The following is a 456,616-nucleotide window of genomic DNA, read 5'->3' as shown; positions in this document are numbered from 1 at the left end:
CTTCATCTGGTGCGTCGAGTTGCGGCCCGCGAAGCCCGAGCCCAGGCCGTAGCCCTTGACCGTCTGCGCCAGGATCACGGTCGGCTGGCCCTGGTGGGACCGCGCCGCCGCGTACGCCGCGTAGATCTTGCGGTAGTCGTGACCACCGCGCTTCATGTTCCAGATGTCCTCGTCCGTCATGTTCTCGACGAGGGCCTTGGTGCGCGGGTCGCGACCGAAGAAGTGCTCGCGGATGAACGCACCCGACTCGGCACGGTACGTCTGGTAGTCGCCGTCCGGCGTGACGTTCATAAGGTTGACCAGGGCGCGGTCCTTGTCCGCGTTGAGCAGGGCGTCCCACTCACGGCCCCAGATGACCTTGATGACGTTCCAGCCCGCACCCTTGAACTGGGCCTCGAGCTCCTGGATGATCTTGCCGTTGCCGCGGACCGGGCCGTCGAGGCGCTGCAGGTTGCAGTTGACCACGAACGTCAGGTTGTCCAGGCCCTGGTGCGCCGCGAGCTGCAGCATGCCGCGCGACTCCGGCTCGTCCATCTCGCCGTCGCCCAGGAACGCCCAGACGTCCTGCTGCGACGTGTCCTTCAGGCCACGGTTCTGCAGGTACCGGTTCGTCCACGCCTGGTAGATCGCCGACGCCGGGCCGAGGCCCATCGAGACCGTCGGGAACTCCCAGAACTCGGGCAGCAGGCGCGGGTGCGGGTACGACGGCAGGGCGTGGCCGGCCTTCGACTTCTCCTGGCGGAACCCGTCGAGGTCCTCCGCGGACAGGCGGCCCTCGAGGTACGCGCGGGCGTACATGCCGGGGGACGCGTGGCCCTGGAAGTAGACCTGGTCGCCGCCGCCCGGGTGGTCCTTGCCGCGGAAGAAGTGGTTCAGGCCCACCTCGTACAGCGTGGCCGACGACGCGTACGACGAGATGTGCCCGCCGACGCCGATGCCCGGCTTCTGCGCACGCGTCACCATCACGGCGGCGTTCCAGCGGTTCCAGCCGCGGTACTGGCGCTCCAGCGACTCGTCGCCGGGGAAGTAGGGCTCCTCGTGCACGCCGATCGTGTTGACGTACGGCGTGGCGAACGACGCCGGGATCGCCACGTTGCGCTCGCGGGCGCGGCGCAGCAGGTTGAGCATGACGTAGCGGGCGCGCGGCCCACCCTTGTCGTCGATCAGGCCGTCGAAGGACTCGACCCACTCGGCGGTCTCGCCGGGGTCGATGTCGGGGACCGAGCTGAGCAGACCGTTGATCAGCGGTCCGGTCTCGTCGTACGAAGCCACCAGTACCCTCTCTCTAGTCGTGGCACGTCGGTGTCGTCGCACCGCAAGGCCACGCCTGTCGTGGAATCAGACCCATTCTGGCCCCATCCGAGCACTTGGCCTACCGGTTCTGACCGCCTGTCTCGTGATGTCCGTCATGGTGCCAGAGGCCCCCGACGGGCGTGGGAGCGTCCGGCAGGCGACGTCACAGGGCGGATCGCGAGGCGCGGACGGCTCACGTGGACTACCTTGACGACATCCCGGAAGCGCAGGCGTCCGGCGTCGTAGTTGCCGAAGAAAGGAACGGACGGACCACGTGGGTAAGCAGACGGATCCCCAGGTTGACCGCCTCGGGTTCACGCCCGGCCAGGTGGTGCAGGAGTTCGGCTGGGACGACGACGTCGACGAAGCGCTCCGCGCGGCGATCGAGGAGACCACCGGCGGCGAGCTCGCCGACGAGGACTACGACGACGTCACGGACGCCGTCATCGTCTGGTGGCGCGACGGCGACGGCGACCTCACCGACATGCTCGTCGACGCCCTCACGGTGCTCGACGACGGCGGTGCCGTCTGGCTGTTCACGCTCAAGCCGGGACGCTCCGGGCACGTCGGCCACGACGAGATCAAGGAAGCCGCCACGACGGCTGGTCTGCACGCGATGAGCACGTTCGCCGTCGCCGACGACTGGTCTGCGACACGGCTCGCGAACCGCGGACGCGGCCGCTGATGGCGGTGCAGCCCGGCGACCCGGCCCCCGACTTCACGCTCCAGGACACGCACGGCACGCCCGTCCACCTGGCGGACGTGCTCGCCGACGGGCCCGTGCTGGTCGTGTTCTACCCGTTCGCCTTCTCCGGCATCTGCACGGGCGAGCTGTGCGAGCTGCGGGACAACATCGAGGAGTTCGAGACCGCCGGTGTGCGGCTCCTCGCCGTCTCCACCGACCCCGTGTTCACGCTCAAGGCGTGGCAGCAGCAGGAGGGCTTCGGGTTCGACCTGCTGTCCGACTTCTGGCCCCACGGCGACGTCGCCCGGGCGTACGGGGTGCTCGACGAGCAGAACGGCCACGCCCTGCGCGGCACGTTCCTGATCGACGCCGACGGCGTCGTGCGGTGGGCCGTCGTGAACCCGCGCGGCCAGCGACGCGACCTCGAGGCGTACCGGGCAGCGCTCGCGGAGATCTGAGTCCCGTACTCTTGGGGGTCGCGCGCGCGAGCGTGCGATGGGGGCCTGTAGCTCAGCTGGTAGAGCGCCACGCTTACACCGTGGATGTCGTCGGTTCGAGACCGGCCGGGCCCACCACCAGGATTTTTGGCCTCTGACCTGCGTTGATGTCCTGCTCTGCGTGGTCACGCGGGGACAGAGATCGACAGTTCTTGCCCTCTGGTGCCCCACGGGACAACCGCTCTCCGACCGCACCTTCCTGTCGGAGGAAGGCGGTCGAGACGGTGAGTAGGCGGAGCTTCGGTGCGCTCGTGGTGCGTCGGAGCAAGACCGGCAACAAGGTCGTCGCGGTCCGCGCCCGGTACGTCGGTCCCGACGGTGACCGTCGCGGACGCTGGCGCCGTCGACGCATCGAGGCTACGCGACGGCGACGTACAGGCCGGCGACGATCGCGGGACCGAACGCGAGGTGCCACGTCGTCGGGCCAGCGCGCACAGCGCGAGCGGGACCGCGAGCAGGTGCGCCGCGACGATGAATGCGCCGACCGCCGGCCAACCGGCAGCGCCGGCGATCGGCGCGAGCGCGGCCGTGAGCCGGACGTCGCCCGAGCCGAGACCGGCGAAACGCCACAGTGCGAGGAAGACGACGCCCACCACGACACGCGCGATCAGGCCCGCGAGGAGCGGCGTGCAGGTCCTGCCCGCAAGACGCCGGGCGGTGCGGCTTGATGACGGTCCAGGCTTGTCGGTGGCTCATCCACATGGACGATCTGCAGCATGTCCGGCCTCCTGCTAAGTGAAGCAGGCGAGCTCTTGGAGCTCCCTGCGTCTCTGCAGGTCGAGCGCTGTCTCCAGCACGCACTGTGGCACTCCGTCGGCGGTCGACGAGAGCCACGAAGGCGTTTGCGCGCCAAACCATGCCTGCTCCACAGTTCGACACTGGATCGCATCCCAGGCGACGACACCAACACGAAGGAGTGCTGACATGCGCAAGGACTTCGGCTGGTCTGCTACCGCAATCACTCGCGCAGGAGCTGCGGTCATGCTCGCGGCGGCCTTCGCGGTCGGTGCTGGCTCAGTGGCATCAGCCGACTCAGGTACTCCCGTGACGCCGGAGCCGCTGTCTGTGCTCGTGTGCCAGGGGGCATCGGACGCCTACGCAGTCGCCAGCGTCACGAGGACGCCGACTCTCACCCACGCCACCAAGTACTCGAACGGTACGAGTACCGCGGCGACGGCGACGTACACGGCCGCCAAGCAGACGACGATCACGGCGTCCGTCACCGTGAGCACGGGAGTCACCGCAGAGGCCAGCGCAGTCATCGGCAAGCTCTCGGCGACCTCGGGACTGAGCCTGTCAGCTTCGGGCAGCGTCACCAGTTCGACTTCGCAGTCCATGACCGCGACGGTTCCCGCTGGCCAGTCGGTTGTTGTGGCCGCAGGGCGGACGGTGGTGAACGGGACCTGGACTCGGTCCTACTGCTCGGGCTCGGGTGCAAACATGCAGACGGGGACCGGACCCGCCAAGTCGTTCTCCGTTCAGGAGGTCGCTGCTGCGCAGTGCAACGTCACACAGCCGGCGGGCACGCTGCTCGCCCTCGCGAAGGCTTACTGCTAGTGCGCGCGCCGCGCAGGACCGTTCCATTGCTCATCCGAAGCGCTGCCGCCTTCACGTTGGTCGTCGGCTCGGCGACGGCATGCCAGCCCCCGGCCAGCACGAGTCTCTCCGCACCGCCAGCCTCGACCAACGCGAAGGCTCGGTGTTCTGCCGGCGACCTGTCCATCGATGATCCGAGGCCCGCCATGCAGCGTGTCGTCTTTGCGCAGCGCAAGACGGGTATGCACCTGGAGCACGAACCCGAGACCGTCTTCGACGAGCCGTACGTGGCACGTGCAGAGTTGGACGGCCACGGAGTGACCGCTGCGCTGAATGCGGCGATTGCGGAAAGCATCGGTCACCCCGTCGAAGGCGACTTTGACGCTCAGGGGGCGCTGAGCCCCTTAATGGCGGCGGCCGACCCGGGCAAGGAAGTCGTCGGGTATGTTGCGGTCACGCCGGCGAGCGTGGTCTTCTCAGTCAGTTGTGTGAATGGCGCACCCGCTCATGGAACTCTGGCAACCTGGCTCGATGAGGAGGTCGGCATCCTTGAGTGCGGGCTGAGTCTGGCCGACGAGAGTGATGCAGCTCGCGAAGCACGTAGCAGGTTCTGTACGGCCTCGTGACGACAATGTCTCGTCGAGGCGCCGGGATCGGGATCCGCCACCCGCTGCACCTACCCCCGAGCGCCCACCCACCCCGGCGACGGCGACCGGCTACTACTGGGCCTACATCAAGCGGTCCGGTCAGGGCGACTACACCGGACCGGACCGCTACATCGGGGCGAACTCGACTGTAACGTTCGACAGCGGCGCGGCAGTGTTCGCCGTGCAGGCCGGCTCTCGCGTCAACTACCACGGCTGAGGAAAGTAACTTAAGGGGAGAGCGGCTAGATCGATGCTCAGAATCGATGAAGTGTCACGCGCCTATGGACAGACCCAGGCTTTGTCTTCGTTGAACCTGGATGTGCCGGCGGAGGCACGACTGGGCCTGCTTGGGCCCAACGGTGCGGGCAAGACCACACTGTTGTCGATCCTGGCATGCGAGCTCGCCCCGACGAGCGGCCGGGTGATCCTCGAGGGTCACCCGGTCGCTACGCAGGCAGGTGCGCGCCAGGCGCGCCGGGCGATCGGCTTCCTGCCCCAGAAACCTGGGTACGTGCCGTCGTTCACCGCGCAGGAGACTGTGGAGTACGCCGCCTGGCTCAAGGGCATGGCGAGGAGGGAACGGGGGCCCGCCGCTCGCGCGATGCTTGACCGCGTGGGGCTGGATGCGGTCCGGGGTAGGCGCATGCGTGCACTGTCCGACGGCATGGTTCAGCGGGTCGGGCTTGCCGCGGCACTTGTGGCGCAGCCGCGGGTGCTCCTACTAGACGAACCGACCGTGGGCCTGGATCCCGCGCAGCGTCTGCAGTTCCGCTCACTCATCGCGGGGCTGGCGGATGTTGCAGTAGTCCTGTCGACCCACTTGGTGGAGGACGTTGCAGTCGTCGCTTCTGAGGTCGTGGTGATCGACGAGGGCAAAGTTCGGTTCCGGGGCTCACCGGAGGAGCTCGCCAAGGCGGGCGCTGTAGGCGCACCAGGCGACTCGCCGATCGAGCGCGGCTACATGAGCGTGCTGGCCGGAGCGACCCAAAGGGTCGACGCCTGATGCGGACGATCGTATGGACCGAGCTGCGTCGCTCGGTCCTCGCCCTGGGTGTCTTGGCTCTTGCGGTTGCGCAGGTCGCCCTGATGCTCAACGACGTCGCAGCCTGGCGCGGCGTGTGGCCGATGGCCTCGGCTGCGATCGGAGCGCCGTGGATGTTCTTGGGTCCCGCCGCCGCAGGTCTGAGTGCGCTGGATGCACTCCAGCGCTCAAGGCAGCGTGGAGCCGTTCTCGATGGCATCGGGTGGCGCTCAACGACGACGGCAATGCTGTTGGCGCGGTTGGTCATGGTCTGCGTCGTCATCCTGGCTGGCATCGTTTGTGCCGCGGTGGTCAACGCCGCCGCGCAAGCACCATCCGGCTTCTTTTGGCCGTCGTATCTCGTGATGGCGCTTTCGTTCGCTCTCGGGAGCGTCGCCTTTGGAGTGGCACTCGGCTGTCTTGGCGGGCCGGTGTGGTTTGCGCCGGTCGCGGCGGCATTGGCGACGTTCGTCCGCGCGATCTGGTTCCAAGGTCTGGGCGAAGGTTCGCCCGGGGCCGCCTTCACGCGAATCTTCATCGAAGGTCGGCCGTGGGACGAGCTCAACGTGCGCGGCGTCGTCGGAGCGGTCCTGGAGGCACTTGTCGTCGTCGTCCTGGCCCTCGTCGCACCGGTGCTGGTCACCACCTTGCGGGCACGGCGTGTCGGACGGATCTACCCGTGGGGTCCTCGCGCCGGTGCTATGGCCGTCGCCGGAGCCGTGACTGTGCTCGTGGGCACGGCACTCGTCGTCTCAAGCCCACCGCTCGTCCAGTCCCGCGCTCCTGCGGCCGACCCGCCGTGCAGCGACACACACCCGGTCGTATGCGTCTGGCCCGAGAACGTGCGGCTGCTTCCTGCGCTGGCCGCGAAGGCTGACCGCGCTGACGCGATAGCCCAGTCGGTGGGCGGTCACTTGATGCCGCGCATCGACGAGTACGGACTGAGCCGGGGCGACAACTTCCTCGCGATGGGCCAAGGAACCTGGTTCTTCACCGATAGCCTTGGAAGTGCTATCGCCCGGTCGCTGGCCCCGGAATGGCAGTGCGACCCGCCGGCGGATGACCCGGCCCTCGAGCAGTACTACACGGCCCAGTTCGCCCTCGCGGCGCTGTTCCAGATGCAGATCGAGGACAGCGAGCGACCACGCGGGTACGGCAACTCGGCGGACGTCGACATCGCCGAGGTGAACCGGATCTGGCAGGCAGACGAGGCAGACCGGCATGCGTGGATCGCAGCCCGCACGGCCACGATGAAGGCGGCTGTGCAGGACGCGTGCGCGTGATCCTCTACCTGCGATCCCGACGCGTCGGTGCAGCCATCATCGCGCTGGGAGCACTGGCGACAGCCACCATCCTCATCGGTGGCAGGGCACTGACGCTCGCACCCGACGGGGTACCCGTCTCAATGCCCTACCGCGCCGTGCTCCCACTGTTCAGCGCCGCACTAGCGGTCGCGAGCCTAGACTCGCCTGTCCCGCAGATCGATCGAACTGACACCGGCCCGCTGCAACGCGTTCGCCACCTCCACCTTCTGGCGGCATTGACAGTAACCCTCGGGCTCAGCGCACTTACCGAGCTCTTCACCGCTACCGGTGCACCAGCGCTGGCCGTCCGAGGAAGCCTCTGCTGGTTCGGCCTCGCACTGATCTCAGGCGTGGTCATCCGCATGTCGTTCGCATGGGTGATCCCACTTGTTGCTCTGGCCCCACTGATCCGATGGGGCTGGACCACAGAAGGCCCAGAAGCGTGGAACTGGGCGGCGGCTCCGTCGTCCGACCTCGACTCCTGGCTCCTCGCGGTCGGCGCAATCTGTCTGGGGGGCATTGCGTGGATGCGCAGCACCACCCGGCGGGGTGGCCCCCGTTTCACCGGCCCTCGTCAACCACGGCTCGCAGTCGAGAGCGCGGCGGTCGTCCGCTAACCAACGCCTGGCGGACCAGCGCTGCACTGAGACACGCTGGGCTCGGCAGGGTGCGTCGACGATCTGCATCACCTGACCGAGATGTGTGGCGTTCATTGACCACATCGGCGTCAAGACGCGTGACGGGCAGCTGGGTCCCGCAGAGTGTGGGTCGGCGAGGTGGTCGTCGCCGGTTGGCCCGCCGGCGCGCATCCGGGATGCTCCGACGGACGACGCCCGGACCACCCTCGATGGGACAACGCGCCGTTGGAGTGGCCGCCTCGACCGTCGACTAGGCGGCCACCCTGACGGCCGATCAGCAGAGGGACTGCGACAGCGAGCTGACGCATAGCGTCAAGCTGTACGTGCTGACGGGAGCGACGCCGGACCGGTCCTGATCGTCGGTCTCGAGGGTCTGGAGGCTGAGGAGGAAGCCCATGGGTTCACCTCCTTCCGGTGGCAGTGAGGGCCACGGCGCGTGGGTCGGCGTCGTGAGGCTGTTGCGTGGGAAGGAGGAGCGGCACGAGGTCGCTCCACCCGGGGGCGAGTGGATCGAACGCAGCGAGCTCGTGGGCACGGAGTGCGGTGAGGATCCCCGCAGACCCGGTGGCGAGGTCGCACGACATGCGCATGAGACCTCGCCCGGGGAAGCCGATGCCGTCGCCGTGCCGTAGCGCGTGGAGGCGGAACTGGTCGACGTGGCGAGTCACTGCCTCGGCGGATGCCTCGGTTGCAAGGCCGAGGCGGCTCAGCGCCAAGAGGTAGTGAACCATCCCTGCGCGGCCGTAGAAGAGACCGGACTCAATCGTGAAGGGTGCGGACGCGGCGCGGGTGATGCCGTCGATTGCGACGACGTACCTCTCGGGGTCGGGTGCGTGTCGAAGGGCTTGCGCTGCCACCAGGCCGACGCCGACTGAGCCCGATGCCAGGTAGGGGTTGAGGCGCCACCCTTCGTTGACCTGGAGCGATCCGTCGTCGGCGACGGCGCAGTGCGCGAGGTCGTAGTCGAGTGCGTCCATCGCTAGGTGCAGGTGCCGCGCGTCACTCGTGCGCTCGTAGAGGCGCAGCGCGAAGAGCGCGGTCCCGGATGCGCCCCACATGAGTCCCGCGTGATCCGTTCGTGCGACATGGGCCGTCACGGTGGGGTCGAGGCGCGGGCGCTGGGTGGTGTGGTAGTCCGTCAGGCGGCTCGCGATCGCGTCAGCGCGGTCGAGGAGCTCCGGATGACGGGGGCTCTCGGCGACAAGCAGGAGCCCGAGGCCCGGTAGGCCGCTGTAGAGGTCAGGGCCGAGCGAGTCGAGGTCGGTGGTGCGAAGCGTGTCAAGGATCGAGTCGGCATCAGTCGTTCGGCCATGGTGGCGGTGCAGCCATGCGACGCCAGCGAGCCCGTCGAACAGGCCTACCGGCCGCTCGCCAGTTGTGGGGTTGGGACGACTCGCCGCTGCGGTGAGCCAGTCGAGTGCGCCAGCGGGGACGTCGAGGTTGGCGGAGGCCAGGGCGTGGACCACGCCGGCTGCTCCGTGCGCCAGGCCCATGCCGTTCTCGTGGAACTGCTGGGGGTCACCTGGCCAGAGGCGATCGACGCGGCTGAGGTCCGCCGACCAATGGAGGGCCCGGTCGATGCGGTGCTGGACAGCCGCGATCCCAGTCTGTGTCGTCGTGTCCCAATCACCCGCCGGGCCAAGGCGGGCAAGGTCATGGCCTGCACCGCGCCGCCCGGCGTCGCGTCTCGAGAGGCCAAGGTCCGCCAGCTGGGCACCGATCCACGCGTCGTCCAGGTTGTACGTGACCATCGCGTTCTCGAGGAGGTCCCGGGCCTTCAGCGAGTCCAGAGGAATCAGGGCCGTGAGCGGCGTGAACAGGGCTGCCCTGATGCAGGCGAGTGCGTAACGGTCCGCGGCCGTGCCTCCGCGACGGTCTGGTGCGACGAACCCCGGAGCTCCGACGAGGGTCGTCGTGTGCTCGGTCGCCGGCCGTGCCATCTCGAAGTCGATCAGGACGATGTGTCCGTCGGGACGGACGATCACGTTGCGCGGGTGCAGATCACCGTGGACGTGCCCGGCGGCGTGCAAGCGAGACACGGCTCGGGAGAGTGCGTCGGAGATGCGCAGCGCCCACTCCCGGTAGGCGGCGTAGTCAGACGGCGTCGAGTCTGCATGGATCGACGGACTGCGGCGGGCGATCTCGGCGTTGAGGGGCGTGCCCTCGACGTGCTCAAGTGCAAGGAACCGGTGGCCGTGGAGCGTGAATGCGTCCCTCACCGCAACGACGTCGGGGCCAGCCAGAGTCAGTAGGGCCGCCTCCTCGTCGCTGACGCGTGTTGCCGCATCGCGCCCGTCGGGCGTGATGCCAGCATGCGGGCGACCCTCCTTGAGGACGACGCGCTCCCCGTTCTTGCCGCGCGCCTCGTACACGCCACCGGCGTTCGAGTAGTGCAGGACTCGTGTGATGTCGTACCCGAAGTCGGCTGGCGGTGCAGCATCACTCAGCGATGCGAGCGGCCGCTCCAGGAAGTTCGGCATCGGCACCCACGGCGGCGGGGTGAAGCCAGCGGTGCGTGGATCCTCGACCGCGTGCCCCGCCGGATGACGCAGGGCGGGGATGGGTTGGCCGCGGTCGTCGCGGGTCCACATCTTCTTGAAGGCGCCGAAGCGCGTGTAGACCGGCCCGTTGCGCCAGCGAAGGTCGGACAGGATGTACGGGCCTGGCATGCCGCCGACCACGGCGTCGAGGCCGGTCAGCGTGAGATGCAGGCGCTCCTGGTCCTCGGGGTAGACCGTGATGAACTTCCCCGCAGACCCGCGATCTGCGTCCTTCGCATTCACCGTTGCCAGCTGCGCATGGCCTTCGAGGTGCTTGAAGCTGAGGCGGTGCGTCCAGCAGAACTCTGAGACCCGCCGGAGTACCTCGTCGGCGGACCGCGCGACGGTGCTGACGTGCACCTTCCAGCCCTGGTCAGGTAGCCAGACTCCGATCGGGTGCCAGTGGCTCCACGGTTCCCGGTTGTCGTGTTGCCAGCCCACCCAGTCGAGATCGGCGACGGAGAAGGACGGTTCGTCGGCAGCGGTGCTGGGTCTGTCGTAGAACAGAGCATCGGTCGTTGCGAAGTGGGCGATCATCGGGTCCAACTGCCGACACTCCATGGTTCTCGTGAGCGGAGCGCGAGGCCGCGGCGGAACTCGCTGGCACATTGGAGACCGATGCGACGGGTCTAGGAGCACCGAGAACGCATGATTGGGTGGCGGATTTCATCCAGACGGACTACCGCGGCAGCCGCATGCCGTGTCACCGATCGAGTCCGCGGCGAACCCCCCACAGAGCGAGTTGCGTCCGATCCGACAGGCCTGTCTTCCGCAGCGCGGACGAAAGCTGAGAGCGCACGGTGTTCACTGAGAGGAACAGGGCGGCTGCGATCTCCTCGTTGGATGTGCGCCCGCGCGTGAGCTGTGTCACCGCTGCGAGCTCGGCGGGCGAGAGCATTCCGATCGACTCGTCTGCGGCGATGTCGGTCGTCCTGCGGCGGGTGAACTCGTGGATGACGGGGGCGGCAACGCCGGCCGAGAGGGGCGACTCACCGCGGGCGGCGGCCTCGATGGCGGCGGTGACACGGCGCATGTCGTGCTTGAGGATGTAGCCGACCGCCCCGGACTCCAGCGCCTGGATGACCCAGGCGGGCTCCGCGTGCGCGGTCAGTGCGATGACTCGTATCGGGTTCTCGACGCCCGGTCCGGCCAGCGCGCGCGTGGCCTTGAGTCCGTCTCCCGGCATCTCGAGATCCATCAGGACGACTGTTGCGTTCTCTCGTCGCGCGATCGTCACGGCGTCGCGGCCGTTCGACGCCTCGCCGATGACCTGGATGCCTTCGGCGTGGTTCAGGCGCATTCGGAGCCCGCGGCGCACGACGGCGTTGTCGTCGGCAATCAGGACGCGGATCGACTGGGTGTTGGTCACGGGGTCAGTGTGCGGTCTGTGCGTCTGTCGTCGCGGGCTCCGCCAGGGGGATCTGGACGGAGACGCGCCATCCGTCTTGCTCGCTTGGTCCGGCGCTGAGCACCCCTCCGAGAAGGGCTGCACGCTGGCGCAGGCCGGTCAGGCCCCACCCTAAGCCCGTCGTGCCCGCCTCGCCGTGCGACGTCGCAGGTGAGGGTCCGTTCTCGACGGCCACCGTGAACCGTGCTGCGTCCGTCAGAACACTGACTGACACCGTCGAGCCTCGCGCGTACTTCGCGGCGTTCGCCAGTGCTTCCTGCACGGCTCGGTAAGCGGTCGCGGACACCACCAGAGGCAGCTCGGTCACGTCACCGACGACGGTGAGGTCCACGGTCATCCCGCGCGCACCCCAGCTGTCTACGAGGTCGGCGATCTTGTCGACCCCGGGCGTGGGCGCCACGCGCTGCGCCTCCGGCGACCGGAGGTCGCTCAGAGCCCCATAGATGCTCGCCGCCGCGAACCGGCCCTCCGCTCTCACCTCCGTGACCAGCGCAACGGCTGTGGCCGGTTGGTCACCGGCGAGGTCAACGGCTGCGTCGGCGAGCGACAAGAGACCCGCCAGATGCTGGGCGGCAACGTCGTGAAGCTCCTGCGCGATGCGTGCCCGCTCGGCCTCACGTGCCTGCATCAGCTGCCGCTCCTGACCCAGGCGCACCGACTCGGCCTCGGCGCGCGCCGCGTCGGCTCGACGCGACTGCCTTCCATGCAGCGCGCCGAGCACCGCCCCAGCAGAGACGAGAGGCGCGAACGCCGCAAGAACGCGCACGAGGAAGAGGCTTGCCTCTGGGGCTGGAGCACCGGCAACCACGACCGCCCATACCCAGTTGACAAGACCGCCCGCCACGAGCGTGACCCCACCGACCCACAAACCGCGCAGGACCGGACCCCGCTCGGCGAGCAGGAAGACTGCGACGGCCAGCGGCAGCGCGCACGCGTCGAGCCACGCCGGCGCGTCGAGCCCAAAGACGAGCGCCGCATAGGTGCCCAACGCGAGCAACCACCCAGCGACGGGGCTCCTGCGAGCCAGCACGACGCCGGCACAGGCGAGCGCCAACCCGGCGAGGAGGAGGGCGACGAAGAGTGGCTGGGAGATCACGCCAGCCCGCGGCCAGTCGATCGCCATCCCCCACGCAGGGATGATCTCGCTCAGTGCCTGCGCCACGCTCGCGCCGAAGACCACTACGGCAACGGCCCAGGCGGATCCCGCGTCCTCTCGGCCACGCCTGCGGGTCAGGCCCTTCCGTCTCACGACACCCATAACGACCTACATCTCCCGGATCTGCGGCGCCAAGTCTTCAGCATCCCATCTGCGTGCGCCCGGACTGGCGTCCCGGGTCTGGGCGTAGCGGTTCGGTGCTCCCTTCCTGGAACATCCAGGAACCTCGATCGACACCCGTGCGCGCCTCTCCGCTCGGGCAACATGCCCAGGGCTTCGCCGACTGGAGTGCCCCAGAGCCACCGTTCGTCTGAATGGATGAATGGCATGTGACCGGGAGCAGATGCGTCGAGCTCCGCTGGACGGGTGAAGCTCGAGGTCAGAGGCGTCTCTACAGATCGGCCACATGCAGGATGGCGTGCCGTTCCTCGTTGCCGCGTGCGGGCCAGCTCCTAGAGTCGGACTCGATCCAGACGGGGCGGCAATGGCATCTCCGCCGCGTCCCATGCCGCGGAAGACCGGGTATGCAGGCTCCCTTGCAGGTTTCGTGGCGTCGACGGCGCTGGGCGGCGATGACACTTGCCCGTCGGCGCTTCTTGCCCGGGCGAGCGGAGGTCGATCTCACGAGGAGGAGCTGAGCGTGTCCGTGCGCATCACCCATATCCGGCTATCTGGCAACGGCAACGTTGACCACGAGCACATCACCCACTACGCGTGGGTCAGCAGCGAGATCGGGAAAGCGTACGCGAGTTCGAAGGCCGCGATGGTCGAATGGATTGACAAGGAGGGCGGCAGGGCCTTCGTAGAGTCCGCTGGAACGGTGGTGTCTGTCGGCGTCGTCAAGCCTCACCGTGGGGAGCCCTACTTGCGGACGCAGGCGAACGGGGTGTGGACCGACAGTCTGCTCTCCCTGCCTCGGTTCTAGGGATCCTTGCCGGTTCGTCAGTCCCTGGAAGCATGAACCGAGCGGGTGCCGGCCATCCAAGGATGTGTTCGGTATTCGGTGCCAGTCTCAAGCGCAACGGCACGACGAGTGTCGGCACGACCCATTCGCGGTGCACCCGGTGTGACTGTGACGGTTCCTCGACGAAGAGGCGTCCGGGCCGCGGTCACCGGTGAGGTCTACGGTCAGCCGGCTCCAGAGCGCGTTCAGCGTCGCTGCGAGCGGGCTTCCGCTCGTTCGCCCTCAGTTCTCGGGATCGGTGGCCTCTTGCCAGTGAACCGGTGGTGGGGAGGATGGTGCGCGATATGCCGACGGCGGTGACGTCGTCCGTTTGGACGAAGTTGGCAGGACAGCGCGCTTGGCGCGTTCCATCACTTGACGCGGTCGCGGCATCGTAAGGGCGTGGTGAGCGCAATGCGTTGACCAGCGCGTTGACGTCCCAGGGCGCCAGCGTGGGACCGAAAGCAACTCCGTGAAGATCGGCCGGAGAGTCAAGCGACACGATGGCGGCTGGAGTTCCGCCTGCCACCATGTGTGCTCGGGCAGGGTCGTCCGCAGAGAAGAAGGAGGTCAGAGTGCATCGTTTCATGCGCAAGCTGGCGGTCGTCGGTGTGGCCGGCGCCATTGGAGTCGGGGGAGTAGCCATGGCTTCTCCTGCGCTCGCTGGGACGTGGAGTGGGACCCAGACGTGTCCCGGCAGCATCTTCGTGAAGTCGACGGGGACGAAGGGTGGTACCGGCTCGATCACTGTCTACGCTGCTGGCCACTCGTTCACCGACTCCACGCAGAAGACGGGCGTCCAGTACACCGTGGTCGGTGCTTACTCGTCCGGGAGCTGGTCGGTGAGCGGCGCCGGGGCGACCGCCGGCATCGGGTACTGCGGCACGTGATGGGTCAGCAGGACAGCCCCCGGCGGGTCGGCGTCGTCGTCGCACTCGTCGGGGGCGCCGTGGTGCTGGGGGGCTGCGGGGCTGACGACCGCGGGCTTCCGGCTGCGCAGGGTTGGGTTGCTCCGGGCTGGATGGCGCAGGTGCGTCAGTCGGACGAGGAGTTCCAGTCCGCGATGATCGCGTGTTATGCCGAGTTCGGTCTGGAGGGTGTGCGGAGCATCGGCGGCGGCACCGTCGGCATGGTCAACCTCGCGGACGAGACCGGTCAGGTTCCGGCGGGGGTCCAGGCGCGCGTGGATGCGGCTGCGGCGGAGTGCAACGCGCGGGTGTCGTTGCCGGAGCATCAGTTGTGGGCGTTCGACGCGGCGGCGTATCAGCGGGTGATCCAGTTGCGTGAGTGCATCGTGGCGCACGGGTTCGAGGTGCCCGAGGCTCCGAGCGAGGAGGCGTGGAAGGACTCCGAGCCCGTGTCGGCGTGGAACCCGTACGAGGCCATGCTGGGCGGGGTGGGCGGTGCGAGCATGACGCAGGACGAGGTGGCGGCGCTGATGACGGCGTGCCCGCAGCCGGGCCCGAGCTTCTGGGTGCTTGCTCCGACGGGCGACGATGGCTGACGGTCGGGCACGGGTGCGCCCGCGTTCGTTGCCGTGGGTGCTGGCCGTGGTGGTCGCGGCTGGTCTGGGGGTCGTGTTCGGGCGGTGGGCGTTCGTCGCACCGCAGGTCGACGAGTCGATCGACGTCCCGGCGACGGTGACGGTCGAGGAGCTGACCGTGGGCAGGTCGTTGCCCGTCCCGGTTTCCGCCGTGTGGGACGCGCGCCCGTTCGGTGTGGGCGCAGCGGTGGGCGTGCTGACGTCGGTCGACGTCGCTGACGGCGGCACCGTGAATGCCGGTGACCGCTTGTACTCGGTGGGCCTGCGGCCGGTGGTCGCGGCCGTGGGGGAGGTGCCCGCGTTCCGGGACCTGTCCCAGGGCGCGAAGGGCGCAGACGTGGTCCAGGTGCAGCGGTTCCTGACCGGTGCGGGGTTCCTGACGGGCGAGGCGGACGGCGACTTCGACGCCGCGACAGCGATGGCGGTGCGGGCTTGGCAGAAGAGCCTGGGTGTCGAGCGGGACGGTGTGGTCCGTGCCGCGGACATCGTGTTCGCGTCTGCGCTTCCCGCGCGTGTTCAGGTGGCCGAGGGGTTCGGGGTGGGGGCACGGGTAGCGGACGGTGACGCGGTGCTGTCCGTGCTGGACGGCGAGCCCCAGTTCGTCGCGACGGTCCCGACCGGGGTCACTGTGGACGCGACGCTGCCGATCGAGGTCACGCTTGGCGAGGAGACGGTGACGGCGGTCGTCGCGGGTTCGCGTGACGACCAGTCCGGGAGTCGGGTCTTGACCCTGACCCGGGAGGATGGGTCGTCGGTGTGCGCGGACCGGTGCGACCTGGTACCGCTCGACCCGGCCGAGGCCGTGTTCGACGCCCGCCAGGTCGTCACACCCGACGTCACCGGGCCGGGGGTGCCCGCCGCGGCCGTGTGGTTCGAGGCGTCGGGGGAGGCGTACGTCGTCCTGACGGACGGCACGAGGACGCCGGTGACGATCCTAGGGCAGGGCCAGGGTTCCGTGGTGCTCGAGGGTGTCGAGGAGGGCACGGTCGTCGTCCTTGCGGACGAGACGACCGGGACGGGGACCGGGCGGTGAGCTCGGCCTCCGTGGTGGGCACGCGCGGCCTGTCGTTCGCCTACCGTGCCGGGGCTGTGCCGGTGATCGACGATGTGAGCCTCGACCTGCCGGCCGGGGCGGTGTGCTCGCTCACGGGCCCGTCCGGGTCCGGCAAGTCGACGCTGTTGTACCTGCTCGCGCTCATGCTGCGCCCTGCGGGCGGGGAGGTCGTCTGGGACGGCCGGCCGGCGTCGAGCCTGCCTGACGCTGCCCGGTCGCGGCTGCGGGCCGCGCACGTCGGGTTCGTGTTCCAGGACGCGTTGCTCGACCCGTCACGCACCGTGCTGGCGAACGTGTGCGACGCGGCACTGTTCGCCGGGATGCCGCGCGCCACCGCGACCGCACGCGCCCGCGATCTCATGGGCCGGTTCGGTGTCGAGCATCGTGGCGACCACCGGCCCGGGGAGATCTCGGGAGGGCAGGCCCAGCGGGTTGCGATCTGCCGCGCCCTCCTCACCGACCCCCGGGTGGTGTTCGCCGACGAGCCGACCGGGAACCTCGACGACACCTCGGCCGAGATCGTGTGGCAGGCGTTGGTCGACCACGCGGCCACCGGTGCGACCGTCGTCGTCGCGACCCACGACAAGACCCTGGCCGCCCGCGCCGACCACGAGGTGCGCCTGACCGTCGAGGGCCGCGTCACCACGCGGACCGGGGTCGGATCATGAGCCCGGCACGGGACACGTGGTCGGGCATCCCGCGGGTGCGGGACCTGGCCCGCGACGCCGTCGACGGCGCCCGCGCCCAGCGCACGACGACGCTCACGCTCGCCGTCGTGCTCGCCGTCGTGTGTTTCGCTGTGCTGGTCACCACCGGTCAGTCCGCGGCTAGCGAGGCCCGCATCGTCGAGCAGATCGACTCCGCCGGCACCCGCCTGATCGCCCTGTCCGACGACGGCGGCAAGGCCGGCATCCAGGCCACCGCCCCCCACCGGCTCGCCGGGCTGTCCGACACGACCTGGGCCTTCGGGCTGGGCGAGGCCGTCGACGTGACCAACCCCGCCCTGCCCGACGGGCGCGCAGCCTCGCGGGCCGTCGTCGGGGACCTGCCCGCCGACCTCGCCATCGTCCAGGGCCGCCCGCCCCGGCCCGGGGAGGCCATCGCCGGGACAGGGGTCACCGCGGTGCTGCACCTCGGCCCCGGGCTCGGCACCATCAGACCCATCGGCGCCCCCGGCGAAGACCCCGTCGCCGTCGTGGGCGCCTTCGAGGCCACCGGCCCGCTCGCGCACCTCAACGACGTCATCCTCATCGCCGCCGCGCCCGAGGACGCCGAGACCCTGCGGTACGTGTACGTCATGGCCGACGACGTCGCCGTCATCGACCGGCTCGAAGCCGTCCTGCGCACCTCGACCCCGGCCCTCGACCCGAGCGCGCTGACCGTGGAGACCCCGGCCGGTGCCATCGCCCTGCGCGACGTCATCGCCGGACGCCTCGGGGCCGCATCCCGACAGCTCATGGCCGTCGTCATGGGCGTGGGGGCCGCGATCATCGCCGTGACGATGGCCTCCGCGACCGCGTCACGCCGCCGCGACTTCGGCCGCCGCCGCGCCCTGGGGGCCACCCGCTCCGCCCTCGTCGCCACGACCCTCGCCCAGTCCTCCCTCGGTGCGCTCGCTGGGATCGTCGTCGGCACCGCCGCCGGCGTCGTCACCCTCGCGGCCACGACTGGGTCGCTGCCCTCTTGGTGGTTCGTCGCCGGAGTCGCCGGGCTCGCGCTCCTGCTCACCGTGACCACCGCCACACCCATCGCCACCCGCGCCGCACACCGCGACCCGCTGCGCATCCTCCGCGTGCCCTAACTCTCAGGAGTCCACATGACAGCGCACAGTTCCGCCCGCCGGTTCATGTCCGTCCTTGTCGCCACGGCGGCGATGTGTGGTGTCGCCGCATGCTCGGGTGGCGCGGCACCCGAGACGGCCGATGTCGCCTGGACGGAGCCGGGGTGGATGGCCGAGAAACGGCAGTCCGAGGAGGTGTACGCCGAGGCTATGAGCTCCTGCTTGAAGGATGCCGGTTGGGACGTCGAGGCGTCCGCCGACGGAACGTACCGTTTCGACGATCAGAGTGAGGCCGCCGCCCGAGCGTTCAGCGAGGTGATGACTGCGTGTGGTGATAAGCACGGCGAACGGGGGATCCCGTCGCGCGAGGACGCTGTGGTCTGGTACTCCCATGCCCTTGACACCGCCGCTTGCCTCGAGGACGCCGGGTATGAGGTAACCGATCCGCCGAGCGAGGAGACCTATGTTGAGGACGTCCTTGAGCGTTCACCGGACACGTGGGTCCCGTTCCAGGACGTCATTGACAGCGCAGACTTCGCAAACGACGCCGAGTACCAGGCTCTGTATGCTCGCTGCACGCAGGACGGTCCGTCGGCGGCGCTGAGTTTCTGACCTACTCGCCAGGTCGTGATGCTCGCGTTGTTCCCGCGCGGATACGGCGTCACGGAACTATCTCCGCGCTCTGGGCGCGGTCGGGAACGCCGGTGGGGCGCTGGTGACCGAGACGGTGCGAGCGACCGGGCCTCGCTCGGCATTACCGGCCCGATGAAAGATCGAAGCTAGCGGGCGGACCCGGAGGTCAAGGGCAAAGCCGAGAGGTGCCGGGCATATCTCGATGGAGTCGTTGCGCAACGGCTGAACCCGCTGACTAGACCGAAGCGGTCGGACGCAACCCATGAGGTGTCCGGGACCACAGGGGCGAGTTAGTTCCGTCCGTGAGTGATGGACCGCGGAGTGCTGATGGCGTCATCCATATGAATGAAACATCTGCACGGGCTACCCGAGGTACCGGTCCCGCGAGCGCGCTGTGAGCCCTGCGGTTCGACGGTTGCCGTCGACGCCGCGACCCCCGAAACGGGCACGTGGCGAGGGGCGCCTCGTGCCCTCGAACTCGGTCTACGACACCACCTCACGTGAGCCTGCACGCACGGTGTTCCTGCAGTTCAGCGGCATGAACGCGAGCTCGTCGCCGAGGATGGCTGCTCGCCGGTGGGCGCGCGAACGGCGCATACGGAGGGCGCGCGGACCTGCCGTCCTTCGATGGCGGTGGCGTTCCCAGGCGTTCGTGCGCATGCGCGAAGGTGGCTCACGTTCGGTCTATGGCCGGAAGTCCGTCTCGATGACGTCGAACGATGAAACGGATACTTTCAGTCGCGGTGGTCGCACTTGCCCTTCTCGCCGCCCCGGTCGGCGTCGCCGTCGTTGATAGGCGATGTAGTCGTGGGTCGGGTCGCCTGATGTGCAACTACAACGGGGAAGGAAGCACATATGAAGTCTCCGATCATGAGGGGCGAGACCGTCCGGCGCGGCGGCGTTGCCGCCGCGGTTCTCGCATTCGTCGCAGCGGCAGCCAGGGTCTTCGCGGCACCGGCTTCAGCCGCTGGTTGGGCGATCGACAGCCCGCTCAACTGCTCCAGCGGTCTCACCGTCCACCTCTTCTCGTGGACGACGAACAGTTCTGCGGTCGTGCACGAGTACGACGGGCACACGCAGAACTTCTCCCGCCCGTCAACTGGCAACTACGTGAACACGTCCCTCACAGGCTCACAGACGAACAACAGCGCATCGGTGGGAGCCAGCGGCACGTTCACCAACAACCGACAGCCGGAGCGGCAGTGCCACGGCGTGTGACGCGTCATTTGCCTCGCAGAGGCGTCGACAGCGAGAGGTTCGCACGGCGGCGAGCTGCCGCGGTGCAGGCCTCTCCGCGTCGGCTCATCGCGGTGGTGTGCGGGGCTGCCGCTCTCGTGTCCGCGTTGGCCGGGTGCGCGACGCCTGAGGTGGACGACGCCGATGTGGCGTGGGTGCGGCCTGCATGGATGGCTGAGGCGGTGCAGAACCGTGAGGAGGCGGTCCTGGCGCTGCAGTCGTGCCTGGACGCCAAGGGGTGGGCGGTGACAGTGCTGCCCGACGCGAGCGTGGTCGGGGACAAGGACGAGGACTCTGACCGGTTCGATGCGGACTTCGCGCAGTGTTCGGGTGCGGGCGAGCCGGTGGAGTACACCGAGTCGACCGCGCGTCAGGAGTACGGCCGGTGGGTTGACGTGGCCGCGTGTCTGAGGGCGCAGGGGCGCACGGTGTCCGAGGCGCCGTCGGAGGACACCTGGGTGGATCTGGCGTTGAAGAACGCCTCGGGGACCCTTGAGCCGGGCGAGTCGTTGTGGCTGCCGTACCTCGAGGTCGCGCCGACGGCAGAGCTGGAGAAGGAGTGCCCGCAGCCATGGTTCTGACGGTTCCGGGGGCGGCCCGGTGACGCGTACTGCGTGGGCGAGGGCCGGGTGGATCGGCGCGGTCGTTGCGGCGTTGGGTGTTGGTGCGGTGGCGGGGCGGGCGACGTTCGTGCCGCCGCGGGCGGCGGCCGAGGACGTTCCGGTGGCGACGTTCACCGTGGTTGAGGGCACGATTGGGCAGACGTTGAGCCTGCCGGTGACGGCGCGGTGGGGTACGACCCCGGTTCCGGCTCCGGCGACCGCGGGTACGGTCACGAGCATCGACGTCGAGCAGGGTCGGCAGGTGTCCGCAGGCGATGTGCTGTACGAGGTCGACCTGAGACCCGCCGTCGTGGCGCAGGGCACGGTACCGGCGTTCCGTGACCTGGGGCGGGACGCGCGTGGGGAGGACGTGGCCCAGGTCCAGCGGTTCCTGGTCGCGGGCGGGTACCTGGCAGGTGAGGCCGGCGGACGCTTCGACGCCCGGACCGTGACGGCGGTCAAGGCGTGGCAGCGTGCGCTCGGCGTGCTACAGACGGGCGTGGGCGCCGCGGGCGACCTGGTGTTCGTCCCGTCCTTGCCCGCGCGGGTGTTCCTGACCGGTGACGTCGTCGTCGGCGCGATCCTGACGCCGGGGACGGCGACGGTCGCCGTGGTCGATGCGGCACCGCGGTTCACGATGTCGTTAGGCGGGACGACGCAGCCTGGCGTGGTGCCGGTGACGGGCCAGCGGGTCGAGATCGAGCCCGAGCCGGGCGCCGACCCGTGGGTTGCGGTCGTGTCCGGGTCGACGCAGACCGAGGCGGGCGGCGTCGTGCTGGACCTGGCCGCCGCCGACGGCGGTCCCGTCTGCGGCGCCGAGTGCGACCTGGTTCCCGTGACGGGGAAGGACACCACGTTCCCAGGGAGCGTGCTCCTGTCCGACCTGGTCACCGGCCCCTCGGTCCCGCCTGCCGCGCTCGGCACCGGGCCGGACGGGTCACGGTTCGTCGTCACACCGGACGGTGGGCACGTCCCGGTCACCGTCACCGCGGTAGACGCCTCGCGTGCGATCGTCGACGGGCTCACCGTCGGAGACGTCGTGAAGCTCTTTGCCGACGCCTCATGAGCGTCGCCGCCACGCGTTCCCTCGCCGGGGTCGCACTGGGCACCCACGACCTGTCCTTCGCCTACCGGCGCGGCGGAGAACGCATCCTGACCAGCCTGAACCTGGAGCTCCAGCCCGGGCAGGTCACCACGTTGACCGGGGCGTCCGGGGCGGGCAAGTCGACCCTGCTCTACCTGCTGTCCCTGCTGCTGCCCGCCACCGCCGGGTCGATCACCTGGGACGGGCGCGCGGTCGAGAACCTGCCCGACGGAGAACGTGCCCGCATGCGCGCCGCGTACTCCGGCTTCGTGTTCCAGGACGCGATGCTCGACCCGTCCCGCACCGTGCTCGACAACGTGTGCGAGTCCGCGTTGTTCGCAGGCATCGACGCCGTCGTCGCTCGCTCTCGCGCCCTCGAGCTCCTCGAGCGGTTCGGCATCGCCCACCGTGCCGCGCACCGCCCCGGTGAGGTCTCCGGCGGGCAGGCGCAGCGCGTCGCCCTGTGCCGGGCACTGGTCACCGAGCCCGAGATCGTGTTCGGTGACGAACCCACCGGCAACCTCGACGCCGACTCCGCGCGCATCGTGTGGGACGCGCTGGCCGATCACGCCGCCCGCGGCGCCACCGTCGTCATCGCCACCCACGACCAGACCCTCGCCGCGCTCGCCCACCGCATCGTCGTCGTCGCATGACCAAGCCCGGCTTCCCGCGCCCCCGCGCCCTGCTGCGCGACGGCGCCGTCGCCGTCCTGGCTCAGCCCGTCGCGTCCGCATCGGCGGCCCTCGTCGTCGCACTCGTGTGCCTCGTGGTGCTCGCCACCGCCGGGCGCACCGCCGCCACCGAGCACCAGGTCCTCGCCGCCATCGACGACACCGGCTCCCGCCTCATCGCCGTGACCGACCCCGGCGGGCAGGCCGGGATCGCCGCCGAGTCCGTCCCGGCGCTCGCCTCGATCGACGGCGTCGACTGGGCAGTCGGGTTCGGCGGCGCGACCGACGCCGTCATCGAGGCCCCCGGCTCCACGACCGGCCGCCTGCCCACCGGCGTGCCCGTCCGCGTCCTGGTGGGCGCCCTGCCACCCGATACCGACCTCCTCGTCGGCCGCCTGCCCCAACACCCCGGCGAAGCCGTCGCCGGCAAAGGCGCCGCCCGCACCCTGGGCCTGACCTCCGGCGCCGGCCCCGTCACCACACCGTCCCAGCAGGCGGCGGTCGTCGGCGTCGTGCGCCTGACCGGCGGGCTCGAACGCTTCGCCGACACCGTCCTGATCACCGCCGACCCCGCCACCACCGAACCCCTGCGGTTCATGTTTGTCGCTGCCTCGTCCGCCGCCGCGGTCCCCTCGGTGAGCCGGTCCGTCGCAGCCGCGATGCGGGCCACCGACCCCTCCCAGGTCACCATCGAGGAACCCACCGCCGTGCGCGAGCTGCGCGAGGTCGTCTCCGGACGGCTCGGCGCCGGCGCCCGGCAGCTGCAAGCAGGCGTCCTCGTCGTCGGCGTCATCGTCGTCTCGATCACGATGCTCGCCATGGTCGCCGCCCGCCGCCGCGACTTCGGCCGCCGCCGGGCGCTCGGTGCATCCCGCACCGTAATCGTCATCCTCGTCCTGACCCACACCGGCTTCGCAGCCACTGCAGGCGCTCTCGTCGGCACCGCCGCAGGACTCGCTCTCGTCGCCACCACAGGGTCCCTGCCCACCGCGTCCTACGTGGTCGGGAACGCCACACTCACCGTCCTCGCCGCGTTCATCGGCGCCACACCACCCGCCGTCCTAGCCTCCCGGCGCGACCCCGTCCGCATTCTGCGCGTGCCGTAGCCCACGTCCCGTTCGATGCGACCACGGGACTCGCGTCTCGGACCCGCCCAGGAAGCGGCTACCGTTTGCGCGCGTGGTCCCAGCCACGCGCAGAGCCGCGGACCTCGAGGCGTGTCGCGGTCATCACGGTGTGTCAACCTAGAGCCATGCGCACGCACTGTGGCGCCTGGCCCCGCCAGGACCCCGCGGAGCGCGCAGCGGTAGTGAACATGCAGGTCAGCGGTAGTTCTGCGGGCTACACCGTGGATGTCGTCGGTTCGAGACCGGCCGGGCCCACCCGATGTTCGATGCTCGAACCCGCGACATGCGCGGTCTGGGCAGCCAGCCCCGCCGGTGGTTGCTGGCCGCAGGCCGGCGCTTCGGCCTGGAGTGCGCGACGACCCGCTCAGGTTGCAGCGCGTCGATGGTGGTTTGCGGATCAAGATCGACAACCAGGGGTTGACAGTTGACAACCAGTGGTTGTCAACTGGGGCCATGAAGACGATCCAGCCGGAACACCGCGACACGTTCGACGAGCTCAAGCGCGTTCGCCTTGAAGCACTGGAGCACGCTCGTGTCGCGCGCGACCTCTCGGGGCGGCGGGCCGAGCTCGTCGAAGAGCTGACGGGCCTGGGCTACGCACAGGCGGACATTGCCCGAGAGCTCGGCGTCTCACGTCAGGCGATCCAGAAGATGTCCTCCGCTCGGTAGCTCGAGCCTTCGTGCCGTCGCTGGTCAGACGGGTCTCGTCACTGCCCACTGCCCACTGCTGCTGCACCGCGCCCCCGCCCCCGACCTGCACCTACGCGTCGGCGTGCCGCACCGGCCCGTCCAGCTCGACAGGCAGGTCGTCGGCGTGCCGCACCGCCAGGGACGTGACGGCGCGGGTCAGACAGACGTACAGGCGTCGCAGGCCGGACTCGCGGTCGGCCTCCCCTGCGACGATCCCCGCGGGGTCGTCGAGGACGACGTGGTCGAACTCCAGGCCCTTGGCGAGCGAGGCTGGCACCAGGTCGAGGCGCGCGTCGAACTCCGTGGCGTCGCCGTCGCCCGTCGTCCCGCCGTCCTCGTCGCCGACGACGGCGAACGCCAGCCCTGCGGCGGCGAGCGTCCGGCAGGCGGCGGCCACCCCGGCGTCGGGCACGATCAGCCCGACGGACCCGGCGCGGGCGAGCGCGGTCCGGACCAGGTCGACGGCCGGGGCCGTGGTGAGCAGCAGGTCGCCGCGGGCGCGGCGCACCGCCACGGGCGGTGCGAGCTCGGGGGCGATCTGTGGCAGGAGGCGCGCCGCGTACTCGATGACGTCGCCGGGCACGCGGAAGCCCGCGGTGAGCTGCTCGACGTGCCCGTCGGGCTTGCCAAGGTGGTCGAGGGCGTCGGCCCAGGAGCGCACGGCCCACGGCGTGGTGCCCTGCGCGAGGTCGCCCAGCACGGTCAGCGAGCCGGTGCGGGCGCGGCGGCCGAGGGCGCGCAGCATCATCGGCGACAGGTCCTGCGCCTCGTCGACGACGACGTGCGCCACCGACGGCGCCCGCTCGAGCAGGTCGGCGAGCTCGTCGAGCAGCACGAGGTCGGCGAGCGTCCACCGGGCCGCGCCGGGGGTCCGCGGCGGCTGCGCCCAGGTGAGCGCCTGCTGCTCGGCGTCGGTCAGGACGCCGTCGGACGCCTGGGCGAGGAGCTCGGGGTCCGCGAGCAGGCGGTGGAGCAGCCGCGTGGGAGTGAGCACGGGCCACAGCGTGGCCGTGTAGTCCTTGACGGGCTTGGTGCGCGCCAGGACGTCCCAGGCGCGGTCGTCGAGCGCGTCGCCGCTGGCCTCGATCTGCTGCAGGATCCGGTGGGCGAGCGCGTACCGCAGCTGCTCGCGGCCCGCGTCGTAGCGCAGGTCGCGGCCCACCACGTGCGCGACGGCCGCGCGGGCCTCGTGCGCGGGCACGCGCCAGCGCTGCGACCCGCGCGGCAGCACGAGCGCCTCGGTCGGGTCGGCGAGGTGCGACCAGACGGCGCGGCGCAGCACCTGCGCCAGCCGGGCGTCGCCCTTGAGCCGGGCGACGTCGGCCGGCTCGGTGCCGCGAAGGCGCGCGTGCGCGCCGACCAGCTCCTCGATGGTGGTCTGCGTGGCGTCGACCTCGCCGAGCGCGGGGAGCACGTCGCGGATGTAGCGCAGGAAGCTCGCGTTCGGCCCGACGACGGTCATGCCGCGCCGCGTGACCTGCTCGCGGTGCGCGTACAGCAGGTAGGCGGCCCGGTGCAGGCCCACCGCCGTCTTGCCCGTGCCCGGTGCGCCCTGCACGACGACGGTGCGGTCCAGGCCGGAGCGGACGATGACGTCCTGCTCCGGCTGGATGGTGGCCACGATGTCCCGCATCGGGCCGGTGCGCGGGCGCTCGATCTCGTCCTCGAGGATCTGGGAGCGCTCGCCGTCGGTCGCGGCAGGGCCTGACAGCGCCTCGTCCTCGAACCCGGTGAGCGCCCCGCGCGCGAAGCCGTACCGGCGGCGGACCGCCACGCCCATCGGGTCGTCGCGCGTGGCGCGGTAGAACGCCGCGCTCACCGGGGCGCGCCAGTCCACGACGAGCGGGTCGCCGGCCGTGTCCGACACGTGCCGCCGCCCGACGTGGAAGACCTCGCCCCCGGACGCCTCGTCGTGGTCGAGGCGGCCGAAGAAGAGCGGCACGTGGGGGTCGTCGGCGAGCTGTGCCAGGCGGCGGGCCAGCGTGACCTCCAGCGCCTCGGCGCTGATCCGGTCCCCGGCGTGGACCTTCAGGCTCGCCGTGCGCTCGCGCATCCGGGCGAGCTCCTCGCGTGCACGCTCCAGGTGCGCCCGCTCCCGGTCGAGCTCGGCTTCGGACACGACGGCGGGCACGGCAGACCTCCGGAACAGAGCGGGTGGGGAGCCGAAGGACCTTACCCGTGCGCGTCACCGGGTGGCAACGCGGGCCGGTCCTGGCGTGCCGACGCACGACGGCCGGCCACCGAGAGCGCCTCGGTGACCGGCCGTCGTGCGTCGGCTGCTCAGGCCGCCGCTCCACGCGGCATGAACCGCTCCGGCGGCACGTTCACCGGCCGCTTGACCAGGTGCTTGTCGAGCACGACGTTGACGAGCAGCCCGGCCGCACCCCAGGCGAGGATCACGAAGAGGGCGGGCACCAGGCCGATCCCGTCGAAGTACGTGATCGACCGGACGGCGTCGACGGCCCCGCCGAGCGGCAGGACGGAGTGCAGGCGCTGGAAGAACTCCGGGACCATGTAGATCGACAGGCCGCCGCCGGAGGCGGGCACGCCGGCCAGCAGCATGACGACGGTGACCGCGGGGACCGCGGCCATGCCGATGCTGCGGGTCACCACGGACGTGGCCATGGACACCGAGAAGATGGTCAGCGCGCCGACGCCGATGAGCTGCCATGCGGGCCCGTGGACGGCGCCGATGAGGTGCGCGAACAGCAGCCACAGCCAGGTCGACATGACGACGGCCCACGCGAGCAGCAGCGGCAGCTGCTGGTGCATGGTGCGCAGCGTGGGCGCCCCGCCGCGCAGCACGGCGCACACGAGGAAGCCGGCCATGACCCACGCCATCGCGACGTAGAGGGTGTTGCTGCCCTGGGTGTCCTGGTCGGTCAGCGGGACGATGTCGACCTGGTCGAGGGAGACGCCCTGCGCGGCGGTGACCTGCGTGAAGATCGCCGAGACCGCGCGCTGCTGGGCCATCCCGGCGCCCGAGGCGGTGTGGAGCACGGGCGCGCTCGCGTCGGTCGCGCCGGGGAGCAGGAACGCCGCGACGATCTCGCGGCTCTTGATGGCGGCGTCGGCGTCGTCGGCGGAGGCCATGACCTGGAGGTCGACGACGTCGCCGAGCCCGCCGGCCAGGGCGCTGACCGTCTGTTCCGCGGCCTCCTGCGTGGGCCCGACGACGGCGACCGGAAGGTCGTGGACGGTCGGGGCGTGCATGGAGAAGCCCATGAGGCCCACCACCAGGACGAGCATCGTGCCCGGGAACGCCGCAGCGGCGAAGTGGCGGGTGCCGCGCGAGCGCACCGGCCCGCCGGGCAGGGCAGGCAGCGGTGTGCGCGAGTCGGTGAACTTGGAGGCGGCCGGGATGGCGTCGCCGTTCTTGCGCTCCACGAGGGTCGCGGCGACGAGGCCCACCACGAGGCCGACGGCGAGCGTGACGAGGTGCGGCCAGAGCCCGACGCCGTCGAAGTAGAGGATCGAGCGCAGCGCCTCTCCTGCCGCGGGGAGCGGCAGCACGTGGTGCAGCGCCTGGAAGAAGCCCGGCATCGACTGGACGGGCAGGGCCAGGTTGGAGGCGGGCATGCCGAACACCACGAGGAGGAGCATGCCGAGCAGCACCGCGAGCGGGCCCGCCACCTTGGCGAAGAACAGCTGGACCAGCCCGACCGCCGAGACCGTGAGGGCGCCGACGCCGAGGAAGGTCAGGTAGTGCCCCTGGACGCCACCCACGAGCGGGCCGAGCAGCAGCCAGATGACCGTGGGCACGACGACCGCCCAGCCCGCCAGCACGGGCAGGAACCGGCGCAGGCGCAGCAGGTGCGGGGTGCCCATCATCATGATGCTCAACGGGACGTAGCCGGCGAGCATCATGCCCATCGCGGCGAACATCACCACGGTGCCCGAGGAGTCCCCGGCGGGCAGCGGAGCGACGTCCTCGACCTGCGTCGACCAGCCCAGGCCGGCCGCCGTGGGCACGACGAGGGTCTGGACCGTCTGGGTCTTGGAGGCGCCCCCCGCGGACGCGATCAGGACGGTCGCGTGGTCGTCGCCCGTGGCGGGCGGCACGACGACGGCGGCCACGTCCTGGCTCTGGAGTAGGTCACGCGCGGCAGCGACGTCGGGCACCAGCCGCGGGTCGAGCTGGGAGTCCGGGACGGCGTCGAGCGCGTTGACTGCCTGGGTCGCGGTCGAGCCAGGCGCACTCGTGCCGACGACGGCGACGGGCAGGTCGCGCACCTGGGGCGCGTGCATGGTGCCGACGTACGTCGAGTACATCATCGTGACCATCACGAACGGGAACAGGAGCATCCCGACGTAGGTGGCGATGGTCGTCCGCCGGCTCGGGGCGGTCCCGGGGGCGGCGTGGCGTGCGCGCCCGTCGGGTGGGTCGGCCGGGGTGGCGGCCGGTTCGATCACGGTGGAGGAGGTCATGGCGGTCCAGTCAGTAGATAAGTCGATTGACTTAAAGGTAAGTCGCGTGACTTGATTCGGCAAGGGTCCTACCCTGGCGTCATGACGAGATCGGACGCACAGCGCAGTGCGCTCCTCGACGCGGCCGAGCGCCTCTTCGCCGAGGAGGGCATCAGCGGCGTCTCCGACCGCCGGATCGCGGCCGACGCCGGGCACCGGAACCACTCGGCCGTCGCCTACCACTTCGGGGGGAGGGCCGGGCTGCTCGAAGCCCTGGTCGAGCGCCACACGCGCGAGCTGCACGACTCCATGCGCGACCGGCTCGAGCGGTCCGACTCCGTGCTGGACGACGTGCGGGCGCTCGTGCTGCCCACGACCGACGCGCTCGACGCGCTGCCCTGGCCGAGCTGGCGGGCGCGGTTCCTCGCCACCCTCGTCGACGACCCGCAGACGCGCGAGCTCGCGCGCACCAACCTCGAGCTCAGCCCGCTGGCCTCGGCCGTCGTGCGCTCCGCCCTGTCCCGGCTGACCGAGCTCGACCCTGCGGTGGCCCAGGGGAGGGCCCGGCTCATGGTGTGGATGGTGGTCAACACCTGCGCCGACGTCGAACGGGCCCCGCAACGGCCGGACTGGCGCGCCGTCGGAGCCTTCCTGTCCGACGCGATCGCGGGGATGCTCCAGGCGCCGTCGAGCCAGGAGCGGTCCGTGGGCGCTCGCCGCGCCGCCGTCGCGGGCCGTGGGACGATGGCGCGTGCCCATGAGCCCGCAGGCGGACCGAGCGACCCCCCTGGCTGACAGCGCCCCGGCCGATCATCGGCTGGGTCGCGCCGACGTGGTGATCGCGTCGGTGACCTGGGCTGTCGCCGTCGCCGGGCTGCTGCTACTCCCGACGCTGGCCCGGCTCGACACCGGCTCGCAGACGGTCCTGCCCGGGACCGGCTCGCTCCGATGGTGGGCGGTGGTCGCCGCGGTGACCGCGCAGTCCGTGGCCGTGGCCTGGGCGCGACGACGGCCCGTCGCGGCGTTGCTCGGCGTGAGCGCGGCGCTCGCCCTGCTGGCCGTGACGCATCCCTCCGACGCCGCGGGCACCGCGAACCTCGCCGTTCCCGTGGTGGCGTTCCGGGCTGTCGCGTCGCACCCGATGGCGCACCTCCGGGCCGCGTTGACGGGGGCGACGACTGTGGTTGCGGCGGGTTCCGCGATCGAGCTCGCGCGCGCCCAGGGCGGGTTCTCGCTCACCGTGGCCGGTGCTGCGGCCGGCACCGCGCTCGTCCTCGTCGTCGTCGGGCTGATCCCCGGCCTGGTGGTCGCCTCCAGGCGCGCGGTCGCGGCGGCGCGCGACGGCGAGCTGCGCGCCCTGGCACGCGAGCAGGCAGCCGTGCTGCGCGGCGTCGTCGCCGCGGAACGCACCGCGATGGCCCGCGAGGTGCACGACATCGCCGCGCACCACCTGTCCGGGATGGCGCTGATGCTCTCGGCGATCGACCGGCAGGTCGACACCGACCCCGCCGCTGCACGCGAGGGCGTGCGCGCGGTGCGCGAGCAGAGCCGTGTCGTCCTGAACGACCTGCGCCGCCTGGTCGGGCTCCTGCGGGAGGGCGGCGCCGCCGAGGCGCTCGGGCCCCTCACGCTGGCGGCGGTCCCCGGCCTGGTCGACGCGACGGCCGCGCGCCACGAGGCGTCGGTCGTGGTCCTGCCCGCCGCCGACGACGCCTCGCTCGGGGCGAGCGTCGGCCCGGTCGCGCAGGCCGCCGGGTACCGCATGGTGCAGGAGTCGCTCGCCAACGCACGCCAGCACGCACCCGGCGCCCGCTGCGTCGTCACGGTGGACGACACCCACCCCGACGGCGTGGCGCTGACCGTGCGCAACGACCCGCCTGCCTACCGCCCGACGTCGTCGCCGTCGGGCGGCCACGGCTTGCTCGGCATGCGGGAGCGCGCCGAGCTCGTCGGGGCGACGCTGCGTCACGGCCCCAACGTGGACGGCGGCTGGGAGGTCCGGCTGTGGCTCCCGCGCGACGCCCGACGCACCGAGGACCCAGGAGGTCACGCGTGATCCGCGTCATCATCGCCGACGACCAGCCGCTCGCCCGCGCGGGCCTCGCCGCGCTGCTCGCCGCCGAACCCGACATCGACGTCGTCGGGACCGCTGCCGACGGCGACCAGGCCGTGGCGCTCGCAAAGGAGCTGGCCCCCGACGTCGTGTGCCTCGACGTCCGCATGCCCGGGCGCGACGGCATCAGCGCCGCCCGGGAGCTGTGCGGCCCCGACGTCGAGAACCCCGTCCCCGTGCTGGTGCTCACCACGTTCGACCTCGACGAGTACGTTTTCGGGGCGCTCGAGGCCGGCGCGTCCGGGTTCCTGCTCAAGGACGCCGAGCCCGACGAGATCGTGCACGCCGTCCGGCAGGTCGCCGCCGGGCGCGGCACCCTCGACCAGACGCTCACGCACCGCGTGATCCGCGAGTTCGCCGACCGGCGCCGCCTGCAGCCCGTGACCCTCCGGCGGGCCGCGGACCTGCTGACCGCGCGCGAGAACGACATCCTGCTGCTGCTCGCGCAGGGCATGTCCAACGAGGAGATCGCCGCGCGGCTCGTCGTCGAGGTCTCCACCGTCAAGTCGCACCTCGCCCGCATAATGCCGAAGCTCGGGGTGCGCTCGCGGCTTCAGGCCGTCGTCTGGGCGTACCAGAACCGGGTCGTCACGGTCGTCGAGGACTGACCGCGAAGCGGGGCTTGCATCGAAGGATGCAAGCCCCGCGGTTGCATCGGCGGCGTCTAGAGAAGCCGGACGCTCGGTTCCTAGGGTCGGAGCAGATGGAACGCCCATCGCCCTGACCTGCAGGAGCGCCCCCGTGACCTACGCCCCGCTCGCCTCACCGCCCGTGACCCGCGCCGTCGAGCCTGCCGTCCGGCTCGTACAGGTGCGGCGCACCTATCGCGACGGCGGTGGCGCCGTCGACGCCCTCGGCGGGGTGTCGCTCGACCTCGCCCCGGGATCGTTCACCGCGATCATGGGACCGTCGGGCTCCGGCAAGTCGACGCTGCTGAACTGCGCGGCAGGGCTGGACACCCCGACCAGCGGCGCGGCGGTGATCGGCGGCATCAACCTGACCACGCTCTCCCCGGACGCCGTCACCCGTCTGCGCCGCGACCGCGTCGGGTTCGTGTTCCAGGCGTACAACCTGGTCGCGCACCTCACCGTCGCGGAGAACGTCGCCCTGCCGCTGACGCTCGCCGGGCGCGCGCCTGACGACCGCCTGCGCCGCTACCTCATGCACGCCGTCGGGCTGGAGGGTATGGAGCACCGGCTGCCGGGCGAGCTGTCGGGCGGGCAGGCGCAGCGCGTCGCGATCGCCCGCGCGCTCGTCACCCGGCCCGCCGTCGTCTTCGCCGACGAGCCCACCGGGGCACTCGACTCCCACACCGGCGCGCAGGTGCTGGACGTGCTGCGCACGACGGCGACCGCGCTCGGGCAGACGCTCGTCGTCGTCACCCACGACGCGCACGTCGCAGCCGCAGCCGACCGCGTGCTCTTCCTCGCGGACGGCCGGCTCGCCGGCTGGCTCGAGGCACCGACCGCCGACGAGATCAGCGCCCGCATGACGGAGCTGGGCCGATGAACGCCACCTGGACCTCCGCCCGCGCGGCCGTCAGCGTCCACCGCGTCAGCATGGTGGGCAGCGCGCTCGTCGTCGCGTGCTCGGCCGCGCTGCTCACCGCGACCGGCGCCTGGCTCGAGGTGGGCGTCCGCGGCGCCGGCGATCTCGCCGGGTCGATGCTCCTGGCCGTCGCGTCGTCGTTCGCGGGCACCGCCGTGCTGATCGCGCTGCTCGTGGTCTCGTCCACCTTCACCGTGGCGCTGCGGCCACGGGCACGCGAGTTCGCGCTGCTGCGCGCCGTCGGCGCGACGGTCGGGCAAGTACGCCGGCTCGTGGCGGCCGAGGTGCTCGTCGTCGCCGCGGTCGCGGCACCGCTCGGCGTCGTCCTCGGGCTGCTGCTCGCACCGCGCCTGACCGGGACGCTCGCCGCCGCGGGCGTCGTGCCCGCCGGGTTCACGATGGCGCTCTCGCCGTGGCCCGCTCTGGCCACCCTGGCGCTCCTGGTTCCCACGGCGCTCGGGGCGGCGCGCCTCGCCGGCCGCGAGAGCGCGCGGCTCGACCCCGCGGGTGCGGTGCGCGCCTCCGCCGTCGAGGCGGCCGCGCTGTCACGTGGGCGCGCGCGGACCGCCGTCACGCTCGCCGTCGTCGGGCTGGCCGTGGCGATCGCCCCGTTCGTCGCGCCCGGGACGCTCGGCGCCGCCGGCTCGTCGCTGGGCGCCGTCGTGCTTGTCCTCGCCGCTGCCCTGGCCGGGCCTGTCCTCGTGCGGTGGGCGGCGCAGCGCGCGCTCGCGACGGCGGGGTCCCGCGTGGGCGCCGTGGGTGCGCTGGCCCTGGCCAACGCCCACGGGTTCTCCCGCAGGCTGACCGGCGCGATCGTGCCGCTGGCCCTGCTCCTCGCGCTCGGCACCGTCCAGTCGGGGGCGAGCTCGGCGATGGCCGACGCCGCCGAGACGCAGGTCCGCGAGGGCATCACCGCGGACCTCGTCGTGCAGGGCGGGGAAGGGGGCGGCGTGCAGGCGTCCGTGGTCGCGGCGCTGCCCGGCGTCGTGTCGACGGGGGTGACGACCGTGATCCCCGCGACGGTCCAGATCGACCAGGAGGACGAGGACGTCCCCGTCCTTGGCGCCCTGGCGTGGGAGGCGGCGGCGCTGCGGACCGTGCCGCTCCAGGGTGGCTACCTCGATCCCGGGGTGGTGTCCGGCTCCCTGGTCGACCTTGCGGGGGAGCGCGCGATCGCCGTCAGCCGCGACGCCGCACTGGGCGTGGCCGGTGTCGGAGACCCGGTGGACGTGCGCGTCGACGGCGTCGAGACCCAGTACACGATCGTCGCCCTGTACGAGCGCGGTCTCGGTCTCGGCGACTACCTGGTCGGCGCAGTCCCGCCGGGTGCGAGCGTCGCGGACTCCGACCCGACCCTGCTGGTGCAGGTGGCCAGGGACGCCGACCGGGTACGTGCCGCGATCGCCGCCACCGGGCTCGCGGTGACCGACGTCGAGGGGTACGCCCAGGAGGTCCGGGCCGACGCCGACCGCCGGCAGGACCTCTCGACCTGGTTGCTGCTCGCCCTGCTCGCGCTCGTCGCCGTCATGGCCGCCAACACGCTCGTCATGGTCACCCGGTCGCGGCGGGAGGAGCTCGGGCTGCTGCGCCGCACCGGCGCGACGCGTCGGCAGCTCATGGGCATGGTCGTCATCGAGTCGTCGCTGACCACCCTGACGGCCGTCGTCGTCGGGCTGGCCTGCGCGTTGCCAGCGCTCGTGGGCGTCGGGCAAGGGCTGCTGGGCGTGCCGGTGCCCGTCGTCGACCCCGCTGTGACCGGTGCGCTGGTGGGGGTCGTCGTGCTCATCGGCATGGTGGTCCCGACGGCGGCCGTGCTCGGCGCGACGACGCGGTCACGCTGGTCGCAGACGAGTCGTGCGCGTTGAGTTGCCCTCGTCCGAGTTGGCGGCGGCCGCGTACGGCGCCCTGCGGCCGCCGCCGCAGTAACTCTTGCACACAGCGTGGCCGCGCATCGACTCATCGCAATGTGATCTTGGCAACTCCTATACAACGAACTCAACCGTTGTGCTGTTGGAGATCTTGTCACAAGATGGATGCGTCCCGCCGCCAGGCGGGGTGAGCCCGGTTGGGTGCGATGCATCGCTCCTGCCAACACTGTTGTCCCCGCGTAAGCGGGGGTCATGGCGTTGCCGCGTTGCCGCCGCGTGGCTTCGTCTTCCAGACCGGTGGGCACATGTGCGCGACACCCGTTCACATGCGCCACCTCGCTGGCACGGCGGCGGGGCGCCGTGAAACGGTTTTCGCGTCGGTGGTGACAGTCTCCACCGGCTTCTCGTTGGTGCGACGGAGGGCCATCGGATGGTGTTGAGCGACCCCGCTCGGAGCGTGTGGGCCAAGAGCTGGCCCATGAACCGCCCCGAGATCGAGGAGTGGGCGCCGCTGTGGCGGCATCTGCGCGACGCCGCCGCCGTGGCCGGACGGCTCTGGGACGAGTGGCTCCCGCGCGGGGTGCGCGACCTGATCGCCAAGGCGGCGGGCGGCGAGGACGGGGGCCGGACGCTCGTCGTGTTCCTCGCAGGCGTGCACGACATCGGGAAGGCGACCCCTGCGTTCGCCGTCCAGGTCGGCGTGCTGCGCGACCAGATGCACCAGGCTGGTCTCACTATGCCGGTGGCGATCCCGGAGCGTTCTACGATGCCGCACGGGATCGCCGGTCAGGTGATCCTCGAGCGCTGGCTCGGGCTCCGTCACGGCTGGCGGGTGCGGGACGCCGCGACGCTCGGCTCCGTCGTCGGCGGGCACCACGGGGTCACCCCGGGGGTCATGGACCTCGAGCGCTCGCGCGCCGCGCGCTCGACGGGCGGCCACCTCACGCCGTCGGGCGAGCTCCTCGGCGTCGGCACGTGGGAGGCCGTCCAGGATGAGCTCCTCGACCACGTCGCGGAGCACGTCGGTGCCTCGGAGCACCTCGTCGGGGACGCGTGGAAGGGACTGCCCACCACGGTCCTCGCACTCGCGCTGAGTCTCGTCGTCGTCGCCGACTGGCTCTCCTCCAACGCCGACCTCTTCCCCTTGACACCCGTCGGCAGCCGCCGGCCACTCGACCAGCCCGGGGACGACGACGAGGCACGGCTCGCCGCCGCCTGGGGCCGGGTCCACCTGCCCCGCCCGTGGGACACCCTCGACGTCGCCGCGACGGCAGACGAGCTCCTCGCCACCCGCTTCGAGCTCTCGGAGGGCGCGAAGGCCCGCCCCGTCCAGATCGCCGTCGTCGAGGCGGCCCGCACGATGGACCCCGCCGGCATCCTCGTGGTCGAGGCACCCATGGGCGAGGGCAAGACCGAGGCGGCCATGCTCGCCGCCGAGGTGCTCGCCGCGCGCACCGGCGCCGGCGGCGTGCTCGTCGCGCTGCCCACCCAGGCCACCGCCGACGCCATGTTCCGCCGCGTCATGCGATGGATCACCCGGCTCGGCGCGCCCACCGCCGTCGGGTCCGCTCTGGTGCCCGACGGCGGGGACGACGCCGAGCGGCGGTCCGTGTTCCTCGCGCACGGCAAGGCGTGGCTCAACCCCGAGTACGCGGCGGTCCCGCGTGGGGCGTCCACGGCCCGCGACGTCGGCCGCGACGCGGACGGCGGCCGGGCGGCGGCGTCGCAGGCGCTGGGCGGCGCCTACGTGGACGGCTGGATGAACGGCCGACGCAAGGGCGTGCTCGCCGACTTCGTCGTGGGCACCATCGACCAGGTGCTCTTCGGGGCGCTGCAGTCGCGGCACGTGGCCCTGCGGCACCTGGCGCTCGCCCGCAAGGTCGTGATCCTCGACGAAGTGCACTCCTTCGACGCCTACATGAACACCTACCTGGAGCGTGCCCTCGAGTGGCTCGGCGCGTACCGGGTGCCCGTCGTCGCGCTCTCCGCGACGCTGCCGCCCTCGCTGCGCGACCGGCTCGTCGAGGCGTACCGGCGTGGTGCGCAGGCCGTCGACAGGCCGGCGCGTCGCGGCTGGTCGCGGCGGGCGCCGGGCGCGGTTCCTGGCGTCGCTTCGGGCGTCGTTCCTGGCGTCGCGTCCGTCGTCGCTCCTGCTGTCGTCCCCGGCGCCGCTGCCGACGAGGTGTCCCCGCAGACCCAGCCCGCTCCGTCGTCGGCCGCCTCGTCGCCCGCGCCGTCGTCGTCCGTCGTGACGTCGCTGGAGGGCGGGGTCCCGGTGTCGCGGGCGGTCGACGGGACGTCCCGCCCGCGACGGGTCCTACTGGAGACCGGGCCCGGCGACGACGACGGCGTCGTCGCCCAGGTCGCCGACGCGGTGCGCGACGGCGGGTGCGTGCTGGTGGTCCGCAACACCGTGAAGCGTGCGCAGGAGACGTACCGGGCGCTCGCGGCCGAGCTCGGCGACGACGCGACGCTGCTGCACTCACGGTTCCTGGCCGGCGACCGCAAGGTCCGCGAGGCGGCGCTGGTCGAGCAGCTTGGCCCGCCGCCGGAGGGCGGCACGCGAGGGAAGCGCCCCCGGCGGCTCGTCGTGGTCGCGACGCAGGTGGTCGAGCAGAGCCTCGACGTCGACTTCGACCTGCTCGTGACCGACCTTGCGCCCACCGACCTGCTCCTCCAGCGCATCGGACGACTGCACCGGCATGAGCGGCCGGCGGACCATCGCCCGCCAGGGCTGAGCGAGGCGCGCTGCGTCGTCGTCGGGGCGGACTGGGCGACGTCGCCAGTCGAGCTGCCGCGCGGATCCGTCGCGGTGTACGGCAGGCATCTGCTGCTGCGGGCTGCGGCGCAGGTGCTGCGCGTCGCCGGTGTCTCATGGGCGATCGAGCTGCCCGTGGACATCGCTCCGCTCGTTGCCGAGGCCTACGAGGAGGCGCCCCTCGGCCCGGCGGACTGGCAGGCGGGCATGGCCGAGGCTGCACTCGTGGACCAGCAGGGCCGATCCGCTGCCGAGTCCCGGGCTCGCACCTTCCGGCTGCCCCCGCCGCGGGCGCGCGGAGACCTGGTGGGCTGGCTCGACGGGAGCGTCGGCGAGGCGGACACAGGTGACGGCAAGGCGCAGGTGCGCGACAGCGAGGACTCGTTCGAGGTGATCGTCGTCCAGCAGGACTCGGGCGGTCAGTGGCGGCTGCCGGACTGGCTCGAGGGTGAGCACCGCGGGGTTGCGGGGGAGTCGGTGCCGATGGGTGAAGTTCCTCGCCTGGCCGCCCGCCGGGCCCTCGCCGCCGCTACGGTGCGTCTGCCCGGCCACGTTGCCCGAGGCAAACAGGGAGATGACGTGCTGGAACACCTCGAGTCGCTGGTCGTCGACGCCTGGCAGACGTCACCGGACCTGGCAGGCCAGCTCGTGCTGCCGCTCGACGCCACCAGGCGCGCGACCATCCCCGGCTTCGTGGTGACCTACGACCCGCAGACCGGTCTCGACGTGGAGGAGGTCCGATGACGGAGCCGACGGAGCCGCGGTTCAACCTCGTGGACGAACCCTGGCTGCCGGTGATCGACGCCGGCGGGCGTCAGACCGAGGTGTCGGTGCGAGACGCGTTCCGCCGCTCCGGTGAGCTGCGCCGCCTCGTGGGGGACCTGCCCACGCAGGCGTTCGCCCACCTGCGCCTGCTGCTCGCGGTGCTGCACCGTGCGGTCGAAGGCCCGGCCGACGCGGACCACTGGGCCGAGGTGCGCGACGGCTGGGACGCGACGCTGGCACGCGTCGACGCCTACCTCGACGCCGTCCATGACCGGTTCTGGCTGCGGCACCCCACGCACCCGTTCCTCCAGGTGCCCGATCTGCGCACGGCCAAGGACGAGGTGTTCGGGCTCAGCCGCATCGTGTGCGACGGGCCGGGCACGTCGACGTTCATGACGACGCGGCTCGGGGACAACCTCGAGACGGCATCCTGGCCCGAGGCCGCCCGCTGGCTGGTGCACGCGCACGCCTTCGACGTCTCCGGGATCCACTCTGGGGCAGTGGACGATCCCCGGGTCAGCAGCGGCAAGGGGTTCGGCATCGGCACCGGGTGGGCAGGCCAGATCGGGGGCGTCCACCTGCACGGTGCGACGTTGCGCGAGACGCTCCTGCTCAACCTGATCGCGCCCGACGAGGTGGGCCTCTTGGGTGGCGAGGACGACCTGCCAGCGTGGGAGCGAGCGCCGCTCGGCGCCGCGCCCGAGGGCTGGCCCGCCGAGGTCGCGGACGTCAAGAGCCTCACCTACCGCCAGCCCACCGGACCCGTCGACCTCTACACCTGGCCGACCCGACGGATCCGTCTCTTCGGCGACGACGAGCGCTGCACCGGCGTCGTCAACGCGCAGGGCGACCGTGCCACCCCGCACAACCGGTTCGACGTCGAGCCCATGACCTCCTGGCGCTACTCCCCGGTGCAGACCAAGGCGCGGGGCGCGCACACGTACATGCCCGCCAAGCATGATCCTGAGCGCGCGTTCTGGCGTGGCCTCTCCGCGCTGATTCCCGGGATGAGCGAGCCCGCAGGCGCCGGGCTGCCGTCCCGCCGCCGTTCACCGGCAGTGATCGAGTGGGCCGTGTACCTGCGCCGCCACGGCCTGCTCGGCGCCGAGCAGATCGACGTCCAGGCCGTCGGGATCGAGTACGGCAGCAACGAGTCCGTCTACGCCGAGCTCGTGGCCGACACCCTGACGCTCCCGACCGCTCTGCTCACCGAGGACGGGAGGCCGCTGGCCGACGTCGCCGTCCTCGCCGTCGACTGCGCCGAGAAGGCCGTCTTCGCCCTCGGGTCGCTCGCCCAGAACGTGGCGCTCGCCGCGGGCGGCGCCTCCGACGACGACGGCCCTCGCGACCGCGCGTCGGCTGAGGCGTACGACGCGCTCGACCGAGAGTTCCGCAGGTGGGTCACCAGCCTGCGCCCTGGCGTGGAGCCCGCTGAGCGGCGTGCCGTCTGGCAGCGCGCCGCGCTGGGCGTCGTCCAGACGATCGCCCGTGACGTGATCGCGGCCGCCGGGCCAGCCGCCCTCGTCGGCCGCACCAGCGGCGGGCAGTTCCGCGACGTCGGCATCGCCGAGCGCTGGTTTCGCAAGAAGCTGCGCGAGGTGCTGCCCCACGCGTTCGAGCAGGCACCCACCACCGCCGAGCAGGCGACCACCACCGAGGAGGTGGCATGAGCACCACCGTGCCCGAGACCCCGACCGAGCAGACCCCCTCCCCGGAGGAGCCGCGCGTCCACTATCGCGAGGTCGGCTTCCTCATCCAGCGCCGGGCCGCCACCCTCCAGGCGGGGCGCCACAGGTCCGCCGTCGTCGCCACGCTGGCGCGGCTGCGGGCAAACGCCGGCAAGGAGCCCGGCACCGACCCCGCGATCTGGTCGCAGACCGTCGACGGCGTCCCGGGAACGCCGTGGGGCGACGGCCCCACGGTCCAGGAGTGGGCGGTGCACACCGCAATGACGCTCTTCGCCACCCACCAGCAGTCGCGTGACGCCGGCATGCACCGCCCGGGCGTCGGCCTCGGGCAGGCCGTCGCCCGGCTCGAGCGCAAGCAGGGCGGCGCCGAGGACGACCGCATCTCGTCGCTGCGCCGGCGGTTCGACGCGGCCGTCACCGCTGCCACACCCGACGAGCTCGCCCACCACCTGCGCGGGCTGGTCACCCAGCTGCGCGGCGGCGACGAGGGGCTCGACTACGGGCTGCTCGCCGACGACCTCGTGCAGTTCCAGCAGCCGGGTCAGGCGGGCGACGTGCGCCGCCGCTGGGCTCGCCAGCTCTACCACCTCGACCCCCGCCCCGACCCTCGCCAGGACCGCGATGCAGCGGCCGCCGGCGACATCCCCGCCCCGCCCACCGAGGAGCAGCAGTGACCCGCACCATCGTCGACCTCCACGTCCTGCAGACCGTCCCGCCGAGCAACCTCAACCGCGACGACACCGGCTCTCCCAAGACGGCGATGTACGGCGGCGTGCGCCGCGCCCGCGTCTCGTCCCAGGCGTGGAAGCGCGCGACGCGCCGCGACTTCGCGGGGCACCTCGACGCCTCCGAGCTCGGGACGCGCACCAAGCGGGTCGTCGAGCTGCTCGGCGAGAAGATCGTGGCGCTGCGGCCCGACACGTCCGTCGAGGACGCGCAGAAGGCTGCCGCGGAGGTGCTCGGCGCCGTCGGCATCACCGTCAAGGAGCCGCGCGGGGCGACGAAGGGAACCCCGGCCGAGGCCGGCTACCTCGTGTTCCTCTCGGCGCAGCAGATCGCCGCGCTCGCCGACGTCGCCGTGGCCGCCCTCGACGGCGGCGAGAAGCTGGACAAGAAGGCCGCGCAGGCGCTGGTCAAGGGCAAGAACTCCATCGACCTGGCCCTGTTCGGCCGCATGGTCGCCGACGTCACGGACCTCAACGTCGACGCCGCATGCCAGGTCGCGCACGCCCTGAGCACCCACGCCGTCGAGACCGAGTACGACTACTTCACCGCCGTCGACGACCACAAGGCCGCCGACGCCGAGGAGGACGCGGGCGCCGGCATGATCGGCACCGTCGAGTTCAACTCGTCGACCCTCTACCGCTACGCGACGATCGACGTCGACCGCCTCGTCGACAACCTCGGCGACACCGAGGCGGCGTCCCGTGCTGTCGGCGCGTTCCTGCGTGCCTTCACGACGTCGATGCCGACCGGCAAGCAGAACACCTTCGCGAACCGCACCCTGCCCGACGCCGTCGTCGTCTCGCTGCGCGAGGACCAGCCCGTGTCGTACGTCGGGGCGTTCGAGGAGCCGGTGCGCGAGCTCGTCGAGGGCGGGCGCGTCAAGCGCTCGGCCGAGCGTCTCGCCGCGTACGCCGGGGAGATCGGCGACGCCTACGGCGTCGCGCCCGTGCGCAGCTGGGTGGTGGGCGTCGGTGCCGCCGGGGCCGCGCTCGAAGGGCTCGGGGACCGCACGTCGTTCGACGGCGTCGTGCAGGCGCTCACCGCGGCCGTCACCGAGCGCACGTCGGCATGACGACGCTGCTGCTGCGCCTGTCGGGACCCATGCAGGCGTGGGGCGAGTCGTCACGCTTCGCGCGGCGGGGCACCGAGAAGGCGCCCACCAAGAGCGGCGTCATCGGGCTGCTGGCCGCCGCGCGCGGCCTGCGGCGCACCGACCCGCTCGAGGAGCTGCTGTCGCTGCGGTTCGGCGTCCGCGTGGACCAGCCCGGACGGGTCGAGCGGGACTTCCACACGACCCGCACTGCCGACGGCACCCGGTCGTTCCCCCTGACGGAGCGGTTCTACCTCACGGACGCCACCTTCGTCGCGGCCGTCGAAGGGGAGCAGGGGCTCATCGACGCGCTCGACGACGCCCTGCGCCACCCGGCCTTCCCGCTCTACCTGGGGCGGCGCTCGTGCCCGCCGGTCGGCCCGGTCACGCTCGGCACGCGCGACGCGAGCCTCTGGGCTGCCCTGCACGCCGAGCCGTGGCAGGCGGCGCCCTGGTGGCGCCGCAAGCAGGACGCCCGGGTCGACGTCGAGGTCCTCGTCGACGCGGCCGCCGTCCCGCCGGAAGAGCAGGCGCACACCGCCACCGAGCACCACGACGAACCCGTGAGCTTCGACCCGCGCCTGCGCGAGTACGGGTGGCGGTCCGTCTCCCGTACCCACGTGGCGGTGGTGAACGACCAGCCTCGCCCGCCGCGCGCCGCCTCGCACGACCCGTTCGCCGCCCTCGGAGGAGCCTGATGTACCTCTCGCGCATCCAGATCAACCCCGCCCGCCGGGGCGGCCGCAAGCTGCTCGGCTCGCCGCAGGCGATGCACGCCGCCGTCCTGGCGTCCTTCCCCCAGGACGACGCCGAACGTGGCCGCGTGCTGTGGCGCGTCGACCAGGACGCGCACCGCAGCCGGCTGTACGTGGTGAGCCGGCCGGCACCCGACTTCGCCCACATCGTCGAGCAGGCCGGCTGGCAGACCACGCAGGACACCTGGGCCGTGCGCCCCTACGGCACCCTGCTCGACCGGCTCCGGCCCGGTCAGACGTGGCGGTTCCGCCTCACCGCGAACCCGTCGCGCACCCACGAGGGCAAGCGGCTGGGGCACGTCACGGTCTCCCAGCAGCAGGAGTGGTTCCTGTCCCGCACCAAGGGCTGGGGCTTCACCGTCCCCGAGCACGACGGCGTGCCCGACGTCGTCGTGCACGACCGTCGCACCGACAGGTTCCGGCGCGGCGCCGGCACGGTGACCATCGCCAAGGCGTCGTTCGACGGCGTCCTGAACATCACCGACGTGGACGCGCTGCGGGCAGCGCTCGTCGCCGGGCTGGGCCCCGCGAAGGGGTACGGCTGCGGGCTGCTGACCCTCGCGCCGCAGGGCAGGCCGTGATCCCGGGCGCGCGCCCGCCGTCCCTGCCCGAGCTGGCGCGCGCCCAGGACCGGATGACGTTCCTGTACCTCGAGCACGCCGTCATCTCACGGGACGCCAGCGCCATCACCGCGACCGACGAGCGCGGCACCGTGCACGTGCCGGCAGCGGCCCTCGGCGCCCTCCTGCTCGGACCGGGCACCCGAGTGACGCACCAGGCCATGGTGCTGCTCGCCGAGAGCGGGTCCACCGTCGTGTGGGTGGGCGAGCGCGGGGTGCGCTACTACGCGCACGGTCGCTCGCTCGCCCGCTCGTCGCGCCTGCTCGAGGCGCAGGCCGAGCTCGTCACGAAGCGCACCACGCGACTCGACGTCGCGCGCAAGATGTACGAGATGCGGTTCCCCGGCGAGGACGTCGCCGCGCTGACCATGCAGCAGCTCCGGGGCCGCGAGGGAGCCCGCGTCCGCAAGACGTACCGCGAGCACTCGGAGCGCACCGGGGTCCCGTGGGGAGGGCGTGACTACCGGCCCGACGACTTCGCGGCGTCCGACGTCGTCAACCAGGCGCTCTCCGCCGCGACCACCTGCCTGTACGGCGTCGCGCACGCCGTCATCGTGGCGCTCGGGTGCTCGCCCGGGCTCGGGTTCGTGCACACCGGGCACGAACGATCGTTCGTCTACGACGTCGCCGACCTCTACAAGGCCGAGCTCGCCATCCCCGTCGCGTTCGAGGCCGCCGCGATGGAGCTCGCCGACGTCGGCGGCCACGTGCGACGCACCATGCGTGACCGCATGCACGAGGCACGCTTGCTCGAACGGTGCGTGCGCGACGTCCGCTGGCTGCTGCTCGGTGACGTCGCGGACGAGGACGTCGGCGAGCTCGCCGACGTCGTCATGCTCTGGGACGGGGCGCGGGGTGCTGTCGCCGGCGGCACCGCCTACGGCGAGTACGACGGGGACCCGGGCTGGTGATCGTCGTCGTCCTCTCCGTGACCCCGGAGAAGCTGCGCGGCGAGCTGACCCGATGGCTGCTCGAGATCAGCGCCAGCGTCTATGTCGGGCACGCGTCGACACGCGTGCGCGAACGACTCTGGCTGCGCATCGTCGAGGACGTCGGCAGCGGGCGGGCGCTCATGGTGTGGTCGGCACGGAACGAGCAACGGCTCGCGTTCCGCGTGCACAACCATGCCTGGGAGCCCGTCGACGTGGACGGCGTCACGCTGATGCGGCGACGGACGGCGGAGTCGGACCGGATCCGCCAGGCGAAGGAGCGTAGAGCCGCGGCGGGACCCAGGAGTCCCGATGGAGGCGTCGTGGAGCTGGAAGAGGAGCGAGCAGGAGACGCGTCGTCACCACGGCGGGCCGGTTGGAGCCGGGCGTCGCAACGCAGGCGCGGGTCCGCCGTCGAGCAGCGACGCCGGCGGCAGAGCGGCCAGGACTGAAGGCGCAAGCGGGGGTTGGCGGGTATCTTTGCTGGTCAGGAAGTGTGGTCCCCGCGTAGGCGGGGGTGAGCCCGCCGGCGTGCACACCGTGGCCCGCTACCTGACGTGGTCCCCGCGTAGGCGGGGGTGAGCCCTACGCCCACGGGCAGACGCAGGCGCAGGTCGAGTGGTCCCCGCGTAGGCGGGGGTGAGCCGTTCGCCGCCCTGCTCTCCGGGGCCCGGTCCGCGTGGTCCCCGCGTAGGCGGGGGTGAGCCCGGTGGCATGGGTGGGGCCCGGCACCGCTCGTCGTGGTCCCCGCGTAGGCGGGGGTGAGCCCTTGCCGGGCCCGACGCGCACGGACGTCGAGATGTGGTCCCCGCGTAGGCGGGGGTGAGCCCCGCACCGCGGCCGCGGCCGCCGCCGAGCACCAGTGGTCCCCGCGTAGGCGGGGGTGAGCCGGCGATCGGCAACCCGCTGGGCAAGATCGTGCAGTGGTCCCCGCGTAGGCGGGGGTGAGCCCGCCCCGCGAGCAAGTTCGCCGCGCACCCACGCGTGGTCCCCGCGTAGGCGGGGGTGAGCCGAGGGGCACGTCAGACCACGCCCGCGCCTCGAGGTGGTCCCCGCGTAGGCGGGGGTGAGCCGGATGCGTTCTACCGCGTCGAGTCGGACGGGTCGTGGTCCCCGCGTAGGCGGGGGTGAGCCGTACTGGACACAGCAGGTCAACGATGCCGGGTAGTGGTCCCCGCGTAGGCGGGGGTGAGCCGCCGGCCGGGGCGAGCGCGCGCAGGGCCAGGTGGTGGTCCCCGCGTAGGCGGGGGTGAGCCGTACGCCAGCGCGGCCCCGTCCTCCGTCTCGCCGTGGTCCCCGCGTAGGCGGGGGTGAGCCGCCGCCGCTCGTCAGGTAGCAGGAGATCTCCTTGTGGTCCCCGCGTAGGCGGGGGTGAGCCCCCGGCGTCGCCTGCCCCCGGTTCACCGTGAGCGTGGTCCCCGCGTAGGCGGGGGTGAGCCGAGCGCGAGCGTGCCCGCAGTCTCGTCGAGCCCGTGGTCCCCGCGTAGGCGGGGGTGAGCCCCCGCGCATGGAGGCACCGGCCGCGAGCAGGCGTGGTCCCCGCGTAGGCGGGGGTGAGCCGCAGGTCTCCGTGCCCAAGCTGTCCGACGCCGAGTGGTCCCCGCGTAGGCGGGGGTGAGCCGGCGCTCGTGCAGGCCGCGCTCGGTGGCGGTGCGTGGTCCCCGCGTAGGCGGGGGTGAGCCCAGGTCGCTCGGCGCAGCGAAGTCGATGTTGAGGTGGTCCCCGCGTAGGCGGGGGTGAGCCGGCGCCCTGCCCGTCGACCCACAAGCCGGACCAGTGGTCCCCGCGTAGGCGGGGGTGAGCCCGGCCAGCCCATCGACCTCGCGCTCTGGGGAACGTGGTCCCCGCGTAGGCGGGGGTGAGCCGCGGTCGACGAAGACGTACCAGCCGTAGACGATGTGGTCCCCGCGTAGGCGGGGGTGAGCCCTCGGCCGCAGCAGTCGCTCGGGTCCAGGACATGTGGTCCCCGCGTAGGCGGGGGTGAGCCCCGGTCCACGTGCCGGCGCTGCCTGGCGCCGATGTGGTCCCCGCGTAGGCGGGGGTGAGCCGGCGGGGCGCCCATGTAGGTCTGCGATCCCGGGGTGGTCCCCGCGTAGGCGGGGGTGAGCCCGGGTCCGGCCTGCGGGTCACGGCGCCGGGTCGGTGGTCCCCGCGTAGGCGGGGGTGAGCCCCCATCGACGCCCCGCAGGAGCAGAAGTGAGCAGTGGTCCCCGCGTAGGCGGGGGTGAGCCGTCCGCGACGACCTGGTAGCGGGCCTGCCCGGAGTGGTCCCCGCGTAGGCGGGGGTGAGCCCCAGTTGGGTGGGTTCGGGGACGCGAACGGGACGTGGTCCCCGCGTAGGCGGGGGTGAGCCCTCCGAGAACGCCAACCTCCGCGCCGCCAAGAAGTGGTCCCCGCGTAGGCGGGGGTGAGCCGTCGACCAGGGACAGGTCGGCGTAGTTCTCGCGGTGGTCCCCGCGTAGGCGGGGGTGAGCCTCGCTCGCGCATCCCGTCGCGCAGGTTCAGCGCGTGGTCCCCGCGTAGGCGGGGGTGAGCCCCTGCGCATCCGCATCGGTGCCCGCCACGGCTTGTGGTCCCCGCGTAGGCGGGGGTGAGCCCGCGCACGGGTTGCCGTCCGACACCCGCCTCCAGTGGTCCCCGCGTAGGCGGGGGTGAGCCGCACCACCTGAACCTCGCCGCCCTCGTGCGGCAGTGGTCCCCGCGTAGGCGGGGGTGAGCCCTCCTCGGCGTCGGTCAGGACGAAGCCGTACTCGTGGTCCCCGCGTAGGCGGGGGTGAGCCGTAGACCGGGGCGCCGAGCGGGATGCCGGCGGTGTGGTCCCCGCGTAGGCGGGGGTGAGCCCCAGACCTCCGCGTCAGGGGTGGGCAGCAGGTTGTGGTCCCCGCGTAGGCGGGGGTGAGCCCCCGGACCCGTCCGCCCTGGTGATCGCGTTCACGTGGTCCCCGCGTAGGCGGGGGTGAGCCGGGGATGCGGACCACGAGCCGGGAGACGACGAGGTGGTCCCCGCGTAGGCGGGGGTGAGCCGGTGGCGAGGTAGGTCTCCTCGGCCTTGCGGGCGTGGTCCCCGCGTAGGCGGGGGTGAGCCGCCGGAGACGACGATGCGCTACTGCAAGCTGCCGTGGTCCCCGCGTAGGCGGGGGTGAGCCCGACGAGGGCCTGCCCCTCGAGCTCGGCGGCGCGTGGTCCCCGCGTAGGCGGGGGTGAGCCCGGCCGGTCCGAGCGCGTGCGTCACGTTCGCGAGTGGTCCCCGCGTAGGCGGGGGTGAGCCACGCCCCCCGCCACCGCTTGAGGCGGCGACGGGGTGGTCCCCGCGTAGGCGGGGGTGAGCCCCGGATGTCCAAGCTCGCGAGGATGTTGGCCTTGTGGTCCCCGCGTAGGCGGGGGTGAGCCCCGGGCGCGTGGGCGCCCCAGGACGGGATCAGTGTGGTCCCCGCGTAGGCGGGGGTGAGCCGACGCTGGTCAAGGACGGCGGGCTGGAGCACGAGTGGTCCCCGCGTAGGCGGGGGTGAGCCCTAGGTCTCTCCGTGCGATCGGAGGGACCTAGCGTGGTCCCCGCGTAGGCGGGGGTGAGCCGGCCGCCGACGGCACGCAGGTGTGGCCGCCCGCGTGGTCCCCGCGTAGGCGGGGGTGAGCCCGATGCGGCGGCTTCGCGGGCAGTACCGGCGGCGTGGTGCCCGCGTAGGCGGGGGTGAGCCCAACCACGTGTGCGTTGCATTGATGGTGCTGGAGTGGTCCCCGCGTAGGCGGGGGTGAGCCCGAGGTCTGGCGGCAGGTCGACGCGCAGCCCGCGTGGTCCCCGCGTAGGCGGGGGTGAGCCCTCGTGCGACGTCGAGCCGGCGGGGGAGAGGTAGTGGTCCCCGCGTAGGCGGGGGTGAGCCGGACGCGATCCAGTACGCGGCCGCGATGATCGCGTGGTCCCCGCGTAGGCGGGGGTGAGCCGTCGCGGCCCGCGCGCACCCCTGCGCGGGCTGCGTGGTCCCCGCGTAGGCGGGGGTGAGCCTCTCATCGTTCTTCTCGATCTCAACCTCAAGCTGTGGTCCCCGCGTAGGCGGGGGTGAGCCGACGCCACCCTCAAGCTCGGCACCGACAACTTCGTGGTCCCCGCGTAGGCGGGGGTGAGCCCCCGTGGCGCTCGGCCCACGCGCGACCGTCAGCGTGGTCCCCGCGTAGGCGGGGGTGAGCCGTCGTCGACGTCGACGTCGGCCGGAGCGGGCGAGTGGTCCCCGCGTAGGCGGGGGGTGAGCCGGCGTTGCCGAGCGTGGACACCACGGTGAACAGGTGGTCCCCGCGTAGGCGGGGGTGAGCCCCCGGACGGGTGTACCCGCACCGACAACGAGCAGTGGTCCCCGCGTAGGCGGGGGTGAGCCCCCGCTGACCTGGTTCGGTGTGCTCGCCGCGGTGTGGTCCCCGCGTAGGCGGGGGTGAGCCCTGGGCCGCCCACGCGTGGTGGTAGGTGACATCGTGGTCCCCGCGTAGGCGGGGGTGAGCCCCCCACCCAGCTCCGGAGGTGCGCCCGTGACCGTGGTCCCCGCGTAGGCGGGGGTGAGCCCGCCTCCCGGCTGGCCGGTCGCGGCGGCGCCGGGTGGTCCCCGCGTAGGCGGGGGTGAGCCGCCGCCACCTGGGCACGCGCCCCGGCTGCGTCCGTGGTCCCCGCGTAGGCGGGGGTGAGCCCGTGTCCCCGGTCTGGTCGATGGCCTCCTTGATGTGGTCCCCGCGTAGGCGGGGGTGAGCCGTTGACGTCCTCGACCTTCGCGCCGGCAGCCTCGTGGTCCCCGCGTAGGCGGGGGTGAGCCGAGGCGAGGTTTCCATTTCTATGGACGGAAGAAGTGGTCCCCGCGTAGGCGGGGGTGAGCCGGTTGGCCCGGACACGATCTCGGCGCTCCAGCGGGCGTGGTCCCCGCGTAGGCGGGGGTGAGCCCAAGGTCTATGGCCACACCATCGTGACCCGCCACGTGGTCCCCGCGTAGGCGGGGGTGAGCCCTCCCCGCTGAACGGTCGCACCCAGTGGATTAGGTGGTCCCCGCGTAGGCGGGGGTGAGCCGCGGGCTTAGCCCTTAGCGTCAAGAGACACAAGGTGGTCCCCGCGTAGGCGGGGGTGAGCCCAACGCCGTCTACCGCACCGGCCAGTTCTGCGCGTGGTCCCCGCGTAGGCGGGGGTGAGCCGGCCCGGCCACTGGTGTGGTCCGGGCCTTGCGTGTGGTCCCCGCGTAGGCGGGGGTGAGCCGGCGCCCGCGGCGCCGGACGTCACGAACCCGTAGTGGTCCCCGCGTAGGCGGGGGTGAGCCCCGCACGCGACGGTGACGACGCCTACCTGCCAGGTGGTCCCCGCGTAGGCGGGGGTGAGCCGATCCGCGACCTGCGCAAGGTCCTGACGAAGTCGTGGTCCCCGCGTAGGCGGGGGTGAGCCGCACCAGCCGTTGCTGGTCGGCCGCGAGTACCGGTGGTCCCCGCGTAGGCGGGGGTGAGCCGCGCTCGACGATGGCGGCGTCATCGACGTCGCCGTGGTCCCCGCGTAGGCGGGGGTGAGCCCAGCCAGCCACCGGCCGCCGCGTCGATCACGGCGTGGTCCCCGCGTAGGCGGGGGTGAGCCGCATGGAAGTGAGGTGCTGGAGCTGCTGCCACGGTGGTCCCCGCGTAGGCGGGGGTGAGCCGTACCTCGAGTCCGCCGCGCTGGACTCGCGCGCGTGGTCCCCGCGTAGGCGGGGGTGAGCCGCCGCCTGCGTGATCCTCGCCATCCCCACCTACGTGGTCCCCGCGTAGGCGGGGGTGAGCCCACCCTCGCCGCGACGATCAGCCAGACGGCGCCGTGGTCCCCGCGTAGGCGGGGGTGAACCCTTCGCGTGCAGCCAGGACGTGACGCCGGGCCAGTGGTCCCCGCGTAGGCGGGGGTGAGCCCACCGTCTGCCCCGTCGCGGTCGTGTGCAGCACGTGGCCCCCGCGTAGGCGGGGGTGAGCCCTGCCGCTCGTGCCAGACGTACTTCGGGTCGGTGTGGTCCCCGCGTAGGCGGGGGTGAGCCCTCGACGACTACCTAGCGGAGTTGCTAGAGGACAGTGGTCCCCGCGTAGGCGGGGGTGAGCCCTCGGGCACGTTCTCGACGACGATCGCCGGGTAGTGGTCCCCGCGTAGGCGGGGGTGAGCCGCTGAAGCTGATGCAGGCCGCCACCACCGCGGTGTGGTCCCCGCGTAGGCGGGGGTGAGCCGGCGTCGCGCTTGCCCTCGGTGCGCAGCTGTACGTGGTCCCCGCGTAGGCGGGGGTGAGCCGTCGCCCGCGCCCACGGAGCTCAACGCCATGGCGTGGTCCCCGCGTAGGCGGGGGTGAGCCTCTTGCGCTGTGTTCACTTCCGTGAACGCCGGGGTGGTCCCCGCGTAGGCGGGGGTGAGCCCAGGCTGAGGTCCGGGACGACGATCTGGCCGTCGTGGTCCCCGCGTAGGCGGGGGTGAGCCCGCCTCGTCCGACGCGGCCGAGATCGTCACCACGTGGTCCCCGCGTAGGCGGGGGTGAGCCCATCGCACCCCGCACGACGCCCCCGACGTCGTGGTGGTCCCCGCGTAGGCGGGGGTGAGCCCGCGGGCGCCGGCGCAGGAGCGGGCGGGGCCGGGTGGTCCCCGCGTAGGCGGGGGTGAGCCGTCGTGTGGCTCCGGCGTCGGGGTCGGTCGAGAGTGGTCCCCGCGTAGGCGGGGGTGAGCCCGCGTTCAACCGCTCCAAGTCGGCGGTCAAGGCGTGGTCCCCGCGTAGGCGGGGGTGAGCCCTACTGGGGCGAACCCGACCTGCAGGGCACGGGGTGGTCCCCGCGTAGGCGGGGGTGAGCCCCCGGTGGACGGGTCCGCGCAGACCGCACGGCAGTGGTCCCCGCGTAGGCGGGGGTGAGCCCACCTTCCGCGACGTCGTCGACATGGGCACCGTGTGGTCCCCGCGTAGGCGGGGGTGAGCCCATGCAAGGGACGCGGCCGTGGCGCCGGATGGAGTGGTCCCCGCGTAGGCGGGGGTGAGCCCGAGCAGTTCGACGAGATCACCGCAGGCATCGAGTGGTCCCCGCGTAGGCGGGGGTGAGCCCGCAGACCCAGGCGATCGCCCGCGCCGGCGGCGGTGGTCCCCGCGTAGGCGGGGTGAGCCCGAGCTCTCGATGTCGATTCCGAGCATCGTCTCCGTGGTCCCCGCGTAGGCGGGGGTGAGCCCCCGTCGGGCTCGCCTTGGCGGGCGCGGCCGCCGTGGTCCCCGCGTAGGCGGGGGTGAGCCCAGGTTGGCGTCGTAGGCGTGGACGTCCTCGAGGTGGTCCCCGCGTAGGCGGGGGTGAGCCCAGGTTCAGGGTGAACCCGGTCATCGACACGTCGTGGTCCCCGCGTAGGCGGGGGTGAGCCCGTCATGAACCGGTCACCGGAGAACGAGACCGCGTGGTCCCCGCGTAGGCGGGGGTGAGCCCTTCTCGAAGGTCGACAACGACGGACGCCCGGTGTGGTCCCCGCGTAGGCGGGGGTGAGCCGTCGACGCGGTGGCCGGGGGTCGTGACGTCGTCGTGGTCCCCGCGTAGGCGGGGGTGAGCCGGCGGCGAGCGCCGACAGGGCGGCCCTCACCGGCGTGGTCCCCGCGTAGGCGGGGGTGAGCCGAAGATCGCCGCGCAGAAGGTCCTTGCGACCGAGTGGTCCCCGCGTAGGCGGGGGTGAGCCTCACGGACCAGGGGGCACCGATCACGTTGCGGCGTGGTCCCCGCGTAGGCGGGGGTGAGCCGCCCTCGTCCGCCAGGTCTTCGTCCCCCGCCTGGTGGTCCCCGCGTAGGCGGGGGTGAGCCCGAGGATCCCGCCTCCCCGCACAGCTACCAGGCGTGGTCCCCGCGTAGGCGGGGGTGAGCCCCGAACCACCTCAGCGACGACGACGGCCAGGCGGTGGTCCCCGCGTAGGCGGGGGTGAGCCCATCCCGGACAGGTCGTCCGGGATCGTGACCGAGTGGTCCCCGCGTAGGCGGGGGTGAGCCCTCGGGTCTGCGGCGCGCAGAGGTCGCCCAGGTGTGGTCCCCGCGTAGGCGGGGGTGAGCCCGACGGGCACGAGTGGTCGCGCGAGGACATCGCGTGGTCCCCGCGTAGGCGGGGGTGAGCCGTCCACGGCGAGGAACGTCGCCGTGCAGGAACAGTGGTCCCCGCGTAGGCGGGGGTGAGCCCCTTCCCAACCGGATCCGCAGCTACCAGGCGTGGTGGTCCCCGCGTAGGCGGGGGTGAGCCGGCGACCGGTTCGCCGAGGCGAAGGTCAAGCTCGTGGTCCCCGCGTAGGCGGGGGTGAGCCCAGTACGGCGGCGAACGCGGCGACCGCGCACAAGTGGTCCCCGCGTAGGCGGGGGTGAGCCCGCCGGCCAGACGACGACGTAGGTCATCGACCTGTGGTCCCCGCGTAGGCGGGGTGAGCCCGGGGGCGCCTGGTCGAAGCCGGACGGACCTGAGTGGTCCCCGCGTAGGCGGGGGTGAGCCGCCTTCGGCCACGAGGGGCACCCGAGTCCCGGAGTGGTCCCCGCGTAGGCGGGGGTGAGCCCGGGCGCGAGCGTCGCTTCGACGCGCAGCTCGTGTGGTCCCCGCGTAGGCGGGGGTGAGCCCGATGTCCTCGCACATGGTCGGCTCACCGACGAGTGGTCCCCGCGTAGGCGGGGGTGAGCCCCTCGTCCCAGAGCACTGACTTGGCCGCGGTGAGTGGTCCCCGCGTAGGCGGGGGTGAGCCGGACACCGAGACCGGGCACGAGTTCGACGTGCCGTGGTCCCCGCGTAGGCGGGGGTGAGCCCGAGGTGTCCGAGTTGCGAGTCAGCGCCGCAGCGTGGTCCCCGCGTAGGCGGGGGTGAGCCCGCCCAGGTGACCAAGCGGGCCGGGCGCGCGGTGTGGTCCCCGCGTAGGCGGGGGTGAGCCCCCGCTGTCGAGCAGGTAGGCGACGCCGCGGTGGTGGTCCCCGCGTAGGCGGGGGTGAGCCGGTGGCGTGGCGGTGCTCGCCCGCGACGTGGTCGTGGTCCCCGCGTAGGCGGGGGTGAGCCCGCTCTTAGCCGAGCCCGAGCTCCCGCGCGTGGGTGGTCCCCGCGTAGGCGGGGGTGAGCCGTGGTGGACCGCCGGAGCTCCTCTGCGCGGGCAGTGGTCCCCGCGTAGGCGGGGGTGAGCCCGTCGGGGTCAGCCGCAGCCGTATTTCACCGCCGTGGTCCCCGCGTAGGCGGGGGTGAGCCCGCGACGAACGCGTTCGGCCAGAGCACCGTCCAGTGGTCCCCGCGTAGGCGGGGGGTGAGCCCGTGACGCCGCCAGCCCTTTCCTCGGCGTGGGCGTGGTCCCCGCGTAGGCGGGGGTGAGCCCAACAACGTGGTGACCTGGGTCGACGCCTCCGCGTGGTCCCCGCGTAGGCGGGGGTGAGCCCAACAACGTGGTGACCTGGGTCGACGCCTCCGCGTGGTCCCCGCGTAGGCGGGGGTGAGCCCTCGGCCACCAGGTGATGCATGAAACCCCCTCTGTGGTCCCCGCGTAGGCGGGGGTGAGCCCGCGATCATCGTCGCGGGCCGCGGCCTCGGCGGGTGGTCCCCGCGTAGGCGGTGAGCCCTCCTTGCCGTGGGAATGGTCGTAGTACCACAGGTGGTCCCCGCGTCGGCGGGGGTGAGCCCGTCTACGCCCACACGGCCGGGCCCTGGCTCGGGTGGTCCCCGCGTAGGCGGGGGTGAGCCACGTTCTCGACCGGAGACGACGCATGAGCGCCCGTGGTCCCCGCGTAGGCGGGGGTGAGCCGACTCCGGCGCAGCCCGTGCCGGCCACCCGAGAGTGGTCCCCGCGTAGGCGGGGGTGAGCCCGTGTAGTGCGGCGCCGCCGCGGTGGGCACGGCGTGGTCCCCGCGTAGGCGGGGGTGAGCCGCCGTCCAAGATGGTCGCCGCCCTCCAGCAGCGGTGGTCCCCGCGTAGGCGGGGGTGAGCCCCATGCCAGTGGTCTCGATGTGGTGCCCGTGGTCCCCGCGTAGGCGGGGGTGAGCCCCGCGCCGACCTCGACAACGACACCAACCCGTCGTGGTCCCCGCGTAGGCGGGGGTGAGCCCCGCGCCGACCTCGACAACGACACCAACCCGTCGTGGTCCCCGCGTAGGCGGGGGTGAGCCGACGTACTGACTGACGCACGGGCAGCTCGAGGTTGTTGTGGTCCCCGCGTAGGCGGGGGTGAGCCCGCCCCGCGGGCCGTGCATCCCCCGGGGCGTTCGTGGTCCCCGCGTAGGCGGGGGTGAGCCCCAGGGCGCGAGGACCTTCGCGTCAGCGACGGTGTGGTCCCCGCGTAGGCGGGGGTGAGCCCTGCGCCACGGCGGCAACCCGGTCATGCGCTGGGTGGTCCCCGCGTAGGCGGGCGCGAGCCGGACCCCGAGGCGCGAGCCAGCAGGAGCCGCCAGTGGTCCCCGCGTAGGCGGGGGTGAGCCGCCGTTGATGTGGCGGCGGATCATGGTGCCGGCGTGGTCCCCGCGTAGGCGGGGGGTGAGCCCTTCGCCGCGCTCGGCCTGACCGGTGAGCAGGCGTGGTCCCCGCGTAGGCGGGGGTGAGCCCACCGATGGGAGCTCCCCGTGAGCATCAAGAGCGTGGTCCCCGCGTAGGCGGGGGTGAGTCCGCCGACATGTGGCCGGTGCACCGCATCGACGGGTGGTCCCCGCGTAGACGGGGGTGAGCCCGTCGGCGCGGTCGCGACCGGCTGCGCCCACGGGTGGTCCCCGCGTAGGCGGGGGTGAGCCGTCGTCGTACGTCTGCGCGGACTGCGTGACGGGGTGGTCCCTGCGTAGGCGGGGGTGAGCCCTTGATGGTGTCCAGTTCCATCTGCGCGAACGAGTGGTCCCCGCGTAGGCGGGGGGGGAGCCGACCGTCGACCGGTTGACCCTCGGCACCACAAGCCAGTCATCTATCCGTGCAGCAGTCGCGATCGTTGGCTTCCTGGTCCCAGCAGACACAGGCCGCGCCCCTCCCGCCGCCCGCGGGCACACCGCCCTACACGCCACCCGCCGTCGCGCGCCCCGAGAACTCCGGCCTGCGCTTCGCCTGGAACGCCGCGAAGCCCTCGCGGTAGTCGTCGGTCCCCGAGAGGACGGCCTGTGCGCGGTTCTCGGCGTCCATCGACTCCCACAGCCCGAGCCGCTGGTCGCGCAGCGACGCCACGAGGCGCTTGCTCGCGACGAAGGCCTGCGTGGGCCCCGACGCCGCCGCTCGTGCGGCGGCGCGCGCCTCGTCCAGCACGGTGCCGGCGGGCAGCACCCGCGAGAACAGGCCGGCCGCGACGGCCTCGGCACCGGTCATCAAGCGCCCGGAGTAGATGAGGTCGAGCGTGCGGTGGGCGCCGAGCCGCTCGTAGAACAGGGCGTGCCCGCCGGAGTCGAGCGTGGCGCCGAGCCCGGCGAAGGGCGAGCCGATCTTGGCGTCGTCGGCGACGAGGACGACGTCGGCCGCGATGAGCAGCCCGAGGCCGACGCCGAGGCAGGCGCCGTGCGCGACGGCGTACGTCGGGGCGGGGAAGTCGGCCAGGTGCCGCATGACGGGCGCGACGCGGCCGGCGAGGAACCCGAGCGCGTCGTCGGTCGCGGGGTCGACGGCGGAGACGTCGCGCCCGGCGCAGAACGCCCGGCCCTCGCCGCGCAGCAGCAGGGCTCGCGCGCGCGCACGCCTCGCCTCGGCGACGGCCTCGTCGAGCTCGGCGAGCCCGTCCTCGTCGAGCGCGTTGAGGCGGCCGGGGGCGTCGAGGACGATCTCGGCGACGTCGTCGTCGATCGTGGACCGGATCATCGGGACCTCACGCGTCGTAGTCGACGACGACGCACGGTGTCGTCGGGCGGGACTGGCAGGTGAGCACGTAGCCGCGTTCGATCTCGTCGGGTTCGAGCGCGTAGTTCTCCTTCATCTGCACGCTGCCCTCGATGACGCGGGCGCGGCACGTGCCGCAGACGCCGCCCGCGCAGGCGAACGGGGTGTCGGGGCGGACGCGCAGCGCGGCGTCGAGGATCGACTCGTGCGCGTCGACGGGCGTCTCGACCCGGGCGGACTGCCCGTCGAGCGTGAAGTCGATGGTGAACCGGGCGCCGTCGTCGGGCGTCGTCGCGGGCGCGGCGCGGCGCGGACCGCCGCCGGGCTCGCCCGTGGTGAAGAGCTCGTAGCGCACGTGCGCGGGGTCGACGCCGGCGCGGTCGAGGGCCTCGCGGGTGGTCTGCACCAGGCCGATCGGGCCGCACAGGAACCACTCGTCGACCGTCTGCGGGCGGACCAGGCCGTGCAGGACGGCGTCGAGGCGCTCGCCGTCGAGGCGGCCCGAGAGCAGGGGGGCGGTGCGCTGCTCGCGCGTGAGCACGTGGTGCAGCGCGAAGCGGGTGGGGAAGCGGTCCTTGAGGTCGGCCAGCTCCTCGAGGAACATCACGTCGAGCGACGAGCGGTTGGCGTAGACGAGGGACACGCGCGCGGTCGGCGACGACTCCAGGGTGGTGCGCACGAGCGCCATGAGCGGGGTGATGCCCGAGCCGGCGGCGATGCCGGCCAGGTGCTTGCCGCCGAGGTCGTTGAGGGTGCTGGTGAACGTGCCCTGTGGGCTCATGACGTCGATCTCGGTGCCCGCGGTGAGCTCGTCGTTCGCCCAGGTGGAGAACACGCCGCCCTCGTCGCGCTTGATCGCCACGGAGAGCGCCCCGGGCTCCGGCGGACGGCACAGCGAGTAGCTGCGGCGCACCTCGTGCCCGTCGAGGTGGGCGCGCAGCGCGACGTACTGGCCCGGCGCGTAGTCGAACTCGCCGTGCAGCGCGTCCGGCACGGCGAACGTGACCTCGACGCTGTCGCTGGTCAGGGGCCGCACCTGCGCGACCCGGAGGGTGTGGAAGCGCGCGCGGCGGCGGACGGGCGTGGTGGTGGAGGGCATCAGTGCACCTTGAAGTAGTCGAACGGCTCGAGGCAGGCGGTGCACTCGTAGAGCGCCTTGCACGACGTCGAACCGAAGCGGGCGAGCTCGCGCGTGGACAGCGAGCCGCACCGCGGGCAGCGGACGGAGAGGGTCACGGGGACGGGACCGCCGACGGCGGCCCGGCCGGAGGGCGGTGCGATGCCGAACTCGCGCAGCTTGCGCTTGCCCGCGTCCGTCATCCAGTCGGTGGTCCACACCGGGGCGAGGACGACGTCGACGCGCACCTCGCGGTAGCCGGCGTCACGCAGCGCCGCGCCGACGTCGGACCGGATGGCGTCGACGGCGGGGCAGCCGCTGTACGTCGGGGTGATGGTGGCGCGGACGGCGTCGCCGTCGTCGGAGACGGTGACGGACCGCAGCACGCCCAGGTCCTCGATCGTCAGGACCGGCACCTCGGGGTCGACGACGGCGGCGGCGACGTCCCACGCGCGGGACGCGGCGCCGTCGCGGGGTCGCCGCGACGGGCCTGCGCTCGTCGCGGCAGGAGCCGGCGGCGGGGCGCCGGTCACGACGACGTCCCGGGGCGCTGCCGCGACGACGCTCACCACGATGCCCCGGGTGCCGGCGGGCCAGCACCTGCATCTCGGCGAGCAGGTAGCCGAGGTGCTCGCTGTGGCGGCCGGCGCGGCCGCCGCCGGGGGCGGGCGGCACGTCCGGCACGGAAAGGCCGGCCTCGGCGAGCACGGCGTGGAGCATGGCGAGCACGGGCTCGCGCAGGGCCGACGGGCGCACGCCGCGGTCGCCCAGGCGGTCGGTGAGCGGGGTGTCGGCGAACAGCTCGTCGACGTAGGGCCAGACCGCAGCGAGCGCTGCGACCATGCGGCGGTGCGACTCGTCCGTCCCGCCGGCGAGGCGCAGCGTCCACTGCACGGCGTGGTCGCGGTGGTAGGCGACCTCGCGCACGGCCTTGGCGGCGACCGCGGCGAGCGTGGGCTCGGTGGAGTGCTGGAGGCGCTCGTAGAGCTCGCGCATCCAGGTCGCGGCGACGAGCTGCCGCGCGATCGTGACGGCGAAGTCGCCGTTGGGCTGCTCGACGAGCCAGCACGAGCGGAACTCAGGCTCGTCGCGGAAGTAGGCGAGGTCGTCCTCGCTGCGCCCGTCGGCGGTGCCCGCGTGGTGGAGCAGGGAGCGGGCGTGGCCGAGGAGGTCGAGCGCGATGTTGCCGAGCGCGACGTCCTCCTCGAGCTCGGGGGCGCGGGAGATCCATGCGCCGAGGCGCTGCGCGAGGACCAGGGCGTCGTCGCCCAGCCACTGCGCGTACTCGGCGACGTCGGCGTCGGCGGGGGAGCCTCCGGCGCCGACCAGCTCGGGGTCGAGGTCGACCTGGTCGACGGCGACGGAGCCGTGGACGTCGTCGGCTGCCTTGGGTGCGGTGCTCACAGGTGCGGCACCCCCTCGGCGTGCGTGTAGTAGACGGCGTGGCGGTAGTTCTTGCCGGCGGGGCTCTCGAACCACTCGTCGCGCACGGCGGGGTCGCTCGTGGTGATGGCGTCGGCGGGCGCGACCCAGATCGAGACGCCCTCGCGGCGGCGCGTGTAGAGGTCGCGCGCGTTGCGGACGGCGAGCTCGGCGTCGGGCGCGTGCAGCGAGCCGACGTGCACGTGGGACAGGCCGCGCCCGGCGCGGACGAACACCTCCCACATCGGCCAGGTTTCCTTGTCCGAGTAGCCCGGCGTGGTCATGCCGCCACCTCCTTGTGGTCGTGGTCGTGGTCGTGGGCGCCGGCCGTGGCCTGGCGCTTCGTCTGCTTGCGCGCGTAGGCCGCGGCGGCCTCGCGGACCCAGGCGCCGTCGTCGTGCGCCTGGTTGCGCCGGCGCAGGCGCTCGGCGTTCATGGGGCCGCGGCCGGCGAGGACCTCGTGGAACTCGGTCCAGTCGATGGGGCCGGGCTCCCACTGGCCGCTCTCCTCGTCGAGGTGCAGGCCGGGATCGGGCAGCGTGAGGCCGAGCACCTCGATCTGCGGCACGAGCATTCCGACGAAGCGGCGGCGCAGCTCGTCGTTGGAGTGGCGCTTGATCTTCCACGCCATCGACTGCCGCGAGTTGGGCGACTCGTCGTCGGGCGGGCCGAACATCATGATCGCGGGCCAGTACCAGCGGTTCACGGCGTCCTGGGCCATCTGCTTCTGCTCGGCGGTGCCGCGCGAGAGCTCGAGGAGGATCTCGAAGCCCTGGCGCTGGTGGAAGGACTCCTCCTTGCAGATCCGCACCATCGCGCGGCCGTAGGGCCCGTACGAGGCGCGGCACAGCGGCACCTGGTTGCAGATCGCGGCGCCGTCGACGAGCCAGCCGATCGCTCCCATGTCCGCCCAGGTGGGCGTGGGGTAGTTGAAGATCGAGGAGTAGCGGGCCTTGCCGGCGTGCAGCGCGTCGAGCATCTCCTCGCGCGAGGTGCCGAGCGTCTGCGCCGCCGAGTACAGGTAGAGGCCGTGGCCGGCTTCGTCCTGGACCTTGGCCATGAGGATCGCCTTGCGCTTGAGGCTGGGGGCGCGGGTGATCCAGTTCGCCTCGGGCTGCATGCCGATGATCTCGGAGTGCGCGTGCTGGGAGATCTGGCGCACCAGGGTGCGGCGGTAGGCGTCGGGCATCCAGTCGCGCGGCTCGATGCGGGCGTCGGCGGCGATGAGCGCGTCGAACGCCTGCTGCTCGGGCGAGGGCTGCTCGGCCGAGGGCTGCGCGTCGAGGGGCTGCCCGCCGGGGGGCGGCGCCGGTTCGCTCGTCGTTGTCGTCATCGTCGACTCCAAGGGCTGGGCGGGGTGGTGGGAAATCTGACTCGTCGTCATCTTACCAACCGATCGTTCGGTCAGTATAGTGTGGGTCACACGGGAGGTGACAAGTCGCCAGTTCGATCCCGTACAGTTCGTCTGTTCTCAACGAGGAGGCACCGTGACGGAGACCGCCACACCACCGTCAGTCCGGCCCGAGATCCGCGCGATGCTCCGGGCCGACGGCGTCCGCGACCTGCTGGGCATCACGCTCGTCACCGAGACCCCAGGCCACGCCGTGCTCACGATGCGCGTCACCGACGTGATGACCAACGGGTTCGGCATCACGCACGGCGGCGTCGTGTTCACGCTCGCCGACACCGCGTTCGCCGTCGCGTGCAACGAGGACGAGCACGTCACCGTCGCGGTCGGCGGGGACATCGCCTTCCTCGCCCCGACGGGTGTCGGCGACGTCCTGACCGCCACGGCCGTGCGGCGTGCCCGCCGCGGCCGCTCCGGCGTCTACGACGTCACCGTCACCACCGACGACGGCGAGGTCGTCGCCGAGTTCCGCGGCCGCAGCCGCACCACCGACCGCGTCCTGTCCATCTGACCTTCGAGCACCCGGGAGAGCACGTGTCGACGACGACCTCCGCCACCCTCGCGAGCACCCACGCGGCGCCGCTCGCGACGTCCCTCCGGACCAGCGCCTCGGACGACCCGCTGGCCGCCTACGAGTCCGGCCTCGACCCCGAGGAGCTGATGTCGCGCGAGCAGATCGAGGAGCTCCAGCTCGAGCGCCTCCAGGAGACGGTGGCCCACGCCTACCACGCCGTCCCGCACTACCGGCAGAAGCTGGACGAGGCCGGCGTGCGCCCCCGCGACATCCGCACGCTCGACGACGTCGTCCGGCTGCCGTTCACCACCAAGGCCGACCTGCGCGCCAACTACCCGTTCGGGATGTTCGCCGTGCCGCGCGACCAGGTGGCCCGCATCCACGCGTCGTCCGGCACCACCGGCAAGCCCACCGTCGTCGGGTACACGCACGGCGACCTCGACACGTGGGCCGGGCTCGTGGCCCGCTCGCTGCGCGCCGCGGGCGTCCGGCGCGGCTGGCGCGTGCACAACGCGTACGGCTACGGCCTGTTCACGGGCGGGCTCGGCGCGCACGCGGGTGTCGAGAAGCTCGGCGCCACGGTCATCCCCATGTCGGGCGGGCAGACGTCCAAGCAGGTCCAGCTCATCCAGGACTTCGAGCCGGACGCCATCCTGTGCACGCCCACCTACCTGCTCACCATCGCCGACGCGATGGCCGCCGCCGGCATCGACCCGCGGTCGACCAGCCTCAAGGTCGCGATCTGCGGCGCCGAGCCCTGGACGGACGAGCTGCGCGCCGAGCTCGAGGAGCGGATGGGGATCGACGCCGTCGACATCTACGGGCTCAGCGAGGTCATGGGACCGGGCGTCGGGTGCGAGACCGTCGAGACGAAGGACGGCCCGCACGTCTGGGAGGACCACTTCCTGCCCGAGATCGTCGACTCCGCGACGGGCGAGCGGCTGCCCGACGGCGAGCTCGGCGAGCTCGTGTTCACGTCGCTGACAAAGCAGGCGTTCCCCGTGCTGCGCTACCGCACGCGCGACCTCACGCGCCTGCTGCCCGGCACCGGCCGGTCGGCCATGCGCCGCATCGAGCGGATCACCGGACGCAACGACGACATGATCATCCTGCGCGGCGTCAACGTGTTCCCCACGCAGATCGAGGAGCTCGTGCTCGGCATCCCGCAGCTCACGCCGCACTTCCTGCTCGAGCTGACGCGCGACGGGCGCATGGACGCCCTCACGGTGCGCGTCGAGCGGCAGCCCGACCTGTCGCGCGAGGCGGGCGAGGCCGCCGGGACGGTGCTCGCGCACCGCATCAAGGAGTTCGTGGGCTCCAGCGTCGCCGTCCGCATCGAGGAGCCGGGCGCGCTGCCCCGCTCCGAGGGCAAGCTCGCGCGCGTGCGGGACCTGCGCGGTGCCTGACGCGCCGGCCGCGGCGGCACGCGACCGGCGTGCCGTCGCGGCGGCCGTGCGCGCTGCGAGACTGTCCACCATGGCAGCACGCAGCGCAGGTCGGAGCAGCGCAGACACGAGCAGCGCGGACCAGGGCAGCACGGCCCAGCCCGCCCGCCGGGGCCGCCCCGGGTACGACCGTCAGGAGATCCTCCACGTTGCGGTCGACGCGTTCAACGAGTACGGCTACGACGCCACGTCCGTCGGGCTGCTCGCCGAGCGGCTCGGGCTGTCGAAGTCGGCGCTCTACCACCACTTCACGGCCAAGGAGGAGATCCTCGAGCTGGCGGTGGGCGAGGCGCTCGACGCGCTCGACGCGGTGCTCGACGCCACCCCCGACGGCCCCGCCGCGGACCGGCTCGAGCACGTGCTGCGCGGCGCCGTCCACGTGCTCGTGGACAAGCTGCCGTTCGTCACTCTGCTGCTGCGCGTGCGCGGCAACACCGAGGTCGAGCGGGCGGCGCTCGCGCGCCGCCGCGCCTTCGACAACCGCGTCCAGGAGCTCGTGGTCGCCGCCGTCGAGGACGGGTCGCTGCGGTCCGACGTCGACCCGCGCGTCGTCGAGCGCCTGCTGTTCGGGATGATCAACTCGATCGTCGAGTGGTACCGCCCAGGCCGCGGCCAGAGCGCGGAAGAGCTCGCGCACGACGTCCTCGTCGTCGCGATGCAGGGCCTGCGCGCGTAACGCGCGAGCGACTCTGAATGTCCGCGTTTCACGGCGGAACCGCGGACATTCAGAGTCGCTCGACAGAGCTTGCGCCGGGGGCAGGCGGTCCTTGCGGGGTGGTCAGCGCAGCGCCGGCTCCGGGACGCGCGTCTTGGCCACCAGAGTGAGGACGTCGTAGGACGCGACGAGCTCGTCGCGCTGGTTGCGCAGCACGGCGTCCCAGCGGACCTCGCCGTACTCCTCCGTCTCGCGCGGCGTGACCTGCTTGGCCGTCAGCTCGACGCGGATGGCGTCGCCCGGGGAGACGGGCGTGACGAACCGTAGGTTCTCCAGGCCCGAGTTCGCCAGGACCGGCCCCGGGGCGGCGTCGACGAACAGGCCGGCCGCCCACGAGACGAGCAGGTAGCCGTGCGCGACCCGGCCGGGGAAGAACGGGTTGGCCGCGGCGGCCTCTTCGTCCATGTGGGCGTAGAACGTGTCGCCCGTGAAGTGCGCGAACGTCTCGATGTCCGCCAGCGTCACGGTGCGCGAGCCGGACACCACGCGGTCGCCCACGCGCAGCTCCGCGAGCGACTTGCGGAACGGGTGCTCGCCGTCGTCGACGGTCGCGGCGCCGGGGTGCCAGACGCCCGTGAGCGCCGTGAGCAGGCGGGGCGTGCCCTGCACGGCCGTGCGCTGCATGTAGTGGAAGACGGCGCGCACGCCGCCGAGCTCCTCGCCGCCGCCCGCGCGGCCGGGGCCGCCGTGGACGAGGTGCGGCACGGGGGAGCCGTGGCCCGTCGAGGTACGGGCGTCGTCGCGGTCGAGCAGCAGCACGCGGCCGTTGGCGGCCGCGATGCCCGTGACGAGCTCGACGGCGACGGCCGGGTCGTGCGTGGCCGCGGACGTGACCAGCGAGCCCCCGCCGCGGTTCACCAGGGCGACGGCCTCCGGGAGGGTGGCGTAGGTGATGACGGTGGCGACGGGGCCGAACGCCTCGACCTCGTGCACGAGGGCGCCGGGGCCGGCGGCGTCGGCGCGCAGCACGACGGGCGTCACGAAGGCCCCGTCGGGCGCGGTGCCCGTGGTCCCGTTGCCGAGAACGACCGTGGGGGCGCTGCCCGGCACCGCGCCGATGACGACGGACGCGCCGTCCGCGACGAGCCGCTCGACCTGGCGGCGCACCTCGGCGACCTGGCCGGTCGAGGCGAGCGGCCCCATGGTGACGCCGGCGGCGCGGGGGTCGCCGACGACGACCTTGGTGGCGATGCGCTCGCGCAGCCGCTCGACGACGACGTCCGCGAGCGCCTCGGGCACGATGAGGCGGCGGATGGCGGTGCACTTCTGGCCCGCCTTGGTCGTCAGCTCCGTGACGGCCTGTGCCACGAAGGCGTCGAGCTCGGGCGTGCCGTCGACGGCGTCGGGGCCGAGCACGGACGCGTTGATCGAGTCGGTCTCGGCGGTGAAGCGCACGCCGCGCTCCGTCACGGCGACGTGGTCGCGCAGGCGCGCGGCGGTCGAGGCCGAGCCCGTGAACGCGACGGAGTCGCTGAGGTCCAGCTGGTCGAGCAGGTCGCGCGCCGAGCCGGAGACGAGCTGGAGCGACCCGGCGGGCAGGAGGCCCGACTCGACGAGGATGCGCACCCACGCCTCCGTGACGTAGCCCGTGGGGGTGGCCGGCTTGATGATCGTCGGCACACCCGCGAGGAACGCCGGCGCGAGCTTCTCCAGCGGGCCCCAGACGGGGAAGTTGAAGGCGTTGACCTGCACGGCCACCCCGGTCATCCGGGTGTAGACGTGGCGGCCCAGGAACGAGCCGTCCTTCGAGAGGACCTCGGCGGGGCCGTCGAGGACGACGTTCGCGTTCGGCAGCTCGCGGCGGCCCTTCGAGGAGTAGGTGAACAGCACGCCGATGCCGCCGTCGACGTCGACCATCGAGTCGCGCGCGGTCGCGCCCGTGCAGGCCGACGCCTCGTAGAGCTCGGCCTTGCGCTCCGTGAGGGCGAGGGCGCACTGCTTGAGCAGCAGCGCGCGCTGGTGGATGGTCAGCGCGCCCAGAGACCGCTGGCCCACGGTGCGGGCGTGCGCGACGGCCGCGGCGAGGTCGAGGCCGGTCGCCGAGACGCGGACCACGGGCTCGCCGGTCGAGGCGTCGCGCACGACGACGGCGTCGGTCGCCGCCTCCGGCGTCGGGGTCCACCAGGCGTCCTGGACGTACGAGGGGACGACGGGGACGGCGCTCATGCTGCCTGCTCCTTCTTGTCGAGGATGAGGTTGGTGATGCGGGCGGTGCACAGGCGGCGGCCGTCGTCGTCGGTGAGGACCACCTCGTAGGTGGCGAGCGTGCTGCCGCGGTGCACCGCGGTGGCGACGCCCGTGACGTACCCGTCGCGCGCGGAGCGGTGGTGCGTGGCCGACAGGTCGACGCCGACGGCGGTGCGGCCCGGTCCGGCGTGGATGACGGCGGCCCAGGAGCCGAGCGCCTCCGCGAACGCGGCGCTCGCGCCGCCGTGCAGCAGCCCGAACGACTGCCGGTTGCCGGCGACGGGCATGCGCGCGACCACGCGCTCGGCGGACTGTTCGAGCACCTCGACGCCCATCGCCGCGTCGAGCTCGCCGAGCTCGATGGTCCAGGTGTCGGAGGGCGCGCTCATCGCGAGGCCTGCCCGGTCAGGCTGGCCAGGCCGGTCAGGTCGGCGGGCGTGGGCGCGCCGCCGTCGGGCCACACGTAGAAGCCGCGGCCGGACTTGCGGCCCAGGTGGCCCGCGGCGACCAGGGCGCGCAGCAGCGCGGGGGGCTCGAAGCGCGGGCCGAGCTCGCGGGCGAGGTACTCGGCGATGCCGAGGCGCACGTCGAGGCCGACGAGGTCGGTGAGCTGGAGCGGCCCGACGGGGTGCTTGTAGCCGAGCGTCATCGCGGCGTCGATGTCGGCGGCGCCGGCGACACCCTCGGCGAGCATGCGGACGGCCTCCAGGCCGATCGCGATGCCCAGGCGCGAGGACGCGAAGCCGGGCGCGTCGTTCACGACGACCGCCGTCTTGCGGATCGCCTCGACCCAGCCGCGCGCCCGGTCGGTCGTCTCGTCGGACGTCGCGGCGCCGCGCACCACCTCGACCAGCGCCGACGCGGGCACCGGGTTGAAGAAGTGCATGCCGACGAACGTCTCGGGCCGGCGCACGTGGTCCGCCAGCAGGTCGATCGAGATCGAGGACGTGTTGGTCGCCAGGACGGCACCCGGCGCGAGGACGTCCTCGACGCGGCGCAGCGCGGCCGTCTTGAGGCCGACGTCCTCGGGAACCGCCTCGACCACCAGCCTGGCGGGCGCGAACGCGACGACGTCGGTGCCGGCGTGCAGCCGTGCCGTGAGCGTCGCGGCCGTCTGCGTGGTGGTCCCGCGGGCCACCGACTGCTCGACGGCGCGCACCACGCGGTCGCGGGCGGCGCCCGCGGCGGCGTCGTCGCGGTCCACGATCGTGACCGTGGCGCCGGCGAGCAGGAACGCGTGCGCGACGCCGGAGCCCATGCGGCCCCCGCCCAGGACGCCGACGTGCTCAGGGACCTGTCCGCTCATCGGCGGGACCTCCGTTCCAGGAACGCCGTCATGCGGCGGTGCTTCTCGGGACTCTCGAACAGCTCGGCCTGGAGCTCGAGGTCCACCCGGGGGTGCTGCTCGAGGGGTGCCGCCAGGGCGGTCTTCATGTGGCGCGTGGCCAGCGGGTCGTTCGCGGCGATGCGGTCGGCGATCGCGTGCGCGGCCGCCAGCAGCCCGTCGGCGGGGTGCAGCGCGCTGACCAGGCCGATCGCGAGCGCCTCGGCGCCGTCGATCGTGCGGCCCGTGAGCAGCAGCTCGGCCGCGCGGGCGTGGCCGACGATCTGCGGCAGGCGCCAGCTCGCCCCGGCGGCGGCGATGATGCCGAGCCCGGTCTCGGGGTTGCCCAGGCGCAGCGCGGGCGTGCCGATGCGGATGTCGGCGGCGTAGGCGAGCTCGGCGCCGCCGCCCAGTGCGTAGCCGTCGACGGCCGCGATCACGGGCATGGGCAGGGCGGCGATGCGCTCGAAGACGGTGGTGTTGATGCCGGCGAGCGCATCCGGGGCGCGCCGGTCGCGCAGCTGCGCGATGTCGGCGCCGGCCGCGAAGACGCCGCCCGCCCCCGTGAGGATCAGCGTGCGGGGCTCCACCTCGAGCCCGGCGCACAGGGCGTGCAGGGCGTCGACCATGGCCTGGTCGATGGCGTTGCGGGCCTCGGGCCGGTCGAGCGTCGCGACGACGCGGTCGGCTTGGTGCTCGACGCGTAGGGGAGCGGGGGACGCCGCCATCAGACGCGCTCCAGGATCGTGGCGGCGCCCTGCCCGACGCCCACGCACATGGTCGCGAGGCCGTACTGGGCGTCCTCGCGCTCGAGGCGGCCCATGAGCGTGACGAGCAGGCGCGCGCCGCTCGACCCCAGCGGGTGGCCGAGCGCGATGGCGCCGCCGTCGGCGTTGACCCGCTCGGCGTCGAGCCCGAGCTCGCGCATGCAGGCGATGGACTGCGTCGCGAACGCCTCGTTGAGCTCGACGGCGCCGAGGTCGCCGACGCCCAGCCCGGTGCGGGTCAGGACCTTGCGGGTCGCAGGCACGGGGCCGAGGCCCATGATCTCGGGGGCGAGCCCCGCGGACGCCGAGGCGACCAGGCGGGCGCGCGGCACCAGGCCGTAGCGCTCGACGGCGGCGGCGCTCGCGACGATGAGCGCGGAGGCGCCGTCGTTGAGCGGGCTGGAGTTGCCGGCGGTGACGACGGAGCCGCCGGGCACCACGGGGCGGAGCGCCGCGAGGCCCTCGCGCGTGGTCTCACGGCGCAGCGTCTCGTCCGCGTCCACGACGCCGGCGCGCGTCGGCACGGGCACGATCTCGGCGGAGAAGTGGCCGGCGTCCACGGCCTTCGCGGCGCGCTGCTGGCTGAGGTAGGCGAACTCGTCGGCCTCCGCGCGGGTGATCCCGGCGCGGCGGGCGACCTCCTCGGCGGTCTCCGGCATGGAGAACGTCGCCTTCTCGCGGGCGAGCAGGCGCGGGTTGGGGAACCGCCAGCCGATCGAGGTGTCGTACTGGTCGCCGGGTTTGGCGTAGGCCTTCTCGGGCTTGGCCTGGACCCAGGGGGCGCGCGTCATGGACTCGACGCCGCCCGCGACGATCAGGTCGGCGTCGCCGGCGCGGACCGCCTGCGCCGCCATCGCGACGGCGGACATGCCCGAGGCGCACAGGCGGTTGACCGTGATGCCGGGGACGGAGTCGGGCAGCCCGGCGAGCAGCACGGCCATGCGCGCGACGTTGCGGTTGTCCTCGCCGGCCTGGTTCGCGGCGCCGAGGATCACCTCGTCGACGACGTCGTCGCCCAGCGCTGCCGGGTCGAGCCCGGCGCGCAGCAGGGCCTCGCGCACCACCAGCGCGGCCAGGTCGTCGGGGCGGACGCCCGCGAGGGCACCGCCGTACCGCCCGACCGGTGTCCGCGCACCCGAGACGAGAAACGCCTCCACCATCTCAGCTCCTGACCACGTCGTCCGTCGCTCGCGGTCACCGCACGTATTTAGTGACCGACCGTTCGGGTAGTAATGCTGCCACAGCGCAGGAAGGGAAGCAACGGGCCGTCAGCATCCGGGCCGCCCCGGTCAGGCGAAGTAGTGCGCCACCCGGCGCCCGGCGGTCTCGTGGATCGTCACGTCGACGTCGTACACCTCGCGCAGCACGGCCTCGGTGACGACCTCCTCCGGCGTGCCGTGCGCGACGACGCGGCCGTCGCGCATCGCGACGATCGTGTCGGACCAGCAGGACGCGAAGTTGACGTCGTGCAGCACGGCGACGACGGTCTTGCCGAGCTCGTCGGCGGCCCGGCGCGCGAGCCGCATCATGGCGCGGGCGTGCTTGAGGTCGAGGTTGCTGAGCGGCTCGTCGAGCAGCACGTAGTCGGTGTCCTGCGCGAGCACCATCGCGACGAACGCGCGCTGGCGCTGCCCGCCGGAGAGCTCGTCGAGGTAGCGGTGCGCGAGGTCGGTGAGCTCCAGGTACGCCAGGGCGGCGTCGACGTGCGCGTGGTCGTCGGGCGTGGTGCGGCCCTGGGTGTGCGGGTAGCGGCCGAACGTGACGAGGTCGCGCACGGTCAGGCGCACGGCCAGGTGGTTGTCCTGCTTGAGGATGCCGAGCCGCCGGGCGAGCACGTCGCCCTTCGTCGTCGCGACGTCGTCGCCGTCGACCAGGACGCTGCCGACGTCGGCGGGCAGCAGGCGCGCGACCACGCCCAGCAGCGTCGACTTCCCGGCCCCGTTGGGGCCGATGACGGACACGACGCCTCCCGCCGGGAGACGCAGCGCGACGTCGTCGACGACGACCGTGGTGCCGTACCGCTTGGTGACGCCGCGGACGTCGATCTCCCGGGCGGTCGTGTCGTGCGCGGCGGTGTCGAGGACCGTCATCGCCGGCCCTCCCGCACGAGCAGGACGAGGAACACGATCCCTCCCAGGAACTCGATGACGACGGACAGCACGGTGGCCTGCCGCAGCAGGTGCTCGAGCACGCTCTGCCCGCCCACCAGGACGACGACGGCGAGCAGCGCGGCCGCGGGCACCGTGGCGGCGTGCCGGTGCGTGCGCACGGCCCGGTACGCGAGGTGGGCCACGAGCAGCCCGAAGAACGTGATGGGCCCGACCAGCGCCGTCGACGTCGAGACCAGCAGCGCGACGAGGCCGAGCACCGCGAGCGTGGTGCGGCGGTGGTCGAGGCCGAGCGACACGGCGGTGTCGCGGCCGAGCGCGAGCAGGTCGAGGCGGCGGCGCAGCGCCCACAGCGCGGCCGTGCCCAGGGCGACGACGACGGCCCCGACGAGCAGCAGCCGCTCGTCCACGGCGGAGAAGCTGGCGAAGAGCCGTCCCTGGAGCACGTGGAAGGAGTCGGGGTCCATGAGCCGCGTCAGCATGAGCGTGAGCGCGCGCAGCACCGTGCCGAGCACGACGCCGACGAGCAGCACGAGGTGCAGCGACCGTCGCGCGCCGCCGAACAGGCCCCAGAACAGGGCGAGCGAGGCCGCGAGCATGACCGCGAGCGCGATCCCGAAGTGCCCCAGCGGCCCGATGCCGGTCACGGCGGCCGTGCCGAGGGCGAAGACGAGCGCGGTCTGGATCGCCTGGTAGAGCGCGTCGAAGCCCATGATCGACGGCGTGAGGATGCGGTTCCCGGACAGTGTCTGGAACGCGACGGTGGAGGCGGCCACGGCCACGCCGACGACGAGCATCGCGGCGACCCGCCGCCCGCGGAACGGCAGCACGAACCCCCACCCGGCGCGCACGCCGACGGTCAGGTAGGCGACGACCACGACGACGGCGGCGACGCCGAGGATCGTGAGCACGACGGCGGTGCGACGGCCGTTGCGCACGCCTGCTGTCAGGGTGAGGAGCGCGTCAGCCGGCACAGGTGCCTCGCCGCAGCAGGATCCACAGGAACAGGGCCCCGCCGACGACGGCCATGACGGCGCCGATCGGCACCTCGAACGGGAACACGACGAGCCGCGCGACGACGTCGGCCACGAGCACGAGCCCCGCCCCGCCCACGGCGACCCAGGGCAGCGTGCGGCGCAGGTTGTCGCCGAGCAGCAGGCTCACCACGTTGGGCACGACAAGCCCGAGGAACGGCAGGCCGCCCACGACGACGACCACGACCGCACTGGTCACGGCCACCACGCCCAGGCCGAGCGCGAGCATGCCGCGGTAGCCGAGCCCGAGCGACGTGGCGACGTCGCGACCGAGGCCCACGACGGTGAAGCGGTCCGCGACGAGGTACACGGCGACGGCGAGCGCGCCGACGAGCCACAGCAGCTCGAACCGCCCGGCGATGACGCCGGAGAAGTCGCCCGTGGTCCAGGCGCCGAGCGTCTGCAGGAGGTCGAGCTGGAAGGCGAAGAACGCGGTGACCGCCCCGATGACGCCGCCGAGCATGAGCCCGACGAGCGGCACGGTGACGCCCGAGCGCACGGGCACCGCGCGCAGCACCGCCAGGAACAGCAGCGTGCCGAGCACGGCGGTGGCCGCGGCGACGGCGAGCTTGCCGGGCAGCGGCATCGCAGGGGCGAGGACCGTCACCGCGAGCAGGCCGAGCTGCGCGGACTCCGTCGTGCCGACGGTCGACGGCTCGACGAACCGGTTCCGTACGAGCAGCTGGAGCACCACGCCCGCCACGGCCGCCGCCGAGCCCGCAAGCAGGATCGCGGCGGTGCGCGGCAGGCGGCTCAGCAGCAGCAGGTCGCGGGCGTGCCCGTCGTCGGCGAGCAGGCTCGCGGGCGTGACGTCGGCGACGCCGAGGAAGACCGACGCGACGGCGCCGACCGCCAGGAGGGCGACGCCGACGGCGAGCCGACGGTGCGCGACCGGGCGCCGGCCGGTCCGGACGGACGGTGCCGCGCCCACGGGCGGGGCGACCCCGACGACCCCGGCGGGCGCGCCCGCCAGGGCGCCGGCGACCGTCACGCCTGGTCGGCGGCCAGCACCCCGGCCACCTCGTCGAGCAGGTTCTGCACGCCGACCACCCCCGTGCCGGCGATGTACCAGGAGGTGGTGTCGACGAAGACGATCCGGTCGTTCTGGTACGCCTGCGTACGCCGGACGATCTCGTTGTCCAGGACGGCGCGCGCGGCCTCGCCGCCCGACTGGATCGCGGCGTCGCGGTCGATCACGAACAGCCACGCCGGGTCCGTCTCCAGGAGGAACTCGAAGGAGATCGCCTGCCCGTGGCGGCCGTCCTCGGTGATGGCGGCCGCGGGCGCGAAGCCGAGCGCGTCGTGCACGATGCCGAAGCGGCCGCCGGGACCGAACGCCGTGACGTTGCCGCCCGTGGTCAGGACGACGAGCGCGTCGCCGGCGTCGGCGCTCGCGGCCCTGACGGCCTCGAGGCTCGCGGCCAGGTCGGCGACCAGCGCCTCCGCCTCGGCCTGGCGGCCGAAGATCTCGCCGAGCTGACGGGCGGTCGCCTTGGACTGGGTGACGTTGTCCGTCGCGTCGATCGTCAGGTCGATGGTCGGGGCGATGCGGCTGAGCTCGCCGAGCATGGGCGCGGAGCGCTGGGCCACGATGAGGAGGTCGGCCGGGTCGGCGGCGATGGTCTCGAAGTCGGGCTCGAAGAGCGTGCCGACGTCGACGACCGCCGGGTCGGCGGCGAGGTCCTCGAAGCCCGGGGGCACGATCCTCTTCGGGACGCCGTGCACCGGCACGTCGAGCGCCTGGAGCACGGCGACGACGTCCCAGGAGAACGCGAAGACGGTCTCCGGGACGCCGTCGAGCGTCGTCGTGCCCTGCCGGTGCTCGACGACGATCTGCTCGGCGGCGCCCGCGGCGGCGTCCGGTGCCGGCGAGGCACCGGGCTCGGCGGAGCAGGCGGACAGGGCGAGGGCTGCCAGGGTCGCGGGCACGACGGCGGTCGCGATGCGGCGCAGGGCGGTGCGGGGCTGGCTCACGGGACTCCTCGGTTCGGCTGGGCCCGCGAGCGGCGCTGCCCGCTGGGTAAGTGATGCCTAACTTAGGGTCGCCTTACCGGAGCGGCTGCCGGTGCTGGCGCGTCCCGCACCGCGTCGCGCGCGCCCGGTGGCCCGTCGTACGGTCGGCGCGTCCGTCAGGACCCCGCGGCCAGCGCCCCGAGGATCCGGCGGGTCTGCCCGACGAACCCGCCGCCGAACAGCACCGCGTGCGCGGCGACCGGGAAGAGCTGGTGGAGGGTCACGCGGTGCTGCCAGCCGCGGGCCAGGGGATGGGCCTCGCCGTACCCCGCGACGATCTCGTCGAGGAACGACGTGCCGAACAGGGCGAGCATCGCCAGGTCGGCCTCGCGGTGGCCGCCGTGGGCGGCCGGGTCGATGAGCACGGCCTCGACGGCGTCGTCGTGCGGGCGGCGCACCCACAGGACGTTCTCGGACCAGAGGTCGCCGTGGAGCCGGGCGGGGACGTCGTCGGCGGCCGGGCCGGCGAGGTCGTCGAGGCGGGCGACGACGGCCGCGAACGCGGCGGCGTCGGAGCCGTCGAAGACGCCGCGACGACGCCCGAGGTCGAGCATCGGCAGCAGCCGGGCCTCGCCGTAGAACCGCGCCCACGTGCCCCACGCGCCGCCGGGCATGGGCAGCGGCTCGTCGAGCGGGCCGAAGAACCCGGCGTCGACGCCCGGCGGGAGCGCGCCCCACGCGGGCGCCCCGGCGTCGTGCAGCGTCGCGAGCCGGCGGCCGAAGTCGCGCGCCGCGTCCGCCGTCGGCGGCACCTCCGTGAGGCGGTCGAGCGTGAGCGACCCCGGGGCGACGACGCGGACGTGCACGACGCGCGGCCCGCCCGGGACGGTCAGCCAGCGCAGGCCGGCGGCCTCGCACGCGAAGTACCCGTGCGGGGCGTCGGGGCGGGCCTTGACGAACGGTTCCATGACCAGCCCACGGTAGAACGCGCGCCGGCCCACGGTCACCAGCCCGCGTCCGTCGTCACCTCGACGCCGCCCGCCCAGCGCCGGGTCCGGCCGTCCGCGCCCACGAGCAGCCCCGACCGGGTGCCCGCGTCGCGGACCCAGGTCAGGTCGTCGCCCGCGACCGCCGCGGCGGTCGCCCACACGTCGGCGTCGGCGAGCGTGTCGGCCACGACCGTCGCCGACAGCACGCCCCGCGCCCGGCCGCCCGTGCGCGGGTCCACCAGGTGCGCGCCCCGCTCCGCCGTGCCCGAGGTCGCGACGGCGCCGTCCGCGAGGCGCAGCCGGGCCACGGTGCGGCCGCGGTCGCGCGGGTCGGCGACGCCGACGGTCCACGTCCACGAGGACCCCGGGCGTGTGCGCACGCACAGGTCGCCGCCCACGTTGAGTCCGACGGCGGCGACGCCCTCGAGGTCGAGCAGGTCTGCGAGGTGCGCGTCCATGGCGCGGTCCACGGCCCAGCCCTTGACGTAGCCCGTCGGGTCGAACCAGCCGCGCCACCAGGCGGAGAACCGGCCCGCCGTGGTGCGCAGCGCCGCCCGGCACGCCGCCTCGACCTCGCGGACGTCGGGGTGGGCGTCGTCGAGCGCGAGCTCGCCACGGGCCAGGCGGCGGACCTCCGAGGCGTCGCGGTACGTCGAGAAGCGCCGGTCGGCGTCGTGCAGGCTCGCGAGCGCCCGCGCGACGGCGTCGTCGACGTCGAGGCTGACGAGCGACGGGAGGCCTTCGCGCACGATGACGTGCACCGACGCACGCGTGCCCATGACCTCGTCGACCGTGACGTCGCGGCGCAGGCCGTGTCGGCCCGCCAGCGCGCTCATGGGCGCGCCTCGTCCAGCGCCGCCTGCAGCGAGCCCACGTAGCCCTCGCTCGTGTAGGTGGCGCCCGTGACCATGTCGACCTGCTGAGCATCCTGGACGCCCACCGACTCCTGCTCGAGCACCGGGATCGCGGAGGCGTTGATCTGCTGGTCGCGGCGGCTCTCGGTGGGGTACGCGACGGCGGTCGCGGCCGTGACGGCGCCGCCCTGGACCGTGATGCGCACCTGGACCGGGCCGAACCTCGTGTCGGCGGCGGCGCCGGTGTAGGTGCCGTCCTGGAGGCCGCCGGCTGCCCCGCCCGTCGACCCGCTCTGCGTCGACCCGCTCTGCGTCGACCCGCTCTGCGTCGCCGGTGTCGAAGCCGCCTCGGTCCCGGCAGGCGCAGGCTCGGCCGACGGCATCACCACCTGCGTCGACGTGCGGTAGCCGAACAGCAGCACGACGCCGGCGGCCGTCGCGGCGAGCCACGTCAGGATCCTCTTCACGGGGTTCTCCTTCCTAGACGTCGAACGACTCGGCGTGGATGCGGGCGGCGGGCACGCGCAGCGCGGCGAGGTCGCGGCGCACGGCGTCCATCCACGGCAGCGGCCCGCACAGGTACACGTCGTGGTCGCCCAGGTCCCGCCCGACGACGCCGCGCAGCAGCTCCGGACCCGACCACGCCCCGTACGCGGCGGGCAGCCACGCCGGCCCCTGGGGCGCGCGCGGCCCGTCGAGCCGGAACCAGCGCAGGCCCCGCCGCTCCACGAGCTCGGCGAGCGGCCCGGTCAGCAGGGCGTCGTCGGGGCGGCTGTCGCGCGTGACGAGCGTGGCCTCGCCGCCGGCCCACGGCTGCTCCTGGAGCAGCGCGACGAGCGGGGCCACGCCGGCTCCGGCGCCAAGCATGAGCAGGTGCCGCGCCCGCCGGGACTCGCCCGTCATGGTGCCGAAGGGCCCCTCGACGAGCACGCGCGTCCCCGGCCGCAGCGTGGCCAGCCGCGACGTGCCGTCGCCGACGACGCGGACGGCGAGCGCGAGCCCGTGGGGGCCGGGCGCGAGCGCGACCGAGAACGGGTGCCCGCGCGTCCAGCCGGGCCCGTCGAGGAACCGGAACACGAAGTGCTGCCCGGCGCGCGTCCCGAGCCGCTCGAGCCGCCGCCCGGTGAGCAGCACGCGGAGGCCGCGGTCGCCGTCCGGCGTGACGGCGGCGACGCGGAGCTGGTGGCGCGCGGAGCGGACCAGCGGCACCGCGACGCGGAACGCGAGCACGCACGCCAGGGCGAGCGCCCACAGCGTCCACCAGTAGACGGTCAGGGGCAGGGACACCAGGAGGTCGCCACCGTTCCAGAGCTGGTGCGGCACGGCCAGCCCCACGCCCAGGTACGCGTACAGGTGCAGCAGGTGCCACGACTCGTAGCGCAGCCGGCGCCGGGCCGCGCGGACCGACAGCGCGACGACGGCGACGAGGAGCACGGACCCGGCCGTCGCGAGCAGCATGCCCGGGTAGGTGACCACGAAGTCCCACAGCTGCGTCCAGGCGCCGACGCCACCCGTGGCGGCGTACCCGACCGTCACCAGGAAGACGTGCGCGAGCAGCAGCCAGAACGACCAGAACCCCGTGGTGCGGTGCGCGCGGACGAGCGCGTCACGGCCCAGGCCGCGCTCGAACACAGGCACGCGCGCCATGAGCAGCACCTGGTAGAGCAGCAGGTTCGCCGAGGTCAGGCCCGCGAGCCGGCCGAGCGCGGTGACGGCCTCGCCGCCGCCGGCGGCCAGCGACGCCAGGCCGCCGCCGTGCAACCACGTGACCGCGACGACGAGCGACGTCACCCAGACCACGGCCTGCGCCCCCGCGCGCCACCAGCGGCGGGTGCTCCTCGTGCCCGTGCGGAGGTGTCCGCGGGCGACCGCCGTCGACGTCATCGCGCCAGCGTCGTCCGGCCACCTCGCCGCAGGCTCGGAGCATCCTGGGAACTTGCCGTGGCCCTCGCCCGGGTGCGCGTGGCGCGCCGGTGGTTACGCTGCGGGGAGCCGCCAGGATCGGAGCCGTCGTGAAGCTGCTGCTGTCGTCCGCGGGCGTCAAGAACCCGAGCATCCGCGCGGCTCTCGAGGCGCTGCTGCCGAGGCCGGTCGGGGAGTGCACCGCGCTCGCGATCCCGACGGCGATGTACGGCCACCCGTGGGCCGGTCCGGGTCGGAACGTGTGGGAGTTCGCCGCCGGCCGGTCCGCCGAGCCCATGGTCGAGCTCGGGTGGAGGTCCGTGGGCCTGCTCGAGCTGACCGCCCTGCCCAGCATCCCCGCGGACCGCTGGGTGCCGCTCGTGCGCGAGACCGACGTCCTGCTCGCCTCCGGCGGCGACGCCGTCTACCTCGCGCACTGGATGCGGCAGACCGGGCTCGCCGACCTGCTCGGCGAGCTCACCGACACGGTGTGGTTCGGCATGAGCGCGGGCAGCATGGTGATGACGCCGCGCATCGGCGAGGAGTTCGTCGGCTGGGAGGCCCCGGACGGCGGCGACGAGACGCTCGGCGTCGTCGGGTTCTCGATCTTCCCGCACCTGGAGCACCCGAGTCTGCCCACCAACACGCTCGCCGCGGCCGAGGCGTGGCAGGAGAAGCTCGGCAACCCGGCGTACGCGATCGACGACGACACGGCGATCACCGTCGTCGACGGGGACGTGACAGTCGTGTCCGAGGGGCGGTGGCGCCACCTGGCCGGCTGACGGACCCTCTCTGCGGGCAGCCGCCGTCTCCTACGGGCAGCCGTCGTCGAGGAGCCGGCGGGCACGCGGCCGGTTGCCCGGGTCGGGGTCGGTCGCGGCGAGGTCGGCCAGCGCCTCCCGCGCGGCGGCGGGCCACGCCGTCCGCGGCCACAGCGACAGGGACTCCATGGCCGCACCGCGGTGACGCGTCCCGGGGGAGCAGAGCCCGGCGAGGAGCAGGTCGCCGCCCACGCCCGGGTGCTCGCCGAGCGCCTGCAGGGACCACTCCAGCGCGCGGTGCGCGGCGGGCGCGCCCGACGCGCACCGCGCGTCGAGGCCGCCGCCGGTGAGCTCGTCGAGCGGCAGCAGGTCGCGCGTGAGGGACGCGAGCAGCTCGGCGCGCATCGTGTCCGCCTGCGCCCAGGCGCGAAACCAGCTGCACCCCAGCGGGTCGCGGACGATGCGGGCCACGTGCACGTCGAACGTGTCGATGCCGAGCTCCGCGGCGGCGGAGTCCGCACGCGCGAACACCCGGCGGTCGTCCGAGCGCAGCCCCTCGGCCACGAGCGCGGGCCAGTGGTCCCGGCGCAGGATGTCGGTGCAGAACTCCTCGACGATGCGCGCGCGGACGGGCGACCATCGCGCCCGGGCCGCGGTGGCCCACGCCCCGTCGTCCTGGAGGAAGTCGTAGATGGCCTCGACCGCCGCGAAGTCGTCGAGCGTCCCGTCGTCGGCCACGAGGTGCTCGACGAACAGGCCGACGGCCTCCTCGCCGTCGTCGTACGTCCCGATGTCGGACGTAGGGCCCTCGCTCAGCAGCGCGGTCAGGATCTCGCCGGCGGCCGTGAGCTGCTCCCGGTCGGGGTCCGCGCGCAGCACGCCCACGAGGTCGCCCGCGGTCGCGGCGGTCCACGCGAGGTACTCGACCATCACGGTGTTGCGGAACCCGTCGCGCAGCAGCCAATCCTTGATGCGGTCGTCGTCGACGGTGGCGAGCCGCTCGACGCAGTGGATGCGGCCCCAGCCGTGCAGGCGCCGCGCGAGCTGCCACAGCATCTCGTCGGGCTTGTCGTCGTTGCGGGCCAGCGCGACGGACGCGAAGAGGGTGAACTCCTCGTGCAGGGCGAGGGTCCACACGACGTCGGCGTCGTCGGCGTCGAACCCGACCATGCCCAGCAGGGCGATGCCGATCTTGACCGCGCGGCGGTGCGGCGACGTCGTCACGAGCCAGCGCGCGACGGCGTGCAGGCCCTCGGGGCTGGGCTCCGCGCCTGCCACGGCGCCGAGCAGGTCGTCGACGTAGCCGAGCGGGGAGACGCGGGACAGCTCGACGTGCAGCGCGCGCAGGTTCCGCTCCGACGGGTCCGCCGCCGCGTCCACGACCAGGCGCGTCGTGCACGGCACCTGCGCCGCGGCGACGCCGTCGCAGCCCGACGTGTGGTGGGTCATCACGCCGTCGACCGCGCCCGGCGCCCAGCGGACCGCCCCGGGAGCGACCAGGGCGTCGTCGGGCAGGTCGAGCAGCGGGTCGTCGAGCTCGCCGGTGCGCGTCAGGTGGCTCCGGACGACGTCGTAGATCGACGGTCCGTCGCTGAGCCGGGGGAGCATCGCCTGCATGCCAGGCATCCTGCCCAAGCGGCGCGTCGTGCGTGGTCGATGGCGCTGGACGCACCGGAGCCGCGCGGGAGGCGGGCCGCTGGCGCGCCCGGGAGGATGCCTGGGCGCGGGTCGCGCGGTCCCCGGGGACGCGGCGGGCGGGCCCCGGAGGGCCGACCTACGCTGGCAGGCGTGACCACGCCCCCGACCACCCCGGACGACGTCGCTGCGCAGGCCGTCATGGTGCCCATGCTGCCGTGCGCCGACGTCGACGCGATGGTTGCGTTCTGGACGGCGCTGGGGCTGCGGCAGACCTACCGCCAGCAGCGCCCGAACCCGTACGTCGCGGTGGCGCTCGGCCGCATCGACCTGCACTACTACGGCCTGGACGCGTGGGACCCGGAGCACTCGCACTCGACGTGCGCGATCGTCGTGCCGGACACGCGCCCGCTCTTCGAGCTGTTCCAGGCGGGGCTACGCGAGCTGTATGGCAAGGTGCCGGTGACGGGCTTCCCGCGCATCACGCGCCCGCGCGAGCGGGCCAACAACGGCGGCCTGTCCGGGTTCTCCGTCATCGACCCGGCGGGCAACTGGGTGCGGGTGTCGCGCACGCCCGCCGAGAGGGCCCCGGCCGCGGGCGACGCCGTGGCGTGGACGTCCGCGGGCGGCTCCCGGCTGGCGAAGGCCGTCGAGAACGCCGTCGTGCTCGCCGACTCGCACGGCGACGTGCCGCAGGCCCGCAAGGCGCTGCTCGGCGCGCTGCGCCGCGCGCCCGGCGACGTACGGCCCGTGGACCGGGCCCGCGCGCTCGCGTTCGCGATCGAGCTCGCGGTGCGCTCCGGCGACCCCGAGGACGCCGGGGAGCTCATGGCCGCGCTGGAGGACCTCGTGAGGAAGACGCCGAGCCGGGCCGCACGCACCGCCATGGCGGAGGCCCGGGCGACCCTCGACGAGGCGTGACCGCGGCGGGCCGCCCCTGTGGACAGGGTGCGGTGCGGCGTCGGTGGGTCTGGGTAGGGTTCCCCGGGTGACGACCCAGACGACCAGCCCCGCGCTCGACGTGCTGCGGCGCGTCTTCGGGTACGACGCGTTCCGCGGCGAGCAGGCGGCGATCATCGACACCGTCGTCGGCGGCGGCGACGCGCTCGTCCTCATGCCCACGGGCGGCGGCAAGTCGCTGTGCTACCAGATCCCCGCGCTCGTGCGGGAGGGGACGGGCGTCGTCGTCTCGCCGCTCATCGCGCTCATGCAGGACCAGGTCGACGCGCTCGCGGCGCTCGGGGTGCGGGCGGCGTTCCTCAACTCGACGCTCACGTCCGACGAGCGGCGCGCCGTCGAGCGGGCCCTCGTGGCCGGCGAGCTCGACCTGCTCTACCTGGCCCCCGAGGGCCTGCGCAGCCGCGCGACGCTCGACCTGCTGGACCGGGCGACGATCGCCCTGTTCGCGATCGACGAGGCCCACTGCGTCTCCCAGTGGGGCCACGACTTCCGGCCCGACTACCTCGAGCTGTCGATGCTCCACGAGCGCTGGCCCGCGGTGCCCCGCATCGCGCTGACCGCGACGGCGACGGCCGCGACGCGCGCGGAGATCGCCCACCGCCTGGACCTCGAGGGCGCCCGGCACTTCGTCTCCAGCTTCGACCGGCCCAACATCACCTACCGGATCGTCCCCAAGGACCGGCCGGAGAAGCAGCTGCTCGACCTGCTGCGCACCGAGCACGGCCACGCCGAGCACGGGCACGCCGAGCACGGGCACGCGGACCACAAGGACGTGGGCGGCCGCGGCGACGCCGGCATCGTCTACTGCCTCTCGCGCGCGTCCGTCGAGAAGACGGCGGCCATGCTCGTCGCGAACGGGATCGAGGCCCTGCCGTACCACGCGGGCCTGCCGGCCTCCGTGCGGGCGGCGAACCAGGCGCGGTTCCTGCGCGAGGACGGCGTCGTGATGGTCGCGACCATCGCGTTCGGCATGGGCATCGACAAGCCCGACGTGCGCTTCGTCGCGCACCTCGACCTGCCCAAGTCGGTCGAGGGGTACTACCAGGAGACGGGCCGCGCGGGCCGCGACGGGCTCCCGTCGACGGCGTGGCTCGCGTACGGGCTCGCCGACGTCGTGCAGCAGCGCAAGCTCATCGAGACGTCCGACGGCGACGCCGCGCACCGGCGCAACCTCGGGATGCACCTCAACGCCATGCTGGCCCTGTGCGAGACGGTCGAGTGCCGCCGCGCGCAGCTGCTCGCGTACTTCGGGCAGACCCTGGCGGAGCGGTGCGGCAACTGCGACACGTGCACGGCCCCGCCGGAGGCGTGGGACGGCACGATCGCCGCGCAGAAGGTGCTCTCCACGGTGCTGCGCCTCGCGCGCGAGAAGGGGCAGAGCTTCGGCGTCGGGCAGGTGGTGGACATCCTGCTCGGCCGGGACACCGAGAAGGTCCGCCGGTTCGGGCACCACGAGCTGTCCGTGTTCGGCGTGGGCACCGACCTGGCGGAGCCCGAGTGGCGTGCCGTGGTGCGCCAGCTGCTCGCCCAGGGCCTCCTGACGGTCGAGGGCGTGCACGGCACGCTCGTGCTCACGGAGGCGTCGGGGGAGGTGCTCGCGCGGCGTCGCGAGGTGCGCATGCGGCACGAGCCCGTCCGCCCGGTCCGCGCCGCCAAGGCGCGGAAGGCCGCGGTCGCCGAGGACCTCCCCGCGGCCGGTGCCGCGCTCTTCGAGGCGCTGCGCGCGTGGCGGGCGGGAGAGGCCAAGGCGCAGGGCAAGCCCGCGTACATCGTCTTCGGCGACGCGACGCTCCGCGGCATCGCGGCGTCCCGGCCGGGCACGCTCGAGGCGCTCGCGCGGGTCAGCGGCGTCGGCGAGAACAAGCTGGAGCGGTACGGCGAGGCCGTGCTCGCCGTCGTGGCCGACCAGGGGACGGACGCGCCGCCGGACGACGGTGACGTGCTGTTCGCCGACGGCTAGCGTCGCGCCCATGGAGCTCCTGGCCCGCGGGCGAGACGCCGACGTCTTCGTGCTCGACGAGGCGCGCGTGCTGCGCCGCTACCGCGACGGCCGGTCGGCGCGGCACGAGGCCGACCTGATCGGCCGGCTCGCGGACGCCGGCTTCCCCACCCCGCGTGCGGTCGCGTACGAGGGACCGGACCTGGTCCTGGAGCGCGTCGCCGGCCCGGACCTCATGACCGCGGTCGGCGCCGGGCTCCTCAGCCTCGACGACGCGGGCGTCGCGCTCGCCGACCTGCACCGCCGCCTGCACGCGCTGCCCTGGGACGGCGGCACGCTGCTGCACCTCGACCTGCACCCCTCAACGTGCACTGGAGCGCGGGCGGCCCCGTGCTGCTCGACTGGACGAACGCCCGCGTCGGCGCGCCCGGCCTCGACGTGGCCGTGACGGCGACGATCCTCGCGCAGGTCGTGGTCGCCCCCGACGCGTACGCGGACACGGGCGTCGACGAGGACGTCCTGCGCGGCGCGTGCGCCGGCCTGCTCGCCGCGTTCGCCGCGGCGGCCGAGCCGTTCGCGGACCACGTCGACGAGGCGACCGCCTGGCGCCGCCGGAACCCGAACGCCAACCAGCGCGAGCGCGAGACGCTCGACGACGCGGCTGCGCTCGTGGCCCGCTACGCCGCGGCATGACGACGGCGGCCGCGGCATGACGGCGGCCGCGGCACGCGGCACACCGGCGGGATTGCGCGCGGGCGGCGGGTGACGCTGAAAGACTAGGGACGACTCGGCCGCCCACCGAGCGAGCCCCCAGGAGGTCGGCCGTGCCCCACCGTGCCAAGCTTCGCGTCGTCGTCGCCGGCGGCCACGGCAAGATCGCGCTCACCCTCACGCGCACGCTCGCCAACCGCGGGCACGACGTCGTCGGCATCGTCCGCAACCCCGAGCACGTCGCCGACGTCGAGGCCCTGGGCGGCACCGCCGTCGTGCTCGACCTGGAGCACACCGACGTCGAGGCGGTCGCGCAGGTGCTGGAGGGCGCGGACGCCGCGGTCTTCGCGGCGGGCGCCGGGCCGGGCTCCACCGCCGAGCGCAAGTACACCGTGGACCGGGACGCCTCGATCCTGCTCGCGGCCGCCGCGGAGCGGGCGGGCGTGCGGCGGTTCGTGCAGATCTCGACGACCCGGGCGGGCGCGCCCGCGGCGCAGGGCTCGACGCCCGTGTGGGTGGCCTACCTCGACGCGAAGACCCAGGCCGAGGAGGCGCTCAAGGCGACGGGCCTCGACTGGACCATCGTGCGCGCGGGCGCCCTGACGGACGGCCCGAGCACGGGCCGCGTCACGCTCGCGGGCCGGCACGTGCCGCGCGGCAGCGTGCCGCGCGCGGACGTGGCGATGGTGCTCGCGGAGCTCGTCGTCTCGGGTGCGGCGGTGCGCCGCACGCTGGAGCTGACGAGCGGGCTCGTCCCCGTCGCGACGGCGGTGGCGGCGACGGGCACCTGACCCGGCGTCCTCGTGCGGACCGGCGCGAGCGCCCGCCCGACGACGAAGGCCGCCGACCCGCGCGAGCGGACCAGCGGCCTTCAGACCTGGCTGGGCGGGGCCCGACCAGAGAGCGCAAGGTCAGCCGCTCTTGCGGCGGAACATCTTCTGCCCCGCGGGGCCCGTGGTCTCCGACCCGTGCACGGTGCCGGTGTTGCGCTGGCCGTCGTTGTGGCGGTGCTGGGCCGCGTTCTTCTTCTCCAGCGCGGCGCGGAACCGCGCCTTGGCGTCCTCGCTCGCCGCGGCCTTGGCGTCGGGGTTGTCAGCGGACGGCATGCGACCACTTCCTCTCTGCAGTCTTGCCCGGATGGTGCCCGCCCCAGGCTGCCAGCCCCAGGTCCGGGGTGCCCATCGTAGTGGCGGCGGCGCCCGTCGTGTCGGTGGCCCCCGTCGTGTCGGTGGCACCGTGGAGGATGGGCGAGTGAACCGCGTCCTCACCGAGCACGACCGCCAGGCGTCCCTGCCCGACGTCGTGCGTGCCGGCGAGGGCGGCGCGCCGTCGCCCCGCTGGACGTGGGACGACACGAACCGCTGGTACCCGGGGCTGCTCGACGACGGCGTCCGCGTCGAGCGGGCGCACGACCTCCGGCTCGCGCACACCGTCCTGCGGCGCTCGCCCCTGACGGCGCGCACGCCCTTCGCGCGGGCCGAGCCGGGGCCGTGGGACCGGCTCGACCCGGCCCCCGCCGGGCCGCCGCCCGGCGTCCCGCGGCTCGAGCCCACGCCCGAGGGCCTGTTCGATCTCGGCGAGGTCGCCGCCCCGGCGCCCGACCCGTACGCCGCCCTCGACGAGACGCGCGAGCTCGCCGACCAGGAGGCCGCCCTCGCCGCCGCGACCGACCCGGGCCGGCTGCGCTTCCTGCTCGCCGCCGAGTCCGCCGGGGCGCTCGTCGCCGCCGAGATGCACCACACGGGCCTGCCCTGGCGCGCCGACCTGCACGACCGGATCCTCACCGAGCGCCTCGGCCCGCGGCCACCCTTCGGGCAGCGTCCCGCACGGCTGGAGGCGCTCGCCGTCCGCATCCGCGAGCTGGTCGACGCCCCGCCCACGCTCAACCCGGACTCGCACCCCACCCTGCTCAAGGCGCTCCAGTACGCGGGCGTCGGCGTCAAGAGCCTGTCCAAGTGGGAGCTCCAGGAGGTCGACCACCCTGTCGTCGCGCCGCTGCTGGAGTACAAGAAGCTCAGCCGCCTGCTCACCGCGAACGGGTGGAGCTGGCTCGACACCTGGGTGCGCGAAGGCCGGTTCCGCTCGGAGTACGTGGTGGGCGGCGTCGTCACGGGACGCTGGTCGAGCGTGGGCGGGGGAGCGCTGCAGCTGCCCAAGGACGTGCGCCGCGCCGTCGTGGCAGACGACGGGTGGACGTTCGTCGTCGCCGACGTCGCCCAGCTGGAACCCCGCGTGCTCGCCGCGATGAGCGGCGACGAGGCCATGGCCGCGGCGGGCCGCGAGGGCGACATGTACGCGGGCATCGTCGCCTCGGGCGCGGTCGCGACGCGCGACCTGGCCAAGGTGGGCATGCTCGGCGCGATGTACGGCGGCACCACGGGCGCGAGCGCCCAGGTGCTGCCGAGCCTCGCGCGCGCCTTCCCGCGCGCGATCGCCCTCGTGGAGGAGGCCGCCCGCGCGGGCGAGCGCGGCGAGGTGGTCTCGACGTGGCTGGGCCGCGGCTCACCGCGCCCCGGCGCCGACTGGGAGCGCGTGCAGGCGGGCGCGTACGACGCCGACGACGGCGCCCGCGCCCGCTCCTACACGCGCTCGTTCGGGCGGTTCACCCGCAACTTCGTGGTGCAGGGCACGGCCGCCGAGTGGGCGCTGGCGTGGCTCGCGTCGGCCCGGCGCCGGCTGTGGGCGCTCGGCGAGGCGGGGCCGGCAACGCGCGACGGCGTGTTCGCGCGCCGCCCGCACCTGGCGTTCTTCCTGCACGACGAGGTGGTGGTCCACGCCCCCGCGAGCTCGCCGACGACGTCGCTCGTGAGCTGCGCGCCGCCGCCGCGGAGGCCGGGCGCCTGCTGTTCGGCGACTACCCGGTCGAGTTCCCGCTCACGGTCGCCGTCGTCGACACGTACGCCGACGCGAAGTAGCGCCGCTCAGCGCACGCCCGGCCGCGCCGCGGCCGCGGCTCGCGCGACGTGGGAGCGGGCGTGCTCGACGGCGTCGTCGAGCGACGCGAAGAGGTGGCGCTCGTCGCGCAGCTCGTCGAGCACGCCGACGGTGCGCAGCAGGCCGAGGTGCGCCGGCTTGATCCCCTTGACCAGCACGGTGACGCCCCGGCGCTCGAGCTCCTGGACCAGCTCGGCGAGCGCCTTCGCGCCCGTGGCGTCGACCATGCGCAGCCCGGACAGCCGCAGCACGACGACGCTGACGCCGTCGCGCCGCGAGTCCTCGGACACCTGCGACAGCACCCGCTCGGCCGCGCCGAAGAACATGGCGCCCTCGAGCCGGAACAGGGCCACGTGCTCGTCCCCGGGCAGCGCCGGGCCGGGCAGGGGCTCGCGGTGGACGCCCGCCGCGCCGGCGACGGCGCGCAGCGCGAAGAACGCGGCCACGAGCACGCCGATCTCGACGGCCTCGATGAGGTCGAACGCCACGGTGATGACGGCGGTGACGGCGAACACGACGGCCGTCGACCGGCTGGCGCGCACGACCCGCAGCACCGTGCGGGCGGGGATCATGCGCGTCGTGGTGACCATGAGGACGCCCGCGAGCGCCGCGAGCGGGATGCGCCCGACGGGCCCGGTGGCGAGGTAGATGACGGCGAGGATGACGAGGGCGTGGACGATGGCGGCGAGGCGGGTGCGGGCGCCGGAGCGCACGTTGACGGCGGTGCGGGCGATGGCGCCGGTGGCGGGCATGCCGCCGAACAGGCCGCTGGCGACGGACGCGAGGCCCTGGCCGACGAGCTCGCGGTCGGGCTGGTAGACGCTCCCGGTGCCCGCCGCCATCGTCGCGGCGACGCGGGCGGACAGGAGCGACTCGATGGCGGCGAGGGCGGCGACGGCGAGGGCGGACCCGAGCAGGTCGCGCAGGGCGCCGGCGCTCGCGGAGGGCAGCACGGGCAGCGGGAGCGACGCGGGCAGCGCGCCGATGCGGGCCACGGGCGCGTGGAGCGCCTCGGCCAGCACGGTGACGAGCGCGACGCCGACGAGCGAGGCGGGCACGGCCGGGGCGACGCGCTGGAGGACGAGCATGACGGCGGCGACGGCCGCGGCGGCGCCGAGCGTCCACAGGGTGGCCGTGTCCGCGGACGCCGCGGCGGCGGTGACGGACCGCCACGCGGCGACGGCGGGGTTGAGCCCGGCCGTCGCGGGGACGCCGACGGCGTTGGGCACCTGCTGGAGGAAGATGACGCACGCGATGCCGAGCGTGAACCCCTCGACGACGGGCCAGGGGATGAAGGTGACGAGCCGGCCGAGCCGGAGCGCCCCGGCCACGAGCACGACGACGCCGGCGAGCACGGTGACGAGCGCGACCGACCCGAGCCCGTGCTGCGCGACGACGGGGGCGAGCACCACGGCCATCGCCCCGGTGGGGCCGGACACCTGCACCCCGGAGCCGCCGAACACGGCGGCGACGATGCCGGCGACGACGGCGGTCACGAGCCCGGCCGCGGCCCCGACGCCGGACGAGACGCCGAACGCGAGCGCGAGCGGCAGGGCGACGACGCCGACGGTCAGCCCGGCGACGAGGTCGGCCCCGAAGGTGCGGGGGCGCAGGTCGTAGTCGCTGCGCGCGGGGAGCAGGGCGCGCAGGCTCACCGGGACGCGTCCTCGAAGAGGGCCTCGGCGGCGTCGAGCACGGCCCCGGCGGTCGCGCCGGGCAGGGCGGGCAGGTGGCGCGCGGCGTCGAGCTGGGCCGGTGTGGCCGTCTCGGCGAGGCGCGTGAGCAGGAACGCGCGGGCGACGACGAGCAGCTCGGCGACGAGCGGCTCGGTGAGCCGGTAGTCGACCACGTTGCCGGTGCGCGTCGAGTCGACGACGCCCGCCCGCTTGAGGACCGCCAGGTGCTGGGAGAGCGCCGACGGCTCCGCGCCGGTGGCCTCGAGCAGCCGGGCGACGGGCGCGGTGAGCCCGGGGTCGGCGGCGAGGACCTCCAGCACCTGGAGCCGGGCGGGGTGGGCGAGCGCCTTGAAGAGCTCCGCCTTGATCGCGTAGAGGGGCTGGGTGTGCACGGCCAGTGACTTTAGCAGTTGCTGAAACCGCTGGCGGCGTCGCGGCGCCGTACTGTCGGGGCATGAGCCTTCCTTCGCTCGCCGACGTCGTCGACGTCCTCGAGGGCCTGTACCCGCCCGGCACCGCCGAGGGGTGGGACTCCGTCGGGCTCGTGTGCGGCGACCCGGCCGCGACCGTCGGCAAGGTCCTCTTCGCGGTCGACCCCGTGGCCGACGTCGTCGACGAGGCCCTGGAATGGGGCGCCGACCTGGTCGTCACCCACCACCCGCTGTTCCTCAAGGGCGTCCACTCGGTGGCCGCGACGACGTTCAAGGGCTCCGTGGTGCACCGCCTGCTCACCGCGGGCGTGGCGCTGTACAACGCGCACACCAACGCCGACGCCGCCCCGCGCGGCGTGGCCGACGCGCTCGCCGACGCCGTCGGGCTCGTGGACCGGGCGCCGCTCGTGGCGCTCGCGGAGGGTGCCGAGACGGGCATCGGCCGCGTCGGCCGGCTCGCCGCGCCGACGACGCTGCGCGACTTCGCCCAGCGCGTCGCGGACGCGCTGCCGGCCACGGTCCAGGGCGTCCGGGTCGCGGGCGACCTCGACGCGCAGGTCAGCACGGCCGCGGTGCTCGGCGGGTCCGGCGACGGGTTCTTCGACGCCGTCCGCGCCGCCCGCGCTGATGTCTACGTGACCAGCGACCTGCGCCACCACCCCGCCTCGGAGCTCCGCGAGCGCGCCGTCTTCGAGGGCGGCACGCCGTACCTGGTCGACACCGCGCACTTCGCGTCCGAGTGGCTGTGGCTGCGCTACGCGGCGACGGACGTGGCGGCGGGGGTGAGCGCGCTGCTGGCGGGTCGCGGAGAGCCAGGTACCGTGACCTGCAAGGTCTCCACGCGCGTCTCGGACCCGTGGACCGCCGTCGCCCACCCCAGGAAGGACCCGCAGTGACCACTGCCGCCCCGCAGGACCAGCTTCGTCTCCTGGACCTCCAGGCGCTCGACACGCGCATCCAGCAGCTCGCGCACGCGAAGAAGACGCACCCGTCGCTCGCGCGCATCGCCGAGCTCGAGAAGCAGATCGGCGACCTGCACGGGTCGCTCGTCGACTCGCGCACCGCCGTGAGCGACCTCCAGCGCGAGGTCGCCAAGGCGGAGGCGGACGTCGCCCAGGTGGTGGCACGGCACGCGAAGGACCAGCAGCGGCTCGACTCCGGGGCGCTCGGCGCCAAGGACGCGCTCGCCGTCACCGAGGAGATGGCGTCGCTGGAGCGGCGTCAGGGCACCCTCGAGGAGGCGCAGCTCGAGGTCATGGAGAAGCTCGAGGCGCACCAGGACGCGCTCGCCAAGGTCGAGGACGCCCACCGGCAGCTCGTCGACGCGAAGACCGCCGCCGAGGGCGAGCGGGACGCCGCGTTCGAGGAGATCAACGTCAAGGGTCGTGCGCTCACGGTGGAGCGCAAGGACGTCGCGGGCGGCATCGACGCGGGCCTCGTCGCGGTCTACGACCAGCTGCGCACCCGCCTCGGCGGCACGGGCGCCGCCGCGCTGCGCGCGGGGCGCTGCGAGGGCTGCGGCCTCGAGCTCAACCCGGGAGACCTGGCCGCCGCGCACGCCGCGGCTCCCGACCAGGTGGTGCGCTGCGAGGAGTGCGGCCGCATCCTCGTGCGGCCCGCCGAGTCGTGAGCGCCGGCCTGGTCGTCGAGGCGGACGGCGGGTCGCGCGGCAACCCCGGCCCGGCCGGCTACGGCGCCCTCGTGCGCGACGCGGCGACGGGCGCGGTGCTCGCCGAGCGCGCCGGCTACCTCGGCGTCACCACCAACAACGTCGCCGAGTACACCGGGCTGCTCGAGGGCCTGCGCGCCGCGCGCGGGATCGACGCGGCGGCCCGCGTGCACGTGCGCATGGACTCGCGGCTCGTCGTCGAGCAGATGAGCGGCACGTGGCAGATCAAGCACGACGCGCTGCGGGCCATCGCCACGCAGGCGCGGGCCGTGCTCCCGCCCGGGCAGGTCACCTACGAGTGGATCCCGCGCGCCCAGAACTCCGCCGCGGACGCCCTGGCGAACGAGGCCATGGACTCGCGCGAGCCGAGCATCGCCCGCGACCTCGCGCACGCCGTCGCCGAGCCCGGCGAGACCCTCGGCACGCCGGAGGGCACCCCCGAGCCCGAGCCCGCGTGGCGCCCCGCGGGCGCCTTCTCCGCGCTCGACCCCGCGCAGGCGCTCACGCTCGTCCTGGTCCGCCACGGCGTCACCCCGATGACGCTCGTCGGCGGCCTGTCGGGCGGCGACGTGCCCGGCCCGCCGCTCACCGCCCAGGGCCGCACGCAGGCCGCCCGCGCCGCCGACGCCGTCCACCGCCTGCACGAGACGTGGCACGACCTGCCCCGCCCCACCCACGTCGTCGCCTCCCCGACGGTCCGCACGCAGGAGCTCGGCAGGGCCATCGGCCGGCGCCTCGGCCTCAAGGTCACCGTCGACGAGCGGCTGCGGGAGATGGAGTTCGGGCAGTGGGAGGCGCTCACGCCGGCCCAGGTCGAGGAGCGCTGGCCGGGCGACTTCGCCCGCTGGTTCTCCGAGGGCACGTTCGCCCCGCCGGGCGGCGAGTCCTACGTCCAGGTCGGCGAGCGCGTCGCCCAGGCGGTCGAGGACCTCCGAGCGGCCGGGACGGGCCGCACCGTCGTCGTCGCCGGGCACGCCGCGATGATCCGAACGTTCGTCGGCCGGGCGCTGCGGATGCCGCCGACGACGTGGTCGAGCCTGCGGGTCCCGCCGTGCTCGCTGACGATCCTGCGCTACTTCCCGACGACGACGGAGGTCGTCACGGTCGGGTACCCGACCTGACCGAGCGCGCTCTCGGGTTCTTGGCCGGCCTCGCCCGTGCCGCCGCGACCCCCGTGTCGACCCACCAGGCGAGGGCGTCGTCGTCCGCGACCGCCTCGTCGGGCACGGTCACCCAGCCGCTCCGCTCCATGGGGACGGCGCCGTGCTCCAGCGCGGCGGCCTCGCCGCCCGCGCCGACCGTCATGATGAGCCCGCCGCCGTGGTGCAGCCCGACGGCCATGTGGGTGTTCACCAGGAACACGAGCCCGCCGAACATCTTCTTCTCGTCCGCGGGCCCGCCGGCCCGGACCTCGACGGCATCGCGCACGCGCGCTGCCAGCTCCTCGTCGAACGCCATGCACCCAGCATGCCGTGCGGGTCCGACACGCCCCCGGGGGCGGGTCCGTCAGCTGATCAGGAGCTCGAGCGTCGCGGGGGAGGTCCGGGTCCGGGCCGGTTCGAGCGTCGCGTCGCGGAGCGTGTAGCTCAGCCCTGAGCCGACCTCCGTCCCGACGACGGTGCCCACGAGCTCGCCGGCCGCGTCGAGCAGCTCGCTCGCCGACCGGGGACACGTCCAGCTCGCCGACCGGGGGCGCGTCCCGCCCGCAGACGACGGCGCGGCGTCCCGGCGCAGCAGGTGCCCGGTCAGCACGCCGCGCGTGTGCTTGGCGTTGTGCGAGACGACGGCCCGCTTCCCGCGCACCTCCCGCACGACGCGCACGGTCACCCACTCCGCGGCGCCCGGTCGCGGCTTCCAGGCCGCCACGTACGTGGCCGACCGGCAGTCGACGACGACGTCTCCGGCCGCCCGCGCGTCGAGCGCCGCGCCCAGCGGGCCGCGCCACGCGGTGGCGAGCCTGCCGACGCCGGGCAGGTCGACGCCCATCGACAGGCGGTAGGCGGGGATGCGGTCGGCGGGGGAGACGGCGCCCCACAGGCCCGAGAGGATGCGCACGGAGTCGGCGGCCCTCCGCGCGGGGGTGCCCTCGAGGTCCGCGAGCCCCGCCGCGGCGTACAGCACGCCGGTGTAGACGCGGGCTGCGGCGTCGGCGGGCTCGGCGTGCAGCCGCGTGTTGCGCTCCACCTCGGCGGCGAGCGACGCGCCGACGCCGAGGACGTCGTGGGCGTCGTCGGACGCGCTCACCTCGGCGAGCGCCGCGAGCACGGCCTGCCGCTGCGCGGTCAGCGCGTCCGACCCGGACAGCGCGGCGAGGTCGAGGGGCGCGGCGCCGTCGGGCGCGGGCGTCTTGCCCTCGGAGGGCGGCAGCAGGAGAAGCACGGGAGAACGGTAAGTCCCGCCGCAACGCGATCGGAGCGTGCGTTCGGTATCGGAACGTGGATCAGGTCACACGTTCCGATACCGAGCGCACGCTCCGATCGGACGTCGCCGGCCGCCACGCCGCCGGCCGCGCCCTACGCTGCGCGCCGGTACGCTCGGAACGCGGCCGTCGCCAGCCACGTCATCACGACGGCGAGCGCCGCGAGCAGCCCCAGCCGGCCCCGACGAGCCCCCAGTCGGGTGTCGCGGAGAGCGCCTCGCGCCCGGCCACCACGGCCCAGTCGAAGGGGTTGAACCGCGCGGCCGTCTCGACCCAGCCCGCCGAGAGGCGCGTGTCCATCACGGCCGACGACAGGAACATGAGCGGGATCGTCAGCCCTTGCGAGATGCCGATGAGCGCCTCCTGCTGCCGGGTGAGCAGCGCGACGGCGTTCGACATCGCCGCGAACACGCAGGTCAGCAGCACGACGCCGGCGAGCATGACGGCGACGCCGGTCAGCCCGCCGTCGAACCGCGCCCCGCACAGCCAGGCGACGCCCAGCACGACGAGCGCCTGGACCGCCGCGACGACGGAGAACCAGACGAGGCTGGCGAGCTGGATCGCGACCCGGCTCGCGGGCGAGGCGAGCAGGTGGTCCATGACGCCCCGCTCGGAGTCCTCGACGATGCCCGTGCCGGCCCAGGCCGCGCCGAACATGGCCGTCATCATCACCACGCCCGGGGTGATGAATTCGAGGTAGGTGGCGCCGGGTGACGAGAAGCCCGGGATCTCGACCACGGACTCGAAGAGCTGCCCGAACAGCAGCAGCCAGATGAGCGGCTGGACGATCTGCATGCCCGCGAACACGGGGATGCGCATCGTGCTGCGCCGGGCGCGGGCCGCCAGCATCGCGGTGTGGGTGAGGGCGCTCATGCGCGTACTCGCTTCGCTCCGTGCGCGCATGAGGCACGTCGCGCGCTGTGCTTCCTGATTCGCTCGCTGCGCTCGCTCATGCTGCCACCCCTGCCGGCTCGGTCGTGCCCGCCTCGAAGGTGCGCCCGGTGTGGTGCAGGTACACGTCGTCGAGGCTCGGGCGGGCGATCCCGGCGGCGAGCACCGGGACGCCGTCGGCGTCGAGCGCACCGAGCAGCACGGGCAGCGCCGCGGCCCCCGACGTCGCCCGCGCCCGCAGCCGGCGCCCGTCGACGCCGACCTCGCTGAGCCCGCTCACGCGCGCCGCCACGCCGGCGGCCGCGGAGGCCGCCTCGACGGACGGCAGGTCGACGGTGATGCCGTCGCCGTGGAGCTGGTCCTTGAGCTCGTCGGGCGTGCCGCGCGTGACGACGCGCCCGCGGTCGACGATGACGACCTGGTCGGTGAGGCGGTCGGCCTCGTCGAGGTAGTGGGTCGTGAGCAGCACGGTCATGCCGCTCGCCCCGGCGAGCCGGGACAGCTCGGCCCACAGCTCGGCGCGCGCCTCGGGGTCGAGCCCCGTGGTGGGCTCGTCGAGGAATAGCACCGCGGGGGAGTGCACGAGCCCGACGGCGACGTCCAGCTTGCGGGCCATGCCGCCGGAGTAGGTGCGCACGAGCCGGTCGGCCGACTCGGTGAGCCCGAACGCGTCGAGCAGGTGCTCGGCCCGGGCGCGCGTCTCGCGGCGGCCGAGCCCGTGCAGGCGCCCGGCGAGCTCGAGGTTCTCCCGGCCGGTGTCCATGGCCCGCGTGACGGGCTTCTGGGACACGTAGCCGATCGACCTCCGCACGGCGGCGGCGTCGCGCACGACGTCGTAGCCCGCCACGCGCGCGGTCCCGGAGTCCGGGAGGGACAGTGTGGCGAGGATGCGGACGGTCGTGGACTTGCCGGCCCCGTTGGGGCCGAGCAGCCCGAGCACGGTGCCGGGCGCGACCGTGAGGTCGACGCCGTCCAGGGCGCGCACCTCGCGGTGCCGGGCCCGGTAGGTCTTGGTCAGTCCGACGACGTCGATCGCCGGGGTCGTGGCGGGCATGGTTCTCCCTCTCTGGGTGGTCCAACGGTGGTGGTCCATCGAGAGAGCCCGGAGCGCACCCGTAAGGTGGGAGTGCGTCTCGGATCCGGCTGCGTACCGGGCTCGGGTGCGGTCCCCGGGCGGTGGCAGCCGCCCGGGGACTTCTTTCCTCTGTCAGCTCGCGCCGTCGGCGTCCTTGCGGCCGAAGCCCATGCGGGCGAGCATCACCATCATCACGATCCAGGCGGCCACGTACGGCAACCAGGCGTACCGCCAGCCGACGGCGAACCCGAGCACCAGGCTCACGAGGAACGCGCTCACCCAGATCGTGGCGGTGTAGATGCCGAACCGGGCGGCGACCGCCGGGTCCTTGCTGAAGTTGTCGATGCTCGCGGTGGCGCTCGACAGGTGACGGGTCCAGGCCTTCTTGCGGTTGGTCTGGGTGACGCCGAGCCAGGTGAACAGCACGGCGCCGACGACGACGAGCAGCCCGCCCCCGACGATCCAGGCCACGGCGAACCGGTCGTCCCAGGTGGGGACCGCGATCAGCCCGAGCCCGGCGCCGGTCGCCACCAGCGCGCCGGCCAGCCCCCAGGCGGCCGCGCGCTCGCGGGGGAGCGGGTGGTTCGTCGTCGTCTCCTGGGCGAGCGCGCTGGCGAGGATCCACCCGACGGCGAGGCCGAGGACGACGGCGAGCACCGGGAGCAGCGCCGTCGACCCGTCGAGCGCGACCAGCGTGTACGTGACCACGGCGCCTGCGGCGACGAGGCTCGCGAGCACGACGCCGCCGACGAAGCCCGGGCGGGGGCGCACCTTGTTGAGGGCGACGAGGTCCCGGTCGGCGGACCAGGCCTGCCGCGGCGTCGAGCGCGTGTCGCGCGCGGCGGCGGGAGCGGGCGCGGGAGCGCCGCCGTCGTCGTCGAGCAGCGCGTGGATGTCGCCCAGCTCGGCGACGGCGCTGAGCGCTGCCTGCTCCTCGGGGACGCCGGACGCCTGGAGCTCGGCGACCCGCTCGACCAGCCCGGTGCGGAGCTCCTCCTTGAGGTCGGCGGCCTCGGGGGTGAGGGGGATGTCGGCGAACGCCTGGTCGAGCAGGCGGTGGACGGAGGTCATCGGTTGCGGCCCTTCTGGGAGGTCACGGCATCGTGGTGCGGCGTGTCGAGCAGCGTGTTGATGACGTCGCGCGTGGCGACCCACGCAGCGACGTTGGTGCGGTAGACGGCCCGGCCCGCGTCGGTGAGCCGGTAGTACTTGCGGCGGCCGCCCTGGGACTCGTCGCCCCAGTAGGCCTCCACGAGACCGTCCTTCACGAGACGGCGGTAGGTCGCGTAGAGCGTGGCTTCCTTGATCTCGTGGCGGCCGCCGGTCGCGTCCCGGATGGCCTTGTAGATCTCGAAGCCGTAGCGGTCACCGCCGCGCAGCGCGCCGAGCACGATCGTGTCGGTGTGCCCGCGCAGCAGGTCGGCGGCGAAGGCGTCGTCGGCGAGTTCTTGTGTCACACCAAGTACTGTATGACATCAAGTACTCGACGACAACACCCTCTCGTCGGACTGCGGGGCGGGCTGCCCGGTCGTCACCGCCGCCGAGGTCGGCGGGGCGTCCGCGGTGCGTGGACGACGCCGTCCGCGCACCGCTACCGCGTCGAGCCCCGGGTCACGCGCAGTTGTCGCACACGCCCGTCCCGGGGAGCTGCGTGAAGCACGTCGGGCAGATCGCCGGGGGCCGCTCCTCGGCCGCCGCGCGCGGGGCGGGGCGGGGGGCTCGTGCCGCTGCGGGCCGCGCTGCGGCCCGCCGGGCGGGCGCCTTGGCGCCGGCGCCGGGCCGGCTCGCGCCGTCCTTCACCTCGAAGCCGTGCTTGCGTAGCAGCGCCTCGACGCCGTCCGCCTGCTTGCCGAGCTCGTCCGACATCGCGACCCGGCCCGTGGCGTACCGGTGGGCCACGCCGACGACGGCGGCGGCGTCGTACGAGCGCCCCTCGTGCACGAGCGACTCGGTCGTGGACGGCTGGAGCCCGTACACGCCGATGAAGGCGTCCTTCCCCCGGTCGTCGTACTCGGCGATCGCGGTGAGCAGGTGCGGGCGGGTGACGGCGGAGAGAGTAGCCACCCCTCGAGGGTAACCGCCGCCGGGGTGGCTCCCGACCGTCGTCAGGCACCGTATCCTTGACGACGCGGACGAGTCGGTCGGACGGTCGCGTGGCCTGGCACCAGGTCCCGAGGAACGTCCGGGCTCCGAAGGGCAAGGTGGTGGCTAACGGCCACCCGGGGCGACCCGCGGGACAGTGCCACAGAGAACAGACCGCCTCCGTCGGGCGACCGACGGCGGTAAGGGTGAAACGGTGGTGCAAGAGACCACCAGCGCCCCTGGTGACAGGGGCGGCTAGGTAAACCCCACCTGGAGCAAGGTCAGACAGACTGTGTTGGAGGGCGGCCCGCCCGATTCTCCTCGGAGAAGCGCAGTCGGGTAGACCGCTCGAGCCCTGCGGCAACGCAGGGCCTAGATGGATGACCGTCACCCGGCCCCGGGCAACCAGGGCCGGGAACAGAACCCGGCGTACAGACCGGCTCGTCCGCCCCATCCTGTGCCCCGCAAGAACGCCCGGAGCGGGAGCCGACGGTGTCCCGCTAGCCGCAATGCCGCGAAGTTAGGGCTCTGACCTGGCTGTCAAGGGGTGTTGGTGCTGGTCATAGCAGCGAAGCTCCTGTAGTTGAGGGCTGTCCGCCAAGACATGCCTTCACCACAGGAGCTTTGCCGTGCCGCAGTCTGCCATCGATCGTGTCGCTCGCGCCTTCGCTCCGGGGCACCTGGGCGAGTTGAGCGCCCTGGTTCCCGTCGAGCTCGTCGATGAGGTGCTGGCCCGTCACCGGGCGACCGAGCAGCGCGTACGGCTGCTGCCCTCACGGGTGGTCGTCTACCTGCTGGTCGCGGGTGCGTTGTTCGCGGGCCTGGGCTGGCAGCAGGTCTGGGACCGGCTGGTCGCCGGCCTCGGGCATGTCGATTCCTGTCCGTCGCGCACCGCGATCGCGCTCGCGCTGCGCCGGGTCGGGCCCGGCCCGTTGCGGTCGCTGTTCGAGGTCCTGGCCTGCCCGGCACCAGGCTCGACCCGGTGGCGGGGACTGCTGGTGTGCGCGCTGGACGGGACGGTCACCTCGGTGCCTGACAGCCCGGCCAACACCATCCGGTACGTCAAGCAGCGCGGCGGGCCCACCGGCGGCGGGTCCTACCCCGGGCTGCGGCTGGTCGCGCTCGTCGCGTGCGGGACCCGCACCCTGATCGATGCGACGTTCGGCCCGACCACGACCGGGGAGACGGTCTACGCGCAGGTCCTGACTCGCTCGCTGCATGCCGGGATGCTGCTGCTGGCCGACCGCGGCCTGAGCTCGGCGGCGCTGGTCGCCGCAGCCCACGCGAGGGGAGCCCACGTGCTGGTGCGAGCACGTACCGCCGCCGCCAACGGTCCCGCCCTGCCCGTCACCCGAGCGCTGGACGATGGTTCGTGGCTGTCGATGCTCGGCGCCACACGGGTGCGCGTCATCGACGCTCAGATCACCTCGGCCACGACGGCTGCGACCACGACCAGCCACTACCGCCTGGTCACCACGCTCCTGGACCCCCGCACCCACCCGGCCGACCAGCTCGCGGGCCTGTACCACCAACGCTGGCAGGTCGAGACCGCCTACCTCGAGCTGAAGTCGACCATCCTGGGCGGGCGGGTCCTGCGCGCCCGGACCCCCGACGGGATCGAGCAAGAGGTCTACGCCCTGCTCATCGCCTACCAGGCCCTACGCACCGCCATGGCCGACGCGACCACCACCACCGCGATCCCGCCCGACCGCGCCAGCTTCACGATCGCGCTGAACGCCGCACGCGACCAGATCACCGCCAACCGGCACGCCGACGCCACCGATCCCCGATCGAACTGCTCGGCGTGATCGGCGCCGCGGTCACCGCACGACCACTGCCAGCAACCCGCCCCCGCACGAACGCCCGCACCGTCAAACGAGCGATCTCCAAGTACAACGCCCGCGGCCCCAACATCGACCGCAAGACCTACAAGACCACCCTGACCATCACGATCTTGACAAAACCGACGCCCACCTAACTTCGCGGCATTGCCGCTAGCCGCCGGCGGCTCGTCCGGCGTCCTCCGTCGCGCGGGCCACGAACACGTGCTCCTTGCCGGGCCGGTCGGGCGCGTCGCGCACGTCCACGACGTCGAACCCGTGCTCGGCCAGGTCGCGTTCGATCTCGCCCCGCTCGCGGAACCGGAGCGTCGACGTCGAGCGGAGCACCTCGGCGCCGATCGTCGTCGATCCCATGAACGTGACCAGCGGCAGCGCGACCTCCGTCACGGTGCACTGCACGACGGCGCTGCGCCCGTCGGACGTGGTGACCTGCGTGGGAGGGATGGTCCAGGTCTCCCAGTCGTGCACCTCGGGGCGCCGCGTCTCGAAGACGAGCCAGCCGCCGGGCCGTAGCGCCCTGCGGACGGCGTCGAGGGTGTCGGACCAGTCGTCGTCGGAGACGAACACCTGGGCGACGTTGCCGGTCATGACGGCCAGGTCGGCGCCGTGGCCCAGGCCGTCGAGCGCGGTGGCGTCGCCGTGGACCCACGTGACCCGGTCGGCGCCGGGCTTGGCCCGGGCGACGTCGAGCGACGCCCCGGCAGGGTCGACGCCGACGACGTCGAACCCCGCGCCGGCGAGCCGCACCGCCAGGGAGCCGGTCCCGCAGCCGACGTCGACGACGCGGCGCGCCCCGACCTCGTGCGCGACGGCCACGTAGGCGTCGAGGTCGGCCCGCGTGTGCTCGTCCCCGTTGAAGATGTCGTAGACGGCAGCCTGGCGCGGGTCGGCGAAGGTGGCATCGGGCTCTCGCATCGTCGCCATCGTAGGACGGTGCCGCGCGGGCGGCGACGCCGGCCCGCACGGCGGGGTCCCGGCCCGCGCCACGGACCGGGACCCCGCAGGCGGGAGCCTCCTACCTGTCGAAAGCGTCCTTAATGGCGTCCTTGGCCTTGTCGGCGGCCTGCTTGACCTTCGCGCCGGCCTGCTCGGCCTTGCCCTCGGCCTCGGTGGACTCGTCGTCGGTGGCCTTGCCGTAGGCCTCCTTCGCCTTGCCCTTGAGCTCCTCGGCCTTGTGCTTGATGTCGTCGTCGAGACCCATGACTGCCTCCTCGGCGTCTGCGGCGTCGTGCCGCGGGTGGCGGACGCCCTGCCCCGACGCCCTCGTTCCAGGCCACCACGGGACGCCGCAGCTCGCACCCGCGCCACGCACCGCACCCGCGCCACGCACCGCTGGGGCGCCCTCGGACCGACGCGGGTCCGAGGGCGTCGGACGACACGCCCGACATCTTGCGCTGAACGGCCTGACCACAACGCTTGCTCAAGGCACGATGTCCCGCGGAGGTGGTACATCGTGACGATCCTGATGCTGCTCGGGGGCCTGGCCGCACTCATCGCCGGTGCCGAGATCATCGTCAACTTCGGCACCAGGCTCGCCCGCATGCTCGGGATCTCCCCGCTCATCATCGGGCTGACGATCGTCTCGATCGGCACCTCCGCGCCGGAGCTCGCCGTCGGTATCGACGCGATGCGGCGCGACGCCGGATCCTTGGTGCTCGGCAACATCGCGGGCACCAACCTCGTGAACCTGCTGCTCATCCTCGGCCTGTCCGCCGCGATCCGGCCCATCACGTTGCAGAGGCAGACCTTCCGCCTCGACCTCCCTGCGATGGTGGGCTCGTCGATCCTCCTGCTGCTGCTGTCGCTCGACGGGGGCTCTCCACCCTCGACGGTGCCCTGCTGCTGGCGGTCGCGGTCTTCTACACGGGCCTGCTGCTGCGCACGGCCCGCCGCGAGGCCGGCGCGGAGCGGCTCGCCACCGAGGTGGACCACTCGCACGACGAGCCGCCGCGCCCGGTGGCGCGCAGCGGGAAGCGCATCGCGCGCGACCTCGGCCTGACCGTGGTCGGCATCGCCGTCGTCGTCCTGGGGGCCGACTGGCTGGTCTCGGCGGCCGTGGACATCGCCACCCACTTCGGCGTGTCCGACACGCTCATCGGCCTCACCGTCGTCGCCATCGGCACGTCGCTGCCCGAGCTCGCCACGACCATCACCGCGACCGTGCGCGGCGCCCGGTCGATCGCCGTCGGCAACCTCATCGGCTCCAGCACGTACAACCTGACGTTCATCCTCGGCACGTCGCTGCTCTTCGGGCCGTCCCGGGTGGAGGTGGACTCGCAGCTCATCGGCGTGGACCTGCCGCTGATGATCGGCGCGGCCCTGCTGTGCATCCCGGTGTTCGTGTCCGGGCGGCGGATCGCCCGCGTCGAGGGCGTCGTGTTCGTCCTCGCCTACGCGGCGTACATGACGTCGCTGATCGCCCTGCGCGCCTGACCGCCAGCGCTCCCAGGAGGCCGCGGGCTGCCATGGCCTCCTCTTGACCTGGGGCGGCCGCAGCCGGTGGAGACCCGGCAGCGTGCCGGGCGCCCGGACCGGTCGAAACTGGCGCAAGACGCGCGCCTCGCGTGCGCGATCCGGTCGTCGTGTCCGGGAATGTCCCAGCGTCCTGGCGGGTCGATTGCTGCCGTGACCTGACCGTGACCTGCGGCGTCACGGTCTACGGCTGGTCGAGCACCCGTCCGGAGTGCAAACAGACCGCAAAGGCCGGTTCCGCTGACCGCCGTCAGGGGTGTACGGTCGCAAACAGCGCGGCAAGGATGCCGCCGGGCACGCATCCCGCCCCTGAGGCAGACGGGCGACGGAGCGAGCCAGAGTGAAAGGACAGAGATGACTGTCACGAGCACGCGAGGCGGCGGGATCGACCTCGTCCGAGGGTCCGACGCCAGCGTGGTGGAGATGTGGGGCGAGATCGACGCGGCGCTGCGCGCGGAGGCCGGCATGGCCCTCGCCGGAGCGCTCGAGCGAGACCTTCCCGTCGTCGTCGACGCCACGCGCGTCGAGTTCATCGACTCGGCCGGCGTGGCGTTCCTCGTCCAGCTGTGCGCGCTGGGCCGGGACGAGGGCCTGGCCGTGTCGCTCCGCAACCCGCCGTCGGTGGTCTCCGAGGTGCTGCACCTCGTCGGCTGCGACAGCGTGATCTGCAGCGAGCGCCTGCCCGCTGCGTGACCTGTCCGGGACGGGGCGGTCGCGCCGACGACGTCGCCGCCGCTCCGGCCCCGTCCTGGCGGGACCCGTCCAGACCTCAGTGCTTGCGCTTGCGGCCCTTCGAGGCCTCCGTGTCCGCCATCGCGGCGGCACCCACGATGCCCGCCGCGTTGCGCAGCTCCGCCGGGATGATCGTGGCGCGCAGGTTCAGCAGCGGCAGGAACTCGGCGTGCTTCTTGCTCACGCCGCCGCCGACGACGATGAGGTCGGGCGACAGCAGCATCTCCACGGTCTCGAAGTACCGCTGCAGGCGGTCGGCCCACGCCGGGAAGTCGAGGCCCTCGCGCTCGCGCGCGGAGTCCGCGGCGCGCGACTCCGCGTCGAACCCGTCGATCTCCAGGTGGCCGAGCTCCGTGTTGGGCACCAGGACGCCGTCGACGATGAGCGCCGACCCGATGCCCGTGCCGAGCGTGACCACGAGCACCGTGCCGTCCTTGCCCTTCGCGGCGCCGTAGCGCTGCTCGCCGATGCCGGCGGCGTCGGCGTCGTTGACGGCCGTGACCTGGCGGCCGGTCGTCTCGTGCAGCAGCTCGGGCAGGTTCACGCCCTTCCACGACTGGTCGAGGTTCGCGATGAACCGGACGACGCCGTGGTCCATGGGCGCGGGGAACGCGACGCCGAGGGGCGCCTTCTTCGGCAGGTCGAACGAGCTGACGAGCTCCGCGAGCACCTGGGCGACCGCCTCGGGCGTGCTCTCGGCGGGCGTCGGGATGCGGAGCCGGTCGGCGGCGAACTCTCCGGTGTCGAGGTCGACGGGGGCGCCCTTGATGCCCGAGCCGCCGATGTCGATGCCGAAGGCGAGGTCGTGTGCCATGGGGGACATCCTGGTGCAGGATCGGAGCATGAGCGAGGAGAGCGACGCGGACCGGGCACCGCGGTACTGGTTCAACACCCGCACGGGCCGGGTCGAGGAGGGTCGGCAGTCCGCGTGGACGGAGCTCATGGGGCCCTACGACACGGCCGAGGAGGCGGCGCGGGCGCTCGACTCGGCCCGCCGGCGCACCGACGCCTGGGACGACGACGACGACCGCTGGCGGGGCACGGAGAAGACGTAGGAGGGGCGCCCGTGGCGTCGTCACTTCCCAGCAACAAATCTCGGGCAGGATGAGCGCATGGACAGGCAGCAGGAGTTCGTGCTCCGCACGGTCGAGGAGCGCGACATCCGCTTCATCCGACTCTGGTTCACCGATGTTCTCGGAGTCCTGAAGTCGGTGGCGGTCGCCCCCGCCGAGCTGGAGCAGGCGTTCAGCGAGGGCATCGGGTTCGACGGCTCCGCGATCGAGGGCCTCACCCGCGTGTACGAGGCCGACATGATCGCCAAGCCCGACCCCACGACGTTCCAGGTGCTGCCCTGGCGCGGCGACCGGCACGGCACCGCCCGCATGTTCTGCGACATCCTCACGCCCGACGGCGAGCCGTCCCTCGCGGACCCGCGCAACGCGCTCAAGCGGGCCCTGGCCAAGGCCAGCGACAAGGGGTTCACCTTCTACACGCACCCCGAGGTCGAGTTCTACCTGTTCGAGCAGATGGCCAGCGCGACCGACCCGCTCGTCCCGGTCGACAACGGCGGCTACTTCGACCACCTGGCGCGCGGGTCGACGCACGACTTCCGCCGCGCGGCGATCACGATGCTCGAGTCCATGGGCATCTCGGTGGAGTACTCCCACCACGAGGCCGGCCCCGGCCAGAACGAGATCGACCTGCGCTACGCCGACGCGCTGACCACGGCGGACAACCTCATGACGTTCCGCACGGTCGTCAAGGAGGTGGCGCTCGAGCAGGGCGTCTTCGCCACGTTCATGCCCAAGCCGATGCCCCACCACCCCGGGTCGGGCATGCACACGCACCTGTCGCTGTTCGAGGGCGACCGCAACGCGTTCCACGAGCCCGGCGCCCAGTTCGAGCTGTCCAAGACGGCGCGCCAGTTCATCGCGGGCCTGCTCGTGCACGCGGCCGAGGTCACCGCGGTGACCAACCAGTACGTCAACTCGTACAAGCGCCTGTGGGGCGGCCAGGAGGCGCCGTCGTACGTGTGCTGGGGCCACAACAACCGCAGCGCGCTGGTGCGCGTGCCGATGTACAAGCCGGGCAAGGGCAACTCCTCGCGCATCGAGTACCGCGGCATCGACTCGGCGGCCAACCCGTACCTGGCGTTCGCCGTCATGCTCGCCGCCGGGCTCAAGGGCATCGAGGAGGGCTACGAGCTGCCCGACGCCACCGAGGACGACGTCTGGGAGCTCACCGACGCCGAGCGCCGCGCGCTCGGCATCACCCCGCTGCCGCAGGACCTCGACGCCGCGATCGCGATCATGGAGCGTTCCGAGCTCGTGGCCGAGACCCTGGGCGAGCACGTGTTCCGGTACGTCCTGGCGAACAAGCGGGCCGAGTGGGACGCCTACCGCGCCCAGGTGACGCCGTACGAGCTGAACCGGTTCCTGCAGTTCCTGTGACGCCCGCCGGACGCCGCGAGAGCCCCACCCGCCGCCTGCTGCGGGCGGGGTTCGCCGACCTGACCCGGTCGGCGTCGCTGTGGGACGACGCCGCCCTGGCCGCCGTGCTGCCGGAGGACCCCGACGGGGTCCTCGACGCGCTCGCCGGGTCCGCCGACCCGGACCTCGCGCTCCTCCAGCTCGTGCGGCTCGCGGCGACGCCCGCGGCGCCCTCGCTCGCGGGGCTGCTCGCGCTGCCCGCCGACGACGACGCCCCGCGGCGTCGGCTGCTCGCGGTGCTCGGGGCGTCCGAGGCGCTGGGCGACGAGATCGTGCGCCGCCCGGCGCTGCTCGCCACGCTCGCGGAGCGCGGCGTCGGCGCCGACCCCGACGTCGTCCGGGCGGAGCTGCTCACCGCCGTCGGCGCCATGCCGTCCGACGACGCCCCCGTGGCGGGCGACACCTGGCCCGACGACGGCGCCCGCACCGCGACCGACGCGCTGCGGCGCGCGTACCGCGCCCGGCTGCTGCACGTCGCGGCGGACGACCTCACCGCGGGCGAGCCGCTCAGCGCGCTGCCGGGCGTCGCGGCGGCGCTCGCCGACCTGGCCGCCGCCGCCCTGGAGGCAGCGCTCGCCGTCGCCCGCGCGCAGCACCCCGACCACACCCTCGTGCGCCTCGCCGTCATCGGCATGGGCAAGACCGGCGGCCGCGAGCTCAACTACGTCTCCGATGTCGACGTCGTCTACGTCGCCGAGCCGGGCATGACGCCCGACGGCGAGGCCGCGGACGAGACCGCGGCGCTGGCCGTCGGGGCCCGCCTGGCCTCCACGCTGCAGAAGGTGTGCGGCGGCGCGTCCGGCGAGCCGGCGCTGTGGCAGGTGGACGCCGCGCTGCGCCCCGAGGGCAAGGCCGGACCGCTCGTGCGGACCCTCTCCAGCCACCTCGCGTACTACGACCGCTGGGCCGCGACCTGGGAGTTCCAGGCGCTGCTCAAGGCCCGGCCCGTCGCCGGGGACGCCGCGCTGGGGCGCGCCTACCGCGCGGCCGTCGACCCGCTCGTGTGGAAGGCCGTCGCGCGCGACAACTTCGTCGAGGACTCCCAGGCGATGCGCCGCCGCGTCGAGGCCAACGTGCCGGCCGCCGAGGCGGACCGCCAGATCAAGCTCGGCCGCGGCGGCCTGCGCGACGTCGAGTTCACCGTCCAGCTCCTCCAGCTCGTGCACGGGCGCACCGACCCGGCGATCCACTCGCCCAACACGATCGCCGCGCTCGCCGCGCTCGCCGGCGCCGGGTACGTGGGCCGCGACCACGCGAGCCGCCTCGCCGTGTGCTACCGCTTCCTGCGGGCGCTCGAGCACCGCGTCCAGCTCTTCCGCCTGCGCCGCACGCACCTGCTGCCCACCGGGGAGGACGACCTGCGCCGCCTCGCCCGCGCGCTCGGCATGCGCGCCGACGGCGTCGAGGGGCTCACCGAGCGCTGGCGGTCCACGCGCCGCGAGGTGCGCTCCCTGCACGAGGCGCTCTTCTACCGGCCGCTGCTGCCCGCGTACGCGCAGCTCTCGGAGGACGAGGTGTCCCTCGCCCCCGAGGCCGCCCGCCAGCGCTTCGCCGCCATCGGCTACCGCGACCCCGACGGCGCGATGCGGCACGTCAACGCCCTCACCGAGGGCATGTCGCGGCGCGCGGCGCTCCAGCGGCAGCTGCTGCCCGTGCTGCTCGGCTGGTTCGCCGAGGGCGCCGACCCCGACGGCGGCCTGCTCGCGTTCCGCCGCCTCTCGGAGGAGCTCGGCTCCACGCACTGGTACCTCAAGCTGCTGCGCGACTCCGGCTCGGCCGCGCAACGGCTCGCGCACGTCCTCGCCTCGTCGCGCTACCTGGCGGACGCCATCGGGCGCTCGCCCGAGTCCGTCCAGTGGTTCGACGACGCCACCGGCCTCGAGCCGCGCGGCGCCCAGCGGCTCGCCGGGGAGGCCGACGCCGTCCTCCAGCGGGCCGACGACGCCCGGGCCGCGGCGACCCTGCTGCGCGCGATGCGCCGCCGCGAGCTCGCCCGCACGGGCGCCGGCGAGGTGCTGCGCGTGCTCGACCCCGTCAGCGCCGCGGCCGCGATCTCCGACGCCGCCGACCTCGCGCTCCAGGGCGCGCTCCGGGTCGCGGAGCACGTCGCGCGCGGCGAGCTCGGCCTGGAGGAGAGCCCGACGACGATGGTCGTCGTCGCCATGGGACGCCTCGGCGGCCGCGAGATGGGCTACGGCTCCGACGCCGACGTCATGTTCGTGCACGACCCCCGCCCCGGGGTGGACGCGCAGGTCGCGTCGAAGTTCGCCCTCACCGCGGCGACCCGGCTGCGCGAGCTGCTCGGCAGCGTCGGCGCCGAGCCCGCGCTGCCCGTCGACGCCGACCTGCGCCCCGAGGGGCGGCAGGGCCCGCTCGTGCGCACCCTCGCCTCGTACGCCGAGTACTACGAGCGCTGGTCGTCCGTGTGGGAGGCGCAGGCGCTGCTGCGGGCCCGGGCGCTGGCCGTGCTGTCCGGCGAGGCCTCCGCGGACTCCGCCGAGCACGCCGCGTCGGTGGCGCTCGCGGAGCGGTTCACCGCCGTCGTCGACCCGCTGCGCTACCCGGACGGCGGGCTCCCCGTCGCGGACGTGCGCGAGGTGCGCCGCATCAAGGCCCGCGTCGAGGCGGAGCGCCTGCCCCGCGGCGTCGAGCCGACGCGACACCTCAAGCTGGGCCGCGGCGGCGTCGCCGACGTCGAGTGGACCGCGCAGCTGCTCCAGCTCCAGCACGCGCACGACGTCCCGGCGCTGCGGACCACGGGCACGATCGCCGCGCTCGACGCCGCGGTCGGCGCCGGGGTGCTCGACGCCGACGACGCCGCCTCCCTCACCGACGCCTGGACGCTCGCGTCGCGGCTGCGCTCCGCCGTCGTGCTGTGGTCGGGACGCGTGACCGGGGCGCAGGCCGACGTGCTGCCGCACGACCGCCTCGCACTCGCGGGCGTCGCCCGGCTGCTCGGCGACGTCGGTACGGGCAGCGACCTGGAGGACCACTACCTGCGCACCGCCCGGCGGGCGCGGACCGTCATGGAACGGGTCTTCTACGGCGCCGACGCGCAGCGCTGACGGGCTGGCCCCGGCGGGCGGCGCCGGACGGCGTCAGCGCCGTCGGGCCCGTACGAGGCGCACCACCACGAGAAGCACGACGACCGCGACGAGCAGCAGCGGCTTGCTGCTCGGCGGCAGGAGGAAGAGCCGCGCCGGGACGGCCGCCGTCAAGGCCAGGGAGTGCACGCGCTCAGGCTACGCGCCCCGTCAGGACGCCAGCGCCGGCGTCGCTCGCGACCAGACGCCGTCCTCCAGGTGGAAGCCCACGCGCGTCAGGTAGCGCGCGTCCGTGCGCGAGGTGGGCGGCACGACCAGCCGCGTGAAGCCCTTCCCGGCGACGATGCCCGACTCCCGGTACACGAACTCCCCGGGCGTGAAGTCGCGGAACCGCCGGCTCACCCAGTCCAGGAGCACGACGCCGGTGCCGCCGCCCTCGTCCGCGATCTCGACGACGCCCACGGTCTCGTCGCCCTTCTGCACGAGGAACGCGGCCCGCCGCTCGCCCGCGGCGGGTACGGCCGCGAACCCGGGGGAGAACCCCGCGATGTCGTCGGCGTAGGTGCGCAGCACGTGCAGCAGGTACGCGTCGTCGGGCTCCACCTCCACCACCTGGTACGTCGCATCGTCGTGCCGGGTGCGGTGCAGCCGCCACAGCCAGTACGCGTCGATGAGCGCGATCGCAAGGTTCATCGCGAAGAACGGCCAGATCCCGACGATCGCGTTGTACGCCGTCGCGAGGACCGCCCCGACGAAGTTCAGCCAGCGGAAACGGAGCACGCGGGCCTGGGTCAGCGACCAGACGACCAGGATGGAGCCGAGCCAGCCGAAGGCCTCCAACCATGGGTTCATGGCCCCACGCTACGGGGCGTCGGCTAGGGTCGCCGGATGACGATGACGGTCCGGTCCCTGCGGCGCTACCCCGTGAAGTCGATGGGAGGGGAGGCGCTCGACGCCGTCGTGGTCGACGCGCGAGGCCTGGTCGGGGACCGCGCGTTCGCCGTCGTCGACGACGAGGGGCACTTCGCCTCCGGGAAGAACACGCGCCGGTTCCGGCGTCGGGACGCGGTGTTCGGCTACACCGCCGCCACGTCCGGGGACGGCGTCGTCGTCACGGGGCGCGACGGCCGGTGGGCGGTCGGCAGCCCGGCGCTGGACGCCGAGCTGACGCGGGCGCTCGGCGTCCCGTCGCGCGTGCTGCCCGAGGCCGGGACCCCGCACTTCGACGCGTGCGCGGTGTCCCTCGTCGGCACCGCGACGCTGGCCTGGTGCGCGCAGCGGTGGGGGATCGACGCGGACCCGCGCCGGCTGCGGGTCAACCTCGTGGTCGACACCGACGAGCCGTTCGTCGAGGAGACGTGGGTGGGCTCGGGCATCGCCGTCGGCGAGGTCGAGCTGCGCGGCGTCGAGCGCATCGAGCGCTGCCGCACGATCGACCTCGCCCAGGACGGGGCGTCCGGCGCCGGGCGCTGGCTCAAGCCGCTCGGCGCCGAGCGCGGCCTGTGCCTCGCCGTCTACGCGGACGTCGTCGTGCCGGGCACGGTGCGCGTGGGGGACGTGGTCAGCACGGCCTCGGAGCGCGCTGCCGCGCCTGGCGCACCCCGGTGATCACGACGCGCATGGCCGCCCAGGCGATGCCCGCGGCGTAGAACCCGACGGCACCGATGCCCACGGCGGCCCCGTCGTGGCGCCCACCGTGGGCCTCGACACAGGGTGCGCCGGGGGGTCGTCAACCAGGCTCGCCCGCCGGACGCCGTGAGGAACCCAGCGTCAGGCGCACGGCGGCGACGTCACCGACCGCGAGGCCCTCTGCCGTCCGGACGACGTCCTTGAGCGGCAGGAGGTAGGTGCCGTCCTTCGGGAAGAGCGCGGTCTCGAAGGTCGTCGCCCCGATCGTCGCGGTCACGGCGACCTGACCCCAGTAGATCAGCCCGCGGGCCTCGTCCTTGAGGTCCGCGGCGTCGTCGGGCGGCAGGGGCAGGTAGTAGTAGGGCGCGGGCCCGCGCCACTCGACGACCTCGGCGGTGAACTGCCAGTGCACGGAGCCACTGTGCCACGCGCCGGGCCGGAGGACCGGGAACGAGAGACGGCGGCCGGTCTGCCCGAGCACCTTGCGATGCTCAGGCAGACCGGCCGCCGTCTCAGCGTGGCGTCACGGGGCCCGTCGAGGGCCGCCCGTCACACGTCGTAGTACAGCTCGAACTCCTTGGGGGTCGGCTGCAGCTGCACCGGCTCCACCTCGTTCTTGCGCTTGTACTCGATCCACGTGGCGATGAGGTCCTCGGTGAACACGTCACCCTGCGTGAGGAACTCGTGGTCGCGCTCGAGGTTGTCGAGCACCTCGGAGAGCGAGCCCGGGACCTGCGCGATCAGCGCGTGCTCCTCGGGGGGCAGTTCGTAGAGGTCCTTGTCGATCGGCGCGGCCGGCTCGATGCGGTTCTTGATGCCGTCGATGCCGGCCATGAGCTGGGCGGCGAAGGCGAGGTAGGCGTTGGCCGACGGGTCCGGCACGCGGAACTCGACGCGCTTGGCCTTGGGCGAGGAGCCCGTGATCGGGATGCGGATGCAGGCGGAGCGGTTGCGGGCCGAGTAGACCAGGTTGACCGGGGCCTCGTAGCCCGGCACCAGGCGGCGGTACGAGTTGACCGACGGGTTGGTGAACGCGAGCAGCGACGGGGCGTGCTTGAGCAGGCCGCCGATGTACCAGCGGGCGAGGTCCGAGAGGCCGCCGTAGCCCTTCTCGTCGTAGAACAGCGGCTCGCCGTTCTTCCAGAGCGACTGGTGCGAGTGCATGCCCGAGCCGTTGTCGCCGAACAGCGGCTTCGGCATGAACGTGACCGTCTTGCCGGCGTTGTAGGCCTCGTTGCGCACGACGTACTTGAACTTCATCAGGTCGTCGGCCGCGTGCAGCAGCGTGTTGAAGCGGTAGTTGATCTCCTGCTGGCCGGCGGTGCCCACCTCGTGGTGCGCGCGCTCGACGTCGAGGCCGACCTTGCCGAGGGTGTCGCACATGTCGTCACGCAGGTCGGCGAACTTGTCCGACGGGGAGACGGGGAAGTAGCCACCCTTGACGCGGGTCTTGTACCCGAGGTTGCCGCCCTCCTCCTCGCGGCCCGTGTTCCACGCGGCCTCGACGGAGTCGATCTTGTAGGACGACCCCTGCATGCCGGTCTGGTACTGGACCGAGTCGAACAGGTAGAACTCGGCCTCGGGGGCGAAGTACACCGTGTCGGCGATGCCCGTGGAGGCGAGATAGGCCTCGGCCTTGGCGGCGATGGTGCGCGGGTCGCGCGAGTAGGCCTCGTCGGTGAACGGGTCGACGATCGAGAAGTTCATGACCAGCGTCTTCCGCTTGCGGAAGGGGTCGATGAACGCGGTCTTGACGTCCGGGACCAGCTTCATGTCGGACTCGTGGATCGCCTGGAAGCCGCGGATCGACGACCCGTCGAACATGAGGCCCTCGGTGAACGAGTCCTCGCTGAACTGCGAGGTCGGGATGTTGAAGTGCTGCCACACGCCCGGCAGGTCGACGAACCGGACATCGATGAACTCCACCCCTTCGTTGCGGGTGAAGGCGATGGCCTCCTCGGCGTTGTTGAACATCCATGCTCCTTAGAAGTGGGTGCCGACGTCATGCGGCTGCCCCGAACGTAGGGCGCCGTGATTACCCTGGCATGCCACTCATGTTTCGAGCATGTAACCGAGGCGCTCGCCGTCCGCACAGTGAGATTTCGTGGACGTTCGCGGCCCCTGCTGTGATGCACGGAACACGCGCCGCGGCCCTCGTCGGGCGACGGCGATCGGGGGCGTCGACGACGCCGCCTACGCTGGAGGCGTGGCATCACGTGAGGACCTCGGTTCCTGGCTCGAAGGCGGCGCGACCCCGTCGGGCGACGGCGCGACGCGACTCGGTCTCCCCGCGGACGGCCCGGGCGCGATGGCGTCCCTCGGGCCCCGCGTCGTGGCCCTCTGCGTCGACTGGGCGGTGGCGTGGGGTGTCGCCGCGCTGGTCGCGCGCGGCAACGAGTTCGTGCCGCTCGCCGTGCTGGCGGTCATGAACGTGATCCTCGTCGGGTCGCTCGGGTTCACGATCGGCCACCGGCTGCTGGGCCTGCAGGTGCGCGTGCTGGGCCGGCCGGGGGAGGGCGCCGTCGGCGGCGCGTTCGTGGGCTTCCGGCGGTCGCTGATCCGCACGGTGCTGCTGTGCCTGGTGATCCCCGCCGTCGTCTGGGACGGCGACGGCCGCGGCCTGCACGACCGCGCGGCCGGGACCGTCATCACGCGGCGCTGACCTCGGAGCGCGACGCCCGACCTGGAGGACGACGGAGGGCCGGATCCCCGCGGGGATCCGGCCCTCCGTCGCGACGGCTCAGCGGCCGCGCATGCCCTTGCGGTCGGGCCGGGTCTTGAACGGGTCGATGCCCTTGGGCACCGGGAGCTTCTGGCCGCCCAGGGCGCGCAGGCGCTTGGACACCTCGGCCACCTCGGGCCGGGTCAGCGACGGCTTGAGCTTGGAGACGGCGCGGCCGAGCTTCATGAGCTCCACCTGGCCGGCGTCGTCGCCCATCTGGATCAGGTGGATCGGCACGTTCGGCAGCACGCGGGCGGTGCGCCGGCGCTCGTCCTCGAGCAGGCGGGTCACGCGGGTCCCGGGGCCCTCGGAGACGAGCACGACGCCGGGGCGGCCGACGCCGCGGAACACGAAGTCCTGCGTGCGGGCGCTGACGGCCACCGGCTCGTCCTCGAACGTCCAGCCGCCGCGGACGGTGCCGAGCGCGGCGCGCGCGGCACCGGGCTGGCCCTTGATCCTGCTGTACGCGGCGCGCTCGGCACGGCGCGTGAGCATGTACATGGTGGCCAGCGCCGCGAAGGGCACGGCGACGATCGTCGCGTAGACGGGCGCGTCCGTCGCGAGGCCGATGGCGAGGCCGACGAGCAGCACGCCGACGAAGATCCCGAGCAGCACCCACGTCACCGACGGGTCCTGCTGGCGCGTCATCGTGTACGCCTGCCAGACCTGGTGGTACCAGCGCTGCTTCTTGGGCTTCTTCGCCTTCGTGGCGTCCGCGGACGCGTTCGATCGTGCCATGGGCCTGATCCTATCGGCGGTCGGTGCGGCGCGCGGTCAGCGTGCGAGGAGGCTGGCTGCCTCCTGGCGCGCCGTCGTCGGCTCGGCGAGGTGGGCGAGGGCGGCGGGGATCTCCATGCCGCGCTTGCTCATGGCCTGGCCCCACAGGCGGCCCGCGCGGTACGACGAGCGCACGAGCGGCCCGGCCATGACGCCCAGGAACCCGACCTCCTCCGCGAACTGCGACAGCTCGACGAACTCCTCGGGGCGCACCCACCGGTCGATCGGGTGGTGGCGCAGCGACGGGCGCAGGTACTGCGTGATGGTGATGAGGTCGCAGCCGGCGTCGTGCAGGTCGACGAGCGCGGCCTTGATCTCCTCGATCGTCTCGCCCATGCCGAGGATGAGGTTCGACTTGGTGACCAGGCCGGCGTCGCGTGCGCGGGAGAGCACCTGGAGCGACCGGTCGTAGCGGAACGCCGGGCGGATCTGCTTGAAGATGCGCGGCACGGTCTCGAGGTTGTGCGCGAGCACCTCGGGGCGGGACTCGAACACCTCGTCGAGCAGCTCGGGGATGCCGTTGAAGTCGGGGATGAGGTTCTCGACGCCCGTGTTCGGGTTGAGCTCGTGGATCGCGCGGACCGTCTCGGCGTAGAGCCAGGCGCCGCCGTCGGGCAGGTCGTCGCGCGCGACGCCCGTGATCGTCGAGTACTTCAGGCCCATCTGCTGGACGGACTCGGCGACGCGCCGCGGCTCGTCGCGGTCGAGCGCGGCGGGCTTGCCCGTGTCGATCTGGCAGAAGTCGCAGCGGCGCGTGCACTGCTCGCCGCCGATGAGGAACGTCGCCTCGCGGTCCTCCCAGCACTCGAAGATGTTGGGACAGCCGGCCTCCTCGCACACCGTGTGCAGGTTGCCGCCCTGGACCAGGTTCTTCATGTCCCGGTACTCGGGGCCCATGGTCGCCTTGGTCCGGATCCACTCCGGCTTCTTCTCGATCGGCGTCTCGGCGTTGCGCGCCTCGATGCGCAGCATGCGGCGGCCTTCGGGAGCAATGGTCACGTCGGTCAGCCTACGGCGACGACGGCGGGTGCTGCGGCGCCCGCGGTGACGGGACCCGTGACCTCGGTCACGAGCGGGGCCAGGTGGCGCTGGAGCGCCTCCGCCAGGAGCGGGCGCACCTCGGCCACGGTCACGTCGCGCCCCAGCTCCGCGGACAGCGACGTGACGTCCGCGTCGTCGATGCCGCACGGCACGATGTGGCCGAACGCCTCCAGGTCCGGGTCGCAGTTGAGGGCCAGCCCGTGCATCGTCACGCCGCGCGCGACGCGCGCGCCGATGGCGCACACCTTCCGCTCGCGACGGGTCGCGCCGTCAGGCCCGACGACGCCGGGGGCGTCGGCCGCCAGCCAGACGCCGGAGCGGCCCTCGACGCGGATCGTCGCGACGCCGAGCTGCGCGCAGACGTCCATGACGGCGGCCTCGAGCGTGCGGACGTACTGCACGACGTCGACGGGCGAGACGAGGTGCGCGATGGGGTAGGCGACGAGCTGGCCGGGGCCGTGCCAGGTGATCTTGCCGCCGCGGTCGACGTCGACGACGGGCGTGCCGTCGGTGGGGTACTCGTCCTTGTGGGTGCGCTTGCCGGCGGTGTACACCCCGGCGTGCTCGAGCAGGAACGCGACCGGGCGGTGCTCCCCGGCGCTGACCGCGGCGTGCGTGCGCCGCTGGAGATCCCAGGCCTCGTGGTAGTCGACGTGCCCGGACAGGTGCTCGATCTCGATGCGCGGTTCCGTGCTCACGGCGGTCCAACTTACGCCCGGTCTCCTGGCGGCCGGCAACCGGCGCGCTGTGACGTCCGCCCGGGGCCGGTCCCGGGCCGCGGGGCGCGCCGCGGCCGCGGACCCGGCGTCGGCGGGGCAGCATGGGCGCATGGCTGCGCTGCGCATCGCGATCGTCGGGTACGGGGGATCGGGCCGTGGGATCCACGCCCGGCTGGCGAAGGAGGTGGGGCTCACGGTCGCCGCCGTCGTCACGCGGGACGCCGGACGCCGCCAGCAGGCCGCGTCCGACTGGCCCGGGGCGCGGCTGCACGACGACCTCGACGCCCTGGTCGCGTCGCGCTCCGCGTTCGACCTCGTCGTCGTGACGTCGCCGACGTCGCTGCACGCGGACCACGCGGCGCACCTGGCCCGCGCCGGGATCCCGTTCGTGCTGGACAAGCCCGTCGGCGTCGACGCGCACGAGGCGCGCGCCGTGGTGTCCGAGGCGGCCGCGACGTCGACGCCCTTCACGGTGTTCCAGAACCGGCGCTGGGACGCGGAGCAGCTCACGCTCGCGGCGCTGCTCCGCCGTGGCGAGCTCGGCGACGTGCACACGTTCGAGCGGCGCTGGGAGCGCTGGCGGCCGCAGCCGCAGCAGCGCTGGAAGGAGAACGACGTCGTCGGCGGGGGGCTGCTGCTCGACCTCGGGCCGCACCTCGTCGACTCCGCGACCCAGCTCTTCGGGCGCGTGACGAGCGTCTGGGCGCAGACGCGCAAGCTCACCACGACCACCGAGGACGACGTGTTCCTGGTGCTCCAGCACGAGCCCGGCGGGGGCATCGCCCGCTCGCCGCTCGCCGTGACGTCCCGGCTGTGGGCCGGCTCCGTCGTGGGCGCGCCCGGGCCGCGCACGCGCGTGCTCGGCCGCGCCGGTGCGTACCTGGTGACGTCGTTCGAGCAGGACGCCTCGCCCTTCGAGGTGTTCGACGCCGACGCGCCTGCCGGCACGGAGGGTTGGCTCACGCGCGGCCGCGACCGCACGCCCGTGCCCCGGGCACCGGGCGGGCACGCCGACTTCTACCGCGCGCTCGTCGAGTGGCTCACCGGCGACGGCGAGGTGCCCGTCGACCCCGCCGACGCCGTCCGGACGGCCGAGGTGCTGGACGCCGCCCGCATCGCGGCACGGGAGGGACGCACCGTCACCGTGTGACGGGACGCCTGTGGACAGCCCGCACGGGGGTCGCGCCGGTGCGGTTTCATCGGGCGGGTGACGAACACCCGGCCCGACGGCCACCCAGTCCCGCCTGGCGTCGTCCTCGTGCCCGTACCCGCCGACGCCGCCGCCCGGGCTGCCCTGACCGCACGCGTGACCGTGCTCGCCGGCGTGCGGCACCCGCACCTGGTCGCCGTGCTCGAGGTGCGGACGGTCCGCGAGGGCGCCCTCGACGTCGTGCACGCGCGCGGCGAGGCCGCCGACCTGCCCGCGGTGCTCGCGGTGCGGGGGCGGCTCGCGGCCGGGGAGGCCGCGGCCGTCGGGGTGCACGTGGCCCAGGCGCTCGCGGCGCTGCACGCGGCCGGGGTCGTGCACGGGCCCGTCGAGGCAGGCGACGTCGTGCTGCGGCCCGGCGGGGCGCCCGCCCTGCGGCCCCGGGCCGGCGTGCCTCCCGAGGAGTGGACGGCCGCCGAGGACGTGCGGGCCGCGGCCCGGCTCGTGGACGGGCTGCTCGGGTCGCGGCCCGTCGCCGGGACGCCCGCCGGGCGCCTCGACGGAGACCCGCTCGCCGACCCCGACGGGGCGCTCCGCGACGCCCTGCGCCCTGCGCTCGGCGCCGACGCGAGACGCCGGCCCGAGGCGGGGACGCTCGCGGCGCTCGTGGACGCCGCCTGCGAGCCCGCCATGGTCGGCCTGCCCGACCCGGCGACGCTGGCGGGCGCGGCGCTCGCCGGGGCGCGGCGCGGGGTCGTGGGTGGGGCGGCGGACGTGGGCGCCGGGACCGGGCGGCGGTTCCGGGCGACGCGAGGCGCCGTGCCCCGGGCGGGATCGGCGGCCCGCGTGCGGGCCGTCCCCGGTGCTCCCCGGGCGCGCCGGCTGCCGTGGTCCAGGCCCGGCGGACGCTCGCCGGCGGCACGGCCGGCGCTCGTCGTCGTCGGGATCGGGCTCACCGTGGGGCTGATGACGGGAGCCGCGCTCGAGCTGAGCGACCGGGCACCGGCGGGTGCGGACGCGTCGGCGCCCGCGGACGCCGCGGGCCCGACGGCGCCTGCCCGCGGTACGGACCCCGTGCTTGCCCGTGACGAGCCCGGCGCCGCGGCGGCGGCGTTGACCCAGCGACGTCTCGACCTGCTCGCGGCCGCGGCGGACCACCCGGACCTCGGCGCGGTCGACGTCGCGGGATCGCCCGCCTACGCGGCGGACGCGGCGCTCCTCGCCCGGCTGCGGACGGCGGGCACGCGGCCGCAGCAGCCGCGGGCGGCCGTGACCAGCAGCGAGGTCGTCGCGGCGGACGGCACCTCCGCGACGGTGCGGCTCACGTACGCCGTCGAGGCGCACGAACAGGTGGCCGCCGACGGCACGCGCACGGCCGTCCCGGCGTCGGGCGCGCGGACCGCGACGCTCGACCTCGCCTGGACCGACGACGGGTGGCGGGTCGCGGGCGTCGCATGACGTGCGCGACCCGCTACGGTGTGCGGCGCGAGACGACGACGTCCGGCAGGCAGAGAGGTGGACCGGTGGCGAGAGACCACGACTACGACGTCCTGGTTGTCGGCTCGGGGTTCGGCGGCTCCGTGGCGGCGCTGCGCCTGACCGAGAAGGGCTACCGGGTCGGCGTGCTGGAGGCCGGCCGCCGGTTCGCCGACCACGAGCACGCCGCCAGCTCCTGGCGCCTTCGCTCGTTCCTGTGGGCGCCCGCGCTGGGGTGCTTCGGCATCCAGCGGGTCCGGCTGCTGCGCAACGTCCTGGTGCTCGCGGGCGCCGGCGTCGGCGGCGGGTCGCTGGTCTACGCGAACACGCTGTACCGGCCGCTCGGGCCGTTCTTCGCCGACCCCGCATGGGCGGGCATCACGGACTGGAAGGCCGAGCTCGACCCCTACTACGACCAGGCCGAGCGCATGCTCGGCTCGGTGCGGTTCCCAGGCCAGACGCCCGCCGACGACGTCATGCAGGGCGTCGCCGAGGCGATGGGCGTGGGGGAGACGTTCACCCCGGCGAACGTCGGCGTCTTCTTCGGCCCGGGCGGACGCCAGACGCCGGGGGAGGCCGTCGCCGACCCGTTCTTCGGCGGGGCGGGCCCGGAGCGCACCGGGTGCACGCAGTGCGGCGAGTGCATGACGGGCTGCCGCCACGGAGCCAAGAACACGCTCGTCAAGAACTACCTGCACCTGGCCGAGGCGGCGGGCGCCGTCGTGCACCCGCTCACGACGGTCACCGCCGTCGTCCCGATCGACGCGCCGGCTGACGACCCGGCCGACGGGTCCGTCGACGGACGGGGCAGCGGCCCGGGCGACGGCTCCGGCGACCGGGCGCCCGCGGGCGCCGGGTTCGTCGTCGAGACGCGCCGGACCGGGCGGCGTGGCGGCCGGCAGCAGTTCACCGCCCGGCAGGTCGTCCTCGCGGCGGGGACGCTCGGCACGCAGGAGCTGCTGCACGCCATGCGGGACACGGGGACGCTGCCGCACCTCTCGGACCGGCTCGGGCACCTGACGCGCACCAACTCCGAGGCGCTCCTGGGCGTGTCCGTGCCGCACCGCGGGCCCATCGGCCCCGACGGCTGGCGCGACCGCACCCGCACGGCGCCCGACTACTCGCGCGGCGTGGCCATCACGTCGTCGTTCTACCCCGACGCGTCGACGCACGTGGAGCCCGTGCGCTACGGGCACCGCTCGAACGCGATGGGGCTGCTCCAGACGGTCCTCGTGGACGGCGGCAGGGCCCGCGGGCGCCGCTGGCTGCGTGAGCTCGCCCGCCTGGGCGCGCACATGCCCGACCTGCTCGACCTGCGTCGCTGGTCCGAGCGCACCGTCATCGCGCTCGTCATGCAGGCTCGCGACAACTCCCTGACGACGTTCACGCGCCGCGGCCTCGCAGGCCGACGACGCCTGACGTCTCGCCAGGGCACGGGCGAGCCCAACCCGTCGTGGATCCCGGTGGCGCACGACGCGGTGCGCCGGATGGCGACGGCCATGGGCGGGCGTCCCGGCGGCTCGCTGGGCGACCCGTTCGACATCCCCATGACCGCCCACATCCTCGGCGGCTGCACGATCGGCGCGACGGCGTCCGACGGCGTCGTGGACCCTTACCACCGCGTGCACGGGTATCCCGGGCTGCACGTCGTCGACGGCTCGACGGTGACCGCCAACCTGGGTGTCAACCCGTCGCTGACCATCACCGCGCAGGCCGAGCGGGCGTTCGCGCTGTGGCCCAACCAGGGGGACCCGGACCCGCGCCCGGCGCCGGGGACGGCCTACGCGCGCGTCGTCCCGGTGGCGCCGCGTCGTCCCGTGGTGCCGGCGTCCGCGCCGGGCGCGCTGCGGCTGCCGCTCGTCGAGATCCGGCACGCGCGCTGAACGAGGCCGAACGAGAACGGCGCCTCCGGTCCTCGAGGGACCGAAGGCGCCGTTCTCGTTCAGCGGGGGACCGTCAGAGACCGACCTCGGCCTCGAACGCGCCCTCCTCGATGCGGGCCTTGACGGCGGTCAGGAACCGAGCCGCGTCAGCACCGTCGACCAGGCGGTGGTCGTAGGAGAGGAACAGGTACGCGAACTGGCGGATCGCGATGACGTCCTCGCCGTCGACGTTGATGACGGCCGGCTTCTTCGTGATCGTGCCGGTGCCGAGGATGGCGACCTGGCCGCCGGGGACGATCGGCGTGTCGATGAGCGCGCCGCCCGAGCCGGTGTTCGTGATCGTGAAGGTCGCGCCCGACAGCTCGTCCGGGCCCACCTTGTTGGCGCGGGTGCGGGCACCCAGGTCGCCGATCTGGCGGGCCAGGCCGGCCAGGTTGAGGTCGCCGGCGTTCTTGATGACCGGCACCACCAGGCCGCGCTCGGTGTCCACGGCGATGCCGATGTTCTCCGAGGCGTGGTAGGTGATCTCGCCCTTCTCCTGGTCGATCGAGGCGTTGATCTTCGGGAACGCCTTGAGCGCCTCGGTGGCGGCCAGGGCGTAGAACGGCAAGAACGTGAGGTTCGCGCCCTCGCGCGCCTTGAACGACTCCTTGGCCTTCGCGCGCAGCTTGGCGACCTTGGTGACGTCCACCTCGACCACGGTGGTCAGCTGGGCCTGCGTGTGCAGGGCCTCGACCATGCGCTCCGCCACGATCTTGCGCAGGCGGGACATCTTCTCCGTGGTGCCGCGCAGCGGCGAGACGGCCGGGACCGTCGCCGGCTTGGCGGCGGGCGCCGCCGGGGCGGCCGCGGCCGGTGCAGCAGCAGGGGCGGGGGCCGGGGCCGCCGCCTTCTCGGCCGCGGCGAGCACGTCCTCCTTGCGGACGCGGCCGCCGACGCCCGTGCCGACCAGGGTGGCCAGGTCGACGCCCTTGTCCGCGGCGAGCTTGCGCACGAGCGGGGTCAGGTACGACTTGCCGTCGGCGACGGGCTCGGCCGGAGCGGCCGGAGCCGGAGCCGGGGCTGCGGCGGGCGCCGGGGCCGGGGCGGCCGCCGCGGGAGCCGGAGCCGGAGCGGCCGGAGCCGGAGCGGCCGGAGCCGCAGCCGGCGCGGGGGCGGCCGGGGCCGGGGCGGCGGCCGCGGCGGGCGCACCCGAGCCGACGATCGCCAGCACGGCACCGACGGCGACCGTGTCGTCCTCGTTCACGAGGATCTGCTGCACGGTTCCCGCGACGGGCGAGGGGATCTCGGTGTCGACCTTGTCGGTGGAGACCTCGAGGAGCGGCTCGTCGACCTCGACCGAGTCGCCGACGGCCTTGAGCCAGCGGGTCACGGTGCCCTCGGTCACGGACTCGCCCAGCGCGGGGAGCGTGACCTCGGTGCCCTCGCCGGCCGGGGCGGGCGCGACGTCGGCGACGGGCTCCGGGGCGGCCACGGGCGCGACCTCCGGGACGGGCGCGGGGGCGGAGGCGGCGGCCGGCTCGGCAGCGGGAGCGGCGGGGGCTGCGCCCGCACCGGACCCGTCGCCGATGACGGCGAGCACCGCGCCGACCTCGACGGTGTCGTCCTCCTGGACGAGGATCTGCTCGAGGACGCCGGCGACGGGCGAGGGGATCTCGGTGTCGACCTTGTCGGTGGAGACCTCGAGCAGCGGCTCGTCGACCGCGACGGTGTCACCGACCTGCTTGAGCCAGCGGGTGACGGTTCCCTCGGTGACGGACTCGCCCAGGGCGGGCAGCTGCACGTTCTCAGACATGACCTGTGGGGTCTCCTTCGATCGGAGTGTTCGGCCGTCGCTGGCCTGGTGCACACGCACTGCGTGTCATCTTGTCACTTGGCATCCCCCTGTCCCAAAGATCGGCACACGGGGATCCTGTGACGCTCGGAACAGTCGCACCTGGCGCAAAAAGGTCAGACCACACCGGTCGAGGGCGTCCTCAGCCGACCTTCGACTCGAGGTAGGCCAGCAGCGTCCGCACGCCGACGCCCGTCCCGCCCAGCGGCGTGTACCCGAACGCGGCCTTCTCGTTGAACGCCGGACCGGCGATGTCCAGGTGCGCCCACGGCGTCTCGCCCGTGAACTCCTTGAGGAACACGGCCGCCGAGAGCATGTGGCCGCCGCGGTCCGCGGACGAGTTGACGATGTCCGCCACGTTCGACTTCAGGCCGGCCCGGAGCTCCTCCGGCATCGGCATCGGCCAGAACTGCTCGCCCGCGTCGTCGGCGGCGGCCTTGACCGCGGCGACGACGTCGTCGTCGCCCATGAGGCCCGAGATGCGGTTGCCGAGCGCGACGATCTGACCGCCGGTCAGCGTGGCGATGTCGATCAGGACGTCGGTGCCGTCCTCGACGGCCAGGGCCATGCCGTCGGCCATGACCAGGCGGCCCTCGGCGTCGGTGTTGGTGATCTCGACGGTCTTGCCGCTCTTCATCGTCAGCACGTCGCCCGGACGGGTCGCGCCGCCGCCCGGCATGTTCTCGGCGAGGCACAGGTACCCGGTGACCGCGACCGGCAGGCCCAGGCGGGCCGCGGCGACGACGGTGTGCAGCACGGCGGCGGCGCCCGACATGTCGGAGGTCATGGCGTGCATGCCGGCGGCCGGCTTGATCGAGATGCCGCCCGTGTCGAACGTGATGCCCTTGCCGACGAGCGCCACGCGCGTCGTGGCCTTCGACGGCGTGTACGCGACCTTGACCAGGCGCGGCGGGCGGGCGGAACCCTGCCCGACGCCGACGATGCCGCCGTACCCGCCCGCGGCGAGCTGCCTCTCGTCGAGCACGGTGACCTTGACGGCCCGCGTGCCGAGCTCCTTGACCGCCGTCTTCGCGGCCTCGGCGAACGCCGCCGGGAACAGGACGTTCGGCGGAGTGTTGATGAGGTCCCGCGTGCCGTGCACGGCCGCCGCGAGCACCTTCGCACGCTCCGCCGCCGTCTTCGCGCGGGCCGAGCGGGCGAACGAGGTGACCACCTCGACCGACGACACCGGCTGCTGCTTGGCGACGCCGTCGCCCGTGCGGAAGCCCGTGAACGCGTACGCGCCCAGCAGCGATCCCTCGAGCACGGCGACCAGGTCCGCCTCCGTCGCCGTCGGCAGCGCGACCGCGACCGACTCCGTGCCGGCGAGGTCGCGCACGGCGGCGCCCGCGGCGCGGCGCAGCGTCTCCGGGGCGAAGGTGCCGTCCGCCTCGCGCTCGCCCAGGCCCGTGAGCACGAGCAGCGACGCCTTGACGCCGCCGGTCGCGGGCAGCTTGCGCACCTCGTCGCGCGCCCCGGTCACCCCGAGCAGCGGCGCGAGCGTCTCGATCTCGTGCACGAGGTCGGTGGGGAGCTGGTCGGCGACGACGGCCAGGCCGTCGGACGTCTTGCACGTCCCGACGACGAGCGCGTCGACCTTCAGCGCGGACGGGTTCTTGCTGGAGAGGGTGAGGTCAGCCACGCTCGCGATGCTAGCGCCGACCGCCCGCGCCCGCCGGGCCTTCGTCCGGTGACGTGCCAGGTAGTCTCGCGTCGTGCTCCTCCCCCTCCTGCTCGTGCTGGTCGCCGCGTGCGTGGCGCTCGCCGCGTGGGCGCTCGCGTTCCTGGTGCGCGACCGCGCGGTGATCCTGCGGCAGCTCTTCGGCGCCGCCGTCGTCGAGGCGCTGCTGGTCGTCCAGGCCGTCGTCGCGGGCGTGCTGATCGCGCGCGGCCACGTCGTCGACGGTGCGCTGTTCTGGGGGTACGTGGCGACCGCGCTGCTGCTGCTGCCCGTCGCCGCGGCGTGGGCGTTCGCCGAGCGGACCAAGTGGTCCTCCGTGGTGCTGATGGTCGCGTCACTGACCGTCGGGTTCCTCGCCTTCCGCATGTGGCAGATCTGGGGTGCAGCATGAGCACGACGCCGACGGCGCCGCGCGCGACCGGCAAGGGCTTCGGGCGTCTGGTCGTGACGGTCTACGGCATCCTCGCGTTCGCGGCCGTGCCGCGCGCCCTGGTGCAGATCGGGCGCGAGTGGCCCGAGCCGCCGCTCGCCTTCGTCCTGTCGGGCGTCGCCGCCGTCGTCTACGTCGTGGCGACCGTCGCGCTCGGCGTCGGCCGAGGCCGCTGGCGCGGCCTGGCCTGGGCGACCGTCGGCATCGAGGCGGTGGGTGTCCTCGTCGTGGGCGTCCTGTCCCTCGTGAGCCCCGAGCTGCGGCACGACGGGTCCGTCTGGGGCCTGTTCGGCATCGGCTACGGCTTCGTCCCGCTGGTGCTCCCCTTCGTCGGCCTGTGGTGGTTGCGCCGCACGCGCCCACGCCCCGACGACGTCGCCGACGTCGCCACCCACCCGTCCGACCAGCCGCTCGAGAGCGAGGCCTGACCCGTGAAGCCCTACCACCTGTTCTTCGACACCGTCTTCAAGCGCATGGACCCGGAGGACGCCCACCACCTGGCGTTCACCTGGATCGGCCTGGCCGGACGGGTGCCCGTGCTGCGCGACGTCGTCCAGGGCGCCCTCGCCCCGTACCTGGGCCGCGGCCTCGGCGGGCCGGGCAGCGTCGAGGTGCTGGGCAAGACGTACGGCGCGCCCTTCGGGCTGGCCGGCGGGTTCGACAAGGACGCCCGCGCGGTGCGCGGCCTGACGATGCTCGGCTTCGCGTACGTCGAGGTGGGCACCATCACGCCCCGCCCGCAGCCGGGCAACGAGGCGCCGCGCATGTTCCGCGAGCTCGAGCTGCGCGGCCTGCGCAACCGCATGGGCTTCAACAACGAGGGCGCCCACGCGGCCGCCGCGTCGTTGCGCCGCCTGCGCGGGACGCGCTCGGGCCGAGCGCTGCGCATCGGCGTCAACATCGGCAAGAACAAGACGACGACGGCTGAGAACGCCGCCGCCGACTACGCCCTGTGCGCGCGCGTGCTCGCCCCCTACGCCGACTACCTCGTGGTCAACGTCTCCTCGCCCAACACCCCGGGCCTGCGCGACCTCCAGACGACGGCCGAGCTGCGCCCCATCCTCACCGCCGCCCGCGAGGCCGCCGACGCCGCGACCACCGCGGCCGGCCTGCCGCGCGTGCCGCTGCTCGTCAAGATCGCCCCGGACCTCGCGGACGAGGACGTCGACGCCGTCGCCGACCTCGTGCTCGAGCTCGGGCTCGACGGCGTCGCCGCGGTCAACACGACCATCGGCCACGACCTCGGCCCGGGCGGCCTGTCGGGCCCGCCGCTGCTGCCGCGCGGCCTCGAGGTCGTCGCGCGCCTGCGCGCCCGCCTGGGCGAGCGCCCGGCGATCATCGGCTCCGGCGGCATCACGACGCCCGACGACGCCCGCGCCTACCTGGCCGCCGGCGCCAACCTGATCCAGGGCTACACGGGCTTCATCTTCGAGGGCCCGTTCTGGGCCGCCCGCCTCAACCGCACGCTCGCCGCGGACGCGAAGGCCGGCCGGTGAACGCTCCCGAGAAGCCCGTCATCCGCCCGCGCTGGGAGTGGGTGCTCGTCGACGAGGCGGGGGAGCGGCTCGAGCCGTCCCTCAGCCCGGTCTTCACCACCCAGTACGACGCCGAGGAGTGGCTCGGCGAGCGCTGGCGCCAGCTCGCGGCCGCGGGCGCGACGGAGGCCCGCCTGATGCACGACGGCATCCTCGCGACGCCGCCGCTGCCGCTGCGGGTGCCGTAGCCGGCTCAGGCTGCCACCCGGCCCCACGCCCGCACCAGGCGGGGCAGGGCCCGTTCCAGGTCCGCGACCGAGCGCCCGAACGTCAGACGCACCCGGTCGGTCGCGGAGCCGTGGGGCGAGAACGTCGGCCCGGCGTTGACGAGCACGCCCTCCGCGGCCGCCGCGCCCGCGAACGCCTGCGCGAGCGGCGCCCCGAGCGACGGCCACAGGCTCAGCCCGCCCGCGGGCCGCGGCACGTCCCACGGCAGGGCGGCGCGCAGCCCGTCCACGAGCACGTCCCGCTGGGCGCGCAGGGTCGCACGCCGGCCGGCGAGCACCTCGTCGCGGCGGGCGAACAGCTCGACCACCGCGAGCTGGTCGAGCAGCGGCGACGCGATGTCCACGGCCCCGCGAGCCCCGGCGAGCTGCGCGACGACGTCGGGGTGGGCGCGCACCCACCCGATGCGCAGGCCGCCCCAGAACGTCTTCGACGCCGACCCCACGCTCACCACGTGCGGGCTCGTCCCGTCGCCGGCGAACGGCGGCGGCGCGTCGTGCTCGGCGGCGGGCCCGCCGCCGGGTCCGTCGAGCACCAGGTCGGTGAGGGTCTCGTCGCCGACGACGGTGACGCCGAACCGGTCCGCCGCGGCCCGGACGGCAGCGCGCTCGGCGACCGTGAGCGTCCCGCCCGTCGGGTTGTGGAAGTCGGGGACGAGGTACGCCAGGCGGGGTCGCGACCGCTGCAGCGCCGAGGCGAACGTGTCGACGTCGAACCCGCCCGCCGTCGACGGCACGCCGACCAGCCGGCCGCCCGCGCGCCGGAGCGCCTCGAGCGCGTGCACGTAGGTCGGGTCCTCGACGACCGCGGCGTCGCGCGGGCGGACGAACGTGCCCGCGAGGAGGGCGATCGCGTGCTGGGCGCCCGTCGTGACGAGGATCTGGTCCGGCGACGTCGGCGTGCCGCGAGCCGTGTACCGGTCGGCGATCGCGGCGCGCAGCGGGGCGACCCCGTACGGCTCGTACCCGCCGCGCGCCAGGTAGGCGGGCAGCGCCTCGAGCGCTCGCGCGAACGCGTCGTGCAGCTCCGGCGGCGCCGCCGACGTGGCCTGCGAGAGGTCGACGACGTCGTCGACGCCGGGGGCGGGCGGTCCCGCGGGGGCGTCGCCGCCCGCCTCGCGCGCGGACGGCGACGCCGGGCGCGGCAGCACGGCGACCGTCCCCGAGCCGGTGCGCGCGACGGCGAACCCGACGTCGCGCAGCCGCCGGTACGCGGCCGTCGTCGTCGCGCGGGACACGCCCAGCGCGACGGCGAGCTCGCGCTCGCTCGGCAGGCGGGTGTGCGGGGCGAGCGTGCCGGCCAGCACCGACTGCCGCAGCGCGTCGGCGAGCGCCGCGTACGCGGGGCCGCCCGCGTGCCACGCGCCCAGCAGGCGCACGGCCGCGGCGGGGGACAGGTGGCGGTGCACGGGCGGGGGAGTCACCGGGCCACTCTCGCGCGATTGGCTATGGAAATCCAGTCCACTCGGCGCGCAGGATGCTCGGCATGACCACGACGCCCCCGGTGCTGCGCCGCGCCACCCAGCTCCTCCTCGGCCTGCTCGGATACGCCCTGTCGATGGCGCTCATGCTCCACTCGGGCCAGGGCGGCATGCCGTGGGACGTGCTCCACCAGGGCGTGGTCCGCCGCACCGGGCTGCCGTTCGGCGGCGTCGTCGTCGCGGCGAGCGTGCTCGTGCTGCTGGCGTGGATCCCGCTGCGGCAGCGGCCGGGCGTCGGCACGATCGCCAACGTCGTCGTCATCGGCGTGAGCGTGGACCCGTTCCTCGCGCTGCTCGACCGGGCGCTGCCGCACCCGGGCGTCGCCGTCCAGGTGGCGCTGGCGCTGGCGGGCATCGCCGTCAACGGCGTAGCGACGGCGGTCTACCTCGGCTCCCGCCTGGGCCCCGGGCCGCGCGACGGGCTCATGACGGGGCTGGTGGCCCGCACGGGCCGGCCGGTGCGCGTCGTCAAGACGGCGATCGAGGTCGCCGTGGTGCTGGCCGGCTGGGCGCTGGGCGGGACGTTCGGCTGGGCGACGGTCGCGTACGCGCTGGGCGTCGGCCCGGTGGTCCAGCTCGCGGCCCGCCGCCTGGCACCGGCGCTGGCGGGCGCGGCCACGCCGGCGCGCACGGCGTCGCTGGCGGGCGCCGGAGAGCCGGAGCCGATCGGAACGTGGGCCCGGGATCGGAACGTGCCTGTCGTCGCACGTTCCGATCCCGGAGACACGTTCTGATCGGCTCGGAGGGGTCCGGTCAGCTCGGGCGCTTCGTCGGGTTCGTCTTCTGCGTCATCGACGCGTCGCGCTCGACGACGTCGCCGAGGGCCTCGTCGATCTTCGCCATGAGCTCGGCCGGGATCGTCACGCCCGACGCCTTGACGTTCTCGCGGACCTGCTCCGGGCGCGAGGCGCCGACGAGGGCCGCGGCCACGTTGTCGTTCTGGAGCACCCAGGCGACGGCGAGCTGCGCCATCGTGATGCCGAGCTCGTCGGCCACGGGGCGCAGGTTCTGCACGCGCGCGAGCACGTCGTCGTTCATGAAGCGGGCGATCATGTTCGCCCCGCCCTTCGCGTCGGTCGCGCGCGACCCGGCGGGCGCCGGCTGACCCGGCACGTACTTGCCGGTGAGCACGCCCTGCGCGACGGGCGACCAGACGATCTGCGAGAGCCCCTGCTCCTTCGACGCGGGCACGACCTCGTCCTCGATGACGCGCCACAGCATCGAGTACTGCGGCTGCGAGGAGATGAGCGAGAAGCCCAGGTCCTTGGCCAGGTCCTGGCCCTGGCGGATCTGGTCGGCGGTCCACTCGGAGACCCCGATGTACAGCGCCTTGCCCTGGCGGACGACGTCGGCGAACGCCTGCATCGTCTCCTCGAGCGGCGTCTCGTGGTCGAAGCGGTGGGCCTGGTACAGGTCGACGTAGTCCATGCCGAGGCGCGTCAGCGAGCCGTCGATGGACTCCATGATGTGCTTGCGCGACAGGCCGGAGTCGTTGGCGCCGCCCGGCCCCGTCGTCCAGTAGACCTTCGTGAACACCTCGAGCGAGGCCCGGCGCTGACCCTTGAGCGCCGCGCCGAGCACCGACTCGGCAGCCCCGTTCGCGTAGACGTCCGCGGTGTCGAACGAGGTGATCCCGGCGTCGAGAGCGGCGTGGACGCACGCCGTGGCGACGTCGTTCTCGACCTGAGAGCCGTGCGTGAGCCAGTTGCCGTAGGTGATCTCCGTGATCTTCAGACCACTGTTGCCGAGGTACCGGTAGTTGACCATGCGATCACCCTAACGGCACGGCTCGAATCGCTTCGACCCGAAGCGACCCGCGAGGCGCTCACTCGGGCCAGACGCCGTGCTTCTTGTACGTCGGGCGCGGGATGCGCGAGCGGCGGATCTGGAAGGCACGCATGACGGCGTACATCGCCGTACCCTTCTCGACCGTCCCGAACTTGGCCTTGAGCTTGCGCTTGAGCCGGAACCAGAGCACGACGCCGTCCGCCACGGCGACCAGCACCACGACGTACAGCGCGACGAGCACGAGGAACGCGGCCGCCTCGCCGAACTGGATCACGACGAAGTTGAGCACGATGAACGCGAACGCCACGGGGAGGAAGAACTCGCCGAGGTTCCACCGCGCGTCGACCCAGTCGCGCACGTAGCGACGCTGCGCACCCTTGTCGCGCGCCGGCAGGTAGCGCTCCTCGCCGCGCTGCATGCCCTCGTAGGACCGGGCCCGGCTCTCCTTCTGGCGCGAGCGGGCGTCGCGCTGGGCGGCGCGGCGGTCGGCGGGCACCAGGGGTCGCTTGTTGGCGGCCTCGGACACGGAGCGCTTCGGCGTCGGCCGGCCCTTGCCGGCGGCGCCGGCCTGCTCGATCTCGGCAGCCTGGGCGACAGGGTCGGTCGAGGCGGGGGGCGCGGGCTTGTTGCGGGAGAACACCCGAGAAGTCTAGTCGGCCATCGCCCAGGTCTGGCCCGCCGGGTCCGGGTAGCGTGGCCGCGTGACCGCCGAGAACACCACCCCCGCCTCCGCCCCGGACGACACCGTCGTCGAGACCCTCCGCGCCGTCGTCGACGAGCAGTTCCCCGCCCTCCAGGCGGACCTCGTCTCGCTCGTGCGCATCCCGAGCATCGCGATGGCCGCGTTCGATCAGGCGCACGTCGAGGCGTCCGCCCAGGCGGTGGCCGACCTGCTGCGCGGCGCGGGCCTGCCCGAGGTGCAGGTCCTGCGCTCGCCGCGCCCCGACGGCGAGCCTGGCGCCCCCGCCGTCGTCGCACGCCGCCCCGCCCCCGAGGGTGCGCCGACCGTGCTGCTCTACGCGCACCACGACGTGCAGCCCGTGGGCGAGGGCTGGGAGACCGACCCGTTCGAGCCCGTCCAGGTGGGCGAGCGGCTGTTCGGCCGCGGGGCTGCCGACGACAAGGCGGGCGTCGTCGCGCACCTCGGCGCGCTGCGCGCGCTGACCGCCTCGGGCCTCCTGCCCGAGGTCGGCGTCACCGTCTTCGTCGAGGGCGAGGAGGAGGACGGCTCGCCCTCGTTCCGCGCGTTCCTCGAGGAGCACCGCGAGCTCCTCGCCGCCGACGTCATCGTCGTCGCCGACTCCTCCAACTGGAAGGTCGGCGTCCCGGCCCTCACGACGTCGCTGCGCGGCCTCGTCGACGGGTTCGTCGAGGTCCAGGTGCTCGACCACGCCGTGCACTCGGGCATGTTCGGCGGCCCGGTGCTCGACGCCCTGACGCTCCTCTCCCGCCTGGTCGCCACGCTGCACGACGACGCCGGTGACGTCGCCGTCGCGGGTCTCGTGCACGCGCCCGAGCCGGGCGTCGAGTACGACGAGGCCGCCTTCCGCGAGGAGTCCTCGGTGCTCGACGGCGTCGCGCTCGCGGGCACCGGCTCCCTCGCCGCGCGCATGTGGACCAAGCCCGCGCTGTCGGTCATCGGCATCGACGCGACGCCGGTCGCGCACGCGTCCAACACCATCACGCCGAGCGCGCGGGCCAAGCTCTCGCTGCGCCTGGCCCCGGGCCAGGACCCGGCCGCCGCCGCGGCCGCGCTCGAGGCGCACCTGCTGGCGAACGCGCCCTTCGGCACGAAGGTCACGTGGACCACCAAGGAGCAGGGCAAGCCGTTCCTGGCCCCGGCGGACTCTCCGGCCATGCGCGCGGCCCGCGCGGCCTTCGCCGCGTCGTGGGGCACCGACGCCGTCGACACCGGCATCGGCGGCTCGATCCCGTTCATCGCCGACCTGCTCGAGGTGTTCCCGCAGGCCGCGATCCTCGTGACGGGCGTCGAGGACCCGGACTCGCGCGCGCACGGCGCCAACGAGTCCGTGCACCTCGGCGAGCTGAAGAAGGTCGTCGTCGCCGAGGCGCTGCTGCTCACGCAGGTGGCCGCGACGCTCTGAGCACCGCGCGGTGGCCGGGCCCACCAGGCCCGGCCACCCGGAGCCGTCAGCGAGGGGCCACGTCCACGGCCCGCGCCCACGCCGCGACCTCCGCGGGCAGCGCGGGCGAGGCGGCGGGGGCGTCGTCGCCGAGCAGCGCGACGACGTCGTGCGGCGCGATGCGGGCCCCGTCGCGCGACAGGAACCGCCCGGCGATCCACGCGGTGGCGCACAGGTCCGCGCCGCGGTGGAACACCTGCTCGAGGTAGACGACGCGCTCGTCCCACCCGAGCACGCGCGAGGTGATGCGGAAGCGCTCGCCGAGCTGGAGCGAGCGCCGGTACTTCACGGTCGACGCCGCGACGACGGGGTACCAGCGCTTCGCGTTCAGCCGGTGCATCCCGCCGAGGTCGGCGATGTAGTTCCACCGCGCGACGTCGGCCATCTGCAGGTACGTGCCGTTGTTGACGTGCCAGAGGATGTCCAGGTCGCCGACGTTGACGCGCATGTCGGTCACGGACGGGTCGAGCACGCCCCGCCCCGGCACGGGCCTGCGCGGGCGGAACGTCTTCCAGGCGAGCTGCAGCACACGAGTCATCCGCCGCACGCTAGACCTGCGACGCGCGGTACTAGGTATCGGTCTCAGAGACCGTCGTCGACGTCCGTCGTCGACTCGTGCGCGAGCAGCCGCCGCACCGCCTGCGCGACCTGCGGCGACTCGAGGCGCGCGACCAGGTGCAGGGCCATGTCGATCCCGGCGGTCACGCCCGCCGAGGTGACGACGTCGCCGTCGTCGACGAACCGCGCCTCCGTGTCGACGACGACGGACGGGTCGATGGCCACGAGCTCGTCGTAGTGCTCGTGGTGCGTCGTCACGGGCCGCCCCGCGAGCAGCCCCGCGGCCGCGAGCACCAGGGCGCCCGTGCACACGCTCGCCAGGAGCGGCGTGGTGGTCCGTGCCGTGCGCAGCCACGCCAGGTACGCGGGGTCGGCGACGAGCGCCGAGGTGCCGACGCCACCCGGGTGCACCAGCAGGTGCAGCGGGCCGACGTCGTCGCGCGCGCCGCTGGGCACGAGCCGCAGCCCGTGCGCGAGGCGCACCCCGCCGCCGTCGTGGGAGAACGTGCTCACGGTCGGCTGGAGCGCGGAGTGCGCCGCCCACGCCGAGAGCACGCTGAACGGTCCGACGACGTCGAGCTCGTCGGCGCCGTCGAACACGACGATCCCGACGTGGGGGCCGGCGCTCGTGGTCACTGAGCCATCGTCGTGCCACGATCGGCCTCGTGCATGTGCTGCTGCTCGCCGCCGACGCGCGGCTGGCCGGTGACCTGGCCGCCGCCTGGGCGACCGCGGCGGCCGGGTCGGTCGGCCCCGCGGTCCTGCCGGCGCGGTCGGCCGCGCCGGCCCCGTCCGGCGTCTTCGTGCCCGTCTCCGCCCTCGGCCTGTCCAGGCGCCCGTCCGCCGCATCGGAGGAGGAGCGGCTGCGCGCGCTCGTGGCGGACGCGGACGTCGTCGTCGTGCACGTGGACGTGCTGGACGCGCCGGCGTTGCACGAGGGCCCGCTGCCGCTCGTCGCGCGGGTCGCGGGGGAGCGGGCGCTGCCCGTCGTCGTGCTGGCGGGGCGGGCCGAGGCAAGCCGTCGGGAGTGGTCTGCGGCCGGCGTCAGCGGCGTCCACGAGGTCGGGGAGGAGCCCGGTGACCGGGCGACGGCAGTGGCCCGCGCGGGCCGAACCTGGGCGCCCTCCTGGCCGCGGACGTGATCGCGGCCCCACCGAGGGCATTTTCGTGCGTAACATCGGGAAGAGCGAGAACCATCCCGTCGTTGGAGGAAGCATGACCGACACTCTCGAGACCGCCACGCACGGCGTGGTCCTGACCGACGTCGCCGCCGACAAGGTCCGCAGCCTCCTGGAGCAGGAGGGCCGCGACGACCTTCGCCTGCGCGTCGCCGTGCAGCCCGGCGGCTGCTCGGGCCTGATCTACCAGCTGTACTTCGACGAGCGTCTGCTCGACGGCGACGCCGTCGTGGACTTCGACGGCGTCGGCGTCGTGGTCGACAAGATGAGCGTCCCCTACCTCGAGGGCGCCACCGTCGACTTCGCCGACACCATCGAGAAGCAGGGCTTCACGATCGACAACCCGAACGCCGGCTCGTCCTGCGCGTGCGGCGGTTCGTTCGCCTGACATCCCCCGCAGCGGACCTCACGGCCCGGCCACCTCACGGTGGCCGGGCCGTCGTCGTCCCGGGGCCTTTGCGCGGGTTCCCGCGCTCGCGTGGAGTTGGTCACAGGCGTGCGGACGCGCGGAGCGCGTCCGTCAGCACGCGGCCCGACGACGACGAACGGCGACCGACGATCTGACACTCTCGCTGGCGGTGTCGTGACCAGCGCGAACGTCACCCCTCGGGCGTGCTCGAGGAGCGGTGCGGGAGCGGTGGGCGCGCTAGGCTGCCCCATATCGAGGACGAGAAGGACCCGCAACTGTTCTGTCGCGCGCTGCGTCGTTTTGCTGACGCGCGGTGACCGGGGCAGGACGCGGGTCGTGACGTGAAAGGCCTCCCTTGCAGTCGAAGCCCCCTACCCGCGCCACGCGGGCCATCCTGCGCGCGACGGCCGTTGCCGGCGCGGTCGCTGTGCTGGCCTCTGGCTGCGCGAGCGACACCGTCAAGCGCGGATACCTGCCCGGATATGCCGACGGGGAGGTGACCAACCACACCGAAGGCATCGCCAGCCTCTGGGTGGGCTCCTGGGTCGCCGCCCTCGCCGTCGGCGTCATCACCTGGGGTCTGATGCTGTGGTGCGTCGCCGCGTACCGCAAGCGTCGTGACGACCACCAGCTCCCGGTGCAGACGCGCTACCACGTGCCGCTCGAGCTCATGTACGTGATCGTGCCCCTGGCGATGGTCCTCGTGCTCTTCCACCACACCGACCGCGTGATGACGGACGTCACCGCGGTCTCGGGCGACGCCGACGTGCACGTCCAGGTGATCGGCAAGCAGTGGAGCTGGGACTTCAACTACCTGGACGACGACGTCTACGACACGGGCCAGCACCTGAACGACGTCGGCGGCCAGACGGCCGCGGACGAGGTCGACGGCGCGCCCGGCACGTCGAAGGCGCTGCCCACCCTCTACCTGCCGGTGGGGGAGAGCGTCGAGTTCACGCTCGACTCGCGCGACGTCATCCACTCGTTCTGGATCCCGGCGTTCCTCTACAAGGAGGACATGATCCCGGGCCGCACCAACACGTTCGAGGTCACGCCCGAGCGTGAGGGCACCTACGCGGGCAAGTGCGCCGAGCTCTGCGGCGAGTTCCACTCCGGGATGCTCTTCAACGTCAAGGTCGTCTCCCGCGACGAGTACGACGCCCACATGGACGCCCTGCGCGACGCCGGCCAGACCGGCGAGCTCGGCCTCGACCTCAACCGCCACCAGGAGGCCCCGGCCTCCGCCGAGACCGAGGAGGGCGCGCACTGATGACCGCGACCACCCACGGCGCCGAGCTGGTCCCGGGCCTCGCGCCCCGGCGCCAGAACCTCGGCCGCACGGTGATCAAGTGGATCACCTCGACCGACCACAAGACGATCGGGTACATGTACCTGATCACGTCGGTGATCTGGTTCTGCATCGGCGGCGTGCTCGCCCTGCTCATCCGTGCCGAGCTCTTCGAGCCCGGCATCCAGATCGTGCAGAGCAAGGAGCAGTACAACCAGCTCTTCACGATGCACGGCACGATCATGCTGCTGCTCTTCGCGACGCCGCTGTTCGCGGGCTTCGCGAACATCATCATGCCGCTGCAGATCGGCGCCCCCGACGTCGCGTTCCCGCGGCTGAACATGTTCGCGTTCTGGCTGTTCTTCTTCGGTGGCGCGATCGCCGGCGCCGGGTTCTTCACGCCGCAGGGCGCTGCCTCGTTCGGCTGGTTCGCCTACGCGCCGCTGTCGAACACGACGTTCAGCCCGGGCCTCGGCGGTGACCTGTGGGTCTTCGGCCTCGCGCTCGGTGGCTTCGGCACCATCCTCGGTGCCGTCAACTTCATCACCACGATCATCACGATGCGCGCGCCCGGCATGACGATGTTCCGCATGCCGATCTTCACCTGGAACACGCTCATCACGAGCCTCCTGGTGCTGATGGCCTTCCCGCCGCTGGCCGCCGCGCTCTTCGCGCTCGGCGCGGACCGCCGCCTCGGCGCGCAGGTGTTCAACCCGGACAACGGCGGCGCCATCCTGTGGCAGCACCTGTTCTGGTTCTTCGGCCACCCCGAGGTGTACATCATCGCGCTGCCGTTCTTCGGCATCGTGTCGGAGATCCTGCCGGTGTTCAGCCGCAAGCCGATCTTCGGCTACAAGGGCCTGATCTACGCGACGATCTCGATCGCCGCCCTGTCGGTCACCGTGTGGGCCCACCACATGTACGTGACCGGTGCGATCACGTTGCCGTTCTTCTCGTTCATGACGATGCTCATCGCGGTCCCGACCGGTGTGAAGTTCTTCAACTGGATCGGCACGATGTGGCGCGGGAAGCTCACGTTCGAGACGCCCATGCTGTGGTCGATCGGCTTCCTCGTGACCTTCCTCTTCGGCGGTCTGACGGGCGTCATCCTGTCGAGCCCCGCGCTGGACTTCCAGGTCTCCGACACCTACTTCGTCGTCGCCCACTTCCACTACGTGGTGTTCGGCACGGTCGTGTTCGCGATGTTCGCCGGCTTCTACTTCTGGTGGCCCAAGTTCACGGGCCGCATGCTCGACGAGCGCCTGGGCAAGTGGCACTTCTGGCTGCTGTTCATCGGCTTCCACACGACGTTCCTCATCCAGCACTGGCTGGGCGTCATCGGCATGCCGCGTCGCTACGCGGACTACATGCCGGAAGAGGGCTTCACCTGGATGAACCAGGTGTCGACCGTCGGATCGTTCATCCTCGGTGCCTCCCTGCTGCCGTTCTTCTGGAACGTGTACACGACGTGGCGTCGCGCCCCGCTCGTGACCGTCGACGACCCGTGGGGCTACGGCCGCTCGCTCGAGTGGGCCACCTCGTGCCCGCCGCCGCGCCACAACTTCACCTCGCTGCCGCGCATCCGCTCCGAGTCGCCGGCGTTCGACCTGCACCACCCGGAGGTCGCCGCGATGGAGCACCCCGAGCTGTACCCGCAGTACGCGGGTGCCGCCACCACGACGATCGAGGAGTCCGGGAAGTGAAGATCGAGACCAAGCTCTTCCTGTACCTGGCACCCTTCTTCGTCATCGTCGGGGTCGTCTACGGCTTCATGACGCACTGGCAGGAGCCGGTCGGCTTCCTCGGGATGCCGCTGCTCGGCGGCCTGGTGGCCATGGTGGGCGCGTACCTCGCGCTGACCGCGCGCCGCATCGACCCGCGTCCGGAGGACGACGAGCACGGCGAGATCGCCGACGGCGCCGGCGACCAGGGCGTGTTTGCCCCCTGGTCGTGGTGGCCGCTGGTCATCGGTGCCGCTGCCGCACTGGCCTTCCTCGGCCTCGCCGTGGGCTGGTGGGTGCTGTACTTCGGCTTCGTGCTCGGCGTCATCGGCCTGGTCGGCTGGGTGTTCGAGTTCAGCCGCGGCCAGCACGCGCACTGACCGCACGACTCCGCGGCCGGCGCCCGCCACGAGGCGACGCCGCGGCCCGGCGCCACGAGCCGACATGAAGGCCCGCTCCCTCAGGGAGCGGGCCTTCATGCTTTGCTCTCTCAGGCGCGACCGGGTCCGCCGCATCGCACCGCACCGCGCCCGTCCACCCAGCCTTGGCGTTGCTGTCCTCGCCGGGTGCGGCCCGTTCCTGGCGCTCGGGCGAGTGGGCCTGACCGGCCCCGCCGGGGCCCCCGCCACGGCCGCCGAGCGGCCGCCACGGGCAGCGCACAGGCCCCCTGCGGCGGCCTTCCCCACCGTGGGGCCGACGACGGTGAACCTGGTTGGCTGTGAAACCTGGGCAGAGACGCACGAACGCCCCTGGTGCCGGGCAGGCGCCAGGGGCGTTCGTGCGTTCGGGGTCAGAGCGACGGGACGATGAGCCCAGCCGTCTGCGACTTCGCGCGGGCGAGGCGGGCGTCCGCGTCGGCCCAGTTCACGACGTTCCACCACGCGGAGACGTAGTCGGCACGCACGTTCTGGTAGTCGAGGTAGTACGCGTGCTCCCAGCAGTCGAGCAGCACGATCGGCACGAGGCCGAGCGCGATGTTGCCCTGCTGGTCGTACAGCTGCACGATGATGAGCTTCTGGCCGATCGAGTCCCAGGCGAGGATGGCCCAGCCGGAGCCCTGCACGCCCGCGGCGACGGCCGCGAAGTGCGCCTTGAACTTCTCGAACGAGCCGAAGTCCGCGTCGATCGCCGCGGCGATGTCACCGGTCGGCTCGCCGCCGCCCTCGGGGGAGAGGTTGGTCCAGAACGCCGAGTGGTTGACGTGCCCGCCGAGGTTGAACGCGAGGTTCTTCTCGTGCAGGTTCACGGCGGCCAGGTCGCCCTTGTCGCGGGCCTCGGCGAGCTTCTCGAGAGCCGTGTTGGCGCCGGTCACGTAGGCGGCGTGGTGCTTGGAGTGGTGCAGCTCCATGATCCGCCCCGAGATGTGGGGCTCGAGGGCCGCGTAGTCGTAGCTCAGGTCAGGGAGCGTGTAGACAGCCATCAACATCCTCCTGTTGCAGGTCCGGCCGTCGGACGGCGGCCGGTGGGGATAGACGACGACCCGTGCGGTCCTCCGGGTGGAGGGCTGCACGGGCCGTCGTCGTCCGTCAGGTCAGAGCTCAGCGCTCCTGCTCGGTGCGGGTGGCGCCGGCCGGGAGAGCGGCGTGCTCGTCGTGGCTCGCCTCGATCGCGTCGTGCTCGCCGTGCGCGTGCGCGGCCGCCAGCTCGGCGGGCGTGACGGGCTCGACGCGGTCCTCGTAGAAGAACCTCGAGACCTTGTGCCAGATCTTCTCGGAGGCGTAGCCCTTGCGCTTGACGCCGCGGGCGTCGGCCGCCGGGGCCAGCTCGAGGGGCTTGCGGGTCTCGTAGCTGACGCGCAGCCAGCGCTCCTGCTCGTCCAGCGGCGTGTGCACCTCGATGTACTCGCCCGAGGCGAACCGCACGATGCGGCCCGACTCGTGGCCGTGGAGCACCAGCTCGCGATCCTTGCGCTGCAGACCGAGGCAGATGCGTTTGGTCACCCAGAATGCGAACCACGGGCCGAGGAACAGCAGCACGCGGAACACCCACGTGATCGAGTTGATCGACAGGTGGAAGTGCGTCGCGATGAGGTCGTTCGAGCCGGCCAGGGCCAGGATGATGAACGCCGTCAGGAAGGCGACGCCCAGCGCGGTGCGCACCGGGACGTTGCGGGGGCGGTCGAGCACGTGGTGCTCGCGGTGGTCACCGGTGACCTTCGCCTCGAGGAACGGGTAGGTGAGGAGGAAGGTGAACAAGATGCCCGGGATGACCACGGCAGGGATGAGCACGTTGAGCGAGAGCGTGAAGTTGCCCCACGTGACGATCTCGGCCTGACCCGGCATGAGTCGCAGCGAGCCCTCGAGGAACAGCATGTACCAGTCCGGCTGGGCGCCGGCAGACACGGGCGACGGGTCGAACGGGCCGTAGTTCCACACCGAGTTGATCGACAGGGTCGCGCCCATGAGGGCCAGCACGCCGAAGATGAAGAAGAAGTTGCCGCCCATCTTCGCCGCGAACACGGGGAGGGCCGGGACGCCGACGACGTTGCTGTCGGTGCGGCCGCCGCCCGGGTACTGCGTGTGCTTGTGCAGCACCATGAGGAACAGGTGCAGGCCGATGAGGGCGAGGATCAGGCCCGGCACGAGCAGGATGTGCACCGTGAACAGGCGGGCGATGATGTGCTCGCCCGGGAACTCGCCGCCGAAGATGAAGTACGACATGTACGACCCGATGATCGGGATCGACTTGACGACACCGTCGGTGATGCGCAGGCCGTTGCCGGAGAGCACGTCGTCGGGGAGCGAGTAGCCGGAGAAACCGGCCGCGAGGCCGAGGATCATCAGCGTCGCGCCGACGAGCCAGTTGAGCTCGCGCGGCTTGCGGAAGGCGCCGGTGAAGAACACGCGCAGCATGTGCACGACGATCGACGCCATGAAGATCAGCGCGGCCCAGTGGTGGATCTGGCGCATCAGCAGGCCGCCGCGCACCTCGAACGAGAGGTCGAGGGTGGAGGCGAACGCGGCCGACATGAGCTGGCCGTGCAGCTGGGGCAGGTCGCCGTCCCAGCGGACCAGGGCCATCGACGGCTGGAAGAACAGCGCGAGGAAGACGCCCGTGATCAGCAGGACCACGAACGAGAACAGCGCGATCTCGCCGAGCATGAACGACCAGTGCTCCGGAAAGATCTTGCGCGCGAGCTCCTTGACCAGCACACCGATCTTGGTGCGCTGATCAAGGTAGTCGGCCGCCTTGCCCGCCGGCGTGGTCGGTTGCGTGGGCTTCTTCAGGGTCTTCGGGGTCGTGGTCGCGGTGCTCACTTCAGGCGCTCCCAGAAGCTCGGGCCGATCGGCTCGGAAAAGTCGTCCTCAGCGACAAGGTACCCCTCGTCGTCGACGGTGATGGGCAGCTGCGGGAGCGGACGCCTGGCCGGGCCGAAGACCACCTTGGCGCCGTCGGCGATGTCGAACGTCGACTGGTGGCACGGGCACAGCAGGTGGTGCGTCTGCTGCTCGTACAGCGCGACGGGGCAGCCGACGTGGGTGCAGACCTTCGAGTACGCCACGATGCCCTCGTAGGAGGCGCCCTCGCGCTGCTCGGAGCGGATGTCCTCCGGGTTGAGGCGGACGAGCAGGACGATCGCCTTGGCCTTCTCGGTGATCCACTCCTCGGTCTCGCGCTCCTCGGCCGGGACGTCCGGGATGATGTGCGCGATCGAGCCGACGGTGAGGTCGGAGGCCTTGAGCGGACGCCCGTCGGGGTCCGTCGCGAGACGCACGCCCTTCTTCCACAGCGTGTGGCGGAACTTGCCGACGTTCCAGTCGTTGCCCACCGAGCTGATCAGCGGCACGGCCACCGTCAGCGGGAAGAGCGCGAGCGCGCCGACCGCGGCACCCTTGAGCACGCCGCGGCGGGCGAGGCCCGCGTCCTCGACGCCCTGCTGGAGGGCGACGACGGCGACCTCGCGAACCTCGGGGGACGAGGGGGTGGGGTGACGCTCGTCGATGTACTCGTGGTTCGACATGAGGGTCTTGGCCCAGTGGATCGCCGCGACCCCGATGCCCAGGAGCGAGACGGCCATGGCGACGCCGAGGAGCACCGTGGACAGGCGCACGCCCTCGGTGGTGCCGTCCGGACGGACCGCGAAGTACGCGACGAGGGTGCCGAGGGTGCCGAGCGCGGAGAGCACGAAGAGGATCGTGATGATCCGCTCGCTGCGCTTGGCGGCCTTCGGGTCGGTGTCCGTCAGGCGCGGCTTGTGCTCCGGGACGCCGGGGTCCGGGAAGCGGTCGGCGTGGACCAGCTCGCCGGCGGTGTGCGCGCCGACCTCGGTCGACGTGGGGTGGTTCTTGCTCTCGCTCACGAGGACTTCGCTCCGATCCAGACGGCGCCGCCGATCATGACGGCCAGGCCCAGCACCCACGCCCAGAGGCCCTCGGCCACCGGGCCGAGACCGCCGAGCGGGTTGCCGCCGGCGGTGCCCTTGTCCTGCTCGGCGAGGAAGGCGATGATGTCGCGCTTGCCGTCGGGGGTGATGGTGGCGTCGTTGAACACCGGCATCGACTGCGGGCCCGTCAGCATGGCCTGGTAGATGTTCCGGTCCGACGTCGCCAGCAGCGACGGGGCGAACTTGCCCTGGGAGAGGGCACCGCCCGCGCCGACGGCGTTGTGGCACATCGCGCAGTTCGTGCGGAACAGGGCCATGCCGTTCGCGGGGTCGCCCTTCGTGGCGTCGACCTGCTGGTCCGTCGGGATCGCGGGGCCGGCGCCGAGCGACGCGACGTAGGCGGCGAGCGCGGCCGTCTGCTCCTCGTCCATCTGGCGGGGCTTGGCGATGGCCTGCGGGCCGTCCATCTGCATCGGCATGCGGCCGGTGGACACCTGGAAGTCCACGGCTGCGGCGCCGACGCCGACGAGCGACGGCGCCACCTCGGTGCCCTCGGCGCTGGGGCCGTGGCAGGTGGCGCAGTTCGCCTGGAACAGCTTCTGGCCGGTCTCGATGTCCGCGGTGCTGGCAGTCGCGGCTTCCGCCGGACTGGGCGCGAAGGCGGCGTACACGCCGCCCGTCACCAGCAGCGCCAGCAGCAGCAGCACGACCGGGGCGGCCCGGTGGTGCCGGCGGGCGGCGAGTGCCTTCACGAAAGTGACCTCGTCTCGTGGCTCGGGTGGGGTGGTCTGGGGGTGGTGTCCTGGTGCGTCACTGGAGCAGGTAGATGACACCGAAGAGCGCGATCCAGACGACGTCGACGAAGTGCCAGTAGTACGACGTCACGATCGCGGTGGTGGCCTCGTGGTGGCCGAAGCGCCGGGCCGCGAAGGAGCGGCCGAGCAGGAAGAGGAAGGCGATGAGGCCGCCGACGACGTGCAGGCCGTGGAAGCCGGTCGTCAGGTAGAACACGGAGCCGTACGGGCTCGACGAGATCGTCAGCCCCTCCTGGACGAGAGAGGCGTACTCGAAGATCTGGCCGCCGATGAAGAAGGCGCCCATGAGGTACGTCAGCGTCATCCACTCGTGCATGCCCCACTTGGTGAACTGCCACAGCGAGCCCGAGCGGACCGGGCGGAAGCGCTCGGCGGCGAGCACGCCCATCTGGCAGGTGGCGGAGGACAGCACCAGGACGGTGGTGTTGAGGAGCGCGAAGGGGACGTTCAGGCGCTCGGTCTGCGCGGCCCACTCGGCGGGGTCCATCACGGAGCGGACCGTGAAGTACATCGCGAAGAGACCGGCGAAGAACATCAGCTCGGAGGCGAGCCAGACGATGGTCCCGACCGACACGGGGTTCGGTCGGTTGACGCTCACGTGCTGGTGAGCAGTCGGGGCAGCAGCCGTTGCGGTCGTGGACACGGTGTCATTATTGCCGACCCGGACACACTTCTGGCCACGCCAAACGGCACCTCAGCGGCTGAAGTCCGCGGAAATCCGCGGTTTTTCGCCGAAGTGCTCGCGCTTGCTGACGATCGATGGGAGAGTGCCACGAAAAGACCACGTTTCGCTGGTTCTCGTCGTGACGCTGCTGTGCCACGATGCCAGCAAAACGGGGGGAAGAACGGCCGCCGGGCGCGCTTCGTCGCACGTGGTGGCCCCGACTTGGAGGCAGGACGCAATGACGGGTGCTGAGCCGCAGCCCACCGGGCCTCGGATCCTTCTGTACAGCGACGACCGCACCGTGCGCGAGCAGGTGCGGCTCGCGGTCGGACCGCGCCTGCGCGCGCACGCCCCGGCGATCGACTGGCAGGAGGTGGCGACCGCCGCGGCCGTCGTCAAGGCCGCCGACACCGAGCGCTGGGACCTCGTGGTGCTCGACGGTGAGGCGGACAAGGCCGGCGGCATGGGCCTGGCCCGCCAGCTCAAGAACGAGATCTACGAGTGCCCGCCCGTGCTCGTGCTCACGGGACGCGCCGAGGACGCGTGGCTCGCGTCCTGGTCCCTCGCCGACGCCGTCGTGCCGCGCCCGCTCGACGCCGTGAGCGTGCAGGGCACCGTCGCCGGGCTGCTCGCGGGAGCCCGCGCCTGACCGGGGGGCGCTGACCTGGACACCGACGGCGGCGCTGCCGCACGACCCGGTAGCGTTCGCCATGCCCGCGCGAGCGCACGCGCTGCGTGCGGGTCTCTGCCCGACACGAGCGAAGGACACGCGTTGACCCAGCCTGCCGTCGACCCCGCACCCGCGACCGACCCCACGCTGGCGTGGCCGTTCGTCCTCAACCAGCTGGTGGCTCGCCAGGACCTCACGGCGGCGCAGACCGCCTGGGCGATGGACCAGGTCATGTCGGGCGAGGTCTCCCCGCCGCGCCTGGCCGGGTTCCTCATGGGCCTGCGCTCCAAGGGCGAGACGGTCGACGAGCTCGCCGGGCTCGCCACGGCCATGCTCGACCACGCCACGCGCATCGAGGTGCCCGGCCGCACGGTCGACCTCGTGGGCACGGGCGGCGACCGCGCCCACACCGTGAACATCTCGACCATGGCCGCGATCGCCGTCGCGGGCGCCGGGCTGCGCGTGGTCAAGCACGGCAACCGCGCCGCGACGTCGGCGTCCGGCTCGGCCGACGTGCTCGAGGCGCTCGGCATCCGCCTCGACCACACACCGGCGCGCGTCGCCGAGATCGCCGCCGAGGCCGGGATCACCTTCTGCTTCGCGACGGTGTTCCACCCGTCGATGCGGCACGCCGGCGTGGCCCGCAAGGAGCTCGCCGTCCCGACGGCGTTCAACTTCCTGGGCCCGCTGACCAACCCGGCGCTGCCGGGTGCCACCGCCGTCGGCTGCGCCGACCTCCGGATGGCGGGGCTCATGGCCGGCGTGTTCGCCGAGCGCGGCACGTCGGCGCTGGTGTTCCGCGGGGAGGACGGGCTCGACGAGCTCGCCGCCACGGCCGGCACCGCCGTGTGGGAGGTCCGCGACGGCCGGGTCGTCCCGGCGCGTCTCGACGCCGCGGAGGATCTCGGGCTGCAGCGCATCGCGGTCGCCGACCTCAAGGGCGCGGACGCCGCGCACAACGCCCGCGTGGCCCTGGGCGTGCTCGACGGCACCGACCGCGGTCCGGTGCGCGAGACGGTGCTGCTCAACGCGGCCGCCGCGATCGTCGCGGACGGGAGCCTGCCCGGGACCGGCGAGGGCACGCTCACCGAGCGGCTCGCCGCGGGCATCGCGCTGGCCGCGCGCAGCGTCGACGAGGGCCGCGCGTTCGCGGCGCTCGAGCGCTGGCGCGCGGCCTCGGCCTGACGCCGGAGGGCGGCTACTCCAGGCCGAGCGCGAACGCCTGGTCGAGGTCGACGCTCGAGTACGCGCGGAAGGCGATGAGCGTCTCGGTGCGCACCACGCCGGCGACCTTGCTGATGCCGTCGGCGATGACGTCGGCGAGCTCCTCGTGGCTGCGCACGCGCACCATCGCGACGAGGTCGGCCTTGCCGGTCACCGAGTACACCTCGCTGACGCCCTTGAGGTTGACGACCTTGTCGGCGACCTCGGGGATCTTGTTCGGTTCGGTGTCGATCAGGACGATGGCAGTCAGCATGGGTCCACTGTAGTTAGTCGAGCGCCGTCGTGATCTGCGCCCTGACCTCGCCCGAGACACCCGCGAGGTCGGCGTGCGAGAGCGCGGACCGCACGGGGACCGCCCACGGCTCGCTGGTGTGCACCAGCCGGACGCCGGGAGACTCCAGCCAGTCGATGACCAGCGCGGCCTCCTCGGGGTGGCACGCGGGCGCGGGCGGCACCGGCGGGTCGACCGTCTCGGCGGTCGCCCGCAGAGCGGCGACGACGGGCAGCGGGTCATCGTCCGGCCGGGTCACGGCCGTCCCGGCGAGCCGGGCGTGGCGCACCACGACGAGCTCCCACCCGCCTGCGGCCGTCGGACGGGCGGCCACGAGCTCGGCGCACGCGGCCAGCGGGGCGAGGCGCTGGGCGCGTCCAGCGCCCTGGACGTAGGCCCGCAGCCGGCCGGTGACCTGCCCGGCCTCCTCGAACCGCTCCTCGGCGGCGAGGCGGCCGATACGGGCGGCCAGCGCCTCGACCACGGGGGACGGGTCGCCCTGGAGAACCCCGGCGGCGGCCGCGGCGACCGCCGCGTACGCGCCGTCGGGGGCGGCGACGGCGACGCACGGGGCCGAGCAGCGGCCCATGCCGGCGAGCGCGCACGGGCTGCCCGGCGTGCGTGAGACGACCGCGAGGCGCAGCGAGCACTGCCGCAGGGGGAGGGCGTCGTGCAGCGCGTCGACGGCGTCCTGCGCGACGCGCCGCGAGCCGAACGGGCCGATGTGCGGGGCGCCCGCGCGGACCTCGCGCACCACGGACAGGCGGGGGTACGGCTCGTCGGTGAGGCGCACCCACGTGTGCCGCTCAGGGTGCTTGGACCGCCGGTTGTAGCGCGGCTCGTGCTCGGTGATGAGCCGCAGCTCGCGCACGGCGGCCTCGAGCGGCGTCGCGCACACGACGGGCGTGACCTTGTCCGCGATGCGCACCATCTCCGTGATGCGCCGGCGCTTCTCGGCGGCCGTGAAGTACGAGCGCACGCGCTTGCGGATGTTGGTGGACGTGCCGACGTAGAGCACCTCGTCGCCGGGACCCTTGAACAGGTAGACGCCGGGAGCCTCGGGCAGGCCGTCCGCGAGGTGCCGCTTCCTGCGCACGTCCGGCGGCACCGGGTCCGCCGCCGTCGCGAGGTCCTCCAGATGCTGGACACCCATCGTGCCCAGGCGGTCGAACAGGGCGTGGAGCACGTCGACCGTGGCGCGCGCGTCGGCCAGCGCGCGGTGGTCGGGCGTGACCTGGGCGTGGAAGAGGTTCGCGAGCGTCGAGAGCTTGTGGTTGGGTGCCTCGTCCCGCGTGACGACGCGCCGTGCGAGCGGCACGGTGTCGACGACCGGGAAGCCCGGCCACGGGTAGCCGAGCTCCTTCGCGGCGGCCTTGAGGAACCCGACGTCGAAGGGCGCGTTGTGCGCGACGAGCACGCAGCCGTGCGCCCACTCCAGGAAGCTCGGCAGCACCAGGTCGATCGCCGGCGCGGTGGACACCATGGCCGTCGTGATCCCCGTGAGGCGGGCGACGAACGCCGGCACCTCGCGTCCGGGGTTCACGAGCGACTGGAACTCGCCCAGCACCTCGCCGCCGCGCACCTTGACCGCGCCGATCTCGGTGATGCCGCAGTCGCCGGCGCGCGTGCCGGTGGTCTCGAGGTCGACGACGACGAACGTCACGTCCCGCAGCGGGGTGCCCAGGTCCTCGAAGGAGGGCTGCACGGCGCCACCCGGGGGCGGTGGGGTCGCGAGGGTCGTCATGGCCCGCACGCTAGGGCGAGCCTCCGACAAGGACCTGGGCCCGCAGGGCCGGACGGTCAGACGTGCAGCGTCTCCCGGTCCGCCGACGGGGCGTAGATCGTCTCGATCTGGGCGGCGAAGTCGCGCAGCACCTGGGCCCGCTTGAACTTCAGCGACGGGGTCAGGTAGCCGTTCTCGACGGTGAAGTCCGTGTCGAGCACGGTGAACTTGCGGATCGACTCCGCCTTGGAGACGGCCTTGTTGGCCCGCGTGACGGCCTCGTCGAGCGCGGCGAGCACGTCGGGGTCGGTCCGGGCCTCGTCCACCGACATCGCGGGCTTGCCGTGCATCGACAGCCAGCCGGGCAGGCCCTCCGGGTCGAGCGTGACGAGCGCGCCGATGAACGGCCGGTTGTCGCCGACGACGACGCACTGGCTCACCAGGGCGTGCGCCCGCAGCCGGTCCTCGAGGACGGCGGGAGCGACGTTCTTGCCGGCGGCGGTGACGATGATCTCCTTCTTGCGGCCCGTGATGCGCAGGAACCCCTGGTCGTCGAGCGTGCCGAGGTCGCCCGTGCGGAACCAGCCGCCGTCGAACGCCTCCGCCGTGGCCTGCGGGTTGTTGTGGTAGCCGCGGAAGACGTGGTGGCCCTGGAGGAGGATCTCGCCGTCGTCGGCGATGCGGGCGGCGCACCCGGGCAGCTGGAGCCCGACGGACCCGATGCGGATCGCGCTGGGGCGGTTGACGCACGTGGGAGCGGTCGACTCGGTCAGGCCGTAGCCCTCGAGGATCGTCAGCCCGATGCCGCGGTAGAAGTGGCCGAGGCGCTCGCCCAGCGGACCGCCGCCTGAGACTGCGTATCGCGCCTGGCCGCCCAGCGTCGCGCGGAGCTTGGCGTAGACGAGCCTGTCGGCGACCGCGTGCTGGAAGCCGAGCCACGTCGACGGGCCCCCGGCGGCGTCCAGCGCCTGCGACCAGGCGATGGCCGTCGCGGCGGCCCACCGGAAGATCTTGAGCTTGCCGCCCGCCGCGGCCTTCTGCTCGGCGCCGTTGTAGACCTTCTCGAACACGCGAGGCACGGCGAGGATGTACGTCGGCCGGAACCCCCCGAGGTCCTCGACGAGCGACCTGATGTCGGGGGAGTGGCCCAGCACGGTGCCGCTCGTGATCGCGAGGACCTCGATGAAGCGCGCGAAGACGTGCGCCAGCGGCAGGAACAGCAGGGTGCGCCCGCCCGCGGCGCCGAACACCTCCGGCACCTCGACCACGGTGTTCGCCGTGAGGGACGCGAAGTTGCGGTGCGTGAGCTCGGCCCCCTTCGGGCGGCCCGTGGTGCCCGAGGTGTAGATGATCGTCGCCACGTCGTCGAGCGTCGCGAGCGCGCGCCGGCGGGCGATCTCCTCGTCCGGCACCGTCGCCCCGGCCCTGGTCAGCGCGCCGACGGCGTCGTCGTCGATCACGAGCACCTCGCGGCACGCGGGCGCCTGGTCGCGGACCTCGGCCACGGTGGCGGCGTTCTGAGCCGACTCGACCACCGCGACCGTCACGGCCGCGTCGGACAGGATCCACTGCACCTGCTCGGCGCTGGAGGTCTCGTAGATCGGCACGGGGACGGCGCCGGCCGACCAGGCGGCGAAGTCGAGCAGCGTCCACTCGTAGCGCGTGCGCGACATGATGCCCACGCTGTCCCCGGGCTGGACGCCCTTGGCGACGAGGCCCTTGGCGACGGCGACGACCTGCGCGTCGAACTCCCGCACCGTCACCGGCTGCCAGGCGCCGTCGCGCCGGACCTCCGCGAGCACGTCGTCCGGGCCGCGTCGCAGGCGGTCGGAGACGACGTCGTTGAGGTTCGACGCGAGGGGAAGCTCGAGCCGCAGCGGGCTCCGGGTCTCGTCCATGCTGGCTCCAGTGACAGTCGGGCGGTCGTGCGGCGACACGGTACTCCGTCTCACGGCGTCGTGTGACCACCGTCACCGAACTGAGACGAGGTCGGGACGTCGGGGCGTTGCGCCACCGCCCTGGATGTGGCTGGCTAGGCTGTGCCGAGCCCGCCGTCGAGGGCGCGCACCGACCACCCTTCCGCAACGGCGCGACGAGCCGTGAGAACGAACGTGAGGACCCAGCCCATGCACGCGATCGGCGTCGACATCGGTGGCACGAAGATCGCCATCGGCGTCGTGGACGAGGAGGGGCGGATCCTCGCCCAGGTCCGGGTCGAGACGAACCCCGACGACGCGGCGAGCATCGACCGCGCCATCGCCGACGCCTGCAACGAGCTGGCCAAGGAGCACGCCGTCGGCGCGATCGGCGTGGCGGCGGCGGGCTTCGTGAGCTCCGACCGCACCACCATGGCCTTCGCACCGAACATCGACTGGCGCGACTACCCGCTCGGCACCAAGATCGCAGGGCTCGTCGACCTGGACGTGCCCGTCGTCGTCGAGAACGACGCCAACGCCGCCGGGTGGGCCGAGTTCCGGTTCGGCGTCGGGCGCGACGTGAGCGACATGCTCATGCTGACGATCGGGACGGGCCTGGGCGGCGCCGTCGTCGTCGACGGGAACCTGGTGCGCGGGCGCTGGGGCGTCGCGGCCGAGGTCGGCCACATGCGCGTGGTGCCCGGCGGGCACTACTGCGGCTGCGGGCACGAGGGCTGCTGGGAGCAGTACGCCTCGGGCAGCGCGCTGGTGCGCGACGCGAAGGCGGCCGTCGTCGCCCTCCCGCACAAGGCCGGGCGCCTGCTCGAGCTCGCCGGGGGCGACCGCCGCCGGCTCAAGGGGCCGCACGTCACGCAGGCCGCCCAGGAGGGCGACGAGCTCGCCGTCGAGCTGGTCGCCAAGCTGGGCCGCTGGATCGGCGAGGGCGCGGCCTCCGTGGCCGCGCTGCTCGACCCGGAGCTCATCGTCGTCGGCGGCGGCGTGGCCGCGGCGGGCGACCTGCTGCTGGAGCCCGCGCGCGAGGGCTTCGTGTCGCAGCTCTCGGCGCTCGGGCACCGCCCCGTCGCGCGCATCGAGCTGGCCGAGCAGGGCAACGAGGCGGGCATCGTCGGCGCGGCGGACCTCGCGCGCCGCTGAGTGCCCGCGCGCCGCTGAGCACCACCGCGGACCACGGCGGATCGCCGGGCGCGGGCCGGGAGACCGGCCCGCGCCCGGCGCCGTGTCAGACGACGGCGCCGTTGCCGTGGTCGTCCGGGTCGCGGCGCTGCGGCATGCGCCAGACGAGCACGCCGACCGACGCGAGGAAGACGACCACCGCGGCGGGACCGACCCACCCCGGGGCGTGCACGGGGACGAACGAGCGGACGACCAGCGCCACCACCGCGAGCAGCGGGATGCCGACGGCGCAGGCCCAGGCGAGCGTGCTGAGCGGGTCCCGGCCCGTCACCACCGGGCCGGGGTCCGGGGGCGTGAAGTGGCTCTCGGCGTCCTCGAGCGCCTCCACGTCCGGGGTCGCGGGCCAGTCCCGGGGGCCGGGAGCCCGGGCCACGACGTGGCCCGTGGGCGCCGGGGGACCGGCCTTGTCGGGCGTGTCGGCCGGGGCGGCGCCGTCGAGCTCGCCGAGCTGCGCGACGATGTCGGCCCACCGCGCCTCGACGTCGGCGTCGCCGAGCTGGTCGCCCTCGCCGTCGTGCCGCGCGCCGGCGTCGTCCCGGGCGTCCCGGGCGTCGTCGCTCTGGGCATTGTCGCTCTGGGCATCGTCGTCGCGACCGACGCCGCCACCCGTGCTCGTCCCGGCCATGACAACACCTTAGAGTTCTTGCGACGCCGTGCGCTGCCCCCTGCGCGCTTTCGGTCCGAGGAGGACGCTTGTTCTACTGGCTCATGAGGCACGTCCTGGCCGGGCCCCTGCTGAAGGCGTACTTCCGCCCCTGGACGAAGGGCGTCGAGCACGTCCCCGCCGAGGGCGGGGCGATCCTCGCGTCCAACCACCTCGCGGTCATCGACTCCTTCGTGCTCCCGCTCGTGCTCGAGCGCCAGGTGCAGTTCCTCGGCAAGTCGGACTACTTCACGGGCAGCGGCGTCAAGGGCCGGCTCGTCGCGGGCTTCATGCGCGGCGTCGGCACGATCCCCGTCGACAGGGCGGGTGGCAAGGCCAGCGAGGCCGCGCTCAGCACCGGCCTGCGCGTGCTCCAGCAGGGCGGGCTGTTCGGCATCTACCCGGAGGGCACCCGCAGCCCCGACGGCCGCCTCTACCGGGGCAAGACGGGCGTGGCCCGCCTGGCCCTCGAGTCCGGTGCCCCCGTGGTGCCCGTCGCGATGATCGACACGAACAAGGCGCAGCAGGTGGGGCAGGTGATCCCCAAGCCGATGCCCATCGGCGTCGTCATCGGCGAGCCGCTCGACTTCTCCCGCTACAAAGGCATGGAGAACGACCGGTTCGTGCTGCGCGCCGTCACCGACGAGATCGTCTACTCGATCCTGCGCCTGTCCGAGCAGGAGTACGTCGACGTCTACGCGGCCACGGCCAAGGCCCGCATCGCCGCCGAGAAGGCTGCCGAGAGGCGCGCCGCCGACGACGCCGACGCCGCGGCACGGACGCCCGACGACGCGCAGCCCCACGCCTGAGGTCTCACGGTGCGCCGCCCGGCGGCCGGGTCCGCGCCGGGGCTCTAGGATCGAGAACAGCCCCACCCCCCACACCGAAAGGTGCCTGACATGGCTGTTCGTCGCGTGGCCCTCCTGACGGCCGGCGGCTTCGCCCCGTGCCTCTCGTCCGCCGTCGGCGGGCTCATCGAGCGGTACAACGAGCTCGACCCGTCGATCGAGATCATCGCCTACATGCACGGCTACCACGGCCTGCTGACCGGCAACAAGATCGTCATCGACGAGGAGGGCCGCAAGCAGGCCGGCATCCTCCACCAGTTCGGCGGCTCGCCGATCGGCAACTCGCGCGTCAAGCTCACCAACGTGGCCGACGCCGTCAAGCGCGGCCTCGTCAAGGAGGGCGAGAACCCGCTGACGGTCGCCGCCGAGCAGCTCAAGGCCGACGGCGTCGACGTCCTGCACACCATCGGTGGCGACGACACCAACACGACCGCCGCCGACCTGGCCGCCTACCTGCACGACAACGGCTACGAGCTCACCGTCGTGGGCCTGCCGAAGACGATCGACAACGACATCGTGCCGATCCGTCAGTCGCTCGGCGCGTGGACCTCGGCCGAGCAGACCGCCCTCTTCGGCGAGAACATCATCGGCGAGCACCGCTCGGGCCCGCGCATGCTCATCGTGCACGAGGTCATGGGCCGTCACTGCGGCTGGCTGACCGCCGCCTCGGCCGCCAAGTACCGCGAGCGTCTCGCCACCAAGCGGTTCGCCCCCGCGCTCGGCCTCACGAAGGAGCGCTGGGACATCCACGCCGTGTTCCTGCCGGAGCTCGCGATCGACATCGACGCCGAGGCCGCGCGCCTCAAGGCCGTCATGGACGAGCAGGGCAACGTCAACATCTGGCTGTCCGAGGGCGCCGGCATGCACGAGATCGTCGAGCAGCTCGAGGCCGCCGGCACCCCGCCGGCCCGTGACCCGTTCGGCCACGTCCGCCTCGACGAGATCAACCCCGGCCAGTGGTTCGCCAAGCAGTTCGCCGAGAAGCTCGGCGCCGAGAAGGTCATGGTCCAGAAGTCGGGCTACTTCTCGCGTGCCGCGGCCGCGAACGCCGAGGACCTGCGCCTCATCAAGTCGATGACCGACTACGCCGTCGAGTGCGCCCTGCGCGGCGAGCCCGGCGTCATCGGCCACGACGAGGAGGACGGCGACAAGCTCAAGGCCATCCCGTTCCCGCGCATCGCCGGCGCCAAGGCGTTCGACGTGAACCAGGAGTGGTTCACCGCCCTGCTCGGCGAGATCGGCCAGCCGTTCAAGCCGGCCGCCCCCGCCGCGCACTGACACGCCCCGTCGGTGGTCGAGCCCGTCCCGTAGGGTTTCCGACAGGCTCGACCACCGGAGGAACTTCCAGCATGAGCACCGCCGTCGACGCACCGTCCGCCGCCTTGGCACAGGACCTGGACAGCTTCCGCACGCTCCCTGCGCTGCAGCAGCCCACCTGGCCCGACGCCGCGGCGCTCGCGGCCGCGACCGCACGCCTCGGGCACGCCGCCCCGCTCGTGCTGCCCGCCGAGGCCGACGGCCTGCGCGCCAAGCTCGCCGCCGCGAGCCGCGGCGAGGCGTTCGTGCTCCAGGGCGGCGACTGCGCGGAGATCTTCGCGGAGGCCAACGCCACCCGGATCCGCAACAAGATCCGCACCATCCTCCAGATGGCCGTCGTCCTCACGCACGGCGCGTCGACGCCCGTGGTGAAGATCGGCCGCATGGCCGGCCAGTACGCCAAGCCCCGCTCGTCCGACGACGAGACGCGCGACGGCGTGACCCTGCCCGCCTACCGCGGCGACATGATCAACGGCTTCGAGTTCACCCCCGAGGCTCGCACGCCCGACCCGGCCCGCCTGGAGCAGGCGTACCGGATCTCGGCCGCCACCGCGAACGTGGTCCGCGCGTTCACGCAGGGCGGGTATGCCGACCTGCGGCAGGTCCACGAGTGGAACCGCGGCTTCATGCGCAACCCCACCTACGCGCGCTACGAGCGCACCGCCGCCGAGATCGACCGCGCCATCCGCTTCATGGAGGCCTGCGGCGCCGACTTCGAGGCGCTGCGCAGCGTCGACCTGTACCTGTCCCACGAGGCGCTCGTCCTCGACTACGAGCGTGCCCTCACCCGCGTCGACGCCCGCACGGGCCAGGCGTACGACACGAGCGCGCACTTCCTGTGGATCGGCGAGCGCACCCGCCAGCTCGGCGGCGCGCACGTCGAGTTCCTGAGCCGCGTCGCCAACCCCGTCGGCGTCAAGCTCGGCCCGACGACGTCGCCCGACGACGCCCTGGCGCTCGCCGCGAGGCTCAACCCCGAGAACGCCCCGGGGCGCCTGACGTTCGTGGCCCGCATGGGCACGGGCAAGGTGCGCGACGTGCTGCCCGGCCTGGTCGAGAAGGTGACCGCCGCCGGCGTCGCGGTGACGTGGATGACCGACCCCATGCACGGCAACACGATCACCTCCGGGACGGGCTACAAGACGCGCCGGTTCGCCGACGTGCTCGACGAGGTCCAGGGCTTCTTCGAGGTGCACCGGGCGCTCGGCACGGTGCCGGGCGGCCTGCACATGGAGCTCACGGGCGACGACGTCACCGAGGTGCTCGGCGGCTCGGAGGCGATCGACGAGGCGGGCCTGGCTCGCCGCTACGAGACGCTCGTGGACCCGCGCCTGAACCACCAGCAGTCGCTGGAGACGGCGTTCCTCGTCGCGGAGATGCTGCAGGCGCGCTGACCGGTGCGGCCGGGCATGGCTGGGGCGAGCCTGGTTGCGGCAAACCTGGTCACCACACGGTGATCTTGACGGTCGAACCCTTCGGGGCCGTCCCCTCGGGGTCCTGGAACCGGACGGTGTCGAGGATCCCGCCCAGGTACTTCACGGTGTCGACCTCGAACCCGGCCCGCGTCAGCGTGTCCGTCGCGGCGCCGGTGCGCATGCCCACGACGTTGGGCACGTCGATGATCGGCGGCCCCGACGAGACGGTGAGCGTCACCGTGTCCAGCCGGTGCGCCTGCGTGCCGCTCGTCGGCGTCTGGCGGATGACGCGGCCCGCAGGGACCGTCTCGGACGCCTCGTCGGCCGTGAACGCGACGGCGAAGCCGAGGTCCTCCAGCGCCGCCTGGGCGTCTGCGCGGTCGCGGCCCACCTGCTGCGTGACCGTCGCGGGCGCCGGGCCGCCCGAGACCGTCAGCGTCACCACCGTCGAGTGCGGCACGGAGGCGTTCGCCGCGTGCGAGACGTCCATGACCTCGCCGACGGGCACGGTGTCGGACCACTCCTGGTGCGCGGGGCCGGCCTCGAGATCGGCCGCGGCGAGCGCGGCCTCCGCGTCGGACTGCTGGGACCCGACGAGCCCGTCGGGCACCGTGACCATGCGGACGCCGAGCGACACGACGAGCGCGACGCTGCCGTCCCTGCGGACCTCGGCGCCCTCGCCCGGGTCCGCGGACACCACCGAGCCCGCGGGCACCGTGTCGTCGTACGCCTCCGTGCTGCTGGACGTCAGGCCGTGCGTCGTCAGGATCGCGGTCGCCTCGTCGAGCGTCACGTCCTCGATGCCGGCGGGCACCGTGGTCCAGGCGCCGGGGCCGTCCTCGAAGTACCACCAGGCGCCGTAGCCGGCGCCGCCCAGGAGCACGACGAGGCCGAGCACCCAGGCGAGGACACGCGGCCAGCGCCGGCGGTGGCGCGGCGGGGCCGTCCCGGCGGGGCTCGCGGCGGCAGTGCTCGCGGTGGCGGGCGTGGTCACCCGCGTCGTCGGCTGGTCGACGAGGGGCTCGGTGGCGTGGTCGGCGTCCTCGGCCGGGAACCACGCGGAGATGCCGTCAGGCGGCGTCGTCACCGGGACGGGCTCCGCGAGCGGCCCGACCGCCGCGGCGACCGGGATCGCGTCGAGCTCGTCGGCGTCGAGGGCGTCGGCGCTGTCGGAGGCCGCCGCGCCGTCGGGCACGGGCGCGGGCGGCACGAACCCGGCCGGGGGCTCCGCGCGACGTGCGAGCACCTCGGGCGCGAGCGACGCCCGCACGGCGCGCAGCGCGTCGAGCGCGGCGCCGCCGTCGGCGGGACGCCGGCCCGGTTCGCGGGCCGCGAACCGGGTCACCAGGTCCGCGAGCTGCGCGGGCAGCCACGGCTCGCGCTCGGCGGGCGAGGGGATGTCGTCGTGCACGTGCTGGAACGCGACCTGGATCGGCGTGGCGCCGTCGTGCGGCAGCGTGCCGGTGAGCATCTCGTACGCGAGGACGCCGACGGCGTAGACGTCGGTGCGGGCGTCGCACGCACCCGTCGCGATGACCTCGGGGGCCAGGTAGGCGACGGTCCCGAGGACGGTGCCCGTCGTCGTGCTGGTGACCTCCGTGACCGCGCGGGCGAGGCCGAAGTCGGCCACCTTGACGTGCCGGCCCTCGGTCGTGACGAGCACGTTCTCCGGCTTCACGTCGCGGTGCACCAGGCCCTTGCGGTGCGCGGCGGCGAGGGCTCCGAGCACCTCGCCGAGCACGTCGAGGGTCCGGCCCACCGTCAGGGTGCCCTCGGCGCGCAGCTCGCGGCGCAGGTTGCTGCCGGGCACGTACTCCATCGTGAGATAGCTGGTGTCGCCGTCGAGGCCCTGGTCGTAGACGGCGACGACGCCGGGGTGCGCGAGCCGGGCGGCGGCCCGTGCTTCGCGGCGGAAGCGGGAGACGAACGCGGCGCCGTCGACGCCCTCGGCCAGGTGCGGGTGCATGACCTTGAGCGCGACCTCGCGGTCGAGCCGCCGGTCGACGGCGAGGTACACGGTCGCCATGCCGCCGCGCGCGATACGCGACGTGATCTCGTACCGCCCGTCGACGAGGCGGCCGAGCAGAGGGTCGGTCGTCACCTGGGCCACCTCCCGATTCTACGAAGGGCGGGCGCCCGCGCCCGGGAGGGTGCGTGGCGGCGCGCCTTCGCCAGGCGCGCCCCGCCGCGGCCCGTGTCGCACCGTAGGCTTTCCGGCGTGAGCACCGATCTCGACGTCCTCGTCCCCGCCTGGCTGACCCTGCCCGACCTCGCCGAGAGGCTCGACGCGGACATCTCGCGCGTGCGCGGCCTCGTGCGCGACCGAGTCGTCGTCGGGGTCAAGCGCGGCGAGCGGACGACGTTCCAGGTGCCCGAGGCGTTCCTCGTGCCCGACGAGGACGGCGGCGAGCAGGTGCTGCCGACGCTGCGCGGCACCGTGGTGGTGCTGGGCGACCAGGGCCTGACGGACGAGGAGATCCTCGTGTGGCTCTTCACGCCCGAGGACGCGCTCGGCGTCGCGCCCGTCGAGGCGCTGCGCGCGGGCCGCCGTGCCGAGGTGCGACGGATCGCGCAGGCGCTCCCGTACTGACCGCGCGGCTCAGTACGCGCGGTCGACGGCCGCGTGGGCCAGGTCGAGGAGCACGTCCTTGCCCGGCGCGACCAGGTCGGCGGCGGCCAGGCGGACGGTCGCGTCCTTGGCCAGCTCGTCGATGAGCGTCTCGACGCCGTCCACGGCGCCCGAGGCGACGACGGCCTCGCGCAGCGCGGCCACCTCGCCGTCGGACAGGTGCGGGTCGCCGAGGCGCTCCGTGAGGAGCGTGCGCTGGGCGGCGTCGCCGCGCGCCATGGTGCGCGCGGCGAGCACCGTGCGCTTGCCCTCGCGCAGGTCGTCGCCGGCGGGCTTGCCCGTGACCTCGGGGTCGCCGAAGACGCCGAGCAGGTCGTCGCGCAGCTGGAACGCCTCGCCGAGCGGGAGCCCGACGGCGTCGATCGCGGCGACCTGCGCCGCGTCGGCGCCCGCGAGCAGCGCGCCGACGACGAGCGGCTGGCGCACGGAGTAGGAGGCCGACTTGGCGCGGATCACGGCGCGCGCGCGGTCCTCGTCGGCGGCAGGGTCGACGCCCCACGGCTCCGCCTGGACGAGCACGTCGAGGTACTGCCCGACGATGACCTCGGTCTGCATGGTGTCGAACGCGGCGCGGACCGCGTCGGCGCGCTCGCGGGGCAGCGGGGCGAGCGCCTCCGCGATCTCGCGCTGCGCCGCGATGAGGCACAGGTCGCCCAGCAGGATCGCCGCGGACTCCCCGAAGCGGCCGGGCTCGCCGGCCCAGCCGGCCTCGGCGTGGCGGGCCTCGAACGCCCGGTGGGCGGTCGGCAGGCCGCGGCGGGTGTCGGAGGCGTCCATGACGTCGTCGTGCAGCAGCGCGGCGGCCTGGAAGAGCTCGAGCGCCGCGCCCGTGCGCACCGCGGCCTCGCGCTCGGGGCCGGCGTCGGCGCCGCCGTGAGCGCGGAACGACCAGTAGGCGAACGCGGCCCGCAGCCGCTTGCCGCCCGTGAGCAGCGCGGCCGCCTGCGCGGTGAGCGCCGTCGCGGGGGAGCCGAGCGCGGCGACCTGCACGGCGAGGCCGTCCAGGTGGCGGACGACGGCGGCGTCGACGTCGGTGCGGAGGTTCTCGAGGTCGACGACGGCAGGCATGCGGGCAGCCTATGTCAGCGCCTCGGGCGGAGGGCTCAGCCGTGCGGGGCCTGCACGGTGCCGCTGACGGACACGAGCCGGCGCGTGCCGTCGTCCAGCACCCCGACGAGCAGCGTCTCGACGAGCGTCCCCTCGGGGCGGTCCGTGCGGCGCGTCCACGCGGTCTGCGCCGTCAGCCCCGACGCCGCGGCGGGCGCGGACTGTGCGAAGCCCGCGGCGGCGAGCGGGGCCCCGAGGTCCGCGAGGATCTCGTCCGCGGTGCGCGGCGTGGCGAGGTTGAGGGAGAGCCGGACCAGGCCGCCGTCGACCGGCTCGGCGGAGCTCGCGATGATCTCCGCGTCGTCGGGGGCCCGGACGAGGTCGGACGGGAAACCGGCGGCGTAGTCGCCGACGGCGGTGGACGCGTCGAACGTCGGCAGGGGCGTCACGGCCGCGCGCGGCGTGGGCTGGACGGTCGGGCCGTCCTGCGGGGCCGTGTCGAGACGGCCCGACGGTGCGACAGTGCAGCCCGCGACCAGGCCGGCCGCCACCAGCGCCGTGACGGCGGCGGGGACGCGAGGGCGGCGGGTCATCCGCACACCGTAGCGGGCGCTCCTGCACGGTCTCGGTGCGCAGGCTGCCGCGCGCGGTGTGGCTGGACGGTCGCCGCGTGGGGGTTCCGGCGTCCGGACGTGTCCACAGGGCCCGCGGTCCGCGAGTCGTGGACAGGGGCTGCGGTGGGACCGCTCCCCGGGCGCGGGCTGCGCTGGGATCGGCCGCATGACATCCACCACGGCACCGGCCGTCCCCATCGTGCGGGTGCGCGACACGCGCGACCTGCTGTCCGTCGTCCCGTACGCGCTCGGCTACCGGCCCGCCGAGTGCCTTCTCGTCGTGTGCGTGCGGCACGGGGGCGGCCTTGGCCTCGTCGCCCGCACCGACCTGGCCGACCTGCGCCGCCCCGCCGCTCGCGACGAGGTCGCCGGGCTGGTCGCCGCCCGCGCCGCCGAGGACGGCACCACGGCCGCCTGGGTGGTCGTGTACACCGCGGACGTCGGCCCCGGGTCGACCGCCCGCGCCGCCGTCGACGCGTTCGCCGCCGCGCTCGACGCCGTGGTGCCCGAGTGCGAGTCCTGGGTGGTGGGCCCGGCGCGCTACCGCTCCCTCGACTGCACCGACCCCGACTGCTGCCCGCCCGACGGGTATGGCGTCGACGAGCTCGAGTCGACCGCTCCGGGCGCCGAGCTCGTGCTCGCCGGCCGGGCGCCGCTCGCCTCGCGCGAGGAGCTGTACCGCGTGCCGCGTGCGGACCAGGCGCAGCGCGACCTTGCGGGCCGGGCTGCGGGCCGGTGGGCCCGGGCGCGTACGGCGGCGGGTGACGCGGTGGCGGGTGACGCAGCGGCGGGCGATGCAGCGGCGGGTGACGCGGGGCTGCGGGGGTGGCGCTCGCGGTCCTTCCAGACATGGCGCGAGGCGGTGGCCGTCGCCGCCCGCGGCGGCACACCCTCGCCCGCCGTGCTCGGCCGGCTGGCGTGCGCGCTGGAGGACCGGTCGGTGCGCGACGGCGTCCTGCTGTCCCTCGTCCCCGGCGCCGAGGCGCACGCCGCGGCGGTCGCGACGGGAGAGGACGCGGACGGTGCGACGGACGCCGCGGTCGGCGACGCCATGGCGGCCGTCGTCGACCCGGCCGCGGCGCGGCGGCCCGACGCGGCGCGCACGAGCGCGGGCGTCGCCGTGCTGGAGGCGGTGGTCGCGCACGCGGCCCGCCGGCGGACCGCGGCGCCGCTGACCCTGCTCGCGTTCCTGGCGTGGTGGTCGGGGGAGGGAGCGCGGGCGGGCTTCCGGTGCGACGAGGCGCTCGCCGTCGATCCCGGCCATCGCCTCGCGCAGCTGCTCGCCGCCGCGCTGGACGCCGCGCTGCCGCCCGGATGGGTCCGCGCACGGAGCGTCGCGGGGCTCGGGCGAGGCAGCGGGGGCGACCTCGGGTAGCGTGCGGCACATGACGGTCGTGGTCTCCCACCTGAGCAACCCGGAGGGCCAGCACGCGCTGGCCACGGCCATCGCGGAGGCACGGTCGCGCGGCACGCGCCTCGTCGTCGTCGCCCCGGCGCCCAAGGCAGGCGCCGGGCGGGACGCGGCGCTCGACGAGCTCGACGCGCGGCTCGAGCAGGTGGGCGTCGAGCACGAGATCACGGAGGTCGCCGGCGACCTCGCCGAGGGCCTCGTGCTGACCGCCGCACGGACCGACGCGGAGCTCATCGTCATCGGGCTGCGTCGGCGCAGCCCCGTGGGCAAGCTCATCCTCGGGGCGGGGGCACAGCGCATCCTGCTCGAGGCCCCGTGCCCGGTGCTCGCGGTCAAGTCCTGACCGCGAGCACCGGTCGGCTCGCGGTCCGGGTCGGCTCGCGGTCCGGGTCGGCTCGCGGTCCCGGTCGGCTCTGGGGGCGGCCTGACCGTGGCCTCGAGGGCGCCGGCGTGACGCGGTTGTGGTGCGACGGTGTGGTGCGGCGCTGCGCGGCGCGTCGTGCGCGATAAGTCGTCGTCCCGCGCCCGGTCCGTGCGCGCAGGGAATCAACGGGGCCGCTGGCCCGTTGTCACCATGACCGGCAGCACGCCCGTCGGGCGGGTGAACGTGGGCACGAGTGCCGCACGACATGCCCGTCCGGGTCGGGTTGTGCAGGTCGCGACGGTACAATATCCAAGTCCGCCGGAGCCTCGACGGTCCGCGCACGGCCTCAGGGCCGCACCTATCCCCGGCGGGACACCGCCCCCTCGAATGCCGAAAGGTCGGTTTGTGGCGTCCACGTCCCAGAGCACCGCACAGCAGAACATCACGCTGCCCCGCGAGTTCGAGCACCCTGGTCTGAAGGAGCTCCTCGCACGTGGCACGGCCGAGGGCCGCGTCGACGCCGAGTCCTTCCGCACGGCGTGCGAGGCTGCGGGCGTCGGCGACGCCAAGCGCCTCAAGGCGGTCCTCAAGGCGCTGTCGCTCGCGGGCGTCGAGGTGGGCATGCCGACCGTCTCGAAGGTCGCCGCCGCGACGACGACCCGTTCGACGTCGGCGCGCGCCAAGGCGCCCGCCACCCGCACGAAGGCGGCCCCCAAGCCGGCCGAGACCACCGACGCCGAGACCACCGACGCCGCCGAGACGGCCCCGGCCAAGAAGGCCGCGCCCGTCCGCAAGACCGCAGCCAAGGCTCCCGCGAAGAAGGCCGGTGCCACCAAGGCTGCCAAGTCCGACGAGGGCGAGGACGACGTCGAGGTCATCGAGGACGACGTCGAGATCGACGAGACCGAGCTCGAGGACGTCGAGGTGACCGACGACCCCGAGGAGACGACGACCGACGACGCGGCCGAGGAGGGCGAGGAGAAGCCCGCCACCGACAAGCCCGCCGAGAAGGACGAGGACGACGACAAGGGCTTCGTCGTCTCCGACTCCGACGACGACGACCAGCCCGTCCAGCAGGTCGTCACGGCCGGCGCGACGGCCGACCCGGTCAAGGACTACCTCAAGCAGATCGGCAAGGTCGCGCTGCTGAACGCCGAGCAGGAGGTCGAGCTCGCCAAGCGCATCGAGGCCGGCCTGTTCGCCGAGGAGAAGCTCTCCAAGGAGTTCGCCGACTTCGACAAGACCAAGGCGGACGCCGACACGCGTCGCCTGGTGCGCGACCTGCAGTGGATCTCCCACGACGGCAAGCGCGCCAAGAACCACCTCCTCGAGGCGAACCTGCGACTCGTCGTCTCGCTCGCCAAGCGCTACACGGGCCGCGGCATGCTCTTCCTGGACCTCATCCAGGAGGGCAACCTCGGTCTGATCCGCGCGGTCGAGAAGTTCGACTACACCAAGGGCTACAAGTTCTCGACGTACGCCACCTGGTGGATCCGTCAGGCCATCACGCGCGCCATGGCCGACCAGGCCCGCACCATCCGCATCCCGGTGCACATGGTGGAGGTCATCAACAAGCTGGCCCGCGTGCAGCGCCAGATGCTCCAGGACCTGGGCCGCGAGCCCACGCCGGAGGAGCTGGCCAAGGAGCTGGACATGACCCCCGAGAAGGTGGTCGAGGTCCAGAAGTACGGCCGCGAGCCCATCTCGCTGCACACGCCGCTCGGCGAGGACGGCGACTCGGAGTTCGGTGACCTCATCGAGGACTCCGAGGCCGTGGTCCCGGCCGACGCCGTGTCGTTCACGCTGCTCCAGGAGCAGCTGCACCAGGTGCTCGACACGCTCTCGGAGCGCGAGGCCGGCGTGGTCTCGATGCGGTTCGGCCTGCAGGACGGCCAGCCCAAGACGCTCGACGAGATCGGCAAGGTCTACGGCGTGACGCGCGAGCGCATCCGCCAGATCGAGTCCAAGACGATGTCGAAGCTGCGCCACCCGTCGCGCTCGCAGGTGCTGCGCGACTACCTGGACTGAGACGTCTCACGAGAGGCCCGCACCCCTGGGGTGCGGGCCTCTCGCGCGTTCTCAGCCCTCGGCGTCCGCCTCCCACGGCGCCACCAGCACGCCCTGCGGGTCCAGCGCGGCACGCAGCCGCGTGATGCGCCCGTAGGACTCCTCGCCCCACGCGACCCGCAGCGCCTCCGCGGTCCGCGCGTCCCGGGGGTCGCCCAGGTCCAGCGTCGTGCCGCGTGTCGCCCACGAGGCGACCGCGTCGACGACGGCGTCCGCGTCGGCCTGCGCGGCGGCGGTGGCACGCAGCGCGAAGGCCGCGTCGCGCCCGGGCACGGACCCGGGGAACGGCCCGGAGCGGGCGATCGCCCCGCCGCGCAGCTTGAGCAGCGCCGTGCTCCCGGGTGGCGCGCTCGCGGCGGCAGCGACGACGGCGTCGAGGGCCTGGGCGGGCAGTCCGGGCAGAAGCGCCCCGCGTGCTGCCGCGGGGACGCCGCCCTCCGCCTCGCGCAGGTGTCCGGAGTCCCGGCCGACCCGCAGGTGGGCGACGGTGTCGCGGGCCGGTGCGGGCACCTCGTCGGCCAGCTCCGCCAGGAGCGCCGCGCCCTCCGCAGGCTCGCCGACGTGCGCGAACCGCAGCGCGACCGCGACCTTGCCGTCGCCGGTGGCGGTCAGGGTGGCGCGCGTCGACATGGACTCGGGAAGGTCGGCCAGCCAGGCGCGCCAGCGGTGCAGCAGCGCTGCGGCCTCCGGCGCCGGGGCGGCGTCGAACCACCAGGTGCCCGCCCGCAGGTCGGTGAGGGCGGGCATCCCGAACGTGAGGGTCGTGACCACGCCGAGGCCGGCCGCTCCGCCGCGCAGGGCGCGGAACAGGTCGGCGTCGGCGTCGGCGGTGACGGTGCGCAGGGCGCCGTCGGGGGTGACCAGGTCCGCGGAGAGCACGTGATCGGCCGCGAGGCCGAACGTGCGGGCCACCGCGCCGATCGCGCCGGACAGCGCATGGCCGGGCGCGGTGCGGCCCGGGTCGTCGCCGGGGAGCACCGCCAGCCCGTGCGGCGCGGTCTGCGCGACGAGCCGCGCCCACGTCACCCCGGCGCCGACGCGCACGGTCCGCTCGACGGGGGCGACGGACAGCGTGTCGAAGGCCGACAGGTCGAGCAGCACCGTCCCCGGGCCGGCGGGTGCCGTCGTCGTCACACGGTGGCCCGACGCCGCGGCCTCGCCCAGCACGCGGGCGACGTCCGCGGGGGTGCGGGCGCGGACGCGCGCGCCGGTGCTCTGGACGGTCTCGCGGGTGGGCGCAGCAGCGCGTCCGACGCCGTGTTCGGCGCCGTCACCCACGAGCGACGGGCGGACTGACATGCACATGACCTCCGGCCGCATCTTGACGGACTCCCTCTGCAGAGAGAAGAGGGTGGCGCGTTCGTGACACCTGCCGGACAGGACGAAGGCCCGCATCTGCGGACAGATGCGGGCCTTCTCGGCGTCGAGCGCCGGGGTCAGCGGGTGCCGTGCTCCTCCAGGAGGCGGTCGCGCTCGTCCTGGACGAACGTGGCGACGTCGGCGTAGGCGGGGGCGTGCTCACGGGCGTGGTGGCCGCAGAAGAGGAGCTCCCCCACGGGCAGGACCACGCGAACGTACGCCTGGGCGCCGCAGCGGTCGCAACGGTCCAGCGCGGTGAGCGGTTCGGTCGTCAGAGTGGTCACGTGACTATCCAACCAGCCGCGCGGCGTGGCATTCCCCGGACGGGGGCCGGGTTCGCCGTCGGCGTAGCGAGGCGCCGTTTTCATGCCGAGATCGTGACGATGCCACGACAACCGTCACGACCGCGCAGCGGCGGTCACGGTGGCGGAGCGTCGTCGGTCAGCGTGTCGGGGGCGTCGTCTACCCTGCAAGGCGTGACCACCACCGCCTCCCCGGAATCGAGCTACACCGCCCGGCACCTCTCCGTCCTGGAGGGGCTGGAGGCGGTGCGCAAGCGTCCGGGCATGTACATCGGGTCGACGGACTCCCGCGGCCTCATGCACTGCCTGTGGGAGATCATCGACAACTCGGTCGACGAGGCGCTGGGCGGGTTCGCCACCACGATCGAGGTCGTGCTGCACGCCGACTCGTCGGTCACGGTGACCGACGACGGGCGCGGCATCCCCGTGGACGTCGAGCCCAAGACGGGCCTGACGGGCGTCGAGGTGGTCTTCACCAAGCTCCACGCGGGCGGCAAGTTCGGCGGCGGCTCCTACACCGCGTCGGGCGGCCTGCACGGCGTCGGTGCGTCCGTGGTCAACGCGCTCTCGGCGCGCCTCGACGTCGAGGTGGACCGCGGCGGCAAGACGCACCGCATGACCTTCCACCGCGGCGAGCCGGGCACGTTCGCCGACGGCGCGGGCGGCCCCTCGCCGGAGTCGGCGTTCGCGCCCTTCGTCGAACGCAGCGAGCTCGCCGTCGTCGGGCGGGCCACGCGCGGCGCCACGGGCACGCGCGTGCGCTACTGGGCCGACCGGCAGATCTTCCCGAAGTCGGCCGTGTTCAGCTACGACGAGCTCGTCACGCGCGTGCGCCAGACGACGTTCCTGGTGCCGGGGCTCGCGATCACGGTGCGCGACGAGCGTGGCCTGCCCGGCACGCCGGGCGCCGACGGCCCCCACGAGGAGGTCTTCCAGCACCACGGCGGCGCCGTCGACTTCGTCGACTTCCTCGCCCCCGACACCCCCGTCACCGCGACGTGGACGCTGCGCGGCAGCGAGACGTTCACCGAGACCGTCCCGGTGCTCGACGAGCGCGGCCACATGACGCCGCGCGAGGTGCAGCGCGACTGCGAGGTCGACATCGCGCTGCGCTGGGGCACCGGCTACGAGACGGAGGTGCGGACCTTCGTCAACATCATCGCCACGCCCAAGGGCGGATCCCACCTCACCGGGTTCGAGCAGGGCCTGGTCAAGGTGGTGCGCAAGCAGGTCGAGCTCAACGCCCGCCGCCTCAAGATCACCGCGAAAGACGGCGGCGAGCGCATCGAGAAGGACGACATGACCGCGGGCCTCACCGCCGTCGTCACGGTGCGCCTGGCCGAGCCGCAGTTCGAGGGGCAGACCAAGGAGGTGCTCGGCACCGCGCCCGTGCGCGCCATCGTGGCCCGCGTCGTCGACCGTGAGCTGAGCGCGATCCTCACGTCGACCAAGCGCGACGACAAGGCGCAGTCCGCGCTGCTGCTCGACAAGATCGTCGCCGAGATGCGGGCGCGCGTCAGCGCCCGCAAGCAGAAGGAGATCTCGCGGCGCAAGAACGCGCTCGAGACGTCCTCGCTGCCCGCCAAGCTCGTCGACTGCCGGTCCGACGACGTCGACAAGTCCGAGCTGTTCATCGTCGAGGGCGACTCGGCCCTCGGCACGGCGAAGCTCGCGCGGTCCAGCGACTTCCAGGCGCTGCTGCCGATCCGCGGCAAGATCCTCAACGTCCAGAAGGCGTCCATCAGCGACATGCTGCGCAACGCCGAGTGCGCGGCGATCATCCAGGTGCTCGGCGCGGGCTCGGGCCGCTCGTTCGACCTCGACGCCGCCCGCTACGGCAAGATCGTGCTGATGACCGACGCCGACGTCGACGGCGCGCACATCCGCACCCTGCTGCTCACGCTCTTCTACCGGTACATGCGGCCGCTCGTGGAGGCCGGGCGCGTGTTCGCGGCCGTGCCGCCGCTGCACCGCATCGAGGTGTTCGGGGCGCGTGGCAAGGGCGCCGAGTACATCTACACGTACTCCGAGGCGGAGCTCCAGGCCACGCTCAAGCGGCTCGACCGCGCGGGCAAGCGCTACAAGGACGACATCCAGCGCTACAAGGGTCTCGGCGAGATGGACGCCGACCAGCTCGCGGAGACGACGATGGACCCGCGCCACCGCACGCTGCGCCGCGTCACGGCCGAGCACGCCGAGGCGGCCGAGCGGGTGTTCGAGCTGCTCATGGGCACCGACGTCGCGCCGCGCAAGGAGTTCATCGTCTCCGGCGCGGAGTCCCTGGACCGCTCGCGGATCGACGCGTAGGCGCGCCCGCGCCGCTCGACCAGCGCAGGCGAGCGGCGCTGCATCGGCGGTGCATCGGCGGTGCCGGAGCGGGCGTCCTGAGACGCCGCCTGGACGGTCGGGGCGTCCCACGTAGACTCACGGCCCGTGACGTCTCGTACCCGCCTTGCCCGCGTTCTCGCGCTTCCGGCCGCCTCCGTGCTCGCGCTCGGCCTGCTCGCCGGGTGTTCCGACGACGGCGGGGCGGTCGACGACGCGCCCGCGGCCCAGTCCGCGACGGCCTCGCCGTCGGCGGACGCGACGTCGTCCGGGCTGACCGTGAGCGCGGACGGCACCGAGGTGTCGTACGACGGCGTGGCCGGCCTGACGGCTCTCGAGCTGCTGCTGCGCCTCGACCCGACAGCGACGGCGACGGGCGAGGGCGCCAACGCCTTCGTCACCGCGATCGGCGGTCGCGCGGCCGACCCGACCAAGAACGAGTTCTGGGCCTTCTACGTCAACGGCGAGCAGGCCCAGGTGGGCGCGGGCACGTACGAGATGCAGGATGGCGACAAGATCACGTGGAAGCTGGAGACGTTCTGATGGAGAAGCGCGACCTGTCCCTGCGCGACCTGGCCCGCCGCTGGTGGCGGCCCACGATCGTCGTCCTCGCCGTCGTCGGGGCCGTCGCGTTCCGCCGGTACAAGGACGACCTGGGCCTGTGGCCGAACGTCGAGCTGCTCACCGCGACGGCGTTCCTCGCCGCGGGCCTGCTGCGGAACCGGTTCGCCGCGGTCGCGCCGCTCGCCGTCGTCGCCGTCAGCGACCTGGCGATCGGCAACACGAACATCCTCGCCTTCACGTGGTCGGCGTGGGCCGTCATCGGCCTCGGCTCCCTGCTCACGCGCCACGCGCGGGGCTGGCGCCGGTACGTCGCCGCGCTCGGCTTCGGCGTCGGCGGCACCGCCCTGTTCTTCCTGTGGACCAACTTCGGCGTGTGGGCGCTCGGCGACGGGGCGTGGTTCCCGCGCACCTGGGACGGGCTCCTGGCCTCGTACGCGGCCGGCGTGCCCTTCGTGCGCCCGCAGCTGCTGGCGAACCTCGCGCTCGTGCCGCTCGCGGCCGGCGTCGTCGCGCTCGTGGAGCGCGCCGAGCGTGCGCACGCGCTCGCGGGCGGGGTCGTCGCCGCGCGCTGAGCCGCGGCACGGCGGACGGTCGTCGGCGGCGCGGCGCACGGTCGTGGTCGCGGCTCGGCACGGTCTGCGGGGCGGCGCGTGTCGATCGGGTGACGTTCGACATCCATCCTTGCTCCGCGCGGCACCCCGGGAGACCGTGGACGCATGAGCGACGACGAGCGGGCAACCGGGTTCCTGGACGAGCCCGCCGAGCTCACCGAGTCCGCGCGGGCCCTGTACGCGGAGGACGTCGACGACGTCGGGTACGTGATGAACCTGTCGCGCGCCTGGGCGCACGACGCCGACACGCTCGAGACGCTGCTCGGCCTGTCCCGCACCGTCGCGGCCGGCGCGGGGCTGACGCCGCGCGAGCGCGGCGTCCTCGTGCTCGCGACGACGTCCACCATGGGCGACGCCTACTGCTCGCTCGTGTGGGGCGGGCGGCTGGCGGGCTGGGCTTCGCCCGACGTGAGCGCAGCCCTGCTGACCGGCCGCGACGACCTGCTCGACCCCCGCGAGCGGGCGCTCGCGACGTGGGCGCGCGCGGTCGTCTCCGACCCGAACGGCATCCAGGCGGCCGACCTGGACGAGCTGCGGTTCGCGGGGTACGACGACGCGCAGATCCTCGCGATCACGTGCTTCGTGGCGCTGCGGCTGGCGTTCGCCACCGTCAACGACTCCCTCGGGGCGCGGCCCGACGCGGCCCTGCGCACCACGACGCCCGCCGTCGTCGTCGATGCCGTGACGTACGGGCGGCCGATCGCCGACTGAGCCGCCGGACGTCGGGTGACCGGATGTCGAGGACCGGGCGGCGGCTCCGTCCCAGGGGTGTCGGCGGTGACAAGCACCGCCCCGCACCCGAGGATGGCTGACATGCCCAGGTACCTGTTCCTCAAGCACTACCGCACCGGTCAGACGCCGCACCCGAACGCGGCGGACCGGTGGACCCCGCAGGAGATCTCCGACCACATGGCGTTCATGGACGCGATGATCGAGGACCTCAAGGCCAACGGGCAGTTCGTCGGCGCGGAGGCGCTGTCGCCCCGGGGGACGTTCGTCCGGTACGGCGGGGAGGGCAAGCCGCCCGTGACGGACGGGCCGTTCGCGGAGACCAAGGACCTCATCGCCGGCTGGATGGCCGTCGACGTCGAGTCCGAGGAGGAGGCGTACGCGAAGGCGGCCTACCTGTCGTCGGCGCCCGGGTACGGCGGCAGGCCGCTGTACGAGTGGATCGAGGTGCGGCCGTTCCTCAGCGAGGCCGACACGCCCGACCTCGGCTGAGCCGTGCTCGGGGCCGAGCTGCTGCGGGTGCTGGCCCCGCAGGTCCTAGGCGTCCTCGTCCGCCGCGGGGCCGACTTCGCGGCGGCCGAGGACGCCGTGCAGGACGCCCTGCTCGACGCCGTCCGCCGCTGGCCGGGCGGCGCCCCCGACGACCCCAGGGCGTGGCTCGTCACGGTCGCGTGGCGCAGGTTCCTCGACGCGCGGCGGGCTGCGGTGGCCGCGTTCCTGCAGGAGCGAGCCGGGAACCACGCCGAGGCCGCGCGGCTCTACGTCGCCGCCGGTGACGCCGTGAGCTCCGCCGAGCGGACCCACCTGCTCCGGCAGGCGGCCCGGCTCGCGGAGCGGTGACCGGAGCGTGCCACCCGAGGTGGCTATCGACTATCGAGAGACTATTCTCGACAGTCGATAGGTCGTCCCGATGGAGGAACGCCATGAACAAGCACGTGACCCGCGTCCTACGGGCCGTCGACAGCATCCTGTCCCGGGAGGCGTGGGCCGGAGAGCACCCCGTGCTCGCCCTGCGGCTCGTGCTCGTCCTCGTGTTCGTCGGCGTCGTCGTCGCGCAGACGCTGGTCTTCCCGATGCTCGCCGCGGACCTCGCGTCCAGCTATCCGGAGGCGACGTCCCTCCGGTGGCCCCTGCTGATCATGGTCATCGTCGGTCTGGCGATGGTGCAGGTCGCCATCGCGTGCATCGGCCGGCTGCTGACGGTGGTCGCGGAGTCGACGGCGTTCAGCCGCGACGCCCTCCGGTACGTCGACGGGATCGTCGTCGCCGGGACCGTCGCCACGGTGCTCGCGCTCGCGGCGATGGTGGTGCAGGTCGCCACGGAGATGCTCCAGCCCGGCCTCATGCTCGTCACCATGGCCGCCGTCGTCTGCGGCGCCGGCATCACCCTGCTGGTCGTCGTGCTGCGGGCGCTGCTCGTGCGGGCCGTCGCGCTCGACGAGGAGACCGACGCGCTGCACGCCGAGCTCGGCGAGGTGATCTGATGCCCGTCGTCGTCGACATCGACGTCATGCTCGCCCGGCGGCGCATGGCCGTCGGCGAGCTTGCCGAGCGCGTCGGGATCACGCCCGCGAACCTCGCCGTGCTCAAGAACGGCCGGGCGCGTGCCGTCCGGTTCACGACGCTGGACGCCCTGTGCTCCGCGCTCGAGTGCCAGCCGGGAGACCTGCTGCGCTGGGTTCCCGCGCCGGACGACGCGGACGGGGCTACGCGCGCCGGGACGTGAGCGCGAAGCCCTCGACCGTGCAGGTCGCGACGACCTGCCGGTCCACGAGGAGCGACGTCGTCAGGTCCACGACGGGGCCGAGGTCGGTGGGCCAGGTCGTGCCGAGGTCCGTCGTCGCGGACAGCTCGCCGGTGGCCGTGGTCGTGACCCCGACCTGGTCCACCTCGGTCGAGTGCCCGCTGACCCCGGACCGCTGCGTCCTGCTCTGGCCGTCGGGGCCGGTCGCGGTCAGCTCGATCGCGAGGTCGCCGCCCGCCGACGCCGTGGTCCACGTCCACGTCGCGGAGTACGAGCGGTAGACGTCGACGACGCGGCGGGACCACAGGCGCCGCTCCTCGATCCGCGCCTCCAGCCCCGTGAGGCGCACGGGCTCGACGGCGCCGACCACGTCGTCGGGCGCGGCCGGCGAGGGGAAGCACGTCGCCTCGGCCCGCGCGTCGGGCGAGCCCGGGGTGGTCCAGGGCACCGTGAGACCTGCGCCGAGGAGGCACAGCACCAGGGCCCCGCCCGTCAGGAGCCTGCCGCCACGGCCCAGGCCGGCGGGCCGCCGCCGCACGACGACGGTGCGCATGACCGAGTCCGCGAAGGTGCGGCGCTCGCGGTGCCACAGCGGCCGCAGGTACCCGACGAAGAGGATCGTGTCGAGCACGTGCACGGCCCAGCGCAGCAGGGTGCGCAGGAGCCCGATCGGGCGTCCGTCCCGGTCGCTCACGACGGCGATGCCCACCACGAGCTTGCCGGGGGTCCAGCCGGTCCACGCCTGGAGCGCCAGCACGGCCAGCAGCGCGGCGGCCACCCAGCCCGACCGGTGCCACGAGGCGTCGGCGTCGAACGCCGAGGGCATGCCCAGCGGGAGCGCCGTGTGCGACGCGGCGTCGCCGAGCGCGAGCCAGCCGACGCCCGTGAGGATCGCGCCGTCGAGCAGGTCGCCGGCGACACGCCGTCGCCAGCTCGCGTACGAGGTCCCGCCGCCGCCGGCGGGGAGCCCGGCGAGCGCGAGCGGAGGTGGGGGCTCGACCGTCCCGGGCAGGGTCATGCGCGCATCATCGCAGCATGCCCGACCTGCGGAAAGGGCTCACAGCGACGGGACGACCACCAGGACGCCCCAGGAGGCGACGGGTGCGACGACCACGAGCGCCGCGCCCCACCGCAGGAACTGTCTGTAGGCGTTGTCGCGCTCCCGCTCCTCGGTGTACGCGACCATGAGCGCGCCGTTCGTGGAGAACGGCGAGCAGTCCACCACGGACGCCGAGACGGCGAGCGCCGCGACGAGGCCGATCGCCCAGACCTCGCCCGTCATGAGGAACGGGACGGCGAGCGGCACGAGCGCGCCGAGGATGCCCGTCGTGGACGCGAGCGCGCTGACGACCGCCGCGATGAAGAGGATCAGGAGCGCGGCGAGCAGCGGCGCCCCGATCGCGGCCACCGAGCTGCCGAGCCAGTCGACCACGCCCTGGCTCTGGAGCAGGTTCACGTACGTGACCACGCCGCACACGAGCAGCGCGGTGGGCCAGCAGACGTTGCTGACGGCGCCCTGGGCGGTCTTGGAGAAGATCGCCGAGAGGACGACGACGAGGAGCAGTGCGACGAACCCGACGTCGTGCTGGAACACGAACGCCTCGACGCCCAGGGCGACGATGGCGACGAGCGACCAGACGAGCTTGGCGTCGACCGTGGGCCGGTCGAGCACGGGCGCGTGCCCGGCGTCGGTGCGGCGGTCGGCGCGGACGAGCGCGAGGCCGCCGAAGGCGAGGAACGCGACAGCGACGGTGGCCAGGATGAACGCGAAGCTCACGCCGAACAGGAGCGCGGGGTCCGACGGCAGGTCGTGCTTCGCCACGATCGTGTTGATGACGACGCCGTAGACGCCCATGGGGGAGAACGACCCGGCCGACGCGCCCTGGATGACGGCCATGCCCATGAGCACGGGGTGGATCTTGTGCCGCTTGGCCAGCCCCATCGCGATGGGCCCGACGATCGCCGCGGCTGCCGGCGTGAGCGCGCCGACCGACGTGATGAGCGCGGTGACGACGAACATGACCCACGGGATGAGGCTGATCCGCCCGCCGACCAGGCGGACGGCCGCGTAGACGATCGCGCTGATCGCCCCGGCCTTCTCCGCGAACGCGAACAGGTAGGTCACGCCGACGAGCGTGAGGAAGAGCCCGGCCGGGAAGCCGGCGACGACCGTCTCGACGTCGACGCCGAACACCAGGGTGCCGACCAGCCAGGAGGCGGCGAGGGCCGCGGCGCCCAGGTGGACGTTCCGCACCGTCGCGACGACGAAGAGCGCGGCGAGGACGAGGACCGAGATCACTTCTGGCGACATGCGAACGGCCTCCGGTGGCGGGCGGAAACGCTGGTCGGACCAGTGTTTCCCGGACCACCGGAGGCCGTGGTGGCGAGGGCGCCTTTTGGGCCCGGGCCGTGGCGTCGGTTCGTGTCTCCCGGCGGGTCAGCCGGTGGGGCCGACGAGCGTGCGGTCGGCCCACGGGAGCTCGTCGAGCCACAGGTCGGCGTGCACGCCCGCGTCGGGCAGCTGGCTCTCGAGCAGGGCGAGCGCGACGTCGGGGACGTCGGCGCCGAGCTCGGCGAGCAGCGGCAGCAGGTGGGTCTCGCCCGCGTGCTGGTGCCCCGGGCTGGCCGACACCACGAGCGGGACGGCGGGGACGCCCGCCAGGCCGTCGGGTCCGTACAGGTCGAGGAACGCCTTGAGCAGCCCCGTGTACGAGCCCTTGTAGACCGGGGTGGCGACGACGAGCAGGCGGGCGGCCGCGACCGTCCGCAGCGCCTCGTCGGCGCGCGGGTGCGCGGGTGCGAGGACCTCGCCGGCCAGGTCGGCCAGCTCGACGGTCGTGGGCGCGCCCGCGATCCGCAGGCGCGTGGCGACGCGCTCTGCGACGGCCTCCGCGGCCGCGCGGGTGCGGGAGCCGGGGCGCGGGTTGCCGACGAGGACGACGACGCCGGTCGCCGGGGCGCTCATCGGGCACCGCCGGCGGTGGCGAGCAGCGGAGCCGCTGCGGGGACGAGGAGGGCATGGCGAGGCGAACGCATGGTCGATCAGCTCCTGGAGGTGGGGGCCCGCGTGGTCGGGCGGTGGTCGTGGTCGGGGTCAGCCGCGACGACGACAGCCGAGGGCGAGGTGCCGTCGGCGGGCGGCGACGAGTCGACGCGAGGAGCGCATGCCAGGACCGTACGACCGAAGTGGAGCGAGGGACTCCAGAAGGGGCAGGTGTCTTGCCGGCTGAGACGGGTCAGCGCGGGGAGCGCTCCGCCGCCCGCACCACGGCGCGGCCGTTGGGCCGCGTGCGCCACGCGTCGTCGCCCGCGAGCAGCGCGTCGACGGGGGCGGGCATCGTCCCGGCCAGCACGTCGGCGAGCGTGACGACGTCGAGCACCGACCGCATCGCGACCCGCAGGGCCACCCACACGTCCCGCACCGGTGCCGACGCGCCGGGGTAGGTGACGTCCTCGACGTGCCGGCCGCCCAGGCTGGCGAGCGGGCCGTCGATCGCACGGATCACGTCGGCCACCGCGATCTCGACCGGGGGAGCGGCGAGGCGCGCCCCGCCGTCCGCCCCGCGCCGCGTCTCCACCAGGCCCGTCTGCTTGAGCGTGTTGAGGAGCCCCAGCACGTAGTTCGCGGGGATCTGCTGCGCCGTCGCGAGGTCGTCGGACTTGGCGTACTGGCCGCCGTCGTACCGCGCGGCGAGCTCCACGCAGAGGCGGACTGCGTAGTCGATCTTGGCCGTGATGCGCACGTGCCGAGTGTCCCACGGGTGCGGGCGCCGTTCGGCGACGCGGCACCGCGCGCGGGGCGGTCAGCGGGCTCGCGGCCCGGCGCCGGCGTCGGGCATCGTAGGGCTCCTCGCCGCGAGAGCGGTGGGAGCCCGCAGGGCGGTCCGGAGGCGAGAGCCGACGGGCCGGCCGGCCCCGGTCATGACAGGGGTGCGGGAAGACCTGCTTTCCCGAGGTCGTCTGGCTACGTGCCGGGCCCGGGGACCGTCGGCTCGGCCGGTCGGCGGCGGTGGGCGACCCAGGTTCGACGGGCACCGGTGACAACTGGCGCCCGCGGGCCCCGAGGTCACGGCCTTGGAAGAACGGGTGGGTCTCGCGACCGCCCCTCGTGACGGCGAGGGAGCGGGCGCCCGCGACGGCGGAGCGGCGAGGTCGAGCGCAAGGCCCCGGACGCGTCCTCGCGCGCGCCGGGGCCTTCGTGCGCCCGGAACACGCCCGGCACCGCGCAATCGGTGCCGAACCGACGCTCACGGCGCACACCGGCCCCTGAGTGGCGACGCAGCGGGCGGTCTACTGGACCCGACCCCAGCGCCGCGCCCGGCGCGAGCCCAGCGCCCGAGAGGTGTTCCCGTGAGCACGTTCCGCAAGTCGATCGCCGTCGCCGTCGTCGGCGTGCTGACGGTCACCCTCGCCGCCTGCGGCGGCGGCACGTCCGACGCGGACGGCACGACGACGCCGACGACGTCGGTGACGCCTGAGGAGGGCCGCACGACGGTCGACGTGACCGTCAGCCGCGACCTGCTCGACCCCGACGGCTCCTGGACCGACGAGGACGTCGTCGCCGAGGCGATGAGCCAGGGGATCGCGGCGCGCGTCACCGCCGACGGCGACGTCGTCTACACCATGACGCCCGCCCGCCACCAGGAGATGCTCGACGGCTTCTCCGGCGCGATCGACCAGGCGATCACGGAGCTGACCAGCGGCGACAACTCGTTCACCGCGATCGAGGCGAGCGACAGGTTCGACCGGTTCACCGTCCGTGTCGACGGCGCGCGCTTCACCGACTTCGAGCCGTTCTACGCCGTGAGCCTGTTCCTGGTGGGCGGCCTCCACCAGCAGTTCGACGGCGTCGCCGCCGACGACGTCGACGTCACGGTCTCGTTCGTCGACGACGCGACCGGCGAGACGCTCACCTCGACGACGCTCCAGGAGTTCCTCGCCGGCGACGACGCCTGACCGGCACGCGACGACGGGCCGCCCCACCGGAGAGCGGGCGGCCTGACGGCGGGTCCTCAGTCGAGGCAGAACTCGTTGCCCTCGACGTCGAGCATGACGATGCACGACTCGTTCTCGTCGTCGGCGAGGAGCGTGCGGAAGTGCGTCGCGCCGAGCGCCTCGAGCCGGGCCCGCTCGGCCTGCAGCGTGGCGAGGCGCTCGGCGCCCACCAGGCCCGAGCCCACGCGCACGTCGAGGTGGACGCGGTTCTTGACCACCTTGCCCTCGGGCACGCGCTGGAAGTAGAGCCGCGGCCCGACGCCCGTGGGGTCCACCGCGTTCTCCGAGCCCTGCGGCTCGTACCCCAGCACCTCGCACCAGAAGCGGACGAGGTGCTCCGGGTCGGCGCAGTCGAAGGTCACCTGGAACGTCCTGACGGCTGCCATGCGAGCACCGTAGCGGGGGGTCTCACCCGCCGTCGATCACCGTGAGCGGGCCCTCGTCCGGCGTGGGCGGCTCGAAGTGGTCGACGTACAGCGCCGCCGTCGCGGCGTCGAGCCGCACGTCGTTCGCGGTCGCGCCGTCCCGCGCGGCGACGCGACGCAGCACGACGTCGCGCGGCGTCGCCAGGTACACCGTCTCCGGGACCACGCCCGTCGGGGCGAGCAGCCCGCGGTACGTGTCGCGCATGCGCCGCGACCAGAACGACAGGTCGACGACGACGTCGGCGCCCTGCGTCGCGAGCGTCACGAGGCGTTCCTGGACCTCGCGCTCGAACGCCTGCCGCACCGGCTCGGGCAGCGGCTGCTCGCGGTGCCCCGCAGCCCACGCGGCCTCGTCGATCGACAGCCGCACGTACCCGGCCTGCTCGAGCCGCCGCGCGTACGTCGACTTGCCCGAGCCGGCGGGGCCGCACATGAGCACCACGCGCCCGGTCGCCACGGCGGTCGCCGCCTACGCCGGCATCGAGGTGAGCAGGCGCTCGCGGACCACGCGGCGCATGACCTTGCCGATGGCCGAGTGCGGCAGCTCCGTCACGACGACGAGGCCGCGCGGCAGCGCGTACCTCGCGAGGTTCGCGGAGGCCCACTCGCGCACCGTGGTCAGGTCGAGCGACGTCACGCCCTTGGCGAGCACGATCGCGGCGACGACCCGCTCGCCGAGGTCACCGGCGGGCATCCCGACGACGGCGACGTCCTCGATCTCGGGCATGGCCCGCAGCCGGTCCTCGACCTGCGACGGGTAGACCTTGAACCCGCCCGTGACGATGACCTCCTTGGTCCGGTCGACGAGGGTCACGAACCCGTCGTCGTCGACCGTGACGATGTCGCCGGTGCGCAGCCAGCCGCCGGGCAGGAGCGCGGCCGCGGTGTCCTCGGGCCGGTTCCAGTAGCCGTCGAAGACCTGCGGGCCCGCGATGAGGAGCTCGCCCCGCTCGCCGGGGGCGACGTCCAGCGCGGGGTCGTCGGGGTTCGCGACGCGGATCTGCGTCGAGGGGAACGGCAGGCCGAGCGCGCCGGGGCGCCGACGCTCGTCGAGCGGGCTGCCGAGCGCGACGGGCGACGTCTCCGTCATGCCGTAGCCCTCGATGACGAGGCCGCCCGTGAGCGCCTCCCACGCCTGCGCGGTCTCGGCGGGCAGGGCCATCGAGCCGGAGATCGCGATGCGGAAGCTGCCGAGGTCGGCCTGCTTCTCCCGCGCGGCCGTCGTGAGCCGGGCGAGCATGGGCGGGACGGCGGGCAGGAAGGTGCCGGGCCGGCGACGCTGCGCTGCGAGGAACGTGCGCACGTCGAACTTCGGCAGGACCACGACGGTCGCGGCCACCACCGTGGCGTAGACGAGGCACAGCTGCAGGCCGAACGCGTGGAAGTAGGGCAGCACCCCGTAGAACACCTCGGCCGCGGCGGCGTCGTGGCCGGTCCACGCCTGGCCCTGGACGGCGTTGACCGTGAGGTGGCGGTGGCGGAGCATCACGGCCTTGGGGTCGCCCGTCGTGCCGCCGGTGTAGATGAGGACGGCGAGGTCCTCGGGGGCGGGGGAGGGGTGCTCGCCCGGCAGGGGCGCGGCGGCGGCCACGAGCGCATGCCACCGCGCGCCGTCCGCGGGCGGCGTCCCGACGAGGGCGTCGCGCTGGGCCCGCGCGGAGCGGACCGGGAGGCGCAGCGCCCACTGCTTGACCTTCGGCAGGTCGCGGCTGACGTCCACGGTGACGACGTCGGCGTCGGGCAGCTCCGCGGCGACGCTCGCCGCGGTCTTCGCCCAGGCCAGGACGACGTGCGCGCCGGAGTCCGCGACGAGGCGTGCGGTCTCGGCGGCGCCGAGGGTCGGGTTGAGCTCGACGACGACGCCGCCGAGGCGGAGCACCGCCCAGAACGCGACGACGTGGCTGGGGCTGTTGGGCAGGGCGATGGCCACCCGGTCACCAGCCCGCACGCCTCGTGCGGCGAGCACGCTCGCCGCACGGGCGACGGTGTCGGCGAGCTGGCGGTAGGTCGTCGCCGCGCCGAAGAAGTCGAGCGCGACGCGCTCGGGGTGCTCCCTCGCCGCCCGGTCCAGGACGGCGGGCAGCGGCCAGTCGGGGACGGCGACGGTGTGCGGGGTGGCTTTCACGGTCCAACGGTAACCTACGGTGCCGTAGGTTACGCCACCGTAAGTTTGTGTCGTCCGCCTCGCCAGCGGGTTTGCCGCCGCCGAGAGACGCCGGAGCGCGACGACGCCCCGCCGCGAGACCGTGCGTCTCGCGGCGGGGCGTCGTCGACCGGGGTCAGCCCTGCGCGGGCGGGACGTCCGTGGGGGCCGGCGCGGGCGTCGCCGGGGCGTTGCCGCTCCCGGTCGCCCCGCGCTCGGCGCCGCTGCCGGGCGTGCCGGGCACCACGATGCCGAACCGGTGCCCGGGGTGGACCGACTCCGTGCCCGAGCGCTCGGAGGTGCGGCCCTCGAACGGGTGCCAGACGCCGCGCTGGCCGCGCTCGGTCGCGCGGTCCCCGTCGCGACGCATCGCGACGCGCGCCGGGACGTCGTCGAGCACGCCCATCTTGGCGTGGCCGGCGATGACGGCCGTCACGCCGAGGGACGACAGCAGCAGCCCGCCGGCGACGACGATCCCGCCGATCAGCAGGGGGATCTTGCGGTCACGCGTCGTGCTCATCGGGCGTCTCCCGTCGTCTCGGCGGCCGGTGCCGGTGTCGTGCGCTCGAGCGCCGCGACCGAGCGCTCGTAGGTCTCGACGTCGACCTCGCCGAGCGCGAGCCGGCGCTGGAGCGTGGCGAGGGGGGTCTCGCCCGCGGTCGCCCTGGACGGCGTCTCGGCCGCACGGCGGGCGCGCAGCGCCTTGGCGAGCGCGACCGACATCCACACGATCGCACCGACGAGCACCAGCCAGAACCCGCACAGGACGGGGGCGACCAGCCACCACGTCGTCATACCCATCTCGTTCTCCTCACGTCTCTGCCTTGCGTTCCGGCGACGGTAAGGAGCGAACCTGGCAGGGCCCTTGGGAACGGGCGCCACGGGGCGAAACCCGCCCGGGAACGAGGCAGACGGCGCCGGAGCGGGCCCCGCCGCGTCACGCGACCTGATGCCCCGCGTCGGCGAGCACGTCGACGGCGGTGGCGAGCCGGTCCTCGGGGACCAGCACCAGGTCGGCGTGGAAGGTCGACGCCACGAACACGGGAACCCCGGCGGCGGCGAGCGGCCCGACGACGGCGGCGAGCATGCCGGGCACGTCGAGCCCGTGCGGATCGCCGTAGACGCCGGCCCACCGCTCCCCGTCCCTCCCGAACGGCGAGGCGTGGGCGACGACGGTCAGCCCCTCGGGCGCGCGCACCAGCGCGACCCACTCGTCGTCCTCGGGGAACGTCGCGGCGGGCAGGTGACCGACGACGAACCGGTCGGGCAGGACGCGCAGGCTCAGGGACGACATGCGGGAAACCTAGCCGGGCCGTCCGACACGCTGCGGCCGCGTCGACGGCGTGCGACGTTGGACGCATGGCGCGGACGGTCTACGACGCGATGGGCGGCATGCCCGTGGTGCTCGCGCTCGCCCGGGCCTGGCACGCGCGCGTGCTGGCCGACCCCGTCGTGGCGCACGCGTTCCACCGGCCGGTCCACCCGCGGCACGACGAGCGGCTGGCCGCGTACTGGGCCGAGCAGCTCGGCGGCCCGGCGACGTTCACGGGCTCGACGGGGGCGCACGCGTCGGTCGTGGCGGTGCACTCGGGCAACGGCCCGCACGACGAGATGGACGCCCGGGCGGTCGCGTGCTTCGAGCTCGCGCTCGACGACGCCGCGGTCCCGGACGACGACGCCCTCCGCGCCACGCTCACGCTCTGGTTCACGTGGGCGACGCAGGTGCTCAACCACGAGTACGAGACCGTGGAGTCGATCCCCGCCGACCTCCCGATGCCGGTGTGGACGTGGGACGGGCCGCCGCCGGGACCGCGCGCCCCGGCGGCGTCGTCAGCGGACGACCATCGGCATGACGAGGATCAGCGCGACCGCCGCGAGGGCGAGGACGGCCATGGCCACCCGCAGGACCCGCGCGATCGTGGCTGACTCGTTGGCGGCGTTCTCGATCGACGCGTGAGCCAGGCCGGAGCCGATGCTGTCCACGGCGAACTCTCCGCCGCTGAGAATGGGGCTGTGCATCCTGGCGAACTCAAAAGGTGCTGGTCCGGACATCGTGCGCTCCTCTCGGGAGAATGGGCCTGGCACCCATTCTAGGAGAGGTCCTTGTCGTGCTCCGGGCGGGTGTCGCACCCTGCCGCAAGGCGAGCGCGTCCTCGCATTCTGCATCATGGGTGAACCAATTTCGTCACCCTGTGTGGTTCGCAGCGTGGACTCGTCCGCGGCGTGCGCACCACGGACGAGGCCGCGCCGGGGGAGCCTGGCGGCGGGTCCTCAGGCCTTCGCGGTGAAGGTGAGGCAGTCCGGGTGCTGGGGGCTGTCCTGACCCGCGCCCACGCGGATCTCGCTCGCGCCGCACTCGAGGTGGTCGTTGTACGCGCACTCCATCCGCTGGCAGGCGCCGACGTGGGCGAGGACCTTCTCGAGGCCGCCCTTCGTGCTGAGCGGGATGAACGTGGCGCACGAGGCGTCGCCCGTGTGGCCGGCGATGGTGACGGCGCCCGCGTGGCAGCCGTGGTCGTGGTTGAAGCCGCAGCCGTCCACCGAGCACTCGGTGACCGTGGGCATGTCCATCAGGGTGCTCATGAGCGTCGCTCCTCGGGTCTCTCTCCGGATCGGGCTCAGCGGCGTACCGCGTGTCGCTGATAGCACCGAGAATAGCGAGGAAATGCCGCACTGCACCTGGGTGGCGCTGACAATCCCGACAATGCGAGTAACGGCACGCGATCCTTTCCTATTACTTGTCGCCATGGGTGCGGCAGATCACCGCGCCGCCGTGACACGACGTAGCGCGTGGGGCAGGCTGGTCTCCCAGCAGGCCGCGTCGTGGCCGCCGTCGTACTCCTCGTAGCGGAGGGCCTCGCACCGGTCGGCCAGGACCGCCCGCAGGCGGCGCGTCGGCTCGAGCAGCACCCACTCGCCACGCCCCACCTCGAGGTGGACCCGCCCCAGCCGGACGCCGGAGCGGGCGATCGTGCGCGTGAGCCACTCGGCCGGCTCGCCCCCGGCGGGGTTGGGCCACCACAGCGACCCGGACTGGCACACGGAGACGCCGAACCGGTCCGGCGCGAGGCACTGGGCGTAGAGGGCCGTGAGCCCGCCGAGCGACTGCCCGGCGATGGTCGTGCGCCTCGGGTTGCGGGTCACGGGGGCGCCGAGCGTGCCGGGGGCGTCGTCGACCAGCCGCAGGACGTCGGCGACCAGGCGCGGGTTGCAGGTGAGGTCCGCGACGCGGTCCTCCAGGGGGCCGTGGCCCAGCAGCAGCGTGGCCGTGGGCGGCAGGACGCCCGAGGCGGACCACGCGTCGAGGGTCGCCGTCTCGCCGGCGACCCGCTGCTCACCGTCGAGCAGCACCAGGACGTCCCAGCCGTCCGGGCCTGGCTCGACCGCGGGCACGTGCCACCACGCCGGCCGCGGTCCGCCGCGGACGGGCACGAGCCGCCCGGCGCGCGGTGCCGGCAGCAGCGGCACCGGCCGCGGCGCCTCGGGTCCGGACGCGACCGAACCCTGCCGCCCGCGCTCCCGTGCGTGCGGGTCGGGCCGGGTGTGGAGGAGCAGGTCGTACCACGCGTCGACGGCGGCGTGCCGCTCGGGCTCCGTGACCGCGCGCGACCGTGCCCGTCGCTGCTCGAGGACGGCCTGCGCGGACGCCGTGACCGACGGGGCGCCGCCGTCGTCGACCGCGAGCGTGTAGCTGCCGCGCCAGCCGGCCCCCAGGCGCAGCGTCAGGGCCCAGACGTCGGTGCCCGCGACGGGCTCGAGCAGCGCCTCGGTGAAGGTCGTGTCGTCGACGAGTTTGTTGACCACGACGGCGACCCGCCGCGCGGCGCCGCGGTGCACGAACGTGTAGTCCCGGACGGGTCCCGTGCCCTCGACGAGCGGCGTGCCGCGCTCCGTGACCTCCGCCCAGAAGGCCTCGACGGCGTCCCTGCCGGCGCCGGCCGCCAGGGCGGCCCGCAGCGCCTCGACGCGCGCGGACCGGCCGTGGGGGACCGCGGCGGGGCGTGCGACGTGCGGCGGGATCGAGAGCGCGCGGGCGGACGCCCCGGCGGGCGGGGTCGCGAACGGGGAGACCATGCGGTGCAGGCTATAGGGAAGGCTTTCCTAACTTCGATCCGGTGTTGTGGGCTAGGCTCGCGCGGTGACCACCACACCTGCCCTGGACCGTGACGCGCGCGCCGTCGTGCGTCGTCCCGTCGGCACGCTGGGACGCCGCGTCCTGCACGTCGTGCGCGTCGAGGACGTGACGCCGCGCTACCGCCGGGTCGTGCTGGGCGGCGCCGACCTCGACGCGGGCTTCCCGTGGGCGGACCTCGCGCCGACCGACCACGTCAAGGTCGTGTTCCCGGACCCGGCGACCGGCGAGCTCCTGCTGCCCCAGCCGGGCCCCGGCGGGCTGCGGAACCCGGACGGGACCCGCCCGGCCGTGCGGGACTACACCGTGCGGGCCTGGGACGCCGAGGCCCGCGAGCTCACGCTCGACCTCGTGCTCCACGGGCACGGCGTCGCGAGCCGATGGGCCTCGTCCGCGCGGCCCGGGGACGGCCTCGGGGTGCTCGGCCCGCGCGGCAACGTGCTCTTCCCGCACGGCTACCCCTGCTACCTCGCCGTCGGCGACGCCACGGCCCTGCCCGCGATCTCCCGCCTGCTGGAGGAGCTGCCGGACGGCGCGCGGGCCACCGCGATCCTCGAGGTCGAGGACGCGGCCGAGGAGCAGCGGATCGCGTCGCGCGAGGGCGTCGAGATCGTCTGGGTGCACCGCGGCGCGCACCCGGAGGCGGACCGGCTCGAGCGCGCGCTGCGGGCCTGGACGCCGCCGCAGGACGACGACTGGTTCGCCTTCGCGGCCGGCGAGGCCACCGCGATGCGGCCCGTGCGCCAGTACCTGCGCCACGAGCTCGGCCTGCCGAGGGCGCAGGTCCACGTGGACGGCTACTGGAAGCGCGGCGAGGCGGGCCTCGACCACCACGCCGTCGACCTCGGGGACGACTGAGGCGCGTGTCCCCGCGCCCCGCGGAGGGCGTGTGCCAGAATCGGCCGCGATGAACACCTCGTCCGGATCTGACCGTGCCCGTCGCGCGTTCGCGTACCTGCGACGGCGCATCACGTCGGGGGAGTGGCCCGTCGGCTCCCGCATCCCGGTCGAGACCGAGCTCATGGAGCTCCTCGGCGTCGGCAAGATGACGGTCCGTGAGGCCGTCCGGTCGCTCGCGAGCATGGGGATGCTCGAGACGCTGCCGGGACGCGGCACCTACGTGCGCGCCCGCACGCCCGTGGCTGCGGTGCTCGCCGAGTCCGTCCACGACTACGAGCTCGCCGAGGTGCTCGCCTACCGCCGGGGTCTCGAGGTCGAGGCGGCCCGCCTCGCCGCGCGGCACCGCACCGACGACCACGTCGCGCGGCTCCGGGCGGCGCACGAGGCGAACGACCGGCTCGGCGCAGGGGCGCCCGCCGAGCGAGAGCAGGGCCGGACGCCGCAGGAGTTCCACGCGCTCGTCTTCGAGGCCACGGGCACGCGCCTGCTGCCCGACGCCTACGCGGGTGTGCTCGCCGCCCTGCGGAAGGTCATCAGCCTGGGCGTGGTGATCTACGCCTCGGGCGAGGAGAGCCGCCGCCACGACCACGGCCAGATCCTCGCCGCCATCGAGGCCGGCGACGCCGAGCGCGCGGCGCTCCTCATGGCCCAGCACGTCGCGGACGACCTGGAGATCGCCGGCCCCGGCCGCTGACGCCGGGCCCGGCGACCCGGGTCAGGCGCGCGCCCGGCCCGCTCGGCGGCGGAGCCCGCGGTCCGCGGCGAACGCCAGGGCGGCGACGGCGAGCAGCCCGGCGACCCACGCGACCGCCGGGGCGTCCTCGATGCCGGTCTGGGGGAGCTGCCCGCCCGCCGCGGCCGCGGCGCTCGTCGTGCCGCCGCTCGTGCCGCCGCTCGTGGGCGCCGCCGTCGGCGTCGGGCCAGGCGTCGGGTCCGCCGCGGCCGCGGCCGCGATCTCGAACATGGCGTGCACGGAGCGGTTCGGCGCCATGTCCCCGGGGCGCTCGAGCCCACGAGGACGCGGACCCACGCCTTGCCGCACGCGGCGTCCACGACCGTGGCCACGTCGTCGGCGGGCAGGTCGGCGAGGCTGAGCGTGCCGGAGACCGCGCCGTCGTCGTCGGCCTTGAGCGTCGTGGACCACTGGAGCTGGTCGTTGAGCTTGAACGCGAGCGTCTGGCCGAGGCCGTCGGTGTCGGTGCGCTCGAACCCGGTCCCGGTCACGGCGACGGTCCCGCCGGGCGCGACGACGCCCGAGGTCACCGTGAGCGTGGCCCCGGACGGGCTGTCGGCGCGGGGCGTGGTGCACTCGGCCGCCTGCGCGGCGTGCTGCGGGCCGGCGACGGCGCCGGCGAGGACGGTGGCCGCGGCGAGGGCGAGCGCGCCGACGGCGCGACGGGCACGAAGGGTCTTCACGAAGAGCTCCAGGGGTGGGGTGGTCAGCCGACGAGGTTGTCGTCGACGTCGGTGAGGATCTGCCAGGCGGCCAGCGGCCCGCCGGCGCTGCCCCAGGCGCTGCCGTCGACGGGCACGACGCGCCCGGACCGGTAGGCCGTGAGGTCGGTGAAGCCGACCGCCCGTGCGGCGGCCGTGGCCAGGGCGGCCTCGCTCGCGGCGACGCCGGTGGCCCCGCCGCCGTCGGCGGCCGTCTCGGGTCCGGCCGCGCCGCCGAGGGTGCAGAAGAACATCCAGTCGCCGTCGAGCACGCCGACGTTCTCGGCGCTGACCTGCTCGGAGTGGCCGTTGCCCGCGACGTCCTGGCCGGCCGGGCGGGTCAGCCCGAGGTCGGCGAGGATCTTCGCGGGGAAGGTGCTCTGCGGCAGGAACGCGCCGGTGGACAGTCCCCAGCGCACGATCGACACCCGCGCGCCGGCGTTCGCGCCGAGCCCGTCGCGGACCCGGGCGGCCTCGGCGTCGTAGCTCGTGACGAACGCCGTCGCGGCGTCGGCCTTGCCGAGGGCGTCGCCGACGGCGCGCAGCCCGGCCTGCCAGTCGGTGTTGCCGGCCTCGCCGACCCAGAGGGTGGGCGCGATGGCCTGCAGCTTGCCGAGGAGGACGTCGTCGTTGACGGCGGTGCCGTCGGTGAGGATGAGGTCAGGGCCGAGCGCCACGAGCTGCTCGAGCTGCGGCGAGCCGAGGCTGCCGACGACCGTGACGTCCGCCGCCTCCGCGGGCAGGTAGCCCGCGAGCCGGGCCGCCTGCCCGCGCGCCGCCGTGGCCCCGACGGGCACCACGCCGATGGCGAACGCGGCGTCCGTGGTGGGCTCGCTCAGCGTGACCACCCGGGCGGGGGCGACGGGGATGTCGACCTCCCGGCCCCGGGCGTCGGTCACGGTCCGCGTCGGCGCCGAGGACGACGCCCCCGGTGCCGGGGAGCAGGCCGTGAGGAGGGCGACGACGGCGACGAGGGCGGCGGCGACGCGGCGGCTCCCCGCGGTGAGACGGCGGCGATGAGGGTTGGACACGTTGGTTAGCCTAACCTCACCTTCAGCGGACCATGCTCATCGTCCGCCACCGCGAGACCCGCGGTGAGACCCACCGTGAGAACCGACCAGGAGCACCCCTTGCGCACGATCGTCCGCCGCACCCTCGCGCCCACCTTCGCCGTGGCCGCGGCGCTCCTGGCCCTCGCGGCACCCGCCGTCGCCGACGACACCCCCGCCGCCGAACCCGCGCCCACGACGTGGCAGGTGGCGCCCTCCGGGCAAGGAGGACCCGGCCAGCGGCCCTACTTCGTGCTCGAGGCGGCCCCGGGGGCCGTGGTCTCCGACGTCGTCGGCATCACGAACCTCTCGACGCAGGAGATCACCCTGCGGGTCTTCGCCACTGACGCCCGCACCGCGGCGAGCGGCGACTTCGACCTGCTCGCCAGCGCGCAGGAACCCCAGGACGTCGGCGCCTGGACCACGTTCGACTCCCCGGACGTGGCGCCCGACGGGACGCTGACGCTCCCCGCCCGGTCGCGCGTCGACGTCCCGTTCCACATCACGATCCCCGCGAACGCCACCCCGGGCGACCACGTGGGCGGCATCGTCACCTCGCTGCCGAGCGTGCGCACCACGGGCACCGGGGAGCAGGTGGTCGTCGACGCGCGCGTCGCCGCCCGCACCTACCTCTCCGTGACCGGCGACCTGGTGCCGCGCCTCCAGGTGGGCGACGTGCGCGCACACCGCACGGGCAGCTTCTGGAACCCGTTCGACGGCGACGTCGAGGTGACGTGGACGGTGACAAACACCGGGAACCTGCGCCTGACCGGCACCCAGCACGTCGCCGTCGACGGCGTCCTCGGCTGGGGCGCGGCGGACGCCGCCGGGCCCGCGCTGCCCGAGCTGCTGCCCGGGAGCGCCGTCGAGCAGACCGCGACCCTGCACGGCGTGCCGGCCGCCGTGCTGCTGACGCTCACCGGCTCGCTCCAGCCGGTCGACGCGACCGGCCGCGTGGCCGCCGTCACGGCCGTGCCGTTCACCGCGACGCTGCACGCGTTCCCGTGGGTCGCGCTCCTGGCGCTCGCGCTGCTCGCCGCCCTCGGGTGGCTCGTGGTGCGGGCGGTGCGACGGCGCCGCGCGACGGCACGGCAGGTCGCGGAGCTGCAGGAGCGGCTCGCGGCGGCGGCGTCGGGTGGTGACACGGCGGAGACGTCGGGTGGTGAGCCGGCGGCGGCGGACGCGCCCTCCGGTGACCGGGCATGACCGTGCGCCGGCGCGCAGCCCTCACCGCGGTGCTCGTCGTCGTCGGCCTCGCGGCGGGGGTCGCGCCGCGAGCGCCGCCGACCCGCCCGTCCCGGCCCCGGCCACCCCGGCCCCCACCGTGCAGGTCGCCGTGACCGAGGTGCGCGTCGGGCAGCCGGTCGACGTCACGCTCGCCGGCTGGCCGGCCGGCGTGGTCTCGGTGGCGTTATGCGGGGCGGGGGCCGCCGCCGGGTCCGCGGACTGCGCGACCGCGCAGTCGACGGTGGTCGTCGTCGGCGAGGACGGGACCGGGACCGGGACGCTGCTGGGCGTGGCCCCGCCGTCGTCGTGCCCGTGCGTGGTGCGGGCCACGACCCTGACCGGGCAGGTGACCGCGACGCTGCCCGTCGTGGTCCCCGACGTCGCGACCGGCGCCGTCGCGCCCCGGCCGATGACCGTGGTGCCGACCTCGCGGCTCGTGGTCGCTGCGGCCGCGGAGCGGGTGGGCGGCTGGCGCGGTGCGGTGGTCGCGGCGCTCGGGGGTCCCGCGGACTACCGCGTCGCCGTCACGGTGCAGAACGCCGGGGACCTCGCGTCGACGGCACGCACGGTCGACGTCGTCGCGGGGCGCGACTCCCTGGGCGGCGAGGTGGTCGGGCGGCTCGACGTCGCCGCGGTCGACCCGGGCGACGCGCTCACCCGCGAGCTCGTCGTGCGCGTCCCCGCGCCGCTCGCGGGCGCGTACGTGCTGCACGGCGAGCTCGACCCGGCCGACCACGGGTCGGTGTTCGTCGCCGAGGTGGAGTCCTGGCCGGTGGTCCCCGCGGCCGTCGTGCTGTTCCTCGCGGCCTGGCTGCTGCTGCGCCGGCGGGTGCTGCGCGCCGTGGCCGTCACGGCGCTCGTCGGCGCGCTCGTCGTCGCCGGGCACTGGGGGCTGACGCGGTGGCTCGAGCACAGCCGCGCCGAGCGGGCGCAGGCCGCGCTGCTCGCCGGGTTCGCCCCGGCCCTCACGTCCGACGAGACCCCTGCCGCTCCTGCCGAGCCCGTGACGGGCGACCTCGTCGGGGTGCTGCGGATCCCCGCGCTCGACGGCCTGCAGCTCGCCGTCGTCGAAGGGGTCGTGCCCGAGCAGCTCCGCCGCGGTCCCGGGCACTACCCGGGGACCGCCCTGCCGGGGCAGGTCGGCAACGTCGTCGTCGCCGGGCACAACGCGCGCTCCGGCGCCGGCGCCCCGTTCGTCGACCTGCACGAGCTCGTCGCGGGCGACGAGATCCGCTTCGAGACCCCGCAGGGCACCTGGACGTACACGGTGACGGGGACGCGCGTCGTCCCGCCCGCGGCCGTGTCGGTGCTGCTGCCCGTCCGCGACCGGCCGCAGGCCGTCCCGACGACGTCGCAGCTCACCCTCGTCACGTGCGACTACTCGCTGGGCGGGAGCACGAACCGCCTGGTGGTCGAGGCGGAGCTGGCAGAGGCCGGACCGGCAGGGCGGGCGGTGGGCGGGTGAGCGCCGTGCCGACGGCCCGTCGCACGGGCCGTGCGGTCCTCGCCGCGGCCGGGCTGGTCGCCGCGCTCCTGGTGCTCATGGCGCTCGGCCTGCTGGTCGGCTCGCGGCCCGTCCCCGTCGCGGACGTGCTCGACGCGCTGCGCGGCGGGACGGCCGAGCACGCCCTCGTCTGGGAGCTGCGGCTGCCGCGGACGCTCCTCGCCGTCGTGGTCGGGCTCGCGCTCGGTGCCGCGGGCGCTCTCATGCAGGCCCTCACGCGCAACCCGCTGGCCGACCCCGGGCTGCTCGGCGTCAACGCGGGCGCGGCCGTCTTCGTCGCCGTCGGCCTCGCGCTGTCCCTCGCGACCACCGTCGTCGACACCGTCGCGTGGGCGATGGCCGGGGCGATGGTGGCCTCCGTGCTGGTGCAGGCGCTGGCGCGGCGCGGGTCCGACCCGGGAAGCCCCACGAGCACCGTGCTCGCGGGCACCGCGATCAGCGCGGCGCTCGTCGCGGCCACCCAGGGGCTGGTGCTGTCGTTCCCCGCCGCCTTCGACTCGTTCCGCTTCTGGGCGGTCGGGTCGCTCGAGGGGCGCGGGTCCGCCGTGCTGAGCGGCGTGGCCCCGTTCGTCGCCGTCGGGCTGCTCCTCGCCGTCGGGCTCGGGCGCGCGCTCGACTCGCTCGCGCTCGGCGACGACGTCGCGCAGGCCCTCGGCGTGCACCTGCGGCTGGTGCACGCGCTCGGCGTCCTCGCGATCATGCTCGTGTGCGGCGCGGCGACCGCCGCCGCCGGACCGATCGGGTTCGTCGGGCTCACCGTCCCCCACGTGGTGCGCCGGTGGGCGCCGTCCTCCCAACGCTGGGTCACCGCTCTCTCCGCGCTCGGCGGGGAGTGCTCGTGCTCGCCGCCGACCTCGTCGGCCGCGTCGTCGCACGGCCGGGCGAGCTCGAGGTCGGCATCGTCGTCGCCGCGGTCGGCGGGCCCGTGTTCGTCCATCTCGTGCGACGGCGGCCGGGGCGACGACGGCGTGGACCGTGGCCGAGGCGCCCGCGGGGCGCACAGGTCTCGCCGCGCAGGAGCCCCGCATGAGCGCGGTCCCGCCCGTGGCGGGGCTGGCGGCCCGGCTCGCGGCACGGCGACGCGCCCGGACCGCCGTCGTCACGGCGTCGGTGCTCGGAGCGCTGCTGGGCGTCGTGCTCTTCGGCCTCGTCGTGGGCGACGTCCCGACGTCGCCGGCCGAGGTGCTGGCCGCGCTGCTCGGCGGCGGCGACCAGCGCACGCAGCTCGTCGTCGTCGGGCTGCGGCTGCCGCGCCTCGTCACCGGTGCCGTCGTCGGGGCCGCCCTCGGCGCCTCCGGGGCGCTGTTCCAGTCCTTGACCCGCAACCCGCTCGGCAGCCCGGACGTCGTCGGCTTCACGGCGGGCTCCGCGACCGGCGCCCTCGTCGCGATCGTCGTGCTGGGCGGCGGCACGGCCGCCGTCGCCGGCGGTGCGCTGGCGGGCGGCCTGGCGTGCGCGCTGGCGGTGCTCGCGCTCTCGTCGTCCGGGGGCACGACGACGGGGCACCGGTTCGTCCTCGTCGGCATCGGCACCGCGGCGGTCCTCACCTCGGCCAACGGCTACCTGCTGACGCGCGCCTCGCTCGGGGACGCCACCGCCGCGCAGACGTGGCTGGTCGGCAGCCTCGACGCCCGGGGCTGGGAGACCGCCGTGCCGCTGCTCGTCGCCGTGGGCGTCCTCCTGCCCGTCGCGCTGGCCGCCCAGCGGACGCTCGCGCTGCTCGACCTCGGCGACGACCTGGCCGCCGCGCTCGGCGTCGACGTGCCCCGGGCGCGCCTGGGCGCGGTGGTCGTGGGGATCGCGCTGGCCGCGGCCGGCACGGCTGCGGCCGGCCCGGTGGGGTTCGTCGCGCTCGCGGCGCCGCAGCTCGCCCGCCGCCTGACGCGCGGGTCCGGGGCGGGAGCGGGGGCCGCGGCGGCCCTGGGGGCGCTGCTGCTCGTGACGTCCGACGTCGTCGCCCAGCGGGCGCTCGCGCCCGTGGTCCTGCCGGTCGGGGTGGTCACGGGGCTGGTCGGCGGGGTGTACCTCGCGTGGCTGCTGGGGACCGGCCGCGCACGCTCCGGCCCGCGCTGACGCGGTGTGACGTACGGCACCGTTGCACAAACGGACAAGTCTTGCCTACATTTCATCCGACCAAGGTAAGGCTAACCTTTCAAAGCAAGGGGACTCGGATGACAACCACCGTCCAGAGACGGACGGCTCGCGTGGGTGCGGGGGCGCTCGCGGCGATCCTGGGCCTGGCGGCCCTGACCACCGCGGCGCCCGCGTTCGCCGACCAGGGCACCTGGCTCACCGGTGCGGGCGGCTCGGCGACCGTGTCGGTCGCCGACAACGTCACCGTGGGCGACGCGATCCACCTCGAGGGCTCGGGCTGGACCGCCCCGGACGGCGCCGGCTCGTGGATCGCCGTGAAGCTCGGCGCCGCGGGCGGCGTCGAGGCCGACGTCCTGACCGTCGAGCCCGCCGCGGGCCGCTACACCTTCCCGGGCGCGGGCTCGTCGACGGCCGCCATCTGGACCGGCATCCAGGCCGACGCGGACGGCGGCTTCAGCGTCGACGTCCCGTTCCCGACGCCCGCCACCACCAGCCCGGCGCTCGCCGCGGCGTGGGCGCCCGGCAGCACCCACCACCTCCAGCTGCTGTCGGGCTCGATGAAGCCCGGCGGCGACACCCCCCGCTCCGTGTACGTGACGTTCACGGTCACCGCGGACACCGTGACCGTCAACGCCTCGGCCGGCGGCCGCGGCGCCCCCGCCGACCAGGTCACGCTCAGCGTCGCCGCCGCGGCCGGCACCTTCGCCGCGGGCGAGGCTCTGACGGCGACGGTCGACGGCGCCGACAAGGCGTGGACCGCGGGCGGCACCGCCTCGGCCACGGGCGCGCTGACCGGCTCGACGCTCGTGTTCGCCCCGGGCACGCTGCGCGCGGGCGCCCACACGGTGACCCTCACCGGGCCGACGTCGGGCACGATCACGCGCGCGGTCACGACCGCCCCCGCCGCCACCTTCTCGGCCCTCGCGCAGGGCGCCTCGGGCTCGCTGACCCTGAAGAACCTGCCCGCCGGCTCCACGGTCGCGTCGGTCGCGTTCGAAGGCGCCGACGTCGCCTTCACGGGCCTGCCTGCCGCCGCCGACACCGCGGGCGCGACGACGGTCGCGTACTCGATCGCCGCGGACGCCGCGCTCGGCACCCACCCCGTCGCGGTGACGCTCGCCAACCCGGCCGGCACCTTCGACCTGCCCGGCCAGAAGATCTCGCCGGACTCGTCGCCGGTCGGCGGCGAGGACCGCTTCACGCTGACGTCGAACGGCGACGGCATCGCCCAGGGCCTCTACCAGTCGGCCTACAGCGCCGCGGAGGACGCCCTGTTCGCCACCGCGGCCGCCGGGACCGGCGCCGCCGAGGACGGCTACCTGTACAAGGTCGACCCGGACACGCTCGCCGTCCTCGGCTCGGTCCACCCGAAGGACGTCACCGACCCGAGCGGTGCCGCCGGCCTCGCGCCCTACGGCATCGGCGTCGACGACGTCCACGGCACCGTGTGGGTGACCAACACCCGCACCAACGCCGTCGCCGTCTACTCGGCCGCCGACCTCACGCTGCTCAAGCAGCACCCCGCCGGCACCGTCACGCACTCGCGCGACGTCGTCTACGACCCGAGGTCCGACCGCGTCTTCGTCAGCTCGGCCAGCGAGGGCACCACGGGCGACGGCTCCATCGCCGTGTTCGAGGGCGGCGACAACGACGGCGACGGCACCCCGTACGAGAAGATCACCGACATCCCGACCGGCCCCCGCGCCGAGTACAGCCCCATGTCGCTCGCGCTGAGCGACGGCGTGCTGGTCTCGCCGAGCCTGTCGAGCAACAAGGTCGTCAAGGTCGACACGACGACGCTTCAGACGTCGTTCCTGACGGTCGAGGGCATCGACGTGGGTGGTCGCGGCGCGTCCGGCATCGCGTACGACGCCGCCGCGAACCGCCTCTGGATCGCCAGCCAGAACAGCGACGACGTCGTCATCGCCGACGCCACCACGGGCGCGACGCTCGCCGAGATCCCCACGGGGGCGGGCGCGCTCAACACCGCCTTCGACCCGGTGCACCACCTCGTCTACGTCACCAACTTCGGCGGTACCACGGTGACCGTGCTGGAGGCGGACGGCACCAAGGTGGCCAACCTGCCGATCGCGCGCGCCAACCACGTGAGCGTCGACGGCCTCGGCAACGCCTACGTCGTCGACAAGGCGACGGGCAACAAGGTGTGGAAGATCAGCGCCGGCGACGCGGGCCCAGGGGAGCCGGGCCAGCCCGGGGAGGAAGGCGGCAGCTCCGCTGTCGAGGTGCTCGTCGAGATCCCGGCCGCGGGCGGGCTGACGCTCTCGGTCGGCGGCGCCACGGCCGACCTCGGCACCGCCGAGCTCGACGCCACGGCCGAGGCCTTCGTCGCGGACGGCACGCTCCCGACCGTCACGGTCGCGGACGTCCGCACGGCCGACGTCGGCTGGAACCTCGTCGGCCAGGTCTCGGACTTCACGTCCGGCGCGGCGACGTTCCCTGGCTCGGCGCTCGGCTGGACGCCGTCGGTGCTCTCCGCGAGCCCCGGCCAGGTGGTCGCGGCCGGCGCCGCGAAGGCGACCGGGCTGGACGTCACGTCGCCGCTCGCGTCGGCCGCGGCCGGCACGGGCCGGGGCACGGCCAAGGTCGCCGCCGGGCTCACGCTCCGGGCACCGACGACGGTCACGCCGGGCGGCTACGCGGCAGTGCTGACGCTCACGCTGAGCTGACGCCGGAAGGGGGCGGTGCGGCGCGCCGCACCGCCCCCTTGCCGCGCCCCGGACGGGCGCGGGACGACACGTGCAGGGGACGACAGGCGTCGGGACGGACGCCGCAGACGACGGGGAGAGGTCGATGGACGTGGCAGGTGGCAGGACAGGCGGGACGGCGGGGACCGTGCTGGTGACGGGGGCGGCGTCGGGGATCGGGCGGGCGACGGCCCTGCGGCTGGCCGCCGCGGGAGCGGCGCTCGCGCTGCTCGACCGGGACGTCGCGGGCCTCGCGTCGACGGCGGAGCAGGCCGTGGCGGCAGGGGCGCGCCATGCGCTCGCGCTCACCGCGGACGTCGCGGACCCCGGCGCCGTCGGCGACGCCGTGACCGCGGCGGTCGCGGCGCTCGGCCCGCTCGACGGGATCGCGTCCGCGGCGGGCGTCCTCGAGCCGGGCGGGCTCACCGAGGTCACCGACGAGTCCTGGCACCGCCACCTCGCCGTCAACACCAGCGGCGTGCTCCACGTGCTGCGGCACGGCACCACCGCGATGCGCGACGGCGGCTCCGTCGTCGTCGTCAGCTCCAACGCGGCGCGCGTGCCCCGGGCGGGGATGATCGCGTACGCCGCGTCCAAGGCCGCGACCTCCGCGCTGACCCGCTGCGCCGGGCTCGAGCTCGCCGCCCGGGGGATTCGCTGCAACGTCGTCGAGCCCGGCTCCACGGACACCGCGATGCAGCGCGACCTGTGGCCGGACGCCGAGACCGGGGCCGCCGCCGCGATCGGCGGCGACCCGGCGCGGTTCCGCGTCGGCATCCCGCTCGGCCGGCTCGGCGCCCCGGAGGACGTCGCCGCCCTGGTGTGCTTCCTGCTGTCGGACGACGCCCGCCACGTGACCCTGCAGCAGGTCTACGTCGACGGGGGTGCGTCCCTGTGACCGCCGTGACCGAGCCCCGCGACGTCCTCGCGACCGACCCGGCCACCGCGCACCGTGCGACCTTCGCCGGCGCGGACGCCGTCGCCGCCGGGCTGGTGGTCGCCACCACGACCACGACGTTCGCCGACCGCCGCTGGGCCGACGAGGTGACGGCCTCGCTAGGCGCGGGAGAGAGGGCGGTCGTCGCCCTGCCGTTCGAGCACGGCGGCACGGCCGTCGCCCACCGGGTGCGCCCGGAAGCCGACTCCGCGGACGTCGCCGACGTCCCACCGCCGGCCCCGTCCGCGCACGCCGCGACGCCGGAGCCCTCGGAGGCCGCGTACGCCGCCCGCGTCACGGCCGCGCTCGGCCTCATCGCGGCCGGGGACCTGCGCAAGGTCGTGCTGGGCCGCTGGGTGGACGTCGTGAGCGACCCGCCCCTGGACCCTCGCGCGGTCGTCGCGCGGCTGCTCGACCGGCGTCCCGGCCGCTACGTGTTCGGCGTCCCGCTGACGGCCGACGCGGCCGGTCCCGTGCTCCTCGGGGCGAGCCCTGAGCTGCTCGTGCGGCGCACGGGCGACGTCGTCACGTGCTTCCCGCTCGCCGGCTCCGTGCCGCGGTCCGCCGACGAGCGCGAGGACGCCCGGCGTGCGGCCGGGCTCGGGCGGTCGGCGAAGGACCTGGCCGAGCACGCGTTCGTCGTCGACGCGATCACCGCCGCCCTCGCGCCGGTGTGCGTCGAGGTCGACGTGCCCGCCCGCCCCGTCGTCGTCTCGACGGACACGCTGCACCACCTGGGCACCCCCGTCCGGGCGCGGCTCGCCCCCGGTACCACCGGGTGGTCCGCCCTGCACCTGGCGCTGCTGCTGCACCCGACCCCTGCCGTCGGCGGGGTGCCGACCACGGCCGCGCTCGACGCCATCGCGGCGCTCGAGCCGGGCCCGCGCGGCCCGCTCGCCGGGGCGGTCGGATGGGTGGACGCCGCCGGCGACGGCGAGTTCGCCGTCACGATCCGCGCGGGCGTGCTCGACGGGCCCACGCTGCGGCTCTTCGCCGGTGCCGGGATCGTGGCCGGCTCCGACCCGGCCGCCGAGGTCCGGGAGACCGGCGCGAAGCTCGCGACGATGATGACGGCGGTCGGGCCGTGACCCCGCTCGCTCCGCGGTCGCCGCTCGCTCCGCGGTCGCCGCTCGCTCCGCGGTCGCCGCTCGCTCCCGTGCGCGGCTGGCCCGCGGAGGCCCGTGCGCGCTACCGCGACCTCGGGTACTGGACGGACGAGACCTTCGCCGTGTTCGTCGAGGACCGCACGGCCCGGTTCGCGGCGCGCGTCGCCGTCGTCGGGCAGGACGCGCGGGGGGTCGAGCGGCGGTGGACCTACGCCGACCTCGGCGACCAGGCCCGCGCGGCCGCGGCACGCTTCCGCGACCTCGGCGTCGCGCCGGGGGACCGGGTCGTCGTCGCGCTGCCCAACGTCGTGGAGTTCCTCGCCACGGTCCTCGGGCTGCTGCGGTACGGGGCGGTGCCGGTGTTCGCGCTGCCCAGCCACCGGGAGGTCGAGCTCACGCAGTTCTGCGCGCTCGCCGACGCCGCGGCGCTCGTCGTCGCGGCCGGCGCCGACGGCGTCGACCACGCCGCGCTGCACGCCGCTGTCGCCGGCCGGCTCACGGAGCGCGGCGTCGTCCCGCCGCGACTCGTCGACGTCACGGCCTGGGACCTGACCCAGGCAGCGCCGTCCGTGCTGCCGGTGCCGGACGCCGACGCCGGGCAGGTGGCGTTCCTCCAGCTGTCGGGCGGCACGACGGGGGTGTCCAAGCTCATCCCGCGCACGCACGCCGACTACCTGTACTCGGTGCGCGCGAGCGCGGACATCTGCGGCGTCACCGCCGCGACGGTCATGCTGGTGGTGCTGCCGGTGGCGCACAACTTCCCGATGAGCTCGCCGGGCGTCCTCGGGGTGCTGGACCGCGGCGGGCGTGTCGTCCTCGCCCGCGACCCGAGCCCGCGCACCGCGTTCCGGCACGTCGCCGCCGAGCGCGTCACGACGGTCGCGCTGGTGCCGCCGCTCGCGCACGCGTGGATCTCCGCGGCCCGCCGCCGCAGGCCGGACCTGGGCTCGCTCACCGACGTCCAGGTGGGCGGGGCACGCCTCGCCGACACGGTCGCGCCCGAGGTCCGCTCGGTGCTGGGCGCCCGGCTCCAGCAGGTGTTCGGCATGGCCGAGGGCCTGGTCAGCTACACGCGCGCCGACGACCCCGACCTCGTGGTCGAGACCACGCAGGGCCGGCCGATCTCGCCCGACGACGAGGTGCGGGTGGTCGACGCCGACGACATCGACGTGCCCGACGGGTCCGAGGGCGCGCTCCTGACGCGCGGCCCGTACACGATCCGCGGCTACTACCGGTCCGAGCACGCCGACCGCGACTCCTTCACCGCCGACGGGTTCTACCGCACGGGAGACCTGGTCCGGCGCCTGCCCTCGGGTCACCTTGTGGTGACGGGACGCCTCAAGGACCAGATCAACCGCGGCGGGGAGAAGGTCGCCACCGAGGAGCTGGAGGCGTTCGCGCTCACCCACCCCGGCGTGCTCGACGCCGTCGCCGTCGGGGTGCCCGACCCGTACCTGGGCGAGCGGATCGTGCTCGTCGTCCAGGCCGAGACCGGCCGGGACGCCCCGGCCGACCTCCCCGGGTTCCTGCGAGGACAGGGCCTGGCGACGTACAAGATCCCGGACGCCGTCGTCGTCGTCGACGAGCTGCCCGCGACGCACGTCGGCAAGAACTCCCGCCGCGAGCTGCGTGCGCTGCTCGCGGACCGCCTCGCCGCCCCCGCGGCCTCCGCCCCCGCGGCCCCCTGACCCGCCCCGCCACCCGAACAGGAACAGACATGGCCATCCCGTCTGGCATCGACTACGCCGCCCCGCTGGGCGACCTGCCCCGCTCGCGCGCCCCCTGGGCGCTGGAGCCGGCGCGCACCGCCGTGCTCGTGCACGACCTCCAGCGCTACTTCCTCGAGCCGTTCGCCCCGGGCTGCCCGGCGCTCGTCGGGGCCCTCGACGCGGCGGCGCGCATCGTCGCCGCCGCGCGCGAAGCCGGCGTGCCCGTCGTCTACACCGCGCAGACGGGCGACCAGGACGGCGCACGGCGCGGGCTCCAGGGCGACCTCTGGGGGCCGGGGATGCGCGCGGTCGCCGAGCACGTCGGCATCGTCGAGCAGGTCGCCCCGGCGCCCGGCGACATCGTGCTCGCCAAGCACCGGTACAGCGCGTTCGCCCTCAGCCCGCTGGCCGAGCACCTGGCCGCGGCCGGGCGCGACCAGCTCGTGATCGTGGGCGTCTACGCCCACATCGGGGTGACGGCGACGGCGCTCGACGCGTTCCAGCGCGAGGTGCGCCCGTTCGTCGTCGCCGACGGCGTCGCCGACTTCGACGCCGCGCGCCACCGGCTGGCGCTGGAGCACGTCGCGTCGTGCTCGGGCGTCGTCACGCTCGCCGCCGACGTCGTCGCGGCGCTCGCGCGGACCGCCCCGACGACCGCCCCGGCGACCGTCGAGCCCGGCGCGGCCTGGGACGCCGTCGTGCGTGAGGCGCTCGCGTCGCTGCTGCCCGCCGCGGGCGTCGACGCCGCCTTCGCGGACGCCGACGCCGACCTGTTCCTGCTCGGGCTGAACTCCCTGCAGGCGTTCGACCTGCTCGACGTGCTGGCCGACAGCGGCGTCGACGTCGACTTCGCGGCCTTCACCCAGCGGGCGACGGTCGCGTTCCTGCGCGAGCAGGGCCGGCTCCTTGCTCACTGACGACGGACTCACTGACGACGGACTCACCGACGTGGGGTTCGCTGCCGCGACGCCCGTCGCCGGCGTCCACGCCGGCGCGTGGCTCGCGCTGACCGCGGCGCAGCGCGGGCTGTTCTTCGCCCACCAGCTCGCCCCCGCGAACCCCTGCTACACGACGGCGGAGGTCGTCGAGCTCGACGGCGCCGTGGACCCGGAGCGGCTGCGGTACGCGACCGCGGCCGCGTACCGCGAGTTCGAGCAGCTCCGCGTCGCGTTCCGGCTCACCGCGCAGGGGCCGCAGCAGCGCGTCCAGAGCCCTCGGGCGCCCGCCCTCCGGGTCGTCGAGGTCGCCGACGCGGCCGCGGCGACCGCCTGGCTGGACGCCGACCTGGCCCGGCCGATGGACCTCGTGGCCGGTGACGTCGCCCGCTCCGCGCTGCTGGTCATGCCCGGCGCGACGTGGTGGTACCACGCCGCCCACCACGCCGTGCTCGACGGGTACGGCGCCCAGCAGCTGCTGCGCCGCGTCGCCGCCCTGTACGACGGCGCCGCCCCGCGCGACCCCGAGGTGACGCTCGCCGAGCTGGTCGCGGCGGACCCGCGGCAGCCGGGGTCCGAGGACTTCTGGGCGGCACGGCTGGCGGCCATGACGGGCACCGCGTCGCTCGCGGGGCGCACCGCACCGCCGGCGGCCCGCGCCGCTCGTCACGCCGTCGACGTCGACGACGCGGTGCAGCACGCCCTGGTCGCCGCCGCGCGCCGGCTCGGGACCACCTGGGCGGACCTGTTCACCGTGGCCGTCGGCACGTACACGGCGCGGATGACCGGGACGCCGAGCGCCCGCGTCGGGATGCCGCTCATGAACCGGTCGCTGCCCGGGACCGGTGCGCTGCCGAGCGCCCGCACCGTGTGCACCGCGATGAACGTGCTGCCCGCCACGGTGCCCGGCACGGGCACCCTCGCCGCGGCGCTCGCCGCCGCGCGCGGCGAGCTCGACGCCCTGCGTGCCCACCCCTTCGAGCGTCAGGAGGACCTGGCGCGGCGCCTCGCCCGGACCAGCGGGGCGCAGCTCTTCGGGACCCAGGTCAACGTGCTCCCCTTCGACCTCGAGCTGCGGCTCGGCGCCGCCGCGGGCACGGTCCGCAACCTCACCGCCGGGCCCGTCGAGGACCTCACGGTCGCGCTGCGGGGGACGCCGGGGCGCGGCCGGCGCGTGCGCCTCGAGATCGACGCGAACCCCGCCCTGTACGACGCGGCCGAGCTCGGGCTGCACGCGGACCGGCTGCTGCACTGGCTGGGCGTGTGCGCCGCGGCCGGCCCGGACGACGACGTCGAGCACCTGCCCCTGATGCCCGAGGCGGAGCGCCGGCTCGTCGTCGCCGCCTTCAACGACACGACGGTGCAGCGGGAGGCGGCCACGCTCGGCCGCCGGTTCCTCGACCAGGCCCGCGCGACCCCGGACGCGACCGCGCTCGTCTTCCGTGGCGAGCGGCGCACGTACGGGCAGCTGCTCGACGCCGCGCGCCGGGTCGCGGCCGGCCTCGCGGCCCGCGGGGTGGGCCCGGGCGACGTGGTCGCGGTCCGGCTCGACCGGAGCCTCGAGCTGTTCGCGGTGGTCCACGGGATCGCGCTGCGCGGGGCGGTCTACCTCCCGCTCGACCCCGACGTGCCCGCCGCGCGCGCCGCGACGATGCTGCGGGACGCCGCGGCGGTGCTCGTCGTGGACGGCGGGTCGGTCCCGGACGCGGCGCCGCTCGTGGAGGACGCCGTGCACGACGACGTCACCACCCCGGCGTACGTGCTGTTCACGTCCGGGTCGACGGGCCGGCCGAAGGGCGTCGTCGTCGGGCACGCCGCGATCGACAACCGGCTCGCATGGATGCAGCACCACCTGCGCCTCGCGCCGGGGCAGCGGGTCGCGCACAAGACGCCCCTCTCGTTCGACGTGTCCGTCTGGGAGCTGTTCTGGCCGCTCCAGGTCGGCGCGACCGTCGTCGTCGCCGAGCCGGGGGCGCACCGCGACCCGCGGGCGCTCGCGGACCTCCTCGTGGGCGAGGGCGTGGGCGTCGTGCACTTCGTGCCGTCGATGCTGCGCGCGCTGCTCGCCGACCGCCCGGCGCGGGAGCGGCTCCGGTCCGGCGTCGTGCGCGCCGTCGTGACGAGCGGCGAGGCGCTCACCGCCGACCTGGTCTCCGGGAGCGTCGCGTGGTTCGGGGTCGCCCCCGTCAACCTGTACGGCCCGACGGAGGCCGCCGTCGACGTCACCGTCTGGGACACCGTGCCGGGCGAGGAGCCGGTGCCGATCGGTCGCCCCGTCTGGAACACGTCGTGCCTCGTGCTCGACGCCGCGGGCGGCCCGGTGCCCGTCGGCGTCACGGGCGAGCTGTGGCTGGGCGGCGTCCAGCTCGCCGACGGCTACGCGAGCCGGCCCGAGCTGACCGCCGAGCGGTTCGTGAGCACGCCGTTCGGCCGGCTGTACCGCACGGGCGACCTCGCGGCCTGGCGGCCCGACGGCGCCCTGCGCTACCTGGGCCGCACCGACGACCAGGTGAAGGTGCGCGGGCAGCGCGTCGAGCTCGGCGAGGTCGAGGCCGCGGTGGCCGGGACGCCGGGGGTGACGGCGTCCGCCGCCGGCGTGGTCGACGGGCAGCTCGTCGTGTGGTTCGTGCCGGAGGACGCCGGCGCCGACGGTGTCGCCGTGGCCCGCGGCGCGCTCCTCGAGGCGGCGCGGCGTGCGCTGCCGCCGTCGTTCGTCCCGACGCACTGGGTGCCCGTCGGCGAGGTCCCGCTGTCCGCGAGCGGCAAGACCGACCGCCGCACGCTGGCGGCCGCCGCGCCGCTCGTCGCCGTCACGGACCACGGGACCGGGCCGGGGGACCTGCTCGAGCAGCGGCTGTGCGCCCTCGTCGCGGACGTCCTGGGGGTCGGCGCCGTGCCGGCCGACGCCGACTTCTTCGACCTGGGCGGCGACTCGCTGCGCGTGCTGCGGCTCCTGGCCGCCGTCGAGGACGACCTCGGGACGACGCTGTCGCTCGCCGACGTGTTCGCCCACCCGTCGCCTGCGGCGCTCGCCCGCCTGCTGCGCGCGGGGACGGGTGGCGACGGGCTCGCGGAGGTGCTCACGCTGCGCCCCGGGACGGCCGCCCGGCCGCCGCTGTTCCTGCTGCCTCCCGCGGGCGGGCTCGGCTGGTGCTACACCGGCCTGCTGCCCGGCCTGCCGCGCGACCTGGCCGTCCACACCGTCCAGGCGCCGGGCGTCCAGGAGGGTGCGCCGGAGCCCGCCCACGACCTGGAGGGCCTGGCCCGGCGGCAGCTCGCCGCCGTCCGGTCCGTCGTCGGGGACGGGGCGTTCCACGTCGCCGGATGGTCGCTCGGCGGGATGGCCGCGCACGCGGTCGCCGCGCTCGCCCGGGCCGAAGGGCAGGCGGTCGGCGCCGTGGTCCTCCTCGACGCGTACCCGTCGGAGCAGTGGTCGCACCTCGCCGAGCCGACCGCCGCCGAGGCGCTGCTCGGCATCCTGCGGCTGGCCGGCCTCGACGCCCCCGTGGGGGTGCCGCTCGACCGGGACGTGGTCGCCACGCTGCTGCGCGGCTCCGGCAGCGCGCTCGCACAGCTGCCCGCGACGGTGCTCGACGGGTGCGTCGCGAGCGTGGTCGAGTCGGCGCGGCTGGTGCGCAGCGGGACGCCCCGCGTGCTCGACGGCGGCCTCACGGTTGTCGTCGCGGGTGCCCCGCGCCCCGAGACGCACCTCGTCCCGACGGCCTGGGAACGGCACGTGACGGGAGAGGTCCGGGTCGTCGCGCTCGACGCGACGCACGGCGACCTGGTCCGCCGTCCCGTCGCCGACGCCGTCGCCGCGGTCTTGGCGGACCGGGTCGCCGCGCACGACAGGGACGCGCGGCCCGCCCGCGCGCCGGCGTGACCGTCGTCCGGTCCCGGCCGGTCGCCGACGCCGAGGACCCGACGCTGCTGACGGGTGCCGAGCGGGCCCGCCGGGACCGGCTGCGCGACCCGCGCGACCGGGCCGCGTACACGGCGGCGCACGTGCTGGCCCGGGAGTGCGTCGCCGAGCTGACCGGGCTGCGGCCCGCCGACGTCGTCCTCGTCCAGCGGTGCCCGGGGTGCGGCGGCGCGGACCACGGCCGCCCGTTCGTCGCCGGGCGCGACGACGTGCATGCGAGCCTGTCCCACGCCCGTGCCGTCGTCGCGGCCGTCGCGTCCTTCGCCCCCTGCGGGATCGACGTCGAGGCGCGCGGGGACCACCCGGCGCCGCGCGGCGCGCTCTCCGGGCGCGAGCGGCGCTGGGTCGAGGGGCAGGACGACCCGGGGCTCGCGTTCCTGCAACTGTGGGTGCGCAAGGAGGCGCTGGTGAAGTGCGGGGCGGGCTCCCTGGCGACGGCCGCGCGGCTCGACGTGCTGGGCGACGATGGGCCCACGGGTGCGTGCGGCCCGTTCGTGCTCCGGGAGTGGCGGGACGCCGCCGCCGTGGGGGCCTGGGCCGTCGCGGAGCACCCGTCCCGGTGAACCCGGCAGGACGGCACGAGGGGCGGCCCGCCGCGTGGCGGACCGCCCCTCGTGGTCGGCGGTGTCAGCCGCGCGCCAGGACCGTCATCGACTCGGCCCCGAGCCGCTGCGGCTCCTCGCCGGGCACGATCAGCAGCACGGGCCGCCGGGCGTCGTGCACGAGGGCCGCGGTGATCGACCCGTCCGCGAACTGCACGGCGTGCCCGCGCGGCGACCTGCCGAGCGCGACGGCGCGCGCCTCGACGGCGTCGGCGTGGGCGGCGAGGACGCGCCCCGCGGTGGCGTGGTCGCCCACCGAGTGCAGCACGAGGCCGGTCGCGGTGACGCCGCGCCGGGCGAGCCGCGCGAGGTGCGCGGAGACGGTCGCCGCCGCGGCGTCCGGCTCCTCGGCGTCGACGGCGAGCTCCTCGACGATCTCGGTCTCGCGCACGTGGACCACCTGGAGCGCGGCGCCCTCGCGCTGTGCCAGCTCGGCGGCGGCGTCGACGATCGCGGCGGCGTCGTCGGTGGCGCCGACGGCGACGATGACGGGCGCGGTCACGGGCGCGGCGGTCCCGACGGGCTCGAGGGACGGCGCGGCGACGTCGGCCTCCTCGGTGCCGCGCTCGGCGGCCTTGACGAACTTGGCGCCGCCGGCCAGGACGGGGATCGCCAGGGCGAAGGCGAGCGCGCCCACGAGGAAGGCGACGGACTGGTTGCTCGCCTCGGCGATCTTGCCCGCGACGAACGGGGCGAGGCCGCCACCGATGAAGCGCACGAAGCCGTACGCCGACGACGCGACGGGGCGCTCGACGGGCGCCACCATCATGACGGCCTGCGTGGTGAGGGTGTTGTTGATGCCGATGAAGATGCCGGACACGATGACGGCGACGATGACGACCGGCGGGTGGTGCACGCCCACGGCGATCGCGACGAGGACGAGCGCGAGCCCGGCGAGGTTGGCGTAGAGCGTCGCGACGGTGCCGAAGCGGGCCTGGAGGCGCGGGGCGCCCCACACGGAGAAGACGGCGAGGAGGATGCCCCAGCCGAAGAACACGAGGCCGAGGTGGTGCTCGTCGAGGCCCATCGGGTACGGCGCGTAGCCGAGCATCGTGAAGAAGCCCCAGTTGTAGAGCACCGCGACGAGGCTCATGACCAGGAGGCCCTTGTGGCTGAGGGCCTTGAGCGGCGCGCTGAGCGACGCCTTCTTCGCGGGGAGCGGCGTCTTGGGCACGAGGACGAGGGTCGCGATCAGGGCGATGGCCATGAGGGCGGCGACGCCGAAGAACGGCCCGCGCCACGAGATGCCGCCCAGGGTCCCGCCGAGCAGCGGCCCGACGGCGATGCCGATGCCGAGCGCGGCCTCGTACAGGATGATCGCGCCGCTGAACCCGCCGGACGCCGAGGCGACGATGACGGCGAGGCTCGTGGCGATGAACATCGCGTTGCCCAGGCCCCAGCCCGCCCGGAAGCCGACGATGCCCTCGATCGACCCGGAGTTCCCCGCGAGGGCGGCGAAGACGACGATGATCGCGAGCCCGGCGACCAGGGTCCACTTGGCGCCGATGCGGCTCGAGAGCCAGCCGACGCCGATCATCGCGATGGCGGTGACGACGAGGTAGCTCGTGAACAGCAGCGAGACCTGGGTGGGCGTCGCGTTCAGCTGCGCGGACAGCGCGGGCAGGATCGGGTCGACCAGGCCGATGCCCATGAACGAGATGACGCACGCGAACGCCACGGCCCACACGGCCTTGGGCTGCTTGAACGGGTTGACGGCTGTCCCGTGGGACGAGCTCATGAAGGATCTCCTTCGTGGTGGGAGTCGTGCTGGGGGGTGGCTGGTGCCTGCCGGACGTGCGGGCCGTCGCCTCGCTCGTCGGCCGCTGCCGTGAGGAGGCGGTCCAGGGCGGGCAGGGCGGCGGCGATCGCGCGCTGGTCGTCGTCGGGGACGAGCGCGAGGACGTCGGCCAGCGCCGTGCGGCGTTCGACGCGGCGCGACTCGAGCACCGTGCGGCCGTGGTCGGTGATCTCGATCAGCACGACGCGCTTGTCCTCGGGCGTCGCGGAGCGTGCCACGAGCCCTTCGTGGTCGAGGCGCGCGACGAGCTGGGACATGGCCGGCTGGGTCACGCCGGACGCCACGGCGAGCTCCGTGAGCCGGGAAGGCCCGGACCGCTCGAGGCGGCTGAGCACCGACACCGTGGTGGCCGAGAGGCCGCCCGCGGCGGAGATCTCGCGCAGCAGGCGCACGACGCGTTCGACGGTGGTGAGCAGCTCGCCGGCCAGGTCGGCGCCCGGCCGTAACTGTTGCATAAGGCGATTATGTATCCCTGGGCGCGCCGAGGCAAGCGGCCGTCCGTCGCGCGGGGTGCGCCTCGCGGTCCACCGTCACCACCGCGTGAAAGCGGGTGCCCCGGGCTCCGGCGCTGTGAGAGGGTCCCGCCATGTCATCGACCGAGACCCCGCCCGCCCGCCGCCGTCCGACCTGGCCGCAGCTGCCGGCACCGGTGCGCGCGGCCGTGGAGGAGCGCCTCGGAGAGCGCGTGACGCGGTGGACCTCGCACGACGGCGGCTACTCCGCCGGCCTGGCGTCGGTGCTCGAGACGGCGTCGGGCGACCGCGTCTTCGTCAAGGCCGTCGACTCCGGCAACGACTTCACGCAGCACCTGTACCGCGAGGAGGCCCGCCGGGTCGCCCTGCTGCCCGACGGCGTCCCGACCCCGGCATTCCGCTGGTCCGCGACGCTCGACGTCGTCGCCGGCGACCCGTGGCAGGTGCTCGCGTTCGACGCCGGCGAGGGGCGGTCGCCGCGCGTGCCGTGGGACGTCGACGAGCTCGGCGCCGTCGTCGAGCTCGCGTCGCGCATCGGGGCGTGCGAGGTGCCCGTGGGCGCCCTGCCCGAGGCGGCCGACGAGCTCCCGCAGGGGCGCTGGGAGGAGCTCGCCGCGCGGACGCACCCCGGGCTGGACACCTTCGACCCGTGGGTCGCGAAGAACCTCGACCGGCTCGCCGGGCTCGCCTCCGGCGCCGCGGACGCCGTGCGGGGTCCCGGCCTCGTCCACGGCGACCTGCGCGGCGACAACGCGCTCGTCGACCACCGCGCAGGGCGGGCGACCGCCGTCGCCGTCGACTGGCCCAACGCCGCGCGGGGCGCCGCGTACGTCAACGTCGTCGGCATGCTGCCTGCGGTCGTGCTCGAAGGCGGTCCCGCGCCGGAGGGCGTGCTGGCCGCGCACCCGCTGCCGCCGGGGACGGACGACGAGGCCGTGACCGCCTTCCTCGCGCTCGAGACCGGCTACTTCCTCAGCTCGTCGCTGCGCCCGCCGCCCCCGGGCATCCCGCACGTGCGGGCGTTCCAGCGTGCCCAGGGCGAGGTGTGCGTGGCCTGGCTCCGGCGTCGGCTGGGGGAGTAGGCGCCGCCGGGCTCAGCCCAGCTTCGCCGGGCCCAGCGCCGAGTTCACCGCCGCCGTGTAGGCCGGGTACCCGGCCGCGTTCGGGTGGAACGGTCCTGCCGGGTCGAGCGGGCCGTTGACCCACGCCTCCGGGGCGTTCACGCCGTGGCCTTCGAAGCGCGCGCGCACGTCGACGTGCTGGAACCCGGCGCGGGCGGCGGCGCCGGGCTTATGCCGGCTCGCCGGCCGTCACCTCGTTCGGTGCGCGCACGTGCTCGAGGTGGCGCTCGGCGGAGCGGGCCGCGGGCCCGATCGCCACCGCCGCGCCGACGACGACGAGCGCGATGATCACCCAGCCCGGGGCGCCGAGGGTCATCGCGAGGAACGTGTAGAGCGCCGGCGCCCAGACCTGCCCGAGCGTGTAGCCGAGCGAGGAGACGCCCTGGTAGTCGCCCAGCCGCTCCGGGTCGGAGAGCTCGGCGACCAGCCCCCACATGCCGGCCGACTGGAAGAGCTCCGCTCCGGTGACGGTCACGTGCCCGAGCCAGACGAGCGCGACGGTGAGCCAGCCGGTGGTGTCGTGGGTGATCAGGATGATGGCGCAGGAGGCGACGAAGCAGGCGGCGCCGCGGTACTGCGCGCGCAGCGACTGCGTGACCGTCGTGACGCCCCGGGCGGCGGCGACCTGGAGGAGGACGGCCAGCACCGTGTTGGTGCCGAACAGCCAGGCCAGCAGCACGCGGGGAGCGTCGGTCTTCTCGACGAGCCAGAGCGGGATGACCGTGTTGAGGAGCACGCCGTGGGTGCCCAGGACGCCGTTGAAGATCGACGTCAGCAGGAACCCGCGGTTGCGCAGCGCGCCGCCCTTCGTGCGGCCCGCGGCAGGAGCCCGCTCGCCGGGCCGCTCGACGACGAGGCGCGGCAGCCGCCAGACCCAGATCGTGTTGCCGACGAGCAGCGCGCCGGTCAGCAGCGGGACCAGCTCCATCGCGACGTCGGAGTCCAGAGCCAGGGCCATGCCGGCGAGCAGCGCGCCGAGCGTGTAGCCGACGTTGCGCGCGGCCCGCATGAACGCCTGCGACGCGACGCGCTGCTCGCGAGGGAAGACGGCGATCGTGTAGGCGTTGCGGCCGGAGCGCGTCGTCGACTCGACGACGCTCATCGCCGCCATCATCAGCAGGAACGTGAGGAAGTCGTTGATCGCGGGCCAGAAGAAGTAGAGCACCGCCTGCGCGGCGGCCGTCACCACCCAGGCGCGCTTGGCGCCCCTCCGGTCGACCCACCGGCCGGTGGGGACCGACGCGAGGAACTGCACGCCCGCGGCGACGGACAGCCCGACGCCGACCTGCTGCGCGGACAGGCCGACGAGCTGGGTGAAGTAGAACGCGGAGCCGGTGAGGAAGGCGCCGTCGCCGAACGCCGAGATGATCGACTGGACGGCGAGGCGGCGGGTGAGGTGGTCGTCGGGCACGAGGCCGCGCAGCAGGGTCAAGACGGACCTTTCGGGAGTATCTTGACGTCAAGATACTGGATGTCTCGCCTGGTCCGGGACGGGATATCGGCCCGCGGGCACCGCGGGGTCAGCATGGCGCCTCCGTCGTGCCCAGGGTGCCGACGGCGGGTGCCGCGGCCGGTAGCCAGGCCGTGACACCCGCCGTCGCGCGCTCAGGCGCCGACTCCCGCGGGGGTGGGGGTCGCCTTCGCTGCGGGCCGGGCCTCGCCGGGGACGGCGTCGGTCGGGATGGTGAGGTCCCGGTCGGCCGTCTCCGGGGCAAGGAGCGACGCGACGAGCGCGAACGCCATGGTGACCGAACCGTAGACGGCGATCGGGACCCACGAGCCGGTGGCCGCCAGCAGCGCCGCGCAGATGAACGGGGCGATGCCGCCGCCGATCACGGCCGAGAGCTCGCGGGCGATCGTGATGCCCGCGTACCGGTAGCGCGACCCGAAGAGCTCCGGGAAGTACGACATCTGGACGCCCACGGCGCCGTAGGCCGCGAACGCGAACCCGAGGAGGGTGGCCACCGCGACCAGGGCGACGGAGCCGGTGTCGAGGAGCGCGAAGTAGACGAAGGGCAGCACGACCCCGACGGCGGCGAGGCCGACGGTGACGGGCTTGCGGCCCACCGAGTCCGACAGGCGGCCCCACAGGAAGGCCGAGCCCATGCCGACCAGGGCGCCGACGAGCTGGATGTTGGTGATGGTCGACTTGGCGAAGAACTGGTCGGCGCCGTCGACCTGCCCGACGACGACCGAGGTGGTCACGAACGTAACGAAGAAGGTCTGGACCGTGTAGGAGTTGGTGTTCGGCCCCCAGTTCATGACGAACGCCCGCAGGATCGTGGGCCAGCCGTGGCGGACGGCCTGGACGAGCGGTGCCTTCTCGCGGTCGACCGCCTCGGCGGAGTCGCGCAGCTCGACGAAGACCGGCGACTCGGCGAGGTGACGCCGCACGAGGAACGCTGCCCCGGTGACGAGGAACGACATCAGGAAGACGACCCGCCAGCCCCAGGCGAGGAACTGCTCGTCGGTGGTGAGCAGCTGCACCAAGGAGAACACCGCCGTGCCCAGGACGGTGCCCGCGGCGGCGCCGACCATGACGGATGCCGACAGGCGCCCGCGGCGGCCGGCACGCGCCGTCTCCGTCAGCAGCGTCGCGGAGCCCGCCTGCTCGGCGCCGGCTCCTGCGCCCTGGAGGATGCGCAGCGCGAAGAGCAGGATCGGCGCACCGGGCCGTACCGGACCTCGCCGAGGCTGGTCTTCTTCCACTGCGGCTTCGAGACGATCTCGCCGCCGACGCACTCACGAGTCGGGATGGTCACGGCGACCTCCTGGTGCTCCACGCGGGTCCGTGTGTGGGTTCCGCTCCTGGAGGTCAGGTGTGCCGGGGCGCGCGGTCAGGTCGGCTTGAGGCGGGCGCGGACCCGCGCGGCGAACCGTGGGCAGTCGGCGGCGTCGAGGGCTTCGTCGAGAGAGCGGCCCTCGCCGCGCGCCCGCCAGTACCTCAGCTGCGCGCGAGTGACGGCGTCGACTGCGGAAGGCGTGACGTTGTCGACCTCGGTGAGGAACTCGTCAGCGGTCAGGGCCCGATAGCCGAGCGTGGCGCGCTGTTTGTCGTCGAGGTTGGTGAAGCCCGTGTCGGCGGTGATGACGAGGTCGATACCGGCCGCGACGGCAGCGGCGTGGACGTGGGCGTCGTTCTCGTCGGCGAGCGGGGACGTGTCGTCGATCTCGTAGTCGACGATCCGGTCGTCGAGCTGTTCGACGATGCGGTCGTGTACGGCTGCGATCTGCGCGCCGGACGCGCGCCGGTACCGGCGGCGGTAGCGGTAGATCGTCTCGGCGATGATGTCTTCCGTCGCCAGGATCGTGAACGCCTCGCCGCCGGTCTCGTTGCGCAGCAAGAACAGCCAGTCGCGCAGCGTCCGCGAGAACAGGATGTTCGCGTCGAGGAGGACCTTCGTCGGCGCGGCCGTGTCGGTCGGTGTCGGGCTCACAGGCCTTCGAGCTCGTCGTCGAGGGCTGCGAGCTCCTCGAACGCGGCGCGCTGCCGGGCAAGCCGGGCGCGACGGAACGCGACGACATCGGACGTCGCGATCCTGTGGTGCGTACCAACCTTCCTCGCGACCAGGTCACCAGCGCCGATCAGACCCATGAGCGTCGGGCGCGAGATGCCGAGCCTTGCGGCCGCCTGCGTGGTGGTCAGCTCCGCGGGTTGGGATGCGACGGTCACGGTGTCGCCGTCGGCGACGGCTTCGAGGACCTGGCCGAGGATCGCGACGACGTCGCTCGGGACCTCCGTGGCGGCATCTCCGGGGACCTCGAGGCGGAGCGCGCGAAGGTCACCGCCGACGCGTGCAATGAACTCCTGGGCGTGGCGCTGCTGCCGCGCGTGCGTCGTGACAGACCTGCGCGCCGGGGGCACCGTGAGGGACATCGTGACTGCTCCAGGGGTGGGGACGACCGTGGCTGCAAGCGTAACCGCAACTGCTCTACAGTTACAAGTGTAGCCGCAGGTCGCTGGCGCCGTCCGTCCTCGGTTGGGTCTCGTGTTCACTGTCGGTGGTGCTGCTGTTACCGGACCCACTCCTGGAGCGGCGCCCGCGTGGCGAGCGCGGACTCGGTTGCGTGCTGGTCCGTATGGAGCTGCTTGCGGTCCTTGCGGCTCCGCCAGGCCACCGCGTCGACGACCATGACGGGGGCGCCTGCCTCCTCCTCGGAGACCTTGACGGACCCGTCTGCCACCGTGAGGTCTGGCTTGAACCTGAGCACCTGTCCGATCGAACCGTTCAGGAGCTGGTACGTACGCTCGATCAGGGGTTCGGCGTCGCGCCACGAGTTCCGCTTGCCGACGGCGAGTTTGGTAGACGCGGTAGCCGTAGCGGACCCCCTGGCTCTGGGGGCGATCGACGTCTCGAAGCGCGCACGTGTAGCTGAGGTGGTCTCTGCCGCTGGACTCCGGTTCGAGGGGGATCTTGCCGCGGCTCCGCGGTGTGGAGGGCGCACGGTCGACCCCCCGCGCCGTGGACTCGATCTGGACCATGCCCGGCCACGTTGCGCAGGCAGGCGTCACACACGAGAGTATCGCCGCAGGTCACGGCGTCGGAGGCCCGATCGGGTGTTGGTGCTTCGCCGGACCCCGCCAGACGTGACGCGTTTATGACGCGCTTTGGTACGTTGGGGTCTGTCCAGCCGGCGGCTGGATACGTGACCCGCGAACTCCCTCGCAGGTCATGACCTGCATGAACGTCGCTCACCAGGCCACGCGCCCCGCCCGGATTCCTCAGACCGAGAAGTACTTCGCCTCCGGGTGGTGGAATACGAAGGCATCCGTCGAAGCCTCCGGGTGCAGCTGCAGCTCCTCCGACAGCACCACGCCCACCCGTCCCGGCTTCAGCAGCTCGACGACCTTGTGCCGGTCCTCCATGTTCGGGCACGCCGGGTATCCGAGCGACATGCGCGCCCCGCGGTAGTCGAGCTTGAACAGCCCTTCGACCGAGCCCGGCTCCTCGGACGCGAAGCCCAGCTCGGCGCGCACGCGCGCGTGCCAGTACTCGGCGAGCGCCTCGGTGAGCTGCACGGAGAGGCCGTGCAGCTCCATGTACTCGCGGTACTCGTTCGCGGCGAACATCGTCGCGGTGTGCTCCGCGACCGTGGCGCCGACGGTCACGAGCTGCACGGGCAGCACGTCGAACCGGCCGGTCTCCTCATAGAAGGACCGCGGGCGGATGAAGTCGGCGAGGCAGAGGTGCCGGTCGCGCCGCTGGCGGGGAAAGGTGAAGCGCAGCCGTTCGGTCCCAGCGATGCCGCCCGACCCTCCGTCCGGCCCGGAGTGGTGCGCCACGACGACGTCGTCGCCCTCGGACCAGGCGGGGAAGTAGCCGTAGATGACCGACGGGTCGAGGATGCGCTCGGTGCGGATCCGGTCGAGCCACATGGCGAGGCGGGGCAGGCCCTCGGTCTGCCGCAGCTCCTCGTAGGAGGCGCCGTCGTCGCCGCGACCCGGCTTGAGGCCCCACTGGCCGAGGAACACGGCGCGCTCGTCGAGGAACGCCGCGTAGTCGGTCAGGGGCATGCCCTTGACGATGCGCGTGCCCCAGAACGGGGGCTCGGGCACCTCGTTGTCGGCGGCGACGTCGGACCGTGCGGGCAGGTCCTCGAGCGGCGTCTCCGCGACGGTGACGACGCCGTGGCGGCGCTTCTTCAGCGGCGGAAGGCCCACCTCGTCCGGCGAGGCGCCGCGCGCGACGCGCACGAGCGGCTCCATGAGCCGCAGCCCTTCGAACGCGTCGCGCGCGTAGCGGACGGTGCCGGGGAACAGTCCGGCGAGGTCGTCCTCGACGTAGGTGCGCGTGAGGGCGGCACCGCCGAGCAGCACGGGCCAGCGCTCCGCGAGGCCGCGCGCGGCGAGCTCCTCGAGGTTCTCCTTCATCACCACCGTGGACTTCACGAGCAGGCCGGACATGCCGATGACGTCGGCGTCGTGCTCCTCGGCGGCCTCGATCATGGCGCTGATGGGCTGCTTGATGCCGATGTTGACGACCTTGTAGCCGTTGTTCGTCAGGATGATGTCGACGAGGTTCTTGCCGATGTCGTGCACGTCGCCGCGCACGGTCGCGAGCACGATGGTGCCCTTCGTCGTCTCGCCGCCGATCTTCTCCATGTGCGGTTCGAGCAGCGCGACGGCGGACTTCATGACCTCGGCCGACTGGAGCACGAACGGCAGCTGCATCTGGCCCGAGCCGAAGAGCTCGCCGACCACCTGCATGCCGCCGAGCAGGTGCTCGTTGACGATGTCGAGGGCCTTCATGCCCGCCCCGAGCGCCTCGTCGACGTCGGCCTCCAGGCCCTTCTTGTTGCCGTCGACGATGCGGCGCGCGAGGCGCTCGCCGATCGGCAGGGCCGCGAGCTCGGCCTCGCGCGCGTCGCGCAGCGCGGCGGCGTCGACGCCCTCGAAGAGGGAGAGCAGGTGGGCGAGCGGGTCGTGGACCAGCTCGCCGGCGTCGTCGTACTCCCGCTTGTCCCACACGAGCGCGAGCGCGGCGTCCCACTGCTCGTCCGGGATCGCGGTGCGCGGCAGGATCTTGGCCGCGTGCACGATGGCGGAGTCGAGCCCGGCGGCGGCGGCCTCGTGCAGGAACACCGAGTTGAGCACCGTGCGCGCCGCCGGGTTGAGGCCGAAGGACACGTTGGAGACGCCCAGCGTCGTGTGGACGCCCGGGTAGAGGCGCGTGATCTGGCGGATCGCCTCGATGGTCTCGATGGCGTCGCGTCGCGTCTCCTCCTGCCCCGTGGCGATGGGGAAGGTCAGGGCGTCGACGATGATGTCGTCGACCCGCATGCCCCACTTCTGCACGAGCGTGTCGATCAGGCGGGAGGCGATGGCGACCTTCGTCGCCGTGGTGCGCGCCTGCCCCTCCTCGTCGATCGTCAGGGCGACGACGGCGGTGCCGTGCTCCTTGACCAGCGGCATGATGCGGTCGAAGCGGGACCCGGGCCCCTCGCCGTCCTCGAAGTTGACCGAGTTGACGACGGCACGCCCGCCGACGAGCTCGAGGCCCGCCTGAAGGACCGCCGGCTCGGTCGAGTCGATGACGAGCGGCAGCGTCGACGCCGACGCGAGGCGCGAGACGACCTCGCGCACGTCGGCGACGCCGTCGCGACCCACGTAGTCGACGCACACGTCGAGCAGGTGCGCGCCCTCGCGCGTCTGCGCGCGTGCCAGGTCGACGATGTCGTCCCAGCGGCCCTCGAGCATGGCGTCGCGGAACGCCTTCGAGCCGTTGGCGTTGGTGCGCTCGCCGATGGCGAGGTAGCTGAGCTCCTGGGTGAGGTCGGTGGGGGAGTAGAGGGAGGCGACGGCGTTCTCCCGCTGCGGGGTGCGCGCCGCGAGCGACTGGCCCCGCACCGCCTCGACGACGGCGCCCAGGTGCTCCGGCGTCGTGCCGCAGCAGCCGCCCACGAGGCCCAGGCCGAACTCCTTGACGAACTGCACGTGGGCCGCGGCGAGCTCGGCGGGCGAGAGCGGGTAGACCGCGCCGTGCGGGCCGAGCTCGGGCAGGCCGGCGTTGGGCATGCACGTCACCGGCATCTCGGAGTGCTGCGACAGGTAGCGCAGGTGCTCCGACATCTTGTCGGGGCCGGTGGCGCAGTTGAGGCCGATGGTGTCGACGCCGATCGACTGCAGCGCGGTGAGCGCGGCGCCGATCTCGGAGCCCATGAGCATGGTGCCCGTCGTCTCCACGGTCACCGACACCATCACCGGCACGCGGCGCCCGACGGCGGCGAACGCGTCGTGCGCGGCCGTGACCGCGGCCTTGGCCTGGAGCAGGTCCTGCGAGGTCTCGATGAGCAGGGCGTCGGCCCCGCCCTCGAGGAGGCCGGCGGCCTGCTCGGCGAACGTCGCGCGCAGGTGCGCGTACGTGGTGTGGCCGAGCGACGGCAGCTTGGTGCCCGGGCCCATCGAGCCCAGCACCCAGCGGGGGCGCTCGTCCGTGGCGTACGCGTCGGCCCGCGACCGGGCGATCGCGGCGCCCGCACGGGCCAGCTCGCGGATACGGTCGTCGATGCCGTAGTCGCCCAGGTTGGACCAGTTGGCGCCGAAGGTGTTCGTCTCGACGGCGTCGACGCCCGCCTCCAGGTAGGCGTCGTGCACGGCCGCGATGATGTCGGGCCGCGAGACGTTGAGCACCTCGTTGCAGCCCTCGTGCCCCTCGTAGTCCTCCAGGGTGGGGTCCTGCGCCTGGATCATCGTGCCCATCGCGCCGTCGGCGACGACGACGCGGGAGCGCACCGCGTCCAGGAGGGCGGCCGCGCGGGCGTCGGCGGCAGGGTTCTCGGCAGGGCGGGCGTCGAGGGTGGTCACGCACGGAAGCCTACGGCGGGGACCCGCGCGCCGGGGCGGCTGTCTCGCCGCCCGCCGCACCGCCCCACGGCGGTCCCGGCGAGGCGAGCACTCAGCGCCACCTCTCGTGAACCCCGTCACAAACGCGCCAGGGTCCTTCAGGCAAGGCTTACCTCAGCCGTACGGTTCTGCCGTGGATCTGCGTCTGTGCCCCGCGGGCACCTCCGCCGAGGTGCGCTGGGTGGACCTCGAGGACGGCGAGCGCGCCCGGTTGCGCGAGCTCGGCCTGCGCGAGGGAGCCGTGGTCCACGTCGTGCACTGCAGCGCGTTCGGGGGCCGCGTCGTCGCCGTCGGCTCCGACCGCCTCGCCATCGACGGGCGCACGTGCGCCTGCATCGGCGTCACGCCGCTCACCCCCGAGCTCGCCGGGGCGTCGGCGTGAGCTGCCACGACGCGGCGCCCGGCGTCGTCGTGGAGGCAGGGACGCTCACCATCGGGCTCGTCGGCAACCCCAACGCCGGCAAGTCCACGCTCTTCAACACGCTCAGCGGCGCCCGGCAGGCCGTGATGAACGCGCCCGGCACCACCGTCGAGCTGCAGACCGGCACGTGGAAGCGCGGCGGTCGCCGCCTCGCCCTCGTCGACCTGCCCGGCACGTACAGCCTCACGCCACGCTCGCCCGACGAGCAGGTGGCCGCCGACTACGTCGCCGGGCGCGGCGAGCTCGGCCGCCCCGACGTCGCCGTCGTCGTCCTCGACGGGTCCGCGCTCGCGCGGTCCCTCTACCTGCTCGCGCAGGTGCACGAGACCGGCACGCCCGTCGTCGCCGCCGTGACCATGCTCGACGTCGCCGCCGCGCGCAGCGTCACGCCCGACCTCGACGCGCTCGCCACCGCCGCGCAGGTGCCCGTCGTCGCGCTCGACCCGCGCACCGGGAGCGGCGTGGAGGCGCTCGGCGTCGCCGTCGAACGCCTGCTCGAGACGACGCGGTGCCCGGCCGGGTGCGCGTGCGCGCAGGCCGACCGGCACGCGCACGGCGGCTGCCGCTGCGCGACGGCCACAGCCGCGCCCGTCGCGATGAGCGACGAGGAGCGCTTCGCCTGGACCGAGCGCGTGCTCGCGGCCGCCGTGCCGACGCCGCCCGCCGTCCCCGTGCGCTCGACGTCCGACCGCATCGACCGCGTCCTGCTGCACCCGTGGCTCGGCGTGCCGGTGTTCCTCGCCGTCATGTGGGCCGTCTTCGAGCTCACCACCGTCGTCGCGACGCCGCTCGTCGACGCCGTCGGCGGGTTCTTCGGCGGGCCCCTCGCGAGCGGGCTGCGGGCCGTCGTCCCCGGGCCCGCGTGGGTCGAAGGGCTGCTCGTCGACGGCGTGCTCTCCGGCGTCGGCACGGTGCTGTCGTTCGTCCCGCTGCTCGCCCTCGTGTTCGTCGCGATCGGCATGCTCGAGGACTCCGGGTACCTGGCCCGCGCGGCGTTCGTCGCCGACCGGGCGCTGCGTTCCATCGGGCTGGACGGGCGGGCCATGGTGCCGCTCGTCATCGGGTTCGGGTGCAACGTGCCGGCCATGGTCGCCACGCGCACCATGCCCGACGCCCGCCGGCGCCTGCTGACCGGCCTGCTCATCCCGCTGACGTCGTGCCCCGCCCGCTTGACGGTGTACGTGCTGGTGGCGGGCACGTTCTTCCCGCGGTCCGCAGGCACGGTCGTCTTCGGGCTCTACGTGCTCTCCGGGCTGCTCGTGATCCTGGGCGGGCTCGTGCTGCGCTCGACGGCGTTCCGCGACCTGCGCCAGACCCGGCCCCTCGTGCTCGCCCTGCCCGCGTACCACGTGCCGCGCCTCCGTCCGCTCCTCCTGTCGACGTGGACGCGCGTCGCCGCGTTCGTCCGTGGCGCCGGCGGCATCATCGCCGGCACGCTCGTCGTGGTCTGGGTGCTCTCCGCGATCCCCGTGACCGGCGGGCACCCCGTCGGCGAGGTGCCGGTCCACGACTCCGTCTACGGCCGCGTCGCCGACGGCATCGCGCCCGTGCTCGCCCCGGCGGGGCTCGACGACTGGCGCCTCGCCTCGGCCCTGACCACCGGGTTCGTCGCCAAGGAGGTGGTGGTCGGCGCGCTCGCGCAGTCCTTCTCGCTCGACCCCGCCGACGTCGGTGCCGCCTCCGCCGACGGCGCCCTCGGCGACCAGCTGCGCGCCACCCTCGACGTGACGTCGGGCGGGCACGCGACCGCGGCGGCGCTCGCCTTCCTCGTGTTCGTGCTCGCGTACACCCCGTGCCTGGCGACGGTCGCCGAGCAGCGCCGCGTGTTCGGCGGGCGCTGGGCGTTCGGCGCGGTCGCGGTGCAGCTGACGTTCGCGTGGCTGCTCGCGGTGGCCGTGTTCCAGACCGGCCGGCTGCTCGCGTGAGCGTGCTCGCGGACGTGCTCGACGCCGTGCGGCGTGGCGTGCCGGGCGACCACGTCGCGGCGCACCTCGGCGTCGACCCCGGGCTCGCCGACCTCGCGCTCGACCACTGGGTGCGCCTCGGCATCGTCACCCCCGCGGGCGACCTGCAGCTCGGGTGCACCGGCTGCTCCGGCCTGGCGGGCGGCGCGCGCGTGGAGCGGGCCCCGAGCTGCGCGGGCTGCCCCTTCTCCCGCTGACCGACTCCCGCTAGCCTCGGGGGCGTGTACGACGACGTCCACGCCGGACCCGGGTTCGACCCCGAGCCGGTCCCCGACCCCGGAGGCGCGCTGCCCCGGGGCGTCCTGACTCCCGCGCTGCGCCGGATCGAGCCCTGGCTGCCGACCCGCGCCGCGCGCGGCTGGTTCGCCCTCTTCCTGCTGCTCGCGCTGGTGCACCTCGTCGCGCAGCTCGTGGTCCCCGGCGGGTGGGACGTCGCGCACGTGACGCAGTGGGTGCTCATGCCCCCGCTCGCCGCCGCGCTGTGGACGGCGACCGCGCCGCCGCGGCCCCGCCTCGTGCAGCTCGCGGTCGTCGCGCTGCTGTGCTCCTGGGCGGGCGACACGGTGCCGTCGTTCGTGCCCGGCGACGCGGCCTTCCCCGCGATGATGGGCGTGTTCCTGTGCGCACAGCTCGTCTACGTCGCCGCGTTCTGGCCGTACCGGGACCGAAGCGTGCTGCGGCGCGCCCGCGGCGTCGTCGCGCTCTACGCGGTGGTCTACCTGGCCGTCGTCGTGGGGGCGTCGCAGGGGCTGCCGCCCGGGCCTGCGGCCGTGGTGATGGTGGTCGGCCTCGTCGTGTACGGCGCCGCCCTCGTGACGATGGCGGTGCTCGCCACGGGCGTCGACCGGCTCGCCGCGGCCGGCGGGGCGGTCTTCCTCGTGTCGGACGGGCTCATCGGCCTGGCGCAAGGGCTGCCCGAGACGGTGGACGCGCTGCCGCCCGGCGGGCACGCGTTCCTGGTGATGCTCACCTACGTCGTCGCGCAGACGCTGCTTGCCGCGGGCGTGCGGCGGCGCTCCGTCGCCGGGCAGCGTGTCGGGGGACGTGGGTAGCGTGGCTGGCATGGACATCGTGCTGATCCCTGGATTCTGGCTCGACGCGTCCGCGTGGGACGACGTCGTTCCCGCCCTGGAGGCCGCAGGGCACACCGTGCACGCGCTCACGCTCCCCGGGCTGACGCCCGGCGCCGACCGGTCGGGCATCCACCTCTCCGACCACGTCGACGCCGTCGTCGCCGCGATCGACGCCGTCCCCGACGACGCGCCCGTCGTGCTCGTGGGGCACTCCGCGAGCGGGGGGCTCGCCTACGCGGCCGCCGCCCAGCGCATCGACCGCGTGCCCCGCGTCGTCTACGTCGACAGCGGCCCGATGGCGGAGGGCGACGCCGTCGACGCGGGGCTCGACCCGGCCGTCGTCGACCACGAGCTGCCGTCGTGGGACCAGTTCGGGGACGAGGACCTCGTCGACCTCACCGACGCGCTGCGGGAGCAGTTCCGCGCCCGGGCGGTCCCGCAGCCCGGCAACACGGTGCGCGAGGCGCACCACTACACCGGCAGCGCCGACGAGCGCCGCACGATCCCCGGCACCGTCATCGCGTGCGAGTACCCCGCCGAGGCGCTGCGCGCGCTCATGGGGCAGGACCACCCGTACGTGCGCGAGCTGTCGCTGCTCACGGACTACGAGATCGTCGACCTGCCCACCGGGCACTGGCCCATGCTCACCAGGCCTGCCAAGCTGGCCGAGGCGATCCTCGCGGCGGTCGACCAGGACGTCGACGAGGCCTGAGACCAGGCCTGAGACCAGGCCTGACTCGGAACGCCGCCGCCGGTCGGCCTCAGCCGATCGCGGTGATCGGCGCCGCCAGAGGAGCGCCGGAGCCGTCGCGGCGGTGGTCCGCGGCGGGCAGGTCGACGGGCTGTCCGGCGCCGCCGACGGCGCGGGCCGGGCCCTCGCCCACCCACGCGAGGACCAGCCGGTCCTCGCCCTTGAGGAAGCGGTGCGAGCGGACGCCGCCCGTCGCGCGCCCCTTGCCCGGGTAGAGCTCGTAGGGCGTGACCTTGACGGACCCGCCGCCGACGCCGGGCAGCTGCCCCTCGGTCCCGGCGACCGTCACGACGGCGAGCTCCGGGCGGACCGCGGCCCGCGCGGCGCCGAAGAACACGACGGTCTGCCCCGCGGCGAGGCTGATGCCCGCGATGCCGCCGCCCGCGCGCCCCTGGGGGCGCACCGCGGAGGCCGCGTAGTGCAGCAGGGACGAGTCGGACGCGACGAACACGACCTCGTCGTCGTCGGTCACCGGGGCGGCGCCGACGACGGAGTCGCCGTCCTTGAGCGTGATGACGGGCCACTCGTCCTTGTTGCCGGGGACGTCGCCCGCGGTCACGCGCTTGACCACGCCGCCCGCGGTGCCGAGCGCGAGCGTGGGCGCGTCGTCGGCCAACGAGACGACCGTGAGCGCCTCCTCGCCCGGGGCGAGGTCGGCCAGCTCGGCCACGGGGATGCCGCCGGAGAGCGACGGGGCGCCGTCGGTGGGCGGGATCGCGGGGAGCTCCAGCGCGGAGATGCGCAGCACGCGGCCCGCGGTGGTCACGAGCCCGATGTCGGAGCGCGACGTCGTCGCGACGTCGCCGCGCAGGGCGTCGTGCGCGTGACGACGGCCGTGGCGGGACACCACGCCCGTGCCAGGGCCGGCGTCGGGCTCGACGGCGTCGGGGAGGGTGCCCTCGCCCGCCGCGGCGGGCTCGATCGTCGTGCGCGCCAGCAGGCCGGTCGCGGACAGCAGCACGTGCGTGGGCTGGTCGGCGATCTCGAGGGAGATCTCGCCGACCTTGCGCCCGCGGGCGCCCGGAGCCGGGGCCGCCGACGTCGCCGTGCCTCCCGCGGCGTCGAGCAGCACGGTGCGGCGCGGGGTGCCGTAGGTCGAGGCGACCTCGCCCATCTCGGCGGAGACGACGCGGCGCAGCACGGCGTCCGAGCCGAGGATCTCCTCGAGCTCGGCGATCTCCTTGACGAGGTCGCTCTGCTCCTTCTCCAGCTCGATGCGGCTGAACCGGGTCAGGCGGCGCAGCTGGAGGTCGAGGATGTAGGTGGCCTGCGGCTCGGACAGGTCGAACACGTCCATGAGGCGCGCGCGGGCGATGCCGGCGTCGTCCGACGAGCGGATGACCTGGATGACCTCGTCGATGTCGACGATCGCGAGGAGCAGGCCCTCGACCAGGTGGAGGCGTTCCTTGCGCTTGCCGAGGCGGTAGGCCGTGCGGCGGCGGACGACGGCGATGCGGTGGTCCACCCACACCCGCAGCAGCTCGAGCAGGCCGAGGGTGCGCGGCTGCCCGTCAACCAGGGCCACGTTGTTGATGCCGAACGAGTCCTCGAGCGGCGTGGTGCGGTACAGCTGCTCGAGCACGGCCTCGGGGTCGAAGCCGGTCTTGACCTCGACCACGAGGCGCAGCCCGTGCGCGCGGTCGGTGAGGTCCTGGACGTTGGCGACGCCCTGGATCTTCTTCGTCTTGACGCCGTCGGCGATCTTCTCGACCACCTTCTCCGGGCCCACCAGGTACGGCAGCTCGGTGATGGTGATGCCGCGGCGGCGCGGCGTGATGTTCTCGATGCGCGCGGTGGCCCGGGTGCGGAACGTGCCGCGGCCCGTGCGGTAGGCGTCGCGGACGCCGTCGAGGCCCACGATCTTGCCGCCCGTGGGCAGGTCGGGGCCGGGGACGAACCGCATGACGTCCTCGAGCGTCGCCGACGGGTTCGTGAGCAGGTGCTGGCCCGCCGCGACGACCTCGACGAGGTTGTGCGGGGCCATGTTCGTGGCCATGCCCACGGCGATGCCGGACGCGCCGTTGACCAGCAGGTTCGGGATCGCGGACGGCAGCACCTCGGGCTGGGTCAGCTTGTTGTCGTAGTTCGGGACGAAGTCGACGACGTCCTCGTCCAGGCCCGCGGTCATCGCCGTCGACGGCGGGGCCAGGCGGGCCTCGGTGTACCGGGGGGCGGCGGGGCCGTCGTCGAGCGAGCCGAAGTTGCCGTGGCCGTCCACCAGCGGCAGGCGCAGCGAGAAGTCCTGCGCGAGGCGCACGAGCGCGTCGTAGATGGCCTGGTCGCCGTGGGGGTGCAGCTTGCCCATGACCTCGCCGATGACGCGCGAGGACTTCACGTAGGGCCGGTCGGGCCGCAGGCCCATGTCCGACATCATGTACAGGATGCGGCGCTGCACCGGCTTGAGACCGTCCCGGGCGTCCGGCAGCGCGCGCGCGTAGATGACGGAGTACGCGTACTCGAGGAACGACGACTCCATCTCGGAGGCGACGTCGATGTCGACGATCTTCTCGTCGAAGGGCTCGGCCGGGGCGGCGACGGGCTTGCGCGCCATGGGGTGCGGCTCCTGCGGGGTGGTCGGGCTGCGTTCGGACGGACGTTCGAGGCACCCTATCCCGCGCGTGCCGCGGGCTCGGCGACACGTGCACGGCGTGGCCGCCACGTCGCGAGGAACGCGCCGACGAGCACGAGCGGGAAGCCGACGACGATGCCCGTCGTGACGGGTTCGGACAGGAAGACCACGCCCGCGAGCAGCGCGACCGCCTGGTTGAGGTAGGTGATGACGGTGGCGGGCGCCGGCCCCACCTCGGCGATGAGCTGGAACAGCAGCACGAACGCGAGCGCCGTCGGCACGAGTCCCAGCAGCACGACGGACCCGATGACCCCGCCCGACGGCGTCGACGTGGGCCACGACGCGACCGCGAAGGGCGCGTAGACGATGGCGGCGAGGCTCAGCGCGACGGCGTTGACGGCGACGGGGGACACGCCGCCCAGCCGCCGCGCGATGATCATCGGCCCGATGGCGTAGCACAGCGCCGTCGCGAGCACCTGGAGCACGGGGCGCAGGGGAGCGCCCCCGGCGGCGTCGACCCCGGCGAGCGCGGCCACGCCGCCGAGCCCCACGAGCAGCCCGGTGACGCGCAGCGGCGACACGCGCCGGTCGATGCGCAGCGCGAGCGCGAGCACCGTGGCGAAGATCGGCGTCGCGGCGACGAGCAGCCCGGCGAGCGAGGACGTGATGTGCCGCTCGGCGTCGGTCAGCAGCCACCAGGCGAGCATGATCTCGACGCCCGCGTAGGCGAGCACCAGGGGCCAGCGCCGCAGCACCGCGCGCAGGTCGCCCGAGCGCAGCGCGAACGGCAGCAGCACGAGCGCGCCGATGACGCACCGGCCGAGCACGATCACGGGCGGTGACAGCTCCGCGACCGCCAGCCGGATGAACAGGTACGGGATGCCCCAGATGATCCCGAGGGCGACGAAGAGGAGTGCTCCGCGCCTGGTCAATGCAGCCTCCCTGGCGTTGCGCACGGCCGCTGCGGCCGGCACCCGGAGCGTAGACCTGCGCACCGACACGAGCGGCACGGATATCGGCGCGCGCGCCGCCCGCCCGGTTAGCCTGGGCGCGTGAGCGAGACGGCCGCGTACCCCGTCGCGTGGGAGGCGGACGTCGTCCTGCGTGACGGCACCACCACCCACCTGCGACCGATCCGCCCTGCGGACGCCGACGCCCTCCAGCGGTTCCAGGTCAACCAGTCGGAGCGGTCGTCCTACTTCCGCTTCTTCGCGCCCGTGCGCCGGCTCTCGGACCGCGAGCTCGCGCTCTTCACGCACGTCGACCACGTCGACCGCGCCGCGCTCGTCGCCGTCCGCACCAGCCCGGAGGACCCGGGCACGCAGGACATCCTCGGCGTCGCCCGGTACGACGTCGTCGAGCCGGGTCTGGCCGAGGTCGCGTTCAACATCGCCGACTCCGTGCAGGGCGTGGGCCTCGGGTCCGTGCTGCTGGAGCACCTCGCCGCCGCGGCGCGCGAGCGCGGCCTGCGCCGCTTCACCGCCGACGTGCTGCCGCAGAACGGCGGCATGCTCGCCGTGTTCCGCGACGCCGGGTACGACGTGCGCCAGCACCTCGACGACGGCGTCGTCACCGTCTCCGTGGACCTCGACCCGACGGAGCGGTCGCGGCAGGTCATGGCGGACCGCGAGCACCGCGCCGAGGCCCGCTCGATGCAGGCGCTGCTCACCGCGCGCCGCGTCCTGCTGGTCGGTCCCGGGCCGGACACGGGCGTCCCGGGCTGGGCCGCGTCCGCGCTGCTGGCCCAGCGCGTGCTCGACGCCGCGGCCGCCGACCCCGGCGACACCGAGCTGTTCGTGCTCGACCCGCCGGCGGCCCCAGGCCCGGACGCGCGGCACGTCCCGGCCTGGGACGACGTCCCTGCCGTCGACCTCGTCCTCCTCGCGGTGCCCGCCGCCGACGCCGTCGCGGCCGTCCGGCGGCTGGCGGGCACGGGCGCCCGGGGTGTCGTCGTGCTCTCGGCGGGGTTCGCCGAGACCGGCCCCGAGGGCCTCGAGCGGCGGCGCGAGCTGCTGCGCGTCGCGCACGGGCTCGGCATGCGCGTCGTCGGCCCCGCGTCCTGGGGCATCGTCACCACCCAGCCCGGCGCGCGGCTGCACGCGAGCCTCGCCGAGCACCCGCCGGCCCCCGGCGTCGTCGGCCTGTTCTGCCAGTCGGCGCCCGCCGCGGTCACGCTCGCCGCGACGCTCGTGCGCCGCGGCCTGGGCGTCTCCGCGATCGTGTCCGCCGGGCACCGCGCCGACGTCTCCGGCAACGACCTCATGCAGTACTGGCACGACGACCCCGCCACCAAGGTGGCCTGCCTGTACCTCGAGTCGATCGGCAACCCGCGCAAGTTCACGCGCGTCGCCCGGCGGCTCGCCGCCGAGAAGCCCGTCGTCGTGGTCGTCGCGGGCCGCTCCGGGCAGGTTGTCATGCCCGGCCACGCCGTGCGCGCCACGCACGCCCCGCGCGCCCTGCTCGACGAGCTGCTGCGCCAGGCCGGCGTCATCCGCGCCGAGAACACCCACCAGCTCATCGACATCGCGCAGGTGCTCGCGCACCAGCCGCTGCCGCGCGGCGGGCGCGTCGGCATCCTGGCCAGCTCCGCGGCCCTCGCCGCGCTCGTGGCCGAGGCGGCCGCCGCCCACGGCCTCGTCGTCGCGTCCTCCAGCGACTTCCTCGCCCCCGAGCGGTCCGCCGACGACGTCGAGCGCGTCGTCGAGTCCCTCTACGCCGAGGACGCGTGCGACGCCGTCGTCGTCGTCGACGTACCCGTCGTCATGGAGCGCGGCGACGTCGTCGCCCGGGCCGTCGCGCAGGCCGCGGCGCGCACGGGGCGCACCACGGTCGTGTCCGTCATCGGGCTGCACGGCATGCCCGACGAGCTCGCCGCGACCGCCCCCGACGGCACCCAGGTGCGCGTTCCCGCGTACTCCACGCCCGAGGACGCCGTCGCCGCGCTCGGCAAGGTGGTCGCCTACGCCCGCTGGCGCGAGCGCGACCACGGCGCCGCCGTGCAGCCGCCCGGCATCGACCGGCGTGCCGCGCGCCGCCTGGTCACGGCAGCGCTCGCGGCGGTCCCCGCGCCGGAGCGGGGAGAGCCGTGGGGGGAGGGCGTCGAGACGAGCGTGACGCTCGACGGCGCCGCCGCGGCCGAGCTGCTCGCCTGCTACGGCCTGCGGGTCTGGCCCGTGCGCCGCGTCCCCACCGCCGGCGACGCCGTGGCCGCGGCCGCGGCGCTCGGCTGGCCCGTGGCGCTCAAGACGGCCAGCCCGACCTTGCGGCACCGCACCGACCTGGGCGGCGTGCGCCTCGACCTCGCCGACGCCGAGGAGCTGCGCGAGGCGTTCGAGCGCATGCGGGCCGTCGCGCGGGCGGCGGGCCTCGACCCGCTCCTCGAGGTGCAGTCGATGGCCCCGACGGGCGTCGCCGTCGTCGTGCGGTCCGTCGAGGACCCGCTGTTCGGGCCGGTCGTCTCCTTCGGCCTCGCCGGCGACGCCGTCGACCTGCTCGGCGACGTCGCCTCCGCCGTCGCGCCGCTCACCGACGTCGACGTGCACGAGCTCGTGCGCGCGGTGCGGGCCGCGCCGCGCCTGTTCGGCTACCAGGGCGCCCCGCACGCCGACGTCGACGCGGTCGAGGACGTCGTGGCGCGCGTGTCCGTCATGGCCGACGACCTGCCCGAGCTCGCCTCGCTGGAGCTGTACCCCGTCGTCGCCGCCGAGCAGGGCGTGTCGGTGCTGCACGCGGCCGTGCGCCTGCGGCATGCCGCCGAGCGCCGCGACCCGCTGCGCCGCGTGCTGCCCGGCTGACCACGCGGCGCCGCCGCAGCGGGGTTTCCACAGCTCGGCCGCCGGCGTCGCGCCCCGCGGTGGAACAATGCTCCCGTGCCCCACACCGACTCGCCCGCCGACCTGACCGCATCGTCCGGACTGCCCGCCGACCTGACCGCCGAGCTCGTGCGCGCGGGCTACTACCCGCAGCTCGTCGCCGACGTCCTCGACGTCGCGCTCGCGGGGGAGGCCGTGGTCGCCCACCTGGTGCAGGCCGAGACGACCTTCGACTCCGAGGTGCGCCGCCACCTCACCGTGCTCGTCCTGACCGAGTCGCGCCTGGTCACCGCGCACGTCGACGACCACGAGGGCGACCACGCCAACCCGTCGTCGGCGGCCGCCACGACGGACGCCGTGCCGCTCTCGGAGGTGCGCTCGGTGTCGCTGACGCACGTCGTCGCCGAGCCCGCGTCCTACCGCAGCGGCGCCGGCGGCGACCACACGTCCGAGCTGAGCCTCGTCGTCGGCTGGGGCGCCGTGAGCCGCATCGAGCTCGAGCCCGCGACGTGCGGCGACCCGTCGTGCGACGCCGACCACGGCCTGACCGGCTCGATGCTGCCCGACGACGTCGTGGTCCGCGTGGCCGCCGCCGCGGAGGGCCCCGCCGCCGTCCGCCGCGCGGTGGCGTTCGCCCGGACGCTGTCCGCGGCGACGACGCGGCGCCGCTGACATGACGGACCTCGCGCTGCCGGACGGCCTGCTCGCGCCCTCCTACGGCACGGACTCGCTCGCGGCAGTGCTCCCGGGCGCGGCCGGAGCGCTGGGCGTCGCGATGACCACGTCGACCGGGCTCGACTCCGCGCAGTGCGCGACCGCGCTGGGCCTGCCGTCGGCGGAGCGCGTCGTCGTCGTGCTGTGCGACGGGCTGGGGTACCTCAACGTGGCCGAGCGCGCGGGCCACGCGCCCTTCCTGCGCGGGCGGCTGCCGGAGACGCGCCGGCTGCGCACCACGTTCCCGTCGACGACGGCCGCCGCCGTGTCGACCTTCGGCACGGGCACCGCGCCGGGGCGCACGGGCATGCTCGGCTACACGCAGCGCAACCCGGCCACGGGCGGCCTGGCGAACATGGTGTCGTGGACGGAGCAGTCCGACCCGTACCGGATCTCGCGGCCCGGCGGGCAGCAGCTCGCGAGCCCGCTCCCGGTGCCCGCCGACGTGCTCCAGCGCGAGCCCACGGTCTTCGAGCACGTCACCGCCGCCGGCATCCGCGTCACGTCCGTGGGCCCGTCCCGGTTCGCGGGCTCCGGCATGACGCTCGCCGCGCTGCGCGGCGCCCAGTACGTGGCCGCCGAGAAGCTCGAGGCCCGCGTCGACGGCGTCGTGCGCGCGCTGCGCTCCCCGGGGCTCGCCTACCTGTACTGGGGCGATGTCGACAAGGTCGGCCACCACCACGGGTGGCACTCGTGGCAGTGGGGAGACGCGCTCGAGGCGTTCGACCGCGAGCTCGCCCGCCTGGTCCGCTCCGTGCCCGCGGGCACGCTCGTGCTCGTCACGGCCGACCACGGCCAGGTGCAGGTCGACCTCGACGACCGGTTCGACGTCGCGACGACGCCGGCGCTCGCGGAGGGCGTCGCGCTCGTCGGCGGCGAGCCGCGCGCGGTGCACCTCTACGCGTCCGGGTCCCCGGACGACGTCGCCGCCCGCTGGCGGGACGTGCTGGGGGAGCGCGCCGTCGTCGCGACCCGCGCCGAGGCCGTCGCGGCGGGCTGGCTCGGCCCCGTCTCCGACCACGTGCTGCCCTGGGTCGGCGACGTCGTCGTCGCGCCGCGCGGACGCCTGACGATCGTCGACTCCCGCACGCAGACGCCGCCGTCGTTGGCGCTGCTGGGCGTGCACGGCTCGTTCACGCCCGAGGAGATGACGATCCCGCTCGTCGTGGCGTAGCCGCGCCCGCGACCTGGAAGGATCACCCTCATGGCCGAGCTCGTCTTCTTCACCGGCACCATGGACTCCGGAAAGTCCACCCTCGCCCTCCAGACCGACTACAACTACGCCGCCCGCGGGCGGGTCGGCCTGGTGTTCACGCGCCACGACCGCGCGGGCGCCGCGCGCATCTCGTCGCGGCTCGGTCTGGAGACGGCGGCCCGGGAGGCGGACGAGACCACCGACTTCGGGGCGGTGGTCGCCGACGAGCGCCGCCAGGGCCGCCCGGTCGACTACGTCGTGTGCGACGAGGCGCAGTTCTACTCGCCCGCGCAGGTCGAGCAGCTCGCGCGGCTCGTCGACGAGGTGGAGATCGACGTCTTCGCGTTCGGCATCACGACCGACTTCCGCACCCGGCTGTTCCCCGGGTCCGCGCGCCTGCTCGAGCTCGCCGACCGCACCGAGGTGCTCCAGGTGCCGGCCCTGTGCTGGTGCGGCCGCCCGGCCACGCACCAGGCGCGCACGGTCGACGGCGTCATGGTCGTCACGGGCGAGCAGGTGGTCGTGGGGGACACGGCGGCGTCGGCGGCCGTGGTGGCCTACGAGGTGCTGTGCCGCCGCCACCACATGCGCGGCATGACGGCGGCCGCGGCACGGCAGCACGCCGCGGCGAGCGACTCGCGGCTGGTGCTCTGACCGCGTGCGCCGACCAGGACCGCGCTGATCAGGACGGTTCGGCCAGGACGGCCCCGGCCAGGACGGTTCGGCCAGGACGGTTCGGCTAGGACGGTTCGGGGCGGGCGCCGAAGACGATCTCGTCCCAGCTCGGCACGGCCGCCCGGCCCTTGCGCCGGGCCGCGGGGACACCGCGCGCGGGCGTGCCGGGGCGCGGCGCCGCACCTACCGCGGCGGGCGACGCGGCGGAGCGCGCGTCGTCACCCGCGGGCTCGGCCGGCTCGGCGTCCCGGGAGGGCGCGCCTGACGGCGTGAGCAGCGCGGGCTGCGTCGCCCCGGGCCCGGCGCCGGGGGACACCGACTTGTCGCGCGGGCGTCGCGGGTTCCACCGGCCCAGGTCGACGACGCTCGCCCCGGCGGTGCGCTCCTCCGCCACGGGCTCCGGCGTCCGCACGGGGGTCCGTTCCCGCACGGGCACGTCCCCGAGCGGGATCACCTGGAAGCTGTCGTCGCCGTCGTCGGACCCAGCGGCGGGCGGCGTCCGCGGGGAGACCACGGGGATCGCCGACGTTGGCGCGCGGTGAGGGCGTCCGGCCGGGCGCTGGCCCCGGCGGCCCGCGAGGTCGTCGAGCAGGAGGTCCGTCTCGTCGTCCGCGGCCGGCAGGGCGCGGCGCGCGGCGAGCGACGGGACGCCGCGCACCTCGGGCGTCAGCGGGTCGTCGGGCTGGCCGAGCCAGCGCGCCTCGTCGTCGAGCGGCGTGACCAGGCGCCCGCGCAGGTCGAACGTCCAACGGGCGCTGCGCTCGCGGTCACCGGCGGAGAAGCGCACCTCCACGACCCACGGGGCCGTGCCCTCGCGGCGGGCCGTCCAGGTGGCGTGGTCGGGCTGCACGCCGCGCGCCGCGAGGCGCGAGTCGGCGATCGCGCCGAGCTCGCTCGTGCCGTCGAGACCGGGGACGTCGTGGGCGCGCACCATGCCGATGACGTGCTCACGCTCGGTGAGGACGGGCCACTCGTAGCGGCGCACGTTCTCCAGGGGGATGCCGGACTCGGCGGCGAGCTCCTCGGCGGTGGCGCCGGCGCGCAGGCGGGCCTGCAGGTCGCGGGGGCGCAGGGTGGGCCCCGCGGCGAGCGTCGTCGCGGGGCCGGGCGTGGCGGCGGGCGCGGGGTCCGCCGGGTGCGTGGCGCGCGCGACCGCGGCACGCAGCGCATCGGTGACGGGCAGGGCGTGTTCCGTGCCGTCGGCGTCGCGCAGGACGAGCGATCCACCGTCCTGGGCGAGCCTCACGAGCTCGAGCTCGGCCATGCTTCCTCCTCGGCGGGCCATGCCGGGCCCTGCGCCGGCGTACGTGACGGGTTCGAGCGTGCCACCGCCTTCCGCGCCATCGCGGCAGGCGCCCCGGTGTGCCGCCGATCTGGGCAGCGCCGGGACGGGCAGGATGACCCCGTGGACGGGTTCTCGGACTGGGTGGCAGAGCTGCCGTACGACCGTGCGCTGGAGCTCGCGGGGGTGTTCTTCGCCGCGCTGTCGGGCGGGCTGGCGGGCGTGCGCAAGAGCTTCGACGTGTTCGGCGTGCTCGTGCTCTCCTGGGCCGTCGGGCTCGGCGGCGGCGTGATCCGCGACCTCCTCATCGGTTCGACGCCGCCGGTCGGCATCTCCAACTGGCAGTTCGTGACCACGGCCCTGGCCGCCGGCATCGTCATCTTCTTCTTCCACCCGAGCGTGGCCCGCATGCGCCGCACCGTCATCATCCTGGACGCGTGGGCCCTCGGGTTCTTCGTCCTGCTCGGCACCACGAAGGGCCTCGCGTCGGGCGCGGGCCCGCTCGCGTCGGTCATGGTGGGCGTGCTGACGGGCATCGGCGGCGGCATGCTGCGCGACATCCTCGTGGGCGAGGTGCCGCTCGTCCTCGCGGACCGGCAGCTCTACGCGATCCCCGCGTTCCTCGGGGCGGGCGTCACGGCGGGGCTGTGGTGGGCGGGCTGGCACACCCTGTGGACGCAGATCGCCGTGGTGCTCCTCGTCAGCGGCATCCGGCTCGTCTCGCTCCGGCTCGGCTGGGTGGTGCCGTCGGCCGGCCCGGGCTGGAGCGGGCGCTGGGGTGCCCGCGACCAGTCCTCCCGGGAGAGGATGGGCCGGTGACCTCCGCGAACATCCCGCCCCTGCCCGACGACGTCACCATCGCGTCCCTGCGCGCGCTGGCCACGTCGCTGGCCACCGAGGCCGGCGCCGTCGTGCGCGCCCGCCGCCCGGAGCAGGTCGTCGTCGCCGACACCAAGTCCTCCGACGTCGACCCCGTGACCGCCATGGACCGTGCCGTCGAGGAGCTCCTCGTGGCGCGCCTCACGCAGGAGCGCCCGCAGGACGCGATCCTCGGCGAGGAGGGCGACGACGTGCCCGGCACGAGCGGGCTCACGTGGGTCGTCGACCCGATCGACGGCACCGTGAACTACCTCTACGGGGTCGCGTCGTGGTCGGTGTCCGTCGCCGTCGTCAGCGGGCCGCCGGACCCGGCCGAGTGGACCGTCCTGGCGGGGTGCGTGCACGACGTCGTCGCCGACCGCACGTGGACCGCCGGCCTGGGCGAGGGCGCGACGGTCGACGGCGTGGCGCTGCGCCCCGTGGAGCCCGCGCCGCTCGCCCGCAGCCTCACCGCCACGGGGTTCGGCTACGCGGCCTCCCGTCGCGCGGCGCAGGCCCGGGTGCTGACCCAGGTGCTCCCGCGCGTGCGCGACATCCGCCGGCTCGGCTCGGCCGCCGTGGACCTGTGCCTGCTCGCGCAGGGCTCCTACGACCTGTACTACGAGCGCGGCCTCAACCCGTGGGACATGGCCGCCGGGTCGCTCGTCGCGACCGAGGCGGGCGCCCGCGTCGTCGGGCTGCGCGGCGCCCGCGCCGGGCTCGCCATGACGGTCGCGGGGCGAGGCGCCGCCCTCGACGAGCTCGTCGACATCCTCGAGGCCGCCGACGCCGACGCCCCGGATGGCGCCTGACGCGCGTCCCGCTGGCGGGGAACGTGCCTGTGGTGATCCGTATCACCGCAGTTCACGGGGCATTTTTGGCGAAGTGGCCGAGAACACCTCGCGCGGACAGTCCACATGGGGCACAATCCGTGGGCCGACCGGGAACAAAACCCGCGGCCCAAGCATTATCAGCGCGTACCGATCCCGACTCACGGAGCGTGACCTCACAGATGGCAACCGACTACGACGCCCCCCGCAAGAACGACGAGGACGTGGAGTCCGACTCCATTCAGGAGCTCCAGGCCCGCCGTTCCGACAAGTCGTCGGGTGTCGTCGACGAGGACGAGACGGAAGCGGCGGAGGGCTTCGAGCTCCCCGGCGCCGACCTCTCGGGCGAGGAGCTCGCCGTGCGCGTTCTCCCGCGCCAGGCGGACGAGTTCACCTGCACGTCCTGCTTCCTCGTCCACCACCGCAGCCAGCTGGCCTACGAGAAGAACGGCCAGATGGTCTGCTCGGAGTGCGCGGCCTGACCGCGGACACCCGACGAACCGTGGAAGGCCGTCACGCCTCGGGCGTGACGGCCTTTGCGGTACCCGGGCCGTCCCCGGCGCCCTCACCCGTCCCGGCGCCCCGCTCCGTCCCGGCGACCTGGGCGCGCAGCGCCGCCGCGAGCTCCTCGGGGCGGCGCGACGAGACGATCCAGTAGGGCGTCGGGTCGGCCGGGTCGTGCAGGGCGACGCGCACCGCCGTCGGCACCGACGACACCAGCACGACGTGGGCCCGCGCGTCCAGGCGTGCCCCGAGCTCGGCGGCGCGCTGCTCGCGCGTCGCCAGCACGACGACGTCGCCCAGCAGCGCCGCGGGCACGTGCGCCCGCCCCGCCCGCAGCTCGCCCCCGGCGACCTCGACGAGGGGCGCCCGGAGCACGGCGGCGCCGACGCACACGACCGCCGCGGCCACGCCGGCGACCCACGCCGCGGTGGGCCAGACCGGCAGCATCACGATCAGCAGCAGCAGCCCCACCCCGGCGAGAGCGGCCAGCAGGCCGGGACCGGGCACGAGACGCTCGCGGAACTGCCTGGCGGTGGGGGAGACGGTGCTCATAGGCCCATCCTGCCCCGCCCGGGACACGGCCCGCGTACGCTTCGCCCGTGACCGACCACCCGCAGCCCCCGTCCGACACGACGGTCGACGTCCTGATCCGCCTGCTCGACGACGTCGTGCCGGTGCCCGCGTACGCCCACCCGGGCGACGCCGGCGCCGACCTGGTGACCACCGTCGACGTCGAGATCCCGCCGCAGGGCCGCGTCACCGTGCCCACGGGCGTCGCGATCGCGCTGCCCGACGGGTACGCGGCGTTCGTGCACCCGCGCTCCGGGCTGGCGGCCAGGCACGGCCTCACGATCGTCAACGCGCCTGGCACCGTCGACGCGGGCTACCGCGGCGAGCTGCGGGTCACCCTCCTCAACACCGACGTCGCCGAGCCCGTCCGGCTCCAGCGCGGCGACCGCGTGGCCCAGCTGGTCATCCAGAAGGTCGAGAAGGCGCGGTTCCTGCAGGCCGAGGTGCTGCCCGGGTCGCACCGCGGCGAGGGCGGCTTCGGGTCGAGCGGCGGCTGGGCGGCCGCGCGGGCGTGACGGGCGCGCAGACGTGACCCCACGGGGGTGACTCGGTGGACGCGGTGACCAGAACGCCGCGCATCCGGGCTACTGTGGAAATGACCATCTGGACGGTGCCGCGGCGCCTCCGGCAACCGAGTGAAGGAGCCCCGCGTGGGTCTGTTCCGGCGCAACGCGTCGCAGAGTGAGGACACCCAGCCGCAGGCCGAGGCCGTGGCTGACGAGCCCACCACCGAGACCACCCCCGACGCCGCGGCGCAGTCTGCGAACGCCGGGTCCGAGGCCCCGCAGCGCGGCCCGTTCGACGCCGCCGACGTGCGCACCATGGGTCCGCGCGTCGACCTCGGTGCCATCTGGCTCCCCGTCATGCCGGGCCTGGGCCTGCGCATGGAGATCGAGAAGACCACGCAGAAGGTCACCGGCGTCTCCGCGACGCTCGGCCAGTCGGTGCTCCAGGTGCAGGCGTTCGCCGCGCCGCGCACGTGGGGCATCTGGGACGAGGTGCGCGACGAGCTCGCCGCGTCCGTCACGCAGCAGGGCGGCACCGTGGACGACGTCCCCGGCCCGTTCGGCCGCGAGCTCCTCGCCCGCATGCCCGCGCAGATGCCCGACGGCAGCCCTGCCGTCCGCCCGGTGCGCTTCATCGGCGTCGACGGCCCGCGCTGGTTCCTGCGCGGTGTGCTGACCGGACAGGCCGCCGTGGACGTCGAGGCGGCCAAGCCGCTCGAGTCCGTCTTCGCGAACGTCGTCGTCGTGCGCGACGACAGCCCGCGCCCGCCGCGCGACCTGCTCGCGCTGACCATGCCGAACCAGGGCGGCCCCGCCCCGGCCGGCCCCGAGGGTGCCGCTCCCGCGACGCCCAGCTTCGACCCGCTCACGCGCGGGCCGGAGATCACCGAGATCCGCTGAGGAACCGGGACCCACGATGTCGTTGCGCACTGCCCTGAGGCAGGTGATCGCGTCCGCCGACACGGTGGCCGCCGGCGAGGAGCGCGTCGAGGCCGCCAAGTGGACGGGCTGCCGCGCCGTCGGCGACCTCCCGCTGCGGGAGCGCGGCAAGGCCGCGGGCGTGCTGCGCTCCGTCGTGCTGCGTCCCCGCCAGGGCGTGCCGTCGGTCGAGGCGGAGCTGTACGACGGGTCGGGCTCGCTCGACCTCGTCTGGCTGGGCCGGCGCACCATCGCCGGCATCGAGCCGGGCCGTCGCATCCGCGTGGACGGGATGGTGTGCGAGGCCGAGGGGCGCCGCACGATGTACAACCCGCGCTACGAGCTGAAGCCGAGGGCGGGCGAGTGAGCGCCCCGCCTCCCGAGCAGGTGCCTGCGGCGGTCCCCGCCGTCGCACCGCCGGCCGCGCGCCGCGGCATGCAGGCCGTCACGGGGGAGACGTTCTCGTTCTCGGAGGCCGTCGGCGGCGTGCGCGGCGTCGTCGAGGCGCTGCTGCCCGGCACGCTCTTCGTCGTCGTCTACGTGGTCTCGGCCAACCTGAGCTGGGCGATCGGCTCCGCGGCCGGCGCCGCCCTCGTCGCCGTGGTGCTGCGGCTCGCGCAGCGCACGCCCGCGACGCAGGCGCTCGGCGGGCTCCTCGGCATCGGCGTCGGCGTCTTCTGGGCGTGGCGCTCGGGCGAGGCGCAGAACTTCTTCGCCTGGGGCCTGTGGACGAACGCGATCTACCTGGTCGCCGTGCTCGTGTCGATCGCGGTCCGGTGGCCCGCCGTCGGGCTGTTCGTCGAGATGCTGCGCGCCGGGCTCACCGCTGACACCGCGCGCGAGCAGGCCGCCGCCGGCGCCAACCCGCTCGCGGTGATGGTCGCCTGGCGTAAGAACCGCGACCTGGTCCGGCGCTACACGCTCGCGACGTGGCTGTGGGTGGGCATGTTCGCCCTGCGCCTCGCCGTGCAGCTGCCGCTCTACCTCGACAACTCGGTCGGGTGGCTCGGCACCGCGCGCCTGGTGCTCGGCGTGCCCCTGTGGGGCCTGGTGCTGTGGCTGACATGGGCCGTGGTGCGCGGGGCGCACACCGACCACCATGCGGCCGCTCCTGGCGAGCCCGAGCGGGAGCCCTCCGACCCCGCGCGGTGACGGACGTACGACGGGCGGCCCCGAGGATCCGATCCTCGGGGCCGCCCGTCTCGTGTGACGGAGCGGTTCTCAGGCCTGGCGGGTCTTGCCCACCAGCAGTTCCTGGAGCACCTCCGGCTCCACCTCGCGGCCGTTGACGAGCAGCAGCTCGTCGCCGGCCTCGAGCGTGTCGTCCGGCGTCGGGGCGATGGGCCGCGGGCCGCGCACGATGCAGGCCAGCACGGTGTCGGCGGGCCAGTCGATGGCACCCACGCGCGTGCCGACGAGCGGCGAGTCCGCGGGGAGCGTGATCTCGAGGATGTCCGCGCCCGACTGGTGGAAGGTGAAGATCTTCACGACGTCGCCGACGGCGACGGCCTCCTCGACCATCGCCGTCATGATGCGGGGCGTCGAGACGGCGACGTCCACGCCCCACGACTCGTCGAACATCCACTCGTTGCGCGGGTTGTTGACGCGTGCGACGGTGCGCGGCACCCCGAACTCCGTCTTGCACAGCAGCGAGAAGACGAGGTTCGCCTTGTCGTCGCCGGTCGCCCCGACGACGACGTCCGCGTCGGCCACCGCCGCGTTCTCGAGCGTCGGCAGCTCGCAGGCGTCCGCCAGCAGCCAGTCCGCCTCGGGCACCTGCGCGACACGCATCGCGGCAGGGTTCTTGTCGATGATCGTGACCTCGTGGTCGTGGCCCAGGAGCTCGCGGGCGATCGAGCGCCCCACGGACCCGGCACCGGCGATGACGACCTTCATCAGGCCTCCTTGGGATCGGGTGCCTGGGTCAGCAGGCGCTCGACGGCGTCGGCGTCGTCGGACCGCATGAGGACGTGCAGCACGTCGTTCTCCTGCAGCACCGTGTCGCGGGTGACCATGACGCCGTCCGTGTAGCGGGACAGGAACGCGACGCGCACGCCCGTGACCTCCTCGATGCGGCGCACCGACACCCCGGCCCAGCCGGGGTGGTAGTCGACCTGCGCGAGGCGCACCTGGCCGGACGGGTCGCGGTACTCGTCCGTGGCGCCGAGCGGGAGCATGCGGCGCAGCACCTGGTCGGAGGTCCAGCGGACCGTGGCGACCGTGGGGATGCCCAGGCGCTGGTAGATCTCGGCCCGCTTGGGGTCGTAGATGCGCGCGACGACGTTCTCGACGCCGAACGTCTCGCGCGCCACCCGGGCCGCCAGGACGTTCGAGTTGTCGCCGTCGGACACCGCGGCGAACGCGTACGTGTCCTCGATCCCGGCCTGGACCAGCGTCTCGCGGTCGAACCCGATGCCCGTGACCTTCTGGCCGCCGAAGTCGCCGGACAGCCGGCGGAACGCCTCAGGGTTCTGGTCGATCACCGCCACCGAGTGCCCGCGGGACTCGATCTCCTGCGCGAGGGTGGCGCCGACCCGGCCGCAGCCCATGATCACGAAGTGCACGTGCGGAACGCTACACGTCGGCCCCGGCCGTCGTAGATGCGTCCGCGCCGTCGGTGGACCTGTCGGGGATGCGGCGGCTCGTTCCGCCTACAGTTGCTGCTTGTGTCGGACATCGCGGACGCCGCCAAGCGGATCCTGCTCGGGCGCCCCATGCGCAGCGAGCACCTGGGGCACACGCTGCTCCCCAAGCGCATCGCGCTCCCCATCTTCGCCTCGGACGCGCTCTCGTCGGTCGCCTACGCGCCCGACGAGATCCTGCTGACGCTCGCGCTCGCCGGCCTCGCCGCCTCGACCATCTCCCTGTGGGCGGGCCTGGGCGTGGTGTTCGTGCTGGTCATCGTGGTGCTGTCGTACCGGCAGAACGTGCACGCCTACCCCTCGGGCGGTGGCGACTACGAGGTCGCGACCACCAACCTGGGGGCGCCCGCGGGCCTGTCGGTCGCCTCGGCGCTGCTCGTCGACTACGTGCTCACCGTGGCCGTGTCGATCTCGTCGGCCGCGCAGTACGCTGCCTCCGCCATCCCGGCGCTGCGCGGGCACGAGGCGCTCGCGGCCGTCGTCGCCGTGGTGCTGCTCACCATGATGAACCTGCGCGGCGTGCGCGAGTCCGGCACGTTCTTCGCCGTGCCCACCTACCTGTTCATGGCGCTCATCGGCCTCATGGCGGTCGTCGGCGGCGTCCGGTACTTCACCGGCACGCTCCCCATGGCCGAGAGCTCCGGCCTGACGGTCGTGCCGCAGGCCGGGTTCGACCAGGGCCTCATGGGCCTGGCGGGCGCGTTCCTGTTCGCGCGCGCCTTCGCGTCCGGCTGTGCGGCCCTCACCGGCGTGGAGGCCATCTCCAACGGCGTCCCGGCCTTCCGCAAGCCCAAGTCCCGCAACGCGGCCACCACCCTGGCAATGCTGGGCGGGATCTCGGCGACCTTCGTCATCTCGATCCTGCTGCTCGCGCAGGCGACCGGCGTCAAGTACGTGGAGGACCCGGCCCGGCAGCTCACGCTCGACGGCGGCCCGATCCCCGCGGACTACGTGCAGCACCCCACGATCGGGCAGCTCGCCGCCGCCGTGTTCCAGGGCTTCCCGGTCGCGTTCTACGCCGTCTCCGCCATCACCGGCATCATCCTCGTGCTCGCGGCGAACACGGCGTTCAACGGGTTCCCCGTGCTCGGCTCGATCCTCGCGAAGGACGGCTACCTGCCCCGCCAGCTGCACACGCGCGGCGACCGGCTCGCGTTCTCGAACGGCATCATCACGCTCGCCGTCGCGGCGATCCTGCTCATCGTGGCCTTCGACGCCCAGGTCACGCGGCTCATCCAGCTCTACATCGTGGGCGTGTTCGTGTCGTTCACGCTGTCCCAGCTCGGCATGATCCGGCACTGGGGCCGCGAGCTGAAGCGTTCCTCCGACCCGGCCGCGCGCACGCACATGCTGCGCTCGCGCGTCATCAACGTCGTCGGCTTCGTGTGCACCGGGACCGTGCTGATCATCGTGCTGCTGACCAAGTTCGTGCACGGCGCCTACATCGCGATCATCGCGATGGCGGTGCTCTACCTGGTCATGCTCGCCATCCACAAGCACTACGGCCGGGTGCGCGAGGAGCTCTCGCTCGAGGACGTCGCGGCCGCCCGCGCGCTGCCGTCGCGCGTGCACGCCATCGTGCTCGTCTCGCGGATCCACAAGCCGACCATGCGGGCGCTGGCCTACGCGCGGGCCTCCCGCCCGTCGGTGCTGGAGGCCGTCACCGTGGGCGTCGACCCCGACGACGTCGCCGACCTCACCGCCCAGTGGGAGGCGCTCGACCTGCCGGTGCCGCTGCGGATCCTCGACTCGCCGTTCCGCGAGATCAGCCGGCCGATCCTCACCTACGTGCGGTCGGTGCGCCGCGAGTCGCCGCGCGACCTCGTCGTGGTCTACATCCCCGAGTACGTCGTCGGCCACTGGTGGGAGCAGCTGCTGCACAACCAGTCGGCGCTGCGCCTCAAGGGCCGCCTGCTGTTCACGCCGGGCGTCGTCGTGGCGTCCGTGCCGTGGCAGCTCGCGTCCTCGGAGGGCCAGACCGGCCTGGAGGACACCACCTACGTCCAGGGTCGCCTCCAGCGCTTCTGACCTCCCGCGTGGGGGAGGATGGGGCCGTGCCCTCGCCTCGCAGCTCTCGCCCCGCCCGTCCTGCCCGTCCCGTCCAGCGCCGGCCGCGCCCCCGGCCCGTCGACGCCGACGCCGGCCAGGAGCTCGAGCTTGTCGTCGGGCCCGTGGCGCACGGTGGGCACGCCGTCGCCCGCCTAGAGGGGCGCGTCGTGTTCGTGCGGCACGCCCTGCCGGGGGAGCGGGTCCGCGCCGTCGTGACCGAGGGCGGCCCCAAGTTCTGGCGGGCCGACGCCGTCGAGGTGCTCTCCGACCCGTCGCCCGACCGCGTCCCGTCCGCCTGGCCGGAGGCCGGCCCGGGCGGCGTCGGCGGTGGCGAGCTCGCGTTCGTCTCGCTCGACGGGCAACGGCGCTGGAAGGCCGCCGTCGTCCGCGAGCAGCTGCAGCGCCTCGCCGGCCTCGACCGCGACGTGACGGTCGAGTCCGCCCCCGGCGACGAGGAGCGCGGCGGCCTGCACTCCCGCACGCGCGTCGACCTCGTCGCCGACGCCGAGGGCCGCGCGGGCATGCGCAAGTTCCGCTCCCACGACGTCGTGCCGCTGGACGCCATGCCGCTCGGCACCGCGGAGGTCGCGGCGCTCGCCGACGCCGAGGGCGTGTTCACGCGCCGCTGGGCGCCGGGAGCGCGGCTGGAGCTCGTGGCGCCCGGCGACGGGTCCGAACCCGTGCTGCTCGTCGACGGCGAGCTGTGGCGCGGCGGTCGCGCCGACCGGCGCCCCAACGCACGGCGCGCGGTCGCCGAGACGGTGACGCCGCGGCGCGCGTCGGGCGTCGCCGCGACGTTCCGCTACCGGGTCGCCGCGGACGGCTTCTGGCAGAACCACCGCGAGGCGCCGGCCGTGCTGAGCGGCGCGGTGCTCGACGCCGTCGGCGACCTGTCCGGGGCCAGCGTCCTCGACCTGTACTCGGGCGCGGGCCTGTTCACGCTCCCGCTCGCCGCGGCCGTCGGCTCCGACGGCCGCGTCGTCGCCGTCGAGGGCGACGCCCGTGCCGTCAAGGACGCGCGCCGCAACGCGCACCACCTGCCGCAGGTCGAACTGCACCTCGGTGCCGTCGACCGCGTGCTCGCCGACGGCGACGCCGGCGGTGCGGGCGTCGGGAACGCCGACGTCGTCGTGCTGGACCCGCCGCGCGCAGGCGCGGGCCGCGGCGTCGTCGAGGCCGTCGCGCAGCGCGGCCCCGGCCGCGTCGTCTACGTCGCGTGCGACCCGGCGGCCCTCGCCCGCGACGTCGCCTACTTCGCGGGGCACGGTTACGCACTCGGCGAGCTGCGGGCGTTCGACCTGTTCCCCCATACGCACCACGTGGAGGCGGTGGCGGTCCTGGAGCGGGTCTGACGATCGTCCGCCACCGGGACGACGGTCCGTCCGTACGCGTGCGGCGCCGGGGCGCCTGGAGCCGCCGCGGGCAACTTCGGCGGACCCCTGGTCGGCGGGGTCGCGTTCTGCCACGATGTGCGCCGTGACCACCGGGTTCCTCGTCGTCGGCATCGCCGCCACCGTCGTCGCGCTGCTCGCCCTGCTGTTCGACGGGGTGTTCGAGGCGTTCGACCTCGACCTGCCCGGCGACGGGTCCGTGTCGGTGCTCGCCCTGACCGGTGGCCTCGCCGCGTTCGGGTGGTCGGGCCTGGCCCTGGCGTCGCTGACCGACCTGCCGTCCTGGGCGATCGTGCTGATCGCCGTCGCGGCCGGTGTCCTCGTCGCCGCGGGCGGCGGGGTGCTGACCTCGGTGCTGCGCCGCCAGTCCACGCCCGACGGCGCGGGGAGCGTCGCCACGCTGACCGGCGTCACGGGCGTCATGGACACGCCCGCCGCGCCCGGGAAGCCCGGCGTGGTGCGCGTCGTCTACTCCGGCTCGCCGCGCACCCTGACCGCGCACGCCACCGTCGCCGTCGCGGCAGGGACCCTCGTCACCGTGGCCGCCGTCGTCTCGCCCGACGTCGTCCGCGTCACGCCCGCCGAGGCGTGAGCGCGCGACCCCGCAGTTCCCACCCTCGAGGTTCCTGGAGAGCCACCCATGTCGTCTGAACTGACCGCCATCGTCTCCGTCGTCGCGCTCGTGGTGGTGATCGCGATCGTCATCGGCGCCGTCGTCTCGCGCTACCGCATCCCCAAGGCCAACGAGGCGCTCGTCATCACCGGCGGCAAGGGCGGCACCGAGGGCGTGAAGGTGGTCATCGGCTCCGGCGTGTTCGTCGTGCCGTTCATCCAGCGCTCGGCCTCGATCTCGCTCGACGCCACCGAGGTGCCCATGCGCGTGGACGAGGGCGTCACGTCCGACAAGATCAAGGTCACCGTCGACGCCGTCGCCCTCGCCAAGATCGACGGCACCCCCGAGGGCGTGCGCGCCGCCGCCCAGCGGTTCCTCCACCGCGAGGAGGAGGTGCCCGGCGTCGTCGCGACGGTGCTCGCGGGTGCGCTGCGCGGCGTCGTCGGCAACATGACGGTCGAGGAGGTGCTCGCCGACCGGGCGAAGTTCGCCACCGAGATCAAGGACGAGGCCGCCAAGGCACTCAGCGAGTCCGGGCTGCGGATCGACACCCTCCAGATCAACGCGATCCAGTCCGACCCGGCCGACTACATCGTCAACCTGGGCCGCCCGCAGGCCGCCGCCGTCCGCCGCGAGGCCGAGATCGCCGAGGCGTCCAACGCCCAGCAGGCCGCCAAGGCCCAGGCGGAGTCGCGCATCGCCATCGCCGAGGCGAACAAGATGGCCGCGCTGCGCGAGGCCGAGTTCAAGAAGGAGACCGACGCCGCCCAGGCCGAGGCCGCCGCCGTCGGGCCCAAGGTGGCCGCGGCCCAGCAGGCCGAGATCACCCGGGCCGAGCAGGGCAACGCCGAGCAGCAGGTCGAGCTGACCAAGCTGCGCCTCGACTCCGAGGTGCGCGCCAAGGCGGACGCCGACCTCTACTCGGCGCAGAAGCAGGCCGAGGCCAAGCAGTACGCGGCGCAGAAGCAGGCCGACGCCGACCTCTACGCCGCGGAGAAGGCCGCCGCGGCGCGGGCCGTGGCCGTCGAGCGCGCCGCCGCCGCCGAGAAGGTGCGCCTCGAGTCGGAGGGCACCGGTCTGGCGAACTCGCTCAAGGCCCAGGGCCTGGCCCAGGCCGAGGCCACGCGCGCCAACGGCCTGGCCGACGCCGAGGCGGTCCGCGCCAAGGGTGAGGCCGAGGCCGCCACCAACACGCTGCTCGCCGAGGCGTACGAGAAGTACGGCCAGCAGGCCGTCATCGACCGTGTCCTGGCCGCACTGCCGGCCATGATCGAGGCCGCCGCGAAGCCGCTCGGGGAGATCGACACCATCACCGTGCTCGGCGACCCGGCCGGGGCGTCCAAGATCACGGGGCTCGCGACGGACCTGCTCACCCAGGTGCCGGCCGTCGCCAAGGCCACCACGGGCGTCGACCTGATCGGCCTGCTCCAGACGTTCCTCGCGGGGCAGAACGGTCACGCCCAGCTCGGCTCGAAAGACGCCTGACCGGCCCGGCGACCCGGTGACGGGCGGGCAGGCATGGGAGCCTTGACCTATGCCTGCCCGCTGCTCCGTCTATATCGACGCCGGTTACCTGCTCGCCTCCGCCGCCACCCGGGTCACGGGGACGTCCCTGCGCTCCGGCATCCACGTGGAGTTCGGCAAGCTCATCGAAGGCATCCGCCGGCAGGCCGAGGCCATCTCGGGCATGCCCGTGCTGCGCGTGTACTGGTACGACTCCGCACGCAACGGCGTCCCCGACCCGCAGCAGCAGCGCATCGGCGAGCTGCCGCGGGTCAAGCTGCGGCTCGGGCGGTTCGGGATCGACGGCCAGCAGAAGGGCGTCGACCTGCGGCTCGGCCTCGACCTCGTCACGCACGCGCGCAACCAGGCGGCCGAGGTGTTCCTGCTCGTCTCCGGTGACGACGACTTCACCGAGGCCGTGGAGGAGGCCCAGGTGCACGGCGTCGAGGTGGTGCTGCTCGCCGCACCCGACGCGAACGGCGGCGCGCACGCCGTGAGCCGGCACCTCCAGCGGGCCGCCGACGAGCTGCACGTGATCGACGCCGCGCTCGTCGACGAGGCGGTGCTCAAGGTGGAGCGGCCCCGGGCGGCGGAGACCGAGGAGGAGGCCGCGGCCCTCGCCGAGGCGGAGGGGGTCGCCGAGGCGCTCCAGGCCGGGGAGGTGCTCGTCGACGCCGCCCTGCCGGGTGCAGCGACGGCCGCCGAGGTGCCGGAGCCCGCCGCCCCGGCTTCCGCGGCCGGGCCGGCCGTCGCGCCTGCTCCTGCCGTCGCGCCCGCGCCCGCCGTCGCGGGGCCCGCCGTCGCGGCGATCCCCGCCGCCCCCGCCGCGGAGGGCGCGCCCGTGCCCACCCCGACGCCCGGCCCGGGCCGCCGCCCCGCACCCGGCCCGACGCCGGGCCCGACTCCCGGCCCGCGCCCCGCCCGCGTGCCCGCGGAGCCGGGTGCCGCCCCCGCCCCGTCGAAGCCCGTCGCGCCCACGCCCGTCGCGCCCCCGGCGCCCGTCGCGCCCACGCCCGCCACGCCCCCGGCCCCCGTCGCGGTCCCGGCCGGGCCGGGCGCCGCGCCGTCCGGCCCGCGCACCCCGAAGGACATCGCCGCCGCGATGCGCCGCCCCGAGGGCGACGGCGTGGTGCTCCCGCCCGACGCCGTCCCGCGCACGAGCACCTTCGCCGACGAGTTTCACGCCACCGTCGTCGCCGTCGTCGGCCGTGTGCTCAACTCGCTGGCGCTGAGCTCGACGCCACTGGCCTGGAAGGCGCTGGAGCTGGGCCGCCCGTCCATCCCGCGCGAGGTCGACAAGGCGCTGCTGCTCGACGTCACGGCCGCGATGGGCGTGATCGACCTGTCCGACCTGGAGCGGCACGAGATCCGCGAGAGCTTCTGGACGGCGTACGACGCGCTCGTCGCGGCCGCGCGCGCCTGACCCGGGCGCCCGCGCGCGTCCCAGGCGGTCGGCGCGTCCCGAGGCGGCTGCGGACGGCTCGTACGCGCGCCAGCGGACGCACCGACCAGGCATCGCGGCCAGCCCGGGTCCCGCCGGCGTCCGGGTCCCTACCCTGGAACGGTCGGCCGGAGAGCCCGCTGACGTCGTCCCGAAGGAGCACGAGTGCTGACCATCCACACGACGCCGAACGGCCCCTACCTCATCGTCCTCGGGGTGGTCGTCGGCCTGCTCGCCCTGGGACTCGGCGCCGTGTTCCTGGGGGTCCGGATCGCGACGAAGCGGCAGTGGGCGCGCGAGCAGCGGGCGCGGGCGCTCGCGGGCAACCAGCACACCCGGCTCGACGACGTCCTCGCCGGGCTCGCCGCGAGCAAGGAGGCCGGGCGTCATCCCGCGCTGAGCGACGAGGACCCTCTGGCGACGGGCTCGGACGTGGAGCAGGCGCGGTTCCAGGTCGGCGGTCCGCAGGTCTGAGCACCGCTCCTCTCGCGGGCGCAGAGACAGTTATCTTGACATCAAGATAACTGGGTTATGCTGGGCGAAGTGCCCGGGGACGCTCCCGGGCGGACCCCGGAACACCCCGATGGAGGAGCCGTAGTGAGCAGCGTGGACACGTTCGGATCGAGGGGGACGCTCTCGGTCTCCGGGAAGGACTACGAGATCTTCCGGCTGTCGGCCGTCGAGGGTCTCGAGCGCCTCCCGTACTCCCTGAAGGTCCTGGCCGAGAACCTGCTTCGCACCGAGGACGGCGCGAACATCACCGCGGACCACGTCCGCGCCCTGGCGTCGTGGGACCCGCAGGCCGAGCCCGACACCGAGATCCAGTTCACGCCCGCGCGCGTGATCATGCAGGACTTCACGGGCGTGCCCTGCGTCGTCGACCTCGCCACCATGCGCGAGGCCGTCGCGGCGCTCGGCGGCGACCCGGACCGCATCAACCCGCTCGCGCCGGCCGAGATGGTCATCGACCACTCGGTGCAGATCGACGTGGCCGGACGCGCCGACGCGTTCGCCCGCAACGTCGAGCTCGAGTACCAGCGCAACCACGAGCGCTACCAGTTCCTGCGCTGGGGCCAGACGGCGTTCGACGACTTCAAGGTCGTCCCCCCGGGCACCGGCATCGTCCACCAGGTCAACATCGAGTACCTGGCCCGCACGATCATGACCCGGGGCGGCCAGGCCTACCCCGACACGTGCGTCGGCACCGACTCGCACACCACCATGGTCAACGGCCTGGGCGTGCTCGGCTGGGGCGTCGGCGGCATCGAGGCCGAGGCGGCCATGCTCGGCCAGCCCGTGTCGATGCTCATCCCGCGCGTCGTGGGCTTCAAGCTCTCGGGCTCGATCCCGTCGGGCGTGACCGCCACGGACGTCGTGCTCACGATCACGCAGATGCTGCGCAAGCACGGCGTCGTCGGCAAGTTCGTCGAGTTCTACGGTGCAGGCGTCGCCCAGGTGCCGCTGGCCAACCGCGCCACGATCGGCAACATGTCGCCGGAGTTCGGCTCGACGGCCGCGATCTTCCCGATCGACTCCGTCACGGTCGACTACCTGCGCCTCACCGGCCGCTCCGAGGAGCAGCTCGCGCTCGTCGAGGCGTACGCCAAGGAGCAGGGCCTCTGGCTCGACGCCGACGCCGCGGAGCCGCAGTTCTCCGAGTACCTCGAGCTGGACCTGTCGACGGTCGTCCCGTCGATCGCCGGCCCGAAGCGCCCGCAGGACCGCATCGAGCTGTCGGCCGCGAAGGACTCGTTCGCCTCCTCGATCCTCGACTACGTCGACGCCACCGAGGCGGCCCCGTTCCGCAACGGCTCGCTGACCGGCCTGGACGAGGCGTCGTCGGAGTCCTTCCCGGCGTCCGACCCGGTCGCGCTCGGGCACGACGACGGCACCGGTGAGCCCGTGGCGCCCGTGCACGGCGACACCGCGCACCGCCCGCACAAGGTCACCCCGGTGACGCTGGCGAACGGCACGACGACGGAGCTCGACCACGGCCACGTGGTCATCGCCTCCATCACGTCCTGCACCAACACGAGCAACCCGTCGGTCATGCTGGCCGCCGCCCTCCTGGCCAAGAAGGCCGTGGAGAAGGGCCTCGAGGCCAAGCCGTGGGTCAAGACGTCGATGGCGCCGGGCTCGCAGGTCGTCACCGGCTACTACGAGAAGGCCGGCCTGTGGCCGTACCTCGAGAAGCTCGGCTTCCACCTGGTCGGCTACGGCTGCGCCACCTGCATCGGCAACTCCGGCCCGCTGGCCGACGAGGTCTCGGCCGCCGTCAACGAGCACGACCTGTCGGTCGTCTCGGTGCTCTCGGGCAACCGCAACTTCGAGGGCCGCATCAACCCGGACGTCAAGATGAACTACCTGGCGTCCCCGCCGCTGGTCATCGCGTACGCCCTGGCCGGCACGATGGACTTCGACTTCGACACGCAGCCCCTGGGTCTCGACGAGGACGGCATCCCGGTGTTCCTCCGCGACATCTGGCCGACGCCGGAGGAGGTCCAGACGACGATCGACGGCTCGATCGACCGCGAGATGTTCGAGGCCGACTACGCCGACGTCTTCAAGGGCGACGAGCGCTGGCGGGCGCTCGAGGTGCCCACGGGCGCGACGTTCGCGTGGGACGAGCAGTCGACCTACGTGCGCAAGCCCCCGTACTTCGACGGCATGGAGGCCACCCCGGCCCCCGTCGCCGACATCACGGGCGCCCGCGTGCTGGCGAAGCTGGGCGACTCGGTCACCACCGACCACATCTCGCCCGCCGGCTCGATCAAGCCCGACAGCCCGGCCGGCACGTACCTGGCCGAGCACGGCGTCGAGCGCCGCGACTTCAACAGCTACGGCTCGCGCCGCGGCAACCACGAGGTCATGATCCGCGGCACGTTCGCGAACATCCGCCTCAAGAACCAGCTCCTCGACGGCGTCGAGGGTGGCTTCACGTACAACTTCGTGAAGGACGCCCAGGACACCATCTACGACGCCGCGCAGGACTACGCCGCGGCCGGCACCCCGCTCGTGGTGCTCGGCGGCAAGGAGTACGGCTCGGGCTCGTCGCGCGACTGGGCCGCCAAGGGCACCGCGCTGCTGGGCGTCAAGGCCGTCATCACCGAGTCGTTCGAGCGCATCCACCGCTCCAACCTCATCGGCATGGGCGTGCTGCCGCTGCAGTTCCCGGTCGGCCAGAACGCCGGCTCGCTCGGCCTGGACGGCACCGAGGTGTTCGACATCGCGGGCATCACGGCCCTCAACGACGGCGAGACGCCGTCGACGGTGGCCGTGACGGCGACGAAGGCCGACGGCTCCGTCGTGGCGTTCGACGCGGTCGTCCGCATCGACACCCCCGGTGAGGCGGACTACTACCGCAACGGCGGCATCCTGCAGTACGTGCTGCGCTCGCTGGTCGCCTGACCGGCCGCACCGACGGGGGACGCCCCGTCTGCTTCGCGAGAAGCAGGCGGGGCGTCCCCCGTTCCGGGGCACGTCGCGCACGACGACGGGGCAGGTCGCGCACGACGACGGGGCAGGTCGCGCACGATGACGAGGCACGTCGCGCACGACGGGGCGACGGCATCGGGCGGGATCGAGGGTGCTCCGCGACGATGGGGTCATGGCGACCCCCGCACTGCGCATCTCCGGGCTGCGCAAGGAGTACCCGCGCCGCGGCGCACCCCGGATGTCCACCCGAGCGCGGACCCGCGGCGGCCCCGAGGGCGAGGACGCCGGCCCGGTGATCGCTGTCGACGGCATCGACGTCGAGATCGCGCCCGGGGAGATCGTCGCGTTCCTCGGCCCCAACGGCGCCGGCAAGACGACGACACTCGACATCGTCCTCGGGCTGAGCGAGCCGACGGACGGCGTCGTCGAGGTGCTCGGCACCACGCCGCGCAAGGCGATGCTGGCCGGGCACGTGTCCGCGGTGCTCCAGACCGAGGGCCTGCTGCGCGACCTCCGGGTGGGCGAGACCGTGCGGGCGATCGCCGCGCTGCACGGCGTCGAGGGCCGTGTGGACGCGGTCATGGAGCGGACGGGCCTCGCCCGGCTCGCGGGCCGCAAGGTGCAGGCGTGCTCGGGCGGGGAGCAGCAGCGGCTGCGCTTCGCGCTCGCCCTGCTGCCCGACCCGCAGCTCCTGATCCTCGACGAGCCGACCGCCGGCATGGATGCGGCCGCCCGCCGCGACTTCTGGGACACGATGCGGGCAGAGACGCACGCGGGGCGCACCGTCGTCTTCGCCACGCACTACCTGGAGGAGGCGCAGTCCTTCGCGCCCCGCACCGTGCTGATCGACGGCGGCCGCATCCGCGCGGACCGGCCCACGGACGAGCTGCGCGAGATGGTCGGCGACCGGGTCGTCTCCGCGACGCTGCCGCCGTCGGGCGTTGCGGCCGCGCTCGCGGCGGTCCGCGCCCTGCCCGGCGTGCGCGAGGCGCGCGCCGAGGGCGCCCGCCTGGTGGTGCACGGCACGGGGTCCGACGACGTCGCCCGCCTGCTGCTGACCACCACCGCGGCGGTCGACCTCGAGGTGAGCGCGCCGTCCCTCGAGGCCGCCTTCTTCGCGCTCACCGAGGAGGGGCGGAAGTGAACCTCACCTATCTGCGCATCGACCTGGTCCGCCAGCTGCGCGACGTCGCGAACCTGGCGTTCGTCATCGGCCTGCCGGTGGTGATGTACGTGATCTTCGGCTCGACGTTCGGCGACGGCGGCGAGATGGCCCGGAACGGGAACGTGCAGTTCTACGTCATGACGTCGATGGCGATCTACGGTGCCTCGGTGGCGACGACGTCGATCGCCGGCATGGCCGCCATCGAGCTCATGCAGGGGTGGGGGCGGCAGCTGGGGCTGACGCCGATGCGCCCCATGGGCTACGTGGCGACCAAGGTGGTCGTGGCGCTGACGGTCTCGGCTGCCGCCGTGGCCGCGGTCTTCCTGGCGGGCCTCCTCACGGGCGCGGAGGCGACGTCGGCGGGGGTGTGGCTCCTCTCGGCCCTCGTCGCGTGGCTGGGCTCGGCGCTGTTCGCGCTGTACGGGCTGGCGATCGCGCAGAGCTTCCGGTCGGAGAGCGCGGTCTCGATCGCGTCGGCGGGCCTGGTGCTGTTCGCGTTCCTGGGCAACCTGTTCGTGCCGTTGTCCGGGACCATGCTCCAAGTCGCGCGGTTCATGCCCATGTACGGGTACGCGGGGCTGGCGCGGTGGCCGCAGCTCGAGGGGACAGTCATCGGCACCGGCCCTGACGTCCCGTCGAGCCAGGACTCGTTCGGCGGGCTGATCCTCAACGTCGTGATCTGGGCGGCCGTGTTCGCCGGGATCGCCGCGTGGGCGGTCCAGCGGGGCAGGCAGCGGCAGTGACCGGGTCTCGACCCCGGGTCGAGGGTCGTGGGCCCGTCCGGAGGCCCGGGTCGAACCCTCGACCTGAGGGTCAGGCTTCGCGGGCGCGCTGCCCGAACACCCCGGCGGTGAGGGCCGCGTAGGACGCGCGGACGATCTCCTTCAGCACCCCGAGGTCGACGTCGTCGAGGTCCTTGAGGTACAGGCATCCGACGCCGGCCCGGTACGGGCCGAGGCGGTCGAGGCGCTCGTGGTGCGCGGCGAGACCGTCGGCGAGGTAGACGACGGTGGCGTCCTTGCGCGGCGAGAACGCGGCCGCGCCGCCGGTGCCGGAGCGGCCGCTGGCGTACCGGTACTCGTAGGTGCCGAACGCGACGATCGACGTGCCGAACATCCTCGGCTCCTGACCGGTGGCGCGCCGCATGAGCTCCAGGAGGGTGAGCCCGTCGCGGCGCCGCACCGGGTGGGCGACGGCGTCGACGAACGCGTGCGGGTCGGCGTCGGAGAACTGGGTGGCGGGCTTCGTCGCGGCCATGGTCCGACGCTAGCCCGGCGGTCAGGCGCCGTCGAGCAGCGCGGCGAGGCCGTGCGTGCCGATCGGGACGAGCGCCGGGTGCTCGTCGGGGTGGGCCAGCATCGCGGCCGCGAACACGAGGGCCCAGCCGCGGGCGCGGGTCCACGTCGCGTCGTCCCAGGTGACGCCCGCGGCCTCCATGGCGGCCCGGCAGGCGTGGCGGCCCGCGGCGTCGAACGTGAGCCAGAGCGTGCCGAGGTCGCTCGCCGGGTCGCCGGCGGTGACGTCGCCGAAGTCGACGACGGCCGCGAGCAGGTCGGTGCCACCGGGTCCGCCACCGGGCGCGACGACGAGGTTCGCCGGGTGGGGGTCGCCGTGGATCCACACGGGCGGGCCCTCGTAGGCGGGCGCGGTCACGGCCGCGCGCCACACCTCGCCCGCGCGGCCCGCGAGGTCGAGGGCGGGCGGGCGCCGGTCGCGCAGCGCGACGCCGCGGAACGGGTTGTGCGGCACGGGGACGCCGTCGGCGACCGGGCGATGCAGCGCGGCGAGGAAGCGGCCGAGCGTCGGCGCCCAGGCCAGGCGCGACCCGACCGGGGTGGCCGCCGCCCGGACGCCGTCGACCCAGGGCAGGACGCTCCAGGGCCACGGGTAGCCGAGCGCCTCGCTCGGCGTGCCGGTGCGCACCGGGGAGGGGACCGCGACGTCGGGCACGGCGACGGCGAGCAGCGGGGCGAGGACGGGGAGCGCGGCGAGCTCGTTGGCCAGCAGCGGCGCGGCGACGGCGCGGCGCGGCAGTCGCAGCACCAGGTCGTCGCCCGCGCGCACCATGACGTTGTCCCAGCCGTTCGCCGCGACGGTCAGGGGCAGCGAGGCCAGGTCCGGGTGCTGCTCGGCCAGCAGGGCGTGCGCCAGCGCCACGGTGACGTCGAGGTCGGCCCTCACGGAAGCTCGAGCTCGCGGGACCTGTCCCAGGGCTCCGCCCAGCCCAGGGAGGTGAACAGCGAGTCGAGGACGCCCGCGGTGAAGCCCCAGACGAGCTGCTGGACGCCGTCGACCGTGATGAGCCAGGCCGGCCCGCGCCACGTCGTGCCGCCGCGGCGCAGCACCGACGTGTAGCGGTTCGCGGGGTCGAGCAGGTCGGCGACCGGCGTGCGGAACACGGAGGCGGACTCGCCGACGTCGACGACGGCGACCGGCGACGGGTCCTCCCACCACCCCAGCACGGGCGTGACGACGTGGTTGCTCACGGGCATCGGCAGCGCGGCGAGCGTCCCGAGCACCCGCACGCCCGACGGGTCGACTCCGGTCTCCTCCTGCGCCTCGCGCAGCGCGGCGGTGACGGCGTCCTCGCCCGGGTCCAGACGGCCGCCCGGGAACGCGACCTGGCCGGCGTGCGAGCTCAGGGTCGCGGCGCGGCGCAGCAGCAGCAGGTCGAGGTCGTGCGACACGGCCTGGTGCTGCGCCTCGTGGTCGGCGGGCAGGCCGTCGAGCACCCCGAAGAGGACCAGCACCGCGGCGGCCCGCGCACGGTCGTCGTCCATCGTGCCGCGGGCGTGCGGCCACGGTCCGGGGAACCTCGGGTCGGCGGCGAGCGCCGCGAGCTGGGCCCGCGCGGTGCGCGGAGCGTCTACGGTCACGTCGTCGAGGCTACCCGCGCCGGTCGTCGACGGGCCCGCGGACAAGGACCGGCCCGCGGACAAGGACCGGCCCGCGGACAAGGACCGGCCCGCGGACAAGGACCGGCCCGCGGACAAGGACCGGCCCGCGGACAAGGTCGCGTGCTCCGGACGACGGCGGACGGCGGAACCGGGAACAGGATCACTCCTGCGGGCGTTCGCGTAGCGCCCCCGACGCAAGGAGACTTCGTGCCGCACCCTGCCGCGACCGTCCGGACGACCACGTCAGCGACGCCCACCGACCCCGCCGCGGGGCGGGTGAGCGGCCACGACGCGCAGCGCGCGGCCGAGCAGCGGCACGTGGACGCGATGCTGGCGGTGCTCGACGCGGACGCGGCCCGGCTGACGGCCGAGGGCGCGGCGCTCCAGCGGGACGCCACGGCAGACCTGCGCGAGGAACGGCTGGCGCTGGTCGCGCGGCGCTCGGCGGCGCTGCGGGCCGCGGAGCACCGCCTGTGCTTCGGCCGGGTCGACGGCGTCGACGGCGCGTCCCTGCACATCGGACGCACAGGCCTGACCGACGACGACGGCGAGCCGCTGCTCGTCGACTGGCGGGCCGACGCCGCACGCCCGTTCTACGCGGCGACGCCCGCGACGCCGCTCGGCGTGCGGCGCCGCCGCCACCTCACGGTGGACGACCGCACGGTCGTGGCCGTGAGCGACGAGGTGCTCGACGGCGAGCCGGGGCCCGGCGACGTCGTCGGCGACGGCCCCCTGCTCGCGGCGACGACGGCCGGCCGCACGGGCCGCATGCGCGAGGTCGTGGCGACGCTCCAGGCCGAGCAGGACGCGATCGTGCGCTCGGCGCACCGCGGCGTCACCGTCGTCGAGGGCGGCCCCGGCACGGGCAAGACGGTCGTCGCGCTGCACCGCGCCGCGTACGTGCTCGCCATGTTCGACGCCGCGCGCGCCGACGGCGTCCTCGTGCTCGGCCCCGACCCGCGGTTCCTCGACTACATCAGCCAGGTGCTGCCGTCCCTCGGCGAGAACGACGTCGTGCTGTCGACGACGACGATGCTGCTCGCCGACGCGCTCGGCGTCACGGACCCGGTGCGGGCGTCGGACGACCTGCGCCGGCGCCTCGGGGACGCGCGCGTGGCCCGCAAGCTCGAGCGGACGGTGCGCGCGCACCAGGCGCCGTCGGGCACGCTGACCGTCACGATCGCGGGCGACCGCATCACGCTGCCCGCCCACGAGGTCGCCGAGGCGCGCGCGACCGCGCAGGCGACCGGCCTGGCCCACCACCCGGCCCGCGAGGTGTTCGTCGAGCTCGTCACCGACGCGCTGACCGACGAGGTGCAGGACCGCGCCCGCGTGTTCCTCGCCCGCATGGACGAGGACATGGAGGTGCTCGCGGGCCGGTTCGACGTCGAGAAGGCCGTCGCGGCGGACCTCGCCCGGCTCGGCTTCGCGGCCGACGAGGGCGGCGTCGCCGGGCACAAGGCGGCGCTCGCGGAGCTCGACCCGCAGGCGCTGCGCGAGTCGCTCGCGGGCGACCCGGTGGTCGACGCGGCCGTCGACGCGCTGTGGCCGCGGCTCACCGTCGAGGACGTCGTGGCCGAGGTGCTGGGCCGGCGCCGGCGCCGGTGGACGGACGCGCACCTGCCGCTGCTCGACGAGGCGGCCGCGCTGCTCGACGGTCCGGACGGCCGGACCTTCGGGCACGTCGTCGTGGACGAGGCGCAGGAGCTCACGCCCATGCAGTGGCGGGCCGTGCTGCGCCGCAGCCCGGGCCGCAGCATGACGATCGTCGGCGACCTCGCCCAGGCGGGACCGGCGACGAGCGCCACCACGTGGGACGAGGCGCTCGGCGACGTCGCCCGCCGCGCCGAGGTGCACACGCTCACGGTCTGCTACCGCACGACGGCGCAGGTGCTCGCGGCGGCCGAGCCGCTGCTGGCGGGCATCGCCCCGCACCAGCCGCGCTCCCGCGCGATCCGCACGGGCCCGGCGGTGCGCCGCGTGGCGGGCACGGACGCCGTCCGGCAGGTCGTGCTCGAGGAGGTCGCCGCCGGGGGCCTCGTCGGGGTGGTCGCGGCCGACGACGACGTCGCGGCCCTGGACGAGGCGCTGGCCGGGACCGGGGCCGACCGCGTCGTTCCCGTCTCCGCGGTGCGCGGCCTGGAGTGGGACGCCGTCGTCGTCGTCGACCCGGACCGGATCCGGGAGGCGCGCGAGGGCGGGGAGCGCGACCTCTACGTCGCGCTCACCCGCCCCACGTCACGGCTGGTCCTGCTCACCCGGTAGCCCCGAGGAGCGCCGAGGCGTCACCAGGACGTCGGCACCGGCATGCCCTCCGCGTAGCCCGCGGCGGACTGGATCCCGACGACCGCCCGCTCGGCGAACTCGGCCAGGGTCCGCGCGCCGGCGTACGTGCAGGCCGACCGCAGGCCCGACGTGATCTCGTCGAGCAGGTCCTCGACGCCCGGGCGGGCCGGGTCGAGGTACATCTTCCCCGTCGAGATGCCCTCCTCGTACAGGGCCTTGCGGGCGCGATCGAACGCCGTGCCGGCCCCCGCGGTGCGGGCTGCGACGGCCCGCGCGGACGCCATGCCGAACGAGTCCTTGTAGAGGCGGCCGGTGCCGTCGTCGTGCAGGTCGCCGGGCGACTCGTACGTGCCCGCGAACCACGAGCCGATCATCACCTGCGACGCCCCCGCCGCCAGCGCGAGCGCGACGTCGCGCGGGTGCCGCACGCCGCCGTCGGCCCACACGTGCTTGCCGAGCGACCGCGCGGCCTCGGAGCATTCGAGCACCGCAGAGAACTGCGGGCGTCCCACGGCCGTCATCATGCGCGTGGTGCACATGGCGCCCGGGCCGACGCCCACCTTGAGGATGTCCGCGCCCGCGGCGACGAGGTCGCGCACGCCGTCGGCCGTGACGACGTTGCCGGCCACGACGGGCACGTCGGGGGAGACGGACCGGACGGCGTCGAGCGCCTGGAGCATCTTGGCCTGGTGCCCGTGCGCGGTGTCGACGACGAGCACGTCGACGCCCGCGTCGAGCAGGTCGCGCGTCTTGGCGGCGACGTCCCCGTTGATGCCGACGGCCGCCCCGATGCGCAGGTTGCCCTTGGCGTCGAGCGCGGGGGAGTAGATCGTGGAGCGCACGACGCCCTTGCGGGTCAGCACGCCCACCAGGGAGCCCTCGCGCACGACGATCGCGAGGTCCGCCTTCGCGGCGTGCATCGTCTCGAAGGTCGCGGGCAGGCCCTCGGCCTCGACGTGCGCGGCCTCGAGCAGCACCAGGTCCGTGGACATGACCCGCTCGACCTGCGTGAACCGGTCGGTGCCCGCGCAGTCGGCCTCGGTGACGACGCCGACGGGCCGCCCCTGGTCGACCACCACGGCGGCGCGGTGCGCGCGCTTGCCCAGCAGGGTCAGCACCGTCGAGACGGTGTCGTGCGTGCCGACCGTCACGGGCGTCTCGACGACGGGGTCCTTGGCCTTCACGCCCGAGACGACGTCGGCGACGACGTCGACGGGGATGTCCTGCGGGACGACCACGAGCCCGCCGCGGCGGGACACGGTCTCGGCCATGCGGCGGCCGGCGACGGCCGTCATGTTCGCGACGACGATCGGCACCGTCGTGCCCGTGCCGTCGTCGGTGGACAGGTCGACGTCGAACCGGCTCGTGACGTCGGACCGGGACGGGACGAGGAACACGTCGCCGTAGGTGAGATCGGTGGTGGGCTGCTGCCCGGCGAGAAAGCGCATGGGCTCCTCCGGTGGGTCGCGACGCCGTGACCGGCGCGCACGCGTACCGACGGTGGGGTGGTCCCGTCGGCCGGTTCGAGCCTACTCACGGCACGCAGCGCGTGGGGGCCGCGTGCAGATCACGTGTCGGGCGCTTGGCGCGTCGGGCATTCCCGCGGGGACGGCCTAGGCTAGTTCGGTTGTCGTTGCGCGGGGGACGCGCACGTGCTCGTTCGAAAGGTTGCGCCCATGGGCCTGTTGGCCGGTATCACGTCGCCCGCAGAGCTGCGGAGACTGACGCCCCAGCAGCTGCCGGAGCTCGCCGCAGAGATCCGCGACTTCCTCGTGCACAACGTCTCGCGCACGGGCGGGCACCTGGGGCCGAACCTCGGCGTCGTCGAGCTGACGCTCGCGATGCACCGGGTGTTCGAGTCGCCCAAGGACACCTTCGTGTTCGACACCGGGCACCAGGCGTACGTGCACAAGCTGCTGACGGGTCGCCAGGACTTCTCCGGGCTGCGCAAGCGCGGCGGCCTGTCCGGCTACCCGTCGCGCAGCGAGTCGGAGCACGACGTCGTCGAGAACTCGCACGCGTCCACCGCGCTGAGCTGGGCCGACGGCATCGCCAAGGCGAACATGGTGCGCGGCCTGACCGACCGCCACGTCGTGGCCGTCATCGGCGATGGCGCCCTGACGGGCGGCATGGCCTGGGAGGCCCTCAACAACATCGCGGAGTCCGAGGACCGGCGCGTCGTCATCGTCGTCAACGACAACGGCCGCTCGTACTCGCCGACCATCGGCGGCCTCGCCCACCACCTCGACACGCTGCGCACGACGCGCGGGTACGAGCAGTTCCTCGGCTGGGGCAAGCGCACCCTCTACCGCACCGGGGCACCCGGGCGGTTCGCCTTCTCGGCGTTGCACGGGCTCAAGAAGGGCCTCAAGGACGTCGTCGCCCCGCAGGGCATGTTCGAGGACCTCGGCATCAAGTACATCGGCCCCGTCGACGGGCACGACGAGGCTGCGCTCGAGCGCGCCCTGCTGCGCGCCCGCGAGTTCCAGGCCCCCGTGATCGTGCACGCCATCACCGAGAAGGGCCGCGGCTACACGCCCGCCGAGCAGGACGTCGCCGACCGGTTCCACGCCGTCGGCAAGATCCACCCCGAGACCGGCCTGCCCGTCGCGCCGTCGCGCTTCGGGTGGACGTCCGTGTTCGCCGACGAGATCGTCAAGATCGGCCGCCGCCGCAGCGACGTCGTGGCCATCACCGCGGCCATGCTGCACCCCGTGGGCCTGGCCCCGTTCGCCCAGGAGTTCCCCGAGCGCACGTTCGACGTCGGCATCGCCGAGCAGCACGCCGCGACGTCGGCCGCCGGCATGGCCTTCGCGGGCCTGCACCCCGTCGTCGCCGTCTACGCGACGTTCCTCAACCGGGCGTTCGACCAGGTGCTCATGGACGTCGCCCTGCACAAGGCGGGCGTCACGTTCGTCCTGGACCGCGCCGGCCTCACGGGCGACGACGGCGCCAGCCACAACGGCATGTGGGACATGGCGATGCTGCGCATCGTCCCCGGCCTGCGCCTCGCGGCGCCGCGCGACGAGGTGACGCTGCGCGCCGCCCTGCGCACCGCCGTCGACGTCGACGACGCCCCCACCGTGATCCGCTACCCCAAGAGCGCGCTCGTCGAGAGCATCCCCGCGGTCAGCGAGCTCGACGGCGTCGACGTCGTCGCCCGGCACGCCGCCCGCCCCGGCGCCGCCGCCCGCCGCGTCCTCGTCGTCGGTGTCGGCTCCATGGCCGGCTGCGCCGTCGCGACGGGCGAGGCGCTCGCGGCGCACGGCCTGGAGGTCACGGTCGCGTCGCCCACCTGGGTGCTGCCCGTGCCCGCCGCGCTGGTCAAGCTCGCGGGCGCGCACGACCTCGTCGTGACGATCGAGGACGGCGTCGTCGACGGCGGCGTCGGCTCGATGCTCGCCCAGCGGTCCTCCGAGCAGGGGGTCACCACCCCCCAGGTGCACCTGGGCATCCCCCTGCAGTTCCTCGACCACGCCAGCATCGACCAGGTCACCGAGGCCTCGCGCCTCACCGCGGCCGACGCGACGCGCGACGTGCTCGCGGCCCTCGCGCTGCTGTAGCGCTCCCGCGCCGCCGCTACCCCGCGAGGAGCCCGTCCGCGGCGCGCAGCGCCACGGCCGCCAGGTCACCCTCCGACGCCGCCGCCCACGCGCGCTGGCGGGCCGCGCCGTTCCCGCGCGACCACAGGGCGCCCAGCAGGTCGGTGACGTCCTGGAGGTCCCCGGCGTCGCTCAGCGCGTCGCGCACGTGCGCCACGAGCGCCCCCACGACGTCGTGGGCCGGCGCGGGCCGCCACGTGGCGGGGTCGAGCAGGTCGCCGTCGAGGCCGGAGCGTCCGGCCCGCCAGTGGGCGGTCCGCAGCAGCTCCGGGGGTGCGTCGGGCGGCGGCTCGCCGGCCGCGGCCGCCCGGGCCGCCGTCTCCACCAGCGCGCGGGCCAGGGCGGCCAGGAGCACCGCGGAGTCGACGTCCAGGCACACGTCGGCGACGCGCAGCTCGACGGTGGGGTACCGGGCGGAGAGCCGGGCGTCGAAGTAGACCATCGCCTCGTCGAGGATCGTCCCCGTGGCCACGAGCGTCTCGACGGCCTGGTGGTACGCCGCGGCGGAGCCGAACACGCGGGTGGGCCCGGCCGTGGGCCAGCGCGACCACACCTGCGAGCGGAAGCTCTCGTAGCCCGTGGCGCCGCCCTGCCAGAACGGCGAGTTGGCGGAGAGCGCGAGCAGGGGCGCCAGCCACGGGCCGATGCGGTCGATGACGGCGACGCCCTCGTCGTCGTCGGCCACGGCGACGTGGACGTGGCACCCGTTGGTGAGCTGCTCCCAGGCGGTGATGCCGAAGTGCGACCGTGCCTTGAGGTAGCGCACGCGGGACACGGTGGTGCCGGTGAACGCGACGGGGGACGTGGCCAGGGCGGCGACGCGCGCGTCGTGCGCGCCGGCCGCGTCCTGGGCGCCTGCCCGGCCGGCGCGCAGCGCGTCGGCGAGGTCGGCCAGCGTGCGTACGGGCGGGGTGGCCGTCTCGAGCTGCTCCTCCATGAACTCGTGCTCGAGCGGGCCGTCGCCCGGGGCCGCCGTCTCGAGGACCTCGCGGGCGCGCGGGGCGGGGCTGCCCTGCGGCGTGAGCAGCAGCAGCTCCTCCTCGACCCCTACCGTTCGCGGCTCCCCGGTCACCCTGGCAGCATCGCAGACGGCAGGGGAGGTCGCTGGGCGGACCGGTCCTCGCGGGTCCCGGTGGGAGCCGCGACTGTGAGGCGCGCAACGCACCCGGACCTGGCGCGTCCGGGTGGCTGGTTTTCCGTGGTGACCTGCGAGAACGCTGTGGTCAGACCACACTGTGAGGAAGGCGACAGGGTTTGGCGCCCGTTTGGCGTGGTTGTGGTCTGTCCACGGGCGTAACGTCATGTGTGGAAACAGGGGGAGGACGATCCCTCCCGAAGGAGAGAAGGTCACCAAGATGACGACGACTGAGTCCCACGCAGACACGATCACGACCGCCTGGACGGGCTTCACCAACGGCCCCTGGCAGGACGCGATCGACGTCCGCGACTTCATCCAGAAGAACTACACGCCCTACGCGGGCGACGACGCGTTCCTCGCCGGCCCGACGGCCCGCACCACGAAGGTGTGGGAGACCATCGCGGCGATGTTCCCGCAGGAGCGCGAGAAGGGCGTCTACGACGTCGACAACGTGGTGCCCGGCGCGATCACCTCGCACGGCCCCGGCTACATCTCCGAGGGCGACGAGGTCATCGTCGGCCTCCAGACCGACGCCCCGCTCAAGCGCGCCATGATCCCCAACGGCGGCTGGCGCATGGTCGAGACGTCGCTCAAGACGTACGGCTACGACGTCGACCCGACGCTGCAGGAGACCTTCACCAAGTACCGCAAGACGCACAACGCCGGCGTCTTCGACGCGTACACCCCGAACGTCCGCGCCGCCCGCTCGTCGCACGTCATCACCGGCCTGCCCGACGCCTACGGCCGCGGCCGCATCATCGGCGACTACCGCCGCGTCGCGCTCTACGGCGTCGACCAGCTCATCGCCGCCAAGAAGCTCGACAAGCTCTCGCTCGACACTGAGGTCTTCTCGGAGAAGGTCGTCCGCGAGCGCGAGGAGCACGCCGAGCAGCTGCGCGCCCTCGCCGAGCTCAAGGAGATGGCCGCCTCGTACGGCTTCGACATCTCCGGCCCGGCCACCACGGCCAAGGAGGCCGTCCAGTGGCTGTACTTCGGCTACCTGGCCGCGGTCAAGGAGCAGAACGGCGCCGCCATGTCGCTGGGCCGCGTCTCGACGTTCCTCGACATCTACTTCGAGCGTGACCTCGCCGCCGGCACCCTCACCGAGGAGCAGGCGCAGGAGATCATGGACGACTTCGTGATCAAGCTGCGGATCGTGCGCTTCCTGCGCACCCCGGAGTACGACGCGCTGTTCTCCGGCGACCCGACGTGGGTCACCGAGTCGATCGCCGGCATGGGCGAGGACGGCCGCCCGCTCGTCAGCAAGAACTCGTTCCGCATGCTCCAGACCCTGTACAACCTGGGCCCGGCGCCGGAGCCGAACATGACCGTGCTGTGGTCCGCCGCCCTCCCGCAGGGCTTCAAGGACTACTGCGCCAAGGTCTCGATCGACACCTCGGCCGTGCAGTACGAGTCCGACGACCAGATCCGCAGCCACTGGGGCGACGACGCGGCCATCGCGTGCTGCGTGTCCCCGATGGCCGTCGGCAAGCAGATGCAGTTCTTCGGCGCCCGCGTCAACCTCGCCAAGACCATGCTCTACGCCATCAACGGCGGCAAGGACGAGGTCACGGGCAAGCAGGTCTCCCCGGCCGTCGCCCCCGTCGAGGCGGGCAAGCCGCTCGACTACGACGACGTCCGCGCCCGCTTCGACAAGACGATGGACTGGCTGGCCGCCACCTACGTCGAGGCGCTGAACGTCATCCACTACATGCACGACAAGTACGCCTACGAGCGCATCGAGATGGCCCTCCACGACAAGGAGGTCCTGCGGACCATGGCCTGCGGCATCGCCGGCCTCGCCGTGACCACCGACTCGCTGTCGGCCATCAAGTACGCGAAGGTCACGCCCGTCTTCGACGAGCGCGGCATCGTGGTCGACTACGTCACGGAGGGTGACTTCCCGACCTACGGCAACGACGACGACCGCGCCGACGACATCGCCGTCGAGCTCGTCGAGTCGTTCATGGCGAAGATCCGCCAGCACAAGATGTACCGCGACGCGGTCCCGACGCAGTCGGTGCTGACGATCACCTCGAACGTCGTCTACGGCAAGGCCACGGGCAACACGCCCGACGGCCGCCGCGCCGGCGAGCCGTTCTCCCCGGGTGCCAACCCGATGAACGGCCGCGACACGCACGGCATGCTCGCCTCCGCCCTGTCGGTCGCGAAGCTCCCGTACGAGGAGTCGCAGGACGGCATCTCGCTGACCAACACGGTCGTGCCCTCGGGCCTCGGCCGGGACCGCGGGGAGCAGGTCAAGAACCTCGCGGGCCTGCTCGACGCGACCGTCGGCGGCAGCGGGTACCACATGAACGTCAACGTGCTGGTCAAGGAGACCCTCGAGGACGCCATGGAGCACCCCGAGAACTACCCGCAGCTGACGATCCGCGTCTCCGGCTACGCCGTGAACTTCGTCCGCCTCACGCGTGAGCAGCAGCTCGACGTGCTGAGCCGGACCTTCCACGGCTCGATGTGAGCCTGAGGCTCACGAGCAAGGACTGACATGTCCTCCACGAACCCCGTGGTCGGCGCCACCAACCCTCCCCTCGGTGGTGGCGCCGGCCTCGGCATCTCGGACGGCCGGGCCAGCTTCCTCGAGGTCCGCGCCCGCCACGGGGAGCCCGTCTCCGACGGCCTCGACGTCCCGACTGCCACCACGCGCCGTACCGGCGCCGGCCTGGCGGGGCTCGAGGTCACCGAGCTCGACCGCAGCGAGAAGCTCGCGATGATGCGGTCGGGCGAGCTCGGCTCGGTGCACTCCTGGGAGCTCGTCACCGCCGTGGACGGCCCCGGGACCCGCATGACGGTGTTCCTCAACGGCTGCCCGCTGCGCTGCCTGTACTGCCACAACCCCGACACCCTCGAGATGAAGGACGGCGAGCCGGTCACGGCCGAGGCCCTGCTCGCGCGCATCAAGCGGTACGTGCCCGCGTTCACGGCCACCCAGGGCGGCCTGACGATCTCGGGCGGCGAGGTGCTCCAGCAGCCCGCCTTCGCGGCGCGCCTGCTGCGCGGCGCCAAGGAGATGGGCGTGCACACGGCCATCGACACCTCGGGGTTCCTCGGGGCGGCGATGACGGACGAGATGATCGCGGACACCGACCTGGTGCTCCTCGACATCAAGTCGGGCGACCCGGACACCTACCTCAAGGTCACCAAGCGTCAGCTCCAGCCGACGCTCGACTTCGGCCGCCGCCTCGCGCGGTCCGGCCTGCCGGGCGGTGTCGACCACGACGACCCGGTCGAGGTGTGGGTCCGCTTCGTGCTGGTCCCGGGCCTGACCGACGACGTCGAGAACGTCGACATCGTGGCGCGGTACGCGGCGGAGCTCAACGAGATCCGGCCCGGCACGGTGACCCGCGTCGAGGTGCTCGCGTTCCACAACATGGGCGTCGACAAGTGGGAGACGCTCGGGCGCGAGTACGAGCTCAAGGACACGCCGCCCCCCACGCCCGAGCTCCTCGAGCGGGTGCGCGAGCAGTTCCGCTCCCGGGGGCTGACGACCTACTGAGATCTCTCACCCCTGTTTCCAGGTGAGGCGGCGCCCAGACGTCGCAACCCAGCGCGGCCGGCGGTTCTCAGAACCGCCGGCCGCGCTGCTGCACCCGGGAGGGGTCAGGCCGTCGCCACGTCCGCGACGCCGACGGGCAGCAGACGCCGCCCCAGCACGCGCTCGCCGTACCCGGTGCGGTCCAGGTACGGCGTGATGCCGCCCGTGTGGAAGCCCCAGCCGGCGCCCAGGATCATGCACAGGTCGATCTGCGACGGCCCGGCGACGACGCCCTCGTCGAGCATGTGCCCGATCTCGGTGGTCAGCGCCGTGAGCGTCGCGTCGAGCACGCCGGCGGCGTCGAGCACCGGGGTGCCCAGCCGGCCCGTCGAGCCGGCGGGCAGCGCCTCGCCGAACACGGCCTGGACGGCCGGGTCGACGGGCTTGGGCAGCCCGGCCGCGGGGGCGTCGAGCACCACGCGGGTGCCGTCGGCCACGAGCTTCTCGAGCCCGGGCGACGCCGGGAACCGGTCGCCCAGGTCCTCGCGCAGCGAGGTGAGCACGTGCAGCCCGACGGCGGGGCCCACGAGGTCGAACAGCTCGAACGTCGGCATCGGGAAGCCGAGCGGGGCGAGCGCCCGGTCGGCCACCGTGACGGACGTGCCGTTCTCGATCGCCTCGACGACCTTGCCCATGACGAGCACCAGCAGGCGGTTGACCACGAAGCCGGGCCGGTCCTTGACGAGCACCGCCGTCTTGCGCAGCTTCTTGGTGATCGCGAACGCGGTCGCGAGCGCCTCGGGGCTCGTCCGCTCGGCCTGCACGACCTCGACGAGCGGCATCTGGGCCACGGGGTTGAAGAAGTGCACGCCCACGACGCGCTCGGGGTGCTGGAGGTCCGCGGCCATCTCGGTCACGGACAGCGCAGAGGTGTTGGTCGCCAGGATCGTCTCGGGGGAGACGACCGTCTCGAGCTCCGCGAACACCTTCTTCTTCAGCGAGAGGATCTCGGTGACGGCCTCGACGACGACGTCGCAGCGCGCGAACTCGTGCAGGTCGGTCGTGCCGTGCACGGAGGCGACGATGCGGGCGGCGGCGTCGGGCGTGATGCTGCCGCGCCCGGCGAGCTTCTCGACCGTGGCGCGCACGTAGCCGAGGCCCTTGTCGACGCGCTCCTGGTCGAGGTCGCGCATGACGACGGGCACGCCGAGCCGCTGCGTGACCAGCAGGGCGATCTGCGCAGCCATGAGGCCGGCGCCGACGATGCCCACGCGGGTCACGGGCCGGGCGAGGGTCGGGTCGGGGGCGCCGACGGGCTTCTTCCCGCCGGAGACCAGCCCGAACGCGTACACGCTCGAGCGCATCTCGTCGCTCATGACGAGGTCGGCGAGCGCCTCGTCCTCAGCGGCGAACGCCTCCGCGCGGGTGGCGTTGCGGGCCGCGGCGAGCAGGGCGAGCGCCCGGGCGGGCGCGGGGCGGGAGCCGTGCACGACGGCGTCGAGGAACCGCTGCGTGCCGCCCACGACCGCGTCCCACACGGGCTGGGGGTCCAGCTCGCGCCGGGCGACGGTGACCTCGCCGCGCACGACGCGGGCGGCCCAGGCGATGGACTGCTCGAGGAAGTCGGCCGCGTCGAACAGCGCGTCGACGAGGCCGATCGCGAGCGCCTCGGCGGGCTTGAAGGGCTTGTTCTGCGCGGGTCGGCGCAGGATGACGTCGACGGCCTTCTCGATGCCGACGAGGCGCGGCACCAGGTACGCGCCGCCCCAGCCGGGCACGAGGCCCAGGCCGGTCTCGGGCAGCGCGAGGGCCGCGGCGTCGGACGAGACCGTGCGGTAGTCGGCGTTGAGGGCGACCTCGAGGCCGCCGCCCAGGGCCAGCCCGTTGACGAACGCGAACGTGGGCACGCGCGCACCCGCGGGGCCCCGGGGACGTCGTGCAAGAGCTCGTATGCGGCGTGGCCCAGGCGGCCGAGCTGGAGCGCCTCCTCGCGCGTGCGGACCGTCCCGACGCCGAGCAGGTCGGCGCCCGCGGCGAGGATGTACGGCTTGCCGGTGACGGCGATCGCGGCGATCTCGCCGGCGGCGGCCCGGGCGCGCAGCTCGGTGAGGCGCGCGGTGAGCTCGGCCATGCCGAGCGGGCCGAGGGTGTTGGGCTTGGTGTGGTCGAGCCCGTTGTCGAGGGTGACGAGCGCGAGCGTCCCGGCGCCGCCGGGCAGCGCGACGTCGCGGACGAGGGAGTGGGTCACGCGCTCCGCGCGCGTGGCCGGCTCGGTGCGGACGGTGTCGGTCATGGTCTCAGGCCTCCGCGGCGTCGTCGGTGCGGACGGGGGTGGTGGTGTGGCCGGAATAGTCGGCGTGGTGCGGGTTCTCCCAGATCACCGTGCCGCCCTGGCCGAGGCCCACGCACATGGTGGTGATGCCGTAGCGCACCTCGGGGTGCTGCTCGAACTGCCGCGCGAGCTGCGTCATGAGGCGGATGCCCGACGACGCGAGCGGGTGGCCCATGGCGATGGCGCCGCCGTACGGGTTGACGCGCTCGTCGTCGTCGGCGATGCCGTAGTGGTCCAGGAACGCGATGACCTGGACGGCGAACGCCTCGTTGATCTCGAACAGGCCGATGTCCTCGACGGTGAGGCCCGCGCGCTCGAGCGCTTTGGCGGTGGCGGGGATGGGGCCGAGGCCCATGACCTCGGGCTCGACGCCGGCGAACGCGGAGGAGACGAGCCGCATGCGCACCGGCAGGCCGAGCTCCGCGGCGACGTCGCCCGCGGCGAGCAGCGAGGCGGTCGCGCCGTCGGTCAGGGGCGACGCGTTGCCCGCCGTGACACGACCACCGGGGCGGAAGGGCGTCTTGAGGTCGGCGATGCCCTCGACCGTGGTGTCGGGACGGGGCAGCTCGTCGGCCGTCGCCAGGCCCCAGCCGTGCTCGGCCGAGCGGACCGCCACGGGCACGAGCTCGGGGCCGACGTCGCCGTTGGCGAGCGCCTTGGCGTACTTGGCCTGGGACCCGACGGCGTAGGTGTCGGCGCGCTGCTTGGTGAGGTGGGGGTAGCGGTCGTGGATGTTCTCGGCGGTGACGCCCATGTTGAGGGCTGCGGCGTCGACGAGCCGCTCGGAGACGAAGCGTGGGTTGGGGTCGGCGTCGAAGCCCATGGGGTGGTGGCCCATGTGCTCGACGCCGCCGGCGATCACGACGTCCTGCTGGCCGGCGGCGATGCCGGCGGCGGTCGTGGTCACGGCGGTCATGCCGCCGGCGCACATGCGGTCGATGGCGTATCCGGGCACGGAACGGGGCAGGCCCGCGAGGACGGCGACCGTGCGGCCGAGCGTGATGCCCTGGTCGCCGGTCTGGGTGGTCGCGGCGATCGCGACCTCGTCGACGCGCTCGGGCGGCAGCTCCGGGTGGCGGCGGAGCAGCTCGCGCACGGCCTTGACGACGAGGTCGTCGGCGCGGGTCTCGGCATAGAGACCGTCGGGGCGGGCCTTGCCGAACGGGGTGCGGACCCCGTCGACGAAGACGACGTCGCGCAGCGCTGCGCGACGAGCAGAGGTAGTCATGGAACTACACGCTACTCGCGGTACGAGGTAAGTCAAGAGACTCGGTCTCATTCGCGGGAAAGCGATGGTCCCGGCGCCGAAAGGGCGTGTCTACGAAGGTGACGACGTCAGCGCCGCGGCGAGCGGTCCCGCCGTGAGGTCGAGCTGCCACGCCCGGGCGCCGCGCCCGCGAAGGAACTCTGAGACGGAGTCCGCGGTGACGGACGCCGGGGGAGCCCAGCACAGGCGGCGCAGCGCGTCGGGCTGGAGCACGTTCTCGACCGGCACGTGGTGCTGCTCCGACAGTGCGGCCACCACCTCGCGGGCGGCGCCGAGGCGGTGGGCCGCCTGCGGGTCGCGGTCCGCCCACAGGCGCGGCTGCGGCGGCCCGTCCGACGACGGCCCGCGCAGGCTCGGCAGCGCCGTCTCCGGCAGGGCCATCGCCTGGTCGACCGCGCGCTGCCAGTACGCGGCCCGACGCCGCTGGCCCTTGCCCGCGAACTCGCCGATCGTCACGAGCTGGCCCGCGGTGCGCGGGAGCGCCTGCGCGGCGGCGACGATCGCGCGGTCCGGCAGCACGCGGCCCGGCGCGATGTCCCGCGCCCGCGCGGAGGCGTCGCGCGCCTCCCACAGCGCCCGGACGACGGCGAGCTTGCGGCGGTCGCGCAGCAGGTGCGTGCCCGAGACACGGCGCCACGGGTCGACGCGCGGCGCCGGCGGGGGAGCGAGGCGCACGGCCTCGAACTCCTGCGCGGCCCACGCGTCCTTGCCGGCGTCGGCGAGCCGGTCGGCGAGCACGTCGCGGACGTCCACGAGCACCTCGACATCGAGCGCGGCGTACCGCAGCCAGTCCACGGGCAGCGGCCGCGTGGACCAGTCCACCGCCGAGTGCTCCTTGGCCAGCCCCAGCCCCAGGGTGTCGGCGACGACGGCCGCCAGGCCCACGCGCTCGAGCCCCAGGAGGCGCGCGGCGAGCTCGGTGTCGAACACCTTCGCCGGGAACAGGCCGTGCTCGTGGAGGCCGGGCAGGTCCTGGGAGGCCGCGTGCAGCACCCACTCGACGTCGCCCAGCGCGGCGCCGACCGCCGACAGGTCGGGCAGCGGCACCGGGTCGAGCAGCGCGGTGCCCGCGCCCTCGCGGCGCAGCTGCACCAGGAACGTCGACTGCCCGTAGCGGTAGCCCGACGCGCGCTCGCAGTCGGCCGCGACAGGGCCCGTCCCGCCGGCGAGCGCGGCGACCACCTTGGCCAGCCCCGCGGGCGTGTCCACCACCTCGGGCACGCCGCCGGCGGGCTCGCGCAGGGGGACGACCTCGGGAGTCTCGGGCGGCAGGGTCACGGACCTACCGTATGCCGGTTCGCCGGGAGGTCAGCGCCGTGACGCCGTCCGGCAGGGGCGGCAGCCCGCCCGCCGTGGCCATGAGGTCGACCCACAGGTGCAGGTGCGTGCCCAGGTCCGTGTCCGTCGGCGTCCACGAGGCGCGCAGCTCGAGGTCGACGGCGTCGGGCGTGCCGGACAGGGCGCCGAAGCTCGTGGACAGGACGCGCGTGACCGTGCCGCCGAGCGCGAGCACCTGGACGCCGGCGTCGTCGAACGTCTCGGTGACCCAGCTCCACGCGACGTCGCCGAGCAGCGGGTCGGCGGCCATCTCGGGCTCCAGCGTCGCGCGGACCAGCGTGACCACGCGGAAGTCGCCCTGCCAGGTCTCCTGGCCGGCAGGGTCGTGCAGGACGACGAAGCGGCCCGTCGCGAGCTCGAGCCCGCTGACCACCACCTCGCCCTCCAGCGCCGCGCTCCACGGCGCGACCCGCCCCGGTCCGGGCACCTCCTCGAGATGCACCTCAGGGCGGAGCCGCGGCCTGCGCATCGACTGCAGCGCGGCCGCGAACCGGTCGGGGATCTCCCGTCTGTCCGAGGTCACGGGTCCACGGTAGGCCGCGCCACGGGCGCCGGCGGGCCGCCTCGCCGCACTGACCGCGACGTCGCGCCCGGATCGTGACCTGGGGCGTCGGCGCGCCCGCGCGCCCCACTAGGCTGGGTCAGGTTGCGCCGCCCGCGCCCTCGACGTCGCCGGGCGCCGCCGAGACGCGACGACCGCAGTAGCACGCAGCACAAGGGAGCCGACGAAACGATGAGCGAGACCACGACGACGGGCACCGCGCAGATCGGTGTCACCGGCCTGGCGGTCATGGGCCGCAACCTGGCCCGCAACTTCGCCCGCCACGGGTACACCGTGGCCGTGCACAACCGCAGCTTCGCCAAGACGCAGTCCCTGGTCGACGAGGCGGGCCACGAGGGCGCCTTCGTGCCGTCCGAGTCGATGGCCGACTTCGTCGCCTCGCTCGAGCGCCCGCGCAAGGTCGTCGTCATGGTCAAGGCCGGCGGCCCGACCGACGCCGTCATCGAGGAGCTCGTCCCGCTCCTGGAGGAGGGCGACATCGTCATCGACGCCGGCAACGCCCACTTCCCCGACACGATCCGTCGCGAGCGGGCGCTGCGCGAGCACGGCCTGCACTTCGTGGGCACCGGCGTCTCGGGCGGCGAGGAGGGTGCGCTCAACGGCCCGTCGATCATGCCCGGCGGCACCGCCGAGTCGTACAAGTGGCTCGGCCCGATCCTCGAGGACATCTCGGCCAAGGTCGACGGCGTCCCCTGCTGCACGTACGTCGGCCCCGACGGCGCCGGCCACTTCGTCAAGATGGTGCACAACGGCATCGAGTACGCCGACATGCAGCTCATCGCCGAGGCGTACGACCTCATCCGCCAGGCGACCGGCGCGTCTGCCGCGCAGATCGGCACGACGTTCGAGGCGTGGAACGCGGGCGACCTCGAGTCGTTCCTCATCGAGATCACCGCCGACGTGCTCCAGCACGTCGACGCCGAGACGGGCAGCGCGTTCGTCGACGTCATCCTCGACCAGGCCGAGCAGAAGGGCACCGGCCGCTGGACGGTGCAGAACGCGCTCGACCTGGGCGTGCCGATCACCGGCATCGCCGAGGCGACGTTCGCCCGCGCCCTCTCGGGCTCCGTCCCGCAGCGCGAGGCCGGCCGCGCGGCCCTGACCGCCGACGCCGCCGCGTGGGACGTGGCGGACAAGGAGGCGTTCGTCGAGGACGTCCGCCTGGCCCTGTACGCCTCGAAGGTGGTCGCCTACTCGCAGGGCTTCGACCAGATCGCCGCGGCGTCGGCCGAGAACGGCTGGGACATCGACCGCGGGGCCATGGCCCGCATCTGGCGCGGCGGCTGCATCATCCGCGCCCGGTTCCTCAACCGCATCACCGAGGCGTACGAGCGCAACCCGGAGCTGCCGCTGCTGCTCGCCGACCCGTACTTCGCCGACGCGGTCGCCCAGGGCGTCGCGGCCTGGCGCCGCGTCGTGGCCGCCGCGGCCACGCACGGCGTGCCGGTCCCGGCGTTCTCCTCGTCGCTCGCGTACTACGACGGCGTCCGGGCCGAGCGTCTGCCCGCCGCGCTGATCCAGGCGCAGCGCGACTTCTTCGGCGCGCACACCTACCGCCGCGTCGACAAGGACGGCACGTTCCACACCGAGTGGTCCGGCGACCGCACGGAAACGGAGCAGTGAACGAGTCCGTGTCGCACCCCGTGACCTCTCCCGCGGCGGCCGTGCGCCCCGTCATCGTCGGCTCCGACATCGGCGTGTACGCCCTGGCGCGCTCGTTCCACGAGCGCTACGGGGTGCGCACCACGGTCGCCGCGTTCGCCGAGCCGGGCCCCATCGCGGGCTCGGCGATCATCGACCTCGTCCTGTGCGGGACGGGCGCGCAGGAGATCGTCGCCGCGCTGACGCGGGTCGCCGAGCAGCACAAGGCGGCGGGTCGCACCGAGACCCTGATCGCGCTGACGAACATGGACTGGGTGGTCGTCATCCTGGCGCACCACCGCGCCGAGCTCGAGGCCGCCGGGTACGTCGTGCCCTTCGCGGACTCCGCGCTCATCGACCGGATCAGCGACAAGGCCGAGTTCATGGCCGCCTGCACCGAGCTGGGCATCCCTGTGCCCGCGACGGTGGTCCAGGACTTCGCCCACGCCGCCGACCCGGCGTGGCAGCCCCTGCCGGTGGGCTTCGCGTTCCCCGTGATCGCGAAGCCCGCCAGCAGCGCGGACTACCACGACGTGCGGTTCGCGGGGAAGAAGAAGATCTTCGAGATCGCGACGCCCGACGAGCTGGAGCGGCTCTACGCGAGCCTGCGGGGCGCGGGCTTCCGGGGCCGGTTCCTGGTCCAGGAGATGATCCCGGGCGACGACACCCAGATGCGCTCCGTGACCGCCTACGCGGACACGTCGGGCCGCGTCACGCTGCGCTGCAGCGCGCGCGTGCTGCTCGAGGAGCGCACCCCGGCGGCGCGCGGCAACCCCTCGGCCATGATCGTCGAGCGCATCGACCCGATCCTCGACGCCGCCCAGCGGCTCCTCGAGCACACGGGCTGGCGCGGGTTCGCGAACTTCGACGTCAAGCTTGACCCGCGCGACGGCGTCTTCAAGTTCTTCGAGCAGAACCCGCGCATCGGGCGCAACAACTACTACCTCACCGCCGGCGGGCAGAACCCCACCGAGGTGCTGGTCGACGACGTCGTGCTCGGGATCCGCCGCGCGCCCGTCACGGCCGAGCGCGAGGTCCTGTACTGCGTGGTGCCGCGCTCGCTGCTCAAGCGCTACGTGCTGAACCCGGTTCTCAGCGCCCGCATCGTCCGCCTCATGAAGTCGGGCCGGGTCGTGCACCCGCTGCGCTACCAGGCCGACGCGGGCTGGCGCCGCCGCCTGTACGTGCTCACCGCCCTGGTCAACCACGTGCGCAAGTACCGCGAGTTCTACCCGCTCGAGGCCCTGCGCAAGAACTACGCGGCCAATGCGCCGACGCCCGTCTCGGAGAGGAAGGCATGACCCGCCGTCCGCAGCACGTCGCACCGTCCACCCGGCGGAGCGGTGCCGGCGCCCGGCGCCTGCAGCCCGTCGTCCTCGGCGGCGACATCGGCGCCTACTCGCTCGCCCGCGCGTTCCACGAGGCGTTCGGGGTGCGCTCGCTGGTCATCTCCGGCGCGTCGACGGGGCTGGTGCGCCACTCGCGCATCCTCACCCACGTGGTCGAGCCCGGCATCGACGACCCGGAGGCGATCGTCGCGCGGCTGCGCCAGGTCGCCGACGAGCACGCCGACGCCGACCTCGTCGTCGTCGCCTCGGCCGACTGGCTGGTCGGCACGCTCGTGGCCAACAAGGACCGGCTGACCGACCGCTACGTGGTGCCCTACGTCGACCTGCCGCTCTTCGAGCGGCTCACCGACAAGGAGGAGTTCGGGGCCCTGTGCGCGGAGCTCGGCATCGCGCACCCCACCACGGTCGTGCACGACGTCGCCTCGATGACGGAGGGCGGCGGGGAGCCCGACACGAGCGGGCTCGTCTTCCCCGTCATCGCGAAGGCGGCGAGCTCGGCGGCGTTCCACGACGTCGAGTACGCGGGCAAGAGGAAGGTCCACGCGGTCGACACGCGCGAGGAGCTGCTCGACCTGCTCGGCAGGGTCCGCGACGCCGGGTACCAGGGCGCGTTCATCATCCAGGACTACATCCCGGGCGACGACTCCGGGATGCGCATCCTCACGTGCTACTCCGACCAGCACGGCAAGGTGCGGTTCTCCGCGTTCGGGCACGTGCTGCTCGAGGAGCACGCCCCCGGTGCGCTCGGCAACCCGGCGGGCATCATCACGCAGCTCAACCCCGAGGTGGTCGCGCAGGCCACCCGGCTGCTCGAGCACGTCGGCTGGACCGGGTTCGCGAACTTCGACCTCAAGTACGACCCGCGCGACGGCCGCTACGTGTTCTTCGAGCTCAACCCGCGGCTCGGGCGCTCGCAGTTCTACATCACGGCAGCGGGCACGAACGCGGTGCGGTTCTACGTCCACGACCGCCTGCGCGGGCTGGACCCGGAGCCACGCGCGGTGCTCGGCACGAACGCGCCGGTGAACGGCGACGGCGCCCTCGACCGCGAGCACCTGTACACGGTGCTGCCGGGCGCGCTGCTGCTGCGCTACCTGTTCGACCCGCGCCTCAAGGCCCGCACGCGGCGCCTGCTGCTGACCCGCAAGGCCACCAACCCGCTGTGGTACCGCGCCGAGTGGCACCCGAAGCGCGTGGCGTACCTGCTGGTCGCGCAGCTCAACCACTTCCGCAAGTACGGCCGCCACTACCCGGTGGCCGAGGCGCGCGCCCGGTGGGAGGCCGGCCGATGAGCCAGCCGCTGGTGGGCGTGCTCGGCGGCGTCGGGCCGCTCGCCACCGCGTACTTCCTCCAGCGCGTCGTCGTCTCGACGCAGGCGGAGCGCGACCAGGACCACGTCGACCTGCTGGTGCTCAACCACGCGACCATCCCGGACCGCACGGCGTTCGTGCTCGGCGCCTCGCCCGAGGACCCGGGCCCGGTGCTCGCGGCGGACGCGCGCCGCCTGGAGGGGTTCGGCGTCGACTTCCTGGTCATGCCGTGCAACACCGCGCACTACTTCACGCAGCAGGTGCTCGAGGCGATCACGGTGCCGTTCGTGTCGATCATCGACGTGACGGTGGCCGCGGCGCTCGAGCGGGCGCCGGGGCTCGGCGCCGTCGGCCTGCTCGCCACCGCGGGCACGGTCGCGTCACGGGTGTACCACGACGCGTTCGCCGCGCGCGGCGTCGAGGTGCTCACGCCCGACGGCAATGACACCGCGGGCGACCAGACGATGATCAACTCGATCATCTACGACCAGGTCAAGGCGGGCCTGCCCGCCGACGTCGACGCGCTGCGGGCCGTGGCCGCGCGGCTCGTGGAGCGCGGCGCCGGCGTCGTCGTGCTGGGGTGCACGGAGCTGTCCGTCGCGGCGGTGGACCACGACCTGCTCGACGAGGCGCCGTTCCTGGACTCCATGGACGAGCTCGTGCGGGCGACCGTCGTGCGCGCCGGCCACCAGGTGCGGCCCCGGGCCGAGCAGGGCTGAGACGCCGCAGCGGCCTCAGCCGATCTCGGACGTCCCGGCGTACAGGTGCAGCACGGGCACCTTGAGGGCGTCGCGCGCCCGCGACGCCCAGTCCGCGTGGAACGTGTCCGCGTACGCGTGCGGGTACGTCACGACGACGACCTCGCGCACCTCGCCGGACGCCACCGCCGCCCGCAGCGCGGGCACCGGGTCGTCGTCCGTGACGACGCCCTCGGCGGCCATCCCGGCCGCGTGCAGCCCCGCCAGCGACGTCTCGAGCTTCTGGGACGCCGACGCGGCGGCGAGCTGGGGGTCGGGCCGGCCGCCCGTCAGGTCGGCCCACGCCTTGCGCAGCTCGCCCGTGCCGACGTGCTCCAGGAGCGACGTCAGCAGGTGCCGCTCCGTCTCCGCCGGGACGAGCACCCGGAACGCGACCGGGTCGGGGATGCCGTCACCGTCCGGGTCCCGGTAGATGTCGAGCACGTGCTCGACGTCGGCGGCGCTCAGCGCGGCCTCGGTCAGGACCAGGACGACGTCGGACGAGGCTTCGGTGCTCATGCCGCGAACCTAACGCGGGCGGGGCGTCCCGGCACGGGCGTGTGGCGCTCAGGCGCGTGGCACGAGCCAGCGGGCCAGGAGCGTCCCCGTGCCGGGGGCGTGGAGCAGGTGCCCGAGGCGTGCCTGCGGCGGCGTGGCGGCGGGCGCCTCGCCCGCGACGATCCTGCTCGCGCCGGGTCCCACGAGCAGCGGCGCCGTCGTCACGCACAGCTCGTCGACCCGCCCGGCGGCCAGCAGGTCGGCCAGGAGGTGCGGGCCGCCCTCGCACAGCACGCGTGCCAGCCCGTGCTCGGCGAGCGCCGCCAGGCCCGCGGCGACGTCGACGTCCGAGGCGTGCGGCGGGGCGGCCCCCGCGTGCGGGCCCGCGGCGTCGGAGGTGTCACCGGCCGTCGGGACGACGATCACCCGCTCCGGTGGCAGCGCCGCGTGCGCCGCCGCCGCGCCGCGCGCCCCCGTGATGACGAACGGCGGCCGCTCCGCCTGCGCGAGCACGGGCGGCACGTCGCCGCTGCGCGTGACCAGCGCCAGCTCCAGCGGCGCCTCCCGCAGGTGCTCCAGCCCGTCCGGGCGCCCGAGCTGGGTGTACTGCTCGGCCCGGGCCGTCCCCGCCCCGACGACGACGACGTCGGCCAGCGCCCGCAGCACGCGGAACACCCGCCAGTCGGCGGCGTCGTTGATCGACCCCGAGACGTGGTCCGGACCCCACGCGCCGCCGTCCACCGACGCGATCATGTTCGCCCGCACGACGCCGGGCGCGTGCGCGTAGAGGGCGAGCAGGTCGGCCTCGGCGTCGTCGGGCGGCACCGGGCGGGACTGCGGGACCAGCAGGGTCAGCGCGGGCAGGGGCATGGGGGCAGTGTCCCACCTCACACCCGGGCACGTGCTGACAGCGCGTAGTCTTGACGCCCGTGACGAGCGCCACGATCGACCCCGCCGACACCGACGTGCACGGCCCGGCGTCCCTCACGGCAGTCCGGCCGGCGGCCTCCCCGCAGCGCCTCCTGGCCGACCTCGTACCCCCGCGGCACTTCACCGACGCGCGCTTCGACACCTACCGCGCCAACCCCGCGTTCCCCAGCCAGGGCGCCACGCTCGCCCGGCTGCGCGAGGTGGCCGACGCCGTCGCCGCCCCGCCCCGCCGCGGCCTCTTCGCCCGCAAGACGCCCACCGCTCCCGCCGTCTATCTCGACGGCGGCTTCGGCGTTGGCAAGACGCACCTGCTCGCCTCGCTCGCCCACGCGGTCGGCGTCGAGCACACCGCGTACGGCACCTTCGTCGAGTACACCAACCTCGTGGGCGCGCTCGGCTTCCAGAACACCGTCGCCGCCCTCGCCGCCAAGAAGCTCGTCTGCATCGACGAGTTCGAGCTCGACGACGCCGGCGACACCACCCTCATGAGCCGCCTGCTGCGCGAGCTCACCGACCGCGGCGTGGCGCTCGCGGCCACGAGCAACACGCTGCCCGAGGCGCTGGGGGAGGGCCGGTTCGCCGCCGAGGACTTCCTGCGCGAGATCCAGGCGCTCGCCGCGCGCTTCGAGGTGCTGCGCGTGGACGGCGACGACTTCCGGCACCGCGCCGTCGTCACCGACTCCCGCCCGCTGCCCGCCGACGTCGTCGAGGCCTACGCCGCCGCACGCCCCGACGCCACGTGCGACCGGTTCGGCGACCTGCTCGACCACCTCGCCACGGTGCACCCGAGCCGCTACGGGGCGCTGCTCGACGGCGTCGGGCTCGTGGCGCTCACGGACGTCGCGCCGGTGACGCGCGTCGAGGTCGCGCTGCGGCTCGTCGTGCTCGTGGACCGGCTGTACGACAACGACGTGCCGGTACTGCTCGCGGGCGGCGGCGAGGACGCGCTCTTCACGCCCGAGATGCTGCGCGGCGGGTACCGCAAGAAGTACTTCCGGGCGCTGTCGCGGCTCGGGGCGCTGGCCGAGGACGGCCGGGCGCTCGCCTCCGCGGCCTGACGCCGCACGGAGCGACGGCGGCGGCCGCTGCGGTGCTCCGCCCGGTGTCGGGCGCCGCCCTCAGGACTCCGCGAGCAGCGTCTTCTGCTCCTCGACGTCGAAGTCCGCCGGCGGCCAGCCCAGGTCGAGCGCGCGCAGGGCGCCGAGCAGCAGCTCGGTGACCGCGAGGCGGGCGAACCACTTCTTGTCGGCGGGAACGACGTGCCAGGGCGCGACGTCGGTGGACGTCCTCTCCAGCATCTCCTGGTACGCGTCCAGGTAGTCGCCGAACCGGGCCCGCGTCTTCAGGTCGCCGGGGTTGTACTTCCAGTACTTGTCGGGCCGGTCGAGCCGCTCGGCCAGGCGGGCCTTCTGCTCGTCCTTGGAGACGAACATCGCGACCTTGACGATCGTGGTCCCCGCCGCGGCGAGCTCGGACTCGAAGGCGTTGATCTCGTCGTAGTGGGCCCGCCACGTCTCCTCCGGCTCGAGGCCGTCGACGCGCACGACGAGCACCTGCTCGTAGTGCGACCGGTCGAACACGCCGATGTACCCGGGCCGGGGCAGCGCGTTGCGGATGCGCCACAGGTAGCCGTGCGACGCCTCCTCCGCCGTCGGCACGCCGAACGCGCGGTGCATGACGCCCTGCGGGTCCACGAGCCCGACGACGTGCCGCACGATGCCGCCCTTGCCCGCCGTGTCGAGGCCCTGGAGGATCAGCAGCACCGACCGGGTGCCGCCGGAGCGGCCGTCGGCGAAGAGCCGCTCCTGGAGCTCGCTGAGCTCGTCGGCGTGCGCCGCCACGAGCTCCTCGCCGTCGCTCTTGTCGCCGTCGTAGCCCGGCGCGGAGTTGCAGTCGAGCCCGCGCACGTCGAGGTCCTTGTGCCACCGCAGCGCGCGGGCAGGGGAGTCGGTCCACTTCTTCTCGAGGTCGCGCAGCGCGTCGTCGTCGCGCGTGGACTCCAGGTCGTGCTTGCTGTGACGTCCGCTCATGGGTCCTTGCCGCTCCTCACCAGGCACGTCGGTCGTATGGGCCGGAGCGTAACGCCGGGTGTTCACCCCCGCGCGCGAAGCACCGCCGTCGTCCGGCCAGGAAGCTGCAGCCGGTTCCCGACGACCCGTGCCTGCGGGGACCACGCCGCGCGCAGCTGCCAGGCCCGTCCGGGCAGCACCTCGTCGAGCGGGACGGACGCCGGCGCCGCCGTCCACGCGAGCGCGAGGACGCTCGCCCCGCGCCGTGCGAGGAGCGTGGTGCCGTGGCTGCGCAGGTCGAGACCGAGCGCCAGGTCGGCCAGGGCGACGGCCCGCGCCCTGGCGAGCGTCGCGCACCAGGCGCGGAGCCGGGCGGCGTCGGCGGACTCGTCGGCGACGGGCAGGTGGTCGACGTCGAGGACGAGCGGGGTGCCCGCGAGCATGGCGAACGCGAGCAGGCTCGCGCGGGCGTCCAGGTCCGGCGGGGGCGCGTCCTCGCCCGGAGTCGCCCACGGCATGCCGCGGCGCGCGCCGGGCAGGCGGGTGATCGTCCCCACCGTGCCCGTGGCGTGCTGCGCGGTGTGCCGCCCCGGGCGTCCCCGCCGGTCGTCGCGCACCGACAGCCGCCCGGCGGGCGTGAGCAGCACCGAGAGCTGCCGCAGGTCGTCGACCGCCGTGGGGTCCGGCGGGCCGTCGGGGGAGAGCAGCCGGTGCACGGCCCGCGTCAGGCGGTCCGACCGGCCCGGGCCGTCGACGAAGAGCGTCAGCGGCCGGCCGAGGTCGGTGGAGACGCCGACCGTCGCCGCGGCGAGCTCCGCGACGTACGGCACCCCGGAGCGGCCGGCGAGCGCGTCGGCGTCGAGGGAGAGACCGTCGACGTGCAGCTCGCGGAACCACCGGTCGGCGTCGGCGGTGAGCCAGTCCCGCACCCCGCCGTTGCCGCTGCCCGCGAGGTTGAGCCGCCCGTCGACGGCGTACGGGCCGAACCGGTCGAGCCCCAGCCGCGACCCGGCCGCCCAGCGGTGCGGCGGGGTGAGGACGACGGCCAGCCCGTGCGCGTGGGCGGCGTCGACGAACCGCGCGAGCCCCACCACCCCGCCGAGCGGCTCGTGCACCGCGAACAGGCGGACACCGGCCTCCGGCCCTGCGACGTCGTCGTACGCGCACACGGGGGCGAGCTCGACGCCGCGGACGCCCGCCGCGGCGACGCGCGGCAGCAGGCCGACGGCCGCGTCGAACGTCCCCGCGGGCGTCGCCGTCGCGACGTCGAGGTGCAGCAGCACCCCGGTGCGGACGTCGGGCGGGTGCCAGGCGTCGTCGGTCCAGCCGGCGAGCGGCTCGAGCACCCGGGACAGCCCGGTCACCCCGTCGGGGAACCACGTCCCGGTCGGGTCCGCCAGCGGGGTGCCGCCGTCGATCGACCAGCCGAACTCGGTGCCGTACGCCATCTCGGTGTCGCCGCCCCAGTAGCCGGGCTTGTGGGCCCCGACCAGGCGCAGGGCGTGCCGCTCCGGCACGCCGGGACCCACGACGACGACGTCGACGGTCCGGGCGTGCGGAGCCCATACGATCGGGCGTGTCCCGGGCCACGAGATCATCGGCCCGGGCTGGGCAGGCCGTGCCCCGGTGCTCACCACGTCACCGTAGTGGTGTGTCATGAGAACGGCGCCGCGGGCGCGACCCGGCGCGCCGTCGGGGTCCGTGCGAGGACGGCCACGCGCGGCCTCCCGCCTGCGGCGACGCGCCGCGTTCGGCCACGGACGACGCGGCGCGAGCACGAGGGCGGCGGTGTGCGCCAGAATGGGGGCATGAGCGACGGCGGCGTGAGCACCCCGAGCACCACCGAGCAGGAGAACCGCGTGCAGCGGCTCCTCCAGGAGTCGATGGCGTCCGCGGGGCGGATCGCCCTGGCCGCGCCGAGCCGCAACCCGGACTCCGACCCCCGCTCCGGTGGCGACGCCTCCAAGGCGCCGACGTCGCTCTCGGCCGTCGAGCTGCACCCCATCGAGGGCGACTCGTCGGGCAAGTCCTGGGACGACCCCGACGAGCTCTGACCGCGCCGCTGCGTCCGCCGAGCCCGCTCAGCGCGGCCGGCGGTCCACGGCGACGGGGATGAGTCGCGGCATGCCGGCCGGTGCCACCTCGCTCACGGCGAGGTAGCGCGCCTCGGCGCGATGCAGCCGGATGTGCTCGTCGAGCGACCACTCCGGCCCGTTGGTGAGCACCATCCCGCACGAGCAGTCGATCTCGACGACGTCGCCGGGCAGCCGGCGCAGGTCGCCCACGGTCGTGTGCGAGGCACGGGCCGCGGCCTTGGCGCGGTGCATGGTCACGGAGACGGCGGGCTCGTTCAGGTCCACGCCCGCGAGCCTAACCGCGCCGCGCGGCGTGCCGGTGCGTGGGGCGCCGCCGATCAGTGCGTGTGGGCTATGCCGAGCTCGTGCAGGCGCTCGTGCTCCTCACGTTCGCGCATGCGCGCGGCGATGCGAGCCTTGACCTCCTCGCGGCGCAGCGGGGGCAGGTTCTTCGGCGGCACCTTGCGCTCCGGCAGCTCGGCGAGCAGCGCGTCGACGATCGCGGCGATCTCCGTGGTGGCCCGCTCGCACGGCTCCCGGGACGCCGCGGCGGCGCTGCGCTGCACCCCGGTCACCTTGCGGACGAACTGCTCCGCGGCGGCGCGGATCTCCTCGTCGGTCGCGGGCGGCTCGAGCCCGCGCAGGGTGGTGATGTTCCGGCACATGCTCCCGACGCTACCGCGCACGAGCCTGTGTGATCCTGGTCGCAGACGCAGAAAACCCCCGCAGACCGCGTTGCCGCTGGTCGACGGGGGTGTTTCGGTGGTGGGCGATACTGGGATCGAACCAGTGACCTCTTCCGTGTCAGGGAAGCGCGCTACCGCTGCGCCAATCGCCCGAAGGCCTGCCCTGAAGGTCCGAGGACCGATTCGAGGCGAACCGAGAGCGGATGACGGGACTCGAACCCGCGACCCTCACCTTGGCAAGGTGATGCTCTACCAACTGAGCCACATCCGCAGAACCCTCTGCTCGAGGATCTCTCCTCGGCGTCCGGCACCTCCGGAACTCTAGACGACCAAGGGCCGTGAGGTCCAATCACACCGCTGTGACCAGGCTCTCTGGGACGATCCGCGCCGCCCGGGAACGCGCTGCACGCCGCGTCACAACGGTTGGCAGATGGGGCAGAAGTACACGTTGCCGCCCAGGAACGCCGAGCGGACGATGCCGCCGCCGCACTGCGGGCACGCCTCGTCGCGGGTCTTCGCCGACGGTCGCGTACCCGCCGAGCGCCCGGCCGTCGTCGAGCTCGGCGAGGAACTGGTGCTTCGCGGGGCGGAGGGCGCCGGTGTCGAGGAGCCGGACGCGCGCGCCGTCGACGAAGGCGAGGCGCCGGTCGTCCGTCTCGATCTCGACGTGGCCGGCGAAGGACTCGGCACCCGTGATCCGCTGGCCGGTCAGGCGCGCCCCGTGCGTGGCCGCGTCCCTGGCGTCGACAGCGAAGCCGTGCGGGCTGGACCCGGCGACGGCCGAGACAGTCTCGCGGCCGACGAGTGTCTCGCGGGCCCGGCGGCGAGGGTCGCGGCCTCGGGGATCTCCAGCATGGTCTCGAGGCTAGGGGCGTGGGCCCGGGGGGGCGCGCTCCTCGTGTGGTGGCGCCGCCCCGATCCTGGCCCGGATACGTCGAAAGGCCGTCCCGGATTGCTCCGAGACGGCCTCTGACCTGCTGCAATGCTGGTGGGCGATACTGGGATCGAACCAGTGACCTCTTCCGTGTCAGGGAAGCGCGCTACCGCTGCGCCAATCGCCCGTACCTGAGCCTGCTTCCCCTCTCGGGGCGCATCGCTTCTCAGGGTGCGAGGTGGGTACGGGATTCGAACCCGTGTGTACGGCTTTGCAGGCCGCTGCCTCGCCTCTCGGCCAACCCACCTTGAGACGTGCTCTCCTCGAGAGACTCGAGGAGTGGGCCTCCGAGCGGATGACGGGACTCGAACCCGCGACCCTCACCTTGGCAAGGTGATGCTCTACCAACTGAGCCACATCCGCGCGGCCGTTCACCCTGGGGCGTCCGGCGCATCCCGAACATTAGTTGACCGGCGGCGGGAACGTCCAATCGCCGCCTCCAGCCCGGGGGATCGTTAGCGTTCTCCCGTGCCCATCTCCCCGTCCTGGGCCCGGTTCGCGGGCCGGCTCGCCGTCGACGTCGTCGAGTGCGTCGACGTCGCGCGCGAGCCCGAACGGCTGCGCTCCGGGCTGTGGTTCGTCGTCGTCGACTTCGAGGCGGACCTGGGGGGCGGGACCACCGGACGCCCTGGTCGGGCGCGTGCGTGGCGCTTCGCGTCCGTGCACCAGGAGGCGCCCGACGACGCGACGGAGGGCGCCTGGACCGGGCCGGCGTCGGACGCCTGGACGAGCTCGATGGACCGCGCCGGCTACGAGGCCGCCGTCGAGCACGTGCGCGAGCACGTGCTCGAGGGGGACGTGTACCAGGCCAACGTCTGCCGGGTGCTGTCCGCCCCGCTGCCCGCGGCCGACGACGGCGCGGAGCCGAACGCCGCGGCCCTCGCCCGCGTGCTCGGGGCGAGCAACCCCGCCCCGTACGCCGCCGCGATCCACGTGCCGGCCGGGGGCGACGTCGAGCCCGTCTGGGTGGTGTCGGCGTCGCCGGAGCTCTACCTGTCGCTCTCCGGCGGCGTGCTCGCCACGGGACCCATCAAGGGCACGGCGCGCACGCCCGACGGGCTCGGCGCCAAGGACCGCGCCGAGAACGTCATGATCACCGACCTGGTGCGCAACGACCTTCAGCACGTGTGCCTGCCCGGCACCGTCGAGGTGACCGACCTGCTCGCCGTCGAGCACCATCCCGGGCTGGTGCACCTGGTCTCGCGCGTGCGCGGCCTGCTGCGCGCGCCCGACGCGCCCGACCTGTGGGCGCAGGTGCTGGCCGGGACGTTCCCGCCCGGGTCGGTGTCGGGGGCGCCGAAGTCGTCGGCGCTGCGGATCATCCGGGCGCTCGAACCCGTGGCTCGCGGGCCGTACTGCGGAGCCGTCGGCTGGGTGGACGGGGACGCCGGGACGGCGGAGCTCAACGTCGGGATCCGGACGTTCTGGTGGGACGACGGCGTGCTGCGGTTCGGCACCGGGGCCGGGATCACCTGGGGGAGCGACCCGGCGGCCGAGTGGCGCGAGACGGAGCTCAAGGCCGCACGGCTCGTGGGGCTGGCCTCCGCTGCGCGATGAGTCGGGCGCCCCGGCGTCGTCGGACGGGCATGACCCACGTCACCTGCGACCTCGCCGTCACCCTCGACGGCTACGCCGCCGGCCCGTCCCAGACGTCCGAGCGGCCGTTCGGCGAGATCGACACCATGACCCTGCACGCCTGGCACCTCGAGCTCGTCGACCGGCACCAGGCCGAGCACGACGCCATCGTCGGCGCCGACGCCTACGTCATGGGCCGCAACATGTTCTCGCCCAAGGCGCCCGGCCCGTGGCCCGACGACTGGATCGGGTGGTGGGGCGCCGAGCCGCCCTACCGGGCGCCCGTGTTCGTGCTGACGCACCACCCGCACGACCCCATCCCTCTCGACGGCGGGACCACGTTCCACTTCGTCACCGACGGGCCCGCGACCGCGCTCGCGCAGGCGCGCGAGGTGGCCGGGGCGGAGGGGCGCGTCTCCGTCGCCGGGGGAGCGACCACCGTCAACGCGTACCTTGCCGCCGGCGAGATCGACGAGCTGCGGCTGCACGTCGTGCCGTACGCCGCCGGGCTCACCGGCGCGCCGCGGCTCTTCGACGGCGTAGGGCCCATCGCCTGGAGCGCCGTCAGCGGGCGCTGGACGCCCGAGGTGACGCACCTGGTGTACCGGCGCTGAACCGCTCGGGCAGACTGGCCCGTATGAAGACGGTGGTGTGGGTCAACGGTCGGCTGGTCGGCGAGTCCGAGGGCACGCTGAGCGCGCTCGACCACGGCATCACCGTGGGCGACGGGGCGTTCGAGACGTGCACGCTCGTCGGCGGCGACGTGTTCGCGCTCACGCGGCACGTCGCCCGGCTACGCCGGTCGCTGCAGGGCCTGGGCCTCGACCTGACGCCCGACGACGAGGCGCGCGTCCGGGCCGGCGTCGAGGCCGTGCGCGCCGCCGCCGGAGCCGTCGACGGGCGGCTGCGCATCACCGTCACGTCCGGCGTCGGGCCGATGGGATCCGGGCGGGCACCCTCCTCGTTCACCGTGGTGGTCGCCGCGCAGGCCGGCGTCATGGCCGCCGAAGGACGGTCCGTGCGCTCGCCGTGGACCCGCAACGAGCGCTCCGCCGTCGTCGGGCTCAAGACCACCTCGTACGCCGAGAACGTCGTGGCGCTCGCGGACGCCGTCGCCCGCGGGGGAGACGAAGCCCTGCTCGCGAACACCCGCGGGGAGCTGTGCGAGGGGACCGGGTCCAACGTGTTCGTCGAGGTGGGCGGAGAGCTGCTGACGCCGCCGCTCGACTCTGGGTGCCTCGCCGGGATCACGCGCGAGCTGGCGCTCGAGTGGGGGACGGAGGCGGGGCTTCCCGTGCGCGAGGCGGTGCTGCCCTTCGCCGTGCTCGACCAGGTGACCGCCGGGGAGGCGCACCTGGTCGTGACGTCGTCGGGGCGGAACGTCCAGCCCGTGACCTGGCTCGACGGGGTCCCTGTCGCCGCCGGGCCTCTGTCCCTGGCCGCCCGCGAGCTGTTCGACCGGCTGCACCGGGAGCGGCTGGACCCCTGACCTGGCGCGCGACCGCAACGGGTTTGGAGCAGGCCCGGATCGTTGCTAAGGTCTTCCACGCACCACCGGGGCGATTGGCGCAGTGGTAGCGCGCTTCGTTCACACCGAAGAGGTCACTGGTTCGAACCCAGTATCGCCCACCCGAGAAAGGGCCCTCCGACCAGCGGGAACGCTGGGACCGGAGGGTCTTTCGCTTGTCCGAAGGCGCCCGCCGGTCGCGGTGCTTCATCAACTGCTTCATCACGCGCCTGGACTGACCCCTTCGTTGGGTATCTGGAACAGGGGCTCCATGTGCCAGTCCGGCCGACGGCGGCGACCGGGGCGAACTTGTCCATGAAGGTTGCGCCGTCCTGAAGCACGGGTCGCGTAACCGACGGGAGTCTGCCTATCGCAGCACCAGCAGATGCTTGCGGTCGGATGAAGCGATGGACGTCTCGATCCGGGCGTCGGTGGTGACCAGGACTGCGCCGCGGGACGCTGCGAGGTTGAGCAGATGGAAGTCGGGCACCTGTCTGGTCCCGGCCATCTTGGTCGTGTCGATGAAGGGTGCCGTGAGGGTGGAGTCGTCGGGCCAGAAGATCGCGCCCGGCTCCATGCGCAGACGGGACAGCGCCGTCAGCGCTAGGAGCACGTTTCCCGTCGGGTTGACGGCGGTGCTGGACAGGGCGCGGACCATGCCGGTCTCGGTCAGGGCGCAGGTCGCGAACACCGGGCGCGAGTCGAACCACTGTGAGGCGACGACGTGGTGCTTGCTCGACTGGATGTGAGCTGCGACCAGGACGTTGACGTCTGGAAGAAAGATGGCGGGGCGGGTCACTCGAAGTCCTCGTCGTCGCCGTACAGGGCGTTGTCGACGTCATCTCGCGTGATGGCGCGCGCGGGGCCTGGGAACACCATCCGTCCCGGCGGCGCGGTGCCCCCGGCGCGGTCTCCGCGCTCAGCGAGGCGGACGAGCGTGGCGGCTCGTGGCTCACCGGGCAGGGCGTTGCGCCCGATCAACGCGGTGATCTCCGGGTTGTCGGTGACATGGATTCGTCGTCGTGCAACCGCGCTCATGGCATCCATGTTTGCCCCAAACCGGGAATCCATTCCTGGGGATGGCGGCGGTCTGCACCATCAAGCGGCCTGACCACCCGGGATCGGGCGTCGCCACGCACAAGGCGCCTCCTCGGGGAGGTTCGCGCTCACCGAACGCGTGAGCCTCGTGAGGAGGCACCAGGATCGAGGCCGGCGACGCACTCATCGAGCTCCAGTGGCTGCCTAGCGCCGCGGAGCCTGGGTGCTTCAGCGCTCCGGGCGCTCCAGGGCACGTCCGACTCGACTCACACCGAAGATGTCACTGGTTCAGGTCAGGGCTGATACGGCGCGGCTAGAACGTGGGGGCCGGGCCGCCGTCGGTGTCGGGTGCGGTGTCGGCGAGGTGTTCGACGACGTCACGCGCTGGTGTGGGAGCCTCCACCGCATCCAGCGCCTCGGCCTTGAGCGCCTCGGCGGAACCCCCGGTGAGGGCGTCGAACAGCCACGACGGCGGGCTACCTGCGTCGACGGCGCGGCCTGCGGCAGCGGGACCTGCGGCGTCCAGACCCGCGGGACCATCGAGCGTGCCGTCGGCGAGCCCGCCGTCGACCACCTCGCTTGCCGCGGCGGGATCGGCGGAGTGCACGCGTGCGACGACGGCGCTGGACACGGAGGCGACGTCGTCGAGCTCGATGATGATCCTGGTCATGGCGTGCTCCTTAGTTGAGGACCGCGTAGCGCGCCTCGATGTTGACGGCTTGGTTGGAGAGGTTCCGGATCACGATCCAGTAGGTGATCGCGGTGGCCGACGCGCGCTCCACCTCGACGTCCCACTCGATCTGGCGGACCCCGGTTCGCGGGGTCGTGGACACGACGTTCCAGATGACGTGCGACTGCTGGGGCCAGCCGAAGGTGAACCAGCGCTGGGTCGCGTTGGCGGGCAAGGTGCCGGTGAACTGAACTCCGACGTGCATGGTCGTTCCTCCTTGATGGAGCCGGGCTACTGGCCGAGCACCGCGAAGCGGGCTTCGACGTCGATGGACGCGGACGTGAGGTTCGTGATCTCGATCCAGTAGGTGATCGTCGCGTCCGAGGCGCGCTCCACCTGGACCTTCCACCGCAGCTGCCGGACGCCGTTGCGCGGGATGGTGGGGACCACCGTCCAGTAGACGTGCCAGTGGGCCGGCCAGCCGAAGGTGAACCAGCGGGCCGTCTGGCCGGCCGCGAGCGAGCCGGTGAACTGGGTGCCCGTGTGGTTGACGGTCCGCAGCGCCTCCGGGACGAGCGAGCGGAGGTCGGGAAGGTTGCCGATCCTCTGGGTGGCGGGGCGGCTCGGCTCGTCCTGCTGCGCCGACCCGGTGGACCGCAGCAACGCACGCGCCCGTGCCGGGGACAGCGGGATCCGGCCGCGCGCCTTGAGGACGCCCTGTGTCGCGGCGAGCGCGCCCGTGACGATCGGGGAGGCGCTGGACGTCCCTCCGAAGTCGTCGGTGTACCACCGGTCCTCGTCTGTGCCGCCCTGCAGGTCGCCGTACCCGGTGGTCGTGACGCCACCGCCCCAGCCCTGGGCGTCGACGAGCGCACCCCAGTTGGAGAACCCCAACCGGGAGCGGTCGTTTCCCCAGGTGAACCCGTGCGTCCCGACCGGTGGCGCACCCGCACCCACGACGATCGCGCCCGAGTCCCGGTTCGCCCGCCGGAACGGGTTGGTCCAGCCGGACGGGAAGCCCGAGGGTCGCGTCTCGTACAGCCTGCCGTCCAGGTCCTGTGCCCCGTTCCCGGCGGCTTCGACGACGACGATGCCCCGCGCGACCGCGTATCGGATTGCCGCGAAGTCGTCCTCCCACCACTCGACGGCGATGTAGCCGTCCTGGTCGTTGCGCGACGCGAAGTCGTGCAGCGGCCCGGGGCGGTGCATCTCAAGGAGGATGAGGTCACCAGGTGAGAGCAGGTCGGCGGACTGTCGGATGGCCGACGACGACCCGATCCCGCCGTGTGAGATCGTCCGGATGTTCGCGTTCGGGGCGATGCCGGTGATGCCGAACAGGTTCTGGTCGCCGCTGATCTCCCCGAGCACCGCGGTGCCGTGGTTGCGCCAGTCGATCACGTCGTCGAGCCGGGTGCCGGCGACGACGCCGCCCTGGTTGGCAGTGAGGTCCTCGTGAGTGAACCGCCAGTTGCCCTCGATGTCGATGATCTGCACGCCGTCGCCGCGGCCGCCCGTCTGCGTCCATGCCCAGCGGGCGTCGACGCCGCCGGGGGCGGGGTCGAGGTACCCCTGCCGTGAGGTGAACCTCTCGAAGACGTCGAACAGCTTGAGGTTGTCGACGTCGACGGCGTAGTCGAGGCGCCACAGGGGCGGGATGGTCGGCGGCTTGACGTACACGCCGTCGATCGCCTTCTCGCCGGCGAGCCGGTCGAGCAGCCTGGCGAACACCCTGTCCCGCGCCTCGGCCGGGGTCCCGTCCGGGAGCTGGACGCGGTAGAACAGCGACAGGTCGGGCACCTCGATGCCGCTGACCTCGGTGGCCCTGCGCGCCTTGGCGGCGGCCACCTCCTCGAGGCCGAACACCGGGCGCAGCTCCGCCGCCGACTCCCCGAGCAGCGTGGTCAGCGGGGCCACCGGTGCCCGCCGCACCGACTGCAGGCCCTCGAGGGTGGCGCGCAGCCCGGCGGCCGGCGTCGACACGACGATGAGCTCGGCCTCGCCCCGGAACGCGGCGGGCAACGTGGCGCCGTCTTGCGTCGACGGTGCGGGAGGGACCTTGACCGGCATGGCGCACCTCGGTGTGGCTCGGAGGACTTTCTCTGGTCCGAGGGAGCGTGGGGGGCGCGCTCTTGATACGGGCCCGCGGGCGAGCACGGGTCCGAGCTGGAGCCGTGCAGGTCAGGCAGGACGAACGTGCCGTCGTCGGCGATGCTGGAGCGGTCCCGTCGTTGAGCAGCGGGCACTTCCGTGTACGGGGTCAGGTCGGCGACGGCGCGGCGGTTGGCACATGGTGGCGGTCGCCGTACGGGGCGACGCAATCCGCCTCTGCGGGCTCCGAGCGCCGTGGGCCGGGTAGGTTTCGTCCCGCCGACGTGCTCAGGCAACTCGGCTTCGAGGCGCGCCCGCGCCAGCTCGACGCCGCCGACCGGATCATCCCGGTGATGCAGGGGGTTCGTCGGCGCGGACCGTCGACGGACCATGTGGACAGGGCGGGGAATGGGCGACCTGTTCGAGGACCTGATCTGGGGGCGCCACGCGGCCCGGGTCACGGCTGTCGTCATCGGCCAGATCGACGTTGGCGAGGGCGCGCGTTCGGCGTCGGCCAGACTGCACAGCAAGGGAGACGAGCGTTGACGGAGTCCAGCATCTTCGACCTGTACTGCGTGCGGGTGTCCGTCGACGAGGGCTCGGTGGCGGTCAGCGCGACCAACGTGCTCGGTCGTGGTGCGCTCGGTGCACGTGAGGTCGTGATCCCGCTCGACCGGATCGGCCAGGTGCGCTTCAAGGCGGCGACGCGCCTGGTCAACGGCGTGATCACCATCGAGCGGGACGGTCCCGCGGTGCAGCTTCACTTCCGCAGGAAGCAGACCGGAGCCGCAGAGGCACTCCTTCGCACCGTCGAAGCCGCGCGCACACGCGTCGGCTCGGCACCGAGCGTCTCCGAGCCTGTCGTCGTCCAGGTGGAGTACCTCGCCGCGACGTCGTCGTACCCGGTCCCCGCAGCCGACCTCCCCGCGTGGGTCGTCGATCTTGCGCCGCAGGACGACCGGCGGGGGTACGCGTTCGCGTGGCGACCGGCGACGCGGCCGCGGGTGGGTGACGTCGGCATCGATGATGCCGGACGTGCGGTCGTCGTCGTGGGCTTCGGGCGCCATGGATATGACGGACCCGTGCGCGACGTCGTCGAGCTTCTGCCTGGCAACGTCATCGACGTCGTCGCGCAGGCTTCGCCTCCGCCGACGGCAGACGACGCGGTGGTGTCAGTGTCCCCGGCGAAGCGCATCGAGCTGACCGAGGAGTTCGAGGCAGCGCTGGGGATCCTCGCCTCGGGCGGTTCGATGTTCCTGACAGGGAAGGCGGGGACGGGCAAGTCGACGCTGATCCGGCACTTCATGGAGTCGACCCGGCGTCGCGTCGTCGTCGCGGCCCCCACGGGGATCGCCGCGCTGAACGTCGACGGCCTGACCCTCCACCGCCTGTTCTCGTTCGGGGCGAGCACCACGCTCGACGACGTCGAGACGGGCGACTACCGGCCGAGGAGGTTCGCGCGCGAGATCCGGGGGATGGACACCCTGATCATCGACGAGGCGTCGATGGTGCGGGCGGACCTGCTCGACCAGATCGAGGTCGCGCTGCGCCGCTATGGGCCGCACCCGGGCAAGCCGTTCGGAGGCGTGCAGGTCGTGCTCGTGGGCGACCTGTTCCAGCTGCCGCCCGTCGTGCCTGAGCGGGAGAAGGCGTGGCTCGCGTCGCGGTACGAGACGGAGTACTTCTTCTCCGCGCGCGCCTTCTCGCGTGATCGGTTCCCGACGGTGGCGCTCACCAAGGTGTTCCGCCAGCTCGGCGACGATCGCCTGACCGGCCTGCTCAACGCGGTCCGCGAGGGGCTGCTCGCCGACGAGATGCGGGCCGACCTCAACACCCGCGCCGACGGCGCGTTCGAGCCGCCGGCCGACGAGTTCTGGCTGACGGTCGCCCCGACGAACTCCATCGTGACGTCCCGCAACCGCGCCGCACTCGAGCGCCTGCCTGGAGAAGCGTTCCACCGCGCGGCGACGACGTGGGGTGACACCTCGAACTTCGACAGCCCCGTCGAGGACGTGGTGGTGTTCAAGGTCGGGGCGCAGATCATGCTGCTCAACAACGACACGGCCGACCGCTGGGTCAACGGCACGATCGGGCGCGTCGAGAAGGTCGACGGGGACGCCGTCGTCGTGCGTCTCAACGGCGGCGACGTCGTCGAGGTCACCGCGCACACGTGGGAGGTGACGGAGCCGCGTTTCGTCGACGGTGCGATGTCGCGCGAGGTGGTCGGCGGGTACACGCAGCTGCCGTTCAAGCTCGCCTGGGCCGTCACGATCCACAAGTGCCAGGGACTCACGCTTGACCGGCTGGTCGTCGACCTGTCCGGGGGCACCTTCGCGTTCGGGCAGGCGTACGTCGCGCTGAGCCGGTGCACCTCGATGCAGGGTCTGGTGCTCCATCGCCCGGTGGAGGCCCGCCACCTCCAGACCGACCGGCGGGTCGTCCGCTTCCTCGCGGCGGCCTCGGGGGCGCAGGCGCGCGGCCACGTGGCGGTCGCTGCCCTGCTCGTCGGAGCCGACGACGTCCGCTCGAAGCCGAGGCCGGTCGAGATCGCACTCGCCTTCGACGACGGGACCGAGTTCTCGACGCTCGTCAACCCCGAGCGGGACCTGACCGGAGCGCGGGAGGCCTTCGACCTCGGGGTCGACGACATCACCCTGGCGCCGAACCTCGCCCAGGCGTGGTCGGTCCTGGCCAGGCTCCTCGACGGCGCCGTGGCGGTGGGCGTCGACGTCGACCGCACGCTCGGCTACGTCGACTGGGAGCTCAAGCGGCTCGGGGTCGTCCGTCCGTTCCCGCCCGGTGTTGTCGTCGACCCCAGCCACGCCAAGGGTGACGAGGCGGCGGAGCTCGCCGCGCCGTCGGCGCTGCGCCGCGCGCGGGCCGCCCTGGCCATCTTCCGCCGTGACGGCGGGGAGGGCGGGGCTGCCTTCGAACCGGCGAACGCTGAGGACCAGGCGTCGTACGTCCTGACGCGGGACACGGTGACCGTGCCCGACGCCGGGCCGGCGCTGGCGTCGCTCATCAGCGCGAGCCGCACCGTCAGCGACGCCATCCTCCACGGCGTCCCCGCTCCACCGGAGTCGGCGGCGGGCAACGAGATGATCCGGCAGGTCGTCACGGCCCGGCTCACGTCCGTGGCGCAGAAGTCCGCGGGGCTGTCGCCCACCCTCGTCGAGCGGCTGAGCCTGCTCATGCCGATGCTCGGGACGGACCTCGGCGCCGAGCTCGCGTGGGCGGGCGGTGCCGATGCCGCATCGGCGGTGTATCGCGGTGCGCGCGTCTGCTTCACGGGCGACGCCATCGGCCCCGACGGTTCCCCGCTCTCACGCGCGGAGATGAACGAGCACGCCGAACGCATCGGACTCGCTCCGGTGAACAACGTCACCAAGACGCGGTGCGACCTCCTCGTCGTCGCCGAGCTCGGCACCCAGTCCGGCAAGGCACGCAAGGCAGCCGAGTACGGCAAGCCGGTGATCTCGGTCGCCGACTTCCTCGCAGCGGTCCCCGGCGACCCACCCGTGGTGCCGCCACCCACGCGAACGCGTCCCCCGCAGCCCACGGCCTTCGACGGCGCCACCGACCCGGTGCCCCCGACGGAACCGATCGTCCGAGCGGCAACAATGCCTGCGCGGGCCCGCCGACCTCGCGCCGTCGAGGCGGCCGAGGCCCTCGCGCTCCAGCGCGACGGGCGCACGCTCGATGACATCGCTGCGGTGCTCGGCAAGTCGCCGTCCACCGTCAGCGACTTGCTCTCCGACGCGCGGTTCTACGAGTCGCCCGAGGGGCAGCCCGAGCGGCTCGCGCTCGCGCGCCGGGCCGCGGAGCTCCGAGCGACCACCAGCATGGGCAAGGCGGAGATCGTCGCCCTGCTCGACCTGGGCAGGAAGGCGGCCGACCGCGTCTTCCGGGACGCCGAGCTCGTCGCGAGCCGAGCGGAGGCCGGGAGCGACTGAGCACATCGACGGCTCGCGTGCGATCGATCCGCGTTCCGAGGACGGTGTCGCACCGTCCGCCGCGGCGCTCGCCCGCGCCGGCATCGCGGCTCGTCGACGAGGCGTGCGAGGTAGTCGTCCACAACGACTTTCCGAAACCCTTCGAGCCGCTCAGCCGCCGCACAATCACCCGCTGCCGACCGGGCGCGATGCCGTGGGCCGACCCATGCTGAGAGCACTGCGACGCACACGCAGCGTGGCGTCTCGTCCAGACGGGAGTCGGCGATGTCGGCGAGGGACTTCAGCAGGCTGGTCCGGGGAGCCACGGGCTTCCTCGGCGCGTACCCCCAGATCGTCCCGGTGCACGTGGGGGACTACTTCGACCAGAACGACGAGGGCGTGCTGGTCAAGCTCGGGAACGTGCTCGACTGGCCGGGGTGGCGGGACGCCGTGCCGGTCGAGAGCGAGCCGGTCCCCGGGTCGGAGACGTACTACGACGGCTGCAGGCGCGTCACCGACGTCGGGGCCGGTGCCAAGGCCGCCATACCCGCCGCGCCCGGCGTGAGCGTGCAGGCGACGGCGTCGTTGACCTTCACGCGCGAGAGCGGGTTCGCCCTCGCCTACGAGGGGGCGACGCGCACCCGCGTCCGCGAGATCCCGCCGGTGCAGCGGCGGATCAAGGAGCTCGCCCGGACCGGCGGGTGGAACGAGAGGTGGATCCTGGTCGTCGAGGTGATCGAGGCCGAGTCCGCGACCCTCGTCGTCAGCCGCGAGAGCGGGTCGTCCGTCGACCTGAAGGCGAACACCGACCTGCCCGAGCCCCTCAAGGACGTCGCCATCGCGGACGCGAGGCTGGGGTGGAGCGCCTCGAACTGGAGAGGCAGCGGGTACACGTCGCTCTGCGCGAAGGGCACGCCGCTGTTCCACTGCGTCAAGGTGAGAAGGGGACTGTTCGGGCGCCTCACCACGGAGATCCTCGGGCCCGAGGACCTGGCCGACGTGTTCACCGACGACCCGTTCGAGTGACCTGCCGCCGGAGCCCGCGATGGATCTCGACGCCCTGCAGAGCGCCCTCGGGGACGAGGCGTTCTCGATCCTGTCCGTCACCGACCGTGCCGGCACCACGCCCGGCCTGGAGACCGGCGGGATCGTGGACCTGGGCTCGCTCGCCAACGTCACCGTCGACGTCGTCGGCACGCGCGCCGAGGCGTACACCCGGATCGGAGCGCGCCGCTACGACGTGCTCCTGCTCCAGGACGACGACGAGCCCGACGACCTCGAGGAGCTGATCGCCCAGGCCCGTTCGGCGACGGGCCTGATCGTCGTCCAGGGCGCGCGGCGGCGCTCGTGGACCCCTTTGCGGGCGATCCTCGCGGGCGCCGACACCTACGCCACGACCGCCGCCGAGGGGATCGAGGCCGTCGTCGAGCACGTGCTGCGGCCCGCCAGGAAGCCCCTGGCCAGGATGTCGGACCTGCTCACGCCGGTGCTCGCCCGGTACGGCTCGACGCCGCACGTGCTGCTCGACGCGATCCAGACGGGTGCCGGGTCGGCCACCTCGGCGACGACGCTCAACGAGCTCGTCGAGCAGGCGATGGCGAGCGTGGTGGGCGGTGCCGCCGCGACCGAGGCGGCGCCCGACGTCGAGCGGGTGCTGGAGGCGACGCTCGACGAGGCGGGCGGGGCGCCGTCGGGGGAGCTGTTCTGGAACGTCCGGTTCCCGGAGGACGCCGGGATCCTGCGGAACCGGCCGCACCTGGTCTCGGCCGGCGGGACGTACCCGTTCGAGACGGCGCTCGAACGGGCCGTTCGGGAGGCGGCGCTCAGCCAGGCCCTCGACGCCACGGCGGTGCTCGGGCGGAAGGTCGCCTTCGTGCTGCGGGCGCGCAACGGACGGTTCACCGACGCCGACGGTGCGACGCACGCCGTCGTCGGCTCCGCGCCGGTCGACTGCGCCGAGGACGGGACGCCGCCGTACCGGGTCTCGTTCACGGCGGGCGAGGCCGGACCGGCCCGGATCACCGTGGCGCTCCTGGTCGACGGCGGGTCGGTCGCGGAACAGGTCGTCGACCTCGACGTCGTCGGGGTCGGGGCCGGGGCCGGAGCCGGGGCCGGGGCCGGAGCCGGGGCCGGGTCCGGTCCGGGCGCCGCGCCCGGCACCGAGGCACCGGTCGTGATCCCGATGACGTCGATCACCGACCGGACCGGTGCGGACCTGCGCCTGGAGCTGACCGACCGGACGGCGTCGCTGCACGTGGGCAACGTGCTGCAGCACCGGGTGGAGTGGGAGCGCGACCTGACGACCTTCGTCGCCGGTGGCGCCCACTACGCCTACCAGGGGCTGCGGGCCCTGTCCCAGCGCTTCCCCGCGGGTGCGGACCTCGCGCTCCTGGGCGACGACGCCGGACGGTCGGCCGTCGAGCTCGCGAGGATCGGGTCGCGGCTCCACCGGAGCGTGTTCGCGACCTGGGCGAAGGGGGCTCCGCCGGTCGAGCTCACCGAGCTGGCCGACGTGGTCCGCGAGACCCCGGCGAGCTCGCCGCCACGCCAGCTCCAGGTCATCGCCGGCACCTATCCGCTGCCGTGGGGGCTGCTGTACGACAAGGAGCTGCCGGACGACCCTGGCCCCGACGACGTCGACCCACAGGGCTTCTGGGGCGTGCGCTTCGACATCTACCGCGACGTCGTGCCCCAGGCCCACGGTCGCAGCGTGCATCGCGGCGCCGCCTGCGCGCTCAAGCCCGTCGTCGGGGAGCACGTGCCGCGCGGCGACCAGCAGCGGGACTTCGTCGGTGTGCTCCGGGGCCGCGCGTCGTCGTCGTCCACGGTGCAGGACGTCGCGACGATGCCGGACGACCTGCGCACGTGGGCCGAGAGCGGCGACGCGAGCGACCTGCTCTACCTGTTCTGCCACGCGGTGCCCGCGAACCCCGTCACCGCGCTCGGGACGGGCACGGAGGACAGCGTGCTCGGCTTCGGCGTCGCGGAGGACGACCCATCCCGGGTCACGCTCGAGGACCTGGGCACGTGGTGGGGCAGGCCGCGCGACAGCAACCCGGTCGTCATCCTCAACGCCTGCGCCTCCGGCCAGGCGGACGCGATCTTCGGGGCGCCGTTCGTCGACTTCTTCACCCGGACGTGGCGGGCTCAGGCCTTCATCGGCACCGACTGGAGCGTCCACGCTGCCATGGCCGACGGCGTCGGGCAGGCTCTGCTCACGGCGATCTACTCCGAGCGGAGGTCGCTGCGGGACGCCCTGCGGACGGTCATCGACGCGGGGGTGAGACAGGGCAACTACTTCCCGCTGATGTACGCGATCTTCGGGCCGAGCAACGTGCAGTTCGCGTGAGCGTGGCGCCGCGGCGCTCACCCCACCGCACCGTCGACGGGAAGCACGATCACCGTCGGGATGCTCTCGCCGTCGCGCCACGGGGCGACCGTGACCTCGAGACCGCCGTCACCGGGAAGCCACCGGGCGTCGACGTCCGGCACGACGCCGGGCAGCGGCTCGGCGACGGCGTCGAGGCCGACGACGCTCACGAGCAGCGCCGGGGTGCCGGCGGCCTCGAGCACGGGGACGAGCGCGTCGTTCCCGAACGCGGTGCGTGCCGTGGTGTGGAGGCGCGCGGTCGTCCAGCCGTGGAGGCCGACGGTCCACGCCGTGAGGTCGCCGGAGCGTGCCCAGGCGGCCGGGCGCGGTCCGCTGGACGCCGCCCCGTGGGCGGGTGCGCGCCCGGCGACGCACGGGCCGCCCTCGCGGGAGCCGACGACGGGGCGGCCGGACGCCGTCCCGGTCACGCGGTGGAGGCGCACCTCCACGCCGGGCGCGGCCGCCGTCACGGTCGTCACCTGCCACCCGTCGGGGCGCTCGACGTCGTCAGGCTGCCAGGACGGGCGGTGCGTCGAGGTGCCGCGGACGGTCGTGCCGTCGGCCGCGACAGGGGCGCCGCGCAGGATCTGCACGCGACGGGACGGGACGCCGTCGTCGCGGACGAGCGCGAGGTGCTCCTCGACGGCGTCGTCGGGCTCAGGGACGGGGCCGGTGTGGGTCGTGTACGCGAGCCGGGAGTAGTACGGGTCGTCGAACCCCGTGAGCGTGGGGTAGTGGTCGCTGCCGTGGTTCGCCGCGCGCACGACGCCGCGCCGCGTCCGGGTCAGGGCGAGCCCGGGCACCGGGAGCGCGACCGCCCGCTCGTCGTCGGGGAGCCGCTCCTCGGTCGCCGTCCACACGGGGTGGCCGGCGGGCAGGGCGAGGCCAGCGAAACCCTTCGACGCCCACATCGGCGACCCGGGGCCCGAGTAGGGCTGGGCGATCGGCGGGTACTCAGACAGCCAGCCCGTCGTGAGGTGCCCGTCCGGGGCGAGCGCACCGCCGTCGACGAAGTGCCGGACGGTCGACGAGCCGAGCGTGCGCAGCTGCCCGGGGCGCAACGGCACGGCGTCGTGGAGCGCGGCCGTCCAGAACGGGGCGAGCGCGGCGAAGCGGTAGGTGAGCGAGCGGCCCTGGTGCAGCGGGCGCCCCTCCGCGCCGAACGTCTCGACGAGCTGCTCGAGGAAGCGGCGCGCCCGCGCGGCGTAGCGGGCGCCGAGCTCGGCGGCGAGGTCGGGCGCGCGGTCGGCGGCCAGGCGCGCCCACCACAGCGGGTAGAAGTGCATCGCCCAGCCGGCGTAGTGGTCGAACCGCTGCCCGTCGCCGTCGGAGTACCAGCCGTCCCCGCGGTACCAGCGCTCGATGCGCGCGAGCGTCGCCTCGACCTCGTCGGCCCGGCGCCGGCGCAGCGCGTCCGAGGCGTCATCGTCGAGGTGGAGCAGCACCTCGTCGACGACGGTGGTGAACAGCGTCCAGTTGTTGTCGTGCGTGCGCGCGCCGGTGGCGTGGCCCAGGTAGCGGGCCGTGCTCGCCCGGGTCGGCTCCGGGAGCCGGTCCCAGAACGTGTCCCGCGTCAGGCCGAGCCCGAGGGCGAGCGCGGCGGACTCGACGATCGGCTGGTACCGGTCCGCGGGCAGCGGCCAGGCGTCGGGGTGGGCCGGGTCGGTGCCCGCGGCGAACCCGTCGGCGTACCAGGACAGCGACCCGCCCGCCGCCTCGGGCTCGCCGGCCACGCGGAACGCTGCACCCAGGAAGCTGCGGGCAAAGCCCTCCAGGCCGTCGGAGTCGGCGCCCGCCCGCGAGGACCGGCCGTCGAACGTGATCCGGGCGCCCGACGCGCTCGCGTGCCGGCGGCACGCGTCGAGGACCCGTTCGAGGACGGCGACGTGGTGCGCGCGGGTCCAGCCGGTCACCGGGCTGAGGTCGAGGTCGAGGGGCGGCAGGGCGAGGGACGTCGTCGTCGGCACGTCCCCAGCGTCGGGAGCGTGGTCGTACGCGTCAAGGTCGCTCTTGTGAAACGCTAGGTTTCGCTCATCGACCGAGGAGGACCATGCTTGCCACCCAACGCCGCGACGCCATCCTGCGCGAGCTGCGCCTGCGCGGGACCGTACGGATCTCGGACCTCTCGCGCCGGCTCGGCGTCTCGGTCGCCACGTTGCGCCGAGACGTGACGGAGCTCGCGGACGAGGGGCTCGTCGAGCGCGTCCACGGCGGCGCCGCCGCCGTGCAGCGTCCGGCCGGTGACGGCGGGCCGGGCGCGCCGTCGTCGCTCGCCGCCGTCGCCGCGCTCGGCGTCGTCGTGCCGCAGGCGCGCTACTACTTCGACCGCGTGCTGCAGGGCATGCGCGAGGCCGCCGCCGAGCTGGGCGTCCGCCTGGTGCTCGGCGTGAGCGACTACGACGGCGACCTGGAGCGCGAGCACGTGCGGCGCACGCTCGCCCTCGGCGTCGACGGGCTGCTCGTCGCGCCGGCCGACGTCGAGGAGCGGGACCCGCACACGTACGCGATGCTCCGCGCCGTCGACGTGCCCGTCGTGATCGTGGAGCGCGGGTCGCTCGACCTGACCGTCGGCCCGGCCCTCGACCACGTCCGCTCCGACCACGCGGCGGGGATCCAGCGGGCCCTCGGTCACCTCGCCGCCCTGGGGCACGAGCGCGTGGCCGTCGCCGTGAACCCGCTGAGCGTGACGGCCACGTGGCTCGTGGAGGGCTTCACGGCCGCGGCCGCCCGGTTCGCGCCCGGTCACGCCGAGCGGGTCGTGCGGCTCCCGCGGCTCGGCAGCCCCGCGCCCGTGCTCGGCGCGGCCCTCGACGCGCTGCTCGACCGCTGCGCCGCCGAGGGGATCACGGCCGTGGTCGCCCACCCGGACGAGTACGCGATGGCGCTCGCCGACCTTGCCGCCCTGCGGGGCGTCGCGGTGCCCGGCGGGCTCTCCGTGGTGGCCTACGACGACGAGGTCGCGGAGCTCGGCGCGCCGCCGCTGACGGCCGTCTCGCCCCCGAAGCACGACGTCGGGCGCGAGGCCGTGCGCCTCGTCGTCGACCGGGTGCTGGGCGGCGGCCGCAGCCGGGGGTCGAGCCCGCAGCTCACGACGCTCCTGCCCGAGCTCGTGGTCCGGGAGTCCACCGGACCGGCCGACCCGAGGCCGAGCGTCGACTGAGCGAATGTGAGCGAAATCTGTCGCTCTGGTTGACCCGCGTCCGCGTCCGGCGCTTGCCTGTGCTCCGCCCGCACCGCGACGAGGAGGAGCGAACCGATGGAGAGCGGACCTGTGGTCACCTGCGTGCTCGAGGAGAGCACGCGCCGGCGGCTGTTCGACGAGCGCATGCTCGGCGCGCTGCGAGCCCTGGCGGGCGAGGTGACGGTCCTGGCCGACTTCACCGGGGCCGACGACGTCCTGGCGCGCACCGAGGTGCTCGTCACCGGGTGGGGCACGCCGCTGGTCGACGCCGCCGTCGTCGACCGGATGCCGCGGCTGCGGGCCGTCCTGCACTCGGCCGGCACGGTGCGCGGCATCGTCGACGACGTCGTGCACGAGCGCGGCATCCTCGTCTCGACCCAGGCCGAGGCCAACGCGATCCCCGTCGCGGAGTTCACGCTCGCCGTCGTCCTGCTCGCCAACAAGGGCGTGCTGGTGCCGGCGACCACCCCGTACCCGGGCTACGACGAGACCCGTCAGGGCGCCGGCGTCGGCAGCCACGGCACGGTCGCCGGCGTCGGCAACTACGGCAAGCGCGTCGGCGTCGTCGGGGCGTCCCGCACGGGGCGGCGGGTCGTCGAGGCGCTGCGGCGCCACGACCTCGAGGTCGTCGTCTACGACCCGTACCTCTCGCCGGCCGCCGCCGACCTGCTCGGCGTCGCGCCGCTCGGGCTCGACGAGCTCGTCGCCACGAGCGACGTCGTCACCGTCCACGCCCCGGCGACGCCCGAGACCTACCACCAGCTCGACGCCCGCCGGCTCGCGACGCTGCGCGACGGCGCCGTCCTGGTCAACACGTCGCGCGGCAGCCTCGTGGACACGGCCGCGCTGGAGGCGGAGCTCGCCCGTCGCGCCGACGACGGGCGCGGCCTGACCGTCGTCCTCGACGTGACGGAGCCCGACCCGCTGCCGCCGACGTCACCCCTCCTGTCCGACCCCCGCGTGCTGGTCACGCCGCACGTCGCGGGGTCCAAGGGCACCGAGCTGCGCCGCCTCGCCCAAGGCGTCGTCGACGAGCTCGCACGCCTGGTGAGCGGTGTCCCGCTCGCGCACCGGGTCGACCACGCCACGCTGGCGCGCTCGGCCTGACGCCCCACCGACCTACCCGCCTGACCTTCAAGGGAGAAGAGATGAGCACCACGAACCCGCCGTTGACCACCCTGCCGCTCAGCCGGCGGCACTTCCTCGGGCTGGCCGGGCTGGGGGCGGCCGCCGTCGCCCTCGCCGCCTGCTCGCCGAGCGGCGCCGCCGCCGGCGCCCGGCGCGCCAACCTGAGCGAGACCGTGAAGCTGCAGCTGCCGACGTACGTCGCGCCCCCGGCGCTCGAGGGCGGCATCGTCAGCAAGGTCGAGGGGATGCCCGCGATCTACACGCAGCCCATCCAGAAGTACTTCGACTCGGTGACGTCGAAGCCGCTGACGGGCGGCTCCGTGACCACGTTCCAGGTGCTGTGGGGCGCCCCGCCGCGCAAGGTCCCGGACAACCAGTACTGGGCCGACCTCAACGAGCGCCTCGGCGGCGAGTACACGCCGACGCTGGTCGCGAGCGACACGTACAACGAGAAGATGGCGACGACGATCGCCTCCGGGAGCATCCCCGACCTCTCCTTCGTCCAGGACGCCACCGCCGTCGCGGCGAAGGCGATCGGCGACGGCGTCTTCGCCGACCTGTCCGAGGTGCTCGCGGGCGACAAGATCCTGCAGTGGCCCAACCTGGCCAACGTGGGCACGAACGCCTGGAAGGCGTCGGCGAAGAACGGGCGCATCTTCGGCGTCCCGAACGAGAACCCGTACCTGACCAACTTCCCGGCCATCCGCTGGGACCTCGTGCAGGCGGCCGGGTTCGACGCCCTGCCCAAGGACGCGGCCGGCTTCCTGGAGATGATGACTGCGATCGCGGGCCTGGGCAGCGCCCTCGGCAAGGAGGTGTGGGGCATCCCCGCCTTCGACGGCAAGTGGCAGTCGGTCGTGAGCTGGATGCACCAGGTGGGCACCACCTGGCAGCTCGACGACAAGGGCAAGCTCGTCCACATGATCGAGACGGACGCCTATGCGGACGCGCTCAAGTACCACAACGACCTCTTCAAGGCCGGCGTCTACCACCCCGACGCCCTCGCGCTGGCGACGCAGGGGCCAAGGCGTCCGAGCTGTTCAAGAACGGCCAGGCCGCGATCACGGTCGACGCGTTCAACGGGTACTTCGGGTCGAGCATCCTGGCCAACACCGCCGAGCTGACGACGGGCGCCGACCCGCGCCTGTTCGTCCCGCCGGCCGTCGACGGCGGCAAGCTCGTCATCGAGCGCGACACGGGGTACTGGGGCATCGTCGCGATCTCCGCGAAGGCGGCCCAGGACCCGAAGCGGCTCGAGGAGCTGCTCAACGTCATCAACTACTGGCGGGCGCCCGACGGCTCCTCCGAGGCGCTGTTCATCCACAGCGGCAAGGAGGGCTTCAACTGGGAGTTCGGCGAGAACCACGTCGTGACCGACCTGGGCGACAAGGCGGCCAACGCCGACCGCGCGGGGATCCAGTGGCTGGGCGCGTTCAAGTCGCCGTCGTTCGTGGTGCCGCAGAAGTCGATGGGGTTCGTCGACAACTTCCGCGAGTCCGTCGAGCCGCTCATGGCCGCCACCGTGCCGAGCCCCGTCGTCGGCCTGTATAGCGAGACGAACACGTCGAACGGCGCCCGGATGTCGGAGATCGACACGGACTACCGCGCCGGCATCGCCTCGGGCCGCATGCCGCTCACAGCCATCGACGAGTACCGCGACGCGTGGCGCAAGGCCGGCGGCGACGCCGTGCGCGCCGAGTACCAGGCCGCCCTCGACAAGGCGTCCTGACGATGGCCGTGCTGGAACGTCCCGGGGCCGCGAAGGCGGTCCCGGGGCGGCCGGGCCGGGACCGCGCCGCGCGCAGGGACCGGCCGACGACGTCGGTGTGGGAGCGCGTGCGGCGCGAGCGGTGGATGTACACGTTCATCCTGCCCGGCCTCGTGTTCTTCCTGGTGTTCGCCTACCTGCCGCTGCTCGGCAACGTCGTCGCGTTCCAGGACTACTCCCCGTACTGGGGCATCACGGGGTCGACCTGGGTGGGCCTCGACAACTTCGCCGCGATGTTCGGCGACCCGCAGTTCGTGCGGGCGCTGACGAACACGCTGATCATCTCGTTCCTGCAGATCGTCTTCGCGTTCCCGGCACCCATCCTGCTCGCGCTGCTGCTCAACTCGCTCGTCTCGGACCGCGTCAAGCGGGTCGTCCAGACGATCGTCTACCTGCCCCACTTCATCTCGTGGGTGATCGTCATCGCGATCTGGCAGCAGGTGCTCGGTGGTGCGGGCCCGATCGCCGACCTGTTCAGCACCATCGGGATCCACGACGTCAACGTCATGGCGGACCCGGACACGTTCAAGGCGCTCGTCACCTCCCAGGTGATCTGGAAGAACGTCGGCTGGGGGACGATCATCTTCTTCGCCGCCATCAGCGCGATCCCTGACGAGCTGTACGAGGCCGCCGCCGTCGACGGCGCCGGGTCGTGGCGCCGCACGTGGCACGTGACGCTGCCCGGGCTCGTGCCCGTGATCACGCTCCTGCTGATCCTCACGATCGGCAGCGTGCTGACCGTCGGCTTCGAGCAGCTCCTGCTCCAGCAGCCCGCGGTCGGCGCCGACGCCGCCCAGGTGCTCGACACCTTCGTGTACTTCCGCGGCATCTCCGGCGGCGACTGGGGCCTGTCGACGGCCGCCGGCCTGTTCAAGGGCGTGATCGGCACGATCCTCGTCGTCGCGGCGAACCGGTTCGCGAAGCGGCTCGGCACGGAAGGACTGTTCTGATGACGACCTTGACCGCACCCCCGGTGCGCCGCCGCAACGCCCGCCCCGTGTGGATGGGCCAGCCCTCCCGGGCCTCGCAGTCCCTCAAGGCGCTGGTCATCGCCCTGATCGTCCTGGTGATGCTGTACCCGTTCGTGTACGTCATCGCGATGAGCTTCGCGTCCCGGGAGGCCCAGGCGTCCGGCAGCGCCTTCCCGACGTCGTACTCGCTCGACGCGTACCGCTCGATCATCGGGGGAGGGGTGGTCACCCGGTCCCTCGTCGTGACCGCCCTCGTGACCGTGGTGGGCACCGCGCTGTCGATGCTGTTCACGACGACGCTGGCGTACGGGCTGACCCGGACGCGGCGCGTGCCCGGCTCGCGGACCGTGCTCGTCCTGGTGCTGTGCACGATGCTCTTCGGGGCCGGGATCATCCCGAACTACCTGCTGGTGCGCTCTCTCGGGATGCTCGACTCCTACTGGTCGCTCGTCGTCCCGGGGCTCATCTCGGCGTTCAACATGGTGGTGGTCCGCAACTTCTTCATGGGCCTGCCCGAGGAGCTGCTCGAGTCCGCACGCCTCGACGGGGCGAGCGAGTGGCGGATCTTCCTGCAGATCGTGCTGCCGCTGTCGAAGGCGGTGCTCGCCGTCATCGCGCTGTTCTACGCCGTCGGGTACTGGAACTCGTTCTTCAACGCGATGATCTACCTCAACGACACGGCGAAGTGGCCCATCCAGGTGGTGCTCAACCAGTACGTCGTCCAGGGCACCGCGCTGTCCACGCTCCAGGCTCCCGACCAGCCGCCGCCGCCCGGGCAGACCATCCAGATGGCCGTCATCGTCGTGGCGACCATCCCGATCTTGCTCGTCTACCCGTTCGCCCAGCGGTACTTCACCAAGGGCGTGCTGACCGGGGCGGTGAAGGGATGAGGGCGCTCGTCGTCGCCGGCACGGGCCGCTACGCGGACCCGTGGCACCCCTTCGAGGCGGTGGGCGAGCGCGTGGCTCGCCTCCTCGCGGAGGACGGCTGGTCCGTCGAGGTCGACGACGACGTCGACGGCGCCATGACACGGCTCGACGACGCGGAGCTGCTCGTCGTCGCGGCGGGCGACCCCTGGGGTCAGGGCGAGCGGTCGTTCTTCACGGCGCCGCGGGCGGCGACCGACGGCCTGGCCGCGGCCGCCGCCCGCGGCATCGGGGTCCTCGGGCTGCACGCGGCCGCCGCGAGCTTGCGTGACTACCCCGTCTGGCCGGAGCTGCTCGGCGCGGTCTGGGTGCCGGGGGCGTCGATGCACCCCGAGCTCGGGCCGACCACGGTGCGGCTCGAGGAGCACGCGCTCACCGCCGGGCTCGGCGGCCTGACGGTGGTCGACGAGCGGTACAGCCTCCTCCAGCCGGTCGGCGCGCGGACCGTGCTCGCCACGCACGTCCACGACGACGTCGTCCACCCGCTCGTCTGGGTCCGCGAGCACGGGCCGGCACGCGTCGCGTACGACGCGCTCGGCCACGACCTGCGCTCCTACGACTCGCCGGAGCACGCCGTGCTCCTCCGCCGGCTCGCCCGCTGGGCCGCCCGGCTCCCCTACCGCAGGTTCTCGACGACGAGGAGTCACCATGGGTGCACTACGACCGGTCCACATCCTGATCCTGGTGGTGGTCCTCCTGCTGCTGTTCGGCGCGCGCCGGCTTCCCGACCTGGCCCAGAGCGTCGGGCAGTCGCTGAAGGTCTTCCGCAAGGAGGTCAAGGAGCTGCGCGACGACGTCGACCCCCGCGCGCCGGAGCCGCCGGACGCCGGCGACGCGGCCCGCTGATGCTCACCGGCGGCTGAGGCTCCGCGCCGCGGTCCTCGGCGGCTCCGGCGTCGCGCCCGGTTCCTGTGCGCGGTGCGCGGGCAGCAGGAACGACAGGACGACGGCCAGGCCGGTGAAGCCGACCGCCCACCAGAAGGCGTGGTCGAAGGCGACCGCGCCGTCGGCGAGCGTCACGGCGTGCGTGGTGCCGGAGGCGAGCACCGTGGCCAGCACCGCCGTGCCGAACGAGCCGCCGAGCTGCTGCAGCAGGCGGGACACGATGCTGGCGTCCGGGACGTCGTCGTGCGCCAGGCCGGAGAAGGCGTGCGCCATGAGCGGGATGAGCGCGGAGCCGAGGCCGAGGCCGCGGACCAGGAGCACGCCGCCGAGCCACCACTGGCTGGTCTGCGCCCCGGCCACGGCGAACGGCACGGTGGCGAGCGCCGCGACGAGGAACGACGCGAGCGAGATCCAGCGCGGCCCGACCCTGTCGATGAACCGGCTGAGGACGAGCCGGCTGAGCAGGGCGCCCACCCCCTGCGGGATGAGCAGGAGCGCGGCCCCCAGGACGTCGTGCCCGCGCAGCTCCAGGAAGTACAGCGGCAGCAGGAACATCGCGCCGAACAGCCCGAAGCCCGAGAGGAACATGAGCGCCGACGACGTCCAGAGCGGCTTGTGCCTCAGGAGCCGGATGTCCACCAGCGCGCGGCGGCCGCGCGGCAGGGCCCACAGGCAGAACCCGGAGACCAGGACGACGCCGGCCGCGGCGGGCAGCCACACGTCCGTGCGGCCGAAGCCGCCGTCCTTGGAGACGTTGCTCAGGCCGAACAGCAGGCCCACGAGGCCGGGTGCGAGCAGCAGCAGCCCGACGACGTCGAGCGGCAGCATCCGGGGCGCGGCGTCCCGGGGCAGGAAGCGCCCGGCGAGGACCAGGCCGACGACGCAGAACGGCACGTTGACCCAGAACATCCACGACCAGTGCAGGTTGTGCAGGATGAGGCCGCCGATCACGGGGCCGACGATCGGGCCGAGCGCGATCGGCAGCCCGATCGTCGCGGCCAGCTTGCCGAGGTTCTGCCCCCGCGCGGCCTGCATGACCATCGTGGTCATGAGCGGCATGAGCATGCCGCCGCCCAGGCCCTGGACCGTGCGGAACGCGATGAGGCTGCCGGCGTCCCACGAGAGCGAGCACAGGATCGAGCCGGCCAGGAACACGGCGAGCGCGAGCATCCACAGGCGCCTGCCGCCGAGCACCCGCTGCGCCCAGCCGACCAGCGGGACGGCGACGCCCAGCGCGAGGAGGTACGAGGTGCTCACCCACTGGATGGTGGAGAGGCTCACGTCCAGCTCGGTGGCGAGGGTGCGGATGCCGACGGCGACGATGGTGGTGTCGAACAGGACCGCCATGCCGCCCACCAGCACGGTCCACACGACGCGTCTGACGGCGGGGTCCAGGTGGTCGTCGCCGCGCTCGGGCTTCTCGGCCATGCAACTCTCCTTAGATACACTGTGACTCTTCCGTGGAGAGTACGCCTCACTCGCGAGATAGGGAACACCATGTCTCTTAACGCCGCCTCCGGGCCGGACGTCACCGGGAGCGCACCCGCCCGCCGGCGCCGCGGCGCCGAGCTGGAGACCGCGCTGCTCGAGGCCGCGTGGGCAGAGCTCGTCGAGAAGGGCTACGACGCCCTCACCTACGAGGGCGTCGCCGCGCGCGCGGGGACGAGCCGGGCCGTCGTCTACCGGCGCTGGCCGAGCAAGCCCGACCTCGTCCGCGCCGTCGTGGTGCACGGTGCCAGGGCGGAGACGTACGAGCCGATCGACACGGGCAGCCTGCGCGGCGACCTGCTCGCGCTCCTGACGTGGGCGAACCGCGCCCGCGTGCGCGTGGGACTGACGGCGTTCCACCGGCTGACCGGGTACTTCGCCGAGACGGGCACCGCGCTGAGCGACCTGCGCGAGGTGTTCGTCGGCGGCCGCGAGCCGAGCACCGAGGCGTTCTACCGCCGCGCCGTCGCCCGCGGCGAGGTCAAGGAGGAGAACCTCACGCCGCGCGCCAGGTCGCTCGCGTTCGACCTGATGCGCGGCGAGCTGCTCATGACGCTGCGACCGGTGTCGCCCGAGGTCATCGAGGAGATCGTCGACGACGTCGTCATGCCGCTGCTGACCCGTTGACGTAGCGGGCACCTGCGAGGCGGCCACCGCCGTAAAGGGCTGGGCGCGTCGGCCCCCGCGCGGCACACTCGCCCCCATGACAGCGCGCGCTCTGACCTTCGGCGCGGCCGCCGCCGCGTACGAGCGGTACCGGCCCGGCTACCCCGACGAGCTCGCCGACACGGTGCTCGCCTACGCCGGCCGGCCGGTGCGCACGGCCCTCGAGGTCGGCGCCGGGACGGGCAAGGCCACGCGGCTCTTCGCGGGCCGGGGGATCCGGGTCACCGCGACGGACCCGGACGCGGACATGCTCGCCGAGCTGCGCCGCCAGGTCCCGGCCGAGGTCACCGTCGTCCGGGCGGCGTTCGAGGACCTCGCTCCGGCGCAGACCTACGAGCTCGTCTTCGCGGCGGCGTCGCTGCACTGGACCGCACCGGCCGGGCGCTGGGAGCGGGTGGCCGCCCTCCTCGAGCCGGGCGGGGTGTTCGCCTCGTTCGGCGCGCCGCTGCGGCTGGCCGACCCGGCCCTCGCGGAGGCGGTCCGGTCCGCCCGCGCGCCGTTCCTGGCCGACGACGAGGTGCCGGCACCCGACGGGACGCCGGAGGACGCCACGCTGCAGTGGCCGGGGACGGAGCTGGTCAGGGCGGACGCGTTCACGGACGTGCGCCAGGTGGAGGTCGCGCGGCGGCCCACGGTGCCCGCCCGGGACTACGTCGGCCATCTCGCGACGGTCTCCGCCTACCTCGCGCTGCCCGGCGCGGTCCGCGAGCGGGCCCTCGCCGCCGTGCTCGCCGTGCTGCCCGACCGGGTGACGCTCGACGCCGACCTCACCGTGCACCTGGCCCGGCGTCGCTGAGCGTCGCCGGGCCGGGGCTACCGGGCTTCCTGGCCCGCGACGGCCCGGGACGCCCGCGCCTCGTGGTCGTGCAGGCGGCCGAGCCCGCGGTAGAAGAGCCCGCTGACGAGCCAGGCGGGCACGAGCAGGAAGCCCACCAGCCCGACGACGGGGGCCGCCAGGCCGAGCAGCGTCGCCGCCGCGTACCCGCCCGCGGGGAGCCAGGAGTACCGCCGGGACCGCCGCCGGTACCCGTCCGGCAGGCCGGGCCGTAGCAGGTGGGCGCGCCCGGACGCGTACGTCCACACCAGCGCGTGCACCACGTACACCACGGTCAGGTGCGCGCCGAAGAACACGACGGCGGGGCGCGCCGTCGGCTCGTGCCCGAGCATCGCGGCGGAGAAGGGCACGAGCGCCACGGTGAGCAGCAGCGTGAGCACGAGCCAGGTCAGGGGATGGTCTGCGCGCTCGAGCTGCTCGCCCTGCGTGCGGTTGCCGAACCACAGCGCGCCGAGCGTGACGAACGCGAGCGCGTAGGTGGCGAGCTCGGGCACGCGCTCGCCGATCTGCGCCCACAGCTCGCCGGCGGGCCCGCGCGGGACGTCCACCTCCAGGACCATGATCGTCATCACGATGGCGAAGACGCCGTCGGTGAAGAACTCGAGGCGACGGAAGGTACCCAGGCCCGGCCGCGCGGCCACCGGCTCGCTCATGATGCCCAGTGTGGAGGTGCGGTGTGCGATGCGCCCGGCAGGCGGGCGAGCGCACCGGCGGGCGAGCGCACCGCGAGGACCGGTTCTGGCCGGTCAGCCGCCCGCGACCGTGTACCAGACGCCGTAGACGCCCCCGACGCACATGATCACCGCGGCAGCCCAGCCGAGGGTCCGGGAGAGCGCGCCGTTGCGGTACCGGTGCATGATGGTGCGGTCGTGGGAGATGAGCATCATGATCACGACGAACGGTCCGGCCGCGATCCCGTTGACGACGGCGGAGAGCACCAGCAGCCGGATGGGGTTGCTGAGGAACACCGACAGCAGCGTTCCGGCGACGACGCCGACGCCGAGCAGGAGATAGAAGACGGGCGCCTTGCGCGGGCTCTTCTCCAGCCCCCACCGCTTGTCGAGGAGCGCGGCCATGCCGGCCGCCCCGGACGCGGCAAGCACGGGGACGGCCAGGATGCCGGAGCCGATGAACCCGATGGCGAAGAGCGCCCCGGCGTAGGTGCCGGCGATCGGTTCGAGGGCCTGCGCCGCCTGCGCGGCGCTCGTGACCGTCTGGTGGCGTGTGCCGAGCGTGGCGGCCGTCGCGGCGATGATCGCGAACATGATCAGGACGCTGAAGACCATGCCCGTGAACACGTCCAGGCGGCCCGTGCGCAGGCGGCGCCGCGCCTCGCCGACGCTCCGCTGATCCAGCGCGGCGGTGCCGTCCCCGCCCAGCGGTTCCTCGCGCAGCTCCTCGACGCGCTGCGCGGTCTGCCAGAAGAACATGTACGGGCTGATGGTGGTGCCGAGGACGCCGACGGTCAGGCCGACGTAGTCGGGCGTGAGGTGGACCTGGGTCCCGAGCAGCCCGGCGCCGACGTCGGCCCAGTCCACGTCGGCGGCGAAGAGGACGCCGACGTAGACCAGCAGGACGAGGCAGAGCCACTTGAAGATGCGCCCGATCCAGTCGAACGACCCGAGCACCAGCGCGACGACGATGCCCACGCCCGCGACCGCCGACCACACGGGGGCCGGTCCCGCGCCGAGCAGCTGCACGCCCTGGCCGATGGCCATGAGGTCTGCCGCGAGGTTCAGGCAGTTCGCGACGATGAGGGCGGCCATGAGGACGACGATGGCGGTGCGGGCCCCGCCGCGGAACCTGCGACGGATCAGCATTCCCAGGCTGTCGCCGGACGCCAGCGCCATCCGGTCGCAGATCTCCTGGACGGCCATCATCAGCGGCAGCGTGAACGGCACCGTCCACAGCATCGCGTTCCCGAAGGTCGCTCCGGCCTGCGCATACGTCGCGACGCCGGACGGGTCGTCGTCGGCCGCGCCGGTCACGAGCCCCGGCCCGAGCGCCTTGAGGAACCTCGCGACCGGGTTCGCGCGTCTGCCGGAGCGGTGCTCCGCACCGGCCGTCCCTGGGGTGCTGCTCGCGGGCTGGGCCACGCTGCCACCCTCGCCGGAGGGCCGACCGCTCGCAACGGCGGACGCGCCCGCGCCCGGTCGCCGGCACCTCTGCCGGGCGGCACCGTCCCGACCGCGCCGCGGGCCACTGCATCGCGCCCCGACGGGCGCGCGCTCCCGGTGCCCGCGCGGGATGATGCTCCCCACCGACCCGAGGAGAGCCGTGCCCGACCACGTTCCCGAGACCGCCAGGCCTCTGGGCGACCGCGTGCTCCGCCTCGGCCGGATCGCGTGGGCCGTCGTCGGCATCGCGGCCGCCGGCCTGGTCGTCTACACCGCCGCCTCCACGCTCAGCGGCGTGGTGGTGCCGCTCGTCGTCGCGGCGGTGCTCGGCATCCTGCTGCAGCCCGCCGTCGACCGCCTGGAGCGGGCCGGGCTGCGGCGCGGCCTGGGGGCGGCGGCCGTGCTGGTGGTGCTGGCGGCCGTGCTGGGCGTCGCCGTGTGGGTGACGGTGGTCGGCGTCGTCGAGCAGTCCACGGAGATCGCCGACCGGCTGACCCGCGGGCTCGCGACCCTCCAGGAGGAGCTCGCCGGCACGTCGCTGGACGTGTCCGGCATCGACCTGGGGAGTGCGACGTCCGCCCTGAGCGGCGGCCTCGCGAGCCTGTTCGGCAGCGTGTTCTCCAGCGCGGCGGCGTTCCTCGTCGGGACGTTCGTCGCCGTCTTCTTCCTCTTCTACGTCATGGCCGACTGGCCCCGGATCGAGGCGTTCGTCGCCCGGTACGCGTCCCTCGGCGCGACGTCGGGGCGCGACGTCGTCGACCAGGCCACCACGACCCTGCGGCGGTACTTCGGCGCGATGTCGGTGTCGAACCTGCTGGCGGCGGCCCTCATCGCGGTCGCCGCCGTCGTGCTCGGGGTGCCGCTCGCGGTCTCGATCGCGCTCGTGACGTTCGTGACGTCGTACGTGCCGTTCCTCGGCGCGATCTTCTCGGGCGCGTTCGCGGTGCTCATCGCGCTGGGGTCGCGCGGGCCCACGGAGGCGCTCGTCCTGCTCGGCGTCATCCTCGTGATGCAGAACGTCGTCCAGACGCTCGTGCTCACCAAGCTGTCCTCGGACCGGCTGCGCCTGCACCCGATCGTCAACCTGGGCTCGACGGTCGTCGGCACCGTGCTCGCCGGCCTCCTCGGGGCCATGCTCTCCGCGCCCGTGACGGTCATGCTGCGCGACGTCGTCGGGCACCTGAGACGCCGCCCCGACCACGACGACGCACCGGGGCCGAGCGGGGCCGACGCGCCGTCGGACCCGCCGGACCAGGCCCCGGCGCGCGACGGGGCGCCGCGCTCAGAGGGCTGACTCGAACGCGGCCCGCACCACGGCGTCGTACGGCGCGGCGGTCGACGCGAGGACGGCCCCCGGCTCGACCACGCGCCACCAGCCGCCCGTCGTCGGCACCTGGATCACGACCCCGGACAGCACGTCCGGGTCCACCCCGTGCGCCTGCGCGACGTCGTCGACGACCTGCTTCGTCTGCGCCCACGGCGCCCGGTCCAGCTCCGGGTTCCGGCGGGCGGCGCCGTACGCGTCGTGGGCCAGCGCGACGCACGCCTGGCGCAGGGCGGGCGCGTGGGCGAGGCCCGCGAAGTCGTCGGTCGGGGTTCCGGCCGCGTCCCGGCGCGCTGCGTGCTCCCTGGCCCACGCCTGCCACGCCGCGCCGTCCAGCGTGGGCGCCTTCTGCAGCTCAAGGTCCAGCGCGACCAGCGTCCGCCACCACGCGAGCCACTGCGCCGCCACCGGGGCCGGGTCCGCGCCGTCGAGGACGTCCGAGCGGGGCGGCGGGGCGGTGAGCGGCGGCGGGACGTCGTCGCCCGCGACCACGATCCCGGCCGCGTCCCGCACGTACAGGGCGACCTCGAGCGACTGGCTGTCGCTGACCGACAACCTCCAGGACGGCTGCCCCGCGATGCGCATGCGCCCAGGGTGGCGCACGGGCGGTGCCAGGACAACAGGTCGCGCCACGCCTGCACCAGCGACGGACGCGGCGCGACGGCGCGTTGCCCATCCCCGCCCGCCGCGCGATCCTGGGGCCGGTGCGGCACGTCGCGCGCATCACCCCGACACCCCGCGCAAGGACCTCCGTGCCCCTCGACCACCCCACCCCGCCGCGCCCGCAGGACGACGCCGCCCGTCCGCGCGGAGCCGACACCTTCACGTGGTCGATGTTCGCGACCTACGCCCTGTGGGGCTGGGTGCTCTACATGTTCGGCCCCGCCAGCCAGCTGCTCGGCACCGAGCGCGGCCTGACGGACACGCTGACCGGCCTGCACGGCACGGCCATGGCCGTCGGCACCGTGATCGCGGGGCTCGTGATGCCGCGCCTCGTGCCCGCCGTCGGACGCCGGCGCACCCTCCTGCTCAGCGCCGCGCTCATCGCCGTGGGCCTCAGCGTGTTCGTCGTGTCGCCCTCGTTCGTGCTGGGGCTCGCCGCCGTCGTCGTCATGTCGGTCGGCGGCAGCCTCGCCCTCGGCGCCGGCACCGCCGGGCTGGTGCTGCACCTCGGCCCGCGCGGCGCGGCCACCGCGCTCGCCACCGGGAACGGGCTCGGCACGGTCGCCGGCGTCGTCGGGCCGCTCGCCCTCGGCGCCGCCGTCGGGATCGGGTTCGGGTGGCGGGCCGCGCTGGTCACGTCCGTCCCGCTCGCGGCGGCGGCCGCCGTGCTGTGGTCGCGCACCGTCCCGCGCGAGCCCGCGCCGCGGGGTGCCGGCGGCCGTCACGACGGCGCCCACGGCCGCCTGGCGCTCGGCGCCGACGCCTGGCTGATGCTCCTCGCGACCGTCTCGGGCACGGCCATCGAGTTCGCGACGACGTTCTGGGCGGCGTCGCTGCTGCGCGAGTCCACCGGCGCCTCGGCAGGCGTCGCCGCCGGCAGCACCGCGGGCCTCGTCGCGGGCATGGCGGTGAGCCGCCTGACGTCCGGGCCCGCCACCCGCCGCTGGGGCGCCGCACCCCTCGTGGCGGTCGCGTTCGGCGTCGCCGGGATCGGGTGGGCCGTGCTCTGGACGGCCGGCACGCCCGTCGTCGCCATCGCCGGGCTGGTGGTCTGCGGCCTCGGCGTCGGCCTGCTCTTCCCGCTGGGCAGCGCCCTCTTCCTGGCGGCCGCGCGCGGCCCGGCCGACTCCGCGGCCTCCGTCGTGACCGTCGCCGCCGGCGTCGCGATCGGCGTCGTGCCCTTCGCGCTCGGTGCGCTCGCTGACCTCGTCGGCGTGCACGCGGCCTTCCTCGTGGTGCCGGGGTTCGTCGTCGCGGGCCTCGCGGGCGTCCTGCTGGGGGCGCGGCGCGCGTCGTAGCCGGGCCGGTCCGCCACGGGCGCCGGGCCCGTCTCGCGCGCCGGCGCCGGAGACCCGGCCTCGCGGCCGCCGCCTCCCGGTAGCGTGCGTGGCATGAGCAATCTCGAAGGGGAGTACGTCCCGAGCACGCGGGGCTGGGTCCGCGACCAGGTCGAGGCGTTCGAGGCCTCGGACGGCGCGGACGCGAACGTCCTGCGGGGCACGAACGACCCGATCATCGTCGTCACGAACCGCGGTGCGCGGTCCGGCAAGATCCGCAAGACGCCGCTCATGCGCGTCGAGAAGGACGGCAGGTACCTCGTCGTCGGGTCGCGCGGCGGAGCGCCCACGCACCCGCAGTGGGTGCACAACCTGCGCGCCCACCCCGAGGTGGAGCTCCAGGACGGCGCGCACCGCACGGCGTACGTCGCACGCGAGCTGTCCGGGGACGAGCGGGCGCAGTGGTGGCAGTACGCGGTCGAGACCTGGGCGCAGTACGCCGTGTACCAGGCGAAGACCGAGCGCCTGATACCGATCTTCCTCCTGGAGCCGGCCGGCTGAGGGCCGCGGCCGGCGCTCGCGGGCGTGCGAGTGCCCGGCGGTCGCGTGACGGTGGAGAGACGCAACCGATCACGAGGAGGGCACCATGCCGCGACGTAGCCCAGGCCCCAGCGTCAAGGACGAGGAGCTGTACGAGGAGCTCCGCGCGGAGGGCAACAGCAAGGAGAAGTCCGCGCGGATCGCGAACGCCGCCGCGGCCCGCGGCAGGTCGTCGGTGGGCCGCAAGGGCGGCAGGTCCGGCAGCTACGAGGACTGGACGGTGGCGGACCTGCGCAAGAAGGCCTCCGAGGTGGGCATCGCGGGCCGCTCGACGATGAGGAAGGGCGAGCTCGTCAGCGCCCTGCGGAACCACTGACCGGCTCCGCCGGGAGGCCGCCGCGGCGACCTCCCGGCGGCGCTCAGGCCTGGACGCGGGCGCTCTCGCGCGGCCCCAGCGCCGACGCCGGCAGCACGACGCCTGCGGGCCGCACGACGATCCGCTCGACGACGAGGTTCGGGTCCAGCGCGCCCAGCGTCAGCTCGGCGACCCCGGCCTCGAAGCGCGTCCGCGAGGTGGTCACGCGGATGTTCTCGACCACGGGGCGCGCCCAGCGGGCGTCGCCCGGCTCGCCGGCGTTGACGTCGGCGGCGACCGCCTCGACCACCGCGCCGCCCAGCGTGTACCGCAGCGACGTGCCGCGCACGACGACGCCCGTGGGCACCTGCCACACGTCGACGTCGTACTCGCCGGTCGTCTCGGCCAGGAACCGGTACGTCAGCGTCGGCGCGGGCGCGCCGACCTCGAACGCGGGCGCCGTCGTCGGCAGGACGCGCATCGCCGAGCCGTCGCGGCCGCCGCGCGGCAGCTCGACGAACGCGGCGCCGTCGACGGACGTCGACGCGGCCGCGTGCTGGGCGTCGATCGCGACGACGCCGTCACGGCCGGGCAGGAACGTGCCCGCCGGCAGGCCGGCCGTGTCGACGGCGCGCCCGGAGACGACGACCGCGACGGTCGAGACCTGGTGCGGCTGGGCCGCGCCGACGCGGACCAGCAGGCGCACGGTCTGCGTCGTCGCGGATAGCAGCGCGCGGTCGCACGTGAGCACGACGACGTCCTGGGCGACCGCGGAGCCGGAGCGCGCGGACACGCCGAGCCAGGGGACGTCCTCGCCGCCCTCGAGCGTCCACGCGAGCGACCCGACGCCGTCGTTCGCGATCTCGATCGCGACCGCCGTCTCGCCGGCGACGCAGAAGTCGTCGACGACGACCTCCATGGGGCGGCCGTACTGGCGGTGGTACGTCGGGACGGCGTCGGCACGGGAGACGGAGAGCCGCGGCTCGTGCCCCATGGGCTCGACGACGTGGCGGACCGGGTAGCGCGACCCGTCCTCGTTCCAGCCGGTGAAGCCGACGTGCGCCTCCTGCTCGTGGCCCGTCCACTTGCCGCCGGCGAGCTCGCGGATCTCGTCGCCGATCGCGCGGTCGGTCGCGACGGCCTCGGTGACCCGGCCGGCGTAGGCGTTGGCGACGGGCTTGGCCTGGCGGGCGTAGTGGGCGTTCTTCGCGGCGTTGACGTGCAGGCGCAGCAGGTTGAGCGAGGCGCGCGCCGGGAGCCCCACGAGGGAGGTGTAGGCCAGCAGGGTGCGGCCGTCGTCGTCGAGCGCCTCGAGCGCGGCGACCACCGCGGCGTTCGCGGCGTCGACGGCGTCGGCGCGCGCGAGCATGCGGTCCGCCTCCTGGAAGTGGGCGGCCGCGTAGACGTGCTCGTTGAGGGCCTCGGGGCGGCGCATCGCGTTGAGACGCAGGTAGCCGTGCAGCACCTCGCCGATCGTGGCGCGCACGTCCGGCGCCGCGGCAGGGAAGGTCGCGTCCAGCCAGGACGCCGTGAAGTCGGCCGCGGCCGTCCGGGTGCCGTTGCCGTACGCGTCCATGTCGTACGCCATGGCCATGAAGAACGCGAAGGGCACCTCGTTGAACTTGAGGTCGCCCAGGTTGACCACCCACACGTCGCGCACGCCGTGGTCGAACGCGAGCGACATCTGGTCGTGCGTGCGCTCGAACGACGTCGACGGCATCCACTCGTAGCTCACGGGGCCGCCGTGGTAGTCGAAGTGGTAGTACATGCCGGCGCTGCGACGCTCGGCGTCGGTCGCAGGCAGCGAGCGCATGAAGCCGAAGTTGTCCTCGCAGAACATGAGCGTCACGCCGTCGAGCCCCTCCCAGCCGCGCAGGCCGGGCACGGTGTCGGAGCCGTAGTAGTACTCCTCGACCTCCTTGTAGAGGGCGAGCATCTCGGTGGCGCCCGGGGCGTGCTGGGCCACGAGCCGGCGCTGCTCGGTGATCGCGTCCTTGAGCAGGTCGATGTTCGCCTGGAGGCCGGCGTCCTCGCCGAGCAGCTCGGAGTCGCGCTCGCCGCGCATGCCGAGCATGACGATCTTCTCGTAGCGCCCCGAGCGCTTGAGGCCGTCCTCCCAGTAGCGCAGCAGGCCCTCGCGGTTGGTGAGGTAGTTCCACTCGTTCCCGTAGGGCGTGTCCGGGCCGCGGACGATGTCCCACTCCTCCGACGCGCGCAGGCACGGCTCGTGGTGCGAGGCGCCGACGACGATGCCGTACATGTCGGCGAGCTCCTCGTTGAGCGACCCGGGCCCGTCGAGCGCGAAGCTCGACGTCCACATCGCCGGCCACAGGTAGTTGCCCTTGAGGCGCAGGATCAGCTCGAAGACGTGGTCGTACATGTCGGCCGTGAACCCGCCGAAGTGCTGAGACGTCCAGGTGCCGAAGCACGGCCACTCGTCGTTGATGAACAGGCCGCGGAACTTCACGGACGGCTCGCGCGTGGCCGTCGTCTCGCCCAGCTCGACGAGCTCGCGCGCCTGCGGCGCCACGTCGCCCCAGTAGTGCAGCGGCGACACGCCCGCCTGCTCGGAGAGGGAGAAGAGCCCGTAGATCGTCCCGCGCTTGTCGGAGCCGACGACGACGAGCGCGCGCTCGACGTCGGGGGCGTCGGCGAAGGGCGACTCGACGAGCGTCACGGCGTAGACCTCGCGCCTGCCTGCGACGTCGGCGACGTCGAGGCGGCCCGCGGCGACGAGCTCGTCGACCAGCGGGGAGCGGCCGAGCGTCGCGGCGAGCACCACGGTCGGCGTCGCGGCGGCGCGCGGGGCGTCGACGACGGCGGGGGCCGTGCCGGTGATGCGCTCGAGGTCGGCGGCCACCTTCGCGGCGACGACCGTGACGCCCTCGAACGCCGACGGCTCGACGACGATCGACACCGGACGGATAGCGCTGTGGCTGACGGCGCTGGTCGTGCGCATGGGGGGCTCTCCTTCGAGGACTGGGGTGACGTGGCGAGACTAGGGCTCCAGCGTGGGGGAGTCACACCGGCGGCGGGCTGGGGCGCAGTGATCGGCATGGATCGCTCGGGGTGACCGTCCCGGCCACCGTGCCGGAGGTCGCCCGACGGCGCCAGCCGACGTATCAGACGCCGTGCCCGCCCGTCCCTTCCCCGCGTGAGCGACTTCTACGTCTCCGCGCCCGGAGAGACCGTCCCCCCTGTTCCTGCCGGACCGCGCCTGTGCCAGGGCGACGACATGCGGATCGTGCACAACGCGTTCCTCTGGGCGTACGAGCAGGCGCCGCCGCTCGTGCGCGGGGTCCGCGCGGGGGACACGGCGCGCAGCGCGTTCGTGGGGTCCTGGCTCGCCGACCTCGACGCCACGCTCCACGTCCACCACGAGGGCGAGGACGAGCTCATGTGGGACAAGCTGGAGAAGCGCGCCCCCGCGTGCGCCCTCCACGTCGCCCAGATGCGCGCGCACCACGCCCAGGTGCAGGGGCTCCTGCACGAGGCCGGCCCGCTGCTCGCGGCCTGGCGCACCACGGCCGACCCGGCGCTCGGCGAGCAGCTCGCCGACGCCTACGCCCGCACGCTCGACGTGCTCAAGGTCCACCTGCGCCGGGAGGTGGTCGAGGTGGTCCCCGTCGTCGAGCGCGTGTTCACGCAGCGCGAGTGGGAGGCGCTCGCCGAGCACGGCATGGACGCGATCCCGCGGTCGCGCATGATGCCGCAGCTCGGGATGCTGCTGGCGAGCTCCTCGCCCGCCGACCGGGCCGCGTTCTTCGCGGCGCTGCCGCGGCCGGTCCGGCTCCTGTACCGGCTGGTCGGCAGGCGGCAGTACGCCACGCAGTACCGCGCGCTGTTCCCCGGGACGCCGGTGCCCGCCACCGTCTGACCCTCCGTGCGGCCACCGGCCGAGGGCCGTCACGCGAGGTGGCGCACCAGGGCGTTGACGGCGTCGCGCCCGGCGCGGTTCGCGCCCACGGTCGACGACGACGGCCCGTACCCGACGAGGTGCACGCGCGGCTCGCCCGCGACCTGCGTGCCGTCCATGCGGATGCCGCCGCCGGGCTCGCGCAGGCGCAGGGGGCGCAGGTGGTCGAGCGCCGCGCGGAAGCCCGTGTTCCAGAAGAGGACGTCCAGGCCGACCGTCGTGCCGTCGGGCATGACGACGCCGTCCGGCACGATGCGCGCGAACATGGGGTGGCGCACCAGGAGCCCGCGGTCCTCGAGGGCGCGGACGTACGGGGTCTTGACGAGCCCCGTCGCGGCGACGACCGACAGCGGCGGCAGCCCGGCGCGCACCCGCTCCTCGACGCGCGCGACGGCGTCGTGCCCGGACCGGGGGCCGAACTCGCCGTCGACGAACACGGGCTCGCGGCGCGTGAACCACGTCGTCGAGCCCACGTGGCTGATCTCCTCCATGAGCTGGAGCGCGCTGATCCCGCCCCCGACGACGCCGACGCGCTGCCCGGCGAAGTCCTCGGCGCGGACGTAGTCCGCCGTGTGGAGCTGGCGGCCGCGGAAGGTCTCCTGGCCGGGGTAGTGCGGCCAGAACGGCTTCGACCAGGTGCCCGTCGCGTTGACGACCGCCCGGGCGCGCACGCTCGGGCCGCCCGCGGTCTCGACGACGACGTGCTCGCCGTCGTCGTCCCAGCGGACCTGCCGCACCCGGGCCGGGCGGACGACGGCGAGGCCGAGCTCGCGCTCGTAGTCGGCGAAGTAGGCGGGCAGGACGTCGACGCTCGGCGACTCCGGGTCGACGTCCCGCTGCTCGATGCCGGGCAGGTCGTAGATGTCGTTCACCGTGCTCATGCGCAGCGACCGCCAGCGGTGCCGCCAGGCGCCGCCGGGACCGTCCTCGCCGTCGAGCATGAGGAACGTGCGGGCGCCCGGAGGCGCGGTGGCCGCGGGCGCGAACCCGCGGCGCAGCAGGTGGAAGCCCGCCGAGAGCCCGGCCTGACCGGCGCCGATGACGACGACGTCGGCGGCGGGCGGGAACGTGTGCACGACGTGCGCAACCACGACGGCGGCCAGAGGCTTCCGCGCGGGGCCTCCGGGTGCGATAGCGTGGAGGGTGAAAACGTTTCCATGTCTGACGCAGGGGAAGATCGACCGTGACCATCGACGTGCCGCGCACGCTGTCCCAGGGCGGCCTGCTCGCGCTCCACCACGGCGACGACGTCGCGGTGGCGACGCGTGACCTCCAGGCGGGCGAGGTGCTCTCCGCCGACGGCCAGGACGTGACGATCCGCGGCGCGGTGCCGCGCGGCCACAAGGTCGCGCTCACCGACGTCGCCGCGGGGGCGGACGTGCACAAGTACGGCCAGGTCATCGGCAGGGCGACCGTGCCCATCCGGGCGGGCGAGCACGTGCACGGCCACAACCTCGGGTTCGAGGAGGGGCACCGCGACCACGAGCTGGGCGGCTCGCACACCGAGCTGCCGGTGCCCGACGGGCCCCGGCCCACGTTCCAGGGGTACCGGCGTGCCGACGGGCGCGTGGGCACGCGCAGCTACGTCGCCATCCTGACGTCGGTCAACTGCTCGGCGTCGACGGCCAAGATGATCGCGGCGCAGTTCACGCCCCAGGTGCTGGCCGCCTACCCGAACGTCGACGGCGTCGTCGCGCTGACCCACCAGTCGGGGTGCGGCCTGGTGCCGTCGAGCGAGGGCGGCCGGCTGCTGCTGCGCACGCTGCGCGGGTACGCCGCCCACCCGAACGTCGCCGGGCTGCTGGTGCTGGGCCTGGGCTGCGAGATGGTGCTGACCGAGCAGCTCACGACGCGCGAGGGCGTGTTCGTCGGCATGCCGGGCGTCGGCACCCCGCCGCCGCCCGTCGACCCGGTGCTCGCGGACATCCCGGCCGACACGCTCGTCGAGTCGCTCACGATCCAGGAGTCGGGCGGCGTGCGCGCCGCCGTCGCCGCCGGGGTGGCCGCGATCCAGCGCATGCTTCCCGTGGTCGACGAGCGCCGGCGCACCGAGTGCGACGTCTCCGAGCTCGTGCTCGCGCTCAACTGCGGCGGCTCGGACGGGTACTCGGGCATCACCGCGAACCCGGCCCTCGGCTGGGCCTCCGACCGCCTGGTCGCCTACGGGGCGACGTCGGCGCTGGCCGAGACGCCCGAGGTGTTCGGCGCCGAGCACCTCCTGACGCGCCGGGCCACGGACCCCGCCGTCGCCGAGCGGCTCCTGGACCGGATCGAATGGTGGAAGCAGTACACGGCCGCGGGCGGCGGCAGCATGGACAACAACCCCTCGCCCGGCAACAAGGCGGGCGGGCTGACCACCATCCTGGAGAAGTCGCTCGGTGCGGTCGCCAAGGGCGGGCGCGCCGACCTGGCCGCCGTGTACGAGTACGCGGAGCGCATGGCCCCGCACGAGGGGTTCGTGTTCATGGACACGCCCGGGTACGACCCGGTGTCCGTCACGGGCCTGGTGGCGGGCGGCGCCAACGTCGTCGTGTTCACGACGGGCCGCGGGTCGGTGTTCGGGTGCCGCCCGACGCCGTCGATCAAGGTCGCGACCAACACCGCGATGTACAGCGTGATGTCCGAGGACATGGACGTGAACGCGGGCCGCATCGTCGACGGGACCGCCACCCTGGAGCAGGTGGGCCGGGAGATCTTCGACCTGATCCTCGACGTCGCCTCGGGCCGCCGCCCGGTGTCCGAGGAGCTCCAGATCGCCGGCCTGACGATCGGCACGGAGGAGTTCATCCCGTGGCACGTCGGGGCGGTGACCTGACGGTCGCCCGTCAGGCCGCCAGCCACACGAGCGTCGCGACCACCGCGACGAGCGGTGCGGTGCCCTGGACGGCCGCCGCGCGCACCTTCGTGCGGTCGGTCGCGACCAGGTAGGTCGCGGCGACGAGCATCGACCCGCACGCCGCCAGGACCAGCGCGGGACCCGCGTCGCCGTCGCGCACGGCCAGGAGCAGCACGACGCCGACCGCGGCGACGAGCGCCAGCAGGAGGTTGTACACACCCTGGTTCGCGGCGAGCGGCCGGGTCGTGGCTGCCTCCTGCGCCGTGGTGCCGAAGACCCGCCGGGTCGCCTCGGCCTCCCAGCGCAGGGTCTCGAGCACGAAGATGTAGACGTGGACCAGCGCGGCGACCAGGGCCGCGACGACGAGGAGGGCGAGCACGTCCCGATCGTCGCGGACGGACCGCCCGCCCGCCACCGCACCTGCGGGCGGACCTAGGCGTCCGCCGCGGTCGCGTGGCGCGGCGCGGACCGCCGGACGGCGTCGCGCCGGGGCAAGCGCGCGCCGACGCCGGCGAGGAGCAGGCCCGCCACGCCCCCGACCGCGAACGCGCGCCAGCGGGCCGGCCGGCCGTCCTGGCGGACGTGGTTCCCGTCGTCCGCAGGAGGGGCGGCAGGGGCCGGGGGGAGCGGCGGGACGGGCGCGAGCCGGCTCAGCACCTCCGCGAAGCCCCGGTCGTACGCCAGCGCGCGCCAGTAGGTGCTGTGACCGTCGACGTCGAGCAGGTACGAGCCGCGGTCGACCTCCTCCGCCCCGCGGTCGATGGGGCTCCCGGCGTAGGAGTCGACCGGGAAGCCCAGCACGTCGGTGCGTCGCCAGAGGTTGACCCACGCGGGCAGGCCCGGGCCGCCCGCGAGCACGTCGGCGAGCGAGGCGGGAGGAGGCTCGTGGTCGACGGCGGTGGTCGTCGTCTGGCGAGCCCAGGGGTCCCCGCGCCAGGCAGGGCCCGTGCACGGGCGGGTGCCGAGCGTCGCGGGCCCGAACAGCTCGGGGAAGAACCGTCCGAAGTACGCGCGCACCTGCGACCCGAAGCTGAGCAGGCCGACGTGCCGGTCCCCGCGGTCCGGGGCGCCCTCGTGCTGCTCGACGACGTCGTCGGCGCGCATCGGGTCGTGGACGTCGTCGCCGACGTCGATCGACGGCACCGGGTTGCCCGCCCGGATGAGCACGGCGGCCACGGCGATCGTGGACCCCATCGAGTGGGCCGAGAGCACCACGCGACGCCGGGCGGCGATCGCGCTGCGCTCGGCCCGCTCGGCGGGCGTGCTCGCGGGCAGGTCGGCGCCGTGCAGCCAGGCGTCGACGCGGCCGCGGATCTCCGGCACGGCCCGCTCGGCGTAGCTGGCCGGGCCGAGCGGGTGCGCGCTGCGCGGCAGGAAGCACAGGAGGTCCCACAGGACGTCGACGGCCACGGTCGCGCGCGTGGTGATGCCGCTGACGGCGCTCGCGACGAGGGCCGTGGTGATCAGGCCGACGGACGGCACGGCGAGACGCGCCATGAGGAAGTCCTCGACGGTGGGCGACAGCACGATCCCGGCGACGGCGTCCTCGCGGACGGCGATGAGGACGGCGGCCAGCAGCGCGAGGAAGCACGCCGCGGCCACGACGTTGACGGCGATCTCGCCGCGCTGGGCGAGCGCGGCCTGCTGGCGGTGCCGCTGCACGCGCTGCCCGACCGGGTTGACAGCGTCCGCGGGGTACGGGCGCTCCCCCGCCGGCCGGCGCCGCAGGAGCTTGACGCCCCGTCCGCGGACGTCCGTCTCCCACTCGGCGAGCTCCATCGCGACCCACGACCAGGCCGTCGGCCCGCGGCGGTCACCGACCGTGCCCGGGGAGGCCGGGATCCACCGCGGGTTCTTCCCCACGACGCGCCCGATGGAGGGCAGCGCCACGACGACGAGCTGGACGACGACGAGCGCGAGGATGAGCACCGACGCCATCGCGAACTCGGCGAACGCGGACGGCACCTGGAGCTCCTGGTCGCCGTCCAGCAGCGACCGCGCCCCGAGCACGGTCAGGCTCGAGTAGACCGACCCGAGCCCGGTGGCGGCGAGCAGGAAGATGCCGGGTCCCGACCCGTTCCAGCCCTCGTGGGGGTGGGTGCGGCGGGCGCGGCGCCCCAGGGCCACGAGGGCGGGCAGCGCGATCAGGCCCGTCGCGCCGAAGAGGAGCGCGTCCCGCACGTCGGCGCTGACCTGCGGGTTGTTCCTGGTCAGCGCGAGGACCGCCGTTGCGGCGGTCGCGAGCACGGGGACCAGGGTCCACCCGACGAGCGCGGCCGTGCCGGAGTGCCGCCAGACCAGGCCGGTCGCCGCGACGGCGATGAGGAACACGCCGACGACCGAGGGCGCCATGCGGATGCCGACGTACGTGGGGGCGGCGACCTGGGCGTCGGTGAACCACTGGGGAGCGGCGGAGACGACGGCGGCGAGCACCCAGGTCGCGAACCCGGCCCCCAGGACGACGAACGAGGCCGCGCCGCGCCACGCCGCCGGGGTGACCTCGACGCCGTAGTCGTCGGTGCGCAGGCAGACGAGCAGGGCCGCGACGCCGATGACGGCCGCGGCGGCGATCATGACGCCGGTCTGCACGGCGAGGCGCGTGGACGTCCAGGAGAGCAGCACCGCGACGAGGGCCATCGACGCGCCGAGCTGCGTGACGAGCATGGTGGGACCGGACGGGCGGCGCGCCCAGAAGCCGGGCCGGTACAGCAGCGGGCCGGCGGTGCGCGGCAGCCCCTCCCCGGCCCTGGCCGCGGACACCCGCTCGTCGAACTTCGCCTGGGTGGAGCGTCCCGCGGTCACCAGAGCGACGATCACGAGGACGGGCACGAGGGACAGCACGGCCGCGCGCGGGCCGCGCTCCAGCGACCCCAGGAAACCGAGGCCCGGCACCTCGCGGCAGGTGGACGGCCGGCCGGCGACGTCGGCGTAGCACTGCGCGCCCACCAGGAGGACGGCGACCGTCGTCGCGGCCGAGACCATGAGGAACGTCATCGCCAGACCGAAGAGCCGCACCATGGCTGCCGTCGGCTCCGGGGCGCTGCCGTGGTCCACGCGGTCCGCGGGCGTCCGCGGCACGCGGCGGGCCCAGTAGCCGGCGTTGGTGAGGCCGAAGGGGACGACGCCCGCCCGCATGGCACGGATGACCGCGGCCCACACGCGCGCCGCGGTGCCGGCGCCCGTCGGCAGGACCGCGCGGGCCATGGCCCCCCAGCTGTAGGCCTCCCGTCGCACGTCCGGAGGGATGTGGTGCAGCTGGCCGGGCCGGAGCCGGCGGTCGCGGGCGTCGGCGGCCGGCGTCAGCTCCCAGAACGTGCCGAAGCTGTCGCCCTCGCTCGTGACGACCTCGTCCTTGCCGACGTCCAGGATGCCCCACGGCGGCGTGTTGGAGATCCCGTGGATGCGCAGCTCGAGCACGTTCTGCTGTCGGGCCGTCTCGAGGTCCATGGCAGCCTCCCCTTGACGTGGCGTGACGTGACGGCGTCGGCGACGTCGGTGGTTCACGGCGACACCTGGAGGGAGGGGCGCGGCGCGGGGAGTGCGGGTGAAACCCGGTTCGGGGCTACCTGCGCCGGCGGAACGGCGCGAGCGTCGTGCGGGTGGTCTCGGCCGCGCCCCAGTCGGGCTCGAACTGGGCGATGACCGCCAGGTGCTGGCGCAGCTGGACGATCGGCATCCGGTCGCGCCACCCGGCGTCGAGGCCCGTCAGGTCGGCGTACAGGTCGAAGAAGGCGTGCGCCTCGGGCGGCGGTGCCGTGGTCCAGAGGTGGGCGAGGTCGATCTCCGCCCACGTGTACGAGACGGCGGGGTCGATGAGCGCCGGTCCGCCGTCGGGCGTGGCCAGGACGTTGCCCGCCCAGAGGTCGCCGTGCACCAGGCACGCGGGGCGCTCGGGCAGCAGCTCGGGCAGGCGCTCGCACAGGTGCTCGAGGGCCGCGCGGTCGGCGGCGTCGAGCGCCGCACGGACCTTCGGCTCGTCGAGCCAGCGCAGCAGCCGGTGCTGGGCGAAGAACTCGAACCCGTCGTCGGTCCACGTGTTGACCTGGCGTCGCCGGCCCAGCCAGTTGTCCTGGTGCCAGCCGAAGCGCGCGTGGCGGGTGCTGGTGTGCAGGTGCGCGAGCGTGTGCGCGAGCCGCTCCCAGAACGCCTCCGTCGCGGGGCGCGGCGCCAGCGTCGTGAGCACGAGCAGGTCGGGGTGCGTGACGACGACCTCCGGCGTGGCTGCGCCGGCGTCGCGCAGCGCGGCGAGCCCCTCCGCCTCGGCGGCGAACGCGTCGTCGGACGGCGGCTCGGCGAACGTCTTGACGAAGAGCGACCCACCGTTGGACCGCCGTGCCAGGCCCGCGGTGGCGGCCTGCCCGCCCGGCGCCGGGTCGACGGCGACGACGTCGCGCAGCCCCGCGGCGTGCAGCCGGTCGAGCAGGAGCGAGAGGTCGGGCGCGGCGGCGGCGGCCGGGGCGTCGGGGTCGGTCATGGGCTCATTGTGTCGGGCGGGACCCTGGAAGCGTGAAGGCGACGCCGTGCGCGCTGAGACGTGGGAGTGGCAGCGTGAGCGGACCCGGGCCCACACTGGGGCATGCCGATTCCGAAGGTGCCGGTCGATCTGCGGGCGAGCGGCCTGCGCAGGACGGCGTACGACCTGCTGCTCGACGCGATCGTGCGCGGCGACCTCGCGCCGGGCCAGCGCCTCCACGACGAGGCGCTGGAGGCCCGGTTCGGCACGACGCGGTCCGCGGTGCGCGCCGCCCTCGCCGAGCTGGAGGCCGAGTGGCTCGTGCGGATCGTGCCGCGCAAGGGGACGTTCGTCACCGAGCTCGACCTGAACCGCGGGCTCCAGGCCGTCGAGGTGCTCGCCGGGGTGACGATGCGCGCCGTGCGGGAGTCGGCGGGCCTGCTCACGCGCGCCCACCTCGACAGGCTGACGTCCTACCGGGGCCGCTGGCTGCGCGGCGCGGACACGATGCGCGAGGCGCTCCTCACGTCCCAGGAGGACGACGGGCTCTACGGCGTGTTCTTCGAGCTCGCCGGGAACCCGGAGCTGGACCGCGTGCGCGACTGGGTGCTGCCGTACGTCAGGCGCGTGCGTCACCATCTCGTCGCGAGCGGCGCCCTGGACCTCGCGGAGGCGCTGCGGATCCAGCGCGTCGTCGTCGCCGACGTCCTCCAGGGCGACCTGGCCTCGGCCGCGGACCGGCTGTGGGAGGGCACGAGCCTCTTCGGGGAGTACCGCCACGGCGCCCTCGCGGACGGGTCGGCCAGGCCGGGGGTCGCGCTGTCGCGAGACCTCGTCGCCGACACGATCGAGGCGGCGATCCTCGACGGCACCCTGGTCCCGGACGAGCCGCTGCCCGAGACGGAGCTCATGGGATGGCTCGGCGTCTCGCACACGCCGGTCCGCCAGGCGCTCGACGCGCTCGCGAACCGCGGCCTGGTCGAGCAGCAGCTCAACCGGTCGGCGCGCGTGGCGCGGCTCGACCCCGTGACGATCCGGGGCACCTTCATCGCGTACGGGGTGCTGATCCGCGTCGCGCTGCGCCGGGCGATGCGGCTCGACCGGGCGGAGCTCCTCGCGACGCTCCGGCCCCACCAGGACCGGTACGGGTCGGAGCCCGAGGTTCCGGTCTCCGAGGTCAACGCCGGTCTCAACCTCGCGCTCTTCGGGTTCTCCGGCGCGCAGGTGCTCGGCGAGCTCAGCGAGCGCATGGCATCCCGGCTCACGTGGTACGTCAGGGACGAGTGGGACGCGAGGTCGCGGCCCGACGCGGTCCGGCTGTCCGCGGAGCTGCGCGCGGCCGTCGCGGCCGAGGACGACGCCGCGCTCGACCGGATCGTCAAGGAGGCCTACGACGACCTCCCCTTTGGCGCCTGACGCCCTGCGGCAGCGCGGCGACCGTCGGCGGGCGCGCCCGCAGGGCGGGCGCGGCGGTACCTAGGCGGTGCGAGCGGCGCCACTCAGCCGTGCAGCCGCGGACATCGCGCCGCTGCCGGCTCCCGCGCAGATTGCTCCATCGGCTGAAGTGTGAGGTGTGAAAGCGCATAGCGTCGTCGGCATGACACTTCTCGCCCACCCGCTGACCGCCGCCGCCGTCGACCTCGCCGACCCCGCCCCGGCCGCCGCCCGCCCGTACGTCGCCCCGCGCCTCGAGCTCGTCACCTGCCCGCGCCTGCTCACCGCCTACGACGGGTTCGTCGTCTCGGGTCGGGCGTCGGGCTCCGAGCTCGACGGCATCGACGTCGAGGTCTCCGTCGCCGGCGTGACCCGCCAGGGCCACCTGCGCGACGGCATCTGGTCCGTCCGGTTCGAGGACGGCGCCCTCTCGCTGCGCCACGCCGGCGTCCGCTCGGTGACCGCCCGCGTGACCGACGCCTGGTTCAACACCGCGCAGACGAGCGCCTGGGTCACCATCGACGAGTTCGAGGACGGGTACGTCCACGTCGACGCCCGGCACGACGTCGTCGGCGGTCTCGGCGCGGACGGCAGCCTGACGTGCTCCGGCGAGCTCGGCCTGGGGACGCACGACCAGGGCCGTGAGCTCGTCGTCGTCCTGGTCCGAGACGACACCGAGGCCGTCGTCGTCTCGACCGGTCGGGTCCAGGCCGGCTGGCGCCACGGCGAGTGGGCCGCCGCGCTGCCCCTCGCGGGCGTCGCCCCGGGCAGGTACCGCGTGCGCGCGCTGCTCACCGACGCGAGCCACCCGAGCCTGGTCCGCGTCGCCGCGGGCCGCCCGTTCACGCTGGCCTGACCGCCGCCCGACGGCGTGGAACCCGGCACCGCGACGTCGCGCTCTGCCAGGATCGCCGCATGGGCCACGAACGGATCGCCGTCATCTCCGACGTCCACGGCAACCTCACCGCGCTCGACGCCGTGCTCGCCGACATCCGCCGCCGGGGCATCGAGCGGATCTGGAACCTCGGCGACTACGTCGGCAAGGGGCCGCGCGGCAGCGCGGCGGTCGACCGCTGCCAGGCGGCCTGCGAGGTCAACGTCCGCGGCAACTGGGACGACTTCCTGCCCGCGGCGGCGGGCTCGGACGACCCCGGCCTCGCCTGGTGGCACGACGAGCTGCGGCCCGAGCAGCGCGACTGGCTGCGGACCCTCCCGCTGAGCCACGACGCGCTCGTCTCCGGGCGGCGCCTCCGCCTCTTCCACGCCTCCGCGACGAGCGTGCACGTGCGCGTCGGCCGCAGGCACACGCGCGAGGAGTTCGACGGCATGTTCGCCGCGACCGACCTCACCGGAGCCGGACCGGAGCCGTCCGTCGTCGGGTACGGCGACATCCACGGCGTCTACCTCGAGGTCGACGACGGCCGCACGCTCTTCAACGTCGGGAGCGTCGGCAACCCGCTCGACGAGCCCGTGCCGAGCTACGCCGTGCTCGACGGCGCGCTCGACGACCCCGAGCCGGGCGCCCTCGGCATCGAGTTCGTCCGCGTGCCCTACGACGTCGAGGCCGAGATCGCGGTCGCCCGGTCGCTCGGCATGCCCCAGGTGGAGCCCTACGCCGTCGAGCTGCGGACGGCCGTCTACCGCGGCCGCCAGGCCCCCGTCCCGTGACGGCCGCGGAGCCTGGCGCGATGATGGCCGCATGGCTCCCGTGAACCCCGGCGTGTCCCGGTTCCTGCACGACGGGCGCCTGCTGTCGATGCCGCGCCGGTGGGAGCACCGCAAGGCCGTCGCGCGGTGGCTCGCGCACGCGACCCTGCCCGACCTGCTCGAGCCCGTCACGGAGCCGGAGCTCACGCAGCGGCTCGCGGCGCTCGCGGCCGACCCCGTCGGGGTGCGGCGTGCGATGGTCGACCTGGGCCTGGTGCACCGCACGCGCGACGGCGCCGAGTACTGGCGCACCGAGCTCACGGAGTACGACGTCGTCGTCGCCGGCCGCCGCACGTTCCACCTGGACGGCGCCCGGGTCGACTCGGTCGCCACGTTCTACGACGAGCTGGACCGCGTCTTCATGGCAGGGGAGGACTGGCGGCTCGGGCCGAGCCTCGACGCCTTGGACGACCTGCTGCGCGGCGGCTTCGGCGCGCTGCACGGGGCCGGTCCGGCCGCCGTCGTCTGGCACGACTACGACCACAGCCGCGAGGCGCTCGGGTTCGCGGCCACCCGCGCGCACCTCCAGGGGAAGGTCGACGACCCGCAGGTGTTCGACGCGGAGCTCTTCCGCCGCCGGCTGGCCGACCTCGAGGCGGGGCGCGGCAGGACGTACCTCGAGCTGGTGCTCGAGGTGTTCGCGGGGCACCCGGAGGTCGAGCTGGTCCTGCGCTGACGGGGGCGCGCGGCCCGGGTGCGAGTCGACGGCGTCCGCGTGACCGTGGCAGGAGGACGCGAGAAGGAGGCCGCCATGACCACGCAGCCCGGCGCCGAAAGCGACGCCTACGACCCGGAGCAGGACGCCGACGCCGACCCGGAGGCCATGAACCCGCGCACCGGGGCGGCCGCGCACGACACCCCCGAGTCGGACGCCTACGAGGACACCGACGCCGACCCGGCGAACATGAACCCCCGGAGCACGCTCGACGAGCTCGAGGAGTGACCGTGGCCGGGCTCCGCGGGGGCTGACCCGTGCGCGCGCTGACCTGGCAGAAGCGGCACACGGTCGCCGTCGAGGACGTCGACGACCCCCGCGTCGTCGAGCCGCAGGACGCCGTCGTGCGCGTGACGTCGACCGCGGTGTGCGGCTCGGACCTCCACCTGTACGGGCTGCTCGGCATGTACCTCGACAAGGGCGACGTGCTCGGGCACGAGGCCATGGGCGTGGTCGAGGAGGTCGGACCGGCGGCGGGGCGCCTGCGCGTGGGGGACCGCGTCGTGGTGCCGTTCGGCATCGCGTGCGGGACGTGCTGGATGTGCTTGCGCGGTCTCCAGTCCCAGTGCGAGACGACCCAGGTCCGTGCGGAGCACAAGGGTGCGGCCCTGTTCGGATACACCCGGCTCTACGGGTCGGTGCCGGGCGGCCAGGCGCAGTACCTGCGCGTGCCGCACGCCGACTACGGGCCCGTGGTGGTGCCCGACGACGACGAGCCCGACGAGCGCTACCTGTTCCTCTCCGACGTGCTGCCCACCGCGTGGCAGGGCGTCGAGTACGCCGGAGTCCGCCCTGACGACACCGTGGTGGTGCTGGGCCTGGGGCCGGTCGGGCAGATGGCCGCGCGGGTCGCGCTGCACCGGAGGGCCGCCCGCGTGATCGGGATCGACCTGGAGCCGGCGCGCCTGGCGATGGCGGCCCGCCACGGGATCGAGGTGCTCGACGCGTCGCACGCCTCCGAGGACGACGTGGGCGACGTGGTCCGGTCGTGCACGCAGGGGCGTGGCGCCGACGCCGTCGTCGACGCCGTCGGCATGGAGGCGCATGGATCGCCGCTGGCACGGACCGCGCAGAACGCCGCGGCCCATCTGCCCGACGGTGTGGCGGCGTCGCTGGTCGACGCCGCCGGGGTGGACAGGCTCGCAGCGCTCCTCACGGCGATCGACGTCGTCCGGCGCGGCGGCACGATCTCGCTCTCCGGCGTGTACGGGGGCGCGAAGGACCCGCTGCCGCTCATGCAGATGTTCGACAAGCAGGTGACGCTGCGCATGGGGCAGGCCAACGTGCGGCGCTGGGTCGAGGATCTGCTGCCTCTGGTCACCGACCCGGCCGACCCGCTCGGGGTGCTCGACCTGCGCACGCACCGGATGCCGCTCGAGAAGGCCGCGGACGCGTACGAGCTCTTCCAGCGCAAGGACGACGGCTGCGTCAAGGTCGTGCTCGACCCCTGGGCGTAGCCCGTCACCGGTTCGGTGTGCGAGCCGCCGTGGTCCGCCACACAGTGGAGGGACGACTCCGCCGGGGCTCCGGTCTGCGGGCGACCAGGCGGATCGGCGCAGAAGGTTGAGCTCCGATGCGAGTTCTCGGCGTCAACGCGCTCTTCCACGACCCCTCCGCCGCGCTCGTCGTCGACGGTCAGGTGGTCGCCGCGGCGGAGGAGGAACGGTTCTCCCGCCGCAAGCACGGCAAGCGACCCGTCCCGTTCTCGGCCTGGGAGCTGCCCGAGCAGGCCATGTCCTGGTGCCTGACCGCCGCCGGCCTGGCCCCCGGTGACCTCGACGCGGTGGCGTACGGCGTCGACCCCGCGCTGGCCAAGCCAGCCGCGGCGCTCGGCCTCGACGACCCGTGGGACCACCTGCGCTGGACGTACGCGGACAACGTCGCGGGGTTCCTCGCCACCGCGCTGCCCGGCCTGGAGCCGGCGCGCGTGCGCCACGTGCCGCACCACGTCGCCCACGCCGCCTCGGCCGCCCTCGCCGGGCCGTTCGCCGCGTGCAGCGTGCTGGTGCTGGACGGCCGCGGCGAGCACGCCTCGCACCTGGCCGGGCACTACGACGCAGAGCGGCGCCTGCACGTGCTCGCCTCCCAGGACCTGCCCGACTCGCTCGGGCTGCTGTACGAGTCGCTCACCGAGCACCTCGGGTTCCTGCGCTCCTCGGACGAGTACAAGGTCATGGCGCTCGCGGCCTATGGCGAGCCGCGGTTCCTCGGGGAGCTGCGCGGGATCGTGCGGGCCCGGCCGGACGGCGGGTTCGACGCCCCGGTGCCCGACTGGTCGCGGTGGGCCACGCGGCGTGACCCGCGCGCCGAGGACTGGGACGACGCCCACGCCGACCTGGCCTGCTCGGTGCAGGCCCGTGTCGAGGAGGTGCTCGTCGAGCTCGCGTCCTGGCTGCGCGAGCGCACCGGGGACGACGCGCTCGCCCTCGCAGGCGGGGTAGCCCTCAACTGCGTGGCGAACTCGCGCATCTGGCGGGAGGCCGGGTTCGCCGACGTGTGGGTCCAGCCCGCGGCCGGCGACGCCGGCACGGCGCTCGGTGCGGCACTCCAGGTCGCGGCCGACGCCGGGGACGACGTCCGGCTGATGCCCGGCGCGGACCTCGGGCGCGGCTGGGACGACGACGAGCTCGCCGCCCGCCTGACCGCCGCCCACGTGCCCTTCACCACGCCCGGCGACCTGACGGACCAGGTCGCCGAGGCGCTCGCCGCCGACGCCGTCGTCGGCTGGTTCGACGGGCGCTCCGAGTTCGGCCCGCGCGCTCTCGGGCACCGCTCGCTCCTCGCGCACCCCGGCGTCGCCGACAACGCCGAGCGGCTCAACGCCGTCAAGGGGCGCGAGCAGTTCCGGCCCGTCGCGCCGATGGTGCGCGCCGACCGGGCCGCCGAGGTGTTCGCCGACGGCCCGCTGCCCAGCCCGTACATGCTGTTCGTGCACCGCGTGCTCCCGGCGTGGCGCGACCGCATCCCAGCCGTCGTGCACGTGGACGGCACGGCCCGCATCCAGACGGTCGACCCCGACGGGTCGCGCCTGGCCCGGCTGCTGGACGCGTTCGAGCAGCGGACCGGGCTGCCCGTGCTCGTCAACACGTCGCTCAACACGGCCGGGCGGCCCATGGTCGACGACCCGCGCGACGCGCTCGAGCTGTTCGGGTCGGCGCCCGTGGACCTGCTCGTGCTCGGGCCGCACCTGGTGCGGCGCGCCGCGCTGTTCGCGCGGGAGGCGGCATGAGCGACGCCCGGTCCTGGACGGCGGTGGTCCCGACCGTCGGGCGCCCCGAGCTCGCGCGGATGCTCGTCTCGCTCGCGGCGGCGTGCGCTGGCTCGCGGACCGGCGGGCCCGACGCCGTCCTCGTCGTCGACGACCGCGCGCGCCGGCCCGCCCCCCTCGACCTGGGCGACGCGGACCTGCCCGTGCGGACGCTGCGCACCGGCGGGCGCGGCCCGGCGGCCGCCCGGAACGCGGGCTGGCGGCTGGCCTGCACGTCCTGGGTCGTGTTCCTCGACGACGACGTCGTGCTGCCACCCGGCTGGGGCGCGGCGCTGCGCGCGGACCTCGCCGCGGCCGACGACGGCACCGCGGCCGTGTACGGGCGGCTGCGGGTCCCGAGCCGACGTCATCCCACCGACTGGGAGCGCACGACCGCCGGTCTCGAGCATGCCCGGTACGCGACCGCCGACGCTGCCGTGCGCCGCGCCGCGCTCGACGAGGTCGAGGGCTTCGACGAGCGGTTCGGCCGCGCCTACCGGGAGGACGCCGACCTCGCCCTGCGCCTGCGGCAGCGCGGGTGGGTGCTCGCGAGCGGCCGCCGCCTGGTGGTACACCCCGTGCGTGCCGCCTCGGCGAGCGTGAGCGTTCGCACCCAGGCCGGGGCGCGCGACGACGCCCGCATGCGCGTCCTGCACGGTCACCGGTGGCGCGCCGAGGCGCAGACCGGGTCGGGGCGGTTTCCCGTCCATGTCGCCACCGTGGCCGGCGCCGCGCTCGCACTCGCGGGGGCGGTCGCGCGCGCCCCCGAGGCCGCGGTCGTGGGTGCGGCCACATGGGCTGCGCTCACCACCGACTTCCTGGCCCGGCGGGTGGCGCCAGGACCGCGCCCCGGTGACCCTGGCTGGGCCGGGGAGTGGGGTCGCATGGCGTGGACCTCCGTCGTGATCCCGCCCGTGGCCGTCGCCCACCGCCTCGCGGGGGTGGCCCAGGCGCACCGCGACCCACGGCCGTGGCGTCCGTCCACGCGGGCGGTGCTCTTCGACCGCGACGGCACGCTCGTGCACGACGTCCCCTACAACGGCGACCCCGCGGCGGTGCGCCCCGTCGCCGGCGCCCGTGCGACGCTCGACGCCCTGCGCCGCTGCGGCATCGCGGTCGGCATCGTCACCAACCAGTCCGGCATCGCGCGCGGGCTGCTCGACACCCGGCAGGTGGACGCGGTCAACGCGCGCGTCGCCGAGCTGCTGGGTCCGTTCGACGTCGTCGCCGTGTGCCCGCACGGGGCCGGGGACGGGTGCGCGTGCCGCAAGCCCGAGCCCGGGCTCGTGCTCGACGCAGCGCGTCACCTGGGCCTGGCCCCCTGGGAGTGCGCCGTCGTCGGGGACACCGGCGCCGACGTCGAGGCGGGGCTCGCGGCCGGGGCGCGGACGGTGCTCGTGCCTACCGACGCCACCCGCGCCGCGGAGGTCGAGGCGGCACCCGCCGCGGCCGGGGACCTCGCCGGCGCCCTGCGGTGGCTCGCGACGAGAGGACGATCATGACCAGCTCCCTGGCCGTCCGGCTCGACAGCGACGGCGACGTGCTGCTCGCCGGACCCGCCGTGCGTGCGCTCGCAGCCGACGGTCCCGTCGACCTGCTCGTCTCGCCGGCGGGAGAGCAGGCTGCCGGGCTGCTGCCCGGCGTCCGGCGCACCCACGTGTTCAGCGCGCCCTGGTCAGGCTACCGGCCGCCGCCGCTCGACCGGGCCGCGCTCGCCAGGCTCGCCACGGACCTGAGCGCGCGCCGGTACGACCGCGGCGTCATCCTCGTCTCGCACCATCAGAGCCCGCTGCCTGCGGCGCTCGTGCTGCGGGCCGCCGGCGTCGGGTTCCTGGCCGCCGACTGCGAGGACTACCCCGGGTCGCTGCTCGACCTGCGACACCGCCGCGCCCCGGCCCGGCACGAGGTCGAGGCCGCGCTCGACCTCGTCCGTGCGCTCGGCGCCCCGCTGCCGGAGGGAGACGACGCCCGCCTCGCCGTCCGCGAGCCGCTGCCCGACGTGACGGACCTCGTCCCGGACCGGCCGTTCGTCGTCGTGCACCCCGGCGCGGCCGTGCCGGCGCGGGCGCCCACCGCGGACCACGCCGCCGCCATCGTGGCGGCGCTCGTCGCGGACGGGCTGCGCGTCGTCGTCACGGGCGCGAGCGCGGAGGGGGCGCTCGCCGCGCAGGTCGCGGGCGGGCACGGGATCTCGGTGGCGGGACGGACCTCGTACGCGCGGCTCGCGGCGGTGCTGCGCGCCGCGCGGGCCGTCGTCGTCGGCAACACCGGTCCGGCGCACCTGGCCGCCGCCGTGGGAACGCCCGTGGTCAGCCTCTTCTCGCCGGTGGTGCCCGTGGAGCTCTGGCGCCCGTGGCGAGTGAGGTCGGTGGTGCTGGGCGACCAGACGGCGGCATGCGCCGGCACGCGGGCCCGGCGCTGCCCCGTGGTGGGGCACCCGTGCCTGAGCGGGGTGACCCCCGGCTTCGTGGTCGAGGCGGTCCACAGCGTGATCCGGAGGTCCGGGCGATGAGGGTGCTGCTGTGGCACGTGCACGGGTCCTGGACCACGGCGTTCGTCCAGGGCCGCCACGACTATGTGCTCCCCGTGGACCCCGGCCGCACGCCTGACGGGCGGGGCCGCGCCCGCACGTGGGACTGGCCGGCCTCGGCGCGTGAGGTGCCCATCGACCGGCTGCGCGACGAACCCGTCGACGTCGTCGTGCTGCAGCGTCCGCACGAGGCCGGGCTGCTGGAACGGTGGACCGGGCTGCGGGCCGGGCGCACCGTGCCCGCGGTGTACCTCGAGCACGACACGCCCCGCGGCCCCGCCGCGGACACCCGGCACCCCGTCGCAGACCGGGACGACCTCGTCCTGGTCCACGTGACCGGCTTCAACGCCGTCATGTGGGACGCGGGCAGCACCCCGACGCGCGTCATCGAGCACGGGGTCGTCGACCCCGGCCCGCTGTGGACGGGCGAGCGCGAACGCGTCGCAGCCGTCGTCAACGAGCCGGTGCGGCGCTGGCGCGTCGCCGGCACGGACCTGCTCGTGCGGATCGTGCGAGACGTGCCGGCCGACGTCTACGGCATGGGCGTCGCCGCGCTGGCCGGGCACGTCCCGCCCGGGACCGCCCTGCGCGAGGACCTGCCGCAGGCGCGGCTGCACCAAGACCTGGCGGGAGCGCGCGCCTACCTGCACCCGTACCGCTGGACGAGCCTCGGGCTCGCGCTCGTCGAGGCGATGACCCTCGGCATGCCGGTGGTCGCCCTCGCTGCGACCGCGGTCCCCGAGTCGGTGCCCGACGACGCCGGCGTCGTCAGCACCGACCCCGACCTGCTGCGCGACGCCGCCCGCCGTCTGCTCGCCGACCGCGACGAGGCGCGCGAACGAGGCCGCGCCGCGCGCCGTCATGCCCTGGACCGGTTCTCCCTGGACCGGTTCCTGACCCGGTGGGATGACCTGTTCCTGGAGGTGACCTGATGAGGATCGCGCTCGTGTCCGAGCACGCCAGCCCGCTCGCCGTCGTGGGCGGCGCCGAGGCGGGAGGCCAGAACGTGCACGTCGCGGCGCTGGCCTCGGCCCTGGCCGACGGCGGGCACACCGTCGAGGTGTACACGCGGCGTGACGACACCGCCCTGCCCGAACGGGTGCCGCTGCGGGCCGGCGTCGACGTCGTCCACGTCCCGGCAGGGCCGCCCGTCACGGTGCCCCGGGACGAGCTGCTGCCCTACATGGACGCCCTGGGGGACTGGCTCGCCGACCGGTGGCGGCCCGACCCGCCCGACGTCGCGCACGCCCACTTCTGGATGTCGGCGCTCGCGACGCTGCGCGCGGCGCGGTCCCTGCCCGGCCGGCCGCGGCTCGGCCGGACCCCCGTGGTGGTGACGTACCACGCGCTCGGCTCGGTCAAGCGCCGTCACCAGCGCGAGCAGGACACGAGCCCGCGCGGCCGGGTCGCGGCCGAGGCCGACATCGGCCGCACCGCCGACTGCGTGGTGGCGACCTGCGGCGACGAGGTGCGCGAGCTCGAGGAGCTCGGCGTCCCGGCGTCGCAGGTGCACGTGGTGCCGTGCGGCGTCGACGCCGGCCTGTTCCGTCCCGGGGCGATGTCGCCGCGGGTGCCGCCGCGGGCCCAGGAGCACCGGCTCGTGAGCCTGGGACGACTGGTCGAGCGCAAGGGCGTCGACCTGGCGATCCGTGCCGTGCGCGACCTGCCGGGCACCGAGCTGCTCGTGGCGGGCGGGCCGCCGCCCGAGGGGCTCGGCGCCGACCCAGACGTCGCCCGCCTGCGGCGTCTCGCCGGGGAGCTCGGCGTCGCCGACCGGGTGCGGTTCCTTGGCCGCGTCGCGCGCGAGGACGTGCCCGGCCTGCTGTGCTCGGCCGACGTCGTCGTCGCCGCACCCTGGTACGAACCGTTCGGCATCGTGCCCGTGGAGGCGGCCGCGTGCGGCGTCCCGGTCGTCGGGGCCGCCGTCGGCGGGCTGCTCGACACCGTGCTGGACGGCGTCACCGGTCGGCTCGTCCCGCCGCGCGACCACGCCGCGCTCACCACCGCGGTCAGCGACCTGCTCGCCCGGCCCGACGTCGGTGCCGCCTACGGCGCCGCTGCCCGCCGGCGTGCCCTCGACCGGTACACCTGGGCCCGCGTCGGCATGGCCACCGCGGCCGTCTACCAGCGGCAGGCCGACGCCGCACGACTCTCGCAGGAGGTGGCGTCGTGAGCGTCGCACGGTGGCTCGAGGACCACGACCACGACCTGCGGTTCGCGCTGTACGACCTGCGCGGCCAGACCGCCACCATTGACCGGTGGGGTCGGCTCCTCGCCGACCGGCTCACCCACGGGCACCGCCTGCTGGCCGTCGGCAACGGCGGCAGCGCCGCCCAGGCGCAGCACCTGACGGCCGAGCTCGTCGGCCGGTTCGACGGCGACCGCCGCCCGCTGGCGGGGGTGTGCCTGTCGGCCGAGACGTCGAGCCTCACGGCGATCGTCAACGACTACGGCGTGGACGAGATGTTCGCCCGGCAGGTCGAGGCGCACGGCCGCCCTGGGGACGTGCTCGTGGCGCTGTCCACCTCGGGCCGCAGCCCCAACGTGCTGCGGGCCGCCGAGCGTGCCCGCGAGTGCGGCGTCCTCGTGTGGGGACTGGTGGGGCCGCTGCCCAACCCGCTCGCCGCGCGCTGCGACGACGCGCTCGTCGTCGCGGCGCCCAACACCGCGACCGTCCAGGCCGTCCACCTCGTGGCGCTGCACGCCGTCTGTGCGGCGCTCGACGAGGCGCTCGGGGCCACCGCCGGTGTCGCCGCCGTCGCGGAGGTGCCGGCATGAGCCGGACCCGCATCGTCGTCGTGGGGGACGTGCTGCTGGACCGCGACGTCGAGGGGACCGTCGACCGGGTGACCCCCGACGCCCCCGCGCCGGTCCTCGACGTGACCGGCGTGCACGCGTCGCCCGGCGGCGCGGGTCTGGCGGCGTTGCTCGCGGCCGGCGACGGCGCGGACGTCACGCTCGTCGCCCCGATCGCGAACGACCCCGACGGGCGGCTCCTGACCGAGCAGGTGGAGGTTGCCGCACAGGTCGTGCCGCTCGGGCACGCGGGACGCACCCGCACCAAGATGCGCGTGCGCAGCGGCGGCCACACGCTCGTGCGGCTCGACGACGGCGGCCCCGGGACGCCGACGACCGTGCCGGGCGACGTGGTCGCCGAGCTGGTCGACGCCGCCGACGTCGTGCTCGTGTCCGACTACGGCGGCGGCGTCACGCGCGACGCCGAGCTGCGTGCCCGGCTGACGCCGGTGGCCGGGCGTGTGGTGTGGGACCCGCACCCCCGGGGCGCTCCGCCCGTCCCCGGCGTGCGCCTCGCCACCCCGAACGTCGCCGAGGCGCGGGCGGCGCTGGAGGCGCACGGCCGCCACGCCGACGGGTGCGGCGGGCCGGCGGGCCCCGAGCGCGTGGCGGCCCGTCTCCGTTCCGCCTGGGGGTGCGCCGCGCTGGCCGTGACCGCGGGCGCGGCCGGCGCCTACCTCGCCGACGGCGGCCAGGTCCGCTTCGCGCCCACGCCCGGGCGCGCGGACGGCGATCCCTGCGGCGCCGGCGACCGGTTCGCCGTCTCCGCCGCGCTCGCGCTCGCCCGCGGCGCGGGTGCCGCCGAGGCGGTCGAGCAGGCCGTCGTCGACGCGACCGGCTGGGTGCGGGCCGGAGGCACGGCCGCGCTCCACCACCGGCCCGGTCCCGGGACGCCTCGGCCGCCAGGACGTGCGGGTGAGTCGCTCGAGGCGCTCGCCGCCCGGCTGCGCGCTCGCGGCGGACGGCTCGTGGCCACAGGCGGCTGCTTCGACCTGCTGCACGCCGGGCACGTCGCGATGCTCCAGACGGCCCGCACCCTGGGGGGCTCGCTCGTCGTCCTCCTCAACTCCGACGCGAGCGTGCGCGCCCTCAAGGGCCCGGACCGTCCGGTCCAGCACGCGGCAGACCGGGCGCGCGTGCTGCGGGCCCTGGGCTGCGTGGACGAGGTCGTCGTGTTCGACGGGCCGGACCCCGCCGCCGCGCTGGCCCGCCTGCGTCCTGACGTGTGGGTCAAGGGCGGCGACTACGACACGTCCGCCCTGCCCGAGCGGTTCGTGGTCGAGGGCCACGGCGGCAGCGTCGTGCTGCTGCCCTACGTGCCCGGGCAGTCCACCACCGCGATCCTCGCGCGGTCCGCCACCGGGCCACGCCCCGACCTGGAGGTCTTGCGATGACAGCAGTCCCCACTCCTCGCCCCGTCGGGACCGTCCTCGTCACCGGCGGGTCGAGCGGCCTCGGCGCGGCCGTCGTGCGCGCGGTGGCCGCCGCGGGCGGCAAGCCCGCCGTCCTCGACCGCGTCCCCCCGCCCGACCCCGTGCCGTTCGCCGCCGTCGACCTCGCCGACTCCGCCGCGACCGCCCGGGCGGTCGACGCGCTCGTGCTGGAGGTCGGTCCACCCGACGGCGTCGTCACCGCCGCGGGCATCGACGTGCCCGGCCCGCTCGACGGCGTCGACGCCGCTGACTGGGAGCGCGTCGTGCGTGTCAACCTCTTCGGCACCGCGGCCGTCGTCCGGGCCGCGCTGCCGCACCTCAGGCGCACGCACGGCACCGTCGTCACCGTCGCCTCGACCCTTGCGCTGCGCGGTGCGGGTGACGCGACCGCCTACTGCGCCTCCAAGTTCGCGATCCGCGGGTTCACCCAGGCGCTCGCGGCGGAGCTGGCCGGGCAGGTGGGCGTCACCCTGCTGGTGCCCGGCGGGATGCGGACGCCGTTCTTCGACGGCCGCGCCGCGCAGTACCGGCCGGGCCCGGACGCGGCGCTCAACGACCCGGCAGCCACGGCGGCGGCCGTCGTCACGGCACTCACCCAGCCACCGGGGTCGGAGATCCGCGAGCTGCTCGTCATGGCGTCGCAGGAGTCGTCCTGGCCGTGAGCGACGTGCTGGTGCTGCGCGCGCTGGGCCTGGGCGACGCGTGCGCCGCGGTCGCCGCGCTGCGCGGCGTCCGACGGGCCTGGCCCGGCGCGCGCCTCCACCTGGCCGGGCCGCCGGGACCCGGTGCGTGGCTGCGCGGGCTCGGCGTGGTCGACGAGGTCATCCCCGCGCACGGGCTCGAGCCGCTGGCGTGGGACGGCCGCAGGCACGTCGCCGTCAACCTGCACGGCCGCGGCCCCGTCAGCCACCGCGTCCTCGCCGCGACGCGTCCGGCGCGCCTTGTCGCGTTCGCCTGCCCCGACGTCCGGGTCGCGGGGCACGTGCGAGGCCTGCCGGCCTGGGACGAGCGCGAGCACGAGGTCGCACGCTGGTGCCGCCTGCTGCGGGCCGTCGGCGGCCCGTGCGGCCCGCAGGACCTCCGCCTCGACGTCGACCCCGACGCCGAGCGCCCCGGCGAGGTGCTGATCCACCCCGGTGCGGCCGCGGCGTCGCGCCGGTGGCCGGAGCGGCGGTGGGCGCGCATCGCGGCGGCGCTCGTCGCGCACGGCATGCAGGTCGCGCTGACAGGCGTGGCGGGCGAGCGGGGGCTGTGCGAACGGGTCGCCGACGCCACGGGCGGACCCGCGGGTGCCGTCACGGTGCTGGCCGGCGGGCTCGACGTGCCCGGCCTCGCGCGGCGGGTGGCGGGCGCCCGCCTGCTCGTGTGCGGTGACACGGGCGTCGCGCACGTGGCGACGGCCGTCGGGACGCCGTCGGTGCTGCTCTTCGGCCCCACCGCGCCGGAGCGGTGGGGTCCCGCGATCGACCCTGAGCTCCACACGGTGCTCTGGCACGGCGACGACGGCGCTCCCGGTGACCCGCACGGGTCGCGCACCGACCCGGTGCTCGCGCGCATCGGGTCGGCGGAGGTGGTCGCGGCCGCCGAGGACCTCCTGGCCCGGCCGGCCGTCACGCGGCCTGCCGCCGGGCGTCCACGAACCAGCGCACCGTCCGCCCCAGGCCGTCCTCCCACGTGATCCGGGGCTCCCAGCCCAGGCGCTCGCGCGCCCGCGTGATGTCCGGGCGGCGCACCTGGGGGTCGTCGACCGGCCGGTCCACGTGCACGATCGGCGAGCGTGAGCCGGTCGCCGCCACGACGTCACGCGCGATCTGCTCGACCGAGAGCTCCGTGGGGTTGCCCAGGTTGACCGGTCCGGCGTCGTCGGAGGCCGCCAGGGCGAGGACGCCGCGCACCAGGTCGTCGACGTAGCAGATCGACCGCGTCTGGCGCCCGTCCCCGGCCACCGTGACCGGCTCGCCCGCGAGCGCCTGCGTGATGAACGTCGGGATGGCGCGCCCGTCGCCCGACCGCATGGCCGGGCCGTAGGTGTTGAACAGGCGGGCGATGCCCGTGTCGACGTCGTGGACGCCGCGGTAGGCGGTGGTCAGCGCCTCGGCGTAGCGCTTCGACTCGTCGTAGACGCCACGGGGGCCGACGGGGTTGACGTGGCCCCAGTAGTCCTCGGGCTGGGGATGGACCTGGGGGTCGCCGTAGACCTCCGACGTCGAGGCGAGGACGAAGCGGGCACCCTTGTCCTTGGCGAGGCCGAGCGCGTGGAACGTGCCGATGGCGCCCACCTTGAGCGTGTGGATGGGCAGGTGGAGGTAGTCGACGGGTGAGGCGGGGGAGGCGAGGTGGAGCACCAGGTCCACCGGCCCGGGGACATGCACGAAGTCGGTCACGTCGCAGCTGGTGAGGTGGAAGCCTGGCTCGCCGACGAGATGGGCGACGTTGGCCGGGTCTCCGGTAAGGAAGTTGTCGAGGCACACCACCTCGGTGCCGCGTGCGAGCAGCGCGGTGCACAGGTGGCTGCCGAGGAAGCCCGCGCCGCCCGTGACGACGGCGCGCTGGAGCTGACGATCGGTCACGGGGACCTCCGGGTCGTCGTGCCGGCACGGCCGGCGGCCGCCTGTCACGCCGAGGCCTGACGTCACGCGGTCTCTCCGTCGTACCGCGGACGGGGACGACTCGCCGCTCGGGCTGCGGGTGTCAGGCCCCGTCGCGCGTGAGCGCCCCGGCGAGCTGCGCGAACGTCTCGAGGACGAGGCCCTCGAGCTCGTCGCGGCTCACGTCGGTGCCGCCCGCGAGCCACGCCGCGACGAGGTGCTCCGCGAGCGCGACCCAGCCGGACGTGAGCAGGCGGGCCCGCGGGGTGTCGGCGCGGCGGGGTGCGGCGGTGAGCCGGTCGACCAGGCCGGTGCGCAGGTCGGCGAGGGCGGCCTCCGTGGGGGCGTCGCCGGCGAGCGCGCCCTGCCAGATGCCCTGCCAGGTGCTCCTCCGGGCGACGACGGCGTCGAGGAACGCGGCCAGGGGCGCGGCGGCGGCCGCGGGGTCGGCGGGGCCCGCCGGCGGCGCGCCGAGCGCCTCGCGGGCGTGCTCGACGGCCGTGAGCGCGACGGCGCGGCGCAGCCCGGCGGCGGTGCCGAAGTAGTGGAACACCAGGGGCTTGGACACCCCGGCGCGGGTCGCGACGGCCGCGGCACCGAGCTGGTCGAGGCCGGACTCCTCGGCCAGGCCGACGGCGACGGCGAGCACCTGGGCGCGGCGGTCGGCGGCGTCGCGGCGCGGGGGAGCGGAGGGCACGGGGCCAGTCTGCCCTGGCGTTGACCACTGGTCAATAGAGGGCGTACCGTTGTTGACCAGAGATCAACGCCCACGAACCAGGACCCATGCCTCTTCAGCTCACCGGTGTCTCCGTGGCCGGCCGCCACGGGCCGCTCCTCGAGACCTTCGACCTCTCCCTCGCCCAGGGCGAGCGCGTGCTGCTCGCCGCCGAGCCGGGCCACGGGCACACCGCGCTCGCGCTCGTCGCCGCCGGCCGCCTCGTGCCCGACGCTGGGGGAGTGCTCATGACCAGCCCGAACGCCGACGCGTCCACGCCCGCGGGTGCCGCCGCGCTGCGGGCCGCGGCCGCCGTCGTCGACGTGCCCGGCGTCGACGAGCCGGACGAGGTGCTCACCGTGGGCGCCGTCGTCGCCGAAGGGCTCGTGTGCTCCGGCCGCCACGGCCTGCCGCGGGACGTGCACGCCTGGGTCGAGGCGTTCCTCGACCGGTGGGGGAGCCGCTGGCCGGCCGCCGTCGACGCCAGGGCGCTACGGCGCCGGCGGATCGACCTGCTCCCGGCGGCCGTGCGCACCGCGCTGCTCGCCGAGCTCGCCGCCGGTGGGCCGCAGGTGCGCTACCTGGTCCTCACGCTGCCCGACCGCCACGGGGGCGACCCCGCCGACTGGTGGGCGCTCGCCGGGTCGCTCGCGGCGCGGGGCTACGGCGTCCTCGTGCTCGCGACGCCGTCGTCCGCCCGGGCGCTCGGTGCGGACGTGCCCGCCACGCGCGGGCTGCACACCCCGCCGGTCGTCGCGCTGCGCGAGACGGCCCAGCAACCCACCGCCGACCTCCTGGGAGCCCTCCGATGACCGCGCTGCGCCTCGCGCTCTCCGAGCTGCGCCGCCTGAGCTCCGGCACGCTGCCGAAGGCCGCGCTGGCCGCGATCGCGCTCATCCCCACGCTCTACGCGGGCCTGTACCTGTTCGCCAACCACGACCCGTACGGCAACCTCGGCCAGGTCCCGGCCGCCGTCGTCGTCCAGGACGCCGGGCCGCACGGACGCGAGGTCGCCGACCACCTCCTCGACGACGGCGGGTTCGGCTGGCAGGAGGTCGCCGACGCCGCGACCGCCGACCAGGGCGTGCGCGACGGCCGGTACGACGCCGCGCTCGTCCTCGGCCCGACGTTCTCCGCGGACCTCGAGTCCGCCGGCCGGCTCGAGCCCCAGCAGGCGTCCATGACCCTCGTCACCGACGACACCAACAGCTACCTCGCGCGCACCATCGCCGCGCAGGTCGTCGACAAGGTGCGCGACACGCTCGCCACGCAGGTGGGCACGCAGGCCGCCGACACGTTCCTCGCGGGCTTCGCCGACGTCCACGCCCAGCTCACGCGGGCCGCCGACGGCGCCGCCCGGCTCGCCGACGGCACGACCCGGCTCGCCGCCGGCGTCGGCCAGGCCGGCGACGGCGCGCACCAGGCGGCGTCCGGGGCGTCCCGGCTCGCCGACGGCGCCGCCCAGCTCGCCGCCGGCGCGGTCACGGCCGCCGGCGGGTCGCGCGACCTCGCCACCGGCGCGAGCCAGGCGGCGGACGGCGCCGCAGCCCTCGCCGCCGGCCTCGGCACGCTGCGCGACGGCACCGCCGCCCTGCCCGACCAGGCCCGAGCGCTCGCCGACGGCGCCGCCCAGGTCGCCGCGGGCGACGCGACGGTCGCCGGGTACGGCGACCAGGTCCGCGACGTCGCCGGGCGGGCGCTCCCCGCGCTCGACCAGGTCCGCACCGACGTCCAGGCCCGGCTCGACGCGGCCGTCGCCGCGGGCACCATCACCGCCGACCAGGCCGCCGCCCTCGAGTCGACCCTCACGCCGGTGCTCGACGCCGGCCGCGCGAAGGTCTCCGACGTCGTCGCGCAGGTGGGCGACGCGACCGGGCAGCTCGACGCGCTCGCCGCCGGGGCGCAGCAGGTCGCCGACGGCGCCGCGGCCCTCGCCGACGCCGCCCCCGCGCTCGCGGACGGCGTCCGCCAGGCCGCGGACGGCGCGGCGACGCTCGCCGGCGGCACCGCGCAGGTGCGCGACGGCGCCCGCTCGCTCGCCGACGGCGTCGGCACCCTCGCGACCGGGGCGACCACCCTCGCCGACGGCAGCGCCACGCTCCGCACCGGCACCACCGCGCTCGCCGACGGCACCGACGCCCTGCGCGCCGGCGCCGGCCAGGCCGCCGACGGGAGCGCCGCCCTGCGCGACGGCCTCACGGACGGCGCCGCCCAGGTGCCGAACCCCGACGACGCCACGCGCGCGGCCACCGCGGAGACGATCGGCGACCCCGTCGCCGTCGTCGCCGCGGCACACGACGCCGCGGGCACCTACGGCGCCGGGCTGGCCCCCTTCTTCCTGTCGCTCGCCGGGTGGATCGGCGCCTACGTCATGTTCCTCATCGTGCGACCCCTCTCCCGGCGGGCCCTCGCGGCAGGCCGGGGTGTCGCCGCGGCGGTCGGCGGGTGGCTCGTCCCCGCCGCGATCGGCGTCGTGCAGGCCGCGGCGATGTTCTCGGTGACCCGGTGGGCGCTGCACATCGACGTCGCCCACGGCCTCGGCACGGCGCTGTTCCTCGCGCTCGTCTCCGTCACGTTCGTCGCGATCGTGCAGCTGCTCAACGTGTGGCTCGGCGCCGCCGGGCAGTTCCTCGGGCTCGTGCTCATGCTCGTGCAGCTCGTCACCGCGGGCGGCACGTTCCCGTGGCAGACCATCCCGGAGCCCCTGCGCTCGGTGCACCGGTACCTGCCCATGTCGTGGTCCGTGGACGGCCTGCGGCACCTGCTCTACGGCGGGTCGCTGAGCACCGTGGGCCGCGACGCGGGGCTGCTCCTGGTGGTGCTGGTCGCGGCGCTCGCGGGCACGTCGCTGCTGGCGCGCCGCCAGCGCGTGTGGACCGCCGCGCGCCTCCAGCCCGAGCTCGTGCTCTGACGGGGTCCGCGGGATCCGCGGGACCGACCCGCGCCCTCTCGACGCCTCCCGGATGCGCGACGCGCGGCGCTGGCTAGCGTCGGTTCCAGGGTCACACCCGTCGACCCGCGAACCCCTGAGGAGATCCCATGACCGCGTCGCTGCTGTCCCCGCTCACCGTGGGGAACGTCGAGCTCAAGAACCGCATGGCCGTCGGTGCGATGGTCACGCTGTACTGCGACGACGACGGCATGCCCACCGAGCAGTACATCGCGTACCACGAGGAGCGCGCCAAGGGCGGCTTCGGCCTCATCATCACCGAGGACTACGCCGTCGACCCCGTGGGGCGGGGCTTCTACTGCGCGGGCCTGTGGAAGGACGAGCAGATCGCCCCGCACAGCGAGCTGACGCAGCGCGTGCACGCGGCCGGCGCCAAGATCTTCGCGCAGATCTACCACGCCGGCCGCCAGACGGCGTCGGCCCTCATCGGCACGCAGCCCGTCGCCACGTCGGCCGTGCCCTGTCCGGTCATGGGCCCGATCACCGGCGACGTGCCGCGCGAGCTGACCGTCCCCGAGATCGAGACGATCGTCGGCCAGTTCGGCGACACCGCCCGCCGCGCCCAGCAGGCCGGGTTCGACGGCGTCGAGGTGCACGGCGGCCACGGCTACCTGGTTGCGCAGTTCATGTCGGGCTACGGCAACAAGCGCACCGACCTCTACGGCGGCTCGCTCGAGAACCGCCTGCGGTTCCCGCTCGCGATCATCGCCGACATCAGGGCCAAGTGCGGCCCCGACTTCCCCGTCTCCTTCCGCATCTCGGGCGACGAGTTCGTCATCGGCGGCCGCGGCATCGCCGAGACGGTCGCGATCGCGCGCCGCCTCGAGGCCGCCGGCATCGACCTCATCCACGTCTCCGCCGGCACCTACGAGTCCTCGTGGGCGATCGTCCAGCCCATGTACGTCAAGCCCGGCTGGATCGCCGACTTCGCCGCGGCGGTCAAGAAGGTCGTGTCTATCCCCGTGCAGACCGTGGGCCGCGTCAACGACCCCGCTGTCGCCGACGCGATCCTCGCCGCGGGACAGGCCGACCTGGTGACGCTCGCGCGCGCGTCGCTCGCCGACCCCGAGCTCCCCAAGAAGGTGGCCGAGGGGCGCACGGACGAGATCCGCGCGTGCATCGGCTGCAACCAGGGCTGCATCACGCTGCTGTTCGGCGGCTCACCCATCCGCTGCCTCGTCAACCCGACGGTGGGCTACGAGGCCACCGACAAGGTCGTCAAGGCCGACGTCGCCAAGGACGTCCTCGTGGTCGGCGGCGGTCCCGCCGGCCTCGAGGCCGCGCGCGCCGCCGCCATGCAGGGGCACCGCGTCGTCGTCCACGAGCGCGAGAGCCAGCTGGGCGGCAACTTCCGCCTCGGCGCCGTCCCGCCGGCCAAGGGGGAGCTCGCCGTGTACATCCAGTGGCTCGGCGCCGAGCTCGCCCGCCTGGGCGCCGAGGTCCGGCTCGGCTCGGAGGTCACGGTCGAGTCGGTCGCCGCCGCGCGGCCCGACGTCGTCGTCTACGCCGCCGGTGCCAGGCACGCGCGCCCCGGGATCCCCGGCCTCGACGGGCCGAACGTCGTCGAGGCGTGCGACGTCCTGGCGGGCAAGGCCGTCACGGGGGCGCGGGTGGTCGTCGCCGGCGGCGCCGAGATCGGCTCGGAGACGGCGCTGCACCTGGCGACCGCCGGGCGCGCCGTGACCGTGGTCGACCAGCTGCCGGGCATGGCGCTGGGCGAGGGTGCCGCCCGCCGCTACTTCCTGCTGAAGGACCTGACGGAGTACGGCGTCGAGCTCGTGCCGAACGCGACGATCTCGTCGATTGGCGCGGACGGCGTCCAGGTCGAGGTCGGCGGCACAGCGCGGTTCCTGCCGTGCGACACCGTGGTGGTCGCGCTCGGCATGACGCCCGACGCCGGGCTCGCCGAGCAGCTGCGCGCCGTCGCGGACGTCCGCGTCGTCGGCGACGCCGACGAGGTCGGGGACGCGCTGCAGGCGAGCCGCAACGGGTACACCTGCGGCCTGAGCATCTGACCGGTCGGCGGCGGGGGCGGCGGGCCGAGCCCGCCGCCCCCGCCACGGCTGCGGCTTGGTCGCCGCGCCGTCGAGCCAGAGCGTGGCGGACTCGTCGCGGTGGGAGCCCTGCGCGCCCACGAGCCGCGCATCGATCGTGGGGCCGTGCGTGATGACGTGGACGAGAGCCACGGCTTGGCCGCGGCCGTACGATCGCCGCATGTCGGACCAGGTCAGGCGCGTGTCCATCGTCCTCTTCGACGGGTTCGAGCTGCTCGACGTCTTCGGGCCCGTGGAGCTGCTGAGCGTCGTCGGGGACCGCGTGCGGGTCGAGCTGGTCGGGCCGCAGGAGGGCCTCGTCCGGTCCTCGCAGGGCACGCGCGTCGAGGCGACGTCGGCGTACGCCACGGCGGAGGCGCCGGACGTCGTGCTCGTCCCCGGTGGCCGCGGGACGCGCGCGCTCGTCGAGGACGCCCCGTTCCTGGCGTGGCTCGCGGCGTGGGCCGCCCCGGCGGCGCTCGTGACCTCCGTGTGCACCGGGTCGGCCGTCCTCGCGGCCGCGGGGCTCCTCGACGGCTACCGGGCGACGTCGAACAAGGCCGCGTTCCGCTGGGCGGCGCAGCACGGCGCGGACGTGGCGTGGGTCGCCGCCGCGCGCTGGGTCGAGGACCGCGACCGGTGGACGTCGTCGGGCGTCGCAGCGGGCATGGACATGGCGCACGCGCTCCTGGCGCGCCTCCTCGGGCCCGACGCCGCCGACCTCGCCGCGACCGTCGCCGAGCTCGACGTCCACCGCGACCCCGCCTGGGACCCCTTCGCGCGCGTGCACGGCCTCGTCGACGAGCCACCCGCCGTCTCGTAGCCCGGACCGCCCCGCCGCGCACGAGCAGGAGCGGGTGAAATCTGCGGCGACGAGGGGGCGCGGATTGACCCTCCGAACGCGCAGATGGTCGTATCTGCGCTGATCACCACATACTTCGGAGGAAGAGTGACCCAGCTCGAGACGGCGGTCGGCGCGGCAGCCCCGGCGCACCCGCCTGTCCGTTACCGCGGACGGCACCTGCCCATGGTGGCCGTCGTCCTCGCCGCGACCATCGCCACCGCGCTCGCCTACAGCGGCATGGTGCTGTTCGGCCTCGAGGTGGCGCACATGACACGCCCCGAGGCGTACGCCCTGGCGGGCTTCCTCGAGGTCAGCCTCGTCGCCGTCGCCCTCATGGCCCGCAACGCCGCGCTCGAGGGCCGCCCCTACGGCGTGCTGCTCGGGCTCACCTGGATCCTGTCGGGCACGTCCGGCATGTTCGCGGCCCTCCACCAGGTGGCCGTGCCCGACGCGAACACGCCCTACATGGTCGCGTTCCGGTTCGTGCCGCCGCTCGTCGCGGCGCTCATGTGGCACCTCGCGCTCGTGGGCGAGCGCCACCTCGTCACGGGGCACACGCTCGAGGAGCGCCGCCGCGAGCACCGCGTCCACCAGTACGTCTCGTCGCTCGAGCTGTGGCGCGACGCCCGCGTCGACTCGGCCGGCGACGTCGGCGGCATGCGCAAGGTGCGTGCCGCGCACCGGCGCCAGCGCGCGGCGCGCGACACCGCGCTGCGCCTCCTGACCGTCGAGGACTTCGAGGGCCGCATGCAGGTGTGGGTCGAGCGCCTGGAGGCCGCCGAGAAGCACGGCAGCCGCCTGGACCTCATCGGTGCCAGCTCGGCCAAGCGCGGCGTCGGCCGCGGCGTCGAGGTGCCGCGCGCGGCGCGCGCCGCGGTCGCCCCGCTGCGCGAGCTCGCGGCCGAGGCGGACACACTCGCCACCGAGGCGGACACCCTCGCGGCCGAGGCGGGCACGCCGCTCGCCCCGTCCGGTGTCGCCGCCCCGTCCGGTGTCGCCGTCCCGTCGCGGAACGCCGTCGCCGCGCCGGTCGCCGTCGGTCCGGACGGCGGCGCTGCGGGCCACGACACCGCGGGCCACGACACCGACGCCGACGACGTCGCCTCGCCCGAGGCCGCCACGGCCGAGCCGTTCGCCGAGGCTCTCCAGGAGGCCCTCGATGCCGCGCCGCAGGCGGGGGACGTCGCGCCGCACGCCGTCGACGTCGTTGCCCCGGCGGCCGCCGACGAGCCCGCCCCGGCGCGCACCGGCGGCGTGGCCGCTCCGGACGCCGCCGGACCGGCCGCCCCGGCGCCCGCCGTCGTTCCCGCAGCCTCGGCGGAGGTCGACGAGCCCGCCGGGGCCGCCGAGCTCGTCGGCCTCCGCGAGCCCCTTCCCGAGACCGGCCACACGCGCCGCGTCGAGCTGTTCGACCGGCTCGGCAGCGTGGACACGGCGACCGACCGCCGGTCGGCGTTCTTCGCCTCCCACCAGCCCGCGAGGTCCACGCAGGACTGACCGCACGCGGCGCGGGGCCGCCGGCCGCCGCCTCGTCGGGGTGACCCACCCGCTCAGCCGCACGCACCCGAGCGCGATGCACGGGCGGTCCGTCGGCTGCACCTGCCGCTGACGGGCGTGGCCGACGGCCACGGCGCGGACGGCACGCGGCCGCCCCGGGCCGCTCACCGCCGTCGCGCCCGCATGGCCTCCTTCATGAGGCTGACGCCGTCCGCGACCGGCCCCAGGTGACCGAGCTTGTCCGGGTTGGTCACGCTGCGGATGGTCTGGACCCGCCCGTCGACGACGTCGATCGTCATGGTGCCGCCCACGCGGCCGTCGTCGGCGCGCAGGATCGCGCCCGGCTGGCCGTTGAGCTCGTGCGCCTCCAGGAGCCCGCCCACCCGGACGAGCAGCGGGCCCATCGTGGCGAGGATCCGGGCAACGTTGTCGAGCCCGGCGAACTGGCCCTTGCCCCACAGGGGGCCCTTGCCGCCGCCGTCGGCGACCATCTGGACGTCGGCGGCGAGCAGCTCGCGCAGCGCGTCGACGTCGCCGTGCTCGAGGGCGTCGAAGAACCGCCGGGCGAGCTCGTCGCGCTCGCGGCGGTCGGCCTCGAAGCGCGGCCGGTTCTCGGCCATGTGCCGCCGTGCGCGGGCGGCGAGCTGCCGGCACGCGGCCTCGGACCGGTCGACGGCGGCGGCGACGTCGTCGAACCCGAAGCCGAACACCTCCCGCAGCACGAACACGGCCCGCTCGAGCGGCGTGAGCCGTTCGAGCAGGACGAGCGCCGCGGTGGACAGCGAGTCGGCGAGCTCGGCGGCCCGCTCCGGCTCGGAGTACGGGTCTTGGAGCAGCGGCTCGGGGAACCACGGGCCGGGGTACTGCTCGCGCCGCACGCGGGCGGACCGCAGGACGTCGATGGCGACGCGCGTGACCACCGTGGACAGGTACGACTTGGGCGAGACCGGGTCGATGCCCGACGCGTCCCACCGCAGCCACGTCTCCTGCACGGCGTCCTCGGCCTCGCCGACGCTGCCGAGCAGCCGGTAGGCGATCGAGAACAGCAGCGGTCGGAGCTCCTCGAACTGCTCGGCGCGCGTCATGCGACCACTCTCGCGCCCGCGGCGTCGTGCGTCACGGGGTGCGCGAGCGAGCGTGCCCGCGCCCGCGACGCGGGGAACCACGTCGACCCGGGCCTGCGGGCCTCGCGCGCGAGCGACTCGACCACCTGCACGCACACGAGCTCCTTGAGGCGCCCGCCCGTGCGGCCGCCGAGGTAGGCGCCGACGGCGACGTCGTTCGTGTGCGCGAGCTGGAACGTCGCGGTGGCGCGGCCGAGGCCGACGCACATCCCGACGAACGGGTTGGCGAGGTCCCTCGCCGGCTCGCCCGCGAGACGGTGCAGCACGGTGTCGGCGGCGTGCATGCCGAGCGGGATCGCGGCCTGGCAGCTCATGGGCTCCGGCACACCCGACGGCGAGACGGCGTCGCCGGCGCCCACGACGCGCGGGTCGTCGACGCTCGTGAGCGTCTCGTCGGTGAGGAGGCGGCCGGCGTCGTCGACGGCGAGGCCGCTGCGGCGGGCGAGGTCGCTCGCCTCGAACCCCGCGGCCCACACGGTGACGCCGCTGGGGAGGCGCCGCCCGTCGGCGAGCACGACGGCGTCGGCCTCGACGCGGGCGACGTCCGCGCCCGCGAGCACGGTGACGCCAAGCTCCGCGAGGCGGCGGGCGACGGACCGGCGGGCGGGGTCGCGCAGGTACGGTCCCAGGTGCCCGCCGCACACGAGCGTGACCGCGTGCCCGGTCTCGGCGAGCTCGGCGGCCGCCTCGATGCCGGTGGGCCCGCCGCCGACGACGACCACAGGGACGTCGCCACGCCGGCCGAGCGTCGCGTGCAGGCGCGTGGCGGCCTCGAAGGTGGAGATCGGGAACGCGTGCTCGGCGACGCCGGGGACGCCGCCGTCGCTGCCGCGGCTGCCGACGGCGTAGACGAGGTAGTCGTAGGGGAGCGTGGCCCCGTCCGTGAGGGCGACGGTGCGCGCGGCGGCGTCGATGCGGTCGGCCTCGCCGACCTCGACGCGCACGGCGTCCGCCAGGACGTGCGCGAGCTCCTGCGCGGCGGGGTGCGTGCCGGCGGCGAGCTGGTGCAGGCGGATGCGCTCGACGAAGTGCGGGCGCGGGTTGACGAGGGTGACGGCGACGTCGGGGCGCCGGGTGAGGCGGTTGGCCGCCATGACGCCGGCGTAGCCGCCGCCGAGGACCAGGACCTGGGTGGGCATGCGAGGCTCCTTCCGGGTGCGCGGCGCGGGATCGCGCCTCTGGTCACGTGACGAGACGGCAGCGCGTCGTGTGACATCCGCGTGACGAGGGGCGCCCGCCGGCCTGAGCCGGCGGACGCCCCCCTCACGAGCCGTCAGCTGCGCCGGGTCAGCGCCCGCCCCGCGCCCAGCAGCGCGACCGCCGTCCAGGCCGCGAGCACGATCGTCGAGCGCAGCGGCATCGCGAACGTGTCGCTCATGAGCGTCGAGCGCATGAGGTCGGCCATGGGCTCGAGCGGCAGCCAGGCGTGCGCCGCGGCGAGCCACCCGGGCATGCGGTCGGCGGGGAACGAGATGGGCGAGAACAGCAGCACCAGGAACACGATCACCTGGGTGAGCAGCTGCGCGACGGCCGGCGGCAGCACGGTCGCCATGGAGTACCCGACCGTCGCGGCGACGAGGGAGACGAGCGGTGCCGCGACGACGACCCAGGGCGAGACCGACAGGTCGACGTCGAAGCGCCAGGCGCCCGCGAGCACACCGAGCACGGTGCCCGGCAGGGCGACGAGCGACCAGACGAGCAGGTCGGCGGCGAGGAAGACCCAGCGCGGCACGGGCAGGGTGCGCATCCACGCGTAGGAGCCCTCGGTGCGGGCCTGGGCGACCTGCTGGGGTGCCATGACGAGCCCGACCATGATGAGCGTGACGGTCGCCGCGCCCGTCGCGAGGAACGCGGCGGCCTCGGGCGGCGGCGTGCCGACGAGCAGGCCGTAGCCGAACACCGTGGTGACCGAGAGCAGGACCTGCACGACGACGAGGAGCGGGAGCCAGTTCGCCATGCGGCGGGCCTGCCACTGGACGACGAGCCCGAGCTGCCGCGCGGTCGCGGCGCGGCCCGTGCCGGCGAGGGTGGGGGAGATGGTCGACGTGGTCATGCGGCGGCCCTCGCGGTGCTCGACGGGACGGTGGCGGCCTGCCCGGGGGGCGGCTCGTGCCCGACGAGGCGGATGTAGACGTCCTCGAGCGTGTCGCCCGGGTGGGCGGCGACCAGCGCGGCGGGCGTGCCGTGCGCGACGACGCGCCCGGCGTCGAGGAGGACGACGTCGTCGACGACGTGCTCGGCCTCGTGGATGTTGTGGGTGACGAGCAGGATGCCGGCGCTGGCGTCGGCGATGCGGCGGATCTCCGCCCACAGCAGGCGGCGGCGCACGGGGTCGACGTCGTTGGTGGGCTCGTCGAGCACGACGAGGCGGCCGGGGGCGACGGCGGCCATGGCGAACGCCGTGAGGCGTGCGACGCCGCCGGAGACCTTCTCGGCCGACCTGTCGGCCCAGGGCTGGAGGTCGAGGGCCGTGAGCAGCTCGTCGGCACGGCGCAGCGCGTCGGCCTTGCGCAGGCCGCGGATGCGGCCCACGAGCGCGATCGCCGTGCGCGGGGTCAGACCCGTGATCGGCACGTTGGCCTGGGCCTGGACGGAGGCCAGGGCACGGGCCCGGGCGGGGTCGGCGACGGCGTCGACGCCGTCGAGGACGACGGTGCCCGCGTCGGGGAGGGTGAGGCCCACCACCTGGTTGACCAGGGTGGACTTGCCGGCGCCGTTGTGGCCGAGCAGGCAGACCACCTGGCCGGCGTGCACGGTCAGGTCGACGGCGTCGTTGGCCTGGACGGCTCCGGGTCCGGAGCCGAAGCGCTTGCTCAGGCCCGTCACGACGAGGACGTCGTTGGTCATCTTTCGCTCCTGGGACGTGTCGGCGAGCGGATACCGCTCGGTATGAACTGAACAGTACGGATGCGACGCTACACCGGTGGCCACCATGGCGCATACCGATCGGTTTGTACTTCGCCCGGCTCGTCGTACCGATCGGCATGTAGCCTCCTCGTATGAGCGACACCGACGACCTGCGCGCCGCGTCCCGCGCCCTCAAGGACGCCATCTCGGGCCTGAGCCGCGCCCTCGGGCAGGGCCTCGCCGACGTCGGCGCCGACGTCGGGCGCGAGATCGCCACCGAGCTCAACGACGCCGCCGCGGAGCTGTCGCGCGAGCTCGCGGGCGCGTCCGGTGCCGCCCGGGCGCGCCGCGCGGCCCGCACCACCAAGGCCGAGCAGACCCGGGCCGACCTGCTCGGGGCCGCGAGGTCGGTGTTCGCCGAGCACGGCTACGAGGCCGCCTCCGTCGCCGACCTCGCCAAGGCCGCCGGCTACACCAAGGGCGCCCTCTACGCGCACTTCTCCTCGAAGGAGGAGCTCTTCGTCACGCTCGTCCGCGAGGCCAACGACGCCAGCGAGTCCGGTCTCGAGGACCCGACCCTGCCGCTGGGCGAGCCGGGCCCCGGCGAGCACGGGCTCGCCGACGTCATGCTCTCCCTCGAGGCGTACCTCTACGCCCTGCGGCACCCCGAGGCGCGGCCGGCGTTCGTGCCCATGGCCGAGAAGTCGCTCCGCAACCTCGCCGGGCGCGTGCGGTACCTGCGTGCCGGGACCGTCGGCGAGCCCACGCGCGACGACCTCGACACCGCGATGGCGCTCGCGGCGTGCTGGACGGTGGGCGGGATCATGGAGCAGCTCCTGCCGCCCGCGTGGGACGTCGCCGGGGCGCTCGACCGCATCGGCGAGCGGCTGGCCGGCGACGCCCCGGCCTGACCGTCAGCGCGCGCCGGCGGGCGCGGGCCGGCGGCGCGCGGCGTCCGCGCGGGAGGGGCGGGCCGCGGCGGTCGGGCGACGGGTCACCGGCGGGAGCGGCCGCGCCGCGCGGGCCGCGACCATCGCGATCACCACGGGGGCCGCGACGACGGCCAGCGCCCCGCGGTAGCCGAGGTGCGCGGCGACGACGCCGATGACGCCCGGGCCGATGACGTACGCCGTGTACCCGATCGTCGAGACGACCGAGACGCGCATCGCGGCCTTGTACGGGTCGTCGGACGCTGCCGAGACGCCGAGCGGGAAGCCGAGGGCCGCGCCCATGCCCCACAGGACGGAGCCGGCCATGGCGAGGGGCAGCCAGGGCGCGAACGTGAAGAGCGCGAGGCCCGCGAGCACCGCGCCCGCGCACAGGCGCAGCGTCGCGACCCGGCCGAGGCGCCCCACCAGCGACGACCCGGCCAGGCGCATCACGAGCATCGAGCCGTAGAACAGGGCGACGCCCGTCGCGGCGACCGACTCCGACGTCTGGAACCCCGAGACGAGCGCGAGGCCCGTCCAGTCGCTCGCGGAGCCCTCCGCGAGCGCCGCGCCGAGGATCACGAGGCCGATCATGAGGGTGCGCGGCTCGCGCCACGCCGCCAGCGCCCCGCGCACGGTGCTGCCGCGCCGCGGTGCCGGGGCGCCGGCCTCGCCCGCGGCGTCGAGCAGCGGGAGGAAGGCGCGCGCGCTGAGGACGCCCGTGACGACGGCGACGGTGGCCGACAGGCCGAGGTGCGCGAACAGCGGCAGCCCGGTCGCGGCGATGAGCGCGCCGACGACGGAGCCCGTCACCATGCCGAGGGACTCGCCCGCCTGGAAGCGGGACATCGCGGGGTAGCCGAGGCGGCGCTCGACCGAGGCGCCCTCGAGGCTCGTCGCGGCGTTCCAGGTGCCCTCGCCGATGCCGGCCGCGAACAGGCCGGCCACCGCGAGCGGGGCGCTGCCGAGCGCCACGGCCAGCGCGAGGGTCAGGTGCCCGAGGCCCGCGACGACGGACGCGGACGCGGCCGACCGGCGGGCGCCGAGCCGGGCCGCGACGGTGCCCGACAGGGGCAGCGCGAGCACGGAGCCGAGCGACCACAGCAGGAGCACCATGCCCATCTGCGTGCTGGTCAGGCCGAGCCCCGCACGCACGGCCGGGAGCCGCGAGGCGAGGGTGCCGATGGCGAAGCCCGCGGCCGCGTAGGCGGCGAAGACGGACCAGGCGGCGCGGGTGACCCGCGCCTTCGTCTCGTCAGGCTGCATGCGCCCATTCTCGGCAGGCGGGTGGGTGTCCGGCCGCGGGTCGTCGCCGATGGCGGTGCCCCGTGGCGCGGCGCTCGACGGTTCGTCGGTCGCCGGGGGTCTCGTGACCGGCGGGGGCCGTCGCCTCAGGAGGCGACGGTGACGGGCACGCCCTCGAACTCCCAGTGCCACGGCTCCGGCTTGGAGCCGTTCTGGCGGGCCCAGGGCGGCAGCTCCCAGCCGAACTTCGGCGCGTTCTCCCGCATCCAGCGGTGCGTCGCGGTGCCGAAGCGGTTGATGCCGGAGCCGAGGTCGACGGCGATGCCCCAGCCGTGCAGCGACGTGCCGGGGGTGGCCGCCAGGTGCCCGCGGTTGCGCCGCGCGGCGAGCTGCCCCTCGAAGGAGCGGTACGAGTCGGTGATCGAGATGTCGTGGCCGAACCGCGCGCGGAACGCGATGTTGAGGCGCTCGAACTGGGCGGCGGCGTCGGGGCGGAGGCGGTGGCGCGGGGCCCACGAGAGGCTCGTGAGGGCGTACGCCGGCAGGCGGCCGTTGGAGTGGCCCTCCGTGACGGTGGAGAGCGAGCGCAAGCGCTCCGCGTCGGCGACGCCGAGGGCGACCTGCTCGTCGAGCACGCCGGTGGGCGTCAGGGCCGCCGGGGCCACCTCGACGGACGCGGGCGTCGCGGCGGCGAGCACGGTCTCCAGGTCGGACGCGGCGCGCTCGAGGGCGTACGCGACGACCTCGGCGTCCACGGCGGGGTCGTCGACCTCCGCGCCGAGGCTCTCGGCCGCGGCGTCGATCGCTGCGTCGACGGCCGCGACGAGCTCGGGGTCGTCCGTGGCCTCGGCCTCGTGGCCGTCGACCGTCTCGGCGCGGCGGATCAGCTCGAGCACGACGGCGGAGGCGCCGAGCACCTCCTCGCGCAGCGCGGGCGTGGTGCGTGCCTCGGTGGCGACGAGCTCGGAGGCCCTCGTGATGGTCTCGCCGGCGAGGTCGCGGGCCAGGACCGTGGGGGTTGCGGAGCCGGCGTCGGCGTCCGCGGACCCGGCCGTGACGAGGTAGGCGGGGCCGCGGTCGCCCGACCGGCTGGCGGCGGAGACCCGCTCGCCGACGACGAGGATGCCGTCGTCGGCCTGCGTGGCGTCGTCCCGGGGTTCGGGCGCGGAGGCGGCCTGGTCGATGGTGACGCCCGCGAGCAGGATGGCGGAGGTGACCGCGGCGACCGAGCCGGTGTGCATCGCGCGGCGGCGCAGCGCGCGGCGGCGGCGCTCGGCGGCGCGCACGGCGAGGCGGCGCTCGGAGCGGGTGCCCAGGTCGTCGCCGGCGGCACGCGGGGCCGGGAGCGGCCTGACGGGGTGGTGCACCGAGGACCGGCTCGGGTACTGCTGGGGCATGGCGGGGCCTCGTGACGGCGATGGGGACTCGTCGAGGGTAGGAGCGCCCGAAGGTCACGGAACGGCAACGGCGTCGTGTGCACGCTGCGGTGGCTGGTGAGGTCCGTCTCGGCCGCAGACCCGCTCGGAGACGGACAGCGCCCCCCGGGTGGGGGGCGCTGCCCGCCTAGCCTGAAGGCGCAGCGGTGTCACAACGTCGTGATGCCGCACGCGTCACCCGTCGCCGTCCGACGGGTCCCGCGGATCAGGCGGTCCGGCGGGTGATGCGCACCTGCCACTCCACCGGTCCCTCGACGAGGAACTCGGTCTCGATGGGCGCCCGCTGCGAGAGCTGGGCGAGCATCGGCAGCGGAGCGTGCGGCGCGATGATGACGAGCGAGTCGCCGGGACGGATCTGGTCGAAGGCGCCGAACACGGCTCCGTGGCGGACGGCGTGCGGGATGGTGCGCACGTCGAGCACGGGGGTCTCGGCGGCGTGCTCGCCGCAGCCGCACGCACCTCCGGACGTGGGGTCGCCGCCGGCGGCGGGTGCGGACCTCAGGATCTCGACGGACTCGCTCACGGTGTGCTCCTTGGTGTCACCGACGGGGTCGACCCCCGAATAAGCCGGATGCTACTCCGACTTAATGGGTGTGCGCACCGGCGCCCCGGAGGAGTACGACGCACAGGTTCGGCTCGACGAACGGCCGCAGACCCACCCGGATGGCGTCGCCGTCGCGGGCGCGGGCGGCGAGGCGCTCGGCGAGCCCGAGGTGCACCTGGCACACCACCTGCGGGTGGGCCTCGGCCGCCGCGCGGAACGGGCACGTGCGCAGGGCGACGTCGTCGCCGGCGCGCTCCGGGCCGAACCCGAGCCGGGCGAACGCGTCGGTGACCGCGGTGCGGGCGTCGCCCCGGGGGGAGGGCAGCCGGTCGGCCCAGCGGCGTCCCGCGGCCCGCGCGGCGTCGGGTCCGGCGGGGTCCGGCGAGGCGAGGGCCTCGGCGAGCGCGCCGACCATCTCCGCGCGCGCCGCGTCGACGCCGGGACCGGGGGAGCGGAGTCCGCGAGGACGTAGTGCACGGCGGGCCGCCCGCGGCGGGCGACCCGCCGGGTCTCGCGCGCGACGAGCCCGGCCTCCTCGAGCAGGTCGAGGTGGAACCGGACGGTGGTCACGTGGAGCCCGAGCTCGGCGGCGAGGGACTGCGCGGTGGGCGCGTCGACCGCGGCGCGCAGCACGTCGAGCATCCGCAGGCGCACGGGCGATGCGAGCGCCGTGTGGACGCTGGGGGGCGTGTCCTCCGTCATAGTTAGAAACTACCAGGCTCCGTTATATTCGCCCCGACGTTCCGGCGACGTGCGACGAGAGGACTGTGCGATGAGCGTGCGCGTGCCCCGGGGCCGGGTCGCCGTCCTCGTGCTCGCCCTGGTCGCGGCCCTGTCCGGGCTCGACGCCGCCCTGCTGCGGCTCGGTGTGGCGGCCCCCGTCCGGTCCGCGTCGCTGGCCGACGCCCACGGCGTCCTCATGGTGTTCGGGTTCCTCGGCACGGCCATCACGCTCGAGCGCGCCGTCGCGCTGCGCAGCGGCGCCGCCGACAGGTCCCGCGCCGGGTGGGGGTACGCCGCCCCCGTCGCGGCGGGGCTCGGGTCGCTGCTGCTCGTCGCCCAGGTGGCGGGCGCACCGCTCCCCGGCGGGCGTGCCGTGCCGGGCGGCGCGTGGGTCGCGTCGATGGGCGTGCTCGCCGCGGTCTACCTCGCCGTCTGGCGCCGCCAGCAGTCGTACGCCGTGCTCGTCCAGCTGCTCGGCGCGCTCGCCGGCCTCGGCGGCGCGGCGCTGTGGGCGCGCGGGTTCGAGGTCGCGCAGATCGTCCCGTGGTGGGCCGGGCTGCTCGTGCTCACCATCGTGGGCGAGCGGCTCGAGCTCGCCCGCGTCGCGTTCCTCGCGGGCGCCACCGAGGCGCGCGTGCTCGCAGAGTCGTGCGCCGTCGTCGTCGCGCTCGTCGCCACGCTGCTCGTGCCCGCCGGGGGCTACCCGCTGCTCGGGCTCGCGCTCGGCGTGCTCGTCGTCGACGTCGCCGTGCACGACGTCGCCCGCCGCACCGTGCGCGCGACCGGGCTGGTGCGGTTCGTCGCCGTCTGCATGCTCGCCGGCTACGGGTGGGCGCTCGTCGCCGCGCTGACATGGGTGGTGCGCGGGCCCGTGCTCGCCGGCTTCGCGTACGACGTCGTCGTCCACGCCCTGACCATCGGGTTCGTGCTGTCGATGATCATCGCGCACGCCCCCGTCATCGTGCCGGCGGTCGTGCGCCGGCCGGTGCCGTACCACCCCGTGATGTGGGCCGTGTGGGGGCTGCTCCAGGGCGGCCTGCTGGTGCGCGTGCTCGCCGCGGCGCGCGCGGCCGACGGCGCCTGGCAAGTGGGCGGCACGGTGTCCGTCGTGGCGCTGCTCGCGTTCCTCGTGGTGACGGTGGGCCTGGTGTCCGGGGTCCTCGGCAGGCTCGGGCGCACGGAGCCGCACGATGGCTAGGCGCAGCCCCCGCACCGACCGGATGACCACCTTCTGGCTCGTGGCCGCCGTCGTCGTCGCGGCGCTCGCGGTGCTCGCCCGCGGCGTGCTGCCGCAGCCGCTGTGGACCACGATCCACGTGGTCACCCTGGGAGTGCTGACGAACGGGATCCTCCAGTGGTCCTGGTACTTCGCCAAGGCGCTGCTGCACCTGCGGCCCGACGACGTGCGCGGCGGGAGGCACGCCCTGTGGCGGTCGCTCGCGTTCAACGCCGCCCTGGCCGGGCTCGTCGCGTCGATGTGGACGGCCGGCACGTGGGGCACGGTCGCCTGCGCGGGCCTCGTCGGGGCCGTCGTCGCGTGGCACGGGTGGGACCTGCTGCGCGCCGCACAGGGGCGGTTCGCGTCGCGCTTCGCCGTCGTCGTGCGCTACTACGTCGCCGCGTCGGCGTTCCTCGTGGTCGGGTGCGTGCTCGCCGGGTTCCTCACGGTCGCGATGTTCGACGCCGGGGCCCCCGCGTGGCTGCTCGCCGCGCGCGACGACCTCACGCTCGCGCACGCCCTCGTCAACGTCGGCGGCTGGGTGGGCCTGTCGATCGCCGGGACGATCGTGACCCTCGGGCCCACCATGCTGCGCACCCCGATGGCGCCCGGGGCCGTCGCACGGTCGCTGCGCGCGCTGCCCGTGCTCGCCGCCGGCATCGGCGGCGCCGGCCTCGCCGCCGCGCTCGGCTGGATACCGGGTGTCGGCGTCGGCCTGCTCGTCTTCGCCGCCGGGCTCGCCGACGGCGTCGCCGTGCCGCTCGTGCTCGCGGCCCGCGCCAAGGGCGTGCGCGGCTACGCCCCGTGGACGACGGCGTCCGGGCTCGGCTGGGTCGTGGTGTGCCTCGCGGCCGTCGCGCTGCACGCCTTCACGGCCGCCGACGGCGCGGCCCTGCGCGACGCCGACCTCGGCTGGCTCGCGGTGCTCGGCGCGGGCGGCGTCGGGCAGGTGTTCGTCGGAGCGCTCACCTACCTCATGCCGGTCGTCGTCGGCGGCGGGCCCGAGGTCGTGCGCGTCGGCATCGGCGTGCTCGAGACGGCCGCCCCCGCGCGCCTCGCGGCCCGGCAGGCCGCCGTCGCCCTGCTCGCCGTCACCACGGCCACGGGCGCCGGACCGCGCACCGCGCTCTGGGTGCTCGTCGTCGCGTGCTTCGCCCTCGACGTCGTCCTGTTCGCCCGGGCGGGCGCCGCGCAGGGCCGCGCCCGGCGGGCCCGCGCGGCCGCCGTCGGCCCCGAGCCGACGCCGCCCACCGCCACCGGGCTGATGCCCACCACCCTGGACCGACCGCTCCGGAGGCAGCCGTGACCGACCCCCGACCCACCGGGGCCCGGCCCCTGCCCGGCCAGGAGGGCACGCCCGTCTCCCGGGCCGGCGCCGCCGTGGTGGGCGTCGTCGTCGTGGTGGTGCTCGCGCTCGCCGCGCTCCTCGTACGGCCGGCGCTCGCGGCGGATCCAGCGCCGCCCGGCGGTCCCGCCGTCGTGGCGGGGGCCGCGCCGGTCACGCCCACCGGGCACACCACCCGGGCGACCGTCGAGGTCCACGGCATGGCGTTCACCCCGGCCACCATCGAGGTGCCGAGGGGCGACCGCCTCGAGGTCACCCTGGTCAACACGGGCGACCAGCGGCACGACCTCGTCTTCGCCGACGGCGCGGGCACCGAGCCCCTGGCGCCCGGGGCGCGCGGCACCGTCGACGTCGGCGTGGTCGGCGCCGACCTGGAGGGGTGGTGCTCGCTGCCCGGGCACCGGCAGATGGGGATGGTCGTGCACGTCCGGGTGACGGAGGCGACCGGCCAGGGCGGGACCGGCCACGCCATGGCCGGCATGGACATGCCCGCCGGCACGCCGGACGGCGCGCCCACCATGGCCGAGCTCATGCAGGTCGCCGAGGCCACCCCGGCGCACCCGGCCGAGCTGCCGCCGCTCCCGTCGGGGACGGGCCGACCGAGCACCGGTACACGTTCGCGGTCACCGAGCAGGAGGACCCGGTCACGCCGGGCCGCACGCGCGAGACATGGACGTACGACGGCACCTCGCCAGGACCCACGCTCCACGGCCGCGTCGGCGACACGTTCCACGTCACGCTCGTCAACGCGGGCACGATGGGCCACTCGATCGACTTCCACGCGGGCGAGGTCGCCCCCGACGAGCCCATGCGCACCATCGAGCCCGGCCAGTCCCTCGAGTACACGTTCACCGCGGACCGCTCCGGCGTCTGGCTCTACCACTGCTCGACCATGCCGATGACGCAGCACATCGCGAACGGCATGTTCGGCGCCGTCGTCATCGAGCCGGACGGGCTCGAGCCCGCGGACCGCTCCTACGTGCTCGTCCAGTCCGAGGTCTACCTCGGGCAGGACGGCGGCCCCGCCGACGCCGCCAAGGCCGCGGCGGCGGCGCCCGACGTCGTCGCGTTCAACGGGCGCGCCTTCCAGTACGACGCCCACCCCCTCACGGCGACCGCGGGGGAGCGCGTCCGGTTCTGGGTGCTCGACGCCGGCCCGAGCCTCGGGCTGACGTTCCACGTCGTCGGCGCGCAGTTCGACACCGTCTGGTCCGAGGGCGCCTACAGCGTGTACCGCGGCCGTTCGACCGACGGGCTGACCCAGGGCACGACCGGCGCCCAGGTGCTCCCGCTCGGCGCCGCCCAGGGCGGCTTCGTCGAGCTGGTCCCGAGGGAGGCGGGCCGCTACCCGTTCGTCGACCACGCGATGGCCCTCGGCGAGAAGGGTGCGCACGGCGTGCTCGAGGTCGGCCCCTGACCGTGCGTTCCGCGCCCGGCTGACGCCTCCGTCACAGGTCCGGGCCCTGGTCGTGCCCCCGGGGGCGGCTAGGCTGTGCAGCCATGCCCCCCTCGCAGGACACCTCGGTGACGCCGCGCGCGCACGTCGCCGGCCGCGTCGCCGTCGTCGGCGCCGGGCGGATGGGACGGTCGGTCGCCGCGACCCTGCGCGCCGCGGGCGTCGACGTCGACGGGCCGCTCGGCCGCGGGGCCACGGGCGCCGGCGCGGACGTCGTGCTGCTCGCCGTGCCCGACCACGCCATCGCCGCCGCCGCCGCGCTCGTCGCCCCCGGGCCGTACGTCGGCCACCTCTCCGGAGCCACCTCCCTCGCCCCGCTCGCGAGCCCGCGCGCGTTCAGCGTGCACCCCCTCATGACGGTCACCGCCGCGGGCGCCGACCTCGCGGGCGTGCCCGCCGCCGTCGCGGGCGCCGACGCCGCCGCCCTCGCCGTGGCACGCGGCATCGCCGAGACCCTCGGGCTCGTGCCCTTCGAGATCGACGACGCCGACCGCGTCGCCTACCACGCGGCGGCCTGCATCGCCTCGAACTACCTGGTCACGCTCGAAGGGATCGCCGAGCGGCTCGCCGCCACCGCGGGCGTGGGACGCGACGCCCTCGTGCCCCTCGTCCGCGCCACGGTCGAGAACTGGGCCCGGCTCGGACCGGGCGACGCCCTCACCGGGCCGGTCGCCCGCGGCGACGAGGCCACCGTCGCCGCGCACCGCGCCGTCGTGGCCGACCGCGCCCCGGAAGCGATCGGGGCCTTCGACGCGTTGACACAGGCGACACGGGCGCTCGCGGCGAGCCGCGCCGGCGCCCCGACGAAGGAGCAGGCATGAGGATCGTCCGGACCGTCGCGGAGCTGCGCGAGACCGTCGGCGCGCACCGGGCCGCGGGGCGGCGGATCGGCCTCGTGCCCACGATGGGCGCGCTGCACGAGGGTCACCTGTCGCTGATCCGTGCCGCGCGCGCGGGGAGCGACGTCGTCGTCGTGTCGGTGTTCGTCAACCCGACGCAGTTCGACGACCCCGCCGACCTCGCCGCGTACCCGCGCGCCGAGGACGCGGACGTCGCGCTCGCCGCGAGCGCCGGCGCCGACCTCGTGTTCGCCCCGGAGGCGCCGGAGCTGTACCCGAGCGGGTACGCCACGACGGTCACGGTGACCGGCCCGGTCACGGAGACGCTCGAGGGCGCCGAGCGCGGCCGCGGGCATTTCGACGGCGTCGCCACGGTGGTGGCCAAGCTGCTGGTCGCGGTGGCGCCGGACGCGGCGTGGTTCGGCGCGAAGGACGCCCAGCAGGTGGTCGTCGTGCGTCGCGTCGTCGCCGACCTGGGGCTGCCCGTGCGGATCGAGGTCGGCCCGACGGTCCGCGAGCCCGACGGCCTCGCGATGTCGAGCCGCAACGTCCGCCTCAGCCCGGACGACCGCGTGCGCGCGCTCGCGCTCAGCCGCGCGCTGCGGGCCGTGCAGGGGGCCGCCGACGACGGCGCGGACGCCGCGACCGCCCGGGACGCGGGCCTCAAGGAGCTCGCCACCGCCGGCGTCGCGCCGGAGTATCTCGCCCTGGCCGACCCGGACACCCTCGAGCCGGTCGCTACCCTGGACCGTCCCGCCCTCGCGCTGGTCGCCGCGCGCGTGGGCGAGGTCCGCCTCATCGACAACCTGCTGATCGACCCTTTCGGAGCACGCTGATGCAGCGCACCATGTTGAAGTCCAAGATCCACCGCGCCACGATCACCGGCAGCGACCTGCACTACGTCGGCTCGATCACGATCGACGCCGACCTGCTCGACGCGGCCGACATCCTCGAGCACGAGCAGGTCCACGTCGTCGACGTCGACAACGGTGCGCGGTTCGAGACGTACACGATCGCGGGCGAGCGCGGCTCCGGCACCATCCAGGTCAACGGCGCGGCCGCCCGCCTGGTGCACACGGGGGACACGGTCATCGTCATCTCGTACGCGCAGTACGACCGCGCCGAGCTCGCGACGTACGAGCCGACGGTGGTCCACGTGGAGCGCGGCACGAACCGCGTCATCCAGGTCGACGACGCCGTCGCGACGCTCCTCGACAGCCCGCTCGCATGAGCGTGCACCCCGCTCGCACGAGCGTGCACCCCGCTCGCACGAGCGCGCTCCCCGCCGCGTCGGACGCCGCCCCTGCCCGGAAGCGTGTGACGCCGCCCTCGCTGGCCGTACGCGCGGCCGCGGGGGAGAAGCTCGTCATGGTCACCGCCTACGACTACCCGGCGGCCCGCGCGGCCGAGCGGGCGGGCGTCGACATCGTGCTCGTGGGCGACTCGGGCGCCCAGGTGCAGCTCGGCTACGACTCGACCGTGCCCGTCACGGTCGACGAGATGCTCGTGCTCGCCGCGGCGGTGCGCCGGGGCACGACGACGGCGCTCGTCGTCGTCGACCTGCCGTTCGGCTCGTACGAGGTGTCGGACGAGCAGGCCGTCGCGACGGCGGTCCGGTTCGTCAAGGAGGCCGGCGCCGACGCCGTGAAGCTCGAGGGCGGCGGCCGGGTCCCGGCGTCACGCATCCGGGCCATCACGTCGGCGGGCGTCCCGGTGATGGGCCACGTCGGCCTCACGCCGCAGACGGCGGTGGCGCTCGGCGGGTTCTCGGCCCAGGGCCGCACCGTCGAGGCGGCGCGCCGGGTGCGCGACGACGCCCTCGCGGTCCAGGAGGCCGGCGCGTTCTCCCTGGTGCTCGAGGCGATCCCCTCGGACCTCGCCGCGGCCATCCACCCGATGCTGCACGTCCCCGCGATCGGCATCGGCGCGGGCCCCGACGTCGACGGTCAGGTGCTCGTGCTGCACGACCTGCTGGGTCTCACGGAGGGCCGCGCCGCGAAGTTCGTCAAGCGGTACGCCTCCGTCCTCGACGGCATGACCGCGGGCATCGCCGCCTATGCCGACGAGGTCCGCACCGGCGCCTACCCGGGCCCCGAGCACGGCTACGCCATGCCCGACGGCGTCCTGGACGCGCTCGACGCCTGACCCGGTCCACCGCAGACGACAGCGGGTGGGTGTCCCCGAAGGGACACCCACCCGCTGTCGTGTGCCTGACGGACGGTCAGGCACGCATACGGGTCACCGCCGGGTGGCGCCGGCGGTCGACCGCCTTGACGACCTCGATCACGAGGAAGATCACGACCGACCCGCCGATGCTGAGCAGCCACTGGCGCAGCCCGATCCCGGTCACGCGGAAGAGGGTCTGCATGAACGGCGTGTACAGGAAGAACACGTGCAGGGCGACGAGCGTGCCCACCGCCCACACGATGGCCTTGTTGCCCTTGAACACGTCGAGGGTCAGCGACGAGCGGGTCATGAAGCGGCAGTTGAACAGGTAGGCCACCTGGCCGAGGGTCAGCATGGTCAGACCCGCCGACTGAGCCAGGGCGCCGTCGCGGTGCCCGCCGAACCCGAGGAACCCGTAGAACTCCGCGGCGAAGACCAGCAGCGAGGCGCCGCCGATGAGGACCGACACGACGAGGATCCGTCGCAGGAAGTCCGGCGTGATGAGCGGCGTCTTGGGGTCGCGCGGCGCGCGGCGCATGACGTCCGGCTCGCCGGGCTCGGTGGCGAGCGGCAGGGCGAGCGTCACGGAGGTGACCATGTTGATCCACAGCACCTGCACGGGAAGCAGCGGGAGGACCGTCCAGCCGAGCAGCACCGCGAACAGCAGGCCGAGCGACTGCGCACCGTTGGTGGGCAGCATGAACAGCACGGCCTTGCGGATGTTGTCGTAGATGCGCCGGCCCTCGGCCACCGCACGCTCGATGGTCGCGAAGTTGTCGTCCGCCAGGACGATGTCCGCGGCCTCCTTGGTCGCCTCGGTGCCCTTGATGCCCATGGCCACGCCGATGTCCGCCTGCGTGAGCGCGGGGGCGTCGTTGACGCCGTCGCCGGTCATCGCCACGACCTCGCCGTGCTTCTGCAGGGCGCGCACGATGCGGATCTTGTGCTCGGGGCTGGTGCGCGCGTAGACGTGCACCGACTGGACGACCTCGGCGAGGTCGACGTCCGCCATGGCCTGCAGCTCGGCGCCCGTGAGCGTCGGGGCGTCCGGGGAGTCGATGATCCCCATCTCCAGGGCGATGGCCTTGGCGGTGTCGGCGTGGTCGCCCGTGATCATCGCGACCGCGATGCCGGCCTCGCGGGCCTCGGCGATGGCGGCGATGGCCTCGGGGCGCGGCGGGTCGACGATGCCGGTGATGCCGACCATCGTCAGGCCGCGCGGGCCGTCCTCGGGCAGGCTGTCGAGCGACCCCGGCGCCTCCAGACGGGCGGCGGCGAGCACGCGCAGCCCCTGGCCGGCCAGGGCCGCCATCTCGGCGTCCCAGAAGTCCGCGTCGAAGGGCTCGAGGCTGCCGTCGGCGCCGAGCTGGGTGGTGCAGCGGGCGCGGACGGAGTCGAGCGCGCCCTTGACCAGGACGTGCCGGGACCCGTCGGGGGCCTGCGCGAGCGTCGCCATGTACTTGGTGGCGGAGTCGAAGGGGATCTCCGCGAGGCGGCTCCAGCCCTCGCCCGTGACGCCCGCCTTGCGGCCGAACACGAGGACGCCGCCCTCGGTCGGCTCGCCGATGAGCTTCCAGCGCTCGCCGTCCTGCTCGAGGTGGGCGTCGTTGCACAGCGCCATGACCTCGGCCACGGCGGTGACGTCGGCGGACGACGCCGGGGCGCCGTCGGACGTGACGACCCGGCCCACGGGCGCGTACCCGGTGCCCTCGACGTCGTACTCGCCGGCGCGCGTGGACACGTGCCGCACGGTCATCTCGTTCTGCGTGAGCGTGCCGGTCTTGTCCGAGCAGATGGTCGAGACCGAGCCGAGCGCCTCGACCGAGGCCATCTTGCGGCTGATGGCGTTGCGCCGGGCCATCGCCTGCACACCGAGCGCCAGGGTGATGGTGACGAGGGCAGGGAGGCCCTCGGGGATGGCGGCGACGGCGAAGCCGATGGTCGCGGAGACGAGCTCCGGGCCGGAGATGCCGCGCAGCATGCCGATGACCACCATGACCGCGGCCATGCCGAGGATGATGATCGCCAGGCGCTTGCCGAACGCGGCCATCGTCCGCGCGAGCGGCGTGTCCATCTCGTCGGCCTCGGAGATCATCGTCTGGATGCGGCCGATCTCCGTGTCCGCACCGGTGCCGGTCACGGCGGCGGTGCCCGTCCCGGCCACGACCAGCGTGGAGGAGAACAGCATGGAGGTGCGGTCGCCGACGTTGGCCTTCTCGGCGACGACGTCGGTCGTCTTGACCGACGCGACCGACTCGCCCGTCAGGGCGGCCTCCTCGACCTGGAGGTTCGTCGCCTCCAGCAGGCGGGCGTCGGCCGGGACGCGGTCGCCCGGGCGCACCCGGATGACGTCGCCCGGGACCAGGGTCTCGGCGTCGACGTCGCTGACCGTGCCGTCGCGCATGACGTGCGCGCGGGACGACAGCATGCCCTTGATGGCGTCGAGCGCCTTCTCGGCGCGACCCTCCTGGATCATGCCGATCGCCACGTTGATGATGGCGACGCCCGCGATGACGGAGACGTCGATCCAGTTCGAGGCGTCACCGGTGTAGATCGCGATGGCGGCCTTGATCAGCGCCGCGATGAGCAGGAGGAAGATGAGCACGTCGTTGAGGTGCCCGGCGAGCTTCTTCCACCACGGGTCGCGCGCCTGCGTCGGGAGCCGGTTCGGCCCCACCGTCGCGAGGCGCGCCTCGGCCTCGGCCGTCGTGAGCCCTTCAGGGCTGACCTCCAGCTCGGCGAGAACGTCTTGTGCGGTCTGTGCCCACGGTGCAGTCAACGGCGGTTCCTCCGGTCGGTTGGCGTGCCGTGACCATCCTGCCTGCGTGGGACCGATCCCGCGCGCCTGAGGCCGGACCACAGGGGGTGATCGGGCGCGATGCGCTCGTTGAACGAGCAACTACTCCCGGGTCGCACCCCTGCTGATCAGCGGCGCGGCACGAGGTCGACCGCCTGCAGCTGCGCCCGGACCGAGAGCTCGGCCGCCTTGAACGCGTGCTCCTGCGTCATCGCGACCTCGGTGCGCTCCAGGCAGTCGAGCACGAGCTGGCCGAAGTACGGGTAGCCGACCTTCCCGAAGACGTCGAAGTGCGTCTCCTCCTGCCCGTTGGCGAGGTACAGGTGCCCCGGACCGGCCGTCGGGTCGCCGAGCTGCATGTACTTGCGCTGCTCGATGAAGCCCTCGGTCCCGAGGATGATCGAGCGCCCGTCGCCCCACGTCTGGAGCCCGTCGGGCGTGAACCAGTCGCAGCGGAAGTAGCCGGTGGCCCCGTTGTCCAGGACGAGCATGGCGTCGCCGAAGTCGTCCAGGCCCGGGTGCTCCGGGTGGTGGTAGTTGGCCACCTGCGACCGCACCACCTCGCCGTCGGACGCGCCCGTGTAGTGCAGGATCTGCTCGATCTGGTGCGAGCCGATGTCGCACAGGATGCCGCCGTACCGCTCCTTCTCGAAGAACCAGCCCGGGCGGCCCGTGCCGAGCCGGTGCGGGCCGGTGCCGATCACCTGGACGACGCGACCGATCGCGCCCTGCTCGACGAGCTGGGACGCGAAGACCGCCGTCTCCACGTGGAGGCGCTCGGAGTAGTACACGGCGTACTTCTTCCCCGTGCGGGCGACGGCCGCCTTCGCGTCGGCGAGCTGCTCGAGCGTGGTCAGCGGCGCCTTGTCCGTGAAGTAGTCCTTCCCGGCGTCCATGACGCGCAGGCCGAGCGCGCAGCGCTCGCTCGTGACGGCGGCGCCGGCGACCAGCTGTACCGCGGCGTCGTCGAGCACCTCCTCCTCGCTCCGGGCGACCCTGGCCTGCGGGAACCGCTCCGCGAAGGCGGCCGCCTTGGCCGGGTCCGGGTCGTAGACCCACGTCAGCGTCGCGCCGGCACCCAGCAGGCCGTCCGTCTGGCCGTAGATGTGGCCGTGGTCCAGCCCGATCGCGGCGAACGTGAAGTCGCCCGGCCCGACGACGGGGGCCGGGATCGCGGCGGGGGCGTAGGTGGAACCGTCGTGCTTGCTCACGGGGGGAACCTCAGAGGGTCGGGGCGGGCGAGCCGCCGTAGGTGTAGACGCCGTCGCCCAGGTCCGCGACGGAGCGGGCCTTGGTGAAGTAGCGCGGGGCGTGCTCGAGCAGCGCCTCCCCGGAGTACCAGGGGGAGCCGGCCGGGATCGGCAGGTCGACCGTGCGGCGCTCGATCGCCGCCTGGTAGATCGCGGTGACGACCTCGACCGTGCGGCGCCCGGCCTCGCCGTCGACGGCAGGCTCGCGGCCCGTGGCGACGGCCGCGAGCACGTCGCCGAGCTGCCCGGCGTGGCCCTCGAAGGGCAGCGGCGTGTGGGCCTCGGCGAGCTTGGTGAGCTGCTCGACGCGGTCGGCGTCGTCGCCGGGGTACGGGTGGCCGTTCGGCTGCGTGCGGGTGGCGCGCACGGCCCACGGCTGCGCGACCGAGGCCTCGGAGCCCTGGACGACGAACGCCTGCTCCTCGCCGTGGTGCACCACGGACGCGGTCAGCGCGGCGATCGTGCGCTCGTACTGCAGGAGCGCGACCGAGAGGTCCTCGACCTCGGCGTTGTCGTGCCAGGCGTTCGTCATCGCCGCCGTGACGGCCTGCGGGGCGCCCAGCATCCAGAGCAGCAGGTCGACGTGGTGGATGGCGTGGTTGAGCGTCGGGCCGCCGCCCTCGGACTCCCACGTGCCGCGCCAGGCGAGGTCGTAGTACGGCAGGCCGCGGAACCAGGCGGAGTCGACGCGCACGTGCGCGACCGCGCCGAGCAGGCCGGAGTCGACGGCCTCCTTGACCGTCTCCAGGTCGTCGCGGAAGCGGTTCTGCGCGATGACGGACAGCGTCGCGCCCGACTCGCGGGCGGCGGCGAGCATCGCGTCGCACTCGGCGAGCGACGGCGCCATGGGCTTCTCGACGACGACGTTCTTGCCCGACCGCAGCAAGTCGACCGTCAGGTGCGCGTGCTCCGAGGGCGGCGTGCAGTTGCTCACCAGGTCGACGTCGTCGCGGGCGAGCAGCTCCTCGAAGGTGACGACGTCGGCGTCGGCGAGCCCGAACCGCTCCTTCTTGTCGTGCGCCCGCTCCGGGACGACGTCGCAGAGCGCGACGACGCGGCACTGCTCGGGGAACCTCAGGTAGCCGGCCAGGTGCGCGGCCGAGATGTTCCCGGTCCCGACGACGGCGACGTTCAGCATGGTGTGCTCCTTCGGACGGGCCGGCACGGCGCCGGCCGGTCACACTATGCCGAAGATCGAATCGATTCGCCAGGGGGTGGACGGCAGGCGTGCGGCGGTGGCACGACGTGCGCGCCCCTGACGCTCAGCCGATCCCTGCCAGCCGCTTCGCCCGGCCGAGCGTGGCGTCGAGCATCGCGGGCGTGAGCCGCCCCGTGAACGTGTTGTGGGGCGACGGGTGGAAGCTGCCCAGCAGCGTGACCGCGCCGCCGTCGGGGCGTTCGAGGACGACCTCGGCGTCGTGCGCGAACCGCGGGCGCGGGTGCGGGACGGGCCAGCCCTGCTCCTCGAGCGTGCGCAGGGCGGCGTCCCAGCCGATCGCCCCGAGCGCGAGCACCACCCGCACGCCCGGCCCGAGCAGCGCGAGCTCGCGCGCGAGCCACGGCCCGCAGCGCCGCCGCTCCTCCGGCGTGGGCTTGTTGGCCGGGGGAGCGCAGCGCACCGGCGCCACGAGCCGCACGCCGGTCAGCACCATCCCGTCGTCGGCCGACGTCGACTCCGGCTGGCTCGCCAGCCCGACCCGGTGCAGCGCGGCGAACAGGAAGTCGCCGCTGCGGTCGCCCGTGAACATGCGCCCGGTCCGGTTGCCGCCGTCGGCCGCCGGGGCGAGCCCGACGACGGCGATCCCGGCGGCGTCGTCGCCGAACCCCGGGACGGGCCGCGCCCAGTAGGTCTGGCCGCGGAACGACGCCCGCGGGTGCGCGGCGGCCTGCTCGCGCCAGGCGACGAGGCGCGGGCACGCGCGGCACTCGACGAGCAGCGCCGCGAGGGCGTCGAGGCCGTCGGCGGAGGCGGCGCTGGTGGGGTAGGCGGGGTCGTCGGCGCGCACGCCCTCATCGTGCCGCGGAAGAGCCCTTCCGGCGTCGTACCTCCTTGCGTTCTGTGTCCCAGAACGCAAGGAGGTACGACGCCGAAAGGGGGTGGGCGCGCGAAGACCCCCTCGCCCGGGATGGGGCGAGGGGGTCTTCGTCAGCGCGAGGCGGCCTGGGTCAGGCGTTCACGAGCTCCTTCTCGGCGACCTTGGCGCCGGCGCGGCCGGCGACGCGGGTCATCGCGAAGCCGTTGATGGCCGACAGGATGCCGAGGCCGATGATCAGGGCGGCGACACCGAAGGCGATCACCGAGGTGAAGAGCGCGGCCTGCAGGCCCGAGGCCTGGTTGGCGGTGTCGCGCAGGGCGAGGATCGGCGCGGCCTCCTCGGCCGTGATGGTGCCCTCGGCGACGGCGCCGTTGACGGCCGTGTTGATCGGGCCGAGCGTGGCGAAGTTGTAGGTGGCGTCCGGGTCGACGGTGATGCCGATCGAGGCGAGCAGGTCGGCGTTCTCCTCGAGCGTCGCGACGGCGCCGGTCTGCTGGTGGACGCCGATGATGTCCGCCTGGGCCAGGGCCGAGAACGGGTTGTTCACCGAGGAGCCGGCGAGGAAGTTCGCGCTGGCCGGGACGGTGATCTGCTGGGCGCCGAGCTGGTTGGCGGCGAAGCCCCAGACGGTGCCGCCGACGACGACCATCAGGATGCCGGCGATGAGGCCGATGAGGCCGGAGACGCGCACGGTCTTGTTGCTCATGGTGGTGTTCCCCTCGTTGGTGCCGCGTGTGGTGGGCGGCGGTTCGTGGTCGGGCCCTGTGGTCTGACCTCTGAGAAGAACTCTAAGAGGTGTGGTCTGACCACAGCAACTCGGCGATGGGTGATCTGACGCACAGCGCCTGACCCGGGGTAGAACACTGCCATTGTGGTAATGCGGCGCCGGCCGCGGGGCGCGCGACGAGCGCCCCCGCGTCCGCCTCGTTACCGCGCGCGATCACCGCGCGCCAGAGGTACGTTCGCCCCACGACCACGAGACGGCGGTCGACACCCGACGGAGGCCCGGCCGAGTGCCACGGACCCCCGGCAACCAAAGGAGCAGCCATGGGGCTGGAAGACTTCATCGACAAGGCCAAGGACTTCGTCACGGGCGCGGACGACAAGGTCGCGGCCGAGGCGACGGCAGCCACCGGCGCCGCCGAGGGCGCTGCTGCTGACGCGCAGGACGCCGGCGAGAGCCTGCTCGACAAGGCCAAGGAGCTCCTGTCCGACGAGAACGTCGACAAGCTCGCCGACAAGGTCAAGGAGTTCACGCCGGACTCCGTCGACGGCCTCGTCGACAAGGTCGCGGACAAGGCCCAGGAACTGAACGACCGGTTCGAGTCCTGACGCTGCGGGCGACCGCAGCCACGCCGTGACCAAACGTCTGGGTCACGGTCCAGAGCATCGGTACGATCGAGGGGCGTCGCCTGCCGGCGGCGCCCCTCGTCGCGTCCGGGCACCCGGCCGCGCGCCCACCAGCAAGTACACCGAGTCACTCGAGCGCACCGGCGGCCGTCGTATGCCGCCGGGCGAACCGTGAAGGAGCACCACGTGTCCGACGTCGTCCCGCCGCAGTCACCGACCTCGCAGCCCCCGGAGCAGGTGGTGACGACGACGCCGACCACGGGCGCCGAGCTGTTCGCCGAGCGCAAGGACGTCGTCGTCGCCCGCGTCGACGGAGAGCTGTGGGACCTCGACCGGGAGATCCCCGCGGGCGCCACCGTCGAGGGCGTGACCATCGACTCCGAGGACGGGCTCACCGTGCTGCGCCACAGCGCGGCGCACGTGCTCGCGCAGGCGGTCCAGCAGGTCAACCCGGACGCCAAGCTGGGCATCGGCCCGCCCGTGCGCGACGGCTTCTACTACGACTTCGACGTCGCCACCCCGTTCACGCCCGAGGACCTCAAGGCCCTCGACAAGGCGATGAGCCGCATCATCCGGGAGGGCCAGACCTTCCGCCGCCGCGTCGTGACCGAGGACGAGGCCCGCGCGGAGCTCGCGGACGAGCCGTACAAGCTCGAGCTCATCGGCCTCAAGGGCGGGTCGTCGGACGAGGAGAGCGTCGAGGTCGGCGGCGCCGAGCTGACGATCTACGACAACGTCCGCGGCGCCGGCCGCGAGTCCGAGACCGTGGTCTGGAAGGACCTGTGCCGCGGCCCGCACCTTCCGAGCACGCGCCTCGTCGGCCAGGGCGTGCAGCTCATGCGCTCGGCCGCCGCCTACTGGCGCGGCGACCAGAAGAACGCCCAGCTCCAACGCGTGTACGGCACCGCCTGGCCGTCCAAGGACGAGCTCAAGGCCTACCTCGAGCGCCTCGCCGAGGCCGAGCGCCGCGACCACCGCAAGATCGGCGTCGAGCAGGACCTGTTCAGCTTCCACTCGAGCATCGGCTCGGGCCTGCCGCTGATCCACCCGCGCGGCGGCGTCATCAAGCGGGTCATGGAGGACTACGTCCGCCAGCGCCACATCGAGGAGGGCTTCTCCTACGTCGGCACCCCGCACATCACCAAGGAAGACCTCTTCTACACCTCGGGGCACCTGCCGTACTACGGCGACACCATGTTCCCCGCGATGGAGTTCCACGACGACGAGCACCCGGACGCGCCGGCGCAGAAGTACCGCCTCAAGGCGATGAACTGCCCGATGCACAACCTCATCTACTCGTCGCGCGGCCGGTCCTACCGCGAGCTGCCGATCCGCCTGTTCGAGTTCGGCACCGTGTACCGCTACGAGAAGGGCGGCGTCGTCCAGGGCCTGACCCGCGTGCGCGGCCTGACCCAGGACGACTCGCACTCGTACGTGATGCCGGAGCAGGCGGCCGACGAGGTCAAGCACCTGCTGAACTTCATGCTGAGCGTCCTGCGCGACTTCGGGCTGAACGACTTCTACCTGGAGCTCTCCACCCGCGACGACTCCAAGCCCGACAAGTTCGTCGGCTCCGACGAGGACTGGGCCAGCGCGACGGCCCTCTTGGAGAAGGTGGGCCGGGAGTCGGGGCTCGACCTGGTCCCGGACCCGGGCGGCGCCGCGTTCTACGGGCCGAAGATCTCCGTCCAGGCCAAGGACGCGCTCGGCCGCACCTGGCAGATGGGCACCGTCCAGTACGACTTCAACCAGCCGGCGCGCTTCGGCCTGGAGTACACCGCGCCGGACGGCACCCGCCAGCAGCCGGTCATGATCCACTCGGCCAAGTTCGGCTCGATCGAGCGGTTCATGGGCGTGCTCATCGAGCACTACGCGGGGTCGTTCCCGGCGTGGCTCGCGCCCGTCCAGGTGCTCGCCGTGCCGGTCGCCGAGGCGTTCGACGGCTACCTCAAGGACGTCGTCGCGAAGCTCACGGCGCGGGGCATCCGCGCGGAGGTCGACCTCTCGGACGACCGCTTCGCCAAGAAGATCCGCAACGCCTCCAAGGAGAAGGTGCCGTTCGTGCTCATCGCGGGAGGCGAGGACGCCGAGGCCGGCGCCGTGTCCTTCCGCTACCGCGACGGCCGCCAGGAGAACGGCGTGCCCGTCGACGAGGCGGTCGAGCGCATCGTCGCGGCGGTGCGCGACCGGGTCCAGGTGTGACGCTGTGACAGGTGTGACGCTGTGAGCAGCGACGACGGGAACGCCGCGGTCGAGCCGGCCGCGGCGTTCCCCCCGCCGAGCGACGACCTGCAGCGGCTCTGGACGCCGCACCGCATGGTCTACGTCGGCGGGCAGGACAAGCCGAAGGACGACGGGCCGTCGTCGTGCCCCTTCTGCGGCATCGACCCGGCGGACGACGAGCGACGCCTCGTCGTCTCCCGCGGGGCGACGTGCTTCACGATCCTGAACCTGTACCCGTACAACCCGGGCCACCTCATGGTGCTGCCGTACCGGCACGTGTCCGCCTACGTCGACCTCACGGACGCCGAGACGGACGAGCTGGCCCGGACGACGCAGACCGCGATCCGCGTCATGACGGCCGTGATGCGCCCGCAAGGGTTCAACCTGGGCATGAACCAGGGCGAGGTGGCAGGTGCGGGCATCGCCGCGCACCTGCACCAGCACGTCGTCCCGCGCTGGCAGGGCGACGCGAACTTCCTGCCGATCATCGGCCGTACCAAGGCGGTGCCCGAGCTGCTCGCGGACACGCGCGCGAAGCTCGCCGCCGCCTGGCCGCAGCACTGACCGACCGACCGCGACGGCCCACCGAGGAGCCTTCCTGATGTTCTCCCGCCTCCGCAGCACGATGCAGGCGGTCTTCACACCCGTGGCGCGCACCCTCATGCGCGCCGGTGTGACGCCCGACGCCGTGACCATCACGGGCACGATCGTCGCCACCGGGCTCGCGCTCGGCCTGCTGCCGACCGGCCACCTGTTCCTCGGGGCGGCGCTCATCGGCGTGTTCGCGCTGTTCGACTCGCTCGACGGCGTGCTCGCCCGCATGTCGGGCAAGTCCGGCCCGTGGGGCGCGTTCCTCGACTCGACGCTCGACCGCATCTCCGACGGCGCGGTCTTCTCCGGCATCGCCCTGTGGTTCCTGTTCCACACCGACGGCGCCACCCGGAGCTGGGGGGTCGCGCTGACGCTCGCATGCCTCGTGCTCGGGGGCGTGGTGCCCTACGCCCGGGCGCGGGCCGAGTCCGTGGGCGCCGACGCGCACGTCGGCATCGCGGAGCGCACCGACCGGCTCGTCATCGCCCTGGTGCCGACCGGGTTCGTGCAGCTGGGGCTGCCCGTCGTCGTGCTCGTCGTCGTGCTCGGCCTGCTCGCCCTGGCGAGCCTCGTGACCGTGTGGCAGCGGATCGGCGCCGTGCACCGCCAGCTCGCCCCCCGCCCGGGGGAGCCGGGCCCGTCGCAGGAGCCGGAGGCCGCCCGTGGTTGACGTCGCCAAGGCGTACACGTTCGCGTGGCGGCACGCCGCCAAGGTCCCCGAGCCGGTCCTGCGCGGCGCGTTCGCCCTCGCCGCCGACATCGTCTGGCTGCGCCGTGGCGGCGGCGTGCGCCGCCTGGAGGCCAACTACGCGCGCGTCCGCCCGGACCTCGACGCCGCCGCCGTACGGCGCCTGTCCCGCGTCGGGATGCGCTCCTACCTGCGGTACTTCCGCGAGGCGTTCACGCTCCAGAACGTCACCCCCGAGCAGGTGCTCGCCCGCGTGCGCGTCGAGGGGATCGAGCACGCGCGCGGCGTGACCGAGGACGGCGAGGCCGCGTCGCTGGCCCTCGGCCACCTGGGCAACTGGGACCTCGCCGGCGCCTGGGCGACCCCGAACCTCGCCCCCGTGCTGACGGTCGCCGAGAAGCTCAAGCCCGAGGCCCTCTACGACGAGTTCGTCGCGTTCCGCCGCTCCATCGGCATCGACGTGCTCGGCCTCGGCGACCCGGGCGTGTTCCGCGACCTCGTGCGCGGCGGCAAGGCGGGCCGGCGGATCATCCCGCTGCTCGCCGACCGCGACCTGACGGCGTCGGGCGTCGAGGTGGACCTGGCCGGGCACCGCGCCCGCGTCGCGGCGGGCCCCGCCGCCCTCGCGCTGGCCGCCGGGATCCCGCTGCTGCCGCTCATGATCCGCTACGAGCGCCTCGACGCCGCCCGCCGCAAGGTCGCGCGCACTCCCTGGGGCATCGTGCTGCGGTTCTACCCCCCCGTCCCCGTGCCGGAGGCCGACCCCGGCATGTCGGCACCCGACCGGCGCCGCGCCCAGGTGGCGGCCATGACGCAGGGCTGGGTCGACGCGATGGCGCACTTCCTGCGCGAGTCCACCGAGGACTGGCACATGCTCCAGAAGGTCTTCGTCGAGGACCTCGACCCCGAGCGGTACGCCAAGACCCAGGCCGAGGCGGGCGAGCTGTGAGGCGCCCGCTGCGCGTCGGCATCGTCTGCCCGTACAGCTTCGACGCCCCGGGCGGCGTGCAGTTCCACATCCGTGACCTGGCCGAGGCGCTCATCGCGCGCGGCCACCACGTCTCGGTCCTCGCCCCCGCCGACGAGGACGCCGACGTGCCCGACGTCGTCGTGCCCGCCGGCAGCGCCGTCGCCGTGCGCTACAACGGGTCGGTCGCCCGCCTCGCCTTCGGGCCTCGCGCCGCCGCGCGCGTGCGACGCTGGATCGAGGCCGGCGAGTTCGACGTGCTGCACCTGCACGAGCCCATGACGCCGTCGCTGTCGATGCTCGCGCTGTGGATCGCCGAGGGCCCCGTCGTCGCCACGTTCCACTCCGCGCAGGTGCGCTCGCGCGCCCTGCAGGTGGCGTACCCGCTGCTGCGGCAGTCGCTCGAGAAGATCGCCGCGCGTGTCGCCGTGTCCGAGGACGCGCGCCGCACGCTCGTCGACCACGTCGGCGGCGACGCCGTCGTCATCCCGAACGGGGTGTACGTCGACACGTTCGCGGACGCCGCCGCGACCCCCCGGTGGCGCGGTACGCCCGACGCCCCCACCATCGCGTTCCTCGGCCGCCTGGACGAGCCGCGCAAGGGGCTCCAGGTGCTCGCCGGTGCCATCCCGGCCGTGCTCGCGCAGCACCCCGGCGCGCGGTTCCTCGTCGCCGGCCGCGGCGGCGACGGCCGCCAGCTCGCCGTCGACACGCTCGGCGCGCACGCCGCGTCCGTCGAGTTCCTCGGCGGCATCAGCGACGAGGAGAAGGCCTCCCTGCTCGCGTCCGTCGACCTGTACATCGCCCCGCAGACCGGGGGCGAGAGCTTCGGCATCGTGCTCGTCGAGGCGATGAGCGCCGGCGCCGGCGTCGTCTCCTCCGACCTCGGCGCGTTCCGCCGCGTGCTCGACGACGGCGCCGCCGGGGCCCTGTTCCGCACCGGGGACCCCGCCGACCTCGCCCGGGCGGTCAACGAGGCGCTCGCCGACCCCGCCGGCACGGCCGCGCGGCGCTCGCACGCGTCGGCCTGGGTGCGCCGCTACGACTGGGCGACGGTGACCGACCAGGTGGAGGCCGTCTACGAGATGGCCGTCGAGGCCGCCGAGGCGATCCCCGCGGGCGAGGACGTGGCGCTGCGCTCGGCGCGCGCCCTGTGGCCGCTCGGCGGGCCGCACGGCGCGTCGCGCTCGGCCGCCGACTCCCCGCGCCGCCCGCAGAACCGTGGAGGTGACCGATGAGCTGGTCGGAGATCACGCTGCTCGTCGTGGTGGCGGTCGGCGTGCTCGGGTGGCTGTCGTGGATCTCGGCGTCGCGCGTGGACCGGCTGCACCGCAAGGTGTCGGCGTCGCGCATCGCGCTCGACTCCCAGCTCGTGCGCCGCGCGAGCGCGGCGACCGACCTGGCGGCGTCGGGCCTGCTGGACCCGGCGTCGAGCGTCATCGTCGCGGACGCGGCCTACGCCGTCGTCGACGAGGACGGGCCGGTCACCGAGCCGGGGCAGGCGCTGGCTATGGCCGGCCTGGGCGACGACCGCGAACGGCTCGAGAGCGGCCTGTCGGCGACGCTGCGCGAGGCGCTCGACGACGCGGCCGACGTCGCGCTCCTGCGGGCGCAGGAGCCGGGGACCGCGCTCGTCGCGAACCTGGCCGCCGCCTGGTACCGCGCGCAGCTCGCGCGCCGCTTCCACAACGAGGCCGTGGCGCAGGCACAACGCGCGCGCCGGCACTGGTACGTGCGCCTGCTCCACCTGGCCGGGCGCGCCCCGTGGCCCCGGACCGTGGAGCTGGACGACCAGATGCCGTCCGGTCTGGGGACCTCGCCCGCGCCGTAGGATGGCGGGGTGACCAACGAGAACCCCACCACCACCGCGGCCTCGGCCGGCGAGGTCGGCACGGCGCGCGTCAAGCGCGGCATGGCCGAGATGCTCAAGGGCGGCGTCATCATGGACGTCGTCACCCCGGAGCAGGCCAAGATCGCCGAGGACGCCGGCGCCGTGGCCGTCATGGCGCTCGAGCGCGTGCCGGCCGACATCCGCGCCCAGGGCGGCGTCGCCCGCATGAGCGACCCGGACATGATCGACGGCATCATCGAGGCCGTCTCGATCCCCGTCATGGCGAAGGCCCGCATCGGCCACTTCGTCGAGGCGCAGGTGCTCCAGGCGCTCGGTGTCGACTACATCGACGAGTCCGAGGTGCTCACCCCCGCGGACTACGCCAACCACATCGACAAGTGGGCCTTCACCGCCCCCTTCGTGTGCGGTGCCACCAACCTCGGCGAGGCCCTGCGCCGCATCACCGAGGGCGCGGCCATGATCCGCTCGAAGGGCGAGGCCGGCACGGGCGACGTCTCCAACGCGACGACGCACATGCGCCAGATCCGCCAGGAGATCCGCCGCCTGACCTCGCTGCCGGAGGACGAGCTGTTCGTCGCCGCCAAGGAGCTCCAGGCCCCGTACGAGCTCGTCGTCGAGGTCGCGAAGACGGGCAAGCTGCCCGTCGTGCTGTTCACCGCGGGCGGCATCGCCACCCCGGCCGACGCCGCCATGATGATGCAGCTCGGCGCCGAGGGCGTGTTCGTCGGCTCGGGCATCTTCAAGTCGGGCGACCCGGTCGCGCGTGCGAAGGCGATCGTCCAGGCGACGACGTTCTTCGACGACCCCGACGTCGTCGCCAAGGTCTCGCGCGGCCTGGGCGAGGCCATGGTCGGCATCAACGTCGAGGCGGAGCCCGCGCCCGTGCGTCTGGCCGAGCGCGGCTGGTGACCTTCTCGCCGGACACGGGTGCGTCCTCGCTCGGCCCCGACTGGGTGCTGGGCGAGGACGGCCTGCGGCACCGTCGCGCGGCCCGCGTCGTCGTCCTGGACGACGCCGGCCGCGCGCTGCTGGTGCGCGGTCACGACGCGGACCAGCCGGAACGCTCCTGGTGGTTCACCGTGGGCGGCGGGATCGACCCGGGGGAGTCCGACGTCGAGGCGGCGCTGCGCGAGCTGCGCGAGGAGACCGGCCTGGTGCTCGGCTCCGACGACCTGACCGGGCCCGTGATGACGCGGGCCGGCTACTTCCACTTCTTCGCCGAGACGTGCCGCCAGGACGAGGTCTTCTTCCTCGCCCGCATCCCCGCGGGCACCGAGCCCGACGACGCCGGCTGGACCGACCTCGAGCGGTCCGTCCTCGACGGCATGGCCTGGCTGACGCCGGCCGAGCTCCGCGCCCAGCCGCTGGAGGTCTTCCCGGTCGCGCTGCCCGACGTCGTCGAACGGCTCGCCGCGGGCTGGGACGGGACCGTGCTCCACCTCGGCGAGGAGCACGACGACTGACGTGCGCGCGGTGCGACGCCGGGCGGCTCCGGCGTTCGGCGCGTCGCGATCTACACTCACGGCCGTGACCACCACCCCCACCATCGGCGTCCTCGCCCTCCAGGGCGACGTCCGCGAGCACGTCCACGCGCTGGAGCAGGCGGGCGCCCGCGCGACCACCGTCCGCCGCCGCAGCGAGCTCGAGTCGGTCGACGGCCTCGTGCTCCCCGGCGGCGAGTCGACGACGATCGACAAGCTGCTGCGGATCTTCGAGCTCGACGAGCCGCTCCGCGCCGCCGTGAAGGACGGCCTGCCGGTCTACGGCTCGTGCGCGGGCATGATCCTGCTCGCCGACCGGATCGAGGCGGGCATCGAGGGCCAGCGGACCATCGGCGGCATGGACGTGACCGTCCGCCGCAACGCGTTCGGCCGGCAGGTGGACTCGTTCGAGGCGGACCTCGACGTCGCCGGGATCTCCGACGCGCCCGGCGGGGAGCCGGTCCGCACGGTGTTCATCCGGGCCCCGTGGATCGAGGAGGCAGGGCCGGAGGTCGAGATCCTGGCGCGCATCCCGTCGCACGCGACGGACGGGAGCCCCGTGGCGGTCGGCGCCGGTAAGATCGTCGCAGCACGTCAAGGGCGGCTGCTGGCGACCTCGTTCCACCCGGAGATCACGGGTGACGCGCGCGTGCACGCGCTGTTCGTCAGCCTTGTTCGACACAGCGGTCCGCACGAGTTGTAGGCGAAGAAGGAGAAAACCCGTATGTCCGGTCACTCCAAGTGGGCGACGACCAAGCACAAGAAGGCTGCGATCGACGCGAAGCGCAGCAAGCTGTGGGCGAAGCTCATCAAGAACATCGAGGTCGCAGCCCGCGTCGGCGGCGGTGACCCGGCCGGCAACCCCACCCTCTTCGACGCCATCCAGAAGGCCAAGAAGACGTCGGTCCCCAAGGAGAACATCGACCGCGCCGTCAAGCGCGGCTCGGGCGTCGGCGCGGACGCCGTCAACTACATCGAGAAGTTCTACGGCGGCATCGGCGTCGGCGGCATCGCGGTGCTCGTCGAGTGCCTCACCGACAACGTCAACCGTGCCGTCGCCGAGGTCCGCCAGGCGTTCACGCGCAACGGCGGCAAGGTCGCGGACGACATCGGCTCCGTCCAGCGCCTGTTCGCCCGCAAGGGCCTGATCGTCGTCCCGAAGTCCGACGGCGTCGGCGAGGACGAGGTCATGATGGCGGCGCTCGAGGCCGGGGCCGAGGAGGTCACGGACGAGGGCGACACCATCGAGGTGCTGTGCGAGGCGACCGACCTGCACGCCGTCCGCACGGCCATCGTCGACGCCGGCATCGACTACGACTCGGCCGACGTCATCTTCCACCCGGACCAGAACCTCCTCATCCCCGTCGACGTCGAGGGCGCCCGCAAGATCATGCGCCTCATCGACGCGCTCGAGGACCTCGACGACGTCCAGAACGTCTACGCGAACTTTGACGCCTCCGACGAGGTCATGGCGGAGCTCGAGGAAGACTGACCCGGACCGGCGGCCGAGCCCTTCGGGCCACGTGCGCGTGGCCACGGCGGGCTCGGCCGTCGTCGTACGTAGGGTGACGTCGTGCGCGTCCTCGGAGTCGACCCTGGCCTGACCCGGTGCGGCGTCGGCGTCGTCGACTCCCTGCCGGGCCGCCGCGCGCAGCTCGTCGCCGTCGGCGTCATCCGCTCGGACCCCGCCGTGAGCGTCGACCTGCGCCTCCTGACCGTCGCGCGCGAGCTCGACGAGTGGCTCGACGCGCACGTCCCCGACGTCGTCGCCGTCGAGCGCGTGTTCGCGCAGCACAACGTGGGCACGGTCATGGGCACCGCGCAGGTCGCGGGCCTGGCGATGGTCGCGGCGGCCCGCCGCGGGGTCCCCGTGGCGCTGCACACGCCGTCGGAGGTCAAGGCGGCCGTGACCGGCTCCGGCCGTGCCGGCAAGGAGCAGGTGCAGCGCATGGTCCAGAGCCTGCTGCGGCTCGCCGAGCCCCCGCGGCCCGCCGACGCCGCCGACGCGCTCGCGCTCGCGATCACGCACCTGTGGCGTCCGTCGGGCGCCCTGCAGGGCGGGGAGCGCAACGAGCTCACGCCCGCCCAGCGCGCCTGGGCCGCGGCCGAGCTCGCGGCCCGCCGCACGCCCCCGCGCCGCCCCCGCTGACCCGTGCCCCCTCGTCCGGCGCGAGGTCGCGGACCCGGGTCTGCGCCCCGCCGTGTCACGCCGGGTTCTGTCGGTCCCGGTTGGTAGGTTGGGCCCCGTCGTACGGGTGTTCGACCCGCAGGGTTCGACCCACACAGCTCGATCGGAAGGAGTCCGGGTGATCGCGTCGCTGACCGGGATCGTGGAGCACGTCTCGCTCGACAGGGCCGTCATCAACGTCGGCGGCGTCGGGTACCTGGTCCACGCCACGCCCGGCACGCTGGCGCGGCTGCGCCACGGCGAGGCGGCGATGGTCTTCACCACGATGGTGGTCCGCGAGGAGTCCATGACCCTGTACGGGTTCGCCGACGACGACGAGCGCGACCTGTTCGAGACGGCGCAGTCGGTCTCCGGCGTGGGCCCGCGCATCGCGCTCGCCGTGCTGGCCGTGCACACGCCCGACGCCGTCCGCCTCGCGGTGCACACGCAGGACGTCAAGGCGCTCACCCGCGTCCCGGGCATCGGGCCCAAGGTGGCGCAGCGCATCCTGCTGGAGCTGGGCGGCAAGCTCGGCGCCCCGCACGGCGACGGGCAGGCCGCGGCCGCCCCGGCGACGCGCGGGGACCAGCGCGAGAAGGTCGTCGAGGCGCTCGTCGGCCTGGGGTACCCGGTCAAGGTCGCGGACGACGCCGTCGGGCGCGTGCTGACCGACGCCGGCACTGAGACGGTCGCGGAGGCCGACGTCGCCGCGACGCTGCGCGCGACGCTGCGCATGCTGGGCGGCCGCCGTGGCTGAGGGCCGCTACGAGGAGCCGCAGTTCACGAGCGAGCGCATCGTCACGGCGTCGGCCGACGACGTCGAGCGGGCCGCCGAGGCCGCGCTGCGCCCCAAGCGGCTGGACGAGTTCGTGGGCCAGCCGGTGGTGCGCGACCAGCTCTCGCTCGTGCTCCAGGCGGCCCTCGCGCGCGGCGCCGCGCCCGACCACGTGCTGCTCTCCGGACCGCCCGGGCTGGGCAAGACGACCCTGGCGATGATCATCGCGGGCGAGCTCGGCACGTCGCTGCGCGTCACGTCGGGCCCCGCGATCCAGCACGCCGGCGACCTCGCGGCCGTGCTGTCCTCACTCGAGGAGGGCGAGGTGCTCTTCATCGACGAGATCCACCGCCTCGCGCGACCGGCCGAGGAGCTGCTGTACGTGGCGATGGAGGACTTCCGCGTCGACGTCATCGTCGGCAAGGGCGCCGGTGCGTCCGCGATCCCGCTCGCGCTGCCGCCGTTCACCGTCGTCGGCGCGACCACGCGCTCCGGCCTGCTCCCGGCCCCGCTGCGCGACCGCTTCGGGTTCACGGGTCACCTCGACTTCTACGACGCCGCCGACCTCGAGCGTGTCATCCTGCGCTCCGCCGGGCTGCTGGGCGTCGAGCTCCAGCACGCGGCGGCCCACGAGATCGCCGGACGGTCCCGCGGCACGCCCCGTATCGCCAACCGCCTGCTGCGGCGCGTGCGCGACTGGGCGCAGGTGCGCGGCGACGGCCGCCTCGACCTTGCGGCGGCCCGGGCCGCCCTCGAGGTGTACGAGGTCGACCCCGTGGGCCTGGACCGGCTCGACCGGGCCGTGCTCGACGCGCTGTGCCGGCGGTTCGGCGGCGGCCCCGTCGGGCTGTCCACCCTGGCCATGACCGTGGGGGAGGAGCCGGACACCGTCGAGACGGTCGCGGAGCCGTACCTGGTGCGCGAGGGCTTCGTCGCGCGGACGCCGCGCGGCCGCGTCGCCACCCCGCTCGCGTGGGAGCACCTGGGGCTCACGGCACCGACAGGGGTGCCCGGCGCGACAGCGGGCACCCTCTTCGAGGACACCGACGTCGAGGCCGGGAACCAGGGGGAGCGCTGAGGCGTTGGGGCGACCGAATAGACTGGATCGGTTCCGTCGCAGGCGAGCTGACCAGCGCTGCCCCCACCACCATGTAAGGAAGTGCCATGGAAGGCCTTGCTTTCCCTATCCTCCTCGTCGGCATGCTCGGCCTGATGTTCTTCATGTCGTCGCGCCAGCGCAAGCAGCAGAAGGCCCAGGCCGAGTTCCGCAACGACCTCGCCCCCGGCCATGAGGTCATGACGGCCTCGGGTCTGTTCGGCACCGTCGTCGAGATCGACGAGTCGAACGACCGCATCACGCTCGACTCCGCGGGCTCGCGCTCCGTGTGGCTGCGCGCCGCGATCGCCAAGCGTGTCGACGCTCCGGCCAGCGACCTCGTCACCGACCGGTCGGCCGAGACGGGTACTATCGCGCCCGCAGAAGCCGTCGACGTCCCTGACGACCTCTCTGGTCTCGACACCGCCCAGCGCGAGTACCGCGAGCAGCAGAGCAAGGACGACGAGGGCAAGTGAAGCGAGCGCCGGCCGGGGTCTCCCGGCCGGCGCACCTCGCACCGCCACCCGGCGGTGCGCTACGAGAGAAGACAGAGAAGTTGGCCAACTCCAGCACGCGACGATCGCGGCCGGTACGCACCCTCGTCGTCTTTGCGATCCTGACGATGCTGCTGCCGCTCGCCGGTCTGCTCACCGGTACCTTCCTCGACGGCCGGAGCGCCGACAACCCGGGCGGGGCGAGCTTCGCCCCCGGGCTCGCGCTCGACCTCGAGGGCGGCACGCAGATCATCCTGACGCCGACGACCACGGACGGCTCCCAGATCACGGACGCCACGGTCGCCGAGGCGATCAACGTCATCCGTCAGCGCATCGACGCGAACGGTGTCTCCGAGGCAGAGATCACCAGCCAGGGCGGCCAGAACATCGTGGTCGGCATCCCGGGCAAGCCGGACCAGGACACGATCAACCTGGTCAGCCAGTCCGCGCACATGCGCTTCCGCCCCGTGCTGCAGACGGGCTACGGGTTCCCGGTGGCGGAGGAGACCCCGTCGCCCACGCCGACCGACGCCCCTGCTGACGGTGCGACCGACGCCCCCGCTGACGGTGCGACGGACGCGCCCGCGCAGGGTGCCCCGGCCGACCCGAGCGTCAGCCCCGCCGGCCGGTCCGCCGGCAGCCCTGTGGTGCTGCCCGCGGCCGACGGCGCGTCGCCCAGCCCGACGCCCACCGACGACGCCGCGGCGACCGCGACGGCGTCGAACCCGAGCGACCTCGCGCAGATCACCCCGGAGATCCAGCAGCAGTTCGACGACCTCGACTGCACCGCCGACGGCGCCCTCGTGGGCCGCGGCGGCGACGCCGCCGACGCCCCGCTCGTCACGTGCTCGACGGACGGCCTGTTCAAGTACATCCTCGGCCCCGTCGAGATCGAGGGCACGAACATCAGCAGCGCGTCCTCGGGCCTGGTCCCGGGGCCGAACGGCACGGTGACCAACGAGTGGGGCGTCAACCTGACGCTCGACTCGACGGGGGCCAAGCAGTTCGCCGCGACGACGGAGCGCCTGGCCGCGTTCGGCGACGGCAGCCCGCAGAACCAGTTCGCGATCGTGCTCGACGGCCTGGTGGTCTCCGCCCCCGGCACCAACGAGCCCATCCGCGACGGTCGCGCCATGATCTCGGGCTCGTTCACGCGCGACTCCGCCGCGGCCCTGGCCAACCAGCTGAGCTTCGGCGCGCTGCCGCTGCAGTTCGACGTCCAGAGCCAGCAGGAGATCTCGGCGACGCTCGGCTCCGAGCAGCTGCAGAAGGGCCTCATCGCCGGCCTCATCGGCCTCGTGCTCGTGGTCGTCTACTCGCTGTTCCAGTACCGCACGCTGGGCCTGCTCACTGTCGCCTCGCTCCTCGTGGCCGGCGTCATCACGTACGTGTCGATCACGCTGCTGAGCTGGGGGATGGGCTACCGCCTCTCCCTGCCCGGCGTCGCCGGCATGATCGTGGCGATCGGCTTCACGGCGGACTCGTTCATCGTGTACTTCGAACGCATCCGTGACGAGCTGCGCAACGGCCGCACGCTGCACTTCGCCGTGCAGCACGGCTGGGCCCGCGCCCGCCGCACGATCTACGCGGCCAAGGCCGTCAACCTGATCTCCGCGATCATCCTGTACTTCCTCGCCGTCGGCGGCGTGCAGGGCTTCGCGTTCACGCTCGGCCTGACGACGATCATCGACGTCATGGTGGTCGTGTGGTTCACCCACCCGGTCATGGAGCTCATCGCCAAGGTGCCGTTCTTCCGTGACGGTCACATCGCCTCGGGCCTCAACCGCGCCCGGCTCGCGCTCACGGCGGCCAAGCCGCGGTACGTCGGCGCCGGCCGCGTGGCCGGCCCGGAGACGATCGCCGAGGAGGTGGCGGCCGAGGTCGCCGCCGAGGTCGACGAGGAGCCCACCGAGCCCGCGCTCGTCGGGGCCGTGGGACGCACGCCGCTCCCCGCCGCGGCGACCGACGAGTCCGGACGCCGCCTGACCATCGCCGAGCGCCGCGCCGCCGAGCGCAAGGCCGCCGCCGGGACCGAGAACGAGGAGGGCCACTGATGGCCGGGTTCAGCTTTGCGGCCTGGGGCAACGACCTGTACACCGGTCGCCGCTCCTACCCGATCGTCGCCCGCCGCAAGCGGTGGTTCGCCGTCGCGGGCGTGCTCGCGATCGCGTCGGTCGCCCTGCTGCTCTTCAAGCCGCTGTCGCTGGGCATCGACTTCCGCGGCGGCACGGAGATCAGCATCGAGAACGCCTCGACGACCGCGCAGGGCCCGGCCATCGCGGCCGTGCAGGCCGTCGTGCCGGGCGACGAGCCCCGCGTGGCGTCGGTGGGCAGCAACGCGCTGCGCATCCAGACCGTCACGCTGAAGGACGAGCAGGTCGCGCAGGTCAAGTCCGCCCTGGCCGACGCCTACGGCATCGACCCGGCGACCGACCTGAGCGTCTCGACGGTGGGCCCGACCTGGGGCCAGGGCGTCTCCGTGCGCGCCCTGTGGGGCGTCATCGTGTTCGTCCTCGCGGCGGCCGCGTTCATGGCCGTCTACTTCCGGGCCTGGCGCATGTCGGTCGCGGCCATCGTCTCGATGCTCGCCGACCTGCTCATCTCCGCCGGCGTGTACGCGCTCGTCGGCTGGGAGGTCACGCCGTCGACGATCATCGGCTTCCTGACGATCTTGGGCTTCTCGCTCTACGACAAGATGGTCGTGTTCGACAAGGTCCGCGAGAACGCCGACGGCGTCCTGGACCAGACCCGCACCACCTACGCGGAGCGCGCGAACCTCGCCGTCAACCAGACGCTGGTCCGCTCGATCAACACCTCGGTGGTGGCGCTGCTGCCGGTCGGCGGCATCCTCTTCGTGGGGGCGCTGCTCCTGGGCGCGGGCACGCTGCGCGACCTGTCGCTGTCCCTGTTCGTCGGCATCGCCGTCGGCACCGTGTCGTCGCTGTTCCTGGCGACGCCGCTCGACGTGGCCCTGCGGGAGCGGGAGCCGAGGATCGCGGCCCACACGGCCGAGGTCCTGGCGCGTCGCGCCGGCGCGATCGACGACGCGGCCGAGCTCAACGTGGTCGGCAGCATCGCGAGCCAGCTCCGCCCGGGGCACCACCTCGGCCAGGCCGCGCAGCCGCGGCGGAAGCGCTGAGGCGACCCGCCGATGTCTGACGACATCTCCCTCGTCGCCCTGTCCGGCCTCGGGCCGGACAGGGCGACGGAGATCCGCGCCCTGATCCGGGACGTGCCGGGCTACCCGCACGACCCGATCGTCTTTCGTGACATCACCCCGCTGCTCGCCGACGGTGCGGCGCTGCGCGACGTCGTGGAGGCCTTCGCGCGGCTGTGCGAGGGCGATGACGGTCACGCGATCGACATCGTCGCGGGTATGGAGGCGCGCGGGTTCCTGCTCGGGGCGCCCCTGGCCACCCGCCTGGGCGTCGGGTTCGTCCCGCTGCGCAAGGCGGGCAAGCTGCCGCCACCCGTCGAGCGGGTCGACTACGACCTCGAGTACGGCTCGGCGGCCATCGAGCTGCGCACCGGGACGCTTCCGCAGGGCGCGCGTGTTCTCCTGGTGGACGACGTGCTCGCCACGGGCGGCACGGCCGCCGCGGCGGCCGAGCTCGTCGAACGGTGCGACGGCAAGGTCGTCGCGACGGCGTTCCTGCTCGAGCTCGACGGCCTCGGCGGCCGCGAGCGTCTGAGCGGGCGGGTCGTGGAGACCTTGCTGCGCGTCGACGAGCGGGCGTCGTCGTAGACTGACGCCTTCCTGAGCCGGACGGAGGTGGGGGCATGAGCGACGACACCAAGGTCGCACGCGCGGACGCGGTCGCCGGACCGGGCGCCCCGACGTCGGGCACGGGGATCCGCAGCCGGCTGGTGCGCCTGGGCGTGCTGGGCGGGGGCAGCGGCGTCAGCCCGGCCCTCGAGCCGCTGCTGCAGGCGGTGCGTGCCGCGCACCCCAAGTCCGACCTGGCGGTGATCGAGCGCGCCTACACGGTGGCCGAGAAGGCCCACCGCGGGCAGCTGCGCAAGTCCGGGGACCCCTACATCACGCACCCGGTGTCGGTGGCGACGATCCTCGCCGAGCTCGGCTTCGAGGGCACCACGATCGCGGCCGCGCTGCTGCACGACACGGTCGAGGACACCGACTACTCGCTCGACCAGCTGCGCAGCGAGTTCGGCGACGACGTCGCGCTCATGGTCGACGGCGTCACGAAGCTCGACAAGGTGAAGTACGGCGACGCCGCGCAGGCCGAGACGGTGCGCAAGATGGTCGTGGCGATGGCCAAGGACATCCGCGTACTGGTCATCAAGCTCGCCGACCGCCTGCACAACGCGCGCACCTGGAAGTACGTGCCGTCGTCGTCGGCGGAGCGCAAGGCGCGCGAGACGCTTGAGATCTACGCCCCGCTGGCGCACCGCCTGGGCATGAACACCATCAAGTGGGAGCTGGAGGACCTGTCCTTCCAGGCCCTGTACCCCAAGGTGTACGACGAGATCGTCCACCTCGTCAGCGAGCGCGCCCCGGCGCGCGAGGAGTACCTTTCGGTGGTGCGCGAGCAGATCCAGGCGGACCTGCGCGGCGCGAAGATCAAGGCCACGGTCACGGGCCGGCCGAAGCACTACTACTCGATCTACCAGAAGATGATCGTCCGCGGGCACGACTTCGCGGACATCTACGACCTGGTGGGCACGCGCGTCCTCGTGGACTCGGTGCGCGACTGCTACGCGGCGCTCGGCGCGCTGCACGCGCGCTGGAACCCGGTCCCCGGCCGGTTCAAGGACTACATCGCGATGCCCAAGTTCAACATGTACCAGTCGCTGCACACGACGGTCGTGGGGCCGGGCGGCAAGCCCGTCGAGATCCAGATCCGTACGCACGACATGCACCGCCGCGCGGAGTACGGCGTCGCGGCGCACTGGAAGTACAAGGAGCCCGCGAAGCAGGGCAAGCCCGGGGTGACCCCCGAGGACCAGCGCACCAACGACATGGCGTGGCTGCGCCAGCTCGTCGACTGGCAGCGCGAGACGGCAGACCCGAGCGAGTTCCTCGACTCGCTGCGCTACGAGATCGGCGGGGCGGAGGTCTACGTCTTCACGCCGAAGGGCCAGGTCATGGCACTGCCGGCCGGGTCGACGCCCGTGGACTTCGCCTACTCGGTGCACACCGAGGTGGGCCACCGCACCATGGGTGCGCGCGTCAACGGCCGCCTCGTGCCGCTCGACTCGCAGCTGCAGAACGGCGACGTCGTCGACATCCTGACGTCCAAGGCGGAGTCCGCCGGCCCGTCGCGCGACTGGCTCGCGTTCGTGAAGTCGGCACGGGCGCGCAACAAGATCCGTGCCTGGTTCACCAAGGAGCGCCGCGAGGAGGCCGTCGAGCAGGGCCGCGACGCCATCACGAAGGCGATGCGTAAGCAGAACCTGCCGATCCAGCGCCTGCTCTCGCACGAGGCGCTCGTGGGCCTGGCCACCGAGCTGCGGTTCGCGGACGTGTCCGCGCTGTACGCGGCCGTGGGCGAGGGGCACGTCTCGGCGCCGCACGTCGTCGAGCTGCTGGTCAAGTCCCTCGGCGGGGCGGACGGCACGGAGGAGGACACCGCCGAGGCGGCCGTCCCGGGCATCTCGACGACGTCGAAGCGCACGCGCGCCGGCGACCCGGGCGTCGTCGTGCGCGGCGTGGGCGACATCTGGGTCAAGCTCGCCAAGTGCTGCACGCCCGTCCCCGGCGACGAGATCATCGGGTTCGTCACGCGCGGCTCGGGCGTCTCGGTGCACCGCGCCGACTGTGCCAACGTCGACGGGCTGCGCCAGCAGCCGGAGCGCATCGTCGACGTGTCGTGGTCCGCGGGGAGCACCACGTCGTTCCTCGTGCAGATCCAGGTCGAGGCGCTCGACCGGTCCCGCCTGCTCTCGGACATCACGCGCGTGCTGTCCGACAACCACGTAAACATCCTGTCGGCGACCGTCTCGACCACGCAGGACCGCATCGCGATGTCCCGGTACGTGTTCGAGATGGCGGAGCCGGCGCACCTGGCGCAGGTGCTCTCGGCCGTGCGGAAGGTGGACGGCGTGTTCGACGTCTACCGCATCACGGGTGCGAAGGCGGCGGAGGCGCCGCACCTGCCGCCGCTGTAGCGTCGTCCGGCCGCGGTGGTTGAGCCTGTCGAAACCGTCGCCCCGTGGCAGCATCGCGAGCATGGCCCTGCCGCTGACCCCGCCGATCCTGCCCATGCTGGCCACGTCGGTCGCGTCCGTCCCCGCCCAGCCCGACGGCGGGCCTGCCTGGGACTACGAGCCCAAGTGGGACGGCTTCCGTACGATCGTCTACCGCGACGGCGACGACGTGCGGCTCGACTCCCGCAACGCGAAGCCGATGCAGCGGTACTTCCCCGAGGTGGTCGAGGCCGTCAGGGCCGCGCTCCCCGAGCGGTGCGTCGTCGACGGGGAGATCGTCGTCGCCCGGCCCGGGGCGGGCCGGGCGAGGCTCGACTTCGAGATGCTGTCCCAGCGCATCCACCCGGCCGCGTCGCGCGTGACGATGCTGGCCGAGACGGTGCCCGCGAGCCTTGTCGTCTTCGACGTCCTCGCGCTCGACGACGAGGACCTCAGCGGCCGCCCGCTCGCCGAGCGGCTGGCCGCGCTCGACGGGCTCGGCCTCACCGGCCCGCAGGTCTTCGCCACGCCGCGTACCGCCGACGTCGCCGTCGCGCGCGCGTGGTTCGAGCAGTTCGAGGGCGCCGGCCTCGACGGCGTCGTCGCGAAGGCGCTCGACGGCACCTACCAGCCCAACCGGCGTGGCTGGCTCAAGGTCAAGCACGCCCGCACGGCCGACGTCGTCCTCGCCGGGTACCGGCTGCACAAGGCGTCCACGGAGGAGACGCCCCTGCTCGGGTCGCTGCTCCTGGGGCTGTACGACGACGGCGGGCAGCTCCAGTTCGTCGGCGTCGCGGCGTCGTTCCCCGCCGCGCGCCGGGCGGCGCTCGTGACGGAGCTCGCCGGCCTCGTCGTCGAGCCCGGGTCGCCCGGCCACGCCGCGCACCCCTGGGCCGACTGGCAGGACCCCGCCGTCGCGGACGGCGTCGCGGGGGAGCGGCGGCCCGGGGCGCAGTCGCGCTGGAGCGCGGGCAAGGACCTGTCGTTCACGCCGCTGCGGGTGGAGCGCGTCCTGGAGGTCGGGTACGACCACATGGAGGGCACCCGGTTCCGGCACACGGCGCAGCTCAAGCGCTGGCGCCCCGACCGGGAGCCGGCGTCGTGCACGTACGCGCAGCTCGAGGAGCCGGTCGGCTACGACCTGGCCGAGATCCTCCCGGGCGCCCCCGGGACCGCGTGAGCGTCAGTCCGCGACGCGGCGGCCGTCGTCGTCCCAGTGCGCGGCCACCTTCTTGCTCGGCTGCACGCGCGGCGGCTCGCCCGGCATCTTGGGGTAGTCCGGCGGCCAGCTGACCTCCCCGCCGGGCAGGGTCTCCCAGAGGTCGAGCAGCGGGTCGACCGCGTGGGCGACGTCGTCGATCTCGGCCCACGGGTCGCCGTCGGCGAGGACGCCGGGCGCCGTGAACAGGTTGAGGTCGCGCGGGTCCTTCAGGTCGGCGAGCTGCGCCCAGGTCAGGGGCGTGCTCACCGGGCCGCCCGGCCTGGGGCGCAGGCTCCACGCGCCCGCGACCGTCCGGTCCCTCAGGTTCTGGTTGAAGTCGATGAAGACCGACCCCTCGGGCCGGTTCTCCTTCCACCACTGCGTGGTCACGCCGCCGTCGCGGCGCTCCAGCTCGCGGCCGAGGCCGATGGCCGCGTGCCGCATGTCGTCGAACGTCCAGCGCCGCTGCGTGCGCACGTAGACGTGGATGCCGCGGTTGCCGGACGTCTTCGCGAACGCCCGGATGCCCAGCCCGCGCAGCAGCTCCTCGGCGACGACGGCGACGCGCTGCGCGTCGGCGAACGTGGCCCCCGGCTGCGGGTCGAGGTCGATGCGGAGCTCGTCGGGGTGCTCGACGTCGTCGGCGCGCACGGCCCACGGGTGGAAGGTGAGCGTGCCCATCTGGGCGCCCCACACGGCCGCCGCGGGCTCCGTGAGGCACAGCTCGTCGATCGGGCGGCCGTTCGGGGTCGTGACCCGCACGGTCTCGACCCAGTCGGGCGCGCCCTGCGGGAGCCGCTTGGAGTAGAACCCGTCGCCGGTCTGCTGGCCCTGGGCGCCCACGGCGAGCGTCATGCCCTCCCGCCAGCCGCCCGGCCAGCGCTCCATCGCGACGGGCCGGTTCCCGTTCGCGCGCATCATCCCCGCGCCCACGGCGGCGAAGTGCTCGCAGACCTGGAGCTTGGTGATCTCGGGCGTGCGGTCCGTCGCCTCGTAGACGACACGGTCCGGGCTGGAGACGCGGACCTCGCGGTCCCCGACGGTGACGAACGCTGCGGCGGTCTTGGCCATAGGGCCACCTAAGCAGAGGCGGCCGCGGCCAGCACGAGACGAGCCCGCGGGCGGCCGGCGACCCGGGTGCGGCGCTCGAGCGACCGAGACGCCGCGGCGAGGTCCGCGCCGGCGGACCGCAGGCCGAGCACCAGGGGCAGGGCGTGCGCCGGCGGGAGCCGCAGGGCCAGCTCGACGGCGGTCCGCTCGGGCGTGGTGACCCGCACGCCGCCCAGGGACAGGGAGTCTCCCACGAGCCCGGGGCACGACCACACGGTGGTGAACGACCACACGGCGGGCCGGTGCGTGCCGGGACGGTGGGCGAGGTGGAGCACCTGCGGCATCGGGCCGCCGCAGTGCACCCACGCGGCGGTCACGCCGGTGACCACGGTGCGCGCCGGGACCCGGGGCCGCAGCACCGCCGCGCGGGTGCCGGCGCTCACCTCGGCGCGCGCCGGCACCGCGGCGTCGTCGCCCACGACGGTCAGGGCGCCGTCGCGCACCAGGACGTCCCACGCGACCCGGCCGCCGACGTCGGACGGGCGGACCAGGACGCCCGGGGTGCGCTCCGGCGCGAGGAGCGCGGAGACCGGGAGGTCACCGGGCGGCACCCCCTCGGGCGGCGTCCGCCCGGGCGACGGGGCCGGGCGGGTCCGGAGGAGGGCGGGAACGGCGGCGGGCTCCATGCCCTGGCACGCTAGTCGCGTGCGCGAGGGCAGGGAGCCCGCCTGTGGAGAACGTCAGCCGCGCGAGTCCTCGGCGGCGCGGACGACCTGCTCCAGCCACGACCTGCGGGCGGCGATCGCCGTCTCGAGCTCGCCGACCGTGCGCTTGTCGCCCTTGGCCTTCGCCGTCTCGAGGTCCGCCTCGAGGCCCTCGATCGCCGCCTCGAGCTGCGCGAGGGCACCCTCGGCGCGCGCCCGCGTCTCCGGGTTGGTGCGGTCCCACTTGGCCTGCTCGGCGTCGCGCACGGCCTGCTCGATCGCACGCAGGCGACCCTCGACACGCTGGACGTCCCCGCGCGGCACCTTGCCCGCGGCCTCCCAGCGCTCCTGGATGTCGCGCAGCGCGGCCTTGGCGGCGTTCAGGTCCTTGACCGGCACGAGCGCCTCGGCCTCGGTGAGGATCTGCTCCTTGACCGTGAGGTTCTCCGCGTACTCCGCGTCGACGGCGGCGTTCTCCTCGTCGCGCGCGTTGAAGAACGCGTCCTGCGCGGCGCGGAACTTGGCCCACAGGGCGTCGTCGTCGCGGCGCGCGGCACGGCCGGCAGCCTTCCACTGCGTCATGAGGTCGCGGAACGCGCCCGCCGTGGCACCCCAGTCGGTGCTCGTCGAGAGCTTCTCGGCCTGCGCGACGAGCGCCTCCTTGGCGGTCTTCGCCGACGAGTTGCGCGACTCGAGCTCGGCGAAGTAGTGGCGGCGCTCGCGGTCGAACGCGGTGCGGGCGTGGCTGAACCGCTTCCAGAGGGACTCCTCGGAGGTGCGGTCGATGCGCGGGCCCGAACGCTGCGCCTCCTTCCACTGGTCGAGCAGCTGACGCAGCTCCTCGCCGGCCGGACGCCACTGCATGCGCGCGGGGTCGGTCGCGGCGATCTTCTCGGCGGCCTCGACGATGGCCGTGCGCGCGGCGACGGCCTCGGCCTTCGCGGCGGCGCGGGCGGCCTCGAGGGCGGCGCGACGCTCCTTGGCGACGGCGCCGAGCGCGCCGACCCGCTCGCGCAGCGCGTCCAGGTCGCCCACGGCGGCGGGTTCGGCCGTCTCCTCGCTCAGCTTGGCGAGGGTCTGGTCGATCTCCTTGACCGACAGGTCGGCGCTGCCCAGGCGCGTCTCGAACAGGCTCACCTTCGCGGCGAGGTCGAGGTAGCGGCGCACGTACAGGCTCATTGCCTCCGACGCCGGGACGTCGGGGAACTGCCCGACCGGGCGCTCGCCGGCCGCCTCGCGGACGAAGACGTTGCCCTCCTCGTCGACACGGCCGAACGCCTCGGCGGCGGCCACGGCGGCGGCGTCGGCCACCGGCGGGACGACGACGGGGGCGGCGGCCGCCGCAGGAGCGACGGGCGTCGGGCGGCGCAGGGGCGACGGCTTCGGGAGGCGCGACGGCTTGGGGGCCTTCGGGCGCGGGGTGGGGGCCGCGGCAGTGGCAGTGGCAGGAGCCTCGGGCTCGGCGTCCTCGGCGGGGGCCGGGGTCTCGACGACGGGCGCCGCCTCGGCCTCGGTGGCCGTCGCCTCGGCGGACGTCTCGGCCACGGGCTCGGGCACGACGGGCTCGACCACTGCGACCTCAGCCTCGACGGCCTCAGCCTCGACGGCCTCAGCCTCAGCCTCGGCGATCGGGGGCTCGACGGCCTCCGCCTCGGCGACAGCGGGCTCGGCGACGACCTCGGCCGCAGCCTCGGGCACCTCGGGAGTCTCGGCCGTCACGCTCTCGGTGGCCTGCTCGACGACGTCCTTCTCGGGCGTGTCGTTCGTTCCGGTGACGTGATCGCTCACTGGGTCTCAACTCCTTCGATGGTGACCGGCGTGGCGGGGGCGCCGTCAGAGGCACCGCCAGCCACACCCGCGTCAGCGACTGCCTGGACGACGTCCAGGCCTTGGGTGATCCGCCCGAACACGGTGTAGCCACCGGCAGCGTCGGACGGGATGGTGGAATCCTGGTACACCAGGAAGAACTGGGAGCCCATCGACGCGCCGTCGCCGCCACGCCGGGCCATGGCGAGCGTGCCTGCGGGGTAGAAGTCGTCCGCGGGGGCGTTCTCGATCGGGCCGAACGTGTAGCCGGGCCCACCGGTCCCGGTGCCCGTCGGGTCACCGCACTGGAGCACGAAGATGCCGGCCGTCACCAGGCGGTGGCAGGGCGTCCCGTCGAAGAAGCCCTGCTGGGCGAGGGTCACGAAGCTCGCGACGGCCTGCGGCGCGGCGGCACCGTCGAGCTCGAGCGTGATGTCGCCGGCCGACGTGCGGATCGTCGACGTCCAGGTGCGGCCCTCGGCGAGCGCGGGGTCCGGTACCGGAGCGGTAGGCGTCGGCGTCGGCGTCGGCGTCGCGGTGGGCGCGGTCGCGGCAGGCGTCGGCTCCGGGGCCGGGCTGTCTCCGAGCAGCGCCGCGACGATGCCCGTCCCGACGAGCGCGAGCACCACGACGGCCGCGACGATCGCCGCGATGCGGCGCCTCCGTTCGCGGGCCGCCGCCTGCTGTGCCTCCCACTTCGCCTGACGCTTGCGCGCAGCCTCGCGCTCACGCTGGGTCGGTGCCACCGACGCTCCTCCTGGGTTCGACGCGGAACGGGTTCGAATGGATCGCCTCGCGCGCACTCGCACGTGCGGGGGACAGTCTAGGCATCGGGACCTGGGTCACACCGCCTCACGGCCTGGACATCGGCCAGTTCTGCACTCTGGTGCGCCCCCGGCGGCTAGCGTGGCCGGGTGCAGGTCCACCTCGTCGTCGCGCCCGTGTTCGCCACCAACTGCTGTGTCGTCGTCGACGGCGCGGGGGATCGGGGCGCCGACGCCGTCGTCGTCGACGCCGGTGCGGGCGTCGCCGCGACGGTGCAGGAGCTCGTCGCCGAGCGCGGCTGGACCGTCCGGGCGGTGCTCGCCACGCACGGGCACGTCGACCACACGTGGGACGCCGCGGCGCTGTGCGCCGCGTTCGGCGTGCCGCTGCGCATCCACGCCGCCGACGCCTACCGGCTCGCCGACCCCTTCGGCACGCTCGGCCTGACGCGCGGCGGCGTGAGCGACGCCCTCCGCCAGGCGCTCGCGGGCCTGGGCCTGCGCGCCGAGGACTACCGCGCGCCCGCCGACGTCGTCCCGTTCGACGCCGCGGGCGACGACGGCGCGGGCACCCTCGTCGCGGGCGCGCTGCGGCTGCGCGCCATCCCCGCGCCCGGCCACACCGAGGGCGCCACGCTCTACCAGGCCGACGGCGTCCTGCTCGCCGGCGACGTGCTGTTCGCCGGCGGCATCGGACGCACCGACCTGCCCGGGGGCGACGACGCCGCCATGCGCGCGACGCTGCGCGACGTCGTCGGGGCGCTGGACCCGGCGCTCGACGTGGTGCCCGGCCACGGGCCCACCACGACGGTGGAACGTGAAATGGCCACGAACCCGTACCTGTGATCTGGGAGAATCGCGCCCATGGCTCGCATCGCCCCCCTCTCCGGCTTCCCCGAATGGCTCCCTGACGGTCGCGTCGTGGAGCAGCACGTCCTCGACACGCTGCGCCGCACGTTCGAGCTGCACGGGTTCGCGGGCATCGAGACGCGGGCCGTCGAGCCGCTCGACCAGCTGCTGCGCAAGGGGGAGACCTCCAAGGAGGTCTACGTGCTGCGCCGCCTCCAGGCGGACCCCGAGGCGCCGGACAACGACAAGCAGCTCGGCCTCCACTTCGACCTCACCGTCCCGTTCGCGCGCTACGTGCTCGAGAACGCCGGCCGCCTCACCTTCCCGTTCAAGCGTTTCCAGATCCAGAAGGTGTGGCGCGGCGAGCGCCCCCAGGACGGCCGCTTCCGCGAGTTCGCCCAGGCCGACATCGACGTCGTCGGCGCGGGCGAGCTGCCGTACCACTTCGAGGTCGAGCTGCCGCTGGTGATGGCGGAGGCGCTCGGCAGGCTCGCCGACGTCGGGCTGCCGCCCGTGCGCATCCTCGTCAACAACCGCAAGGTCGCCGAGGGCTTCTACCGCGGGCTGGGTCTCGACGACGTCGAGGGCGTGCTGCGCAACATCGACAAGCTCGACAAGATCGGGCCCGACGCCGTCGCCGCGCTGCTCGAGGCCGAGTGCGGCGCGACCCCCGAGCAGGCCAAGGCGTGCCTGGCGCTCGCCGAGATCTCCGGCTCCGACGCGTCGGTCATCGACGCCGTCCGGGCGCTCGCGGAGGCGAACGGCGCCGTCACGGAGCTGCTCGAGACGGGCCTGGCCGAGCTCGGTGCGCTCGTCGAGGCCGCCGCCGTGCGCGCCCCGGGCGTCGTCGTCGCCGACCTCAAGATCGCCCGCGGCCTGGACTACTACACCGGCTCCGTGTACGAGACGGTGCTGGTCGGCCACGAGGGCCTCGGCTCGATCTGCTCGGGCGGTCGCTACGACACGCTCGCGTCGGACGGCAAGAACACCTACCCGGGCGTCGGCCTGTCGATCGGCGTCTCGCGCCTCGTCTCGCGGCTCCTGTCCGCCGGCCTGGTCCGCGCGACGCGCGGCGTCCCGACGGCGGTGCTGGTCGCCGTCACCACCGAGGAGGAGCGCGCGGCGTCCGACGCCGTCGCCGCCGCGCTGCGGTCCCGCGGCATCCCGGTCGACGTCGCGCCCAAGGCCGCCAAGTTCGGCAAGCAGATCCAGTTCGCCGACCGCCGCGGCATCCCGTTCGTCTGGTTCCCGGGCGGGGACGGCGGCCAGGTCAAGGACATCCGCTCGGGCGAGCAGGTCGAGGCCGACGCCGCGACCTGGGAGCCGCCGGCGCAGGACTGGTGGCCGCGCGTGGTGCCGGCGGTCTGACACCCCGCGGACCCCGGGCCCGCCGGCGCGGCGGTCAGCCGTCGGCGAGGCGGGCCGGGAAGCCGCCCGTGGCGACCGGGCCCCAGCGCTCGATCGTGAGGCGCACGATCGACTTGCCCTGCGTCACCATCGCCGCGCGGTACTCGTCCCAGTCCGGGTGCTCGCCCGCGGCGGCGCGGTAGTAGTCGACCAGCGGCTCGACCGAGTCCGGGGAGTCGATGACCTCCGCCGTGCCGTCGACCTGCACCCAGGAGCCGCCGAACGTGGCGCCGAGGGCGAGCAGCGACGCCCGCGGGTCGCGCCGGAGGTTGGCGACCTTCGCGCGCTCCGGGTAGGTGGAGACGACGACGCGGCCCGCGTCGTCGACGGCGAACGTCACGGGGCTCGCCTGGACGCCCGCGCCCTCGGCGCCGGCGGCGCGGCGGGTGATGAGGATGCCGTCGTGGCGGGTGCGCAGCGTCGCGAGGAGCGCTGCACGGTCGACGGTGGTCGTGGTGGCGATGGTCCGGGGCACGTCCGCCATTGTGCACCGCGCCGTCCGGCGCCACCGGACCGGACGCCCGACACCTTGCGCCCACCCCGCGAGGGGTGTTCACCTGCTCCGTAAGGTGGAAGACCCTGACCGGACGTCAGCGAGAGGAGGCCCGGCATGGAGCCTGCACGTCTCGCTGCCGGCGCCGACCGGGCGCCGGACGTGCGTCCCGCGGCGTCCTCCGGCTCCCTCGACCTGCAGAAGGTCAAGTTCCGCCTCCTCGTCGCGCTGTGCGTCGCGGCGATGGCGTTCGGGTTCGTCGTCGAGACGCCCGCGGACCTGCTGCGCGGCACCGTCGCGATCCTCACGTCGCCGTCGAACCTGACGACCGACTACATGGCGATCGCGAGCGTCGGGGCGACGTTCCTCAACGCGGGCGCGCTGACGCTGCTCAGCGTCGTCCTCGTGCGACGGGAGCGGACGGAGTTCTCCGGGCCGATCATCGCCGGGCTGTTCACGGTGTTCGGGTTCGCGCTGTTCGGCAAGAACCTGTTCAACTCCGTCCCGATCACGCTCGGCGTGCTGCTCTACGCCCGGCTCGACCACAAGCGGTTCCGCGACTATCAGGTCGAGAGCCTCTTCGCGACGTCGCTCGGCCCGGCCGTGAGCTTCATGGCGTTCGGCAAGGACCTGCCCCTGTGGCTCGGGATCCTGCTCGGCTACCTGCTGGGCGTCGTCATCGGCCTCGTGGTGCCTCCCCTCTCGGAGCACTTCAAGAAGTTCCACCACGGCCTGAGCCTGTACAACGTGGGGTTCACGGCCGGCATCGTCGGCATGGTCGTCGTCGCCGTGATGAACCTGCTCGACCTCGACGTGGTCGAGGCGTCCTACGTCTCGACGGGGCACACGCTCGAGCTGGCCGTCCTCACCTTCACGTTCTGCGCGGCCCTGCTCGTCTGCGGGTTCGTCCTCAACGGGCGGTCCGTGCGCGGGATGCTCGGGCTCATGCGCCGGTCCGGGCAGGCGCCGACCGACTTCGTCGCCCTGGAGGGCGTGGGCCGCACGGTCATGAACATGGGCCTGGTGGGCGTCATGGCGGTGACGTACGTGCTCGCCGTCGGGGGCGAGCTCAACGGCCCGGTGCTCGGCGCCGTCTTCACCGTCATCGGGTTCGGCGCGTTCGGCAAGCACCCGCGCAACTGCCTGCCCGTCCTCGCGGGCGTCGCCCTGGCGTCCGTGCTGACGTCGACCGACATCGGCTCCACCGCGGCGGTCCTGGCCGCCCTGTTCGGCACCACCCTCGCGCCCATCAGCGGCGTCTTCGGGAGCGTGTGGGGCGTCGTCGCGGGCGTCATGCACCTGGCGATCGTCGCGAACGTCGGGTTCCTGCACGCGGGCATGAACCTGTACAACCAGGGGTTCGCGGCGGGCTTCGTCGCCATCGTGCTCTACCCCGTCCTCCACACGATGGTCGGGATCCGCGCCAAGCACGCCGCACGGTCCGCGCACCGCAGGAGGCGGCGCGCGCCCGCGGCCTGACCGGCCGCACCGTGCGCCGTTGCCCAGGATCGCGTGCACGACGCGACACCGCAGGTGGGTGCCTCGGTACCGTGGTGCCCGACGACGAACACACACCGGACAGCGCGAGGGGGCACCGCGTGACCCTCGAGCGCGTACGCGTGACGACCCGCCGCACCGACACGGCGCGGGCCCGCGGCCTCTACCAGGACTCGATCGTCTTCGGCCTCCTCCTGACGCTGTGCCTGGGCGCCGTCGCCCTCGGCTTCGTCCTCGACACCCCCGCCGAGCTGCTGCAGGGGACCGTCACCATCCTCACGTCGCCCAGCGGCCTCCTGACCGACTACATGGCGATCGCGAGCGTCGGCGCGACGCTCCTGAACGCCGGCCTGCTGACCCTGGCCAGCGTCGTGTACGTGCGGGTCAAGAAGGTGCGGATCTCCGGTGCGGTCATCGCCGGCCTGCTCACCGTCTTCGGGTTCGCCCTCTTCGGCAAGAACCTCGTCAACTCGATCCCCATCACCCTCGGCGTGCTGCTCTACGCCAAGCTCGTGGGCAAGAAGCTCTCCGACTACACCGTCGTCAGCCTCTTCGCCACGGCGCTCGCCCCCGCCGTCAGCCTCATGATCTTCGGCAAGGACCTGCCGCTCGGGCTGGGGATCCCGCTCGGCCTGACGGTCGGCGTGCTCATCGGCCTGGCCATCCCGCCCATGTCCGACCACGTCATCCGGTTCCACCACGGGCTCGTCCTGTACAACATCGGCTTCGCCGCCGGCATGGTGGGCATGGTCATCGTCGCCCTGATGAACCTCATCGGGTCGGACGTGCCCGAGGTCCACCTCGTCTCGTCGGGCAACACGGTGCCCCTCGCCGTCGCGACGCTCACGTTCTGCCTGATGCTGTTCGTCACCGGGTTCGTGCTCAACGACCGGTCGACCGGCGGGCTGCTCGCCTTCTTCCGCCGGTCCGGGCGCACCCCCAGCGACTTCGTCGCCCAGGAGGGCCTCGGCCGGACGCTCATGAACATGGCCGCCATGGGCGCGCTGGCCGTCGGGTACGTGATCCTCGTCGGCGGCGACCTCAACGGGCCTGTCCTCGGCGGCGTCTTCACCGTCATCGGCTTCTCCGCGTTCGGCAAGCACCCGCGCAACTGCGTGCCCATCCTCCTCGGCGTCGCGCTCGCCGCGACCGTCACGGGCGCCGACCTCGCGTCGCCCAACATGCTGCTCGCCGCGCTGTTCGGCACCACCCTCGCGCCTCTGGCCGGCGTGTTCGGCTTCGGCTACGGCGTCATCGCCGGGTTCCTGCACCTGGCCCTCGTCGCCAACGTCGGGTTCCTGCACGCGGGCCTCAACCTGTACAACAACGGGTTCTCCGCCGGCTTCGTCGCCCTCGTGCTCATCCCGTTCTTCAACGCGATCTTCCACATCCGGGGCAAGGGCTCGCGCATCGTCGACATCGAGTGGCGGCCCGCTCAGGGCGACGCCGCGTCGTCCAGGTAAACTCCCGCCGGGGCGCCGAGCGCCCCGCATCCCCCGCACCAGCAAGGAAGGACTCTCCGTGCTCCGCACCCACACGGCCGGCTCACTGCGGGCCGAGCACATCGGCCAGACCGTCACCCTCACGGGCTGGGTCGACCGCCGCCGCGATCACGGAGGAGTGGCCTTCATCGACCTGCGCGACGCCTCGGGCATCGCCCAGGTCGTCATCCGTGACGAGTCCGTCGCCCACCCGCTGCGCGCCGAGTTCGTCCTCCAGGTGACCGGCGAGGTCGCCGGCCGCCCCGAGGGCAACGCCAACCCCAACCTCGCCACGGGCGAGATCGAGGTCATCGCCACCAAGGTCGTCACGCTCAACGAGTCCGCCCCGCTGCCCTTCCAGGTGTCGACGGCGCTCGCGGACACCGAGGTGATCGGCGAGGAGGCGCGCCTCGCGCACCGCTACCTGGACCTCCGCCGTCCGGCGCCGCAGCACGCCATGCGCCTGCGCGCCAAGGTCAACCAGGCCGCCCGCCGCGTGCTCGACGCCGAGGACTTCGTCGAGATCGAGACGCCGACCCTGACGCGCTCGACGCCCGAGGGCGCCCGCGACTTCCTGGTCCCCGCGCGCCTCGCGCCCGGCTCCTGGTACGCCCTGCCGCAGTCGCCGCAGCTCTTCAAGCAGCTCCTCATGGTCGGCGGCATGGAGCGCTACTACCAGATCGCGCGCTGCTACCGCGACGAGGACTTCCGCGCCGACCGCCAGCCCGAGTTCACGCAGCTCGACGTCGAGATGAGCTTCGTCGAGCAGGACGACGTCATCGCGCTCGCCGAGAAGGTGCTCGTCGCGCTGTGGGAGCTCGTCGGGGTGACCATCCCGACGCCCATCTCGCGCATGACGTTCGCCGACGCGATGCGCCTGTACGGCTCGGACAAGCCCGACCTGCGCTTCGGCAACCCGCTCGTCGAGCTCACCGAGTACTTCCAGGACACGCCGTTCCGCGTGTTCCAGTCGGAGTACGTCGGCGCCGTGGTGATGGCGGGCGGCGCGAGCCAGCCCCGTCGTCAGTTCGACGCCTGGCAGGACTGGGCCAAGCAGCGCGGCGCCAAGGGCCTCGCGTACGTGACGTTCGCCGAGGACGGCACGCTGGGCGGTCCCGTCGCCAAGAACCTCTCGGACGCCGAGCGCGACGGCCTCGCGGCCGCCACGGGCGCCCAGCCCGGCGACGCGGTGTTCTTCGCCGCGGGCAAGACGTCGGAGGCGCGCGCCCTGCTGGGCGCCGCCCGCATCGAGATCGCCAAGAAGACCGACGCCATCGACGACGACGCCTGGGCGTTCGTCTGGGTCGTGGACGCGCCCCTGTTCAAGCCGACGGGCGAGGACGACGACGTCGACCTCGGTCACTCGGCCTGGACGGCCGTGCACCACGCCTTCACCTCCCCGAACCCGGAGTGGATCGACCGCTTCGAGGAGTCGCCGGGCGAGGCGCTCGCCTACGCGTACGACATCGTCTGCAACGGCAACGAGATCGGCGGCGGCTCGATCCGTATCCACCGCCGCGACGTGCAGGAGCGCGTCTTCGACGTCATGGGCATCGGCCCCGAGGAGGCGCAGGAGAAGTTCGGCTTCCTGCTCGACGCCTTCGCGTTCGGCGCCCCGCCGCACGGCGGCATCGCGTTCGGCTGGGACCGCATCGTCGCCCTGCTGACCAAGGCGCCGTCGATCCGCGACGTCATCGCGTTCCCGAAGTCGGGCGGCGGCTTCGACCCGCTGACGCAGGCGCCCGCGCCGATCACCCCGGAGCAGCGCAAGGAGGCCGGCGTGGACGCGAAGCCGGCCGCCAAGGACGCCCCGAAGGGCGACACCGCCGCGTGAGCACGCACGGTCTGCAGGGCCCCGCGGAGCGTCTCCGCGGGGCCCTGCCCGTCCCCGGGGTGCCCGCAGCGTGGGCCACCCATCCCGTCGTGGTCACCGAGTCGGCCCACCACGGCTGGGACGTCGTCTCCGCCTGGTCCGACGACGACGCCCTGCTGCTGCGCCTGCGCCGTCAGGCGGTCGAGGAGCCGGGCACGTCGGCGGACCCCGGCCTGTACGCCGTCGGCACGCCCGACGGCGCGGCCCGCCTGATCCTGGCCGCGGCGTCCCGCGACGGCTGGCCGCCGGTCGGCCGCACGACGACGCCGCGCGGCACCCGCGCCGCGCTCGCCGCACTGGCCGCCGCGTCGGGCATCGCCGTCCCGGCCCCGTTCGGCGACCCCGCCACGGGGCACTGGGACTGGCTCGGCATCGGCCACGAGCCGCCCCGGCTCGACGGCGAGGAGCGGGTCGAGGAGCTCACCGACCCGGCCGAGGTCCGCGCGATCCTGGCCCTCGCGCACCCCGCCGGCGAGCTCGAGCCCACGGAGCCGCGCTCGCGCTGGTGGGGCTGGCGGGACGCCGAGGGCGTGCTGCGCGGCGTCGTCGGCGCGGATCGCCGTGTCCCGGGCGCGCCGTGGGTGCTCGGGTCGATCGGCACCGACCCCGCGTGGCGGGGACGGGGCATCGCCGCGGCCACGACGGCGGCCGCCGTGCGGGCGGGCCTGCGCGAGGCGCCCATCGTGACCCTGGGCATGTACGCCGACAACGACGCCGCCCGGCGCACCTACCGGCGCGTCGGGTTCGCGGTCGTCCAGGAGTTCGAGTCGACCCGCGGCGGCTGCGGCGCCGGGTAGGTCAGGCGCCGGGGGCCTCGTGCGTCACCACGAGGTCCGCCGCGCCGCGCGTCCGGGCCACGAGCCGGGCGTTGACCTCGTCGGTGCCGTGCGCCCACGCGTGCGCGGCGCCGGGCTCCCGGCCGAAGGCGACGTGCCGGGCGACCAGCCGCTCGAGCCGCAGGTCGGCGGGCGGGTCGAGGTACCAGACCTCCGCCATGAGCGCCCGCGCCTGCGGCCACGCCCCGGTCGCCGCCAGCAGGTAGTTGCCCTCCGTGACGACGAGCGGGACGTCGTCGGGCACCGCCACCCCGGCCGCGACCGGCTCCTCCAGGTCGCGGCGGAACACCGGTGCGTACACCGGCCCGTCGCCCGGGCGCTGTGCGGCCAGCCGCGCCAGGAGCGCGGCGTACCCGGCGTCGTCGAACGTGTCGACCGCACCCTTGCGGTCCGCGCGGCCCAGCGCGTCCAGCACCACCTGCGCCAGGTGGAACCCGTCCATGCCGACGACGACCGCGCGGGACGGCCCGAGCGCCTCGGCGAGCGCGGCCGCGAGCGTCGACTTCCCCGCACCGGGCGCGCCCGTGATGCCGAGGATCGTGCGGGTGCCCCGGTCCGCGAGCGCGGCGGCGCGCGCGACCAGGGCGGCGGTGCTCGGGAGGGTGGTCACGCGGCGACCCTACCGACCCGGCGGCACCCGCCCGCCGCGGCCGCCGGCGCCCTGTCGCACGCCGGTCGGGGCCCCAGCGTCGGTGGCGGTCCTTAGGGTGGGGGCATGGACCTGTTCGACGCGATCACCACGGGTGAGCACGGGACCCCCGTCGTGACGCGTCCCGGCGCGAGCGCCCCGCTCGCCGTCCGCATGCGCCCCGCCACGCTCGACGAGGTCGCCGGGCAGGACCACCTGCTCGCACCGGGCTCGCCCCTGCGCCGCCTCGTCGAGCCCGTCGACGACGCCGCACGCCGCGCCGCGCCCGGCTCCGTCATCCTGTGGGGGCCGCCCGGCACCGGCAAGACGACGCTCGCCTACCTCGTCGCCACGGTCTCCGGCCGCCGCTTCGTCGAGCTGTCCGCCGTGACCGCCGGCGTCAAGGACGTGCGCGCCGTCGTCGAGGACGCCCGCCGCCGCCTCGCCTCCTCCGGCGAGGAGACCGTGCTGTTCATCGACGAGGTGCACCGCTTCTCCAAGTCCCAGCAGGACGCCCTCCTGCCGTCCGTCGAGAACCGCTGGGTCACGCTCGTCGCCGCCACCACCGAGAACCCGTCGTTCTCCGTCATCTCCCCGCTGCTCTCGCGCTCCCTGCTGCTCACGCTCCGCTCGCTCACCGACGACGGCGTCCGCGCCCTCGTGCGGCGCGCCGTCGCCGACGAGCGCGGCCTCGGCGGCACCGTCACGCTCGCCGACGACGCCGAGGACCAGCTCGTGCGCATGGCCGGCGGCGACGCGCGCAAGGCCCTGACCGTCCTCGAGGCCGCCGCCGGCACCGCGCTGTCCGACGCCGACGCCGCACCGGCCCCCGCCGCCGACGGCCCGGTCGAGATCGGCCTCGCCACCGTCGAGCGCGCCGTCGACGTCGCCGCCGTCCGCTACGACCGCGACGGCGACCAGCACTACGACGTCATCAGCGCCTTCATCAAGTCGCTGCGCGGGTCCGACGTCGACGCCGCCCTGCACTACCTCGCCCGCATGGTCGCCGCGGGGGAGGACCCGCGCTACATCGCCCGCCGCCTCATGGTCCACGCCGCGGAGGACGTCGGCATGGCCGACCCCTCCGCCCTCCAGACCGCCGTCGCCGCCGCCCAGGCCGTGCAGATGGTCGGCATGCCCGAGGGGCAGATCATCCTCGCCGAGGCCGTCATCCACATCGCCACCGCCCCCAAGTCCAACGCCGTCGTCGTCGGCATCGGGGAGGCGCTCGCGGACGTGCGCGCGGGCCGCATCGGCGTCGTCCCGACGCACCTGCGCGACGCCCACTACGCGGGGGCGAAGGGCCTGGGCCACGGCAAGGGGTACGTCTACCCGCACGACGTCGAGCACGCCGTCGCGCCGCAGCAGTACCTGCCGGACGACCTGGTGGGCCGCCGCTACTACGAGCCGACCGACCGCGGCTACGAACGGCAGATCACGGACCGCCTGCAGCGCGTGCGCGAGATCCTCGACCGGCGATGAGGATCCGCCCCTACCGCCGGCGCCGCCTCGACCGGACCACGCGGGCCCGCTACGACGCCCTGCTCGCCGCCCACCTGGACGGCGCCCCGGACCGCCCCGACGACCTGACGCGGTACCTCGACCACCTCGCGTCGCTGGAGACGTTCGCGTTCCACGGCTCGAACCACCGCCTCGACGAGCTGCGCACCACGCAGGCGAAGGACACGCGCGACTTCGGCAACCAGCACGCCGTGTACGCGACGCCGGACCCGCACTGGGCGATGTACTACGCGCTGGTCAACCGGCAGAACGCGTGGAACCTGCGCAACGCGTCGATGGCGTTCGGCCCGCGGGCGCGCACCCGCTGGTACTGGCGCGACGTCCGGGTCGCCGACCCCGCCGCGCCGCTCACGGTGGACGGGTACCTGCACGTGCTGCCGCGCGACGGGTTCCGCGCCGAGCCGCGCGTCGCCGGGCTGGTCGACCTCGTCCACTGGGCCACCGACGCCGCCGTCACGCCCCTCTTCGTGCTGCCGGTGGCAGTGGCGCAGTACCCGCTCGCCCGTCTGATCCGCCGCGTGCCGTGAGTGCGTGCCCCGAGCGCGCGGCCCGCGTGACGAGGCTCTCGGGCGGGGCAGCGGCTCGCCTGGGGTAAGATGTTCAGGTTGCCTTGCGGGTTCTCCGGCGGGCGACCACCTGGGACCTCGGCCCCGATCCTCCCCGCAACGGGAGGACATCGGCTGGTCCCGCACCCGGCACGGCACCATCATTCGATGCGACCGCGGCCCGGGTGTGACCTTTTCAGATCACTACAGGACAGGAAGCACAGTGACCTCTGTGACCCGTTCGCGCCGCCAGGTCCGCCTGAGCCGCGCCCTGGGCATCGCCCTCACCCCGAAGGCCGTCAAGCACTTCGAGAAGCGCCCGTACCCGCCCGGCGAGCACGGCCGCGCCCGTCGCCGCACCGAGTCGGACTACGCCGTGCGTCTGCGCGAGAAGCAGCGTCTGCGCGCCCAGTACGCGCTGCGCGAGAAGCAGCTCGTCAAGGTCTACGAGAACGCCCGCAAGACCGCCGGCCTGACCGGTGAGGTCATGGTCGAGGACCTCGAGACCCGCCTCGACGCGCTCGTGCTGCGCTCCGGCTTCGCCCGCACCATCCTGCAGGCGCGCCAGGCCGTCACGCACCGCCACATCCTCGTCGACGGCAAGATCGTGGACCGCCCGTCGTTCCGCGTGAAGCCCGGCCAGACCCTCCAGGTCAAGCCGAAGTCGCAGGCCACCACGCCGTTCCAGGTCGCCGCCGCCGGCGCCCACCGCGACGTGCTGCCCGCCGTCCCGGGCTACCTCGAGGTCCAGCTCGAGAAGCTCCAGGCCACGCTGACCCGCCGCCCCAAGCGCGCCGAGGTCCCCGTGACCTGCGAGGTCCAGCTGGTCGTCGAGTTCTACGCACGCTAAGAGCCGAGCTCCGATCGAGCTTGCTCGTATCGGCCGAGGCCGTGCGTGCGTCACGGGCGCGAAGCGCCGACGACGCTCGCTGATCTCCTTGCCTTCGACGCCCCGCCGACCTGCAGCGCAGGACGGCGGGGCGTCGTCGTTCCCGCAGGATAGGGTGACCAGGGCGTCCGTCGAGTCAAGGGGAGTGGAACATGTCCGTGGGTGACGTGGCAGGGCTGATCGCCGCCATCGCCTTCGTGCTGCTGGTGGGCTTCCTTGCCGTGCCGCTGGTCAAGCTGGGCCGCACGTTCGACGCGGCGACCCGCTCGCTGACCGAGCTCACCGACCACTCGACGCCGATCCTCGACGAGGCCAAGGACGCCGTCGCCGGCGCGAACACCCAGCTCGGCAAGGTCGACACGATCACGACGTCGGCCGCGCAGGTCGCCGAGAACGTCTCCGCGCTCGCCGGGCTCTACGCCGCGACGCTGGGCCGCCCGCTCGTCAAGGTCGCCGCGTTCAGCTACGGCGTGCGGCAGGCGTTCGAGAAGGCCTCGACGAAGGCGAGGCGCTGATGCGCCGCCTCTTCTGGGTCGGCGTGGGCGTCGCCGCCACCGTCGTCGTCTACCGCAAGGGCCGCAAGGTCGTGCGGCAGTACCTGCCGTCGTCGGTCGCCGAGCGCGCCGAGAAGGCCGCGCACGACGCCGGCGAGCGCGCCACCGGGTTCCTCGCGGAGTTCCGCGAGACGTTCGGCGAGGCCCGCGCGCGCCGCGAGGCCGAGCTGACCGCCGCGCTCCTCGCCGAGGGCCAGCAGGACCCCGCGACCACGCGCGCGGCCCGAGCTACCGGCGCCCGCAGGCCCTCGCCTGCGGGCGGCCCCGCCGCCGACGTCGACCCGTTCGACGGCGACGAGGCGGAGCTCGGCTACTCCTTCTGAGCCGCTCCGCGCCACCGACCTTGCACGTTCCGGGCATCGCGCACGACGCGCGACAATGTCCGGAGCACCCTCACGACCCTGCGAAGGATCACCATGCGCACCGCCGACATCCGCCAGCGTTGGCTCGACTACTTCGAGTCGAAGGACCACGAGATCGTGCCCAGCGTCTCGCTGGTCTCGCCCGACCCCTCGATCCTGTTCACCATCGCCGGCATGGTGCCGTTCATCCCCTACATCCTCGGCACCGAGCCCGCCCCGTGGCCGCGCGCCGCGAGCGTCCAGAAGTGCATCCGCACAGGCGACATCGAGAACGTCGGCCGCACGACGCGCCACGGCACGTTCTTCCAGATGAACGGCAACTTCTCGTTCGGTGACTACTTCAAGACGGGCGCCATCGAGATGGCGTGGGAGCTGCTCACCTCGGAGCAGGACAAGGGCGGATACGGCTTCGACGGCGACCGCCTCTGGGTCACCCTGTGGGACGAGGACACCGAGTCGTTCGACGCGCTGACCCGGGGCATCGGCCTCGACCCGAAGCACATCGTCCGCCTGCCCCGCAAGGAGAACTTCTGGGACACGGGCCAGCCCGGCCCGGCGGGCCCGTGCGCGGAGTGGCACTACGACCGCGGCCCGGCCTACGGCCCCGAGGCCGTCGGCGGCAACGTGGACCCGGGCGGCGACCGCTACCTGGAGATCTGGAACCTCGTCTTCGACCAGTTCGTGCGCGGCGAGGGCGTCGGCAAGGACTACCCGCTGCTCGGCGAGCTCGACAAGAAGGCGATCGACACCGGCGCCGGCCTCGAGCGCATGGCCTTCCTGCTCCAGGGCAAGGAGAACATGTTCGAGATCGACGAGACCTACCCGGTCATCGAGCGGGTCGAGCAGCTCACGGGCAAGAGGTACGGCGCTCACGCCGAGGACGACGTGCGTATGCGCGTCATCGCCGACCACGTGCGCTCGGGCCTCATGGTCATCGGCGACGGCGTCCGCCCGTCGAACGAGGGCCGCGGCTACGTGCTGCGCCGCATCCTGCGCCGCGCCGTCCGCTCGATGCGCCTGCTCGGCTACGACGCCGAGGCGCTCCCGGCGCTGCTGCCGGTCTCCATGGAGGCCATGAAGGCGAGCTACCCGGAGCTGGAGGCGAACTTCGCGAAGATCTCCGACGTCGCCTACGGCGAGGAGGAGGCGTTCCGTCGCACGCTCGTGGCGGGCACGACGATCCTCGACGTCGCGGTGGCCCGGGCGAAGGCGAGCGGCGCGCAGACGCTCGGCGGTGCCGAGGCGTTCCAGCTGCACGACACCTACGGCTTCCCGATCGACCTCACGCTCGAGATGGCGGCCGAGCAGGGCGTCCAGGTGGACGAGAAGGCGTTCCGCGCCCTCATGGCGGAGCAGAAGCAGCGCGCCCGCGCGGACGCGCTCGCCAAGAAGACCGGCCACGCCGACCTGCGCTCGTACGAGTCGATCGCGAACGAGCTGGCCAAGCCCGTCGAGTTCCTCGGCTACACCGACCTGGACTCGGCCGTCACGGTGGTCGGCCTGCTCGTCGACGGTGTGCCCGCGCCCGTCGCGACGGCGGTCGACGGCGTGCCCGTCGACGTCGAGGTCGTGCTCGACCGCACGCCGTTCTACGCCGAGGCGGGCGGCCAGCTCGCCGACCAGGGCACGATCGTGCTCGACGGCGGTGCGACGGTCGAGGTCGACGACGTGCAGCGCCCCATCAAGGGCCTCAACGTCCACCGCGGCCGCCTCGTCGAGGGCACCATCGCCCTGGGCGACCCCGGCACCGCCACGATCGACGTCGAGCGTCGCGTGGCGATCAGCCGCGCCCACTCGGCGACGCACATGATCCACAAGGCGCTGCACGAGCTCGTCGGCGAGGACCGTACGCAGGCCGGATCGGAGAACGCGCCGAGCCGCGTGCGCTTCGACTTCCGCTCGCCCGCGGCCGTCCCGGCCCAGGCGCTCGGGGAGATCGAGGAGCGCGTCAACCTGCGCCTGCAGGAGAACCTCGAGGTCACCGACGAGCTCATGTCGATCTCGGCGGCCCGCGAGCTGGGCGCCATGGCGCTGTTCGGCGAGAAGTACGGCGACATCGTGCGCGTCGTGTCGATCGGCGGCGACTGGTCGCGCGAGCTGTGCGGTGGCACCCACGTCAAGGCGTCGGGCGAGATCGGCCGCGTCGCGCTGCTGGGCGAGGCGTCCATCGGCTCGGGCGTGCGCCGCGTCGACGCCCTCGTGGGCGACGGGGCGTACGGCTTCCAGGCCAAGGAGCACGCCCTGGTCGGTCAGCTCACCGGCCTGCTGGGCGCGCGCCCCGAGGAGCTCGCGGACCGTGTCGGCTCGCTCCTGGGCAAGCTCAAGGAGACCGAGAAGGAGCTCGCGACGCTCCGCAAGGGGCAGCTCCTGGCTGCGGCGGGCCGGCTTGCCGCGGACGCTCACGAGATCGACGGCGACGGTGGTGTCGTCAGGGTCGTCACCCATGACGCCGGTGACGTCGCCTCGGCCGACGACCTGCGCGCGCTCGCGCTCGACGTGCGCGGCCGCCTCGGCGACGCGGCCCCGGCCGTCGTCGCGGTCGGCGGTGTGGCGGGCGGCAGCCCGCTCGTCGTCGTCGCGACGAACACGGGGGCGCGTGACGCGGGCCTGCGGGCCGGCGACTTCGTCAAGGCCGCGGCCGGCGTGCTCGGCGGCGGTGGCGGCGGCAAGCCGGACGTCGCGCAGGGTGGCGGCCGCGACGCGGCCGCGCTGCCGGCGGCCCTCGAGGGCGTCACGGCGGGCGTGCGCGCCGTCGTGGGCGCGTGAGCGACGCCTTCGAGGCGGGCGCTCCTCGGTTCCCGAGGGGCGCCCGCCTCGGCGTCGACGTCGGCAAGGCCCGCATCGGCGTGGCGGCGTCGGACCCGGACGGTCTGATCGCCACCCCGGTCGAGACCGTGCCGCGCGTGCTGGAGGCGACCGGGACGGACTCCGCCGACGTCCGGACGATCGCCGCAGCGGCGAGCGAGCGTGACGCCGCCGTCGTCTACGTGGGCCTGCCCCGGCACCTGTCGGGCAAGGAGGGTGCAGCGACGGCGGACGCGCGCGCGTTCGCGACGCGCCTTGCGGCAGCGGTGGCCCCGGTGCCGGTCCGTATGGTGGACGAACGCATGTCGACAGTGACCGCGACGAGCCAGCTGCGGGCCGCAGGGAAGAAGTCGAAGAGCCACCGGCCGGTCATCGACCAGGCCGCGGCGGTGATCATCCTGCAGTCCGCGCTCGACTCCGAGCGGGCCTCGGGCGCTCGCGCCGGCGAGGCGGTCCCGACGCCGTAACGGCGGTCGGCGGCGTGCGCCCGTGACGCCGACTGATGAGGACCGCAGCGAGTGACCGACGTCTTCGAGCACTTCGCCCCCACGAACCAGCCGACGAACCAGCCGCCGACGCGCGCGCCGCGGCGGTCCGCCGAGAAGAAGCGCCGGCGGCGTCGCCGTCGTGCTCGCGCGGTCCTCGCGCTGTGCGTCGTCCTCGCGTTCGTCGGCGGGGTCGCCACCGCCGCGGGCGGGCGGCTCGTCGAGGTCCTGCCCAACCCGCTGCGCGGCCTGGAGAACCCGTTCGGCGCCGCCGACTACGCCGGCCCCGGCGGCGACCCGGTGCACGTCGAGATCCCTGCGGGTGCCACGGGCACGGCGATGGCCCACCTGCTCGTCGAGGCCGGCGTCGTCGCCTCCGCGCGGGCGTTCACGTCCGCCTTCGGGCAGCACCCGGGCGCCGCCGGCATCCAGCCGGGCGTCTACGAGCTGCTCACGGGCATGCGCGCGGCCGACGCCGTCGCCGCGCTCGCCGCGGGCGGGCGCGTCGAGGAGCGCGTGACGATCCCCGAGGGCTTCACGTCCGCCCAGGTGCTCGAGCGCCTGGAGGCGCAGACCCACCTGACGCGTGAGGAGCTCGACGCCGCGGTCGCGGACCCGGCGTCGATCGGGCTGCCCGACAAGGCCGAGGGCGTCGTCGAGGGCTGGCTGTTCCCCGCCACGTACGTGGTCAAGCCGACGCAGTCCGCCGCGGACGTGCTCGGGCGCATGGTCGCCCGCACGACCGCCGAGCTGGACCGGCTCGGCGTGCCGGAGGACCGCCGCCAGACGATCCTCATCGAGGCCTCCATCGTGGAGCGCGAGGCGCCCGCGGAGTACCGCGGCAAGGTGGCCCGGGTCATCGAGAACCGGCTGGCGATCGACAAGCCGCTCGGCATGGACGCGATCGACGCGTTCGGCCTCGGCCGGCCCGCGCACCTCATCACGCGCGCCGAGTTCCAGGACCGGAACCTGCCCTTCGCGTCCCGCGTGCACCGGGGCCTGCCGCCGACGGCGATCGGCAACCCGGGCGCGGCGGCCATCGAGGCCGCGGCCAACCCGACGCCCGGCGACTGGCTGTGGTTCGTGACGGTCAACCTGCACACGGGCGAGACCAGGTTCACCGACGACCACTCCGAGTTCCTCGTCTTCCGCCGCGAGTACCAGCGGTGGGCCGCCGAGAACGGCTTCTGATCCACCGCGCGTCAGCGACGCTTGTGGGCCCGTTCAGGCGGGTTGGCTAGGCTCTCCCACGTGACCGACCTCTTCGACCATCCTGCTTTCGCGCAGCAGCCGAGCCCCGACAGCCGCCGGACCGCGGCACGGAGGCGCTCCGCGGCCAAGCGCCGGCGCCAGCGCCGGATCCGGACGACGGTCGTCGTCCTGCTGGTGGCCGCCGTCGTGGGCGCCGTGGGCTGGGCCACGCTGGGCGACCTCTCCGGCGTCCTGAAGAACCCGTTCGCGCACACCGCCGAGGACTTCCCCGGCCCGGGCGACTCCCCGGTCCAGGTCGAGATCCCGCAGGGCGCGTCGGGGCGGCAGATGGGCGAGGTGCTGCACGACGCCGGCGTCGTCGCCTCGGTCGCCGCGTTCACGCAGGCCTTCGGGCAGAACCCCGCCGCGGGCGGGATCCAGCCGGGCACCTACGCGCTGATGACGCGCATGAAGGCGTCCGACGCCGTCGCGACGCTCGCCAAGAACGAGAAGGTCGAGACCAAGGTGACCATCCCCGAGGGGTTCACCGCGGCGCAGGTGCTCGAACGCATCACGTCCGTGACGGGGATCGCCAAGGCCGACCTCGACGCGGCCATCGCCGCCCCCGACTCCATCGGGCTGCCGCCCGAGGCGGGCGGGCAGGTCGAGGGCTGGCTGTTCCCGGCCACGTACACCGTGACCCCGCAGGACACCGCGACGACCGTGCTCTCGGCGATGGTCAAGCAGACGGTCGACACCCTGGCCGCCCAGGGCGTCGCGCCCGAGGCCCGCCTCGACACACTCAAGGTCGCCTCGATCGTCGAGCGCGAGGCGCCCGCCGGGTTCCAGGGCGAGGTCTCCCGCGTCGTCGACAACCGCATCGCGCGCGGCGAGCCGCTGGGCATGGACGCCATCGACTCCTACGGGCTGGGCAAGCCGAGCGACCAGATCACCAAGAGCGAGTTCAACGACGCGAACCTGCCGTACGCCTCGCGCGTCCACAAGGGCCTGCCGCCCACGCCGATCGGGAACCCCGGCGCCGAGGCGATCGCCGCCGCCGCCAACCCGCCGGCCGGGTCGTGGCTCTGGTACGTCACGGTCAACCTCGACACGGGCGAGACCAAGTTCACCGACTCCTACAACGAGTTCCTACAGTTCAAGCAGGAGTTCCAGGCCTGGCAGGCCGCGAACGGCAAGGGCTGACCCGGTGCCGACCCCGACCCGCCGGGCCGCCGTGCTGGGCCACCCGGTGGCCCACTCGCTCTCGCCCGTGCTGCACACCGCCGCCTACGAGGCCCTGGGCCTCGAGGGCTGGCAGTACACCGCGATCGACACCACCTCGGAGACGCTCGCGGACCTCGTCGACGACCTCGACCTCGGCTGGGCGGGCCTGAGCCTGACGATGCCGCTCAAGCAGACGATCATCCCGATGCTCGCGGAGATCGACCCGGTGGCGGTCGGCACGGGGGCGGTCAACACCGTCATCGTGCGGCCGTCGTCGTGCGGGCTGAGCCTCGTGGGCTACAACACCGACGTGTACGGGCTGGTCACCGCCCTCGGCGAGGGCCTGCGCGGCCGTGAGGTGGGCAGCGCCGTCGTGCTCGGGGCCGGGGCGACGGCCGCGTCCGCCGTCGCCGCGCTGGCCGAGCTCGGCTGCGCCACGCCGCGGGTCCTGGCCCGGTCGCTGGCCCGCACCGCGGACCTCCAGACGGCGGCGACCCGGCTCGGCGTCACCCCGCGCTACGAGGTGCTCGACGCCGTCACGGGCGTCGAGCCGCTGGAGCACGCCGACGTCGTCGTCTCGACGCTGCCCGCGCACGCGGCCGACGCGCTCGCCGCGGCGCTGCGCGACCGCGGGCCCGTGGGCGGCGTCCTGCTCGACGTCGTCTACGACCCGCGGCCCACGGCCCTCGCGCACGCGTGGGGCGACCTGGGCGGCGTCGTCGTCGGAGGCGAGCGGATGCTGCTGCACCAGGCGGCCCGGCAGGTCACGCTCATGACGGGCCGCCCGGCGCCCGTCGCGGCCATGGACGCCGCGCTGGACGGCGTGCTGAGCGCCTGAGGCCCCGGCACGGTCTTGCGACGCCGCGCGCCCGGACGCCCGTCGTCGGGTGAGACGCCGCGTCCGACGTGCGGACGCCCGTGACAGAATCGGCGCATGCTGCGCTGGTTGACGTCGGGGGAGTCGCACGGTCCGTCGCTCGTGGGGGTGATGGAGGGCCTGCCCGCAGGCGTCGAGCTCACCACGGCCGACCTGCAGGCCGCGCTCGCCCGCCGGCGCCTCGGCTACGGCCGCGGCGCCCGGATGAAGTTCGAGCAGGACGAGGTGCGCGTGCTCGGCGGCCTGCGCCACGGGCTCACGCAGGGCGGCCCGCTCGCCATCGAGATCGGCAACACCGAGTGGCCCAAGTGGGTCGACGTCATGGCCCCGGACCCCGTCGAGGCCGACGCGCTCCAGGTGGACGCCGGCACCGGCGACGTGCGCGAGGTCGCGCGCAACAAGAGGCTCACGCGCCCGCGCCCGGGCCACGCCGACCTCGTCGGCATGCGCAAGTACGGCTTCGACGACGCGCGCCCCGTCCTGGAGCGCGCCTCCGCCCGTGAGACCGCCACGCGCGTCGCCCTGGGCGTCGCCGCCGCGCAGTTCCTCAAGCAGGCGGCGGGCATCGAGCTCGTGTCGCACGTCGTCGCGATCGGCGAGGCCGAGGTGCCCGACGGCGCCGCGCTGCCCGTGCCGTCCGACGTCGAGCGCCTGGACGCCGACCCCGTGCGCTGCCTCGACGTGGCGTCGTCGGTGGCGATGGTCGCCGAGATCGACGCCGCCCACAAGGACGGCGACACGCTCGGCGGCGTCGTCGAGGTGCTCGCCTACGGCGTGCCGTCGGGCCTCGGCTCCTACGTGCAGGGCGACCGCCGCCTCGACGCGCGCCTCGCGGCCGCGCTCATGGGCATCCAGGCGATCAAGGGCGTCGAGGTCGGCGACGGGTTCCGCACCGCGCGCCGCCGCGGCTCGGCCGCGCACGACGAGATCGTGCGCGGCACCGACGGCCGCGTCGAGCGCCTGTCCAACCGCGCGGGCGGCATCGAGGGCGGCATGTCGAACGGCGAGGCGCTGCGCGTGCGCGCCGCCATGAAGCCCATCTCGACCGTGCCGCGCGCGCTGCGCACCATCGACACCGCCACGGGCGAGCCCGCGACGGCGAACCACCAGCGCTCCGACGTGTGCGCGGTGCCGCCCGCCGCCGTGGTCGCCGAGGCGATGGTCGCGCTCGTGCTCGCCGAGGCCGTGCTGGAGAAGTTCGGCGGCGACTCCGTCGCCGAGGTGCGCCGCAACGTCGAGTCCTACCTGGCCGCGGTGCCGGAGCTGCTGCAGTGACGGCTCCGGGGCGGCCCGTGGCCGTGCTCGTCGGCCCGCCCGGCAGCGGCAAGACGACGGTGGGCCTCGGCCTGGCCGAGGCGCGCGGCGTCGCCTTCCGCGACACCGACCACGACGTCGAGGTCACGGCCGGCAAGCCGATCACCGAGATCTTCGTCGACGACGGCGAGCCGGCGTTCCGGGCGCTCGAGCGCGAGGCGGTCGGACGCGCCCTGGGCGAGCACGACGGCATCCTGGCGCTCGGCGGCGGCGCGGTGCTCGACAAGGCCACGCAGGACGCCCTGGCCGCCTACGCGGCCGGCGGCGGCGTGGTCGTCTTCCTCGACGTGTCGCTGGCGCACGCGGCGCCGCGCGTCGGGTTCAACCAGTCCCGCCCCCTGCTGCTCGGCAACCCGCGCGCCCGCTGGGCCGCGCTCATGGAGGCCCGGCGCCCCGTGTACGAGCGGGTGTCGACGCTGACCGTGCTGACCGACGGGCTGGAGCCGCAGGCCGTCGTCGCCCAGATCGTCAAGGAGCTCGCATGACCACCACGCGCGTGACCGTCCAGGGCGCCGCGCCGTACGACGTCGTCATCGGCCGGCACCTGCTCGGCGAGCTGCCCGCGCTGCTCGGCCCGAAGGTGCGCCGCGTGCTCGTCATGCACCCGGCGTCGCTCGCCGCGACGGGCGAGGCGGTCCGCGAGGACCTCACGGCCCAGGGCTACGAGGCGTTCGCCGTGGAGCTGCCCGACGCCGAGGAGCAGAAGACGGCGCAGGTCGCCGCGTTCTGCTGGCAGGTGCTGGGCCAGGCCGACTTCACCCGCTCGGACGCGATCGTGTCCGTGGGCGGCGGCGCCACCACGGACCTCGCGGGCTTCGTCGCCGCGACGTGGCTGCGCGGCATCAAGGTGGTCCACGTGCCCACGACGCTGCTGGGCATGGTCGACGCGGCCGTGGGCGGCAAGACGGGCATCAACACGGCCGAGGGCAAGAACCTCGTCGGCGCGTTCCACCCGCCGGCGGGCGTGCTGTGCGACCTCGCGTCGCTCGCGTCGCTCGACCGGTGGGACCTCGTGGCGGGCCTGGCCGAGGTGGTCAAGACGGGCTTCATCGCCGACCCGCGAATCCTCGAGCTCGTCGAGGAGCACCACGCCGACCTCAAGGACTGGAAGGGCGCCGACGCGTCCGAGGAGACCTGGGCCGTGCTGGCCGAGCTCGTCGAGCGGTCGGTGGCGGTCAAGGCGCGCGTCGTGGGGGAGGACCTCACCGAGCAGGGGCTGCGCGAGATCCTCAACTACGGCCACACGTTCGGCCACGCGGTCGAGCTCGTCGAGCGCTACCAGTGGCGCCACGGCGCGGCGGTCGCGGTCGGCATGGTGTTCGTCGCCGAGCTGGCCCGCCTGGCCGGCAAGCTGCCCGACGACGTCGTGGCCCGCCACCGGGCGATCCTGGAGTCGCTGGGGCTCCCGACGTCGTACCGCGGGGACCGGTGGGACCAGCTGCTCGCGGCGATGCGGCGCGACAAGAAGTCCCGCGGCGACCTGCTGCGGTTCGTCGTGCTCGACGGCGTCGCCAGGCCGGTGCGCCTGGAGGGCCCGGACCCGACGCTCCTGGCCGCCGCCTACGCGGAGGTCAGCAAGGAGCCGCCGACGGGCGCGCCGGGCGTCTCCGTCCAGCTCGGCTGACCGTCTGCCCGGCGCCGCTCTCAGCGCCGGGTGCGCGCGCCGCGCCCGGCGCGCGGCGCCTCGGCGTCGGCCTCGAGCGCGGCGATGAGCGTCGCCGCGTCCCACGGGCCCTCGTGGCGGCGCTCCCCGACGAAGAACGTGGGGGTGCTGCGCGCACCGCTCTCGCCGGCCGACGCCTTGTCCTCGGCGACGCGGCGCGCGAGGTCCTCGTCCTGGAGGTCGCGCAGGAACCGCTCGACGTCGAGGCCGAGGTCCCCGGCGTAGCCGGCGAGGTCCTCGAGCTCGAGCTCGTCGTGGTGGGCGAACAGCATGTCGTGCATGGGCCAGTAGCAGTCCTGGCGGCCGGCGGCCTCCGCGGCCACCGCCGCGAGCTCGGCGTGCGGGTGGACGTCGAGGGGCAGGTTGCGCACCACGTAGCGGAGCCGGTCGCCGAAGTGCTCGCGCACCTGCCGGGCCGAGCCGGTGGCCTTGGCGCAGAACGGGCACTCGAAGTCGAGGTACTCGACGAGCGTGACCTCGGCGTCGGCGGGCCCGCTGACGTGGTCGCGCGCGGGGTCGACGGGCCGGCTGAGCCGGGTGGGCAGGGCGGCGTCGCGCTGCCCGAGGAACCGGGCGGACAGGGCGAACGCGAGGCGCCCGAGCACGCTGGCGACGACGACGGAGAGCAGCACGCCGACGACGGCGTCGCGCTGCAGCGCGGCGTCGTCGAAGGCGAGGTGGATGATCAGCAGCGCCACCGTGAAGCCGATGCCCGACAGCGCGGCGCCGCCGAGCACGTGCCCGCCGCCGACGCCCTCCGGCAGCCGGCCGACCCGCAGCCGGGTGGCGCCGAGGGCGCCCGCGGTGATGCCGAGCGTCTTGCCGACGACGAGGCCGAGCACGACGCCCCACGTGACGGGGGAGGTCAGCGCCTCGCCGAGGACGCCGCCGCGCAGGTCCACCCCAGCGTTGGCGAACGCGAAGAGCGGGACGACGACGTAGCTCGTGACGCCGTGCAGCGACGCCTGGAAGCGCTCGTTGACGCTGATGGTGCGCGTGAGCTGCGCCCGAGTGCGGCGCTGGAGCCCGGGCAGCGGCGACTGCCGGAACACGCGGAACTGCTGGGCGGCGGCCTCGACCTGGCTGCGCAGCGGCTCCGTGGCGGGGATCAGCAGGCCGGCGACCATGCCAGCGATCGACGCGTGCAGCCCGGAGTAGACCGTGGCGAGCCACGCGACGACGACGAGCGCGATGTACGCGCCGGACCGCCACACGTCCGCACGGGCCAGCACGACGATCCCGGCGAGCGCGACGGCGGCCACGACGAGCGCCCCGACGTGGACCGCGTCCGTGTACGCGATCCCGATGACGCTGACCGCCACGATGTCGTCGATGACGGTGAGCGTCAGCAGGAAGATCCGCAGCTGCGTCGAGACGGCCGGCCCGACGAGCGCGAGCATGCCGAGCAGGAACGCGGTGTCGGTGCCGATGACGACGCCCCACCCGCGGGCCGCCGCGCCGTCATGGTTGAGGGCCAGGTAGAGCAGCGCGGGCACCACCATGCCGCCCAGGCCGGCTACGAGCGGCACGAGCGTGCGCCGCCGGTCGGTGAGCTCGCCGACGGAGAGCTCGCGGCGCACCTCGAGCCCGACGAGGAAGAAGAACACGACCATGAGCCCGTCGCTGACCCACTCCCGCAGGCTCAGGTCCAGGCCGTGCCCGTCGAGCCGGACGGCGAGCGGCATCGCCCAGAGCCGCTCGTACCCGCCGGACAGGGGGGTGCTGGCGCAGACGAGGGCGAGGAGGGCGGCGGCGACGAGGATGCCGGCGCTGCCGGCCTCCGTCCGCATGAACCGGCGCAGGGCGGTGCCGGCCTGCCCGCTGAAGTCCTCGTCGCCGCGGCTGCGCGTTCGCTCGACGGTCACCGTCCGAGAGTAGGCGGCGCGGGCGCGCCGCGGGGCGCTACCCGGCCCAGAGCCCGCGCTCGACGAGGACGTCCTTGAGGAGGTCCGCCCGGTCCGTGACGATGCCGTCGACGCCCAGGTCGACGAGGCGCTCCATCTCCGCTCTGGTGTTGGGCGTCCACACGTGCACCTGGCGCCCGGCGGCGTGGGCCGCGGCGACGGTCGCGGCGTCGACGACGGTCACGCGCACCGGCCCGGCCTTCTCGGCGACGGGCACCTGGAGCGCGTCCACGTCGCGCAGCGCGCGGGCGGCCAGCACGGGCACGCGCAGGCGCGCCCCGGTGAGGAAGCCGATCACCTCGGACGTCCCGGCGCTCGTCGCGACCGGGCGGGACAGCTTCGCGAGCGTCGCCTTGCGGCGCCGCGTCGAGAACGAGGTGACGCACACGCGGTCGTGCGCGGCGGTCCGTTCGATGGCGCGGGCGACGGGCCCGACGCCGGACTCCGCCTTGACGTCGATGTTGACGAACAGCCCTGGCCACGTGCCCAGCACGTCCTCGAGCGCGGGCACGGGCTCGACGCCGCCGATGTGCGCCCGCTTCACGACCGACCACGGCAGCTCGGCCACGAGCCCGTGAGCGTCGGTGGTGCGGTCGAGCGACTCGTCGTGCAGCGCGACGGCGACCCCGTCGGCCGTGCCGTGCGCGTCGGTCTCCACGTACCGGAACCCGAGCGCGACGGCGGCGCCGAACGCGGCCAGCGAGTTCTCCAGGCCCGAGTCGACGCCGCCGGGGCGGGCGAACCCGCGGTGGGCCAGCGCGGCGACGCCGCGCCGCCCGTCGGGCAGCGCCGTGTCGAAGTAGGGGTGCGTCACGGGAGCACCGTACCGAGCCACGCCAGCACCGACGCGAGATACGCCTTGCGCGGCCCCTCCGCGGACAGGGACAGGTCGTGCACGCCGCCCTCGAACCGCTCCACCGTCACACGGCGGCCCAGGCGGGGAGCGCGCGCCGTGATCAGGTCGACGTCGAGCACCGTGTCCGTCGAGGAGACCAGCGGGTTGTCCGGCCCGTCGACGCTGGAGGCCGCCGACACCGCCACGAGCACCGGGCACGCGATCGCCAGCCCGCGCGCCACGCGCGCCTGCGCGCGCCGCACCGCCCGCAGCCAGCCCGCCCGCGCGGGCAGCCCGTCCGGCCGCTTCAGCGTGGAGTCGAAGTCCCAGTCCCGGGCCAGCGCCGTCGCGTACCACGACGGGCTGTGCGACAGCCTCGTGAGCGGCCGCAGGGGGCCCACCCGGTCCAGCAGCGGCGTCCCGACCGCCTTCGCGAACGCCGACCCGGGCAGCTCCAGGAACGGGGAGTCCAGCACGAGCGCGTCCGGCCCCGCACCCGCCCCCGTCGCGTGCCGGACGGAGTGCGCCCACAGCGACGCCGTCAGCCCGCCCGTCGAGTGCGCGTGCACCACGAGCGGCAGGCCGGGGTGGGCCGTGCGCAGCGCGTGCGCCGCCCGCCCGACGTCGGACGCCTGCTCGCGCAGGTCCGTCACGTAGTGCGGCACCTGGTCCGGGCGCAGCGACCGCCCCGCCGCCCGCAGGTCGACCGCGTAGAACAGGTACCCCGCGTCCGCGAACGCCTCCGCCAGGTGCGCCTGGAAGAAGTAGTCGTTGTACCCGTGCACGTGCAGCACCACCCCACGCGGCACGGCCGCCGCGTCCCCGGGGCGCCGCCGCACCAGCGTCGCCTCGCCCAGCGGGGCCCGCTCGAACGGGTCGCCCAGCAGGGCGTCAGGAAGCCACGCGAGGCCATCGGTCGGGGGCGCAGTCTCAGGCACGACCGGATCGTAAGCCGCAGGTGTGGGAGCATCACGCCGTGACGCAGCGAAGCGACGTCGGCCGCACGGTCCAGAGCGCCATCTACCGCGCCGGCGTGTACGGGCGCCGGCCCCCCGTCCCCACCGCCCCCGACGCCCTCGAGGCCGCCGCCCGCCGCCGCATGGGCGCCCGCGGGTGGGCCTACATCGGCGGGGGAGCGGGCGCCGAGCGCACCCTCGCCGCCAACCGGGAGGCCTTCGGCCGGTACCGCGTCGTCCCGCGCCTCATGGTCGACGTCGAGCAACGCTCCCTCGCCACCACCGTCCTCGGGCGGACGCTGCCCGCCCCCGTGCTCCTCGCACCCGTCGGCGCGCTCGAGCTCGCCGTCGGCGGCCGCCCCGACCGCGCCGAGCCCGCCGTCGCCCGCGCCGCCCGCGACCTCGGCCTCCCCGTCGTCATCTCCTCCCAGGCATCCACCCCCCTGGAGGACACCGCCGCCACCCTCGGCGACAGCCCCCGCTGGTTCCAGCTCTACTGGTCCCGCGACGACGACGTCGCCGCCTCCTTCGTCGCCCGCGCCGAGGCCGCCGGCGCCGACGCCCTCGTCGTCACCCTCGACACCCACGTGCTCGGCTGGCGCCCCCGCGACCTCGACCTCGGCTACCTGCCCTTCGCCCACGGCGAGGGCATCGCCCAGTACACCTCCGACCCCGCCTTCCAGCGGCTCGCCGCCACCCGCGCCGCCGCCCCCGCCGACCCCGCCGCCGCCCAGCGCCCTACGCTCGCCGCCGTCCGCGCCCTCCTGACCATGCGCCGCCACGGCGCCACCCGCGCCGACGTCGAGACCTTCCTCGACGTCTTCTCCCGCAGCACCCTCACCTGGCCCGACCTCGCCCGCCTGCGCGAGCGCACCCGCCTCCCGATCGTCGTCAAGGGCGTCCAGCACCCCGACGACGCCCGCCGCGCCCTCGACCACGGCGCCGACGGCGTCGTCGTCTCCAACCACGGCGGCCGCCAGGTCGACAACGCCGTCGCCTCCCTCGACGCCCTGCCCGGCGTCGTCGCCGCCGTCGACGGCACGGCACCCGTCCTCTTCGACTCCGGCATCCGCACCGGCGCCGACGTCTTCGTCGCCCTCGCCCTCGGCGCCGACGCCGTCCTGCTCGGCCGCCCCTGGGTCTACGGCCTCGCCCTCGCCGGGCAGACCGGCGTGCGCACCGTCGTCGAGAACGTGCTCGCCGAGCTCGACCTCACCATGGCGCTCGCGGGCGTGCGCGACGTCGTGGAGATCGGCGTGGAGCACCTCGACGCGCCCAGGCCTTCTTCCGTTCATCCGCTTCGGGCATCATGACGCCCATGAGTGAACCCTCGCCCGCGACGGGGTCGTCGTCGGCCACCGAGAACGCCGCCCCGGTCAGGCCGGTCACCGGCCTGGAGCTCCAGAGGGGCGGCCCGGTGGCCCCCAGGAAGGTGTGGTCCTGGGCGGCCTTCGACTGGGCGATGCAGCCGTTCAACACAGTGATCCTCACGTTCGTGTTCACGGCCATGTACCTGGTCTCGGAGACGTTCGTCGACCCTGCCGTCGTGGAGGCGCAGGGCATGGACGCGGCGATCGCGCAGCTCTCCTCGGGCCTGGGCCTCGCGACGACGATCGGCGGCGTCGTGATCGCCCTCGTCGCGCCGATCCTCGGGCAGTGGGCCGACTCGTCGGGCCGCCGCAAGACGTGGCTCTTCTGGTCCACCCTGGCCCTGCTGGGCTCGATGGCGGCGCTCTGGTTCGTCGAGGCCGACCCGTCGTTCTTCTGGCTCGGCGCCGGCCTCATCGCGCTGGGCGCGGTGCTCAACCAGGTCTCCGAGACCAACTACAACGCGATGATCGTCTCGGTGGCCACGCCCACGACGATCGGGCGCGTGTCGGGCCTCGGGTGGGGCCTCGGCTACTCGGGCGGTGTGCTCGCGCTCATCCTCATCGCCGTCGGCGACCTGACCGATCTCGCCCCGCTCGACGCCGCGAACGGCATGACCTACCGCTGGATCGCCGTCGCCGGCGTCGTCTGGGGCGTGGTGTTCGGCTGGCCGCTCTTCAAGAACGTGCCCGAGGTCGTCGTCGAGACGCGGCCGCGTCTCGGCTTCTTCCAGGCCTACGTCGGCCTGTTCCGCACCGTCCAGAACCTGTTCCGCACCTCGCGCACCACGTTCTGGTTCATGGTGTCCTCGGCCGTGTTCCGTGACGGCCTGAGCGGCGTGTTCACGTTCGGCGCCATCATCGCCTCGGCAGCCTTCGGCTTCTCGGGCCTCGAGGTGCTCGTCTTCGGCATCGCCGCCAACCTCGTCGCCGGCATCTCGACGATCGCCGTCGGCCGCCTCGACGACCGTCTCGGTGCCCGCCGCGTGATCATCGGCGCCCTGTCGATCCTCGTCGTCACGGGCCTGCTGATCGTGGCGCTGCACTCGCTGGGCCCGATCGTGTTCTGGATCGGCGGCCTGCTGCTGTGCTGCACGGTCGGACCGGCGCAGTCGGCGTCGCGCTCCTACCTGGCCCGCCAGATCCCGGCCGGCCACGAGTCCGAGATGTTCGCGCTCTACGCGACCACGGGCAAGGCGGCGTCGTTCATGGCCCCGGCCATGTGGACGCTGTTCATCACGATCACGGGCCACACCATCTGGGGCACGCTCGGCATCCTCCTGGTCATCCTGGTGGGCCTGGTGCTGTTCCTGACGCTCCGCGGTGAGCAGGAGCAGGCTCCCGCCGCCTGACGACGACGCGTCGAGGAGGGGTGGGCGCCGCCGCACGCGCTGCGGCGCCCACCCCTCCGGCGCACCATGGCCGCATGGGAGATGTCACGGAGTACGTGGCCACGCTCGACGGACCTGAGCAGGACGCCGTCGCGCGCGTCCTGGACCGGGCCCGCGCCCTGGTGCCCGACGTCGAGGAGGGCCGCAGCTACGGCATGCCGGCGCTCCGCTACCGGGGGAGCCCGCTGCTCTCGGTCATGGTGACGAAGCAGCACCTGGGGCTGTACCCGTTCAGCCCGGCGGTGCTCGAAGGGCTGGCTGACCGGCTGACCGGGTTCCGCACCACCAAGGGCTCGGTGTCCTTCCAGCCGGGCAAGCCTCTGCCCGACGACGTCGTCGACGCCATCGTGACCGCGCGTGCCGGAGAGATCGACGCTCGGCAGAAATAGTGTGCCAAGCGTCGACATCTCGCCCGGGCGGGCGCTGACACGCCGCACCACCTCGGCGCCAGCGCCGAGTGGGCGTCCGGCCCGGGGTCCGGGGGGCTAGCCTGGCGCCCGTGACCCGCGTACTCGTGCTCAACGGACCCAACCTCGGCAGGCTCGGCGTGCGCGAGCCCGAGATCTACGGCGCCGACACGCTCGACGACCTCGTGGCCGCCGCGGGCGGGTGGGGGAGCGAGCTCGGCCTCGACGTCGACGCCCGGCAGACCGACGACGAGTCGCAGATCGTGAGCTGGCTGCACGAGGCCGTGGACACCCGCTCCCACGTCGTGCTCAACCCGGCGGCGTTCACGCACTACAGCTACGCGCTGCGCGACGCCGCCGCTCAGGTCACCACGTCCGGGCTGCTGCTCGTCGAGGTGCACCTGTCCAACCCGCACACCCGCGAGTCGTTCCGGCACTACTCGGTGGTCTCGGGCGTGGCCACCGGCACGATCGCCGGCTTCGGGTTCGGGTCCTACCGCCTGGCCCTCGATGCGATCGCGGCCCGGCTCGCGTAGCGGCGACGGCGGCCGCGCAGCCGGATCCGGCCCGGGACACCCGCGATGACCTACCGCGACTACATCTGGGACCTCGGCGGCACGCTGCTCGACAGCTACGCGAGCTCGACGACGGCGTTCGTCGACACGCTCGCGGAGGAGGGCATCGCCGCGACGCGCGACGAGGTCTACCGCGCGCTGCGCGTGTCGACCGCGCACGCGGTCGAGACGTTCGCCGCGCACGTGCCCGGCTTCCTCGCCGAGTACAAGAGCGCGGAGGCCGGCGAGCTCGCCACCCCCGTGCTGTTCGACGGCGCTCCCGAGGTGCTGGCCGGCGTCGTCGATGCGGGGGGCCGCAACTTCCTGGTGTCGCACCGCGACCGGCAGGTGCTGCACCTGCTCGAGGAGACCGGCATCGACGCGCTCTTCACGGCGGTCGTCACCGCCGACGACGGGTTCCCCCGCAAGCCCGACCCGTCGTCGATGCGGTACCTCGTCGAGAGGTACGACCTGACCGACGTGGTCGCGGTCGGCGACCGGCCGATCGACGTGGCGGCGGCCGTGGCGGCCGGCGTCGACGCGATCTACTTCGACGGCGGCCGGCCGTGCCCGGGCGCCGTCCGCGCCATCGCGTCGCTGCGGGAGCTGCTGCCCCTCCAGGGCTGACGCTGAGGCCCAGACTTTCCAAGCGGCTACCTTGACCCTGTCGATTCGAGGGTGCAGCCTGGCAGCGTGATCGTCCTCACCGCCGACCAGCGCGACAGCACCCACACCACCGATCGGGTGCCCGAGGCGCTCGGGCTCGTGGCGCGCCTGTCCGCCGGACGCGACGGTGTCGTCCTGCCCTTCGACCGGACCGTCGGCGACGAGCTCCAGGGCCTGCTCGACGGCACCCCGGAGGGCGCGGCCCTGGCCGTGGACCTCGCGCTCGCGCTCGCGCGCGGCGGAGGCTGGTCGGTGGGCATCGGGGTCGGGCCGGTCGTCGAGCCGCTGCCGGCGGTGTCGCGGGCGGCGTCCGGCCGAGCCTTCGTGCACGCGCGCCGTGCCGTCGAGCGCGCCAAGCGGCGCGGGGCCGCCGGGCCCGGCGCCGGGGGGATCGCCGTCGGCGCGGACGACGCGGCGGCTGCCGCCGAGGTCGAGGCCCTGCTGCGCATGACCGCCGCCCTGGCCGCCCGGCGCACCGACCCCGGCTGGGAGGCCGTGGACGCCGTCGCGCGCACCGGCTCGCAGAAGGCCGCCGCCGCCGCGCTGGGCGTCACGGTGCAGGCCGTCAGCCAGCGGCTGCGGGCCGCCCTGGCGGGCGAGGAGGCGGCGGTGCGTCCCGTCGCGGCGCGCCTCCTGGCGACGATCGCCCGCTGACCTGGCGCAGGGCGGCCGGGGCCGGGTCAGCAGCGCACGGCCGCGCCGCGCACGGCGGGGCGCCGGCGGGGCGTCGGCGGCCGCCGCTAGCGTCACCAGCATGACCGTGGGGGAGCTGTTCGCGAGCGCCGGCGTCTGGGTCGGTGCGCTCGCGCTGTCGGTGGGCGTGGGTGCCGTCCTGGTCCCGTGGGTGCTGCGGCGCACCGAGGGGGACATCGACGCCGAGGCGGCGGCCGCGCGCACGCTGGCGGGGTCCGTCTGGATCGGCCTGCTGGAGCGGCTGGGCATCACGCTCAGCCTCCTGGCGGGGTACCCGGAGGGGCTCGCCGTCGTCGTCGCGATCAAGGGCCTGGGGCGCGTGTACGAGCTGCGCGAGCGCCCGTCGGCGCGCGAGCGGTTCGTCGTCGGGACGCTCGCGTCGGTGTCGTGGGCGGGCGCGTGCGGCCTGGCCGGACGCGCTGTGATCCATCTGATCGTGGCGGGGATCGGCTGAGCCGCTAGACTTGCTCGGGCTCTTCGCGCCCTTGCTGCTTCACGCGCGCCCCATACTGCCCCCGAACGACGTAGGGAAGACTGAAGAACGTGGCTACCACCAACGACATCAAGAACGGCACCGTCCTGCGGATCGACGGCCAGCTCTGGACGATCATCGAGTTCCAGCACGTCAAGCCGGGCAAGGGTGGCGCGTTCGTCCGCACCAAGATGAAGAACGTCGTGTCGGGCAAGACCGTCGACAAGACCTTCAACGCGGGCATCAAGATCGAGACCGCCAACGTGGACCGTCGCGACTACCAGTTCTCGTACATGGACGGCGAGGACTTCATCTTCATGGACACCGACACGTGGGAGCAGTTCCACATCCCGGCTGCCGTCGTCGGTGACGCGAAGGACTTCATGCTCGAGGGCATGTCGGTCATGATCGCGATGAACGAGGGCACCCCGCTCTACGTCGAGCTCCCCGCCTCCGTCGTCCTGGAGATCACGCACACCGAGCCGGGCCTGCAGGGCGACCGCTCCACGGGTGGCACCAAGCCGGCCACGCTGGAGACGGGCCGCGAGATCCAGGTGCCGCTCTTCATGGAGGCCGGCGTCAAGGTCAAGGTCGACACGCGTGACGGGTCGTACCTCGGCCGCGTGAACGACTGATCCGGATGGGTGCACGCACCAAGGCGCGCAAGCGCGCCGCGGACATCCTCTTCGAGGCCGAGCAGCGCGGGTTCGACCCGGTTCGCCTGCTGCGCGACCGCATCGAGAAGCCGCTGACCGAGTCTCCCGTGCCGCAGTACGCGGCCGACGTCGTCGAGGGCGTCGTGGCGCACCGCGAGCGTATCGACGAGCTGCTCGAGACGTACTCGAACGGCTGGACGATCGAGCGCATGCCGGCCGTCGACCGCGCCTTGCTGCGCATCGGCACCTGGGAGATCCTCTTCAACGCGGACGTCCCCGACGCCGTCGCCATCGACGAGGCGGTGGACCTGGCCTCCCAGCTGTCCACCGACGACTCGCCCGCGTTCGTCAACGGCCTGCTCGGCCGCATCGTGGAGCTCAAGCCGACGCTCCTGATCTGACGGACGCTGTGACACAGATCGCGCCCGCACACCGGAAAGGTGTGCGGGCGCTCGTGTCTGCTCCGATACCCTGGCTGCGCACGATCCCCCCGTACGACACCCTTTAACCCCGTCCTGTGAGGCGGAGAAGGAGGTCCGGTGAGCCTCGGCCTGCCATCAGACACGACCGTCCTCGGTGCCGAGGACGTCTCGCGGGCGCTGACCCGCATCGCCCACGAGGTCGTCGAGCGCTCCAAGGGAGCCGCCGACGTCGTCCTGCTGGGCATCCCCACCCGCGGCGTCCCGCTCGCGCACCGCCTCGCGGAGCGCCTCGCCGCCATCGACCCCGCGTTCGACCCGGCCGCCGCGCTGGGCGAGCTGGACGTGACGATGTACCGCGACGACCTGCACCGCAACCCCACCCGGGCCGTCGGCGTGACGCGCCTGCCCGCGGGCGGCATCGACGGCAAGACCGTCGTCCTGGTCGACGACGTCCTGTTCTCGGGCCGCACCATCCGGGCCGCGCTCGACGCCATCAGCGACCTGGGACGCCCGCGCGCGGTGCGCCTGGCGTGCCTCGTGGACCGTGGGCACCGCGAGCTGCCCATCCGGCCCGACTTCGTGGGCAAGAACCTGCCCACGTCGACGACCGAGCGCGTCCAGGTGCGGCTCGCCGAGATCGACGGCGTGGACGCCGTCGTCATCAGCGGCCGTGAGGCCACCGAGAACGTGGGGGAGGCGAAGTGAAGCACCTGCTCTCCGCCGCGGACCTGAGCGTCGACGAGGCGATCCTGCTGCTCGACACGGCCGCACAGATGGCGGCCACGCAGTCGCGCGAGATCAAGAAGCTCCCGACGCTGCGCGGGCGCACCGTGGTCAACCTGTTCTTCGAGGACTCCACGCGCACGCGCATCTCGTTCGAGACGGCGGCCAAGCGCCTGAGCGCGGACGTCATCAACTTCTCGGCCAAGGGCTCGAGCGTGTCCAAGGGCGAGTCGCTCAAGGACACCGCACTGACGCTGCACGCCATGGGCGCGGACGCCGTCGTCGTGCGGCACTGGGCGTCGGGCGCACCGCACCAGCTAGCCCACTCGGGCTGGCTCGGCAGCGTCGGCAACCCCGTCGCGGTGCTCAACGCGGGCGACGGCACGCACCAGCACCCCACGCAGTCGCTCCTGGACGCGTTCACGATCCGCCGCCACCTGGTGCCGGACGAGGGCGTCGGCCGCGACCTCAAGGGTCTCAAGGTCGCGATCGTCGGCGACGTGCTGCACTCGCGCGTCGCGCGCTCCAACGTCAACCTGCTGCGCACGCTGGGCGCCGAGGTCACGCTCGTGTCCCCGCCGACGCTGCTGCCCGTGGGCGTCGAGAGCTGGCCGTGCGCGACGTCGTACAGCCTCGACGACACGCTGCGGGACTGGCAGCCCGACGCCGTCATGATGCTGCGCGTGCAGCGCGAGCGGATGTCGGGCGGGGCGGGCGGGTTCTTCCCGAGCCCGCTCGAGTACACCCGCCGCTACGGGCTCGACCAGCGTCGTCTCGCGATGCTGCCCGAGCACGCCATCGTCATGCACCCCGGCCCGATGAACCGCGGGCTGGAGATCTCCGCGCAGGCCGCCGACTCGCCCCGCTCCGTGATCGTCGAGCAGGTCGCGAACGGTGTCGCCGTGCGCATGGCCGCCCTGTACCTGCTGCTCGCCGGGGGCTCCTCGGCCGAAGGGACCTCGATCTGATGCCCGCGTACGTGCTCAAGAACGTCCGTCCGCTCGGTGGCGACGCCACCGACGTCGTCCTCGCCGACGGCGTGATCGCCGCGGTCGGTGCCGACGCGCCGGCCCCCGAGGGCGCCGTCGTCCTCGACGCCACCGGCCACGTGCTGCTGCCGGGCCTGGTGGACCTGCACACGCACCTGCGCGAGCCGGGCCGCGAGGACGCCGAGACCGTCGAGTCCGGTACCCGCGCGGCCGCCGCGGGCGGCTTCACGGCCGTCCACGCCATGGCGAACACGTCGCCCGTCGCCGACACCGCCGGCGTCGTCGAGCAGGTCTGGCGCCTGGGCCAGGAGGCCGGCTGGGTCGACGTGCACCCCGTGGGCGCCGTGACCGTGGGCCTCGCGGGGGACCACCTCGCCGAGCTCGGCGCGATGGCCGACTCCAAGGCGCGCGTGCGCGTCTTCTCCGACGACGGCAAGTGCGTCCACGACCCGGTGCTCATGCGCCGCGCGCTGGAGTACGTCAAGGCGTTCGACGGCGTCGTCGCCCAGCACGCGCAGGAGCCGCGCCTGACCGAGGGCGCCCAGATGCACGAGGGCGTCGTCTCCGCCGAGATCGGCCTGGCCGGCTGGCCGGCCGTCGCCGAGGAGGCGATCATCGCCCGCGACGTGCTGCTGGCCGAGCACGTCGGCTCGCGCCTGCACGTGTGCCACCTGTCCACGCGCGGCTCGGTCGAGATCGTGCGCTGGGCCAAGGCGCGCGGCATCGCCGTGACCGCCGAGGTCACGCCGCACCACCTCGCGCTGACCGACGAGCTCGCCCGCGGGTACGACCCGACGTTCAAGGTCAACCCGCCGCTGCGCACGGCCGACGACGTCGAGGCGGTCCGCGAGGGCCTCGCCGACGGCACGATCGACATCGTCGCGACCGACCACGCCCCGCACCCGGTCGAGGACAAGGACTGCGAGTGGGCGTCGGCCGCGTTCGGCATGACCGGCCTGGAGACGGCCTTGTCGGTCGTCCAGGAGGCCATGGTCGACACGGGCCGCCTCACGTGGGCCGACGTCGCCCGCGTCCTGTCCACGAACCCGGCCCGTATCGGCCGCGTCGACGACCAGCACGGCCGGCCCATCGCCGTCGGCGAGCCCGCCAACCTCGTGCTGGTGGACCCCGCCGCGACGCGCGTCGTCGACGGCGCCGCACAGCAGACCGCCTCGGTCAACACGCCGTTCCGCGGGCGGACGCTGCCCGGCCGCGTCGTCGCCACGTTCCTGCGCGGCCGCGCGACCGTGCTCGACGGCACCCCGGTGGTGGCCGCGTGAACCTGCCCACCCCCGTCGCGATCGGCATCTGGGTCGTCATCGGCGTCCTGCTGCTCCTCGTGGTCCTCACGGGCCGCCGCAAGGTCGCGCAGCGCACCGGGCAGCTCGTCCCGACGCCGCCCGCCGCGCCGGCGGACCTCGCCGGGCTCGGGCCCGCCCGCCTCGGCCCGGTCGAGGCCACCTACGTCTCGACGACGCTCGCGGGCGACTGGCTCGCCCGCGTCGGCGCGCACGGCCTGGGCGACCGCGCGGCCGCCCGCGTGACCGTGCACGACGGCGGCGTGCTCGTCGAGCGCACCGGCGCCACCACCGTGTTCCTGCCCACCAGCGCCCTGCGTAGCGCCGGGCTCGCCCCCGGCATGGCGGGCAAGTACGTCGGGGCCGACGGCCTCGTCGTGCTCACCTGGCTCGCCCCGTCCGACGGGCGCGTCCGCGCGCTGCAGCTCGACACCGGGCTGCGCACCCGCTACCCCGAAGACCGTTCCCGCATCGTCGACGCCGTGCGACACCTGATCGCCACGTCGTCCATCGCCGAACCGCCCGCCGCCGAACCGCCCACCGCCGAATCGCCCACCGCCGAATCGCCCAAGGAGAACCTGTGACCGTGACCGACAAGGCAGCGCTCGTGCTGGAGGACGGGACCGTCGTCCGCGGCCGTGCCTACGGCGCCCGCGGCACCACGCTGGGTGAGATCGTCTTCGCCACCGGAATGACCGGCTACCAGGAGACGCTGACCGACCCGTCGTTCCACCGCCAGATCGTCGTCATGACCGCCCCGCACATCGGCAACACCGGCGTGAACGGCGAGGACACCGAGTCCGAGCGCATCTGGGTGGCCGGCTGGGTGGTCCGCGACCCCGCCCGCCGCGTGTCGAACTGGCGCGCGAACCGCTCGCTCGACGCGGACCTCGAGGCGCAGGGCGTCGTCGGCATCTCCGACGTCGACACCCGCTTCTTGACCCGCCACCTGCGTGAGCGCGGCGTCATGCGCGCCGGCATCTTCTCCGGCGCGGACCTGCTCGACGCGGCCGGCCACGCCGTGCCCGTCGACGAGCTCGTGGCCCGCGTCCAGGCCGCCCCGCTCATGGCCGGCGCCGACCTGGCCCGCGAGGTCACCACCGACCAGCCCTACACGGTGGAGCCCGCCGGGGAGTTCGCCGGCAAGGAGCCCGTCGCCACCGTCGTCGGGCTCGACCTGGGCATCAAGTCCATGACGCCCGAGCGGCTCGCCGAGCGCGGCGTGCGCATGCACGTCGTCCCGCAGTCGTACACGTTCGAGCAGATCGCGGCGCTCCTGCCCGCCGACGGCGCCCGCGGCGTGTTCTTCTCCAACGGCCCCGGCGACCCCGGCGCCGCGACCCACGAGGTCGAGGTGCTGCGCCAGGTGCTCGACGCCCGCATCCCGTTCTTCGGCATCTGCTTCGGCAACCAGCTCTTCGGCCGCGCCCTCGGGTACGGCACGTACAAGCTCGGCTACGGCCACCGCGGCATCAACCAGCCCGTGCTCGACCGCACGACCGGCAAGGTCGAGGTCACCGCGCACAACCACGGCTTCGCCGTCGACGCCCCGCTCGACACGATCAGCGACGCGCCGCACAAGAGCGAGTACGGGCGCGTGATCGTGTCCCACGTCGGCCTCAACGACCAGGTCGTCGAGGGCCTCACCGCGCTCGACATCCCCGCCTTCTCGGTGCAGTACCACCCCGAGGCCGCGGCCGGCCCGCACGACTCGGCCTACCTGTTCGACCGCTTCGTCGAGCTCATGCAGACTTCCGCGCCCGTGAACGTCCCGACGTCGGCACTGGCCGACCTCGGTCAGAAGGAGAACGCCTGATGCCCCGCCGTACCGACATCTCGTCCGTCCTCGTCATCGGCTCGGGCCCGATCGTCATCGGGCAGGCCTGCGAGTTCGACTACTCCGGCACCCAGGCGTGCCGCGTGCTCAAGGAGGAGGGCCTGCGGGTCATCCTCGTGAACTCCAACCCGGCCACGATCATGACCGACCCGGAGTTCGCCGACGCCACCTACGTCGAGCCGATCACGACCGAGGTGCTGACGAGCATCATCGCCAAGGAGCGCCCCGACGCCCTCCTGCCGACGCTCGGCGGCCAGACCGCGCTTAACGCGGCCATCGCCCTCGACGAGGCCGGCGTCCTGGCCAAGTACGACGTCGAGCTCATCGGCGCCAACATCCCCGCCATCCAGAAGGGCGAGGACCGCGAGCTCTTCCGCGAGGTCGTCGCCCAGTGCGGCGGCGAGTCGGCCCGCTCGCACATCATCCACACGGTCGAGGCGGCCGTCGAGGCGGCCGACGACCTCGGCTACCCGATGGTCGTGCGCCCGTCGTTCACCATGGGCGGCCTCGGCTCGGGCATCGCGTACGACGAGACCGACCTGCGCCGCATCGTCGGTCAGGGCCTGCACTACTCGCCGACCACCGAGGTGCTCCTGGAGGAGTCGATCCTCGGCTGGAAGGAGTACGAGCTCGAGCTCATGCGCGACAAGCACGACAACGTCGTGGTCGTCTGCTCCATCGAGAACGTCGACCCCGTCGGCGTTCACACGGGCGACTCCGTCACCGTCGCCCCGGCGCTCACCCTGACCGACCGCGAGTACCAGAAGCTGCGCGACATCGGCATCGCCGTCATCCGCGAGGTCGGCGTCGACACGGGCGGCTGCAACATCCAGTTCGCGATCGACCCGACCAACGGCCGCGTCATCGTCATCGAGATGAACCCACGCGTCTCGCGCTCCTCTGCGCTCGCCTCGAAGGCCACCGGCTTCCCGATCGCCAAGATCGCCGCGAAGCTCGCCGTCGGCTACACGCTCGACGAGATCCCGAACGACATCACGAAGGTCACGCCCGCGTCGTTCGAGCCGACGCTCGACTACATCGTCGTCAAGGTGCCGCGCTTCGCGTTCGAGAAGTTCCCGGCCGCCGACGACACGCTGACCACCACCATGAAGTCGGTGGGCGAGGCGATGGCGCTGGGCCGCAACTTCACCGAGGCGCTCGGCAAGGCGCTGCGCTCCATCGACAAGGCGGGCGTGCAGTTCCACTGGGACGGCACCCCGGTCGCCGGCGCGGACCTGGAGCGGCTCCTCGAGGACATCAAGCGCCCCACCGAGTTCCGCATGGTCGGCGTGCAGCAGGCGCTGCGCGCGGGCGCCACGATCGAGCAGGTCTTCGAGGCCACCAAGATCGACCCGTGGTTCCTCGACCAGATCTCGCTCATGAACGAGATCGCCGACGACGTCGCCGCGTCGCCGACGCTCACCGAGGACGTGCTGCGCGAGGCGAAGCGGCACGGCCTGTCGGACCGCCAGATCGCTGCCCTGCGCGGCATGGGCTCGACGGGCGAGCAGTCGGTCCGCGAGATCCGCCACGCCCTGGGCGTGCGCCCCGTCTTCAAGACGGTCGACACGTGCGCCGCCGAGTTCAAGGCCACGACGCCGTACCACTACTCGTCCTACGACCAGGAGACCGAGGTCGCCCCGCGCGAGCGCGAGGCCGTCATCATCCTGGGCTCGGGCCCGAACCGCATCGGCCAGGGCATCGAGTTCGACTACTCGTGCGTCCACGCGACCCTGACGCTCGCCGAGCAGTACGAGACGGTCATGGTCAACTGCAACCCGGAGACGGTCTCGACGGACTACGACACGTCCGACCGCCTCTACTTCGAGCCGCTGACCTTCGAGGACGTCCTGGAGGTCTACCAGGCTGAGCTCGCCGCAGGCCCGGTCAAGGGCATCATCGTGCAGCTCGGCGGCCAGACGCCGCTGTCGCTCGCGCAGCGTCTCGCCGACGCCGGCCTGCCCGTCCTCGGCACCACCCCGGAGGCGATCGACGCCGCCGAGGACCGCGGCCTGTTCGGTCAGGTGCTGGTCGACGCGGGCCTGCCGGCCCCCGCGTTCGGCACCGCCCGCACGCTGGGCCAGGCCGTCGAGGTCGCCGAGGGCATCGGCTACCCGGTGCTCGTGCGCCCCTCGTACGTGCTCGGCGGCCGCGGCATGGAGATCGTGTACTCGCGCGAGCAGCTCACCACGTACGTCGAGCGCGCGATCGCGTCGGCCTCCGAGACGGCCGCCGCCTCCGGCAACGTGCTCTCGGCGCCGCTGCTCATCGACCGCTTCCTCGACAACGGCATCGAGATCGACGTCGACGCCCTGTACGACGGCGAGGAGCTGTTCCTCGGCGGCGTCATGGAGCACATCGAGGAGGCCGGCATCCACTCGGGCGACTCGGCCTGCGTGCTGCCGCCGGTGTCGCTGAGCGAGCACGAGATCGAGCGCATCCGCCGCTCGACCGAGGCCATCGCCAAGGGCGTCGGCGTGCGCGGCCTGCTCAACGTGCAGTACGCGCTGGTCAGCGACGTGCTGTACGTGCTGGAGGCCAACCCGCGCGCCTCGCGCACCGTGCCGTTCGTCTCGAAGGCCACGGGCGTGAGCCTCGCCAAGGCCGCGGCGCGCGTCATGGTCGGCTCGACCATCGCCGACCTCCGCGCCGAGGGCATGCTGCCCCCGGCGGGCGACGGCGGCACCCTCGACCTCGACGCGCCCATCGCCGTCAAGGAGGCCGTGCTGCCGTTCAAGCGGTTCCGCACCGCCGAGGGCCTGGTCGTGGACACCGTCCTCGGCCCGGAGATGCGCTCGACCGGCGAGGTCATGGGCTTCGACGCCGACTTCCCCCGCGCGTTCGCCAAGTCGCAGGCCGCGGCCTACGGCGGCCTGCCGACGTCGGGCAAGGTCTTCGTGTCGGTGGCCGACCGCGACAAGCGCGCGATCGTGTTCCCCATCAAGAGGCTCACCGACCTGGGCTTCGAGGTGCTCGCCACCGCGGGCACCAAGCAGGTGCTGTCCCGCAACGGCATCCCGGCGACCGTGGTGCGCAAGCACTCCGAGGGGACCGGCCCGCACGGCGAGCCGACGATCGTCGAGCTCATCACGGCCGGCGGCGTCGACCTGGTGATCAACTCCCCGTCCGGCCAGGCCGGGGTGCGCGCCGACGGCTACGAGATCCGCGCCGCCACGACCGCCGCGGACAAGCCGATCGTCACCACCATCGACGAGCTCGGCGCCGTCGTGCAGGCGATCGAGGCGATCATCGCCGGGCCGTTCGACGTCGCGTCGCTCCAGGAGCACACCGCCGAGGGCCGAGCGCGCCGCGCGCTCGCCCGTGGCGCCGCGGCCCGCGAGGAGGTCGCCCGTGGCTGAGCCCTTCGGCGCGCGCCTGAGCGCCGCCATGGACGACCTGGGCCCGCTGTGCGTCGGCATCGACCCGCACGCCTCGCTGCTCGCGGCGTGGGGGCTGGCCGACGACGTCGCCGGGCTGCGGGAGTTCTCGCTGCGGGTCGTCGACGCCGTCGGCGGCCGGGTCGCGGCGTTCAAGCCGCAGGCAGCGTTCTACGAGCGGCACGGCTCGGCCGGCGTCGCCGTGCTGGAGGAGACCGTCGCGGCCTCCCGCGCCGCCGGGACGCTGTGCATCGTCGACGCGAAGCGCGGCGACATCGGCTCGACCATGGGCGCCTACGCGGAGGCGTTCCTGCGCGACGGCTCGCCGCTGGCGGGCGACGCGCTGACCGTCTCGCCCTACCTGGGCTTCGGCTCGCTCGCCCCGGCGGCCGAGCTCGCGGCGCAGACCGGTCGCGGCCTGTTCGTGCTGTGCCTGACCTCCAACAAGGAGGGCCACGAGGTCCAGCACGCGCGGACCGCCGACGGCATCACGCTCGCCGCGTCCGTCGCCGCGCAGGCCGCGGTGCTCAACGCGGGCGCGACCCCGATGGGATCGGTCGGCCTCGTGGTCGGCGCGACGATCGGCGACGCCGTGGCGGCCACGGGCACCGACCTCGAGGCCGTCAACGGACCGCTCCTGGCCCCCGGCGTGGGCGCCCAGGGCGCAGGCGCCGCGGAGCTCGCGACCGTGTTCGGCGGTGCGCGCCGCCAGGTGCTGGCGTCGTCGTCGCGCGGCGTGCTCCAGGCGGGCCCGGACGCCGCGGCGCTGCGTGCGGCGGCCGAGACCGCGGCCGCAGAGGCTCGGGCCGCCCTGCGCGGCTGAGGACCGCCCTGCGGGGCCGACAACAGCGTGGGGCGGGACCGGGGTCGGCCCCGCCCCACGTCGCCGGGGCGATGAGTCGCGCGCGCCGGCGTCGTCGGACGGGCATGACCGACACCACCCCGACCCCGCCCGTCGTCGACCGCGTCGCCTGGGACGCCGCCTACGAGGACCTGCTGACCCTGGAGAAGGCCCACACGCACGCCGGCGACGAGCTCGCCGCCCGGCGCCGCCGCATGCCGATGATGGAGCTGCCCGTCGTCGACGTCGTCGGGCCGGACGGCCCCGTGAGCCTGCTCGACCTGTTCGACGGGCGCGACCAGCTCCTGGTCTACAAGCACATGGCCCACGTGGGCCGGCCGATCGAGGACCAGTGCGAGGGCTGCACCCTCAGCGTCTACGCGATGCACGAGCCGTCCTACCTCCACGCGCGCGGCATCTCGTTCGCGGTGCTCTTCGAGGGGCCGTGGGACCTCGCGCGCGAGCTGCGCGACTTCATGGGCTACACCGTGCCCTGGTACTCGGCCGCCGACGTCGAGGACCCGACGCTCGGCACGGAGTTCGGCGAGTGGCTGTGGCTGCTGCGCCGCGACGACCGCGTCTACCTCACGTACCGGGTCACGGGGCGCGGCACCGAGGCGATGATGACGTCGCTGCAGCTCATCGACCGCAGCGTGTACGGCCGCGGCGAGCGCTGGGAGGACTCGCCCGCCGGGTGGCCGCAGCCGTTCGGGCCGAGCGGGTTCTGGCGGGTCGACGGCCGCCCGACGCCGCAGTGGACGCGCCCGGGAGCGACGCCCGTGGACCCGCACGCCGGGCACCACCACCACGGAACGGCGGCTCTCGGCCCCTCGTGAGGGCGACGGCGCGCGCCACCGTGCGCGCCCCGATTGCCGCAGGCGCAGGTCACGGTTAGTTTCGACGGAGCAGTACCGCCCCATCGGCTCGACTGAGTAGGTGACTTGCGTGGCCCTTCCTCCTCTTACCCCGGAGCAGCGTGCGGCGGCCCTTGAGAAGGCCGCCGAGGCGCGTCGCGTGCGCGCGGAGATCAAGAACCGGCTGAAGTACTCCCAGGGCTCCCTCAAGGAGGTCATCGAGCAGGGCCAGACGGACGACGTCGTGGGCAAGCTCAAGGTGGTCGCCCTGCTCGAGTCCCTCCCCGGCGTCGGTAAGGTGAAGGCCAAGGCGATCATGGAAGAGGTCGGGATCGCCGAGACCCGCCGCGTCCGTGGCCTGGGACCCCACCAGGCCGCGGCGCTCATCGAGAGGTTTGGCTGAGATTTCCGCGTCGCCTGCCGGCACTGTGCCCGGACCCGCCCGTCTGACCGTCCTCGCCGGGCCCACGGCCGTCGGCAAGGGCACCGTCTCCGCCGACGTCCGTGACCGGTACCCCGAGGTGTGGCTGTCCGTGTCGGCGACGACGCGTGCGCCGCGCCCCGGCGAGGTCGACGGCGTGCACTACCTGTTCGTGTCCCCCGAGGAGTTCGACCGCATGGTCGCCGAGGGCCAGATGCTCGAATGGGCGCTGGTGCACGGCCGCAACCGGTACGGCACGCCCCGTGGCCCCGTGGAGGAGCACCTGGCCGCGGGCGTGCCGACCCTGCTCGAGATCGACCTGCAGGGTGCCCGGCAGGTGCGCGAGTCCATGCCCGAGGCGCAGTTCGTGTTCCTCGCCCCGCCCAGCTGGGAGGAGCTCGAGCGCCGCCTGGTCGGGCGCGGCACCGAGGACGCGGAGGAGCGCGAACGGCGTCTGGCCACCGCGCGCGTCGAGCTGGCCGCGGAGGCGGAGTTCGACGTGACGATCGTCAACGACGAGGTCCGCCACGCCACCGATCGGCTCGTCTCCTTCATGGGCCTGGCCGTGGGAGGGAACGCGCAGGTCGGCAGGTAGACTGTCCGGCAGTCTCTGTCCTTCCTCCCTCCTGGAGCGTGAAACATGGCCGGAACCGTGGCCCAGCCCATCGGCATCACCGACCCGCCCATCGACGAGCTGCTCGCGAAGACCGACTCGAAGTACGGCCTGGTCCTCTACGCGGCCAAGCGCGCCCGCCAGATCAACGCCTACTACTCGCAGCTCAACGAGGGCCTGCTCGAGAACGTCGGCCCGCTCGTCGACGTCCGCGTGCAGGAGAAGCCGCTGTCCATCGCGATGCGCGAGATCAACCAGGGCCTGCTGACCTCGACCCCGGTCGAGGAGAGCGACGCCGCCGAGGGTGTCCCGGACGGCTTCTGAGCCTGGAGTCTCGGATGAGGATCCTGCTGGGCGTCAGCGGGGGCATCGCCGCGTACAAGGCGGTGCTCCTGCTGCGTCTGCTGCGCGAGGCCGGTCATGCGGTCCGCGTCATCCCGACGGCCGCGGCGTTGCGGTTCGTCGGGCCTCCCACGTGGGAGGCGCTGTCGGGGGAGCCCGTCAGCACCGACGTGTTCGACGACGTCGAGCACGTCCAGCACGTCGCGCTCGGCCAGGGCGCCGACCTGATCGTCGTGGCCCCGGCCACCGCCGACCTGCTCGCGCGGGCGGCCACGGGCCGCGCCGACGACCTGCTCACCTCGACGCTGCTCGCGGCGCGCTGCCCGGTGGTCATGGCGCCGGCCATGCACACCGAGATGTGGGACCACCCGGCGACGCGCGCGAACGTCGCCACCCTGCGCGCCCGCGGCGTGCACGTCGTCGAGCCGGCGTCGGGCCGGCTGACGGGCAAGGACTCCGGGCCGGGCCGCCTGCCCGAGCCCGAGGACATCGCCCGCGAGGCGCTCGCCGTGCTGGCCGCGGCGCAGGCGCCGCAGGACCTGGCGGGGCTGCGCGTCGTCGTCTCCGCCGGCGGGACGCGCGAGCCGCTCGACCCGGTGCGCTGGATCGGCAACCGCTCGACCGGGCGGCAGGGCGTCGCGCTGGCCGAGGCGGCCCGCGCGCGAGGGGCGCACGTGACTCTCGTCGCCGCGAACCTCGAGGCCGCCGGGTCGGAGACCTGCGCCGACGAGGTCGTCCGCGTCGAGTCGACGGTGCAGCTCCGCGACGCGGTGCGCGCTGCGGGCGCCGCGGCCGACGTCGTCGTCATGGCCGCCGCGGTGGCCGACTTCCGCCCGGCGGCGCCCACCGAGGCGAAGATCAAGAAGGTGCCGGGGCAGGGCCCCGCGCCCATCGAGCTCGTGGAGAACCCCGACATCCTCGCGGAGCTCGTGCGCGACCGGCTGCGGCCCGGTCAGGTCGTGGTCGGGTTCGCCGCCGAGACGGGCGACGCGAGCGGCGGCGTGCTGGACCACGGCCGCGCCAAGGCGCTGCGCAAGGGCGCCGACCTGCTCGCGGTCAACGCCGTCGGCGGCGGGCGCGGGTTCGGCACGCCCGACAACGAGGTGTGGGTGCTGGACGCCACAGGGGAGCAGGTCGCCCACGCGAACGGGACGAAACGCCAGGTCGCGGACGTCCTGTGGGACGCCGTCGCGAAGGTCCGCGGGTAGCGTCCCGTAAGTCGGACTTGTCCTGTCCAACTGATGGGATTTCGCTTCCATGGGGTGGGTCCGGGGCGATGTCTGACCCTAGGGTGTCGCCATGACCGATGCTCTGCGCCTGTTCACGTCCGAGTCCGTGACCGAAGGCCACCCGGACAAGGTGTGCGACCAGATCTCGGACGCCGTCCTGGACGCCATCCTCGAGCAGGACCCGCACGCACGCGTCGCCGTCGAGACGCTGGTGACCACGGGCCAGGTGCACCTCGCGGGCGAGGTCACCACGACCGCGTACGTCGAGATCCCGCAGATCGTGCGCGACGTCGTCAAGCGCATCGGCTACACGTCGTCGGCGGTCGGGTTCGACGGCAGCTCGTGCGGCGTGTCCGTGTCGATCGGCCAGCAGTCGCCCGACATCGCGCAGGGCGTCGACAAGTCCGCCGAGCAGCGCGACGACGCCGCCGACCACGACCCGCTCGACGCGCAGGGCGCCGGCGACCAGGGCCTGATGTTCGGCTACGCGTGCGACGACACCCCCGAGCTCATGCCGCTGCCCATCTGGCTGTCCCACCGGCTCGCGGAGCGGCTCGCGCAGGTGCGCCGCACGGGCGAGGTCGCCGGCCTGCGCCCGGACGGCAAGACCCAGGTCACCATCGCCTACGACGGCGACCGGCCAGTGCGCCTGGACGCCGTCGTCGTGTCCACGCAGCACGACGAGGACGTCCTCCAGGAGACCCTGGCCAAGGAGATCGCCGACAAGGTCGTCGCCCCGGTGCTCGAGAAGGTCACGCTCGATGCGAGCGACTACAAGCTCTACGTCAACCCGACGGGCAAGTTCGTCGTCGGCGGCCCGCAGGGCGACGCCGGCCTGACGGGCCGCAAGATCATCGTCGACACCTACGGCGGCATGGCCCGCCACGGGGGCGGTGCGTTCTCCGGCAAGGACCCGTCGAAGGTGGACCGGTCGGCCGCGTACGCCACGCGCTGGGTGGCCAAGAACGTCGTCGCCGCGGGTCTCGCCCGCCGCTGCGAGGTCCAGGTCGCCTACGCGATCGGGCGCGCCCACCCGGTGGGCCTGTACGTCGAGACCTTCGGCACCGAGACCGTGCCGGTCGAGCGCATCACGGCCGCCATCGAGCAGGTGTTCGACCTGCGCCCGGCGGCGATCATCGCCGACCTCGACCTGCTGCGGCCGATCTACGCGCGCACCGCGGCGTACGGGCACTTCGGGCGCGAGCTGCCGCAGTTCTCGTGGGAGCGCACGGACCGGGTCGCCGCGCTGCAGGCTGCCGTCGCGTCCTGAGCCCTCCAGGGCTCCGGCTCGTCTCGGGACGGTCGGGGTCGGACCGTCTCGTACCCCGGGCGCTGGCGCGTCGCGGGGTCGCTCCGCTCGGCCGGCTGCTGCGTGGACGGGGCCCGCCCCGAGACCTTCGTGCGTCGTCGGGGCACGTCGTGTCCGTGGGATGTGGTGAGGTTCCGTCATGAGGTTGTCCGACGACGTCGCCGCGGGTGGTGCGCGCGCGAGCGCGCCCGCCGCCGCTGCCGGCGCCGGGGCCAAGGGTGAGCAGGACGCCCTGCTCGCGCTGGACGACGTCGTGGCGCCCGCCCGGGCGCGGCGGCGCAGGACGCCCCTCGGGGCGCAGGAGATGGCGTCCGAGCTGCCCGTCGCGCGGGTGCTGCTGGACCTCCAGCCGGCGCACCTCGACCGGGAGTACGACTACCTCGTGCCGGCCGCGATGGCCGACGGGTGCGTCCCCGGCGCCCGGGTGCGGGCCCGGTTCGGGCCCCAGGAGGTCGACGGGTTCGTCGTCGCGCGGGTCGCGGCGTCGGACCACGACGGGCGGCTGGTGCCGCTCAAGCGGCTCGTGTCGGCCGAGCCGGTGCTGACGCCGGCCGTGCTGCGGCTGGTGCGCGCCGTCGCGGCCCGGTGGGCCGGGACCACGGCGGACGTGCTGCGGCTCGCCGTGCCGCCGCGGCACGCGCGCACCGAGAAGGAGCCGACCGAGAAGGAGCCGACCGAGAAGGAGCCGACCGAGAAGGAGTCGACCGAGGACGCGTCGACCGGGACGGCGCCCACCGGGGAGGAGGCGCCGAACGCCACCGTGCCCGACGCGGTCGTGCCGGACGACGACGACGCCACCATCGCCGCGGCGCCGTCCCGCGCCGCCGTCGCGGCGCCAGCGGACGTCGCCGTGCTCGGCCCCGCTCCGGACGCCTGGCGGGGCCTGTGGGGCGCGTACCGGGGCGGGGAGGCGTTCCTGGGGCACGTGGGCGCCGGCACCGCGCCCAAGGCCGTGTGGACACCCCTGCCGGGCCTCGCCCCGCCCGCGGAGGCCGGGGGAGTGCCGACCCTGCCGCACTGGGCCGCGGCCGTCGCGACCGCGGCCCGCGCGGCGGTCGGCGCGGGCCGCGGCGCGCTCGTCGTCGTGCCGGACGCCCGGGACGCGGGCCGGGTCGCCGCGGCCCTGGAGTCGGGCGGGGTGCCGGACGTCGTGCGGCTGCTCGCCGAGGACGGCGCGGCGCCGCGCTACCGGGCGTTCCTGACGGCCGCGCGCGGGCGGGCCCGTGTCGTCGTCGGGACGCGCGCCGCGATGTTCGCACCCGTGGCGCACCTCGGGCTGGTCGTGCTGTGGGGCGACGGCGAGGACACCCTGGCTGAGCCGCACGCCCCCTACCCGCACGCGCGGGACGTGCTCGCGCTGCGCAGCGACCTCGAGGGTGCGGCGTTCCTCCTCGGGTCGCCCGGGCGCACGGTCCAGGCGCAGGCGCTGCTCGCGGACGGCTGGGCCCGCGAGATCGCCGCGCCGCGCGACGTGCTGCGGGCGCGCGCCCCGCGCGTGCGGGCGCTGACGTCGGTCGAGCTGGCCTCCGAGGGCCCGGGCGCCGGCGCGCGCATCCCGACGGCGGCCTGGCGCGCCGCGCGCGACGGCCTGGGCGTCGGGCCCGTGCTCGTGCAGGTGCCGCGCACCGGGTACCTCCCCATCGTCGCCTGCGAACGGTGCCGCACGCCCGCCACGTGCGCGCAGTGCCACGGGCCGCTCGCCCTGAGCGGCCAGGCCGCGGCGCCGCAGTGCCGCTGGTGCGGGCGGCTCGCCGCCGGGTGGCGGTGCGGCGAGTGCGGGTCCGGCGCGCTGCGCGCCGTGCGCGTCGGCTCCGAGCGCACGGCCGAGGAGCTCGGCCGGGCGTTCCCCGGGGTGCCCGTGCGCGTGTCCGCCTCGACGGCGCCCGGCGGCATCCTCGACCGGGTGCCCGCCCGCCCCGCGCTCGTCGTCGCGACGCCCGGCGCGGAGCCCGTCGCCGACGGCGGGTACGTCACCGCCCTCCTGCTCGACGCCGCGGCCGCCTCCGCAGGCACCGGTCTCGACGCCGGGACGCGCGCACTGCACCGGTGGCTCGCCGCCGCCCACCTGGTGCGCCCGGCGGGTGCGGGCGGGCAGGTGCTGCTCGTCGGCGACGCCGCGCCCGGCCCCACGGGCGCGCTCGTGCGCTTCGACCCCGCCGGGTTCGCCGACCGCGAGCTGTCCGAACGGGCCCAGCTCGCCCTGCCGCCCGCCGTGCGGGTCGCGGCCGTCACCGGCGACCGCGCGGCCGTCGCCGCGCTCGTCGGCCGCGTCGCGCTCGCCGGGCCGGCCACGACGCTCGGCCCCGTCGAGGTCCCCTCCGAGCGCACCGGCCCGGGGGAGACGCCGGCGGGCGACGGCAGCCTCTTCGACGGCGCCCCCGTGCGCGTGCTGGTCCGCGTCCCCGCCGCCGACGGCGACGAGCTCGCCCGCCAGCTGCGCGCCTCGCTCGGCGTGCGCTCGGCCCACCGCGAACCCGGCGCCCTCCGGGTCCAGCTCGACCCCCAGGAGATGGTGTGACCGCGACCCCCGCCCCGATCGACACCGTCGTCTACGACGTCGGCAACGTGCTCGTCCACTGGGAGCCGCGCGGCGCGTTCGCCGCCCACGACCCGGCCGACGTCGACGCGTTCTTCGCCGACGTCGACTTCGCCGCGTTCAACCACCTGCAGGACGCCGGCCGGTCCCTCGACGACGGGCGCGCCGCGCTCGCGGCCGAGCACCCCCGCTGGGCGGGCATGCTCGACGCGTACCTCGACGGGTATCCGGGCAGCCTCACGCGCACCGTCGAGGGGGCCGCCGACCTCGTCGCCGAGCTCAAGTCCCTCGGGGTGCGCCTGTACGGGCTGACGAACTGGTGGGCCGAGACGTTCCACCACGCGCTCGCCGCCGCACCCGCGATCGGGCTCATGGACGACGTCGTCGTCTCCGGACGCGAGGGCATCGCCAAGCCCGACCCCGAGATCTTCCGCCGGCTCGCCCGGCGGTTCGACGTCGACCCCGCGCGGGCCGTCTTCGTGGACGACTCGCCGGTCAACGTCGCGGCCGCCGCAGGGGTCGGGTTCCACGCGGTGCGCTTCACCACCACCGCCGCGTTCCGTGGCGCGCTGCGCGACCTCGGCGTGCCGGTGCGGCCCGCGGGCGCGGCCTGAGTCGGCCGGAGAAGGCAGCGCCGGGGCTGGGACGACCGGCGGGGTGGCCCGGACCACGCCGACCGCGACCGAGGCGTGGGACGACCCGGCCCAACCCATGCGGGCGGCTCAGTACGTGGGTGCCGCCGGCAGGCCCAGGTACTCCTCGATGCTGCGCGCGCCCGACGCCGCCAGGGCGCTCGCGGCCGCGACGCCGACGTAGCGCAGGTGCCACGGCTCGGCCGTGTACCCGGTGACGGGCTCCTGCCCGTCCTGGTAGCGGACCACGAACCCGTACTCCGCGGCGTGCGCGGCCAGCCACGCGGCCTGCGGCGTCGCGCCGAAGCAGCCGAACGCCTGGCAGGCGCCCCCGCGCGGCAGCACGTCGAGCGCGAGGCCCGTCTGGTGCTCGGAGTGGCCGGGGCGGGCGGACTGCTCGTCGGCGCGGGCGTCGCCGAGCTCGCGCTGCCAGCGGTGGTAGGTGACCTGCTGGTCGACGAACGACCGGTAGCCGCTCTGCGCCCGCACGGGCACCCCGGCCGCCTCGGCGGCCGCCGCCAGGGCCAGGAACGCGTCCGACGCGTCCGCGCGCAGCAGCACCCCGCTCGCGCCGCGCAGGTCGGCGGGCACGAAGTCCTCGGGGTCCAGGGGGCGGCGCTTGTCGACCACCACGAGCGTGCTCGCCGGGTCGTCCGCCGCGGCCCGCCAGGCGGACGCCTGCGGGTCGGCGGGCGCGCCCGTGCCGAGCGTGCGGAGCAGGGGCCCGTCGCCGGGGTCGAGCGGCTGCGGATGCATCGCGGCCGGGGCAACCTGAGCCGCTCCCGTCGTCCGGAGGCCCGTCGTCGCGAGGAGGTCCGTCGCGGCGGTGGGCGCCTGCGCCGTGGCGGCGGCCCCGGCCGGGCCCTCCGGCACGGGCGATGGGGCGGGCGACGGGGCAGCGATCAGCGAGCACAGCGCGAACGCCAGCACCGGCCCGGTCGCCCGGCGCCCGGTCGCCCGGCACACACGAGGCCGGCGCAGACGAGGAAGGTCGACCCGGGACACGACCGTCAAGCGTACCGCCCGCACCACCCGCTCTGCGGCCCCACCAGCGCCGACCCGCAGCCCCGCCGACGCGCGGAACGTAGGATCACCAGGTGCGACTGCTCTTCGCCGGCACCCCCGAGGCCGCCATCCCCTCCCTCCAGGCCCTGATCGCCTCACGGCACGACGTCGTCGCCGTGCTCACCCGGGCGGACGCCCCCGCCGGGCGCGGCCGCCGGCTCGTGCCGTCGCCCGTGCGCGTCGCCGCCGAGGAGGCGGGGATCCCCGTCCTGACCGACGTGCCCCGCGGCGAGGAGTTCCGCGCCGCGCTGCGCGACCTCGACGTCGACGCCGCCCCCGTCGTCGCGTACGGGCACCTGCTGCGCACCGAGGTGCTCGCCGTGCCCCGCCACGGCTGGGTCAACCTGCACTTCTCGCTCCTGCCCGCCTGGCGCGGCGCCGCACCCGTGCAGCGCGCGATCATCGCCGGCGACGAGATCACCGGCGCCACCACGTTCCTGCTCGACGAGGGCATGGACACCGGCCCCGTGCTGGGCACCATGACCGAGGCCGTCCGCCCGCGCGACACGTCCGGCGACCTCCTCGGCCGCCTCGCGCACGCCGGCGCAGGCCTGCTCGTCGCGACGCTCGACTCGCTCGAGGACGGCGCCCTCGACCCGCAGCCCCAGCCCGCCGACGGCGTCTCGCTCGCCGCGAAGCTCACCACCGCCGACGCCCGCGTCGACTTCACCGACCCGGCGCTCGCGGTCGACCGCCTGGTGCGCGGCTGCACGCCAGCCCCGGGCGCGTGGACCACCGTCCCCGGGCCGGACGGCGCCGCCCGCCTGGGCCTCGGCCCCGTCACGCCCCGGCCCGACGTCACCGACCTCAAGCCCGGCGAGCTGCGCCCCGGCAAGCGCGACGTGCTCGTCGGCACGGCCACGCACGCCGTCGAGCTCGGCCTCGTCCAGCCCGTCGGCAAGAAGCCCATGGCCGCCGCCGACTGGGCCCGCGGCGCCCGCCTGAGCGGCGACGTCGTCCTCGGCACGGAGGACGCCCGGTGAGCGGGTACGACGGCGCCGACCGTCGCGGCCCTGACGACCGCCGACGCTCCGGCGGCGACGACCGTCGCGGCGGCACGGACCGCCGCGACGCCCGCGGCCGGCAGCGCGGCGCCGCCCGCTCCCGCGGCGAGCAGTCCCGCACCGCCCAGGCGCCCTCCCAGCGCCGGCGGTGGAGCGACCCCGCCCGCACCGCCGCGTTCGACGTCCTGCGTGAGGTCGACGGCTCCGACGCCTACGCCAACCTCGTCCTGCCGCCCCTGCTGCGCGAGCGCCGCATCGCCGGCCGCGACGCCGCCTTCGCCACCGAGCTCGCCTACGGCACCCTGCGCCTGCGGGGCCGCTACGACGCCGTCCTGGCCCGCTGCGTCGACCGGCCCCTGGACCGCCTCGACGCCGCCGTCCTCGACGTGCTCCGCCTCGGCACCCACCAGCTCCTCGGCATGCGCGTCCCCACGCACGCCGCCGTCTCCGAGACCGTCGGCCTCGCCCGCGACCGCGTCGGCGCCGGCGCCTCCCAGTTCGTCAACGCCGTCCTGCGCCGCGTCGCGGGCACCTCCCTCGACGCCTGGCTCGACGAGCTGCGCACCGACGCCCCCGACCCCGTCACCGCGGCCGCCGTCGTCGGCTCCCACCCCGTGTGGATCGCCCGCGCCCTGCGCGAGGCGCTCGCCGGGGACGGGAGGGACCCTGCCGAGCTCGACGCCCTCCTCGACGCCGACAACGCCGCCCCCCGCGTCACCCTCGTCGCCCGCCCCGGCCTCGTCACCGCGGACGAGATCCGCGACGGCGCCCCCGACGGCCTCCGCCTCGACCCCGGCCGCTGGCTGCCCACCGCCCTCGTCCTGGCCGGGCAGGACCCCCTGAGCGTGCCCGCCGTCGCCGACGGCCGCGCCGGCGTCCAGGACGAGGGCTCCCAGGCCGTCGCGCTGGCGCTCGCGGCCGCCCCGCTCGACGGGCGTGACGCGCGCTGGCTCGACCTGTGCGCGGGCCCGGGCGGCAAGGCGTCCCTGCTCGCGGCGCTGGCCGCGCAGCGCGGCGCCACGGTCGTCGCGAACGAGGTCGCCCCGCACCGCGCGAACCTCGTGCGCAAGGCGCTGCGCGCGGTGCCGGACGGCGTCGTGGAGCGCGTCCGCACGGGCGACGGCCGCGAGGTGGGCGCCCAGGAGCCGGGCGCGTACGACCGCGTCCTCGTCGACGCGCCCTGCACGGGCCTGGGCGCGCTGCGGCGCCGTCCCGAGTCGCGCTGGCGGCGCACGCCCGCGGACCTCACGGTCCTCACGGGCCTGCAGCGCGAGCTGCTGGGCTCGGCCCTCGACGCCGTCCGCGTCGGGGGAGTGGTCGCCTACGTCACGTGCTCCCCGCACCTGGCCGAGACGCGCGTCGTCGTCGACGACGTGCTGCGCCGCCGCACGGTCGACGGCGTCCCTGACGCCGAGCGGCTCGACGCCCGGGAGGCGGTGCGCACCGTCGTCACGCCGGGCGCGGACATCCCGCTCGGGGACCGCGAGGACGTCCAGCTGTGGCCGCACGTGCACGGCACGGACGCGATGCACCTGACGCTGCTGCGTCGCACCCGCTGACGAAGCACCCGCTGACGAAGCACCCGCTGACGAAGCACCCGCTGGCGGGGCCCGCTGGCTGGGCCCCGTGACGAGAGCCCCGCGGGCGGGTCAGACGCCGGAGGGCGGCCACAGGCCGAGGACGAGCGCCATGACGAGCACGGTCACGAGCTCGTGGGCGACGTTGAGCGTGGTCAGCGCGACGGGCCGGCCCTCGAACGCGTCGTGCGTGACGAACCGGGCCGCGGTGAAGCCGAGCCACAGCGCGACCCCGGTGACGAGCGCCGCGACGAGGAACCCGGTGTCGTAGAACCACCACGCGATGTACGTGGCACCGGCCAGCACCCGCGCGGTGACGAAGCTGACCACGACGGTGGCGACGATCGGCCCGACGGCGCTGACGCCCGCCTGGCCCGGGTCGACGCCGGTCAGGCGCATCCACCGGGCGCCGAACACCCGCGGCGTGTACCAGAGCGTGCCAACCACCATCGTGGACGCGGTGGCGACGAGCACAGCCCAGTAGTTGATCTCGGGAACCATCACCAACGCCTCCCCGGGCGCTGTCCAGCATGGTCAGGGCCCTACGCTGGGCATCATGGCAGCGCTGATCAACCCGAGCATCCTGTCCGCCGACTTCGCGAACCTCGAGCGGGACCTGCATGCCATCAAGTCCGCCGACTACGCCCACGTCGACGTCATGGACAACCACTTCGTGCCCAACCTGACCCTGGGGCTGCCGGTGTTCGACCGGCTCGCGGCGATCTCGCCGCTGCCGCTGGACGCGCACCTGATGATCGACGACCCCGACCGGTGGGCGCCGCAGTTCGCCGAGGCCGGCGCCGCGTCCGTGACGTTCCACGCCGAGGCCGCGCAGGCACCCGTGCGCCTGGCGCGCGAGCTGCGCCGCCTCGGCGCCCGGGCCGGCGTCGCGCTGCGCCCCGCCACCCCGGTCGAGCCGTTCCTCGACCTGCTCGCCGAGGTCGACATGATCCTCGTCATGACCGTGGAGCCCGGGTTCGGCGGCCAGACGTTCATCGACGGCACCCTCGCGAAGATCCGCCGCGCCCGGAAGGCGATCAGCGAGTCGGGCCTCGACGTGTGGGTGCAGGTCGACGGCGGCGTGTCCCGCACGACGATCGAGCGCGCGGCCGACGCCGGAGCCAACGTGTTCGTCGCCGGGTCCGCCGTGTACGGGGCCGACGACATCCCCGCCGAGATCGACGCCCTGCGCGCCCTCGCGAGCGCCCACACCCACTGACCGGCCGCCCTCCGACCCGTATAGCGGACGTCACACGTCACCCCGCGCCCTCGTACCGCCACCCGTGGCAGGATCGACCCAGCATGCTCCGGGGGCGGTGAAACTCCGCGCCGGCGGTGATGGCACGCAACCCGTGCACGAGCCCGCGAACCGCACGACCCCGCCAGGGGTCGCGCGGCCGACCTGGTGAGACCCCAGGGCCGACGGTGAAAGTCCGGATGAGAGGCGCATGTGCGGCGCACGCCATCGTGCGCCGTGACGGACCGGTGCGCCTCACGGCGACCCGGGCCCGTCGTGCACCCCCGGAGCGAGGACGCCCCGGAGGACCGATGGTTCACACGCCCCGCGAGGACACCGGCACGCCCCCCGGCGCCCCCGACTGGCTCCCTGACGTCGCCGCCGCCATGGACCGCGCCCTCACCCTCGCGCTGCGCGGGCCCGCGCACGGCCCCAACCCGCGCGTCGGCTGCGTCCTCCTCGGCCCGCCCGCACCCACCGGGGACCGGCCCGTGCTCGGCGAAGGCTGGCACCGCGGCGCCGGCACCCCCCACGCCGAGGTCGACGCCCTCGCCGCCGCCCGCGCCCGCGGCCACGACACCCGCGGCGCCACCGCCGTCGTCACCCTCGAACCCTGCAACCACACCGGACGCACCGGCCCCTGCGCCCAGGCCCTCCTCGCCGCCGGCATCACCCACGTCGAGCACGCCATCCCCGACCCCGGCACCACCTCCGGCGGGGGAGCCCAGACCCTGCGCGAGCACGGCGTCACCGTCACCACCGGCACCCGCGCCGCCCAAGCCCTCGAGCTCGTGAGGCACTGGCACCACGCCCTCACCCACCACCGCCCCTGGGTCACCCTCAAGACCGCCACCACCCTCGACGGCCGCGTCGCCGCCCCCGACGGCACCTCCCGGTGGATCACCGGCACCGCCGCCCGCACCCACGCCCACACCGTCCGCGCCACCGTCGACGCCATCGCCGTCACCACCGGCACCGCCCTCACCGACGACCCCGCCCTCACCGCCCGCACCCCCGACGGCCACCTCGCCGCCCACCAGCCCCTGCGCGTCGTCGTCGGCCACCGCGACCTGCCCCCCGACGCCCGCCTCCACGGCGCCGGCGGACCGCTCCTCCACCTGCGCACCCACGACGTCCACCACGTCCTCGCCACCCTCCACGAGCACGAGACCCGCCACCTCCTCGTCGAAGGCGGCCCCGCCCTCGCCGGCGCCCTCCTCACCCATGGCCTCGTCGACGAGCTCCACGCCTACCTCGCCCCCGTCCTCCTCGGCGCCGGCCCCACCGCCGTCACACCCTTCGGCATCACCACCCTCGCCGACGCCCCCCGCTGGCACACCACCACCACCCACCGCCTCGGCGACGACCTCCTGCTCGTCGCCCGCGCCACCCCCACCACGGAGGCCTGATGTTCACCGGAATCGTCGAAGAACGCGGCACCATCCGCACCATCGAGCACCACGACGACGGCCGCGACGCCACCCTCACCATCGACGCCCCCACCATCACCTCCGACACCCACCACGGCGCCTCCATCGCCGTCGACGGCGTCTGCCTCACCGTCGTCACCCACCACGACGGCACCTTCACCGCCGACGTCATGCCCCAGACCCTCCGCCTCACCACCCTCGGCACCCTCACCCCCGGCAGCCCCGTCAACCTCGAGAGAGCAGTGGCCGCCACCGGACGACTCGACGGCCACGTCGTCCAAGGCCACGTCGACGGCGCCGCCACCCTCGTGGACCGCAACCCCGGACCCCGCTGGGACGAGCTCACCTTCGACCTCCCCCCGCACCTGCGCCGCTACGTCGCCCCCAAGGCTCCATCGCGCTGGCCGGCGTCTCCCTCACCGTCACCCACGTCACCGACACCGGCTTCGGCGTCGCCCTCATCCCCACCACCCTCGACCTCACCACCCTCGGCACCCTCACCCCCGGCGACCACGTCAACGTCGAGGTCGACGTCCTCGCCAAGTACGTCGAACGCATGCTCGGGCAGACCGGAGCACGCGCATGAACGTCCCCGGCACCGTCGCCCGCGCCCTCACGGCGCTCGCGGACGGCCGGCCCGTGCTCGTGGCCGACGACGTCGACCGGGAGAGCGAGGTGGACGTCGTCCTGGCCGCGGCGCACGTCACGGCGGAGTGGGTCGCGTGGACCGTGCGGCACACGTCGGGCTACCTGTGCGCGCCGATGCCCGCCGAGCGGGCCGACGCCCTCGACCTGCCGCTCATGGTGGCCGACAACCGCGACCCGCGCCGCACCGCCTACTGCGTGTCCGTCGACGCCGCCGCGGGCGTGACCACCGGCATCTCCGCCGCCGACCGCGCCCGCACGCTGCACGTCCTCGCCGACCCGGCCGCGACGCCCGGCGACCTCATCCGCCCCGGCCACGTGCTGCCCCTGCGCGCCGTCCCCGGCGGCGTCCTGGAACGCCCCGGGCACACGGAGGCCGCCGTCGACCTCGTCCGGCTCGCGGGTGCGGGCGAGGTGGGCGTCATCGCCGAGCTGGTGCACGACGACGGCCGCATGGTGCGCCTGCACGAGGCGTACGCGCTCGCCGCCGAGCACGGGCTCGAGCTCCTCACGATCGCCGACCTGGCCCGGTGGCTGGGCACGGGTGAACCCGTCGGCCCGCCGCGCACCGCGCCCGCGGCGGCCGACGACGACGTGCCGCGCGTCGTGCACGTCGCCGCGTCGCGGCTGCCCACCGAGCACGGCGAGTTCCGCATGCACGCCTACCGCGACCTCGTCACGGACGCCGAGCACGTCGCCCTGGTCGCCGACGGCGCCGGCACGGCGGGGGAGCACACGCCGTGGGTCCGCGTGCACTCGGAGTGCCTCACGGGCGACTCGTTCGGCTCCCTGCGCTGCGACTGCGGCCCCCAGCTGCGCGCGTCGCTGCGCGCGGTGGCGGAGCACGGCGGTGCCGTCGTGCACCTGCACGGGCACGAGGGGCGCGGCATCGGCCTGTCCGCGAAGGTGGCCGCGTACGCGCTCCAGGACCAGGGCCGGGACACCGTGGAGGCGAACGTCGAGCTGGGCCTGCCCGTCGACGCGCGCGAGTTCGGTGCCGCCGCGGCCATCCTGCGCGACCTCGGCCTGCGCCGCGTGCGCCTGCTGACCAACAACCCGCTCAAGGTGGACGGCCTGCGGGCCGCCGGCGTCGACGTCGTGGGGCGCGAGCCCCTCGAGGTGGGCGTCGGACCGGAGAACGAGCACTACCTGACCACCAAGAAGCTGTCGATGGGCCACCTGCTCGAGCTGAGCAAGGCAGCCACGAAGGAGAACGCATGAGCGGCCACGGAGCACCCACCCTCACCGTCGACGGGCGCGGCCTGCGCGTCGTCGTCGTCGCGGCGAGCTGGCACACGCAGGTCATGGACGGCCTGCTCGACGGCACGCGCCGCGCGCTCGCCGACGCGGGCGTCACCGACGTCACGGAGGTCCGCGTACCGGGCTCGTTCGAGCTGCCCGTCGCGGCCGCCCGGGCCGCCGGGGGAGGGGCGGACGCCGTCGTCGCCCTCGGCGTCGTCATCCGCGGCGGGACGCCGCACTTCGACTACGTGTGCCAGGCGGCCACGATGGGCCTGACGGACGTGAGCGTCCGCACGGGCGTCCCGGTCGGCTTCGGCGTCCTCACGTGCGACGACGACGCCCAGGCGCTCGACCGCGCGGGCCTCGCGGGCAGCCACGAGGACAAGGGCTACGAGGCGGCGCAGGCGGCGGTCGCCACCGTCGTCGCCTTGCGTGCTCTCGCCTGACAGAAATAGTGTGCCAAGCGCCTCAGTGTGTCGAACCGGTCACCGTCCGCTGGGCGAACCAGCCCCGAGGGGAGTGGCCGGTTCGCCTAGGCTGAGCGGCGTGAAGACCTTCGACGCGCTGTTCGCCGAGCTGACCGAGAAGTCCGTGACCCGCCCGGAGGGCTCGGGCACCGTCAAGGAGCTCGACGCCGGCGTCCATGCGATCGGCAAGAAGATCGTCGAGGAGGCGGCCGAGGTCTGGATGGCCGCCGAGTACGAGACCGACGAGCGCACGGCCGAGGAGATCTCCCAGCTGCTCTACCACCTGCAGGTGCTCATGGTGGCGAAGGGCCTGAGGCTCGAGGACGTGTACACGCACCTCTGAGCCGCCCCGCCGCCCGTCACGACCAGCTGAACGAGGAAACCGTGCTCCGCATCGCCGTGCCCAACAAGGGCTCCCTGTCCGAACCCGCCGTCGCGATGCTCCGCGAGGCCGGCTACAAGCAGCGCCGTGACTCGCGCGAGCTCGTGCTCGCCGACCCCGAGAACGACGCCGAGTTCTTCTTCCTGCGCCCGCGCGACGTCGCCGTGTACGTCGGCACGGGCACCGTCGACGCCGGCATCACCGGCCGCGACCTGCTGCTCGACTCGGGTGCCGCGGCCGTCGAGCACCTGCCGCTCGGGTTCGCCCGCTCGACGTTCCGGTTCGCCGCCCCGGCGGGCACCATGACGTCGACGGCCGACATCGCCGGCAAGCGCGTCGCGTCGTCGTACACGACGCTCGTGGGCAACCACCTGGCCGACCAGGGCGTGGAGCCGTCCGCGATCGTCCACCTGGACGGCGCCGTGGAGTCGTCCGTGCAGCTCGGCGTCGCGGACGTGATCGCCGACGTCGTCGAGACCGGCACGACGCTGCGGGCCGCCGGGCTCGAGGTGTTCGCCGAGCCGATCCTGCGGTCGGAGGCCGTGCTGATCCGCCGCGCGGACGCCGACCCGACGAACGGCATCTCGGTGCTCACGCGTCGCCTCCAGGGTGTGCTCACGGCCCGCCAGTGGGTGCTCATGGACTACGTCGTGCCCAACGACCTGCTCGAGGCGGCCGTGGGCATCACCCCGGGCTTCGAGTCGCCCACGGTGTCGCCGCTGCACGAGTCCGGCTGGTCCGCGGTGCGCGTCATGGTGGAGCGCGCCACGATGAACAGGACGATGGACGCGTTGTACGACGTCGGGGCGCGCGGCGTGCTCGTGACGTCGATCCTGGCGTCGCGCCTCTGACGACCTCGTAGGACGGGAGCCCCCATGGGCGACGACCGCGTGTTCCGCCCGCTGTGGGCGACCGTCGCGGCGTGGCTCGTGGGGGCTCTTGCCGTCGGCGGGTCGCTCCTCGTGGGGCTCGGCTCGGACGCGCCGGGCTCGTCCTCGTCGGCGAACCGCTGGTCGTTCGTCGTGTTCGCCGCCCTGGCGGCGCTGCTGCTGTGGCGCATGGGCGGCGTGCATGCCCGGCCGTCGGCGGACGGGCTGGTGGTGCGCAACATCCTGCGGACCCGGCGGCTGGCGTGGCCCGAGATCGTCGCGGTCCGCCTCACGGTCGACGACCCGTGGGTCGTCCTCGACCTCGCGGACGGCACGACGTGGCCCGTCATGGCGGTCCAGCGCGCCGACGGGGAGCGCGGCATGCGCGAGGCGACCCGCCTCGCGCGCCTCGTCCGCAGCCGGGGCGAGGCGGCCGAGCAGCTCTAGACGCACGACGGGTGCGGGTCCCCGCAGGGACCCGCACCCGTCGTGCGTCAGCGGCTGGTCACCAGCGCGGCTTGCGCGCCGGACGCTCGTCGCGGCCCGCGCGGTCGAACCCGCCGCTGCGGGCGGGACGGTCGTAGCCGCCCGAGGTGCGCGCCGGGCGCTCCGAGCGGTCGTAGCCACCCGTGCGCGCCGGGCGCTCCGAGCGGTCGTAGCCACCCGTGCGCGCCGGGCGGTCCGACCGCTCGTAGCGGTCGCCACGGGCCGGGCGGTCGCTGCGCTCGAAGCGCTCCGGGCGGTCGCCGCGCTCGTAGCGGTCGCTGCGCACCGGGCGGTCCGACCGGTCGAAGCGCTCGGCACGGGCCGGGCGGTCGAAGGAGCGGGCGCCACCCTCCGGGGCACCCCGGTCGACCGTCAGGCGCAGGGCGCGGCCGGCGACGCGGGCGCGCGACAGGCGGTCCACCTGGTCGTCGCTCAGCGGCGCCGTGATGTCGACGAGCGAGAACGAGCCGAAGATGTCGATCTTGCCGATGTCGCCACCGGTCAGACCGCCCTCGCCCGTGATCGCCCCGACGAGGCCGCCCGGGTTGACGCCGTCCTTGTGCCCGACGGCGACGCGGTAGCGCGTGCCCGCTGCGGGGCGGCGGATGCCGGTGCCCCGCGTGAGCTGGCGGTCCTCGCCGTCGCGCTGCGGGCGACGCTCGCGGTCGGCGAAGCGGTCGCCGCGAGCGCCGAGCTCGGCCTTGCGGGTCTCGCGGGCCTGGCGGGCGGCGCGGCCCTCGGCCTGCTCCTTCTCGTACTCCTCCTGCTCGGCGCGGGCGCGGGGGCCGTCGTCGCCGACGGCGAGGGCGAGGAGGGTGGCGGCGAGGTCGACGGCGTGCTGGGGGTCGACGGTGCCGGGGGTCTCGCCGTCGCCGGTGGTGACGAGGTTGCGGACGAGCTGCTTGTAGAGGTCGAGGCGGCCGGCGGCGGTGCGGGCGGCGACGGCGTCGAGCATGCGCTGGGCGCGGTGGGCGGAGACGTCGCGCGGCGAGGGGATCTCGACCTCCTCGAGGGTGGTCTTGATGGTCGACTCGATGTGCTTGAGCTTGCCGCGCTCGTGGGGGGTGACGAAGGAGACGGCGCGGCCGGTCCGTCCGGCTCGGCCGGTGCGGCCGATGCGGTGGACGTAGGCCTCGGGCTCGCGGGGGATGTCGAAGTTGACGACGAGGCCGATGCGGTCGACGTCGAGGCCGCGGGCGGCGACGTCGGTGGCGACGAGGACGTCGAGGGCGCCGCTGCGGAGGCGCTCGACGATCTTCTCGCGCTCCTTCTGGGCGACGTCGCCGGAGATGGTGGCGGCGGAGATGCCCTTCTCGATGAGGGCGGCGCCGACCTCCTCGGCGGCGGAGCGGGTGCGGGTGAAGACGATGGACGCGTCGGCGTCGGAGGTGGCGAGGATGCGGGTGAGCGCGCCGACCTTGTGGCGGAAGGGGACGATCGCGTAGCCCTGGTGCACCGAGGAGACGGTGGAGGACTGGCGGGCGACGGCGATCTCGACGGGGTCGGTGAGGTGGTCGTCGGCGATGGCGCGGATGGCGGGCGGCATGGTCGCGGAGAAGAGGGCGACCTGGCGCTTGGCGGGGGCCTTGGCGAAGATCTGGTCGACGTCCTCGGCGAAGCCCATGCGGAGCATCTCGTCGGCCTCGTCGAGGACGAGGAACGTGGCGCGGTCGAGCACGAGGGCGCCGCGCTCGATGTGGTCGATGACGCGGCCGGGGGTGCCGACGACGACGTGGACGCCGTCGCGCAGGGCGCGCTGCTGGGGCACGTAGGGAGAGCCGCCGTAGACGGCGAGGACGCGCACGTCGGGCAGGTGGCTGGCGAAGGACTCGATGGCTTCGGACACCTGGATGGCGAGCTCGCGCGTGGGGGTCAGGACGAGCGCCTGGACGGCGCGGTGGTCGGCGTCGATCGCGGCGAGGAGCGGCAGGCCGAACGCGGCGGTCTTGCCGGTGCCGGTCTGGGCGACGCCGGTGATGTCGCGGCCGGCGAGGAGGGCCGGGATGGCCTGCTCCTGGATGGCCGAGGGGGTGGTGAAGCCGAGGTCGGCGACGGCGGCCTCGAGGGTCGCGGGGAGGCCGAGGGTGTCGAAGCCGGGCTCGACGGGGGTCTCGGGGGCCTCGGTGGGCGCGACGACGTCAGGGGTGGTGGGCATGAAGAAGCACCGATCCGTTCAGGAGAGCGGGAGTCCTGCCCGTCACGAGGTGAGGGACGGGCGGTCGCGGCTCCCGGGACACGGATTACACACACCTGTCCGCTCCCTGGCCTGGCCGGGGCGGACGCACGACGATGCGGGAAGAGCGACGAACTCCGAAGATGAGTCGGTCCATCTTACGGTCAAGGCACGCCACCCGGCGTGCGGACGGCGGTGAGGTCGGTCACCGTGGCGGGTGTGGCAGCCCTCGGGGGCGGGGCTGCGGTGAATATGATGTGCCGAGCCACGAGCGGTGACGACGACGGGACGGTGGGCGTGCAGCAGGATCAGGAGATCGGCTCCTCGGTCTGGACCGTGCCCAACCTCATCAGCGTGCTGCGGCTGGCCCTGGTGCCGGTGTTCGCGGTGCTGATCGTGTCGCACCACGACGGGTGGGCGCTGGCGGTGCTCGCGTTCTCCGGGTTCACGGACTGGCTGGACGGCATGCTGGCCCGCCGGCTGAACCAGACGAGCCGGCTGGGGCAGATGCTCGACCCGGCCGCGGACCGCCTGTTCATCTTCGTGACCTTGGTCGGCCTGGCGTGGCGCGACGTGGTGCCGCTGTGGCTGGTGCTGGTGATCGCGGCCCGCGACCTCATGCTCACGTGCCTCGTGCCGGTCCTGGCGCGGCACGGGTACGGCCCGCTGGAGGTCTCGCTCGTCGGCAAGGCGGGCACGTTCGCGCTGCTGTACGCGTTCCCGCTCCTGCTGCTCGCGCAGCACCCGGGCGCCCTGGGCACGGTCGCGCACATCGTCGGGTGGGCGTTCACGTGGTGGGGCGTCGCGCTCTACTGGCTCGCGGGCGCCCAGTACGTGACGACGGCGCGGCGCCTGTTCGCCGCGGACGCCGCGGGGCAGGCCGCGAGCGCCGGGGAGGCCGGGTGACTGCGTCGTCGGGCGGCGCCCCGACGACGGTCGCGACGGGTGCAACCCCGCGGCGGCTCGACGCGTCGATGACGCTGCTGACGGAGGTCATGGAGCGGCCGCTGGACCCGGGGTACGCGGAGGCGACGGCCCGCCGGAAGGCGGCGGAGGCCGACGGGACGCTGCGCCCGCGCAGCACGGCGACGTGGGTGGGCGTGACGGTGCTGGCGGTGGCGCTGGGCGTGGCGACGGCGGTCGCGTCGCACCAGCTGCGGGTGCCGCAGGCGTCGGTGACGGAGGCGCGCAGCGTTCTGGAGCGGCAGATCACGGAGCGCAGCGACCAGGTGGCGGCGGCGGCGTCGCGGGCGGACGAGCTGTCGCGGGAGATCGACGACCTGCAGCGGTCGGCGCTGGCGACGCAGGAGCCGGGGCTGCTGGACGCCATCCAGCGCGACAGCCTGCACAACGGCACGCTCGCGGTGACGGGCCCGGGGCTGGTGGTGTCGTTGACGGACGCGGGCGGTGGCCTGGTCGACGAGCCGGACGAGCAGTCGCTGGTGCGGGACCAGGACCTGCAGATCGTGGTCAACGCCCTGTGGGCGGCGGGCGCGGAAGCGGTCAGCGTCGACGACCAGCGCCTGACGGCGAAGACGGCGATCCGTAACGCGGGCGCGGCGGTGCTGGTGAACCTGGTGCCGCTGGCGGGGCCGACGTACGTGGTGCGGGCGGTCGGGGACGTCGACGCCATGCAGACGGCGGTGGCCCGCTCGACGCTGCCGGCGTACCTGCAGCTCCTGGGCAACACGTACGGCATCCGGTCGAGCGTGGTCGCGCAGACGACGCTCGACCTGCCTGGTGCGGGCGCCCAGCCGTTGCAGCACGCCCAGCCGGTAGGCTCGCAGCCATGATCGCCGTCGTCGGGCTCGTCGTGGGTGTGGTTGCCGGGCTGCTGCTGCAGCCGACCGTCCCCGTCGTGCTGCAGCCGTACCTCCCGATCGCCGTCGTCGCGGCGCTGGACGCCCTGTTCGGCGGCTTCCGCGCGATGCTGGACGGGATGTTCGACGACCGCGTGTTCCTGGTGTCGTTCCTGTCGAACGTGCTGGTCGCGGCGTTCATCGTGTTCCTGGGCGACCAGCTGGGCGTGGGCGCGCAGCTGTCGACGGCGGTCGTCGTCGTCCTCGGCATCCGCATCTTCTCCAACGCGGCGGCGATCCGCCGGCACGTGTTCAAGGCGTGAGCGTGACGGACGACGCCGCGACGCCGACCGCGCCCGAGCCGGAGGACCGGCCGGAGCTCGCCGAGGTGCCCGAGAAGGCGTCTGCGACGGCGTCGGAGAAGGCATCCGGGCAGGCGTCCGAGCCGGCGGCCGCCGCGGCCGTGGTCCCGGCCGCTCCCGGCGCCGTGCCCGAGCCGGACGTCGCGCCGGCGGCTGCACCCGCGCCGAGGCCCGAGGCGCAGCCCGAGCCCGCCTCCCCGGCGTCCGAGCCCCCGCCCCCGGACGAGCCGCTCGCGACGCCGACGGACCACGAGGGCGAGGACGACGCCGCCGAGGGCCTCGCACCGCACACGCCCCTGCAGCGGCTCAAGCGCTCCGCCCGGCCGGGCTTCACCCGCTCCCAGCTCATGGTCGGCCTGCTGTGCGCGCTCCTCGGGTTCGCCCTCGTGGTGCAGGTGCGCCAGTCCGGCCGGGCGGAGCTGTCGACGCTGCGGCAGGACGACCTGGTCCGCCTGCTCGACGAGGTCACGGGCCGCGCCGAGCAGCTCGACGCCGAGGTCGCGCGCCTCCAGTCCAGCCGCGACGAGCTCGCGTCGGGCACGGGCCAGGCGCAGGCGGCGCTCGAGCTCGCCCAGCAGCGCGCGACGTCGGAGGGCATCCTCTCGGGCCGCCTGCCCGCACAGGGCCCCGGCGTCGTCGTCACGGTGCGCGACCCCGACCGCAGCCTCGAGGCGAAGCAGATGTTCAACCTGCTCGAGGAGCTGCGCAACGCCGGCGCCGAGGTCGTCCAGGTCAACGACGTGCGCCTCGTCGCGTCGTCGTCGTTCGTCGACGGCCCGGGCGGCATCCAGGCCGACGGCCGGACGCTGACGGCCCCGTTCCGGTGGGTCGTCATCGGCGACCCCGCGACGCTCGACCGCGCCCTGGAGATCCCCGGCGGCGCCCTGCCGACGATCCGCGCCGCCGGCGGCACCGCCACGACGCAGCAGGAGGACGAGGTGACCGTCGACCAGGTGGTCGCCCTGACCGACCCGAGGTTCGCCCGGCCCGCCGACAACGGCTGACCTCGGCCAGGTCCGGGCGTGCGGGACGCGACACGACCTGGCACGACGCACGAACCTCACCTGGTGCCCGGGTTCCCGGCGGGCGGCGTCCCGGGGTAGGTTGGACGGACGACGGCGCCGCCCGCACGGCGATCACCCAGGAGGACTGATGACGGACCCCCGCCCCTGCCGCAGCCCCACCCTGCCGACGTCACGGCGACGCTCGGACGGGTCGGCGCACCGGTCGAGGAGCAGTTCCCGCGGCTGCCCCTGACCGCCGAGGACGCCGCCGCCGTCGGCGCGCTGCCCCGCCACTCCGCGCTCCTGGTCGTCCAGCGCGGCGCCGGCGTGGGGGAGCGGTTCCTGCTCGACTCCGACCGCGCCGTCGCCGGTCGCTCCGAGACCGCCGACATCTTCCTCGACGACGTCACCGTCTCGCGCAAGCACGCCGAGTTCGTCCGCGAGGTCGACCACTTCGTGGTGCGTGACATCGGCTCCCTCAACGGCACCTACGTCAACCGCCAGCGCATCGACTCCGCCGTGCTCACCACGGGCGACGAGGTGCAGATCGGCAAGTTCCGCATGTCGTTCCAGGCGAGCCCCCAGGCCCCGTCCGTGCCGCGCGAGACGACGGCGCCCGGCTCGTGACGTCGTCCGCGCGCGCCGACGTCGTGCGGCGCCTCGGCGACGTCGCGCACGACGCCGGTCGCGACGGCACGGCGTCGCACGACGGCCCCGAGCCGTGGCCCCGGGGCATCTCCCGGCAGGCGACGATGCGCATCTCCGAGGTGCTCGCCGCCCTCGGCCCCGACTTCGGCACCATCAGCCACTCCAAGCTCCGCTTCCTCGAGGAGCAGGGCCTCATCCACCCCGTGCGCACCCCCGCCGGGTACCGGCAGTACAGCCCCGCCGACGTCGAGCGGCTGCGGTTCGTCCTCACCGAGCAGCGCGACTCCTACCTGCCGCTCAAGGTCATCAAGGAGCGCCTCGCCGGCATGGACGCCGGCGAGCCCGCCCCCGGGCCCTCGCCCCGCCTCGCCGGCGGCACCGCCGTGCCCACCGACCCGACGCGCCGCACCTGGACCACCACGACGGTCGCCGAGGCCACGGGCGTCACCACCGAGTTCGTCGACGTGCTCGTCCACGCCGGGCTGCTGCACCCCGGCCCCGGGGACCGGCTCGACGCCGCAGCCCCCGACGTCGTCCGGCTCGCCGCCCAGCTCGCCGAGCACGGCCTCGAGCCCCGCCACCTGCGCCCGCTGCGCGCCTCCGCGGACCGGCACGTCACGCTCGTCGACCAGCTCGTCGCCCCCCGACGCCGCCAGCAGACGCCCTCCGCGCAGGCCCAGGCCGCGACCCTCGCCGGCGAGGTCGCCGAGCTCCTGACCCGCCTGCACACCACGTGGGTGCGCCGCGGCGTCGACGACCTCGGCTGACCGCGCCGGCGCCCCGGCCCCGTGACACGCCGCACGCCCCGCGGTGCGGCAGCGTAGCGTGACCCCCATGGGCGAAGGACCGTTCGACGAGCCGGCCGTCCCGGGTGACGTGCCGATGGTGCCGGTCGAGGTCCTCGGCGTGCGCCAGCAGCAGCAGGGCGACAACGAGACCGAGGGCGAGATCGTCGTCCTCCTGCTCGACGCCGCGGCCGAGCTCGCCGTCCCCATCGTCATCGGGCCGCGCGAGGCGTCCGCGATCGCCATGGCCCAGGCCGGGCTCATCACCCCGCGCCCCATGACGCACGACCTGCTGCGCGACGTGCTCGGCGCCGTCGGCGTCGAGCTGGAGCGCGCCGAGATCGTCGCCCTCGACGGCGGGATCTTCTTCGCCGAGCTCGTGCTGTCCAACGGCGCCCGCGTCGACTCGCGCGCCTCCGACGCCATCGCGCTCGCCGTCCGCACCGGCTCCCCGGTGCTCTGCTCGGCCGAGGTCGTCGCCTCCGCCGGCATCGAGATCGTCGACCTCACCCAGCAGCGCGAGGTCGAGAAGTTCCGCGACTTCCTCGAGCACGTCGAGCCCGAGGACTTCTTCGGCCCCGGCAGCGGACGACGCGAACCCTGACCCTGAGGTCGAAGGTACGAATCGCCCGGTTTCACCCTCGACCGCACAGTGAGAGTCACGACATGCGCGGCGCGTCCAGCGCGCCTTCGTTGTCGAACGATGGTTCCCGGCCTAGCGTGGTCACAGACAACGACCCAGGAGGCACCCAGTGAACGGTCAAGGCGAGGCCAACGCACCGGTCGGCGTCCCCGCCGGTGCCGTTGCGCACGGCGCCCAGGGGCTCCTCTTCGGCGAGGACCTGACCGAGCAGGACTCCGCCACCGGCTACCGCGGCCCCACCGCGTGCCGCGTCGCGGGCATCACCTACCGGCAGCTCGACTACTGGGCACGCACCGGCCTGGTCGAGCCCTCGATCCGCCCCGCGACCGGGTCCGGCACGCACCGCCTCTACAGCTTCCGCGACATCCTCGTGCTCAAGGTCGTCAAGCGGCTCCTCGACACCGGCGTCTCGCTCCAGCAGATCCGCACCGCCGTCACCCACCTGCGCGAGCGCGGCGTGGAGGACCTGGCCCAGATCACGCTCATGAGCGACGGCGCGTCCGTGTACGAGTGCACGTCCGCCGACGAGGTCGTCGACCTCGTCCAGGGCGGTCAGGGCGTGTTCGGCATCGCCGTCGGGCGCGTGTGGCGCGAGATCGAGGGGACGCTCGCCTCGATGCCCACGGAGTCCCTCACCGACGACGAGGTGCTCGCCCCGCAGGCGGGCGACGAGCTCGCCGCCCGCCGCGCGAAGCGCCACGCCGTCTGACAGGACCGGGTCTAGTCTTCGAGGCGTGAAGATCACTTTCCTCGGGCACGCATGCGTCCGGCTCGACGTCGACGGTGCCGCCCTCGTCCTCGACCCCGGCACCTACTCCCAGGCCGCGAGCGCCCTCGACGGCGCCACGGCCGTGCTCGTGACGCACGACCACCCCGACCACGTCGACGTGCCCGCCGTCGTGGCGGCGCTGGGCGAGACCCCGGCGCTGGCGGTGTACGCGAGCGAGGCGGCGGCCGCCGCGCTGGTCGCGGGCGGGGCGCCCGCGGACCGGGTGCACGGTGTGACGCCGGGGCAGGAGCTGAGCGTGGGCGGGGCACGGGTCGTCGTCGGCGGGGGCCGGCACGCGCTG

Annotated in this window: 420 protein-coding genes, 7 tRNA genes, 1 other RNA gene, 8 pseudogenes, 2 CRISPR repeat arrays and 1 riboswitch (2 of these 439 cut by a window edge); of the genes and pseudogenes, 275 read left to right on the top strand and 161 right to left on the bottom strand. The window is 74.3% G+C overall.

Annotated elements, in window-relative coordinates; translation table 11 throughout:
* Positions 1 to 1,272 carry the start of a pyruvate dehydrogenase (acetyl-transferring), homodimeric type gene (aceE, locus tag ET471_RS16450; protein WP_129190096.1) on the bottom strand. 1,491 nt of this gene lie to the left of the window's left edge, so the window shows 1,272 of its 2,763 coding nt (coding positions 1-1,272); its start codon is at positions 1,270 to 1,272; its stop codon lies beyond the left edge, outside the window.
* A gap of 295 nt (positions 1,273 to 1,567) precedes the next feature.
* On the opposite strand from aceE, the gene ET471_RS16445 reads away from it, so the two are divergent.
* The 3 genes from ET471_RS16445 (at position 1,568) to ET471_RS16435 (ending at position 2,553) form a co-directional block, all read left to right on the top strand.
* Entirely contained in the window at positions 1,568 to 1,978 is a 411-nt protein-coding gene (locus ET471_RS16445) for a DUF3052 domain-containing protein (RefSeq protein WP_129190094.1), read from the top strand.
* The gene (locus tag ET471_RS16440; RefSeq protein ID WP_129190092.1) at positions 1,978 to 2,436 is read left to right on the top strand and encodes a peroxiredoxin; all 459 of its coding nucleotides are present in this window, start codon (positions 1,978 to 1,980) and stop codon (positions 2,434 to 2,436) included. The genes ET471_RS16445 and ET471_RS16440 overlap by 1 nt, the downstream gene beginning before the upstream one ends.
* Positions 2,437 to 2,477: 41 nt before the next feature.
* Positions 2,478 to 2,553: transfer RNA gene (locus ET471_RS16435), tRNA-Val, on the top strand.
* A 1,016-nt stretch (positions 2,554 to 3,569) separates the two neighbouring features.
* Here the strand turns inward: ET471_RS16435 and ET471_RS16430 are convergent.
* The gene (locus tag ET471_RS16430) at positions 3,570 to 3,812 is read right to left on the bottom strand and encodes a hypothetical protein (RefSeq protein ID WP_129190090.1); all 243 of its coding nucleotides are present in this window, start codon (positions 3,810 to 3,812) and stop codon (positions 3,570 to 3,572) included.
* Between the two features lie 405 nt (positions 3,813 to 4,217).
* Here ET471_RS16430 and ET471_RS16425 point away from each other — a divergent pair, with 405 nt between their 5' ends.
* From ET471_RS16425 to ET471_RS16410, 4 genes are all read left to right on the top strand, one after another.
* Positions 4,218 to 4,637, top strand: coding sequence for a hypothetical protein (locus tag ET471_RS16425; RefSeq protein WP_129190088.1), 420 nt, complete (start codon positions 4,218 to 4,220; stop codon positions 4,635 to 4,637).
* Between the two features lie 271 nt (positions 4,638 to 4,908).
* Complete coding sequence (locus tag ET471_RS16420; RefSeq protein ID WP_129190086.1) at positions 4,909 to 5,661, top strand: ABC transporter ATP-binding protein; 753 nt, start codon at positions 4,909 to 4,911, stop codon at positions 5,659 to 5,661.
* Positions 5,661 to 6,962 carry a hypothetical protein gene (locus ET471_RS16415; RefSeq protein ID WP_129190084.1) on the top strand — a complete coding sequence of 434 codons (1,302 nt, stop codon included), beginning with the start codon at positions 5,661 to 5,663 and terminating at the stop codon, positions 6,960 to 6,962. The genes ET471_RS16420 and ET471_RS16415 overlap by 1 nt, the downstream gene beginning before the upstream one ends.
* Entirely contained in the window at positions 6,959 to 7,600 is a 642-nt protein-coding gene (locus tag ET471_RS16410) for a hypothetical protein (protein ID WP_129190082.1), read from the top strand. Before ET471_RS16415 ends, ET471_RS16410 begins: the two co-directional genes overlap by 4 nt.
* 295 nt (positions 7,601 to 7,895) lie before the next feature.
* Here the strand turns inward: ET471_RS16410 and ET471_RS19165 are convergent, their stop codons facing one another.
* The 4 genes from ET471_RS19165 to ET471_RS16390 form a co-directional block, all read right to left on the bottom strand.
* Complete coding sequence (locus tag ET471_RS19165; RefSeq protein WP_129190080.1) at positions 7,896 to 8,018, bottom strand: SapB/AmfS family lanthipeptide; 123 nt, start codon at positions 8,016 to 8,018, stop codon at positions 7,896 to 7,898.
* Between the two features lie 4 nt (positions 8,019 to 8,022).
* Positions 8,023 to 10,698 carry a class III lanthionine synthetase LanKC gene (gene lanKC / locus ET471_RS16400; RefSeq protein WP_165350523.1) on the bottom strand — a complete coding sequence of 892 codons (2,676 nt, stop codon included), beginning with the start codon at positions 10,696 to 10,698 and terminating at the stop codon, positions 8,023 to 8,025.
* Positions 10,699 to 10,864: 166 nt separating this feature from the next.
* Positions 10,865 to 11,530 (bottom strand): response regulator transcription factor, encoded by a 666-nt coding sequence (locus tag ET471_RS16395; protein ID WP_129190076.1) that lies wholly within the window; start codon positions 11,528 to 11,530, stop codon positions 10,865 to 10,867.
* Between the two features lie 4 nt (positions 11,531 to 11,534).
* A complete protein-coding gene (locus ET471_RS16390) occupies positions 11,535 to 12,731 on the bottom strand; it encodes a sensor histidine kinase (RefSeq protein ID WP_165350522.1) in 1,197 nt (398 codons plus the stop codon).
* Between the two features lie 634 nt (positions 12,732 to 13,365).
* Here ET471_RS16390 and ET471_RS16385 point away from each other — a divergent pair.
* The 13 genes from ET471_RS16385 (at position 13,366) to ET471_RS16325 (ending at position 24,067) form a co-directional block, all read left to right on the top strand.
* Positions 13,366 to 13,650, top strand: a complete 285-nt coding sequence (locus tag ET471_RS16385) for a DUF3892 domain-containing protein (protein WP_129190073.1) — start codon at positions 13,366 to 13,368, stop codon at positions 13,648 to 13,650.
* Positions 13,651 to 14,375: 725 nt separating this feature from the next.
* Positions 14,376 to 14,558: a hypothetical protein gene (locus ET471_RS18715; protein WP_242496338.1), complete on the top strand. Its 183-nt coding sequence runs from the start codon at positions 14,376 to 14,378 to the stop codon at positions 14,556 to 14,558.
* Positions 14,558 to 15,172, top strand: a complete 615-nt coding sequence (locus ET471_RS16375; RefSeq protein WP_242496337.1) for a hypothetical protein — start codon at positions 14,558 to 14,560, stop codon at positions 15,170 to 15,172. Before ET471_RS18715 ends, ET471_RS16375 begins: the two co-directional genes overlap by 1 nt.
* Positions 15,165 to 16,244, top strand: a complete 1,080-nt coding sequence (locus ET471_RS16370; RefSeq protein ID WP_129190069.1) for a peptidoglycan-binding domain-containing protein — start codon at positions 15,165 to 15,167, stop codon at positions 16,242 to 16,244. Before ET471_RS16375 ends, ET471_RS16370 begins: the two co-directional genes overlap by 8 nt.
* Positions 16,241 to 16,933, top strand: a complete 693-nt coding sequence (locus tag ET471_RS16365) for an ABC transporter ATP-binding protein (protein ID WP_129190067.1) — start codon at positions 16,241 to 16,243, stop codon at positions 16,931 to 16,933. Before ET471_RS16370 ends, ET471_RS16365 begins: the two co-directional genes overlap by 4 nt.
* A complete protein-coding gene (locus tag ET471_RS16360) occupies positions 16,930 to 18,066 on the top strand; it encodes an FtsX-like permease family protein (RefSeq protein ID WP_129190065.1) in 1,137 nt (378 codons plus the stop codon). Before ET471_RS16365 ends, ET471_RS16360 begins: the two co-directional genes overlap by 4 nt.
* A 15-nt stretch (positions 18,067 to 18,081) precedes the next feature.
* Positions 18,082 to 18,657, top strand: coding sequence for a hypothetical protein (locus ET471_RS16355; protein WP_129190063.1), 576 nt, complete (start codon positions 18,082 to 18,084; stop codon positions 18,655 to 18,657).
* A gap of 876 nt (positions 18,658 to 19,533) precedes the next feature.
* Positions 19,534 to 19,896, top strand: a complete 363-nt coding sequence (locus tag ET471_RS16350; protein ID WP_129190061.1) for a hypothetical protein — start codon at positions 19,534 to 19,536, stop codon at positions 19,894 to 19,896.
* A gap of 188 nt (positions 19,897 to 20,084) precedes the next feature.
* Positions 20,085 to 20,495, top strand: a complete 411-nt coding sequence (locus ET471_RS16345) for a hypothetical protein (RefSeq protein ID WP_165350521.1) — start codon at positions 20,085 to 20,087, stop codon at positions 20,493 to 20,495.
* Between the two features lie 283 nt (positions 20,496 to 20,778).
* Positions 20,779 to 21,582, top strand: coding sequence for a peptidoglycan-binding domain-containing protein (locus ET471_RS16340; RefSeq protein WP_242496336.1), 804 nt, complete (start codon positions 20,779 to 20,781; stop codon positions 21,580 to 21,582).
* On the top strand, positions 21,579 to 22,253 hold the full coding sequence (locus ET471_RS16335) for an ABC transporter ATP-binding protein (RefSeq protein WP_129190055.1): 675 nt from the start codon (positions 21,579 to 21,581) through the stop codon (positions 22,251 to 22,253). Before ET471_RS16340 ends, ET471_RS16335 begins: the two co-directional genes overlap by 4 nt.
* Positions 22,250 to 23,377, top strand: coding sequence for an FtsX-like permease family protein (locus ET471_RS16330; RefSeq protein WP_129190053.1), 1,128 nt, complete (start codon positions 22,250 to 22,252; stop codon positions 23,375 to 23,377). Before ET471_RS16335 ends, ET471_RS16330 begins: the two co-directional genes overlap by 4 nt.
* Before the next feature lie 474 nt (positions 23,378 to 23,851).
* On the top strand, positions 23,852 to 24,067 hold the full coding sequence (locus ET471_RS16325) for a hypothetical protein (protein WP_129190051.1): 216 nt from the start codon (positions 23,852 to 23,854) through the stop codon (positions 24,065 to 24,067).
* Between the two features lie 91 nt (positions 24,068 to 24,158).
* Here the strand turns inward: ET471_RS16325 and ET471_RS16320 are convergent, their stop codons facing one another.
* Both ET471_RS16320 and ET471_RS16315 read right to left on the bottom strand, forming a co-directional pair.
* On the bottom strand, positions 24,159 to 26,219 hold the full coding sequence (locus ET471_RS16320; protein ID WP_242496335.1) for a HelD family protein: 2,061 nt from the start codon (positions 26,217 to 26,219) through the stop codon (positions 24,159 to 24,161).
* A 149-nt stretch (positions 26,220 to 26,368) separates the two neighbouring features.
* Entirely contained in the window at positions 26,369 to 28,516 is a 2,148-nt protein-coding gene (locus ET471_RS16315) for an ABC transporter permease (RefSeq protein ID WP_129190049.1), read from the bottom strand.
* A gap of 81 nt (positions 28,517 to 28,597) precedes the next feature.
* Between ET471_RS16315 and ET471_RS16310 the strand changes: the two genes are divergently transcribed.
* From ET471_RS16310 to cas2e, 13 genes are all read left to right on the top strand, one after another.
* A complete protein-coding gene (locus ET471_RS16310; RefSeq protein ID WP_129190047.1) occupies positions 28,598 to 29,290 on the top strand; it encodes a TetR/AcrR family transcriptional regulator in 693 nt (230 codons plus the stop codon).
* Positions 29,291 to 29,342: 52 nt separating this feature from the next.
* Positions 29,343 to 30,551, top strand: coding sequence for a sensor histidine kinase (locus ET471_RS16305; RefSeq protein ID WP_129190045.1), 1,209 nt, complete (start codon positions 29,343 to 29,345; stop codon positions 30,549 to 30,551).
* The gene (locus ET471_RS16300; RefSeq protein WP_129190043.1) at positions 30,548 to 31,216 is read left to right on the top strand and encodes a response regulator; all 669 of its coding nucleotides are present in this window, start codon (positions 30,548 to 30,550) and stop codon (positions 31,214 to 31,216) included. The genes ET471_RS16305 and ET471_RS16300 overlap by 4 nt, the downstream gene beginning before the upstream one ends.
* 133 nt (positions 31,217 to 31,349) lie before the next feature.
* On the top strand, positions 31,350 to 32,117 hold the full coding sequence (locus ET471_RS16295) for an ABC transporter ATP-binding protein (RefSeq protein WP_242496334.1): 768 nt from the start codon (positions 31,350 to 31,352) through the stop codon (positions 32,115 to 32,117).
* On the top strand, positions 32,114 to 34,021 hold the full coding sequence (locus ET471_RS16290) for an FtsX-like permease family protein (protein ID WP_129190041.1): 1,908 nt from the start codon (positions 32,114 to 32,116) through the stop codon (positions 34,019 to 34,021). Before ET471_RS16295 ends, ET471_RS16290 begins: the two co-directional genes overlap by 4 nt.
* 433 nt (positions 34,022 to 34,454) lie before the next feature.
* The gene (cas3, locus tag ET471_RS16285; protein ID WP_129190039.1) at positions 34,455 to 37,526 is read left to right on the top strand and encodes a CRISPR-associated helicase Cas3'; all 3,072 of its coding nucleotides are present in this window, start codon (positions 34,455 to 34,457) and stop codon (positions 37,524 to 37,526) included.
* Complete coding sequence (gene casA / locus ET471_RS16280) at positions 37,523 to 39,217, top strand: type I-E CRISPR-associated protein Cse1/CasA (RefSeq protein WP_129190037.1); 1,695 nt, start codon at positions 37,523 to 37,525, stop codon at positions 39,215 to 39,217. The genes cas3 and casA overlap by 4 nt, the downstream gene beginning before the upstream one ends.
* The gene (gene casB, locus ET471_RS16275) at positions 39,214 to 39,909 is read left to right on the top strand and encodes a type I-E CRISPR-associated protein Cse2/CasB (protein ID WP_129190035.1); all 696 of its coding nucleotides are present in this window, start codon (positions 39,214 to 39,216) and stop codon (positions 39,907 to 39,909) included. The genes casA and casB overlap by 4 nt, the downstream gene beginning before the upstream one ends.
* Positions 39,906 to 41,033, top strand: coding sequence for a type I-E CRISPR-associated protein Cas7/Cse4/CasC (gene cas7e / locus ET471_RS16270; RefSeq protein WP_129190033.1), 1,128 nt, complete (start codon positions 39,906 to 39,908; stop codon positions 41,031 to 41,033). The genes casB and cas7e overlap by 4 nt, the downstream gene beginning before the upstream one ends.
* Positions 41,030 to 41,749 (top strand): type I-E CRISPR-associated protein Cas5/CasD, encoded by a 720-nt coding sequence (gene cas5e, locus ET471_RS16265; RefSeq protein WP_129190031.1) that lies wholly within the window; start codon positions 41,030 to 41,032, stop codon positions 41,747 to 41,749. Before cas7e ends, cas5e begins: the two co-directional genes overlap by 4 nt.
* Positions 41,749 to 42,387: a type I-E CRISPR-associated protein Cas6/Cse3/CasE gene (cas6e, locus tag ET471_RS16260; RefSeq protein ID WP_129190029.1), complete on the top strand. Its 639-nt coding sequence runs from the start codon at positions 41,749 to 41,751 to the stop codon at positions 42,385 to 42,387. The genes cas5e and cas6e overlap by 1 nt, the downstream gene beginning before the upstream one ends.
* On the top strand, positions 42,384 to 43,337 hold the full coding sequence (cas1e, locus tag ET471_RS16255) for a type I-E CRISPR-associated endonuclease Cas1e (RefSeq protein ID WP_242496333.1): 954 nt from the start codon (positions 42,384 to 42,386) through the stop codon (positions 43,335 to 43,337). Before cas6e ends, cas1e begins: the two co-directional genes overlap by 4 nt.
* Positions 43,334 to 43,807 (top strand): type I-E CRISPR-associated endoribonuclease Cas2e, encoded by a 474-nt coding sequence (gene cas2e, locus ET471_RS16250; protein WP_129190027.1) that lies wholly within the window; start codon positions 43,334 to 43,336, stop codon positions 43,805 to 43,807. Before cas1e ends, cas2e begins: the two co-directional genes overlap by 4 nt.
* Positions 43,808 to 43,851: 44 nt before the next feature.
* A CRISPR array of direct repeats spans positions 43,852 to 52,851; the repeat unit is 28 nt; unit sequence GTGGTCCCCGCGTAGGCGGGGGTGAGCC.
* Between the two features lie 90 nt (positions 52,852 to 52,941).
* A CRISPR array of direct repeats spans positions 52,942 to 54,190; the repeat unit is 28 nt; unit sequence GTGGTCCCCGCGTAGGCGGGGGTGAGCC.
* A gap of 128 nt (positions 54,191 to 54,318) precedes the next feature.
* On the opposite strand, the gene ET471_RS16245 is transcribed toward cas2e, so the two are convergent.
* The 6 genes and pseudogenes from ET471_RS16245 to paaA all read right to left on the bottom strand — a co-directional run bounded on the left by ET471_RS16245 (position 54,319) and on the right by paaA (position 58,997).
* Positions 54,319 to 55,107, bottom strand: coding sequence for an enoyl-CoA hydratase/isomerase family protein (locus ET471_RS16245; protein ID WP_129190024.1), 789 nt, complete (start codon positions 55,105 to 55,107; stop codon positions 54,319 to 54,321).
* A gap of 7 nt (positions 55,108 to 55,114) precedes the next feature.
* Complete coding sequence (gene paaE / locus ET471_RS16240; protein WP_129190022.1) at positions 55,115 to 56,224, bottom strand: 1,2-phenylacetyl-CoA epoxidase subunit PaaE; 1,110 nt, start codon at positions 56,222 to 56,224, stop codon at positions 55,115 to 55,117.
* Positions 56,224 to 56,658, bottom strand: a complete 435-nt coding sequence (gene paaD, locus ET471_RS16235; RefSeq protein WP_242496332.1) for a 1,2-phenylacetyl-CoA epoxidase subunit PaaD — start codon at positions 56,656 to 56,658, stop codon at positions 56,224 to 56,226. The genes paaE and paaD overlap by 1 nt, the downstream gene beginning before the upstream one ends.
* Positions 56,659 to 56,875: 217 nt before the next feature.
* Positions 56,876 to 57,646, bottom strand: a pseudogene (gene paaC, locus ET471_RS16230) (1,2-phenylacetyl-CoA epoxidase subunit PaaC); the annotation flags it as partial.
* A complete protein-coding gene (gene paaB, locus ET471_RS16225; RefSeq protein ID WP_129190018.1) occupies positions 57,643 to 57,948 on the bottom strand; it encodes a 1,2-phenylacetyl-CoA epoxidase subunit PaaB in 306 nt (101 codons plus the stop codon). The pseudogene paaC and the gene paaB, both read right to left, overlap by 4 nt.
* Positions 57,945 to 58,997: a 1,2-phenylacetyl-CoA epoxidase subunit PaaA gene (gene paaA / locus ET471_RS16220; protein WP_129190016.1), complete on the bottom strand. Its 1,053-nt coding sequence runs from the start codon at positions 58,995 to 58,997 to the stop codon at positions 57,945 to 57,947. Before paaA ends, paaB begins: the two co-directional genes overlap by 4 nt.
* 154 nt (positions 58,998 to 59,151) lie before the next feature.
* On the opposite strand from paaA, the gene paaI reads away from it, so the two are divergent.
* The 3 genes from paaI (at position 59,152) to ET471_RS16205 (ending at position 61,707) form a co-directional block, all read left to right on the top strand.
* Positions 59,152 to 59,583, top strand: coding sequence for a hydroxyphenylacetyl-CoA thioesterase PaaI (paaI, locus tag ET471_RS16215; protein ID WP_242496331.1), 432 nt, complete (start codon positions 59,152 to 59,154; stop codon positions 59,581 to 59,583).
* 149 nt (positions 59,584 to 59,732) lie between these two features.
* Entirely contained in the window at positions 59,733 to 60,992 is a 1,260-nt protein-coding gene (gene paaK, locus ET471_RS16210) for a phenylacetate--CoA ligase PaaK (RefSeq protein WP_129191086.1), read from the top strand.
* A gap of 70 nt (positions 60,993 to 61,062) precedes the next feature.
* A complete protein-coding gene (locus ET471_RS16205) occupies positions 61,063 to 61,707 on the top strand; it encodes a TetR/AcrR family transcriptional regulator (protein WP_129190014.1) in 645 nt (214 codons plus the stop codon).
* Between the two features lie 102 nt (positions 61,708 to 61,809).
* Here the strand turns inward: ET471_RS16205 and paaZ are convergent, their stop codons facing one another.
* The 13 genes from paaZ to ET471_RS16140 form a co-directional block, all read right to left on the bottom strand.
* Positions 61,810 to 63,912: a phenylacetic acid degradation bifunctional protein PaaZ gene (gene paaZ / locus ET471_RS16200; protein ID WP_129190012.1), complete on the bottom strand. Its 2,103-nt coding sequence runs from the start codon at positions 63,910 to 63,912 to the stop codon at positions 61,810 to 61,812.
* The gene (locus tag ET471_RS16195) at positions 63,909 to 64,322 is read right to left on the bottom strand and encodes a PaaI family thioesterase (protein ID WP_129190010.1); all 414 of its coding nucleotides are present in this window, start codon (positions 64,320 to 64,322) and stop codon (positions 63,909 to 63,911) included. Before ET471_RS16195 ends, paaZ begins: the two co-directional genes overlap by 4 nt.
* Positions 64,319 to 65,239 carry a 3-hydroxyacyl-CoA dehydrogenase family protein gene (locus tag ET471_RS16190; RefSeq protein ID WP_129190008.1) on the bottom strand — a complete coding sequence of 307 codons (921 nt, stop codon included), beginning with the start codon at positions 65,237 to 65,239 and terminating at the stop codon, positions 64,319 to 64,321. Before ET471_RS16190 ends, ET471_RS16195 begins: the two co-directional genes overlap by 4 nt.
* Positions 65,236 to 65,985 (bottom strand): enoyl-CoA hydratase/isomerase family protein, encoded by a 750-nt coding sequence (locus ET471_RS16185; protein ID WP_129190006.1) that lies wholly within the window; start codon positions 65,983 to 65,985, stop codon positions 65,236 to 65,238. Before ET471_RS16185 ends, ET471_RS16190 begins: the two co-directional genes overlap by 4 nt.
* Positions 65,985 to 67,184, bottom strand: a complete 1,200-nt coding sequence (locus ET471_RS16180; protein WP_129190004.1) for a thiolase family protein — start codon at positions 67,182 to 67,184, stop codon at positions 65,985 to 65,987. The genes ET471_RS16185 and ET471_RS16180 overlap by 1 nt, the downstream gene beginning before the upstream one ends.
* 129 nt (positions 67,185 to 67,313) lie before the next feature.
* On the bottom strand, positions 67,314 to 68,114 hold the full coding sequence (locus tag ET471_RS16175) for an iron ABC transporter ATP-binding protein (protein WP_129190002.1): 801 nt from the start codon (positions 68,112 to 68,114) through the stop codon (positions 67,314 to 67,316).
* The gene (locus tag ET471_RS16170) at positions 68,111 to 69,070 is read right to left on the bottom strand and encodes an iron chelate uptake ABC transporter family permease subunit (protein WP_129190001.1); all 960 of its coding nucleotides are present in this window, start codon (positions 69,068 to 69,070) and stop codon (positions 68,111 to 68,113) included. Before ET471_RS16170 ends, ET471_RS16175 begins: the two co-directional genes overlap by 4 nt.
* A gap of 25 nt (positions 69,071 to 69,095) precedes the next feature.
* A complete protein-coding gene (locus tag ET471_RS16165) occupies positions 69,096 to 70,157 on the bottom strand; it encodes an ABC transporter permease (RefSeq protein WP_242496330.1) in 1,062 nt (353 codons plus the stop codon).
* Complete coding sequence (locus ET471_RS16160) at positions 70,154 to 71,140, bottom strand: siderophore ABC transporter substrate-binding protein (protein ID WP_129189999.1); 987 nt, start codon at positions 71,138 to 71,140, stop codon at positions 70,154 to 70,156. The genes ET471_RS16165 and ET471_RS16160 overlap by 4 nt, the downstream gene beginning before the upstream one ends.
* A 155-nt stretch (positions 71,141 to 71,295) precedes the next feature.
* The gene (locus tag ET471_RS16155) at positions 71,296 to 72,087 is read right to left on the bottom strand and encodes a fructosamine kinase family protein (RefSeq protein ID WP_129189997.1); all 792 of its coding nucleotides are present in this window, start codon (positions 72,085 to 72,087) and stop codon (positions 71,296 to 71,298) included.
* Between the two features lie 35 nt (positions 72,088 to 72,122).
* Complete coding sequence (locus ET471_RS16150; RefSeq protein ID WP_129189995.1) at positions 72,123 to 72,944, bottom strand: FAD:protein FMN transferase; 822 nt, start codon at positions 72,942 to 72,944, stop codon at positions 72,123 to 72,125.
* Entirely contained in the window at positions 72,941 to 73,429 is a 489-nt protein-coding gene (locus ET471_RS16145) for an FMN-binding protein (protein WP_129189993.1), read from the bottom strand. Before ET471_RS16145 ends, ET471_RS16150 begins: the two co-directional genes overlap by 4 nt.
* Positions 73,430 to 73,442: 13 nt before the next feature.
* Positions 73,443 to 74,846: a ferredoxin reductase family protein gene (locus tag ET471_RS16140; protein ID WP_129189991.1), complete on the bottom strand. Its 1,404-nt coding sequence runs from the start codon at positions 74,844 to 74,846 to the stop codon at positions 73,443 to 73,445.
* Between the two features lie 128 nt (positions 74,847 to 74,974).
* Between ET471_RS16140 and ET471_RS16135 the strand changes: the two genes are divergently transcribed.
* Positions 74,975 to 75,646, top strand: coding sequence for a Type 1 glutamine amidotransferase-like domain-containing protein (locus ET471_RS16135; RefSeq protein ID WP_129189989.1), 672 nt, complete (start codon positions 74,975 to 74,977; stop codon positions 75,644 to 75,646).
* 30 nt (positions 75,647 to 75,676) lie between these two features.
* Here the strand turns inward: ET471_RS16135 and ET471_RS16130 are convergent, their stop codons facing one another.
* Positions 75,677 to 77,242 (bottom strand): hypothetical protein, encoded by a 1,566-nt coding sequence (locus tag ET471_RS16130; RefSeq protein WP_129189987.1) that lies wholly within the window; start codon positions 77,240 to 77,242, stop codon positions 75,677 to 75,679.
* A gap of 171 nt (positions 77,243 to 77,413) precedes the next feature.
* On the opposite strand from ET471_RS16130, the gene ET471_RS16125 reads away from it, so the two are divergent.
* The 5 genes from ET471_RS16125 (at position 77,414) to ET471_RS16105 (ending at position 81,661) form a co-directional block, all read left to right on the top strand.
* Complete coding sequence (locus ET471_RS16125; protein WP_242496329.1) at positions 77,414 to 78,181, top strand: VOC family protein; 768 nt, start codon at positions 77,414 to 77,416, stop codon at positions 78,179 to 78,181.
* A gap of 49 nt (positions 78,182 to 78,230) precedes the next feature.
* Positions 78,231 to 80,180, top strand: a complete 1,950-nt coding sequence (locus ET471_RS16120) for a RecQ family ATP-dependent DNA helicase (RefSeq protein ID WP_425356584.1) — start codon at positions 78,231 to 78,233, stop codon at positions 80,178 to 80,180.
* A gap of 10 nt (positions 80,181 to 80,190) precedes the next feature.
* Complete coding sequence (locus ET471_RS16115) at positions 80,191 to 80,607, top strand: BUD32 family EKC/KEOPS complex subunit (protein ID WP_129189983.1); 417 nt, start codon at positions 80,191 to 80,193, stop codon at positions 80,605 to 80,607.
* The gene (locus tag ET471_RS16110; RefSeq protein WP_342586052.1) at positions 80,604 to 80,852 is read left to right on the top strand and encodes a hypothetical protein; all 249 of its coding nucleotides are present in this window, start codon (positions 80,604 to 80,606) and stop codon (positions 80,850 to 80,852) included. The genes ET471_RS16115 and ET471_RS16110 overlap by 4 nt, the downstream gene beginning before the upstream one ends.
* A gap of 131 nt (positions 80,853 to 80,983) precedes the next feature.
* Positions 80,984 to 81,661 carry an SDR family oxidoreductase gene (locus ET471_RS16105; protein ID WP_129189979.1) on the top strand — a complete coding sequence of 226 codons (678 nt, stop codon included), beginning with the start codon at positions 80,984 to 80,986 and terminating at the stop codon, positions 81,659 to 81,661.
* 120 nt (positions 81,662 to 81,781) lie between these two features.
* Here the strand turns inward: ET471_RS16105 and ET471_RS16100 are convergent, their stop codons facing one another.
* A complete protein-coding gene (locus ET471_RS16100) occupies positions 81,782 to 81,976 on the bottom strand; it encodes a DUF5302 domain-containing protein (RefSeq protein WP_129189977.1) in 195 nt (64 codons plus the stop codon).
* A gap of 31 nt (positions 81,977 to 82,007) precedes the next feature.
* On the opposite strand from ET471_RS16100, the pseudogene ET471_RS16095 reads away from it, so the two are divergent.
* Positions 82,008 to 83,785, top strand: a pseudogene (locus ET471_RS16095) (bifunctional 3'-5' exonuclease/DNA polymerase).
* 6 nt (positions 83,786 to 83,791) lie between these two features.
* Here ET471_RS16095 and ET471_RS16090 read toward each other — a convergent pair.
* Together ET471_RS16090 and ET471_RS16085 are read right to left on the bottom strand one after the other, a co-directional pair.
* Entirely contained in the window at positions 83,792 to 85,459 is a 1,668-nt protein-coding gene (locus ET471_RS16090; protein ID WP_129189975.1) for a SulP family inorganic anion transporter, read from the bottom strand.
* Entirely contained in the window at positions 85,456 to 85,872 is a 417-nt protein-coding gene (locus tag ET471_RS16085) for an ArsR/SmtB family transcription factor (RefSeq protein WP_342586051.1), read from the bottom strand. The genes ET471_RS16090 and ET471_RS16085 overlap by 4 nt, the downstream gene beginning before the upstream one ends.
* A gap of 62 nt (positions 85,873 to 85,934) precedes the next feature.
* Between ET471_RS16085 and ET471_RS16080 the strand changes: the two genes are divergently transcribed.
* Genes ET471_RS16080 through ET471_RS16070 form a run of 3 tightly spaced genes read left to right on the top strand, consistent with a single transcriptional unit; the run spans position 85,935 to position 88,701 of the window.
* Complete coding sequence (locus ET471_RS16080) at positions 85,935 to 86,807, top strand: Nif3-like dinuclear metal center hexameric protein (protein WP_129189971.1); 873 nt, start codon at positions 85,935 to 85,937, stop codon at positions 86,805 to 86,807.
* Entirely contained in the window at positions 86,804 to 87,541 is a 738-nt protein-coding gene (locus ET471_RS16075) for a zinc ribbon domain-containing protein (protein ID WP_129189969.1), read from the top strand. The genes ET471_RS16080 and ET471_RS16075 overlap by 4 nt, the downstream gene beginning before the upstream one ends.
* The gene (locus ET471_RS16070; protein WP_129189967.1) at positions 87,538 to 88,701 is read left to right on the top strand and encodes a bifunctional RNase H/acid phosphatase; all 1,164 of its coding nucleotides are present in this window, start codon (positions 87,538 to 87,540) and stop codon (positions 88,699 to 88,701) included. The genes ET471_RS16075 and ET471_RS16070 overlap by 4 nt, the downstream gene beginning before the upstream one ends.
* Here the strand turns inward: ET471_RS16070 and ET471_RS16065 are convergent.
* The 7 genes from ET471_RS16065 to ET471_RS16035 form a co-directional block, all read right to left on the bottom strand.
* Positions 88,679 to 89,038, bottom strand: a complete 360-nt coding sequence (locus tag ET471_RS16065) for a TfoX/Sxy family protein (protein ID WP_129189965.1) — start codon at positions 89,036 to 89,038, stop codon at positions 88,679 to 88,681. The genes ET471_RS16070 and ET471_RS16065 overlap by 23 nt on opposite strands.
* A 48-nt stretch (positions 89,039 to 89,086) precedes the next feature.
* Positions 89,087 to 89,959, bottom strand: coding sequence for a YaaA family protein (locus ET471_RS16060; protein WP_129189963.1), 873 nt, complete (start codon positions 89,957 to 89,959; stop codon positions 89,087 to 89,089).
* Positions 89,960 to 90,143: 184 nt separating this feature from the next.
* A complete protein-coding gene (locus tag ET471_RS16055; protein ID WP_342586050.1) occupies positions 90,144 to 90,872 on the bottom strand; it encodes an ABC transporter permease in 729 nt (242 codons plus the stop codon).
* Between the two features lie 76 nt (positions 90,873 to 90,948).
* Entirely contained in the window at positions 90,949 to 91,944 is a 996-nt protein-coding gene (locus ET471_RS16050) for an ABC transporter ATP-binding protein (RefSeq protein ID WP_129189961.1), read from the bottom strand.
* A 153-nt stretch (positions 91,945 to 92,097) separates the two neighbouring features.
* The gene (locus ET471_RS16045) at positions 92,098 to 93,036 is read right to left on the bottom strand and encodes a permease prefix domain 1-containing protein (protein ID WP_129189959.1); all 939 of its coding nucleotides are present in this window, start codon (positions 93,034 to 93,036) and stop codon (positions 92,098 to 92,100) included.
* On the bottom strand, positions 93,033 to 93,422 hold the full coding sequence (locus ET471_RS16040) for a PadR family transcriptional regulator (RefSeq protein ID WP_129189957.1): 390 nt from the start codon (positions 93,420 to 93,422) through the stop codon (positions 93,033 to 93,035). The genes ET471_RS16045 and ET471_RS16040 overlap by 4 nt, the downstream gene beginning before the upstream one ends.
* Before the next feature lie 154 nt (positions 93,423 to 93,576).
* The gene (locus ET471_RS16035; protein ID WP_242496327.1) at positions 93,577 to 94,029 is read right to left on the bottom strand and encodes a ScoMcrA-related endonuclease; all 453 of its coding nucleotides are present in this window, start codon (positions 94,027 to 94,029) and stop codon (positions 93,577 to 93,579) included.
* Between the two features lie 69 nt (positions 94,030 to 94,098).
* Here ET471_RS16035 and rnpB point away from each other — a divergent pair.
* From rnpB to ET471_RS18275, 3 genes are all read left to right on the top strand, one after another.
* An RNA gene (gene rnpB / locus ET471_RS16030) (RNase P RNA component class A) lies at positions 94,099 to 94,495 on the top strand.
* Positions 94,496 to 94,676: 181 nt separating this feature from the next.
* Positions 94,677 to 95,855, top strand: coding sequence for an IS4 family transposase (locus ET471_RS16025; protein ID WP_280949886.1), 1,179 nt, complete (start codon positions 94,677 to 94,679; stop codon positions 95,853 to 95,855).
* Positions 95,852 to 96,025 (top strand): hypothetical protein, encoded by a 174-nt coding sequence (locus tag ET471_RS18275; protein ID WP_207207291.1) that lies wholly within the window; start codon positions 95,852 to 95,854, stop codon positions 96,023 to 96,025. Before ET471_RS16025 ends, ET471_RS18275 begins: the two co-directional genes overlap by 4 nt.
* Before the next feature lie 16 nt (positions 96,026 to 96,041).
* Here ET471_RS18275 and ET471_RS16020 read toward each other — a convergent pair whose 3' ends face one another.
* Positions 96,042 to 96,803: a class I SAM-dependent methyltransferase gene (locus ET471_RS16020; RefSeq protein WP_129189953.1), complete on the bottom strand. Its 762-nt coding sequence runs from the start codon at positions 96,801 to 96,803 to the stop codon at positions 96,042 to 96,044.
* A gap of 100 nt (positions 96,804 to 96,903) precedes the next feature.
* Positions 96,904 to 97,089 (bottom strand): CsbD family protein, encoded by a 186-nt coding sequence (locus ET471_RS16015; RefSeq protein WP_129189951.1) that lies wholly within the window; start codon positions 97,087 to 97,089, stop codon positions 96,904 to 96,906.
* Positions 97,090 to 97,341: 252 nt separating this feature from the next.
* Between ET471_RS16015 and ET471_RS18270 the strand changes: the two genes are divergently transcribed.
* From ET471_RS18270 to ET471_RS16005, 3 genes are all read left to right on the top strand, one after another.
* Entirely contained in the window at positions 97,342 to 97,887 is a 546-nt protein-coding gene (locus ET471_RS18270) for a sodium:calcium antiporter (RefSeq protein WP_207207290.1), read from the top strand.
* Positions 97,845 to 98,321, top strand: a complete 477-nt coding sequence (locus ET471_RS18265; RefSeq protein WP_207207289.1) for a sodium:calcium antiporter — start codon at positions 97,845 to 97,847, stop codon at positions 98,319 to 98,321. The genes ET471_RS18270 and ET471_RS18265 overlap by 43 nt, the downstream gene beginning before the upstream one ends.
* 393 nt (positions 98,322 to 98,714) lie before the next feature.
* The gene (locus tag ET471_RS16005; RefSeq protein ID WP_129189949.1) at positions 98,715 to 99,053 is read left to right on the top strand and encodes an STAS domain-containing protein; all 339 of its coding nucleotides are present in this window, start codon (positions 98,715 to 98,717) and stop codon (positions 99,051 to 99,053) included.
* A 76-nt stretch (positions 99,054 to 99,129) separates the two neighbouring features.
* Here ET471_RS16005 and ppgK read toward each other — a convergent pair whose 3' ends face one another.
* Entirely contained in the window at positions 99,130 to 99,906 is a 777-nt protein-coding gene (ppgK, locus tag ET471_RS16000) for a polyphosphate--glucose phosphotransferase (RefSeq protein ID WP_129189947.1), read from the bottom strand.
* A 28-nt stretch (positions 99,907 to 99,934) separates the two neighbouring features.
* On the opposite strand from ppgK, the gene ET471_RS15995 reads away from it, so the two are divergent.
* Genes ET471_RS15995 through ET471_RS15985 form a run of 3 tightly spaced genes read left to right on the top strand, consistent with a single transcriptional unit; the run spans position 99,935 to position 104,646 of the window.
* On the top strand, positions 99,935 to 100,147 hold the full coding sequence (locus ET471_RS15995; protein ID WP_129189945.1) for an SPOR domain-containing protein: 213 nt from the start codon (positions 99,935 to 99,937) through the stop codon (positions 100,145 to 100,147).
* 57 nt (positions 100,148 to 100,204) lie between these two features.
* Positions 100,205 to 101,542, top strand: a complete 1,338-nt coding sequence (glnA, locus tag ET471_RS15990; protein ID WP_129189943.1) for a type I glutamate--ammonia ligase — start codon at positions 100,205 to 100,207, stop codon at positions 101,540 to 101,542.
* Positions 101,539 to 104,646, top strand: coding sequence for a bifunctional [glutamine synthetase] adenylyltransferase/[glutamine synthetase]-adenylyl-L-tyrosine phosphorylase (locus ET471_RS15985; protein WP_129189941.1), 3,108 nt, complete (start codon positions 101,539 to 101,541; stop codon positions 104,644 to 104,646). Before glnA (ET471_RS15990) ends, ET471_RS15985 begins: the two co-directional genes overlap by 4 nt.
* 33 nt (positions 104,647 to 104,679) lie before the next feature.
* On the opposite strand, the gene ET471_RS18895 is transcribed toward ET471_RS15985, so the two are convergent.
* Both ET471_RS18895 and ET471_RS15980 read right to left on the bottom strand, forming a co-directional pair.
* The gene (locus ET471_RS18895) at positions 104,680 to 104,814 is read right to left on the bottom strand and encodes a hypothetical protein (protein ID WP_280949885.1); all 135 of its coding nucleotides are present in this window, start codon (positions 104,812 to 104,814) and stop codon (positions 104,680 to 104,682) included.
* Between the two features lie 21 nt (positions 104,815 to 104,835).
* Positions 104,836 to 105,477, bottom strand: coding sequence for a hypothetical protein (locus tag ET471_RS15980; protein ID WP_129189938.1), 642 nt, complete (start codon positions 105,475 to 105,477; stop codon positions 104,836 to 104,838).
* A 36-nt stretch (positions 105,478 to 105,513) separates the two neighbouring features.
* Between ET471_RS15980 and ET471_RS15975 the strand changes: the two genes are divergently transcribed.
* Positions 105,514 to 106,233: an MOSC domain-containing protein gene (locus ET471_RS15975; RefSeq protein WP_129189936.1), complete on the top strand. Its 720-nt coding sequence runs from the start codon at positions 105,514 to 105,516 to the stop codon at positions 106,231 to 106,233.
* A 121-nt stretch (positions 106,234 to 106,354) separates the two neighbouring features.
* Here the strand turns inward: ET471_RS15975 and ET471_RS15970 are convergent, their stop codons facing one another.
* Positions 106,355 to 106,666 (bottom strand): DUF1905 domain-containing protein, encoded by a 312-nt coding sequence (locus ET471_RS15970; RefSeq protein ID WP_129189934.1) that lies wholly within the window; start codon positions 106,664 to 106,666, stop codon positions 106,355 to 106,357.
* 137 nt (positions 106,667 to 106,803) lie between these two features.
* Positions 106,804 to 108,228 carry a type I glutamate--ammonia ligase gene (gene glnA / locus ET471_RS15965; protein ID WP_129189932.1) on the bottom strand — a complete coding sequence of 475 codons (1,425 nt, stop codon included), beginning with the start codon at positions 108,226 to 108,228 and terminating at the stop codon, positions 106,804 to 106,806.
* A 232-nt stretch (positions 108,229 to 108,460) separates the two neighbouring features.
* On the opposite strand from glnA (ET471_RS15965), the gene ET471_RS15960 reads away from it, so the two are divergent.
* Complete coding sequence (locus ET471_RS15960; protein ID WP_129189930.1) at positions 108,461 to 108,916, top strand: RDD family protein; 456 nt, start codon at positions 108,461 to 108,463, stop codon at positions 108,914 to 108,916.
* Positions 108,917 to 108,994: 78 nt separating this feature from the next.
* On the opposite strand, the gene ET471_RS15955 is transcribed toward ET471_RS15960, so the two are convergent.
* The 3 genes from ET471_RS15955 to lipB are packed head-to-tail and all read right to left on the bottom strand — an operon-like array spanning position 108,995 to position 111,492.
* Complete coding sequence (locus tag ET471_RS15955; protein WP_129189928.1) at positions 108,995 to 109,714, bottom strand: DUF4191 domain-containing protein; 720 nt, start codon at positions 109,712 to 109,714, stop codon at positions 108,995 to 108,997.
* Between the two features lie 36 nt (positions 109,715 to 109,750).
* On the bottom strand, positions 109,751 to 110,752 hold the full coding sequence (gene lipA, locus ET471_RS15950) for a lipoyl synthase (protein WP_129189926.1): 1,002 nt from the start codon (positions 110,750 to 110,752) through the stop codon (positions 109,751 to 109,753).
* 5 nt (positions 110,753 to 110,757) lie between these two features.
* Entirely contained in the window at positions 110,758 to 111,492 is a 735-nt protein-coding gene (gene lipB, locus ET471_RS15945; RefSeq protein ID WP_242496326.1) for a lipoyl(octanoyl) transferase LipB, read from the bottom strand.
* 130 nt (positions 111,493 to 111,622) lie between these two features.
* Here lipB and ET471_RS15940 point away from each other — a divergent pair, with 130 nt between their 5' ends.
* From ET471_RS15940 to ET471_RS15930, 3 genes are all read left to right on the top strand, one after another.
* Entirely contained in the window at positions 111,623 to 112,663 is a 1,041-nt protein-coding gene (locus ET471_RS15940) for a Gfo/Idh/MocA family protein (protein ID WP_129189925.1), read from the top strand.
* A 57-nt stretch (positions 112,664 to 112,720) separates the two neighbouring features.
* On the top strand, positions 112,721 to 114,118 hold the full coding sequence (locus tag ET471_RS15935; protein ID WP_129189923.1) for a hypothetical protein: 1,398 nt from the start codon (positions 112,721 to 112,723) through the stop codon (positions 114,116 to 114,118).
* A gap of 65 nt (positions 114,119 to 114,183) precedes the next feature.
* Positions 114,184 to 116,019, top strand: a complete 1,836-nt coding sequence (locus ET471_RS15930; protein WP_242496325.1) for a GMC oxidoreductase — start codon at positions 114,184 to 114,186, stop codon at positions 116,017 to 116,019.
* A 73-nt stretch (positions 116,020 to 116,092) separates the two neighbouring features.
* Here ET471_RS15930 and sucB read toward each other — a convergent pair whose 3' ends face one another.
* Together sucB and ET471_RS15920 are read right to left on the bottom strand one after the other, a co-directional pair.
* The gene (gene sucB / locus ET471_RS15925) at positions 116,093 to 117,814 is read right to left on the bottom strand and encodes a 2-oxoglutarate dehydrogenase, E2 component, dihydrolipoamide succinyltransferase (protein ID WP_129189919.1); all 1,722 of its coding nucleotides are present in this window, start codon (positions 117,812 to 117,814) and stop codon (positions 116,093 to 116,095) included.
* A 181-nt stretch (positions 117,815 to 117,995) separates the two neighbouring features.
* Positions 117,996 to 119,495 (bottom strand): leucyl aminopeptidase, encoded by a 1,500-nt coding sequence (locus tag ET471_RS15920; RefSeq protein ID WP_129189917.1) that lies wholly within the window; start codon positions 119,493 to 119,495, stop codon positions 117,996 to 117,998.
* A 73-nt stretch (positions 119,496 to 119,568) separates the two neighbouring features.
* Here ET471_RS15920 and ET471_RS15915 point away from each other — a divergent pair, with 73 nt between their 5' ends.
* From ET471_RS15915 to ET471_RS15900, 4 genes are read left to right on the top strand one after another with little or no spacing between them, the layout of a single operon-like run.
* Entirely contained in the window at positions 119,569 to 119,925 is a 357-nt protein-coding gene (locus ET471_RS15915) for a hypothetical protein (RefSeq protein WP_129189916.1), read from the top strand.
* Positions 119,922 to 120,392 (top strand): hypothetical protein, encoded by a 471-nt coding sequence (locus ET471_RS15910; protein ID WP_129189914.1) that lies wholly within the window; start codon positions 119,922 to 119,924, stop codon positions 120,390 to 120,392. The genes ET471_RS15915 and ET471_RS15910 overlap by 4 nt, the downstream gene beginning before the upstream one ends.
* Before the next feature lie 3 nt (positions 120,393 to 120,395).
* Positions 120,396 to 121,460: a quinone-dependent dihydroorotate dehydrogenase gene (locus ET471_RS15905; RefSeq protein ID WP_129189912.1), complete on the top strand. Its 1,065-nt coding sequence runs from the start codon at positions 120,396 to 120,398 to the stop codon at positions 121,458 to 121,460.
* The gene (locus tag ET471_RS15900) at positions 121,457 to 121,687 is read left to right on the top strand and encodes a hypothetical protein (RefSeq protein ID WP_129189910.1); all 231 of its coding nucleotides are present in this window, start codon (positions 121,457 to 121,459) and stop codon (positions 121,685 to 121,687) included. The genes ET471_RS15905 and ET471_RS15900 overlap by 4 nt, the downstream gene beginning before the upstream one ends.
* Positions 121,688 to 121,692: 5 nt before the next feature.
* On the opposite strand, the gene yczR is transcribed toward ET471_RS15900, so the two are convergent.
* Entirely contained in the window at positions 121,693 to 123,147 is a 1,455-nt protein-coding gene (gene yczR, locus ET471_RS15895; RefSeq protein WP_129189908.1) for a MocR-like transcription factor YczR, read from the bottom strand.
* Between the two features lie 62 nt (positions 123,148 to 123,209).
* Between yczR and yczE the strand changes: the two genes are divergently transcribed.
* Positions 123,210 to 123,938, top strand: a complete 729-nt coding sequence (gene yczE, locus ET471_RS15890; protein WP_242496324.1) for a membrane protein YczE — start codon at positions 123,210 to 123,212, stop codon at positions 123,936 to 123,938.
* Positions 123,939 to 123,957: 19 nt separating this feature from the next.
* Here yczE and ET471_RS15885 read toward each other — a convergent pair whose 3' ends face one another.
* Both ET471_RS15885 and ET471_RS15880 read right to left on the bottom strand, forming a co-directional pair.
* The gene (locus ET471_RS15885) at positions 123,958 to 124,971 is read right to left on the bottom strand and encodes an aldo/keto reductase family protein (RefSeq protein ID WP_129189906.1); all 1,014 of its coding nucleotides are present in this window, start codon (positions 124,969 to 124,971) and stop codon (positions 123,958 to 123,960) included.
* Between the two features lie 58 nt (positions 124,972 to 125,029).
* The gene (locus ET471_RS15880) at positions 125,030 to 125,632 is read right to left on the bottom strand and encodes a DUF3043 domain-containing protein (RefSeq protein WP_129189904.1); all 603 of its coding nucleotides are present in this window, start codon (positions 125,630 to 125,632) and stop codon (positions 125,030 to 125,032) included.
* A 61-nt stretch (positions 125,633 to 125,693) separates the two neighbouring features.
* Here ET471_RS15880 and ET471_RS15875 point away from each other — a divergent pair, with 61 nt between their 5' ends.
* Positions 125,694 to 127,097 carry a dipeptidase gene (locus tag ET471_RS15875; protein WP_129189902.1) on the top strand — a complete coding sequence of 468 codons (1,404 nt, stop codon included), beginning with the start codon at positions 125,694 to 125,696 and terminating at the stop codon, positions 127,095 to 127,097.
* 46 nt (positions 127,098 to 127,143) lie between these two features.
* Here ET471_RS15875 and ET471_RS15870 read toward each other — a convergent pair whose 3' ends face one another.
* Positions 127,144 to 127,674, bottom strand: coding sequence for an acyl-CoA thioesterase (locus ET471_RS15870; protein WP_129189900.1), 531 nt, complete (start codon positions 127,672 to 127,674; stop codon positions 127,144 to 127,146).
* 44 nt (positions 127,675 to 127,718) lie between these two features.
* Positions 127,719 to 128,330 (bottom strand): DJ-1/PfpI family protein, encoded by a 612-nt coding sequence (locus ET471_RS15865; protein ID WP_129189898.1) that lies wholly within the window; start codon positions 128,328 to 128,330, stop codon positions 127,719 to 127,721.
* Positions 128,331 to 128,359: 29 nt separating this feature from the next.
* Here ET471_RS15865 and ET471_RS15860 point away from each other — a divergent pair, with 29 nt between their 5' ends.
* The 5 genes from ET471_RS15860 (at position 128,360) to ET471_RS15840 (ending at position 132,670) form a co-directional block, all read left to right on the top strand.
* Positions 128,360 to 128,836, top strand: coding sequence for a glycerate kinase (locus tag ET471_RS15860; RefSeq protein WP_129189896.1), 477 nt, complete (start codon positions 128,360 to 128,362; stop codon positions 128,834 to 128,836).
* Between the two features lie 73 nt (positions 128,837 to 128,909).
* Positions 128,910 to 129,260 (top strand): iron-sulfur cluster insertion protein ErpA, encoded by a 351-nt coding sequence (gene erpA / locus ET471_RS15855; RefSeq protein ID WP_129189894.1) that lies wholly within the window; start codon positions 128,910 to 128,912, stop codon positions 129,258 to 129,260.
* A 376-nt stretch (positions 129,261 to 129,636) separates the two neighbouring features.
* Entirely contained in the window at positions 129,637 to 130,551 is a 915-nt protein-coding gene (gene ctaC, locus ET471_RS15850; RefSeq protein WP_129189892.1) for an aa3-type cytochrome oxidase subunit II, read from the top strand.
* On the top strand, positions 130,551 to 132,272 hold the full coding sequence (gene ctaD, locus ET471_RS15845; RefSeq protein ID WP_242496323.1) for an aa3-type cytochrome oxidase subunit I: 1,722 nt from the start codon (positions 130,551 to 130,553) through the stop codon (positions 132,270 to 132,272). The genes ctaC and ctaD overlap by 1 nt, the downstream gene beginning before the upstream one ends.
* Positions 132,269 to 132,670 (top strand): cytochrome c oxidase subunit 4, encoded by a 402-nt coding sequence (locus ET471_RS15840; protein ID WP_129189890.1) that lies wholly within the window; start codon positions 132,269 to 132,271, stop codon positions 132,668 to 132,670. The genes ctaD and ET471_RS15840 overlap by 4 nt, the downstream gene beginning before the upstream one ends.
* 410 nt (positions 132,671 to 133,080) lie before the next feature.
* Here the strand turns inward: ET471_RS15840 and ET471_RS15835 are convergent, their stop codons facing one another.
* From ET471_RS15835 to ctaE, 5 genes are all read right to left on the bottom strand, one after another.
* Positions 133,081 to 133,710, bottom strand: a complete 630-nt coding sequence (locus ET471_RS15835) for a superoxide dismutase (protein WP_129189888.1) — start codon at positions 133,708 to 133,710, stop codon at positions 133,081 to 133,083.
* 118 nt (positions 133,711 to 133,828) lie between these two features.
* On the bottom strand, positions 133,829 to 135,547 hold the full coding sequence (gene qcrB, locus ET471_RS15830; RefSeq protein ID WP_425356562.1) for a cytochrome bc1 complex cytochrome b subunit: 1,719 nt from the start codon (positions 135,545 to 135,547) through the stop codon (positions 133,829 to 133,831).
* Complete coding sequence (qcrA, locus tag ET471_RS15825; protein ID WP_129189886.1) at positions 135,544 to 136,590, bottom strand: cytochrome bc1 complex Rieske iron-sulfur subunit; 1,047 nt, start codon at positions 136,588 to 136,590, stop codon at positions 135,544 to 135,546. Before qcrA ends, qcrB begins: the two co-directional genes overlap by 4 nt.
* Entirely contained in the window at positions 136,587 to 137,366 is a 780-nt protein-coding gene (gene qcrC / locus ET471_RS15820; RefSeq protein ID WP_129189884.1) for a cytochrome bc1 complex diheme cytochrome c subunit, read from the bottom strand. Before qcrC ends, qcrA begins: the two co-directional genes overlap by 4 nt.
* A 58-nt stretch (positions 137,367 to 137,424) precedes the next feature.
* The gene (gene ctaE / locus ET471_RS15815; protein WP_129189882.1) at positions 137,425 to 138,072 is read right to left on the bottom strand and encodes an aa3-type cytochrome oxidase subunit III; all 648 of its coding nucleotides are present in this window, start codon (positions 138,070 to 138,072) and stop codon (positions 137,425 to 137,427) included.
* Positions 138,073 to 138,331: 259 nt separating this feature from the next.
* On the opposite strand from ctaE, the gene ET471_RS15810 reads away from it, so the two are divergent.
* A complete protein-coding gene (locus ET471_RS15810; protein WP_129189879.1) occupies positions 138,332 to 138,742 on the top strand; it encodes a response regulator transcription factor in 411 nt (136 codons plus the stop codon).
* A 123-nt stretch (positions 138,743 to 138,865) separates the two neighbouring features.
* Complete coding sequence (trpD, locus tag ET471_RS15805) at positions 138,866 to 139,948, top strand: anthranilate phosphoribosyltransferase (protein ID WP_129189877.1); 1,083 nt, start codon at positions 138,866 to 138,868, stop codon at positions 139,946 to 139,948.
* A 13-nt stretch (positions 139,949 to 139,961) separates the two neighbouring features.
* Here the strand turns inward: trpD and ET471_RS15800 are convergent, their stop codons facing one another.
* Genes ET471_RS15800 through ET471_RS15790 form a run of 3 tightly spaced genes read right to left on the bottom strand, consistent with a single transcriptional unit; the run spans position 139,962 to position 143,879 of the window.
* Positions 139,962 to 140,240, bottom strand: coding sequence for an Lrp/AsnC family transcriptional regulator (locus ET471_RS15800; protein ID WP_129189875.1), 279 nt, complete (start codon positions 140,238 to 140,240; stop codon positions 139,962 to 139,964).
* Positions 140,241 to 140,253: 13 nt separating this feature from the next.
* Positions 140,254 to 142,002: a DEDD exonuclease domain-containing protein gene (locus tag ET471_RS15795; protein WP_165350518.1), complete on the bottom strand. Its 1,749-nt coding sequence runs from the start codon at positions 142,000 to 142,002 to the stop codon at positions 140,254 to 140,256.
* A gap of 56 nt (positions 142,003 to 142,058) precedes the next feature.
* Positions 142,059 to 143,879, bottom strand: coding sequence for an AMP-dependent synthetase/ligase (locus tag ET471_RS15790; protein ID WP_129189871.1), 1,821 nt, complete (start codon positions 143,877 to 143,879; stop codon positions 142,059 to 142,061).
* Between the two features lie 228 nt (positions 143,880 to 144,107).
* Between ET471_RS15790 and ET471_RS15785 the strand changes: the two genes are divergently transcribed.
* Positions 144,108 to 145,052 carry an ROK family glucokinase gene (locus ET471_RS15785; protein WP_129189869.1) on the top strand — a complete coding sequence of 315 codons (945 nt, stop codon included), beginning with the start codon at positions 144,108 to 144,110 and terminating at the stop codon, positions 145,050 to 145,052.
* A gap of 85 nt (positions 145,053 to 145,137) precedes the next feature.
* Here the strand turns inward: ET471_RS15785 and ET471_RS15780 are convergent, their stop codons facing one another.
* Positions 145,138 to 145,716: a hypothetical protein gene (locus ET471_RS15780; RefSeq protein ID WP_129189867.1), complete on the bottom strand. Its 579-nt coding sequence runs from the start codon at positions 145,714 to 145,716 to the stop codon at positions 145,138 to 145,140.
* 68 nt (positions 145,717 to 145,784) lie between these two features.
* On the opposite strand from ET471_RS15780, the gene ET471_RS15775 reads away from it, so the two are divergent.
* The 3 genes from ET471_RS15775 (at position 145,785) to ET471_RS15765 (ending at position 149,293) form a co-directional block, all read left to right on the top strand.
* Positions 145,785 to 146,543, top strand: a complete 759-nt coding sequence (locus tag ET471_RS15775) for a lysophospholipid acyltransferase family protein (protein ID WP_129189865.1) — start codon at positions 145,785 to 145,787, stop codon at positions 146,541 to 146,543.
* 90 nt (positions 146,544 to 146,633) lie between these two features.
* Positions 146,634 to 147,860: a pyrophosphate--fructose-6-phosphate 1-phosphotransferase gene (locus ET471_RS15770; RefSeq protein ID WP_129189863.1), complete on the top strand. Its 1,227-nt coding sequence runs from the start codon at positions 146,634 to 146,636 to the stop codon at positions 147,858 to 147,860.
* Positions 147,861 to 147,931: 71 nt separating this feature from the next.
* Positions 147,932 to 149,293: a class II 3-deoxy-7-phosphoheptulonate synthase gene (locus tag ET471_RS15765; RefSeq protein WP_129189861.1), complete on the top strand. Its 1,362-nt coding sequence runs from the start codon at positions 147,932 to 147,934 to the stop codon at positions 149,291 to 149,293.
* 49 nt (positions 149,294 to 149,342) lie between these two features.
* Here the strand turns inward: ET471_RS15765 and pknB are convergent, their stop codons facing one another.
* The gene (gene pknB, locus ET471_RS15760) at positions 149,343 to 151,415 is read right to left on the bottom strand and encodes a Stk1 family PASTA domain-containing Ser/Thr kinase (protein WP_342586049.1); all 2,073 of its coding nucleotides are present in this window, start codon (positions 151,413 to 151,415) and stop codon (positions 149,343 to 149,345) included.
* Between the two features lie 117 nt (positions 151,416 to 151,532).
* On the opposite strand from pknB, the gene ET471_RS15755 reads away from it, so the two are divergent.
* The gene (locus ET471_RS15755; protein ID WP_129189857.1) at positions 151,533 to 151,904 is read left to right on the top strand and encodes an Rv2175c family DNA-binding protein; all 372 of its coding nucleotides are present in this window, start codon (positions 151,533 to 151,535) and stop codon (positions 151,902 to 151,904) included.
* A gap of 9 nt (positions 151,905 to 151,913) precedes the next feature.
* Here the strand turns inward: ET471_RS15755 and ET471_RS15750 are convergent, their stop codons facing one another.
* Entirely contained in the window at positions 151,914 to 153,011 is a 1,098-nt protein-coding gene (locus ET471_RS15750; protein WP_129189855.1) for a polyprenyl synthetase family protein, read from the bottom strand.
* 35 nt (positions 153,012 to 153,046) lie between these two features.
* Positions 153,047 to 153,583: a hypothetical protein gene (locus tag ET471_RS15745; RefSeq protein WP_129189853.1), complete on the bottom strand. Its 537-nt coding sequence runs from the start codon at positions 153,581 to 153,583 to the stop codon at positions 153,047 to 153,049.
* Between the two features lie 187 nt (positions 153,584 to 153,770).
* Here ET471_RS15745 and ET471_RS15740 point away from each other — a divergent pair, with 187 nt between their 5' ends.
* The 3 genes from ET471_RS15740 (at position 153,771) to ET471_RS15730 (ending at position 157,407) form a co-directional block, all read left to right on the top strand.
* On the top strand, positions 153,771 to 154,979 hold the full coding sequence (locus ET471_RS15740; protein WP_129189851.1) for a DUF4192 domain-containing protein: 1,209 nt from the start codon (positions 153,771 to 153,773) through the stop codon (positions 154,977 to 154,979).
* Positions 154,980 to 154,989: 10 nt separating this feature from the next.
* Complete coding sequence (locus tag ET471_RS15735) at positions 154,990 to 155,358, top strand: universal stress protein (protein WP_129189849.1); 369 nt, start codon at positions 154,990 to 154,992, stop codon at positions 155,356 to 155,358.
* Positions 155,359 to 155,766: 408 nt separating this feature from the next.
* Positions 155,767 to 157,407: an RNA polymerase sigma factor gene (locus tag ET471_RS15730; RefSeq protein ID WP_129189846.1), complete on the top strand. Its 1,641-nt coding sequence runs from the start codon at positions 155,767 to 155,769 to the stop codon at positions 157,405 to 157,407.
* 51 nt (positions 157,408 to 157,458) lie between these two features.
* Here the strand turns inward: ET471_RS15730 and ET471_RS15725 are convergent, their stop codons facing one another.
* The gene (locus ET471_RS15725; RefSeq protein ID WP_165350517.1) at positions 157,459 to 158,745 is read right to left on the bottom strand and encodes an FAD-binding oxidoreductase; all 1,287 of its coding nucleotides are present in this window, start codon (positions 158,743 to 158,745) and stop codon (positions 157,459 to 157,461) included.
* A 137-nt stretch (positions 158,746 to 158,882) separates the two neighbouring features.
* The gene (locus ET471_RS15720; RefSeq protein WP_129189843.1) at positions 158,883 to 159,089 is read right to left on the bottom strand and encodes a DUF7455 domain-containing protein; all 207 of its coding nucleotides are present in this window, start codon (positions 159,087 to 159,089) and stop codon (positions 158,883 to 158,885) included.
* Positions 159,090 to 159,281: 192 nt separating this feature from the next.
* Here ET471_RS15720 and ET471_RS15715 point away from each other — a divergent pair, with 192 nt between their 5' ends.
* The 8 genes from ET471_RS15715 to ET471_RS15680 all read left to right on the top strand — a co-directional run bounded on the left by ET471_RS15715 (position 159,282) and on the right by ET471_RS15680 (position 165,062).
* On the top strand, positions 159,282 to 161,414 hold the full coding sequence (locus ET471_RS15715) for a DNA gyrase/topoisomerase IV subunit B (protein ID WP_129189841.1): 2,133 nt from the start codon (positions 159,282 to 159,284) through the stop codon (positions 161,412 to 161,414).
* 126 nt (positions 161,415 to 161,540) lie between these two features.
* Positions 161,541 to 161,975 (top strand): DUF4430 domain-containing protein, encoded by a 435-nt coding sequence (locus ET471_RS15710; protein WP_129189839.1) that lies wholly within the window; start codon positions 161,541 to 161,543, stop codon positions 161,973 to 161,975.
* Positions 161,975 to 162,568 carry a DUF6580 family putative transport protein gene (locus ET471_RS15705; protein ID WP_129189837.1) on the top strand — a complete coding sequence of 198 codons (594 nt, stop codon included), beginning with the start codon at positions 161,975 to 161,977 and terminating at the stop codon, positions 162,566 to 162,568. Before ET471_RS15710 ends, ET471_RS15705 begins: the two co-directional genes overlap by 1 nt.
* A gap of 144 nt (positions 162,569 to 162,712) precedes the next feature.
* The gene (locus ET471_RS15700; protein ID WP_129189835.1) at positions 162,713 to 163,318 is read left to right on the top strand and encodes a carboxymuconolactone decarboxylase family protein; all 606 of its coding nucleotides are present in this window, start codon (positions 162,713 to 162,715) and stop codon (positions 163,316 to 163,318) included.
* 102 nt (positions 163,319 to 163,420) lie between these two features.
* Positions 163,421 to 163,828, top strand: a complete 408-nt coding sequence (locus ET471_RS15695; RefSeq protein ID WP_129189833.1) for a YciI family protein — start codon at positions 163,421 to 163,423, stop codon at positions 163,826 to 163,828.
* Between the two features lie 3 nt (positions 163,829 to 163,831).
* Positions 163,832 to 164,176 (top strand): sigma factor, encoded by a 345-nt coding sequence (locus tag ET471_RS19035; RefSeq protein ID WP_207207288.1) that lies wholly within the window; start codon positions 163,832 to 163,834, stop codon positions 164,174 to 164,176.
* Positions 164,177 to 164,259: 83 nt separating this feature from the next.
* Positions 164,260 to 164,820 (top strand): DUF2975 domain-containing protein, encoded by a 561-nt coding sequence (locus tag ET471_RS15685; RefSeq protein WP_129189831.1) that lies wholly within the window; start codon positions 164,260 to 164,262, stop codon positions 164,818 to 164,820.
* Positions 164,820 to 165,062, top strand: coding sequence for a helix-turn-helix domain-containing protein (locus tag ET471_RS15680; protein ID WP_129189829.1), 243 nt, complete (start codon positions 164,820 to 164,822; stop codon positions 165,060 to 165,062). The genes ET471_RS15685 and ET471_RS15680 overlap by 1 nt, the downstream gene beginning before the upstream one ends.
* Here the strand turns inward: ET471_RS15680 and ET471_RS15675 are convergent.
* From ET471_RS15675 to ET471_RS15660, 4 genes are all read right to left on the bottom strand, one after another.
* Positions 165,043 to 166,098 carry an RDD family protein gene (locus ET471_RS15675; protein WP_129189826.1) on the bottom strand — a complete coding sequence of 352 codons (1,056 nt, stop codon included), beginning with the start codon at positions 166,096 to 166,098 and terminating at the stop codon, positions 165,043 to 165,045. The genes ET471_RS15680 and ET471_RS15675 overlap by 20 nt on opposite strands.
* A 39-nt stretch (positions 166,099 to 166,137) precedes the next feature.
* Positions 166,138 to 167,391 carry an SLC13 family permease gene (locus ET471_RS15670; RefSeq protein ID WP_129189824.1) on the bottom strand — a complete coding sequence of 418 codons (1,254 nt, stop codon included), beginning with the start codon at positions 167,389 to 167,391 and terminating at the stop codon, positions 166,138 to 166,140.
* Between the two features lie 126 nt (positions 167,392 to 167,517).
* On the bottom strand, positions 167,518 to 168,045 hold the full coding sequence (locus tag ET471_RS15665; protein ID WP_129189821.1) for an NADPH-dependent FMN reductase: 528 nt from the start codon (positions 168,043 to 168,045) through the stop codon (positions 167,518 to 167,520).
* 271 nt (positions 168,046 to 168,316) lie between these two features.
* A complete protein-coding gene (locus ET471_RS15660) occupies positions 168,317 to 168,823 on the bottom strand; it encodes an RrF2 family transcriptional regulator (RefSeq protein ID WP_129189819.1) in 507 nt (168 codons plus the stop codon).
* Between the two features lie 607 nt (positions 168,824 to 169,430).
* Between ET471_RS15660 and ET471_RS15655 the strand changes: the two genes are divergently transcribed.
* Positions 169,431 to 170,036, top strand: coding sequence for a hypothetical protein (locus ET471_RS15655; RefSeq protein ID WP_129189817.1), 606 nt, complete (start codon positions 169,431 to 169,433; stop codon positions 170,034 to 170,036).
* A gap of 56 nt (positions 170,037 to 170,092) precedes the next feature.
* Here the strand turns inward: ET471_RS15655 and ET471_RS15650 are convergent, their stop codons facing one another.
* From ET471_RS15650 to ET471_RS15625, 6 genes are all read right to left on the bottom strand, one after another.
* Positions 170,093 to 170,461, bottom strand: a complete 369-nt coding sequence (locus ET471_RS15650; RefSeq protein ID WP_129189816.1) for a VOC family protein — start codon at positions 170,459 to 170,461, stop codon at positions 170,093 to 170,095.
* 22 nt (positions 170,462 to 170,483) lie between these two features.
* A complete protein-coding gene (locus ET471_RS15645) occupies positions 170,484 to 170,957 on the bottom strand; it encodes a P-loop nucleotide/nucleoside kinase family protein (RefSeq protein WP_242496322.1) in 474 nt (157 codons plus the stop codon).
* Between the two features lie 12 nt (positions 170,958 to 170,969).
* Entirely contained in the window at positions 170,970 to 172,625 is a 1,656-nt protein-coding gene (locus ET471_RS15640) for an AMP-binding protein (protein ID WP_129189814.1), read from the bottom strand.
* A gap of 154 nt (positions 172,626 to 172,779) precedes the next feature.
* Positions 172,780 to 173,163 (bottom strand): hypothetical protein, encoded by a 384-nt coding sequence (locus tag ET471_RS15635; protein ID WP_129189812.1) that lies wholly within the window; start codon positions 173,161 to 173,163, stop codon positions 172,780 to 172,782.
* Entirely contained in the window at positions 173,160 to 173,444 is a 285-nt protein-coding gene (locus ET471_RS15630; RefSeq protein ID WP_207207287.1) for a hypothetical protein, read from the bottom strand. Before ET471_RS15630 ends, ET471_RS15635 begins: the two co-directional genes overlap by 4 nt.
* Positions 173,445 to 173,580: 136 nt before the next feature.
* Complete coding sequence (locus ET471_RS15625) at positions 173,581 to 173,937, bottom strand: ACT domain-containing protein (protein ID WP_129189810.1); 357 nt, start codon at positions 173,935 to 173,937, stop codon at positions 173,581 to 173,583.
* A 65-nt stretch (positions 173,938 to 174,002) separates the two neighbouring features.
* Between ET471_RS15625 and ET471_RS15620 the strand changes: the two genes are divergently transcribed.
* Positions 174,003 to 174,569, top strand: coding sequence for a globin domain-containing protein (locus tag ET471_RS15620; protein ID WP_129189808.1), 567 nt, complete (start codon positions 174,003 to 174,005; stop codon positions 174,567 to 174,569).
* A gap of 345 nt (positions 174,570 to 174,914) precedes the next feature.
* On the opposite strand, the gene ET471_RS15615 is transcribed toward ET471_RS15620, so the two are convergent.
* Together ET471_RS15615 and ET471_RS15610 are read right to left on the bottom strand one after the other, a co-directional pair.
* Positions 174,915 to 175,226, bottom strand: coding sequence for a DUF1540 domain-containing protein (locus ET471_RS15615; protein WP_129189806.1), 312 nt, complete (start codon positions 175,224 to 175,226; stop codon positions 174,915 to 174,917).
* A 177-nt stretch (positions 175,227 to 175,403) separates the two neighbouring features.
* On the bottom strand, positions 175,404 to 176,717 hold the full coding sequence (locus tag ET471_RS15610; protein WP_129189804.1) for an enterochelin esterase domain-containing protein: 1,314 nt from the start codon (positions 176,715 to 176,717) through the stop codon (positions 175,404 to 175,406).
* Positions 176,718 to 176,781: 64 nt separating this feature from the next.
* On the opposite strand from ET471_RS15610, the gene ET471_RS15605 reads away from it, so the two are divergent.
* Both ET471_RS15605 and ET471_RS15600 read left to right on the top strand, forming a co-directional pair.
* Positions 176,782 to 177,633, top strand: a complete 852-nt coding sequence (locus ET471_RS15605; protein ID WP_207207286.1) for a siderophore-interacting protein — start codon at positions 176,782 to 176,784, stop codon at positions 177,631 to 177,633.
* A gap of 49 nt (positions 177,634 to 177,682) precedes the next feature.
* Positions 177,683 to 178,369, top strand: a complete 687-nt coding sequence (locus ET471_RS15600) for a FadR/GntR family transcriptional regulator (protein ID WP_129189802.1) — start codon at positions 177,683 to 177,685, stop codon at positions 178,367 to 178,369.
* 21 nt (positions 178,370 to 178,390) lie between these two features.
* Here the strand turns inward: ET471_RS15600 and ET471_RS15595 are convergent, their stop codons facing one another.
* Together ET471_RS15595 and ET471_RS15590 are read right to left on the bottom strand one after the other, a co-directional pair.
* On the bottom strand, positions 178,391 to 178,639 hold the full coding sequence (locus tag ET471_RS15595; RefSeq protein ID WP_165350516.1) for an LPXTG cell wall anchor domain-containing protein: 249 nt from the start codon (positions 178,637 to 178,639) through the stop codon (positions 178,391 to 178,393).
* A 475-nt stretch (positions 178,640 to 179,114) separates the two neighbouring features.
* Positions 179,115 to 180,140, bottom strand: a complete 1,026-nt coding sequence (locus ET471_RS15590) for an ABC transporter substrate-binding protein (protein ID WP_129189798.1) — start codon at positions 180,138 to 180,140, stop codon at positions 179,115 to 179,117.
* Between the two features lie 99 nt (positions 180,141 to 180,239).
* Here ET471_RS15590 and ET471_RS15585 point away from each other — a divergent pair, with 99 nt between their 5' ends.
* The 11 genes and pseudogenes from ET471_RS15585 (at position 180,240) to ET471_RS15535 (ending at position 196,860) form a co-directional block, all read left to right on the top strand.
* Positions 180,240 to 181,364, top strand: a complete 1,125-nt coding sequence (locus ET471_RS15585; RefSeq protein WP_129189796.1) for a WxL protein peptidoglycan domain-containing protein — start codon at positions 180,240 to 180,242, stop codon at positions 181,362 to 181,364.
* A 130-nt stretch (positions 181,365 to 181,494) separates the two neighbouring features.
* Positions 181,495 to 182,850, top strand: a complete 1,356-nt coding sequence (locus tag ET471_RS15580; RefSeq protein ID WP_129189794.1) for a class E sortase — start codon at positions 181,495 to 181,497, stop codon at positions 182,848 to 182,850.
* Between the two features lie 77 nt (positions 182,851 to 182,927).
* Positions 182,928 to 183,919: pseudogene (locus tag ET471_RS15575) on the top strand (FecCD family ABC transporter permease).
* Positions 183,916 to 184,962, top strand: coding sequence for a FecCD family ABC transporter permease (locus ET471_RS15570; RefSeq protein ID WP_129189792.1), 1,047 nt, complete (start codon positions 183,916 to 183,918; stop codon positions 184,960 to 184,962). The pseudogene ET471_RS15575 and the gene ET471_RS15570 overlap by 4 nt, the downstream one beginning before the upstream one ends.
* A 98-nt stretch (positions 184,963 to 185,060) precedes the next feature.
* Positions 185,061 to 187,670, top strand: a complete 2,610-nt coding sequence (locus ET471_RS19160; protein ID WP_165350515.1) for a hypothetical protein — start codon at positions 185,061 to 185,063, stop codon at positions 187,668 to 187,670.
* Positions 187,671 to 187,794: 124 nt separating this feature from the next.
* The gene (locus ET471_RS15560; RefSeq protein WP_129189790.1) at positions 187,795 to 188,586 is read left to right on the top strand and encodes an SDR family oxidoreductase; all 792 of its coding nucleotides are present in this window, start codon (positions 187,795 to 187,797) and stop codon (positions 188,584 to 188,586) included.
* 5 nt (positions 188,587 to 188,591) lie between these two features.
* Entirely contained in the window at positions 188,592 to 189,713 is a 1,122-nt protein-coding gene (locus tag ET471_RS15555) for an isochorismate synthase (protein WP_207207285.1), read from the top strand.
* Positions 189,710 to 191,419, top strand: coding sequence for a (2,3-dihydroxybenzoyl)adenylate synthase (locus tag ET471_RS15550; RefSeq protein ID WP_129189788.1), 1,710 nt, complete (start codon positions 189,710 to 189,712; stop codon positions 191,417 to 191,419). The genes ET471_RS15555 and ET471_RS15550 overlap by 4 nt, the downstream gene beginning before the upstream one ends.
* A gap of 29 nt (positions 191,420 to 191,448) precedes the next feature.
* Positions 191,449 to 192,357, top strand: coding sequence for an isochorismatase family protein (locus ET471_RS18700; RefSeq protein ID WP_129189786.1), 909 nt, complete (start codon positions 191,449 to 191,451; stop codon positions 192,355 to 192,357).
* Between the two features lie 31 nt (positions 192,358 to 192,388).
* Positions 192,389 to 196,258 carry a non-ribosomal peptide synthetase gene (locus ET471_RS15540; protein ID WP_165350514.1) on the top strand — a complete coding sequence of 1,290 codons (3,870 nt, stop codon included), beginning with the start codon at positions 192,389 to 192,391 and terminating at the stop codon, positions 196,256 to 196,258.
* Positions 196,255 to 196,860 (top strand): 4'-phosphopantetheinyl transferase family protein, encoded by a 606-nt coding sequence (locus tag ET471_RS15535; RefSeq protein ID WP_129189782.1) that lies wholly within the window; start codon positions 196,255 to 196,257, stop codon positions 196,858 to 196,860. Before ET471_RS15540 ends, ET471_RS15535 begins: the two co-directional genes overlap by 4 nt.
* Positions 196,861 to 196,924: 64 nt before the next feature.
* Here the strand turns inward: ET471_RS15535 and ET471_RS15530 are convergent, their stop codons facing one another.
* The gene (locus ET471_RS15530; RefSeq protein WP_129189780.1) at positions 196,925 to 198,637 is read right to left on the bottom strand and encodes an MFS transporter; all 1,713 of its coding nucleotides are present in this window, start codon (positions 198,635 to 198,637) and stop codon (positions 196,925 to 196,927) included.
* The gene (locus ET471_RS15525; RefSeq protein ID WP_129189778.1) at positions 198,634 to 199,152 is read right to left on the bottom strand and encodes a MarR family winged helix-turn-helix transcriptional regulator; all 519 of its coding nucleotides are present in this window, start codon (positions 199,150 to 199,152) and stop codon (positions 198,634 to 198,636) included. The genes ET471_RS15530 and ET471_RS15525 overlap by 4 nt, the downstream gene beginning before the upstream one ends.
* Positions 199,153 to 199,283: 131 nt before the next feature.
* Here ET471_RS15525 and ET471_RS15520 point away from each other — a divergent pair, with 131 nt between their 5' ends.
* Positions 199,284 to 200,252 (top strand): phosphotransferase family protein, encoded by a 969-nt coding sequence (locus tag ET471_RS15520; RefSeq protein WP_129189776.1) that lies wholly within the window; start codon positions 199,284 to 199,286, stop codon positions 200,250 to 200,252.
* A gap of 12 nt (positions 200,253 to 200,264) precedes the next feature.
* Here ET471_RS15520 and ET471_RS18885 read toward each other — a convergent pair whose 3' ends face one another.
* From ET471_RS18885 to metH, 7 genes are all read right to left on the bottom strand, one after another.
* Complete coding sequence (locus ET471_RS18885; RefSeq protein WP_280949881.1) at positions 200,265 to 200,393, bottom strand: hypothetical protein; 129 nt, start codon at positions 200,391 to 200,393, stop codon at positions 200,265 to 200,267.
* Between the two features lie 67 nt (positions 200,394 to 200,460).
* On the bottom strand, positions 200,461 to 201,723 hold the full coding sequence (locus ET471_RS15510) for an MFS transporter (protein ID WP_129189774.1): 1,263 nt from the start codon (positions 201,721 to 201,723) through the stop codon (positions 200,461 to 200,463).
* Between the two features lie 173 nt (positions 201,724 to 201,896).
* A complete protein-coding gene (locus ET471_RS15505) occupies positions 201,897 to 203,000 on the bottom strand; it encodes an MFS transporter (protein WP_207207284.1) in 1,104 nt (367 codons plus the stop codon).
* 128 nt (positions 203,001 to 203,128) lie between these two features.
* Complete coding sequence (locus ET471_RS15500) at positions 203,129 to 203,728, bottom strand: PIN domain-containing protein (protein ID WP_129189771.1); 600 nt, start codon at positions 203,726 to 203,728, stop codon at positions 203,129 to 203,131.
* Positions 203,725 to 204,168 carry a helix-turn-helix domain-containing protein gene (locus ET471_RS15495; RefSeq protein WP_129189770.1) on the bottom strand — a complete coding sequence of 148 codons (444 nt, stop codon included), beginning with the start codon at positions 204,166 to 204,168 and terminating at the stop codon, positions 203,725 to 203,727. The genes ET471_RS15500 and ET471_RS15495 overlap by 4 nt, the downstream gene beginning before the upstream one ends.
* 137 nt (positions 204,169 to 204,305) lie before the next feature.
* A complete protein-coding gene (locus tag ET471_RS15490; protein ID WP_129189769.1) occupies positions 204,306 to 204,503 on the bottom strand; it encodes a hypothetical protein in 198 nt (65 codons plus the stop codon).
* 511 nt (positions 204,504 to 205,014) lie between these two features.
* Complete coding sequence (gene metH / locus ET471_RS15485; RefSeq protein WP_129189768.1) at positions 205,015 to 208,596, bottom strand: methionine synthase; 3,582 nt, start codon at positions 208,594 to 208,596, stop codon at positions 205,015 to 205,017.
* Between the two features lie 172 nt (positions 208,597 to 208,768).
* Between metH and ET471_RS15480 the strand changes: the two genes are divergently transcribed.
* From ET471_RS15480 to ET471_RS15460, 5 genes are read left to right on the top strand one after another with little or no spacing between them, the layout of a single operon-like run.
* Complete coding sequence (locus ET471_RS15480; protein ID WP_129189767.1) at positions 208,769 to 209,017, top strand: FeoA family protein; 249 nt, start codon at positions 208,769 to 208,771, stop codon at positions 209,015 to 209,017.
* Complete coding sequence (gene feoB, locus ET471_RS15475) at positions 209,014 to 210,981, top strand: ferrous iron transport protein B (protein WP_129189766.1); 1,968 nt, start codon at positions 209,014 to 209,016, stop codon at positions 210,979 to 210,981. Before ET471_RS15480 ends, feoB begins: the two co-directional genes overlap by 4 nt.
* Positions 210,978 to 211,217 (top strand): hypothetical protein, encoded by a 240-nt coding sequence (locus ET471_RS15470; protein ID WP_129189765.1) that lies wholly within the window; start codon positions 210,978 to 210,980, stop codon positions 211,215 to 211,217. The genes feoB and ET471_RS15470 overlap by 4 nt, the downstream gene beginning before the upstream one ends.
* Before the next feature lie 24 nt (positions 211,218 to 211,241).
* Positions 211,242 to 212,072 (top strand): lysoplasmalogenase family protein, encoded by an 831-nt coding sequence (locus ET471_RS15465; protein ID WP_207207283.1) that lies wholly within the window; start codon positions 211,242 to 211,244, stop codon positions 212,070 to 212,072.
* A 10-nt stretch (positions 212,073 to 212,082) separates the two neighbouring features.
* Positions 212,083 to 212,805, top strand: a complete 723-nt coding sequence (locus tag ET471_RS15460; RefSeq protein WP_129189763.1) for an alpha/beta fold hydrolase — start codon at positions 212,083 to 212,085, stop codon at positions 212,803 to 212,805.
* Positions 212,806 to 212,854: 49 nt separating this feature from the next.
* On the opposite strand, the gene ET471_RS15455 is transcribed toward ET471_RS15460, so the two are convergent.
* Positions 212,855 to 215,395, bottom strand: a complete 2,541-nt coding sequence (locus ET471_RS15455) for a DNA gyrase/topoisomerase IV subunit A (RefSeq protein WP_129189761.1) — start codon at positions 215,393 to 215,395, stop codon at positions 212,855 to 212,857.
* 56 nt (positions 215,396 to 215,451) lie between these two features.
* Positions 215,452 to 216,345, bottom strand: coding sequence for a DMT family transporter (locus tag ET471_RS15450; protein ID WP_129189759.1), 894 nt, complete (start codon positions 216,343 to 216,345; stop codon positions 215,452 to 215,454).
* A gap of 120 nt (positions 216,346 to 216,465) precedes the next feature.
* Here ET471_RS15450 and ET471_RS15445 point away from each other — a divergent pair, with 120 nt between their 5' ends.
* From ET471_RS15445 to ET471_RS15430, 4 genes are all read left to right on the top strand, one after another.
* Positions 216,466 to 219,207 (top strand): bifunctional acetate--CoA ligase family protein/GNAT family N-acetyltransferase, encoded by a 2,742-nt coding sequence (locus tag ET471_RS15445; RefSeq protein ID WP_129189756.1) that lies wholly within the window; start codon positions 216,466 to 216,468, stop codon positions 219,205 to 219,207.
* 75 nt (positions 219,208 to 219,282) lie between these two features.
* Positions 219,283 to 219,897 carry a DUF5998 family protein gene (locus ET471_RS15440; protein WP_129189754.1) on the top strand — a complete coding sequence of 205 codons (615 nt, stop codon included), beginning with the start codon at positions 219,283 to 219,285 and terminating at the stop codon, positions 219,895 to 219,897.
* Position 219,898: 1 nt separating this feature from the next.
* Positions 219,899 to 221,113 (top strand): alkaline phosphatase family protein, encoded by a 1,215-nt coding sequence (locus ET471_RS15435; protein ID WP_129189753.1) that lies wholly within the window; start codon positions 219,899 to 219,901, stop codon positions 221,111 to 221,113.
* A 30-nt stretch (positions 221,114 to 221,143) separates the two neighbouring features.
* Complete coding sequence (locus tag ET471_RS15430; RefSeq protein ID WP_129189751.1) at positions 221,144 to 221,788, top strand: thymidine kinase; 645 nt, start codon at positions 221,144 to 221,146, stop codon at positions 221,786 to 221,788.
* 85 nt (positions 221,789 to 221,873) lie between these two features.
* On the opposite strand, the gene sepH is transcribed toward ET471_RS15430, so the two are convergent.
* Positions 221,874 to 223,073 (bottom strand): septation protein SepH, encoded by a 1,200-nt coding sequence (sepH, locus tag ET471_RS15425; RefSeq protein WP_165350513.1) that lies wholly within the window; start codon positions 223,071 to 223,073, stop codon positions 221,874 to 221,876.
* A 141-nt stretch (positions 223,074 to 223,214) separates the two neighbouring features.
* Here sepH and ET471_RS15420 point away from each other — a divergent pair, with 141 nt between their 5' ends.
* The 3 genes from ET471_RS15420 (at position 223,215) to ET471_RS15410 (ending at position 225,261) form a co-directional block, all read left to right on the top strand.
* Positions 223,215 to 223,910, top strand: coding sequence for a trimeric intracellular cation channel family protein (locus ET471_RS15420; RefSeq protein ID WP_129189747.1), 696 nt, complete (start codon positions 223,215 to 223,217; stop codon positions 223,908 to 223,910).
* Complete coding sequence (locus ET471_RS15415) at positions 223,907 to 224,761, top strand: inositol monophosphatase family protein (RefSeq protein WP_165350512.1); 855 nt, start codon at positions 223,907 to 223,909, stop codon at positions 224,759 to 224,761. Before ET471_RS15420 ends, ET471_RS15415 begins: the two co-directional genes overlap by 4 nt.
* 200 nt (positions 224,762 to 224,961) lie before the next feature.
* A complete protein-coding gene (locus tag ET471_RS15410) occupies positions 224,962 to 225,261 on the top strand; it encodes a DUF4193 domain-containing protein (RefSeq protein ID WP_129189745.1) in 300 nt (99 codons plus the stop codon).
* Positions 225,262 to 225,292: 31 nt separating this feature from the next.
* On the opposite strand, the gene ET471_RS15405 is transcribed toward ET471_RS15410, so the two are convergent.
* Positions 225,293 to 225,835: a DUF3093 domain-containing protein gene (locus ET471_RS15405; protein ID WP_129189743.1), complete on the bottom strand. Its 543-nt coding sequence runs from the start codon at positions 225,833 to 225,835 to the stop codon at positions 225,293 to 225,295.
* Between the two features lie 47 nt (positions 225,836 to 225,882).
* Here ET471_RS15405 and dut point away from each other — a divergent pair, with 47 nt between their 5' ends.
* From dut to ET471_RS15385, 4 genes are all read left to right on the top strand, one after another.
* Positions 225,883 to 226,368, top strand: coding sequence for a dUTP diphosphatase (gene dut, locus ET471_RS15400; RefSeq protein WP_129189741.1), 486 nt, complete (start codon positions 225,883 to 225,885; stop codon positions 226,366 to 226,368).
* Between the two features lie 135 nt (positions 226,369 to 226,503).
* Positions 226,504 to 227,259 (top strand): DUF3710 domain-containing protein, encoded by a 756-nt coding sequence (locus ET471_RS15395; protein WP_129189739.1) that lies wholly within the window; start codon positions 226,504 to 226,506, stop codon positions 227,257 to 227,259.
* A gap of 16 nt (positions 227,260 to 227,275) precedes the next feature.
* A complete protein-coding gene (locus tag ET471_RS15390) occupies positions 227,276 to 227,644 on the top strand; it encodes an OB-fold nucleic acid binding domain-containing protein (protein WP_129189737.1) in 369 nt (122 codons plus the stop codon).
* A complete protein-coding gene (locus ET471_RS15385; RefSeq protein WP_129189735.1) occupies positions 227,641 to 228,429 on the top strand; it encodes a DUF3159 domain-containing protein in 789 nt (262 codons plus the stop codon). Before ET471_RS15390 ends, ET471_RS15385 begins: the two co-directional genes overlap by 4 nt.
* A 69-nt stretch (positions 228,430 to 228,498) precedes the next feature.
* Here ET471_RS15385 and ET471_RS15380 read toward each other — a convergent pair whose 3' ends face one another.
* Both ET471_RS15380 and ET471_RS15375 read right to left on the bottom strand, forming a co-directional pair.
* A complete protein-coding gene (locus ET471_RS15380) occupies positions 228,499 to 229,173 on the bottom strand; it encodes a potassium channel family protein (RefSeq protein ID WP_129189733.1) in 675 nt (224 codons plus the stop codon).
* A complete protein-coding gene (locus ET471_RS15375; RefSeq protein WP_129191064.1) occupies positions 229,173 to 229,826 on the bottom strand; it encodes a potassium channel family protein in 654 nt (217 codons plus the stop codon). Before ET471_RS15375 ends, ET471_RS15380 begins: the two co-directional genes overlap by 1 nt.
* 117 nt (positions 229,827 to 229,943) lie before the next feature.
* Between ET471_RS15375 and ET471_RS15370 the strand changes: the two genes are divergently transcribed.
* The 9 genes from ET471_RS15370 to ET471_RS15330 all read left to right on the top strand — a co-directional run bounded on the left by ET471_RS15370 (position 229,944) and on the right by ET471_RS15330 (position 242,259).
* Complete coding sequence (locus tag ET471_RS15370) at positions 229,944 to 231,947, top strand: APC family permease (protein WP_129189731.1); 2,004 nt, start codon at positions 229,944 to 229,946, stop codon at positions 231,945 to 231,947.
* Positions 231,948 to 231,973: 26 nt separating this feature from the next.
* A complete protein-coding gene (locus tag ET471_RS15365; protein ID WP_129189729.1) occupies positions 231,974 to 233,320 on the top strand; it encodes a class I SAM-dependent RNA methyltransferase in 1,347 nt (448 codons plus the stop codon).
* Positions 233,321 to 233,444: 124 nt separating this feature from the next.
* On the top strand, positions 233,445 to 233,951 hold the full coding sequence (locus ET471_RS15360; RefSeq protein ID WP_129189727.1) for a hypothetical protein: 507 nt from the start codon (positions 233,445 to 233,447) through the stop codon (positions 233,949 to 233,951).
* A gap of 48 nt (positions 233,952 to 233,999) precedes the next feature.
* On the top strand, positions 234,000 to 235,457 hold the full coding sequence (locus tag ET471_RS15355; RefSeq protein ID WP_129189725.1) for a flotillin family protein: 1,458 nt from the start codon (positions 234,000 to 234,002) through the stop codon (positions 235,455 to 235,457).
* A gap of 49 nt (positions 235,458 to 235,506) precedes the next feature.
* Positions 235,507 to 236,898: an NYN domain-containing protein gene (locus ET471_RS18250; protein WP_207207282.1), complete on the top strand. Its 1,392-nt coding sequence runs from the start codon at positions 235,507 to 235,509 to the stop codon at positions 236,896 to 236,898.
* A 183-nt stretch (positions 236,899 to 237,081) separates the two neighbouring features.
* Entirely contained in the window at positions 237,082 to 237,390 is a 309-nt protein-coding gene (locus ET471_RS15345; protein ID WP_129189723.1) for a hypothetical protein, read from the top strand.
* Positions 237,391 to 237,513: 123 nt separating this feature from the next.
* Positions 237,514 to 240,324 (top strand): aconitate hydratase, encoded by a 2,811-nt coding sequence (locus ET471_RS15340; protein WP_129189721.1) that lies wholly within the window; start codon positions 237,514 to 237,516, stop codon positions 240,322 to 240,324.
* Between the two features lie 199 nt (positions 240,325 to 240,523).
* Complete coding sequence (locus ET471_RS15335; RefSeq protein ID WP_129189719.1) at positions 240,524 to 241,495, top strand: ABC transporter ATP-binding protein; 972 nt, start codon at positions 240,524 to 240,526, stop codon at positions 241,493 to 241,495.
* On the top strand, positions 241,492 to 242,259 hold the full coding sequence (locus ET471_RS15330) for an ABC transporter permease (protein ID WP_129189717.1): 768 nt from the start codon (positions 241,492 to 241,494) through the stop codon (positions 242,257 to 242,259). Before ET471_RS15335 ends, ET471_RS15330 begins: the two co-directional genes overlap by 4 nt.
* 70 nt (positions 242,260 to 242,329) lie before the next feature.
* Here the strand turns inward: ET471_RS15330 and ET471_RS15325 are convergent, their stop codons facing one another.
* Genes ET471_RS15325 through ET471_RS15315 form a run of 3 tightly spaced genes read right to left on the bottom strand, consistent with a single transcriptional unit; the run spans position 242,330 to position 244,392 of the window.
* Positions 242,330 to 242,773: a DUF1801 domain-containing protein gene (locus ET471_RS15325; RefSeq protein ID WP_129189715.1), complete on the bottom strand. Its 444-nt coding sequence runs from the start codon at positions 242,771 to 242,773 to the stop codon at positions 242,330 to 242,332.
* 21 nt (positions 242,774 to 242,794) lie between these two features.
* Positions 242,795 to 243,697 carry an aminoglycoside phosphotransferase family protein gene (locus ET471_RS15320; protein WP_129189713.1) on the bottom strand — a complete coding sequence of 301 codons (903 nt, stop codon included), beginning with the start codon at positions 243,695 to 243,697 and terminating at the stop codon, positions 242,795 to 242,797.
* The gene (locus ET471_RS15315; protein WP_129189711.1) at positions 243,694 to 244,392 is read right to left on the bottom strand and encodes an NUDIX hydrolase; all 699 of its coding nucleotides are present in this window, start codon (positions 244,390 to 244,392) and stop codon (positions 243,694 to 243,696) included. The genes ET471_RS15320 and ET471_RS15315 overlap by 4 nt, the downstream gene beginning before the upstream one ends.
* A gap of 228 nt (positions 244,393 to 244,620) precedes the next feature.
* On the opposite strand from ET471_RS15315, the gene ET471_RS15305 reads away from it, so the two are divergent.
* A complete protein-coding gene (locus ET471_RS15305; RefSeq protein WP_242496321.1) occupies positions 244,621 to 246,678 on the top strand; it encodes a HelD family protein in 2,058 nt (685 codons plus the stop codon).
* 20 nt (positions 246,679 to 246,698) lie between these two features.
* On the opposite strand, the gene guaB1 is transcribed toward ET471_RS15305, so the two are convergent.
* On the bottom strand, positions 246,699 to 248,147 hold the full coding sequence (gene guaB1, locus ET471_RS15300; RefSeq protein ID WP_129189707.1) for a GMP reductase: 1,449 nt from the start codon (positions 248,145 to 248,147) through the stop codon (positions 246,699 to 246,701).
* A gap of 228 nt (positions 248,148 to 248,375) precedes the next feature.
* On the opposite strand from guaB1, the gene dxs reads away from it, so the two are divergent.
* Positions 248,376 to 250,262 (top strand): 1-deoxy-D-xylulose-5-phosphate synthase, encoded by a 1,887-nt coding sequence (dxs, locus tag ET471_RS15295; RefSeq protein ID WP_129189705.1) that lies wholly within the window; start codon positions 248,376 to 248,378, stop codon positions 250,260 to 250,262.
* A 16-nt stretch (positions 250,263 to 250,278) separates the two neighbouring features.
* Here dxs and ET471_RS15290 read toward each other — a convergent pair whose 3' ends face one another.
* A complete protein-coding gene (locus ET471_RS15290; RefSeq protein ID WP_129189703.1) occupies positions 250,279 to 251,373 on the bottom strand; it encodes a carboxylate-amine ligase in 1,095 nt (364 codons plus the stop codon).
* 283 nt (positions 251,374 to 251,656) lie between these two features.
* Between ET471_RS15290 and pflB the strand changes: the two genes are divergently transcribed.
* Together pflB and pflA are read left to right on the top strand one after the other, a co-directional pair.
* The gene (gene pflB, locus ET471_RS15285; RefSeq protein WP_129189701.1) at positions 251,657 to 253,918 is read left to right on the top strand and encodes a formate C-acetyltransferase; all 2,262 of its coding nucleotides are present in this window, start codon (positions 251,657 to 251,659) and stop codon (positions 253,916 to 253,918) included.
* Positions 253,919 to 253,945: 27 nt separating this feature from the next.
* On the top strand, positions 253,946 to 254,953 hold the full coding sequence (gene pflA / locus ET471_RS15280) for a pyruvate formate-lyase-activating protein (protein ID WP_129189699.1): 1,008 nt from the start codon (positions 253,946 to 253,948) through the stop codon (positions 254,951 to 254,953).
* 104 nt (positions 254,954 to 255,057) lie between these two features.
* On the opposite strand, the pseudogene ET471_RS15275 reads toward pflA, so the two are convergent.
* The 4 genes and pseudogenes from ET471_RS15275 to ET471_RS15260 all read right to left on the bottom strand — a co-directional run bounded on the left by ET471_RS15275 (position 255,058) and on the right by ET471_RS15260 (position 260,392).
* A pseudogene (locus ET471_RS15275) lies at positions 255,058 to 257,225 on the bottom strand (3-hydroxyacyl-CoA dehydrogenase NAD-binding domain-containing protein).
* A 4-nt stretch (positions 257,226 to 257,229) separates the two neighbouring features.
* Positions 257,230 to 258,492: a thiolase family protein gene (locus ET471_RS15270; protein ID WP_129189697.1), complete on the bottom strand. Its 1,263-nt coding sequence runs from the start codon at positions 258,490 to 258,492 to the stop codon at positions 257,230 to 257,232.
* A 90-nt stretch (positions 258,493 to 258,582) separates the two neighbouring features.
* Complete coding sequence (locus ET471_RS15265; protein WP_129189695.1) at positions 258,583 to 259,809, bottom strand: HRDC domain-containing protein; 1,227 nt, start codon at positions 259,807 to 259,809, stop codon at positions 258,583 to 258,585.
* A gap of 4 nt (positions 259,810 to 259,813) precedes the next feature.
* Positions 259,814 to 260,392 carry a DUF3000 domain-containing protein gene (locus ET471_RS15260; protein WP_129189693.1) on the bottom strand — a complete coding sequence of 193 codons (579 nt, stop codon included), beginning with the start codon at positions 260,390 to 260,392 and terminating at the stop codon, positions 259,814 to 259,816.
* 210 nt (positions 260,393 to 260,602) lie between these two features.
* Here ET471_RS15260 and gndA point away from each other — a divergent pair, with 210 nt between their 5' ends.
* Genes gndA through cuyB form a run of 4 tightly spaced genes read left to right on the top strand, consistent with a single transcriptional unit; the run spans position 260,603 to position 265,450 of the window.
* Positions 260,603 to 262,054: an NADP-dependent phosphogluconate dehydrogenase gene (gene gndA / locus ET471_RS15255; protein ID WP_129189690.1), complete on the top strand. Its 1,452-nt coding sequence runs from the start codon at positions 260,603 to 260,605 to the stop codon at positions 262,052 to 262,054.
* Positions 262,051 to 263,373 carry a carboxylate--amine ligase gene (locus ET471_RS15250; RefSeq protein ID WP_129189688.1) on the top strand — a complete coding sequence of 441 codons (1,323 nt, stop codon included), beginning with the start codon at positions 262,051 to 262,053 and terminating at the stop codon, positions 263,371 to 263,373. The genes gndA and ET471_RS15250 overlap by 4 nt, the downstream gene beginning before the upstream one ends.
* Complete coding sequence (locus ET471_RS15245; protein WP_129189686.1) at positions 263,370 to 264,713, top strand: carboxylate--amine ligase; 1,344 nt, start codon at positions 263,370 to 263,372, stop codon at positions 264,711 to 264,713. The genes ET471_RS15250 and ET471_RS15245 overlap by 4 nt, the downstream gene beginning before the upstream one ends.
* Positions 264,710 to 265,450, top strand: a complete 741-nt coding sequence (gene cuyB, locus ET471_RS15240) for a cysteate racemase (RefSeq protein ID WP_129189684.1) — start codon at positions 264,710 to 264,712, stop codon at positions 265,448 to 265,450. The genes ET471_RS15245 and cuyB overlap by 4 nt, the downstream gene beginning before the upstream one ends.
* Before the next feature lie 15 nt (positions 265,451 to 265,465).
* On the opposite strand, the gene ET471_RS15235 is transcribed toward cuyB, so the two are convergent.
* Both ET471_RS15235 and ET471_RS15230 read right to left on the bottom strand, forming a co-directional pair.
* The gene (locus tag ET471_RS15235) at positions 265,466 to 265,987 is read right to left on the bottom strand and encodes a hypothetical protein (protein WP_129189682.1); all 522 of its coding nucleotides are present in this window, start codon (positions 265,985 to 265,987) and stop codon (positions 265,466 to 265,468) included.
* Between the two features lie 48 nt (positions 265,988 to 266,035).
* Positions 266,036 to 266,836 (bottom strand): dihydrofolate reductase family protein, encoded by an 801-nt coding sequence (locus ET471_RS15230; protein ID WP_129189680.1) that lies wholly within the window; start codon positions 266,834 to 266,836, stop codon positions 266,036 to 266,038.
* Between the two features lie 59 nt (positions 266,837 to 266,895).
* On the opposite strand from ET471_RS15230, the gene zapE reads away from it, so the two are divergent.
* Complete coding sequence (gene zapE, locus ET471_RS15225) at positions 266,896 to 267,954, top strand: cell division protein ZapE (RefSeq protein ID WP_129189678.1); 1,059 nt, start codon at positions 266,896 to 266,898, stop codon at positions 267,952 to 267,954.
* A gap of 60 nt (positions 267,955 to 268,014) precedes the next feature.
* Here zapE and ET471_RS15220 read toward each other — a convergent pair whose 3' ends face one another.
* Both ET471_RS15220 and ET471_RS15215 read right to left on the bottom strand, forming a co-directional pair.
* Positions 268,015 to 268,926: a PPK2 family polyphosphate kinase gene (locus ET471_RS15220; protein WP_129189676.1), complete on the bottom strand. Its 912-nt coding sequence runs from the start codon at positions 268,924 to 268,926 to the stop codon at positions 268,015 to 268,017.
* A 62-nt stretch (positions 268,927 to 268,988) separates the two neighbouring features.
* On the bottom strand, positions 268,989 to 270,539 hold the full coding sequence (locus ET471_RS15215; RefSeq protein ID WP_129189674.1) for an alpha-amylase family protein: 1,551 nt from the start codon (positions 270,537 to 270,539) through the stop codon (positions 268,989 to 268,991).
* Between the two features lie 174 nt (positions 270,540 to 270,713).
* Here ET471_RS15215 and ET471_RS15210 point away from each other — a divergent pair, with 174 nt between their 5' ends.
* Entirely contained in the window at positions 270,714 to 270,959 is a 246-nt protein-coding gene (locus ET471_RS15210) for a hypothetical protein (protein WP_129189672.1), read from the top strand.
* A gap of 27 nt (positions 270,960 to 270,986) precedes the next feature.
* Here ET471_RS15210 and ET471_RS15205 read toward each other — a convergent pair whose 3' ends face one another.
* The 4 genes from ET471_RS15205 to ET471_RS15190 all read right to left on the bottom strand — a co-directional run bounded on the left by ET471_RS15205 (position 270,987) and on the right by ET471_RS15190 (position 271,937).
* The gene (locus ET471_RS15205; RefSeq protein WP_129189670.1) at positions 270,987 to 271,265 is read right to left on the bottom strand and encodes a hypothetical protein; all 279 of its coding nucleotides are present in this window, start codon (positions 271,263 to 271,265) and stop codon (positions 270,987 to 270,989) included.
* A gap of 53 nt (positions 271,266 to 271,318) precedes the next feature.
* Positions 271,319 to 271,645, bottom strand: a complete 327-nt coding sequence (locus ET471_RS15200; protein WP_129189668.1) for a DUF2277 domain-containing protein — start codon at positions 271,643 to 271,645, stop codon at positions 271,319 to 271,321.
* A gap of 98 nt (positions 271,646 to 271,743) precedes the next feature.
* Positions 271,744 to 271,818: transfer RNA gene (locus ET471_RS15195), tRNA-Val, on the bottom strand.
* 46 nt (positions 271,819 to 271,864) lie between these two features.
* Positions 271,865 to 271,937, bottom strand: a tRNA-Gly gene (locus tag ET471_RS15190).
* Positions 271,938 to 272,096: 159 nt separating this feature from the next.
* Between ET471_RS15190 and ET471_RS18695 the strand changes: the two genes are divergently transcribed.
* Positions 272,097 to 272,639, top strand: a complete 543-nt coding sequence (locus ET471_RS18695) for a hypothetical protein (RefSeq protein ID WP_242496320.1) — start codon at positions 272,097 to 272,099, stop codon at positions 272,637 to 272,639.
* Between the two features lie 13 nt (positions 272,640 to 272,652).
* Here ET471_RS18695 and ET471_RS15180 read toward each other — a convergent pair.
* The 3 genes from ET471_RS15180 to ET471_RS15170 all read right to left on the bottom strand — a co-directional run bounded on the left by ET471_RS15180 (position 272,653) and on the right by ET471_RS15170 (position 272,963).
* Positions 272,653 to 272,727, bottom strand: a tRNA-Val gene (locus ET471_RS15180).
* 49 nt (positions 272,728 to 272,776) lie between these two features.
* Positions 272,777 to 272,847: transfer RNA gene (locus ET471_RS15175), tRNA-Cys, on the bottom strand.
* 43 nt (positions 272,848 to 272,890) lie between these two features.
* A tRNA-Gly gene (locus ET471_RS15170) sits at positions 272,891 to 272,963 on the bottom strand.
* Between the two features lie 105 nt (positions 272,964 to 273,068).
* Between ET471_RS15170 and ET471_RS15165 the strand changes: the two genes are divergently transcribed.
* From ET471_RS15165 to ET471_RS15150, 4 genes are all read left to right on the top strand, one after another.
* On the top strand, positions 273,069 to 274,157 hold the full coding sequence (locus tag ET471_RS15165) for a chorismate-binding protein (protein ID WP_129189666.1): 1,089 nt from the start codon (positions 273,069 to 273,071) through the stop codon (positions 274,155 to 274,157).
* Positions 274,158 to 274,186: 29 nt separating this feature from the next.
* Positions 274,187 to 274,789: a dihydrofolate reductase family protein gene (locus ET471_RS15160; protein WP_129189664.1), complete on the top strand. Its 603-nt coding sequence runs from the start codon at positions 274,187 to 274,189 to the stop codon at positions 274,787 to 274,789.
* Positions 274,790 to 274,812: 23 nt separating this feature from the next.
* Positions 274,813 to 275,664 carry an aminotransferase class IV gene (locus ET471_RS15155; RefSeq protein ID WP_129189662.1) on the top strand — a complete coding sequence of 284 codons (852 nt, stop codon included), beginning with the start codon at positions 274,813 to 274,815 and terminating at the stop codon, positions 275,662 to 275,664.
* A gap of 68 nt (positions 275,665 to 275,732) precedes the next feature.
* A tRNA-Val gene (locus tag ET471_RS15150) sits at positions 275,733 to 275,804 on the top strand.
* A 245-nt stretch (positions 275,805 to 276,049) separates the two neighbouring features.
* Here the strand turns inward: ET471_RS15150 and ET471_RS15145 are convergent.
* The 5 genes from ET471_RS15145 to ET471_RS15125 form a co-directional block, all read right to left on the bottom strand.
* Complete coding sequence (locus ET471_RS15145) at positions 276,050 to 276,481, bottom strand: PIN domain-containing protein (protein WP_129189660.1); 432 nt, start codon at positions 276,479 to 276,481, stop codon at positions 276,050 to 276,052.
* Positions 276,478 to 276,720 carry a hypothetical protein gene (locus ET471_RS15140; protein WP_129189658.1) on the bottom strand — a complete coding sequence of 81 codons (243 nt, stop codon included), beginning with the start codon at positions 276,718 to 276,720 and terminating at the stop codon, positions 276,478 to 276,480. Before ET471_RS15140 ends, ET471_RS15145 begins: the two co-directional genes overlap by 4 nt.
* A 313-nt stretch (positions 276,721 to 277,033) precedes the next feature.
* Positions 277,034 to 277,390 carry a hypothetical protein gene (locus ET471_RS15135; RefSeq protein WP_129189656.1) on the bottom strand — a complete coding sequence of 119 codons (357 nt, stop codon included), beginning with the start codon at positions 277,388 to 277,390 and terminating at the stop codon, positions 277,034 to 277,036.
* Between the two features lie 10 nt (positions 277,391 to 277,400).
* Positions 277,401 to 277,655, bottom strand: a complete 255-nt coding sequence (locus tag ET471_RS15130) for a hypothetical protein (RefSeq protein WP_129189654.1) — start codon at positions 277,653 to 277,655, stop codon at positions 277,401 to 277,403.
* A 26-nt stretch (positions 277,656 to 277,681) separates the two neighbouring features.
* Positions 277,682 to 279,457, bottom strand: a complete 1,776-nt coding sequence (locus ET471_RS15125) for a S8 family serine peptidase (RefSeq protein WP_129189652.1) — start codon at positions 279,455 to 279,457, stop codon at positions 277,682 to 277,684.
* Between the two features lie 429 nt (positions 279,458 to 279,886).
* Here ET471_RS15125 and ET471_RS18690 point away from each other — a divergent pair, with 429 nt between their 5' ends.
* From ET471_RS18690 to ET471_RS15110, 4 genes are all read left to right on the top strand, one after another.
* On the top strand, positions 279,887 to 280,024 hold the full coding sequence (locus tag ET471_RS18690; RefSeq protein ID WP_242496319.1) for a hypothetical protein: 138 nt from the start codon (positions 279,887 to 279,889) through the stop codon (positions 280,022 to 280,024).
* Positions 280,021 to 283,431: an AAA family ATPase gene (locus ET471_RS15120; protein ID WP_242496318.1), complete on the top strand. Its 3,411-nt coding sequence runs from the start codon at positions 280,021 to 280,023 to the stop codon at positions 283,429 to 283,431. The genes ET471_RS18690 and ET471_RS15120 overlap by 4 nt, the downstream gene beginning before the upstream one ends.
* Before the next feature lie 264 nt (positions 283,432 to 283,695).
* Positions 283,696 to 284,436: a hypothetical protein gene (locus ET471_RS15115; RefSeq protein WP_129189650.1), complete on the top strand. Its 741-nt coding sequence runs from the start codon at positions 283,696 to 283,698 to the stop codon at positions 284,434 to 284,436.
* Positions 284,437 to 284,455: 19 nt separating this feature from the next.
* A complete protein-coding gene (locus ET471_RS15110; protein WP_129189648.1) occupies positions 284,456 to 286,759 on the top strand; it encodes a hypothetical protein in 2,304 nt (767 codons plus the stop codon).
* Positions 286,760 to 286,776: 17 nt separating this feature from the next.
* Here ET471_RS15110 and ET471_RS15105 read toward each other — a convergent pair whose 3' ends face one another.
* Entirely contained in the window at positions 286,777 to 288,747 is a 1,971-nt protein-coding gene (locus ET471_RS15105) for a DUF2264 domain-containing protein (RefSeq protein ID WP_129189646.1), read from the bottom strand.
* 83 nt (positions 288,748 to 288,830) lie between these two features.
* On the opposite strand from ET471_RS15105, the gene ET471_RS15100 reads away from it, so the two are divergent.
* The 7 genes and pseudogenes from ET471_RS15100 to tatA all read left to right on the top strand — a co-directional run bounded on the left by ET471_RS15100 (position 288,831) and on the right by tatA (position 295,600).
* Positions 288,831 to 289,940, top strand: a complete 1,110-nt coding sequence (locus tag ET471_RS15100) for a LacI family DNA-binding transcriptional regulator (protein ID WP_129189644.1) — start codon at positions 288,831 to 288,833, stop codon at positions 289,938 to 289,940.
* Between the two features lie 96 nt (positions 289,941 to 290,036).
* Positions 290,037 to 291,068 (top strand): hydroxyacid dehydrogenase, encoded by a 1,032-nt coding sequence (locus tag ET471_RS15095; RefSeq protein WP_129189642.1) that lies wholly within the window; start codon positions 290,037 to 290,039, stop codon positions 291,066 to 291,068.
* A 41-nt stretch (positions 291,069 to 291,109) separates the two neighbouring features.
* Positions 291,110 to 292,213 (top strand): type 2 periplasmic-binding domain-containing protein, encoded by a 1,104-nt coding sequence (locus ET471_RS18685; protein ID WP_242496317.1) that lies wholly within the window; start codon positions 291,110 to 291,112, stop codon positions 292,211 to 292,213.
* 607 nt (positions 292,214 to 292,820) lie between these two features.
* A complete protein-coding gene (locus ET471_RS15085; RefSeq protein WP_129189640.1) occupies positions 292,821 to 293,807 on the top strand; it encodes an ABC transporter permease in 987 nt (328 codons plus the stop codon).
* A complete protein-coding gene (locus ET471_RS15080) occupies positions 293,807 to 294,718 on the top strand; it encodes a carbohydrate ABC transporter permease (RefSeq protein WP_207207280.1) in 912 nt (303 codons plus the stop codon). Before ET471_RS15085 ends, ET471_RS15080 begins: the two co-directional genes overlap by 1 nt.
* Positions 294,715 to 295,347: pseudogene (locus ET471_RS15075) on the top strand (ThuA domain-containing protein); the annotation flags it as partial. The gene ET471_RS15080 and the pseudogene ET471_RS15075, both read left to right, overlap by 4 nt.
* Before the next feature lie 55 nt (positions 295,348 to 295,402).
* Positions 295,403 to 295,600, top strand: coding sequence for a Sec-independent protein translocase subunit TatA (gene tatA, locus ET471_RS15070; protein WP_129191054.1), 198 nt, complete (start codon positions 295,403 to 295,405; stop codon positions 295,598 to 295,600).
* Between the two features lie 3 nt (positions 295,601 to 295,603).
* Here tatA and ET471_RS15065 read toward each other — a convergent pair whose 3' ends face one another.
* Entirely contained in the window at positions 295,604 to 297,067 is a 1,464-nt protein-coding gene (locus ET471_RS15065) for an MDR family MFS transporter (RefSeq protein WP_129189638.1), read from the bottom strand.
* 69 nt (positions 297,068 to 297,136) lie between these two features.
* On the opposite strand from ET471_RS15065, the gene ET471_RS15060 reads away from it, so the two are divergent.
* Together ET471_RS15060 and ET471_RS15055 are read left to right on the top strand one after the other, a co-directional pair.
* Entirely contained in the window at positions 297,137 to 297,754 is a 618-nt protein-coding gene (locus tag ET471_RS15060) for a TetR/AcrR family transcriptional regulator (RefSeq protein WP_129189636.1), read from the top strand.
* Positions 297,755 to 297,830: 76 nt separating this feature from the next.
* Positions 297,831 to 298,589 (top strand): class I SAM-dependent methyltransferase, encoded by a 759-nt coding sequence (locus ET471_RS15055; protein ID WP_129189634.1) that lies wholly within the window; start codon positions 297,831 to 297,833, stop codon positions 298,587 to 298,589.
* A 17-nt stretch (positions 298,590 to 298,606) separates the two neighbouring features.
* Here ET471_RS15055 and ET471_RS15050 read toward each other — a convergent pair whose 3' ends face one another.
* Both ET471_RS15050 and ET471_RS15045 read right to left on the bottom strand, forming a co-directional pair.
* Entirely contained in the window at positions 298,607 to 299,281 is a 675-nt protein-coding gene (locus ET471_RS15050) for a TMEM175 family protein (protein WP_129189619.1), read from the bottom strand.
* Positions 299,282 to 299,374: 93 nt separating this feature from the next.
* Positions 299,375 to 300,724 (bottom strand): Nramp family divalent metal transporter, encoded by a 1,350-nt coding sequence (locus ET471_RS15045; RefSeq protein ID WP_165350511.1) that lies wholly within the window; start codon positions 300,722 to 300,724, stop codon positions 299,375 to 299,377.
* A 181-nt stretch (positions 300,725 to 300,905) separates the two neighbouring features.
* Here ET471_RS15045 and ET471_RS15040 point away from each other — a divergent pair, with 181 nt between their 5' ends.
* Complete coding sequence (locus ET471_RS15040) at positions 300,906 to 302,039, top strand: AI-2E family transporter (RefSeq protein WP_165350510.1); 1,134 nt, start codon at positions 300,906 to 300,908, stop codon at positions 302,037 to 302,039.
* Here the strand turns inward: ET471_RS15040 and ET471_RS15035 are convergent.
* A complete protein-coding gene (locus ET471_RS15035; protein WP_129189613.1) occupies positions 302,028 to 302,654 on the bottom strand; it encodes a hypothetical protein in 627 nt (208 codons plus the stop codon). The genes ET471_RS15040 and ET471_RS15035 overlap by 12 nt on opposite strands.
* A gap of 167 nt (positions 302,655 to 302,821) precedes the next feature.
* Here ET471_RS15035 and ET471_RS15030 point away from each other — a divergent pair, with 167 nt between their 5' ends.
* The 3 genes from ET471_RS15030 (at position 302,822) to ET471_RS15020 (ending at position 304,925) form a co-directional block, all read left to right on the top strand.
* On the top strand, positions 302,822 to 304,030 hold the full coding sequence (locus ET471_RS15030; RefSeq protein WP_242496315.1) for an MFS transporter: 1,209 nt from the start codon (positions 302,822 to 302,824) through the stop codon (positions 304,028 to 304,030).
* 93 nt (positions 304,031 to 304,123) lie between these two features.
* The gene (locus tag ET471_RS15025; RefSeq protein WP_129189611.1) at positions 304,124 to 304,570 is read left to right on the top strand and encodes a nitroreductase family deazaflavin-dependent oxidoreductase; all 447 of its coding nucleotides are present in this window, start codon (positions 304,124 to 304,126) and stop codon (positions 304,568 to 304,570) included.
* 85 nt (positions 304,571 to 304,655) lie between these two features.
* On the top strand, positions 304,656 to 304,925 hold the full coding sequence (locus ET471_RS15020; protein ID WP_129189609.1) for a DUF7218 family protein: 270 nt from the start codon (positions 304,656 to 304,658) through the stop codon (positions 304,923 to 304,925).
* 43 nt (positions 304,926 to 304,968) lie between these two features.
* Here ET471_RS15020 and ET471_RS15015 read toward each other — a convergent pair whose 3' ends face one another.
* On the bottom strand, positions 304,969 to 307,863 hold the full coding sequence (locus ET471_RS15015; RefSeq protein WP_129189607.1) for a glycosyl hydrolase 115 family protein: 2,895 nt from the start codon (positions 307,861 to 307,863) through the stop codon (positions 304,969 to 304,971).
* A 195-nt stretch (positions 307,864 to 308,058) separates the two neighbouring features.
* On the opposite strand from ET471_RS15015, the gene ET471_RS15010 reads away from it, so the two are divergent.
* Positions 308,059 to 308,781, top strand: coding sequence for a hemerythrin domain-containing protein (locus tag ET471_RS15010; RefSeq protein WP_129189605.1), 723 nt, complete (start codon positions 308,059 to 308,061; stop codon positions 308,779 to 308,781).
* 29 nt (positions 308,782 to 308,810) lie between these two features.
* Here the strand turns inward: ET471_RS15010 and ET471_RS15005 are convergent, their stop codons facing one another.
* Positions 308,811 to 309,911 (bottom strand): FAD-dependent oxidoreductase, encoded by a 1,101-nt coding sequence (locus ET471_RS15005; RefSeq protein WP_242496314.1) that lies wholly within the window; start codon positions 309,909 to 309,911, stop codon positions 308,811 to 308,813.
* Between the two features lie 92 nt (positions 309,912 to 310,003).
* On the opposite strand from ET471_RS15005, the gene ET471_RS15000 reads away from it, so the two are divergent.
* The gene (locus tag ET471_RS15000) at positions 310,004 to 311,635 is read left to right on the top strand and encodes a UxaA family hydrolase (RefSeq protein ID WP_242496313.1); all 1,632 of its coding nucleotides are present in this window, start codon (positions 310,004 to 310,006) and stop codon (positions 311,633 to 311,635) included.
* 10 nt (positions 311,636 to 311,645) lie between these two features.
* On the opposite strand, the gene ET471_RS14995 is transcribed toward ET471_RS15000, so the two are convergent.
* From ET471_RS14995 to ET471_RS14985, 3 genes are all read right to left on the bottom strand, one after another.
* Positions 311,646 to 312,035, bottom strand: a complete 390-nt coding sequence (locus ET471_RS14995; RefSeq protein WP_129189603.1) for a DUF1304 domain-containing protein — start codon at positions 312,033 to 312,035, stop codon at positions 311,646 to 311,648.
* Positions 312,036 to 312,088: 53 nt separating this feature from the next.
* A complete protein-coding gene (locus tag ET471_RS14990) occupies positions 312,089 to 315,103 on the bottom strand; it encodes a hypothetical protein (RefSeq protein WP_129189601.1) in 3,015 nt (1,004 codons plus the stop codon).
* A 115-nt stretch (positions 315,104 to 315,218) separates the two neighbouring features.
* Positions 315,219 to 316,130 (bottom strand): fructosamine kinase family protein, encoded by a 912-nt coding sequence (locus tag ET471_RS14985; RefSeq protein ID WP_129189599.1) that lies wholly within the window; start codon positions 316,128 to 316,130, stop codon positions 315,219 to 315,221.
* A 102-nt stretch (positions 316,131 to 316,232) separates the two neighbouring features.
* Between ET471_RS14985 and ET471_RS18090 the strand changes: the two genes are divergently transcribed.
* The 15 genes from ET471_RS18090 (at position 316,233) to ET471_RS14900 (ending at position 331,649) form a co-directional block, all read left to right on the top strand.
* A complete protein-coding gene (locus ET471_RS18090) occupies positions 316,233 to 317,525 on the top strand; it encodes a GntR family transcriptional regulator (protein ID WP_165350509.1) in 1,293 nt (430 codons plus the stop codon).
* 181 nt (positions 317,526 to 317,706) lie between these two features.
* Entirely contained in the window at positions 317,707 to 318,399 is a 693-nt protein-coding gene (locus ET471_RS14965) for a hypothetical protein (RefSeq protein ID WP_129189597.1), read from the top strand.
* A 59-nt stretch (positions 318,400 to 318,458) separates the two neighbouring features.
* Positions 318,459 to 319,211, top strand: a complete 753-nt coding sequence (locus ET471_RS14960; RefSeq protein ID WP_129189595.1) for a metallophosphoesterase family protein — start codon at positions 318,459 to 318,461, stop codon at positions 319,209 to 319,211.
* A 31-nt stretch (positions 319,212 to 319,242) separates the two neighbouring features.
* Positions 319,243 to 319,926, top strand: a complete 684-nt coding sequence (locus ET471_RS14955; RefSeq protein WP_242496312.1) for a DUF2087 domain-containing protein — start codon at positions 319,243 to 319,245, stop codon at positions 319,924 to 319,926.
* A gap of 75 nt (positions 319,927 to 320,001) precedes the next feature.
* Positions 320,002 to 320,193: a hypothetical protein gene (locus ET471_RS14950; RefSeq protein WP_129189593.1), complete on the top strand. Its 192-nt coding sequence runs from the start codon at positions 320,002 to 320,004 to the stop codon at positions 320,191 to 320,193.
* Between the two features lie 29 nt (positions 320,194 to 320,222).
* Positions 320,223 to 321,422 (top strand): zinc-dependent alcohol dehydrogenase, encoded by a 1,200-nt coding sequence (locus ET471_RS14945; RefSeq protein ID WP_129189591.1) that lies wholly within the window; start codon positions 320,223 to 320,225, stop codon positions 321,420 to 321,422.
* A 116-nt stretch (positions 321,423 to 321,538) separates the two neighbouring features.
* Complete coding sequence (locus tag ET471_RS14940) at positions 321,539 to 323,194, top strand: carbamoyltransferase family protein (protein WP_129189589.1); 1,656 nt, start codon at positions 321,539 to 321,541, stop codon at positions 323,192 to 323,194.
* Positions 323,191 to 324,714, top strand: coding sequence for an HAD-IIIA family hydrolase (locus ET471_RS19005; protein ID WP_129189587.1), 1,524 nt, complete (start codon positions 323,191 to 323,193; stop codon positions 324,712 to 324,714). The genes ET471_RS14940 and ET471_RS19005 overlap by 4 nt, the downstream gene beginning before the upstream one ends.
* Positions 324,711 to 325,724 carry a glycosyltransferase family 9 protein gene (locus ET471_RS14930; RefSeq protein WP_129189585.1) on the top strand — a complete coding sequence of 338 codons (1,014 nt, stop codon included), beginning with the start codon at positions 324,711 to 324,713 and terminating at the stop codon, positions 325,722 to 325,724. Before ET471_RS19005 ends, ET471_RS14930 begins: the two co-directional genes overlap by 4 nt.
* Positions 325,721 to 326,674 carry a glycosyltransferase gene (locus tag ET471_RS14925; RefSeq protein WP_129189583.1) on the top strand — a complete coding sequence of 318 codons (954 nt, stop codon included), beginning with the start codon at positions 325,721 to 325,723 and terminating at the stop codon, positions 326,672 to 326,674. Before ET471_RS14930 ends, ET471_RS14925 begins: the two co-directional genes overlap by 4 nt.
* Complete coding sequence (locus ET471_RS14920; protein ID WP_129189581.1) at positions 326,674 to 327,915, top strand: glycosyltransferase; 1,242 nt, start codon at positions 326,674 to 326,676, stop codon at positions 327,913 to 327,915. The genes ET471_RS14925 and ET471_RS14920 overlap by 1 nt, the downstream gene beginning before the upstream one ends.
* On the top strand, positions 327,912 to 328,520 hold the full coding sequence (locus ET471_RS14915) for a D-sedoheptulose-7-phosphate isomerase (RefSeq protein ID WP_129189579.1): 609 nt from the start codon (positions 327,912 to 327,914) through the stop codon (positions 328,518 to 328,520). The genes ET471_RS14920 and ET471_RS14915 overlap by 4 nt, the downstream gene beginning before the upstream one ends.
* The gene (locus ET471_RS14910; RefSeq protein WP_129189577.1) at positions 328,517 to 329,932 is read left to right on the top strand and encodes a PfkB family carbohydrate kinase; all 1,416 of its coding nucleotides are present in this window, start codon (positions 328,517 to 328,519) and stop codon (positions 329,930 to 329,932) included. Before ET471_RS14915 ends, ET471_RS14910 begins: the two co-directional genes overlap by 4 nt.
* Positions 329,929 to 330,633, top strand: a complete 705-nt coding sequence (locus ET471_RS14905) for an SDR family oxidoreductase (RefSeq protein WP_129189575.1) — start codon at positions 329,929 to 329,931, stop codon at positions 330,631 to 330,633. The genes ET471_RS14910 and ET471_RS14905 overlap by 4 nt, the downstream gene beginning before the upstream one ends.
* Complete coding sequence (locus ET471_RS14900) at positions 330,630 to 331,649, top strand: glycosyltransferase family 9 protein (protein ID WP_129189573.1); 1,020 nt, start codon at positions 330,630 to 330,632, stop codon at positions 331,647 to 331,649. Before ET471_RS14905 ends, ET471_RS14900 begins: the two co-directional genes overlap by 4 nt.
* Here ET471_RS14900 and ET471_RS14895 read toward each other — a convergent pair.
* Together ET471_RS14895 and ET471_RS14890 are read right to left on the bottom strand one after the other, a co-directional pair.
* Positions 331,582 to 332,541, bottom strand: a complete 960-nt coding sequence (locus tag ET471_RS14895; protein ID WP_129189571.1) for a UDP-glucuronic acid decarboxylase family protein — start codon at positions 332,539 to 332,541, stop codon at positions 331,582 to 331,584. The two genes, ET471_RS14900 and ET471_RS14895, sit on opposite strands and share 68 nt — an antisense overlap.
* Before the next feature lie 121 nt (positions 332,542 to 332,662).
* Positions 332,663 to 333,256, bottom strand: coding sequence for a TetR family transcriptional regulator (locus ET471_RS14890; protein WP_129189569.1), 594 nt, complete (start codon positions 333,254 to 333,256; stop codon positions 332,663 to 332,665).
* A gap of 86 nt (positions 333,257 to 333,342) precedes the next feature.
* Between ET471_RS14890 and ET471_RS14885 the strand changes: the two genes are divergently transcribed.
* The 5 genes from ET471_RS14885 (at position 333,343) to ET471_RS14860 (ending at position 340,598) form a co-directional block, all read left to right on the top strand.
* Positions 333,343 to 334,086: a hypothetical protein gene (locus ET471_RS14885; protein WP_129189567.1), complete on the top strand. Its 744-nt coding sequence runs from the start codon at positions 333,343 to 333,345 to the stop codon at positions 334,084 to 334,086.
* Positions 334,083 to 336,185: a YhgE/Pip domain-containing protein gene (locus ET471_RS14880; protein WP_129189565.1), complete on the top strand. Its 2,103-nt coding sequence runs from the start codon at positions 334,083 to 334,085 to the stop codon at positions 336,183 to 336,185. The genes ET471_RS14885 and ET471_RS14880 overlap by 4 nt, the downstream gene beginning before the upstream one ends.
* A gap of 128 nt (positions 336,186 to 336,313) precedes the next feature.
* Positions 336,314 to 338,239: an oxidoreductase gene (locus tag ET471_RS14875; protein WP_129189563.1), complete on the top strand. Its 1,926-nt coding sequence runs from the start codon at positions 336,314 to 336,316 to the stop codon at positions 338,237 to 338,239.
* A 199-nt stretch (positions 338,240 to 338,438) separates the two neighbouring features.
* The gene (locus ET471_RS14865; protein ID WP_129189561.1) at positions 338,439 to 339,080 is read left to right on the top strand and encodes a DJ-1/PfpI family protein; all 642 of its coding nucleotides are present in this window, start codon (positions 338,439 to 338,441) and stop codon (positions 339,078 to 339,080) included.
* A gap of 126 nt (positions 339,081 to 339,206) precedes the next feature.
* A complete protein-coding gene (locus ET471_RS14860; RefSeq protein ID WP_129189559.1) occupies positions 339,207 to 340,598 on the top strand; it encodes a hypothetical protein in 1,392 nt (463 codons plus the stop codon).
* Positions 340,599 to 340,762: 164 nt separating this feature from the next.
* Here ET471_RS14860 and ET471_RS14855 read toward each other — a convergent pair whose 3' ends face one another.
* From ET471_RS14855 to ET471_RS14840, 4 genes are all read right to left on the bottom strand, one after another.
* A complete protein-coding gene (locus ET471_RS14855) occupies positions 340,763 to 341,683 on the bottom strand; it encodes an RNA polymerase sigma-70 factor (RefSeq protein ID WP_129189557.1) in 921 nt (306 codons plus the stop codon).
* Entirely contained in the window at positions 341,680 to 342,861 is a 1,182-nt protein-coding gene (locus ET471_RS14850; RefSeq protein WP_129189555.1) for an NAD(P)/FAD-dependent oxidoreductase, read from the bottom strand. The genes ET471_RS14855 and ET471_RS14850 overlap by 4 nt, the downstream gene beginning before the upstream one ends.
* A 134-nt stretch (positions 342,862 to 342,995) precedes the next feature.
* Positions 342,996 to 343,775 (bottom strand): ABC transporter permease, encoded by a 780-nt coding sequence (locus tag ET471_RS14845; RefSeq protein ID WP_129189553.1) that lies wholly within the window; start codon positions 343,773 to 343,775, stop codon positions 342,996 to 342,998.
* Entirely contained in the window at positions 343,772 to 344,569 is a 798-nt protein-coding gene (locus ET471_RS14840; RefSeq protein WP_129189551.1) for an ABC transporter ATP-binding protein, read from the bottom strand. Before ET471_RS14840 ends, ET471_RS14845 begins: the two co-directional genes overlap by 4 nt.
* Positions 344,570 to 344,721: 152 nt before the next feature.
* On the opposite strand from ET471_RS14840, the gene ET471_RS14835 reads away from it, so the two are divergent.
* Positions 344,722 to 345,480, top strand: a complete 759-nt coding sequence (locus ET471_RS14835; protein WP_129189549.1) for a TetR/AcrR family transcriptional regulator — start codon at positions 344,722 to 344,724, stop codon at positions 345,478 to 345,480.
* Positions 345,481 to 345,483: 3 nt separating this feature from the next.
* On the opposite strand, the gene ET471_RS14830 is transcribed toward ET471_RS14835, so the two are convergent.
* The 5 genes and pseudogenes from ET471_RS14830 to ET471_RS19155 form a co-directional block, all read right to left on the bottom strand.
* Complete coding sequence (locus tag ET471_RS14830) at positions 345,484 to 346,764, bottom strand: MFS transporter (RefSeq protein WP_129189547.1); 1,281 nt, start codon at positions 346,762 to 346,764, stop codon at positions 345,484 to 345,486.
* A gap of 125 nt (positions 346,765 to 346,889) precedes the next feature.
* Positions 346,890 to 348,140: a M15 family metallopeptidase gene (locus ET471_RS18240; RefSeq protein WP_242496311.1), complete on the bottom strand. Its 1,251-nt coding sequence runs from the start codon at positions 348,138 to 348,140 to the stop codon at positions 346,890 to 346,892.
* 244 nt (positions 348,141 to 348,384) lie between these two features.
* Positions 348,385 to 348,702, bottom strand: coding sequence for a DUF2249 domain-containing protein (locus ET471_RS14820; protein ID WP_129189545.1), 318 nt, complete (start codon positions 348,700 to 348,702; stop codon positions 348,385 to 348,387).
* Between the two features lie 61 nt (positions 348,703 to 348,763).
* Positions 348,764 to 349,138 (bottom strand): helix-turn-helix domain-containing protein, encoded by a 375-nt coding sequence (locus ET471_RS18660; RefSeq protein WP_242496310.1) that lies wholly within the window; start codon positions 349,136 to 349,138, stop codon positions 348,764 to 348,766.
* Positions 349,139 to 349,251: 113 nt separating this feature from the next.
* Positions 349,252 to 349,425: pseudogene (locus tag ET471_RS19155) on the bottom strand (helix-turn-helix domain-containing protein); the annotation flags it as partial.
* A 70-nt stretch (positions 349,426 to 349,495) separates the two neighbouring features.
* Here ET471_RS19155 and ET471_RS14810 point away from each other — a divergent pair.
* The 8 genes and pseudogenes from ET471_RS14810 (at position 349,496) to panB (ending at position 356,450) form a co-directional block, all read left to right on the top strand.
* Complete coding sequence (locus ET471_RS14810) at positions 349,496 to 350,644, top strand: hypothetical protein (RefSeq protein WP_129189541.1); 1,149 nt, start codon at positions 349,496 to 349,498, stop codon at positions 350,642 to 350,644.
* Positions 350,637 to 351,971 (top strand): hypothetical protein, encoded by a 1,335-nt coding sequence (locus tag ET471_RS14805; RefSeq protein ID WP_207207279.1) that lies wholly within the window; start codon positions 350,637 to 350,639, stop codon positions 351,969 to 351,971. Before ET471_RS14810 ends, ET471_RS14805 begins: the two co-directional genes overlap by 8 nt.
* Positions 351,972 to 352,210: 239 nt before the next feature.
* Positions 352,211 to 352,303, top strand: a pseudogene (locus ET471_RS19150) (hypothetical protein); the annotation flags it as partial.
* 86 nt (positions 352,304 to 352,389) lie between these two features.
* Positions 352,390 to 353,427 carry a multicopper oxidase domain-containing protein gene (locus ET471_RS14800; protein WP_342586042.1) on the top strand — a complete coding sequence of 346 codons (1,038 nt, stop codon included), beginning with the start codon at positions 352,390 to 352,392 and terminating at the stop codon, positions 353,425 to 353,427.
* Between the two features lie 83 nt (positions 353,428 to 353,510).
* Positions 353,511 to 354,287, top strand: coding sequence for a Rossmann-like and DUF2520 domain-containing protein (locus tag ET471_RS14795; protein ID WP_129189540.1), 777 nt, complete (start codon positions 353,511 to 353,513; stop codon positions 354,285 to 354,287).
* Complete coding sequence (panC, locus tag ET471_RS14790; protein ID WP_129189539.1) at positions 354,284 to 355,141, top strand: pantoate--beta-alanine ligase; 858 nt, start codon at positions 354,284 to 354,286, stop codon at positions 355,139 to 355,141. The genes ET471_RS14795 and panC overlap by 4 nt, the downstream gene beginning before the upstream one ends.
* Positions 355,141 to 355,536 (top strand): aspartate 1-decarboxylase, encoded by a 396-nt coding sequence (gene panD / locus ET471_RS14785; RefSeq protein ID WP_129189538.1) that lies wholly within the window; start codon positions 355,141 to 355,143, stop codon positions 355,534 to 355,536. Before panC ends, panD begins: the two co-directional genes overlap by 1 nt.
* Positions 355,533 to 356,450, top strand: a complete 918-nt coding sequence (panB, locus tag ET471_RS14780; RefSeq protein ID WP_280949877.1) for a 3-methyl-2-oxobutanoate hydroxymethyltransferase — start codon at positions 355,533 to 355,535, stop codon at positions 356,448 to 356,450. The genes panD and panB overlap by 4 nt, the downstream gene beginning before the upstream one ends.
* Positions 356,451 to 356,526: 76 nt before the next feature.
* Here panB and ET471_RS14775 read toward each other — a convergent pair whose 3' ends face one another.
* From ET471_RS14775 to ET471_RS14755, 5 genes are all read right to left on the bottom strand, one after another.
* Complete coding sequence (locus tag ET471_RS14775; protein WP_129189537.1) at positions 356,527 to 359,250, bottom strand: cation-translocating P-type ATPase; 2,724 nt, start codon at positions 359,248 to 359,250, stop codon at positions 356,527 to 356,529.
* 146 nt (positions 359,251 to 359,396) lie between these two features.
* A complete protein-coding gene (locus tag ET471_RS14770; RefSeq protein WP_129189536.1) occupies positions 359,397 to 360,479 on the bottom strand; it encodes a Gfo/Idh/MocA family protein in 1,083 nt (360 codons plus the stop codon).
* A gap of 10 nt (positions 360,480 to 360,489) precedes the next feature.
* A complete protein-coding gene (locus tag ET471_RS14765; RefSeq protein ID WP_129189534.1) occupies positions 360,490 to 361,656 on the bottom strand; it encodes a Gfo/Idh/MocA family protein in 1,167 nt (388 codons plus the stop codon).
* A gap of 124 nt (positions 361,657 to 361,780) precedes the next feature.
* Complete coding sequence (locus ET471_RS14760) at positions 361,781 to 362,524, bottom strand: uracil-DNA glycosylase (protein ID WP_129189533.1); 744 nt, start codon at positions 362,522 to 362,524, stop codon at positions 361,781 to 361,783.
* A gap of 160 nt (positions 362,525 to 362,684) precedes the next feature.
* Positions 362,685 to 363,260 (bottom strand): aromatic ring-opening dioxygenase LigA, encoded by a 576-nt coding sequence (locus ET471_RS14755; protein WP_129189532.1) that lies wholly within the window; start codon positions 363,258 to 363,260, stop codon positions 362,685 to 362,687.
* Positions 363,261 to 363,601: 341 nt separating this feature from the next.
* On the opposite strand from ET471_RS14755, the gene ET471_RS14750 reads away from it, so the two are divergent.
* The 20 genes from ET471_RS14750 to ET471_RS14655 all read left to right on the top strand — a co-directional run bounded on the left by ET471_RS14750 (position 363,602) and on the right by ET471_RS14655 (position 383,565).
* Complete coding sequence (locus ET471_RS14750; RefSeq protein ID WP_129189531.1) at positions 363,602 to 363,886, top strand: hypothetical protein; 285 nt, start codon at positions 363,602 to 363,604, stop codon at positions 363,884 to 363,886.
* A gap of 204 nt (positions 363,887 to 364,090) precedes the next feature.
* Positions 364,091 to 366,106 (top strand): threonine--tRNA ligase, encoded by a 2,016-nt coding sequence (gene thrS, locus ET471_RS14745; protein ID WP_425356561.1) that lies wholly within the window; start codon positions 364,091 to 364,093, stop codon positions 366,104 to 366,106.
* 21 nt (positions 366,107 to 366,127) lie between these two features.
* Complete coding sequence (locus tag ET471_RS14740) at positions 366,128 to 366,691, top strand: HIT family protein (RefSeq protein ID WP_129189530.1); 564 nt, start codon at positions 366,128 to 366,130, stop codon at positions 366,689 to 366,691.
* A 37-nt stretch (positions 366,692 to 366,728) separates the two neighbouring features.
* Positions 366,729 to 367,388, top strand: coding sequence for a phosphatidylinositol phosphate synthase (pgsA, locus tag ET471_RS14735; protein ID WP_129189529.1), 660 nt, complete (start codon positions 366,729 to 366,731; stop codon positions 367,386 to 367,388).
* Complete coding sequence (locus ET471_RS14730; protein WP_129189528.1) at positions 367,381 to 368,355, top strand: phosphatidylinositol mannoside acyltransferase; 975 nt, start codon at positions 367,381 to 367,383, stop codon at positions 368,353 to 368,355. Before pgsA ends, ET471_RS14730 begins: the two co-directional genes overlap by 8 nt.
* A gap of 8 nt (positions 368,356 to 368,363) precedes the next feature.
* Positions 368,364 to 369,611: a glycosyltransferase family 4 protein gene (locus tag ET471_RS14725; protein ID WP_129191037.1), complete on the top strand. Its 1,248-nt coding sequence runs from the start codon at positions 368,364 to 368,366 to the stop codon at positions 369,609 to 369,611.
* Positions 369,608 to 370,204 (top strand): hypothetical protein, encoded by a 597-nt coding sequence (locus ET471_RS14720; protein ID WP_129189527.1) that lies wholly within the window; start codon positions 369,608 to 369,610, stop codon positions 370,202 to 370,204. The genes ET471_RS14725 and ET471_RS14720 overlap by 4 nt, the downstream gene beginning before the upstream one ends.
* A 9-nt stretch (positions 370,205 to 370,213) precedes the next feature.
* Complete coding sequence (gene pdxS, locus ET471_RS14715; RefSeq protein WP_129189526.1) at positions 370,214 to 371,134, top strand: pyridoxal 5'-phosphate synthase lyase subunit PdxS; 921 nt, start codon at positions 370,214 to 370,216, stop codon at positions 371,132 to 371,134.
* Positions 371,131 to 371,688 (top strand): NUDIX hydrolase, encoded by a 558-nt coding sequence (locus tag ET471_RS14710; RefSeq protein ID WP_129189525.1) that lies wholly within the window; start codon positions 371,131 to 371,133, stop codon positions 371,686 to 371,688. The genes pdxS and ET471_RS14710 overlap by 4 nt, the downstream gene beginning before the upstream one ends.
* Before the next feature lie 64 nt (positions 371,689 to 371,752).
* Positions 371,753 to 372,409 carry a pyridoxal 5'-phosphate synthase glutaminase subunit PdxT gene (gene pdxT / locus ET471_RS14705; RefSeq protein ID WP_129189524.1) on the top strand — a complete coding sequence of 219 codons (657 nt, stop codon included), beginning with the start codon at positions 371,753 to 371,755 and terminating at the stop codon, positions 372,407 to 372,409.
* A gap of 21 nt (positions 372,410 to 372,430) precedes the next feature.
* Entirely contained in the window at positions 372,431 to 373,198 is a 768-nt protein-coding gene (locus ET471_RS14700; protein ID WP_129189523.1) for a YebC/PmpR family DNA-binding transcriptional regulator, read from the top strand.
* Between the two features lie 81 nt (positions 373,199 to 373,279).
* Positions 373,280 to 373,855, top strand: a complete 576-nt coding sequence (ruvC, locus tag ET471_RS14695; RefSeq protein ID WP_129189522.1) for a crossover junction endodeoxyribonuclease RuvC — start codon at positions 373,280 to 373,282, stop codon at positions 373,853 to 373,855.
* A gap of 157 nt (positions 373,856 to 374,012) precedes the next feature.
* Entirely contained in the window at positions 374,013 to 374,630 is a 618-nt protein-coding gene (ruvA, locus tag ET471_RS14690) for a Holliday junction branch migration protein RuvA (protein ID WP_129189521.1), read from the top strand.
* Positions 374,623 to 375,726: a Holliday junction branch migration DNA helicase RuvB gene (ruvB, locus tag ET471_RS14685; RefSeq protein ID WP_129189520.1), complete on the top strand. Its 1,104-nt coding sequence runs from the start codon at positions 374,623 to 374,625 to the stop codon at positions 375,724 to 375,726. Before ruvA ends, ruvB begins: the two co-directional genes overlap by 8 nt.
* Before the next feature lie 86 nt (positions 375,727 to 375,812).
* Complete coding sequence (gene yajC / locus ET471_RS14680; RefSeq protein WP_129189519.1) at positions 375,813 to 376,220, top strand: preprotein translocase subunit YajC; 408 nt, start codon at positions 375,813 to 375,815, stop codon at positions 376,218 to 376,220.
* A 146-nt stretch (positions 376,221 to 376,366) separates the two neighbouring features.
* Positions 376,367 to 378,292: a protein translocase subunit SecD gene (gene secD, locus ET471_RS14675; RefSeq protein ID WP_129189517.1), complete on the top strand. Its 1,926-nt coding sequence runs from the start codon at positions 376,367 to 376,369 to the stop codon at positions 378,290 to 378,292.
* Entirely contained in the window at positions 378,292 to 379,377 is a 1,086-nt protein-coding gene (secF, locus tag ET471_RS14670) for a protein translocase subunit SecF (RefSeq protein WP_129189516.1), read from the top strand. The genes secD and secF overlap by 1 nt, the downstream gene beginning before the upstream one ends.
* Before the next feature lie 12 nt (positions 379,378 to 379,389).
* Positions 379,390 to 379,983, top strand: a complete 594-nt coding sequence (locus tag ET471_RS14665; RefSeq protein WP_129189515.1) for an adenine phosphoribosyltransferase — start codon at positions 379,390 to 379,392, stop codon at positions 379,981 to 379,983.
* A gap of 35 nt (positions 379,984 to 380,018) precedes the next feature.
* The gene (locus ET471_RS14660; RefSeq protein WP_129189514.1) at positions 380,019 to 382,367 is read left to right on the top strand and encodes a RelA/SpoT family protein; all 2,349 of its coding nucleotides are present in this window, start codon (positions 380,019 to 380,021) and stop codon (positions 382,365 to 382,367) included.
* A gap of 61 nt (positions 382,368 to 382,428) precedes the next feature.
* Positions 382,429 to 383,565 (top strand): ATP-dependent DNA ligase, encoded by a 1,137-nt coding sequence (locus ET471_RS14655; protein ID WP_129189513.1) that lies wholly within the window; start codon positions 382,429 to 382,431, stop codon positions 383,563 to 383,565.
* Positions 383,566 to 383,568: 3 nt separating this feature from the next.
* On the opposite strand, the gene ET471_RS14650 is transcribed toward ET471_RS14655, so the two are convergent.
* Genes ET471_RS14650 through ET471_RS14635 form a run of 4 tightly spaced genes read right to left on the bottom strand, consistent with a single transcriptional unit; the run spans position 383,569 to position 387,892 of the window.
* On the bottom strand, positions 383,569 to 384,657 hold the full coding sequence (locus ET471_RS14650) for a DNA polymerase domain-containing protein (protein ID WP_129189512.1): 1,089 nt from the start codon (positions 384,655 to 384,657) through the stop codon (positions 383,569 to 383,571).
* Positions 384,658 to 384,665: 8 nt separating this feature from the next.
* Positions 384,666 to 385,322: a hypothetical protein gene (locus tag ET471_RS14645; protein ID WP_129189511.1), complete on the bottom strand. Its 657-nt coding sequence runs from the start codon at positions 385,320 to 385,322 to the stop codon at positions 384,666 to 384,668.
* A gap of 54 nt (positions 385,323 to 385,376) precedes the next feature.
* The gene (locus ET471_RS14640) at positions 385,377 to 387,128 is read right to left on the bottom strand and encodes a DUF349 domain-containing protein (RefSeq protein WP_129189510.1); all 1,752 of its coding nucleotides are present in this window, start codon (positions 387,126 to 387,128) and stop codon (positions 385,377 to 385,379) included.
* A complete protein-coding gene (locus ET471_RS14635) occupies positions 387,125 to 387,892 on the bottom strand; it encodes a peptidylprolyl isomerase (protein ID WP_129189509.1) in 768 nt (255 codons plus the stop codon). The genes ET471_RS14640 and ET471_RS14635 overlap by 4 nt, the downstream gene beginning before the upstream one ends.
* 168 nt (positions 387,893 to 388,060) lie before the next feature.
* Here ET471_RS14635 and ET471_RS14630 point away from each other — a divergent pair, with 168 nt between their 5' ends.
* Both ET471_RS14630 and hisS read left to right on the top strand, forming a co-directional pair.
* Complete coding sequence (locus ET471_RS14630; RefSeq protein ID WP_129189508.1) at positions 388,061 to 388,756, top strand: MBL fold metallo-hydrolase; 696 nt, start codon at positions 388,061 to 388,063, stop codon at positions 388,754 to 388,756.
* A gap of 18 nt (positions 388,757 to 388,774) precedes the next feature.
* Positions 388,775 to 390,127, top strand: a complete 1,353-nt coding sequence (gene hisS / locus ET471_RS14625; RefSeq protein WP_129189507.1) for a histidine--tRNA ligase — start codon at positions 388,775 to 388,777, stop codon at positions 390,125 to 390,127.
* Positions 390,128 to 390,161: 34 nt separating this feature from the next.
* On the opposite strand, the gene ET471_RS14620 is transcribed toward hisS, so the two are convergent.
* Positions 390,162 to 390,641: a PPOX class F420-dependent oxidoreductase gene (locus ET471_RS14620; RefSeq protein ID WP_207207277.1), complete on the bottom strand. Its 480-nt coding sequence runs from the start codon at positions 390,639 to 390,641 to the stop codon at positions 390,162 to 390,164.
* A 135-nt stretch (positions 390,642 to 390,776) separates the two neighbouring features.
* Between ET471_RS14620 and ET471_RS14615 the strand changes: the two genes are divergently transcribed.
* From ET471_RS14615 to ET471_RS14600, 4 genes are all read left to right on the top strand, one after another.
* On the top strand, positions 390,777 to 392,138 hold the full coding sequence (locus ET471_RS14615) for a DUF1576 domain-containing protein (RefSeq protein WP_129189505.1): 1,362 nt from the start codon (positions 390,777 to 390,779) through the stop codon (positions 392,136 to 392,138).
* Between the two features lie 119 nt (positions 392,139 to 392,257).
* A complete protein-coding gene (locus ET471_RS14610) occupies positions 392,258 to 393,619 on the top strand; it encodes a DUF1576 domain-containing protein (protein ID WP_242496309.1) in 1,362 nt (453 codons plus the stop codon).
* 58 nt (positions 393,620 to 393,677) lie between these two features.
* Positions 393,678 to 395,471 carry an aspartate--tRNA ligase gene (aspS, locus tag ET471_RS14605; protein WP_129189503.1) on the top strand — a complete coding sequence of 598 codons (1,794 nt, stop codon included), beginning with the start codon at positions 393,678 to 393,680 and terminating at the stop codon, positions 395,469 to 395,471.
* Positions 395,468 to 396,307, top strand: coding sequence for a GNAT family N-acetyltransferase (locus ET471_RS14600; RefSeq protein WP_129189501.1), 840 nt, complete (start codon positions 395,468 to 395,470; stop codon positions 396,305 to 396,307). Before aspS ends, ET471_RS14600 begins: the two co-directional genes overlap by 4 nt.
* Position 396,308: 1 nt before the next feature.
* Here ET471_RS14600 and ET471_RS14595 read toward each other — a convergent pair whose 3' ends face one another.
* Complete coding sequence (locus ET471_RS14595) at positions 396,309 to 396,956, bottom strand: nucleoside/nucleotide kinase family protein (RefSeq protein ID WP_129189499.1); 648 nt, start codon at positions 396,954 to 396,956, stop codon at positions 396,309 to 396,311.
* Positions 396,957 to 397,061: 105 nt separating this feature from the next.
* On the opposite strand from ET471_RS14595, the gene ET471_RS14590 reads away from it, so the two are divergent.
* The 13 genes from ET471_RS14590 (at position 397,062) to aroB (ending at position 410,365) form a co-directional block, all read left to right on the top strand.
* Positions 397,062 to 398,456 (top strand): replication-associated recombination protein A, encoded by a 1,395-nt coding sequence (locus ET471_RS14590; protein WP_129189497.1) that lies wholly within the window; start codon positions 397,062 to 397,064, stop codon positions 398,454 to 398,456.
* Positions 398,453 to 399,022 carry a hypothetical protein gene (locus ET471_RS14585; RefSeq protein ID WP_129189495.1) on the top strand — a complete coding sequence of 190 codons (570 nt, stop codon included), beginning with the start codon at positions 398,453 to 398,455 and terminating at the stop codon, positions 399,020 to 399,022. The genes ET471_RS14590 and ET471_RS14585 overlap by 4 nt, the downstream gene beginning before the upstream one ends.
* 241 nt (positions 399,023 to 399,263) lie before the next feature.
* Positions 399,264 to 399,890 (top strand): 30S ribosomal protein S4, encoded by a 627-nt coding sequence (gene rpsD / locus ET471_RS14580; protein WP_129189493.1) that lies wholly within the window; start codon positions 399,264 to 399,266, stop codon positions 399,888 to 399,890.
* 191 nt (positions 399,891 to 400,081) lie between these two features.
* On the top strand, positions 400,082 to 400,444 hold the full coding sequence (locus tag ET471_RS14575; RefSeq protein WP_129189491.1) for a DUF948 domain-containing protein: 363 nt from the start codon (positions 400,082 to 400,084) through the stop codon (positions 400,442 to 400,444).
* Positions 400,444 to 400,806 carry a hypothetical protein gene (locus tag ET471_RS14570; RefSeq protein ID WP_129189489.1) on the top strand — a complete coding sequence of 121 codons (363 nt, stop codon included), beginning with the start codon at positions 400,444 to 400,446 and terminating at the stop codon, positions 400,804 to 400,806. The genes ET471_RS14575 and ET471_RS14570 overlap by 1 nt, the downstream gene beginning before the upstream one ends.
* Positions 400,807 to 400,899: 93 nt before the next feature.
* Entirely contained in the window at positions 400,900 to 403,611 is a 2,712-nt protein-coding gene (gene alaS / locus ET471_RS14565; RefSeq protein ID WP_129189486.1) for an alanine--tRNA ligase, read from the top strand.
* Positions 403,608 to 404,117: a Holliday junction resolvase RuvX gene (gene ruvX, locus ET471_RS14560; protein WP_129189484.1), complete on the top strand. Its 510-nt coding sequence runs from the start codon at positions 403,608 to 403,610 to the stop codon at positions 404,115 to 404,117. The genes alaS and ruvX overlap by 4 nt, the downstream gene beginning before the upstream one ends.
* A 51-nt stretch (positions 404,118 to 404,168) precedes the next feature.
* Positions 404,169 to 405,326, top strand: a complete 1,158-nt coding sequence (gene mltG, locus ET471_RS14555; protein WP_129189482.1) for an endolytic transglycosylase MltG — start codon at positions 404,169 to 404,171, stop codon at positions 405,324 to 405,326.
* A gap of 60 nt (positions 405,327 to 405,386) precedes the next feature.
* Complete coding sequence (mltG, locus tag ET471_RS14550) at positions 405,387 to 406,529, top strand: endolytic transglycosylase MltG (protein ID WP_129189480.1); 1,143 nt, start codon at positions 405,387 to 405,389, stop codon at positions 406,527 to 406,529.
* 4 nt (positions 406,530 to 406,533) lie between these two features.
* A complete protein-coding gene (locus ET471_RS14545; protein WP_129189478.1) occupies positions 406,534 to 407,388 on the top strand; it encodes a shikimate dehydrogenase in 855 nt (284 codons plus the stop codon).
* A gap of 96 nt (positions 407,389 to 407,484) precedes the next feature.
* Positions 407,485 to 408,702 carry a chorismate synthase gene (gene aroC / locus ET471_RS14540; RefSeq protein WP_129189476.1) on the top strand — a complete coding sequence of 406 codons (1,218 nt, stop codon included), beginning with the start codon at positions 407,485 to 407,487 and terminating at the stop codon, positions 408,700 to 408,702.
* A 17-nt stretch (positions 408,703 to 408,719) separates the two neighbouring features.
* Positions 408,720 to 409,226, top strand: coding sequence for a shikimate kinase (locus ET471_RS14535; protein WP_242496308.1), 507 nt, complete (start codon positions 408,720 to 408,722; stop codon positions 409,224 to 409,226).
* Positions 409,223 to 410,365: a 3-dehydroquinate synthase gene (aroB, locus tag ET471_RS14530; protein WP_129189472.1), complete on the top strand. Its 1,143-nt coding sequence runs from the start codon at positions 409,223 to 409,225 to the stop codon at positions 410,363 to 410,365. The genes ET471_RS14535 and aroB overlap by 4 nt, the downstream gene beginning before the upstream one ends.
* A gap of 20 nt (positions 410,366 to 410,385) precedes the next feature.
* Here aroB and nhaA read toward each other — a convergent pair whose 3' ends face one another.
* Genes nhaA through ET471_RS14515 form a run of 3 tightly spaced genes read right to left on the bottom strand, consistent with a single transcriptional unit; the run spans position 410,386 to position 414,081 of the window.
* Positions 410,386 to 412,269, bottom strand: a complete 1,884-nt coding sequence (gene nhaA / locus ET471_RS14525; protein WP_242496307.1) for a Na+/H+ antiporter NhaA — start codon at positions 412,267 to 412,269, stop codon at positions 410,386 to 410,388.
* A 37-nt stretch (positions 412,270 to 412,306) separates the two neighbouring features.
* Positions 412,307 to 413,122, bottom strand: a complete 816-nt coding sequence (locus tag ET471_RS14520) for a glycerophosphodiester phosphodiesterase family protein (RefSeq protein WP_129189470.1) — start codon at positions 413,120 to 413,122, stop codon at positions 412,307 to 412,309.
* On the bottom strand, positions 413,119 to 414,081 hold the full coding sequence (locus tag ET471_RS14515; RefSeq protein ID WP_129189469.1) for an alpha/beta hydrolase: 963 nt from the start codon (positions 414,079 to 414,081) through the stop codon (positions 413,119 to 413,121). The genes ET471_RS14520 and ET471_RS14515 overlap by 4 nt, the downstream gene beginning before the upstream one ends.
* Before the next feature lie 20 nt (positions 414,082 to 414,101).
* Between ET471_RS14515 and ET471_RS14510 the strand changes: the two genes are divergently transcribed.
* The 24 genes from ET471_RS14510 to ET471_RS14395 all read left to right on the top strand — a co-directional run bounded on the left by ET471_RS14510 (position 414,102) and on the right by ET471_RS14395 (position 437,710).
* Positions 414,102 to 415,412, top strand: a complete 1,311-nt coding sequence (locus ET471_RS14510) for an alpha-hydroxy-acid oxidizing protein (protein WP_129189468.1) — start codon at positions 414,102 to 414,104, stop codon at positions 415,410 to 415,412.
* A 5-nt stretch (positions 415,413 to 415,417) separates the two neighbouring features.
* The gene (locus ET471_RS14505; protein ID WP_242496305.1) at positions 415,418 to 416,818 is read left to right on the top strand and encodes an MFS transporter; all 1,401 of its coding nucleotides are present in this window, start codon (positions 415,418 to 415,420) and stop codon (positions 416,816 to 416,818) included.
* 74 nt (positions 416,819 to 416,892) lie between these two features.
* Entirely contained in the window at positions 416,893 to 417,246 is a 354-nt protein-coding gene (locus ET471_RS14500) for an iron chaperone (protein ID WP_129189466.1), read from the top strand.
* Positions 417,247 to 417,356: 110 nt separating this feature from the next.
* Positions 417,357 to 417,800, top strand: a complete 444-nt coding sequence (locus tag ET471_RS14495; protein WP_129189465.1) for a type II 3-dehydroquinate dehydratase — start codon at positions 417,357 to 417,359, stop codon at positions 417,798 to 417,800.
* A 45-nt stretch (positions 417,801 to 417,845) separates the two neighbouring features.
* Positions 417,846 to 418,445 (top strand): HAD-IA family hydrolase, encoded by a 600-nt coding sequence (locus ET471_RS14490; RefSeq protein WP_129189463.1) that lies wholly within the window; start codon positions 417,846 to 417,848, stop codon positions 418,443 to 418,445.
* Positions 418,446 to 418,511: 66 nt separating this feature from the next.
* Positions 418,512 to 419,138, top strand: a complete 627-nt coding sequence (locus tag ET471_RS14485; protein ID WP_129189461.1) for a hypothetical protein — start codon at positions 418,512 to 418,514, stop codon at positions 419,136 to 419,138.
* Positions 419,139 to 419,238: 100 nt separating this feature from the next.
* Complete coding sequence (locus tag ET471_RS14480) at positions 419,239 to 419,631, top strand: hypothetical protein (protein WP_129189459.1); 393 nt, start codon at positions 419,239 to 419,241, stop codon at positions 419,629 to 419,631.
* Between the two features lie 89 nt (positions 419,632 to 419,720).
* Positions 419,721 to 420,284 carry an elongation factor P gene (gene efp / locus ET471_RS14475; protein ID WP_129189457.1) on the top strand — a complete coding sequence of 188 codons (564 nt, stop codon included), beginning with the start codon at positions 419,721 to 419,723 and terminating at the stop codon, positions 420,282 to 420,284.
* Between the two features lie 5 nt (positions 420,285 to 420,289).
* Positions 420,290 to 420,706, top strand: coding sequence for a transcription antitermination factor NusB (gene nusB / locus ET471_RS14470; RefSeq protein WP_129189455.1), 417 nt, complete (start codon positions 420,290 to 420,292; stop codon positions 420,704 to 420,706).
* 138 nt (positions 420,707 to 420,844) lie between these two features.
* On the top strand, positions 420,845 to 421,432 hold the full coding sequence (pyrR, locus tag ET471_RS14465) for a bifunctional pyr operon transcriptional regulator/uracil phosphoribosyltransferase PyrR (protein ID WP_129189453.1): 588 nt from the start codon (positions 420,845 to 420,847) through the stop codon (positions 421,430 to 421,432).
* Positions 421,429 to 422,418: an aspartate carbamoyltransferase catalytic subunit gene (locus ET471_RS14460; RefSeq protein ID WP_129189451.1), complete on the top strand. Its 990-nt coding sequence runs from the start codon at positions 421,429 to 421,431 to the stop codon at positions 422,416 to 422,418. The genes pyrR and ET471_RS14460 overlap by 4 nt, the downstream gene beginning before the upstream one ends.
* Entirely contained in the window at positions 422,418 to 423,719 is a 1,302-nt protein-coding gene (locus ET471_RS14455; RefSeq protein ID WP_129189449.1) for a dihydroorotase, read from the top strand. Before ET471_RS14460 ends, ET471_RS14455 begins: the two co-directional genes overlap by 1 nt.
* Positions 423,716 to 424,321 (top strand): PH-like domain-containing protein, encoded by a 606-nt coding sequence (locus tag ET471_RS14450; RefSeq protein ID WP_242496304.1) that lies wholly within the window; start codon positions 423,716 to 423,718, stop codon positions 424,319 to 424,321. Before ET471_RS14455 ends, ET471_RS14450 begins: the two co-directional genes overlap by 4 nt.
* Entirely contained in the window at positions 424,318 to 425,553 is a 1,236-nt protein-coding gene (gene carA, locus ET471_RS14445; RefSeq protein ID WP_129189447.1) for a glutamine-hydrolyzing carbamoyl-phosphate synthase small subunit, read from the top strand. Before ET471_RS14450 ends, carA begins: the two co-directional genes overlap by 4 nt.
* Complete coding sequence (carB, locus tag ET471_RS14440) at positions 425,553 to 428,933, top strand: carbamoyl-phosphate synthase large subunit (RefSeq protein ID WP_129189445.1); 3,381 nt, start codon at positions 425,553 to 425,555, stop codon at positions 428,931 to 428,933. The genes carA and carB overlap by 1 nt, the downstream gene beginning before the upstream one ends.
* Complete coding sequence (gene pyrF / locus ET471_RS14435) at positions 428,926 to 429,774, top strand: orotidine-5'-phosphate decarboxylase (protein ID WP_207207276.1); 849 nt, start codon at positions 428,926 to 428,928, stop codon at positions 429,772 to 429,774. Before carB ends, pyrF begins: the two co-directional genes overlap by 8 nt.
* Before the next feature lie 104 nt (positions 429,775 to 429,878).
* Entirely contained in the window at positions 429,879 to 430,628 is a 750-nt protein-coding gene (locus ET471_RS14430; RefSeq protein WP_129189441.1) for a DUF899 family protein, read from the top strand.
* 109 nt (positions 430,629 to 430,737) lie between these two features.
* Positions 430,738 to 431,049 carry an integration host factor, actinobacterial type gene (gene mihF, locus ET471_RS14425; RefSeq protein WP_012878479.1) on the top strand — a complete coding sequence of 104 codons (312 nt, stop codon included), beginning with the start codon at positions 430,738 to 430,740 and terminating at the stop codon, positions 431,047 to 431,049.
* Positions 431,050 to 431,074: 25 nt separating this feature from the next.
* Entirely contained in the window at positions 431,075 to 431,662 is a 588-nt protein-coding gene (gene gmk, locus ET471_RS14420; RefSeq protein WP_242496303.1) for a guanylate kinase, read from the top strand.
* Positions 431,663 to 431,707: 45 nt separating this feature from the next.
* Complete coding sequence (gene rpoZ / locus ET471_RS14415) at positions 431,708 to 432,004, top strand: DNA-directed RNA polymerase subunit omega (RefSeq protein ID WP_129189439.1); 297 nt, start codon at positions 431,708 to 431,710, stop codon at positions 432,002 to 432,004.
* Positions 432,005 to 432,018: 14 nt separating this feature from the next.
* The gene (coaBC, locus tag ET471_RS14410; protein WP_129189437.1) at positions 432,019 to 433,230 is read left to right on the top strand and encodes a bifunctional phosphopantothenoylcysteine decarboxylase/phosphopantothenate--cysteine ligase CoaBC; all 1,212 of its coding nucleotides are present in this window, start codon (positions 432,019 to 432,021) and stop codon (positions 433,228 to 433,230) included.
* A 91-nt stretch (positions 433,231 to 433,321) separates the two neighbouring features.
* A complete protein-coding gene (metK, locus tag ET471_RS14405) occupies positions 433,322 to 434,521 on the top strand; it encodes a methionine adenosyltransferase (protein ID WP_129189435.1) in 1,200 nt (399 codons plus the stop codon).
* A gap of 178 nt (positions 434,522 to 434,699) precedes the next feature.
* Positions 434,700 to 437,078, top strand: a complete 2,379-nt coding sequence (locus ET471_RS14400) for a primosomal protein N' (protein WP_165350507.1) — start codon at positions 434,700 to 434,702, stop codon at positions 437,076 to 437,078.
* The gene (locus ET471_RS14395; protein WP_129189433.1) at positions 437,075 to 437,710 is read left to right on the top strand and encodes an HAD family hydrolase; all 636 of its coding nucleotides are present in this window, start codon (positions 437,075 to 437,077) and stop codon (positions 437,708 to 437,710) included. The genes ET471_RS14400 and ET471_RS14395 overlap by 4 nt, the downstream gene beginning before the upstream one ends.
* 108 nt (positions 437,711 to 437,818) lie before the next feature.
* Here the strand turns inward: ET471_RS14395 and ET471_RS14390 are convergent, their stop codons facing one another.
* On the bottom strand, positions 437,819 to 438,733 hold the full coding sequence (locus tag ET471_RS14390) for a M15 family metallopeptidase (RefSeq protein ID WP_129189431.1): 915 nt from the start codon (positions 438,731 to 438,733) through the stop codon (positions 437,819 to 437,821).
* Positions 438,734 to 438,825: 92 nt separating this feature from the next.
* Here ET471_RS14390 and fmt point away from each other — a divergent pair, with 92 nt between their 5' ends.
* Positions 438,826 to 439,776, top strand: a complete 951-nt coding sequence (fmt, locus tag ET471_RS14385; RefSeq protein ID WP_129189429.1) for a methionyl-tRNA formyltransferase — start codon at positions 438,826 to 438,828, stop codon at positions 439,774 to 439,776.
* Positions 439,773 to 441,356: an RsmB/NOP family class I SAM-dependent RNA methyltransferase gene (locus tag ET471_RS14380; RefSeq protein ID WP_129189427.1), complete on the top strand. Its 1,584-nt coding sequence runs from the start codon at positions 439,773 to 439,775 to the stop codon at positions 441,354 to 441,356. The genes fmt and ET471_RS14380 overlap by 4 nt, the downstream gene beginning before the upstream one ends.
* Positions 441,357 to 441,446: 90 nt before the next feature.
* On the opposite strand, the gene ET471_RS14375 is transcribed toward ET471_RS14380, so the two are convergent.
* Complete coding sequence (locus ET471_RS14375; RefSeq protein WP_129189425.1) at positions 441,447 to 441,875, bottom strand: DUF1761 domain-containing protein; 429 nt, start codon at positions 441,873 to 441,875, stop codon at positions 441,447 to 441,449.
* 55 nt (positions 441,876 to 441,930) lie between these two features.
* Between ET471_RS14375 and rpe the strand changes: the two genes are divergently transcribed.
* The 8 genes and pseudogenes from rpe to ET471_RS14335 all read left to right on the top strand — a co-directional run bounded on the left by rpe (position 441,931) and on the right by ET471_RS14335 (position 448,093).
* Positions 441,931 to 442,593 (top strand): ribulose-phosphate 3-epimerase, encoded by a 663-nt coding sequence (gene rpe, locus ET471_RS14370; RefSeq protein WP_129189423.1) that lies wholly within the window; start codon positions 441,931 to 441,933, stop codon positions 442,591 to 442,593.
* Positions 442,594 to 442,673: 80 nt separating this feature from the next.
* Positions 442,674 to 442,827: riboswitch (FMN riboswitch) on the top strand.
* A gap of 95 nt (positions 442,828 to 442,922) precedes the next feature.
* Positions 442,923 to 444,020, top strand: coding sequence for a bifunctional diaminohydroxyphosphoribosylaminopyrimidine deaminase/5-amino-6-(5-phosphoribosylamino)uracil reductase RibD (ribD, locus tag ET471_RS14365; protein ID WP_425356560.1), 1,098 nt, complete (start codon positions 442,923 to 442,925; stop codon positions 444,018 to 444,020).
* Positions 444,020 to 444,627: pseudogene (locus ET471_RS14360) on the top strand (riboflavin synthase). Before ribD ends, ET471_RS14360 begins: the two are co-directional and overlap by 1 nt.
* Positions 444,624 to 445,907 carry a GTP cyclohydrolase II gene (gene ribA, locus ET471_RS14355; protein ID WP_129189421.1) on the top strand — a complete coding sequence of 428 codons (1,284 nt, stop codon included), beginning with the start codon at positions 444,624 to 444,626 and terminating at the stop codon, positions 445,905 to 445,907. The pseudogene ET471_RS14360 and the gene ribA overlap by 4 nt, the downstream one beginning before the upstream one ends.
* Positions 445,904 to 446,374, top strand: a complete 471-nt coding sequence (gene ribH / locus ET471_RS14350) for a 6,7-dimethyl-8-ribityllumazine synthase (protein ID WP_129189419.1) — start codon at positions 445,904 to 445,906, stop codon at positions 446,372 to 446,374. The genes ribA and ribH overlap by 4 nt, the downstream gene beginning before the upstream one ends.
* Positions 446,375 to 446,474: 100 nt before the next feature.
* Complete coding sequence (locus tag ET471_RS14345; RefSeq protein ID WP_129189417.1) at positions 446,475 to 446,738, top strand: phosphoribosyl-ATP diphosphatase; 264 nt, start codon at positions 446,475 to 446,477, stop codon at positions 446,736 to 446,738.
* Positions 446,739 to 446,779: 41 nt separating this feature from the next.
* The gene (gene hisG / locus ET471_RS14340) at positions 446,780 to 447,628 is read left to right on the top strand and encodes an ATP phosphoribosyltransferase (protein ID WP_129189415.1); all 849 of its coding nucleotides are present in this window, start codon (positions 446,780 to 446,782) and stop codon (positions 447,626 to 447,628) included.
* Positions 447,629 to 447,652: 24 nt separating this feature from the next.
* The gene (locus ET471_RS14335; RefSeq protein ID WP_129189413.1) at positions 447,653 to 448,093 is read left to right on the top strand and encodes a PH domain-containing protein; all 441 of its coding nucleotides are present in this window, start codon (positions 447,653 to 447,655) and stop codon (positions 448,091 to 448,093) included.
* Positions 448,094 to 448,151: 58 nt separating this feature from the next.
* Here the strand turns inward: ET471_RS14335 and ET471_RS14330 are convergent, their stop codons facing one another.
* Positions 448,152 to 450,287, bottom strand: coding sequence for a DEAD/DEAH box helicase (locus tag ET471_RS14330; protein ID WP_129189411.1), 2,136 nt, complete (start codon positions 450,285 to 450,287; stop codon positions 448,152 to 448,154).
* 315 nt (positions 450,288 to 450,602) lie between these two features.
* Between ET471_RS14330 and clsA the strand changes: the two genes are divergently transcribed.
* From clsA to ET471_RS14285, 9 genes are all read left to right on the top strand, one after another.
* Positions 450,603 to 451,211: a cardiolipin synthase ClsA gene (gene clsA / locus ET471_RS14325; RefSeq protein ID WP_242496302.1), complete on the top strand. Its 609-nt coding sequence runs from the start codon at positions 450,603 to 450,605 to the stop codon at positions 451,209 to 451,211.
* Positions 451,208 to 452,098 (top strand): DUF881 domain-containing protein, encoded by an 891-nt coding sequence (locus tag ET471_RS14320; protein ID WP_242496301.1) that lies wholly within the window; start codon positions 451,208 to 451,210, stop codon positions 452,096 to 452,098. Before clsA ends, ET471_RS14320 begins: the two co-directional genes overlap by 4 nt.
* Entirely contained in the window at positions 452,095 to 452,427 is a 333-nt protein-coding gene (locus ET471_RS14315) for a small basic family protein (protein WP_129189407.1), read from the top strand. Before ET471_RS14320 ends, ET471_RS14315 begins: the two co-directional genes overlap by 4 nt.
* A gap of 2 nt (positions 452,428 to 452,429) precedes the next feature.
* Positions 452,430 to 453,470, top strand: a complete 1,041-nt coding sequence (locus ET471_RS14310) for a DUF881 domain-containing protein (protein ID WP_129189405.1) — start codon at positions 452,430 to 452,432, stop codon at positions 453,468 to 453,470.
* A 327-nt stretch (positions 453,471 to 453,797) separates the two neighbouring features.
* Positions 453,798 to 454,097: an FHA domain-containing protein gene (locus ET471_RS19145; protein ID WP_425356559.1), complete on the top strand. Its 300-nt coding sequence runs from the start codon at positions 453,798 to 453,800 to the stop codon at positions 454,095 to 454,097.
* Complete coding sequence (ftsR, locus tag ET471_RS14300; RefSeq protein WP_129189401.1) at positions 454,094 to 454,885, top strand: transcriptional regulator FtsR; 792 nt, start codon at positions 454,094 to 454,096, stop codon at positions 454,883 to 454,885. Before ET471_RS19145 ends, ftsR begins: the two co-directional genes overlap by 4 nt.
* 67 nt (positions 454,886 to 454,952) lie before the next feature.
* The gene (locus ET471_RS14295) at positions 454,953 to 455,507 is read left to right on the top strand and encodes a bifunctional nuclease family protein (protein ID WP_129189399.1); all 555 of its coding nucleotides are present in this window, start codon (positions 454,953 to 454,955) and stop codon (positions 455,505 to 455,507) included.
* A gap of 148 nt (positions 455,508 to 455,655) precedes the next feature.
* Positions 455,656 to 456,255, top strand: a complete 600-nt coding sequence (locus tag ET471_RS14290; RefSeq protein ID WP_129189397.1) for a MerR family transcriptional regulator — start codon at positions 455,656 to 455,658, stop codon at positions 456,253 to 456,255.
* Between the two features lie 25 nt (positions 456,256 to 456,280).
* Positions 456,281 to 456,616 carry the 5' portion of an MBL fold metallo-hydrolase gene (locus ET471_RS14285; protein ID WP_129189395.1) on the top strand. Its footprint extends 324 nt past the window's final position, so the window shows 336 of its 660 coding nt (coding positions 1-336); the start codon lies at positions 456,281 to 456,283; the stop codon falls past the right edge of the window.

Origin of the sequence: Xylanimonas protaetiae (assembly GCF_004135385.1) — a bacterium.
Lineage (GTDB): Bacteria > Actinomycetota > Actinomycetes > Actinomycetales > Cellulomonadaceae > Xylanimonas > Xylanimonas protaetiae.
Note: the sequence above shows the minus strand (reverse complement) of the source record. Positions and strands in the feature narration are given on the sequence as shown.

Bases quoted from the DNA above. Each gene is read 5' to 3' on its own strand.
- ET471_RS16420 (WP_129190086.1), top strand. From the start codon at position 4,909: ATGCTCAGAATCGATGAAGTGTCACGCGCCTATGGACAGACCCAGGCT.
- ET471_RS14665 (WP_129189515.1), top strand. From the start codon at position 379,390: ATGTCTGACGACATCTCCCTCGTCGCCCTGTCCGGCCTCGGGCCGGAC.
- cas3 (WP_129190039.1), top strand. From the start codon at position 34,455: ATGGTGTTGAGCGACCCCGCTCGGAGCGTGTGGGCCAAGAGCTGGCCC.
- aroB (WP_129189472.1), top strand. From the start codon at position 409,223: ATGACCACCACGCGCGTGACCGTCCAGGGCGCCGCGCCGTACGACGTC.
- ET471_RS14930 (WP_129189585.1), top strand. From the start codon at position 324,711: ATGACCAGCTCCCTGGCCGTCCGGCTCGACAGCGACGGCGACGTGCTG.
- ET471_RS16325 (WP_129190051.1), top strand. From the start codon at position 23,852: ATGAAGACGATCCAGCCGGAACACCGCGACACGTTCGACGAGCTCAAG.
- ET471_RS15110 (WP_129189648.1), top strand. From the start codon at position 284,456: ATGGATCTCGACGCCCTGCAGAGCGCCCTCGGGGACGAGGCGTTCTCG.
- ET471_RS18690 (WP_242496319.1), top strand. From the start codon at position 279,887: ATGGGCGACCTGTTCGAGGACCTGATCTGGGGGCGCCACGCGGCCCGG.
- ET471_RS16180 (WP_129190004.1), bottom strand. From the start codon at position 67,184: ATGGTGGAGGCGTTTCTCGTCTCGGGTGCGCGGACACCGGTCGGGCGG.
- ET471_RS15155 (WP_129189662.1), top strand. From the start codon at position 274,813: ATGAAGACGGTGGTGTGGGTCAACGGTCGGCTGGTCGGCGAGTCCGAG.
- panC (WP_129189539.1), top strand. From the start codon at position 354,284: ATGAGGATCGTCCGGACCGTCGCGGAGCTGCGCGAGACCGTCGGCGCG.
- ET471_RS16020 (WP_129189953.1), bottom strand. From the start codon at position 96,803: ATGCGAGAGCCCGATGCCACCTTCGCCGACCCGCGCCAGGCTGCCGTC.
- ET471_RS16245 (WP_129190024.1), bottom strand. From the start codon at position 55,107: ATGATCCGGTCCACGATCGACGACGACGTCGCCGAGATCGTCCTCGAC.
- ET471_RS15870 (WP_129189900.1), bottom strand. From the start codon at position 127,674: ATGACTCGTGTGCTGCAGCTCGCCTGGAAGACGTTCCGCCCGCGCAGG.
- ET471_RS18685 (WP_242496317.1), top strand. From the start codon at position 291,110: ATGAGCACCACGAACCCGCCGTTGACCACCCTGCCGCTCAGCCGGCGG.
- ET471_RS15060 (WP_129189636.1), top strand. From the start codon at position 297,137: ATGTCTCTTAACGCCGCCTCCGGGCCGGACGTCACCGGGAGCGCACCC.
- ET471_RS15355 (WP_129189725.1), top strand. From the start codon at position 234,000: ATGTCGTCTGAACTGACCGCCATCGTCTCCGTCGTCGCGCTCGTGGTG.
- lanKC (WP_165350523.1), bottom strand. From the start codon at position 10,698: ATGATCGCCCACTTCGCAACGACCGATGCTCTGTTCTACGACAGACCC.
- ET471_RS15390 (WP_129189737.1), top strand. From the start codon at position 227,276: ATGTCGTTGCGCACTGCCCTGAGGCAGGTGATCGCGTCCGCCGACACG.
- carB (WP_129189445.1), top strand. From the start codon at position 425,553: ATGCCCCGCCGTACCGACATCTCGTCCGTCCTCGTCATCGGCTCGGGC.
- ET471_RS16185 (WP_129190006.1), bottom strand. From the start codon at position 65,985: ATGGCGGCGTCCCCCGCTCCCCTACGCGTCGAGCACCAAGCCGACCGC.
- ribA (WP_129189421.1), top strand. From the start codon at position 444,624: ATGAACGTCCCCGGCACCGTCGCCCGCGCCCTCACGGCGCTCGCGGAC.
- ET471_RS16425 (WP_129190088.1), top strand. From the start codon at position 4,218: ATGCAGCGTGTCGTCTTTGCGCAGCGCAAGACGGGTATGCACCTGGAG.
- ET471_RS15085 (WP_129189640.1), top strand. From the start codon at position 292,821: ATGGCCGTGCTGGAACGTCCCGGGGCCGCGAAGGCGGTCCCGGGGCGG.
- ET471_RS14315 (WP_129189407.1), top strand. From the start codon at position 452,095: ATGATCGCCGTCGTCGGGCTCGTCGTGGGTGTGGTTGCCGGGCTGCTG.
- ET471_RS16290 (WP_129190041.1), top strand. From the start codon at position 32,114: ATGAACGCCACCTGGACCTCCGCCCGCGCGGCCGTCAGCGTCCACCGC.
- ET471_RS14500 (WP_129189466.1), top strand. From the start codon at position 416,893: ATGGGAGATGTCACGGAGTACGTGGCCACGCTCGACGGACCTGAGCAG.
- rpe (WP_129189423.1), top strand. From the start codon at position 441,931: ATGGCAGCGCTGATCAACCCGAGCATCCTGTCCGCCGACTTCGCGAAC.
- coaBC (WP_129189437.1), top strand. From the start codon at position 432,019: ATGAGGATCCTGCTGGGCGTCAGCGGGGGCATCGCCGCGTACAAGGCG.
- ET471_RS15065 (WP_129189638.1), bottom strand. From the start codon at position 297,067: ATGGCCGAGAAGCCCGAGCGCGGCGACGACCACCTGGACCCCGCCGTC.
- ET471_RS14400 (WP_165350507.1), top strand. From the start codon at position 434,700: ATGAGGTTGTCCGACGACGTCGCCGCGGGTGGTGCGCGCGCGAGCGCG.
- ET471_RS14960 (WP_129189595.1), top strand. From the start codon at position 318,459: ATGGGCCACGAACGGATCGCCGTCATCTCCGACGTCCACGGCAACCTC.
- ET471_RS14795 (WP_129189540.1), top strand. From the start codon at position 353,511: ATGCCCCCCTCGCAGGACACCTCGGTGACGCCGCGCGCGCACGTCGCC.
- ET471_RS14840 (WP_129189551.1), bottom strand. From the start codon at position 344,569: ATGACCAACGACGTCCTCGTCGTGACGGGCCTGAGCAAGCGCTTCGGC.
- ET471_RS14330 (WP_129189411.1), bottom strand. From the start codon at position 450,287: ATGCCCACCACCCCTGACGTCGTCGCGCCCACCGAGGCCCCCGAGACC.
- ET471_RS15095 (WP_129189642.1), top strand. From the start codon at position 290,037: ATGGAGAGCGGACCTGTGGTCACCTGCGTGCTCGAGGAGAGCACGCGC.
- ET471_RS14910 (WP_129189577.1), top strand. From the start codon at position 328,517: ATGAGCCGGACCCGCATCGTCGTCGTGGGGGACGTGCTGCTGGACCGC.
- ET471_RS14570 (WP_129189489.1), top strand. From the start codon at position 400,444: ATGCGCCGCCTCTTCTGGGTCGGCGTGGGCGTCGCCGCCACCGTCGTC.
- ET471_RS18240 (WP_242496311.1), bottom strand. From the start codon at position 348,140: ATGCCCCAGCAGTACCCGAGCCGGTCCTCGGTGCACCACCCCGTCAGG.
- ET471_RS15650 (WP_129189816.1), bottom strand. From the start codon at position 170,461: ATGGCAGCCGTCAGGACGTTCCAGGTGACCTTCGACTGCGCCGACCCG.
- ET471_RS15595 (WP_165350516.1), bottom strand. From the start codon at position 178,639: ATGTTCGAGATCGCGGCCGCGGCCGCGGCGGACCCGACGCCTGGCCCG.
- ET471_RS14750 (WP_129189531.1), top strand. From the start codon at position 363,602: ATGGGGCTGGAAGACTTCATCGACAAGGCCAAGGACTTCGTCACGGGC.
- ET471_RS16310 (WP_129190047.1), top strand. From the start codon at position 28,598: ATGACGAGATCGGACGCACAGCGCAGTGCGCTCCTCGACGCGGCCGAG.
- paaK (WP_129191086.1), top strand. From the start codon at position 59,733: ATGTCGCGCGAGCAGATCGAGGAGCTCCAGCTCGAGCGCCTCCAGGAG.
- ET471_RS15020 (WP_129189609.1), top strand. From the start codon at position 304,656: ATGCCGCGACGTAGCCCAGGCCCCAGCGTCAAGGACGAGGAGCTGTAC.
- ET471_RS16150 (WP_129189995.1), bottom strand. From the start codon at position 72,944: ATGAGCGCGCTGGCGGGCCGACACGGCCTGCGCCGCGACGTCACGGTC.
- glnA (WP_129189943.1), top strand. From the start codon at position 100,205: ATGGACAGGCAGCAGGAGTTCGTGCTCCGCACGGTCGAGGAGCGCGAC.
- ET471_RS16065 (WP_129189965.1), bottom strand. From the start codon at position 89,038: ATGGCGTTCGACGAGGAGCTGGCAGCGCGCGTGCGCGATGCCGTCGAG.
- ET471_RS15245 (WP_129189686.1), top strand. From the start codon at position 263,370: ATGACCCGCCGTCCGCAGCACGTCGCACCGTCCACCCGGCGGAGCGGT.
- hisS (WP_129189507.1), top strand. From the start codon at position 388,775: ATGGCTCGCATCGCCCCCCTCTCCGGCTTCCCCGAATGGCTCCCTGAC.
- ET471_RS15800 (WP_129189875.1), bottom strand. From the start codon at position 140,240: ATGCTGACTGCCATCGTCCTGATCGACACCGAACCGAACAAGATCCCC.
- ET471_RS14455 (WP_129189449.1), top strand. From the start codon at position 422,418: ATGCCCGCGTACGTGCTCAAGAACGTCCGTCCGCTCGGTGGCGACGCC.
- ET471_RS14505 (WP_242496305.1), top strand. From the start codon at position 415,418: ATGAGTGAACCCTCGCCCGCGACGGGGTCGTCGTCGGCCACCGAGAAC.
- ET471_RS15495 (WP_129189770.1), bottom strand. From the start codon at position 204,168: ATGTCCCTCACGGTGCCCCCGGCGCGCAGGTCTGTCACGACGCACGCG.
- ET471_RS15025 (WP_129189611.1), top strand. From the start codon at position 304,124: ATGAGCAATCTCGAAGGGGAGTACGTCCCGAGCACGCGGGGCTGGGTC.
- secF (WP_129189516.1), top strand. From the start codon at position 378,292: ATGGCCGGGTTCAGCTTTGCGGCCTGGGGCAACGACCTGTACACCGGT.
- ET471_RS15455 (WP_129189761.1), bottom strand. From the start codon at position 215,395: ATGGCGCGCAAGCCCGTCGCCGCCCCGGCCGAGCCCTTCGACGAGAAG.
- ET471_RS15975 (WP_129189936.1), top strand. From the start codon at position 105,514: ATGACGATGACGGTCCGGTCCCTGCGGCGCTACCCCGTGAAGTCGATG.
- ET471_RS18695 (WP_242496320.1), top strand. From the start codon at position 272,097: ATGGGGCAGAAGTACACGTTGCCGCCCAGGAACGCCGAGCGGACGATG.
- ctaD (WP_242496323.1), top strand. From the start codon at position 130,551: ATGACCGCGACCACCCACGGCGCCGAGCTGGTCCCGGGCCTCGCGCCC.
- ET471_RS15770 (WP_129189863.1), top strand. From the start codon at position 146,634: ATGGCTGTTCGTCGCGTGGCCCTCCTGACGGCCGGCGGCTTCGCCCCG.
- yajC (WP_129189519.1), top strand. From the start codon at position 375,813: ATGGAAGGCCTTGCTTTCCCTATCCTCCTCGTCGGCATGCTCGGCCTG.
- ET471_RS15635 (WP_129189812.1), bottom strand. From the start codon at position 173,163: ATGAGCACGACGCGTGACCGCAAGATCCCCCTGCTGATCGGCGGGATC.
- ET471_RS16315 (WP_129190049.1), bottom strand. From the start codon at position 28,516: ATGACCTCCTCCACCGTGATCGAACCGGCCGCCACCCCGGCCGACCCA.
- ET471_RS14755 (WP_129189532.1), bottom strand. From the start codon at position 363,260: ATGAGCAACAAGACCGTGCGCGTCTCCGGCCTCATCGGCCTCATCGCC.
- ET471_RS15810 (WP_129189879.1), top strand. From the start codon at position 138,332: ATGACGGGTGCTGAGCCGCAGCCCACCGGGCCTCGGATCCTTCTGTAC.
- ET471_RS15140 (WP_129189658.1), bottom strand. From the start codon at position 276,720: ATGAGCGCGGTTGCACGACGACGAATCCATGTCACCGACAACCCGGAG.
- ET471_RS14905 (WP_129189575.1), top strand. From the start codon at position 329,929: ATGACAGCAGTCCCCACTCCTCGCCCCGTCGGGACCGTCCTCGTCACC.
- ET471_RS15940 (WP_129189925.1), top strand. From the start codon at position 111,623: ATGGCTGCGCTGCGCATCGCGATCGTCGGGTACGGGGGATCGGGCCGT.
- ET471_RS16050 (WP_129189961.1), bottom strand. From the start codon at position 91,944: ATGCCCGCCACGACCCCGGCGATCGACGTCGTCGGACTGACCAAGACC.
- ET471_RS15955 (WP_129189928.1), bottom strand. From the start codon at position 109,714: ATGGCACGATCGAACGCGTCCGCGGACGCCACGAAGGCGAAGAAGCCC.
- ET471_RS15405 (WP_129189743.1), bottom strand. From the start codon at position 225,835: ATGAGCACCGTCTCCCCCACCGCCAGGCAGTTCCGCGAGCGTCTCGTG.
- ET471_RS15790 (WP_129189871.1), bottom strand. From the start codon at position 143,879: ATGGACGAGACCCGGAGCCCGCTGCGGCTCGAGCTTCCCCTCGCGTCG.
- ET471_RS16350 (WP_129190061.1), top strand. From the start codon at position 19,534: ATGAAGTCTCCGATCATGAGGGGCGAGACCGTCCGGCGCGGCGGCGTT.
- ET471_RS15730 (WP_129189846.1), top strand. From the start codon at position 155,767: ATGCCGAAAGGTCGGTTTGTGGCGTCCACGTCCCAGAGCACCGCACAG.
- ET471_RS14660 (WP_129189514.1), top strand. From the start codon at position 380,019: ATGAGCGACGACACCAAGGTCGCACGCGCGGACGCGGTCGCCGGACCG.
- ET471_RS14590 (WP_129189497.1), top strand. From the start codon at position 397,062: ATGGACCTGTTCGACGCGATCACCACGGGTGAGCACGGGACCCCCGTC.
- nusB (WP_129189455.1), top strand. From the start codon at position 420,290: ATGGGTGCACGCACCAAGGCGCGCAAGCGCGCCGCGGACATCCTCTTC.
- ET471_RS14955 (WP_242496312.1), top strand. From the start codon at position 319,243: ATGGCTCCCGTGAACCCCGGCGTGTCCCGGTTCCTGCACGACGGGCGC.
- ET471_RS19005 (WP_129189587.1), top strand. From the start codon at position 323,191: ATGAGCGACGCCCGGTCCTGGACGGCGGTGGTCCCGACCGTCGGGCGC.
- ET471_RS15600 (WP_129189802.1), top strand. From the start codon at position 177,683: ATGAACACCTCGTCCGGATCTGACCGTGCCCGTCGCGCGTTCGCGTAC.
- panD (WP_129189538.1), top strand. From the start codon at position 355,141: ATGCAGCGCACCATGTTGAAGTCCAAGATCCACCGCGCCACGATCACC.
- ET471_RS15380 (WP_129189733.1), bottom strand. From the start codon at position 229,173: ATGAAGGTCGTCATCGCCGGTGCCGGGTCCGTGGGGCGCTCGATCGCC.
- ET471_RS15270 (WP_129189697.1), bottom strand. From the start codon at position 258,492: ATGACTACCTCTGCTCGTCGCGCAGCGCTGCGCGACGTCGTCTTCGTC.
- ET471_RS16190 (WP_129190008.1), bottom strand. From the start codon at position 65,239: ATGAGCGGACAGGTCCCTGAGCACGTCGGCGTCCTGGGCGGGGGCCGC.
- ET471_RS14990 (WP_129189601.1), bottom strand. From the start codon at position 315,103: ATGGACCTCGAGACGGCCCGACAGCAGAACGTGCTCGAGCTGCGCATC.
- yczE (WP_242496324.1), top strand. From the start codon at position 123,210: ATGACCACGACGCCCCCGGTGCTGCGCCGCGCCACCCAGCTCCTCCTC.
- ET471_RS14295 (WP_129189399.1), top strand. From the start codon at position 454,953: ATGGGCGAAGGACCGTTCGACGAGCCGGCCGTCCCGGGTGACGTGCCG.
- ET471_RS16375 (WP_242496337.1), top strand. From the start codon at position 14,558: ATGGGTCAGCAGGACAGCCCCCGGCGGGTCGGCGTCGTCGTCGCACTC.
- ET471_RS14480 (WP_129189459.1), top strand. From the start codon at position 419,239: ATGACCGTGGGGGAGCTGTTCGCGAGCGCCGGCGTCTGGGTCGGTGCG.
- ET471_RS15910 (WP_129189914.1), top strand. From the start codon at position 119,922: ATGAGCACGACGCCGACGGCGCCGCGCGCGACCGGCAAGGGCTTCGGG.
- ET471_RS15055 (WP_129189634.1), top strand. From the start codon at position 297,831: ATGACAGCGCGCGCTCTGACCTTCGGCGCGGCCGCCGCCGCGTACGAG.
- ET471_RS15725 (WP_165350517.1), bottom strand. From the start codon at position 158,745: ATGTCAGTCCGCCCGTCGCTCGTGGGTGACGGCGCCGAACACGGCGTC.
- glnA (WP_129189932.1), bottom strand. From the start codon at position 108,228: ATGTTCAACAACGCCGAGGAGGCCATCGCCTTCACCCGCAACGAAGGG.
- ET471_RS14765 (WP_129189534.1), bottom strand. From the start codon at position 361,656: ATGCTGAACGTCGCCGTCGTCGGGACCGGGAACATCTCGGCCGCGCAC.
- ET471_RS15460 (WP_129189763.1), top strand. From the start codon at position 212,083: ATGGACATCGTGCTGATCCCTGGATTCTGGCTCGACGCGTCCGCGTGG.
- ET471_RS16440 (WP_129190092.1), top strand. From the start codon at position 1,978: ATGGCGGTGCAGCCCGGCGACCCGGCCCCCGACTTCACGCTCCAGGAC.
- ribH (WP_129189419.1), top strand. From the start codon at position 445,904: ATGAGCGGCCACGGAGCACCCACCCTCACCGTCGACGGGCGCGGCCTG.
- ET471_RS16205 (WP_129190014.1), top strand. From the start codon at position 61,063: ATGGCAGCACGCAGCGCAGGTCGGAGCAGCGCAGACACGAGCAGCGCG.
- ET471_RS16115 (WP_129189983.1), top strand. From the start codon at position 80,191: ATGGAGCTCCTGGCCCGCGGGCGAGACGCCGACGTCTTCGTGCTCGAC.
- ET471_RS15220 (WP_129189676.1), bottom strand. From the start codon at position 268,926: ATGAGCGGACGTCACAGCAAGCACGACCTGGAGTCCACGCGCGACGAC.
- ET471_RS14880 (WP_129189565.1), top strand. From the start codon at position 334,083: ATGACCGCGCTGCGCCTCGCGCTCTCCGAGCTGCGCCGCCTGAGCTCC.
- ET471_RS15980 (WP_129189938.1), bottom strand. From the start codon at position 105,477: ATGAACCCATGGTTGGAGGCCTTCGGCTGGCTCGGCTCCATCCTGGTC.
- ET471_RS14865 (WP_129189561.1), top strand. From the start codon at position 338,439: ATGTCGGACCAGGTCAGGCGCGTGTCCATCGTCCTCTTCGACGGGTTC.
- casB (WP_129190035.1), top strand. From the start codon at position 39,214: ATGAGCACCACCGTGCCCGAGACCCCGACCGAGCAGACCCCCTCCCCG.
- rpoZ (WP_129189439.1), top strand. From the start codon at position 431,708: ATGGCCGGAACCGTGGCCCAGCCCATCGGCATCACCGACCCGCCCATC.
- ET471_RS14920 (WP_129189581.1), top strand. From the start codon at position 326,674: ATGAGGATCGCGCTCGTGTCCGAGCACGCCAGCCCGCTCGCCGTCGTG.
- ET471_RS15670 (WP_129189824.1), bottom strand. From the start codon at position 167,391: ATGTCGCCAGAAGTGATCTCGGTCCTCGTCCTCGCCGCGCTCTTCGTC.
- ET471_RS14855 (WP_129189557.1), bottom strand. From the start codon at position 341,683: ATGACGCGCGCCGAGCAGTTCGAGGAGCTCCGACCGCTGCTGTTCTCG.
- ET471_RS15740 (WP_129189851.1), top strand. From the start codon at position 153,771: ATGACATCCACCACGGCACCGGCCGTCCCCATCGTGCGGGTGCGCGAC.
- ET471_RS15235 (WP_129189682.1), bottom strand. From the start codon at position 265,987: ATGAGCACCGAAGCCTCGTCCGACGTCGTCCTGGTCCTGACCGAGGCC.
- ET471_RS16015 (WP_129189951.1), bottom strand. From the start codon at position 97,089: ATGGGTCTCGACGACGACATCAAGCACAAGGCCGAGGAGCTCAAGGGC.
- ET471_RS15115 (WP_129189650.1), top strand. From the start codon at position 283,696: ATGTCGGCGAGGGACTTCAGCAGGCTGGTCCGGGGAGCCACGGGCTTC.
- ET471_RS15785 (WP_129189869.1), top strand. From the start codon at position 144,108: ATGCACGCGATCGGCGTCGACATCGGTGGCACGAAGATCGCCATCGGC.
- ET471_RS14490 (WP_129189463.1), top strand. From the start codon at position 417,846: ATGACCTACCGCGACTACATCTGGGACCTCGGCGGCACGCTGCTCGAC.
- pflA (WP_129189699.1), top strand. From the start codon at position 253,946: ATGTCCTCCACGAACCCCGTGGTCGGCGCCACCAACCCTCCCCTCGGT.
- ET471_RS16175 (WP_129190002.1), bottom strand. From the start codon at position 68,114: ATGACGGTCCTCGACACCGCCGCGCACGACACGACCGCCCGGGAGATC.
- ET471_RS16195 (WP_129190010.1), bottom strand. From the start codon at position 64,322: ATGAGCGCGCCCTCCGACACCTGGACCATCGAGCTCGGCGAGCTCGAC.
- ET471_RS19165 (WP_129190080.1), bottom strand. From the start codon at position 8,018: ATGGGCTTCCTCCTCAGCCTCCAGACCCTCGAGACCGACGATCAGGAC.
- ET471_RS16345 (WP_165350521.1), top strand. From the start codon at position 20,085: ATGGCTGAGGCGGTGCAGAACCGTGAGGAGGCGGTCCTGGCGCTGCAG.
- pgsA (WP_129189529.1), top strand. From the start codon at position 366,729: ATGTTCTCCCGCCTCCGCAGCACGATGCAGGCGGTCTTCACACCCGTG.
- ET471_RS14850 (WP_129189555.1), bottom strand. From the start codon at position 342,861: ATGCCCACCCAGGTCCTGGTCCTCGGCGGCGGCTACGCCGGCGTCATG.
- cuyB (WP_129189684.1), top strand. From the start codon at position 264,710: ATGAGCCAGCCGCTGGTGGGCGTGCTCGGCGGCGTCGGGCCGCTCGCC.
- ET471_RS14830 (WP_129189547.1), bottom strand. From the start codon at position 346,764: ATGCAGCCTGACGAGACGAAGGCGCGGGTCACCCGCGCCGCCTGGTCC.
- ET471_RS15835 (WP_129189888.1), bottom strand. From the start codon at position 133,710: ATGGCTGTCTACACGCTCCCTGACCTGAGCTACGACTACGCGGCCCTC.
- ET471_RS14940 (WP_129189589.1), top strand. From the start codon at position 321,539: ATGCGAGTTCTCGGCGTCAACGCGCTCTTCCACGACCCCTCCGCCGCG.
- paaA (WP_129190016.1), bottom strand. From the start codon at position 58,997: ATGACGACAACGACGAGCGAACCGGCGCCGCCCCCCGGCGGGCAGCCC.
- ET471_RS14985 (WP_129189599.1), bottom strand. From the start codon at position 316,130: ATGACCGACCCCGACGCCCCGGCCGCCGCCGCCGCGCCCGACCTCTCG.
- ET471_RS14925 (WP_129189583.1), top strand. From the start codon at position 325,721: ATGAGGGTGCTGCTGTGGCACGTGCACGGGTCCTGGACCACGGCGTTC.
- ET471_RS15560 (WP_129189790.1), top strand. From the start codon at position 187,795: ATGGACGTGGCAGGTGGCAGGACAGGCGGGACGGCGGGGACCGTGCTG.
- ET471_RS15610 (WP_129189804.1), bottom strand. From the start codon at position 176,717: ATGGTCTCCCCGTTCGCGACCCCGCCCGCCGGGGCGTCCGCCCGCGCG.
- alaS (WP_129189486.1), top strand. From the start codon at position 400,900: ATGCGCACCGCCGACATCCGCCAGCGTTGGCTCGACTACTTCGAGTCG.
- ET471_RS14645 (WP_129189511.1), bottom strand. From the start codon at position 385,322: ATGGAGCCCGCCGCCGTTCCCGCCCTCCTCCGGACCCGCCCGGCCCCG.
- ET471_RS18700 (WP_129189786.1), top strand. From the start codon at position 191,449: ATGGCCATCCCGTCTGGCATCGACTACGCCGCCCCGCTGGGCGACCTG.
- ET471_RS16360 (WP_129190065.1), top strand. From the start codon at position 16,930: ATGAGCCCGGCACGGGACACGTGGTCGGGCATCCCGCGGGTGCGGGAC.
- ET471_RS18660 (WP_242496310.1), bottom strand. From the start codon at position 349,138: ATGGTCGGCGCGCTCGCCGAGGCCCTCGCCTCGCCGGACCCCGCCGGA.
- ET471_RS15675 (WP_129189826.1), bottom strand. From the start codon at position 166,098: ATGACCCTGCCCGGGACGGTCGAGCCCCCACCTCCGCTCGCGCTCGCC.
- panB (WP_280949877.1), top strand. From the start codon at position 355,533: ATGAGCGTGCACCCCGCTCGCACGAGCGTGCACCCCGCTCGCACGAGC.
- ET471_RS15700 (WP_129189835.1), top strand. From the start codon at position 162,713: ATGAGCGACGACGAGCGGGCAACCGGGTTCCTGGACGAGCCCGCCGAG.
- ET471_RS15210 (WP_129189672.1), top strand. From the start codon at position 270,714: ATGAGCGACGGCGGCGTGAGCACCCCGAGCACCACCGAGCAGGAGAAC.
- ET471_RS15995 (WP_129189945.1), top strand. From the start codon at position 99,935: ATGAGCGAGGAGAGCGACGCGGACCGGGCACCGCGGTACTGGTTCAAC.
- ET471_RS18250 (WP_207207282.1), top strand. From the start codon at position 235,507: ATGCCTGCCCGCTGCTCCGTCTATATCGACGCCGGTTACCTGCTCGCC.
- sucB (WP_129189919.1), bottom strand. From the start codon at position 117,814: ATGTCTGAGAACGTGCAGCTGCCCGCCCTGGGCGAGTCCGTCACCGAG.
- ET471_RS16005 (WP_129189949.1), top strand. From the start codon at position 98,715: ATGACTGTCACGAGCACGCGAGGCGGCGGGATCGACCTCGTCCGAGGG.
- ET471_RS15135 (WP_129189656.1), bottom strand. From the start codon at position 277,390: ATGACCAGGATCATCATCGAGCTCGACGACGTCGCCTCCGTGTCCAGC.
- ET471_RS15430 (WP_129189751.1), top strand. From the start codon at position 221,144: ATGGCCGAGCTCGTCTTCTTCACCGGCACCATGGACTCCGGAAAGTCC.
- ET471_RS15525 (WP_129189778.1), bottom strand. From the start codon at position 199,152: ATGCAACAGTTACGGCCGGGCGCCGACCTGGCCGGCGAGCTGCTCACC.
- paaZ (WP_129190012.1), bottom strand. From the start codon at position 63,912: ATGAGCGCCGTCCCCGTCGTCCCCTCGTACGTCCAGGACGCCTGGTGG.
- ET471_RS14615 (WP_129189505.1), top strand. From the start codon at position 390,777: ATGGAGCCTGCACGTCTCGCTGCCGGCGCCGACCGGGCGCCGGACGTG.
- ppgK (WP_129189947.1), bottom strand. From the start codon at position 99,906: ATGGCACACGACCTCGCCTTCGGCATCGACATCGGCGGCTCGGGCATC.
- ET471_RS14845 (WP_129189553.1), bottom strand. From the start codon at position 343,775: ATGACCACGTCGACCATCTCCCCCACCCTCGCCGGCACGGGCCGCGCC.
- ET471_RS14585 (WP_129189495.1), top strand. From the start codon at position 398,453: ATGAGGATCCGCCCCTACCGCCGGCGCCGCCTCGACCGGACCACGCGG.
- paaE (WP_129190022.1), bottom strand. From the start codon at position 56,224: ATGCCCTCCACCACCACGCCCGTCCGCCGCCGCGCGCGCTTCCACACC.
- ET471_RS14885 (WP_129189567.1), top strand. From the start codon at position 333,343: ATGCCTCTTCAGCTCACCGGTGTCTCCGTGGCCGGCCGCCACGGGCCG.
- ET471_RS14655 (WP_129189513.1), top strand. From the start codon at position 382,429: ATGGCCCTGCCGCTGACCCCGCCGATCCTGCCCATGCTGGCCACGTCG.
- ET471_RS15765 (WP_129189861.1), top strand. From the start codon at position 147,932: ATGAGCACCGCCGTCGACGCACCGTCCGCCGCCTTGGCACAGGACCTG.
- ET471_RS14700 (WP_129189523.1), top strand. From the start codon at position 372,431: ATGTCCGGTCACTCCAAGTGGGCGACGACCAAGCACAAGAAGGCTGCG.
- ET471_RS16130 (WP_129189987.1), bottom strand. From the start codon at position 77,242: ATGCAGGCGATGCTCCCCCGGCTCAGCGACGGACCGTCGATCTACGAC.
- ET471_RS15630 (WP_207207287.1), bottom strand. From the start codon at position 173,444: ATGGGTATGACGACGTGGTGGCTGGTCGCCCCCGTCCTGTGCGGGTTC.
- guaB1 (WP_129189707.1), bottom strand. From the start codon at position 248,147: ATGCGCTTTCTCGCCGGGCAGCAGCCCACCACCGATCTCACCTACGGC.
- ET471_RS15200 (WP_129189668.1), bottom strand. From the start codon at position 271,645: ATGTGCCGGAACATCACCACCCTGCGCGGGCTCGAGCCGCCCGCGACC.
- ET471_RS16415 (WP_129190084.1), top strand. From the start codon at position 5,661: ATGCGGACGATCGTATGGACCGAGCTGCGTCGCTCGGTCCTCGCCCTG.
- ET471_RS15130 (WP_129189654.1), bottom strand. From the start codon at position 277,655: ATGCACGTCGGAGTTCAGTTCACCGGCACCTTGCCCGCCAACGCGACC.
- ET471_RS14720 (WP_129189527.1), top strand. From the start codon at position 369,608: ATGAGCTGGTCGGAGATCACGCTGCTCGTCGTGGTGGCGGTCGGCGTG.
- ET471_RS15160 (WP_129189664.1), top strand. From the start codon at position 274,187: ATGACCCACGTCACCTGCGACCTCGCCGTCACCCTCGACGGCTACGCC.
- ET471_RS16155 (WP_129189997.1), bottom strand. From the start codon at position 72,087: ATGGAACCGTTCGTCAAGGCCCGCCCCGACGCCCCGCACGGGTACTTC.
- ET471_RS15410 (WP_129189745.1), top strand. From the start codon at position 224,962: ATGGCAACCGACTACGACGCCCCCCGCAAGAACGACGAGGACGTGGAG.
- ET471_RS15230 (WP_129189680.1), bottom strand. From the start codon at position 266,836: ATGCCCCTGCCCGCGCTGACCCTGCTGGTCCCGCAGTCCCGCCCGGTG.
- sepH (WP_165350513.1), bottom strand. From the start codon at position 223,073: ATGGCCGAGCTCGAGCTCGTGAGGCTCGCCCAGGACGGTGGATCGCTC.
- pflB (WP_129189701.1), top strand. From the start codon at position 251,657: ATGACGACGACTGAGTCCCACGCAGACACGATCACGACCGCCTGGACG.
- ET471_RS15015 (WP_129189607.1), bottom strand. From the start codon at position 307,863: ATGCGCACGACCAGCGCCGTCAGCCACAGCGCTATCCGTCCGGTGTCG.
- ET471_RS15620 (WP_129189808.1), top strand. From the start codon at position 174,003: ATGGCGCGGACGGTCTACGACGCGATGGGCGGCATGCCCGTGGTGCTC.
- ET471_RS15375 (WP_129191064.1), bottom strand. From the start codon at position 229,826: ATGGGCTGCGGCCGGGTCGGCGCCACCCTCGCGCAGGAGATCGAGTCC.
- ET471_RS16355 (WP_129190063.1), top strand. From the start codon at position 18,082: ATGACAGCGCACAGTTCCGCCCGCCGGTTCATGTCCGTCCTTGTCGCC.
- ET471_RS16140 (WP_129189991.1), bottom strand. From the start codon at position 74,846: ATGACGTCGACGGCGGTCGCCCGCGGACACCTCCGCACGGGCACGAGG.
- ET471_RS15750 (WP_129189855.1), bottom strand. From the start codon at position 153,011: ATGCCTGCCGTCGTCGACCTCGAGAACCTCCGCACCGACGTCGACGCC.
- ET471_RS14950 (WP_129189593.1), top strand. From the start codon at position 320,002: ATGACCACGCAGCCCGGCGCCGAAAGCGACGCCTACGACCCGGAGCAG.
- ET471_RS15435 (WP_129189753.1), top strand. From the start codon at position 219,899: ATGACGGACCTCGCGCTGCCGGACGGCCTGCTCGCGCCCTCCTACGGC.
- cas5e (WP_129190031.1), top strand. From the start codon at position 41,030: ATGACGACGCTGCTGCTGCGCCTGTCGGGACCCATGCAGGCGTGGGGC.
- ET471_RS16335 (WP_129190055.1), top strand. From the start codon at position 21,579: ATGAGCGTCGCCGCCACGCGTTCCCTCGCCGGGGTCGCACTGGGCACC.
- dxs (WP_129189705.1), top strand. From the start codon at position 248,376: ATGGGCCTGTTGGCCGGTATCACGTCGCCCGCAGAGCTGCGGAGACTG.
- ET471_RS15520 (WP_129189776.1), top strand. From the start codon at position 199,284: ATGTCATCGACCGAGACCCCGCCCGCCCGCCGCCGTCCGACCTGGCCG.
- ET471_RS15570 (WP_129189792.1), top strand. From the start codon at position 183,916: ATGAGCGCGGTCCCGCCCGTGGCGGGGCTGGCGGCCCGGCTCGCGGCA.
- ET471_RS15530 (WP_129189780.1), bottom strand. From the start codon at position 198,637: ATGAGCTCGTCCCACGGGACAGCCGTCAACCCGTTCAAGCAGCCCAAG.
- ET471_RS15780 (WP_129189867.1), bottom strand. From the start codon at position 145,716: ATGGCCGGGACGAGCACGGGTGGCGGCGTCGGTCGCGACGACGATGCC.
- ET471_RS14875 (WP_129189563.1), top strand. From the start codon at position 336,314: ATGACCGCGTCGCTGCTGTCCCCGCTCACCGTGGGGAACGTCGAGCTC.
- ET471_RS15335 (WP_129189719.1), top strand. From the start codon at position 240,524: ATGGCGACCCCCGCACTGCGCATCTCCGGGCTGCGCAAGGAGTACCCG.
- ET471_RS16080 (WP_129189971.1), top strand. From the start codon at position 85,935: ATGAGCCTTCCTTCGCTCGCCGACGTCGTCGACGTCCTCGAGGGCCTG.
- ET471_RS16430 (WP_129190090.1), bottom strand. From the start codon at position 3,812: ATGGACTGCGAAGTCGAACTGGTGACGCTGCCCGAAGCTGACAGGCTC.
- erpA (WP_129189894.1), top strand. From the start codon at position 128,910: ATGACCGACACTCTCGAGACCGCCACGCACGGCGTGGTCCTGACCGAC.
- secD (WP_129189517.1), top strand. From the start codon at position 376,367: ATGCTGCTGCCGCTCGCCGGTCTGCTCACCGGTACCTTCCTCGACGGC.
- ET471_RS16045 (WP_129189959.1), bottom strand. From the start codon at position 93,036: ATGACCTCCGTCCACCGCCTGCTCGACCAGGCGTTCGCCGACATCCCC.
- tatA (WP_129191054.1), top strand. From the start codon at position 295,403: ATGGGTGCACTACGACCGGTCCACATCCTGATCCTGGTGGTGGTCCTC.
- ET471_RS15705 (WP_129189837.1), top strand. From the start codon at position 161,975: ATGGAGAAGCGCGACCTGTCCCTGCGCGACCTGGCCCGCCGCTGGTGG.
- ET471_RS14430 (WP_129189441.1), top strand. From the start codon at position 429,879: ATGACCGACACCACCCCGACCCCGCCCGTCGTCGACCGCGTCGCCTGG.
- ET471_RS15050 (WP_129189619.1), bottom strand. From the start codon at position 299,281: ATGAGCGAGCCGGTGGCCGCGCGGCCGGGCCTGGGTACCTTCCGTCGC.
- ET471_RS19160 (WP_165350515.1), top strand. From the start codon at position 185,061: ATGACAACCACCGTCCAGAGACGGACGGCTCGCGTGGGTGCGGGGGCG.
- ET471_RS15100 (WP_129189644.1), top strand. From the start codon at position 288,831: ATGCTTGCCACCCAACGCCGCGACGCCATCCTGCGCGAGCTGCGCCTG.
- ribD (WP_425356560.1), top strand. From the start codon at position 442,923: ATGGTTCACACGCCCCGCGAGGACACCGGCACGCCCCCCGGCGCCCCC.
- ET471_RS15325 (WP_129189715.1), bottom strand. From the start codon at position 242,773: ATGGCCGCGACGAAGCCCGCCACCCAGTTCTCCGACGCCGACCCGCAC.
- ET471_RS14375 (WP_129189425.1), bottom strand. From the start codon at position 441,875: ATGGTTCCCGAGATCAACTACTGGGCTGTGCTCGTCGCCACCGCGTCC.
- ET471_RS14575 (WP_129189491.1), top strand. From the start codon at position 400,082: ATGTCCGTGGGTGACGTGGCAGGGCTGATCGCCGCCATCGCCTTCGTG.
- gndA (WP_129189690.1), top strand. From the start codon at position 260,603: ATGAGCGAGACCACGACGACGGGCACCGCGCAGATCGGTGTCACCGGC.
- ET471_RS14335 (WP_129189413.1), top strand. From the start codon at position 447,653: ATGGGCGACGACCGCGTGTTCCGCCCGCTGTGGGCGACCGTCGCGGCG.
- ET471_RS15695 (WP_129189833.1), top strand. From the start codon at position 163,421: ATGCCCAGGTACCTGTTCCTCAAGCACTACCGCACCGGTCAGACGCCG.
- ET471_RS15625 (WP_129189810.1), bottom strand. From the start codon at position 173,937: ATGTCGTCCCTGAGCCTGCGCGTCCTGCCCGACCGGTTCGTCGTCGGT.
- paaB (WP_129190018.1), bottom strand. From the start codon at position 57,948: ATGACCACGCCGGGCTACTCGGACAAGGAAACCTGGCCGATGTGGGAG.
- metK (WP_129189435.1), top strand. From the start codon at position 433,322: ATGACCGATGCTCTGCGCCTGTTCACGTCCGAGTCCGTGACCGAAGGC.
- ET471_RS14805 (WP_207207279.1), top strand. From the start codon at position 350,637: ATGGCTAGGCGCAGCCCCCGCACCGACCGGATGACCACCTTCTGGCTC.
- ET471_RS15080 (WP_207207280.1), top strand. From the start codon at position 293,807: ATGACGACCTTGACCGCACCCCCGGTGCGCCGCCGCAACGCCCGCCCC.
- ET471_RS14650 (WP_129189512.1), bottom strand. From the start codon at position 384,657: ATGGCCAAGACCGCCGCAGCGTTCGTCACCGTCGGGGACCGCGAGGTC.
- cas6e (WP_129190029.1), top strand. From the start codon at position 41,749: ATGTACCTCTCGCGCATCCAGATCAACCCCGCCCGCCGGGGCGGCCGC.
- ET471_RS15125 (WP_129189652.1), bottom strand. From the start codon at position 279,457: ATGCCGGTCAAGGTCCCTCCCGCACCGTCGACGCAAGACGGCGCCACG.
- aroC (WP_129189476.1), top strand. From the start codon at position 407,485: ATGCTGCGCTGGTTGACGTCGGGGGAGTCGCACGGTCCGTCGCTCGTG.
- ET471_RS15035 (WP_129189613.1), bottom strand. From the start codon at position 302,654: ATGCGCATCGCGGGGCAGCCGTCCTGGAGGTTGTCGGTCAGCGACAGC.
- ET471_RS16370 (WP_129190069.1), top strand. From the start codon at position 15,165: ATGGCTGACGGTCGGGCACGGGTGCGCCCGCGTTCGTTGCCGTGGGTG.
- ET471_RS15735 (WP_129189849.1), top strand. From the start codon at position 154,990: ATGACGGTCGTGGTCTCCCACCTGAGCAACCCGGAGGGCCAGCACGCG.
- ET471_RS14965 (WP_129189597.1), top strand. From the start codon at position 317,707: ATGACACTTCTCGCCCACCCGCTGACCGCCGCCGCCGTCGACCTCGCC.
- ET471_RS16055 (WP_342586050.1), bottom strand. From the start codon at position 90,872: ATGAGCGCCCTCACCCACACCGCGATGCTGGCGGCCCGCGCCCGGCGC.
- ET471_RS14810 (WP_129189541.1), top strand. From the start codon at position 349,496: ATGAGCGTGCGCGTGCCCCGGGGCCGGGTCGCCGTCCTCGTGCTCGCC.
- ET471_RS14835 (WP_129189549.1), top strand. From the start codon at position 344,722: ATGAGCGACACCGACGACCTGCGCGCCGCGTCCCGCGCCCTCAAGGAC.
- ET471_RS15885 (WP_129189906.1), bottom strand. From the start codon at position 124,971: ATGGTCAACTACCGGTACCTCGGCAACAGTGGTCTGAAGATCACGGAG.
- ET471_RS16100 (WP_129189977.1), bottom strand. From the start codon at position 81,976: ATGCCGTCCGCTGACAACCCCGACGCCAAGGCCGCGGCGAGCGAGGAC.
- ET471_RS15795 (WP_165350518.1), bottom strand. From the start codon at position 142,002: ATGACGACCCTCGCGACCCCACCGCCCCCGGGTGGCGCCGTGCAGCCC.
- ET471_RS16330 (WP_129190053.1), top strand. From the start codon at position 22,250: ATGACCAAGCCCGGCTTCCCGCGCCCCCGCGCCCTGCTGCGCGACGGC.
- ET471_RS15685 (WP_129189831.1), top strand. From the start codon at position 164,260: ATGAACAAGCACGTGACCCGCGTCCTACGGGCCGTCGACAGCATCCTG.
- ET471_RS15665 (WP_129189821.1), bottom strand. From the start codon at position 168,045: ATGAGCGCCCCGGCGACCGGCGTCGTCGTCCTCGTCGGCAACCCGCGC.
- casA (WP_129190037.1), top strand. From the start codon at position 37,523: ATGACGGAGCCGACGGAGCCGCGGTTCAACCTCGTGGACGAACCCTGG.
- ET471_RS15680 (WP_129189829.1), top strand. From the start codon at position 164,820: ATGCCCGTCGTCGTCGACATCGACGTCATGCTCGCCCGGCGGCGCATG.
- ET471_RS15745 (WP_129189853.1), bottom strand. From the start codon at position 153,583: ATGACCCGCCGCCCTCGCGTCCCCGCCGCCGTCACGGCGCTGGTGGCG.
- ET471_RS15615 (WP_129189806.1), bottom strand. From the start codon at position 175,226: ATGAGCACCCTGATGGACATGCCCACGGTCACCGAGTGCTCGGTGGAC.
- ET471_RS18090 (WP_165350509.1), top strand. From the start codon at position 316,233: ATGCCGATTCCGAAGGTGCCGGTCGATCTGCGGGCGAGCGGCCTGCGC.